The organism is Brucella tritici (assembly GCF_008932285.1).
Classification (GTDB): domain Bacteria; phylum Pseudomonadota; class Alphaproteobacteria; order Rhizobiales; family Rhizobiaceae; genus Brucella; species Brucella tritici.
On record NZ_WBVY01000002.1, the window covers coordinates 456,779 to 918,151 of the forward strand.

A 461,373-nucleotide genomic window follows, 5' to 3' on the forward strand; every position below is an offset into this window, starting at 1 on the left:
GTCGATTTCTTTCAATGGTAGCAGGGTATCGTCAATATCAGGGAACTGATCTTCCGGTCCAAGTGGTTCCAATCCAGCAAGCACTTCCAACAGGTTCGGGCGACGCACCGGCTCTATGATAAGTCGATCTCCATCGCGATGGATCATCACCCGGTCGCCGGGAAGTTCGAAGTCAGCTGGAATGCGTACAGCCTGGCTCTTATTGTTACGGAAGAGTTTTGCTTCGCGGGCCGGTGTAGGTTCAGAGTGTCGGAGCTGTGGCATATTGGTCTCCTTTGTATATGCACGAGTATATACATCGTGGCAGGATAGATTTCAAGCGGCGCACGGTCGCTAGCGCGCAATTGTACGTCGTTCAGCGATGTTGTAGCGGTTCATAGTGGGCACCAAACTAAGATGTGGGATGGCATCGTCGGCGGTGGGAGTGCACAGTGGATACGCCATTCTTCGTAATTATATATGCAAAACAATAACGGAGTTATCCGTGATGGGAAAATCCTGGGCGCACAATTGGCAGTGAAGACAAGGCTCTATAGAAAAAAATATAATAAAAACAATGACTTAATCAGATAATGTATATTATGGAACTATCATCATCTAAGCTGATGTTGAATGAATGAACTAATCAGTGATATAGTTCTAATTCTATTCAGAAAACTGCGGTCAAATTAGCATGGAAGAACTTACCATCCCTAGCGATAGCTGACAGCGCAGCAACATTAGCAGCAATCTATCCAATGTGTCCCAGCTCCTCATAGCACATAATCGCAACCCCGGTTAAGGTCGAGTTAAGGTTCCAGCGTCTACCGCTTCAATAACCTCGACTGCGGTCAATCTCACCCATAAGAGCTTCGCCCTTCTGCAGCCTTTGCAAGTTTTCAACAAGTATGTCAGCCGCCCCATGGCTGTCAGTTACACATGCGATGTGTGGGGTAACGATCACCTTTGGATGCGACCAGAGGGGATGTCCTGACGGGAGCGGTTCAGGTGCGGTTACGTCGATGAAGGCCGACGAGAGCTGGCCATTATCGAGAGCTGCAAGAAGCGCGTTGTAATCCGTATGCGGTCCGCGACCGACCAGAACCACGCTTGCACCCGTCGGCAGACGCGCAAGAAACTCAGCATTGATCAAGCCTTCCGTTTCCGCCGTGAGCGGCAGAAGGCAGACGAGTATATCTGTTTGCGCAGCGAATGCCTGAAGCCCATCCGCGCCGGAGAAACACCGTACGCTCTCAATATTCTTCTCACTTCGGCTCCAGCCGGACAATGGGAAACCGAAAGGCCTGAGCGCTGTCAACGCAGCTTGTCCCAGATATCCAAGCCCCATTACACCCACCCGGCGACGGCGTGCGCTTGGCTGAGGTAAGGTTTGCCAGATCTCGTCACGGCTTTGTTCCAGATAGAGGGGCAATTGGCGGAATAGGGACAGCACGGCGAGTGTAACATATTCCTGCATCATCCGTGCAAGACCTGGCTCGGTCATACGGACGATGCGAACTTGAGAGGGAATATCTGTCTCTAGAAACTGCTCTACTCCTGCCCCGCTTGAGAAGATGATCTCAAGTGCAGGGAAGCGGTCCTTCAATCCCTCAGGAGCCTGCCAGCACAGCAAATGACGCACCCTTGCCGCAGCTTCGGCATCCAAATCGCCGGATAGAAACTCCACTTCCGGCAGTTCGCGCGCAAATACGTCGCGGATCGCCCCGGTGCGTGCCGCATCCAGGTAACAATAGAAAGCCATAGCGCCTCCCCCTGCGTGACACGCAGCGCATGTCACGCATCAATATAAGTCAATGATTGAGAACTCGGCGCAGGAAGTCCTGCGTGCGCGGATGCTGGGGCGCGCCGAGCACTTCCTTTGCCTTACCCTGTTCAACGATGACGCCGCCATCAAGAAAAAGCACCCGGTCAGCCACATCGCGGGCAAAACCCATTTCATGTGTCACGACCAGCATTGTGAGTCCTTCGTCAGCAAGACTACGCATGACATCAAGCACGTCGCCAACCAGTTCGGGATCAAGCGCAGACGTCGGCTCATCGAACAGGATCGCCTGCGGTCTCATGGCCAAGGCACGGGCAATCGCAACACGCTGCATCTGGCCACCGGAAAGCTGGCCTGGATAATGGTTGGCGCGGTCTCCCAGACCTACGCGCTGAAGCAGGTGCTCGCCATATTTTCGAGCCTCGGCAGGTTTTTCGCCTTTGACGTAAACAGACCCCTCAATGACATTCTCAAGCGCGGTTCGATGGGGAAACAGGTTAAACCGCTGGAACACCATCGCCATCCGTGTGCGAAGATCGCGGATCGAGCGATCCTTCGCGTCGACCCGCTGACCTTCGATCAGAATGTCGCCGCCCTGATAGGTCTCGAGCCCATTCAAGCAGCGCAGCATTGTCGACTTTCCTGATCCCGAGGGGCCAATCAGACAGACGACTTCCCCCTTCTGTACCTCAGCGCTGATGCCCTTGAGAACCTGAAGCGGACCATAGGATTTGGTGACGTTCTTTATTTCAATCATCGCCATGGTCAGTGTCCGTTTCTTTTACCAAAGAGCTTTTCAAGACGCCCGACAGCCATCATCAGCGGCAAGCTCAGGCAGAGATAGAACATGGCAACCAGCGTATAGACGCTCATGTTTTTGAAGGTCGAAGCAGCGAGCAGCTGACCTTGCAAGGTCAGTTCGGCGACCGTAATGGCCGATGCCTGCGAACTGTCCTTCAAAAGCATGACCATGATGTTGCCGTAAGGCGGCAGGATCACACGAACTGCTTGCGGCAGGATCACGCGGCGCATCGTCATGAACCAGCCCATACCGATGGATTGTGCGGCTTCCGTCTGCCCATGATCGATAGCTTCGATGCCAGCGCGGAAATTCTCTGCTTGATAGGCCGAATAGGCAATGCCGAGGCCGATGATGCCAGCTTGAAGAGCGGAAAGCGCAATGCCGAATTCCGGTAGAACAAAGTATATATAGAACAGCTGCACCAGGATAGGAATGCCGCGAATGATGTTGACGATAGCTCCGGCAATAGCCGACAGCCAGCGGATTCCCGACACCCGCATCAGCGCCCAGACAAGCCCTAGAAGGGTCGAAAGGACAAGGGAGCCCAAGGTCACGAGAAGCGTGTATTTCACGCCTTCCAGCAAGATCGGGAAGAACTCGCGGATGTCCATGAGAAAGTTTTGCATTGGCTTTGACTCTATTTATTTGGCGCGATCAAACGGGGATGAGGCCCTGTGGCCGGCAAGCCCCGTTTCGCGCGTTGACCGGAAAGCATGAAGAGCTTCTCCCTGGACGCACGCGTGGAGCACACCTGAAATTTCGAGCATGGGGATCGATCCCCATGCTCGCACTGGAATTATTTCAGTCCGTATTTCGCAAGAATTTTCTGAAGCGTGCCGTCCGATTTGATGCGAGCGATGGCTGCATTGATCTTGGGCATGCGTTCGTCACCCTTGCGCAGGGCCAGACCAAACTCTCCGCCAGCCGAAGCCTCATAGCTCTCGACCATCTTCACCTTGGGGAACCGGCCCTGAGAGAGGTAATAGGCAGCCATTGGCCCATCCCCAAAACCGGCGTCGATACGCCCGGCATTCACGTCGGCAATGATATCGGGAATGCCCTTGTAGACCTTGACCTCACTGAACAGACCGCTCTTCTTGAACAAATCTACGAAGGTGGTCCCCACCTGTACGCCGACGGTCTTACCCTTGAGATCCGCATAGGTCTTGTAGGCAGTATCATCCGAAACCGGTACGAAGACGCCTTCGCCGTAGCCATAAACCGGATCAGAAAAGTCCACGACTTTTGCACGCTCTTCGGTGATGAACATTGCCGAAGCGATCATATCGATCTTGTTCGCGGTGAGCGACGGCACGAGCGCCGAAAACTGCACGGCCTCGAATTCCGCCCTGATACCGATATCAGGTTCAATCGCCTTGACCACATCGATCAATACGCCGTCCATAGCCTTGGTTTCCGTGTTCACAAAAGTAAACGGCAAACCGGTGGGCGAAGAGCCAACTTTGACAACTTCCTGGGCCAAGGCGGGCATCGCACTCCCCATGACGACCGCCATAGCTGCCAAACCGAAAATTTTCTTGAGACGCATGGCATTCTCCTTCCTAAATGCAGCGATAAGCCTGTTATTCATAACGCCGGTTGTGAAACCGCGTTTGATAAAGTGAAATTCGTTGTGACCAGCATTCGCGTTGCGGCTTCTCATTTTTGGCCACCCTGGGAACTCGAACTGTTTCTCGATGCCCGTTCATTGGATGCTGTCGCTTCCAACTTGCGATCCTTCCGTTCAAGGTCGGCAAAAACCAGCGGCATGAACCAGGCCTTTCCGCGCCATGTCGGCACAAACTGCGGTGGACGGAAATCGAAACTGCTCTCGCTGTTCGGCACACCCAGTATTTTCTGCGCGACCTTGAAGCCGAGCCATGGCGCCCAGACGACACCTGAGCCACAGAAGCCGGTTGCATAGTGCACCGCCCCATGCTGAAAAATTCGCGGCACCATATCCCGATTCATGGCCACATAGCCGAACCAGCTATGCGAGATACCGACACCTTCCAGCTGCGGGAAAACCTTGCACATTTCTGTATAGTTACGTTGCGTGGCGCTTTCCGGATTGCCTCGGCTCGTTACATCGCGCCCACCAAACAAAATGCGCCGTCCATCCGGCGACGGACGGAAATAGTAAGTCATCGCGCGCGTGTCGGTGAGCATTTTCAAACCCGGCACCAAGTCGCGTACTCGTTCCTCGCCCAGATCTTCTGTTGCGATGATTCGCGAACGCAAAGGCACCAATCGCTGACGCAACCAGCGGTCCGAATGATCAGTATAACCGTTTGTGCAAACAAGAACGTCACGCGCTTGAACGCGGCCACGCGCCGTAATTACCGTTTTCTTATCAGTGGTTTGGTCGATGCCTTCTACGCGACATTCGGCGTGGATCAACACGCCTTCAGCCAGCGCCAGTCGCACCAGTTCCGCATGGAACTTCGCTGGATGAAGGCCACCAATATCCATACGCACGCTGCCGCCCGCATAGAGGTCCGTCGCAATATGTTGGTGAACCTCGTTAAGGGGAACTGCATAGGATTCGACACCCGTTGCACGCTGGATAGCTTCTGCGCTTCGAGCCATGGTGTCATATTCTGCGCGCGTCATCGCGCCGCTGAATCGGCCCACGAGCTTGAAATGCGCGTCTATATCTTCATTAGCCAGAAAATCGATCATGAAGCGGCGCGCTTCATGACCTTCGGCGGCAATCTTTACCGCCCGTTCCATACCAAATTTGCGGATCAGGGTCTTGTCATCAGGACGAATATTGCCACTGGTAAAGCCACCATTGCGACTGGAAGCACCAAAGCCCAGTTGTTCCCGCTCAAAAACCTGAACCTTTCGCCCTGCTCGCGCAAGATGAAGGGCAGCGCAAAGTCCCGCATAGCCCGCACCAACGATGGCTACATCGCAATTCGGCTCAATTGCACGCTGCCCAGCGCTGTGCGGCGGGGCTGCTTCCCACCAGTAGGGCGTATTCTTGTGAGCCATTTCTGATATGTCCCCTCCATGTTTTGGATGGATTTTGTTTTTAGTTTATTGAATGTCTGGCAATTATGAAGCAGAATAATGAAAACTAATCAACCCCGATTCATTCCAGTTCGTAGCGAGAGCCATTAAAGGATGCCAAAAGTGAACAAGGCAGAGATATCCCGGACCGCCCCTGTCAGCGAACCCACGCCAAACGATGCTGGGGATATCGGAGCGCGTATCCGTACGCGCAGGCAGACGCTGGGCCTCACCCTCGGCTATCTCTCGGAAGTGTCGGGCCTGTCGACCGGGGCGCTGTCCCAGATCGAACGCGGCCTCGTCTCGCCAACGGTGCGCACCCTCTATACGATTGCCGATGTGCTCTCCATGAGCCCAGCTCAGCTCATTGACCCACAAGGGTTTGCAGCAGCAGCTCGCGCCAATCCCTATGTATTGCGTGCAGGCGAACAGCCTGAAGTGCTGAACGCTGGCGGTGTCATCAAACACCGCGCTTCACCTGAACTCATCGAAACCATGAAATCCTTCGCAGTGCGGATCATTCCGGGCGGGAGTTCCGGTGAGGAGTGCTACACGCATTCCGGCGAGGAACTGGGTTATATCATTTCGGGCAGTTTCACGTTGCAGATTGAAGATGCTCAGTATCTGCTTTCGGCAGGGGACGGATTTGCCCTGCCTTCAACGACTCGCCACAGATTCTTCAATAACGGTGAAGCGGAAGCTTTCGTTCTCTGGGTGAACAAGCCCGAGTAAAATCACCTGTGGCAGGCCGAAAAACACGCTGGAGAAAGATGAAAATGGCAAGCAGTCCGGAGAGCTTCTCGCGCTCGCTATGGTGGAACGCAGCTGGGGAAGCAAAGCCGAGCCATCCCAAACTGAATGGCGTGCACGAAGCGGACGTGGTTATTGTCGGGGGCGGTTTTACAGGTCTTTCAAGCGCTTTGTTCCTTGCCGAGCGCGGCAAGACGGTGGCGGTCCTTGAGGCGCGTCATATCGGTTTCGGTGCATCTGGACGCAATGGCGGACAGGTGATCCCCGGCTTGAAGCATGACCCCGAAGATCTTCTTGCAACCTATGGGCCCGAGCACGGCAAGCGCATGATCGATCTCGTCGGCGGCGTAGGTGATCTTGTCTTCGACCTTGTGCGTAAACATGATATCCAATGCTCACCCGTTCGTGCCGGTTGGATTCAAGCTGCGCATTCCCAGCTCGCAACCGCCGCCGTTCACAAACGCGCCCGACAATGGCAGGCACAGGGTGTCGAAGTCGAGATCTTGGACCGCTCGCAGATTGCCAGGCTTTCCGGCACGGAACGCTATTTCGGCGGATGGCGCGATCCACGCGCCGGTGCCTTGCAACCGCTGGACTATGCCCGCGGGCTCGCCCGCGTCGGCTCGACGCGCGGCGTTCAGATTTTTGAAGATTCGTCCGTTACTTCTCTCACGCACGAAAACGGCGACTGGATTGCGAATACCTCGAATGGGGCAGTTCGCGCACGCGAAGCCCTCATCGCCACAAACGCCTACACGGACAATCTTTTACCGGGTCTCGCCCAAAGCATTCTTCCCGTGCAAAGCATGCTGATAGCGACGGAACCACTTTCAGAAGAGCAGCGGCGAGAAATCATGCCGGGAGGTGTGGTTCTGTCGGAAACGCGCAAGATCGCTTTTTATATGCGCCAATCAGAAGACGGGCGTTTTCTCATTGGCGGACGCGGCGCCGTCGGGATGAATGAAAAGAAAGCGCTGATGGAAGCGCTAAAAGCTGGAATGGTGAGGCTGTTTCCCCAACTGGATGGTGTTGGCATAGACTACCACTGGTCCGGCCACGTGGCACTGACCATGGATGGCCTGCCCCATCTTCATAATCCCGCCCCAGGTTTGCATGCCATGCTTGGCTTTAATGGCCGCGGCGTAGCCATGGCGACCGCTTTTGGCAAAATGTATGCCGAATACATCGCCGAAGATCGCCCCATGGTTTATCCGACCACTCAGATTCCACGCCTTGCCTGGCATGCGATCCGCAAGCCTGTCATGGACCTTGGCATCCGCTGGTACTGGATCAAGGACAGCCTTGGCTTCGCATCGAAATAAATCCTATGCAGAAAGATTTTAACTTGCTGAGAAACGTAATCAATCTGGGCGTTGCGCCTTCATGCGCCTCCGATCTGGAAGTAGCTTTCCAAGCTATCACTCTGGATGGACAGTCTACTGAACCTTTCGGCGTCGGACGCGCAGTTCTTTCGGGAGAAGGACAAGGCGTAAAGAGCCTATTCCCGTCTATCGTGATGCTTCGTGACGGCGCTTTGACACTTATAGACCGCGACGGTTGCGAAATCGTGTTGGCCAAGGGTGAGGCCGCTAGCCTACCCGGCTGTACATTCTCATGGAAGGCACGGGCAGCGGATTGCGTAATCCTCACGATTCATGAGGAGAACGCACCAGCATCATTCACTAAACTTGACCTTGACCATCCTATGGCGACTGGTGGCGCACCCAATGCAGCACTGCTCACCACGCCCGCTCCGACGACCTACCGTCATGAATTCCAGAGTGATGATCTGCTTGCCTGGGGCATATGGGCTACTACGCCTTATGCCCGCCACCCTATCACCTATTCCTTCTCCGAACTGATGATGCTGCGCAAGGGTGAGGTTACCTTATCCAACCCTGACGAAGGAAGCGTGACGTTTGTGGCAGGCGACATTTTCATTATTCGCCCTGGCGCTGTAGCGGCATGGGACAATCCGAGCGACTTACATAAATTCTGGATCGTTCACAGCGAGAAGTAGTCGTGCATCGTTAGGCTTCTGGCTTTCACGGATTGCGCACATGCATCGGCGAAAGGTGGCCTGCCCGTTCCTGGCAATTATTTTCACACAATTACGGACTGCGGCTAACCTTTTTCTACAGTTATCTGATGTGGGGTTTGGCACCCACTATGGCGGGTCTCATCGGAAAGAATCACGCATTTGTGGCGGTCGTTTTGTTGATCTTTGGAGCGCTATCAATATGCGCAGTCGATAGCGGCGGTAACGCGCCGTTTCTTCGTGCAGTTCGTTCTCACCGTAGAATAAAGATGGTTCCAATATATAATACCTATCGAGATATGGCACAAATTGCGGTCATCTTCAATATTTGTTGTGGTTATGTATTATTTAACATATGCTTGGTATTTCTAGCATTATGGACGGAATTATTGGTAATTTCTCTAAATTGCTTTAATATTAATAAGAGAATTTATTTCCGTATGACTGAAGGGCCGACAATTTTTTCGCATTATTATACGTTCGGTGAGACGCTGGTCCCAAAAAACATCTGCACGTTGGCAGAAGTTTGATTGACGGCAATCAAGTTGAGTCGCATTGAATTGGTTGGTCCACCTCCAACCATTCAAATCGGCCTGCTTTCACCTCCTTGACAGAGGCTCGTTTGTTATCCTTTGCTGAAGGTTTTCAGGCTGTTTTTGCCAAGCTCTTGATATCCTTGCGGCAGAATTTGATTGAGCATCTCGTGGGCGTCTTTTGATATCATACTCATCGTTGGCTCGTTTAAGGTTTCTTGCCATGCGGAACCGCTTGCCCATGCTTCATCAAAGCCAATTGTGAAATCCGAAGCTCTTCGTGTTTCGTATAGTGTCTCGAACAGAATTGCCGCCTGTCGGATGTCCTTATCCCTTTTAATTGCACTCATGCCGTAATTGCGACGCCGGGTAGCAACAATCATTTTGTGGACAGCATATCTGGCTGAATCTGGGCCCGTGACTGACACGCCTGCTTTGTAGACCAGAACCGTACGTACGAAATCGCGGATCAGAAAACAGAGAAAGCGCAATGGATCCGCGCTCGCACCACCGATAACAGGCATCTTCGACGGTTGATCCGTGTAGTTGTCCGATCCAAGATTTGATGTCAGAAATTCCACCCGGTATCCGCTAGCATTCTGGAACGCGGATGAAGCCGCAGCCCCTGATCGATGTGGAACAGGTCTGAAAGTTTGGTCGACTTCCTGCAAAAGATCAATAATTGTAGGAAGGGAGTCCTGGACTTCGCGTGATACTGCATAATCCTGTGCAATCATGCCGCCTTCTCGGGTTAGCGATGACGCTATTCGTCTGCGGGAGAGGAGACCGTTCTTTTGCTCTATATGGTTCTCGACTCTTCGGGTGGCCTCTGGATCATTGACAGGCCCCACGTATCGTCGTGACTTGCCACCCGAACTGTCAGGGATGTCAAAATACCAAAAGGCCTTCCCCTTCACGATGACTTTTTGAAAGCGTCCTGGGGGAATCAGCTGTCCACTCGGCGTCCATAGAACGTTGCCCCAGTTCTGCCAGCACAGTTTGATAACCGAGATCGATCTTTTTCATGGTAACCATAGACGAGTTATACCTTTTATGTTGTAAAGTATAACTGGCCCAGAGAAAAAGGAAAAAGGGGCCTTAATTATACAATCCGCGCTTTTCCAGCGCCTCCAGATTGCTTCGAATTCTTGTGTCATGCATTTTTCACAGCCCTAATTGTTTACATCACCGCTTGGCGCCAGCGGCGATGTCAGATTCGTTGAAAGCGGATGGAGTTAGCTCCTGCGATCACGCTTGTCTGAGGCAGCAGATTTGACTATTGCTCAATCTTTGCCGCTCAGGCCGTCGAAATATAGTCCAGGAACGGAAATGAAACATTCGGTCATACAGATTAGTGATCTGTCCGTAGACTATGACGGTTCGCCCGCGCTGCAATCGGTTAGCGTATCCATCGGCTCCGGTCGGATAACGGCCATATGCGGCGCTAACGGATCAGGCAAAAGCACCTTGTTGCGCACTATGGCATGTCTGCAAAGACCCTCGCGAGGACAAGTGTTTTTTGAGGGCCAGGATATCAGTCTTATGCGTCGGATAGAACTGGCTCGGAAAATAGCCATACTCGGTCAGATGCCCGAAGTTCCTGTCGGTATTGCTGTCGAGGAACTGGTCGAAAACGGTCGGCATCCGCATCGTGGATTGTTTGCGCGCCTGAGCAAGAATGACAAGGATATAATCCAGCGAGCAATTGTACAGGTCGGTCTGTGGGAACTGCGTCATCGACAGGTAGCGTCTCTGTCAGGCGGGGAACGGCAGCGCGCCTGGGTCGCGCTAGCCCTGGCCCAGAATCCTTCTGTACTTTTTCTCGATGAGCCGACGAACTTTCTCGATATCCGGCATCAGGCGGAACTGCTGACGCTTTTGAAGAAGCTTAACCGGGAACGAAATCTGACCATCATCGCCGTGCTTCACGATCTCAATCAGGTCATGGAACTGGCCGACGACGTTATACTGATGCGCAAGGGACGTCTCATGGCGTCGGGTGATCCTGAAAGCGTGCTGACGAAACAGCATCTAAAGGAAGCCTTCGATTTCGAGATGGACGTTATCCCGCATCCCGCTTTGCCTATCTCCTTTTGCCTGCCGCGCTGGATCGGCGACGACAAACAGCAGGCGACAAAATGACATCACCGAAGGTTATCGCGGAGGCGACCAAGTCCAAGGCGTCCTCTGCCGGTCTGATCGCGCTCGCAGTTGGGCTTTTGCTGGCGTTGATTGTCGCGGAGCTCGTGGTCGGCAGCGGCAATGTCACATTCGGCGATATTGTTGATGCACCTTCGCGGCCGCAGTCGCTGGCTCAGAACATCATCGAGACCATTCGCCTGCCCAGGGCGCTGGCGGCCATTCTGGTTGGCGCTGCGCTCGCCGCAGCCGGAACGGTCATGCAGACGGTGCTGCGCAATCCTCTTGCCGCGCCTGACATTCTGGCCGTAACCAGCGGCGCCCAGCTCGCCCTTGTCGTGACAAGTCTCGTGCTGCCATTTGCCTTTCCTGGCGTGCTTGCCACGGTTCTCGGCGGGGCGGCAGGCGGTTGCCTCTGCCTCTTGGTCGGTGGCGGCCTGCGGGCGCAACCCGTTCGGCTGGCGCTTGCGGGCGTGGCCATTTCACTGGCCTTCTCCGCACTTTCTTCGGCGATCGTTCTGACGGCTGATGACCGGGCATCCGGTATTATTCTGTGGTCAGCCGGACTTCTGGAACAATCCGGCTGGGACAAGGTCGCCCCGCTGACACCCGCTATCATTGGTGGAATTCTGCTGCTCATCCTGCTTGGCAGACAGTTCGACGTGATGGCACTTGGAAATGATATGGCGTCAGGCCTTGGTGTGGGAAAAGCTCCGGCAATCATCGGATTGCTGGTTACGGTCGTGCTCTCGGGTGCTGCAGTCTCGATAGCCGGTCCCATAGGCTTCATCGGCCTTGCTGTTCCGAATTTTCTGCGCGCCATGGGATTGAACAGACATGCCACATTGCTGCCTGCAGCAAGCCTGTGGGGCGCGATCGCGCTTCTGGCGGCGGATGTTGCGGCGCAATTGTTGAGCCGGAACGGTACGATCATGCCCACCGGAATTCTCGCTGCCTGCTTCGCAGCACCCGTATTGATACTGGTCCTGCGCAAAATCGGGGGTGAAACGCGGTCTCGTGCAAATGTTGTTGTGGGAAAAGTTCTGTTCGATCGAAAAGCAGCGCTTTATCTCATTCTCGCATTGCTTTCGTTGTTATCGCTGCTGCTCGGTCTCATCTTTGGCGACGGGATTGCCGGGTGGCAGACCGACTGGAGCACAGTCTATTCGCTGCGCCTGCCACGTGTGCTGATTGCCATGGGCGCTGGAGCCTTGCTCGCATGTGCCGGTCTGCTGCTCCAGCTTGTCACGCGCAATCCGCTTTCCGGCCCCGAGACATTGGGGCTTTCGCAAGGAGCAGCCCTTGCCGGTCTTACGGGGCTGTTAACTGGCGTCGTGCCGGGTAGTTCCCTTTTTGCCCTCATCGCCGCGACAGGTGCTTGCCTGGTTGTGTTCGCCGTGACATTGCTTGGCAGGCGCATGTCGCCGGAACGGACTGCGCTGACGGGTCTTGCTATTGCTGCGAGCCTGTCGGCGATCAGCACGATCATCGTCATTGAAGCCAAATTGCAGGTGGCGGAAGCGCTTTCATGGCTCGCGGGTTCTACTCATGGCCGCAATTGGCAGGATGTGGAGGCGCTCGTTCCCTGGCTGGTTTTGATCCCGCTTGCATGGGCGCTGGCACGACGGTTCGATATTCTGGCGCTTGGCCGGGATGAGGCGGAATCTATCGGTGTGAACACGGTAGCCGCACGCTTCTGGACGATGCTGCTGGCTTCGCTGGCCGTTGCAGGTGCCGTCGCTACGGTCGGCGCCATCGGTTTCGTCGGATTGATTGCGCCGCACGCCGCGCGCATTTGCAGTGGCGCGCGCTATCGTCATCTGGTACCCGCTACCGCACTGATCGGCGCTATTTTGACCGTATTTGCAGATATGGTCGGCCGGTCGCTCATCGCGCCGCAGGAAATTCCGGCCGGGATCGTCACGGCCTTTATCGGAACACCACTATTTATCCTGCTGATGCGTAGGCAATCGCGATAAGGCTGGTCTGTTCAATTGGGCAAAACATGCATCACGCGATCAAGCAGACGCAGCATCGACCGGGTGGAACCGAACGGCCAGATATCACGGCCAATCGTGAAAACCTGCTTGCCCGCAACCATTGGCAGGATCGGCCACAATGCGCTTGCCGCCAGCTCTTCCGGAAGCGCGTCTTCAAGAAGACAAAGATGCGTATCCGGGCTCAAAGTGGCGAGGTCTTCCAGTCCAAAGGTCGTGAACCCGAACGATTGCGCACCACGCTGGACGCCTTCGGCAAATCCGGCTTTCGTCAATGTCGTCATTACCGCGGAATTGGATGTGAAAATACGCAGCCGTGCGATGCCGGGCAAAGGTTGCGCGACCAGGATTTTGGTTGCGGGCGAAGAGCGCTGGTCTCTGGCAAGGGCAAGGTGGCTCTTGAAAGATTGCCACTCTGCAACCGCCTCTGCTTCTCTGTCAAATGCTGTGCCCGCCGTCAGAAGACTGGATTGCATGTTGGCATAGAAATCAGATTTGTCGGAATCCGTATCGAGCAGCACAGTTGGAGCGATTTCGTTCAGGCGGGCTGCGATGGCGCCATGGCGTAGGGCGGATGTGATGATGAGATCGGGCTTCAGGTGCATCAGTGCTTCGAGGCTGGGCTGCTGGCGCCCACCCACATCGACCGCATTGGAAAGCCTGTCATTCTCCACTTTGACCCATTGGCGATAGCCCGCAAGATCGGCAACGCCGACAGGTATGAGACCGAGCGAGAGAGCGATTTCCGTCTCCGCCCATTCCAGCGTGACGATTCTTCGCGGCGTTTGTGCACGAACGACAGTCGTAAGGGCGGCTAGAGCCGCCCCCACCAGAAAATCACGCCGCGAGAAAGCTGTTACCATCGAACACTCGTTGTCGCCACGATGGAACGACCTTGACCGTAATAGCACTGGCTGGTGGAATTGCAGCCTGCCACATACTTCTTGTCGCCAAGATTATAGGCATTTACCTGCAGGCGATAGCTGCCGATGTCATAGCGCAGAAAGGCGTCGACCAGCGTATAGGAAGGGACATAGAAGGTGTTGAGCGTGTCGCCCGCCGTCTTGCCGATGCGGCGCACGCCACCGCCAACAACCAGATTTCCTTCAACATTGCCGGGCAGCGGCATGTCGTAGCTCAGGAACAGAGACTGCTGGTTCTTCGGCACCGTATAAGGCAGTTTGCCAATCTGCGCCGGGTTCTGGCTTTCGCTGACTTCAGGGTCCTGGAAGCTCAGGGCACCGGTCAGGTTCAACCTGTCCCACAAACGGGCGGTTCCTTCGAGCTCGATGCCGCGAACCCGTACTTCGTCGGTCTGATAGTAAATACCGGAGATACGGTTGACGACATTCTGCTGCTCGGCTTCGAACGCCGAGAGGGTGACGGCGTAATCCTTGCCCTCGGGCGCATATTTGATACCCACTTCCTTCAGCGTGCCGGTAGTAGGCTTCAATGGCGTATCTGCAAGTGTGAGCGTGGGCAGGAAGGATGTCGAATACAAGGCGTATGGCACAAAGCCTGAATCGAACAGATATGCCACACCGACGCGTCCTGTGAACTTGTCAGGATTTTGCTCGTAATCGACTGTTTTCCCGGATGAGAGCGTCGTCTGTTCGGAATCGATGCGGGCGAAATCCTGGCGTCCGCCCAGCGTGACACGCAGATTGCCGGCCTCGATCTGGTCCTGAACATAAATTCCGGTCTGATACTGCTTCTGCAAAAGCCGCGTTGTGGGCGACAGCTTGGCGAGTGGCTTGTCGTAGGTCGGATTGAACAGATCCTGTGACGGACCGCTTGCCGAAGCCGTATAATTGTCGAGACGCTGCCACTGCTGGTCAACACCCACGAGCAGGGTATGGGCCAGAGGACCGGTATCGAAACGCGATTCCAGTTGCGTATCGAAAGCAATCGCGTCGAGTTCGGGCTGGGCGAGATAATTGGTACGCGGAATCGTATGTCCGTCCCAGCCGCTGGTGGGCAGCACCCCGGTGAACAGATTGCGATAATCCGTCTTCATGTGTGAATAGCGGAAATTCTGGCGCAAGGTGAACGTGTCGTTGAACCGATGTTCGAACTCGTATCCCGCATATCCGATCTCTTTCTTGTAGATCGCATTGCGTGGGTCGCCATCCGAGAAGTCGCGTGAAATGGTTTGCCCCGTCGGGTTTGGTAGCACGCTGCCATAAGCCGGAATGATGACACCGGCTTGTCCCATGTCGTCTTTCAGATAGCCGCCGGAAACGACAAGGCTGGTATCTGCGTCCGGACGCCAGGCAAAACTCGGATTAATCGATATCCGGTCATTCTTGCCGAAGTCGTAGGAAGTTTTGCTGTCCCGGAAAATACCATTCAGGCGATAGGTGAAGCGGGGATCGTTGTTGATTGGCCCGGTAATATCGAAGCCGAGCTCCTTGCGCTCGAAGCTTCCGCCGCGCAGATAGATTTCACGCGATGCTTCCGCCCGCGGCTGCTTGCTGACCATGTTGACGATACCGCCGACATTGCTTTGGCCGAACAGTGCGGAACTTGGACCACGCAGGATTTCCACGCTTTCCAGCGAGTAAGGTTCGACGACGAAACCCGAATAACCGCCCGACTGGCTGGCAATTTGCGGAATGCGCAAGCCGTCCAGATAGAGATCCGCCGGAAAGCCACGCACTGTGAAATAATCCGAGCGCACATCCGCGCCGTAGCGTTGTGCATTCACGTTGGCGCTGTAGAGCATTGCCTCGCTGACCGACTGGACGGCCCGGTCGTTCATGTTGTCGCGGGTGACGACGGAGATGGACTGGGGCGTTTCGCGAATAGGCACGTTGCTCTTGGTTGCGGCGCGACTGTATTCTGCGACATAGCCTTTTACAGGGGTTCGCGGTCCTCTCCCATCCGACTGGATTTCAATCGTGTTGAGTTTGAGGACATCTGTTTCCTGTGCCGACGATGGCGTGGCGATTGCAAGCACTGCCACGCCGCCAAGAAGTGCGGCTTCCAGCACAGGTTTAATGCTCAAGCGGCGGATGTTGTTGTTTGTGCCCAGTTCGCGCGCAGCACCACTCGTATTCAATTCGGCTCTCCTTGCCGTCCGCCAAGCGGGCGGCATTGCTCCCGCTGGCTATTATGGCTGCGGGCCATGTAATGATTTTTAGCGTTGCGCAAACTTGAATTTCAGAATAATTCTAATTTGCTTCTGTTTATCAACGCGTTGTGCGGCTGAATATATTCAGGAAGCCTGATGGAGTCAGGCCAATCTCCGTTGCAATCGGGTCGAAATTCTGCAATTTCCATCAAATATGACAATTTCAGTCAAATTGGGCCAAAATGGAAATTCGCATGCGACCGAAACACGCCATCGATTATCAGGATGTTGCACGACCTTTGGCGGTAATGCGGCGCGAATATAAGACCAGCATGAACTTCGGCTGGCACAGCCATCGTCGCGGACAGTTACTTTACGGCAATAGTGGCTATATGACGGCGATGACGGAAGAAGGCGCCTTCATGCTACCCAGCGGCTATGCGGTCCTGCTGGCACCCGATTTGCCGCATGCGGTGGAAACGTTCGGTGAAACCGAAATGCACTCCGTTTATATCGAAGAGGGCATATTGCGCGGATGCTGGGAGCAGACACGGATTCTCAAGGTCTCACCATTACTCGACGCCAGCATTCAGGCCCTTGTCAAAGAGCCGCTTCTCTATGACGAAAACGGGCGTGGTCAGCATCTTTCCGCCCTTATTCTGGATGAAATCCGCGACGCAGATTTGCAGCCGCTTACCGTGCCGCTTCCGGCGGAAAGACAGCTGAGAAAACTTTGCCGGAATCTTCTAGGCAATCCGGGGCTGGACCTTACAATTGATAATTGGGCCGACGAAGTGGGCATGAGCCGTCGGACGATGACACGCAAGTTTCGCCAGGAAACCGGCATGAGCTTCATCGAATGGCGACAGCGCCTTCGCGTATCTCATGTCATGCGCCGCCGGGCTGAAGGTACTCCTCTGGCTGTGGCAAGCGTAGAGGCAGGCTACCAAAGCGTTTCCACATTACGCAAAGTAATGAAAAATCTTGGCTTTACAGATTGAGAAGGTGCGACACAACTGGAATAGCGAGTCTTGAACGCGAGACTCGCTATTCAGTTAATTCACCGGTAGATTGCACCACCATGGCCCCAAGCCCAGAGTTAATCCAATTTCTGGACAAGCTCTATAACCTGAATCACAATTGTAGCGTGTCGACGTATCGGGCCGTTGGTCGTAACGGACAAACCCTCGATGTAATTGTTCTTCAAATGCTGGAATCTTGACATTGCACGCCGTTTCCTTAAATAGCCATCAATAGAAGCGGAGCGAATTTCGCCTATGCGTATTTTCATACGAAGGCAGGATTCTGGCGGGAACCCGCAAGCCTGTCTGTCGATCTTATTCCATTGCTATCGAGTGGTCGATCTCCTGAGGCACTTTTGGCTTACGCAAAAGCAATACCAGCGGCATTGCGAAAAGCGACAACACCATCAACAGCTTGAAATCATCGATATAGGCGATGATGGTTGCCTGTTCGGTTATCATGCTATCCAGTAATGTCCGGCCAGCGGTCTGTGCTGGATCGAGATATTGCGAGATGATCGGAGCTTCGAAATTACGATTGAAAGGCGTCACATAGGCTGAGATGTCCGCGTGGTTGATCTGGGTATTTTCGGTAAGAAGAGCTGATACCACCGCAATTCCCACGCTTGACCCAATGTTACGTGAGAGGTTGTAAAGCCCCGTGCCGTCACCGCGCAGATGGGCGGGCAAGGTTGAAAAGGCCATTGTGGTGAGGGGAACAAACAGAAAACCAAGCCCAGCACCCTGAACGAATCCAACCCAGACAATGGTCCATTGCGATATGTCAGGCGTCCATCCCGTCATCTCGTACATGGCCCAAGCGGTCAGCGCCAATCCTATAAGCAGTAGGAGACGGGAATCGACACGACCAATCAGCTTGCCGACAATGAACATGCAGGCCATGGTACCAAGACCGCGTGGCCCCATGACGATGCCTGCGGTTGTTACCGGATATCCCATAAGGGTTTGGAGATAGGGTGTCATCAATGCCAGCGACGCCAGATAAGTGATACCGATGACAAAAATAAAAATCATGCTGACTGAGAAATTCCTGTCGAGGAAAAGCTGCGGTTTGACGAAAGAGTTATCGGTTGTGAACGTATGCACCACCAGAAGATAGAGAGCCGCCGCGCAGACGATAGCCTCGACCATGATTTCCCCGGATGAAAACCAATCCAGTTGTTCGCCTCGATCAAGGAAGAGTTGCAGCGAAGCGATGGCGAGACTGAGCAAACCAAAGCCAGTCCAGTCCAGACGGGCTTTCAGGTCGATCTTCGTTTCGGAAACGAAGATCATGACGCCACCGAAGGCAAGCATGCCGATCGGCACATTGATATAGAAAACCCAGCGCCAGCTCAGATGGTCAGTCAACCATCCACCCATGACCGGTCCAAGGACAGGACCGACCATCACCGACACCCCGAAAAGCGCCATGGCTGATCCGCGTTCCTCGAGGGTATAAATGTCGAGCAATATGCCTTGTGACAACGGCACGAGTGCCGCACCGAACAGCCCTTGAAGCAGCCGGAATCCGACGATCTGGGTGAGAGATTGTGCCAGACCGCAGAGAACGGAGGCAAGAACGAAGCCGGCAATTGCCACCAGAAGCACCCGTTTACGTCCGAACTTGGCCGCGAGGAAGCCGGAGGGGGGCGTCATGATGGCTGCGGCAACGATATAGGAAGTAAGCACCCAATTGATCTGGTCGGCGCTTGCCGAAACGCTGCCCTGAATATAGGGAAGCGCGACATTGGCGATAGTCGTGTCCAGTGCCTGCATGATGACGGCGAGGATCACACATGCCGTAATCGCACCCCGATGAGCAATCATCGGGGTCTGTGAAACGGCAATGCTAGACATGTTCGGTACTGCCAAACAATCTGGCTATGAAGTTCGGCAAGCCGCGTGCCCGTCCGGTGTTGATCTCGACATCGACACTCATGCCTGCGCGCAGCGGCGGCTTGCCGCTAGTGTCGGTGATGCTCACACGCATTGGAATGCGTTGGACGACTTTGACCCAATTGCCGGATGTACTTTGCGATGGTAGAAGCGCGAAACTGGCTCCGGATGCCGGACTGATGCTGGTGACGTTCCCTTTCCATTCCACATCCGGATATGTATCGACCGAGATTGTGGCTTCCTGACCAGGTTCGATGTGCGTCAATTCGGTCTCCTTGGGGTTCGCCAATATCCATAGGTGATCAGTGGATACCAGCGAGAAGGCCTGTTGCGACGCCTCCAGATATGAACCGATCTGCAAGGAATTCACATTCGTGACGACGCCGTTGAAGGGCGCGCGGACGACGGAATCGTCCAGCCGGCGTTGCGCATCATCGACCTTGGCTTTCGCTTGCAGGAAGAGGGGGTTCTGTTCTATCGGCTGGCTGGCATCTCCTCCGAGTTGAGCCAGAGCGGATTGCGCCTGAGCCCTTGCAACGGTTACCTTTTGCCGAGAGGCATCGAGATCGTGTTTGGCTTGGTCCAGTACGGCTTGTGAGGCTGTCCGCGTTGCGACCAGATTTTGCTGCCGTGTATAGCTCGCTTCGTAATAGGGAAGATCGGCTTCGGCCTGTTGAATTTCGGCTAGTGCCTGCTGATAGCTGGCTTTCAAAGTCATAATTTGATTGTGAACCTGCCCAAGCTCGGCTTGTGCGCCTTCAAGCGCGATGCGGAAGGGAGCAGGCTTTAGTGTGAACAGAACCTGTCCTGCCTTCACAGTCTCATTTTCGTGCACATTGATGGATGCGACCAGCCCTGAAACATCGGTTGAAACGCCTAGTATATCGGCCTGAACATAGGCATTGTCGGTGGACATATAGCGTCCGCCAGTCACATAAAAGTAACCGCCAACGACGAGCGCCAATGGCAATAGCGAAAACAACAGGCGGCGGTGTTTCAACCTGCGACGTCTGTAGTCGGCCGGTGTTGGGGAACCAGACACCAATACCGATTCTTGTGCCGCAGGCGTTGCCTTTTCCGCGCTGGCATCCTGCGGCAGTTCGGACCGGGCGGGCTCAGCGGAGGGGTGTTTTAAGATATTCGAAGTATCAGTCATCGCTTATGTCTTCTTGGATGATTGGAGTTCGGCACGCGCGGGCGAGATTTTCTTTCATCGATTGGAGCACCTGGATCAACTGCTCCTGCTTTTCTTGCGAAATATCCTCTAATGCTTCCTGCCGAGTGAGGGCTCCCAGTTCGCGCATATTGTTCAAAAGTGGCAGAGCGGCGTCGCAGATGTGAATGAGAAAAGCGCGGCGGTCTGTCGGATGGGAGCGCCGTTCGACAAGTCCCTGATCGACCAGTCTGTCCAGTATACGCGTGAGTGTTATCGGCTCGATTTCGAGCTCCTCAGCCAGACAACGCTGTTTGATGCCGTCATTTTTGGAAAGAATAGCCAGCGTGTGCCACTGCGTACGTGTGAGGCCTTTTTCTCGCGCGCGTTGTTCGAAACGTTTGCGGAGGAGCCTGGCCACATCATGGAGGAGGAAGCCAAGAATACGGGTGTCTGTCACGAAGGATGCCTAGTGTTTAATGAGCTAGCTCATATTAAGGGTAGGATAAGGCTGACGTGAAAATAAAAACAAGTGTCTTTTAGCTATGGCTCTCTGAGCAAATTCAAATCTGCGTGATCACGACCTTGAGTGCTCCCCTTTTGGCTGGACAGTTCAACTAGTTTGTTGATTTTCGCTGGAAACTGACCCGGTAAGGGGGACGGATAAAAACGTGGACTGGTTTTACGGCACAATGCCAAGACTTTCTCGATATTCGATCGGGCCGCGAACGCCGTTGAAATTTCTTTCTCGCGACAAGCAAGATTCTTGACTAGCAATCTAAACGGTTCTGTTGCGAAAATTATTTCGGGTTGGAGCGAACCTTAACTCTGGGCGCATTTGTGCTGCAAGAGCCGTGAACTGTTGTTTGAGTGAAAGCGGCGTCGTCGCGCCGAAACTGCCTTGCTGCTTACGCATCCGGTCACACGCAAATGGAATCCAGGTGAGACCTATATAAACAAAGGCGAATGGCTTTATCTGTATCGTGTCATCGATCGCAAAGGCGATACATTCGCGTTCATGTTCAGCAGAAATCGCTACTTGAAAGCTGCTAAACGCTTTATCAGCAAGGCTCTGGCCCAGCATGACAGGCCAGAGAAGATTACTATTGACGGTAGCCAGACCAATCGGACGTCCGTCATGCAGTTTTGCTCCGGATGACGGCTTCAATTGGAAGTAGATCCTTCAAGACACGCCATGCTGACTGACTCAGATCGCCTCGGCTCATATCTGCTTCCAAAAAGCAGTCTTGAATCAAGTCCGCTAAATACGTCAACAAATTCGTCCAAGCTACCTAGTAGTGCTGCAGTGTGCTGCGCCCCCAGTTTGGACCACATAGCATATCGCTTTCAATAATCTGGCAATACCGCCTGGACAATTAATGTGATATTTTAGGCACATTCAGGCAACGAAGTGTTCTGCTCAATTCTCCTGTAGGTCGAAGTGTGGTCCCTGCCGAAGTCAATGTTTTCAAACGATAAAAGATGAGTAGTTTATACATGTTTATTTTCCCTGCCTGGAACTCTTCTAAATCATTGTGATTGCGCGATATTTTTCGGACCTCTATGGCGTGAGAGAGCTTCTGCGAGTTCGCGGATGCCGCAGCCTGTGTCTTGTCTGGAGCGCGCGAAGGAATGACTTCCCGATTGTGGGATCTGACAGAACTCTATGAAAGCGAGCAGATTGGCCTGCGGGCTTTTGTGCGTCGTATTGTCGGAAACACCGCCACGGCTGAAGATGTCGTTCAACAAGCCTTCCTGAACCTGCTTTCCCGCTATGAAGATACGTCACAGGCACCCGGTCCGGCTTATGTGAAGCGCACAGCGCGCAATCTTGCGCTTAATCACTTGCGCGATGCCCGCCGCAGGGCAGAGGTCGAAGTCGAGGTCGATGAGCCGGAGCGCTTTGCCGATACAGGACCATCGCCCGAAATGACGGTGCTTTATCGCAGCGAGCTTCATCGTCTCTTGCATTCCATTGCGCAGCTTCCGCCGCGCCGACGCGAAGCCTTCGTTCTCAACAGGATCGAAGGGCTGAGTTATGATGACGTCGCCGAGCGTATGGGCATTTCCCGAAATACAGTTATAACGCAGATCGTGTCCGCCCTGGCTGAACTCGACAGGCGGCTTTCAGAATAATCGACAGCGGGACCGTTGGAACGCGCATGAAGGAGTTTGAAACCGATCCGGTTTACATGAAAGCGTTGGAATGGTTTGTCCTTTTACAGGACAAAACCGTCAGCGCTGATGACAGGCGTGCCTTTTCAGCCTGGATCGCATCGGACCCTGCGCATCGGGTGGCCTATGAGCGTGCGCAAACGCTGTGGCAACGCTTTGATGCGGTTAAGCCTGAATTTGATCGCTTTCGTCAATCCGGCCACAAATTGGGCAGTCGTGTGGGTCGGCGCGGCGTATTGGGCGGTCTTGCGGCTCTTGTTCTTGTTCCCGGCGCCTATCTCATGTCGCGTCCCGGCCTGTTTGCGACTTATCAAACGGGTGTCGGAGAACGCCGCAGCTTTACGCTTGCCGATGGAAGCACTGTGGAGCTTGGCAGCTATTCTGCTCTTTCCGTCGATTTTTCGGATATTAGCCGCAACCTTGTGCTCCATGGGGGCCAAGGGTTCTTTCAGGTCGCGTCCGATCCGTCGCGCCAATTTGTGGTTGGCGCCAATGGCGGTACGATCACCGCGCTCGGGACTGCTTTTGACGTGAAACTGGTAGATCACGCGGTCACTGTGTCAGTTGTCGAGCACGCGGTCTCCGTGGCTTTTGGTCAAAGTGAGCCGGTGCGCCTCGATGAGGGGTGGCAGATAACTTATGGGAGCGATGAAGCGGCTTTGCCTCAACGCGCCGACCAGCAGACGGTGGAAGCATGGCGCAACGACAGGGTTATCTTTGAGGATGTTCCGCTCCGCCGTGTCCTCAACGAACTCGAACGTTATCGTCGAGGCAGGATTTTCCTTACCGACACAGAAGTCGGCAATATGCCAGTCACCGCCATTTTCGATACGCGCGATGCTGAAGCCGCCCTTGCAACCATTGCCGAAACCTTGCCAGTCAGGGTTCTGAACGGCTCTGGCTGGGTCACGGTCGTTACACGGCGATAATAACTGGATTAAAAAAATCAGAATTTTTTACGATGCCGATCATCAGATCGCGTTTCCGAGGTGTCTATTCCACTGAGGGGCTGCGAGGCGGCCATGAGGTAACAGGAAAATCCTGCCAAAAGCAGGGGTGTCAGACATCGGGGATTAAACTATGCGCGTCGATATGAAGAGCCGAATTAAGACCGGTCGTGGCCAAGGTTCGCGGGCTTTTCTTAAAAGCGGGCTGTCAGCGCATTTGCTTGCGGCGAGTGCGCTGGTTGCGGTTGCCGCATTTGCGTCGAGCGTTGTCTGGGCACAAGCTGCAGCAAACAGCCAGGTGCAGCGCACATCGTATGATATTGCAGCACAGCCATTGTCCAAAGCGCTGGTGCAATACTCGAACAAAACCGGCGTCCAGCTCTTCTTTGATGCAAATATTGTGCGCGGCAAGAACTCAGGCGGCGCGCAAGGTTCGCTGACACGTTCGGAAGCACTGGGCCGTATTCTTTCCGGTTCTGGCCTCACATATAGCCTGCGCGGCAATACTGTCACAATATCGGCGCAGCAATCAGTCAATGCTGGCGCAACTGTCCCTGAAGGGGCTTTGCTCCTCGATACGATTACTGTTGAAGGCAATACCGGCAGCGACACGTCGAGAAGTGTCGTCGTTGAAAGTTCGGGCGGGGCCACCAAGACCAATACGCCCCTTATCGAGGTGCCGCAGTCGGTATCTGTTGTCAGCCGCAAGCAGATCGAGATGCAGAATGCGCAAAGCGTCACGGAAATGCTGCGTTATGTGCCTGGGGTGAGCATCGAAACCTACGGTCCGGATCCAAAAGGCTATGACTGGATTTTCATGCGCGGTTTCAACGCACAGTCAACCAGTTCCTATCAGAACGGCCTGCGCCAGCTCTCCAATTCCTACACCTTCTTCCGTACCGATCCATACGAGCTGGACTCCATTGAAGTGCTGCGCGGTCCTGTATCGTCGCTTTATGGACAGAGCGATGCCGGCGGTCTGGTCAATCGCGTAACCAAGAAGCCGCAGGCTGAAGCGTCTCACGAAGCATCGGTTGAATATGGTAGTTTCAATCGCAAGCAGATTGGCGTGGATCTGACCGGGCCGGTCAATGAAGACAAGACGCTGCTTTATCGTCTCATCGGCGTGGTTCGCAAAGGCAACACGCAGTTCGAATATTCCAATGGCGACGAGGTCAAAGACGATCGCTACATGATCGCACCCTCGCTCACCTGGGCACCCGATGCGGATACGTCGCTGACGGTTTCGGGCCAGTTGCTGCGTGATGATAGCGGTGGCAGCGTGTTGCCTGCCACGATCAGCAGCCTTTATCCGAATTACCCCAATATTCTGGTTGGTGATCCGGATTTCAACCGCAGCGTCCAGAAACAGGGCAGCATCGGCTATGAGTTTGAACATCATATCAACGACACCTGGACGGTGAAGCAGAACCTTCGCTACGGACAGGTCAGCTTCCTGCTCGACAATGTGCTGGCACTTGGGCTCGGGCCGACCGGAATCACACGTCAGGCGCGTCGCTTCGATGAGAATATGAGCGGGCTGGTGGTCGACAATCAGGCCATTGCGGAATTTGAAACCGGCAACATCTCCCATCAGGCACTGTTCGGTCTTGATTACTCCTATTCGGATTCCGATGTGACGCAGTATCGTGATCCGGCCCCGACGCTGAACCCGTTCAATCCGTCTTATGGCATTCCGATTTCTGTTCCGACGACGGTAACGCAAAGCTATCGCCAGAAATACAATCAGACCGGGCTTTATGTGCAGGATCAGATCAAATTCAATGATAACTGGATCGTCACTCTGGGCGGGCGCTACGACTGGCTGGACCTCAATAGTCATAATCGTCTCGATTCCAGTGATACAGATCAAAGTATCGGGAAATTCAGCGGCCGCGCAGGTGTCACCTATGTGACACCGTGGGGTATTGCTCCCTATGTCAGCTACTCGGAATCCTTCGCGCCCAATCTCGGCACGGATAATAGTGGCAACACTTTCGATCCGTCGGAAGGTCGTCAGTGGGAAGTCGGTGTCAAATATCAGCCAAAGGAAATCGACGCGCTGTTTACGCTCGCGTGGTTCGACATCGTGAAATCGAATGTCGTTTCCTACAGCTATATTGATGGGCCACAGGCAACGGGCGAGGTGCATTCGCGCGGGCTGGAACTCGAAGGCAAGGTCGATCTGAGCTATGGCTGGGATTTCGTCGGTTCCTACACCTATACCAAGGCGGAAATCACCGAGGATGCCGCGGCCTTTGTTGGCAAGCAGGTGACGATGGTGCCGGAACATCAGGCTTCGGCATGGCTCAACTACACGTTCAACAGCGGTATGCTTGAAGGCCTCAGCCTTGGCAGCGGCGTGCGCTATGTGGGGGCGAGCTATGGTGACAAAGCCAATACGATCAAGGTCGATGGTCGAACACTCGTCGATGCGGGCGTGAGCTACAAGTACAAGGACATGACCTTCCAGGTGAATGCCACGAACCTCTTCGACAAGAAGTATTTCACCACCTGTGAAGATGCTTTCAGCTGCTACGAGGGCGATCGTCGCTCGGTCATAGGCCGTGTGAAGGTCAGTTTCTAAGGCGAGCGCTTTGCTGACACGTCGCCAGATGATGCTGGGGTCTGGCCTCGCGCTTTGCGCGGGGCTTTCCGGCTTTGGTTCGGCCGCCGCCACACCTGCTCCGCGTGTGGTGGCGATCGACTGGGCAGCGACAGAAGCCATGCTTTCATTTGGGATTATTCCTGTAGGGCTTTCCGATACAGCATTCTATCGTCAGCGCATGGCAGCACCGGTTTTGCCGGAAACGGTCGTTGATGTCGGGCCGTTCTGGGAGATCAATCTTGAAGCACTTGCAGCGCTGAAGCCCGATTTTGTCATCGCAACGGATTATAATCTCGTGATGACGCCGCGCATCGCGGATGTTGCGCGCGTCGAGCTGGTGCCGAGCATCACAACGCCGAATGTCGAACGATATGGGCTGGCGATAGAGATACTGAATCGTGTCGCGGATTTGTGCGGTGTTTCGCCTGCCGTACCGTCTTCTGTGGTTGAAGACGCGGAAAGCCGCTTTGCAAAGGCGCGTGAGACTGTCTCAAAGCATAATTATGCGGTGGGTATCATGCTGCCTGATATCGGCGGGCGTGAAATGACCATGTATGGCGAAGGTACGCTGCCCGATGCTGTGTTGCAGAAACTTAGACTTTCCAATGTCTGGAAAGGCCCGGTGAATGGAACCGGCATGGCGCGTGTCGGGCTTGATCGGTTGGTGGAAAGCGCTGAGGCGGCGTTTCTCGTCGTGGATATTCCCTCGCAGCGGGTTCAGACCGAACGCTCCTTACAGCAGAACACGATGTGGAAGTTGCTGACACCGGTGCGCAACGGGCGCGTGGCATGGCTCAATCAATTCCATCCTTTTGGCGGCGTACCTTCTGCGGCCCATCTGGCGGATCTCATCGCCTCGGCATTGGAGAACATGGCGTGAGCGGCCTTGAAGCAACTTGCGGCCACACGCGACATTCCCCGCTGCGCTGGGCCATGCTGGCCTTGTCGGTCGCATTTGTCTTGTTGCTCATTGTTCAGGGCTTTTTCAGCATTGCTTCGCCTGCCGAATGGCTGCGCATCGTGACGGCTCCCAATCCGGACGATCCGCGCCATGTGATCGGCTATTACAGCTTTCTGCCGCGTCTTGCGGTTGGCCTGCTCGTCGGCGGTGCGCTCGGACTTGGCGGCGCGGTGTTTCAAACCGTTCTGCGCAATCCGCTGGCTGAACCCGGACTTCTGGGTGTTGCTTCCGGCGCGCAGATCGCACTTGCTTTCACGCTGGTTTTCGCACCCGGCCTATGGATTGCAGGCAACGAAGCCATCGCGCTCATCGGTGCTGGACTGGCACTCAGCCTTTCGCTGTTTATCGCCTCTCGCGGACGGTTTTCATCGACAACTGTGGTGCTGGCCGGCTTGATGGTCGGACTTTATTGCAATGCAATCTTCAGCCTGCTCGTACTTTTCAATCATGATTACCTCATTAACCTGTTGACGTGGCAGGCCGGTTCTCTGCAGCAGGGGGGCTGGGAAGTCTGTCTTTATCTTCTCCCGCGTCTCCTGCCGCTTGCAGCACTTATCTTCATTCTGCAACGGCCGCTCAGCCTTCTTTCGCTTGGCGATAATCAGGCGAAGGGGCTTGGCATTTCGCCAGCAATGATGCGGCTGGTTCTGCTTGCTGCTACGGCGGCCATTGCTGCGGTTGTTACCAGCAGTCTTGGCCTGATCGGTATGATCGGACTTGCCGCCCCCAATCTGGCGCGTGGCTTCGCGCCTGGACAGGATGGCCGCAGGCTCTTGTGGTCGACCTTGCTTGGCGCGTTGCTGCTGGTCGGTATCGATCAGTTATTGCGGGCCATAGCGCCTTTCGTCGGCAATATTCCCGCAGGTGCTGCTGCGGGCCTTTTCACGGGGCCAATTCTCGTCGTTCTGGCAAGTCGCGTTCGCCTGCCCAGTGTTCCGTCAACGCAAGAAGTCACCTCGACTGGAAAGAGGCTCCAGAAGCCATTGCGGCTGCTTTTAGCGCTTTCATGCGCTCTTGCCTTTTGCATGTTCATATCGGTGCTGGTGTCGAAAACACCTGAAGGCTGGAGTTTGGGCGCATCAGAGGTCGTAACATGGTGGCGTGTGCCACGTATTTTTACAGCAGCAGGTGCTGGCATATGTCTTGCGGTTGCGGGCCTTGTTCTGCAGGGTACACTCAGAAACCCGATGGCCAGCCCTGACTTGCTCGGCATTGGTTATGGTGCGGGCTTCGGGCTTGCAATCGCAGTGCTCTTCATTGGCGATGCAAGCGGCCTTTCCAAGCTTGTGGTTGCGACTGTCGGCGCTTTGGTGGTGCTCAGCGCCATTGCCGGGATCGGCTGGCGCATGGCGTTCCAGCCTGAGCGCGTTCTTCTTGTCGGCGTCGGCCTGGGAAGCATGTTCCATGCTCTGATGATCCTGCTTCTTGCCAGCGGCAATCCGCGTGTGGCAGGCCTCCTGAACTGGTTTTCCGGTTCGATGGGCAATATCGGCTGGAATGACGCGGCTTTGGTTTGCATCTGCGCGATTATCGTTCTGCTTGCAGCCCTTCTTTTCCGACGACCGCTCGACATCTTTCCGTTGGGCGATGTGACGGTGCGCTCTGTCGGCCTCAAAGTCTCGTCAAGCCGTGCGATCCTTCTTGCGCTCGCAGGTGTTGGAACAACGGCGGCAACAATCACTGTCGGGCCTGTCAGTTTCATTGGTCTCATGGTGCCGCATTTTGCAGCACTGCTTGGGTTCAGAAGCGTGACGATGCGCCTTCTGGCCAGCGCTCTGCTCGGCGCATTGCTGCTCGTTTTTGCAGATTGGCTCGGGCGCAATCTCGCTTATCCGTGGCCCATGTCTGCAGGCCTGCTTGCTTCTCTTATCGGCGGCGGCTTTTTTCTTCGCCTGCTATCGAAATCGATCTGATGATTGGTGATCTGAAAACCAGAGCATGTCTCCCAAAAGCTGGAACCGGTTTTGGGACGAAGACATGCGTAAAAACAAACAGATAGAGCGGTTCCAGCGACTCCATTTTAACTGGATCTGCTCTAATCCGGGGGGCGATCAATCAAAGATAGGCTGGGGCTCAATGTTGGAGCCGGCCCGAAACGCCAGACCGTTTATCGTCTTGAAAGCACGTAGACGAGACATATTCCGCCGATCAGGGAAGCAAAAAGTCCAAGCGGAAGATTGTATGGGAACGCTGCCATACGGGCCAGCCAATCGGTCAAGATCATCAGGAAAGCCCCGATCATCATGGAAGCCAGCAGAAAACGTCTCGGCGTATGAAGCCCGAAATTACGGGCGAGATGCGGGGCAATCAGGCCAATGAAACTGAGCGGGCCGATCATCATGGAGGCGATCGCGGTAAGGAGTGCCGAGATCAGTACAATGACCAGCCGCGAGCTGACAACAGGCAGGCCGAGGCTCTGCATGGCCACATTGCCAAGCGGTAATAGATCGAGCCAGCGTGACAGCCCGAACAAGATTGTGGCGCTTGTCACAAGCGCCATTCCGGCGATCCACAGTTGCGCCGAAGCGACTTGTGTTCCCGTGCCGCTCAGCCAGCTCAGTAAAACGAAAGCCTGCGGCGAGCCGGTGGCTATGATGGCGGTGAGGATGGAACTGACCATTGCGCCAAGGCCGACACCGGCGAGCAGCAGCTTGCCTGCACCGAAGCCGCTGCGCGTGGCAATAGTGAGAATGAAAACGAGTGCCAGCATTGCGCCGACCGCAGCACCTGTCCATTGGGCATATAGGCTGGCCGTGCCTGAAACGAGCAGGACTACGGCGAGACCCGCACCCGCGCCAAGACCAACCCCCAATACTTCCGGGCTTGCCAATGGATTGCCGGTCATACGTTGGAGAACGGCTCCAGCCAAGGCCAGCATCGCACCGGAAAGGGCCGCCAGCATCAGGCGCGGTGCGCGGAATTGCAAAAGCGCGTGAAATTGCGGTCCGCTGGCTATGGTCCAGCCGTCTGGTCCCCTGCCAAGCCAAAGCGCAACTGCGATTGCGACGATGATGAGAGAGGCGAGAACGAGCAAGAACAATGCCGGATGTTTTCGGCGCGCAACACTTTGCTCCGGCGTGCCGGAAGGCCATTCGAAGATGCGCAGGCGCGGTAGCATCCACAGAAGCAACGGCCCACCGAGAAGTGCGGTTGCCGCTCCCGTTGGCAATCGGTCGCCGGAAACGTCCTGCACCAGAACCACCAGGCCGTCGGTAAGCCAGAGCAGGATCGCGCCGATGGCGGGTGCTGCAAGAAGCTTTGCTTTGAAGCGGCGTGCTCCGGAAAGCTGCGCCAGTGCGGGTGCGATCAGGCCTACGAAACCCAAGATGCCGACTTCCGCCGTGATGCTTGAGGCGAGCCAGACGGCGATGGCGATGACGATCAGACGGCTTGTGGCCAGCGACAGGCCGAGGCTTTTCGCGTTCGTATTGTCGAGGGATAGTAGCGTCAGCGGGCGCAGCAGAACGAAGGACAGACCAGTCGCTACCAGCACCCTTGGACCGAGTGACAGGACAGGTTCCCAGCTCTGCTGTTCCAGTGATCCGCCGCCCCAGACGAAGAGCGAGAACACATATTCGCCATTGGCCAGTATGAGCGCGGTGCTTGCGGCTGTGGCGGTCAATGATACGATCATGCCGCACAGGATTACCGAGGCCGGTTCAAGCGTGCGCTTCCAGTTGAGCGCCAGCACCAGGGTGACAGAGGCAAGCCCGCCTGCAAGCGCCAGCCATTCGCGGGCGATATAAGCGGCGGGCAGGTAAACTATCCCCACCGTCATGGCGAGTTGGGCGCCCGCCGCAATGCCGAGTGTAGAAGGTTCGGCAAGTGCATTGCGCAGGACCTGTTGCAGCAACAGTCCGGAAACGCCCAATCCCGCTCCGCAGATCAGCGCCATGGCTTGGCGAGGCAAGACCACGTCGAAGGCAATGATGTGGTTAAGCATCGTCGCATCGCTTGCAGCCGTCACGCTGTTGATCGCGCGGCCGAATTGGCAGGCGGAGAGAATGGCCGCGAGGCAGGCGAGCATTCCCCAGAAAATGAATGCATTTGCGCCGAGATATTTGTCCGAAGGTTTAGCCACGCGCATGTTCCGGCCAGTATTGTGTCAGAAGGCGAAGAAACTGACGCGCAGTCGGCAATCCGCCGAAATGGTCGAGAGCTGGCAGATATATAACCCGGTTGTCGCGAACGGCGGGAAGCGCATTCCAAAGCGCATTTTGTGGAAGGCGCATCAAGGTTTCAGTGTCGGTTGGACCGATAACGATAATGGAAGCTTCAGGCTCGCGGACGAGTTGCTCCAGTCCGACCGGGGCTGCGGCGGAATAATCCGTACTCCCTGACCATGCATTCTCAAGATCAAGCTGCTGCAGCATATTGCCGAAAAGGCTATCGGAGCCGAAGGCGCGAAAATGACGGCTATCGCCAAGGCTGATGAGAAAGATTTTTCGGTTGGACAAACCGGAAAAACGGCGGCGCGCCTCGGCGCTTTCCTCTTCGCAGCTTGTGATCAGGGCTTGTGCTTCGGGTTCACGGCCAAGCCTGCGTCCAAGATGCAGTGTTGCATCTTGCAAAAGCGGCAACGGGGATTGACCTGGTGTGAATACAGGCATTGAGAAGACGGGTGCGACACGTTCGAAGGATGCGCGCTGATATTCATAGAAACTGGACGACACGATCAGCTCCGGCGCAATGATATGCAGGAGTTCCAGATTGGGCGCGCCGCGCAAGCCGAGATCGACAACCGATGCGGGCGGTTGCGGCTCTAGCGCCATCTTTCGATATTGCACAAGTTCGGTCGCTGCTTCCGGCACCGCGCCAATGGCAAGGGCCGTTTCCAGCATCGCCCAGTCGATGACAGCGAAACGCGGAGTGCTGGCGCGTGCGGGACGTATCGTGGCTGCCATAAGTATAGCGCCAGCATAAGCAAGAAAATTCCTGCGGTTCAAAACCGTGATCATCATGTCAGAGCATGTCTCCCACAAGCGGGAACCGGTTTTGGGACGAAGACATGCGTAAAAACAAACAGATAGAGTATTTCCGATGATTCAATCAAAACAGGAAATGCTCTAGCTGGCCGGGCAAGCGCGCTGCCGCCCGGCTCCTTATCGCATGACCGGCTTCTCACCACTTGGTGTGGATCTTGAGCAGCGCTTTGCGGCCTTCGCCGTAACCGCAGGTGTAGACGCCCTGGCATCCCGACACATAATCCTTGTCGAAAAGGTTGGTAACGTTGAGATCGACACCCCAATTATCCTTTTCGTAGCCGAGTTTCAAATCGGCAAGCGCAACGGCGGGAACCTTGAGCGTGTTTTCCTCATCCGCAAAAGACGAGCCGATATAGCGCACGCCTCCACCCAGTGTCAGGCCCTGCAGAACGCCTTGCGGCACCTTGTATTCCACAAAGAGGGAGGCTTGCTGTTCTGGCAGCAAATAGGGCCGATTGCCGATCAGGGCTTCGTTCGAAGCGTTTTCCTTGATCTTGAGATCATAGGCCGTGAAAGCTGCGGTCACCTTCCAGTCTTCGGCAATGTTTGCCTGCATTTCCAGTTCGATACCGCGCGAATTGACTTTGCCGAGCTGCTCATAGGCAAAAGTGGGACCCGTCAGAACGTTCTCTTTGGTCAGGTCAAAGAACGAAGCCGTGATCAGACCATCGAAGAAGTCCGGCTTGTATTTAACTCCGGCTTCGTATTGCACGCCGGTTTCCGGCTTGGCGAAGCTGCTGTCGCCGAGTGTGGCGATAAGTGGATTGAAGAAGGTTGACGCGCTTACATAGGGCGTCACGCCGTTGTCGAACTCATAGCCGATACCAGCGCGACCCGACATGCGCCCATCGTGATTGGTGAAGCTGGGAAGTCCATCGGCGTCTGTACTGACATAATCATAGCGACCGTTGAGGGTCACAATCCAGCCATCGCCAAATTCCATGCGGTCCTGTACATAGGCCCCGATCTGGTAGCGCTTGAGATCCTGGTCGATATAGGGATCATACATCGGCCCTTGCGGCTGACCGTAGACGGGATTGTAGCCATCGATGACTGTGGCTGCGCCTGTCTGCTGCATCTGGTCGATGCGGAAGTATTTATATTCTACGCCCAGCAGCAAATTATGGTCGACTGCGCCGGTTGTGACCTTGCCCTCAAGCTGGTTGTCGGCGAGGAATGTGTTGACCGTGGTATCGTGCTTGAAGTTGATACGGGCAATATTCGGATTGCCCGGTTCTGGCTGTGCCAGATAGCCTTCATAGCCAAAGGCATAAAGGCTATGCTCTTTCACGTGGGCGAAGCCGTAGCGGACATTCTGGCGTACGGTCCAGTCGTTGTCGAACTGGTGTTCGAATTCATAACCGATTGACGCCTGCTCACGATCATAGGAATCGAGATCCGGTTCGGTATAATTGACTTTACGAGAGATCTTGCCGAACTCAGTGGGAACGACGGTACCGAAATAGGGCAGGAATCCTGCACCGTCATGCGTCATATCGAGATGGGTGTAATTGGCAAGAATAGTCAGCGATGTCGATTCATCCGGCTTGTACTGGATGCTTGGTGATATGACGCCGCGAAACTCCTTGGAGAAATCGGTATAGTTGTTACCACCTTGAATCTTGCCGTTGACACGATAGTTGATCGTCTCACTGGCTTTGTCTCCGATGTCGAAGCCGAGATAGCCGTTACCGTAGGTATTGATGCCCGCTTCGAGATAGCGAACACGTTCGCCAGTTGGGCGTTTGCTGATATAGTTGATGATGCCGCCTGCATTGGCACCGCCATAGAGCGCCGAGGACGCACCTTTCAGGACTTCGATGCGTTCCAGCCCGAAACTGTCGGTGAGAAAGCCGCCAAAGCCGTAACTGAAATTCTGCAACCCGTCGAGGTAGATGCCACTGGCAGTGGCATCGAAGCCACGAATATAGATCCAGTCTGTATCGCTATCCACGCCGAAAGGCTGGGCGAACACGCCCGCCGTGTAGCGAAGGGCTTCATCGGCCTTTTGCGCGCCCGTGGCGTCTATCTGGTCGCGGCCGACGACTGACACGGATTGCGGAATCTTTTCGATGGGAACGGCATCCTTGGAGCCGGTAGTCGTCGCCTCCGGCACAAAACCCTTGACCGGAGCAACGCCGTCGGCCTGTCGCCGCGCAGCGCCACCCTGCACGACCACGGTGTCGAGCTGAATTGATGAACCTGCATCCTGTGCCTGGGCCGGAACGATGGCAAGCATGGCTCCGCTGGCGAGAAGCGTCAGAAGTCTTGGTTGCAACAAAGGCGTCAAACGGGAAGATGACATAAAGCTCGAGACCCCGACTATCCAATAAGCGCCTGCTTCGGTCTTTAGAAATTCCCAAACAGAAGCGGGTGCGATGAAAAAATGCCGCAAATAGCGACCTGTTAACATGAGTGCTTACATCATGTTTTTATAGGAAGATTGTCGGATATTTCGCTAAATTGAACGATATTCTGCCAATATAAGAGATAAGCGCACGCAGCCGCGCTGCCAGCTCTATTGCCGCTGCTGGCGCATCCAGGCCGCCGGGGTAATGCCAGCCAGTTTTTTGAAAACCCGCGTGAAATGCGCTTGATCTGAAAAGCCGGTCACCGCCGCCACGTGCGGCAGAGAAACGCGTCGTTGCATCAACAGGGCCTGGGCCCGTTCGATACGCTTCTGCATTTGCCACGCATGGGGAGAAATTCCCGTTGATGCTTTAAACGCGCTACAGAAATAGGATTCGGAAAGATCGGCAAGCGAAGCCAGTTCGTGAAGCCGGATGACCCGCGAATAATTGTCTTCAATAAATTCCGTCACCCGCCGCAATTGCCACTGCGACAGTTGGCTGTTGCGCGGGCGTTGTTCGTGGCTGGACTGAAACAGTTCAGCGATAAGCGCATTCAATAGTCCCTCACCATAAAGATCGTGCAAGGGCGTTTGCGACTGGCATTCTTCGGCCAGCAAGGCGCCAATCTGCTCGATCTTTGAATTTGAAAAAAAGAGACGCGGCTGCTCAACGATCTTCCGGTCGAGCGCGCCGCCGAAGCGCCTTTGAAGAACACTCATGTCCAGATGCAGATCAAGGTGTTTGAGCTTCCCCGGACGCATGACGCGGCTGCTTATGAGCATCCCGGCGGGGATATAGCAAAGGCTTTGCCGTTCTACTGGCAAGGTACGTGACGATGGGCTCGGTTCCTGCTGGATCGCCAGTTCCCCCAGGTTTTCGAGCACAAGAAAAAGACGTGGTGCCTGCGAGATGTATTCGCCTTGCGCCTGAGGGCCGCAATAGACGGACCAGACATCGGCAATGGCGCCATCCCACACGCGATAGCGAAGATCGTCAAGCAATCTGACGTCTGCAATGCGGCTTTTCATATTCGGATGGAAACCCAATGCATTTTCTCCGCATAAACCAATTTAACATGTATATATTAGTCATGTTTTGCTATCAACCAGCGAAAAACTACGTTAGCAATCCTTGCGATCCTGAAGTGGAATATGAGATGACGTCCGCGTTGTTCGAGCTTGAGAATGTGAGTTTTTCGGTTGCTGGACGCACTCTTTTGCAGCCGCTGACAATGGCCATTCCGTCAGCGAGTGTCACCGCGCTCATCGGCCACAATGGATCGGGAAAGTCCACTCTTCTGAAAATCCTCGCACGTCAGCAGCCTGCCTCCGGCGGCGTCGTGCGGTTTGCCGGCAAGACGCTGGAGAAATGGGGCGACCGTGAGTTTGCCCGGAAGCTCGCCTATTTGCCGCAATATACCGCTGCTGCGTCCGGCATGTTGGTGAAGGAACTGGTCGCGCTTGGACGATATCCCTGGCATGGTGCGCTTGGACGCTTTAGCGCCCACGATCACGGTAAGGTTGAGGAAGCCATTGAACTGACGGGGATAACGCCGTTCGCAGACCGGTTGGTGGACACTCTCTCCGGCGGTGAGCGCCAGCGTGTCTGGCTTGCCATGCTGGTGGCGCAGGATGCTGAATGTCTACTGCTTGACGAGCCGACCTCCGCTCTCGACATCGCGCACCAGATCGAGGTGCTGTCGCTCGTGCGCAAGCTTTCGCAGGAAAAGAACCTCAGCGTTTTTGTAGTGCTGCACGACGTGAACATGGCGGCGCGTTTCAGCGATAATGTCTTTGCTCTGCACGGAGGCAGACTGATCGCAAACGCGAATCCGGCTGGTATCATGGTTCCGAAACGGCTGGAAGAAATCTACGGTATTGCCATGGACGTGATACAACAACCCACGACCGGGCATCTGATCGCCACACCACGGTAAGAGAGCTAACTTGAGCCTAACACTTCACCGTGACTACGCCATAAATTATCGATAGGTATACGTCCGTATGGTTAACGTCACGGTGATGAAAGTAAGCACACAATCCTGTTTCGCATGCTATGCTGCTTGAAATTTTGGTCAGACCCACCGGAAATGCTCTGCTGAACCAGAAACGCGGTGGAATGTCACGTCGTTTGAATTCTAATGCTGGTGCGTCTAATGGCTCGCCAAAAGATTACTACGCTGCGCGTCGCGCGAAATGGCGAAGTCCGTTTGTGAACAGATTATCGCACTGCCTTGGTGGGATGGGCGAGGGGAGGGGGTACTTTCCGGCGGCGAGAGGGGGCAGCCGCTCAGTTATTTTAAAGCCCGAACGATCTTTGCCGGATCAGAGAGCCCCCGCCATAATCCGTTGGCTCATTGTTCGATCGAGCAGAAACCCCGATGCAAAGGCATGCGCTACGCCATCGCTTGGCCAGGATCGACGAGGTTTCAATTCCCGCAGCAAAGCTAAACTGACAACGTGCATTGCTGAGGAAGGACAACCGATGCCGTGATTTCTGGTTGCTTATACGATAGTGCTGTCACATTGTTTGATGCGCCGGCGTGTTGAAGTCACAGAGTGAATTTCAGGCAAGTTTGAGCGACGCAGCTCTCCATTCATCGAGAGTGTTCTGGCGATGCATTCGGATCTGGTCAGCAGAGAGGTTAAAACTTGCAGGAACGAAATGGTTTCGGGTGGCTGAAAAGATTGACACGAAATGTTGCAATGATCCGATCGACTGAAACCCGTGGCGAGTTCGCTCTCGTTTCCGAAACGGCAAGTTCGAATTCTTGGCTCGATTGTTCAGTCCGTTGTGTGAGCGATAATCGACATGAGGTATAATCTGACGCTTAGCCGCGCCGTAGGATCGAAGCTTGTCAGTGACCATACGCTTTGGTACATGTCCTTGCTTCTTCAAAAGCCTAACCAGTAAACGCTTTGCTGCTTTGGTGTTGCGACGGGATTGAACAATTTCATCCAGCACGTAGCCATATTGATCAACCGCGCGCCATAGTCAGCATTTCTTGCTACCGATGCGAACAACGACCTCATCGAGATGCCAGACATCACTGGCCGAAGGCGTCTTGCGGCGCAATTGCGTAGTGAGCAGCGTATCATGCGGCCGACACCATCGACGGATTGTTTCGTAAGAAACCACAAGCCACGCTCAAGGATCATTTCCTCAACTTCACGCAGACTGTGGTTGAAGCGGAAATACAGCCAGAATGCTCAAGCCACGATAGAGATTGGAAAGCGATGCTTGTTGTACGTTAGGGCATGCTTACTCACGAAACCCAAATACCGCGGCAACGTTGACGATTAATCAATGTGGTCTGCCTCCTGAAAAGAGATCCTTCATGAAGTATGGCTTTATGAGCCTCAGAAGGACATCGAAATGGCAACGATTGGAGCTGGATAAGCAATCGATCCTGTGAATCGATTGCCCGCTGAACAAGATCGTTATCTAAAACTGGAGAGAGCATTATAACACCGTGCGGCCTCACTCATCGCTGAGCTACAAGCCGCCGGCACCCGAAACGACCATTTGGCCTCGCCAGAACTGACCGGTTTCAACACGAGCGGCGGCCAGAAGGCCGAGCATGCAATAACATTCCAAACAGATCACTCATGGGGGCAGAGTAGTGAAATGAGCGCGGCCCTGCCGCACACAGGTGGCGCCTATTCTTTTTCACGCACAGCTCTGGGCCCTTGGGGCGGTTTCACTACCGGGTTGGCTGAGAACATCGAGTTTGTCCTTGCCCCGGCAGCGAACATGTTCTTCATGAGTTCCTATCTGGCTGCGATTTTCAACACACCGACCGAGGCGCTTCCACTGTGGTGGATAGGTGGTTATGCCGTCATGCTGGCTCTGTCTCTGCGTGGCCTCGAAATGTCCATGCGTGTGGTTGTATATGTTACAGTCGCGGCAATTGCGGTGCTTCTGTTTTATTTCGTTGTCGCGATACCGCATGTGGACTTCGCGAGAAACGCTTTGAACGTTGCAACTGATCCCGCAGGTTCAGTCTTGCACCTTCCCGAGGGCAACGGCCCGTGGTTTCCGTTCGGTATTACCGGGATCATGCTTTCGCTGCCATTTGGCGTTTACATGTTTCTCGCGGTGGAACAGTTGCCGCTGACCGCGGAAGAAGCCAAAAACCCAAAGCGCGATATGCCTCGCGCGTTGATCCTGTCCATCGTTACGTTGATTATTCTTGCGCTTAGCGTCCTTTTCTTCAGTGCGTCAATCCCTGAGGGAGCATATGCGATGGGCAGATCAGGCGAACCGCTACTCGATGGCTTTCGAACCATCTTCGGCAACGGATGGGCCAAACTCCTGGCCTCAGTCGCTGTTCTTGGTCTTGCAGCAAGCTTTCTTGCGGGTTCTTTTGCTTCCGGGCGAAACATCTATTCACTGTCGCGCGCTGGCTATTTGCCGACAGCCCTTTCGGTAACTGGAAAGCATACACAAACGCCCAATGTCGCTCTCGCTTCGGGTTCGGCTATGGCTTTGTCTACGCTCCTGATCATCTGGCTTCTCGGCGGAAAACACAATGTGGCGTTCATGGGCGGTTTCCTCGTCAGCATGATTGTCTTCGCGGGAATGGTTTCCTACGTCATGCAAAGTAGTTCGTTTATCCAGCTAAGGGCTAAGTATTCAGCAATTGCGAGGCCGTTCCGAAGCCCGTTTGGAACCTTTGGTGCTTATCTCACCATTGCGATTTGCATGGTTACGCTTGCTTACCAGTTTTTCGATCCGCTTTATCGCTGGGCGGCCATCGCCGCAGCAAGCTGGTACTTCGTCGGTCTCGCTTATTTTGGCTTTTACCGTCGCCACAGGCTGGTTCTTTCACCAGAAGAAGAGTTCGCAGTCACTGGTGGCCGTCACGGCGTTCCCGTCGAGTTGAACTGAACCGTCCAGAACTGCGGAATTTAATTAAAGGAAATACAGATGAGCCAGAGGCTTCAAGGCAAAGTCGCAATCATTTCGGGTGGTGCAACGGGAATGGGAGGTGCGGCATCAAAACTTTTCGCAGCAGAAGGCGCCAAAGTTGCCATTATCGACCGTAATGAGATCGCAGCAGCGGCCACAGTGAGCGAAATTCGCGCTGCTGGCGGCGAAGCCCAATATTTTGTGGCGGATGTTTCGGACGAAGCAGAAGTCAATGCTGCGGTCGAGCAGGCTTTGCAGGCATATGGCCAGGTAACCGTGTTGTTCAATCATGCCGGAACAATTGTCATAAAGCCGTTTCTGGAGACGACCGTACAGGAATGGGACTGGTTGCACGCGGTGAACGTGCGTTCCATGTTCCTCATGACTAAAGCGGTGCTGCCACATATGATCTCGGCTGGAGGTGGGGCTATCGTCTGCACCTCCTCGATTTCGGCGGTTGCCGCAACGCCGATGGAGGTGCTTTACGATACCACGAAAGGAGCGTGCCACATGTTTGCGCGCGCAATCGCAGTCGAGTTTCGGGACAAGAATATCCGCTGCAATGCGGTTTGTCCGGGATTCATTCGTACCCCGCATGGTTTGCGCGAAGTGTCGGATCTTGGCAAGCTTGGAGTCGATGTGTCTGATGACGCAATGGCTGCCCAGCAGGGGCGTATAGGTGAACCTGAGGAACTGGCGCGCGCGGCACTGTTTCTTGCCAGTGACGAGGCAAGTTTCATTACAGGCGCACATCTATTCGTGGATAATGGCTTTACCGCATTGTGACTGTTGGACGGAAGACTTTGAAGCATGCTTCGCAAGGAAGCTGCTTTATGTTTGGATAGTGCGTGAAAGCTAAGTGATAGAACGGCTATACGGGTCCGTTCTAACTGGAACCGCTCCAGATGATCGGCACAGTGGCCGGTCATCGCCAACACTCTGACTAGTTGTCCGGATTATCGACTTCACATCCGACGCCATGGCAGCCAACGTAATTGCCCTGTGTGTCAAAGTTCGGATTACCATCTTTATCGAACTGCGGTCTTGTGTCGATCTGACTTTCTTCGCGGCGGCGACGCTCTCTTTTGCGCTCGCGGTCGCGTTGTTCTTGTGCATAGATGCGATCTTGAGCGCGCTGTTCATCAGCTTCGTGACGAGCGCTTTGCTCCATCATGCAGTTGGCGAATGCGTCAGTCCCAGGCCTGAAACCGAAGGACGAACATGTGTCCTGGTTGACTTCGTCTGCTGTGACGCAGCCGACGACTGTCAGCGGTACGAAAGCAAGCAATAAATGTCTGAGTTTCAGGCTTGTCACTGTATGCTCCGCTTATATTCTGAAGCCAAGTCGTTATCTGAATAAAGAGCGATGCCGGGGATATTATTTCGGCCTCGCTCCCACAGGAAAGCTTTAGTCCGGGCTGTCAACGAGGCAGCCAACTCCGTGGCATCCAATATAATTGCCGTGAGTATCGTAGTTTGGTTCCCCGTTCGAATCGAATTGGGGTGTTCGATCTATACTCTCGGAGTTATCGGGCCTGTCGACGGTGCATCCGATTCCGTGACAACCATTGTAGTTGTCGGAATCGCGATGATTACTCGTTGTATGATGATGCTTCTGCTGGTGGTCAGTTAGCATTCCTTCAACAATTGCACCAAGTACAGCGCCCGCCACGACACCGCCGACGTCATGTCCTCGATGGTCATACTGGCGCGCTCCCGGGTCAAACCCATCACCACGGCCGTGGTGATAGCCGCCTACATCTGCAAAGACACCGGAGCAACCTTGAGCAACCCATATGTAACGGCTCTTTGGGTTATATCCCCACGTGCGGTTTAAAATGCAAGAAGCACTCGACGTCTGGTGAATGAGCTGAGGTCTGGATAAAGGGCCAGCGTAACATTCATCGTATTTGTAATCTCTGGACCGGCATTCCACTGTCGTTTGAGCGCGGGCTTCGACGATAAACGGCGGCGTTATCGCGGCACCAGACAAAATGGCTGCGACCAATGTATACTTCAGCATCATTCCCTCCCACATGATAACATTTCTTGGCAGCAGCCAGACGCTTACAATTGTGATTTAACGATACAATAACGCATCAAAATCTACTTGCAATCTTTCGAAATGGTGTTTGGAAAGTTGAATGCAATTAATGTTAATGTAAGGTAATTTATGCAATTTAACATGAAATAATACGATATAATTGAAAATAGGCAGATGAAGTATTCTCTCCGAGAGTGAGTTGCATCCTGCCATAAAGCACATTTCTATATCGCGTAAAAACAAATGCCTGCAGACAGGAAGATTTGTGCCAGAAATCACCGATTCCAGTATCGGCGGTGATTCATACTGCTGCGAGCTTAGTTACCTGGGCAGAGAATGCAGAGTCAATGCGAGAATGCGAACGGTTCGACTGCCATATTACCCAGAGTTCTATTGGTAATGCGGCGTGTTGTTGATGGCCTGCGCGGCGGTTAAAACCCGGGTCCGAATGTGGTTGTGAAGATCAAAATCACTTCCCGCGTTCATCGGTGTCAGATGGCCTTCATGGATCATTTCCTTTGCAGACATGCCAAAGCGTTCGCGAAACTGTCTGTTGAATGCTCCAGCTGACTCGAACCCGTATTGATAAGCGAGTTCTTTGGCCGTGACAGAGCGGTTAGGTTGTCCTGTCAGGTCGCGTAGAGCCAGATTGAGGCGCTTATCCTTTATAAATCCCGAAATGCCGTTTTCCGGTTCAAACAGACGATAGAGATGAGTACGGGAGATATTGAAGCGTTTCTGAATCGACGTAATACTAAGATTGTACGAGGAGAGGTTCTGCTCGATATATTGCACAATCGCATCTTTCAGTCTGTGATTTAAGGCGGCCTCGTCGCCGAAACGAGGAGGTGCGGCCAAATTATTCAAAGATGCAGCGAATAGCTTGATCATGGCCTCTTGGGTGGCAGCTCCCTCTTCCGGGGTCAGTTGGTGGGCGACATCAAGTACGCCTTTCAGAAAATGCGCAATCATTCGTGTTGCAGGTGCGCGCCCTGGCAATGTCGTACCGTGAATATCGCGCCAGGCAACGGCACGGTTAAGTACATCGCGGGGAAGGGTCGTGGTTATTCTTCGGCCAGTTGTCGCCTCACTTCTAACCGGTCGTGCAAGGTCGATGATAACAATATCGCCGACTGTGGCATCGACAGATTTACCATCAAAATCACCCTTGAGGGTGCCGACAGTTATGAGTTGGACAAGATGGAAGTCCAAACCGGTCAGCCCAATCAGCCTTTTGTCGCGTTGATATCGCTGTTGATTGAAAGAAGTGGCGCCAATTGTGAGAGGGCCGGCTGAATAAGACCAGATCTCACCTTCCAGAAGGCGTGTTGTATCGCCATCGTAGGACGAGATTTCATATATTGGCCGGATGATTGAGCTCCAGAAATCATTTCTGGCTGAAGGCGCAATATTAGCTGTCGATAGATACAATCGCTTCATCAAATAAGTTCCACTCAAGCCGGATGCTAATTCTTCAATCTCGACCACGAGTTGAAAACAGCATAGTTCGATAGAATTAACAATCGATCTCGAGTTGTGTTTCGTAGATTTCGCAACTTAAAAATACGACAACAGATTAGGTGGCGAGATATTGGGGTTATGCCTCTTCATTACATATGGTTTCCTACTGTTTTAGAGAAAGCAGAGGAGCATAACATGCGAATTCAAGTGGCCGTCTTGTCGGTGGGACTGATTATAAGCCAATTTGTTCCAGCGGCGAATGCAGAGACGATGAAAACAAAAAGCCCTGCAATCAAAATGAGCGCCGACCAAATCAGGCAAACGTCTGAGAATGAGACGCTGTTGAAGGGCAATGTGATAATCAGCAAAGGAAACACTGAGATAAGGGCACAAAATGCCAGGGTCACAACGAAGGCGCACAAGCTAATTGTCCAGACCGATACTGTTCGCGCGACCTTGCAAAAATAGACAAAGGGCGTCCCCCGCCGTGTCATAGGCGGGGTTGAGGCTGGCTTCTGTCGGAAGCCTCAGTTGAGATTATTGCCGGATGGTGCGTGGCCGAATGTGCTGTTCCATCCGGCAGGACGCCGGTCAGCGGCGCCGGCCGAGCCTGCATTCAGCATCTGGCGGCCCTGCTACAAGTGAAGGCCCTTTTCTCGGATGGCCTTGCAGGCCCGCTGATCTTTGCGCGGGGGCTATCTGATGAATCGTATTTAAGCAGCGCGTGGATCAATCCTTTGTCACTGCTGGATTGCTTTTCGATCCTGCTTGGTTTGCAATGATATGCGCGCGAAAACAAAAGGATAGGGCATAGCTTGCTTTGTAGAAGCGCTCTCCGGCCGGTCGGTTTTACCCAAGAACGACTAATATATTGTCGTTTCAAATGACAAAGATAATTAGCTATAAATAAAAGTAATTGCTAATATAGTTATAAATAAATATAAAATAACTAAAATACAATATAGTACATTCAACCTTGGACTATTGACTGATGTGTTTATTGAATAAATAATGTTCGTATTTTGATGATGGTCGCCATGATTCTAACTTTTATTATAGTTGGTCTCAACGTGCGTGCCAGCACTGTTAATTAGAATGTGTTTCCGGCGCGTCGTGGCGCGCTTTTTTGCCAAGGGACCTTACAGCGTGACTGATTGCTGCTTTGCTGGAAAATTTCGCGACAAGAACAACCGCAACTTCGTTTCTCGCGAGCTTTGGGATGGTGCGTCAATGTGCAGTCTTACACACCTTTTTGACCTTGGTGGCGGACATGCATTCGAAATGACAAGCAACGAGGCTGGGCCGATGGGTTACAAAAATAGAAAAGGTCGAGTCGATGTTAGAAGTGGGGCTGCTCCGTCTATCCTGAGTGGAGTCAGTCAGGCTTTGCTGCGTGGGGCATCTTCGGTTGCCCTATCTGTTGCGGTTGTATTAATCATTTTGCCTGTGTCGCTCTATTTTGGACCGAATAGTGCTTTTGCTGATGATCTGCAGGGAAATGCGGGAGGTAAGACGGGTGGTAAGAATAGTTACGGCGGTGCCGGTAACGGAGTTGGTGGCTGGAGTGGCGGAGGGCTCACCGCCGGATCTTCACCTGTAGACGGGCAGGGTGGGGAAGGGGCAAGTTCTGGCCAGAGCATTGGCGGTGGTAGCGGGGGTACTGTTGGTGCAACCGTTGTGGGGACGGGTCAGATCGATATTATAGGTGGTGCCGGTGGCACATTAGATACGACGTCCAGAGGCGGTGGCGGCGGTGGTGCCGGATTGTTTCTTGATGGCGGTGCGGCTTCTAACCTTGCGGGTGGATCGAGCGTTAGAGGGGGCGGCGGCGGGAACGGAACTGGGGGGGCGTATAATGGCGTCAGTGGCAGCGGTGGCGGCGGTGGTGCAGGTACTATACTTCGCGCTGGAACACTAACTGTTGGATCGGGGGCGAATATTACTGGCGGCTCTGGCGGAGCCGGAGGGGGGAGCGAATTTAGCACGACTGTTTGGGGTGGTGGTGGTGGCGCTGGAGGCGATGGTGTCGTCGTTGATCAAAACGCGGTCTTGACTAATTATGGCGTCATAACCGGGGGTACAGGTGGTGCTGGAGGTAAGGGAAATAACGGGCAGGGAGGGAACGGCTCGGACGGCGATGGTCTTCGTATGGGGACGGGATCACATGTAGTTAATGCTGGCTCAATCTCATATGGTGGTGCGGGTGTCGGTGCTAATGCGGTTGATATTGTCGGTAGTGGTAACACGTTTGAAATCTGGAGCGGCTCAACCATAACAGGAAATGTTGTGGTCAAGACTGGCACAACGGGGAATGTATTCGTGCTGGGCGGTACGAATAACGGTACCTTTGATGCGACTACATTAGGCACGAAATATATCGGGTTCAACTCCTATGCGAAGGACGGTTCCGGCACCTGGACAATGACGGGTGCAGTGGCGGGCACAAATGCCTGGGATATTCGCCAAGGAACCTTGGCGTTATCCGGCGCCGCCAGTCTGGAAAATGCATCTAACGTCACCATCGCTACAGGCGCGACACTCGATTTGGGCGGGGTTGCCTCAACGGCCAGCCTGAAGACGGTCTCGGGAGGCGGCACGATTGCGCTCGGCAGCAAGACGCTGAACTTTGCCGGAAACAACGACATGACTTTTACGGGGAATGTCACTGGTGGAGTAAACTCGGTGCTGCAAAAGTCGGGAACAGGCAAGTTCGTTTTTACCGGAGACATTACTGCGGCCACGGTGAAAAACGATGCGGGTATTTTGCAGGTTGGTGATGGTGGCACTACCGGTACGATTACCAGCGCAATCGTGAACGGTGGCTCATTGATCCTCAACCGCAAGGGCGCAACGACGCTTGGAGGTGTTGTGAGCGGTGGCGGTACGTTGCAGGCGAGCGGAGGTGGCACATTTATTCTAACGGCAGCCAACACTTATACCGGGGCTACCACGATTGACGCGAATACCACACTTCAGATTGGTAGTGGTGGCTTGCTCGGGTCGATCTCCACCTCAAGCGGCGTGACCAATAACGGGACCCTGGCATTCAATCGATCAGACGTGATAGCCTTCGATAAGGTTGTCAGTGGCACAGGTGTGCTCACGCAGATGGGAGCAGGTACACTGACTCTTTCGGGAGGTAATACTTATACTGGCGGAACCAATTTTAACGCTGGCGTTATTTCGGTTGCGAATAATAGCAATCTTGGCGCCACCTCTGGCGGTCTGAACTTCAACGGCGGCACGCTGCGCCTTTCGGCCGCCTTCGACAATGCGCGCGCCGTGACGCTCGGTACTGGCGGCGGCACGATCGAAACGGTCACTGGCGACAGCACTTTTTCAGGCGCGATCAGTGGCACTGGCAAGCTGACGAAGACGGGCGCGGGCACGATGATTCTGACCGGCGCTGACAGCGCGACGGGTTCGACTTCGATCATGGCCGGTGTATTGCAGATCGGCAACGGCGGCACCACGGGCTCAATTACAGGCAATATCGCCAACAGCGCTTCTCTGGTTTTCAACCGTTCGAATGATTTGATCTATGCCGGTGTGATCAGTGGTACTGGCACGCTGACCAAATCAGGCGCGGGAACGCTCACCCTTACCGGTGACAGCAACTATTCAGGGGCCACGACGATTTCGGCCGGTACCCTGCAAGTGGGTAGTGGCGGCACAACAGGCTGGCTTAACAGCAATGCGGTTACGAACAACGGCACGTTGAGCTTTAATCGCAGTGACAACAAGACCTACGCCGGTAACATCAGCGGCTCCGGTTCCGTGGTGAAAAGCGGCGCGGGTACGCTTATTCTCAGTGGTACAAACACCTTTGCTGGCGGCACAACCATCAGCGGCGGCACGTTGCAAGTCGCCAGCGACGACAAGCTTGGTGCATCAAATGGCGCTGTGACGCTGGATGGCGGTACGCTTAACCTCGCAGGTACGATCACGTCCGGGCGTGCATTCAGCATCACCAGCAACAACGGCACAATCGATACCGGTACGAATACCGATACACTCAATGGTATCATAGGCGGCGCAGGGGCGTTGACCAAGGTGGGTGGCGGAACGCTGGTTCTGACTGGTGCCAATACTTACAGTGGCGGTACGACAATTTCGACAGGTACACTGCAGCTCGGTAGCGGGGCGGCTGCTGGATCGATTACGGGAGATGTCGTCAACAACGCAACGCTGGCGTTCAACCGCAGTGACTCAAATATATTCTCAGGAGTGGTCAGTGGTTCCGGTGTGCTGAAACAAAGCGGCACCGGCACCACGATACTGACTGGTGCAAACACCTATACCGGCAATACTGTGATTGAGCGTGGTGTGCTGCAGGTTGGTAATGGCACAGCTTCTGGCGCCATATCCGGTAGTGTCACCAATAGCGGCACTCTGGCGTTCAATCGTTCCGATTCCTACACGTACTCTGGCACAATCACCGGCACAGGTTCGTTGAAGCAAAGCGGTGCTGGCACCCTCATTCTGACGGGCAACAGCACCTATACTGGTCTTACGACGATTGACAGCGGTACGCTGCAGCTTGGCTCCGGCGGTAACAGCGGAAATCTCAACAGCGATATTGTGAACAATGCCGCGCTTATCGTGGACCGTTCGAACGATCTTTCTTATGACAAGAAGATCAGTGGTTCGGGTACATTTGAAAAACGTGGTGCGGGCACGCTGACGGTTACCGGCGACAATGATTATGCAGGTACGACGACCATTTCGGCCGGTACGCTTCAGATCGGCAATGGCGGTAGCACTGGCTCTATCAAAGGCGATATTGTCAATAACAGTAAATTGATCGTCAATCGCGACCATAACATTGATTTCACCAATGTTCTCAGCGGCACCGGTACTCTGGAAAAGCAGGGTACGGGCAATCTCACACTAAGCGGAGATAATTCGGGTTTCACCGGGGCTACGACAGTGAGTGCCGGGGAACTTGATGTCAATGGTACGCTCGGCTCTGGCGCTGTTACGGTTGCGAGCGGTGCATCGCTTGGCGGTACGGGCACCATTGGCGGCGCTACAACGATCAACAGTGGCGGCACACTTGTAGGGGCGCAAGGTTTCACACTCAATTTCGGGAGCGACCTGACGCTCGCACCGGGAAGTATCCTGAATGTCTCCTATGGTGCGGCATCCGATAGTGCCGATATGCTGTTCAACGTTGGTGGCAATCTCAATTTCAACAACAACGTCGTGAATGTCGCCGACCTTGGCGGTTTTGGCCCTGGCCAATACAACCTGTTCCACGCAGACGGAACGATTACTGGAACATTAACATCTGGCACTCTTCCACAGGGCGTGAATCCTGGCGACGTTACGTTCAACCGTGATCCGAACGGGCATGACTACTACTTTACAAATGCTCAGGGAATGCAGCTTGGTTACTGGGATGGCGCTGTAACAAGCGCCAGTGGATCGCTAACGGGTGGCGATGGTGTATGGGAAGCTGCGGCCACGAACTGGACAGATAAGAATGGCGGTCTGCATACCAATTGGAACTCTGCTCAATTTGCGATTTTTTCCGGCCAACCCGGTACGGTAACGGTCCAAGGGCCTGTTAGTACAAGCGGTATGCAGTTTGTAACCACTGGCTATTCCGTCATCGGTGGTCCCCTGACGCTTGAGAGCAGCTCTGCCACTGCACCGATCATACGCGTAGGCAGTGCTGGAGATGCTACCGTTACCGCTACCGTTGGATCGGTTCTTTCCGGCTCAAAGGGCATGGAAAAAAGCGATCTGGGCACTCTGATACTCACGGCGGATAATGATTACACAGGCGGTACGACCATTCAGGCTGGCACGCTTCAGCTTGGAAATGCGGGAGCGACCGGCAGTGTGATCGGTGACATCGAGATAGGAAAGCCGGGTGAGGACGAGAATGCTATTCTCGCGATCAATCATACTAACAGTTTTACGCTCGGCAATACGATTAATGGTCGTGGAAAGCTGGTTCAGAGGGGCGCTGGCGATACAACGCTCACGGGAAACAACACCTATAGTGGCGGCACGGATATTCTGGCCGGTCGGCTGATCGTTTCTGCCGATAATAATCTCGGGAATGTCGCGGGCGCTGTCACGCTTGACGGCGGTACGCTCCAGTTCGCTGAAGATATATCATCGACGCGAGGCTATACGATCGGGGTGAATGGTGGCACCATCGACACCGGAGCCAAGACCGACACGATCACAGGTGTCATTGGCGGCACTGGGCAATTCAACAAGTCGGGCACGGGAACGCTTGTTCTTGGCGGTGACAATACGTTCACCGGTGATCTGCATGTAAATGCGGGGACACTGCAGATCAGCGATAACAGCAATCTGGGAAATCCCGATAGTCACCTTTATATCAACGATGCGACATTGCGGTTTGGCGATACTTTCACCATGACGCATGATCTGACGCTGGGTGGTGCCGGGGCAACAATTGATGTTGATGGGTACGATAACTCGATATCAGGCGTGATCAATGGAGGTAAGCTTACCAAGACAGGTGCTGGTACGCTTCTCCTTACCGGTGCCAACACCTATACCGGCGATACCGAAATTGATGCAGGTACGCTGGCGGTTCTGGAAGACGCGAACTTCGGCGCGAACGCCAGCAACAGTATCATAATCGGCAATGCAATCCTGCGTCTGGATGAGAGTTTCAATACTGCGCGCAATATCGATCTTACTGATGCCAACAGCACGATTGATGTTGTTGATGACGGGCTCAATACGCTCATTGGAAAGCTGACCGGAACCGGCGCCTTGAACAAGGCTGGAACGGGTACTCTGGTTCTTGGCAGAACCAATGACTATCAAGGTGGAACCGACATCAAGGCGGGTATCCTGCAGATTTCGGACGATGCCAATCTTGGTAAAGCTTCGACGGCCATCACGATAGCGGACGGAGCCGAGTTGCAGTTCAGCCAGGGCGTGACGAGCGCCAGAGACATTACACTGGGAACGACGGGCTCTACCATCGATACTATGGCGGGTATCAGCACACTGAACGGTGTCCTCGGTGGCGGCGAATTGCACAAGTCCGGCGTGGGTACGCTCGTTCTTGCAGGGACCAATACCTACAAAGGCACGTTCCTTGACGGCGGTATCGTCCAGGTTGGCAATGATTATAACCTTGGTCAAGCTGGTGGCGCAGTCATTTTCAATGGCGGAACGCTGCAATTCTCTGCGGACGTTTCAACCACACGGGTGATGACGATTAACGACGTCGGTGGTGTTATCGACACCGAGGGCAATACCGGCACACTTAATGGTATTCTCTCCGGTACGGGCGAATTGATTAAAAACGGCAGTGGAACACTCGTTCTGACGAATGCCAGCAATTCCTACAGCGGTAATACCTTCATCAAGGATGGTACACTTCGTTTGAGTGGCGCGGGCTGGATTACCGGCGATGTCACCAATTTGGGCACTTTCGAATTTGCCAACAGCGGAAATCACGACTTTGTTGGGGGCATTTCTGGAACCGGCTCAGTTCTCCAATCCGGAGCAGGTACCACCATCACCCTTTCTGGTCAAAACGCCTATAGTGGCGGCACCTCGATCACAGCCGGCACGCTTGCCATCAGCGAAGATGACAATCTGGGCACCGGTGGGCTGACGATTGCCAATAATGCGACCCTCCAGTTAACGGATTCCTTCGCGTTCAGCCATGCTGTTACTCTCAATGCCGGTGGTACGATCGACACCGGAACAAACAGCAACACGCTTGCTGCTGTTGTCTCCGGTACCGGTGGTCTGACGAAGACAGGTAGCGGCACGCTTACGCTGTCCGAGACCAACACCTATGCTGGCGGCACGACGATCAACGACGGTATTCTGCAGATCAGTGCCGATGCCAATCTTGGTGCGGCGAGCGGTTCTGTCACCATGGCTGGTGGCACCACGCTTGATCTTGCGAACAGTGTTACAATGGACCGCGCTTTCACGCTGAACGGGGATGCGACGATCCAGGCCGATGAGGGAACATCGACGATCAGCAAGGTGATCAGCGGCGATGGCGGCCTCACGAAGACGGGTGAAGGCACGCTGGTACTTGACAGCGTCAACACCTATAAGGGCAATACATCTATAAATGACGGTGTGCTGCAGGTTGGCAGCGATGACAATCTGGGCGATGCATCGAGCAAACTCTCCTTCAATGGTGGCGAGCTTCAGATCACTGGCAGCGGTTTCAAGTCGGATCGCGATGTTACCCTCCAGGCCGGGGGTGGCACAATCGACACCTTGCTGACCAGTCCAGAGCTGTCGGGCAACATTACCGGTACGGGCGGACTCACCAAAGTCGGCGAAGGTCAGCTAATACTTTCCGGTGATAATACATATAGCGGCGGAACTTCTATTGAGCAGGGGACGCTGCAAATTGGTGGCAATGACGGTTTGACAGGGAGCATTACCGGCAACATCGAGAATAACGGTACTCTGATCTTCAACCGCGATACACTAACCTATGGAGGGGACATCGCTGGAAGCGGGAGCTTGGAACAGACTGGTCTAGGCACGACGATTCTGACTGGTTCCGCCATTATCGACGGCGGTACGACTATTGATAATGGCGGAACGTTGCAGATTGGCGACGGAACCACAAATGGTTCTTTCAAAAGCAACGTGGTGAACAACGGCACATTCGCTTTCGACGCCGCCGCCAATACCAATATTGATTTCGGCAAGGTCTTAAGCGGTAACGGCGTGCTCGAACAGAAAGGTGCGGGCTCATCGACGCTTACAGGTGACAGCAGTGGTTTCGAAGGGACAACGAATGTCACGGCAGGAAGTCTCTATGTGAATGGCATTCTTGGCAGTGCGGCATCAACAATGACTGTAGCGGCCAATGGAACGCTTGCTGGCAGTGGTACCGTCGGTGGTGATACTACAATAGCGGGAACATTGAAGGGACAGGATGGTACGACATTAACTTTCCTCGGTGGTCTGACCATGCAGGCAGGCAGCACAATAGCAGTTGCTTACGGAGCTCCCAACAGCAACAGCAACGGTCTGTTCAATGTTCAAGGTGCGCTTGCCTTGAACGGCAGCACTGTCAATATCGAGGATTTTGGTGGTTTCGGTCCTGGGTCCTATCGCCTGTTCGATTATCAGAATGGATATGCCAAAACTGGCACAGGGCTGACGATTGGTAACGTGCCGGACGGACAGTCATCCGATGCCCGTATTGTTTATGACGATGACAACAAGCAGATAAATATCATGAACTCTGCCGGTGCCGTGCTGAATACCTGGAAAGGTGGTGACGGAACCTGGAACCAGACGGATGTCAGCTGGCGTGATGCAGGCGATCCAGATATTACAGGCGCTTGGAAGAACTACGAGTTTGCCATCTTTGGTGACACGCCGGGAGCCGTAGCTGTCGATACGGGTATTCAGGCCTCCGGTATGCAGTTCCAGGTGGATGGATATAGCCTTACCGGTACAAATCCTATCACACTTGCTCACGACCCGAACGCTCCGTCGCCTGACAAACCCATCATTCGTGTAGGGGATGCAACCGAAGCCGGCAAGACCATGACGGCCACGATTGCAGCGCCGATTGCTGGTACCGAAGGCTTGCAGAAAACCGACTATGGCACTCTGGTACTGACGGGTGCCAACACCTATAGCGGTGGAACAGATGTTTTACAGGGCTCGCTGGAGCTCGGCAACGGTGGCACTATAGACACGGTTGGGGGTGTTTCCGTCGATGCAAATGGACCGGACAAGGCAACATTTGCAGTCAACAAGACTGGAACATTCACCTTCGGTGGCGTGATCTCAGGCGCCGGTCAGTTTGCGCAGAAGGGGGCTGGAGAAACGATCCTCACTGCAAGCAACAGCTATAGCGGCGGCACATCGATCACAGCCGGAACGCTTTCAGTCAGCGCTGAAAGCAACCTCGGCAATATCAATGGTCAGGTTGCTATCGATGGCGGAACGCTCAAGTATAGCCAGGGGTTTACCAGCGCGCGCGCCATCGCTCTGGGAGCAGGCAACGGTACGATTGAAACCGATGACACGGCCAATGACACGATTGTCAACGGCGGCATTTCAGGTGCTGGTGGTCTGACGAAGAGCGGGGCTGGAACACTCGTTCTGGCCAAGGACAACACTTATGTTGGCGATACAACAATAGCTGGCGGCACGCTCCAGCTTGGTAATGGCGGGACAACAGGCAAAATCCAGGGCAACGTCAATACCGGCGCGGATGCAAGCAACAAAGGCACGCTTGTCTTCGACATGTCGAGCAATCCGAATTTTTCGGGAACGATCAGTGGTTTTGGCAGTGTTGAACAGTCCGGTAGTGACACGCTGACATTGAAAGGCATCAACACCTATAGCGGTGGCACCACAATCAACAGCGGAACGCTGGCGGTGTCATCTGACCCCAATATGGGCAGCGCGGGCAGTTCGCTTACGATCAAGAATGGCACATTGCGGAATACCGCGCAGTTCGCGATGAGCCGCGATGTGGTTCTCAGTGATAATGGCGCGAAATTCCAGAACGATGCCGGTCTGACCTTGGCTGGAAATATGACTGGAGCCACGGACTGGTCGAAGCTCGGAAGCGGTACACTGACCATCAACGGCAATGCAAGTACGGCCACTGGAACCGCGTCGATCAATAACGGCTATCTTCAGGTCAATAGTGAACTGGGTGGCAATGTAAATCTCGTCAACAGCACAGCCGGAGTTGGCGGTGCAGGCAAGATCGACGGCAATGTCGATGTGGCAAGCGGAACGCTCTACGGTAAAGGCGGGCAGACACTGACTATCGGAGGAGACCTGACACTCGCCGCCAATAGCACAACCAGCGTCCAGTGGGGCAGCGTGTCCCAGCAGGCCGCTTTCCATGTAGAGGGTAATCTGACGATGGATGGCACTCTCGATGTGGACAATACTGGCGGTTTCGGTCCAGGGACCTACAAGCTGTTCACTTATGATGGCACCCTGACGGATGATGGCCTTTCGTTCGGTAATGTAGAGGGTGGGCAGGCGGCGAAGGACCGTATGTCGGTCGTGACCGCCTATACCGGCTCAGTCTATATCGTGAACACCTATGGCGCAAAGGTTCAGTACTGGAACGGGGAAGGAACTATCGCCGATATCGAGAATAATAAGATTGTCGGAGGTGATGGCTCCTGGAGCGCGACCAATAAAAACTGGTCCGATGATCAGGCTAGTGTGCTTGCGCCTTTCGATGATGGCTCGTTCGCGTTCTTCGGTGGCAAGAAAGGTAACGTCACCGTCAACGACACGGCTGGGCAGATTAATACAGCTGGCATGCGCTTCGTCGTCGATGGTTATGTGATCAATGGCGGCTCTCTTAACCTTACGAGCACGACGGGAGCGCCGATCATTGCGGTTGGTGACGGAACCGCCGATGGTGCCGCGATGACTGCAACCATCGGCTCTGTGCTCACCGGCAACCAGGGACTCAATAAAACTGAACTCGGTAAACTGGTCCTTACCGGACAGAACACCTATACCGGCGGAACAACCGTCAGCAACGGTGTGCTCCAGCTTGGTGACGGAACCAAAACGGGTGACATAAAAGGCGACGTCACAGTTGCCAATGATGTTAACGGAGAGGGAACGTTATCCTTCAAGCAGGGGAGTGACTACAATTTCGCCGGAAATATTACAGGCGGTGGCAAGGTTACTCAGGACGGTGCGAATACAATTCTTACGTTGAGCGGAAACAACAGCTTCAGTGGCGGGCTGACGGTCAACAATGGTACCGTAAAGGCGGGCAGTGAAAATGCATTTGGCACCGGGGTTCTGACTGTCGGAGATAATGGCAAAGTCGATCTTGGAGGTACCAGAAACACGGTTGGTGGTCTCAGTGGGGCCGGAGCGGTCAACATTGGCTCAGGAACCTTCACCGTCAATGAAACTGCCGACTCGACCTATAGTGGCGTATTGTCCGGCACTGGCAGCTTCACCAAATCCGGTGCGGCTGACCTGACGCTCACTGGTTCCAACCAGTATACCGGTGCAACGCTTGTCAAGCAGGGGACGCTGGCGCAGGGAAGCCAGGGTGCATTCAGTTCCGCATCGGCCTATACGACGACGCGGAACGGGACGCTGGATCTTGGGGGGTATGACACGACTGTGGCCTTCCTCGACAACGGTGGCGCCGTTACTCTGAGTGACATGACAGCCGGAACCACTTTGACGGTAGCTGGTAACTACACCGGCTCCAATGGCACCCTCGTCATCAATACGGTGCTTGGTGACGATAACTCCAAGACCGACAGATTGAAGGTTGCTGGTGACACCTCAGGCACTACCAATCTGCAAGTGGTTAATCGTGGTGGGCTTGGTGGCCAGACGGTCAACGGTATCGAAGTTGTCGATGTCGCCGGGCAGTCCAATGGTACCTTCTCGCTTGTCAGCGATTACACAACCAAGGATAACAAGAAGGCTATCTGGGCTGGCGCCTATGCCTATACGCTGCAGCAAGGATCGGGCAGCGGTAACAAGGATGGCAACTGGTATCTCGTGAGCCGTTATGGTGATACGGAACCAAACAACCCAGACAATAATGGTCCCCGTTATGGTGCTGGCGTGCCGCTCTATCAGGGGTACGGCCAGAACATGCAGGCCTTGAACAAGTTGCCGACCTTGCAGGAACGTGTGGGCAACCGGTATTGGACGGGCGAGAATGGCGACGGCCAGACGAACGGCGCCATGGTCGACGGAAATGGCATCTGGGCGCGTATCGAAGGAGCGCATAACCGGCTTGAACCGCAAAGCGTCACCGGCATGAAGCAGGACATCAATACCTTCATCATGCAGGCAGGCGTTGACGGTCAGTTCTACGAGGATGACAACGGAAAACTGGTTGCTGGCATCACCGGGCAGTATGGTACGGCGCATGGCAATACCAGCTCGTTCTTCGGTGACGGCTATACCGACACGCGTGCCTGGAGCCTTGGTGCCACAGCGACCTGGTATGGCAACAATGGCTTCTATGTAGACACACAGGGCCAGCTTACCTGGTTCGACAATGACTTGTCTTCCGATGACATGAATTCGGCTCTGGCTACCGGGGCGAAGGCCTTTGGCTACGCGATGAGCGTGGAAGCAGGCCAGCGTGTCGCCATTGATGATCATTGGTCACTGACCCCGCAGGCGCAGCTCATGTGGTCGTCGCTGGATGCGGATGCGTTCCAGGATATCATGGGCAACCGGGTCGGCCTCGACAACGCCAACAGCCTGACGGCACGCCTTGGGATTGCCGCCAACTACCGGAGCGACTGGGCGGATGAGGCGGGCCGCATGGTCAATACCTCGGTCTATGGTGTAGCCAACCTTTACCAGTCCTTCCTTGGCGGAATGCGTATCAACGTGGCCGGTGTTGATATCGACACCGACAACGACAAGACCTGGGCAGGCATCGGCGCCGGTGGTAGCTATGCCTGGGAGGATCAGAAGTATGCCGTCTATGGTGAGGGCTCCATCAACACCTCGCTCAACCATTTCGCCAACAGCTATGCGCTCAAGGGCACTGTGGGCTTCAAGGTGAAGTGGTAAATCCTTCTGCAATTTTTGGGCTCCCGGGTATCCGCTGATACGGATCGGGAGTCTTTTTTGAAATTCCATAAGGGGAAAATGCTGACATAGGTGGGAATTGCATCAATGTATATTATATAACAGTAAAAAATCCACACCTAAATAAGACATGCAAATATAATAAATACTTTTATTAGAAGTAATGATTATAAATAACCAATATTGATATTAAGTTTTTCTTGCATATATATAAATGACACTCTCTTTCTGTATTCGTGAGTGTATAAGTTAATTGGAATATTATTTTTAATTTGGCGACGGATACATTGACTTTTTCTCGCGAATTGAAGTGTGGAGATTATGTGATGACGCGAAAGCGCAGATCAATTCTCATGGCTGGCGTATCAATCGTGACGCTAGGTTTCGGGTGGGGAACTGCTCTTGCGGCTCCTCCATATGATTCCAGCTCAACGGATTTGACCCAGATATATCCGATATTTGCGGGAGATGATCTGTTTCTATCGAGTATGATGCTATCAGGCTATTCTTCCGGTGCTTCTTCTGTGCCAGTGACCAGCGGAGGCGTGCAAGCCTCCGGTAACCTGACAGGTAATGTTGGGTTCCATACAGATGGCGGATACTCAGGCGGTGTTGGTAACGGCGGCGGCGGCTCCGGTCTCTATCCGGGCGCAGACGTTAACAGTGATGGATCTGGTGCATCGGAACGGGACTTTGCAACTCATCCGGCGGCTGGAGGCGCGGTGGGGGCTACCAGTATTACCGGAGGTCTAACTGAGATCGATGGTAAAGACGGAGGGGACAGTGTACCGGTGTCAACGGGTGGGAGCGGTGGCGGCGCTGGCGGTGGAGCCGGGGTCTTTCTTTCGGGAACTAATTCTCAGACATATGATGGCTTGACAATCAAAGGCGGTAAGGGCGGTAAGGGCGGAATGCTCACAGGAGGCGCAGCCACAACGCAAATCGGCGGTGGCGGCGGTGGTGGCGCCGGTGCCATTGTTACCGGATCTGGTGCTAGCCTGTTGAATGCCGCCGGCGCTACAATTATTGGAGGCGAAGGCGGCGGCGGCGGTATTAATTACAACGGCTCAGGGATTGTAGGCGGTGGGGGGACTGGCGGTGATGGCGTTGTTGTCAATGATTATGCGTCTTTTACAAATCAGGGCAGTATAGTTGGGGGAGCCGGTGCTGCAAGTACTGAGAATGATAACGGTGGATTTGGTGGCAGTGGTTTAAGACTTGGCACCGGTACTCATGTCGTTAATGCGGGATCGATTGCATCCGGCACGTCGGAACACGCAAATGGACAAGGGGATGCTGTCGATATAGTTGGTAACGATAATATATTTGAAATCTGGTTTGGCTCCAATATAAGCGGCAATGTTGTTGTTGCGCAATATACTTCAGGTAATATCCTTGGCTGGGGCGGTGATACAGATAGCACTTTTGATGTATCCACCATCGGTAACCAATATCTGGGGTTTCAAGGGTATCGCAAGAGCGGTAAAAGCACCTGGACATTGACGGGCTCAGGAACCTTTGACGGCGATATTACAATCGCGGATGGCACGCTGTCTGTTGGCAGCAACGGTAGTCTCGGTGCAGCCACAAACGCGCTGACCCTGACGGGTGGAACACTGCTTCTTACAGGAAACCTTGATAACAATCGTGACGTGCACATGGAAGGCGCGGGTACGATTGATACGAATGGCTACAACAGTACCTTCGGAGGCACTTTTGACGGCGCAGGCAAGCTTACCAAAGCTGGCACCGGAACGCTTATCCTGACCGACAACAACACCTATACCGGTGGAACCGTGATCTCAGCAGGCACACTGCAGATTGGCGATGGTGGCAATACTGGCTTGATTACGGGTGATGTTACCAACAATGGAGCGCTCGTTTTCAATCGCACCGGCACGCTCGACTTCTCGGGGGCGATCAGTGGAACCGGTGGTGTGCAGAAATTGGGCGCAGGGACACTGACGCTTACCGGCACGAGTAGCTATACTGGCGGGACGGAGATTTCTGGTGGCATATTGCAGATTGGCGCCGGTGGTGTGAGCGGCTCGATTGCCGGAGATGTAACGAATGACGGCAAGCTGGTTTTCAATCGCAGCGACATTTATACATTTGGCGACAAAATATCTGGAACTGGCAGTGTCCAGCAAATGGGCGGTGGCACTCTGACGCTTTCGGGCACGAATAGCTATACGGGCGGGACCGAGATTTCCGGCGGCATTCTTTCGGTTAACTCGGATGACAATCTGGGCAAAGCATCGGGTGGTCTGACGTTTAATGGCGGCACGTTGCAGTTGGGCGGCGCTTTCAATAGTACGCGTCTTGTGCACCTGACGGGTGCAGGCACGATCAACACCAATGGCCATTCCGGTACGTTTTCGGGCGGTTTCGATGGAACTGGCAAGCTGACGAAGGCGGGCGCAGGGACGCTGACGCTTTCGGGCACGAATAGCTATACGGGTGGGACGGAGATTTCCGGCGGCATTCTTTCGGTTAACTCGGATGGTAATCTTGGCAATGCATCGGGTGGTCTGACGTTTAATGGCGGCACGTTGCAGTTGGGCGGCGCTTTCAATAGTACGCGTCTTGTGCATCTGACGGGTGCAGGCACGATCAACACCAATGGCAACAACGCGGCCTTCTCCGGCATTTTCGACGGTACGGGCAAGCTGACGAAGGCGGGCAATGGAACATTGACCCTTTCCCATGCCAACACCTATACGGGCGGGACGGAGATTTCCGGCGGCATTCTTTCGGTGAGCACGGATGGCAATCTGGGCGATGCATCGGGTGATCTGACGTTTGATGGCGGCACGCTGCAATTGGACAGTGCTTTCAATAGTGCGCGTCTTGTGCACCTGACGGGTGCAGGCACAATCGACACCCACGGCAACAACGCGGCCTTCTCCGGCATTTTCGACGGTACGGGCAAGCTGACAAAGGCCGGTGATGGCACGCTGACGCTTTCGGGCCAGAACACCTATAGCGGCGGAACCGATATCACCGGTGGCGTCCTGTCCATCAGCGCCGACGACAATCTTGGCGATGGCGGGGCGGTCCTCATCGACAACGGTACGTTGCAGCTGACAGCGGGCATGGCCAGCAGCCGCGGCGTGACGCTTGGAACCAATGGCGGCACGATCGAGACGGCGGCGGCGACGTCGAGTACCTTCTCGGGCGTCATGGATGGGACGGGCCTGTTCACCAAAACGGGTGACGGCACGCTGATCCTGACGGGAGCCAACACCTATACCGGCGGCACGACGATTTCGTCCGGAACGCTGCAGATCGGTGACGGCGGCGGGAGCGGCTCGATCCAGGGTAATGTGGCCAACAATGGCACGCTCGCTTTCAACCGCTCCAACGCTCTCGACTTCTCGGGCGTGATCAGCGGTTCGGGCACGATCAATCAGTTTGGTGCAGGTAGTCTGACCCTATCGGGTGACAGCAGCGCGTTTACCGGCATGACGAATGTGAATGCTGGTGAGCTGGTTGTCAGCGGTAAGCTCGGCAACAATACGTCCACGCTTCAGGTGGCCTCTGGCGCTTCGCTTGCCGGATCGGGAACGATCGGTGGCAACACGACGATTGCAGATGGCGCAACCCTGATCGGGGCGGCGAACCAGATGCTGACCTTCAATGGTAATTTGAGCCTTGGCGCGACATCTGTCGTATCGGTCACCTATGGTTCCAATGCACGGCCTTTCTTTAACGTCCAGGGTGATCTTGCGCTCGGCGGCCAAATCAATGTCACCGATTTCGACAGCAATAGCGCGGGTGTCTATCGTGTGTTCAGCTATGGCGGTGCGCTCAGCGGCACGATCAGTGTGGGCAGCTTGCCTGCTGGCGTCAATCCGGGAGAGGTCAGCGTTCAGACCACAGCAAATGCAGTCAATCTGATCAATGCACATGGTGCTACTCTGAACTTCTGGGATGGCGACAATGGCCATGACAACAGCCAGCTCGACGGCGGCGACGGAACCTGGAACGCGGTCAATGATAACTGGACGGGGGCGGACTACAGCTTGAATGGTCCGTGGGCCACAGGGGGCTTTGCGATCTTTGGCGGCGCCAAAGGCAAGGTTACGGTCGACGACAGCAACGGTGCGGTGTCGGCAGCCGGCATGCAGTTCATGACCGACGGCTATGAGATTATGGGCGCAGCGCTGACACTTGCGCCTTCGGCTGAATCTCCGGATGATATGCCGAGCATCCGGGTGGGTGACGGCAGTCTGGATGATGACAGCAAGAAAGCCACCATCTCTGCCAAGCTTCAAGGTTCGGACGGGATGAACAAAACCGGGCTTGGCACCCTCATTTTGACAGGTGACAACAGCTACACCGGTGGAACGCTTGTTACAGGCGGCAAGCTACAGCTTGGCGACGGTGGTTCAAGCGGCAGTGTGCAGGGGGAGATCAACCTCGGTTCGACGGCTTCCAGCGCTGGCACGCTTGCAATCAAGCGTTCGGGAACCGTCGAGGTCGCCAACGAGATCACCGGAACAGGTCATGTGGAGATTTTGGGAACTGGAACGGTCGATTTGACCGGAAGCAACTCCTATCTTTCCGGTACATTGATTAAAGACGGCAGCACGCTCATCGTCTCTGAAGATGACAATCTGGGCGTTGTCGGCAATGGCGTTGAGCTTGAGAGTGGCTCGACGCTTCGCTTCAAGACGGCTTTCGACAGCGATCATAATTATGTAATGGCTGATGGCGGAGGCAAGATCGAAGCCGCAGGGACCAACACCAACAAGATCACGACCGCCATTACCGGTTCGGGTTCGCTGACCAAGGTTGGTACAGGCACGCTTGTTCTGGCAGGTGACAGCAATTATGCGGGCGGCACAATCGTTTCCGATGGCACTTTGCAGATCGGTGACGGTAACAATAAGGGCCGGGTCGACGGCGCCATCACCAATAATGGTATCGTGGCCTTCAATCGCTCTGACGATGTTGCGATGAGCAATGTCATCTCGGGCACGGGTTCAGTGAAGCAGGTCGGTTCGGGCGTGCTGACGCTTTCGGGCAACAACACCTATTTGGGCGGTACGACTGTGTCGGCCGGCGTCCTGAAGGTGGCAACCGACGGCAATCTGGGTAATGCAGCGGGCGCGCTCACCATCGATGGCGGTACCTTCGGGAACACCGGAGCGATCGCGACCGGACGCTCCGTCACGGTAACGGCGAATGGCGGCACAGTGCAGACCGATGCCGATCTTACACTGACGGGGGCGTTTGACGCATCTGCTGCGACCAGTGGCTGGCACAAGAAGGGTGCGAGCGATCTGATCTTTGACACCAGTGCAACCGGTGATGTCGGCAGCGCCGCTATTGATGCCGGAACAGTCACGGTCAAGGGGAGCATGAACGGTGACTATGCGATCAATTCAGGCGGTATCCTGAATGTTTCCGGCACGCAGAACGGCAATGTCAATGTCAATGATGGCGGGATGCTTACGGGCTCCGGCATCGTAGACCGCAATGTGACGGTGGCTGACAACGGTATTCTGCAGGGGGCGTCCGGAACGACCCTGACCATCAATGGCAATCTTGATCTCAATGCCAACAGCCAGATGAATGTCTCGCTTGGCATGTCCAGCCAGACGGCTCTGTTCGACGTGCACGGCAACCTCACGCTTGCCGGTACGCTGAACATCACGGATGCCGGCGGTTTTGGAGCGGGCTATTATCATCTCATCAGCTATCAGGGCAATCTGACCGACAATACGCTTGTCATTGGCGGTACACCGGCCGGTACCGATCCGAGCCGGATCTGGGTCGACACGTCGGTGGACCATCAGGTCAATCTGGCCAGTGCTACGGGTGTCCGTCTCAATATCTGGGATGGCGGAGATCCTGCCAGCAAAAACAATGGTCGGATCGATGGTGGCGATGGTGATTGGGACGCTGCAAACTTCAATTGGACGGATAATCAGGAGAAGGTGAATGGCAAATACGATCAGGGGTCGTTTGCCGTGTTCATGGGCAAAGCCGGCACTGTTCGTATTGATGACAGCAAGGGAAGTATCTCTGCGGCGGGCCTGCAGTTTGCAACGGACGGCTATCGGCTGACCGGTGCCGCCCTGAACCTCGACAATGCCGACCAATCCATTATTCGTGTGGGTGACGGCAGTGCAGCAGGAAAGGCTATCACTGCGACCATCGAGGTCGAGTTGCAAGGTAGCAAGGGAATCAACAAGACCGATTACGGTACGTTGATCCTGACGGGTGCGAACCACTATACGGGCGGCACGACGGTGACAGGCGGTGTCTTGCAGATCGGCAGTGGCGGCACAACCGGCAGCATCGACGGCAATGTCAACCTCACCGGCGATGCGTATGGCCGTGGTACGCTTGCCTTCGACCGTTCCGACGCGGTGACCTTTGCCGGTAACATCTCCGGCGTGGGTAATGTCGTTCAGAAAGGCGATGGCACAACCACCTTTACTGGTGACAACAGCTATGCCGGCGGTTTGACAGTTGAGAAGGGCAGAGCTCAGGCCGGTGTTGCAGGCCATGCTTTTGGTACGGGCACCCTGAAGGTCAAGGCTGGTGCCAGGGCTGATCTCAATGGGTTCGACACGACGGTTGGCGGTTTGGCTGCCTTCGATGCATCCGGTGCGGCAGGGGATGGCGACATCACACTCGGCTCCGGCAAGCTGACGGTGGAGCAGGGCTTCGACAGCCGTTTCTCTGGTGTGATCTCCGGCACGGGTGACTTTGCCAAGACAGGCTCTGGCGTGCTGACCCTCAGCACTGCCAGTACCTATACAGGTGCGACAGCCATTGATGGCGGGAGCTTGAAGCAGGGCGCAAGCGGTGTCTTCAACGCGTCATCGTCGGGCTACACGGTGGGAGCCAACGGTACTCTGGATCTTGGCGGCTTCGACACGACGCTTGCTTCGCTCAGCAATGCCGGCCTGATCACATCGGGCGTCGATACTGCGGGCACAACGCTGACGGTCGCCGGCAATTATGCGGGCAATGGCGGTACCGTTGTCATCAACACGGTGCTCGGTGACGACAGCTCGAAGACCGATCGGCTGAAGGTTGGCGGGGATACATCCGGTACGACCAATCTGAAAGTGGTTAATCGTGGAGGCATTGGCGGCCAGACGGTCAACGGTATCGAAGTGGTTGATGTCGCCGGTCAGTCGAATGGCACGTTCTCGCTTGTCAGCGATTACACCACCAAGGATGGCCAGAAAGCGGTTGTGGGTGGCGCTTATGCCTATACGCTTCAGCAAGGGCCAGCCAAAGGCAACAAGGACGGCAACTGGTATCTGACCAGTCAGTTGACCAATCCAACCAAACCCGTTGATCCCAATAACCCTGGCAATCCGCGCTATAGCGCTGGCGTTCCGGTCTATCAGGGTTATGCCGAGAACATGCAGGCGCTCAACAAACTGCCGACGCTGCAGGAACGTGTTGGTGACCGCTATTGGACCGGTCGCAACGGCAATGGCCAGACCAATGGCGCCATGGTTGACAATCGTGGCATCTGGGCCCGCATCGAAGGGGCACACAACCGCCTTGAGCCGCAAAGCGTTACGGGGGCAAAGCAGGATATCAACACCTTCATCATGCAGGCAGGTGTCGATGGGCAGTTCTATGAAGACGAGAACGGCCGCCTGATTGCAGGCATTACCGGTCAGTACGGTACGGCGCACGCTCGTTCCAGCGCACTGTCGGGGGATGGTACGACCAGTACCAATGCTTGGAGCCTTGGTGCGACGGCAACCTGGTACGGCAATAATGGCTTCTATGTCGATGCCCAGGGCCAGATGAGCTGGTTCGACAACGACTTGAATTCCGATACTGCCAACGCAGGTCTGGCGAATGACACGAAGGCCTATGGCTATGCGATGAGCGTGGAAGCGGGCCAGAGGGTTGCCATTGATGAGCACTGGTCATTGACCCCGCAGGCACAGCTCATGTGGTCGTCGCTGGATGCCGATGCCTTCCACGATATCTGGGGCAGCCGTGTGCATATGCAAAACGGTGATAGTCTGGTTGGTCGCCTTGGTCTTGCCGCAAGCTATGCCGACAGCTTCACCGGCTCTGACGGTCTGTTGGCCAATACCTCGGTTTATGGTGTTGCCAATCTCTATCAGTCCTTCCTCGGCGGTATGCGCATCAATGTGGCTGGTGTCGATATTGACACCGACAATGATCGCACCTGGGCTGGCATTGGCGCTGGCGGCACCTATTCGTGGGCGGACAACAAGTATGCCGTCTATGGAGAAGGCTCCATCAACACCTCACTCAACCACTTTGCCGACAGTTACGCGCTCAAGGGTACCGTCGGCTTCAAGGTGAAGTGGTAGAGCACAAAGGAAGTATCCTAAGACCCGAGACCCCGGCTGATGCCGGGGCTCTTTCGCGAAAGAGGGGAAGGAACAGGCTGAAGTCGGTCTGTCCTTGCGTGGCAATTCCACAATCCGTTTGGCTGGCTGGACATTGCCTGCGCACCGCGCCGTCGAGCAGCAACAGGACGCAATGTATGATCGCGTTCAGATAAAGCGGCCTACCCCTTCGAACTTTTACCCTTAACCAATCGTTCCATAGGACTGAAAATGAACGACATCGAACATCTCCACCAGTTGATCCTGAACCTTGCCGCGCGTTTGCAGGCAACCGAAGCCATCGCGACCACTGCCATCGCTCTTATCTGCACCATGGATGACAAGAAGGGTGGGGTAAAGGACAGGTTCCTGACGGAAACATTCCCGATGCTCCTGATGAACGCTGCCAATGCACCGTCACAGGCGACGAAACCGGACCTCGACCAATGGCTGCGCCAGCGTGAGCAGGACTTCCTTAATGAGAACCTTCAGAAAATCACCACCCAGATCGAAATGCCGGCTAACCAGACCAAAACCAAAAATACCGTCAATTAAGGTACAAGACGGAAGGAGTGCCATTGCATGAATCCTCGAAAGCAGGGCGGCCAGTTCACAGTCCGCTCCGCTGACCGGTGACGCCAGCACACTTACCGAGGTGTATCAGGAATGAACCATTGAGTTACGCGGTATGGCCGGTGGCAAGGTGAAGGCGTGTTCTTGATGTCGTTCGGACCAGATTTTGCCAGGGGTGCGGCCTTAAGATCGACCAAGCCGAACCACCGGCGCTTCGCTTCTCGATGTGTCTGCCGCAGATATGCTTCATACGCTTTCTTTCGATGCCAAAGAAGTCGTCAAGCTGAAAGCGGGAACGAATCTCAACATCATCGCCACCGCGCTTGAGCTCGGCCAACCGGTCGCCTTCAAAGTCTCGTTCAAAGGCTTCGGCAGCGCACTCAGCCGTATCGCGGAGCTGAAAAATAGGTGTTGATCGAAAACACTCAATCAGAAGTCCAACCCGCCAGATAACTGTAAACGGACAAGATGAAGTCCTCCGTTCATCCTGAACGCGGGATTCAATAAGAACATTGCTGGTCTGGAGACGTCCAATTTGATTTCGGCAATGCTGTCTGTTCGTGTGCAGCAAGAGCAGGTCGCCGATTCAATATGGCAAGATGACTTTTCCCTAAGCGATCACAACTGCCCGCGGCATGCGTCTTTCAGGGTCGTATCTCAATAATATCAAGTCCCCAGACGAAATGTTTGGTTCAACGCCTAGCGTCTTTTTCGCGGGGGCGCCAAAGCGTGCGCGCCGATTCTCTCACCCAAAAACCTGGATATGAAACGTTGCTGTTGCGCTTTGTATTCATGTATGCAAGTATCCTCGCACACATGGGGTGGTGGAGGGCGGTTCATTGTCTTTTTCCGTGAAATCGAATGCAAAGTCACAGGCGCAGCCCGGCGTTGTGCGCGTGGATTTCACTGAATTGATTGGCGCTGCAATCCTGTCCTATAGCGAGCGTGGGCGCATTACCTGCGCGATCACAGGCCATAGGGCTTGATGAGTTCGAGCATTCCTAGTCTCTCTGAAGCGTAATCATTGCACGATCGGCGGGCCTGCGAGCATCTGACGAAGTCGCTGGCCGATCAGTCCGCTTCATCTCCACGGGTAACGTTTGTGCGGGGGCCACACGTCTACCCAGAAGATAACCTTTCCAAAAAACTCAGGAGGAGTAACCGTGAACATTAAGTCTTTGCTTCTATCGTGCGGAGTGCTCGTTGCAGCCAACTCTGCATTTGCGCAATCGAACGAGATTACCATTCAGGTATGGGGCTCGACGTGGGAAAATGGTTTGAAAGCCATTTCGCAGCAGTTCGAGGCTGAAACGGGTATCAAGGTCAATGCTGTAACGCAGTCTTCGTCAGGCGAGGGCCTCGTCAAGCTGCAGGTCGATCGTGACAACCCCGTCGTGGATGTCTGGTTCGCAACCAATACTATTGCGAGTGAGGCGGCGCAGGATCAGAAGCTCTTCGTCAAGATTCCGCGTGACGAGCTGAGTAACCGCGACCAGTTGATCAAGGGGGCGATTGCTGATGATTGGGTCGGTATCTATTACTATCCGATGGGTATCGTTTACAACGTAGACGCCGTACCTGTGCCGCCGACTTCGTGGGAAGATCTCTGGAAGCCGGAGTACAAGGGTCAGATCATCGCCCCTGCTATGTCGATCTATTCCGGCTCGCTTCTCACGGTTGCGAATACTATCAACGGTGGCACTTCGGAGAACTACGATCCGGGGTTCAAGGCGCTTGAGCAGCTTAACAAGAATGTTTCGCTCTATTACACCTCGGACTCTCAGGCCCGACAATCGATCGTGCAAGGTGAGGGGACCATTCTTATCGGTCAAAGTTCACACATGAATGCGGTCGCAGGCGAAGGCATCAAAATGAAGATGATTTCTCCTCGCCCGGCACCGATGTATTTCGATGTCATGATGATGACCAACGGATCGCATCAGGAAGAGGCAGCCAAGTTTATCAACTACATCATCTCGGAGGGGGCCCAGAAAGAGATGCTGGCTCGGGTGAACATGGCTCCGGTTAACCGCAATGTGGAATTGCCGAAGGAACTTGCAGAATCTCTGCCTGCTGACGGTGAAGGTATCGTGATGGATGGCAGTGTAGTCCTGAAGAACATCAGCGACTGGTCTGTCCGGTTTGACCAGATCACGACCCACTGATCCCCTCAGGTGGAAGTTACGCGATAGATCAGGTGGCAAAAGCCACCTGATCCTCTTTGCAAATCAATTTCATCATAGACAGTTGATGGTAGTTCGTTTTGGCTCGCCAGGCTGGCACCAGAGCAGGTTTCGATCTGATTGAATCAGAACGACGCTCTAACTGTTTGTTTTAATGCGCATCTTGTCCGGGAACCGTTTCGCACTTTTCGGGATGCGCTCTAATATCCTTCGAGCCCCCATGACCCCCACCGCCCTGATTGTCTCTGGCAGTCTTCCCGAAGTCATCACAAAGCCGTTGCCAGATATCGCAAAAGCGATTGCGGTCGGCAACGTAAGCTCGGTTGCGCTTACGCAATATTATCTTGAGCGGATCGCGCGATTGAACCCGTCGCTGCAGGCATACATCACGGTTACAGCCGAGACTGCCCTTGCGCAAGCAAGTGCAGCCGACCGGACCCTCGCCGATGGCCGATCCCTCGGGCCATTGCATGGCGTACCGGTTGCGCTCAAGGACTTATGTGAAACGGATTTTACGCCGACGTCCAACGGCATGGCTATCTTTCGTGATCGGCAGACTGGCCGCAATGCAAAGGTCGTCACCAATCTTCTGGCTGCAGGTGCGGTCATTCTTGGCAAATTGGCCATGGCGGAGGGGGCTTGTTCCGCCCACCATCCGGAAATGCCGGTTCCGGTAAACCCATGGGGAACATCGTTCCGTGTCGGTGCGTCTTCGTCGGGATCAGGTGTTGCCGTCGCGGCAGGTCTGGCAGCCGCAGCCATTGGCAGCGACACAGGCGGCTCAATCCGGTTTCCCGCGGCTTATTGTGGGGTGACCGGGCTCAAGCCCAGCCGCGGTTTTGTCAGCACCGAGGGCATCTGCACCATGGCGCCCAGCCTTGATCATCTTGGTCCGATGGCATCCAACGCGGATGGGTGCGCTCTGTTGCTAGAAGCGATGAGCGGGCTCGGCAATACGCTTCCATCCGGCCAAGCACCGGGCCGCCGTTTTGGCTATCTTCCCTACTTACTCAGTGCGCGGCTCGATCCGGAGGTTCGGACGGCCTATTGCCGTCTGCTTGATACAGCCGAGCGGATAGGGCTCGACCTCGTCGCTTGCGCTGTTCCTGACGTCCCTGATCTGCAGGAGACATGGGACTTCATCTGCGCCAAAGAGACCGCGCGCAGCCATGCCGCCAGCTATCCAGCACAACGTAATGCCTATGGTCAGGCACTCGCTACGTTGATCGAAAAGGGATTGAGTCTGTCCGATGAGGATTATGCGGAGGCTCTCAAGCGGTATGCCGAGATTACCGTTCTGTGGAACAAGCTGTTCGATGGCATCGATTGGCTGGCCATGCCTGTACATGCAGTCATTCCGCCCCTGCTTGATAACGCGCTCGGTGCGCCCAACAAGGGCCTCGGCAATCCATTGGAATTCACAGCGCCGGCCAACCTTACTGGTCTGCCCGCCCTTGCTTTTTCCGTAGGTCGCGATCCTCGTGGATGCCCGATTGGCATGCAGATCATGGCTCCCATGCAAGCTGACTTTGCATTGCTGGCGCTGGGTAGTCGCCTTCAGGAAAACGGCCTTTATCCGCTCTCGCTATTCAGCCCAAGGGCGGGCGAGTTCGAGCCGCTGAAATAGAGACCGTTTCGCGTTGGTAACTTTCTCCAGTCTGCGGGACAGTTTTCTGTTGCATAATGAATACACGTATGCTTGTATACAAAAATACAAAATGGGAGGCTCTCTTGAATCTGGCTAGTAGATTTCGCGACGTTTTTGCGGACCGGCTTGACGCAATGCTTGCAGATATCGCCGAACTCGTCGGCATTGAAGCAGGATCCTATGACGTGGAAGGCGTAACGCGAACATCGCATTGGATCGGCGAGCGGTTGCATGCTCAGGGGTTTGAACTTCATTACGAAGAGGTTCCCGAGCGCGGCAATCGCCTGTTGGCGGTTCGAAAAGGGCAGGGCAAGGGCCGATTGATGATCCTCGGCCACGCCGATACCGTTTGGCCACGCGGCACGCTGGAGAACTGGCCCTTTGAAATCAGGGGTGAGTTTGCAACAGGGCCTGGCGTTGGTGACATGCGTGGCGGACTTGTATTGGCTATCAATGCCATCGATGTTGCTTCAAAGGCCGGACTGGCCGAATTTGAAGAGATCAAGTTCCTAGTCGTCAGCGATGAAGAACTGGGAAGCCCGCTCTCGCGCGGCTGGATCGAAGGGCATGCGAAGACTTCGGATTGGGTTCTGACTCTCGAACCCGGTCGCCCAGGAGGTGGTTATTTTACCTCCCGCGGTGCCGTGGGTGCCTTCTTCATTGAAGCGGCCGGGCAGACCGCGCACGCGGCGGCCAACTATCTCAAGGGTGTTTCTGCGGTTCGTCCGCTCGCAATCCTTGTGCCACAGATCGAGGCTCTGACGGATCTCGAAAATGGTGCCATCGTGAATGTTGGTGTGTTCCAAGGTGGTGATGCGAGGCAGGTCATACCTGGTCATGCAAAACTCCATGTCGATATGCGTGCCCGCACGCCTGAAGCGGCTGCAAGGTTGCAGAAGGAAGTTGAGAGACTGATTTCCGAGGTCGCGACGGATCGCGTTTCGGTGGTTCTAAAAGGTGGTTGGACGCGGCCTGCATGGGCCAGAACGGCTGAAACGCAAGCGCTTTACGCGATCGTTGCTAAGGCTTCCGAGGAAATCGGCGCGCCCTGCTTTGAATTAACCAATATTTCGGGTGGATCCGACGCCAGCTTCTGTGGCGCGCTCGGGGTGCCGACGATCGACGGATTGGGCCCCATCTGCAATGACATCTGCTCACGCGACGAAACTATTGTCGTTGATAGTCTCGTGGGTCGAGGCGCGGTGTTTTCGACGCTGATTGCCACGCTCTCCGGGAGCGGGAACGACGGGATCAAGGGATAAGGCGCAAACAAGCCTTCAGGGGGCTGGCAGCCAGTGGGTGATCGCGGCATAACTAGAGCGAGTCAATGAGTATATGGAGACGAGAAATCATGGATGCCAATGGAATTGACGATCTGGGAGGTCGTCGACTGGCTGCAGTGAGCTCGGCAGATGCCGTCTATGAACTGTTGCGGTCGCTTATTCTTGACGGACGGATCGAGGCGGGCCAGCGTCTGCGGGAAGTGGAGCTGGCTCAGAAGCTGGGCGTAAGCCGCACGCCGCTGCGCGAAGCCTTCACGCGTCTCGTCTCCAACCGGCTTCTTGAACGCACATCTTCTGGCGTGGTTGTTGCGGACGTGCTGTCGGCCCTCAAAGGCATCCGTGCAATCCGGATCGCGCTTGAAGGCTACGCAACGAAACTCGCGGTACCCCATCTGAATGAGAACGACTTCAAGGTTCTTGAGGCTTCAATCGAATTGGCGCTGACCCTCCCAGAAGAGGCCCGTACCGAGCGCGTGCGCAACAACAACGTATTCCATTGGAGGATCTATAACGCTTGCGGCGTGCCGGAACTCCAGAATGCGATCGAAAACTATGCCGGCTTTTTCATGAGCGAAGCCAGTCTCGCGGCTCTCAGTCAAGCCCAGTCGCAGGAAGTGATCCAGGATCACATCAAGCTTCTTGAGGCGATCAAAGCGCGGGAAGCAGACAAGGCTGAGCAATTGATGAGAACTCATCTGATCCGTGGTTTCAATCAGACAGCGGAATAACAATGAAGGACGGTGCTCATTCCCGGATCGTATATGCTGTGCCTGTTGGAATGAGTCCAGACGAAGGCTAGCGCGCCTCCAATCTGCAAATACAAACCAGAACGACTATTCAGGCGTTCGGCTCAGGTCGAACGCGCCTTCCCCCATTATTCTTTGACGGAACCGCAACCATGGAACATCTGCAGAGCAGCACGTTGCAACTCAGGAATCTGACCAAGCGGTACAGCTCCTTCGAGGCAGTGAGCAATCTTGACCTGGAGGTGCCACGTGGATCGCTCTTGACGCTTCTGGGACCATCCGGTTGCGGCAAAAGTACTGTTCTGCGAATGATTGCCGGCTTTCTCAACGTGACATCCGGTGAGATTGTCGTCGATGGCAAGGACATCAGCGGAGTTGAGCCGAACTTTCGCGATATCGGTATGGTTTTCCAGAATTATGCCCTCTTTCCCCATATGACCGTCGAATCCAACATTGCGTTCGGTCTTAAGATGCGCGGTGTTTCAAAGGAAGAGCAGGCCACGCGTGTACGTGACGTACTCGAGATGGTCCGGCTGTCCCATCTCGCGGATCGTTATCCGAGCCAGTTGTCAGGCGGTCAGCAGCAGCGCGTCGCTCTTGCTCGTGCCGTCGTCATTCGGCCCAAGCTCCTGCTTCTCGATGAGCCACTTGGCGCGCTCGACCGGCATCTTCGCGAAGGGCTGCAGTCCGAGCTGCGCGAGCTTCAGCAGAAGCTGGGCATCACATCGATCCTGGTGACGCACGACCAGGATGAAGCTCTCTATCTTTCCGACTATATCGCCGTCATGAACCAGGGCCGCATCGAGCAGCTTGATACCCCGATAGCACTCTATGATAGGCCCAAGAGCGAATTCGTTGCCCGTTTTCTCGGCGTGGCCAATATCTTTGATGCGAAGGTCGCCGTGGTCAACGGCGGTGGGGCAACTTTGTCGCTCGCTGGACAGCATATCGTTGTCAATGACGCTGGTGGGCAATTCGCAGGCGCTGATTGCAAGATTTCGATCCGTTCTTCCCATATTGAGGTTGTTGGTGCTGAAGATCTGCGAGAAGGGCTTGCTGGAACCGTCAAGACCACGCACGAGCTTGGCGAGCGAGTAGTCTATCGCGTTGAGGTCAACGGCCTTGATATCGATGCGAACGCTCCGCGAAACAACAATCGCGCCCGATATACCGCCGGGCAGCCAGTCAAGCTGGTGCTCGATCCGATTCATACAATTATGTTGGGGGCATGATGGAGGCGAATAACAACCGCGCCAAATATCTGATTACGCCCGCGCTGATTATCGGCCTGCTTATAGTTGCGGCGTATAGCTATTTTGGTCTCTCGAGCTTCTTCCTGAAAGGCCCGCCGGGGACGCAGTTTGCCGGGGAGGTTACACTCAACAATTACTGGCGTGTATTGTTCACGGGGGCCAATCAGTCGATCCTGTTCAGCACGCTCTGGGCGTCTCTTGTGATGTCGGTAATTACCGTCGCAATAGCCGTGCCGATGGCCATGGTAATCGTGCGTTCCAAGCGGGAATGGGTCGGGACACTGATTATGCTCGCTATCGCAGTTACCTTCCTCTCCGGTGGCGTAACGCGCGCATATTCCTGGCTTGTGCTTCTTGGAAACCGGGGACTGATAAACCTGAGCCTGATCGAACTCGGTATCGTCTCCAAGCCGATCCAGTTTCTCTACAACTGGTCGGGTGTTGGCATCGCCATTACCCACTACCTGCTGCCGTTCGCGGTCTTTACGCTGATCGGTGTCGTCCAGAACCTGAACATTTCGGTCGAGGAAGCGGCGCGCAGCCTTGGCGCCAGCCGCACGACCACATTCTGGCGCATTACCATGCCGATCCTCTTGCCGGGCCTCTTGGTTACGCTGGTTCTCGTCTATTCAATTGCGCTGGCCTCGTTCCTTTTCCCAATGGTTTTGGGCGGCGGGAAGGTCAGGATGGTCGCAAACCAGATCTATGATCGCATGTTTACCGAATATGACGTTCCCTACGCCGCTGCAACGGCTGTGGTATTCCTCATCAGCGCGTTCGCTTCGATCTGGCTGATCAACCTCGTCGCCAAGAAAATTAAGAAGGCCGTTTCGTGATGTTTAGGCGTGATCTTGAAGCGAAATTTGGCGTCGTCGTAATTGCTCTGGCGTTAATCGCGGTCGTTTTCCTGCTGCTGCCGGTGGTGTTTGTCGTGCTTCATTCGTTCAGCCCTACGCGCTATTTCCAGTGGCCACCTTCCGGGTTCACACTTCAGTGGCATGAGAATTTTTATAATTCGTCCATGTTCATGGACGCCGCGAAGAATTCGTTCACGATGGCCCTGATCGTCATGCCGTTGAGCCTGCTGATCGGGATTCCCGCGAGCTACGCGCTGGTTCGTGCTGAATTCAAAGGCAAAGGGCTGATCCAGCAAATCATCCTGTCGCCACTGATCATTCCGGGTGTTGTAACTGGTGTCTCGCTCCTCTCGCTGCTGTCGGCAGGTGGCGTCCGTATTGGTCTTTTTGGTCTTTGCCTGGGCATATTGGTCTTCACGCTACCCTTCGCCATTCGTGCACTTTCAGCCAATCTCCTTGGCCTCGATCCACGGATCGAAGAGGCGGCACGCAATCTTGGTGCCGGTCCTTTCCGTACCTTCTTCGTCATTGTCCTGCCGCAATTGAAGTCGGGCATTCTGGCAGCGTCGGTGTTCATCTTCGTTGAGGCACTCGACAATTTTTCGATCGCCGTGTTCCTCACCAATGATCGGACCAAGGTACTGCCTGTGGCAGCCTATCAATACATCAAGGATTTTGACGATCCGACCGTGGCTGCCATGGCAACGGCACTGATCGTTCTCTCGGTGATCGCGGTCGCGCTGCTTGAAAAACTCATGGGCTTCCAAAAGAGCTTGAGGCTGTAGTGAGAGGCCTTTTGGCGCGTTCTTGAAAATCAATGGCCCCAGAGGCCGGAAAGCTGGTGAAATAACATGGCCGACGTAATCCGTATTGAACGACTGAAGCGCACCTCGATGGTCTCCATCCACAACGGTATCGCCTATGTGGCTGGCATGTGTGGTAACAAGGGCGAAACCATTCAGGATCAGACCCGCGTTGCGCTTGAAAAGGTAGACCGTTGGCTCAAGGAGGCCGGAACCGACCGATCCAGGATTTTGCGCGCCACGGTCTGGATTTCAGATCAGAAGCACTTCGACGCGATGAATGAAGTGTGGGAGCAGTGGGTCGATCCAGAGAATCAGCCATCCCGCGCTGCAGGTGTCGTGCCGCCTGCGGCTCAAGGTTACGATGTCGAGATCATCGTAACGGCAGCAATCTGAGGGAGCTGCCTCCAATGCAGACCAATAAGAGCGGCAAGCTTACTGTTGCGGTGATCGGAGCTGGCGTCGTGGGCCTTTCCACGGCCCGCTGGCTGCAAAAAAAGGGATTGGATGTAGTCCTCGTTGATCCGACGCCACCCCTGCCAAGTGTATCGTTTCGCAATGCTGCGTCGTTCGGCAATGCCGCAACGGTTGCGCCGTCAGGAATTTTTCCCACCGCGGCTCCCGGAATTCTCTGGAAAATTCCCGGAATGTTGTTGCGTCGTGATGGGCCGCTTACGCTCTATTGGCGAGATTTTCTCGATCTCGCTCCATGGCTTGCTGCATTCCTTTCTGCGTCGCTACGCAGGCGTCAGGACGGGGCTATTTCCGCACTCGGTTCGCTGATGAAGGTGATAGAAGAGGGGCATGCGCCCTTGATGGGAGAAGTCGGTAACATTCGTTTCGGACGCGGAACGGGCTCGATCCATCTTTACCGCACGGAAGAGGAAGCGCAGAACGCCAAGAGGTCCAATGATCGGCGGCGTGCTGAGGGAATCGAAGCGCAATACCTCTCACAGGACGAAATAGCTGCCATGGAACCCAATCTCGCGCCGGGTTATATTGGCGGGACGATTTTTCCCGGTTGCTTTGTGATTGACAGCCCTGAAGCTTATTGCAGGGGCCTTGCCCAGATAATCCAAACGCACGGTGGCCGTTTCGTTGTGACGAAGGCCGAGCGGATCGAAAGCGGTATCGATGGCGTGCGCGTCCATACCGGAAGCGAGGTCATCTCTGCTGACCGCATCGTAATCTCGGCTGGTGCCTGGTCGCGTGGTCTTTCCAATCAGCTTGGCGACCGCCTCAACATGAATACAGAACGCGGTTATCACGTCGCGTTTGAACACAACGAGCCGCTGTTGACGCATCCGGTTATGTATCCGTCCGATGGGTTCTTCCTCACCCCGCTGTCTCATCAGATTCGTGCGGCAGGAACTGTAGATTTGGGCGGACTCGATAAGCCAGCACGTCAGTCACGCCTCGATGTTCTTGAAAATAAAGCTCGAAAAATGCTGCCTGCATTGGGCGACAGACAGGACACTTGGATGGGCTTCCGTCCCTCCACGCCTGACAGCCTCCCCTTTATCGGGCCATCCCGCAAGGATCCCCGCATCATCTATGCCTGTGGTCATGGCCACCTTGGACTGACGCTTGGCGGTATTACCGGCAAATTCGTGTCCGAGCTTATGACGGGTGATAAGCCGAGTATCGATCTGTCGCCATTCTCTCCCGCTAGACATATGTTGAGGCTGAACTCATGACTTTCTCTATCGCTCTTCGCTGTCAGAAAACTGAACAGTTCGGCGTTGCGGGCGCGACCTCTTCGATGGCGATGGGTGCCCGTTGTCTGTTTGTCAATCACGATGCCGGCGCTGTCATCACCCAGCACCGCACCGATCCGCGTCTGGGTTTGACGGCACTCCGTCATCTGAGAAGCGGTCTTTCTGCCCAGGAAACGCTGGACAAGATCGCAACTGCGCCCGGCATTGAATGGCGCGAACTTGCAATCGTCGATCGCAACGGTGCAACAGCATTGCGGCAGGGCGCTCATCAGGAGCCGATCTATGCAAGCGCGTCTGCTCTGGGGATCGTCGCGGTCGGCAATATTTTGAGGAATGATCAGGTTCCGGCCGCAATGGTGGCTGCGGCGCTTGAAACAAGCGACAAGCCGATAGCCGAGCGACTGCTGGCGGCGCTTGATGCCGGGCTGGAAGCTGGAGGCGAAATTTTCCCTTTGTCCTCAGTAGCGCTCAAGGTCGCTGAATATCCGGATTTTTGTTCGGTTGATCTGCGCATCGATCGGGCCGCCGAGCCGTTGGGAGAACTGCGCAACCTCTGGAAAGCCTACGAGCCGCAAATGGCTACTTTCGTAGAGCGGGTTCTGAACCCGGATTCAGGGGGGCGGGCAACCAACTCACTGGAAATTCTTTCATCCAAGGAGGCTAGACAATGAGAGTCACAGCGGTTCAAACGTTGATGGGGTTGTCGCCAGACGTCACGGTGCCAGCAGCAGAAGCGGCAATGGTAACGGCAATGCAGGCGGAGGATCGGCCAGACTTCCTTATTCTTCCCGAATACTTCAGCTATTACGGCCCTGACCAAAAGCGTTCGGTCGAACTTGCCCAGCCCTTGCGCGAAACGCCAGCTTTCCGGATGGTGCAGGCATTTGCCAAGCGTCACGACGTTGCGGTGCAGGCAGGCACGATCCTTGCGAAAATTCCCGGCGACCAGCGCGTCGAAAACGTCTCGGTCGTCTTTGACCGACGAGGTGAGGTCGTCGCCGATTATCACAAGATGCACCTGTTCGATATGGGCAATCTGGGCAGCGGTGCCTTCCGCGAATCCGACTATATCAAGCCGGGCAATGAAATTGTCACCTGGGAGTTGGAGGGTGTTACTTTCGGTGCCGCCATCTGCTTCGATGTTCGGTTTCCCGAACTCTTCCGCGCATTGCGGCTCAAGGGTGCCGAGATCATCACGCTACCTGCCGCCTATACCATGGTCACCGGTGAGGCGCACTGGGAGCTATTGGCCCGCGCTCGTGCTGCGGAAACGCAATGCCATTTCATTGCCTGTGGCCTTGGTGGCGCTGTGGTTGTCGATGGTCAGGAGAAGCGCTGCTACGGCCATTCCGTCATTGTCGATGCCTGGGGGCAGGTCGTGGCGCGAGCCGGGCAGGGTGCTGACATCATCACAGCTAGATTGGATATGGAAAAACTCCACTCAATTCGCAACAACATGCCGGTCATGAAACAGCGTCGTCTTATGAATGATGTAATACCCGGATTCTAGGACTCAACTCAAAAAAACACACGGATTTATCTGCCGCGCTTCTCCCCGGTGCGGCGGGGCAGGATTTTTGCGCGCTTTGTTCAGCCGATGGAAGACAGGTTTGGGCCGCGTATCATGGAAAGGTTTGAATAATAATGGAAAAGGTTAACACGGTAGTTGTAGGGGCGGGCCAGGCTGGCTTGTCGATGAGCGAACACCTGAGCAACGCCAATATCAGTCACGTTGTCCTCGAAAAGGGGCGAATTGCTGAGAGCTGGCGTTCAGCGCGTTGGGATTCGCTGCGGGCCAATGGTCCAGCGTGGCACGATCGGCTGCCTAGCATGAGAATCCCTGATATCGAACAGGATGTCTTTACGCCCAAGGAGAAACTGGTCGACTATCTCTCCAGTTTTGCGGAGAACACCAAAGCACCGGTTCGGACAGATGTTACGGTGCTTTCGGTTAGGAAGCTGCCCAAGAAGCAGGGCTTTCTTGTGTCGACGACGGCGGGTGATTTCGAAGCCATTAATGTGATCGCGGCGACAGGCCCGTTCCAAGTTCCGGTAACGCCCAGGGTCGTTCCTGAAACTGCCGACGTTGTCCAGATGCATTCGGTCGCCTACAAAAATCCGGACCAACTGCCCGATGGCGCAGTGCTTGTCGTCGGGGCAGGTGCTTCGGGTGGCCAGATTGCTGAAGAACTGGTTGATACCGGTCGCAAGGTTTATTTGTCATTGGGTCGGCACATCCGTCCGCCCCGTTTTTATCGCGACCGCGAAGGCGCATACTGGACAGGCGTGCTGGGTCGATGGGATACGGTCAACCGCGACAAGAATGTTCAGAATATCGCTCTCGCTATCAGCGGTGTCCATACCAAGATGCCAATCGACTATCGTCTGTTGGCTTCCAAGGGAGCCGTTCTGGTGGGCCGCACAGAAGGCTATAGCGATGGAAGGCTTATATTTGCGGGTGATCTCGCCAAGAACATTGAGGAAGGAAACAAGAGCTACCTCAATACGCTCGATGTGATCGATCAATATATTGAGTATAACGGGCTCGATCTGCCGGAATATCCGGATGCGCGCAATCTGCTACCTCCGACTGAATACGAGAAGAATGCTATCCTTGAGCTGGATCTGGCCGAGGCTGGTATCACCTCGATCATATGGGCCGCAGGCTTCAAGCGCGATTATAGCTGGCTTGAGCTGGATATCTTCGATGAGGACGGAAACCCTGTCCACGAGCTTGGCGTTTCCAAGGAACCAGGCATCTATTTCCTGGGCTTACCGTTCCAATCGCGGCGCCGGTCCAGCTTCCTGTTCGGGGTCTGGTATGACGCGAAATATATTTCCGACTACATTGCCATGATGCAGATGTATCACGACAAGTATAACACCTAACACGCGATTATGTTTTAGTGTTTCCTCGCGGTGATTAACCGCGAGGGCGCTTTGACTCTCTTAGAGTAGAGCCCAAGGATCTGTCATTATCAAAATCGCTGAGATGCCATAGGAATAGATGCTATTGATTGGATGAGAAGCAATGATCTGTGGCATGTGCCAAATTTGATATTAACGCCTCCACGCAATATATAATGAGCTGCAAACCAGTATTGTTACACCAAAAAACGTTATGTTGTCAGGCAACTCTGCGAAGAATAGCCAGCTGAAAAATGTAGAAGTGATGATTTCAATATAGGCGAACGGTGCGACAACTGAAGCCTCGCCATAGTGATAGGCTTTAATAATCAGATACTGTCCAGCAAGGCCAACCAAGGTCATTCCAACAGCCAGCATCCATTGAAATAGATCAAGCTCCTGCCAGAACACCAACATCAAGGGTGTTACCACGATAAAAGCCGAAAAATGCGTCTGGAAAGTCAGAGCTATCGGCACCACACTCTGCACCCCGCTGGTGCTCTTCTTGATTGCAATAACATATCCCGCCATCGCCGCACCTGAGATCAGAGCCAGAAGGCTACCTATTTCCAGCGCATGATGGGTTGGGCGGATGATGATCAAAGTGGCGGCAAAGCCAATCAGGAGAGCAACCCAGCGGGCGGCGTGCGCTCTTTCCTTTAGCAATAGACCCGAGAACAAGGTCACAAATAGCGGTTGAACAAAGCTGATCGCCACCGCATCTGCGATTGAGAGAAATTTCAGAGAACTGAAAAAGCAAACACCAGCCAGAACGCTGAAAAATCCGAGTCCGCAGGCATTCCACCAGCCTCGCGCTGGCGGAAGCATTGGATGACGACTCGCAATCATAAAGGGTACCAGAAAAAGAGTGCCGAGCAGCATGCGCAAGAAAATGACCTGCATCGCCGGTATTTGACTGGTCACCAGATATTTAGCTTGAACATCAATCATTGGAACAAGTGTCATTGCCAGCACCATCATCAAAATGCCGGATCCGTTCATATTGCTCTGGCGCGTGAGCGCCACATTCAATGACATGATGTTACCCGTCCCTCTGCGGAAATTTCCTGTGGGCTCGCGATACCGAGCCGAAGAAAACGCTCCACCTGTGGTCTATATGTTTCGTCGGCTGACGAGATTGTTGCGTCGACTGGGAATTCCTCAGTCGAAATAACGTGCAGCCCGGTCCTGAAAGCGATACCAGGTGCCCACCATAGGCAAGAACCATGGATTGCCGTTGTAGAAATATAGGCGCGGGAAATGGCTCCCGATTGTGCCACGATCTGAGTTGGGAACCCCTAACATATACTCGGCCATTCGGTGACCGAGATAAGTTTGATTGGATATACCGCCACCGTTACAACAAGACAGATAATAGATTCCGTCTTCCATCCGTCCGCCATGTGAACAGAAATCATAAGCGAAGCAAACATTGCCAAGCCAGCCGTGACTCAATTCTACGCCACGCGTTTCGGGAAAAGTGTGTTCCATGAAGGTGCGCAATCCGGCCGCACCCTGTTCCTCTGTGGAGTTGCGAAACCGCGCTCGCCCTCCGAAAAGAATACGTTTGCCGTCTGGAGAACGGCGGAAGTAATAAAGAATATGTTTTGTATCGCCCACCGCTCGATTATTGGGGATCAGGCGCTCCAACAAGTCGAAAGACATTTCCTCCGTAGCAATCATGTAGCTCTGTACCGGGATGGTTCGCTGGCGAAGCCATTTCACTTCCGGCCCAACATATCCGTTCAAACCCAACAGGATTTTTTCTGCTTGGATTTCCACTGTGGTTTCATTCTGGACATTCTCCAGAAACGCCACATGCCCTTCGCCGGATTTGCGAGCGCCCGCATAGCGCCAACCGGTAAAAATACGCACACCCAATGTCCGGGCGCGGTTAGCCAAAGCGCGGACATATTTGGCAGGATGAATGGTCCCTTGATCGTGTCGAACCATCGCACCGCGATAAATATCCGTCTTGAGCACGCTATGAATCTGCGTCTCGTCAAGGATTTCATACTTCGCCCGCTCTTGCGGGGCGAGGCTATCGCAAAAGGCCTTAAGCTTCGCCAGGTCTTTGCGTGAATGAGCGGCAGCGACACTTCCGGCAAGATTGAGGTCTATCGGATCTTGAAGAGTCTGCGCCCGTTTGATCATGAATTTCATGGATGAACCATAATCGGCCATGATTTCTCGTGCGCGCTTTTCCCCGAAACGGGCGGTTGCTTGAGTGAGTGTGAACTTTGGTGCATTTCCGATCTGCCCGCCATTACGCGAACTGGCTCCCTCGCCAATGCGCATGGCATCAACGACCATGATATTGGTCAGCCCGGTTTCCGCCAATGTGATTGCGGCCGACAGGCCTGTATAGCCAGAGCCAATGATCAGAACGCTGCATGATGTTTTGTCGAACGCCCGCTCGCCATGCTGCGGTTCGGCTGCTTCCCACCAGAAAGGCGTGGTCTTCATGATATCCTCTCCATCATAACCTGACATTCACTGAGACAGCACAGAGCGCTTAAACGCGGCTCTCCAAAGCTGAGCCGTTATTGGTTTGTTGTGAAATAGATCTTCTTGACTGTACTGGTGGTCTTCCAACTGCCAGTAAACCCAGGCTCCAGTACAACAAGATCGCCTGGACCAAAATATTTCGGCTGTTCGACACCATCCTCGAACAGCATGATTTCTCCCTCGAGAATATAGAAGGTTTCAAGCGTGCTTGCGTCGCGCATGACACGATGATGACCGGTCGTTGCCGACCACACTCCACTGGCTATTGGCCCGTCGAGCAAGGGCCAGGATCGAAACTGTGGTGCTCCCTCAAGTACAAGTGTTGGGTTGGGCTGGCTGGCCTCACCGGTTCCTAGATTTCCAGTTGCTGCTGATCTGAGTTTATTCATGCGTTCATTCCCCGTTTAGTTGAGCAAGATGCAGTCTTTGGCGTCGAATGCGATCAGTACTGGTGCATCTGTTGAGAGGGCCCCATCGCGCGCACTGCCGTAGGTCGCGATTGTGCGACCGTTTGGGAGAGAAACCGTATAGAGGACCCGATCCCCCGAGTATGTTGACGACGCCACAACACCGGAGAGCACGATGTCTCCGGTGGTTCGTGCTGTATCGGTTGGCAAGCCAAGCCGGATATCTTCCGGGCGCACGACCAGGTCTGCCCTGCCAATGCGGTCAGCAACCGAGCTCAAATACGTTCCGCTCACGGTAAACTCGGCAGCACTGAACTGTGGTCCTGAAGACGTGAGGCTGAGCGCACCTTCAAATATGTTCGACTTTCCGATGAAGTCGGCTACGAAGCGCGAGCCTGGTTTGCGATAGAGGTGGTGCCCGGTGTCGTATTGTTCGATATGGCCATGGTTCATGACGGCGATGCCATCGGACATATGCATGGCTTCTTCCTGGTCATGCGTAACATTGATAAAGGTAGTTCCAAGCCGATGGTGGATGTCTCGCAATTGATCCTGCAAGTCGATACGCAGCTTCTTATCGAGGGCAGACATGGGTTCGTCGAGCAACAGAAGGTCCGGCTCAAATACCAACGCCCGCGCGAGCGCCACACGTTGTTGCTGGCCGCCTGACAATTCATGTGGTTTGCGCCGCGCGAACTTGGTAAGCTGAACCAGCTCAAGCATGGCGTTGACCTGGCTGGAAATCTGATCGCGGCTCTTGCGGCGAACTTTAAGCGGATAAGCAATATTGTCGAAGACGCTCATATGCGGGAACAAGGCATAGCCTTGAAAAACGAGGCCAAAATTACGTTTTTCTGGCTTGAGTGAGGTGATGTCACGTCCCTCAAGCCGGATTTCACCGCTTGATACATCTTCAAAACCGGCCAGAATTTTCAGCAAAGTGGTTTTTCCGGAGCCGGATGGTCCGAGTAACGTCACAAAACTGCCTTTGGCGATGCTCAATGATATATTGTGCAGGGCCTGCATGGTCCCGTAAAATTTGTTGATGTTGCTGATATCGATGAAGGCCATGATAGTGCTCCGTTTTATCGGAAATTCAGTGTTTTGCCGGCTTTCCGAGCTGCTGTAACCAGTGCATCAGTGCGAGCAATGCAAAGCTGATCAGTGATAGCAGCAGTGCCACCACGACCAGTGTCGGCTGCAAGCGATCTCGCAGGCCAGAAAACAGCATAACGGGTAGTGTGGTGGATTCGGGGGAGGCGAGAAAAAGCGCTGCCACCACTTCGTCAAAAGAGGTTGTGAAGGCAAATAGAGCGCCAGCCATAAAGCCGGGAGCCGCAAGTGGTAGAGTGACTGTCATGAAACGGTGACGACGTGATGCCCCCAAAGAAGCGGCAGCCCGGTCAAGATCAGGATCGAGACCGCGCAAAGACGTCATTACCGAAAGGAAAACCAGAGGTGCTGCAAGAATAGAGTGGGCAAGCACTAGTCCCCAATAGCTACCGGACAAGCCTGCTCGACCAAAGGAATAGGCAAAGGCAACACCAATGACGATGCTGGGAACAATCATCGGCGACACGAAAAGCGCGGTTAGAATGATTTGCAGCCAGCGATTCAGAAGCATGACGCCAGTGGCAGCCAGCCCACCCACCAGCAGAGCTACAACGGTTGTACCGACCGCCACTTTTAGACTATTGAGAAATGATCGCGCCCACTGTTCCTGCGCAAAGACTTCATGGAACCATTTTAGTGAAAAGCCTTCCATTGGATATGTCAGGAATGAGCTTTCATTGAAAGCCAATGGCATGATCAATACCAGTGGAATGACCAGAAAAGCCAGCGCCAGCAACGTCGAAGTCCAGAAGATGAAGCGGGACATTAGAGGGCTCCCCCTCTGCGATTTGCAAGCCAGCGAAGCGCGCCGAAAAGGGAAACCATTATCAGAACGGTACCGAGAAGCAGTACGGAAAGCGCTGAGGCCATACCCCAGTTTAGGGCACGCTTGACGAAGTCTGCGATATAGAATGACAACATCTGGTCTTTCGGGCCGCCCGTAAGCGCCGGTGTGATGTAAAAGCCAAGAGCGAGAATGAACACCGTTCCAACTGCCACTCCAACGCCGCGCAGGCTTTGCGGAAAATAGACGCGCAGAAAGGATTCTACCGCACCTGCACCGAGACTTCGCGATGCATCTACTTGCGACTTCGGGATTGTGCGCATCACGTTCATCATTGGAATAATGGCGAATGGAAGCAGGACATGTGTCATGGCAACGATCACGCCGAAGCGATTGAAAATCAGTTGTAGCGGTTCATCTATCAGGCCGGTCCAGAGGAGAAAGGTGTTCAGGATGCCGGATGTCTGCAGTAGGATCACCCATGCAGTCGTGCGCACGAGGATCGAAGTCCAGAAACTCATCAAGACTGCAACGAGGATAAACGTGGCCATTCTACGTGGAGCGTGTAGCGCGGCATAGGCAAGCGGGTAACTGATCAGCAAGGTGACGAGGGTGACCTCAACCGCAATGGTCAGCGTGCGACCCATGATCTGAAGATATATATCGTCGCCACCAGCCTCAAGTCTGCCTTCTTCGTTCACTCTGAAGCCGGTGGCCCTCTCAAAGTGACGCAAGCTGATCCTGTCGGAGTTTTGTGCTATTACTGTCCAATATTTTTCTTCGTTCCAACGCGGATCAAAGTCGGTCAAACTAGGAAGATCGGCTTTTATCGTATTGGCGGCACGGGCTGTCTTTAGAAACAGCGTTCGGAAACCGCTCAGTTCCTGATTGAGTTCGCGGGCGACTGCGGCTTGCTGGCTGGCGTGCATCGCTCGCATATCGGTCACAAGTGCTGCAGCCTGGGCATTGCGATCATGACTGTCCGCGCGGTTGAAGTTTATCAGGCTGCCTGACAGTTCTCGATTGTCGAGACTGAGCGAAATGACCGAGCCTATCGGCACCAAGTAGAGAAATGTATATAGGACGAGCGGGACAGCAAGGCAGACAATAGCTGCCAATCCGCTGCCGCCCGGTTTGCGGGACGCTGCAATCATTCTGCTCGCCTTTTTGGATATTTGTTCCGGCGGATCGGCCGCCGGAGGCTCTCAACAAGGAGTATTTGACTGACTGGAGTTTATTGTGTCGCCCAACGGTTCCAACGTTCTGTCAGGTCATCCAGATGCTCTACCCAAAAAGTATCGGAATAAAAGGCCGCATCCTTGACATTGTCCGCAGCAGGCAATTCTTTCAGCATTTCCGGTGTTAGAGATTCCGCCGCTTTGGTGTTGGACGGGCCATAGGGCATCAGAGATGAGAATTTTGCCTGGTTCTGAGGGTCGTTGACGATTTTGAAGATATCGTTGATCTTGTCCTTGTAAGGCGAGCCCTTGACCATCGCCCAACCATCCATGTTAACCAGATGGTTCTTCCAGACAAATTCAATGGGCTTGCCTTCCCGCTTAGCCATGACCGCGCGGCCATTATATCCGGTGGACATGGCGACATTATTGCTGGCAAGCCATTCTATGGGCTGTGCGCCCGATTCCCAAAATTGCAACAGGTCCTTGATTCTGTCGAATTGCGCAAATGCCCGATCCACTCCTTCTGGCGTGGCCAGTACTTCATAGACCTTATCTGGGGCTACGCCATCGGCCATGAGAGCGTATTCGAGGTTCATGCTAGGACTATTGCGGATACCACGTTTGCCGGGAAACTTTTCGCGATCGAAAAAGTCCTTCCAATCAAGCGGCGGCTGAGGAAACGCTTTAGAATTGTAGGCATAACCATTTCCTATTACCACATTGCCGACACCACATGGCGTTGCGGCCCCCGGTAACAGATTGCTCTCACCAATCGCTTTCCAATCAAGTTCTTCCAACAGGCCTTCGTCACAGGCGAGTTGAAGCTCCGAGCCTCCCATGATGAGAAAATCCCAGGTAACATTGCCGGTATCTACCATGGCCTTGATTTCAGCCAGTCCGCCAAGGTAGGTCGTCTCAACTATGTTGACGTCCAATTTCTCCGCAATGGACTTGAAATAGGCCTCGCGCTGAGCATCTTGATAATTCCCACCCCATCCGGCGATGGTTAGGTCTCTTGCCATAGCAGTGGCAGAGACGGATGTCATGACGGCGCAAAGTGCTGCAATCCTGATAGCTCTCATGATGATTCCTCCCAAAATCCCGAGATACTGTTCCCCACGTTCGATCGGCCTGAATAGAGATGTTCTTGATTGCGATCCGCACGTGTTATGTTAAAATTATGACTGTATTAAAATTTTTGTCAAATATTTTTAATACAATTAAATTGATTGGTGTATTAATGAATGCAAAGATTCAGTCTTTGAGAGGGTGGCATATGTCGACAGAACTGAGTGTCATGGAATCGCAAAGCGATTCTATTCAGGTTGGTGAAACTTTGCGGCTTCGTCGCCAGATGCGGGGTATGTCGTTGAAGCAGGTGGCTGAGCCCGCCGGGATATCCGTAGGCATGTTGAGCCAGGTGGAACGCGGATTGGCTGCTCCCTCTATCAAGACCCTCAGGGCCATTTGTTCTGCGATGGATATGCCCGTCAACTGGCTTTTCCATCGGGACAACAACCCCGAAAATCAGGCCAACGAGTTTATTGTACAGAGCAATAGCAGGCGCTCTTTGACCTATAATGATGGTGCACTAATCAAAGAATTGCTGACACCTGACACCCAGCCGCAAATTCAGATGCTTCGCTTTCTGATGGAACCGGGTGCGGATTCGGGCGAACCCTATTCCAATGCTGATGGGGGGAAATGCGGTCTGGTGCTTCGGGGGACACTCGGGTTGGAGCTTGATGAAAGGCAGTTCGTTATCAATACTGGCGATAGTTTTGCGTTTCCTGCTCGGTCCATGGTTCGGTTCTGGACAGTAGGCGAAACCACGTGCGAGGTTATTTGGGTGGTTTCTCCCGCGACCGTTTAGGTCGCTGGAGTGTTTGCATTTAAGTCTATAGCGTATGGAAAACCGATCTATCTAAATTCTCTTGTTTTCAGACAAGATTAAGCCCTTCTGAACCAGTGTATCATGTGTTTCTGCACAGATTTGCGATAGATGTTTTACGAGAGATTCAGAACTGGCAACGATTGGCCGGTTGAAGGGGCTGAGGACAGACAGCACAAAATCCTGGGCGGGTAAAAAGGGTTTCAAGACCAGGCCTTGCTGCTCGTAGCTGAGCGCTGTGAGGGGATTGACGATAGAGGCACCCAAGCCTTTCAGAACCAATTCGCATACACCGCCGGCAGACTGTGACGACAGGAACAGGCGACGCTGCGTACCCGCCATATCGAATATGCGTTCCACGCTGAGCCGATAAGGATCTCGCGGGCCGAGGCTTATAAAGTTAATACCTTCAAAATCGGCTGGTTCGAGGAAGTTCCGGGTTGCGAGCGGATGCTGTGGAGGCAAAACGGCGACGAGCTTGAAAGTCCACAGAATGCGAGCATCGGCATCGCGCTCCGTGTAGACGTCCTCGATCAATCCGATATCGAAGTTGAAGCCTGAAATGCTTGATTGATTGCGTGGGTCGACGGTGCTGATTTGCAGAGTTAAATCACGATGGTCTGCATTCAATCGCTTAACCGCCTCCGGCAATATAGTCAGTGCAAAGGCTGGCAGAGAGGAAACCGTCAGGATTTCCTCCGAGGCCTCCCGCAGGCGATCAATAAAGCCGTTGATTCGATCCAGGCCAATGAATGAAGCCTGCACTTCCTCAAACAGTTTGAGCGCCCTTGCCGTCGGTACCAAGCGCTGCAAACGTCGTTCGAATAGACGAAATCCAATATGCTCTTCCAGTCTGGACAGCTCGCGAGTGATGGTGGGTTGGGATGATCCAAGCGCAGCGGCAGCTGCCGTGACGGTGCCAAATTTCATCGTGGCGCGGAAAATTTCTACTTGACGAACATTGATATGGTTTTTCCGCGATTGCATGGGTTTCTCGCTTTAATTGCGCCGTCTGGCCGCTACTTCATATCCAATATGCATGAACTTCTAATAAGTTTTCTATATCAAATAAAAAATTTCCTTGGCTAAATCAGAACAGAACAAGGGGATAGAAATGAATACTACAACTCTCATCTCAACGTCCCATCCGGCGGAGCGTGCTTTGGCAGACGCACTGGCATCGACCGGTGGAGCGCTCGATGAAAGCCAGGTTGGTGTTGCAGCCTGCATCTACAACGCAACATTGCGTTCGTGCGACCCTGGCCCCTTCCTCCAATCGCCATGGTATGGGCATCAGGCTGACAAGCTGATTTATCCGGCAAGCGTTATCAAGCTGTTCTTTCTGGACGCTCTGGCGGCATTTCGTGAGGACGGCGTGATTGCGGAAGATGAGGAAGACGATCGCGCTGCTGCACAGATGATGGCGATTTCTTCCAATGAGGCCACTGTTTACCTCGTTGGCCGTCTAACAGGAGCGGATGACGGTGCATGCCTGCAAGGCAAAGCGCTTGAAGACTGGTGCGCCGCGCGCCACCGCGTCCAGCAATGGTACGATTCACAAAACCGTATGGAATTTGCGGGCATCAATGTCTTGCACGGTACCTACGAAGACAGTCCCTATGGGCGAGCCAGACAAATCCGCAATGGCCAGAACGGCAATCTGCTTACACCTTTGTCGGGTGCTGCACTATTGCACGACATCGCGCGCGATGCCCGTCCGCGATCAAAGTGGATGATGGGGTTGATGAATCGCGAATTTCAGCGGCATCCGAACGATGCTGAGCCGGAAGGGGATCAGGTTCGCGGCTTTCTGGTTGAGGGCTTGCCGCCTGAAGTGATGACCTGGTCGAAAGGTGGGCATACGTCCTGGACCAGACATGATCTGGTTTATGGGGAGACGCCGGATGGCAAAAGTTTTGTCTTGTTCGTCATGTGCGACAGCAAGTGGGCGGCAGACGACAAAACCTTCCTTCCCACATTCGCGAAGCGCTTTCACGAATATGCGTTTCAAAGCTAAGCAAAGATAAAATCAATCAAACATAAGGGGAAAAGATGAATTATCGCTCGATTATCAAGGCGGCGCTGTTGGGCGCGGCATTGTCGGTGGCTGTACCAGCGTTCTCTGCTTGGGCCGATGCCCCCCAGTCCGGTGGCACATTACATCTGGCGGCGCCCTATGGCGCAGCTCTCAAGAGCCTGGATCCGCATGCGACCTATACATCGCAGGATATGGTCGTCTCCAAGGCGTTTCATCGGTCCCTCTATACGTGGGATTCGGAAAAGAACGCGCCGGCACTCGATCTTGCCAGGTTGGTAAAGACCAGCGAAGATGGCAAGACGTTCACTTATGAACTTTTCGACAATATCTATTTCCACAATGGCCGCAAACTGACGGCGGACGATGTGGTGTGGTCTTACACGCGTATCATGGACCCCACGAAAGGCTATCCGGGGGCGGTACAAGTCGGAACACTGGCTGGCGCGCAGGAATATGCGAAGGGTGAAGCCAAGGAAGTCAGCGGCATCAAAAAAATCGACGACCGCACCTTCTCTTTGACATTCAAGGATCTCGTCGATCCCGGAACGCAGTTTTTCGAAGCCATAACGGCGATTTTGCCAAGGGAAGAAGTGGAAAGCGGAAATTTCCTTTCTCATCCCGTGGGGTTAGGGCCATTTAAATTTGAAAGCCATGTCGAGGGTTCCAAGATTTCCGGCAAGAAATTTGATAAATATTTCAAATTGGGCAAACCCTATGCCGATGCGATTGAATTTACCATTTCCGGTGATAATAGCGCGCTTGATATGGCTTTCCGTGCAGGTGAGCTGGACGCCACCGTTCTGTCGGAAAATGCCTATGTTCTCTACAAGGCCGATCCTGAACTTTCCAAAGGTCTGATCGAACTTTCAGAAGTCTTCACGCGGCATATGGGCATGAATACCGAGAAGAAGCCTTTCGACGATGTGCGTGTGCGTCAGGCAATCAATTATGCTGTTGATCGCGATATCATCATCCGCAAGCTTCTCAAGGACAAGGCGTACAAAGCAACAGGCTGGTTACCGGCCACTGCCGCAGCTTTCGACAAGGAGCGCGCACCTTATCCCTACGATCCGGCCAAAGCGAAGCAACTGCTGGCACAAGCAGGCTATCCGGACGGTTTCGAGGTCACGATCTCGGTGACGGAAGGAACTTCGAGCCTTGGAGTTTTGGAAGCAATGATGCCGTTTCTCAAGGAGGTAGGCATTACTGCCACGGCAAAGGTCGTGGATTCCAATACGCTTGTTGACGAAATGGATCAGGGTAAAGCAATGGCCTGGTTCCGCTCAGCGGGGACAGGCCCGGATTCGCTCAATGCATTGCGCTGCTTCGATAGCCGCGTAAGCCGTTCTGGCTGCAATCGCAGTGCGTTCAAAGATCCGGCTTACGATGCGATCCTCGATGAGGCGGCAGCCGAAGCGGATCCAGCCAAACGTGTGGAACTGTTGAAAAAGGCTGACGGCTATATTTTCGAAAAAGCGCCCGTTTGGTTCAACAATTACAACAAGGCTGTAGTGGCAACCCAACCATGGATTCATGGTGTCGACGCAAACGTGACCGAAGCAGCAATTATCGAGGTAGATTCGCTTTGGCTCGACGATAATGCTCCTGGCAGGCAGTGAGTCAGAATAGCCCAGCACCGTGCACCCGAAAGGATGTGCGGTGCCAGACTGCCGGGATAAGCGAAAGCGCCTCTCGAATGTCGTTCGAATACAGCGTTCAGAAGTGAATGCTTTCAGCGCTTTCGGTCCGTGCGGTCGGAGTGCGCTCCAGACACAATTATGGATATTCTTATGTTGATGGTGATTGGCAGACGAATGCTGCAATCTCTGGTCACGGTCTTTGCTGCAATAACGTTGATTTTCTTTCTATTCAGCGTGATGCCCGGCACGTTTGTGTCATCCCTTGCAGGTGATAAACGTGACATTGACCCAGCGGTTGTGGAACGTATCGAAAAAGAACTGGGGTTGAAAGACCCCCTGTTAGAGCGGTTCGGCAAATATATCACCGGACTTGCAACTGGCGATCTCGGGAAGTCATTCTCCACGCAGCGCCCGGTCACGGCCATGTTGTCTGGCCGAATTGTCGCCTCGTTCAAGCTTGCCGTTGCCGCTATTTTCTTTGCCATCATCATTGGCTTGCCGCTAGGCTTTTTGGCAGCGGTGCGACAAGGTACCTGGCTTGATACAACGGCTATGATAACAGCTGTATCGGGTCTGTCTTTGCCTGGTTTCTGGTTCGGCTTGCTGGCGATGTATTTCGTCTCGCTGAAACTGGGACTGTTGCCTACCTTCGGTTATGGCAACGGCAATCTAAAGAACCTGATACTGCCAGCTCTGGCTCTTGGCATTGCTCCGATGGCGCTTTTGGCCCGCACGACCCGCGCAGCCGTTCTCGAAACCATGAATGCCGATTTTGTTCGCACTGCCAGATCAAAAGGTAATTCGGAATTCCGCATTGTGACCAAGCACATGGCGCGGAATGCATTCGTTTTGATACTGACAACGATCGGCTTGCAGTTCGGTTCGATGCTAGGCGGATCGGTGGTCATCGAAAATCTCTTTGCCTGGCCGGGGATCGGTTCGCTGCTTACGCAGTCGGTCTCCATGCGTGACATTCCAACGGTACAGGGCTGCATTCTTGTGATCGTGCTCTTCTTTCTCATCATCAATACGCTTGTCGATATCGCTTATCTCGCGATCGATCCGCGCATCCGATATCGGTGATCGCTTATGGAAAAGCGTCCTCTGCAGTTATTCAGACATTTCGATCGGGACAGGCGGTATTCATGATACGCTCCAATCTTCTCATAGGGCTCACGATATTCGTGACCATTGTTCTGGTAGCACTCTTCGCGCCATGGATTGCCCACTATGATCCGGTCTCCAATTCCAATCTCCTTTATGCCGAAGAAGCACCAAGCGCGCAGTTCTGGTTTGGTACCGATGAGCAGGGCCGGGATATTTTTTCGCGCATCGTCTATGGCGCGCGTATTTCGCTGATGATCGGGCTTGCCATTCAAATGATGAATACGTGTATCGGCGTGTTGCTCGGTCTCTCAGCGGGCTATATTGGCGGCTGGTGGGACGAATTCGTCCAAGGCCTTACCAATTTGATGCTGTCAATTCCCACCATTGTCTTTGCACTGGCACTGATGGCCGTGCTTGGACCTGGGCTTTTGAGCTTGTTGATTGCGCTCGGTCTGACGGACTGGGCCTATAGCTGCCGAATTTCACGTGCGCAGGTTCTAACCCAGAAATCGCAGAATTATGTGCAGGCAGCCCGCACGCTGGGTTTCAACAAGCTTTACATCATGATGCGGGAAATTCTGCCCAATATCGGTGGACCTTTGATCGTGGTCGCCACGATGGGCATTGGATCGGCAATTATGGCGGAAGCATCGCTGTCATTTCTAGGACTGGGCGTCGTTCCGCCAGCACCGAGCTGGGGGGGCATGTTGGCGCGTGCTCGTGAGCAGTTGATGGTGGCGCCATGGGTAGCCATTTTCCCAGGAATGGCGCTGTTTATTACCGTTCTCGGCTTTAACATGCTGGGCGATGGACTGCGCGACCTGCTGGATCCTCATGGGAGGTCAAAGCGCTGATGACCGACAATTCAATTTTACAGGTCGATGATCTCTCGATCGCGCTTCGGGCCAAAGGACGCACGTTCCCGGCGGTCAGCAATCTGGATTTTTCCATCCGGTCTGGCGAAGTATTTGGGCTGGTCGGGGAATCCGGCTGTGGCAAAAGTCTGTGCGCGCTGACGATCGCGGGATTGCTGCGCGAGCCGATGAATGTGACCCAGGGAAGAGTTCTTCTGGAAGGCCAGGATATTGGTCGTCTGTCCAACAAGGATCTGAGGCGTTTGCGGGGTGACCGCGTCGCCATGATCTTTCAGGAACCGATGACCTCGCTCAATCCCCTGATGACGATAGGCGATCAGATCGGCGAGATGTTCGTGCTGCATAAGGGGATGAATCCCCGTCAAGCTCGATTGAGGGCCATTGAGGCTCTGGAGCAGGTCCAGGTTCCAAGCCCGGAGCGACGCATCAAGGATTATCCGCATCAGTTATCCGGTGGCATGCGCCAGCGGGTCATGATCGCCATTGCGCTGGCATGCGACCCTGCGCTGCTGATCGCCGATGAACCGACCACTGCGCTGGACGTTACGATTCAAGCAGAGATTGTCGAATTGATCCTCGACCTGTGCACAGCGCGGGGCACCGCAGTGCTCATGATCTCCCATGATCTGGGGCTGGTGGCGCGTATGTGCGACCGTGTTGCTGTTATGTATGCTGGCCACATTGTCGAACAGCGCCCTGCAAGCGAAATCTTCACGGACCCGCGCCACCCCTATACGCGTGGCCTCGTCGCATCTCTTCCTCGTCTGGGGCGGCGTTTGGAGGAAGGGCGGTCGCGACTGACAGAAATTAAAGGTGTCGTTCCAGGTTTGATGGAACGTGACATGGGGTGTGGCTTTGCTTCGCGTTGTCCGCGGATCAGCGATGAATGCCGTGGGGCTATGCCGCCGCTCACTCCCCTCGACGCACAGGGCTCGATTAGGTGTTTTCATCATGATTGAACTGAACTCCGATCTGGTACCTGCAGCCGGTAACCTCAATGAAAATCCAGAGGAAGTGCTGGCCATTCAGAATCTTCGCGTCCACTATACGGTTCGCGAAAACTTCAGGAAAAAGACCTTGAAGGCGGTCAATGGAATCTCGTTGTCCATCAACGCTGGTGAATGCCTGGGGTTGGTGGGGGAAAGCGGTTGCGGGAAATCTACTCTTGCGAGCGCAATCATGGGGCTTGTTCCGATCACCTCCGGTTCCGTACATGTTCTGGGTCACGATATAGCAGCGAATGTGCGGAACGACCCTCTTACCCAAGCCCGCAGCGTGCAGATGGTATTTCAGGACCCGTTTGCTTCATTGAATCCACGCCGTACTGTACGCGAAGCGCTTGCCGCCCCTTTACGTCTCCATGGCATGAAGGACAAGGCTGAGATCGACGCCCGCGTGGTCGATATGCTGAGCAAGGTCGGCATGAAACCTGATGCGGCAAACCGTTGGCCGCATGAATTTTCCGGCGGTCAGAGACAACGCATCTGTATCGCGCGCGCCTTGATCGTACAGCCGAAACTTCTTGTTTGTGATGAACCTGTATCGGCACTCGACGTTTCCATCCGTGCCCAGATAATCAATCTTTTGCTGGAATTGAAAGATGATCTGGGCATTGCGCTCTTGATGATTTCGCACGATCTGGGTGTCGTTGAACACATGAGCGATCGCATCGCAGTGATGTATCTTGGCCGTATCGTTGAGGAAGGCATCTGGAGCGATATCTTCACCAAACCGCTGCATCCCTATACGCAGGCATTGATCGCTTCGATCCCCGACCCCTTGGCTCCAACTGCTGGTAAACGCCGCATGCGAGGCGAGGCTCCATCGCCCCTCAACCCTCCGCAAGGTTGTGCCTTCAATCCTCGTTGCCCATCGGCATTTGTTCCGTGCCGCTCTGGCGATATTCCCGTTTTCACCAATTCGTCGGGCAGCTCTTTCCATCGAGCACGCTGTCACTTGTTAGAACAAGGCTAAGATTATGAGTCAGAATCCATTTTTGGTCGGAACGCTTGAACAGCCCACTATTGTTGTGCGTACCGGGCAAGATCAACAGAATCCCCATATTGGCTTGCTCACTATTGACGAGTGGACCGTGAAATGCGCGATAGGCCGCAATGGGTTGGTGGAACCGCAGTTGAAACGTGAAGGTGATGGGAAAACCCCCCGTGGTCGCTATCCTTTGCGTTATGGCTTTTACGATCCTGCGGTTTTTGGCGATGAGCCACGCAGTTTCGATTTTCCATTTTTACCCAAGCCCGAAAACTATCGCTGGGTGGAAGATGCAGACAGTCCCTTTTATAACCAGCTGGTTTTTGAAACCGATGAGACGCAGGCTTCCCGTCGGGGGAAGCGGCTTTTCGATCTGATCATCCCTGTCGGCTGGAACGATGCCTTGCCTGAGGCACGTGGCGGGTCTGCCATTTTCATGCATTCCGCCCGCCCCGACTTTAGCGGTACATCGGGCTGCGTCGTCGTTGCCCACGAACATCTGATGGAACTGGCACGCCGAGTGCGACCCGGTATGGTTATCGATATTGCATCGGTCGATGGGCCACAAACGACCCTCGCACCGCTGGTGGCAACCCCGTCCACAGCCATAGAGGCTGTTACGTTCCATGGCTTGAAGCCAGGTCCGCGCCTTATTGTGACCGGTTCAGTGCATGGTAACGAGCCATGCGGCCCTTATGCGATCACGCGTCTGATCAGTGAATTCCGCAGCGGACAAAGGAGCCTGGAATGTGGCACGGTGACCTTTGTGCCCGTCGTGAACGAGCTTGCCTTTCGTAACAATACCCGCGTCGGCGACCGCAATTTCAACCGCAATCTTTCCGAAAGTGCTATCCCCCAGGACAACGAGGACCGCGTGGCCAATATCATCTGCCCATTGCTACGCGCCCATGACGTGCTGATCGATCTACATTCTTTCAGCTCGGACGGGCCGCCGTTAGCTCTGATGGGACCGCGCAACAACGACGGAACACTTGAACCTTTCGCGCATCAGGAAGCGGAAGAAAAGCTGGCTAAGGCGCTTGGCCTTCCGATCATTATTCATGGCTGGTTACCAGCGCACGAAAAGGCGCTTAAGCAAAAACGTGAAGCTGGCGTAACGGAAGGGCTGTCGTCCCTGAATGCCATAGGCACTACTGAATATATGCGATTTGCGGGTGGGTACGGCGTGACCGTCGAATGCGGTCAACATCTCGATCCCAATGGGCCGCAGGTCGGTTATGATTGTGTCATTAACGGAATGGCGGCGCTGGGTCTGATCTCCGCGCAGCCAGCCGTGGCTCAGCCATCATGGGTGCTTGAAATCAGCGATGCTATTCTGGCCGATCATAAAGACGATCGTTTGCTCAAACAATTTGCAGCAGGCGAGAAAGTTGAAAAAGGGAAGATCATAGGAAAACGTGCTGATGGCAGCGATATTGTGATGCCATACTCGGGGGCTGTGCTTTTTGCAGGAATAACAGCGCCGCTGCACACAGAACTATGTTTCTTGTGTAAGCCGAGCGATCGCCTGCATACTTGAAGGGCTCCAAACTCTCATCAACAATGAACCGGCCCGAATGGCGACCTGTACGAGCTTCACAGCTCGAAGGTCGTCAATTCGCTGAATCCTCGCCTCTTTGTGTGTCCTATGGTGTCTGACCCGCAATCCAGGAGCGTGGGGTTTTGAATGATTGTTGGCCGAACGAGAAATTTATATTCCATTTCAGGTATATTTGAAGAAGGTATTTCATCGTAAAAAGCTATGTAAATAATATTTAACTATCGACGAAATGCGAAAATAAAGTAAAATTTATGTAATTATTTCCTGTTGTTGATAGAATATTAAATGCATAATATTTCTTATGCGCAATAAAAGATATTTTGTGGTGAATGAAATATTGAAAACTATTATATGATGGGTAGCAAGCCAGAGTCCAGAATGCGCTTGCCCTTCTGTTAGTGCTAATGGGTTGGAACACATTATCTAGCGGCGTTTGCCTGGTGGTTCGCCAGCAGGTCTGTATTCTTCACAGGAAGGCGCAACCTATTTCGATTTATAGTTTCTATGAGCGCAACTTCGTTGGGCAGCGTACCACTGGCGACCGCCGTCGCATCACCAGCAACGGCGACAACACCTTCCTTGTCACTACATTTGACCAGTATTAAGTCGCGATCGTCTCCCCGGGCGTGCATAATGCACTGCGGTGGTGCAGGGTGTGGACCCAAAAACGTACCCTGATATGCATCGAGGCAGTATTCCTTGTCGATTAGCGCCATCAGTGATGCCTGCAAATCGCGCTGTTGAAAATTTCCGGCGATCACATGCGGTAGATTGACAGCTTTGGTTGCTACGATGGCAGGTATCCTTGTGACAGCAGTTGCGCCAAACCGATCAATCTCTGCCTTTCGATATGGTTCCATGGCCCTGTGATCACCCGCAATGAACAGAATACCGTGATCCAGAAATCCCATCCTGAGAAGCCCGTCATACAGATAGCCGATTGCCTGATCGGTCGTTCGCATGACGTATTCTTCACTATGATGGGCGCTTCCGTCAGGCGCCATGAACGGACGATGGCTCCAAAATGTCTGTGCCGTGATGAAGTGGCGGCCAGTTCCTTTCATGTGGGCAATTTCGTCCAATACGAGATCGAAAAGTTGCTTGTCTGGAACAGAATTGAATGGCCCTCTGATAGTTTGCTTGTCTAGACGCGGGTCACGGTTATCGATGATCCGCTGATACCCTATAGCCTGCAGCCATTCTGCTTGGCCAAGAAATCCAAGATCGCCAGCACCGACGAAAGTGGTTTGATAATCCAGTTTAGCCAGATTTCGGGGCAGAGGTTCGGGAATGTCGATGAAGTCGTCCAGGCGGGGCGATCCCCAAGCATTGAGTTTTGCTTGTTCAGGCACGAAGGGGAAGGTCCCTGTGAGAAGCGAAACCAGCCCGCCGATTGTCGTCCATCCGTTGGCATGGAAGTTTGTCAGCGCGGTTTCGTTCTGCGCAATTGCATCCAGTCGGGGCGTCCAGTCTTCTATCCCGGAAAAATATCTGGAGTGATAGGCCGACAGACTTTCCACCACGACAACCAGTACGTCCAGCGGTTTGTTGCTTCCTGGATGACAGGTGGTTGGCGCGGATGTTGAGCGGAGTGTCCGCCGAAGATCATCGCTGAATGTGGTTTTCTTAAAAAAGCTGGCGTTTCGCTCAGCAAAGTTCTCGAATAGAGGTTTGTCGCCAAATGCGTAGACATAGGCAGGTAGATGAACAAGGTAGAATGCTGCGAGCATCCCTCCCACTGACAGGATAGGTAGAGGACTTAGCCGTGCGTTTGACCGGCCAGACACGAAGACAAAGCTGAAGTAAACTACAGCCCCGACGCCAATTGCCGCAATGACTACGATCCATCCTTGCTTTGCCGTGACGATGTTGAATCCTGTTCTTAAAAGCGTCCCGAAGGAATCCATTTCGCCTGAGAATGTAACCGCGTCACTTATGTAAAGGCGTGTCGCAAAAAAGAAATAAGCCAAAATATCGATGATATAGATTAAAATTATCAAGATACAAAGCGCTCTGGCCGTCGTGGCCAGATAGCGTAATTTTGAATTTTTTCTGAAATATAGATTGAATGCATAAAGAAACAGCAGGGCGGCTAGAATAGCGGCGTCGTGCTGTATCAAGGCTATTGCGAAAGAGTCGGTCGCTGCCTTTCGCATTAGGACAAACTTGCCAGCAAAGAAAATTGCGAGAAGCGTGCACAGAAAGAGTTCGGGAAGCCTCAATAGGCGCAAAATCCGGTCGCTAACATTGCGGAAACCGGTGGCCGGTGAGTTTTTGTTCGGCGAGGACTGCATCATGCTAATCCCTGGCATAATGTTTGCCGACTATGGAACGAAAGGTGGCCGGGAGAGTCAAGCTGACCGTACAGGTGGATTGTACCGAAAAGGGATACGTGACTATGACAGGCTCATGCAAAAGAATTAGCACGGATCAACTGTAGTTTTACGAAAACTTGCTTAACATTGATTGCGACGTATCATCAGGCGATGTGCTCTCGTTAAGTCAAGCCATTCGGAACTGGAGTTTTCCACTTATTGTTCCTTGACGAGGAGATTGAGCCGGCCAGAATTCAAGTCTGCTTGCATCCAAAAGAGGTTTCTAAGTGCCTGAGGCGGCGAACAACGGGATCGCATTGATTTGGGCCTGTCATTTTGCCGTTACGGTCGGGCCGTCAAGGCGCGTATCAATTCTAGAAAGCCAGCCTTGAGCGCGGAGGCATCGTCGCTTGCACGCAACGCAATCTCATTCATCGCACCGTTGAACAAAACAGCGAGCACATCGGGGCCTGCTTCAAACCGGATCGCGTTGGCGCTGATTGCTTCAGCCACACCCGCACACAGAAGATCGAAAGACAGTTCGCGGTCCAGTGCTTCCCACCGTTCGCGACCGAGCACGCCGGGCGCATCGATAACGAGAATGCGGCGGCTTTCCGGTCGCCCCATATAGTCGATCCAGGCGACGGCGCCTTTCTCTAACATGTCGACGGGGTCGGTCAGCGCGTCGGTGGCAGCCTCGACAGCTTCGGCTGCTTCTGCAGCGAGATCGCGACAGACAGCTTCAAAGAGATCTGCCTTGTCGCGAAAATGGTGATAGAGCGCACCGCGTTTCACGCCTGCTGCAGCAAGAATGGCTTCGGTCCCTGTTTGTGCATACCCGTCGCGGGCGAACAGTTTGCGCGCAGCCTCAACCAAGCGTCCCTTGGTCCGGGTAGCACGAAGTTCATTTTTGGAGATTGGTGGCTCGGACATGGCGACTCTCTCATGAGGAAATTGACAGACAGTCTGTCTGTTTTTATAACTCGCAAAAACAGATAGTCTGTTTGTTTTTAATTAGCAAGGAGCGCCCAATGCATTTTTCCGATCGTTACCCGATTGTCATCACAGGGAAGAAAGACGAGGCGCGCGACTTCTGGGTCAAACATCTCGGTTTCGAAATGGTCTTCGACAGTTCGTGGTTCTGTCTGCTGGTCGCTGAAGGCAATAGCGCATCTATCGCCTTCATGACGCCCGACCATCCCTCCGCGCCTCCCGGCCGTGAAAGCTTCAGCGGAACCGGCCTCTGTTTTGAAATGGAAGTGGCGGATGCCAAAGCAGCTTATGACGAACTGACCGTAAAAGGATTACCGGTAACCTATCCTCTTACCGATGAGCCGTTCGGTCAGCGTCGTTTCGGTTTTGCGGACCCCTCGGGACTCTGGGTCGACATCGTTGAACAGATTGCACCGCAGGAAGGTTTCTGGGACAAATACATGATTTGAGGAACGGGGGCGGGAGCGCTTTCCGCAGATTGAGGAGACGTTCAAAACCTGATCCTTTCCAATCCTGTTATCAGATGGTCGATGGCAAGCCTGATCTTTAGCGGCAATGGAGTGTTGTGCCTCCAAACTGTCGATATAGGAAAAGTGATACTGTTTAGGGACGGCAACAATTCCACAATTTGCTCTCTGGCGATGTCCTCTTCTATGAAGAAATCAGGCAGCCAGGCTACCCCGATACCGCTCTTGACCAATTGAAGGATGGCTTGGAAATCATCCATCACATAGCGGCTTTTCGGTTCGATCGATCTTTCAAAATTGTCAGTATCTTTAAACCGCCAGGCTTGGATCATTCCGGATCTCGCATATGCAATGCTTTCGCCAAGCAGCAGTTCCTCAATCGTGGTGGGGACAGGATGGTTTTCGAAGTAGTGAGGCGCTGCGCAGAATTTCATTCCATGCTCACCCAGACGACGGGCGACAAGTTGGCTGCCTTGACGGTCTGAAAGTTCGCCAATTCTTATTGCTATGTCGAAGTCCTCGTCGATCAGGTCAACAATCCGATCATTGAACGACATTTCCAGCGTCAATGCGGGGTGGTCTTTGGCGAAGCCTGTGAGAATAGGCAGGACACGAGACTGTCCGAACAGCACTGGTACAGAAATCTTCAGCCGCCCGGCGACTTCCATTCTGCCCGCATCGAGCAGCATTTCTGCGGCGGAAATTTCGGTGAGTGCCCTCTTGCAATATTCGTAATACTGAGCCCCCTCCGGCGTCAGCGACACGTTCCGCGTGGTTCGATGGAAAAGTTGGGTTCCGATCTGGTCTTCCAGACGCCCAATGGTTTTGCTTATGGCAGAACGGGTTAGATGAAGCTTTTCTGCCGCCTCGGTAAAACTGGAAGCTTCCGCGACTGCCGTGAAAACCGGTAACGCGCTTAGATCGGTGCGCATAATTGCGTCCTTTCAGGCAACAATATGTCGACAAACTATCACCACTGTTGATGCAATGGCAATGATACAAGCGCCTGAAATCGACAAGTGGAAGGTTGAAGCAGCATGGCTAAGAAAATTCTCGCTCTCAAATCGAGCATTATGGGCGAAAACTCCTTTACCAACGAACTCATCTACAAGTTCATCGCAGAGCGCAAACGGCAGGGACATGAAGACCAAGTCAGGATTCGCGACCTGTCTGCGATTGATCTTCCAGTTCTGGACAATGGAATTTTCTCGTCGCTGCGCGGTGCCGAACAGACAAGCGAGCGTCTCAAGAACGCCGTCGCCCTCTCGGACACGCTGATCGATGAACTCAAATGCAGCGATCTGCTGTTGATCGGTGCGCCGATGTACAATCTCAACGTTCCTACACAGTTAAAAAACTGGTTTGATCTTGTGGCGCGCGCACGCGTTACTTTCCAATACACCAAAACCTATCCCATCGGACTTGTGGAAGGTGTCGACGCTATCGTATTCAGTTCGCGCGGTGGTGTGCATGTCGGCCATGACAGCGATGCAGTCACTCCTTATCTGCGATCAGTTCTCGGTCTTATGGGAATTACGAATGTGGAATTCGTTTATGCGGAAGGCATGGACATACCTCAAAGCAGGGTTCTGGGTATCGAAGCGGCCTTGAAACAGGTTGTGAACCTGGCCCGGCATCCCATGGTCTGTGACTGATGTGATCAAGCTTTCTATTGGAGCATTTCATTTACGGGGGGACTCGTATTCCTACCCCGCACGTCGTCTACTGCAACTAAATTTCTTCCTATGCTGCTTCTTGTGAGATCAACAAGCAGCACTATATCTGGTTGAACTGATCTTGAATGGATTTGGTAAAACGCGGTCGCAAGTCACTATCTGGAAACCTGACCCAGCGGTCGATCCTGATGTCGTCGCGGTGCGCGATCATTCATCTTTGAAAGTAGCGATCTGGATGCGTTATTGCTTGTCGCGTGGATTTCTCTGAGAAGTTGCTGACCAGCTATGGAGTGACGGCCGATCTGTTTACACAACTCGGCAGAAGGCAAACGCAGCCCGATTGGCTCTCAATGAGTTTAATTGCCTGTGAAATGATTTGTGGTAGCGTAATCGGAGTGATTGTTGGCGTCTAGGTTCGTGAATAGGAACTGCAGTGAAACGCTGGGTTTTCTACGGTCTTTCGATATTGCTAGTTGCCAGCGCTGCGTATGTTGGGTGGCGTGACCTCAAAGGGAAGGATCCCACAGCCCCTCCTGTTGCCGGACACAGCGATGGCAGGCGCGCCAGTTCGGCGAATAGCGAACATGCGGTCAAGGCTATCGTTGCAACGTCGGGATCGCTGCCGGTACTGCGCAATACAATCGGCACTATAGTGGCTGTGGCATCAACAGCAGTGAATAGTCCGGAGACGGGTAATGTTGCAGCATTGAATGTCAAGGATGGCGCCATTTTAAAAGCAGGCGATCTTATTGCTCAGCTTGATGATCAGGCGGTCCGTGCAAACCTCGGGAAGGATGCCGCTTCCGTTGCCAAGTCTCAAGCCACGCTAAACGATGCCGAAATTCAGCTGAAGCGCACGCAGGATCTGGTACAAAAAGGGGTCAGCACATCTCAGAGCGGTGACGATGCACTGGCCGCGCTGAAGGTTGCGCAAGCGCAACTGCAAGTCGATCAGGCGCAACTGGCTGCCGACCAGGTGACGCTTTCACATATGCGCATTGTTGCACCTTTCGACGGACAATTGGGTGTCGTTCAGGTTTCCGTGGGTGCCTATCTCGCAGCCGGAGCACCCGTTGCAACGATTACGCAGATGACGCCGGTTTATGCGGAATTTACGCTTCCCGAAACCGATCTCGCCCATATTCGTTCGACAATGACTGCCGGAATGTTGAAAGCTGATGTGACTGCAATCTCCGCGGATGGAAGGGACGTCACCGAAAGCGGCCCCGTCAATTTCATCGACAACGCGATTGATCCGGGCAGCGGCACTGTGCGTTTGCGAGCCACACTCGACAATCATTCCGGCGACTTCTGGCCGGGGCAGTCCTTGCGTGTCTCCGTCGAAGCGGGGCAGATCGGTGATCTGGTGCTGGTTCCAGATGTTGCTGTCCAGCCGCAGGAAAACGGCTCCATAAGCTATGTGGTCAAACCCGACAACTCCGTTGAAATACGACCAGTGACGGTCGCTTTGCGTGCCAACGGCATGGCGGGCTTGAGTGCGGGTCTTCAGCCCGGCGAGAGAGTGGTTACGGAAGGCCAAAGGGCGCTCTCTAATGGCAGCAAGGTAAAATTGGCCGACGCAGAACCGGATACCAAGGTTTCATCCGACTGAACCGAACGAAGGTAGACTGGCAATGAATATTTCCGAGGTCTTCATTCGTCGCCCGGTAGCGACCATCCTTCTGATGATCGGCGGGTTGATCGGCGGGATTGCGGCTTACTATCAGTTACCAGTCGCGGCATTGCCCGAAGCGGACTTTCCGACCATCAACGTCTCCGCCCAACTGGCTGGCGCGTCGCCTGACACGATGGCTTCTTCCGTCGCAACGCCGCTTATCAAGCAGTTTGAGACGATTGCAGGTATCGATACGATCAGCGCCACATCATCGCTTGGAAACACGTCGATTACGTTGCAGTTCGACCTGACGCGCAATATCGATGCAGCAGCAGCAGATGTGCAGGCGGCCATTACGCGCGCGCAACGACAACTGCCGGATAATCTCACCACGCCACCGAGCTATCGCAAGGCAAACCCCGCTGACGCGCCCGTAATCATTCTGGCCCTGACAAGCGATGGCGCGCGGCTGACCCAGATGGATGATATCGCGCAGAACATTATCTCCCCAGCCTTGTCGACTATCTCGGGTGTGGCACAGGCGCAGGTTTATGGTTCTAAGACCTACGCGGTCCGCGTGGAAGTGGATCCTGACAAACTCGACAGCCGAAATCTGTCGCTATCGGGCCTCGGCGATACCATTGCTGCAGCGAATGACCAGACCCCGGTCGGAACGCTGCAGAACAGCTCGCAGGCACTAACGGTTAATGCCAAAACTCAGCGCACGAATGCGGCGGAGTTCAAGGACTTGATTGTTGCAGGCAGTGGTAACCGTATCGTCCGTCTGTCCGATGTAGCCACGGTGCTGGATAGCGTGGATAACGTCAATCAGGGTAGCTGGCTGGATGGGAAGCAAACGATCGCTCTGGCGGTTCAGCGCCAGCCCGGTTCGAATACTGTGGCTGTTGTCGATGCGATCCGCGCCAAGCTTCCTGAAATCGAGACGGCGCTGCCTGCACAGATGCATATTGCGGTCGTCAACGATGCTTCAGCATCGATCCGTGCAGCGGTCGCAGATGTTCAAACAACACTGGCCATAACCATCGGTCTTGTGGTGTTGGTGATTTTCCTGTTTCTGGGGCAGTTCTGGGCGACGATGATCCCAGGGCTGGCGGTTCCGCTTTCTCTAGTCACGACATTTGCAGCGATGTATGCCCTCGGATTCTCCATCGACAATATTTCGGTATTGGCGCTGACATTGGCAGTGGGTCTGGTTGTCGACGACGCCATCGTGATGCTTGAGAATATCGTCCGTCACGTGGAGGAGGGACTACCCCCTTTTCAGGCAGCTGTTGTCGGCAGTCAGGAAGTGACAGGTACAATCATTTCCATGTCGCTGTCGCTGGTTGCCGTTTTTCTGCCGATCCTTCTGATGGGCGGTATCGTTGGTCGGGTGCTGAACGAATTCGGCGTGGTGGTCACGCTGGCAATTCTGTCCTCGGCGCTGGTCTCACTGACGGTCACGCCCATGCTTGCTGCCCGTCTGCCGCACAAACAGGCGGAACCCGGACGTATCGCGCAAATGTTCGACCGGGTGACCGCAGGCTACGGACGCGCTGTTGGCTGGTGTCTCCGACATCGGCTTCTGGTGATGTTGCTTTTCGTGCTGAGTTTCTTTGGTTCGGTATGGTCGTTCATGACATTGCCACGCAGCTTCTTCCCACAGGAAGATACGGGACTGGTGACCATCTCAACCCAGGCCAGACAGGACATCTCCTATCAGGGAATGAGCGAATTGCAGAAGCAAGCGGCCTCCATCGTTTCTGGCAATCCTGCGGTTGAGCATGTTACGGCGTCACTTGGAAGTGGGCCGGGTGGTTCGACATTCAATACAGGCTCCATGTTTGTACAGCTTAAAGCGCGAGATGCGCGCCCGCCGCTAGACCAGACGCTGAGTGAACTTCGGAAGAAACTTGCCGGACTGCCTGGACTGACTGCATATCTCACCCCGGTACAGAGCTTGCGCTTTGGCGGCCGTAGCACGCAAAGCCAGTATCAGATCGTTTTGCAATCGCTAGATGCCAACGAAGCACGCTCCTGGTCGCAAAAGCTTGACGATGCGATGAAAGCCGAGCCGGGCACTTTCGTTGATGTCGCTTCCGACCTGCAGGACAATGCGCTACAGGCTCGCATTGATATTGACGACGACAAGGCGGGAAGCCTCGGCATAACGTCGGAAGTAATCCGCAAGACACTGGAAGCAGCATATGGGACACTCACGGTGTCGCAGATACAGACGACTGGCAACAGTTATGATGTCATCATCGAACTTGACCAGAGCAGGCCTTGGGATGAGACGATGCTGGGCGCACTTCGTGTTCCATCCGCGTCAGGCGTGCTTGTTCCGCTTGCAAGTTTTGCGACGATCTCCCGGACAAATGGTCCGGTAACGGTCAATCAGTCCGGTCAGCTCGCTTCTGTCACGCTCTCCTACAACCTGCCAGCAGGTGTTTCCCTTGGTACAGCGACAGATCGTCTGGAAAGCCTGCGCAACGAGATTGGCATGCCGGTTTCCGTTACAATGCGTCCTTCCGGTGCGGCGCAGATCTTTGCTCAATCGACCGGAAACATGGGGCTTCTCATCTTTGCGGCGATCGCAACGATCTATATCGTTCTGGGTGTTCTTTACGAAAGTTTCGCCCATCCGCTGACAATCCTGTCCGGCCTGCCATCGGCGGCTTTTGGTGCGCTGGCGACATTGCAGCTTTTCGGGTTCGATCTTTCGATCATAGCGCTTATAGGTCTTCTCATGCTGATCGGCATCGTGAAGAAAAACGCGATCATGATGGTGGACGTCGCCCTGACATTGAAACGGGATGAAAATCGTGCACCGGACGACGCCATCCATCTTGCCGCCATTCGACGGTTTCGCCCGATCATGATGACGACTTTCTGTGCGCTTCTTGCGGCGGTGCCCGTTGCACTCGGTCATGGACAAGGTTCGGAGCTGCGCCAGCCGCTCGGTGTAGCGGTCGTGGGTGGTCTGATTTTAAGCCAGGTGCTGACACTGTTTATCACACCGGTGATATTCGTGGAGATCGACCGACTGGCAAGCCGTCGCTGGTTCCGGCGGGAGAAAATTGTCGGACAACCACATTAGTTTTTTGCGACGACGGTTCAGTGCAGCAAATAAACGCGCCGATCAGTTGCCACTGCAATTTCGCTGTGGCACGCTTCCGGACAGGATAACTCGTCAGCGGATTGAACGACGGGTGCGAGAATTCTGAGCGAAATCCGTTAAACTCGCTTGGAATGCAATATAGTATGCTTCACTTCTATGGTGCGTTCTCATTTCGGAGGATTGTCGCGTTGAAAAGTCCGTTGATCGCAGCACTTTGCGTCCTGACACTTGCAACCTTTGGCCATTCCGCGTTCGGTGCATCAATCGGCGGGGGCAATCCTTACCCCGTCAGCGACTATAAATGTAAGGACGGTACCCATCTGGCGGTACGCCTTTTCGGTGATCGGGCTTCTGTATCTGTCAATGGAAAAACGGCTATTGATCTACCTGCCGTTGGGAAAAAAGGTACGACTTTTTCGAATGGCAAGCGGACGCTGACCATTGTGCAGGGGCGCCTTTCATGGGGTATAGGGCGAGCTGCCCCTTCCGCCTGTACTGGCGGCTAAGGTGAAGTGTAAGCGCATTCCACTCGAAGGCTGAAAGGTCAGACGGCCCGCCACAATCGTTGGCTACTACATCAGTAAATTTGGGCTGGGTCTGCTTAAGAGGCGAATAACTTCGACATCATATCTCTCAAATTACCTCGGGATCGACCATGTGAAAGTCCGTTCCGGGTGTAATCTTGGCTGTCTATTACTGCTGGGCAGAGCGCTGCAGGATGGGCGGCCAGCGGAACTGCCGCAACCCGCTTGTGGTTCTCATTGAAACAGCAAAAAGCATTGTTAGAGAGAATTCGGTTGACACCTCTAATTATTTACTCAACTTTAGAAAATAAATAGGGAGGGGTCGCATGAGCATACACCTCGGCATGGTGTTAAAAATCCTGCGTGATGAGGGGCCGCAATCACGCGCCGAACTGGCGCGGCGTTGCGGATTGTCAGCCACGACCCTCACGCATCTCACCGCGCAACTGCTCAAGGATGGTTGTATTGCCGAAACCGAAGCTCCTGTTCTGCCTTCCGGATCGTTGGCACCAGGCAGGCCACCAGTCAGTGTGCGCTTGGTTCCGTCGGCTCATTATGTTGCTGGCGTGCATGTCGGCGCTGAGGTTGTACAGGTGGCAATTTGCGATCTGACGGCACAGGTGATTACAAGCGCTACCTTTGATCACGCTGCAAACGATAATCCGTTGAAACTGACGCATCAGATAGCCGATGTTCTGCGCGATCTCGTACGGAGCAAGGGTATTTCTCTGGGTAGCCTCGTCGGCATCGGCATGGGGGTGCCGGGACCGGTCGATCAGGCGCGCCGTCGCAATTTACTATCGATTAATACCGGCTGGCGCGATGTCGCTTTCGCCGATGCAATGGAAGCCGAACTGAATATTCCAACCGTGGTCGAACAGAATGTTACGGCCATGGCTTTGGCCGAGGCCCATTATGGCATAGGGCAGGGCTGTCCGGCTGTCCTTTATGTTTATCTGCGCACGGGTCTCGGAGCGGGTCTGGTGGTAGACGGCATGCCGTTCCGCCCCGGCGGTCATGGGGCGGTGGAGCTGGGACACATCCAGATCGATCCACAGGGTGCACTTTGTGCCTGCGGCAATCGCGGCTGTCTGGAAACTTTTGTTTCAGAACGCGTGTTGCGCGAGCGTGGAGCTAACGGCGGGGAACCGCTTCTTGCGGCGGTCGCACGTGATCCGGTACTGCATGATGAAGTTGCTGGCCACTTTACAACTGCGCTTGCCAATGCGGTCAATCTGCTGACACCGGATTTGATCGTGCTCGGTGGGCATTTTGCGGAAGCGCCGGAGGCTTTCTACGAGCGTTTGCGATGCGATCTGCCGCCGCGGGTGCTGCCGCATATGCGCAATGTCTTGCGGATAGAACGTGGCGGTTTCGGAGACAATGCTGGTGCAGTGGGCGCAGCTGCAGTTGCACTGGACCACCTGTTTTATTCGGGAGTATCCCGATGAACGCACGTATGACAGGCCTCGGCCTCAATCTTCTTTCCTTTGCAGTGGGGATAGGATGCTGGCACCTCCTTACGGCAACGGGTGCGGTGGTGTTGCCTGGCCCGGTCGATGTGCTCAATCGGGCAGTGACTCTGCTTCTGAACGGCCAGCTCGTGGGAGACATATTCGCCAGTCTGCACCGGGTTCTCTCCGGCTTCGTGCTGGGCGTGGCGCTTGCGATACCCGTAGGCTTTCTCATGGGGTGGTATCGTATTGCGCGCAGTCTGATCGAGCCGTGGGTTCAGTTCTTCCGAATGATTCCGCCACTGGCAGTGATACCGCTGGCCATCGTGACACTGGGCATTGATGAATCGCCAAAGATTTTCGTCATCTTTCTTGCATCGTTTCTGTCTTCTGTTGTGGCTACCTATCAGGGTGTGATCAGTGTGGATCGCACGCTTATCAACGCCGCTCGGGTGCTGGGTGCGAAGGATGCGACAATCTTCGCCCGTGTGATCGTCCCCGCGTCTGTTCCTTTCATTCTGGTGGGCGTGCGCATCGGACTTGGATCTGCCTGGGCAACCGTGGTTGCTGCTGAACTGATCGCGGCCCAGTCGGGACTTGGATATCGTATGCAGCAGGCGCAACTCTACTACGATCTGCCGACCATTTTCGTGAGCCTCATCACAATTGGTATCCTCGGGCTGTTCATGGATCGGCTGCTTCAGGCGGCTGACCGTCGCCTGACACAATGGCAGGAGCGGGCATGACACCTAAAATATCCTTCAACAATGTAGTGATGCACTATGGCGGCTTTCTCGCTCTGGATCGGCTGAACCTCGATATTGCCGATGGTGAATTCGTAACGGTGGTAGGTCCGTCCGGTTGCGGAAAATCCACTGCAATGAATATTGCGGCCGGGCTTTTGCGACCGTCGAGCGGTGATATTCTTGTTGGTGACAAGCCGGTTGCTGGTCCCGGGCCGGAGCGTGGAGTCATTTTTCAGCAATATGCGCTGTTTCCCTGGCTCACCGTGCGTCAGAACGTTGAATTCGGCCTCAGCATTGCAGGCATGTCGCGCGCGAAGCGGCGCGAGATTTCCGATCATTACCTGTCTCTGGTCGGCCTTACGGATTTTGCCGATTCTCTGCCGAAAGCCTTGTCGGGTGGCATGAAGCAGCGCTGCGCCATTGCGCGTGCTTACGCTGCCGCACCTGAAATCCTGCTGATGGACGAACCGTTCGGCGCGCTTGACGCGCTGACGCGTGTACATATGCAGGACCAGTTGCTTGACGCCTGGAGCCGCGAGCAGCGCACGGTGATGTTTATCACCCATGATGTGGATGAGGCGGTTTATCTCGCAAATCGCGTCATCGTCATGGCGGCCCGTCCTGGCAGGCTGGATCAGATCATTCCGGTTGATCTCCCATATCCGCGCACCGATGCCATTCGTCTGTCCCCGGAATTTGCAGCCATCCGCAACAGCGTCTGGCATGCCGTCTACCATCAGACGCCACAAACAGGCCAGTAATCGTCACACGGTCGATAATGAGGAGATGATCAGATGAAAAGACGTGCTTTTCTTGCTATGAGCTTGGCATTAACCCTTCTGCCCGCCGCCGCCCTTGCCGACAATATTCCAGTGCGTGTCGGTTATATTGCGGATTACTGGGGCACCAGCATCACGGCGATTGCCAGCGCGCAGGGGCTTTGGGAGAAGCACGGTCTTGAAGCTGACACGCGGGTGTTTACCAACGGCCCCATTCAGGTGCAGGCACTTGGTGCCGGTAGCCTTGATTTCGGCTATATCGGCCCCGGCGCGTTGTGGTTGCCTGCAAGTGGCAAGGCCAAGATTGTGGCCATCAATTCGGTGGGGTTTTCAGACCGGGTGATCGCGCAGGAGGGCTTCAAGTCGATGGCCGACCTGAAGGACAAGAAGATTGGTGTCCCAGAAGGCACCTCTGGCGATATGCTGCTCCGGCTCGCTCTAGGCAAGGCAGGGATGAAGCTGGATGATGTTCAGGTCGTCAAGATGGACCCATCTACGGTCGTATCGGCCTTTGCTTCCAAACAAATCGACGCTGCGGGCATTTGGTATCCGTTGATTGGCACGATCAAGGAACATGTTCCCGGTATGGTGGAGCTGGCGGCCAATAGCGACTTCTTTCCAGAGAAAACGTTTCCAAGCGCGTTCATCGCGCGCAACGAGATCGTGACCGAAAATCCAGAGGCGGTGAAGCGTATGATCGCGGTCATCAAGGAAGCCGAGGATTTCCGCACTGCAAATCCGGAGCAGTCCGTCGACATTACGGCAAAGTTTCTCCAAATCGAAAAGGCCAATCTGGAGACGGAAGCCAAAAACGGAAAGTCGCTGACGAGTGAAGAACTGGTCAAGCTCACCGGCGACGGATCGGTTAATGGCTGGCTGTCGGGCATGGCCGAGATGTTCGTTACCTTCGGCAAACTTGAAAGCCCGCTCGATCCGAAAGACTATTATCTGGCCGATTATTTCGCTGCGAAATGACGAGTCGCTGTCTGCGCGAAACGAACCACGCGCAGACAGCGGATCCCGGAGCGGCTTTGAGTTGTGCAGATAATTCAGAGCCGCTCAAACCCATGCCCGTCGGGGCTTTCCCCACCCTCTCTTTTGCCTACAGGAAATCCACAATGAACGTCCTCTATATCGACATTGATAGCCTGCGCCGCGATCATCTGGGCTGCTACGGTTATCATCGCAATACGTCACCGGTTATCGACGCTATCGCGCGAGAAGGCGTACGGTTTGAAAATATCTATGTTTCGGATGTTCCCTGTCATCCGTCGCGTACCGCGCTGTGGTCGGGCAGACACGGTTTTCGCACAGGGGTGGTTGGCCATGGAGGCACGGCCTGCGAGCCTTTTCGGGAAGGTGCGAGTCGTGCATGGGCAGGCACCTTCTATGAAGAAGGCTGGATGAAAGCTCTACGTGATCTAGATTATCATACCACCACCATATCCAGCTTTGGTGAGCGCCATGGCTGCTGGCATTGGTATGCCGGTTTCAATGAAGTCATGAATTGCGGCAAGGGTGGCATGGAAAATGCCGACGAAATCGTGCCGATGGCTATAGACTGGATTGCACGCAACAAGTCACGCAAATGGTTCCTGCATGTCAATCTGTGGGACCCGCATACCCCCTATCGCGTGCCGGAGGAATGGGGTGATCCCTTTGCCGGTGAACCGTTGCCCGAATGGATGACGGAGGAGGTTCTGGCAAGAAGCATTGCTGGATATGGTCCGCACAGCCCACAGGAACCGACCGGGTTTTCTGCAGATAATCCACATGCGCATTACACCAGAATGCCAGCTCCTATAGACTCAATGGAGAAAGCTTCGGCCTGGTTCAACGGTTATGATGCCGGTGTCCGCTACGCAGATGAGCATATCGGCCATTTGATCGCAGCATTGAAGCAACATGGTCTTTATGATGATACGATCATTGTGATCAGTGCCGATCACGGTGAAAATCTGGGTGAACTGAATGTTTGGGGAGACCATCAGACGGCGGATGAATTCACCTGCAACGTACCACTCATCATTCGCTGGCCGGGTCAGGCTCCGGGCGTAAATCACGGACTGCACTATCATTTCGATTGGCCTGCAACATTGATTGACGGGTTGGGCGGAAAAGTGCCGTCGGTTTGGGACGGAAAGTCGTTCGCACCTGCAATGCGTCAAGGCGAGAATGGTGGACGCGATTACCTCGTGCTCAGCCAAGGCGCATGGGCCGTACAGCGCGGTGTGCGTTTCCGGCATCTGGACGAAGATTGGTTGATGCTGCGGACATGGCATGACGGGCTGAAGGATTTCGGGCCTGTCACGCTGTTCAATCTCACATTCGATCCGCATGAGCAGAAGGATCTATCCCAAAGCTGCCCGGATATCGTCGCATATGCCAGCCGTCTGCTCGATGAATGGCACGGTATAATGGCCGAACGTAGCGACCAGGATATCGATCCTCTCATGACTGTTTTGCGTGAAGGCGGTCCCTATCATACGCTGGGTGAACTCCCTGCCTATCTCGAACGGCTTCGAGCTACGGGGCGGGGCAAGCATGCCGAAGCTCTTTCATCACGTCATCCGCAACGCGAGAAGGAAAAGGCTACTTTGCGATGATAGAAGGTCGAAATACGCCGGTTGCGATTTGGCCCGCGAAGCAAAAATATTTATCATCAGTAATATTCGTATTGCCGAGACATACGTAAAAGCAAAAAATAGAGCATTTCTGATGATTTAATCAAAACAGAAATGCTCTAGATTCTCGACCGTGATAAACACTTCTCAGAAGTGCTAATGCGGTTGGCACTTTGATATTGTTTACGTCGTTGCGGCGACAAGGCGTCTGCAAGCGCTGACCAGATCTGGTTCCGATAGCAGTGCACCGCCGACGAGGTACATGACATCGTCGCCGTAGGCTTCACGCATTTCCGGGATGCGGGCGAAAGTCATGCCACCGCCGGGGGCCGCGACGATGGTCTTCGGGCCACCCATATCAACGGCACAGGCCTTTGCGATCGACTGACATTCCGCGCGGGTAAAGCCGAAGCGTCCGCCGAAATTCGGATAGACCACCGCGTCGGCACCCATCAGGCGGTGCAGCGTGCCGAAAAAGACGCGGTGCGAGAAGCCACAATCGGGTGAGACGACATTGGCTCCGGAAAAAGCGGGATGCGAGACAATGGGCAGGGAAAAGTTCGGGTCGCTGGCAAGTGTCCGCACGACGTCGTAGCCCGCGAGGGCCGGAGCGATCATGACGCCCCCTGCACCGTATTCCTGCGCCTGTCTTGCCCGCTCGATGATAGCAGTTGCAGGCCCCGTGATGTTGGGAACGAAACTCGTGCAACCACCGCTCTTCGCATTCGCCTCACCAACCGCTTCGATGCAGGCCTTCAGCCGCTCCCCGAAAGGAGCCGTTTTCTGGTCAACAAGGCCGTGGTCGTCCTTGACAAAATGCATGCCGCCCAGCGCAAAATCATGAGCGAGACGGGCAAGGGCCGCAGTCGAAAGGCCGACCGGCTTGATGGCTGACATCAGCAACGGCTTTTGGCCCACGCCAGCCCGAGCCCGCAAGCCTTCGATGCCGTGGCGCGGTCCCTTGCATAGATCAAGCAGACCCGGCGACAGGTCGATATCCTCGACCTTGATGCCTGGCTTGATGGAGCTGTTGCCGAAGATGATGTTGAGAAACTGCAGGAAATCTCCGCCGACATCATCCTCCGAATAGGAGATTGCGGCGAGAAAACCCGGCTTGCCTTCGGGGGCTTTGTACAGGTTTTCCAGCCGACCGAGTATCTCGTCTTCGACATAGCCTTTCGGCACGACATTGCGTGGAATTTCTACAGTCTGTTCCAGCGCAATATCGAGTGCGCGCGCCTTGGCCTCCGCTTCATCGGCGGCGCGCACGAAATAGGTGACTGTAAAGCGCGGCGCCATCAGAGCGCCTCGGCCTTCTGTGCAGAATGCACATGATCGAGGCGAACTTCCGCCAGTTCTTCCTCACCGATAGCGAGCTTCATGCCGAGAAGCCCTTCAATTGCTGAAACCAGAGCGCTTGCATCAAGCCCATATTTCTTCATGAGATATGGCTTCGATGCACCGTGCGCAAACGTATCGTTGAGGCCAAGACGCTTGAGGCGGATGCCGAGCCCTTCTTCAGCAAGGATTTCCGCGACCAGTGAGCCGAGGCCGCCGACGATGGTGTGGTTTTCCAGCGTGACGATGCCTTTCTTGCCGCACGCGGCTTTCAGGAGGCCGTCCCTATCGAATGGTTTCAATGTCGAGGCGTGAAGATGATGGATGCCCACACCACGCGCGGCGAGTGGGCCGGTGGCCCGCAGGGCTTCTTCGGTACATACGCCGGAAGAGACGACGAGAATATCTTCACCTTCCGAAAGCGTACGCAGCTTGTTGAATTCAAAGGGCGTCGAGAACAGACGGGGCACTTCGCCGCGCAGGATGCGTACATAGACCGGACCGTCGATGCTGTCGGCGACTTCCAGTACGGTCTCAACTTCTGTCGCATCGCCTGTTTCGAGGATTGTCATATTTGGCACTGCGCGCAATACGGCAATATCCTCAATCGCCTGATGCGTAATGCCACCCGGTGTGGTGATGCCGGGGAGAAACCCCATCAGCCGTATCTTGCGGTTTGAATAGGCAATCGAGTTGATCAGTTGGTCATACGGGCGGCGATAAAGGAAAACCGAGAAGGTATGGATGAATGGCCGGTAGCCCTGCATGGCGAGGCCGCCAGCGAAGGAGAGCATGTTCTGTTCGGCCATGCCGAGGGTGAGAAATTGCTCCGGATGCCGGTCGCGAAAGCCGTCGACCTCACAGGACGAGGTGAGGTCAGCAGAAAGGCACAGAACTTCCGGGCGCGCGGTTGCGAAGGCTTCGAAAGCCTTGGCATAGGGGCGGTTGACGATTTCGACCATGGTCAGGCCCCTTCCATCGCAGTGAGATCGATGCCGAGTTCGGCAGCAAGTGCCGTCTGCATTTCCAGCCTCTCTTCCGCGCTTTTGAAACGGACATAGTGCAGGCGCGGGAAACGCTTCTTCAGGAAATCCATGCCTTGGTAAGGCGAGGTATTGGCGAGGATGATGAGTGGCTTGCCAGACTCTGCGCTTTCAGCGGCTGCACGTAGCGCCCCCAGATCATGGCCATCCACCGAACGGCAGGTGGCGCCAAAGGACGCGACACGGGACGCAAGGTCGCCGAGATCCAGCACGGAGGACATGGCCCCGTCGCATTGCTGGCGGTTCACGTCGACGATGACGCGGACGTTGTCGATCTTGTGATAGCTCATTGCTGCGAGACATTCCCAGGTTTGGCCTTCCTGGAATTCGCCGTCAGACATATAGACCCATACTTTACCGGGCTCCTTTTTCCGCAGTCGCGCCCAGGCAACGCCTGACGCCATGGATAGCCCCTGCGCCAGCGATCCTGTGGTCACTTCCATGCCGGGGCTATGTTCGGCACCGATCATTTCGACGGAGCCGCCATCCTTGTTGAAATGATCGAGGGCATGTTCGTCCATCCGTTCCATCTCAATCAGCGCGGAATAGATGACGAGCGCATAATGGGCAGGCGAGATGAAAAAGCGGTCGAAACTTGGCCAGACGGGGCCATGATATCCGGCACCGGTGAAAGCATCCGGATTATGGGCAGAGGGTACGCCCCCGAAAGGCAACGGCACTGTCGGCAGCGTCGGTTCACCAAGCGTCAGCAACTCATTATAAAGCAGCGCAAGGCTTTCGGCGGCGGAACAGGCTTGGCTCAGATAGCCGCCATTATTCTTCATCGTATGGAAGAAGACCCGTCGACGGATACCGAGTGCGATATCCTCGGTGGATTTTTCGTTGGTCAGAACCATCGTCTCAGCTCCTTTCCGGGAAGAGCGCCTTCAGGCCTTCAGGTGACGGCGTTGCGATACCGCGCTCTGTGATGAGGCCGGTGATGAGGCGCGCGGGCGTGACATCGAAAGCGGGATTGGCGGCAGGGCTGCCTTCCGGCGAGATGCGGACGCTCGCAATGGAGCCATCGGCCGCGCGGCCCTGGACAAAGCTCACTTCTTCAGCGGCGCGTTCTTCGATGGGGATTTCTTTGACGCCGTCATGCACTGTCCAGTCGATGGTTGGTGAAGGGAGCGCAACATAGAACGGCACGTCGTTGTCACGCGCCGCGAGCGCCTTGAGATAGGTGCCAATCTTGTTGCAGACGTCGCCGTTCGCCGTAGTGCGATCAGTGCCGACGATCACCATGTCTATATCGCCATGCTGCATCAGGTGGCCGCCGGCATTGTCGACGATCAGCGTGTGCGGCACGCCATGACCGTTCATTTCCCAGGCCGTCAGATAGGCGCCCTGGTTACGTGGGCGAGTCTCATCGACGTAGACGTGGACCGGGATTCCTTCCTCGACTGCCATATAGATCGGCGCAGTCGCGGTGCCATAATCGACGGTAGCAAGCCAGCCAGCATTACAATGGGTAAGGATGCGCACGGGCTCGCCCGGCTTCTTCTTCGAAGCGATCTTGCGTATTACATCAAGGCCGTTCGCGCCGATTGCGCGGTTGAGCTCGACATCTTCTTCGGCGATCTCGGCCGCGCGCTGGTAAGCAGCATCCGCACGTTCGGTTTCCGGTAAGGGGCGCAGATATTCGCGCATCGCATTCAGCGCCCAGCGCAGGTTGATGGCGGTTGGGCGCGTCTCGTTCAGCTCTTCCCATACAGCATCGAGATGTGCATCGGATGGGTTCTTTGCCATGGCGATAGCGATGCCATAGGCAGCCGTGACACCGATCAGCGGCGCGCCGCGTACCCACATATCGTGGATTGCATCGGCAACATCGGTGACGGTTTTCAGCGTTACGACACGGAATTCATGCGGCAACCAGCGCTGGTCGATGATGTCAACAGAGCGACCGTCTTCGTTCAGCCAGATCGTATGGTAGTGGCGTTCTCCGACTTTCACGCGAGAATCTCCTTTTCAAGCCGCTCCACTGTCTCGCGGATATCCCGAAGGCTATGGATGCGCTGCCGATTGACGGCGAGGTGACGCCCGAACTTCAGCGCCTTGCTCTCGCAAGAAGCACGGCGGTCGGGGTCGACGATGTTTTCGAAATCAGCATTATGGGCAAGGCCCAGGATGCGGCGATGGGTTTCGATGCCGGCAAAGCCCAGCATTTCGTGCCAAATCTCATTGATGACGATGTTGAGTGACTGTTCGGCGGCAAGCGGGTCCTGGCGATCTTCGAAGAGACTTGCCTGATAGAGGATGCCTTTGCGCTCCGTGCGCCACAGAGCGGCAAATTCGGTGCGGAACGTTTCCCACAGCGTGTCGATCGTATCGAGAAGATAGGCACGCATGCTGTTGCGAGCGCCGGGTGTCGTCTCGTGACCGGCCTGCGAAAAATAGCTCATCCAGAAATTGGCGATCAGCATACCGACGTCGAAGCTGATCGGACCGTAAAAGGCAAATTCTGGATCGATGACGCGGGTTTCGTCGTCGGTCACCATGACCGAACCGGTGTGCAGGTCGCCATGGCAGAGTGTTTCAGCCTTGGCAGAGAAGAGGTGTTTCAGCCGCTGCGCTTCAACCTTGAGTTCACGGTCTGCGCGCAGTTCTACCACGATTGGATCGAGCTGCGGTGTGGTGTGATGATTGAGCTTTGCCTCGAAATAGGGATCGGAAAAGACAAGGTTTTCCGTAATGTCGCAGAGTTCGACATTGTCGGAAAACAGGGCGACATCCGCCTTCTTTTCTCGTGTCACCATGGAAAGGTCGGAACCCCGGAAGAGGGTACGAGCAACGAAGAGGCCGAGGTCACGACCGATCTTGGGAAGTTCGCGACCGTCAATCAGAGCGCGGCGCAGAATGACGTGCGGCGTCAGGAATTCCATGACGATGATTGCCTGCGCTTCGTCAAAGAACAGGACTTCCGGCACCATGCCCGGATCGCGTGCACCTTGGCGCTTCAGAGCATGATACTCGAAGAAGGAGCGCTTGAGCGGAAGCGGCCAGCTTTCGCCGACGAGGCGCACATAAGGCAGCGCCTGCTTGACGATCACAGCGCCCGCTTCGCCTGTGACGATGAAAACGAGATTGAGATTGCCGTCACCGACTTCCCTGATGGTCCAGCGCGACGAATCGCTTCCGACCCTCTCTTTTAGGGCGGTGTTGCTGCCAAGCCGAACCGGCAATGTCTCTGTACTCAGCGCCTCGAAGACGTGGCTGTCCATAATGCTCTCCTCCTGGGCATGGGTCGCCTCCACCACGCGCCGCCATGCCGTCTTTCCCACAGCTAAGGCATTATTCTGTCAAATGTCAATGGCCTTGACATTTGATGGCAGCCTATCTTAACGTGGCGTCAGTGGGAGGAATTTATGAGCGAACAGCCAGTGTTTCGCATTGAGGGCGTGCGCAAATCCTTTGGGCCGGTGACGGTGCTACAGGGGGTGGACCTTGACCTCAAAGCAGGCGCAGTGACGGTTTTGATGGGTGCCAACGGTGCCGGAAAATCGACGCTCGTGCGCATCCTCTCGGGCGTCTACACGCGTGGTGGCGGCACCATCACGCTAGCGAATGCTGCCTTTGATCCGGCAACGCCTGCCGAGGCGATCCGGGCTGGCGTCGTCACTGTGCACCAGAATATCAATGATGGTGTCGTTGCCGATCTGGATGTGGCGACCAATCTCACGCTCGACCGGTTGAACGGGCGTGGAGCGCGGCTGTTTTTTAATCCGCGCCGGGTGCGTCGTGAAGCGGCGGCGGTCGCCTCGCGCATGGGCCTTGCCATCGACCTTTCGGCCAATATCACTGACCTGACACTTGCGGATCGCCAGATGGTGGCGATTGCGCGCGCCATGGCGCATGAACCGAAAGTGCTGATCCTCGACGAACCGACGTCGTCGCTTTCCAGTGCCGAGGCGGATCGTCTGTTCGACCTCGTTGATCGGTTGAAGGCGCGGGGTGTCGCCATTCTCTATATCTCGCATCGCATGTCGGATATTCGTCGCCTTGCCGACAGCATCGTGTCGCTGCGCGACGGTCGCATCACGGGCCGTTTCGAGGGGCCGGAACTCGATTACGAGGGCGCGGTCAATGCCATGTTGGGGCGCAAGGTATCGGCTGGAGCCGTTGCCGTGCGCGACGCAAGTCGCCCGGTCTTCAGCGTGCGGGGCCTTAAGCTTTCCGAACAGGCGCGACCCTTCGATTTCGATCTCGGCGATGGCGAGATCGTCGCAGTCACGGGTCTTGTTGGCGTCGGCAAGACGGCACTTGCTGAAACGCTGTTTGGTGCGCGGGCCCCGGAAGCAGGCGAAATGACGCTGGATGGCGTGAACTATGCACCGAAGACAACGGGTCAGGCGATTGCCAGAGGCGTTTTCCTTGTCGCCAAGGACCGTGCGATCAGCGGCATCGTGCCGGACTTCAATATCTACGAGAATATCAGCTTGCCATTCTTACGCCGGCTTTCGACTTTCGGCATTTCAAGCCGACGGGCAGAGAAGGCAACGGCGCGCCAGCAGATTTCGTCGCTCGGTGTCGTCTGCCGCAATGAGCGTGACGAGATGCAGACGCTGTCGGGCGGCAACCAGCAGAAGGTTATGGTCGGTCGCTGGCTTTCCGAGCCATCGCGACTGCTCATCCTCGATGAGCCCTTCCAGGGCGTCGATATCGCCGCCCGTCGCGATATAGGTGAGAAGCTGCGCGCTTCTGCGGCAGGGCGCACCACAATTCTTTTCCTGACGGAGCTCGATGAAGCCTTCGAAGTCGCCGACCGCATTCTCGTGATGTCGGAACACACTATCGTGGGCGAGCACCGCAATGTCGACGTCGATGTCGAGCGGCTGCTCTCCGAGATTGCCGGACAATCCCATCAACAGGTCAGTGCATGATGATAAGTGAACAGAGCAAATCCGCCGCCACCGGCGCAGTTCCGCCTGCGGGCCTGAATATCCGGGAAACCGCGATCAAATATGGCTTCCTCGTGCTGCTTGCTGGCATGGTGCTCTATTTCTCGGCTGTGACCGGTGGTTTCGCTTCGCCCCAGAGCGCGGTCTTTATCCTGCAATCCGTGTCGATCACCGGTATTCTTGCACTTGGTGTCACCGCGACACTCGTTGTCGGCGGTTTCGATCTTTCCATTGGCTCGGTTGCGACTACCGCCATGATGGCTTCGTCCTATGTGATGGTGGTCATGGGTGGTGACGCCCTGACAGCGACACTCGTCTGCCTAGCCGTGGGCGTGCTCGTCGGTTTGGTGAACGGGATCATCATCGTCTATATGCGCGTTCCCGATCTTCTGGCGACGCTTGGAATGATGTTCCTGCTGCTCGGCCTGCAGCGTATCCCGACCGAAGGACGCTCGATTGCAACGGGCATGACGTTGCCGGATGGCTCGACGGCAACGGGCGCTTTCAGCCCGGCCTTCCTCGCGCTTGGACGTCATCGTTTCGATTTCATCCTGCCTAATCTGGTGCCAGTTTCGGTGGTCGTGTTGATCGTGCTGGCCATCGTCATCTGGTTCTTCCTTGAATATACCCGCTTCGGTCGGATGATGTACGCTGTCGGCTCCAACGAGCGCGCGGCAAGCCTCGCCGGCGCGCCGGTCAATGCCTACAAGATCTCGGCCTATGTCATCTCCGGCGTCTTCGCCTCGATCGGCGGCATTTTGCTCGCCGCCCGCCTCGGGCGCGGCGATATCGCCTCGGGCAATAATCTGCTTCTCGATGCCGTTGCCGCAGCCCTCATTGGTTTCGCAGTGCTTGGCGCTGCCAAGCCGAATGCGTTCGGGACTGCCGTCGGCGCTCTCTTCGTCGGCATCCTTTTGCAGGGCCTGACGATGATGAACGCGCCTTACTACACCCAGGATTTCGTCAAGGGCGCGGTGCTCGTCATCGCCCTGATTTTCACCTTTGCGCTCTCAAAAAGAGGCAAACGCTGAGGTGGGAACCTTCAGCGGGCTAACAATATTGATCAGTGGAGGAGACTGACATGGATTTCACGCGTAGAACCCTGGGCAAGCTGACGCTCGGGCTGATGGCTGCAGCAACATTTGCCACGCCGTCCCATGCGGCGGATATGCCGAAACCTTTCGACAAGCCGGGTGAGGTGAAGATCGCACTCGTGCGCTATCTGTCGACCGGCGACTTCTTCCAGTCCTACCTCGCGGGCGTTGAAGCACAGGCCAAGGCGCTGGGCGTCCAGCTTCAGGTGTTCGACAGCCGTCAGGATGCAGCTCTGCAGGCCGATATGGTCGATCAGGCCATTGCGCTTGGTGTGCAGGGCATCATCATCCAGCACGGCCTGACTGAATCCATGAAGGAAGCCGCCAAGCGTGCGGTCGACGCGGGCATCAAGGTGGTCGCTTTCGATGTGAATGTCGAGAACGAGAAGATCCCGCAAGTCGAGCAGTCCGATCATGACCTCGCTCGTTTGGCACTTGAGCAGGCGATCAAGGACAATGGCGAGAGCTTCAAGGCTGGCTATGTCTATGTCGCAGGCATCGCGCCGCTCGACCGTCGTGACGAGAAATGGAAAGAGTTCAAAGCGAAATATTCGGGCATCAAGGAAGCTGCCCAATTCGGCACGATGGATAATCCCATCGCCAATTCGGTTGCCAATCAGGCACGCTCGGTGATCTCCGCCAACCCTGACATCACGGTGATGTTTGCACCCTATGACGAATTCGCCAAGGGCGTGAAGATTGCGGTCGACGAAGCTGGCATGTCTTCCGACGTGAAAATTTACTCGGCGGATATCTCGACCTCGGACATCGCCGCCATGCGTGAATCCGGCTCTGCATGGGTTGCGACGGCAGCGACCAACCCGGCTGTGGTCGGTCAGGTGTCTGTGCGCTCGCTCGCCATGCTGCTGGCCGGTGAAAATCCGGGCAAGCAGGTCATCGTGCCGCCGACGCTGATTACGCAGAAAGATCTCAACGATCAGGACATCAAGAATATGGAAGAGCTCGGCACGAAACTGCCGCAGTTCGCCCATGCCGATGTTGCCATGCCTGCATGGATGCCGAAGCCCTGATTTAGAGCATTTCCAGCAAAGGTGCGAAGCGGCTTTGCTTAAGATAATGCGGCGAAACAACTACTCTAGGCATAACGGAATGAAGAAGGGGCGGTCCATCGGACCGCCCCTTTCTGTATGTCTGGAAGGCTGAGGAAGTTGTCTGCACCAGCCCGAAAAATCAACGCATGGCTGCTGCGATATTGCCGCCATCGACTGTAGTCACGTCGGCAGTCGTGCGTTCGGCTAGTGCGTGATGGACAAAGGCGCGGGCAACGTCTTCAGCCGTCACTTCAAGGCCAAGCAGATTGCCGCCCATATAGTCCTTGACGGAGAGGCCGCGAGCCGCAGCCCGATTGGCAATCATCTCATCGTTCAGCAGGCCGGAACGGATACGATCCGCATTGACCGCATTGACGCGGATGTTGTCGGCACCGTGTTCCAGCGCGTATTGGCGCGACAGGAAGAGCGTTGCCGCTTTTGGCAGGCCGTAGGCACCGAATTTTGCGCCCGGATTGACCGCCTGCTTGGAGGCATTGAACAGCAGTACGCCGCCGGTTTTCTGTGCCTTCATGATGCGCACAGCATTTTGTGCGACAGTCTGATGAGCGAAGAAATTGAGCTCGAAACTCTTGCGCAGCAGCGTGTCGTCCATCGTGGCGATAGGGCTTTCCCAGGCCGCGCCGGCATTTGACACCACAATATCGACGCCGCCAAATGTTGCGACTGCCTTATCAAAGGCGGCTCGCACAGATGCGGGATCGGTGATGTCGCAGGCAATGCCGATGGAACTGTTTCCGGCAGCCTTCGCAACCGCCGAAGCCTTCTCGCCATCGAGATCGAGCGCAACGACATGAGCGCCCTCGGCTGCAAAGGCCTTGACGACGGCAGCACCGATGGCTCCCGCACCGCCAGTGACGACAGCGACCTGCCCAGTGAACGGTTTCGGCTTGGCGCCCGCGAGCTTTGCCTGTTCGAGCGACCAATATTCGAGATCGAAGAGATCGGGACGGCTGACCGGCTCAAAGCGACCAACGGATTCTGCATCGCGTGCTGCTTCGATCCACATCTCGCCGACATCGACGGCGATGGTCGCATCCTTGAAGGTGCGACCGTGGCCAAACATGCCAAGGCCGGGCACCAGCGTCAGGCGCGGCATGGGATCGAGCATGGTGCGCTTGACATCGTCGCGTGCATCGTTGCTACGGAAATATTCGGTGTAATTGGCGACGAAGGTTGCGACGTGCTGGTCGATGACGGCACGGTAGCCGGCGAGATCATCCGTGGCCGGTGCGGGCAACACCATAGGGCCGGTCTTGATGCGGATTGAAAGATCGGGTGTGGAGACACCGCGCGCCGCCATGTCCGCGACCTCGCGGGCATTGACGAAATCGAGAATAGCCGGAGTTGTGCGGAAAACGCTGACCATCCGGTCGTAGCGACCTTCTCCCTTGTCGACGGCAACTGCGCCGCGCAGCATGGAGGCGATATCGCCGGGCCTTGCCAGCGAAGCAGGGAGGGTGGCGGGCGTGAACGGATTGCGACCGTGGTTCTTGACGTGATCCTCCGCGACCGTGACATAGTGGATCATCCGGTCATAGGCTTTCTTCGCAGTGTCGCCAAAGGTGAAGATGCCGTGCTTGTCGAGGATCAGGCCCTCAACCGTCGGGTCCTGTTCGAACACTTCGGCGGCCGCCTTGGCGAGCGCGAAGCCGGGCATTATATAGGGCACAAAGCCCATTTTCTTGCCGAAGAGTTCCGTGCTCATCTTCTGGCTCTCGGCCTGATCTGCAATGGCGAGAATAGCCGTCGAATGCGTGTGGTCGATGAATTTGTGTGGGAGGAAGGCATGCAGCAGTGCTTCCACCGAAGGGTTCGGAGCTGCTGGCTCTATGAGATTGGCGCGCAGCAGCGTCACCATGTCCTCGTCCGAAAGCTTGTCGAGTTTGCGGCTCTTGAGGAGAGCGTCGATTTTCACAGCGGGCAGGCCTGCTGGTTCGATAGTACCCATGTCCCAGCCGCTGCCTTTGACGCAGAGCACTGCATGAGTGTCACCGACGAGGTCTGTCACCTCGGTTTTTACCGACGTGTTGCCGCCGCCATGCAGCACCAGTCGCGGCTCGCCGCCCAGAAGCCGCGTCGTATAGGTACGCAGCGCCAGATCACGGTTGATGCCTTTCGCGGCGTATTCGGCGACGACCTGTTCCGCTTCGTCGTCGCGCCAGAGATTTTCCATGGTATTCAGCCTCCCGATAAACCGGCCCGTCCGGCATCGGCGGACCTAAACTTTCCAGGCTCAAGCCTTGCTTGAACCGCCTTTGTCGAGCCCATCCTTGTTCCAGCGGTCCAAAAGCCGACGCGCCATGGAGGTCGTAATGACGAGATGGGAAGCAAAGCCGCCCTTCAATGCCGCCACCAGCGGCTCGAACTTGTTGTCTTCCTGCACGACAAGCATGCGCTTCTTGATGGCGCGTATGGAATCGAGATCGGCAGAAATGCAGCGCCTGTTGTGAGTGCAATCCAGCCATTGGCCATCGCGGTCAATCAACTGACCGGCAATGACCCCGGCAGCACCCTTTTCGCCCATGGCGTGCATGTCCGCGGCTGAAAGCGCGCCGCATTTGACGAGATGGCTGTCATCCTCGATACCGCCGACAGAATAGAGCGCCAGATTACAGTCCGAGATCGTCGCGAGCTGTTCCTTGATAACCGGCTCGCCGCGCAGTTCGTCGGCGAGGCGCTCGGACGAAAGTACGAGCGGCGCATAGAAGTTGATGCCTTCCGCACTGAGACGGCGGGCGATTTCCGTGGTGCACTGGTCCGGCCGGTAGGAATAGGGTGCGCCGAGATTGCCGCACAACTGAACAACGGTAACGCCGCTCAAATCTGCAAAGGGCATAACGTCGGCAATATGATAGACGGTGCGGCCCCAGGCTACGCCGACCCGATCCCCCTTGTTGAGGAGCTCAAGGAAAACAGATGCTGCGACGACCGGCATTTCAGCAGCCGGGTCCATTGCCTGACGATCTTCCGGCACCAGCCAGACAGTGTTCAGGCCTGTCGCGTCTTCCAGTTCGCGCGCCAGCACATCGTCTGAAAACAGTTCCGAGGAGGTTGAGATCGTGACGATCCCCATTTCGCGGGCCTTGCGCAGATACATCGCAATCGAGGCGCGAGAGATTTCGAGCCGCTGGGCTACTTCGTCCTGGCGCAGTCCATGCGTGTAATAGAGCCAGGCGGCCTTGTGGATGATCTGGTCATTCGGTCGGACAGGCATTGGGGTTCTTTCGTTGGTTGCACTGACATTAGTCACTGATGCTGACAAAAGTCAACGCTTCGGCGTTGGCGAACGCAAAAAGAACTTAAAAGGGAAGATCGGCTCGACGAACGAGCGGTCATCAAGGCGGTTTCAGATAAACGCTTTGAAGCCGCTTCTCCAGTCCCGTTCGCAGTTCGCTGTCGTGCAATCAGTTCCAGTGACCGTGACAAGGGCTGATTGGGCGGTGTCTGCGTTCAAAGTTCTTCCAATCTCAAAAGTTTTCCATTGACATGCATAATCAGTCAGATGCATAAAGTGCATCGTGTTGCAAAATACGCAACACGATGCACTGAGGGTAGCGATATTTACGAATTGCGCCGGGTTGAGCACAATTCAAATGAGGAGTTCCATGACTAGCACAGCGCTTCCACGCAATCGCCGTTTCAAGTTGACCGAGACGCGCCGCGTTCTCTCTCGCGAAATGATCTCCGACGCTGGCAATCTTGCATTTCCTATGGCTGTCGATGCGAATATCTCCGAGCCGGTTGAATCGACCCAGATGCCAGGAACCTATCGGTATCCGCTCGAAGCCGTGGCAGACAAGGCGCGAGAACTGGTGGCGTGCGGAGTACCGGCTGTTTACCTCATCGGCATTCCGAAGCACCGCGACGGCAAGGGCAGCGATGCCTTTTCGGCAAATGGCGTCATCGTTCAGGCCGCCAAGCGGATGAAGGATGCGGTGGGCGACAGGCTGGTCATCATCGGCGACAGCTATATGGGTTACTTTACCGATCACATGATCGGCGGCGTGCTGGATTCCGACAATCGCATTCTCGACAAGGAAACGCTCGATTCAGTTGCCAGGACCGCAGTTGCCTGGGGCAAGGCCGGCGTGGATATCCTGTGCTGCTCGACGATGGTGGATGGCCGCGTCGGCGCGGCGCGCGAAGCGCTCGACGCTGAGAATCTGGACGATATGCTGCTGATGTCATCGATCAAGTACAATTCGGCTTTCTTCAAGGCCGGTACGGGAACGACGGCAACGGGCGCCAGTTACGGCTTTGACAAAAAGGTGTTTTACCTTGAGCCGCATAACGCCAAGGACGCGCTGCGCATCATGGAAGCCGACGTGGCTCAGGGTGCGGAAATGATCAACATAAAGCCCGCCATTCCATATATGGATCTGGTGCGTATGGCGGCAGACCGTTATGAACTGCCGGTTTCTGCCTATTCTATCAGTGGCGACTACGCCATGATCCATTTTGGTGCCAACGGTGCGCAGATGGATGAGATGGAATGCGCGATGGAATTGTTCACCTGCCTGCGTCGCGCTGGTGCCGATATGGTCATTACCTATTGGGCACCACGACTGGTGCAGATGATGAACCGGAAATAAGAAACGCTCAGGCATCAACGGGAGGGCTCATCGTGAAAAGCTCTATTTTCACTCCAGATTTCGTGGACCGGTCCTATTGGCTGACTTCGCTGCCGCAGATGGGCTCTTCCGCTGAACCGCTGCCTGCTCGGATTGATGCCCTGATCGTTGGCGCAGGCTTGACCGGACTGACTGCCGGGCATGATTTGTCGCGCAGCGGGCGTCGAGTCGTCATTCTGGATTCCGGGGAGCCCGGTGAAGGAGCCAGTTCGCGCAATGCAGGCATGCTTGGTCGTAACACCAAACATTCCTTTTTAGGCTTGTCGAAAAGCGCGGGGCAGGACGTGGCAATCCGCTATTTCCGTGATCTGCACCGCGTGTTCCTGTCATCTATCGAGCGCATCGAAGCTGAAAAGATCAGCTGCAATTATCAGCAGAACGGACGCGTTGTCGTTGCCCACACGCAACAGCAATTTAATGGGCTTCGCGCTGAATATGAGGCGCGGGCCGAGTATCTTGGTGAAAAGATCAGCATACTGGATGAGGGTGTCCAGAGCGAAGTCGGTTCAAAAAGCTTCGTCGGTGGTGTTTATGTTCACGACAACGGTGCGGTGCATCCAGGCCAATATACACGCGCGTTCATTGCACGCGCCAAGGCTGCCGGGGCTTCGATCATTGGTAAAACCGTCGTACAGTCGATCCGGAGAGAAAAAGACGGCTTTCTGGTAAAGACGTCGAATGGCATGGTTCGGGCGCGTGATGTGCTTCTATGTTCCAATGGCTATACCGCAAGCCTGATCCCATGGATTGCCCGCCGTCTCATTCAGATTGAGAGCTATATCGTTGCGACGGAACCTCTTCCTGCCGATGTTGTGCAAAGTGTGTTTCCGCGCAACCGCACCTATATAGACTCCACGCGTCGTCCGATGTCGATGCGCCTGTCGTCTGACGGTATGCGCATTGTGTTCGGCGCACGTACCGGCGAGCCAAAGAACCAGCCCATTCGCGAAACCGCTCGTCTGATCTATGACGATCTGACGACGACGTTCCCACAATTGCGAGGCTATCGCTTGGCGAATGCCTGGGGTGGACGTTGCGGCGTCACATGGGATCACTTCCCGCATGTTGGCCAGCATGAGGGTATGCACTATGCGCTCGGTTTTAATTTTTCCGGCCTGGCGATGGCGCCTTATCTTGGTGAAATTCTTGCCAGGCAGGTTCTCGGGGCAGCGCCCGATACTGATTTTCAGACGCGCAGTTTCCCAAGCGTACTCATGCCCGCCCGTGCTTTCGATGCCGCAGTGACCAGGCGGGTGATCCGCTATTACGGCTGGCGCGACCACGCTTCAATGCGTCCCGCTTCGTGATTTCGAAAGATTGAACATGTCGAATGATATCCTTTCCCGGGACTTCCGCGAAACTCCCTTCTGGAGCGACGGAATGGTCACTGTTGCGGCGCAAGAACTCCCGCGCCGGGTTGATGTTGCCATCGTTGGCGCTGGTCTGACCGGCCTGTCGGCGGCGCACCGGTTGGCTTCGGCAGGTCGTGACGTGGTCGTGCTGGATGCTGCAGAGCCAGGCATGGCTGCCAGTTCACGCAATGGGGGAATGCTGGGCAAGGCCGGTCGGCAATCTTTATTGTTGCTTTCCAAGGCGGTCGGCGAGGAGAAGGCTGTTGCTTTCTTTCAGGAACAGAACGCAATCTTTCAGGAAAGCGTTTCACGTATCAAGGATGAGCAGCTTGACTGTGATTTTCGTATGTCCGGGCGCTTCATTGGCGCGCTGAGCCAGAAGCATTATGACGGATTGGCGAGGGAATATGAGGCTCGCGGAAAGCTGCTGGGCGAAGACTACCAACTGGTGCCGGGCAGTGCAGCCGGTGAGATGGCTTCCGAATGCTATTTTGGCGGGGTTGTCGTGCGCGAGAATGCGGCGCTTAATCCGGCTAAATATACCCGTGCAATGCTGGAACGCGCGCAGCGCGCGGGCGCTCGGATTATTGGCCATGCACGTGTCGGCGGCCTGGAGCGTAAAGGTAGTGACTGGACTGTTCATGTTGGTCGGCAATCGATCGTTGCGCGCGATGTGCTGATTGCTACCAACGGCTATTCGGACGATCTGGTGCCGTGGCTTAACCGGCGGCTGCTGCCAATCAATGCCTATATGGTGGCAACGGAAGAGCTGCCACAGGGGCTGGCGCGGGAAATCCTGCCGCATAATCGCACCTATATCGATAATACGCGCGCCACGCGCTACATGCAGCTTTCAGCCGATGGCAAACGGTTGCTCTATGGCGCCAAAACCGGCAGGCGTCCAATTTTCGGATTGAAGCGCCTTGCCCGGGAGATCCATCGCGACATGAGGACGTTTATGCCGCTTCTGCGGGACGTCAAGCTGACCCATGCCTGGACCGGGAGATGCGCCGCCACATGGGATTTCTATCCACATCTTGGAACGCATGAAGGATTGCATTACGCCCTCGGCTATTGCTTCGGAGGGCTTTTATTCGCGCCTTATCTGGGCCGTAAGGCTGCGGAACGAATTTTGCAGAGCGACGATCAGGCAACAGCCTATGCACGGGACTTTCCGGAAGTGCCTTTGCAAGCGCGTATCATGAAGCGTTATACCACTCCGATTGCTGCGCGCTACTACGCATGGGCAGACCGACCACAGCCGAAGAGCTAGCCATTTTCGCGCGACGTGTTGTATATAGCGAAACACGTTGCAGTAAGAGAAGGAATTCGATCGTGAAGGTTGCGGAAAATGTCGTTGAAGTCCTGAAACTGCTCATGCGGTCTGACGGCGAGGTTTCCGTTTCCGAAGTGGCTCGGCATCTGGGGCTGAACCGAAGCACAGCATCGCGTTTGCTGGCGTCTCTGCGCAAGGAGGGGCTTCTTTTACAGGACAGCCGCAGTGCCAAATATCAGCTTGGGGTGCTGGCAATTCAACTTGGCGCATTCGCACAGCAGAGTTTCAATTATTTCGATTGGGTTCACTCCTGCCTGCCGGAACTGGTTGAGGATGCAAAGCGGACAGCTTGTATCGGGCTTCTCGACGGAGCAGAACTTGTTATTGCCGATAGCCATCGTCATCGGGACAATGCCGTGAACCTCTCATTTGACATAGGTGCGCGTATTCCGGCGGACATCAGCTCGCTCGGCAAGGTGTTGCTCGCGCGCAAGTCGCAACCGGAATTGACTGAGTTGCTGAAAGACAGTCCCAACAAGGACAAGTTTTTGCCGAAAGTCGAAAAGATTCGCCACGAGGGGTTTGCCATGTCCCGCAACGAATTGGAACATGGCGTTGTCTCTTATGCGGTGTGCCTGACAGGGGACCCACGACTGGAAATAGCGGTCGGGATCGCGATGTTGTCTTCGCCAGAAACGCAGGAAGACGAAGACAGGGTCAAGAAAGCGCTTCTGAATTTCAAGACACGTATGGAAGCGCGACCGGGACGATGAGGTTTTGGCTGCTCCGTTCACGCAGGTGAGGCCGGGCAGTCACGTTGGTTCAGATCGGGCAATCAACATCAAATGAGCAGATGGAAAAGCGGTGGGACAGTAGCCGGGTTGCTTGACACAAATAACCATCATGATGCAATATATGCATCATGATGTGATATACGCAACAAAAGAAAGGTATGCGCGAGACGCAATTTCGCGCAAAAAATGAGGAGGAGGAACAGATGAAGCATCTGTTTGCGCGCTTATGGGTGCCCGTGCTGGCCGGGCTTTTGATGATTGCGGCTTCGGCAATGCCGACCAAAGCGCAGGAATATGTCTGGCAGCGTATCAATGAAACCAAAACCGTGCGCCTAGGCGTAGCTCCATATGCACCGTTCTCCTACAAGGATGCACTCGGGAAGGGAGATGTCGGCGTCAAACAGGGCAGCGATATCTGGCGCGGCGTGGCTGTGATCATAGGCCAGCGCATTGCCGATTCACTCGGCGCAAAAGTAGAGATCGTCGAATTGTCGTGGTCCGGTGCAATCGCCGCGATCCAGACCGGACAGGTTGATCTTTTCTTTGGGCTTGATGGCACCCCGAAGCGTGCCGCTGCAGTCGAGTTCATTCATACGCCGGTTTATAAATACGGCGTCGTATTCTTCGGGCGCGACGATCTGCCTGCCAATAGCTGGGCTGATCTGAACAAGCCTGAAGTGAAACTTGGGATCGTGAATGGTACCAATTTTGATTCCATGCTGCAGGAACATGCACCGAATGCGAACGTGCAGCGTTTCCCTTCGACCTCTGAAGTCATGGCTGCTTTTCAGACCGGTCAGATCGACGGGACGATAGCGACGCCGTCCAATGCCGATGCGGCGCGTGCAAAAATGCGTAAGGGACAGGTGAAGCTTCTGGATGGCCCGGCAATCTATCTGCCTATTCTGGCGGCCATTCCGCCACAGCAAGATCAGCGCTGGCGCGATTTTCTCGAAACCACCTTCGCCTACATGACGGACTCCGGTGAAACCAAAAAAATCTATCAGACTGAAATCGCTGCAAGCGGCGTAAAGCCTGAAGACGTGACGGTCAACTTCATTCAGTAGTCCCTCAGCAGATACCGCACGCGGTTGGAAATAATATAGTCAAGCATCCGAGTACCTTTATGTATGAATGGAACTTTGAACCCGTCCTGCGTCAAAAGGGTCTGTTGATCGAAGGCGTACTCGGTACCTTGCAACTGTCCGCAAGCGCTCTGGCGATTGCTATCCCTTTTGGCCTCGTACTTGCGCTCATGCGTCTGTCCAAAAATGGGGTGGTTGCACGCACAGGCACAGCCGCTGTCTACATCCTGCGCTCATCGGCGCTGATGGTCATGATCTTCTGGACCTATTTCGCGCTGCCAGCCATCATCGGTCATCCAATATCGCCGTTCGTCGCCGCAACGCTGGCGCTTGGAATTCAGAACTCGGGCTATTTTGCGGAACTGTTTCGAGGCGGCATCATTTCGATACCGCCCGGCCAGTATGAGGCTGCCGGAAGCCTTGGCATGACGCGGGGACAAGCCATGCGCTGGATCATCCTGCCGCAGGCCGTACGCCGCATGTTGCCCGTGTTTCTTCTCACCACGATCGATCTCGTCAAAGCCACATCGCTTGCAGCTGCAATTACCTTTCAGGATCTCACCTTTCAGGCGACGCGCATTGCAGCTGAAACCTATCGGCCTCTGGAAACCTTCGCCGTTGTTGCAGCCATCTATTTTGTCCTTTTCTCGGCTGCTTCATCTCTCACCTATTATGTCGAACGGCGTTTAGCCGTTTCGGATCGCTGATCGGGAGCGGTTTGATGAGCGAATATTTCGATATCCAGATACTGCTGAACTATCACGAACTGTTCTGGCGCGGTCTGCTCAACACCTTGTTGCTAACGATGACCACGATGGCCGCAGGGCTGACAGGTGGCTTGCTGGTTGGACTGGCAAAGACAACCAGGTCCCGTTGGTTGCGCTATCCTGCGACCATCTATGTCGGGATAATCCGCAATACACCGATCCTGATCCAGCTATTCTTCTTCCAGGCATTTGCGCCTATTCTGCTTGGCGTGCAGAACAACCCGTTCTTCGTGGCGATTGCATCATTTGCGATCTACAACATCGCCTATTGCGCCGACATTTACCGCAGTGGTTTGCAGTCCATTCATGTCGGTCAATACGAGGCCGCACGTGCCCTCGGCATGCGGCGCATGCAGCAGTTGATCTATATCGTGATCCCGCAGGCATTCCGCCGCATGGTGCCAGCCTTCACCAACCGCGCAATCGAGATTGCCAAGCTTACTACCGTGGCATCTGCTGTCGCATATGGCGATCTGCTCTATTACGCCAAGCTGGTCGCCGATACCGAATATCGCCCCATCGAAACCTTCACGATCGTGGCGCTCATTTTCATCATCGTCATCGTCCCCTTCAGTGTCCTTGCAAAAAGCCTTGAGGACAGACTTCATACAGCGAGGTAACAGTCCCATGACGGAAGTTCTCCGCGTCGAAGGACTTAGCAAAAGCTTTGGTCCTCTGCAGGTTCTCAAATCCATCGACCTCACCGTTAATGAAGGTGAGACCGTCGTTCTGCTCGGCTCCAGCGGTTCGGGCAAGAGTACTCTGCTGCGTTGCCTCAATCTCCTGGAAGTTCCCAGTGCAGGCCGCGTCTGGCTCAACGGAACGCAGGTTGGAACGACTGCATCCGGCGCCATTCAGTATCGGGAGAAGGATCTGACTGCTATCCGCACGAAAGTGGGCATGGTGTTTCAGCAGTTCAACCTGTTTCCCCATCTGACGGTGGCTGAAAATATCGCTATCGCCCCTATAAAGGTCAAAGGCGTCAGCGAGGAAAAGGCGCGTGAACGTGCGCTCGAGGAACTGGCGCGAGTAGGCATCGCTGATAAAGCAGACGTTTATCCGTCGCGCCTGTCGGGCGGCCAGCAGCAGCGTGTTGCCATTGCCCGGTCTTTGGCGATGGATCCACAGGTCATGCTGTTCGACGAAGCCACCTCAGCTCTTGATCCGGAGTTGGTGGGTGAGGTGCTGGAAGTGATGCGTTCGCTGAGCCGGGATCGCGTAACCATGGTCATCGTTACGCACGAGCTGGGTTTTGCCTATCACGTCGCAGATCGCGTCGTGTTCCTGCATCAGGGGTTGATCCATGAACAGGGCACGCCAGCAGAAGTTTTGATGGCACCCAAACAGGAGCGCACGCGTGAATTTCTACGCGGGCATGACAAATTCCGTCTGCCAGAACCTCTGCGGGCTTGAGGAAACCAACGTGAAACTACACCATTCAGGCTTGTCGCCTTTTGTACGCAAAGTCACCATTCTGGCAGGCTTTCTGCGCATTTCGAAGAAGATCGAACTGGTTGCCGGCAAAGGTAATCTGATGCTGCGTGACCCGGAGTTCCGCAAGCTCAACCCGTCCGGCCAGATTCCCATGCTGGTGACCGACGAGGGGGAAGCGCTCTTCGACAGTCCGGTGATCTGCGAGTATTTGAACGATTTTGCCAAAGGCAAGCTGATCGGTCGCGGTGACGAACGCTGGCGTAACCTGCGCGATCAGGCGCTGGGTGACTCCATGTGCGACGCTGCACTACAATTACGCTACGAGATCGGCCTGCGACCCAGTGAACTGCAATGGCAGCAATGGCGGAATGCATGGGCATCGAAAATCATCGATACTCTGACGTGGCTCGAAACGCGGCCCGATCATCTCAGCGGACGTCATGATATAGGCGCTATTTCGATCTTCGTGCCCCTTGCTTTTATCGACAATCGTATTCCAGAATTGAGCTGGCGGGGCGACTTTCCAAAAGTTGCAGCATGGTTCGATGCGTTTTCGGCATTGCCGCAAGTCGCAGCGACCAATCCTTATTGATCCAGTCGCGTCTTCGCTGACACAACAGTGAGTAGAGCCATGTCGAACATACCTCCCAACGACGATCCTTATCTGATCGGTGCCGAAGCGCTTGTGCACACCCTGATCGCCGGGGATGTGACCACCTGCTTTGCCAATCCGGGAACGAGCGAGATGCATTTCGTATCGGCGCTTGACCGCATTCCGGGCATTCGTTGCGTGCTGGGCTTGCAGGAAAACGTTGTGACGGGCATGGCCGACGGATATTTCCGCGTCACCGGAAAACCGGCATCGACATTGCTGCATTGCGGCCCTGGGCTCGCCAACGGTATTGCCAATCTGCACAATGCACGTCGCGCGGGTGCAGGCATCGTCAATATTGTCGGTGATCATGCTGTCCCGCATGTCGCTTTCGACAGCCCGCTGACGGCCGACGTGGTTTCGCTGGCTGAAACCTGCTCTGACTGGGTTGCCTATTCCGCCTCACCGGCAAGCATAGGTGTGGATGCGGCACGAGCGATTCAGGCTGCGCGCGCTGATAACGGTCATGTCGCTTCGTTGATCTTGCCTGCCGATGTTTCATGGAATGAGGGCGGCAAGGTGGGTGGTATCCTGCCTGATATCAATCCGCAGAGCCCATCACCCTTGCAGATTGATCGCGCTGTTGCGGCGTGCCGCAGTGGCGGGCGTGTTGTGATGGTTCTTGGAAGTGCGGCACTTGGGGTTGAGGCGCAGCCGCTGCTGGCGGGTTTGCAGCAGGCCGGTATCGATTTGCGGATAAGCCAGCTTGCCGGACTGGTCCCTGTCGGGCGCGGTCGGATGGCAATCCCGCGCGTGCCTTATGTTGTCGATGTCGCTCTGGAAGCGCTCGCTCCCTACGACCACGTCATTCTGGTCAATTGCCCGCCTCCGACTGCTTTCTTCCTCTATCCGGGACGTCCCAGCCGTGTCACCCGGCCTGATGCCGAAGTATTTCACCTTTCGCGTCCCGAGCAGGATGCCATTGCTGCGTTGCAGGCTCTGGCCGGCAGACTGGAAATCGAACCGTGCAGCCCGCCGGTGGTTGCGCGCCCGTTTACAGAGGTCGAAGGCCGCATCACGCCTGATGGCCTGGCGGAAATTGTTTGTTCCCTGATGCCGGAAAATGCGATCATCTCCGATGAATCCCTGACGCAGGGTGCGGGCTTTCCGTCTCGCATCGCCAGCATGGCCCCTTGCCAATGGATGACGATGGTGGGCGGAGCCATTGGCGGCGGGTTGCCGATGGCAACTGGTGCTGCGATTGGTGCAGCCGAAAACGGCGAGAGTGAACGGCGAATTGTATCACTTCAGGCAGACGGTTCTGCCGCCTATACGATGCAATCACTGTGGACGCAGGCGCGTGAAAATCTGCCCTGTACAACCGTACTTCTGAACAATCGGAAATATGAAATCCTGCTGGGCGAATATGCCAAGGTTGGCGCCAATCCGGGCGAGACGGCGCATTCCATGTTATCACTGGACAAGCCTGCCATCGACTGGGCCGGCCTTGCACAATCCTTTGGCGTTATGGCGAAAACCGTCACCACGCTTGAAGAATTGCGCGATGCCTTTGAAGAAGCAATCGCGCATGACGGACCGTATCTCATCAACGCGATGATGGGCTGAGCTACCCGGAACAGTGAGCACAAAAAATGCCTTTGATCGATCGGCTGGCCGTAATAGGCTACTGCCGCTGAAAACTTTCTATCTTTTCAATCAGTCTTGAAAACCGGATGGGACCGCTCCCCGATGACTAAAGATCATCCGTGGCGTGGCGTTCTCAACGACGAGCTTCACTCGCGTCCATCGATTTATTTCGATGCTCCGGCGGTGGTCTGGCACGAAGCTTTTTTCGTCGGCAATGAGGCCACACATGCTCCCGATACTCTTTTAAAGCTTGGTTTGACGAATACGAGCGACGGCAAAAGTGGCATTGCGCAAACGACGAGCGGTCGCATCAAGTGGGAAATTCACGCCGAGTTTGTATCGCTTACCTATGTCATTCAATGGAGCGGCGACTACAATGCCATCCCGCTCAGAGAAGAAATCTGGATCAAGCTCGTCAATGAAATGCCGGGACAGCGCATCAATTCCATTGAAATTGTCGTTGGTCTCGCGGGTACGCATGATGCGAAGCTTATGCTTGGTGCGGAGACGGATATGGATGTTGCGGTTTCTGCCATAGGCAATTGCGATGCTGAAATCTGGTCAACGTTCCGCTTCAATGAGGCCAATGCGACGCGCTTCGTCCTGCTCAACCATAACCTCAATGCATTCCGGACCGGACGTATGGTTCGGCGATTGCTTGAAATCGAAGATTACCGTCTTATGGCATTGATCAGCCTGCCGCTGGCGCAGGACACTTTCTCACGCTGTTCGGCGTTCGAGACCCGGTTGCAGACAATCGTTGATGCGCTTGGCAAAGAAGCCCACCAGCAGGAACGTCTTCTCAAGGATTTGGCACAGCTTGCCAGCGAAATTCTCGACGTATCGGTCAATACGGGTGAGCGCTTCAGTGCAACTGCGGCCTATTCAGAACTCGTGTTTGCGCGGCTGGCCGAATTGCGTGAACAGCACGTCGACGGTTATCAAAGGCTCGGCGTATTCATCGAGCGTCGTTTCCGCCCTGCTATCAGGTTTTGCGCGCAAGCCAGCAAACGCATCGAAAACTCGGCAACCCGCGTCTCGCGTGCCAGCGATTTGTTGCGAACATCGGTTCAGGTTGAACTGGAACAGCAAAACCTGCAATTGCTGGAATCGATGGAAAAGCGCGTGCAGGTGCAGACCAAGCTGCAAGAAGCAGTCGAGGGGTTCTCAATCGTCGCCATCAGCTATTACGCCATCGGTCTCTACAAGACGCTTCTGGAAAGCCTCGGCCATGTTGAGGCGATCTCCGGCATGAAGACATTCCTGACATTGGCAGGCTTCCCGGTCATCATTCTTGCCGTGTGGTACCTTGTGCGCCGGGCAAAAAAACTAACCCATCTCTGATGAGGGAACAGTTTCCGTTGCAGGTTGGATATCGTTTGGTGGAAGTTTGACTTCGAAGTAAGCATAGATGAGCGGTTGCTTAAACCTGGAAACTCACATTTTGCCGAGATGGAGCGAGCATGACCACAGAGGGTATTTCTTCACTTCCCGTTTCGCAGTCTGTTGTCGGAAAACTGACGAGAGCTGCAATCTTTCTGGTCGTGACGATCAATGAAGGCGCCGAAGCAGAGCGGACGGTGCGGGGATTGTGCGCGGACCTTTCAAGCCTAGTGCGTGGAGTGGGCTTTCGGCGGTTGAACGGACAGCTTTCCTGCGTAACCGGTTTTGGGTCAGAAGCGTGGGATAGGCTCTTTGGATCACCAAAGCCAAAGGAACTGCATGCATTTCGCGAAATCCGCGGTGTCCATGCCGCTGTATCGACACCGGGTGATGTTCTTTTTCACATACGCGCAGACAGCATGGATCAGTGTTTTGAACTCGCCACCCATATCATATCACGGCTTTCGGGGCACGTTGCGGTAGTCGATGAGGTGCACGGCTTCAAATTCTTCGATGATCGCGATCTTCTGGGGTTTGTTGACGGTACGGAAAACCCTGTGGATCAGGCCGCCCTGTCCGCGACTCTCATCGGCAATGAGGATCCGGGATTTTCCGGCTGTAGCTACGTGATCGTCCAGAAGTATCTTCATGACCTTGATAGCTGGAACAAAGTCTCAGTTGAGGAGCAGGAGAATATAATAGGTCGGCACAAGCTTTCCGACATAGAGCAACGCGATGAGCAAAAGAAACCTTATGCGCACAATGTTCTGACGAACATTGAAGAGAATGGAGAGCAGCTGCAAATTGTGCGTGACAACATGCCTTTTGGCGAGATTGGAAAAGGCGAGTTCGGAACTTATTTTATCGGTTTCGCCCGCTCGCCGTCACGTATTGAAAAAATGCTGGAGAATATGTTCATTGGCAACCCGCCGGGAACCTATGACCATATTCTCGATTTCAGTCGTGCAGTAACGGGCTCTCTGTTCTTCGTTCCTACAGTGAGCTTTCTTGATGATGTTTCCGAGGATACGAATAGGATAGAAGACGGAGCGACCTCTATGAAACCGGCCGTCTGACCAGGACACTTTCGCAGTCCTGATCCAGATCGTTTGCGCCGCAAAGGAAATACCGTAGCGCGGCAGGCTAAAGGTGAAAAAACAACCGAGAAAAAGCCTCGTTATGGGGCTTTTTATTCCAAAGCGATTCAAAAATCGCAGGGAACGATCAGTTCCGTCGGTATCATCTCGGGCAGGTTGTTCATTTGAACTGGCTCGTCCAGAAGCTCAAAGGCGCGTTCGATCATTGCCTGAACATTTTGCCGGACCATCACAACCGGGAAGTGGAGAACTTCGATAAAGGGGTCCCAGTCGAAACATCCGATGGAGCACTCCCGAACCTCATCAACCGGCAGTGTCTTGAGAAAACTGACGACGCCCTCAAACGGGCTCGTCGAATTGACGAACAATGCCTCTGGCAACCCATTTAATTTGTTATAAATATCGCGGGTCGTCATCGCGGCGGTATTGGGACCATATCCATTCGTGATGATAGCGTTGGGGTGAACGGGAATGTTCAGCGCAGCCAACTCATCCTGATATCCACGCACACGCGCACGCGTGTTGTGGTCACTATCCACGCCACCGATGAAGTAGAAGCTGTTTTCCTTTCGATGTGACCTGCGACTGGCAATCTGTCGCGTCAGCACGCGGGCGCCTTCATAGTTATCACTGATTACGGATGCGCCGTGCTTCCCGGGAAGATCCACATTTATATGTCTCAGATGAGCCTTTTCACAGAGTTCGGCGACACTGTCCGGATCGGTTGCGCCCGCGATCAGTAAGGCGTCGACATTGTGGGCAATCAATGTTTCCACAGTGCCGCGTTCCTGTTGCGGGTCGCGTAATGTGCTGGCTACGACGGGGATAAGATTCCGTGAGCGTGCTACCGTCTCAAACGATGCGGCCATGGAGCTGAAGTATCGGTTGTCCAGCATCGGCAAGATCATACCGATCATACCGGAATTGGATATACGCAATCCACGTGCTTGAAGGTTGGTAGTATAGCCGAGTTCACCTGCTATTACTCGAATCCTATCGGCTGTTGCTTTAGTAATTCTTCGATTTTCCCAAGATCCATTCATAACCGAAGCAACGGTTGATGCAGATACACCGGCTCGCTCCGATATATCGTAAATGGTTACTTTCCGGGGGGTGCTCATCAGGCCTGCTTTTCGTCTGGGTTGGGCCCCAATCTTAGCGGTGCGATAGTGTTCGCTGCAAGTAGGGGAAGACATAATCCGATTTATTCCTCTGTCATTTTTCCCCTTGACCAGATGCCAGATATTGAGCGATGGTTACGCTGCACTATCGATGGTGCAACATGATTGTATGCCGAGAGGAGCGGTGCACACATGCCGAAGCCAGAAAAAAGGCTTCCCTTCATGCGTAACAAGTCCCGTCAGCATTGCTCGATTTGTTTGGTGCGCCGCAAAACAATGCGGCGCCGGAATACCGGAATTCCAGGGAACTGGAGGTCGCTATAGGGAGAACATATGGGGTGGAATAGCGAGATAAAGTTTGTCTGCAAGATTACGTAAAATACAAAATTGAAAACCCAATGGGAGTGAGACATGAAGAATATGTTTGGTAAGGCAGCTTTTGCTGCGGTGGTGTTATCGTCGTTCGCTGGCAATGCGCAGGCGGAAGTGAAGGATGCAGTGGTCGGCTTTTTGATGCCAGACCAGGCATCGACGCGCTATGAGGAGCGCGATTATCCGGGCTTCGCCGCCGAGATGAAGAAAATCTGTGAAAGCTGCAAGGTGCTTTATCTCAATGCCGATGGCGATGCGAGCAAGCAGCAGCAGCAGTTCAACTCGGTCATTTCGCAAGGTGCGAAGGTGATCGTGCTCGACGCGGTCGATACCGCAGCGGCAGCCTCGCTGGTCAAACTCGCCCAGTCGCAGGATATCAAGGTCATTGCCTATGACCGCCCGATCCCGGATGCGACCTCTGATTTCTACGTGTCGTTCGACAATGAAGCCATCGGCAAGTCGATTGCGGAATCGCTGGTAAAGCACCTGAAGGACAAGGGCGTCGCGGGTGACAAGGGCGGCGTTCTGCAGATCAACGGTTCGCCGACCGATGCTGCAGCAGGCCTCATCAAGAACGGTATTCACGCAGGTCTGAAGGACAGCGGTTACAAGACGCTCGCCGAATATGACACGCCTGAATGGGCACCAAGCAAGGCTCAGCAGTGGGCAAGCGGCCAGATCACCCGCTTCAATGACCAGATCGTCGGCGTTGTGGCTGCCAATGACGGCACCGCAGGCGGCGCCATTGCAGCCATGAAGGCGGCAGGCATCGATCCGCTTCCGCCGGTCACCGGCAATGATGCGACGATTGCAGCACTTCAGCTCATCATTTCGGGCGATCAGTACAACACGATCAACAAGCCGTCTGAAATTGTTGCTGCAGAAGCCGCACGCGTCGCGGGCCAGCTCCTGAACGGTGAAACCCCGAAGGCTGAAGCCACGCTTTACAACACGCCGTCGAAGCTTTTCGTTCCGGTGGTCGTGACGGCTGAAAACCTCAAGGCTGAAATCATCGACAAGAACATTGTCCCCGCCGCCACGCTCTGCGTGGACCGTTATGCCGAAGGCTGCAAGAAGCTCGGCATCACCAACTAGATAGCGATACGCCCGGCCGGTTATCCGGCCGGGCAATTCGATGCGCAATGGCGTATCCTGCTATATGCTAGGGAAAGTGAGATCATGTCCCAAGATCACAAAGCCGCTGCGTCGTCGCAGCAGCCAGTGCTGCGCCTAAGCGGCATATCCAAGAATTTCGGCGCCGTGTCAGCGCTGACAGATATCGATCTGGAAGTCTTTCCGGGCGAAGTTGTCGCTCTTGTCGGCGATAACGGCGCGGGAAAGTCTACCCTGATCAAGACGCTGGCTGGCGTCCATCAGCCGACATCCGGCAGTATCGAATTCAATGGCGAAAAGGTTGTGCTTTCGTCGCCGGGCGTTGCGCTCGATCTCGGCATTGCGACGGTCTTTCAGGATCTGGCGCTTTGCGAGAATCTCGACGTTGTTGCCAATATTTTCCTTGGCCGCGAAATGAGCCCCTATCGCCTTGATGAAGTGTCCATGGAGATCAAGGCGTGGAAGCTTCTGAACGAGCTTTCCGCCCGTATCCCGAGCGTACGCGAGCCGGTCGCGTCCCTGTCGGGTGGTCAGCGCCAGACGGTTGCGATCTCGCGTTCGCTGCTGCTCGATCCCAAGCTCATCATGCTCGATGAACCGACGGCCGCACTTGGCGTTGCACAGACGGCCGAGGTTCTCGATCTTATCGAGCGTGTCCGTGACCGTGGGCTCGGTGTCTTGATGATTAGCCATAATATGGAAGACGTGCGTGCCGTCGCAGACCGCATTGTCGTGCTGCGGCTTGGCCGCAATAATGGTGTTTTCTATCCGGATTCATCGAATGAAGAGCTGGTCGCAGCCATCACCGGGGCAAGCAGCAATTCCGTTTCCCGCCGTGCCGAACGGCGTCAGGCGCAGCATGAAACCGGTCAGGTCCATGATCGGGGAGAAGCATAATGAATCAGGCAACCGGAAATACCCCTCTCGATCGACAGGATACACGCGTGCGCCATGACGAAGGCGTTTCAGGTGCGCTGCGCAATTTCTTCGACCGTGTTCGTTCGGGCGATCTTGGATCGCTGCCGGTTATTGTCGGTCTTGTTATCATCTGGACCGTTTTCCAGACGTTGAACCCGGTTTTTCTGTCGAGCAACAATCTCGTTAACCTGCTGTTCGACTGTTCGACTATCGGCGTAATTTCGCTCGGTATTGTCTGCATCCTGATGCTGGGTGAAATCGACCTCTCTGTCGGTTCGGTTAGCGGTCTGGCTTCAGCCATCGTCGGTGTGCTTTGGGTCAATCATGGCTGGCCCGTCGGCTTTGCGATGCTGGCGGTGCTGTGCAGCGGCGCGTTGATCGGCCTGCTTTACGCATTTCTCTATAATCGTTTCAGCATGCCGAGCTTCGTTTCCACGCTGGCTGGTCTGTTGGCGGCGCTTGGCCTTCAGCTTTATCTGCTCGGCAATACCGGCTCGATCAACCTGCCTTATGGTTCCTGGCTCGTGAGTTTCGGCCAGCTTCTGGTTATGCCGCGCCCGCTATCCTATGCGTTGGTGCTGATTGCCGGGCTTGCGATCTTTTTCACCGGGTTCCGCTCTGCGCAGCGCCGTCGTGAAGCCGGTCTGTCAGCGCCGTCGTCGGTCGGGATCGCGCTCAAGGCCATTGTCATCACGGTCATTGTTGGCGGTGCCGTGTTTTATCTCAACCAGTCGCGCGGTGTGCCGTGGATGTTCGGCCTGTTCGTGGCGCTGGTCATCGCGATGAACTACGCACTCACCCGCACCCAGTGGGGGCGGGCCATGCAGGCGGTCGGCGGCAACCGTGAAGCCGCGCGCCGTGCGGGTATCAATGTGAAATTCATCTATATGTCGGCTTTCATGACCTGTTCGGTTCTGGCCGCCGCAGGTGGCATTCTGGCTGCGGCGCGTCTTGCTTCCTCCAGCCAGCAGGCAGGCACTGGCGACGTCAATCTAAACGCGATTGCAGCAGCGGTCATCGGCGGCACTAGCCTCTTTGGCGGACGTGGCAGCGCCTGGTCGGCTCTGCTGGGCATTATCGTCATCCAGTCGATTGCCAGCGGTTTGACGCTGCTCGATCTCTCGTCTTCGCTTCGCTACATGATTACCGGCGCAGTGCTCGCCATCGCCGTTATTGTCGACTCCCTTGCCCGCCGCTCGCGCCAGTCGCACGGTCGCGCTTAAACCTCTAAGGACTGAAAATGGCTCAGGATCTCAATGGAAAAGTCGGCGCCGTTACCGGTGCTGCCTCTGGCATCGGCTTCGAATGCGCAAAGCACATGATCGAAGCGGGCATGACGGTGTTTCTCGTCGACCGTGACGAGAAAGCGCTGAAGGAAAAATGTGCCGAACTCGGCAATAAGGCCAAACCGCTGGTCATCGATCTGCTCAATCCGGCATCCGTCGCCACTATGATGCCGCAGATACTCGAACAGGCAGGCCAGCTCGACGTGTTCCATGCCAATGCTGGCGCTTATATTGGCGGACCTCTGTGGGAAGGTGACCCGGATGCATGGGATCGCATGTTGAACCTCAATATCAACGCGGCCTTCCGCACCATCCATGCTGTGCTGCCGCATATGATGGAGCGCAAGACTGGCGACATCATTATGACGAGCTCTGTCGCGGGCGTTGTACCGGTGATCTGGGAACCGATCTACACGGCATCCAAACATGCCGTTCAGGCTTTTGTGCACACAGTTCGCCGTCAGGTCGCCCCACACGGTATCCGCGTCGGTGGCGTTCTACCGGGGCCGGTCGTAACCGCACTCATCAGCGACTGGCCGAAGGCCAAGCTGGACGAAGCGCTGGCCAACGGCAGTCTGATGGAACCGAAGGAAGTTGCGGAATCGGTGATGTTCATGCTGACCCGCCCGCGCAACATCACCATTCGCGATCTGGTCATTCTTCCACAGAGCCTCGATCTGTAAATGGGAGCGACCATGACCAGCTATTATCTGGGCGTCGATGTCGGCACCGGCAGCGCCCGCGCCGGTCTTTTCGACGCCAGCGGCACCATGCTTTCTTCGGCCAAGCGCGATATCACCATCTGGCGTGAGGCGGGCAGCATTGTCGAGCAGTCGAGCGCCAATATATGGCAGGCCGTGTGCGAAAGTGTGCGCGAAGCGGTCGCGATTGCTGGTGTCGATCCGGCTGATATTGCCGGTATCGGCTATGACGCGACATGTTCGCTTGTGGTGCTGGGCGAGGGCGGCAAGCCGCTCGCCATCGGTCCGTCCAACGATCCAGCACGCGACATCATCGTGTGGATGGATCACCGCGCAGTCGGTCAGGCTGAGCGTATCAATGCGACCAAGGCCAAGGTGCTCGATTATGTTGGCGGCACCATTTCCCCCGAGATGGAAACGCCGAAGCTGCTTTGGCTCAAGGAAAACAAACCTGAAACTTTCGCCGCGGCCTGGCAGTTTTTCGATCTGACCGATTTTCTCACATGGAAATCCTGCGGCAGTCTTGCTCGTTCCGCCTGCACGGTCACCTGCAAATGGACCTATCTCAGCCATGAAAAGCGCTGGGACGAGACTTATTTCCGTGAAGTGGGCCTTGGCGAACTGGCGGATGAAAATTTCGTCCGTATTGGTACCGACGTTCACGCGGGTGGCGAAAAGCTTGGCGGCTTGAGCGAACAGGCTGCGGCAGAACTCGGTCTCATGCCCGGCACCGCAATTGCCGCCGGTCTGATCGACGCCCATGCGGGTGGCATCGGCACAGTTGGAGCGCGCGGTTCGGAAGGCCGGATATTGTCGCGCATGGCCTATGTGTTCGGCACGTCGGCCTGCACCATGACGACCACCGAACAGCCGGTTTTCGTGGATGGTGTCTGGGGGCCGTACTATTCGGCGATGGTTCCGGGCTTGTGGCTCAACGAAGGCGGCCAGTCGGCAGCCGGCGCTGCTATCGATCACCTGATCCACATGCATCCTTTCGCGGCGGAAGCTGAAAAGCAGGCGGCTGACGAAGGCAAGGGGCTTGCCGACAGCCTTGCTGCCGAAGTCGAGGCGAGGGGTGGCATTGAAAAGGCGGATGCAATCATCGGCAACATTCACGTTGTGCCGGAATTCCTCGGCAATCGTGCACCGTTCGCTGATCCCGATGCGCGCGCGATCATTGCCGGACTTGATCTCGATGCCGGGATCGATAGTCTGACGGCGCTTTATCTGGCTGGGCTGTGCGGGCTTGGCTATGGCGCACGGCAAATCGTCGAGGCGCAAAAGGCAAAGGGTATCGTGACGGATACTATCGTCGTTTCTGGTGGGGCTGCGCGTTCGCATCTGGTGCGACAGGTGCTCGCTGACACGACGGGCCTTGTCATCGCCGCTTCCACTTCGCCGGAACCTGTTCTGCTCGGCTCAGCCATGCTGGGTGCGGTGGCCGCAGGTGGTTATCCCGATCTGGCTTCTGCGATGCATGCAATGTCGGAACTCGGAGAGGTGAACAGGCCGGATGCCGAGCGCGCCAAATGGCATGAGGGACGTTTCGAGGCTTTTACACTTTTGCAGGCAACTGCACGCCAGATACGCTCCATGAATGGCTTGAACTGACTTGAAAAATGAACAGGCGGCGACGGAATATCGTGTCGCCGCCTGTTTGTGCAGTCATCCCATACGACCTGTTATCGCCTTGTCAGAATGAGACCTTGAAGCCGACGGTGCCATTTACGCCGAAACTATCACTTGGATGCACAAGGCTGGTCTTCAGCAACCCTTCTCCATAAAACGAATATTTTCCGCCAAACCAGCTATACGTACTGCCAAGGCCGACGCCGCCCCAGAATCTCTCGTTCCTGATGCCGAGGCTGGTCCCGGCAAGATCGGTACGGGCACCATCCAGAAACTCATAATAGAGATTGACGATGCCATACACATTGGCACTGGAGACCAATCCGTTCGCAGCCTGCCAGCTTTCGCGATAATCGGCTGAAAGTCCAAGGCGACCGTTGAGGCTGTCGCCATCTTTCAGTGATACGCGGGCCCCGAATGCGTCGTTGAAGCTGTTGAAATCAACCGACGAATAGATAAGCTGCGCTTGCGGCGTCAGTGTCCAGCCAGGGGCAACGGCAAACCGTTTTCCGGCTTCCATGCCCAGGGCATAGCCAAAGCCCTTGTTGCTATCGGTCATGCCTCTTTCTGCTGTCACAGAAGAAAGATCGCTGTCGAACCAGTTAGCTTGAACCTGACCGTCGACATAAGTGTCACTGTTGCCATACCAGGTCAGTGTTGCACCAAGGCCATAGCCTTCAGTATCGATCGTACCATCACCGAATACGGACCAGACATCTGCGGATGCCTTGCCATATTGCGCCGTCAAGCCACCGATCAGCCTGCCGCTATCGCCATCGACAAACTGGCCATCCAGACCGGCCTGCATTTTGTAGGTATCGACGTCATACGCAGTTAATGTTGTGGTAGAATTCGGCATGAGGCGGTTGTGCGCACCTTCAATTCTGCCCCAAACCGACGAGCGAGCGGTGCTGGTCGTTCCATTGCTCCCTTGCACAACCCAATAACGGTCACCTACGCGTTGCTGCAGTGAGGATAATCCGTTCAGCGCCTGAAGCACCTGCGGATAAGCTTCATAGAGCGGCGCTCCCGCCTGATATAGCGGCTTTGTGGAGGTCGGTGGTGTTATCGGATCGGCTGCTTTGGGCTTCAATGTTGAGCGCAGATACCAATCACCGTCCGTCGTGTCGGCTTTCCCGTTCTTGTGCAGCTGATAAGCATATGCTCCGGCTACGATAGCCTGCTCGCCTTGAATTTCATAATCCCCATTGAGGGAAAACGTGCCGTCGGAACTGCCAGCGACGTCAATGATCTTGATGCCTGCGACGGTTGGCGCACCTTCACCCTTGAGGTTGTTGACCTGTAATGCTGCACTTCCTGACGTATCGCCAGTGATCACAAGCCTGTCCGTGGGAGAGTCATCGCCGCCAAGAACGGTATTGAGGACAATAACGCCGTTGCCAGTGTAGTTGCCGGCAACTGTCAGTGTGGTTCCTGCCTTTGTGCCGAATTTGATAGTTCCAGCGTTTGAAAGACCTGCAATGGTCTGACCATTGCCATTGAGATCGAGCGTTGCTCCGGTTGCCAGATCAACGGCGCTCGCCGCGCTCAAAGTGTTTTCGGCATCGGCTCGCAGCACACCGGCCAGCACATTCGTGGAGCCTGTGTAGCTGTTGGAACCCGCAACGGTCAGCGTGCCATTCCCTTGTTTGGTTAGGGAGCCGTTGCCGCTGATGTCACCGGCGAGTGTTCCGATGAAAGCGCCGGTGTCGATTGTCGATGTGCTGCCATTTGCAAGAACAACTTTGTTATCAAGTGTCATCCCATCGGTGAGAAATCCGAGCGTGGCATTGCCTTGCATGGTGACTGTGCCACTGCCCAATGCCTTGGCATTCCCGGTATTCAGGCGTGCATCGATGATATCTGTGCCGCCGCTATAAGTGCTTTCGCCAGTAAGAGCGGAGGTGCCTTGCTGGAAGATCAGCTTTCCGGTTCCTGAAATCTGTCCGGCAAAGTCGCTCCCGCCTTCGTTCAGGGCCAGATTGCGCGCACCGAGCAAGATACTGCCATTGCCGGTCAGGACAGATACGCTTGTGCCACCGAGAATTCCGAGAGGATCATAGAGGCCATCGGCTGTCGCAGAAATATCGAGAATGCCGTCGACACGAACATTACTCGAATTCCGTAGGCTGGCGGTGCCTATCAGGGCCAACGTGCCTTGTTGAATCCAGGTACTTCCCGAATACACTGCCGGTGATGAGGTGTGTGCCGTATTATTGGTGTATCCTTCAATGCTCAGGAGCCCCGCTCCAGTTTTGATCAGATTTCCCGAGCCAATAATTTCATACCCACCAGTTACATTCATAACGTTGGCGGCATTCACCGGATCAAACGTCAACGTATAACCATTTGTATCAAGGAACCCCTTCACGCCTGATCCAACAGGTGGGGGGTAGAAGCTGAACCCGCCACCCGCCTCGTTGGTCGCTTGAATGGATATATTGCCGCCTAAGTTTGTCCCTCGGAAAAAATTGATCATCCGGTTGGCGTCCGATACGACGCCTGTACCATTAATGCCATTGATTGTAATCGTGGCAGCGCTTGTAGCCTGATTGAAAGTCCTCAGAGCGCTGGCTTCGGTTATCCATATCGAACCGATAGTCGAACCTACACTAGGCAGAATTCCGGTTGCGGTGCCGGATATGATTGCCCGATCCGTGCCGCCCGGTGTCTTGCCTTCCGCCCAGGAGGTTGGTTTTCCCCAGTTGTCGAGAAGGACGTTTTTGCCGATAAAATGATAGTCGTCGGCCCTGACGGAACTGGTCAGTGCGATTGTTGCTGCACCTACTAAAGCAATAACCGAATAGGAATCGGTAGAGTGCAAATGCGGCAGCAGGTTGTGAGCTATTGCCCGCGCGCGCCTGTACGCAATTCTGGCAGATGAAGTGGCGCAATTTGCTCGGGTTGAATGTTTCATAATACTCCTGTCCCTCGGCTAAATTGCAAGTCAAATAGTCTCTTAGAAAATATCGCTAGCGATTCATGGCTCACTTATCAGTTGGAGCGAATATGTTATCAACAGCCCGGAAGTTGTATTAATATTGTACGTTTTTAAATTTCGTATTCTAAAGTTGAATTAGTATTTTCTAATAATTCATATTAGATAAACGTAAATAGTATCAATTGTCTGGCTGCCGGATGGTCGGATAATATTCTTGAAATGTGCAAGCGTCCCAAGGAGAATTTGCTGCGAAACCTCTTGGAGATGTTTGACGAGGATACTCCTTTGACAGCCATCTCAGTCGCATCGAAAAGGCCGATGTTGTAATTCAAGCCGTTGCTGCATTTCACCCGTCGCCAATTTTCCAGACCACAGAACCGGCAAGCATTCCGGCTCCGGCGGCAGATAGGAGCAGCTGCTCTCCGGGGTGGAAAGCGCGCGATTCCGCTGCCAGCGACAACGAAAGCGGGATCGTCGCCGCAGATGAATTACCGAACGCGCCGATGGTCCTCGCCGTGATAGAAGCAGGCAGATGCAGTTGGTCGCAGACCGTATCGACCATGCGCGCATTGGCCTGATGGGGAAAGAACCTGTCCACATCGGCGGCAGCAAGCTTTGCCTGTTCAAGCACATCCGCTGCACAACGCGTCATCATGCGAACGGCCTGTGTAAAGACGGCTTTGCCGTCTCGCATGGTCATTCTTGAATCACCAGCCGGAATGGAGATCAGGCTGTAATGTCCGCCATCAGATGTGAGCGCCGATCCACGCAGCCCGGCATGTGGGTCATTTGACGGTGCGAGCAGAACGGCTCCAGCAGCGTCCGCGAAGAGAATTGCCGTGTTGCGTTCCTCCATATTGATGCGGCGGCTCAATATGTTGGCAGCGACCACCAGAACCGATTTGCGGAAATTTTTGACGAAACCATCGGCCAGCACGAGGGCATAAAGAAACCCGGAACAAGCCCCTGCAAGATCGATCCCGCCGCAGTTTTCCAGACCCAGCTTGTGAGCGAGAAGGGGCGCGGAAGGTGGAAGGAGATGATCGGGCGTCGATGTAGCCAGAATGACGAGCGCCACCGAATTGTGCGGAAGACCGGCATCCTGGAGAGCCATTTCTCCCGCCTTCATCGCCATGTTCGTCAGCGTTTCATTAGGCGCCGCCCAGCGCCGCTCCCGGATTCCGGTGCGTCTTTCGATCCAGCCAGCTTCAAGTCCAAGACGCTGTTCCAGCTCGGCATTGTCAACACGGCGCTCCGGCACATAATGGCCGAAGCCCGCCATACGGCTCGAAATGCTCATCGCGCCCCGCCCCTTATCATGTCCGCCGCCGCATCAATCGCATCATAAGCGAGGTCCAGATCGGCAGGCGTTACGCAATAGGGGGGCATCAGATAGATAACATTGCCGAGCGGACGCAGAAGCACACCTCTTTCACGGAAGAAGGCTTTCAATTTGGGTCCTGCATCGGAAAGGTATCCGGTTTGCTCGACGGCGAGGTCGAGGGCTGCAATGGTACCCTGCTGGCGCAGATTGGCGAAACGACGGTCGCCCTGAAAGCGCGGTAGCCTTTCCGAGTGCAATTGCCCCACTGTCTTGATGCGATCCGCAACGGGTTCCGTTTGCCAGACTTCAATATTGGCGCAGGCGGCTGCACAGGCAATCGGATTGGCCGTGTAGGAGCTGGAATGAAAGAACGTTCGGCCGCGATCCTTCGAGAAATGCGCGTCGAAGATTTCAGCCGTGCTGAGTGTTGCAGCCAGCGGAAGAGCGCCGCCTGTAATGCCTTTGGAAAGGCACAGAATATCCGGGGTGATGGGTGCCTGTTCGCAGGCGAACATTGTGCCAGTACGTCCCCATCCGGTCATCACTTCATCGGCGATGAGCAGTGTTCCGTAGCGCTGCGTAATCCGCCGGAATTCAGCCAGCAAATGCGGGGGATAGATTTTCATTCCGCCTGCACCCAGAACAAGCGGCTCTATCAGCAGGGCTGCAACCTCGCCATTGCGGCAGAACTGCTCCAGCGCATCAAGTGTTTCCTGCTCTCGGCCTGCCGACGGAAACGGGATGGTGTTGACCTGAAATAGCAAGGGTTCATAAGCCGCGTTGAAAACACTGCGCGCGCCAGCGGACATGGTGCCAATCGTATCGCCGTGATAGCTATGTTCCATCACGACGATGCGTGAGCGCGGTTCGTTTCTGTTGTGATAGAAACCGAGTGCCATCTTGATCGCAACTTCGACCGCTGTGGAACCACTGTCGGAATAGAACACATGGGCGAGGCCCTGTGGAGCGACCTCGACCAGTTCCTGCGCCAACCTTTCTGCCGGCTCGTGAGTGAACTCGGCAAAGATGATCTGATCGAAGTTTTCCAGCGCATTCTGGATCGCCGTCATGATTGTCGGATGGCGGTGCCCATGGGTAATCACCCACCAGGACGATATGGCATCCAGCACCAACCTTCCGGTTTCATCCTTCAGATAGGCACCGTCAGTTTTGACGATCCTGCGGAAAGCCGGTTCGGTGGCGTGCTGGGTGAAGGGATGCCAGACAGGAGACGAATGCCCGCTCATTCGGAAGCCTCGTTAAAAACGTTTATGTCGAAATGCTCGCGAAAGGCATGGCGGAGCGTGTCCGGATTGAGTTTCGCAAGTTTGGGCAGTCGCCCCAGTCCGCGAACGCCACTCAGTTCCGGGATGATCTGCTCGGTATCCGGTTGAGGATCGCCGATGAAGGCAATGCCGAGCACAGGGATATTGCGCCGGTTCAATGCCTCAAGCGAAAGCAGTGTATGATTGATTGTGCCAAGGCCGGTTCTTGCACAGAGGATGATCGGCTTCTGCCAGCGCGCAAAAACATCGATGAATGTCGTGCTGCGCGTCAGCGGTACATGCAATCCGCCCGCGCCCTCGATTACCAGAGGCGCATCGACTGACGGCACTTCCAGCGCATTGGTATCGATCTCGATGCCGTCAATCTGTGCTGCAAGATGGGGCGAAGCAGGCGTATTCAAGCGCCAGCTTTCCGGGATGATGTTCTGGCGTGAAAGTCCGGCAAGCTGGACAACCGTTTCGCTGTCGGTTGCCTCTTCCAGCCCCGACTGAACCGGCTTCCAATAATAGGCACTGAGCGCACCCGCAAGGGCTGCAGAAAAGACGGTCTTGCCGATACCCGTATCGGTACCGGTAACAATGAAAGTACGATTCATATCATTTCCTCTGCCATGATCGCGGCAAGGCGCTCGAACATGCGCGTTATCGTGGGTTCATCGACATTGAGCGTGATGGTGATGCGCAGCCGCGCCGTACCGACAGGCACAGTCGGCGGGCGTATGGCGCGTATGTCGAAGCCTTCGGTCTGCATGCGAGTTGCGATGCGCAATGCACGGTCGGCATGCCCAATGATGAGTGGCAATATCTGTGTTCCGCTGCCGGGTCTGCCGAAGCGATTGGCGAATTGCACGTTGGCGAAGTCTATAAGCTGGTGCAATTCGTGCTGACGATGTTGTTCGGCGATCATGATTTTCAGCGCAAGCCGCGTTGCGGATACTTGCAAGGGTGAAGGCGCGGTCGAATAGATGAAGGGTCGGGCGCGATTGACCAGAAAATCGCGAAGGATTGGATCTGCTCCAACCAGCCCGCCAGCGCTGCCCATCGCCTTGCCACAGGTGTGAAGCGTAATCACATTCTGTCGGTCTTCCAGTCCGGCGGCAAAGCCGCGGCCGCCCGGCCCATGCACGCCAGTTGCATGGGCCTCGTCGATGAAAAGAAAAGCGTCGTGGCGGTCTGCTATCTCGATGAGGTCGGAAAGCGGCGCGCAGTCGCCATCCATCGAATAGAGACTTTCCACGACAATCCAAGGGGAGCCAATTCCTCCCTTCTCACGCCATGTGCGGATGGCTCTCTCGAATGCATCCGCATCGTTATGCGGGACGGAGACGATGTCGGCCTTTCCGGCCCGCATGCCTTCATGCGCGCTGGCATGGATCAATTCGTCATAGACAATCAAATCCCCGCGTTGCGGCAAGATCGAGAGAACCGCGAGGTTTGCCGCATAACCATTGCTGAAATAAAGCATCGACGGCGCGCGAAAACAGGCTGCGGCCTCGGATTCCAGAAGTTCGTGTTCCGGGTGATTGCCGCGCAACAGCCGGGAGCCGCCAGATCCGGTGGCAAGGCCGTTTTTTAGCGCGACGATCAATCCTGTGCGGATCGATGGCGAAGCGGCAAGGCCCAGATAGTCGTTCGAACTGAAATCCGCGCCCTTGTTGCTCGAAAGCGTGCGCAGATGCCGCCGTCGCTCAAGGTTTTTCAGCTTGGCGGCGTAACGGGCCAACGGATCGGCGTTCATGCATGGGTATCCAGTGCATCGGCGGTCAGGCCAAGCCGCCGCATAAGGCTGGTGTCGCGGTCTTCGCCCGGATTGGCGGCGGTCAGCAGCGTGTCGCCGATAAAGATCGAATTTGCGCCCGCGAAAAAGCAGAGAGCCTGCATTTCATCGCTCATGGAATTGCGTCCGGCTGTCAGCCGCACATGCGACTGCGGCATCATCAGACGAGCAAGCGCGATGATGCGGACAAAGGCGATAGGGTCGACGGGCGATGCTTTCTCCAACGGCGATCCGGGCATCGGGATCAGCATATTGATTGGCACGCTTTCCGGTGGGACGGGCAGATTTGCCAACGTTACCAGCATGTCGATGCGGTCGTCTTCGGTTTCTCCAAGGCCGAGAATGCCGCCGCTGCAAACCTTGATCCCGGCTTCACGGACATGGGCGAGCGTTTCCAGCCGATCATCGAAACTGCGCGTCGTGATGACCCGCGGATAAAACCGCTCCGAAGTATCGATATTGTGGTTGTAATAATCGAGACCAGCCTCCGCAAAGGTCTGCGCCTGATCCGGGTTCAGCATGCCTAGTGTCATGCAGGTCTCCAGACCGAGCGCCTTCACCTGCTTGACCATTTCGACGATGGCCGGTTCGTCGCGCGGCTTCGGGCTGCGCCAGGCGGCACCCATGCAATAGCGGGTTGCGCCGCTATCCTTTGCCTTCTGCGCTTCTTCGAGAACCATATCCAGGCTCATCAATTTGGAAGCTTTCAGACCCGAGGCATGATGTGCCGACTGGCTGCAATAGCCACAATCTTCGGGGCAGCCGCCCGTCTTGATGTTGAGCAGTTTGCTGAGCTGAACGCGGTTTGGATCGAAATTGGCACGATGAACGCTCTGTGCCTCCAAAAGAAGATCGTTGAACGGAAGTTCATAGAGCAGACGCGCGCTTGCAAGCGTCCATGTATCTTGTTCCGATCTGGACGCCGTTTTCTCAATGCCTTGTGGGTTCGATTGTACCGTGTCGAGCATGCTTTCTCCATTTTATCTATAAAAATAGAAAGAATCTATGAAATATAGATTATCTACAAGTCTTATGGTGACTCAAGTTAAATTATTATAGATAATTATGGAGTGCTCTCTTGATGTGCCGCGTTGGGACTGCACCGAAACGAAAAACGCCGCGATCATTGGATCGCGGCGCTATGAAATCAGCAGAACGGAGAAGTCCAAAAAGGTTGTTACCGCGTTGGCGGCTATCCATCTGAAGGTTCGAGCTGCGTTTCAAGTTGATCTTGCCGGAGGCGATGCCGCCCCAATGGAAGCATGATCGGACGGCCGGAAGTGGGGTCGGTCATGATGCGGCTTTCGAGATGAAAGACGTCGCGAACAGTCTTTTCTGTCAACACTTCATCGGGAGTCCCGGTTATGTGCAGCCGTCCGTCAGCCATTGCGACCAGAAAATCCGCATAGCGGGCAGCAAGATTGAGATCGTGCAGAACCATCACGATTGTGGTGCCGCGCTCCCGGTTGAGATCGGTGAGGAGATCCAGAACTTCGACCTGATGGCTGATATCGAGAAAGGTCGTCGGTTCGTCCAGCAGGAGAATATCGGTCTGCTGCGCCAGCGCCATTGCAATCCAGACACGCTGTCGCTGGCCGCCGGAAAGTTCATCCACCGGCCTGTCGGCCAGTTCGCTTGTTCTGGTTGCTTCGAGTGCCGCAGCGATTGCTTCGTCATCGGCCCGTGTCCATTGCGAGAAAACGCCGTGATAGGGGTTTCGACCTCGACTGACGAGATCGGCAACCAATATGCCCTCCGGCGCGATCGGCGATTGCGGCAGCAGGCCGAGCGTTTGCGCCAGTTGTCGGGAGGGGAGCGTGTGGATCGACTTGCCGTCGAGTAGCACCTGCCCGTGTCGTGGGGCCAGAAGCCGGGACATCGTTCGTAAAAGTGTGGACTTCCCGCAGGCATTCGCCCCGACAATTGCGGTCACCTTGCCGGAGGGGACCTCAAGATCGAGACCGTCCAGCACAAGCCTGTCACCATAGCCGGTGGTCAACTCACGCACGATGAGGGTGTGATCGGTCATAGGGATGCCCCGCTGCGGTTGGCGCGTATGATGAGGTAGATGAGATAGGGAGCGCCCAGTGCTCCGGTGACAACGCCGACCGGATAGCGGCCCGGCAGCAGGAACTGTCCGCAATAATCGCCGGCGAGGACGAGTATAGCTCCGATCAGCGCTGACGGGATGAGCAGGGAACCGTTATTGCCGATGATGCGTGCGGCAATCGGGCCGGACAGGAACGCGACGAAAGCAATGGGGCCTGAAACGGCTGTGGCGAAAGCTATCATACCGACGGCGGCAATGATGATGATGATCCGGGTTCGCCCGACATTGGTTCCCAATGCTGCGGCGCTGTCGTCGCCCAACCGCAATGCTTCGAGATCGCGCGACCGGCTTAAAAGTAACCCGCCGAAAGTGATCAGGGCGACTAGAAGCGGAAGCATCTGATCCAGCCTTGCGCCGTTGACGCTGCCGGTGAGCCAACGCATGGCCTCCTGCAGGCTCCAGGCGGGCGCGTTTGAAAGAATATAGGCAATGACGCTTTCGAGCATAGCCGACACACCAATGCCAACGAGGATAAGACGGGTTCCGGCGACCCCGTTCCTGAAGGAAAGACCATAGACAGTCAGCGCGACGGCGAGCCCAGCAACAACGGCAAAGATTGAAACGATGGGGCCGCTGAGCGACAGCACAACGATAGCAAAAACTGCCGCAGCACTTGCACCGGAACTGATGCCGATAATATCAGGGCTTGCGAGCGAATTGCGGAGCATAAGCTGGAATGCGACGCCGCCGAGACCGAAACTCAGCCCCGCCAGAACGGACAGGACGGCGCGCGGCAGGCGCAACTTGCCGACCGTGAAGCTTGCGCCTTGAACATCTGCGCCCATAAGCACCCGCACAACATCTTTCGGCGGGGTGAACGATTGGCCCAGCAGCAAAGTGAGGAGGAAGAGGGCGACGAGAATGACCAGAAGCAGACCGATGACAAGATTGCGCTTGCGGGTGCGGCTACGGCGATTTCGGGCGATAAGATCGGCGGTGGAATGCAGCATGGTCACAACTCGCGAACTCGTTGGCGCCTGACGATCCAGATGAAGAACGGTGCGCCGATCAGGGCGGTGACGATCCCGACATCGAGTTCTGCAGGACGGGCAATGAGGCGTCCGACAATATCGGCAGCAAGCAGGAGACAGGCTCCGCTGAGGGCCGAGAATGGCAGCAGCCAGCGGTGATCCACGCCTACCAGCAGGCGACAGAGATGTGGCACAACCAGACCCACGAATCCGATGGGACCACAGATGGCGGTGGTTGCGCCACACAGCAGAATTGCGCCGAGCGCCGCAACAGCGCGTGCGACGGCAACTTTTTCTCCCAACCCGGCGGCAAGTTCATCGCCAAGCGCGAGCGAGTTCAGTTTGCGCGCCGATAGAAGGCTGACAATGAAACCAATAGCGAGAAACGGCAGCACATAAGAAAGTCGGTCGAAAGTTGCACCGCCAACGCCGCCGTTCTGCCATGCGCGAATGCCGCCGGCGATGTCGTTGCGGGGCAGCACGATGGCGATAACCAACGAGGAAAATGCCACCGACGTGGCTGCACCTGCCAGCGCTAGTTTCAGCGGCGTCGCGCCGCCACGGCCAAGCGACCCAACCATATAGACAAAGACGGCGGCACAACCGGCACCGAATATGGCTGCCCAGATATAGGCTGGTGCAGAAACGATATTGAACCAGGCAACGCCGATGACGACGGCGAGCGATGCGCCCATATTGACGCCCAGAATGCCGGGATCTGCCAGCGGATTGCGGGTAATGCCTTGCATGATTGCGCCCGCCAGCCCGAGTGCTGCTCCGGCGAGAAGTGCGAGCAAGGTGCGCGGAATGCGCATCGCGACAGCGGCTTGTCCGACGGTGTCCATATGGCCACGCAAGGCAGCGACAATGTCAGGCCACGGCACGTCGCGCGTGCCGAGCGACACGGATAGAACGCAAAGGATCACGAGAAGAAGGACGACAGCGCCGAGCCAGCCGGTCCTTGCTTTGTTGGACCGATATATAGTGATCGGCTGGCTTGTGCGCCGGATGCGGGCGAAGGTCATTTTGCTTTATCGGCCGCACCGGCGAGAAGGGCGACATAGTCCTTCAGCACCCAGGAGATGGAAAGCGGCGTGGGATTGGCCGCCGTTCCGACCGGATTTCTGCCCAGCATGACCATTGCGTTGTTTTTGACCACTGGCATGTTGGCGAGAAGAGGATTGCGCTTCATGGCATCCAGCAATTCCTGACTGCCATAGGTCACGACGATGTCCACGTCATCGAACATGTCGACGCGCTCGGCGCTGATGGAGCCCGAGAACTGACCCGGCTTGGAGGCGTCGACCACGCTTTTGGGTGAGTTCAGGCCAAGGTCCTTGAAGAATCTCACCCGCGTATCGTTGGTGGTGTAAAAATTGACCGTGCTCAGGTCCGTCGTGTCGAGATGCGTGACGAACATGGCCGACTTGCCCTTGAGATGCGGATACTGGCTGACCGTCTCGGCAATCTCGCCTTCGATCTTTGCGATCAGTGCTTCGCCTTCTTCCGCCATGCTCATACCAGCGCTGTTGAGGCGGATCATGTCGCGCCAGTCGGTGGACCAGGGCGCTTCGGGATAGGCAACGACAGGGGCGATCTGGCTGAGTGTCTCATAGTCGGACTGGCTCAGGCCGGAATAGGATGCGAGGATGACGTCGGGCTGCGCCTCGGCCACGGCCTCAAAATCGATTCCGTCGCCTTCATCGAAAAGTACAGGCGTATCAGCGCCGAGTTCCTTCAACTTTGCGGTCACCCATGGCAAGAGGCCGTCATTGTCGTCATCACCGAAATTGGCTCGCGCAAACCCAACCGGAACGACGCCGAGTGCAAGGGGAACCTCGTGGTTCGCCCAGGCGACGGTGACGATCCGTTCCGGCTTTTTTTCTATCGTTGTTGTTCCAAAAGCATGTTTGATAACAATCGGGTAGGCTGTCTTCTCACCAGCTTGAACCGCTTGCGGCGCGATGATCGCCAAGCAGGACAGAGCAACGAAAACGAGAGAGCGAATGGACCAAGTCATCCGGTGCATTCTCCTTGTGTATAAAGTGGCCTTTCACTCTCAAGTTAAACCCATCGCGTCAAGGCCGAAGCTCCCACCTTGATAAAGCTGTTGCGAATTAACCGTGATTTCCTACAAAAAAGCAGTTTTCTACAATACTGGACAAAGATTCTCAAGTTAGTGGCGATCCGGGGACAATTTCAGTTTCTTTATGGCTTCGATGATCGGGCTCATCCGGTCGTTGAGCGCAACGCTGGTCGATGTCTCCACGATTTGAAAACCGTCGCCGAAAGCGATCGCCGCAAACTGCATATCGGACCTGACCATGGACATTGAAAAGACCGCTGAGATGAAGAAAACCACCCGGCTTCACTACCGCACGGCTATTCTTCTGGGATGCACGGCGCTTGTTGTATCGATGCCGGGTCTGGTTTTGGCACAGCAGGCGACAACGGAAGCGCCGACAGTGCTCAAGACCATTACGGTTGATGGGTCTGGCGGACGTGACGACGATTCCAAGTCGATTGTCGCGACGAGAACCACCGGCGGCGGCAAGATGGCGACGGACATCATGGATACGGCAGCCTCCGTATCGGTCATCACCGCCAAGGAAATACAGGAGCGTAACGCTCAGACCGTCGAGCAGGTGCTGCAATATACGGCAGGCGTTTCCACCAATTTCTACGGGTCGGATGACCGGTTCGACTTTTTCCAGATCCGCGGTTTCGATGCCAATACCTATCGCGACGGGCTGTCCCTTGGCCGTCCCTTTGGCGGCATAAGGGAAGAACCATATGCGTTTGAACGGATTGAAGTTCTGAAAGGTGCCAGTTCCACGGCTTTCGGTGTTTCCGATCCGGGCGGCATGGTCAATTATGTGACCAAGCGCCCGAAGCGCGAGCGCTTTGGCGAGGCCTATGTCACAGGCGGCTCCTTCAACCACAAGGAAGTCGGCTTCGATTTCGGTGACAATCTGACCGGCGACGAAACGCTGTCCTATCGCCTCACCGGCAAGTTCAAGGATTCCGACGCCGAATATGATTATTCGCGCGACGATGAAAAGTTCATCATGGGCGGGCTGACGTGGCGTCCGAGCGATGCGACCAATCTGACGGTGATCTTCGATCATCTTCACCGCAATGGCGTGCCCGGAAGCGGGGGGCATCCGGTTGGCACTAATTTCAACCGCAGCCGCTTTTTCGGCGAACCTGATTTCAACTATCGCGGCACCGACAGAAATACTGTCAGCGCCATGTTCGATCACGATTTCGGCAATGGTTTGAGCGTGAGTGCCAACGGGCGTTACAGCAAGCAGGACACCGATTTCGGCTATGCTTACATTTCGGCCACGCCGACCGATGGCTCCACGATTGCCAAGCGCGATTTCTTCGGGAATGAAGCTTCAGCCGAGAACTTCGTGGGCGATGCGAACCTCAAATATGAGACGAGCTTTGACCGGTTCGAAAGCCGGACGATGGCCGGCGTCGAATACAATAATTATTCGGCCACCAACAAGACACTCTGGGGCCCGGCGCCGAGCATCGACTGGACCAATCCGGTCTTTACCGGTGCTCCGGTCAGCCTGCCGCTTATCGGCAATACATCGACCAGGCAAAAGACCAAGGCGATCTATTTCCAGCAGGATCTGACATTCGCGGAAAAGCTGATCGCCAGTGTGGGCCTGCGCAATGATTGGCTCGACTTGTCGCAGACAAACAATCTCAGCAACAAGACGACGGATGGCGATCTGAGCGAGTTCACCAGCCGCTTCGGCCTCACCTATCGGGTAACCGATGAATGGGCGGTCTATACGAGTTATGCTGAATCGGTGGCTCCTCCGGCCATTGGCGTCGATCCTGAGAGGGGCGAACAGATCGAAGTCGGCGTGAAATACCAGCCGACCGCATTTCCGGCCCTGTTCACCGCGTCCGTTTACGACCTGACCAAGAACAATATTTCGGTTAACGATCCCATCACGCTTCAGCCATCCACGATTGGCGAGGTTCGCGTTCGCGGTATCGATCTGGAAGCCAAGGCCGAACTGACGAACAATCTCAACCTGATCGCGGCCTATTCCTATATGGACCCGGAGATCGTCGAAAACGGCACTGGCGGCAATGAAGGCAACCGTCCACAGTTTGTCTCCAAGCATCTTGCCTCGCTTTGGGCGAACTACAAGATCGAGGGTAGCGGTCGTCGCGGCGACATGACAATCGGTGTCGGCGGCCGCTATATCGGTGCGTATTACTTCACGCCAGCCAATACGTCGGGCACCAGCGGCAATGTCGTGTTTGATGCCGCATTCACCTACGAGTTCCTCGATAATTCGGCGCTTCAGGTCAATGTCAGCAATCTGTTCGACAAGAAATACGTCGCCTATGGTGGCTTCGGAGCGGATTTCTACAATCCCGGTCGCGAGATCACGGCAACGCTTCGCCGCACCTGGTAGGATAAGCAGCACCGCCGGAAGCAGGTGGCGGAGCCTGCAATCCGGGAATGTTTATCGGTTCGACTGGAAGCGCCGCCATGCGGCTGGCGTTTCCCCCACCACCTGACGGAAAGCCTTGGTCAGATGAGCCTGATCGGTGAACCCGAGCTGGGCTGCGATGCCGGCGACGGTCAGGTTGCTATCCGCCAGCAATTGTTGCGCCAGATCGATGCGCTTTGCCATTTGCCATTGCAGCGGGGTTTTTCCGGTTGTCTGCTTGAAGACATTGGCGAACCAGCTTTCCGACAGGCCCACTGCCGCCGCCATTTCGGCAACACTTAACCGGCGATCACTGCAACTGTCGAACCGCGCGTTCAGCTTGTTCATCTGCGCCATGGTGAGGCGGCCATAGCCTTGCTTGTTGTCCTCACCCGGTATATCGAGAAGTCCGGTCAGAATGCTGCCGATGAGGTTTTCCGCATAAAGCCCGTGTTTTGTCGGATTGGCTGTTTCATCGACAAGCAGGCGGGCAAGCGTTTCTATAGCGCCAAGGTCCTGAATTTCCACTGGACTGCGCATGGCGGCCATGGCCATGGAGGTGCCGAGTGTCGGGCTTAGATATTTGAGCAGCCGATCCTTGTGGAAATGCAGATTCAGGTGTGAAAACCGGTGAAGCGAAACCGTATTCGTCCACATCGGTACGCCAGCGGGTATATAAATCGCACGCGTCATGGGGCGGTGATGCTGGGTAAGGGCGCTGCTGTCGTTCGATATGCGAATATTGGACGAAACATCCTGGAAAAAGACCATGATGCGGGGATCGTGCGACAGGAAATAGCCATTTGCTCCTGTCTGGCTTTCAGCCTCCCAATAGACACTGACCAGCCCGTCCAGCACGCGCCATTGAACCGGCGCAACCACCCGGATGCCTTCGGCTTGCCAGATCATCGAATGCCAGAAACCCAAAACGTTCCGATCCGTATGTGACAGCGTTTCATTGAAATTCCGGCTTCATGGCCAGAAATGTCCGTGAGAAATGCGTCGGGATATCGTCGCATTAATATGACTAAAATTATCACCTTTCAGCGTTAAGACAAGACAATTCTGCAAAATGCAGGGGGCAGGCATTGTGCCCCGTTTCACTCGAGGTCTTCCTGCTCGAACTGTTGGGCAACGTGAATATCGGTTGTTTCCAGACGTCCGGGCCCGAGGTTGACGAATTTGTGCGGTATGTTTGCCGGACCGAAGACAACTTGGCCTTCTGTTACTTCAATCTGTTCGTCGCCAACAATGAACAGCGCATTTCCCTGACGAACGATGAAAATCTCATCATAAGGGTGCCGGTGCAGTTTGGGACCATGCCCGACAACATCGGTCGAGAAGAATATAATCGACGCATCGGTGCCAAATCTCTTACCTTCGACGCGCCCGGACCAGGCGTCGTCGCGCCTCGCCCATTCTTCTCTTTTCAAGACAACGGCTTGCTTCGTCAAAACGGTTCTCCCGGCTTTTCAAGGCGCTGGAATTTCGACCCTGCTGTTGCACATTTCCCGATCGGGAACGGAAGATCAAATTCTAACGAGGCCGGAGCGCTTCAACAACCCCATGAGAACCAAGGGTAAAAGCGTGGTGATGAGAATGGCGATGAATGCCATGGCCATGCCAAGGCCGACCGAGCCTTGCTCAAACTGACGCCAGATGAAGATCGAGATGGTTTGCATTCCTACCGGAGCCACCAATATCGATGCGACGAGTTCACGCGTGGCCACTGCAAAGACGAGTAGCATCGCCGTTATCAGGCTGGGTGCGATCAGCGGCAGCATGATGCGCCTGAAAGCGGTGAAGCTGCTTGCGCCGCAAACACGTGCCGCGGCTTCCAGATTGTCGCCGATCTGGTGGAAGGCAGCCGATGCATAGCGGATCGGCTGCGGCAGAAGAATGCAGCAATAGGCAAGCAGCAGGATCAGCGGCGTGTTGTAAGGCGAGACAGGCAGCATGGGTTGGTTCCATGCCAGAATGAGACCGACTGCGACGACGACACCGGGCAAGGCATTTGGCAGGACGGTCAGTATGTCGAGCCAGAAGCGCCCGCGAAAGCGCATTTTCACTACGGCATAGGCGGCAACCGCGCCAAGCAACCCTGTCAACAGGGCACTTGCAACACCGAGCGACAGGCTGTTGACCAGTGCGCGCATGCCGCCAGCGCTGTTTTCGGCAATGGCGGCAAAATTGTCGAAGCCGAGGTTCGATGGCGTCAGCCCACCAGACACGGTTTTGGAAAGAGCGGTCGCCAGAATGGCCAGCAGGGGAACACCGGTTGCAGCAAAGGCGATGATAGCGAACAGAAACACCGCGGGAATTGTGAGGGCTCCGAGCGGGCGCTTGTCCTTTGCCTGCGGCTTGCCACCGGTCGTCACATAGGAGCGGCGCGTCAGTATCCAGCGCTGGATCAGAAAGGCGGCCAGCGACAGGCAGACGAGCGCCAGCGAAAAGACGGCAGCCCCCGCAAGGTCGATAGGCCAGTCGGAAATGCGGAGATCAATTTCCGTCACCAGAACGTCGAAGCCGGAACGCCGTCCAAGGGCTGCGGGCGTACCATATTCTTCGATGGCTGCCGCGAAAACCAGCAGAAGACTTGCAGCGAGGCCGGGCGTTGCCAGCGGCAGGGTGATACGGAAGAAGGAGCGCCACGGCGAAGCCCCGAACACCCGTCCGACATCGGAATAGCGTGCGCCAACTGCTTCAATCGTGCGCGATACCGCAAAATAGACGAGCGGAAACGTGTTCAGCGCCATGACGAAGCTCATGCCTGCGACCGAGAACAGGAATGGAGCCAGATTGAAACCTGTGAGCTGTTCAAGATAGCCGCGCGGCTGCAGGGTCATGATCCAGCCAAGTGTGGCGATATAAGGCGGGATCATGAACGGCACGAGCATCAGTACGTCCCACAGCATGGCGAACGGCACCTTATAGAGTGCCCGGAACACCGCAAGCGGTACGGCGATGAGGGCGGAAAGCACCACCACCGAAAGCCCGAGCAGCACGGTATTGCCGCTCATGCGCAAAAGTTTTGGGTCTTCAAACAGGGCCGAGAGATGCAGGAAAGGCTCGGCCAGCGAGCCTCTCCCCAGTTGCGGAAAGATTGCCTGAAGGACGATGAAGACGAACGGCACCGCGACAATGAATGCAAGCCCGGCTACCGCAACAAATCCGAGCGGATTGCCAGCCGCCGCACTGCCTGTCTTCATATCTGTCTGTCCCACAAAGTATTAGTTGCTGACTGCGAAAGCGGCGCCGAATTCCTTCAGCGTTTCGTCGCGCTTGCCATAAACTTCCTTGGCGTCGATCGGCAGGATTTTCAGGTCGCCGATCAGCGGGCGATTGGCCGGAATGTCGGTACGCGACGGCATCAGATAGGTGTCGGCAACCATTTTCTGGCCTTCGTCGGACAGCATATAATCGATGAATTGCTTGGCTTCGTCCTGGTTCTTCGACCATTTGAGGATCATGGCCGGTCGCGGTGCAATCACTGTGCCGGATGTTGGGAAAATGACGTCGATGGATTCACTCTTGGCCTTGCCCGCGAGCGAGATGTAATCGACGGCACCGAACACGGCGGCCTTGGCGCCCTGAAGGACGGGGTTCAAAGCTTCTGCATTGGCACCGGCGACAGTTGCGCCGTTCTCGTGCAGGTTCCGGAACAGGTCCCAACCCTGTTGCGCCTGAAGGGCGGCAACGAGCTCGAAGGTCGCTCCCGACTGTACCGGGTCCGGCAGATTGACGAGATCCTTGTATTCAGGCTTGGTGAGATCCGCCCATTCGGCGGGCTTCGGCGTCTTGCTTGCAGGGTTCCAAGCGATACCGAGGGCAGAGACGCCCTGCGCGACCGCCATTTCATTCTTGAGGAAATCCGGCACTTTTTCGGCGTTCGGGCTGGTATAGGCGACCAACCAGTCACGCTTGGCGAAGTCGGTTGCCGTATCCCACGAGGCCGAGATCAGAACGTCGACAACCGGATTAGCGGCTTCCGCTTCGATGCGCGCCATGACCTTACCGGTCGTTGCCTGAAAAACATTGACCTTCGCACCGGTCTTGGCGGTGAAGCCTGCGGCAAGCTTTTCGATCAGGCTGCCCGGACCAGCCGAGTAAACCGTGATATCTGCATAGGCCGCAGTGCTGGCCAGCAAAGCGGTGACAAGCGCAAGCCCCGCGCCGAGAATGGATTTTTTCATGTTTGCCTCCTGAGATATTCCTGATGGAATGGTCTATTTTGAGAACCAGCGTAGCTGGCTGGCATCGACGGAAATGCCGACCGGAACGCCGGGTGAAAGACGGATGCTGTCGAGATAGGTCAGTTCGTGACCGTCCTGCTGCGAGCCGATACGCACAGTGGTCAGATGACCGTCGCCGCGAAACTGCGAGCGCAGGACCGTTGCCGGGATTGCAGCTTCATGGACGGGCACGCTGCGAACCGAGCGCGACGGCAAAAGCACATGCGTTGCCTGTCCCGCATGAGAGCCACGGGCGATGTGGATACCGGTGCGCGCAATCCTGTAGGCGTTTTCACACCGCTCCACAGGGACGACACAGCCGAGCCGCAGAAAATCTGCGACTTCCGGTGTTGTCGGTTCTGCGACGAGTGCTTCGGGTGCGGCCAGCTGCTCAATCACGCCGGTGCGCATGACAGCCACCTGATCGGCAAGCGAGAAAGCTTCGCTCTGGTCGTGGGTGACGTAGATCGCGGTCAGGCCGAGATTGGCGACAAGCTGTCCGATCTCGGTGACCATGTTTTCGCGCAGTTCGCGGTCGAGATTGGAAAGCGGCTCGTCGAACAATACCAGTCCCGGCTCGGCGACGATGGCGCGGGCAATGGCGACGCGTTGCTGCTGGCCGCCCGACATATCGCTGATGGCACGCTCGCCGAAGCCTGAAAGGCCGACGCGATCAAGTGCCGAGGCAACGCGTTTTTCGCGTTCCGCACGGCCAAGGCCGCGCATTTCGAGCGGAAAGGACACATTGCCGAAAACAGTCATATGCGGCCAGAGCGCATAATCCTGAAACACCATGCCGAGATGGCGCTTCTCAGGTGGAATGAACGATCCTGTCTTGGCATCGGCGACGGTGACGCCGTTGATTGTGATTGAGCCCTTCGTCGGGGCGAGAAGGCCAGCCACGAGACGGAGCAGGGTTGTCTTGCCGCAACCGGATGGCCCGAGCAAAGCGAGCGTCTGTCCCTTCGGCAGTGAAAGATTGATATTCTTCAATATGGTGGCCGGACCATAGGCCAGATTCAGCCCTTCAGCCTGAACGGCGATATCCGCTTTAATATTCGAGGAATGCAACATTTTCCCACAATCCAAATAGATTGGGAGCTTCTATTCCGATTGCATGACAGTGGGATGACGCTGCGGAAGCCTGCGTTGTTTGCGGTTCGGAACCAATCGCCATCACATCGGTTTGTCTCTTCATGCAACAAAGGAAGGGAAGACGATGAGATTTGGAAAGCTTGCTCTTGGTCTGACAGGGCTGGCGGTGGGATATGCGCTGACGCGGGCAAGCTCGCCGCAGATTCCAAAGGGTATCGTGCCGGTAAAACCCTTCGATCTCACGCGCTATCTGGGCCGTTGGTACGAGGTCGGGCGCCTTGAAAATCGTTTCGAGCGCGGCCTGACCCGGACGACAGCGGAATATTCATTGAACCCCGATCAAACCGTCAAAGTGGTCAATCGTGGCTTCGATCCGTGGAAGGGACGCTGGACGCAAGCCACAGGAACTGCCCGTTTTGTGCGATCTGCCGATGAGGGCCCTTCTACGGTGGCTATAATATCGTTGATATCGATGAAGACAATTACCAGTGGTCGATCATTGTCGGTTCTACGCCGAGCTATTTCTGGGTACTTTCACGCGAGCCTGAGGCAGGCGGAGAACTGAAGGCGCGAGCGGTCGCACAGGCTCTCCTGTTGGGGATCAATCCCGACACTATTTTGTGGGTGCCGCAATAAGTGCGAAAACCCTGCATCAAAAGGCCCGCCGGAGCGGGCCTTTTGGTTTTGATCTATGCCCCGTAAGGCACCCAGATATTCTTCACCTGAATGGCGCGGCGCAGATAGTCCCGGCCCTGTCCTTCGGTCTTGTTGAGCCAGTTCGGCAGGCGGCCATTATTGACCCACGTGGCCTTGAGATTGCCTGCTGACGCCTTTTCGACCATGGCGCTGCCCTCGCGTGAACCAAAATACCAGAGCGCTGCAACGTCATCATGTTCGGCAAGCGTCTTCGTCAGAAGATCGCGTTCACCGGTGACGATATTGACCACGCCGCCCGGCACATCGGATGTGTCGAGCACCTGATAGAAATCACCGGCGATCAGCGGATGACGGCTCGATGGTACAACGACCGTTCGGTTACCCATGGCGATTGCCGGCAAGACCAGAGAGACGAGCGAAAGAAGCGGCGCTTCATCAGGGCAGACGATGCCCATCACGCCCCAGGGTTCGTTCATCGCCAATGTCACATGACGCGACTTGGTGGAATGAACCGCTCCGTCGAACTTGTCGGCCTGCGCGGCGTAATAGAATATGCGGCGCAGTGCTGTTTCAAATTCCTCTTCCGCTTTCTTTTCGCTGATGCCGGTGCTTTCGATCAGCCGTGCCACGAAATCCGCGCGGCGCGCATCAAGGTTTTCGCCAAGATAATAGAGTACCTGAGCCCGGTTATGCGCCGTGGCTGCGCCCCAGCTTCCAGCTTTGGTCGCCGCTTCCACCGCATTGCGGATGTCCTTGCGGTTGCCGATGCCTGCCTGCCCGATGACCGAGCCGCCCTTGCCAGTGACCGAATAGCTATAGCCGCCATCCGGACGTGCCTGCTTGCCGCCAATATAGTTCTTCATCGTGCGGTCGATACCGCCGATGGTGATCTTGTCATCGCCGGAGGGCGAAGCTGATGGCACGAAGGCTTCCGCAATCTTGGTCGCGGACAGTGCCTTTTCCCAATCGGAGACGAGATATTCGTACATGCCTTCGCGTGCACCTTCACGACCGAACCCGCTTTCGCGATAGCCACCGAAACCTGCACCAGCATCCAGCATATTGGTGCAGTTGATCCAGACGACACCGGCCTTGACTCGTGCTGCGAGATCCAGCGCGACATTGATATTTTCCGACCAGATCGACGCGGCCAGCCCGTAGCGCGTATTGTTGGCGAGCGAGACGGCTTCATCTGGCGTGCGGAAGGTTGTTGCTGCCGCAATCGGCCCAAAAATTTCCACCTGACAAACGGTTGATGCCTGATCCACATCGGTGAAGAAGCCGGGAGCGATATAATTGCCCTTTGCTGGCAGCGGGTTCGGCGTCTGCCACAGCTCGCCGCCTTCCTCGATGCCTTTCTGGATGAGATCGGAAATGCGCTTCACCTGACCGGCTGAAACGATGGCGCCGACATCGGTGGATTTGTCGAGCGGATCGCCGACGCGCAAGTTTTCAAGGCGCTTTCTGAGCTTGGCATAGAAGCGGTCGGCAATGCCTTCCTGCACGAGCAGGCGCGAACCTGCGCAACAGACTTCGCCCTGATTGAACCATATGGCATCGACTACGCCTTCAACAGCGGCATCGAGATCGGCATCTTCAAAGACGATGAAGGGCGATTTTCCGCCCAGTTCCAGCGACAGCTTCTTGCCAGATCCGGCAATCTGCTCGCGAATGACGCGGCCAACCTGCGTCGAGCCGGTGAAGGCTACCTTGTCCACGCCGTCATGGCCGCAGATTTCCGCGCCGGTGGTGCCATCACCCTGCACGATGTTGATCACACCGGCGGGCAGGCCGATTTCATGGCAGATTTCGGCAAAGGCAATGGCCGAAAGCGGCGTCAGATCCGCAGGCTTCAGAACAACTGTATTACCGGCGGCCAAAGCTGGCGCGATCTTCCAGGCAAGCATGAGAAGCGGAAAATTCCACGGAATGACCTGACCGCAGACGCCAACGGGCGAAAAGCCCTTAAATTCATCTTCCACCATCTCGGCCCAGCCTGCATGGTGATAGAAGTGACGGGCGGCGAGCGGAATGTCGATGTCGCGGGTTTCGCGGATCGGCTTGCCGTTGTCCATGGTTTCCAGCACGGCCAGAAAACGCTCGCGCTTCTGAATATGGCGCGCGATGGCATAGAGATATCTGGCCCGCTCGTAGCCCGAAAGTTTGGACCATTTGCCGAAAGCGGTGCGGGCGGCTTTCACCGCCTGATCGACATCATCCGCATTGCCGCAGATGATTTCGGCGAGCTTGTCACCATTGGCCGGATTGGCAACCGCAATCGAGTTGCGGCCTTCCGGTTTGATAAAGGAGCCATTGATATAGTGGCCGAAAGAACGCCCATGCTGTTCCAGCCACAGGTTCACATCGCCGTTTGCTTCGGGGGAAGGTCCATATTCCATGGTCTTCAGGATGTCCTTGATGGGTCGCATTTCAATTTTCCTTACGAGCATTTCCAGCAAAAGTGCGAAGCGGTTTTGCGTAGGAGAATGCGAAATTCCAGGTTTAAGCAGCAGCGTGACGGTTGGCGGCGGAGTAGCGCCCGGTCACGAAGTGCTCCAATTGCCGCTCGATATCGCCAAGCATCGACGATGCGCCGATGCGGAACAGATCGGGCTCCAGCCAGCGATTGCCGAGTTCTTCCTTCATCAGCGTGAGCCAGGCGAGCGCGTCCTTTGCGGTCTTGAGGCCACCGGCAGGCTTGAAGCCGACGCTCTCACCGGAAAGCTCGCCATAATCGCGCAGTGCCCGCACCATGGTCAGGCTCACCGGCAAGGTGGCGTTGACGTCTTCCTTGCCCGTCGAGGTCTTGATGAAATCGGAGCCTGCCTGCATCGCTACCATCGAGGCGCGATAAACATTGGTCAGCGTGTTGAGATCGCCGGTAGCGAGGATCGCCTTCATATGTGCATCACCGCAGACTTCGCGCATAGCGGCAATCTCGTCGTAGAGGGCTGACCAGTTCTGCGTCAGCACATGCTCACGCGTAATCACGATGTCTATTTCATCCGCGCCCTGTTCGACGGCGTAGGTGATTTCCGCAAGGCGAAGTGGCAGCGGTGTCAGACCGGCGGGAAATCCCGTCGCCACCGAAGCAACCGGAATGCCGGAACCTTCAAGCGCCTTCACGGCATGGGCTACCATGGTGGGATAAACGCAGACCGCGCCAGTGGTGATGCCCGCATCTGCAAGGCCGAGCGCTTCCAGAATATCCTCGCGCACCGGACGGCGCGCCTTGGCGCAGAGCCTGCGCACGCGCCCTGCCGTGTCATCGCCTGCAAGCGTGGTGAGGTCTATGCACTGGATGGCGCGGATGAGCCACGCCGCCTGATATTCCTTTTTCACCGAACGGCGAGCACTGATCGTCGCGGCGCGGCGCTCGGAAGCGCTGCGGTTGACGGACACATCCTCAAACCATTCCAGCTTGAGAGGTGTCCCGTTATTGCGGGGGAGGGCTTCGGTCATTTCATTGTCCGTTCATAGGTTCAATTACGTTCAAGTGCGATCAGGCGCGTTCGGTCGAGGGGGCGTGATCGCGGCAGAACGTTTCGAATTCTTCCCAACTGGCATAGGCTTTCTGCGTGCCGGGCCGGGTGATGGAATGGGCCGCGTAGAGCGCTGCTTTGCGAAGCGAGGCTTCCACATTGCCGGTCCCGGCGTAGAAGCGGGCAAAGGAGCCGATAAAAGCGTCGCCCGCGCCGGTCGTGTCTTTTGGCGTGACCTTGACCGGTGGAATATTGACGATTTCGCTTGCTGTAATCATGCGCGCACCGCGTCCGCCGAGCGTGACGATGACGGTGCGGATGCCACGTGCGATGAGCGAACGCGCCGCAGTGACGATTTCATCGTCCGTGCCGGTCGGCAGGCCGGAGAGGATTGCCAATTCGCTCTCGTTCGGCACGAGAAAGGTTACCTGCCGGATAAGTTCTGGATCAAGATCAGCGGCAGCAGGGGCAGGATTCAAAATTGTTTCGATACCGTTTTCAGCAGCAAAAGCGATGGTGTGATAGACGGTCTCAACCGGGACTTCCATCTGCATCAGGATAAGGCCGCAAGTTTTCAGATCGTCGGCAGCCTTGTCGACTTCGGCAGGCAGGAGATCGGCATTGGCGCCCTTGACGATCAGGATCGAGTTTTCGCCCGATGGCTCGACGAAGATGGGGGCCACGCCGCTCGATTTGCCGGGAACCTTGCGCACATGGCGCGTATCGACGCCGAACTGGTTCAGGTTGCGGATGGTATTGTCGGCAAAAATATCGTCGCCCACCCGCGTGACCATCATCACATCTGCGCCAAGGCGTGCGGCAGCCACGGCCTGATTGGCGCCCTTGCCGCCGCAGCCGATTTCAAATGTCGGGGCTTCCAGCGTTTCGCCGGGGCCGGGCATACGGTTCACATAGGTGATGAGGTCCACCATGTTGGAGCCGACCACTCCGATCTTTCTGGTCATGAGATGTTCCTTTGAAATTTCAGAGTGCCTTGATCGAGGCTTCAAATTCTTCGGCGGCGGTTGTATCGAGATAGCCGACGCGCACGGGGAAAACGGCGCGCTCGCCCGATGCCAGTACCTGCACATTGTTCTTGGCCTTTTCCGCCAGATAGCCTTCCGGCTCGCAGGTCGAGGGCAGGGCAAAGGCTGCAACCTGGGCATCCCCGTTCACGAGAATCCAGCGCACGGTTTTTGGGAAGATTTCGGTCGGGTAGGAAATGCCAAATCCGTCGCCCTCGGGAAGCTGCATCATCAGATGGGTGTTGCCTTCGGCATCTTTCGGCAGTCCGCGAATATAGAAGACCTGCTCGGGATCGTAGCGCTCCGGTTCGTCCAGCACTTCCATCGCGGCTGGATCGGAGGCCAACTCGTCGATCAGCGACAGGTAGTCATCATTGGGTGTCACATGGCCCGGAACGGCTGTGCGCACCTGCACGTGATCCGGCGTATAGGGCACCGGCTGGACGATCCGCGCGCCTTCTGCATAGGCAAAATTGACGTGGCACATATACATCAGCTCCATCGGAGCGGATGAAAGATTCTCCACGTCCATAGTGATGTCGAACAGTGTTTCATCGGCATAAAGCCGCACGCTTGGTCGTGCCAGATAATGCGCGCCGAAGCCCATCACATATTCATATTCACCGGTGATTTCGACAAAGGCGCCGCGCTCGTCATGGCCAAAGAGAAGACCGGCCTTGTCCATCGTCGCGCAGGCCATTTCGCCGTGCAGAAGATGGTTGTCCTGAGGCGAAGGACAGCCATTGCGCAGGATGCCGCTATGGAACGCAAAGCAGCCATAGGTCTCGACAATAGTGGTTGCCGGGCGCGGCATGGAGAAGCTGTTTCCCATGGTCAGATCGACGCCGTCAAACTCCGCGCCCCAGATCATCTGTCCCATGAAGGGCAGCACGATGAGGTTGCCGCGTTCATTCTCGACCAGCAGCGCCTCTATGCCGCTTGGATAGCGAAAGGCCGTGACGCTGAGGCCATAGGTATTGGCGATGACATGCGGCTGTTGGACGAAATCCTGACGGCGAAGATGAAATTCGATGTCCTGCATAAGGGGTCACCTGCCCTGATTGCGCGATGCGTTGATCGCGATGACGAGAATAAGGAAAGCGCCCCAGATGAAATCGATGAGGTGGTTGGAGAACCGCATCATCTGGAAGCCGGAGGAAAGCAGCATCAGTGCAATCAGTGCGATCGCGATACCCAGCACGCGCCCCTTTCCGCCTGCCGGATTGGTGCCGCCGAGAACGGCGATCAGAACGGCTTGCAGCAGATAGGATGCGCCATAGTCCGACTTGGCGGCATTGGTGCGGCCTGAAAGAATGATCCCGGCTATGGAAGCAAGTACGCCGGTGAGCATGTAGGAATAGAGGATCATGCGATCCTTGCGGATACCGGCAAAGACGGCAGCACGCGGATTGGTGCCGATCAGCATGAGATTGATGCCGAGCGTCGTGCGTGCCAGGAGAATTGCCACGACGATGCACACCGCGATGAAGAGCAGGAAAGGCGTGGCGATGCCGAACAGCTTGCCATTGCCGACCCAGTTCCACGCATCGGGGAAGCCGACGATGGCCGGGCCACCGGTCAGAACCAGGGCAAGCCCCATCAACACCTGTCCGGTGCCGAGTGTGGCAAGGATCGGCGTGATACGCAGCTTGGCGATCAGCAGGCCGTTGACCAGCCCCGCTACAAGCCCGACCAGCAGGGCAAGCAATATGCCGATGATGGTGTAGAACAGCATTCCCGAGCCGGAGGCCTGCGCCGCCTGCACCATGGAGGAATGGAAATAAACCCCGGCGACGATGCCCGCCAGATTGGCGATGCCCACCACCGACAGGTCGATGCCGCCCGTCAGCATGGCAATCATCATGGCGACGGAGAGGATGCCCAGCTCCGGCATGATGTAGCTGATGGATTCGAAGTTGTAATAGCGTAGGAACTTGTCTGGATTCATCCAGGTCATCAGCGCAAAGACCAGCACGGTAATGACGATGAGCTGGATGATGTTGTTGTCTCCGCCAAGGATGCGGCGCATGTCGAAAGACTGTTTCATGTCGCGTTCTCCCTAGAGCGGCAGGTGTTTAAGTTGAAGCGCCATGACGCTCTAATCCTTTGTTTGAGCATGATTTTATCCCAAAACCGGTTTCCACTTTTGGGAATCATGCTCTAGGCGATGCTTTTGCGGTCACGCCATGCGGTGATGGCTGTGGCGATGATGATGATGAGGCCGACCACGACGCGCTGCCATGTGGTGTCCACCTTCATGATGATGAGTGAGTTCTTGACCATGACGAGCATGAAAACACCCATCAGCGTGCCGAGAACGGTGCCGCGTCCGCCGAAGATTGACGCGCCACCCAGAACCACGGCTGCGATCACGTCCAGCTCCAGCCCGACGAAATCGCGCGGATTGGCAAGCCAGATCATCGAGGAATGCAGAAGGCCCGCGAAGCCTGCAAGCGCTCCAGCCACGCAATAGACGAAGAAGATCGTGCGGCGCGTATTGAAGCCGACGCGCTTTGCCGCTTCCGGCGAGCCGCCATAGGCATAAACGCTGCGCCCGATCATCGTATAATTGAGGATCAGGTGGATCAGCAGGGCCAGCGCCAGATAGACGACAAACATTGCGGTCAGTCCGAATGCCGTGCCGGAGGCCGATGTCAGCGAGATCACATCCGTCTTGCCGAATTCGATCAGTTCCTTCGGCATCTTGTTGATGTTGACGATGCTGGTGCCGACAAGGCCCAGCACCAGCCCGCGCACGATGGAACCGGTGCCGAGCGTTACGATCAGCGGGATCATCTTGAAGCGATGCATGATGAAACCGTTGAAAGCGCCAAGCAGCAGGCCGATCAGCGTTGCCGCCACGAATGGAATGAACACGCCGTCATAGCCGAGATAGACCATGGCGCGGACGGTCAGATACATGGCCGCGATGGCAAAGGCGGTGAAAGAGACGTCGATGCCGCCGGAAATCATCACAAGCAACACACCGAGCGCCATGATACCGATCACGACGTTGGAGCGCAGAAGGCCGAAGATATTGTCCAGCGACCAGAAAGCCGGATTGATGAGGCCGATAATAACCATCGCCGTGAACAACACGCAGGCAATGATGAATTCGGTACTGCGGAAGAATTTCATGTGCCGGTTCCTCAATTCAGCGTCTTGAGCCGGTCATTGACGGCATCTTCGGTCATGGTTTCACCGGAAAGTTCGTCGACGAAACGTCCGCGATGCATCACCAGCACACGATTGCAGTTTTGCACCAGCTCGGGCACATCGTCGGAAATCATCAGGACGGCGAGACCTTCATCACGGGCAAGCTTGCGGATGATATTGTGGATCTGCGCCTTGGAGCCGACGTCGACACCGACTGTCGGCCCGTTGAGGATCAGCACTTTCGCGCCGGTCAAAAGCCAGCGTGCCAGCACCACACGCTGGGCATTGCCGCCCGACAGGTGATTGACCGGCGTATGCGGACCGGGGGCAACGATATGCATCGCCGAAAACATGTCGCGGGTCGTGGTGTCGGCTTGTCTGCGATCGATGAAGAGGCCGCGCACGAATTTCTCGATCGATGTGACGATGATGTTGCGCTCGATTGATTGTGTCAGGAACAGACCTTCCGTCAAACGGTCTTCCGGCACATAGGTGACGCCACAGGCGATCCCTTCCTGAACTGTTTTCGGGTGGACTTGCCTGCCATCGATACGAACAGTGCCGGTGAAATCCGGCTTCATGCCGAAGAGCGCTAGTGCTAGTTCGGTGCGGCCTGAGCCGATCAGCCCGGATATGCCGACGATCTCGCCCGCATTGAGAGTGAGGCTGGCATTTTCCACCGAGCCCGGAACAGAAAGGTTCGTGATTTCGAGGGTTGGATTGGTCGAAGCGCCTTCACGCGGGGTCCAGTGATAATGGTCCGATGTGAGTTCCTGACCGGTCATCGCCCGGGTGATCGACGGTTCGTCGAAATCGGAAATCGGGCCTTCTGCTACCTTCTTGCCATTGCGGAAGACAATCAGCTTTTCGCTGATTTCCAGCATCTCGCGCATCTTGTGGCTGACGAAAAGCACCGCAATGCCCTGTGCCTGAATATCGCGCACGATCTTGAACAGCGCGTCGACTTCATGACGCGTCAGCGCGGTGGTCGGCTCGTCCATGATGATGAGGCGGGCGTCAGCCATGACGGCGCGTGCAATCGCCACGATCTGCTTGCCCGATGTCGGCAGGCTGTCCACATCCGCATCGAGGTCCATGCTGACGCCAAGCCGGTCGAGCGCCTTCTGCGCCAGTTCGCGCACGCGCTTCCAGTCGACGCCCTTGCGGCCTTCGATGAGAAAAGTATTGATTGCCAGATTTTCGGCAACGGTCAGGTTCCCGAATAGCGAGAAGTCCTGATAGATCACCTGAATGCCGTGGCGAACCGACTTGACGGGGTCGAGCTTGCCGACCGATTTGCCGTCGATCAGTATCTCGCCGTCTTCCGGCGTGTAGACGCCCGACATGACCTTGATGATGGTGGATTTGCCGGAACCGTTTTCGCCTGCGAGGCAGTGGATTTCGCCCGGCTTTATGGCAAAGGAAACGTCGTCCAGTGCCCTGACACCACCGAAGCGTTTTCCGATATGGCGCAGTTCAATCAGGTTTTCATTCATGAGGGGCCTCGTGCAAGGCTGGAATGCGATTTGCAGGATGGGAGGGGCATGAGGCTCCTCCCATCGAATATCCATGGATATTAGAAGTCGTACTTATCCATGTTTTCCTTGGTCACACCGACCCAGCCAGCACCATAGAGCAGGTTCGGCTTGGCAGCGTCGGGTGCCAGCAGGCTTTCATAGCCCGGCAGGCCCAGATTGAGGCCAGCCTTGATCTGGTCGTTCTTCTTCTCAAGCGCTGCGACGGCCAGCATGTTCATGGCATAGCCTGCAACGGCAGGGTCCCAGAACTGGATGTACTGGACGTCGTCGTTCTTAAGATATTCACCAGCCACTGAAACGAGGCCCGTGCCTGCGAAGAAGACCTTGCCCTTGAGGCCGCCTTCGGCGATCAGGCGTCCGGCACCGGCAGAGGTCGGCATCGGCGCGCCGAGAATGCCCTTGATGTCCGGATAGGCGGTCATCGCTTCCTTGAGCTTGTTATAGTCGGTATTGGCATCGTCATAGGTTTCGAGACGGCCGGTTGCTTCTGACATTTCCGGGAAGTTGGCCTTCTGGTATTCGACAGCACCGTCGATCCACTCCATCTGCGACTTGGAGGTCAGGCTGCCGACGGTGGTGACATATTTGCCCTTGCCGCCCATCGACTTGCCGAGTTCCTTCATGAGGTTCGCGCCATAGGCCTTGTTGTCGAAGGCTTCAATGTCGTAATCGACGTTCTGGATGTTGGATGCTTCGTGGCTGATGACGACGATGCCACGCTCGCGTGCCTTCTTCAGAACCGGTTCCACGGCTTCAACCGAGAACGGCACGATAGCAATAGCGTCAACGCCCTGTGCGATCAGGTTCTCGACAATCTGTACCTGTGCAGCAGCGTCCGCCTGGCTCGGGCCAACCATCCAGACGTCATTGCCGGTGTCAGCCTTGAACTGGTCGACGCCATCGCGCATGCGGTCGAACCAGGCAATGCCGTCTACCTTCACGACGGTTGCGATGGTGTACTTCTTGTCATTGGCAGTGGTAATCAGTTCCTTGTTGATCTTCGACGTATCAACGACGCCTTCCGCGAAAGCGTGCGGAACGGCAACGGACATGGCAATCGCCACGGATGCTAGAAATTTCTTCACCGGTGTTTCCTCCCTGGGAATTCTTTGGTCGCCTGCCATTGATGGCTTGGACAAACACAATTGTTGCTACGCTGACGCATCTCAGGAACGGTGAGTGCGTCGGCGTTCTCCTCCATGCCCGGCTTCCCGGCCGGGCGAAAATTCGATCTGTTTTCCCGCCTGTCTGACGTCCTCGAAGAATGGAATTCTGTTCGAGGCGTGCAAAACCCTGTTGTCATATCCTCCCAACAATGCGAATTATAATGTTACAATCCGATCATTATGTTTGGATCGTTTCACATTTATGTTCAGCCTGTCAAGATCGGATGATCGCATTGCGTGAAATGTGACGGACGTATAAACGGGATGAGCGGACCGCAAGGAATGGGGACAGCGTGAGCAGAATCAGCCGGAAGGAAGAGCGGATTGCCGAACTGGCGGCGCTGGTCGATGAGATCGGCGTGCTTCGCCTGCGCGATGCGGCAGCGCGTCTTGGCGTTTCTGAAATGACGATCCGCCGCGATATCGGCAGCGATGGCGGAATGCTGAATTGTTTGGGTGGTTACATTATTCCCACGCAGGACGGTGTGAATGGCGATTATGTCTTTGATTTTGAAAAAGATAGCCATGCCAATGCCAAAGCGCAGGCTTGCGCTGCAGCCGCAGCGCTGATCGAACCCTATGATACGGTTTTCATTGATTGCGGCACGACGATGCCGCACCTTGCTCATCGTATCCCGCAGAATCAGCACATTACGGTTGTCTGCTACGCTCTCAATATTGCAGAGATACTGTCGCAGCGCAGCGATGTGCGCCTCATCGTTCTGGGCGGGCTCTATCACCCGGAAGCGGCATCGTTTTCCGGGGACGAGGGGATCGACGTCCTGAAGCGCGTCAATATCAACAAGGCATTTCTGTCGGCTGGTGGTGTCGATGAGCAGCACGGGGTTACGTGCTCGCACTTCCATGAAGTGCCAATCAAGCAGATGGCAATGCAGCGCGCTGTCGAAAAACATCTCGTTGTCGACAAGAGCAAATATGGCAAGGTACGGGCTGCGCGCTTTGCGGGCATGTCCGACTTTACGTCGATTGTGTCGGGCTGAGATTAGCCTACCGATACCAAGTACAAACGTAATGAAAGGGTGGCAGAAGCCCCCCTTTCATCTTCACGACCTCTGGACCAGATCGCATAGCCCCCGCGCAACTTGATATTAGGCAATCAGCCGAATGCGCCGCGCCGACCGGAAGAGATGGATGGCAAGAAATAGCGGTTCGGGCCTACGGCCAGGAGCATGGAACCGGCATGATCCTGCGAGGCTGCCGGTTGGCTTTCGGTTTTGCTGGTGGTTGGCGTCGCTGCAAAAGCTCCTGTAACGAGCATCGCAAACGCTGCCGCAGAAATCAAAGTCGTCTTCATATCGTCCTCCAAATACGTGGGCTGGTATGCGCCCACAATGGTCACCATGAACGATAGTTGGAGGACCGCCGCGCAAACAATACGGCAGATGTCGTATTTCGGAGCGTGCTATTCCACCGGCAGGCCGAGGCGCACCGCATAGGCGGTCAGTTCAGCGCTGTTGTGTTTCCCAAGCTTGCGCATCAGGTTTTCACGGTGTTTTCGCGCGGTGGGAACGCTGATGCCCAGCCGCTCCGCAATCTCCCTTGTCGTGCTGCCGCGTGGAATAAGTGCCAGAAACTGCATTTCTCTACGGGTCAGGGCGACAGACATCGGCAGTTCGACGTCGGGAAGCGGATTGCCTGCCGGGCGGTTCTCGGCGTGATGGGAAATCGTGGTGGGTATGCCGTCCAGTTTCGCATTGCGTAGCGAGCGGACCGCAGCTACCAGTTCGTCGGGATTGCCGTTCTTGGTGAGATATAGATCGGCTCCGGCCTCAAGCGCCTTGTCGATCGACTGCCGGTCGGAATTGGCCGACAATATGATGATGTTCAGTCGGGGGTGGGCTGTGCGGATTTCTTCTATGAGCGTATAGCCCAGGAAACCGGGCATTCCGAGGTCCAGAACAAGTAAATCGCAGGGGCATTGATTCAGCTCAAGTAACAGCGTGTCGTAATCCCTTGCTTCTCCGACAATTGAAGTGTCTTCTATTGTCGATAGCAGCATCTTCAGGCCTTCCCGGACAACACTGTGGTCATCGGCAAGTACGACTCTGTAAGTTCCGGACATGAACTTCCCCCGCGGCAACAATCCGGCTTCAATATCACATGACGATCCATCCCGTACAAATAAATAGCTCCGTCGATATGTCGCGGAAACTGGACGAAACCAGAATCCGTGAGGAACTGACGGGCATGCTTTACAAGCATTCAGCAGGTGTCTTGCTGACAAACCTGTTGGTGCCGGTTCCAGCTTTCATCGTTTTCTGGGGCAAAGTGCCGGATTGGTGGCTTTGGACCTGGGCAGCTTCCGTCTACCTTCTGTCCATCATCCGGGTATTCGTGACGCGGGCCTTCTTTCGCCGGAAGCAGCCGATCGTCAATTCCGACCGATGGGCCTGGCTGGCAGCAGGTTTTTCGTGGCTGTCGGGCCTGAACTGGGGCATGCTCGGCTGGATCGGCTTCATGTCCGGCGAACCGCATCTTCTGGCTTTTTCGATCATCGTCATGACCGGGCTTGCCTGCGGTTCGGTTCCGACGGGCTCGGCTTTCCCGCCCTCCGTGATCGGCTCGCTTTTCACCACGGTGCTGCCTGCGACGATCTTTTGCCTGCAGGCAGGTGGCGGCGTTTATAATGCCTATCTCTTTCTCATCGTATGTCTGGTGGCAATCAATCTACAGCACTGTCGGGTGACATATCGCGATCTCTGGGAAACCATTCGTCTGCGCTTCGAGAACTCGGCGCTGGTGGAAGAATTGCGAAGCGAGAGAGACAGGGCCTCTGCGGCCGATCAGGCAAAAACGCGCTTTCTGGCTGCAGCCAGCCATGACTTGCGCCAGCCGGTCCATGCGCTGGGGCTGTTCAATTCCACGCTTGCAGCACTTGCGTCCAGGGAGACAGTTGCCGCATCCACAGCGCGACAGATTTCGGACAATATCAAGCGCGTCGTCGGTAGCCTGAGCGATCTCCTCAATGCCTTGCTCGATGTTTCGCGACTGGATGCGCAGCTTGTCGTGCCGAACAGGCAGGCGGTTTCGATCAACCGGATTTTCGAAGAAGCGCAGCATGAATTTGCAAGCGAAGCGGCTGAAAAGAAACTCGACCTTCGTATCGTGCCGACCTCGCTTTATTGCGACAGCGATCCCACGCTTTTGAAGCAGATTCTCGCCAATCTCCTTTCCAATGCTATCAAATATACCGATCGGGGGCGCATCTTGGTCGGCTGTCGGCGCAGGGGGCGCGAGATCGAAATTCAGGTGCTCGATACGGGCATCGGAATTCCACAAGAAAAGCACGGTCTTATTTTCGAGGAATTCGTGCAGCTCGATAATTTCGAGCGCAATCGTGACAAGGGACTGGGGCTTGGACTGTCGATCATCAAACGAACGGCAGCACTTTTGCGCCATCCGATCCGGCTTGTTTCGACGTTCGGGAAAGGATCATTATTTGCTGTGACGGTGCCCCTCGCCGAGAAGGCGGGAGGGCAGACAATATCGCAGACAGAGCAGGGAGGAGTCCGCAATATTATCATCATCGATGATGAACCTGCCGTTCTGGATGCCCTTTGCGGATTGCTTTCGGTGCTTGGGCATAGGGTTCATGCCGGGCCGACTGCTGCGGAAGCCTATCGATCCTATCAGGCATCCGAATTGGCTGGGGAGCCGGATCTGCTGATCGTGGATTACCGGTTGCAGGGCCAGACCACCGGAACTGAAGCAGCGAGTGAAGTATTTGCGCTGCTGGAGCGGACCTTGCCGGTGATTATCCTGACGGGCGACACCTCGCCGGAAAGGCTTCGGGAGGCTTCCGCCAGTGGCTATCTCCTGCTGCACAAGCCGATTGATCCCGAACGGCTGGTTGAAGCTATTCGCGAAAGGGTCAGGGACTGACTTCCGCTTTTCCTGCCGGCTCGCAGGCCTCCCAGAAACGTCCGGAACGCCTTGACGGCCCTCTTCGATGTGGCTTTCGGGTGGATATCAACAATGACAGCATCTTTTCGTAAGACGTCGAGACCTGTGGTGATCGTGCGATCATTAGCGGCATACTTTGGAGACTTCGCAGTGGTATGCCATGGCGATCTCCCGGCAATTGGAATAAGGCATAAAGGACATTCCGGTGCTGGAGTGAAGCCGGGGTATGGAAGGCCGTTCCGGTCACGCTCACTGCGATCATGGCGGACAGCGGCTACTACAGCATCGATAGAACGACGACTGAATAGGGCAAGACGACATCATAACGGTGAGAGGTGCGATGCGGATTCAGGACCCGAGCACATTCTTCTTGATCCTTGTCTGACTAAGCAGATTAAGGAAAGCATCGGTGAAAACAAATGGAGACTGCCCTGAAAAAGCTTGCAGAATAGTGGTCAATATCTGATCACTGCGCAGCCCGAGATGCGTTTTAGTTCTTCTTCAGGAGTTGGCGCGGTGTGATGTGAAACTGGCGCCGAAAAGCGGTCGTGAAATTTTCTGGGCTGGAATAGCCGGCAAGAATACTCGCACTGGAAATACTGATCTCTCCCGACACCAAAGCCTCATAAGCACTTTCGAGCCTCACTTTGCGGATATACTCGAATACGCTCATTCCGTCGCAGAGCTGAAACAGGCGCTGGAGTCCGCTGACATTGATGCCAGCCGCGCGCGCTATGGTGGGCACGTTTAGCGGAGCTGTCAGATTGAGAGCGATAAATTCTTTCGCACGGGCAAGGCGCAGCCCATCCTGCCGGGTCAACAGGCGGCTGGATGAATTGCCAGTCGACACTTGAGTAATTGCCGAAAGTGCTTCGGCAATGATTTCGACCGCGCGGCTTTCCAGAAACAACTTGCGTAGTGGAGGCGCCAGAGGAGAGGGCGCCACGATCTGGTGAAGCAACTCTATCGCGCGCGGTGTCACGGTCCATCGTTGATTGGCCAGATGGTCGCTCAAAAGCTTTGCGCTGTCACCGCCAGCCTCCAGACCTTCCATGTCGAGCCATTCAGGCGAAGCAGAGACCACGAGATGCCGCAGCCGCTGACCGCCACGGGAACTGCGTTGAAAACTCTCGGGGCGGGTATTCATTATCGCCGTCCCCTCAACTGCGCCCATGCGCGCACCTTCGAAATGAAAGACCTTGTCGCCCATCTTCGTGTCCACTGCGCCGTCGAGGAAAAATATGCAGGACAAGCCGGCCGACAACTGCGAGGTGGCTGTGAACGGACGCTCCTCCAATGCATCGCTGACATGCAGGAAAAGGCCGGTGCGCAGTTCTTGGTGAATGAATTGCCCCTCGATAAGCGTATCTTCCGGCGAAAGCGTATCGTCGGGGCTGTCGAGCTTGACGCCCTCACGTTGCAGAAAGTCACGGACGAGCAGCTTCTTTTTGCCGAGCTTTGCCGCCGAGTATTGCGATGTCTGTGGGGCGATCATGAAATGACTTTCGAATGCCGCTTGGGCTTTTATCGTGGCGAGCCGGAAGGCGGACTCTCATGCCGCCAATAACGCACCGCGGTACATCTAAGTGACAGCCGCTGGAGTCTTTTGTGTTTCTGGCAAAGATTTTTCTGTTTCTGTCAAAGCTTGCCGACTTGCAGACAGGGCCGTTCTTTACGTAATCGTATCTTAATATGAATTTAGGGGTCAAGTTTAATTCGGTTGATGAGCTGGAGAGCGATCCGGGTGCCCGAAATTCAGGTATTACGTAATGCAGCAGAGGGATGGGGCTTTCGTGGAATATGTAACTGTCCGGCAATGGGGCGTCCGTAAAAGGTCAACGGGATTGTGTGTGAAACTGGCGTCGCTTCTTGTTGTGTCGACAGCGATTGGGGCCGGTGCGTCTGGGCTGGCATTTTCTCAGGAACAGTCCGCAAATCCGGCCACAAATCCGACAGTACTGAGCACGATCACGATAAACGCCGACAGTGACAGTCCGACCGGACCTGACAATTCCATCGTCGCCAAACGCACCAGAACAGCTTCCAAGACGAACACGTCGCTTCTCGAAACGCCTCAGGCGGTCAGTATTGTGACCCGCCAGCAAATGAACGATCAGGGCGCTGACACGGTTCCGCAGGCATTGCGCTACACACCGGGCGTTCTGTCGGAAGCAAACGGTTACGATATCCGTTATGACTGGATCCATATTCGTGGTTACAACACATATGGCACGATCTGGATGGATAACCTCGCTCTTCCAGGTGATCCAAGCAGTTACGCGACGCCGAGTGTGAACCCTTATGCCCTCGAAAGGATCGAGGTAATCAAGGGGCCTGCATCGGTCCTTTATGGCCGTACGATGCCTGGCGGCCTCGTGAATTATGTGAGCAAGCGCCCGCAAGCGACACCGCATAATGAAGTAGTGCTGGGTACTTCTGCTTTCGGTGGAATTCAGACCTCGGTGGATTCGACCGGACCGGTCACGAAAGACGGCGATTGGCAATACAGGTTCGTCGGACAATGGCGTAACATGCATACGCAGATTGACCAGGAACGTGATCGTGCGTTGATGTTCGCGCCGAGCCTGACCTGGAGTCCCTCAACGGATACGTCGCTGACAGTCTCCGGCTATTATCAGCGTGACCGGGCAATCTTCAATCCAAGGTTTTATCCCGCAGTGGGGACATTGCTTCCCAATCGTCACGGACAGATACCGCGCGATCTCTATCTGGGAGATCCGGAAGCCAATGAATTCAACCGTGATTTCTATACGCTCGGTTACGAATTTTCCCATGATTTCAACGAGACGTGGAGCGTAAGGCAGAATCTGCGTTATAGCCGGTCTTCGCAAGACATGTTCCTCGTACTGGTCAATCCAGCCTTTGCCTATCAACCGGACGGGCACACACTCAATCGAGCTTCAGGAGCTTCCGACGATACGCTGACATCTTTTAATGTGGATACGCAGGCTGAAGCGCGCTTCGACACCGGCGGTTTCGATCACACGTTGCTTTTCGGTTTGGAATATCTGCGCGCGACCTCTGACCGCAATTTCGGCAATGCGACAGCTGGCGTACCGCCAATCGATTATCTCAATCCTGTGTATGGCGGGGTTCCCATTCCCTATCCGGCCTATACGTCGTCTGCGTTGCAGAAGCAGCATCAGGTCGGCGTTTATATGCAAGATCAGATACGCTACGATCGCTGGGTTGGAACACTGGGGTTGCGCTATGATCGCTCGGAAATCTCAACTTTCAACCGCCGGGCGATCCCAGACAAGGCATTCGTTGAAAACAGCGAGGGCCAGGTTTCGGGACGTGCGGGGCTGACCTATCTTTTCGACAACGGTTTTGCCCCCTATGTGAGCTATTCGACGACATTCACGCCTTTGCTTGGTGTAGATGCGTTCGACGAGCCTTACAAGGCCCAGCGCGCCGGACAGCTCGAGGTCGGCGTCAAGTATGAACCGTTGGGAACCAATGCGATGATTGCCGTCTCATTGTTCAATCTCGACATCAAGAATGCGCTGACCCCTTACCTGACCACCGGCATCCAGACCGGTTATGTACAGTCCGGACGGCAACGGGTTCGGGGGATCGAGGTGGAAGGCAAGTTCGAGCTGACCCGCGAGATAGAGCTCCTCGGTTCCTATGCCTATTCGGATTCGGAAGTACTGGAGTCTAATCTGGCGGTCGAACGGGGCCGCGAAATCCTCCGCCTTCCGGAACATCAGGCGAGTATCTGGGTCAAGTACAGTCCTATGTGGGCGCCGGGGCTTTCCGTGAGTGCAGGTGTGCGTGGCTGGTCCTCCTACCAGACCGACAGCAAGTATCTGGACAAGCTGCGCATTCCCGGCCAAACGCTGGTGGACCTCGGTGCCGAATTCGATTTCGGCCAGGTCAAGAAGGATCTCGACGGTATGACACTGCGCGTCAACGCAACCAATCTGTTTGACAGGAAATACGTTTCCCATTGTCTCAACGATACGGGCGGAAGCTGTAACTACGGAGCAGGACGTGCAATCAACGCAAGCCTGAAATATAGCTGGTGAAACCGTTTCATACCAAGTTTTTTGCGCATTTCACGCAGCTATTGCTTCTCTTCGGGGGTTGCGTGGTTTGCCTTCTGTCTGGCCTTGCGGGGCCAGTCCGGGGAGCTGTAGCTGAAATCATGCTTGAGGATGCGGCTGGACGGCAGGTTCGGCTTGAAATGCCTGCAAAACGCATTGTCACGAATGAAAGCCTGTTGCTGCTGTCATTGGCCCTGATCGAGCCTGATCCCGTATCGAGGATCGCTGGCTGGGCGAACCCGCGGCGCATTGACAGCGGAATGTATGCGGCTTTTCGCCAGAAATTTCCCGCAATCGACGATATCCCGACCGTTGGCGCATTGCAGCCGGCGCAAACGTCCGTCGAAAGTATCCTCAGCGCCGCCCCCGATCTCTTCGTTATAAACCAGTGGCAGGCGGGTTGGGAGGATACGGTGTCCTTGCTGGATGCTGCCGGAATACCGGTGCTTTTTCTTGACGGCCCCGTGAATGACAAACGAGACCCACTGGAAGCGATGGCTTTTTCCGTTGAGTTGCTCGGCAAGGCAATCGGGCGTGATGCAAAGGCGGTGGAATATACGGCGTTCGTGCGCGAGCATTACACCGTTATTACCGGGCGTCTGAAAAATGTCGCGGATCGCCCCAAGGTGCTGGTTGACGGCTTTGCAAATGCAACCTGCTGTTCGACGCCAGGGCGCAACAACCGCATGACCCAGAACATCGCCCTGGCTGGCGGAGTGAGCATCGGCGCGGACGCGGTGTCGGCTTATGAGGGCAGGCTCAACGCGGAATATGTGCTTGAGGTCGATCCGCAAGTTTATATCGCCACCGGTGCGCCGAACCTGTCGCCGGAAACCAGTCTTGTGGTGGGCGGCGGCGTTTCTACGCAGACAGCACGCGCGTCGCTCCGTAATATTGTTCTCAATGGTGTTCGCCGCGATCTGACGGCGGTACGGGAACGCCGTGCTTTCGGTATTTCCCATCAAATGTCTATTTCGGCGCTGAATGTTCTGATTTTCGAGTGTTTTGCCAAATGGACGCATCCCGACATTTTTACCGACATTGATCCAGACAAGACGCTTGCCGAGATCAACCGGCGTTTCATGGCTGTGCCGATAGAGGGAACGTTCTGGATCGGTCTCGGTGACGAACCCTCCAACACCAACCCTTGATACTCCAAAGTATAGTGACAGGATTATCCATGAAACAATTCGCGGCTTATGCCAGCATTGAACTTGCGCAGCCAGACCTGGTTGTTGGCAAACTTTGCGATCACATGCTCGAGCATGACGCAGAAGTCGAGCGCGAAGTCACCGCCACGCTTTTGCGTCTGCGAGGGGCCAGCGCGCGGTTTGTTTCTCGTGGGGATGAAGTGCGTATTGATCTATCGGCTCAGAGCCTTGAGGCGCTCTACTTCATACGCATGGCCGTCGCTTCGCATATTGTGGAATTTGCGGGTGACTCTGCCCCGACAGTCGTCTGGCATGGCGATGGCACGGATATGGAGTATCCGCCCAACTTCCGCAAGTTCGAAGTGCGGGCAATTCGCAATATTACCCCGCATATGCGTCGCATCACCTTTCACTGCGAAGATGCGGCGCGTTATGTCTCGATGGATGCGTTGCACGTCAACCTCATGATCCAGCGGCCGGGTGTTGTGGAGCCGCAATGGCCACGCATCGGATCGAACGGCCTCATATGCTGGGAATATCCAGTGCTTCGGCCCGACATGCGCAAATACACCCTGCGCACGGTCGATACCGACACGGGATTGATCGACATCGATTTCGTCTTGCACAACGATGCGGGTCCGGGTTCGACCTATGCCGCTCGGGCGCGTGTCGGTGACACGGTTGGCCTTATCGGTCCGGGCGGTGGCGGTCTCATCGAAGCTGACTGGTATCTGTTTGCTGGCGATGAGACAGCGCTTCCCGCCATTGCGCGTATGCTGGAAACTTTGCCCACTTCTGCCAGGGGGCATGCTTTCATAGAAGTTGCAGATGAAAGCGAAATTCAGCCGTTGAATTTCAACGCATCGATTGAGTTGCATTGGCTTTTTCGTGGTGCGGCGTCTGCGGGTACGACAACTCTGCTGCCGGACGCGGTAAGAAGCGTGAGCTTTCCAGGTTCAGGAACACATGTTTATGTATGGGCGGGGTGCGAGTTCGATGCATTTCGTTCCATTCGTGCCTATCTTCGCGGCGAACAGAAACTGGGCAAAAGCCAACATCTCGTCGTGTCCTATTGGCGGAAGGGCGTCGATGAACATTAGAGCGCGTTCCGAAACCCGCTGCGCACATTTCTGGACGCGCTCAAGGTCCTGAGCCTAGGACACCTGGTTGAGCACCATACCGAGACAATGTCGCTTCAGCTCTACAATACGCTGATCGTCACGATGGCGAGGCCGCTCGAGATCGACAACAATGACAGGGCGGATGCATCCCGGATTCGCCTCCAGTATAATCAACGGTCGCTCAGACGGTACACTGAGCCCAAGACCGGATTGCGGGAAATTCACTTGCTCTTTCGGATCAACAGACCTTCCAGAAAAGTCCTGAACGCCTTGACGGCCCGTTTCGATGTGGCCTCTGGATCGTCGGAATTGGCAATCCATTGCGCCGCGCTACTGCTCGCCGCATTGATCAGCCGCGCGGCGGCTTCCGAATCGATATCGACGATGACCCCATCTTCCCGCAAGGCGTCGAGGCTTGTGGTGATCGTGCGGATGCAGCCATTGGCGCTCGGCCAACTGGACGGGTCGCCGAACACCGCCGGTCCGTCGCGAAACATGATCCGCTGGATTTCCGGCTCAAGCGCCATCTCGATATAGGCCGTATTCTCGTCGACAAAACCCTGCCAGCGGTCGGGCGCCTTGGCAGAAATCGTGCACAGCCTTGCGGCCATCTCGCAATCGATCTCGTTGATTACGGCCTGTAGAAGGCCCTTCTTGTCACCGAAATGATGATAGAGCGCGCCGCGTGTCAATCCGGCGGAGGCGGTAAAATCATCCATCGAAGCCTCAGTGTAACCAACGTTTCCAAAAGCCTTGCGGCCCGCAGCCAACAGCTTCGTCCTCGTTTCAGCAATCATTTCGCTTCGCGGTTTACGCATCATGATTCCTTTTATTTGCATACGCTGCGTATATTAGTTGACATACGCCGCGTATCAATTATTTAATTAACATACGGACCGTATGCAAGTGTTGTAATTTCCCCTTTCAAGGACCCACTCCGATGTCCAATCCATATAGAGAAATTTTCAGCGCCCCAGGCGCTATCGGCTTTTCGGCGGCGGCCTTTTTCGCCCGTCTTCCCATCGCGATGGCCCCTGTCGGCATCGTGGCCATGCTTGCGCAGACGCACGGCGAATATTGGCTGGCGGGCGCGGTGTCTGCCACTTTCGCGCTCACGAATGCATTCATAGCGCCGCAGATTTCACGCCTTGTCGACCGTTACGGACAAAGCCGCATCGTCATGCCTGCCACGGTCGTTTCGGCGATAGCCTTCGCCTTTCTGCTCGTAGCGACAAATCAGGGCTGGGCAAACTGGACATTGTTCGTCTCGGCATTTTTTGCCGGTGCCATGCCCAGCATCCCGGCCATGGTAAGGGCAAGATGGACGGAAATTTTCCGCAACCGCCCCGAACTGAACACCGCTTTCGCGTTCGAGTCGGCGGCGGATGAACTGGTCTATATTTCAGGCGCGTCCCTTTCCGTGGCGCTTGCGGTGTCCCTGTTCCCCGAAGCGGGGATGCTGATCAGCACGGCTTTTCTGGCCGTGGGCACGATCGCCTTCCTCCTGCAGCGTTCCAGTGAACCGCCGGTTCGTGCGCTCGATCAGGATAGCCCGCAACGTTCCGCTATCTGGTCGCGTCCCGTTCAGATCATCACGCTGGCACTTATCTTCGTCGGCTCGACCTTTGCGACAGCCGAAGTCAGTGCTGTAGCGATCACAAGCGAGCTTGGTCAGCCCGGTGCGGCCAGCCTTGTGATCGGTGTCTATGCCATCGGTTCGTTTCTTGTGGGGATAACACTCGGTGCATTGTCGCTTCGTATGCCCCTGCAGCGCCAGTTGATGATTGCCGTCAGCGTGCTGGCACTGACTGCCTTGCCATTACCCTTCGCGGGCACATCGACCACGCTTCTTGCCGTGGCGGTGTTCGTCAGCGGCGTTGCGATTTCTCCGACATTCATCACGGCCTTCGGCCTGATCGAACGCCGTGTGCCTGAGACAATGCTGACCGAAGGTATTACCTGGGTCATGACGGGTATTGGCATCGGAATGGCGCTTGGTGCGTTCGTTTCCGGTTGGGTTGTCGACAATTTCGGTGCGGCAAACGGTTTCTGGGTTTCGGTCGTGGCGAGCTTCAGCGCGGTCTTAACCGTTGCTCTTGGTCAGGCCAGCCTGTCCGGTGCACGGGAGGCCGTCGAATGCGATGCGCTATGCGTGGCAGAAGCAGCAGAATAAATAAATCGGGACGAGCGGGCTTTACCCGCTCGTCCATCTCCGTAAATACGTTTTCCGGCGGAACGAAAACAATTTGTCTTTAGAATATTCAGATCATCCCGCCTGCTGACATGAAAAATGCAGCACGCTTTTCGTGCAGTCGCATTCGAGGTCGCGCAACAAGCCGTCCTTGAGGCCATAGATCCAGCCGTGCACGACGATATCCTTGTTCTGTTTCCAAGCCGATTGCAGAACTGGCGTGCGTGACAGGCTTTCCACCTGTGAGGCGACGGTCAGTTCGCAAAGCCTGTTCAGGCGTTCTTCGGGATCGGTAAAACCGTCCAGCTCCTGTTCATTTGCCTGCGCAATATCGCGAACCGGCTGGAGCCAGTTATCGATGATGCCGTGGCCATAACCGGCCATGGCGGCACGCACGCCGCCGCAACCGTAATGACCGCAGACGATGATGTGCTTGATCTCCAGCACTTCGACGGCAAATTCAAGCACTGACAGAAGGTTCAGATCGGCGCGGTGGACGAGGTTGGCGACGTTGCGGTGTACGAACACCTCGCCGGGCTGCAATCCGGTGACGACATTGGCCGGAACGCGGCTGTCCGAACATCCGATCCAGAGATATTCCGGACGCTGCATCGATGACAGGCGGCTGAAATATTCAGGGTCTTCCTGGCGCTTTTCCGCTGCCCACTGCCGGTTATGTTCGAAAAGGTCTGATATCATGAGCCCGTCTCATCCGGATGATCTTCATTCCCAGAGATAGAGGGATATAGAAATACAGTAATTGATACCGATCAAGTATGAACTGTTTCGGCATAAAAGGAGCGGGACAATCGCCCGCTCCCCTTTGTCTTATGCCGCAGGCTTCTCGCTGCGACCAATGCCGAGCAACTGATAGAAGACGAGAGCGGCAAGCGTCGATGTTGCAATACCGCCAAGAGCGAAATCACCGATCTTCAGCGTGAAGTCGCCAGCGCCGAAGATGAGCGCCACGCCAGCGGTGAAGAGATTGCGGGAATCCGCGAAGTCCACCTTGTTGACGATCCAGATGCGGGCCATAGCCGAGGCGATCAGGCCAAACACCGAAACCGCAAGACCTGCCAGAACCGGGGCGGGGATGGTCTGGAGGATGGCGCCGAATTTCGGCGACATGCCGAGGATCAGCGCCATGATGGCAGCAATGACGAAGATCAGTGTCGAATAAACCTTGGTCATCGCCATGACGCCGATGTTTTCGGCATAGGTGGTGACGCCGGTGCCGCCGCCAGAACCGGAGATCATGGTCGCGATGCCATCGCCGAGGAAGCCGCGGCCGATATAACGATCCATGTTCTGGCCGGTGATCGAACCGAGCGCTTTGATGTGGCCGAGATTTTCCGCCACCAGAACAACGGCGACCGGCGCGATGAGGGTGATCGCCTGCCAGTTGAATTCCGGTGTGGTGAAATGCGGCAGGCCGAACCAGGCTGCGTTGCTGACGGCGGTGAAATCGATGCCGGGCACGATGCCGAGGCCGTTGCCGAGGATCAAAACCAGCAGATAGCCGAACAGCAGCGCGAAGAGCACCGACAGGCGCTTGGTTCCACGCGGCCCATAGGCGGCGATCATCCCCATGCAGAGAACGGTGAGCAGCGCGATGGTGATGTGCGTGCCGCTTCCCTTCAACTGGCCGACAGCGACCGGCGCGAGGTTGAGGCCGATGGAAACGCCGATGGCGCCGGTGACGACCGGAGGCATCAGCCGTTCCACCCAGCCCGTGCCGATGGCCATGACCACAAGGCCGATAAAGGCATAGAGCGCGCCGCAGGCGATGATGCCGCCGAGCGCGATTGCAATATTGGGATTGGGGCCGGAGCCGCCATAGCCGGTAGCGGCGATAACGACCGCGATGAATGCGAAGGACGAACCGAGATAGCTCGGCACACGGCCTGCCGTCAGCACGAAGAACAGAAGCGTGCCGATACCGGAGAAGAAGACGGCTACATTGGGATCGAAACCCATCAACAGCGGCGCAACGATGGTCGAGCCGGACATTGCAAGAAGATGCTGCACGCCCATCGGTATGGCGGCGGCGGCTGGCAGGCGCTCGTCAGGAAGCACGACGGCGTTTGATGTCAAACGCCAACTTGGAAAATAGCCCATGATGTCCCTCTGGAAAATATTATCCTGTTGCCTTTATCGCCTCATGGCGGCGATTTCCAGAGGGGAACGGCCCAATCGGCAAGCGAGTTGTTGATGAACTGTTTCTGTGATTTCACCCTGTCACGGTCACGCGGGCGGCACCTTCCGTCACCTTTCCGACGATGCAAGCAGATGGATAACCGGCGCCGCGGATGCTGTTCAAAAGCCCTTCGGCTTCCTCCGGTGCGCAGGATACCAGAAGCCCGCCGGAGGTCTGCGGGTCGGTCAGCAATTGTTGTTTCCAGAGCGGATAATCGTCCGGCAGCTGCACATCATGGCCGTAGCTTGCCCAATTGCGGGTGGAGGCTCCTGTTACAAAGCCGCCTTGCGTGAGGTGCTCGGCCTGCTTGAGAAAAGGCAGCGCAGCATAGTCGAGGCTGATGCCTGCATTCGAACCGCGCGCCATTTCGAGCGCGTGGCCAAGAATACCGAAGCCGGTGACATCGGTGACGGCATGGACGGCGTCATCCTTGCCAAGTTCGGCGCCAACCCGGTTCAGCAAGGTAACCGATGCCATCATTTCATCATAACCGGCACTGTCGAGCTCCTGTTTCTTGAAGGCAGCAGAGTAGATGCCGACGCCGATTGCCTTGGTGAGTATCAGCGTGTCGCCGGGACGCGCGCCGCTGTTTTTGCGAAGGCTGGAAAGCTTGCAGGTGCCGATAACGGCCAATCCGTAGATCGGTTCCGGCGCGTCGATGGAATGCCCGCCCGCAACCGGAATGCCAGCTTCAGCACAGATGCTGGAGCCGCCTTTCAGGATTTCGCGGATCATTTCGGCGGGCATCTTGTTCACAGGCATGCCGAGGATCGCCAGCGCCATGATCGGCGTTCCGCCCATGGCATAAATGTCGGATATCGCATTGGTGGCTGCGATGCGTCCGAAATCGAACGGATCGTCCACCATGGGCATGAAGAAATCTGTGGTGGCGATCACGCAGTTTTCGTCATCCAGTTGCCAGACAGCGGCATCGTCGCCGGTTTCCGTTCCGACGAGAAGTTGGCTGAAAGGCTGCATGGCCGGTTGGTCGGCCAGCAGGTCCTGCAGGACGGCTGGAGCCAGCTTGCAGCCGCAACCGCCGCCATGGGCAAGCGTGCTGAGACGAATAGGCGATGCGATATCCATGATGTCCTCAAAATTTATATCGTTATTTCGCGTGCGGTCATCGCGTAGCGGAAAGCATCCGCATCGAGACAATCAAGACGGGCGCTGGCGACTTCGGCCTGCGGATACATCAGGAAACCGAGTTCCGGTCCTTGGGCAGATGGCAAGGCGATATCGCTGCCATCATTGAAGGCAATCCAGTTGCCCTCCCATGAACCGAAAAGCTTTTGCCGCACGGCTGCGACACGCGGATCGTCGGCGGTCAGCCCGTCCTTTTCCTCTTCCAGCATCACCTTGCGCACATCCGCCGGATCGGTCGCGACCCAGCCAATGCCGTCAAGATAGATTTCGGCGCGACAGTGCTGGGCCTTGGTGATGACTTCGTTTTTCGCGCCAAGGCTCTTGTAGCCGAAGGCGGAAGGCGCAACGCGCACGCCATAGAGGTCGCGGGCCGGAATTCCCGCCGCCCTGACCAGAGCGACGAACAACGGATTGAGGTCGGCGCATTTGCCGCCGAGATCGCCGCTGTCGAGCATGGCGACGATATTGCCGTCACCGCAACCGCGTGTCGAGGCGCGCCGATAGGTGTTGGCCACCACCCAGTCATAGATCAGGCGCGCCTTCTCCTGATCGGTGCCTGCACCTGCAACGATCTTGTCGGAGGTTTGTTTGACGATGCCATCGACCGGTGCAAGGCGCGTCCCGGCCAGATAGCGTTCGCGTTCGGCACGGGTCAGCGGCACGGCCTTTGCCGAGGCATCGAGATTGCTTGCACGGTCTCGGGTAGAGATGAGGCTGATGATCTCGGCTTGCGGTTTTGCTTCGTTTGCGTCCCATTCGAGGTAAAGCAGGCCGGTGCCGCTGGCCGGATCACGGTCGAGCCGCGCGACCTTGGCGTTTGTCGTCCAGCGATTGCCTTCGGGACGGTTCCAGTCGTTGCCATTGAACCCCGCCATCGGAACCCAGACACGAATGATTTCTCCCGAAGCGGCAGGCGTAACGCTGGTGGTGACCTCGAAGCTGCGCCAGCCTGACGGCTGCGGCGCGAATGTGTTGCTGGCCGCAGACGCAAAATGCGGCAGCATGCTGAAGGCGGCGCAAGCCGCACCGGATTTAAGAAGTTCCCGACGGTTCATGACGATCCCCTTTTTGCTTTGAATTGTTCTTGTGCAATTGCGCGAGAAAAATCGTTCCCCCCCCCGCCTTCGGTCCGGAAAGCGGCAGGTATGCAATGATTGCAGGAAATCTGGATGCGGCTTTGCCCGATTGAAGAGAGCCTGAGATGAGGGCCGCACAACACCGTCGCACCGGGTTAAACAAGCCGACGCGAGGCAAGAGCCACTCAAAATTCAGGCCCCGAAACTCGGGAGCTATATAAGAAGCCACAAAAGCAGTCTGGCGTTTTTACACAGGAACGTCAATCAGCCAGCGCGTTTTCAAGTCATTCTCGTGATGAGGTTCATGTATTAATACCTGACAATTAAAGTCATGTTATTGATAAATGCACCGTATTGTTAATATTTTTAGCCTGCCGTTCGGTTGACAACTTGGTTTTATTGCGGTGAACTGATGTCAGGCAAGTCCAATTTAAAGAAGAGCATGCCTCGGCATTTTCTTCTGACGATCAGGGAGGTGCAGCGCAATGAATGTGGAGCTCTCACGCCGCCAGTTTCTGGGCGGAACGGGGGCGGTAGTGGCGGCTTCGGCGCTTGGGTCTTTCGGTTTCGGTGCAGTGGAAAGCGCCTATGCCGAATCCATTCGCCCCTTCAAGCTGACCAACACGACCGAAACCCGAAATACCTGCCCTTACTGCTCGGTTGCCTGCGGCATTATCCTTTATTCCAAGGGGGATGTCAGGAAAGGCGAGAAGGCCGAGCTGATCCATGTCGAAGGCGATACGGATCACCCGACCAACCGCGGCACGCTATGCCCGAAGGGTGCGGCACTGAAGGATTTCGTCAAGGCGAAGACCCGCCTGCAATATCCGCAGGTACGCGAGCCGGGTTCGTCCGAGTTCAAGCAGATTTCCTGGGAAGATGCGCTCGACCGCATCGCGCGGCATCTGAAAGACGACCGCGACGCCAACTTCATCGCGAAGAACGCGGCAGGCACCACGGTCAATCGCTGGACCTCGACGGGTTTTCTCGCGGCTTCGGCAACCACCAATGAAACAGCGTTTCTCACCTACAAGGTGGTGCGCAGCACAGGCATAGTTGCATTCGATAACCAGGCACGCGTCTGACACGGCCCGACGGTGGCGAGTCTCGCCCCAACATTTGGCCGCGGAGCAATGACCAACTCTTGGACCGATATCAAGAACACCGATCTCGTCGTCGTCATGGGCGGCAATGCGGCGGAAGCGCATCCTTGCGGCTTCAAATGGGTGACGGAGGCCAAGGCCAACCGTGGCGCCCGGCTGATCGTCGTCGATCCGCGTTTCACGCGCACGGCTTCCGTGGCGGATTTCTACGCGCCTATCCGGCAGGGGTCGGATATCGCCTTTCTGCTCGGCGTCATCAATTACTGCATCCAGAATAACAAGGTGCAGTGGGATTATGTGAAGCATTTCACCAATGCCAGCTACATCATCAAGGATGGCTTCGAATACAAGGACGGGCTGTTTACCGGCTATGACGAGGAAAAGCGGGATTACGACCGCTCGAGCTGGGATTATGTGATCGGCGATGACGGCTATGCGGTCGTTGACGACACGTTGCAGAACCCCCGTTGCGTGTGGAACCTGCTGAAGCAGCACGTTTCGATCTTCACGCCGGAAATGGTTGAACGCATCTGCGGCACGCCGAAGGAGAAATTCCTGAAAGTGGCCGAGATGATGTCCGAATGCTCGGCATCGGACAAGACGATGACGTCGATGTATGCGCTCGGCTGGACGCAGCATTCCAAGGGGTCGCAGAATATTCGCTGCATGGCGATGCTGCAGCTTATCCTCGGCAATATCGGCGTGCGTGGCGGCGGCATGAATGCGCTGCGCGGTCACTCCAACATTCAGGGACTGACCGATATCGGCCTGATGTCCAATCTTCTGCCGGGCTATATGAACATTCCGGTCGAAAAGGAAACTGATCTCGAAATCTATATGTCGACACGCGGTTTCAAGCCGCTGCGCCCGAACCAGACAAGCTATTGGCAGAATTATCGCAAGTTCTTCGTCAGTTTCCAGAAGGCGATGTGGGGCAGCGCCGCGACTGTCGAAAACGACTTTGTCTATGACTGGCTGCCGAAGCTCGACGTGCCGAATTACGACATGCTTCGTATCTTCGACATGATGTATGAGGGCAAGGTCAACGGCTATGTCTGTCAGGGCTTCAATCCGCTGATGGCGGTGCCGAACCGCAAGAAGCTGACCGACGCTTTGTCGAAGCTGAAATTCCTCGTGACGATGGACCCGCTGGAAACGGAAACCTCGCGTTTCTGGGAAAACCACGGTGAATTCAACGATGTGGATTCGGCTTCCATCCAGACGGAAGTGTTCCAGCTTCCTTCCACCTGCTTTGCAGAGGATGAGGGCTCGCTCACCAATTCCGGACGCTGGCTGCAATGGCACTGGCCCGGTGCTACGCCGCCGGGCGACGCGAAGACCGACAACTGGATCATGGCCCAGATCTATCTGCGGCTGAAGGAGCTTTATAGCAAGGAAGGCGGGGCCTTCCCCGACCCGATCCTCAATCTCGTCTGGGATTATGAGGACGAAGGCGAACCGACGGCGGAAGAACTGGCCAAGGAACTGAACGGTCGCGCCCTTGGCACGGTGACCGACCCGACCGACCCGACCAAGGTGGTTGCCGAGGCGGGCAAGCTTCTGGCCGGCTTTGCGGCACTGCGCGACGATGGTTCGACGGCATCGGGCTGCTGGATTTATTCCGGCTGCTTCACCGAGGCTGGCAACAATATGGCCCGCCGCGACAATCACGATCCGGATGAGACGGGTGCCTATCTCAACTGGTCGTGGGCATGGCCTGCAAACCGTCGCATTCTCTATAACCGCGCCTCTGCCGATCTCAACGGCAAGCCGTGGGACCCGAGCCGCAAGCTCATCGAATGGGACGGCTCAAAATGGACGGGCTATGACGTGCCGGACATCGCGCCGACCGCCAAGCCGGAAGAGGTCGGGCCGTTCATCATGAATGCGGAAGGTTCCTCGCGCCTGTTCAGCCGCGGCATGATGCGCGACGGTCCGTTCCCGGCTCATTACGAGCCGTTTGAATCGCCGGTCGCCAATGTGATTGCACCGAAGGTTCGGGGCAATCCGGTGGCGCGTGTCTTCAACGACGACTTCAAGCAGTTTGCGGAAACGGCATCGGAGGAGTTCCCCTATGCGGCGACGTCCTACCGCCTGACCGAACATTTCCACTACTGGACGAAGCACGTCATGGTGAATGCCGTTCTGCAGCCCGAGTTCTTCGTGGAAATTTCCGAAGAGCTGGCGAAGGAAAAGGGCATTGCCAAGGGCGACTGGGTGCGGGTGTGGTCGAAGCGCGGTTCGGTCAAGGCCAAGGCCGTGGTGACCAAGCGCATCAAGCCGCTCATCTGCGACGGCAAGACGGTGCATGTGGTCGGCATCCCGCTCCATTGGGGCTTCATGGGTGCCGCCCGCAAGGGCTTCGGCCCGAACTCGCTGACGCCTTTCGTCGGCGATGCGAACATTGAAACGCCGGAGTTCAAGGCGTTTCTGGTCAATATCGAGCGCTCAAGCGCGCCTGTAGCTTAGGAGGGATTAGAGATGTTTCCACCCGTTCCCAATCCTAGCGTCCAGCCGCAACAGCCGCGTTTCGGTGACAAGGACCTTATCAGGCGGTCGGCGTCGAATGTGACGCCTGCCGAACGCCAGACCGAGGTGGCGAAGCTCATAGATGTGTCGAAATGCATCGGCTGCAAGGCCTGCCAATCGGCCTGCGCCGAATGGAACGACACGCATGAGGAAGTCGGCATCAATGTGGGTGTCTATGACAATCCGCACGATCTGACGCCGAATACCTTCACGCTGATGCGCTTTACCGAGTGGGACAATCCCGATACCGGCAATCTGGAATGGCTGATCCGCAAGGATGGCTGTATGCATTGCGAAGACCCCGGCTGCCTCAAGGCTTGCCCGGCGCCTGGTGCAATCGTGCAATATTCCAACGGTATCGTCGATTTCATCCACGATAACTGCATCGGTTGCGGCTATTGCATCAAGGGATGCCCGTTCAACATTCCACGTGTGTCGGAAGTGACCCACAAGGCCTATAAGTGCACGCTCTGCTCTGATCGTATTGCAGTCGGACAGGGGCCTGCCTGCGCCAAGGCATGCCCGACGCAGGCCATCGTCTATGGCACCAAGGACGAGATGAAGGAATGGGCCGACGGACGCATCAAGGATTTGAAATCGCGCGGCTTCGAGAATGCCGGTCTTTACGATCCGCCGGGCGTCAGCGGCACGCATGTCATGTATGTGCTGCACCATGCCGACAAGCCCGAAATCTACGCCAATCTGCCGAACAATCCGCGCATCAGCCCGGTTGTCGAAGCGTGGAAGGGCGTATCCAAATATGCGGGCATGGCCGCAATGGGGCTGGCCGCCGCAGCGGGTCTGCTGCATTATATCTTCAAGGGTCCGAACGTCGTGACAGAGCATGACGAGGAACAGGCCGAAAAGCTCACGGGAGAGAAAAGCTCATGAGCAAGACCGACTTTGACGATGTTGAACGCGGCGACGGGATAGAACCCGGCAAGCCGGTCAGGGTGCACCGCTATTCAGGCGGAGCACGCATCAATCACTGGATCACCGCCATCAGCCTCGTGCTGCTGGCCTTGTCCGGCCTTGCCATGTTCCACCCTTCGCTGTTTTTCCTGTCGGGCCTGTTTGGCGGCGGACAATGGACACGCGCCATCCATCCGTGGATCGGCGTGGTGTTGTTCTTCAGCTTTCTTGGGCTTTTCGTGCGTTTCTGGAGCGCCAATCTGTGGAAACGTGAAGACAGCCAATGGCTGGCACATGCCAATGACGTGATCTCCGGCAATGAAGAAAAGCTGCCCGAAGTCGGCAAATATAACGCCGGGCAGAAGCTCGTTTTCTGGTCCATGTCGCTGCTGATTATCATTCTGATCGTTTCAGGCGTGATGATCTGGAACGAGTATTTCGGTTCCTTCACCAGCATCAACCAGCAGCGCTGGGCCTTGCTTGTCCATTCCATGGCGGCGGTGGCGGCGATCTGCGTCTGGATCGTGCATGTCTATGCCGCGATCTGGGTCAAGGGCACGATCCATGCGATGACACGCGGCACGGTTACTGGTGGCTGGGCATGGCGACATCACCGCAAATGGTTGCGCGAACTGACATCGAAGCAGAAAGTGAAACAGGGCGGCGGAAAGCCTGCCGCCTGAATTTACGCGGTCGTCATTCGAGGGCGATCATATTCAGTGGTCCACGTGGCCCGTTGGGTTCGTGAGGAGTGACATGGCAGGCAAGAAAGATCTGGTGCCGGACCCGACGGTCATCGGCGAAATATCGGTCCCACCCTTCGTACAATTGCCGGACCCCGGCGTGCTTTTCGCCGAAAGAGCAGGGCGGCTGCGCCTTTTGGGCTCGGTCAGCCCGCTGAAACCCTATCTCGAATTTATTGCCGATCTGAGCGAGGCGCAGTCCGACATAGCGGCTGGTCTTGGTCCTGCCACTGTAGCGCAGGGCGATGAGCGGGGGCGAGAATTCGGCATGCCGGCGATCGATCGTGCGGATGCCATATCGCAAGCAGCGCTCAATACTGTCTTCGACCGGCTGTTCGAGCGTGCTCGCAATATTGCCAAGCCGCAGGATGCCGCCGATGCGCTGGAGCGCGTGGCGACTGCCAATGCGGGTGAGCGTCGCCGGATGATCGAGGCACTCTTTGCCGGTGTTCTGCCACCGGAAGCAATTGCGGAACATATTTATATCTGGGCAGGCTTGCAGCTTCATTTCACGCGGCTTGCATCGGCGCTTGATCCGAAGTCGCTGAAACCCGTTGCAGATGGCGTCTGCCCGACTTGCGGCAGCATACCATCAAGCTCAATGGTCGTGGGCTGGCACGGCGCGCATGGCGCTCGCTTCTGCTCCTGTTCCATCTGCAACACGCTCTGGCATTATGTGCGGGTCAAATGCGTGTGCTGCGGTTCCACAAAGGGCATCGGCTACAAGGAAGTTGAAGAAGGCGGCGGCATCATCAAGGCCGAAACCTGCGACGAATGCCAGAGCTGGGTCAAGATCATCTATCAGCAGCTATCGGCGGATGCCGATCCTATGGCCGACGATATTGCGAGCCTCGGCCTCGATATCTTGATGCGTGAGACGCCTTACCGGCGACGCGGGTTCTCGCCGCTTCTTGCCGGATTGTGAGGCAGCATGGACCAGATCAAGGCTTCGCTGCGTCACCTTCCGTCCGTGGATACCATCCTGCAAATGCCGGAGCTCTCCGGGGCATTGGAGAGTTTTGGCCATGCGGCGGTGACGGAAGCTGTACGAAAGGCGCTGGGCGATGAGCGCGAGGCGGTGAAATCCGGGGCCTCGCTCTCCAGCAACGCGCATTTGGCTGAACGGGTTCTCCATGTGCTTGAAGCGTCGGGGCAATCGAGCCTGCGACCGTTATTCAATCTGACCGGAACTGTGCTGCACACCAATCTGGGGCGCGCCATTCTTGCCGAATCTGCAATCGAGGCCGCTACGCAAGCCATGCGGCAGGCGGTTTCGCTTGAATTCGACCTGTCGTCGGGCGGGCGCGGCGAGCGGGACGACCATCTGCGCGCACTTGTCTGCGAACTGACAGGGGCCGAAGACGCAACCGTCGTCAACAATAATGCAGCCGCCGTGCTGCTGGTGCTGAACAGCCTTGCCGCGGGCAAGGAAGCCATTGTGTCACGCGGCGAGCTGATCGAGATCGGCGGCGCATTCCGCATGCCGGACATCATGACCCGCGCCGGGACACGACTTGTCGAAGTGGGCACCACCAACCGCACCCATCCGCGTGACTACGAGAATGCAATCAACCCCGATACAGGGCTGGTACTGAAGGTCCACACTTCCAACTATCGGATTGAAGGTTTTACGCGGGAAGTCTCCGCGTCGGAACTGGCGGCAATTGCGCGAGGCAAAGGCGTGCCGCTGGTTAATGATCTTGGTTCCGGCACGCTTGCCGATCTGACTTCCTTCGGTCTCGCGCACGAGCCGACGGTGCGCGAAGCGGTCGGGGAAGGTGCAGATATTGTCACCTTTTCCGGCGACAAGCTTCTCGGCGGACCACAGGCGGGGTTCATCGTCGGGCGGCGCGACCTGATTGCCCGCATCAACAAGAACCCGATGAAGCGCGCCTTGCGGGTCGACAAGATCAGGCTCGCAGCACTTGAAGCGACGCTGAAACTTTATCGCAACCCGGAACGGCTTGCGGAAAAGCTGCCGACCATTCGCTATCTGGCGCGTCCGCAGGCTGAAATTGCCGCGCAGGTAGCACGGCTCAAGCCGGAGCTGGAGAAAATACTCGGCCCGAATTTCACCGTGGCGGTGACAGACTGCGCCAGCCAGATCGGCTCCGGCGCATTGCCGCTCTCGACCGTTCCAAGTGCGGGATTGTCGATTGTGCCGAAGGATGGCAGCGGTTCCGCGCTGACCGCGCTTGGCAGTTCATTGCGCGCGCTGCCTTTGCCGGTGATCGGACGGATTGAAAAAGGCGCATTCGTGCTCGATCTGCGCTGCCTTGATGACGAGAATAGTTTCGTTCGGAACCTGTCATCCTATGCGGCTCGCTGATCTTTTCACCCGCAAGCCGAAGCCGGACACGACAGCTCAAGCGCTGGAAAAGGCGCTTGTCGCTGCAAAGGCGGGCGATTACGCAACGGCGCTTTCCATCTGGGAGCCGCTGGCACGTGCAGGCAATGCGCGTGCGCAGAACAATATCGGCGCCTGTTTTGCGGGCGGCATGGGCGTTGAGAAAAATATCGACCTCGCCCAGCGCTGGCTGGCGCTTTCAGCGGCGTCTGGCGATGCTTCCGGCCAGCGCAATCTCGCTTCGCTCCTCTTCAAGGATGAAGACATCGAAGCCGATTATCCGGAAGCTGCAAGGCTGTACCGGCTTGCCGCAGAACAGGGTGATCCGCAGGCGCAGGACATGCTGAGCTGGATGCTCATGGAAGGTGAGGTGATAGCCGCCGACCCGGTTGAGGCGCGTGAATGGGCGCTGAAGGCGGCGGAGGGCGGTGTAGCTGCAGCCATGACCCGGCTTGGCATGATCTATCATAATGCTCTCGGCGTGCCCCGTGATCCTTCTCAGGCCGTACACTGGTGGCGGAAGGCGTCCGCCGCGGGTGACCCGGATGGCGAAGCCATGCTTGGCGCAGCACTCCATCTTGGCATGGGCGTGGAACGCGACCCGGTGGCGGCTTACGAATGTCTCATGCGCGCCGAGGCGGGCGGCAGCGCGCTTGCCACTCCTTTCATCGAGGCAGCGCGCAATGCGCTGAACGAAAAGCCATGATCGTCGGAACGGCGGGGCATATCGATCATGGCAAGACCTCGCTGGTGCGCGCCCTTACACAGGTGGATACGGACCGGCTGAAAGAGGAAAAGGCGCGGGGCATTTCCATCGATCTCGGCTTTGCCTATCTGCCCTTGTCCGGTGACGAAAAGGATATACTCGGCTTTGTTGATGTGCCGGGGCATGAAAAATTCGTGCATACGATGCTTGCCGGTGCGGCGAGCATCGATTTCGTCATGCTGGTTGTCGCTGCCGATGACGGGATAATGCCGCAAACGCGCGAACATCTGGCAATCGTCAATCTGCTTGGCATCCGGCGTGGCATCGCCGTCATTACCAAATCCGACCTTGTCGAACCTGACCGTCTTGCCGAGGTTGAAACCGCTATCAGCAATGAACTGGCGCTGACAGGGCTTGCCGACATTCCCGTTCTGGCGGTCTCCACCATTTCCGGTGCCGGGATCGATGATCTTAAAGCCGTGCTGGAAACCGAAGCTCATGCATTCGGCGAGCGGCGGGCAAATGGACGCTTTCGTCTTGCAGTGGACCGCTCCTTTACGCTCAAGGGCGCAGGCACAGTGGTCACGGGTACAGTGCTTTCCGGCAAGGTCGCTATTGGCGACCATCTGGTCATCAGCCCGTCTGGCAAGGAGGTGCGTGTCCGCACCATTCATGCGCAGAACAGGCTAAGCGAGACCGCGCAGGCGGGTGATCGCTGTGCGCTCAATCTGGCAGGCGACGGCATATCGAAAGAAGCGGTGCATCGCGGCGATATGCTGGTGTCGCCCGACCTTCATCGCCCGACGGACCGCATCGATGCATCGTTGCAAATCCTGTCCTCGGAAAAAAAGCCGCTTGGTCAGTGGTTCCCGGTCCGCCTGCATCATGCCTCCACCGAGGTCGGTGCGCGCATCGTGCTTTTGCGGGATGAAGAGCTTTCGCCCGGCACCGAAGATCGGGTGCAACTGGTGCTGGATCGTCCCATCGCGGCTTCGGTCGGAGACCGTTTCGTCATCCGCGATGTGTCCGCACAACGCACCATTGGCGGCGGACGGTTTCTCGATCTGCGCCCGCCGCAACGCAAGCGCCGCAGTCCGGAACGCATGGCGCAACTTGACGCCCACTCCATTGACAACCCCGTGGAAGCGGCACGCGCATTGCTGACTGCCGAACCTTACTATCTTGATGCGATGGCATTTCTGCGCGACCGCGCGCTGGCGGACGATCCGCGAGGTCTGGCGCAGGCGCTCGATGCCTTGATGCTCCCGCAGGCGAACTCCGTCCTCTTGCTGTTGCCGGAACGATGGGACGCTCTGCGCGAAGATATTCTGGCGCGGCTCGGCACTTTCCATGACGAAAACCCAGACCTGATCGGCATGGGTGTTGAACGGCTGCGGTTGCTGTTGAAACCGCGCCTGCCAGCACCCGCCTTTCGCGCTGCGATCGCCGCGCTGGTCGAAGCGGACCTGCTGAGGCTGGACGGCGCCTGGCTTCGCCTGCGCGATCATGAAGTGACGATGAGCGATGCCGACGAGGCGCTCTGGCAGCGCATCGCGCCGCTGCTTGGCGGTGAGGCTCGTTTTCGCCCGCCGCGCGTGCGTGATATTGCAGGTCTGCTTGATGAGCGGGAGGAAGATGTTCGCCGCCTTCTCAAACTTTCAGGGCGCATGGGCCGGGTGCACGAAGTGGCGCACGACCATTTTTTCCTGCGGGCAACGATTGCCGAAATGATCGGTATCCTGTCGGATATGGATGCGGCATTTGATGGTGGCTGGTTCATTGCAGCGCGATTTCGCGACCGGGTGGATAGCGGTCGCAAGGTGGCGATCCAGATACTGGAATTCTTCGATCGCAACAGCGTCACGATAAGGCGCGGAGACATGCGCCGCCTGAACCGCCGCAAGCTGGACTTGTTCGGCGATTTCACGCAAGGGGAAGTAGGGACAACCGGAGAAATAAAGTGAAATCTCTTTCGACGACCATCTGCCTGATACTCGTTCTGGCCGCCGTTGGCGGCTGCGCTAACCGGCCATGCAATGAGTGGCCGGGAACCTGCATCATTCAGTGACCGGCGGCTGGATACCAGCCGTCTAGAGCATTTCCTGTTTTGACTGAATCGTTGGAAATGCTCTATCTGTTTGTTTTTAATCATGTCTTTATCCCGAAACCGGTTCCCACTTTCGGGAGACATGCTCTAGATTGACGCTATGATTGCTGGTGCTGTAGGAATGACGAGCGAATGAAAGAGTAGCAACAGGTTGGAAATCTGCCCGTTGCTACTGCGTGCCGATATGAATTTATGCAATGAATTCAATATCTGGAAGGGATACATGCCCGGTGGCATGTCCGGACTTCAAATCCGGGAGGGGCCGATAGACGGTCTTTGGTGGGTTCGACTCCCATTCTCTTCCGCCAATCGGCTTTTCAGGTCATCTTGAGCGTACGATGCTCAGCACATTGCGCACCACTTCGTCCTGAAGCGGGCGCTGTTTCTCGATGTTGAAATGGCCGATATCCTTCATGCCCGAGAAGTCGCGATTGTCGAGGCTCCCCCTGAAACGCGGGCCGGCGGTCAGCGGCAGGCCCCAGCCGTGCTGCTTGAAATAGAAATTCACGACACGCCTTATATTGCCGGGCAGAGGGGCAGGCGCGGTGGCGGCAAAGGTGGCCATGTAAGTGACCTGAATGCCCTTCTTTTCAAGCGCGGTTGCAATGTCGATGACGGCATTGGCGCCGAGCGAGTGGCCGATAAGAATGACAGGTGCGCGCGGGTTCTTCCGCTGGTCGGCGAGTATCTGATTCAGTACGAAACGCCAGGCCTGATGCCCCTCGACATGCGCATCCACTCCGTTGGCCTGCAACTGCTTGCCAATTTCGTCGATGCCGGTGGAGAAGACATCCCCGAAACCCCGCAGAAGATAAACATCGGCCTGCGGCGAGTTTCGGGACGGTGTTTTGGGTGCTGCCTGTGCCGCGCCGCCGTAGAGCGCAAGTGCAGCCCCCGCAAACAGCAGGCTGCGACGGGTCAGGGATTTCGAACGCAAACTATTCGGCTTTGAATTCATCTTCGATTACCTGTTAGAGCGCGTCCGAAAAATGGCTTTCGAACGAGGCGCATCGAAAGAAGTATTTAGAGCGCTGATCCGTTTCGGCCAAATCACTAGAACTTGATTCTCGGAATGACACGGCCGGTCCGGCGCGCATACTCATCATAGGATGCGCCGAATGCTGCGCGCATCATCGCCTCCTCGTGATCGACACGATAGAAATAGAGGATAGCAACGCCGACAAGGCCAGCCAGACCGGCAAACCAGTTCGGCAGCAGGCAGAATTGGGCAATCGCCCACAACCAGAATGACAGATACATCGGATGACGGACATATTTGTAAAGTCCATCCGTCACCAGCTTGTGTTCGCGGCGGATTTCAAGCGAGACGGACCAGTTTTTGCCCAACTGGCGGTGGCTTGCATAGAAAAGCCAGAGGAAAGCGATTTCGACAATCAGCCCGATCCAGGCCAGCCATGGCTGGAAAGCATAATCGGCAAGGGCAGGAAAGCCCGTTGCGACATAGACAATCGGGATCAGCGACAGGCCGACGCTCGCCGCACCCAGCGCCAGCCTGTCGGCCAGCGTCTTTGCATTGTTGGCGACTTTGATCTTGCGCGCACGCCGCTGATGCGGAATGCGGATAACGACCCAGGCGACAAGCCCTATAGCCCAGACGATTGCGGCCAGTGTCGGTGTCATTCGGCAGTACTTTCTTTCATTGGCAAGGCACCGATTATTCGGCCATCCGTCCGGTCTCCGAGTGAGGTCGGCCCACAGCAAATCTGAAAGAAATCATACCAATAGGGCTTTGTATTTCCGAATACATATTGATAGTGCACGCGAAAAAGATTCCGCTTCACACGTTTGTAGATTTCGGGCTGCAGCATGTCCTTTATTCGCACGGTCTTTGTCACGGGGAAAGACCGCTGCGGTTCGCGCTTCAGACCCATCTCGGCCACGGGATCGGTTTTGTAGAAGTTGATCGCGTCGGTCAGGCACTGGATTTCCACCCAGTCGATCTTGCCGTCGTCCACCAGCCGTTGCACGCCTTCGCGAAAATGCTTGCCCGCCGGGTGATAGCCTGCCTTGAGCGCGGTCGATCCAAGGGTGAGGACTGTCACTTTGGGCGCGCGGTCGCTGAATTCCGGGTCGATGGCAAGACAGCGCGCTGCAACGTCCAGCATCAACATGCCGCCGGTGCTGTGGCCGATCAGAATGACTTCGTCATAATGTTTTGCGGTGATGCGCTCGACGATTCCGGCTGCAAAGCGCTGCATCAGGGATTCGGCGTCCTGCCGTCTTCCCCGAATGAAATTGAGCGAAAACGACCACAGGTCCATCAGATGGTTGGTTGACCATCGCTTGCCCAGAACGGCGAGTGCCGCGGAAAAAACCGCCAGGCCGACGAACCAGCTCACCGCGCCCAGCCACTGGACCGTCCAGCGCGCTACCGCATAGCCCGCGGCAGCAAACAAAGCGAGCACGAGAAACGGGTAGAGGAAATAGAGCCCGAAGCGCCAGGCTTTTGCAAAGAAGCGAAAAGCGGTGCCGGTTACGACGAAATCGCCGAAAGCGACAAGATATTTGGCCAGCCTGACAGGCAGGGGGCGGTCGAAATCCGCCAGCACTATTCTGTCCAGAACGAGAAAATTGAAGTCTGTTTCAGTGTCCCAATTATTGTCGGCGGGAGCCGTCGTGATCGACACGGAGCCGATCTCGCCGTCCGCTGATATGCTGACATCAGAAACGTCGGAGCGAACGCCCCAAAGCGCCTCGAACCTTTTGATTTCTCTATTCAATCGACCAAAAAACGCCTCCGGCGTTTTCGGATCGTAGCCGCCAATGAAGAAGACAGCGCGTTGTCGAACCGGTTGCTTCATAAGCAAACCGTAATTTGGGGCTTTCGGATTGTCGAGATCATTGCCAGTCATCCCCAAACAAATATGTTTGAACTTGCTCGCTTATCTCATGTCGACCAGACCGCGCCTTATCGCTTCACGGGTTGCCTCGGCGCGAGAAGAAACGCTCAGTTTTTGATAGATGGCCTTCACATAGTCGCTGACTGTGTGTTCCGATAGTCCAAGTTTGCGGGCGATTTCGCCATTCCTGTGTCCAGCCCCGATCTCTTTCAGCACTTCGGTTTCGCGGCGTGAAAGGTGGATAAACTCGCCTTCCGGTTCTGTTGCTGCCGGATGTGCGGATATGGCTTTCACCCGCGCGACCAGATTGAGTCTTGCGCGGATCGTGAGAATGAGAACGTCGAAATCGATCGGTTTCGTGAGGTAGTCGTCAGCGCCTGCCTCCCGGCCTGTCAGCTCATGGCTGCGATCGGCAAGGGCAGTCAGGAACAGGAATGGTGTTCCGGCAAGGTCGGCGCGGGAGCCGCGAATCTGTTCCAGAAATTGCAGGCCGTTGGTGCCGGGCATCAATATATCGCAGATGATGATGTCGGGTGTCGTCGTGTCCAGCACACGCAACGCTTCGCTCGCATTGGCAGCGCCGATGGCATTGAAACCCGATGTGCTCAATTCATCGATCAGTTCTTCCAGAATATGTGTTTCGTCCTCGATGCAGAGGACGGTCGGCATGGGGAGGATTTCAGGCAGTCGCATGCTGGGCCACCTTTGGTAGAGTCAGAATGAACACCGTACCTTGTCCTTCAATGGAAGTGAAGACAAGCGTTCCGCCATGCAATTCGGCGAGCGCGCGCGACAGGCTGAGGCCGAGGCCGGTGCCAGCCATATGCGATGCGTTGCTGGCACGGAAGAAGCGGGTGAAGATGCGGCCCGCATCCTCTGCCGGTATGCCGATGCCATAATCACGAACGATGCAGCGGAACTCGTTGTCATCCTCCTCGGTGGTCACTTCTATGGGCTTGTCGGCTGGGGAATATTTGGTGGCATTGCCAAGCAGGTTGACCAGAATCTGCTCGACCAGAATGCCATCGCAATAACAGAAGGTCTCGCTGTCCGGAATGTCTGTCACCAGCTCCAGCTCGGGATGCAGTTCCTGATGATAGGCGCAGGTGTTGCGGACCAGTTCCGAAAAATCGACCGGCTGCCGGTTGATCTGAAAGCCGTTCTCATCGAGGCGTTCCGCATTGGCCGTGCTTTCCAGAAGCAGGATCAGGCGGCGGCTGGCATTGCGCATGCGCTTTGCCTTGTCGATGATGATTTCAGGCGTGAACTCGTCGGCGCGGCGGATGAAGCGCTGCGCGATGATGTCGATGATCGAGACAGGCGTGCGGAACTGGTGCGATACCGTGGTGATGAAGCTCTTGTAAAGCTCCTTGGCCTTGCGCTCGCTTTCCAGCGCCTCGCGCAGGGCGGCGGTGCGGTCGGCGACGGTGTGTTCCAGTTGCTGCTTGTATTCCTGCAGCGCCTTGTGGGCGCGCTCGGCCTTGCGCATGTTGGAAAACACCTGCCATGACAGGATGGCACCGGTGGCCATGATGCCCAGCACTGCGAACATGATCAGGTAGATCGACTGCAATTGCTGGTCGCGCTGTGCGCCGCCACGGTCACGTTCCAGGATCATTGCATCATTGGCAACCTTGGTCAGTTCCTCGCGCATGGGGACGAGTGCTTCGTAAATGGCGACCGGGTCGAACTTCTCAGGTTCGGCATCGATCATCGCCTCGATTTCGGGAAGCCGGTCGGCATTGCGCTGGATGGTTTCCGCACCGCCCGGAATGCGCGCGAAATATTTCTTCTGCGGCGCATCGGCCAGAAGCGCAAAACGGCTGTAGAGAACGTCGAGGCGAAGCGAGAGATCGGCGGTGTCCGCGTTGCCGCTCGGCAGTGTCAGCGCGGTTTCGCCCAGACGCCCGGCATCACGCTCGGTCTGGGTGATGGCCCAGACCATGTTTTCGCCGACATAGGTTGCGAGCGATTTCTGGATGACGAGAAGCTGAATGAAAGCATAAGCGAGCAGGGCCGCAAACCCCACCATGACCAGGCCGGAAAGAATGTAGCCCCGCTTTAGTCTCATTTCACCTCGATCTGCTTGAGCTGCCATGCCCATCGATGATCATAGCGCGAATCGTTGAGTTCCTCATGCTGGTCGCGCGGGTAGACGATCCAGTATGGTCCCTTGTCACGCCGGTTCAACTCCTTGCCGTTCATCTTGTGCGCAACAAGGACGTCGTATTTATAGGCGTCTTCCAGCGGAATGCTGATGCTGTAATCGTTGAGCGCCAGCACCGTGATCGAATGGCTGGTTGCATCTTTTCCGTCGACACCCACCGTTGCCAGCACGTCGCGCAACAGCACGCCGTCGAAATTCTGCGGGCCTTCGGTCCATGCGGTGTTGGTCTGCAGCTTGTTCTGCGGCAGTTTCGTGAAATCATCGGTGCTCAGTACGCGTGTCGTTCCATTCGGAGCGATAATGGTCAGCGTGATCGTCACCGCGACGGGCGGCGCAGCATTGGCCACGCCGGTAAAATGGGTGATTTGGCAGATGGCGAAAAACGCGATCAGTGCCGGGAGCGCCAGAAGACGCCGGAAAGCGAACATCCAGTTTGCGCATGACACGTGAGGTATCTCCAGAAACGAAAAACTGCGAATGTAAAGAAGCTTAAACGGGAGGATGCGGACAATTTCAAGATTCTCTTGAGCTTGCGGCGCAAGATTCTCCGTCAAAAGCATCAGTTCACACATAACATTAAAAAATTTTGGTCCAATTTTAAATAAATATCAAACTGATTCACTGGATATTTTAATCTGTACCGGCGTTTACAAGTCATTTCTGGATAATTAACGGGTTCTTCTTTATGGGCTACCCCCCTGAATAGGGGAATTGTTTTTCGCTACTAGAGCGTTCACTAAATGATCGCCGGCCTGTTGGGGCTTAGGAGGCTGGCGCAAAAATTGGGCGGGGGCTGCTTATCGACCGCGGGGAGTCGGGGTCGATAGGCAGCCAACCAGTCCGGATAGCGCGGAAGCAGCGACAACGGTTACTCTCGAAACGAAGCGTTTCGAGCTACGAACAAAAACCGATCCTGCGTTCATCGATTGCTTACCGGACAAGAATGGCCGACTGGCATCTGGTCGAGCCTTGTGAACCTGCCGTTCGGGTTCCTCGATCAGAGCGAGCTTGCACCTCTTTCGCGTCCTTCATCTGAAGGGCGCTTTTTTTTCGCCGATATCTGGATGGCGACCTCAAAACCAGCAGGGCAAAAACCAGCTTGAACTGGCTAAATCTCAAAAAAGTGACGACTACTGCCTTTCGCAACAATCGTCACAAATAAAGATATGGCAGTTCAGCTTGACAGTTATTTCTGTTTCGGTGCCGTTGTCTGAATGCTTGCAGTTGTCTGAGGCTTCTCCATCTTCGTGGAGGATTGAGCATTATGATAAGTGCAGTCTGCCATCGCAGCCGTAACCGACAGAGCGAGGACAGCGGTAGTCACGAATACGACTTTCATGTCTGTCTCCCTTCAGTTTGGATGTAGCATTGCAACGGAAAGTTTAGCAGAGCCCGATCGCCCTGTCGCATCACATTGTCCCGGAACATCATGTGCCACATTTTGGTCATGATTTAGTCGGGCGTTCGCCGTAATTTCTCTCTGGAAAACGCAACGCTTCTGCTCGTAAAAACACATCTGGCGCGAAAATCGCGCCAAATCATGGTTATGCCTTAATGTGTTTTTGGGGGCGGTCAGGAGGTGCAGCGGCTCACCACTGCCCGCTTGCCACCCATGGACAGGAATGAGATATGCAGCGACTGGCCGACAGGTGAAATAGTGATGTTTTCGTTCGACTGTTGACCGTTGGCGGTGCAGGACATGGCCACGGTAAACGTGCCTTCGTAATTGTTGATCCGTGTTATGGAGCACTGGCTGTCGCGGCTGTCAAAACGCTCGCCGGAAATGGAGAACCGCTGGCCATCGGAGCTGCACCAGTTGCCTGAGATGGGTGTCGGATCGACAGGCGGTTTTGCAGGAGCGGCACTTGCCGACGGGCCGGGCGTCGTTTCGGAACATGCTGTTAGAGCAGTGACAACGAGGGTGAGGGCAAGCAAACCGGGCTTCTGCAACAATCTTCTCCTTCATGCATCGAACAAGCTCCCTGTTAAGAAACAGATTCGGGCGATATCGCGACGCGAAGAAAATAAATCCGCTGATTACATGAAAAGGGCCGGATTGCTCCGGCCCTTCTGGTCAGGTCTTGAGGTGACGCCGGGGTTATTCCCCCGGCGCCAGATGTAGGGCTTCGATCTTGGCGCCTGCATGTTTGAGCGGACGTTCACCGGAGAGCTTGCGGATCAGCACATAGAACACCGGCGTCATGAAGATGCCGAAAGCCGTCACGCCGATCATGCCTGCAAAGACCGCGATGCCCATGGCCGAGCGCATTTCAGCACCGGCACCTGTCGATGTCACCAGAGGCACCACGCCCATGATGAAGGCCATCGAAGTCATCAGGATCGGGCGCAGACGCAACCGGCTTGCCTCGACCGCCGCCTGCACGACGCTTCGTCCGGACAGCTCCAGCTCGCGGGCGAATTCCACGATCAGGATCGCGTTCTTCGCCGATAGCCCCACAAGGACTATCAAGCCGATCTGGGTGAAGACGTTGTTGTCACCTCCGGTCAGCCAGACGCCGGTGAGCGCCGCCATGATCCCCATTGGCACGATCATGATGATCGAAAGCGGTAGGGCAAGGCTTTCATATTGCGCAGCCAGCACCAGATAGACCAGCAGCAGCGCCAGCGGGAAGACGAGGAAACCCGAACTGCCAGCCAGAATCTGCTGATAGGTCAAGTCGGTCCACTCGTAAGCGATGCCCGGAGGCAAGGTTTCTTCCGCGATCCGTTCGATGGCAGCCTGTGCCTGGCCGGACGAGAATCCGGGAGCCGGGTTGCCGTTGATATCGGCAGAAAGGAAGCCGTTATAACGGATGGCGCGTTCCGCACCCACGGTCTGCTCGACTTTCAGAAGAGCCGATAGCGGGATCATCTCGCCCGACTGCGAACGAACCTTCAGCTTACCGATATCTTCGGCATGGCTGCGATAATTCGCGTCGGCCTGAATGCGCACGCTGTAGGTGCGTCCAAAGGCATTGAAGTCGTTGACATAGAGCGAACCCAGATAGATCTGCAGGGTTTCGAACACATCGGTCACCGCTACGCCAAGCTGACGCGCCTTCGTGCGATCAAGATCGGCATAAAGCTGCGGCACATTGATCTGGTAGCTCGAATAGAGACCGGCCAGTTCAGGTGTCTGATAAGCCTTGGCGAGAAACGCCTTGGTCGCATCGTCAAGCGCTTTGAAGCCAAGCCCATTGCGATCCTCAAGCTGAAGCTTGAAGCCGCCTGTCGTGCCGAGACCCTGAACGGGCGGTGGCGGGAACATGGCGATGAAAGCATCCTGAATGGCGCCGAACTGCTGGTTCAGTTCTCCCGTGATGGCATTGGCCGAAAGTTCCGGGGTTTTACGCTCCTCGAACGGCTTCAGCGTCACGAAAACGATGCCGGAGTTCGACGAGTTGGTGAAACCGTTGATCGACAGGCCGGGGAAAGCGATGGCATTGGCCACACCCGGATGCTTGAGCGCAATGTCGCTCATGCGGCGGATCACATCTTCCGAACGGTCGAGCGTTGCCGCATCCGGCAATTGCGCGAAGCCGATCAGATATTGCTTGTCCTGTGCCGGAACGAAACCGCCGGGCACCGCACGGAACAGCACGAAAGTGACGCCGAGCAGCACGACATAGAGGCCCATCACCAGCGACTTGCGCGAGAGAATGGCGCCAACACCGCGCCCATAGGCGTTTGAACTTGCACCGAAGAAACGGTTGAAGCCACGGAAGAACCAGCCGAACAGTCTGTCCATGATGCGGGTCAGCCGATCCTTCGGCGCATCGTGACCGCGCAGGAGCAGGGCTGCCAGAGCAGGCGAAAGCGTCAGCGAGTTGAAGGCGGAGATCACCGTCGAGATCGCGATGGTAAGAGCGAACTGGCGATAGAACTGGCCGGTCAGGCCGGTGATGAAGGCAAGCGGCACGAAGACCGCAACCAGCACCAGCGCGATGGCGATGATCGGCCCGGACACTTCCTGCATGGCACGATAGGTTGCCTCGACCGGAGAGAGTCCCTGCTCGATGTTACGCTCGACATTTTCGACCACCACGATGGCGTCATCGACCACGATGCCGATGGCAAGCACGAGACCGAAGAGGCTGAGCGCATTGATGGAGAAGCCGAACACATACATCACCGCGAACGTGCCGACGATGGAAACGGGAACGGCAACCAGCGGAATGATGGAGGCGCGCCATGTCTGCAGGAACAGGATGACGACGATCACCACCAGCACGATGGCTTCGAGCAATGTGTGAATGACCGACTCGATAGAGGCCTTCACAAAGGCCGTCGTGTCATAGACGATGTCGAAATCCACGCCTTCCGGCATGGTTTTCTTCAGGTCAGCCATGGCGGCATGGACGTTTTCGGAGATTTCGAGCGCATTGGAGCCGGGTGCCTGAAACACACCCATGCCCACAGCCTGCTTGTTATCGAGCAGTGAGCGCAGGGAATAATCGGCAGCTCCCATTTCAACACGCGCAACATCGCCCAGCCGGGTGATTTCACCTTCGCTGCCTGATTTAACGACGATATTGGCAAATTCTTCCGGTGACTGGAGACGGCCTTGCGCATTGACGGAAAGCTGAAGGTCGAGACCCGAAACTGACGGCGATGCACCGATGACACCGGCTGCGGCCTGAACATTCTGCTGGCGGATAGCATTGGCGATGTCGCTTGCGGAAAGTCCGCGTTCGGCAGCTTTCTGCGGGTCAATCCAGACGCGCATCGAATAATCACCGCCGCCGAATATCTGCACCTGACCGACACCCGGAACACGGGCAATACGGTCCTTGACGTTCAAAACGGCATAGTTACGCAGATAGTTCACGTCATATCGCCCATCGGGCGAAATAAGGTGAACGACGAGCGTGAGGTCGGGCGAGCTTTTGGCTGTTGTAACGCCAAGCGTGCGCACTTCTTCCGGCAGGCGCGGTTCGGCCTGCGAAATACGGTTCTGTACCAATTGCTGGGCCTGATCGGGATCGGTGCCGAGCGCGAAAGTGACGGTCAGCGTCATGACGCCATCGGCAGTCGCCTGGCTCTGCATATAAAGCATGCCCTCGACACCGTTGATCTGTTCTTCAAGCGGCGTGGCGACAGTCTCGGAAATAACGGCCGGGTTGGCGCCCGGATATTGCGCGCGGACCACGATCTGTGGCGGCACGACTTCCGGATATTCCGAGATCGGCAGACCTGTCATGCCGATCAGACCGGCAACGAAGATCAGGACCGACAGAACGCCAGCGAAGACCGGGCGGTCGACGAAAAAGCGAGAAAAGTTCATCTGTTTATCCCCCTTAAGCGGGAAGGCAAAGACTCTCCTGGCCCGCGAGAACAAGTGTTCTCGCGGGTTTATGAGGCAGAGCATTTGCGGTTAGCGCGCGCTCAGGCGCGCCGTTTTAATTCAGCTTTTGGCAAGCGTTTCGGTGACGGGTTGCGGTGCGACGACCACGCCCGGACGAATGCGCTGCAGGCCGTTCACGACGATATTCTCGCCGGGCTTCAACCCGCTTTCGATAATGCGCAGGCCGTCATAATTGCGACCGAGAACCACCTGCCGGTATTCAACCTTGTTATCCGTGCCGACCACGAAGACGAACTTCTTGTCCTGATCGGAAGAAATCGCCCGGTCGCTCACCACCAGTTTTTCATCCGGTTCCGGCTCGCCGAAACGAATGCGGACAAACTGGCCCGGTATGAGCCTTCCATCCGGATTGTCGATTGCTGCGCGAACGCGGATCGTGCCGGTTGTTGCATCGACTTCATTGTTGATGAGCTGGATATGGCCGGAAATCGGGGTGCCTTCATCGGAAGCCGTGCCGATCTGGACGGGAATGCGCTCGATGGCGTTTCCGCCCGGCGAGGCTGCAAGCTTGGCAAGCGCCTTGGTGACGACTTCCTCATTGGCGCTGAAGCTTGCATAGATCGGATCGACCGAAACAAGCGTGGTCAGGACCGGCGAGGCGGAACTTGCCGCAACGAGATTGCCTGCCGTGACTTCCAGCCGCCCGACGCGACCGGAGATCGGCGCGCGCACTTCCGTATATTGAAGGTCAAGCTCGGCTGAACGAAGCGCTGCCTTGGCAGAGCGTAAGCTTGCCTGTGCCTCGTCATAGGCGCTGGAACGCTGGTCGAGGCCGCTTTGGGCGATCGTACGGGTGGTCACGAGCTGGCGCCCGCGTTCCAGTTCGGTCTTGGCCAGTGCAACGCGGGCTTCTTCAGCGGAAACCTGCGCTTTTGCCTTTTCGACCGCTGCCGCATAGGGCTCCGGATCGATAGTCACGAGGAGGTCGCCCTGTTTCACCAGAGCGCCTTCGCGGAAATGGGCTTTCAGGATGGCGCCGCCGACGCGCGGACGAATTTCAACCCGGTCAATCGCTTCCAGACGGCCGGAAAACTCTTCCCAGCTCACGATGCGTCGCGATTCTGCCTTGGCGACCGATACCGGCACGGCAGGCGGTGGAGCGGAAATATCGGTTGCAGCATCGGCCTTGAGGTGAGGCGCGCCAAAGAGAATGGCGCCGCCGCCGGCTGCAGACAATAGGATACTCAGGCCGGCGCCCCATAGGGCCCGGCGGGCTGTGATCGATGTCATTGTTGTATCTCCTAACCGGTGGGGGCCGGCTTCAATGTGAGCACCAGATCAAAGCTTGGGAGGACTTTCGACCTGATGTTATGCTGCGATTGGCTTTGCTCCTGCCTGCCGGAAGAAATCGGCAAACAGGTCTATAAGTTTATGTTCCTGTGGCGACCAATCAGTGCCCGCCACCTTGTTTTCAGGTATCCAGCCGGCTTTTCCGGGCAGGACATGAGACTGAACCTTCACGCCCGCCTGACGGAGACGCTCGGCATAGGCCTGCGTTTCGTCACGCATCGGGCATTGGGCGCTGGTGACAAGCAAAGTGGGTGCCAGACCAGCAAGACGCGTACACAGGGCGGGCGCAGCATAGGGGTGGGTGAAACCCGCACACTCGCCCAGATAATGCTGCCAGCCATCCGACATCGTCTGGACGGCGCTTTCCGGGCAATATTTGCGGAAAGACGCCGTGGCGAGGCAGGGGTCGAGCATGGGCGAAAGCAGTATCTGACCCTTGAGATCGGTCAGATATTGATCGCGCGCCATGAGGGCCACGCCGGCTGCAATATTGCCGCCCGCCTCTTCACCAGCGACGAACAGCATCGACTTTTTATGCGCAAATTCAGGGCAACGCTCGCGCATTGAAGTCAAGATGGAATAGGCTATCTCAAGCGCCGCCGGGAACGGGTTGAGGCAAGCCGACGAATATTCCGGCGAGACGACTACCGCACCTGCTTCGGCAAGTGTTTCGGCAACACGTTCGCAGGCACCAAGGCAGCTGACCGAAAAAGCGCCACCGTGAAGGTGCAACACCACCGGCGGTGGAGAGAGCAATTTGGCGCCCTTATAAATACGCGCCGTGCAGTTGGTGTTACCCGCCTGCATTGTCTCAACCGTAAACTTCTCGCACATCTTTCTTGGCCTTCATGTATAGCGGCAAACCGCCATGGTCAGATATTAGCATTGTCTATAGACTGGAATAGTCCCCTATAATTGGTTACACTGTCCAGAATCTCGAACAATGACGGCTTTTTGATAATGGACCAGCTCTCGGCCATGCGCGCTTTTCTCCGGGTTGTTGAAACCGGGAACTTCACGCGCGCGTCCACCTCGCTCAATATGCCCAAGGCGACGATCAGCAATCTTATCCAGGGATTGGAAGCCCATCTTCGTACAAAACTCCTCAATCGTACGACCCGCCGTGTTCTCGTAACACCGGATGGCGCACTTTACTATGAGCGCGCTGCGCGATTGCTGGCCGATCTTGCGGAACTTGACGGCAGCCTGTCGAGCGCCCAGACCTTGCCCAAGGGTCGCCTGCGCGTGGAAATGGCAAGCGCGGTCGCCAATCTCATCATCATTCCGGCGCTGATCGAGTTTCATCAGCGTTATCCCGATATCCAGATCGATCTTGGCGTATCGGACCGGCCTGTCGATTATGTGGCGGAGAACGTCGATTGCGCCATCCGCATTGGCGAGCTGGCCGACCAGTCGCTGATTGCGCGACGCATCGGCGACATGCATTTCATCGCCTGTGCTTCCGCCGAATATCTCGACCGTTGTTCCACGCCGCTGCATCCGTCCGATCTCGGCAGGAACTGCACGGTGGTCGGTTATTTCCGGCCATCGACCGGCCAGCAGATGCCGTTCCGTTTCAAAAAAGGGACGGAGGAAATCGAGGTCAACGGACGCTATGTGGTGGCGGCCAACGAATCGACCACCTATCTCGCTGCCGCTCGCGCCGGACTTGGCGTGGTGCAGGCGCCTTTGTTCATGGTGAAGGACGACATCGAGAACGGCACGTTACGCCCGGTCCTGCAGGAGTGGGAGATTGAGCCGATGCCGATCTATCTGGTCTATCCACCCAACAGGCACCTCAGCAACCGTCTCCGCGTCTTTGCGGACTGGGTGGTCAAGACAGTTGCAAAGTCTCAACTCGTGGAACAGTCCCGAGAACGATAATTAAACTTGACTATTATAGTCATATATAAGATGAGAAGCAGGTACGCAGTCTTTATGACGGCGCGCCAGTTCGTCATCCCCCCATTTGACTGGGCCCATAAAAGTTTCGAGCAATGTGGAACTTGCACCGTCTCTTCCAGAACCATGCCCGGGAGTTGAACCGGTTCTTCCGGCGCAGGGGGCACGATGCGGAAACGGCTGCCGATTTGACGCAGGATACATTCGTCCGGGTTCTGACTGCGACACCACAGACGGACAGCAATCCGCGCGCCTATCTGCATCAGGTTGCGCGCAATCTGTCGATCGACCTTTACCGGCGCGAACGGCTGTTCCAGCAGTCCGATCTCGCAGAAGACGAATGGCAGCGGCTTGCCGATAACACGCCGACGCCTGAAGCGGTCGTCTATGACCGGCAGCGTCTGGCGATCATCGAAAGCGCGCTTTTGGAACTGCCTGAAAAGACGCGCAGGGCCTTCGAGATGCATCGTCTCGACGAGAAGACGATTGCCGAAGTGGCATCGGAGCTTGATCTTTCCGTGTCGCGGACATGGACGCTGATCAAGCGCGCCTATCTGCATCTGCGCGCGCGGCTGAAGGAAGACGCCTCTTTTTGATTGCTGTTCTTTCGTCGGCAGGTGAAAATTTCCGCCGCTCGTCCGTTTCACCCATTATAGAGAGATTACTCCGGCTTACGGAGTTGCAGCGCCACGGGGAACCATTCGTTCATGGATGAAAAACTGTCGAAAAGCGAAAGGCTGTTCGAGGAGGCGCTCGACCTCGTCATCCGTATGCAGGACGACCCCGGCAATCCGGTCGCGCATGACCTTGTTGCCCGCTGGCGTGCCCGCAGCCCCGATCATGAAACTGCCTGGCGCGAGGCAATGGAAATTCACGGCATGGCCGGAAAGGTCATGCAGGCGCAACGCAATAGCGCAGCGGGCAGGGCGATGTCGCGCCGTTCGGTTCTATTCGGTGGCATGGCTGGCCTGACGGTGATTGGCGCAGGCGCAATACTAGGACCGCAGCTGGTCCTGCAAGCGCGCGCCGATTATGTGACGGCCACCGCCGAACTGCGCCGGCTCGCACTCAGGGACGGAACGCAGGTGACGCTCGGTCCGGACAGCGCCATCCGGTCGCGCTTCGGCGACCGGTATCGCCGCGTAGAGCTTCTGGCCGGCATGGCCTTCTTCGATGTCGCACCCGATACGGTGCGGCCCTTCCGGGTGACGACGGGCGATCTGGAGGTGACGGCGCTGGGAACGGCGTTCGACGTGAGCAACGATGCGGGTTATCTTGCCGTTTCCGTCGATCACGGCGCGGTGGATGTCAAGATTCGGGCGGCAGGCTTGCCCGCGCAGCCGCCGGTTGGCGCAGGTGAATGGCTGTCCTTCGATCCCCGCAGTTCCAGCTTTGAGCGTGGTGTTCGCGATGTCAGCCAGATCGCGGCATGGCGGGACGGGCTGCTGGTGGCGGATCGCGACAGCATCGCCTCTGTCGTTGCCCGTATTGCGCGCTGGAAATCGGGCCGTGTCGTGCTGGCCCAGTCGGATTTTGGCGCCGAGCGCATCTCCGGCGTGTTCGATCTTAACCAGCCGCTGTCGGCACTGGAAGCGGTGGTCGAACCCTATGGTGGCAAGGTTCGTCAGATCTCGTCATGGCTAACGATCATTTCCACTATCTGATTTTTTCCCTCTTTTTTGAAACCAGGGGAGAAAATTGCGCCAGCCCGTCCGTTTCAGACATCAGGGCCGGAAGTTAGCTGCTGCCATACGACTGCCCATTTCCATAAATGGCGGATTGGAGTGGTTGAGCTATGGGGCTTGATGTCAATATTCGGGTTGGACGGCAATTGGGAATCGGTATTCTGACGACGGCGCTTCTGGGATCGACCTGTGCCGTCGCACTCTCATTGGCGGCAAGTGTCGCCGCGCAGGCCCAGACTGCGAGGCAGACCTCGTTCAACATACCCGCCGGGTCCCTTTCGGGTGCGCTTGCCACCTTCGGCAGGCAGGCGGGTTTGCAGGTCACCTATCTGCCGGAGCTAGCCTCTGCCAAGCGCTCTGCGGGCGTTTCCGGCACGATGACATCGCAACAGGCACTGACAAGGCTTCTGTCGGGGTCGGGCATTTCCTACCGGTTCACCGGCAGCGGAACGGTTGCGCTTTCTGGCCAGACAGTCGGGGGACAGACAGTTGCGGGACAAGCTCCCCTCGATGTCGGCGGGACGACGCTTCTCGACACGATCACGGTTACGAGTGGCGGGGGCGTCGCCGCGCAGGATGCGCCTTACGAAACACCGGCGGCCACTTCGCACATTTCTGCTGAGACCATCGAGCGGTTCAGGGGTTCCAGCCCTGCCGATATTTTCCGCGGAACGCCGGGCGTGATGTCGGGCGAGGCGCGCAATGGTGCAGGCGCGGTTGATGTCAATATTCGTGGCATGCAGGGCTTTGGACGCGTTACCACCACGATTGATGGCGCGGAAAACGGCATCACCGTCTATCAAGGGTATCAGGGTCTTTCCAACCGTACCTATATCGATCCCGATTTTATCGGCGGCATCGATGTGAGCAAGGGATCCGATGCCGCCTCGCGCGGCATTGCCGGTAGCGTCGCCATCCGTACATTGAACGCGGACGATATCGTCAAGCCGGGCGACATCTGGGGCATCCGGGTGAAGGGCGAATATGCCGGAAATTCCTCGACGCCGCATGGTGGCGCCAAGGGCGGTTATCAGTGGCCCTATTCCCCGAGGGACAATCCGGTGGCCATTCCTTCCGGCGATGGCCTGGACAGACCGTCCCTTCTTTCGCCAACTGCCGGTTCAGGCAGCATCGTCGCAGCCATGAAGGAGGAGAACTACGACCTCTTTGCAGGCTATGCCTATCGCAAGCGCGGCAATTATCATGCGGGCAAGCGCGGCCCATCGGCAGAGCCGGTCAATGTCGGGCCGCGAAGGGTGTGCAACACTTCGGGAACATGGTGCGAAAACTGGCCGTCCTATGTCGAAAACGGCGGCCTCACGAATTATCGCGCCGGGGAGGAGGTGCTGAACACGCAGCTTCAGACCGAATCCTATCTGACCAAGGGGACGTTCCGCTTCGACGGCGGCCACGAGCTTCAGCTCGGCTATACCGGTTTTCGCAGCGAAGCGGGTGATCTTCTCGCCTCGCGCTTCACCGACGATCGCAGCCAGCCGGTTCAGCAGGAGCAGACATCGGGCGCCAAGCTCGATACGGGCACGCTGCGCTATCGCTGGAATCCGGACGACAACGATCTGATCGACATGAAGGCCAATCTCTGGCTAACCAGGCTCGAAATGCGCAATCCGCGGCGCGGCTCGCCGATCCCGACTTCCGAATCCGTCGGCCTTCCTTCCGGTTACAGGACCGGTGCGGACACGGTCATGTGGGGCGGCGACATATCCAATACGTCAAGTTTCGATCTGAGCCGCTACGGTTTAGTTGATCTTACCTATGGTGCTTCCTATCTCAACGAGGATACCAAGCCGAGCGGCTATACCGATCTGCTGGAAGGCTGGCTGAAACTTCCGAACGTCTCGCGTGAAGAAGCTGCCGTCTATACCAAGTTGGGCTACAAGCCGGTGGACTGGCTGACACTGAATGCGGGCCTGCGTTATTCGCACTACTCCTCACATAACCGGGGCGAGAGCTCCAATGTGGAAGAGGAGCCGAGTGATCGTTCGCAAGGCGGGATAAGCCCGACGGCGGGCGTCGTGGTCGAGCCTTTCGACGGCGCGCAGCTTTACGTCAACTATTCCAATGCGCTGCGTTTCCCGAGCACGGTCGAATCCATGGGTGTTTTCACCGTGATCCAGCCGGACCTCGCGCCCGAGCGGGGCAATAACTGGGATATTGGCGCAAACCTGAAGCGGAACGATGTTTTCCAGAGCGATGATAGGCTCATGATGAAGCTCGGTTACTTCAACTGGGACATCAAGAACTATATTTCCCGCGAATGGTGGAGCAGCCCTCTCGGTTATTCCAGCATGCGGATTCACAATATCGACCGGGCTCGCTTTTCAGGTCTTGAATTTTCGAGCCGGTACGAAGCCAGAGGTTTTACCGCCGATCTGTCGGCCAACTATTATCTCGATGTGGAGTTTTGCCGCACGGCAGATACATGCGGAAACAAGTCGCTTTATGGAGACTATGCGACCAACCATGTTCCGCCGAAATATTCCGTCGATCTGACACTGTCGCAGAAAATGCTGGAAGACAGGCTGACACTTGGCGGGCGCGTTTCGTATATTGGTCCACGTGCCATCGGCCATGGCGATGTGACGGCGACGGGCGCCAGCGAATTCATCTCGCAGACACGATGGAAGCCTTATGCGCTGGTGGATGTTTTCGCCGAGTACAAGGTCACCGACAGCCTGACTGCGACAGCCCGCATCGAAAATCTGACGGATCAGTATTATGTCGATCCGCTGGGGCTGGTGAACCAGCCCGGACCGGGCCGCACTTTCTATGCAGGCCTGACGAGCACGTTCGGCGGTGACCAGAAACTGCCGCAACTATCGCCCTTCTCCCGCTGGCAGGACACTGCGCCGGGCGTTGACTGGACCGGGTTCTATGCCGGTGTCCATACCGGCATGTCATCGGGGCGGACATGGGGCACCACCACGGCGCTCAACGGTAGCGCCGACCCCATTTCCGCCTCTGAATCGGCCGATCGCGGCTTCGGTACCGCGCCGCTCTATGGCGTTCAGGCCGGTTACAACTACCAGCTCGGCAACCGGGTCGTGCTCGGCATCGAAGCCGATGTCAGCAAGACGCGTATGCGTGGTTCGCAGACGGCCATGATGCAGGAGGAATGGCTTCAGCCGATCAATGACGTGGCGGGCATCCAGTCAGTGACCCATTACGACATCGACTGGACCGGTTCGGTTCGCGGCCGTCTCGGCTATGCGCTCGACAATCGCTGGCTCGTCTACGGTACTGCAGGCGTTGCCTTCCTGCATGAAAGACAGACCCGCGATCAATATCGCTACACGCAGGACATGATGGGCCAGAAAGACACAGCCATGTTTGCCGTCGATCAGTCCTCGGGAACGCGCGCTGGCCTGACGGTCGGTGGCGGCGTGGAATACGCGATCAACGACCGCTGGTCGGTAAAGGCGGACTACACCTACAGCCGGTATGGAAACCGCAGCTTCAATTTCGAAAACGGACGCGCGGGAACCAGCGGCAACTACACCACGACCGAGCAGGTCGGGACGGAGATCGTGCCGCCGGAGCCATTCATCTGCGAAATCCTCGGGGGGAAATTCTGCGAGCCGAGGGAGCGCCCGATTTACGAAACCGTCGAACATCAGGGAAGTTCCGGTGTCGTGAATGGACGCAAGGCATCGAACTCTCTCGATACGCACACTGTGAAGGTTGGTCTCAATTTCCACTTTTAGGCTGAAATGCGGAACGACGGAAGTTCGCAAGGTCTTTCGTCGGCTGTCCGATCGGTTGATTGAATCAAAACAGGGAAAAACGTCATGTCAGAAGCCGTCATTATCCGACACCCCGCTCTTCTTCGATCGAAACGTCTGAAGGTGCGGACGGCAGAGACGCATGAACGGCTGGATCAGGGCATCATGCGTGGAAATCCCTTCGCGAGCCGTGATCGCTACGGGCTTTTTGCAGCGGTGCAATATCTGTTCCACCGCGATATCGACGCGCTCTATGACGACGAGGCACTTGATGCGCTTCTGCCCGATCTGAAAGGTCGACGCCGTTTCGCGCAGATTGGCCAGGATTTGGACGATCTGGCGCTGCCGCATCCGCCAGCGGATGGCGAACCGGCATTCATCGCCCAGCAGGCGGTTGATATTCCGACCGCCCTTGGCTGGCTCTATGTGGCGGAAGGCTCCAATCTTGGCGCCGCATTCCTGCTGAAAGAGGCGGAAAAGCTCGGGCTTCATGAAAAGTTCGGCGCCCGTCATCTGGCCGGTGCACCGGAAGGGCGCGGGTTGCACTGGCGGACCTTTACCGCAGCGCTGGACGAGATCGCACTGAGCGAAGCCGAGGAAGACCGGGTGGTCGCGGGTGCGGAGACAGCTTTCCGTCGTGTTCATGCACTTGTGCGGGAGATGTTCGAATGAACGCTGTCGACCTATCGACCCGTAACGGGGATTTCACACCTGGCGTAACAGCGCGTTATCCCGACGAAAGACAACGCGCGGGTTATCTAGCGCTCGGCTTTCTGCTCAGCGGGGCTGCGCTGGTTGGCTTGCAGGTCTGGTTGATGCCGTCCGCCCTGTTTGGCTTCTGCGCGCTGCTTTGTTTCATCCAGTTGTCATCGCGGGCCCTGCACTGGCTCGAGAGCAATCGTATTGCGCGTCGCACGCTCTCGCTCTGGCGAAGGCTCGGCGCGTTTTCGCGTCTCTTCCGGCTGTCGGTCCTCGCCTTGATCGTCATGCTCTGCATCGTTGCGCTGGCACTCGGCTCACGCCCCTTCTGGCATTTCGAAATGGCGATCAACGTACTGCTTTGCGCGGGCCTGCTTCTGTTCGTCGGATCGCAACGACGGGTGGAAGCGTGCGTCTGAAGCACCAAAGGACATAAGTCAGTTCGACATGAAGCATATTGAAGACGATCGGAGTTTCGGCAACGGCTTTTCGGAGTTTACCCTGTGGGCCGGCGCCGGACTCATGGTTCTGTCTATTCATGTTGGCATGGCGCTGTGGCTCTTGCGTGATGCCGCGATGGTCGCTGCTGACGACATGCCGCCAGCGGCGATCATGATCGAGCTTGCGGAAATGCCGGAAGCGCAAGCGACGGAAGAAAACGAAGTCTCTCCCGATCAGGAAACAGCGGATGCCAGCGCGCCTGCGGAAAATGTGGAAGAGCCGATAGAGGAGCCGGAACAACCGGAGGAAATAGCCGAACAGGAGCCGGAGCCGGTTGAGGACGAACAGACGGAAGAACTGGTTCAACTGGACAAGATCGAGGTTCCACTGCCGATTGCAAGGCCAAAACCGCCGGAACCGGAAAAGAAAATCGTTCGGAAAGAAGAATCGAAAAAGAAGCCGGTCAAACGGCGCCAGCAGGAGCAGGCCGCATCGCGGCAAGTAAATCAGGCGCAGGCGCAGGTGACCCAATCCAGTCGCAACGCGGCAAGCCAGTCGGCATCGGGCCTGTTTGCGTCTTCGGTCAGTCCGGCCCGCTGGCAGTCGCGGCTGATGGCGCATCTGGAGCGGCGCAAGCGTTATCCCGCGGGCGCAAAGTCTCGTCGCGAGGAAGGCGTCGTCTATGTTCGCTTCCGCATCGACGAAACGGGCAAGGTGCTGTCGGCTTCGCTGGCACGCTCGTCGGGCTTTCCCGAACTCGACAGCGAAGTGCTGTCGCTGGTGCAGCGTGCCTCGCCGGTTCCCGCACCACCGCCCGATGTCAACAGGACGATCACGGCGCCGGTGAAGTTCTCGCGTCGTTGATCCCTGGCTCGGGGTGGCTACCGCGCGCAGCGACGCTTGTTGAGCCTGACCTTGATCTTGTCGGGAGAGCTGCTTTTCGCCTTGTGTCCCGACGAGACGATATGCGCGCGCACCGTGCAATCGCCTGCGAGAACCTCGAAATTATTGGAGCGGATATACATAACCGTATTGATTGGCTGGTCGGGCATTTTCTGCGCGACGGCGTGGACGACAGCAGTAACTTCCTTCGCCCTTTGTTTCGAGCTGCCATTGCTGGCAGCCAGCGCCGGGCTGAGCGCGGATGAAAATGCGAATATGCTCGCAAACAGAAAAGCAGCCTTAGCTTTCTTCATTGGCATGGCCTCCGATTGAGCTGGAATTGAATGGACCAACATAGGCCCCAATTGCGTCAATACCAGTACCGGAAAGCCGTTTTACGCGCTCTTTGTCTCGCTTATGCCGTTTGCGATGCGCTTGACAGTGGTTACGACCAGAAGCAGGCAAAGGAGCGGCTGCAGCCAGAAAATCCACTCCGGGAGGCTGCCGTCAATGGCGATCCAGGCGCCGAGTACGCCAAAGACGACGGCGCGGTCGCTTTTGCCCATCGGGCCGTCATAGCGGCGGCTTGCACCCACGGACGCACCGGCAACGCCTGCAAATTCCGTGAGGGTGGCCAGAAAGATAATCGCGAAAATCCATGGGCCGGTAAACGGCGCAACCAATGCGAAAGGCGCATAGAGGGCCGCATCGGAAACCACGTCACCGATCTCGTTGAGATAGGCGCCGAGCGTCGATTTCTGTCCGTGTTCGCGCGCCAGCATTCCGTCGACAGCGTTCAGCGCCATGCGCAGGAACAGCCAGGCCGGGACGAGTGCAAACCATGCCGCATTTCCGCTCCACACCAGAAAAGCGCCAAGTATGATCGAGACGAGCGCGGCGGCGACTGTAACCTGATTGGCCGTTACACCGCCTGCAGCAAGTCGCACGACAAGAGGTCTCAGTAAATTCTGGAAACGCGACTTGAGTTGATAAACCGACATCAAGAATCTCTTGGGAAACGAAGAATAAGTATTGAACAGCTATTTGCGGTTCGCTCCAGCTCGTTTATTCAAACATTTTGTTTCACTCAATAGAAATTGGGGGCAATTGTCCCATGAGGAAACATCTGGAGAGGGGATGGCATGAACGAGCACGCAAAAAACCGGCATCGCGCGGCGCAGGAAAGCCAGTTCGTCACCCATGACGGCACGTCGCTGTTCTACCGTTTCTGGCCGGCAATTTCCGGCAGGCCGAAAGGCGTGATTGTCCTCCTGCATCGTGGCCATGAGCACAGCGGACGCGTCACACACCTCGTCGACGAGCTGGGGCTGGACGACTACGCCTTCTACGCATGGGATGCGCGCGGTCACGGCCAGTCGCCGGGCGTGCGCGGCTTCTCGCCGTCCTTTGGTGCGTCGATCCGTGACCTCGACAGTTTTGTCACCCATATCCGTCAGGAAACCGACACGGCCATCGAGGACGTGGCAATCATCGCGCAGAGTGTCGGTGCGGTTCTGGCTGCGGCTTGGGTGCATGATTATGCACCGAATATTCGGGCGCTGGTGCTGGCTTCGCCCGCTTTTGACATCAAGCTCTATGTGCCATTCGCCAAGGAAGGCATCGGCCTTTGGCAGAAGCTGAAAGGCACGTTCTACGTCAATTCCTACGTCAAGCCGCAATTCCTGACCCACGATCCGGAGCGCATTGAATCCTATCGCACCGATCCGCTCGTCACGCGGCCCATCGCGTCGCACATCCTGCTGCAACTCTACGAGACGGCAAAGCGTGTGGTGGACGATGCGCGGGCGATTACCGTTCCGACGCAACTGCTCATTTCCGGTAGCGATTTTGTCGTGCGTCCCGCACCGCAACATCGCTTCTTCGAGAATCTCGGCAGCCGCATCAAGGAGCGGCATGTTCTGAAAGGGTTCTATCACGACACGCTGGGCGAACGGGATCGCAAACCGGCAATCGAACTCATTCATGATTTCATCGAGGCCCGTTTTGCAGAAAAGCCGCAGCGCGCCGATCTGACCGAAGCGCATATTGCAGGCCACACGCGCGACGAGGCCGACCGGTTGTCGAGCCCGCTGCCTCTTTTGACGGCACAGGGGCTTTACTGGGCATCGACACGCGCTTCGATAGCCTTCGGTGCGTTGTTTTCAGAAGGGTTGAAAGTCGGCAAGCGCACCGGTTTCGATTCCGGTTCGACGCTCGATTATGTCTATGAGAATGAAGCGCGGGGCCTTGGGCCGGGCGGCAAGCTCATCGACAAGCAATTTCTGGAAGCGATCGGCTGGCGCGGCATTCGCCAGCGCAAGGTGCATCTGGAAGAACTGATCGGTGCGGCGATCAAACGGCTCAAAAGCGAGGGCCGCTCGACCAATATTCTCGACATTGCCTGCGGCCATGGCCGTTATGTCATCGATGCGGTGGTGCGTGCGGATGCCATGCCGGACAGCATTCACCTGCGCGATTATTCGCCGATCAATGTACTGGCGGGCAACAAGCTCATCAGGGATCGCGGGCTGGAAGCCATTGCTCATATGGAAGAGGGCGATGCTTTCAACGAGGAAAGCCTTGCAGCGGTAACGCCGCAGCCGGACCTCGCCATCGTGTCCGGTCTTTACGAACTTTTCCCCGATAATGCGTTGATTAATCGTTCGCTGTCAGGGCTTGCCCGCGTGCAGAAGCCCGGCTCATTGCTGATCTACACCAACCAGCCATGGCATCCGCAGCTTGAAATGATCGCGCGGGCGCTGACGTCGCATCGTGGCGGCGAGGCATGGGTCATGCGCCGCCGCACGCAGGGCGAAATGGACCAGCTTGTCGAGAAAGCGGGTTATCGCAAGATCGAACAGCGCGTCGATCAGTGGGGCATTTTCACTGTCTCGATTGCGGAGCGCGTGGGAGACGGCGAAGCGTGACAGTACACTTGACGGAACTTGACGGATCTTCGCGGCGGCCTGTGATCCGTCGCGCGATCCTTTGGCTTCTGTTTCTCGCGCCCTTTTTCTACCTGACCTACGGTACGGCCAACTGGCTCGCATCGCAGCAAGGTCACGTGCCGAACCTTGCTTTCGGATGGGAAAGCCAAGTTCCGTTTATCGCCTGGAGCATCGTTCCCTATTGGTCGGTCAATCTGTTTTATGCGATTGCGCTTTTCATCAATGACAGTCCGGACCAGGTGGACCGGCTGGCAAAGCGCTATCTGACGGCGCAGATTATTGCCGTTCTCTGCTTCGTCGCTTTTCCGTTGACCGCAACCTTCGTAAAGCCGGCAACGGCTGGTCTTCCGGGCTTCATGTTCGATGTGCTTGGCGGCTTCGACAAACCCTTCAATCAGGCGCCTTCGCTGCATATCGCGCTCTTGATTATCATTTGGGACCAGATGCGCCGCGTGATGGGCGATGCCATGCGCGTGATCTGGCATGTCTGGTGTCTGCTGATCGGCCTGTCGGTGCTGACCACCTATCAGCACCACGCGGTCGATATTCCGGCAGGCGCTTTGCTCGGCCTGTTTGCCTTGTGGCTTTTTCCACGCAATGGCCCTTCACCGCTCGCTGGTTTTCAGTTCACATCAGACCCCAAAGCCAAAAGGGTCGGATTTTACTATCTGGCAGGTGCGATCCTGTTTCTGGTGCTCGCCATACACGGCCTGACCGTCACGGGCTATGCGATTTTCTGGCTCTGGCCGGCAACCGCACTGACCATCGTGGCGTTTGGCTATTTCGGTGCAGGTGCTGGCATTTTCCAGAAGCAGACAGATGGATCGGTCAGTCTTGCAAGCCGCTGGCTGCTTTGGCCCTACCGGCTTTTTGCCCGGCTGAATGTGCGGTTCTGGACACGCAAGCTGCCGCCGCATGTCGAGCTTGCCGACGGGGTGTTTCTCGGGCGTTTTCCAAAGGCCGCAGAACTCTCATCCTTTGCGGCCGTCATTGATCTTGCTGCTGAAATGGTGCCGCCACCCCGTTCTATCGAATGGAAAAGTTTTGGCACGATTGATCTGGTCGCGCCGTCATCGGAAAAAGTGCAACTGGCTGCCGATACCGTTGAAGCCGCACGCAACCACGGCCCGGTTCTTGTCTGCTGCGCGCTTGGTTTTCAGCGCAGCGCAACAGTTGCGGTTGCTTGGCTCGTCTCTACTGGCCGTGCCGCCGATGCGCGGGAAGCTGAAGCGCTCATCCGCGCCAGAGGCTGGCCGATCCATCTGCATCTGGCCGGGGGACTGGCATGAATACGCCTGCAACCTCTATGGCAATTGTTCTGCGCCGCAATGGCCTTCTCGGCATTGCTTTCGCAGTCGTTCTTCTTGCGGTCGCACCTTGTATGCGCCCGGCGCATGATCTGGCTTTCTGGTTGATCTGGCCGTTGCTGCTTGCAAGCGCACTGATCATGCTGGGTATCGCTGCGCATCTTCTGTTCGATGCTGCGCTCTTCAGGTTGATCGCCAGTTCCGGTGAAAACGGCCTGGCTGAAGTGGACCATATTCTGGAGCGCATGGGCCTGCGCTCCAATGACGGCACGGTCCGTCCGCTTGCGGCAAGGATTGAAGGCTCGCGACGGATCATGGGGCGTCTGCGTTTCTTCATGGGGCTTGGTATTGTACTTTTCATTCTGTTGGCCACAGTGCCATTGGGTCAGGGGCTGTGACATGCGGGAACTGATCCGCCATCAGGTGCAATCGATTTTCGGTTCGTTTCTGGCAATCCTGTCGCGCGGGATTACCGGCGTGCGGCCAATCTGGAGCGGCACTGGTCCGTCGCGCAATCAGCGCATCTATTTTGCCAATCACACAAGCCATGGCGATTTCATCCTGCTTTCCTCCTGTCTCGATCAGGAAGAACGCGCGCGTACCCGTGCTGTCGCTGGTGCCGATTACTGGCGGGGCAACCGCGTGCGCCAGTTCATGGCCGAAGTTCTGTTGCGCACTGTGCTTGTTGAGCGCAACTGGGTGGAACGCACGCAAGACCCGATGGAGGTGATGCTGAAGGCGCTGGCCGATGGCCATTCGCTCATCATCTTTCCCGAAGGTACGCGCAACATGACCGACGAGGCGCTGCTGCGCTTTCGTTCCGGCATCTATAATCTGGCGCTGGCGCGCCCCGATGTCGAACTGGTGCCGTGCTGGATCGAAAACATGTCGCGCGTGCTGCCCAAGGGCGCCATGCTGCCGGTGCCGCTTCTGTGCCGGGTCATTTTCGGTGCGCCGGTGCAGCTTGGCGACGGCGAGGACCGCAAGGAATTTCTCGCTCGTGCCCGCCAGAGCCTTCTCGATATTCAGCCTCAGAATGGTAATCACTCATGAGTGAAACGACCCGATTATTCCTTGGCCTCATGGGCGTTTTGACAACGGCAAGCGCCGTTGCCGGTGTTCTTTCATGGCGCGCGCCGAAGCCGCTTTCATCCACGCTGGTCAATCTCAATGCCCGCATCAAGGCGTGGTGGATCATGGTCGGCGCCATGTGCATCGCCTTCCTGTTCGGGAAGGGTGGTGTGATCGTGCTGTTCGCGCTGATCTCGTTTGCCGCCTTGCGCGAATATGCGACGCTGACGCAGACACGACGCGCCGACCATCGCGTGCTGCTCGGCATGTTCCTGCTGGTCATTCCGGTGCAATATTATCTGATCTGGATCGACTGGTACGGGCTCTATTCCATCTTCATCCCGGTCTATTGCTTCCTCGCCATGCCGGTTCTGACAGCCCTTTCAGGAGATACGTCGCGCTTTCTGGAGCGCATCAGCGAGCAGCAATGGGGCATCATGCTGTCGGTCTATTGCATCAGCCATGTGCCCGCGCTGATGACGCTGGATATTCCCGGTTTTGACGGCAAGAAGCTGCTGCTGATCGCGTTTCTGGTGGCCACGGTGCAGGGCAGCGATGTGCTGCAATATATTTTCGGAAAGCTGTTCGGAAAACATCGCATCGCGCCCAGCATATCGCCATCCAAGACCTGGGAAGGGTTTGTGGGCGGGGTGGCCGCAGCCTCGCTTCTGGGGGCAGGTCTTGCATGGCTGACGCCGTTTTCGCCGGTTCAGGCGGGTGCCCTTGCGGCGACGTCATGCATCATGGGCTTCTTCGGCGGGCTCGTTGCTTCCGCCATCAAGCGCGATCGCGGCGTGAAGGACTGGGGCCACATGATCGAAGGACATGGCGGTATGCTCGACCGCGCCGACAGCCTTGTCTTTTCAGCCCCCGTCTTCTTCCATATCGTGCGTTATTTCTGGACCTGAGTATCCTGCGCAAAACCGCGCCGCACTTTTGCTGGAAGCTTCTGGCCGGTCAGGGCAGCTTCAAGGCGATGAACTGCGAAACCTGACTGTGGTTGAAATTGTTGTCGGAAGCGAGGATCAGCGTTTTCTTGCCGTCGACCATCGGTCCGAAGGTGACGGCCTCGATATTGTCGATGTCGATGCCGAAATCGCCTTCGTTGAGCTGGAGGAGAAGTTTCTTGCCGAGCGGTGCCACCGACTGATTTGCCAGTGAGGGCACATCCTTCACATTGCTGGCGCCGTCGAAGGATGCGCGGTAAAGCGAAATGCGATTGCCCACGCCCATGGCAAAGGAGCGCTCGACGGTGAGGAGATCGTTTCCGTCGGCAACGAATTCCGACAGGCCGTTATCGTTCCAGAAGGGCGGCAGCGTCGCCTTGGTGAAGATCGGGTCGGTGTCATAGGCATATTCTGCCGTCACATTGCCCGAGGCGAGGTCAAAGGCGATGATGCGTGAACGGCTGCCGTGGTCGAGCGTCGCCTTGTCTCCATCCTGTATCAGGGCGTTTTCCGTTCCCGCCAGAAGCGTCTTTCCGACCGGTGTGATGGTCAGGCTTTCAAAAGACAGATTGTTGCGGATGCCGCGCGTCTTGCCCTCGTCGGGAATGTAGGCTTCCGGCAAAGCAAATTCGCGAATGAAGCTGCCGTTGGTCTTTGCTTCGCCGATAAAAGGCCTGCCATTCCTATCGCCTTCGCTCGACCAGTAGAGCGTGCCGGTCTCCCCGTTGAAACGGATGCTTTCAGGGTCCACATCCTTCAGTCCAAATGGTTTGCCAGCCTTGTCCAGAAGCGTGACAGTTTCCAGAATATCAAGGCTTTGCACGCCGGAACCGTCGATGGCGAGCTTGAGCTTGTAGAAGCGCGCAGGTGCGTTTTCCGAGCGGTCGTCGGAAATGGCGTAATAGACATCCTCTCGCGGATCGTAATCGAGGCCGGAAATTCCACCGAATTCAATGCCGCCAATTTTCAAGCCGGTCGGCAGCGTGATAGCGCCGATAAGTTCCGGCGTCTGCATTTCCTGTGCCGAGGCGCTGGTGGCAAGGGCAAGAAACAGTGCAACAAAAGGTGCTTTCATGGCGGATATCCGTTCGATCAGGAAAGTCACCGGATAGTCGTTCTGTTTGACAGGAAGATGAAAGCCGGTCTCAAACCCTGTCGGCGGTGCGCGCCGGTTCTTCCCTGTCGATCAGATGGGAAGGTGCCGCAAACTGCAGCAGCTTGTTCTTGTTCGTGATCTTGATCGCGGAGGCCTGCACGCTGACGCCATGCGAGCCAAGCGTCGCAAAATTGCGCGACAGGTTTTCCGGCGTCATGCCGAGATAAGCGGCAAGGGTCCGTTTCTCATAAGGGATCATCACGACTTCCGCGCCGTTGTTCAACAGCGATTCCTTGACGATCCAGTTGGCGAGGCGTTGCACACTGCTTCGAAGCTTCTGCGCCTTCAGTTCCTTGACCAGACGGCGATAAGAGCGTGCGGTTTCAAAGACGACCGAACGCATGAAGCCGACATCCTCGCTCATCAAATCCCGGACCAGGCTGGAGGGCACCATCAACACGCGGGTCGGCGTCAATGTCTGGGCGGTCTGCAGGCACACATCGTCATTGAGCACGGCTGCCAGAATGAAGATGTCGTCGGCGCGCAGTATCTCCAGCGCGGTCTCGCCATCATCCGATTTCGCCGACATCAGCACAAGGCCGTCGAGGATCGCGAACAGAAAATCCGCAGGCTCGTCTTCCTTGATCAAGGTCGTCCGAGGCGGAAATGACTGCACGAAGCTCGGACGCATGATCCGCTCGAACGTGGCGTCTGCCATATCCATAAAGAGCGGCAAATTCCTCAATGCGTCGATGTCTTCTTTCCGCATTAAACCTCACTTTCACCCTCAAGTTTTTACCGGACAATTATGCTTGATAAATATCAATTGTGCAATACGAATTAATCAATACTTGGATCAAACTAAATCTATTTTTGCTGTTAACGTACGAGTATTTAAAATTCAACTTGAATAGTCTGCCGATATTGATCTTAATCAATGTATTCATCTGACAGTCGACGCATAAGTGCAAACGAAACCTTCCATGGTATTCAATTCGGAGTACGCCTATGCAACATGTCGCAGGGGAAAATCCCAGGGCGCAGACTACGGCGCTAGCGATGAGTACGACCGCTTTTACTGTCTGTTTTGCGGTCTGGACCATCTTTGCAATCATCGGCATTGAAATTCGATCCGAGCTTGGCCTGAGCGAAACCCAGTTCGGCCTGCTCGTCGGCACACCTATCCTGACCGGATCGCTGATCCGTGTCATTTTGGGCATCTGGGCGGATCGCTATGGCGGTCGCGCCATCTTCACGCTCACAATGCTGGTCTCGGCGGTTGCCACCTACCTTCTGACCTACGCCACCACCTATCCGCAGATGCTGATTGCAGCGCTTGGCGTCGGCGTGGCGGGCGGGTCGTTCTCGGTTGGTGTCGCCTATGTCTCGCGCTGGTATCCGCCGGAAAAACAAGGTGTCGCGCTTGGCATTTTCGGCGCGGGCAATGTCGGCTCGGCGGTGACGAAGTTCTTCGCGCCGATGGTCATGGTTGCATTCGGCTGGCATATGGTTGCCGAAATCTGGGCGGCCGCGATGGTCGTCATGGCACTGATCTTCTACTTTACCACGAGCGACGATCCCGTTCTGGTCGAGCGTCGGCGCACGGGTGAAAAGCCAACCAGCACCCTGATGGAGCTGGAACCGCTGAAGAACATTCAGGTCTGGCGTTTCTCGCTTTATTATTTCTTCGTCTTTGGCGCCTTCGTTGCGCTGGCTCTGTGGCTGCCGCAATATCTGATCCATGTCTATGGCGTCGATATTCGCCTCGCAGGCATCATCGCGGCATTCTTCTCTGTCCCGGCAAGCCTTTTCCGCGCCTATGGCGGACATCTTTCGGATGTCTATGGCGCGCGCCGGGTCATGTACTGGACCTTCGCCGTCTCGCTGGTCGCGACATTCATACTGTCCTATCCGCCGACCGATTATGTGATCCAGAGCGATAATGGCCCGCTGGCCTTCCATGCGGAAATGAGCGTGGTCGGCTTCACCGTCACCGTCTTCATCCTGGGCTTCTTCATGGCCTTGGGCAAGGCAGCCGTCTTCAAGCATATTCCGGTCTATTATCCGGGCAATGTCGGCTCCGTCGGCGGTCTGGTGGGTATGATCGGCGGTCTTGGCGGCTTCATCCTGCCGATCCTGTTCGGCGTGCTTCTGGACCAGACCGGCCTCTGGACAAGCTGCTTTATGCTGCTCTTTGTCATCGTCGCGGTTTCCTTTGCGTGGATGCATGTCTCGATCCGCCAGATGGAACGTGCAGCCGAAGGCAAGACGACGGAAGAGCTTCCGGCCTTTGCCGAATTGCAGGGTCTGAAGAAGGCTGAGGTCAAGCCTGCAAAGGGCGATTCCGTCCTCACCGACTGGCGCCCGGACGATCCGACCTTCTGGGAAGAGAAGGGCCGCAAGATCGCCAAGCGCAATCTGTGGCTTTCGATCCCCGCGCTTCTCCTGTCCTTCGCCATCTGGCAGGTCTGGTCCGTGGTGGTGGCGAAGCTGCCGTTGGTCGGCTACCAGTTCACGACCGATCAGCTCTTCTGGCTGGCAGCGCTCCCCGGCATTTCGGGCGCGACCTTCCGCATCTTCTATTCCTTCATGGTGCCAATCTTCGGCGGTCGCCTGTGGACCACACTGACCACCTGGTCGCTGGTCATTCCGGCCATCGGTATCGGCTATGCCGTGCAGAACCCGAATACGCCTTATTTCATCTTCCTGCTGCTGGCGCTCTGCTGTGGCTTCGGTGGCGGCAACTTCGCCTCCTCCATGTCCAACATCTCGTTCTTCTTCCCGAAGCATGAGAAGGGCAATGCGGCAGCGCTCAATGCCGGCCTCGGCAATCTCGGCGTCAGCGTCGTGCAGTTCGTGGTTCCGCTGGTCATCACTGCCGGTATTTTCGGCAAGCTTGGCGGCGATCCGGCAATGGTTGCAACCGAAGCCGGCAGCACGCCGCTCTGGCTGCAAAATGCCGGGTTTATCTTCGTGCCGTTCATCGTCATCACGGCTTTCGCCAACTGGTTCGGCATGAACGATATAGCGTCGGCCAAGGCTTCGTTTGCCGATCAGGCCGTCATTTTCCGCCGCAAGCACAACTGGATTATGTGCTGGCTCTATACCGGTACTTTCGGCTCGTTCATCGGTTATTCGGCAGGCTTCCCGCTTTTGACCAACATCCTGTTCCCCGAGGTGAATGCACTTCAGTTCGCCTTCCTCGGACCTCTCGTCGGCGCACTGTCGCGGTCGGGTTCGGGCTGGCTTGCCGATAAATATGGCGGCGGTCGCGTTACCATCTGGGCATTCGTGCTGATGATGATCGGCGTGGCGGGCGTGCTATATTTCGTCGGCATCAAGGATCAGCCGAATGCTTTCTGGGGCTTCTTTGCTTCCTTCGTCCTGCTGTTCTTCGCAACCGGTATCGGCAATGCCTCTACTTTCCAGATGATCCCGGCGATCATGTCGAAGGAAATGGTGCGGCTGATGCCAAACGCCACCCCGGAAGAACGCCGTCACGAAGCGGACAAGGAATCTGCTGCCATCACCGGCTTCACCTCGGCCATTGCTGCCTTCGGCGCCTTCTTCATCCCGAAGGGCTACGGCACCTCGATCAGCATGACCGGCGGACCGGAAGCCGCACTCTGGGCTTTCCTGATCTTCTACGTGACATGCCTCATCATCACCTGGGGCGTCTACACCCGAAAAGGCGGTCTGCTCTACGACGTGGAGCACCGCAGCAAACAAGCCGCTGCCGCTGCCTGAAGAAATAAAGTGAGGATAAAATCATGAGTCTACTCCTCGATCGCCTGAATTTTCTTGCGCGCAAGAATGTCGGCACCTTCTCGGAAGGCCATGGCGTTACGACCAATGAAAACCGTGACTGGGAAGAGGCCTATCGCAAGCGCTGGCAGCACGACAAGATTGTCCGCTCCACCCATGGCGTGAACTGCACTGGCTCCTGCTCGTGGAAAGTCTACGTCAAGGGCGGCATCATCACCTGGGAAACCCAGCAGACCGATTATCCGCGTACGCGTGCCGATCTTCCGAACCATGAGCCGCGCGGCTGTTCGCGCGGGGCAAGCTATAGCTGGTATGTCTATTCTGCCAACCGCGTGAAATATCCGCTGATCCGTTCCCGCCTCCTGAAGCTGTGGCGCAAGGAACGTGCATTGAAAACGCCGGTCGCAGCCTGGGCAGCGATCCAGCAGGACCCAGCCAAGCGCGCCGATTATATGAAGGTGCGCGGTCTCGGCGGCTTCGTTCGCGCAACGTGGGAAGAGGTCAACGAGATCATCGCCGCGGCCAACGCCTACACCGCCAAGACCTATGGACCGGACCGCGTGATCGGCTTCTCGCCGATCCCGGCCATGTCGATGGTTTCCTATGCGGCGGGGTCGCGTTACCTGTCGCTGCTGGGCGGCGTCTGCATGTCGTTCTATGACTGGTATTGCGATCTGCCGCCAGCGTCGCCGCAGACCTGGGGTGAACAGACCGATGTGCCGGAATCGGCTGACTGGTACAATGCCGGTTTCCTGATGCTCTGGGGTTCCAACGTACCGCAGACCCGCACGCCGGATGCGCATTTCTATACGGAAGTGCGTTACAAGGGCACCAAGTCGGTTGTTGTCTGCCCTGACTATTCGGAAGCCGCGAAATTCTCCGACCTGTGGCTGCATCCCAAGCAGGGCACCGATGCCGCGCTAGCCATGGCGCTTGGCCATGTGATCCTGCGCGAATATCACCTTGACCGGCAGGTTCCCTATTTCGAGAATTACTGCCGTAAATATTCCGATTTCCCGATGCTGGTCATGCTCTCGAAGAAGGACGGACGTTACGTGCCGGATCGCTTCCTGCGTGCTTCCGACTTCAAGGGCGATCTCGGTGAAGGCAACAATCCAGACTGGAAGACGGTCGCCTTCGATACGAAATCGGGTGCCTATGTTGCGCCGCAGGGCTCCATCGGTTTCCGCTGGGGTGATGATGGCCAGTGGAACCTCGAAGAAAAGGACGGCAAGGGCAAGGATGTGGAGCTTGCCAAGAGCTTCATCGACAAGGACAGCCACGATGCCATTGCCGATGTGGCTTTCCCATATTTCGGCAACCGCGAGCACGATTATTTTGAAGGCACGGACCATGACAGCGTGCTGGTGCGCAAGGTTCCGGCCCGCAAGCTGAAGATCAAGGGCGGCGACGTCATGGTTGCGACGGTGTTCGACCTGTTCGCGGCCAATTACGGCCTCGATCGCGGGCTTGGCGACGAGAACTCTGCGAAGTCCTATGACGAGGGCCTGCCATACACCCCGGCCTGGGCAGAGAAGATCACGGGCGTCCCGCGCGACCAGATCATTGCTGTCGCCCGCGAATTCGCAACCAATGCCGAAAAGACCAATGGCCGTTCGATGGTCATCCTCGGTGCCGGTCTCAATCACTGGTATCACATGGACATGAACTATCGCGGCATCATCAACATGCTGGTGATGTGTGGCTGTGTGGGTCAGTCCGGCGGCGGCTGGAGCCATTATGTGGGTCAGGAAAAGCTGCGTCCGCAGACCGGCTGGACCGCGCTTGCCTTCGCGCTCGACTGGAACCGTCCGCCGCGCCACATGAACTCCACCTCATTCTTCTATGCGCATACCGACCAGTGGCGCTACGAGACCGTGAAGGTGCAGGACATTCTCTCGCCCACCGCGCCTGAGGGCGCGTGGGACGGCACGATGATCGACTACAACATCCGTGCCGAGCGCATGGGCTGGCTGCCTTCCGCGCCGCAGCTCCAGACCAACCCGCTGGAGCTTGCCAAGGAGGCCGCCGCGTCGGGCAAGGAGCCGAAAGACTTCATCGCGAATGCTTTGAAGAACGGCACCGTCACCATGTCCTGCGAGGACCCGGATCACGAGGCCAACTGGCCGCGCAACATGTTCGTCTGGCGCTCGAACCTGCTTGGTTCGTCGGGCAAGGGGCATGAGTATTTCCTGAAGCACCTGCTCGGCACGTCGAACGGCCTGCTTGGCAAGGATCTGGGTCAGGAAGGCGCACAGGAAAGCCGTGAGGCGGTGTGGCATGAGAATGCTCCGGAAGGAAAGCTCGACCTGCTGGTCACGCTCGATTTCCGCATGTCCACAACTTGCGTCTATTCCGATATCGTTCTGCCGACTGCTACCTGGTACGAGAAGAACGACCTCAATACTTCCGACATGCACCCCTTCATCCATCCGCTGTCAAGCGCAGCCGACCCGGCCTGGGAAGCACGCAGCGACTGGGAAATCTTCAAGGGTATCGCGAAGAAGTTCTCGGAAGTGGCGCCGGAAGTGCTGGGTGTCGAGAAGGACATCGTTCTGGTGCCGACCCTGCATGACACTGCGGGCGAACTGGCGCAGCCGAAAGATGTTCTCGACTGGAAGAAGGGTGAGGTCGAGCCGATCCCCGGCAAGACCATGCCATCGGTCGTGGTTGTGGAGCGCGATTATCCAAACCTCTACAAGCGTTATACGTCCGTTGGGCCGCTTCTCGACAAGCTTGGCAATGGCGGCAAGGGCATTTCGTGGAATACCGAACACGAGGTCGAACTGCTCGCCAATCTGAACGGCAAGGTTCATGAGCCGGGGGCAAGCGAGGGACGTCCGCGCATCTATACCGACGTCGACGCAACCGAGGTTATTCTGTCGCTTGCGCCGGAAACCAATGGTGAAGTGGCGGTCAAGGCATGGGAAGCACTGTCGAAGTTCACAGGCCGCGACCATTCGCATCTGGCGATCCCGAAGGAAGACGAGAAGATTCGCTATCGCGATATTGTTGCGCAGCCACGCAAGATCATCTCCTCACCGACCTGGTCGGGCATCGAGTCCGAAACCGTCTGCTACAATGCAGGCTATACCAACGTGCACGAGCTGATCCCGTGGCGCACGCTGACCGGTCGTCAGCAGCTCTATCAGGATCACCTGTGGATGCGTGCATTCGGCGAAGGCTTCTGCGTCTATCGCCCGCCGATCGATACCAAGACGGTCAACCCGGCAATCCGTGAAAAGGCGGACGGCAAGCCGCATCTGGTGCTGAACTTCATCACGCCGCACCAGAAATGGGGCATCCACTCCACCTATACGGACAATCTCCTGATGCTGACGCTCAATCGCGGCGGGCCGGTTGTCTGGATTTCGGAGCCGGATGCGGCAAAGGCCGGCATCGTCGATAATGACTGGGTGGAAGTCTACAACGCCAACGGCGCCATCGTGGCCCGTGCGGTCGTCTCCCAGCGCATGAAGGATGGAACCATCTTCATGTATCACGCGCAGGAGAAGATCGTGAATACGCCCGGCTCGCCGCTCACCGGCCAGCGCGGCGGCATTCACAACTCCGTCACCCGCATCATCACCAAGCCGACGCATATGATCGGCGGCTACGCCCACCAGTCCTATGGCTTCAACTATTACGGCACCGTCGGCGCCAACCGCGACGAATTCGTGGTCGTGCGCAAGCTCGACCATGTGGACTGGATGGAAGGGCCGCTTGAAGAAGGCAACCGCAACTCCGCCGTGAAGGAGGCAGCAGAATGAAAATCCGTGCGCAAATTGGAATGGTGCTCAATCTCGACAAGTGCATCGGCTGCCACACCTGCTCGGTGACGTGCAAGAACGTCTGGACCAACCGCGAGGGCGTGGAATATGCCTGGTTCAACAATGTCGAGACCAAGCCCGGCATCGGTTTTCCCAAGGAATGGGAAAACCAGAAGAAGTGGAACGGTGGCTGGGTCCGCAAGAAGAACGGCAAGATCGAGCCGAAGATGGGCGCAAAATGGCGCATCCTCGCCAAGATTTTCGCCAATCCCGACCTGCCGGAAATCGACGACTATTACGAGCCGTTCGATTTCGATTACGGCCATCTGCAGACGGCAGGCGAAAGCCGGACCATGCCGACCGCCCGCCCGCGCTCGCTGATTTCCGGCGAGCGGATGGAAAAGATCGAATGGGGGCCGAACTGGGAGGAAATTCTCGGCGGCGAGTTCGCCAAGCGCTCGAAGGACTACAATTTCGAAGGCGTGGAGAAGGAAATCTACGGCCAGTTCGAAAACACCTTCATGATGTATCTGCCGCGCCTGTGCGAGCACTGCCTCAACCCGACCTGCGTTGCGGCCTGCCCGTCCGGTGCGATCTACAAGCGCGAAGATGACGGCATCGTCCTGATCGATCAGGAAAAGTGCCGCGGCTGGCGCATGTGCGTCTCCGGTTGCCCCTACAAGAAGATTTATTACAACTGGAGTTCGGGCAAGTCCGAGAAGTGCATCTTCTGCTATCCGCGCATTGAAGCAGGCCAGCCGACCGTATGTTCGGAAACCTGCGTAGGCCGCATCCGTTATCTTGGCGTGATGCTCTATGATGCCGATCGTATTTCGGAGGCCGCTTCCACGGCCAATGAACAGGATCTCTATCAGGAACAGCTCAACATCTTCCTCGATCCGAACGATCCTGCCGTCATCGAGCAGGCGCGCAAGGATGGTGTGCCGGAAGCCTGGCTGGAATCCGCCAAGCATTCGCCGGTCTACAAGATGGCAATGGACTGGAAGATTGCCTTCCCGCTCCATCCTGAATACCGCACCCTGCCCATGGTCTGGTACGTACCGCCGCTCTCGCCGCTCCAGTCGGCTGCCGCTGCTGGCAAGCTTGGCATGGATGGCCCGCTGCCGGATGTCCGCTCCATGCGCATCCCGGTCCGCTACCTTGCCAATCTTCTGACGGCAGGCAAGGAAGAGCCGGTCATCTCGGCGCTGGAACGCATGCTCGCCATGCGTGCCTATATGCGCGCCAAGACCGTCGATGGCGTTATCGACGAGGCTATTGCCGACCGCGTCGGCATGAGCAGCGCGATGATCGAGGAAATGTACCACATCATGGCCATTGCCAATTACGAAGACCGCTTCGTCATCCCGACGACGCATCGCGAGGTCACGGAAGACGCTTATGACATGCGCGGCTCCTGTGGCTTCACCTTCGGCAATGGCTGCTCGGGTGGAACATCGACTGAAGACCTGTTCGGCTCCAAGCGCCAGAAGGTCGTCCAGACACCAACCGATATTTTCAGGGAGCAGGTATAATGAACAAGACCCTGAAAATCATATCGCTGCTGCTGTCCTATCCGGCCGCCGAGCTGCAACTCGGCGGAGAGGAGCTGAAAGAGGTGCTCGGCGGGGAAAAACTTTCGCCCGGCATCCGCAGGCTTCTCGACAGTCTTGTCGATTATGTCTGCGACTGCGACCTCTACGAGGCGCAGGAACGCTACGTGCATCTTTTTGACCGCACGCGGTCGCTATCTCTGCATCTTTTCGAGCATGTACACGGTGAAAGCCGCGACCGCGGCCAGGCCATGGTCGATCTCATGAAGATGTATGACGACAACGGCTTTGTTGTCGATGCCAAGGAACTGCCGGACTATCTGCCGCTGTTCCTCGAATTCCTGTCAACGCGCTCGCCGGAGGAAATCCACGATCTTCTCACCCAGACCGGCCATATCTCGGCGGCCATCGGTGAGCGTCTGCGCAAGCGCCAGTCGCCCTATGCCAACGCTTTTGCGGCGCTGCTTCATGTCGCCAATGCCAAGCCGGACAAAAACCTCGTCGGAGAACTGCTTCGGCAAGAGGAAGACGACCCGAACGATCTGGCCGCGCTCGACCGCATCTGGGAAGAAGAAGCGGTAACATTTGGCGGCAATGCGGGCGACAACTCCTGCGGCCCGGACCGGTTGCGCACGCAGATGCGTGCAGCACAGCGCAAGCCCGGCAACCCGTCCAACCCTTCACATATATAGGAGACGGAAGATGGCTTACCTCCATACGTTTCTTTTCGGCATCTATCCCTACATCGCACTGAGCGTGCTCGTGCTCGGCTCGATCTTCCGCTATGACCGCGAGCCCTATACGTGGCGTTCCGGCTCAAGCCAGCTTTTGCGGCGCAGGCAGCTCATGTGGGGTTCTGTTCTGTTCCATCTCGGCGTGCTGTTCATCTTCGCCGGTCATTTGGTTGGCCTGCTGACCCCGATCTGGGTCTTCGACATGCTTGGCGTCAGCCATGAGGCAAAGCAGATTCTCGCCGTCGTGGCGGGTGGTATCGCCGGTGTGATGGCAATCATTGGCGCCAGCATGCTCGTGCATCGCCGTGTGTTCGATCCGCGCGTTCGTGCGTCTTCGCGACCATCCGACACGCTGATTATCATTCTGTTGTGGTTGCAGCTTCTGCTGGGGCTCGGCACCATTCCGATCTCGCTGCAGCATCTGGACGGCGGCGAAATGGTGACATTCATGAACTGGGCGCAAGGTATCTTCACCTTCAATCCGGCTGCATCGAGCTACATCACCAATGCGTCGATCGTTTTCAAGATGCATATCTTCCTGGGGCTTACTATCTTCCTGCTGTTCCCGTTCACGCGCCTTGTGCATATGCTGAGCGCGCCGGTGCGCTACATCTGGCGTCCGGGCTATCAGGTCGTGCGTGAGCGCAACCATACGGCTCAGCCCTCGCATATGCGTATTTCTGCGGAGTAAGGCTCATGGTGACACTTTTTGATCGGAAACAGCCAGCTGAACAGTCGCCTGGGCATGAGCATGTCCATAATACGGGCTACACGACCTATCAGGAGCCGGATACGCGCGTGCCACCGAAGCCGCGCCCGGTCTTCGATGCGGTGTCCGTCAATGGCGTGGCGATCAACGAAACCGACATTCTGACGGAGGCGCAAAACCATCCGTCGGACAATCCCGGCGCGGCGCTGCTTGCCGCCGCGCGGGCGCTGGCCGTGCGTGAGCTTCTTTTGCAGCGCGCAAGGGAAGCGGGCATCGTACCCGAGCACGAGAAGGATGCAGAAGGGCGCAGCGAGACCGACGAGGATGCGCTGGTGCGCATGGTGATCGAACGGGAGGTTGAAGTGCCTTCCGCCACCCGCGAAGAAGCCTTGCGCTTTTACGAAAACAACCGCCATCGCTTTACCAGCGCGCCCATTCTGGAGGCGAGCCATATCCTGATTGCTGCCGACCCAGCCGACCAGCAGGAGCGCGAGAAAGCCCGTGCAACCGCATCCCATCTGGCGTCGTCGGTGATTGCCGCGCCTGCCACTTTCGCCTCGGTTGCGCATGAATATTCGTCTTGCCCTTCGGGTGCGCAAGGCGGCAATCTCGGTCAGCTCACACGCGGCAGCACGGTGCCTGAGTTCGAGCGGGCGCTGGAGCGCCTCACAGTTGGCGAAATAACGCCAGCCCCGATTGAAAGCCGCTTCGGCTTTCATATCGTGCGGCTTGACCGCCGTATCGAGGGCGAGGAATTGCCGTTCGATTATGTCGCCGACAGGATTGCCGGCTGGCTGGAGGCCTCCACCTGGTCGAAGGCCGTGTCGCAATATATCGCGATCCTCGCAGCCGATGCTGACATTACCGGCATCGATCTTCTGTCGAGCGAGGGAGCCGAGGCATGAGCCGCGAACCGATACTTGCCGCCATCCTGGCCGCAAAGGATGTGCCGGTGGACCAGCTTCTGGCTGGTGTAGCGCATCGGGCGAGGCAGGCAGGGCTGCGCGTGGCGGGCTTTCTTCAGCACCGCGAAAGCAACACGGATGAATGCTGCCGCGATATCGAGATCGAGCATATTGGCACCGGCGTGACGCAGATTATCTCGCAGTCGCTTGGTTCTGGGTCGAAGGGGTGTCGTCTCGATCCGGCGGCCCTTGCCGATGTGGCAGGCTCGCTTCTGGCGGAACTGGACGGCGGCGCCGATATGCTGATCCTCAACCGTTTCGGCAAGGGCGAGACGGAAGGGCACGGTTTCCGCTCCATCATCGAAACGGCCTATGCGCGCCAGATTCCGGTGCTGACCGTGGTGCGGGAAACCTATGTCGAAGGCTGGAACGACTTCGCCGGTGATTGCGGCGTTCTTCTGGCTCCCGACAGCAAGGCAACGCTTGGGTGGTTCGACCGGGTGACAGAACTCCGGAAATTACCGGAAGCCGTTTGATGGCGGATATACTATTTTTTACGCATTATCCTGCGCAAAACCGCTTCGCACTTTTGCTGGAAATGCTCTACAGGTCCAGCTGGTCGCGACGGTCTTCCGCAATCAGCTTGCGGATCTGATAGACGATCTGGTCTCCATGCGCCTTGCCAAGCAGGTCGGCGGTATCCACGTCCCGTTCTTCAATAGCGCGGATCATGTCTTCATGCTCGGTGACGTAGCGCTCAGGCAACCGGTCAGCAAAGGACTGGTAATAGAGACGCAACAGCCTGCGTCCTTCATCGAGAAGCCTCGAAAAGAAGGTGGTGTAGAAGGGGTTGCGACCCGCTTCCGCAATAGCCGCATGAAAGTCGCGGTTTGTGGCAATCATTTCCAGCGCGTTTTGTGAGCGGACTGCGCGGGCAAAAGCTTCCTGATGCGCGCGGATGTTTTCAAGGTCCTTGTCGGTCCGGTTGCGGGCGGCAAGCCGCGTCGTTACGCGGTACATCAGCGTGACCGCGTCAAAAAATGCGGGGAGGCTCAAAAAGTCGATATTGGACACAACGGTCGAGCGATTGGGAAGTGTAGTTACGAAGCCGTCGCTTGCCAGCCGCACCAAAGCTTCGCGTATAGGTGTCCGCGACATGGAAAAGCGTTCGGCCAGCTGGTTTTCATCAATGGGGCTACCGGGCGCAAGCGAAAGATCGATAATCTCGTCGCGCAGCACGTCGTAAACCAGTTTGACACCTGAACCCTTCTTCCGGTCGGCTGTCTGGTTTGCGTCGTCTTTGTCCATGATCTTGTCTGTCCTCAGTCGTGATGTTTTGGCGACCCGGAAATAGGTACGGCGCGGTCAAACGCGCTCCAAACACCAGTTTCAGCATAGAGCGCTTCTTGTTCTGCGAAGCGTGAGAAATGCTCTATCCATTTGTTTTTACGCATTATCCAACGCAAAATTGCTTCGCACTTTTGCTGGAAATGCGCATCCAGTCAAGCAATCCTACCTCAAACAAAAATTTTGGTCGACAAGAAAAATACAAAGTGTATATTTGATTTCAATACAAGGTTCGGCAGACCAATTGTAGATCCAGCCCGCGTGAAGAACGCTCAAGGAAAAACGTCCAAGGAACGACGCTATGACCTCTAACATTTTCTCCGGTTGCATTCCGGCCCTCATGACCCCCTGCAAGCCCGATCGCACGCCGGATTTCGATGCGCTGGTCCGCAAAGGCAAGGAACTGATCGCGAAGGGCATGTCTGCGGTTGTCTATTGCGGTTCGATGGGTGACTGGCCGCTTCTCTCGGACGAGGAACGCATGGCTGGCGTTGAAGCGCTTGCCAAGGCAGGCGTGCCCGTCGTCGTCGGCACCGGCGCTGTCAACACGAAGATCGCCGCCGCCCACGCAGCCCATGCGCAGAAAGTTGGCGCGAAGGGCCTGATGGTCATTCCGCGCGTTCTCTCGCGTGGTTCGTCGATCTCGGCGCAGAAGGCCCATTTCAAGGCGATCCTTGCGGCAGCTCCCGATCTGCCAGCCGTTATCTATAACAGCCCGTATTACGGCTTTGCGACCCGCGCCGACCTGTTCTTCGCACTGCGTGCGGAACATCCGAACCTCATCGGCTTCAAGGAATTCGGCGGTGCCGAAGCCATGCGTTACGCAGCCGAAAACATCACGAGCGCCGATGACAATGTAACCCTGATGGTCGGCGTCGATACCGGCGTTTTCCACGGCTTCGTCAATTGCGGTGCAACCGGTGCGATCACCGGCATCGGCAATGTGCTGCCGAAGGAAGTCCAGCATCTCGTGGCACTGTCGAAGGCGGCCGCCACGGGCGATGTCGCGGCACGCAAGCTGGCGCTGGAACTGGAAGCCGCACTGGACGTACTGTCATCCTTCGATGAAGGCCCGGACCTCGTTCTCTTCTACAAGCATATGATGGTTCTGACCGGCAATCCGGAATATGAACTGCATTTCAACGAGACGGACAAGCTGTCCGATAGCCAGCGCGGCTATTGCGAAACCCAGTTGAAGCTGTTCCAGACCTGGTATGCTGACTGGAACAAGCAGGGCGGTGCAGCGGCGAAATACGCCGCCTGAAGTCAGGTCAGATAAAACAAAAAGGCGCCGGAATTCGGCGCCTTTTTGTTTGGGATCACGACACTGCGTCGAGACCCTTTTCCTTCAGCTTTTCCAGAAGCGCGATCTCGTCGGCGCTGAGCGTGATGCCCTTGGCCAATGAATCGCGGCGAGCGGCAAAGCGGCGCTGCGACGGCAGGCGCGCGCCCTGTCCGGCAATCGCTTCGATCAGGATTTCGCCACGCTCCTGCGGGTTGCCGCGGCCACCTGCCATGCGGGCAGGGTCGAAGGCAATGATGAGTTCGCCATGGCGCGGCGCAAGCGTCGTCGTGCCAAGGAAGTCCAGTGCCTCGGGGCTGGTGAAATCACCGATCATCACACCGGCCAAAAGTTCGATCATCGTGGAAATGGCCGATCCCTTGTGCCCGCCAAACGGCAGCATTGCGCCTGCAAGGGCGGCTTCAGGATCGGTCGTCGGATTGCCGTCCGCATCGACGGCCCAGCCTTCAGGCAGCTGCTTTCCGGCGCGACGGTAAAGTTCAAGTTCGCCACGCGCGGCAACGCTGGTGGCAAAGTCGAACACATAAGGGTAATCGCCGGAGCGAGGCCAGCCGAAGGCGAATGGGTTGGTGCCGAGAAGCGGCTTCGTTCCGCCTGCTGGCGCCACGGTGGCATAGCTCGGGCACATGGCCATTGCCGCAAGGCCCTGTTCGGCAAGCGCTTCGACTTCAGGCCACAAGGCTGCGAAATGGGTGCAATCGTTGATCGCCAGCGCTGCGATACCGAGCTTGCGCGCCTTCTCGACGAGAGCAGGCGTGCCGCGCTCGAATGCCAGATTGGCAAAGCCACCCTTGGCATCGACGCGGACGACGGCGCTGTCGTCGGTCGTGACGACAGGGTCGGCATCGGCGACAACCTTGCCGCTCTTCAGCGTGCGCAGGCAGCCTTCGATACGGTAGACACCATGCGATTTGCAGCCGTCGCGTTCACCCGCCACAATCGTCTTGGCAATGGCTGCGGCATGATCGGCGCTGAAACCCGCCCTGTGCAGGATTTCTCGCACAAGCTTGGCGAGTTCTTCTGTCGAAATCGAAATGGTATCGCTCATTCTGTCATTCCTATCCAATTCTTTGGACGCAGTTCTTAGGGGCGGGCCGTATGTAGGCGAATATCGTTCGTTAAATGCATACAAGATGCATGCAGGGTTGTCATGTCGGGCGCTTATACCGGAGACTGCGGCAAAAGGGCTGGCGTGGAAGGGGCGGTCTCCTTACTGGCGTGCATCAAATGGTGCGACGGCCTGGCGAAGAAAATCAATCAGTTTGTTGGCCGCGAGCGAGCGTGGATGATTTTTGGGGGTAAGCAGCCAGAGATCGATGGTCGTTTCTGGCACGATGCGTCGCCTGATCAGCATATCGGGACCAAAATCGAGGCCAACAAAGGAAGGGACGATGGAAACACCCACGCCATTGGCCACGAAGCAACAGGCTGTCTCGGAAAGTGGAACTTCTATGCGGTTTCTCTTCTGCACGCCCTTGATCTGGAAGGCGCGGTCGATGGTCATCAACGAACAATCGTCGCGGGCCAGTGACACAAAGGGGTCGCTGCCGAGGTCTTCCAGATCAATGACGGCCTTGTCGGCAAGCGGATGACCGGCTGGCAGCACGCAGACCATTTCAAACCGCATGAGGCGCTCAGCTTCGACATTCGGGTGTTCAAACGGCAGCACGCTGAGGCCGATATCAACCTGTTGTGCGGCAACGAGATCGATGATGCGCGGGGAGGGCAGGCTACGCATGGTGAAATGGATATCCGGCTGGTCGGCGAGAAGCGGCGCGAGCGATTGCGCCAGAAACCGCGTGGTGAGCGCCGGCGGCGCAACGAGCGTTATCTCGCCCCACTCCTGATTTCGCACAGCATCGGCCAGCCGCGCCACCCGCGCCGTACCGGAAAACATCTTGGCGACCTCGACGGCGAGCATGCGTGCTTCGAGCGTCGGCGTCAGCCGTCCGCCGGAGCGAATGAAAAGCTGGAAACCGCAGGCATCGGAAAAACTGCGCAGAAGCTTGCTGACGGCCGGTTGCGAAATCCGCATCCGTTCGGCAGCAAGCGTAACCGACCCGGTTTCTATCGTGTTGTGAAATGCTTCGAGTTGGCGGATGTTCATGCAGGCGCTTTCGTCTGGAATCGGCAATATGAGGTTTGGTTATAATGACAGGATAATTTGATATTTGACAATTATACCCTGTCTCGCTTTTCTCCCTGCAAGAAAGCACGACGGGCCGCCAGGCGGTTCGTTTCATAAAAAGGGGAATGCGCATGAGACTGGCCCGTCCATCGGCCTTTGCTTCCACATTGGGGTCGGCGATGCTGGCCTTGTCGCTGTCGGCTCCCGCTCATGCGGGAATATTGTCGGTTTGCGTCGAGGGATCGCCGGAAATCTTCAATCCGCAGCTAAGCAGCAACGGCACCACATCGAACGTTCTTGGCAATATTTACGACAATCTCGTCTCGGTGAAGGCGAACAGTTCCGATCTGGAACCCTCGCTTGCGGAAAGCTGGACGATTTCGGATGACGGTCGCACCTACACGTTCAAACTACGCAAGGGTGTCAAATGGCAGTCCAATGCGCAGTTCACGCCAAGTCGGGATTTCAACGCGGATGATGTGGTTTTCACTTTCGACCGGATGATGAACCCGGATAATCCCTACGCCAAAATCAATGGCGGCAACTACGTCACATTCAACACCAAGCTTGCCGACATTCTGCAATCGGTAAAGAAGATCGACGACTACACTGTCGCCTTCACCTTGAAGGAGCCTTTGGCACCTTTTGTCGGCGTTATGGCGCACCAGTCGCTCGCTATCACCTCGGCGGAATATGCCGATGTTCTCCTGAAGGCTGGAACGCCGCAGACTTTCGATATGGACCCCATCGGGACAGGCCCTTTCGCCTTGCAGGCCTATCAGCAGGATGCCATCGTGCGGCTTGCGCCGTTCAAGGAAACCTGGGGGACGGCTATCGGCGATAAAAGTCGCACACCGATGGTCGACGCACTCATTATGGCGATCAGCACGGATGCGTCGGTGCGCCTGCAACGTGCACTTGCAGGCGAGTGCCAGATTGCGCTTTACCCCAATCTTGCGGATCGCGCGACGATCGAGAAGAGCGAAACGCTTGAACTCAAGCAGACACCGGTGGCCTCGACCGGCTTTATCGATTTCAACTTCCGTGACGAGAAGTTTCAGGACAAGCGCGTGCGAACGGCTCTTGCCGAAGCAATCAATGTCCCCACGCTGGTTGAGGCGGTCTATAGCGGCATGGGTGTATCCACGGGAGCGCTGATCCCGCCGGTTCTCTGGGGACATGCCAAGGATCTTCCGCCACACGAATATAATCCTGAAAAGGCCAAAGCGCTTCTGGCGGAAGCCGGTTATCCAGACGGTTTTTCAACGCAGGTCTGGGCCGTTCCGGTCTATCGGCCCTATATGCCGAATGGTCGCCGTGCTGCGGAAATGATCCAGGCCGACTGGGCCAAGATCGGTGTGAAGGCGGAAATCGTCTCTTTTGAATGGGGTGAATATATCCAACGCGCGCGGGCTGGCGAAGCGCCAGTCGCGATGTTTGGCGGTATTTATGATTTCCCCGACCCGAGCCAGATTCCCAACAATTATTTCATCTGCGATTCCGAGGGCAAGCCAAGTCCGTCCAATGTGGGCGCGTGGTGCGACAAGGAATTTATCAGTCTGATGAACGAGGCCGGCCGCGTTACAGACAAGGAGAAGCGCATCGAGCTCTATGAGAAGGCGCAAAGACGTTTCCACGAGGAAGCGCCTGCGGTCATTCTTGGCGGTGCCGACACGCTGACGACGGTTGCCAAAAATGTGAAGGGTTTCGAGCCCGCAATTTTTGGAACGAGCCGGTTCTCCGGTGTCACCGTGGAATAGTTGAAAAGTCAGGCGGTTCCCGATCCGTTTCGCCGGGGGCCGCATCAAACTGCGCATTCGCATGAGAGCAGATACGGGAGCAGATATGAAAGTCCTGATTATCGGTGCGGGCATACTTGGTGCAAGCACGGCCTACCATCTCGCCCGCAAGGGCATCGACGTCGAAATCGTCGACGCCCAGCACGAAGGCAAGGCCACGCTTGCCGGTGCCGGTATCGTATGTCCGTGGGCAACCAAGCTTGAGGATGGTCCATTTTACGATATGTATGTCGCAGGCGCTGCCTATTACGCAGCGCTGGTGGAAGGGCTCAAATCTTTCGGCGAAACCGATCTCGGTTATGGCAAGGTCGGCGGTCTGGTCGTTGCGGAAGACAGGCAGGAATTCGAAGCTGCCGCCGAGCGAGTAGCGCGTCGGGTCGCCAATGTTCCGGAAGCAGGCACGGTCGAGCATCTGAGTGCAGCAGCGGCGCGCGAGAAATTTCCGCCACTGCGCGAGGATATGGAAGCGATCTTCATTCCGGGTGCAGCGCGCGTCGATGCACGGCTGCTTGCAGCAGCCATGTTGCGCGCTGCGGCCTCTCTCGGAGCGAAAGTGCGACAGGATCGGGTTTCACTCGCTTTGAAGGACGGCAAGCCGGTTTGCTCGGCAGGCGACGGCACTGCGGTTGAGGCAGACGAAATCGTCGTGACCGCCGGTGCCTGGGCTTCGCAGATACTTGATCCGCTGGGTCTCGATCATCCGGTTGAACCGCAGAAGGGGCAGATCATTCATCTTCGCCTGCCAGGTGTCCAGACTTCAAACTGGCCGGTGCTCCTGCCCATGGGCAGCCATTATCTGCTGGCATTCGACGATTCCCGCGTGGTGATCGGCGCTACTCGCGAGGATAATTCAGGCTTCGATTATCGCGTAACGGCAGGTGGTGAGGCTGAAGTACTGAATGCGGGGCTGGCGGTGGCTCCGGGCCTTGCAACCGCGACCCACATCGAAACACGCATTGGCTTCCGTCCGGCATCGCGGAATATGATGCCCATTCTTGGCCGTATGCCAGGTGTCTCGGGTCTGACCGTTGGAAACGGGCTCGGTGCAGCCGGGCTCACCATCGGACCTTTCGCAGGCAAACTGCTGGCCGACCTTCTGACCGACGCGCCGCTCGACGTCGATCTTTCTCGTTACGCGCCTGCGTGACGGGTCATCTCATTTGAAATTCAATCCTGTAAGAGAGGTATAATCATGGTAACGCGTTACCGGAAGCACCGCATCATGCATGCGGCAGTGGAGCATAACGGTCTCATTTTCGTCGGCGGTCATGCGGCGTCCGATATTTCGCTCGGCATGAAGGAACAGACGCAGCAGGTCTGCGCCAAACTGGACGACGTGCTTGCCGAATGCGGCTCGGACAAGACACAACTCGTCTCGGCACGCATCTACATCAGCGACATGTCGAAGAAGGAAGAGATGAACGAAGCCTGGCTCGAATGGCTGGATGGGGACGACCTCCCCGCCCGCGCCACGATTGGCATCGCCGATCTGGGCGACCCGAAGCGATTGATCGAAGTCGTGGTCGTTGCGGCCAAGAACTGAAACCATAGTCGAAGGGAGCGCTGAGGCGCTCCTTTTTGCTTCTAATGAAATTTGAGCGTCATTATCAGGAATAACTTCACCTGTTTGATCCAGATCAAAGAGGTTGGCAGGCGACAGGTCTAAATCCCGTGACGTGGCGTGTTAAAGCCGAGACGGCAGGTGCGCCAATCGATGGAGATCAGGACGAAAATGCGTAACCTCGCGATCAAATTTGCTGCAGCAGGCATTCTTGCGGTGCTGGCGGCCCCAGCCCTTGCCGAAAATATCGAAGTTCACATGCTCAACAAGGGTGCCGAAGGTGCCATGGTTTTCGAGCCCGCCTATATCAAGGCCAATCCCGGCGACACGATCACCTTCATTCCGGTGGACAAGGGACATAATGTCGAATCCATCAAGGATATGATCCCCGAAGGGGCCGAAAAATTCAAAAGCAAGGTCAATGAGAACTATGTGCTGACGGTTACCCAACCCGGCGCATATCTGGTAAAGTGCACACCGCATTATGCCATGGGTATGATCGCGCTCATAGCTGTCGGTGACAACCCGGCCAATCTCGACCAGATCGTTTCGGCCAAGAAGCCGAAGATCGTTCAGGAGCGGTTGGATAAGGTCATCGCAAGCGCCAAATAAGATTGACCGAAAACTCTCGATGAGCCGAACTTGAACCGGCTTCATGACGAGGACATCATGACCAGACAGCCAAGCCTGCAGGCAGTACCTGCTGCGATGCCATCCGATCAAAAAGGTATGCCGCGCGGACTGAAAATGACCGGTCCCGTCCTCCTCAGCTATGGCTTCCGCCCATTCTTTCTGGGCGGAGCCATATGGGCCGTTCTGGCCATGCTCTTCTGGATATTGTCACTGACACTCGGAATGCCGCTCGGCGGCTCCTATGGCGGGTTGAACTGGCACGCCCATGAAATGGTGTTCGGTTTTTCCTCCGCCGTTCTGGCTGGCTTTCTGCTGACAGCCATTCCGAACTGGACAGGCGGCCTGCCGGTATCGGGCACACCGCTCGCCATTCTCTGCGGGGTATGGCTTGCAGGACGGCTCGTCTTTCTCGAGCCTGACCTGATTGATGTGCGCTTTGCAGTCGCTGTCGAAAGTCTGTTTCTGCCCTCGCTGCTTTTCATCTGCGCGCGGGAAATTATTGCCGGGCGCCAATGGAAGAACCTGAAGGTGCTCGCTGGCGTGGCAACGGTGATGGTTGCCAATCTCGTCTTCCATTATCTGATCCTGACCGACGGTGACGTGGCATTGGCCAACCGCATCGGGGTCAGCGCCTATGTCCTGCTGGTTATGGTGATTGGTGGGCGCATTGTGCCAAGCTTCACCCGCAATTGGCTCAACAAGATGGGGGAGACGCGCTTTCCGGTGCCTTTCAACCGCTATGACGGTTTCAGCATTCTCGTCGGAGTGGCCGCCTGCGTTGGCTGGATCGCCGCTCCCGACCAGACGATAACGGCGGTGCTGGCGTGGATTGCAGCCCTGTTTCACATCGTGCGGCTTTACCGCTGGCGGGGATGGTCTGTGGCGCGGGAAAAGCTGCTGCTGGTTCTTCATGTCGCCTATGCGTTCATCCCGCTCGGTTTCATCGCCATCGGTCTCTCGGCCATTGATCGCCTCAATCCCTATTCCGCACTGCATGTCGTGACGGTGGGGGCGATCGGCTGCATGATGCTGGCGGTCATGACGCGGGCCACCCGCGGTCATACCGGGCGCGAACTCACGGCTTCCCCCGTCACGCAGGTCGCTTATCTTTGCCTTGTCGCGGCAGCGCTGATCCGTCCGCTGGCGGAAGTGATGCCGAATTTCTTCCACACCATCCTCGCCGCATCGGCTTTACTCTGGATGGGCGCTTTCGGGCTTTATGTTCTGGAATACGGTCCAATGCTGTTACGCGAGAGACGTCAGCGCATGGCCGGGGCGTAATCCGCCGCATCTCGATACCATTATAAGGAGCAGTCCGTGGTCATCTACGGGCTGCTTTTTAGTGTTTCGGGAGGTGAGTCGCGACGCCAAAGCGGCGTTTCGGCCCGTTCGAGGGGGCTAGAACAGGGGTGTGGAAAGAAAAATCACACTCAAGATCACATTTAAATCGTTATAATGTTATGGCCGTATTGTTATGCTTTTGAAACGGTGTTACCGGAATTGGTGCCTGAGAGGCTGGCCTTAAAAGGACTGCGAAATCTCAGGCAGCACGGGCGTAATGCGCTCTGGCTTTGTTGTTTTTACGCATTTCCGCACCGAACCGGGTTTCGTTTGCTGGACATGCTCAAGGCTTTGCTTTTGGCAAGGAGGTTGCCGCCGATGAATTTCGCCCCGCCCGTATCAGATATGCTGCAACTCGCCAACTGCATTCGCGCTCTCTCGATCGATGCCGTCGATGCCGCCAATTCCGGCCATCCGGGAATGCCGCTCGGCATGGCCGACGCTGCAGCCGTTCTGTTCTCGAAGCATTTGAAATTCGACGCATCGGCTCCCAACTGGGCAGACCGCGACCGTTTCGTGCTCTCCAACGGCCACGGCTCGATGCTGCTTTACAGCGCGCTTTATCTGGCGGGCTACAAGGATGTGTCCATCGACGAACTGAAGAACTTCCGCCAGTGGGGTTCGAAGACCGCCGGTCATCCGGAATATGGTCATACAGAAGGCGTTGAGCTGACCACCGGCCCGCTCGGTCAGGGCCTCGCCAGCTCGGTCGGCATGGCAATCGCCGAACGCGCGCTCGCCGACCAGTTCGGCAAGGATATCGTCGATCACCGCACTTATGTGTTCTGCGGCGACGGCTGCCTCATGGAAGGCGTGGGACAGGAAGCGATCTCGCTTGCCGGTCACCTCCGCCTCGGCAAGCTGATTCTGCTTTATGATGATAACGGCATCACCATCGACGGCAGCACGGAAATCGCCTTCACCGACGATATTCCCGCCAAGTTCAAGGCGTGCGGCTGGAACGTCGAAAAGGTTGACGGTCACGATCACGACGCTATCGATGCGGCGCTGACGCGCGCCAAGGCTCAAGCCGACCGCCCGACGCTGATCGCGCTCAAGACCGTCATTGGCTACGGTTCGCCAAATCGCGCCGGTACGAGCGGCGTGCACGGCGCGCCACTGGGTGCGGCTGAAAATGCCGCCACCAAGGCAGCACTCGGCTGGACAGCGGAAGCTTTCGAAATTCCGGCCCCGCTGCTCAATGCCTGGCGTGAAGCCGGTGCGCGTGGCGTTTCGGACCGTGAAGCATGGCAGAAGCGCGTCGATGCGCTGCCTGCAACCGAACGCGCCGAATTCGACCGTCGTATCGCTGGCGTTCTGCCGGAAAGCTTTGCAGCGGTCGTTGGCGATGCCAAACAGCGTCTCCTCGACAAGCCGCAGAATGTTGCGACCCGCAAGGCAAGCCAGATCGCGCTTGAAAGCCTGACGGCGGCGCTGCCGGAAATGATCGGCGGCTCGGCTGACCTTACCCATTCGAACCTTACCCGCGTTCCCGCCGTCGACAGCGATTTCACGCCGGAAAAGAGCGGTCGCTATGTCAGCTATGGCGTGCGTGAATTTGCGATGGGCGCGGCCATGAACGGCATCGCGGTCCATGGCGGTTTCATCCCTTACGGCGGCACCTTTATGGTGTTCTCCGATTACGCCCGTAACGCCATCCGCCTTTCGGCGCTCATGGGCGTGCGTGTCATTCATGTGCTGACACACGACTCCATCGGTCTCGGCGAAGACGGCCCGACCCACCAGCCGGTCGAACATCTGGCCAGCCTGCGCGCCATGCCGAACCTGCACGTCTTCCGCCCGGCAGACACGATTGAAACGCTGGAATGCTGGGCCGTGGCGGTTTCCGATCCGCATACGCCTTCGGTTCTGGCCCTGTCACGCCAGAACGTGCCGCAGCTTCGTACCGACAATGGCGAGAACCTTTCCGCACGCGGTGCCTATGTGCTGCGCGAGGCAAAAGGCGAGCGCCAGATCACATTGCTTGCCACGGGTACGGAAGTCTCGCTCGCTGTGAAGGCTGCCGAAAAGCTCGCAGAAGAAGGCATAGCCACGGCGGTTGTCTCCATGCCGAGCTGGGATCTGTTCGAAAAGCAGAGCAAGGACTACCGCAAGGGTGTTCTGGGCGATGCGCCGTGCATCGCTGTCGAGGCCGCAGGCAAGTTCGGCTGGACACGGTATGTCGACAGCGAAGACGATGTGATCGGCATGGATGGCTTTGGCGCTTCGGCACCGGCCGAGGTGCTCTATGAAAAATTCGGCATTACGGCCGAGGCGATTATCGCCCGCGCCAAATTCTTGCTGGAGCAGGGCAAATGACGATGGCTGGCAATTTTTCTCCACTGGTTCTGGTGGGCGATAGCGATCGCGTGGAAGCAGAAGCAGTCGGCGCCTATCTCGACAACTGGGCTGGCAAGGACGGCTTGCGTCTTGCGACCGCCGACGCCATCAAGGCTATTCTTGCTGGCGCAACGCGGCTCGCCGGTCGCATTGCACGCGGTTCGCTTCCCGGCGATCCGGGCAAGCTTGTCGGCGTCAACAGCGATCAGGACCAGCAGAAGTGCATTGATGTCGGTTCGCACAATCTGTTCGTCGAGCTGCTGATTGCGGCGGGTGCAGCCTCCATTCTTTCGGAAGAAGCGGACCTCCCCGTTGCAGGCAAGGCCGATGGGCTGATTGCCGTTGCCATCGATCCGCTTGACGGCTCGGGCAATGTGGGTCTCGGCGCCCCGCTTGGCACGATTTTCTCGATTTTCCCGGCTGATACGGCAGAGCCGTTTTTGCAGCCCGGCAACCGCCAGATTGCTGCCGGTTATGTTTCCTACGGCAATTCGGTCGATCTCGGCTTTTCAGTCGGCGAGGGCGTGATCTTCGCGACCTTCGATCCGGCAAGCGGGATTTTCTATATCACGCGCCGCAATGTGACGCTGCCGGAGCGCACGTCGGATCTGGCGTTCAATGCATCGGTCCAGCGGCATTTGTCCGCTGGCATGCAGGCCTATGTCAACGACGCATTCCTTGGAAAGGATGGTCCGCGCGGGCGTAACTTCAACATGCGCTGGCTCGGTGCTGCGGTGGGCGACATGCACCGCATCATGCAGCGCGGCGGCTTGTTCTTCTATGTGAATGACAGCCGCCCCGGCTACGAAAAGGGCCGCTTGCGGCTCGTCTACGAAGCCAATCCTATTGCTTTCCTCGCCCGTGAGGCGGGAGGCAAGGCGACCGACGGTTCGAGATCCATTCTCGATATCGTCCCGCAAACCTATCACGAGCGCAGTGCGCTGGTGTTCGGCGTGGCCGAAGAGGTGGATATCCTCGGCGAATACTTCGCCAAATAACCTGATCTGACATCGTCTGGAGCATTGGAAATGCTCCATCCATTTGTTTTACGCGCATCTTGTTCCGAAAACCGTTTCGCACTTTTCGGGATGCGCTCTAGGAGGCTAGAAATGGCGCGCATTACGCTGCGGCAATTGCTCGATCACGCCGCTGAACAGGGTTACGGCGTCCCGGCATTCAACATCAACAACATGGAACAGGCGCTTGCCATCATGGAAGCGGCGGATGCCGCCGATGCGCCGGTGATCCTGCAGGCTTCGCGCGGCGCGCGTTCCTATGCAAACGACATCATGCTCCGTCACATGATGGATGCTGTGACGGAAATCTATCCGCATATTCCGGTTTGCGTGCATCTGGACCATGGCAACGAAGCTGCCACCTGCATGACCGCCATCCAGGCAGGCTTCACATCCGTCATGATGGACGGCTCGCTCAAGGCTGACGGCAAGACGCCTGCCGACTGGGACTACAATGTTTCAGTCACGCGTCAGGTCAGCGAGATGTCGCATCTTGGCGGCATTTCGGTGGAGGGTGAACTCGGCGTTCTGGGTTCGCTCGAAACCGGCATGGGCGATGCAGAAGACGGCCACGGCGCGGAAGGCGTGCTGTCGCACGACCAGCTTCTGACCGATCCGGATGAAGCTGTGAAATTCGTGCGCGAAACCAAGGTCGATGCGCTGGCAATCGCCATGGGCACGTCGCATGGCGCCTACAAGTTCAGCCGTAAGCCGGACGGTTCCGTCCTCGCCATGAATGTGATCGAGGAAATCCATCGCAAGCTGCCAAACACGCATCTGGTCATGCATGGTTCGTCTTCGGTGCCGGAAGAGCTGCAGGAAATCATCAACAAGTATGGCGGCAAGATGAAGCCGACCTGGGGCGTTCCGGTCGAGGAAATCCAGCGTGGCATCAAGCATGGCGTGCGCAAGATCAACATCGACACGGACAACCGCATGGCGCTGACCGGCCAGATCCGCCGCGTCCTGCAGGAAGATCCGAGCGAATTCGATCCGCGCAAGTACCTGAAGCCTGCAATGGCTGCCATGACCAAACTCTGCAAGGAGCGCTTCGAGCAGTTCGGCACTGCCGGTCATGCTGCCTCGATCCGTCCGATCCCGCTTTCCGAAATGGCAAAGCGCTATCGCGATGGTTCGCTGGACCCGAAGTTCAGCTAGAGCATGTCTCCCAAAAGTGGGAACCGGTTTTGGGATAAAGACATGCGTAAAAACAAAGAGATAGAGCGGTTCCAGCGACTCCGTTTTAACCGGAACCGCTCTAGATTCTGCTGTTAAACCAAGTCTCGCTGAGACTTGGTTAAGCCCGTGCGGCGATTGAGCATCTTAGCGCCCTGCTATAAGCCAAAAGAAAAGCGGCCTGATGGCCGCTTTTTGTTTTCAAGAGACTGAATAATCAGCCCTTGTTGTACTTCGCGTCAACTTCGTTGATCGCGTTGACATTGCCAGCCGAACGGCCCTTTTCGTCAAAGGTCTCAGCGAGGAAGGCGTCGGCAATGGTCTTGGCCACTTCAGAGCCGATGACGCGGGCGCCCATGGTGATGATCTGGGCGTTGTTGGAAAGCGCTGCGCGCTCTGCCGAATAGGTGTCGTGCGTCAGCGCGGCGCGGATGCCCGGAACCTTGTTGGCTGCAATGCACACACCGATGCCGGTGCCGCAAACGAGGATGGCGCGGTCATAGGTGCCATCGAGAACGGCGGAAGCCACGCGGTCGGAAAGGTTGGCGTAGAATGTATCTGCGCCGGCGTCTGTGCGCGAGATTTCCGAAACCTCGAAGCGATCCTTGAGGTGATCGGCCAGAACCTTGGCCAGACCCTCTCCGGCGCTGTCGCCTGCTACTGCTACTTTCATAGTGGTACTCCTTGATTTACTGGATTTTGGCGGCGCACTTGGCCAGAATGTCGAGATAACCTTCGACGTTCCATGCCGAGCGACCGATGAAAAGCCCGTCAATGTGCGGGCAGGCAATCAATTCTTCGCAATTGCCCGGATTGACCGAGCCGCCATAGAGGCAAGGCACGCGACGACCGAGCACGCTTTCTGCAACCGCAATGATTTCCGCCTGGCGCGCATCGGCATAATCCGCTGATGCCGGGATACCATTTTCGCCGATGGCCCAGACCGGCTCATAGGCAAACAGGATTTCCGCCTGCTTCTGATCGTCGGAAAGCTTGGACAATGCGCCTCGCACTTCTTCTTCAAGCACTTCCGCGGCGCGTCCGCTTTCGCGGTCTTCCAGCGTCTCACCGATGCAGATGAGCGGGATCAGGCCGTGGCGCACGGCAGCCTCGACCTTGAGGCCGACCGTTTCGTTGGTTTCACCGAAATGTTCACGGCGTTCGGAATGACCAAGTTCGACGATATCGAGATTGCAGTCCTTGAGCATCAGCGGCGAAATCTCGCCGGTCCATGCACCCTGATCGGCCCAATGCATGTTCTGCGCGCCGACCTTGACGGAAGTGCCGGACAGGATTTCCTTTACTTCGCGCACGGCGGTAAACGGCGGGATGACGAAACGCTGAATGTCGGTCGAGCGGCTTGCATCGGCAGCTTTCAAGGCTTCGGCGAAAATGCGGGCCTCGGCCAGTGTCTTGTTCATCTTCCAGCTTGTGCCAATCCAGAATTTGGTCATGCTCAATTTTCGTCCTCTAGGTTTATGCGCAGTCGTCAGCGATGGTCAGTGCAATCCCAGCCTGTTCAAGATCGGCCAGTACAGTCGCGTCGGGGGAGGCATCGGTTATGATCGCGTCGAAATCGGAAAGATCAGCCATCACATGCAGGGCAGGGCGTCCGAACCGCTGGTGATTGACCAGAAGGCAGGTGCGGGCGGCGGATGCCGTCATGGCGCGCTTGGTGCGAACAACATTCTCATCCATGTGATAGACGAGCTTGCCATTGACTGCAGGCGAGGAAATGAAGGCGATGTCGGCGCTCAGATGCGACAGGGCCCCTTCCGTCAGGATGCCGAAAAACGCATTGAACTTGGCTGAATAGGTTCCGCCGAGCGCAATCAGATTGATCCCGTTCTCGCCCTTCAGTTCATCGACGATGACGGCATTGTTGGTGATGACTGTCAGCGGGCGCTTTTCCAGAAGCATGCCGCCAAGGACAGCCGCCATGGAGCCGTCATTAATCATCACCGTCATGCCGGGTTCAACAAGCTCAAGCGCGGCACGCGCCATTTTCTGCTTCGCTTCGCCGTCCTGCCGTTCGCGGAAGCGGAAATCGCTTTCAAATTGTGTGCCGGTATCGATCGTCGCGCCGCCGCGTACCTTGCGCAGCACGCCGGTATGTTCCAGCGAATCCAGATCGCGATGGATCGTCATTTTGGAAACAGCAAACCGATCCGCCAGATCGTCGAGATCGACGGCCTGATTTTCGATCAGAAGGTTGATGATTGCCTGTCTTCTGTCGTCGCGCTTCACGCTCTCGTCCGATCTCATTGGCGGAACATTTATCGCGTGAAGTTAGATCACAAAATCACAAAAAAATCCATTGAAAAAATGTTATTATGTTATTTTCCGCTCGGCTGTTCAACGAGCGCCTTTGCCGTGCGCTCATCGGTGATGAGGCCGTAAAGACGACCGCTTTTCAGCACGGCGCGGATGGCTTCCGCTTTGGAAATTCCACCGGCAAGGCCCACGATTCGGCTCATATCCGCGTTTTCGACCGATGCGGCGATGGTGCGGGCGGTCAGCGCTGTTTCGAGGCGCTGGCCATTGGCGTCAAAGAAATGGCCGAGCATTTCACCAACACCGCCGAGGCTGGCGATCTCTTCCACTTCAGCCAGTTCTATCATGCCGGATGTGACAAGCTGCGCCTGTGCATCGACTGTGCCGATGCCGACGATCTTCAGTTCGGCCTGGCAACCCATGTCGAAAACTGTGGTGACGCCGCGCTGTGCGAGCAGCACTTCGCGGTCTTCTGCCGTGTTGGCGAAGAAGGGCACCGGCATCACATAAGCAGGCATGCCGGTCTTTTCGGCGATGCGGTGCATCACGTCATGCGGGTTGGCGGCGAAATTGCGCGTCAGGCCGCCGAGCAGCGACACGAAGCGCAGGTCATTAGCAACGACGCGGGGCATATAGCTGACTGCGGCTGAGAGCGTGCGGCCATGACCGATGCCGATGACTTCATGGTCGCCATGCTCGATCTCGCGCCGCAGAAAATCCGCACCCGCATGGCCAAGCGCCATGAGCGGCAGGCCTTCCTCGCCAATGTCAGGCGCAACTTCGCAATAATCGAGGCCGTACATATCGGCGAGGCGGTTTTCGAGGTCGATACATTCGGTTATGTCACCGTCGATACTGACCTTCACCGCACCGTCCGCGACGGCTTTGGCAATAAGGCGATGCGCTTTCACGGAGGGCAGACCAAGGCGCTTCGCAACGGCTGACTGGGTCATGCCTGCCACGAAGTGAAGCCATGCGGCGCGCAGCGCCAGTGAATCGTCAGCATCTGCCATTGAAAGCGGTCCGGTTCCTTAAATTGTCTATATCTTCAAGTCCTTAGCGCCGGTGTCAATGTGCGGAGCCCAGAAAGCCACACTTTCCGCAATCTGCGGAATGACTTCACGGTCGTTCGGCTCGCGTTCCTTGAACGACAGTTCGAGGCAGATTTCATTGTCCACCGCGCCGCCTTCGGCAAAGGCTTTCAGAAGCGGTTCCGGCTGGATGCGCCCTTTGGCATTGAACGCGGCGGTGAACGGACGATGCCCGCCCTTGTCCATCAGGCTCTGCTTGATGTGAATGATTGGCGAGACTTTCGGCACGACGCGTGCCCAGGCGTAGGGATCGAAATCGTCCGGATTGGCGGATGTCACATCGCCATGGTCGATATCGGCCATCATCCACATCGGAATTGCCATGTCGGCAGCGGTAAGGCGGTTCTGAAGCTTCATGCTTTCGGCAATCGTCTCGCCAAATTCACGCCCGATGCTCATCGGTTCCCAGAACACATAGTCGAGACCGGCACGGCTCGCATGTTCGGCGACTTCCGCCCAGCAGTCGATCGCAATCTTGATAAGCTCTTCGCGGCGCGCAGCGTCGTCGAAATCCTTATAGGTGAAGATCGCAAACTGCGTGCCGACCGATTTGCCGCCAAGATCGCCGATAATGTCGGCAAAGGTCTTGAACCAGTCGATATAGTAGCGGCGCACTTCTGCATCCGGATGGCCGAAATGGTTGAGGCGGCCATAGGGGCCGGTCATGCCCGAAGTGACCCGGACGCCGGTGCGCTGCAAGGCCTTGCCCATATCGCGGGTGAGACGGCGGATGGTTGAAGCCTGCCAGCTTGGATTGATGAACTCGTGTGTGAGCTGGAGGTCACGCAGGCGCAGATCGCGCGCAACCGTTTCGATCAGATCATCCGGCTCGGCAAAGCGATTGACCAGCGGATTGGTGTTCAGCGAAAGCGTAAGAGCCATATCGTCCTCAATTTAGTCCGCAAAGCATGTCGTTATCGGAAAACCGGTTCCCACTTTTCCGCGACATGCTCAAGCGGCGATTCCAGCGTTGTCGAACCATTCCACGAAAGCGGCGCGTTCGGCTTCGGTCAGGTGCAGATAATGCTTGGTGCGGCGATAGAGGATGTCTTCTGCCGTCTTTGCCCATTCCCTGGCCACCAGGTAGCGTACTTCCGCCTCATGGAAATTGCCGCCGAAATGATGGCCAAGCCCTTCGAGATTCTGTGCGCCTGCAACAACGTCTTTCGTGCGCGCGCCGTAGAGACGACCGAAATGCTGGACGAGCGTGCGCGGCATCCACGGATAGGTGTCGCGCAAACTATTGGCGAAGGTTTCATAATCGGCATTGGCGATTTCGCCGCCCGGAAGCGGTGCGCCATGCGTCCAGTCGCCGCCCATCTTCGGGAAGATGTGCTTGAGGCGATGCATGCCGCGCTCTGCCAACTCGCGGAACGTGGTGATCTTGCCGCCAAAGACGTTGAGCAGCGGCGCGTCGTTGGTTTCGTCGAGGTCGAAGACATAATCGCGGGTGACGGCGGAAGGGTTGCCCTTGCCATCGTCGAACAGCGGGCGAACACCAGAGAAGGAATGCAGCACGTCTTCGCGCCTGAGCTTTTCCTTGAAATAGCGGTTCACCGCAGTCAGCAGATATTCGATTTCCTTCTCATCCGCTGCAACGTCTTCGGCACGGCCTTCATAGGCGATGTCGGTGGTGCCGATCAGCGCCTTGTCGCCCTCATAAGGATTGATGAAGATAACGCGCTTGTCGTGGTTCTGGACGAGATAGGCATTTGCGCCCGACCAGAATTTCGGAACGATGATGTGGCTGCCCTTGACGAGACGCACATTGCGCGACGAGTTGGAGCCGGCGACATTGTGGATGACATCCGTAACCCATGGTCCGGCGCAGTTGACGATGCAGCGCGCGTGGAATGTACGGGTTTCGCCCGTGTCGCGGTTTTTCGTTTCCACGATCCAGCCGCCTTTTTCGCGACGAGCGGAGACGACAGGCGTGCGGGTCAGAATGGTCGCGCCTTTTTCAGCAGCGCCAACCGCATTCAATGCAACGAGACGGGCATCATCGACCCAGCAGTCGGAGTATTCGAAGCCCTTGGTATATTGGTCGAGGATCGGCGTGCCTTCCGGATCGCGTCGCAGGTCGAGCGTGCGTGTGCCGGGAAGCTTCTTGCGACCGCCCAGGTGGTCATAGAGAAACAGGCCAAGCCGCACCAGCCAGGCGGGGCGGTCCTGCGGGCTGTGCGGCAGCACGAAACGCATCGGCCAGATGATATGGGGGGCAGCGTTCATCAGCACTTCGCGCTCGATCAGTGCTTCGCGCACAAGGCGGAATTCATAATATTCGAGATAACGCAGGCCACCATGCACCAGCTTGCCGGAGCGCGACGAAGTTCCCTGCGCCAGATCGTCTTTTTCCGCCAGCACCACCTTGAGGCCGCGACCGGCGGCGTCACGGGCCACGCCCGCGCCGTTGATACCGCCGCCGATGACAAAGAGATCGCAGGTTTCCGGTTCAGCCATTTCATGCTCCTTCGGATGCAATCGCATCCCACAGTCTATATGTGCCGGAAGGGAGGTCCGGCCTTATTCGTTTTGTTCACCGCATTTCCGAACGCAAAACCGCTTCACACTTTTGCTGGAAATGCTCTATCAGAAGCCAGCTTGTCCCAGACCGGCGTCAGTGCCAGTCGGGCTTCCTGATAGGCAACGAAGAGTTCTTCATAGTGCTTTGCGCGCGGACCATCCGGGGCCTCGCAAGGGCCAAGCAGCGGCTCGACCCATTCCGCAATACATGCATCCATGCTCGGATAAGCGCCGATGGCTACCGCAGCCATCATGGCAGCACCTGCGGCTCCCGCCTCTTCACGCGAGGAAACGCGCACCGGCGCATTCACTGTTGCGGCAAGAGTGCTGCGCAAAGCCTTTGAGCGTGCGGCACCGCCGGTGATGCGCAGTTCGGCGGGCATTTCACCCATGGCCGTGTAGCAATCGCGCGTTGCCATTCCGAGGCCCTCGACAACCGAGCGCACCATTTCCGGGAAACGGTCGCGGCTGGAAAGACCGACGAAACCGGCCCGGGCATAGGCATTGACGAAGGGACCGCGTTCGCCCGCTTCCGAAATATACGGATGATAGAGGATTGCACCCGGACGGCTGGCATTAAACCAGTCATCAAGGCGGGGAATGAGGTCACTGAGCGAAACAGGCTTGTCTGGCGTCGACATGAGATCGGCAGCAACCTGCAATATCCAGTCGATGTTGATCGTCGCCCCCATATTGGTCTGCACCTGCGTGACGATGCCGGGAATGGGCAGCGCGATGACGTAGCCGGTGCCTTCCTTGTTCAGGTGGATGTCGGCAATCGGCTTGGCACGCATGTGCACGCCTGTGGAACCGATGGTCGAGCATCCGGCTCCTGCCGTTCCGCCGCGCACGCCTGCGCCGAGTGCGGTCATCGCCATATCGACATAGGCAAGACTCACCGGCGTTCCTGCCCGCAAGCCCGTTGCTGCTGCCGCTTCGGGGGAAAGCGGATGCTGCACTTCGGTGCCGTCGATGATTTCCGGCAACAATCCACGCCGTTTCGTCAGGCCGAGCGCGTCGATGACGACATCGTCATACTGGCGATTGCGGAAATTGCCGAAGGTGAAGCTTGCTTCCGAGGGGTCGGTGGCGCGAATGCCGGTGAGATTGAGATAGAGCCAGTCCTTGCAGTGGAGCGCGACTTCGGCACTGTCCAGAAGCTCGGGCGCGATAGCGTCCATATGCGCCATCTGCGAGCCCTGCTGGCAGGTGTTCAGCCCGGTGCCGGTCGCTTCAAAGCGTGCGCGGTTCATCGGGTCAGCGGCAAGCCGCGTGACGGTGGTTGCCGCGCGGGCATCGAGCCACAGCCAGGCATCGCCAACAGGCTGGTTGTCGCGACCGACAAGCCAGGTTCCGTCGCCCTGACCGGTTACGGCTATTGCCGCAGTGCGTTCGGCAAGGCCCGGCATTTTCGCGCCAAGGTCGCGCAATGCGCGCGCGCAATCCTGCCACGTTTGGGAAAGCGATTGCGTGACGGCACCATGGTCGCCGGTATCGTATTTGTTGCGAACAGCCGCAGACTCAATCTGGCGCCCGGTGAGGTCGAAAGCGACTGCCTTGAGCACGGAGGTGCCCGCGTCGATCCCGATGATGATGTCACCTTTCTCACGCATGGCGGCTATGTGCTTTCATTGACATTTGGATTCCTCCCGCGACTGAAAATGCGTCGCTCGCGGCCCCGTTTATAATGAAGTCGGGCAATGGCGTATGCAGGAGATAACATAACGCTATCACCTTGTCTGTAAAATTTTCGAGAGAGCGCATTTTTTTTCACCAAAGAGTGAATGTGGGGAAATTCGCTATGCCTCCAAAGGCGGTTTCTGCTCAGATTTTCTTCAATCCATTGCTTCATTTTGGCAGCTGGATCATATCAAATTATTGAAAATAAAAGGAAAAAATTCCGACTCTGATTGCGTTTCAGTTTGGCTTGGCAAGAAAAGGGTGCACTGTGAATCGTGCGAGTGTTAACGAATTATGTAGTGGATTTCCCTATATCGTGATCGGGATTCCGCATGAAATTGTGCTAATTCACCGGTGTTTCGAAAACATCCGATTGACAGCTTTCGAGCTTTATAACATCATTATTGGAGTTAATAACACGCCGCTATCATAAGTTCCGATTGCGGCGCATCTGTTCCAGGATGCACGGAGGAGCGGGGCCCTGGAATTCATGTGGAGGCTATCATGATCTCGTCCGTCGCATCCTGCACCGCTTTGGCGGAGGCTTTCGCCTACCCGGCAAGCGCGATGGCTTTGGTCGAGGGTGGTCCCCGGGCGGTTTAATTCAGCCGCATCATCCGTTTCCATAACGACAATACGGCAGAATTGCTGAAGGCGTTTGATAATGAGTGCACAAACCAGTCAAGTTTCACAAAAACCCGCAAAGCTGAGCCGCGCCGTCGTCTGGAGCGTGATCGCTGCGGCGGTGGTTGTCGGCGCGATTGCCTTCGACACGAAGGTCGTGAAGATCGGGTCTGATTCCGATGTGCGCCAGCAGGCTTTCTCTCCCGATGCCTATGGCACGTCCGAATTCCCCAAGGTGAAGGCCAGCGTCGAGCAGCGCGCCGTGGATGCAGTGGAAGTTGGAACGGCTCTCGCCGCCGACAAGGCCGCAGCCGGAAAGAAATATGGCGTGGGCGACGTCAATCCGGTTGTTCCGGTCAAATTCACGGGCACTGTCGAAGAGCGCAAGTCCAACTACAATGTCGTGAAGGTCGATGGCCTGCCGGAAGGCATTGTCATCCGTGTCCAGACCGGCCCCGCCGTCAACGGCACTGATCTGCGCGATGCGACCGGCGAAATCCAGTTCGGCCAGTTCAAGAACCAGATCGAATATCAAAATGCCGGTTCTGCCCTGAGCAACGAGATGAAGAAGCAGGTGCTTTCGGGCATCGATGTCGAGAATCTCGTCGGCAAGACCGTGACGGTTGTTGGCGTGTTCAAGGTCGTCAATCCGAAGAACTGGCTCGTCACGCCAGTGGGGCTCGAAGTGAAATGAGCACCGCTTCTAAAATCGAAGGCAAAAACGGCGATGTCGTTCTTGCCGCGCACAACGTCGCCAAAGCCTATGGTCGCATTCATGCCTTGAAGGGCGTGAATTTCGAAATCCGCCGTGGTCAGGTGACGACGCTTTTCGGCGAAAATGGCGCCGGTAAATCGACGCTGATGAAAGTGCTTTCGGGCGTCATCCAGCCGACTTCCGGCACGATCATTCTCGACGGCGAGCCGGTAACGTTCAATTCGTCTACCGAAGCCCGCGATCTCGGCATCTCGATCATCCATCAGGAATTGAGCCTCGCGCCCAACATGAACGTGCGCGACAACATCTTCATGGGACGCGAAATCCGCACCGCCACCGGCGTTGATTTTGCCGAGGAAGAACGACTGACGCGCGAGCTTCTGAAGGAGCTGGAAGAAGACATCGATCCGCTGACGCCGGTTGAGGAACTTCGTCTTGGCCAGCAGCAGGTCGTTGAAATCGCCCGCGCTCTTTCGGTCAATTCGCGCATTCTTATCATGGACGAGCCGACTTCGGCGCTCAGCGCCTCGGAAGTGGAAGTTCTGTTCAAGGTCATTCGCGACCTGACGGCGCGCGGTGTCGCCATCGTCTACATTTCGCACCATCTGGAAGAAGCGTTGCAGATCACCAATCATGCGGTGGTGCTGCGCGACGGAACCATGACGGCCTATGCGCCGCGTGAGGAAATCGATCTGGAATGGATCGTGCGCAACATGGTTGGCGAGAACTTCGATCTCGGCTCGCCTCCGACTGGATATGACTGGGGCGATGTCGCGCTTTCTGTCGAGAACCTGACCGTTCCCGATCCGAGTGGCGCGGGCTTCTCGCTAGTCGACCGCATGTCGCTCAATGTGCGCGCGGGTGAAATCGTCTGCATTTACGGTCTCATGGGCGCCGGTCGCACAGAGCTTCTGGAAACCGTTGCCGGTCGTCTCAGGGCAAGCGGCGGACGTGTTCTCCTGAAAGGGCAGGATGTTTCCGGCCTCACCATCGCGCAGCGTATAGAGAAGGGCCTTGTGCTGGTGCCGGAAGATCGCCAGCGCGACGGTCTCGTCCAGACGATGACGGTCGGCAAGAACCTGTCACTCGCCAGCATCGCCGAAATGACGAAGGGCCTCTTCACATCGCGCAAGCGTGAAAAGCAGATTGTCGATCAGTCGATCAAGAATGTGCACATCAAGACGGATGGCGGCGAAGCGACAATCGGTTCGCTTTCCGGTGGTAACCAGCAGAAGGTCGTGATCGGCAAGATGCTGGCAACCGAGCCGGAAGTCATTCTGCTCGATGAGCCGAGCCGCGGCATCGACATCGGGGCGAAGGCGGAAGTGTTCAAGCTTCTGGCTGAAAAGGCGAAGCAGGGTCTGGCTGTCGTCTACACGACTTCGGAAGTCGGCGAATGCCTCAGCATCGCTCATCGTATCATCGTCATGCACCGTGGACGCATCTCTGCCGAATTCGGATCGGACGTGTCCAAGGAGAAGATCATGGCCGCCTCGGGCGAAGCCATGGTCGGTCACTAAAGCATTTCCAGCAAAAGTGCGAAGCGGTTTTGCGCGGGATAATGCGAATATAAAAGAACATAATCCCGAAAAGTTGCAGACTTTTCGGACAAGATTATGCGTTAAAACAAAAGGATAGAGCATAAGACCCGACAAAGTCGGGTTGTTAAATGCTCTGGTTATGGAGCACTGATAGAATGTCAGTCACGAGCACCAACAAAGAAACAGCGGCTCCGAACGGCGCGAAGCGGAAACCCGGCATCGTGCATCTGCTGCTCGAAGGTCGTGCATTTTTTGCACTGATCGCGATCATCGCAGTTTTCTCGTTCCTTTCGCCTTATTATTTCACGGTCGACAACTTCCTCATCATGTCATCGCACGTGGCCATTTTCGGCCTGCTTGCCATCGGCATGCTGCTCGTCATCCTCAATGGCGGCATCGATCTTTCCGTTGGCTCCACATTGGGGCTGGCCGGTGTGGTCGCCGGTTTTCTGATGCAGGGCGTGACGCTGCAGGAATTCGGCATCATTCTCTATTTCCCGGTATGGGCCGTGGTTCTCATCACCTGTGCGCTCGGCGCGTTCGTCGGCGCGGTCAACGGCGTGCTCATCGCCTATCTGCGCGTTCCGGCCTTCGTTGCGACGCTCGGCGTTCTCTATTGCGCGCGCGGCGTGGCGCTTCTGATGACCAATGGCCTGACCTACAACAATCTCGGCGGACGTCCGGAACTTGGCAATACCGGCTTTGAATGGCTTGGTTTCAACAAGTTGTTCGGCGTGCCGATCGGCGTTCTGGTTCTGGCGGTTCTCGCCATCATCTGCGCGATCGTTCTCAACCGCACAGCATTTGGCCGCTGGCTCTATGCATCGGGCGGCAACGAACGTGCGGCCGAACTTTCCGGCGTTCCGGTCAAGCGCGTCAAAGTGTCGGTCTATGTCATTTCCGGTATCTGCGCTGCCATTGCAGGTCTGGTTCTTTCTTCGCAGCTTACGTCGGCTGGTCCGACGGCAGGCACCACTTACGAACTGACGGCAATCGCTGCCGTGGTTATCGGTGGCGCTGCGCTCACTGGGGGGCGCGGTACTATACAGGGCACACTTCTCGGCGCTTTCGTGATCGGTTTCCTTTCCGACGGCCTCGTGATTATCGGCGTGTCCTCCTACTGGCAGACCGTCTTTACCGGCGCGGTGATCGTGCTCGCGGTTCTGCTCAACAGCATTCAATACTCCCGGCGATGATCGATAGCGGCTCTGTCCACCGTTCCGGATGGAGCCGCGAAAACAGCCGGGCGTATCGAAAGACTTCCAAAAGGGCACAAGATCTCGAAAACGGCCTGATGGAAATGAGTACCGCCGGGGAACCGGCATAACGCAAACGAAAAATGTTAAGGGAGTGAGACCATGTTCAAGAAGGGAATGCGCGTTCTGTTCGCCGCTGCGGCAGCGTTGCCTCTCATCGCCAGCACGGCCTGGGCCGAAGGACTGATGACGATCATCGTCAACGATCCGTCCAATCCGTACTGGTACACCGAAGGTGAAATTGCCAAGAAGACCGCTGAAGGTCTCGGCTACAAGGCTGTTGTCGGTGGCCACAAGGGCGACACCAACACCGAAAGCAACCTGATCGACACGGCTATCACCAACAAGTCGGTTGCCATCATTCTCGATCCGGCCAATGCGGACGGTTCGGTCGGCGCGGTCAAGCGTGCAATCGCCGCCAATATCCCGGTTTTCCTCGTCAATGCGGAAATCAACCAGGAAGGTCTGGCCAAGGCACAGCTCGTTTCCAACAACGCACAGGGCGCCGCTATCGGTGCGACCCAGTGGGTCGAAAGCGTTGGCGACAAGGGCAAGTATGTCGAGCTGTTCGGTTCGCCATCGGACAACAACGCCGCAACGCGCTCGAACGGCTATGAAACCGTTCTGTCGCAGTATCCAGATCTGGTGAAGGCCGGTCAGGACGTCGCCAATTGGGACCGTACCCAGGGGCACGACAAGATGCAGGCTCTGCTTCAGGCCAATCCGGACATCATCGGCGTTATCTCCGGTAATGACGAAATGGCTCTGGGCGCAATTGCTGCTCTGAAGAAGGCTGGCAAGCTGGATCAGGTGAAGGTCGGTGGTTTCGACGGCTCGCCGGATGCGGTTGCAGCCATCAAGGCGGGTGAACTGCAGTACACCGTTCTGCAGCCGGTTGCCGTGTTCTCGGAAGCTGCCGTCAAGCAGGCCGACAACTTCATCAAGACCGGCAAGACCGGTGTGGATCATGAAAAGCAGCTCTTCGACTGCATCCTGATCACCAAGGACAATGTCGACAAGTACACCTCGCCGTTCGTTCTCGAACAGTAAGGTTTGAAAAGGCGCATCCCGGCAGCAGAAAGCTTTCGGGATGCGCATTTCCAGAAGTCCCTCTCCTCAAGAAAGTCCCATGCAATCACTCGCTGGATTTTGGGGCTGAAGACCGCGCAATATAAAGCCTATCAGGCGATTCCGAAGCTTTCGGAACGCGCAAGCAAGGGGACAAGTGACAGGCATGGCAGTGAGCAACAAAGCAAGCATTGACAAGCTGATGGCGGAGCAAGTGCCGAACGACAGCCGGCATGCGCGTCAGCTCGTCCGACGCCAGCAGATTGCGGAAACTGTAATGGCTGAAGGCTCGATGCGTATCGAGGACCTCACTGAACGGTTCGGCATCAGTCTGATGACAGCGCATCGCGACGTCGATGAACTGGTAAGCCGTGGCCTGTTTCGCAAGTCGCGCGGCATCGTGTCGGCTGCGCCCACAAGCCTGATCGAGGCAAGCGATCTTTATCGCGTCACCCGCCAGTCGGAAGAAAAGAAACTGATCGCCGAAGCTGCAATGCAGTTCGTTGAGCCGGGGCAGGCCATTTTCTTCGACGATTCCACCACTGTTCTGCAAATGGTGCCGCATCTTCCGGGCAAGGGGCCGCTCACCGTCATTACAAACTCGCTTATTCTGATGAACGAAGTACGCGACATCAAAGATGTGACGCTGCTCGGTCTTGGCGGTCAGCTCTATAACTGGTGCAACGCATTCGTCGGCGGCATGACGATCCATGAAATTCGTCGTCTTCGCGCCGATGTGGCCTTCATTTCGATTGCAGCGATCACCGACGATCTTCTGTTTCATCAATCACCGGAAATGGTGGAAACCAAGCGTGCCATGCTGGACTGCGCCGCCAAGCGCATCCTTCTGGCCGATCACACAAAATTCGAGCGCCGGGCGCTGCACAATTTCGGGGCGCTCAGCGACTTCGATGTCGTCATCGTGGATGAGGCTACGCCTTTCGCGCATATCGAGCGCATGGAGGCGCAAGGCATCAACGTGGTGGTTGCCCGCGCTGGAACAGGCGGAAAGCAAGAATAGCCCGCGCATATTTATCAGGAATACGATACATGCCTTCTCTGCTCGGAATCGACAGCGGACTGACCGTCACCAAAGCCGTATTGTTCGATATTGACGGAACCACCCTTGCCGTTGCCCGCCGCCGCGTGGCGCAATCCTTTCCGCGCGCCCGCCATGTCGAACGCGACATGGATGAATTCTGGAATGCAACGGCGGATGCGATTGCCGAAGCCATCGCTAAAAGCGGGCGACCTGCTTCCGACATTCTGGCCATTGCCACCACAGCTCATGGTGATGGCATCTATATGCTCGACAAGGATCGCCGACCGCTTGGCGCAGGCATATTGTCGCTCGACAGCCGCGCCGTCGATGTTGCGGAGCGTTGGGTCAATAGCCCCGTTGCAGAGCAGGCCATAACCATCACCGGCCAGCTTCCCCATGCATCGGCACCATCGGCCATTCTGGCTTGGGTGAAAGAAAACGAACCCGAACGCTTTGGCCGCATCGCGCATGTGATCGCCTGCAAGGACTGGCTGCGCTTTTGCCTGACCGGCGATGTGGGCACGGATCGCACTGAAGCCTCGACCTCCTTCACCGATGTCAACACGCAGGAATATTCAAAAGAAGCGCTCGCCCTTTTCGGGCTGGACGCACTTTGGGATGCGTTGCCACCGATGTCGCGTTCCGATGAAATCGTGGGCAGTGTTTCTGTCGAATGCGCACAACGCACCGGCCTCGTTGCCGGAACACCGGTTGTCGGTGGCTTGCACGATGTCACCGCTTCAGCGCTTGGCGTTGGAGGGCTTGGCATCGGCACCGTCGCTGTAGTGGCCGGGACCTATTCCATCAACGAAACATTATCTTCCGAACCGCGTGTCGACAAAAGCTGGTTCTGTCGCAATGGTATTGCGCCGGGCGAATGGAACAATATGTCGATCTCGCCGGCATCGACGGCCAATTACGACTGGTTCCTCGACAAGCTCTGCCCGGCAGAACGGCGCGAGGCAGAGGAAACAGGGCGTTCCATCCACGACATGCTGCGCCCGGAAATCGATACGGCATTGGCGAAGCCTTCGACGGCGATGTTCCATCCCTATCTCTTCGGCTCGCCCTATGGGGCGATGGCGAGCGGTGCGTTTTTCGGTCTGCGCGGCTGGCAGGATCGGGGCGACATGCTGCGCGCCGTGTGGGAAGGCATTGCCTTCAATCATCGCATCCATGTCGATCACCTGAAGGACGGGTTTGCAATCTCCGCTGCGCGCCTCACTGGTGGCGTGTCGCGTAGCCCGGCTTTCGCGCAGATGTTTGCCAATGTTCTCGGCATGCCCGTTACCGTCACGGATACGGACGAGGCCGCCGCCTGGGGTGCTGCCCTTTGCGCTGGCAAGGGCGCTGGTGTTTTTGCCGATGTCTACAGCGACCCGCGCGATCTCGACGCCATAGGCCGCACCTATGAACCGGATGCAGCGCGAAGCGCGCTTTATGAAAAGCGCTATCAGCTTTTCAAGGAGATCGCATCTGCGCTTGGGCCGGTCTGGCCAAAGATCGAAGCTCTTGCGGATTGAAGGACAAGGCGCGATGCGCCACAGACATAAAGACAGTAAGATGAATGACTTCGCAGGCAATGCCGGAATGAAAAGCCGCATCGGACAACTCGAGACCGAGGGCGTAGATGTGCTCATCCTTGGCGCGGGGGTTAACGGAGCAGGCCTTTATCGCGATCTTTGCGAGCAAGGCGTTAGCTGTCTCATTGTCGACAAGGCGGATTTTGGTTCAGGGACAAGTGCTGCGCCGTCGCGGCTTATCCATGGTGGTCTCAAATATCTGGAAACCGGCGAGTTCGGGCTTGTGGCCCAGTCCACCCTCGAGCGCAACCTGCTTCTGAAGAATGCGCCGCACAATGTCGAGCCGCTGCCGACTTTCATTCCTGTCTTCTCATGGACCAAGGGCATCACGGCCGCGCTGCGCACCCTGTTCGGCTCGACGACCGCGCCACGCAGCCGTGGCGCCGTGCTGATCAAGATCGGTCTGGCACTTTACGATTATTTTGGTGCGCGCGAGCGCGTCATGCCACGTCACCGTTTTCTGTTGAAGGAGACGGCGACGAAGGAAATGCCCTATATCACGCCCGCAATCGTGGCGGGCGGCATCTATCATGATGCGAAGGTCAGCCAGCCGGAACGTCTGGTCTATGAACTCGTCAGCGACGGGCTGCGCGCCAATCCGAAAAGCGCTGCCGCCAATTTCACGACGCTGGTTTCCGTCGAGAACGGCCTTATCGGCTTTGAAGGGCCGGATGGCGTAAAATTCGCGGTGAGGCCGAAGCTGGTCATCAATGCGGCTGGGCCATGGATCGACCGGGTCAATGCTGCGCTTGGCAAGCCGACCAAGATGATCGGTGGCACCAAGGGTTCGCATATTCTTGTCGACCACCCCGAACTGGTGAAGAGCCTCAACGGACGAATGATCTATTTCGAGGCGGATGACGGGCGCATCTGTCTCGTCTACGACTATCACGGTCTGGCGCTGGTGGGTTCCACCGACATTCCGTCGGATGATCCGGACAATGTGCGCTGCGATGATCATGAAACCGACTATTTCATCGACAGCCTGCGTTCGCTGCTGCCGAAGCTCACATTCGACCGCAGCCAGATTGTCTACACTTATAGCGGCATTCGTCCACTTCCGGCTTCCAATGCTTCCGAACCGGGTTTGATCAGTCGCGATCATTCCGCACCCGTCATCGAGCCGGATGACAATCGGCCATTCGCGATCATTTCACTCGTCGGCGGCAAGTGGACCACATTCCGCGGCTTTGCCGAGGAAGTGGCCGACAAGGTTCTGGGCCGGTTCGACAAGACGCGGCAGGTTTCAACGCGCAACCTCCCTATAGGCGGCGGCAGGGACTATCCGTCCGATGATCGCGCCCGCAAGGCTTGGGTGACAAAATATGCCACCGAAACAAAGTTGTCTGCCGCACGGGTTGAGACATTGTTGAAGCGCTATGGCAGCACGGCCTTGCCGATCCTCCGGGAGGAAGCAGAAGCAACGGTCGCGATGCTGCCTGAAACCGACACGGTCAGCGCGACGGAAATCGCATGGATCGCACGCAACGAGCTTGTCGTGCATCTGGCGGACGTCGTTTTGCGGCGCACCACACTTGCAATCGACGGGGCGCTGACGACCGGCAATCTCGCTGCAATCGCTGATATTCTGGCGCGGGAGCTTGGCTGGGACGATGCGCGCAAGGCGCAGGAAATCGAAGCGGTCAACACAGAACTTGCGAAACGGCATAACGTGATTTTGCAGCGGAACCCTGCCAAAAGGCGCTGAACAGTCCGTGAAGTTGATCTATGTTGCGTTGTGAACAGGAAAGGAAACGCCTCATGGATATCAAGCGAAACGGAACCGATCCTTCGGGAAAAGGCCCAGCCGACTGGTTTACGGGCAATGTCCGTATCGATCCGCTGTTTTCTCCCAATAATGCCCGGCGTGCTGCGGCTGCGACCGTAACCTTTGAGCCCGGCGCACGCACTGCCTGGCACACGCATCCGCTTGGCCAGACCCTGATCGTGACCGCCGGGCTTGGCCTTGTGCAGCGCGAAGGCGGACCGATTGAGGAAATCCGGCCCGGCGATGTGGTCTGGTTTGAGCCGGGCGAGAAACACTGGCACGGCGCATCCGCGAGCAATGCCATGACCCATATAGCCATTCAGGAACAGCTCGACGGCAAAGTCGTCGACTGGATGGAGCATGTCAGCGACGTGCAATATGGCGGTGGCAAATAAATTTCGCCCTGGTTTTGCGCAGCTTTCAGAAATCGACCCGACTGATCAATGGTCAAAGGTTGCGCAAAACGCAAAGATGATTGCGCATATTGCGAACAGGCATTTCCTGTTTCCCCTATCATGTTGTTCTCAATAAAAACAAAGGGGAGAAGGTAATGAAACACATCGTTCTTTTGCTTGCAGCAAGCGTCGCCAGCCTTGCCAGCGTGCAGGCGCATGCCGCTGAAGGCGCAAACTGCAAGGCACCCAAATTCTCCGATGTCGGCTGGACCGACATTACTGCAACGACAGCGCTCGCTTCTTTGCTGCTTGAAAAAGCCGGGTATGAGCCGCAGACAACCATTCTTTCCGTGCCGGTCACCTTCCAGTCTCTGGAAAATGGACAGATCGATATTTTCCTCGGCAACTGGATGCCGCTTCAGGAAGAAGCGCGCAAACCCTATATCGAAGGAAAGAAGGTCGAGCAGGCTGGCGTCAATCTCGAAGGCGCCAAGATTGGTCTTGCAGCAACAGGCAAGGATATCGGCATCAAGAACTACTCTGATATCGCGAAGTTCAAGGATCAGCTTGGCGGCAAGATCTACGGTATTGAGGCTGGCAGCAGCGCCAACGCCACGATCCAGTCGATGATCGAGAAGGACAAGTTTGGCCTGAAAGATTTCCAGCTCGCGGAATCGAGCGAGCAGGCCATGCTTTCGCAGGTTCAAAACGCGGTGCGCAAGGATGAGCCCGTTGTGTTTTTCGCCTGGACGCCGCATCCGATGAATATTCGCTACAAGCTCACCTATCTGGAAAATGGCGAAAACCTGTTCGGACCGGATGATGGTGCCGCGACCGTCGAAACATTGACCCGCAAGGGCTATGCAGCGGATTGCCCCAATGTCTCACGCTTTCTGTCGAACCTGAAGTTTAGCACGGAGATGGAAAGCACGATGATGAACATGATCCTGAATGACAGCATGGAAGCCAAGGACGCCGTCACGAAATGGATCAAGGATAATCCGGCGCAGCTTGATGCTTGGCTTGATGGCGTGACCACTTTCGACGGCAAGCCCGCGCTCGCAGAGGTGAAGTCGGGGCTTGGTCTGTAAGAAACCCGTCCGCTATTGCCGCAGTTTGCTCGGCGACTGACCGAAATGCCGCTTGAAAGCGCGCGACAGCGAACTGATCGACGAAAAGCCGGTCTGTTCCGCTGTATCCGCCATGGAAAGATGTGTATCGAGGATCAGCCGCCGGGCCGCTTTCAGCCGAAGCGACAGGTAGTAATTGCCCGGTGACTGCCCGATCACATTGGCGAACAGCAATTCAAGGCTGCGCGTTGAAAGCCCAAGTCTTCGGGCGATGCTCGACACGGGGATCGGGCGGTCGATATGGGTTTCCATGATTTTTATGGCATCTGCCAGTCGCGGTTCGCGGTTAAGCAAACGGCCAAGGGATACCAGCGGCTGTGCGTCGGAAGCCTGTTTCACCTCGTCGTAGATGTAGAGACTGGCCACATCCAGCGCGATGGAATAGCCGTGGCGGGCGCGAATGAGCGCCAGCATCATGTCAAGCGCCGGTGCCGCACCTCCGGTTGTCAGAAAAGCTCCATCCCGCACCCAACGATCCGATTGCATTTCGACTTCCGGGAAGCGCTGCGAGAATGCTTCCATGTCTTCCCAGTGCGTCGTTGCCTTGCGTCCGTTCAGCAATCCCGCCTTTGCCAGCACCCACGACCCGGCTTCCACACCCACAACGAGTTTCGATTGCTTGGCCGCCTGGCGCAGCTTGGCGAGAAGCTTCGGCGTCGCATGTTCCAGCGCATGAAAAGCGCTGACGATAATAAGAATATCCTGCGCGCCAGCCTCGAAACGGCCATTGGCCGCAACTTTGAGGCCGCTGGATGTGACGGGATCGCTGCCGTCCGGCGACACCACCCGCCAGCGATAAAGCGAGCGGCCCGTCACGCGGTTGGCGCCGCGCATCGGGTCCAGCGTTGCAGCCAGTGACATAAGCGAACAATCCGGCAGGACCAGCAGGGTAACGCTCAGTTCTTCGTCGGAGGGTTCAAAGATCATGCACTTCGCTCTTCGCCAAATAGATTTCGTAAAATGATAATCCCGGCATTTCGCGACCTGTCAAGCTCGGCAAAAATTGAGGGAAACGATCATGCCTTTAAAGCCCGCCCGCGAAATATTCATCACCGCCGCCGTCACCGGTGCCGGAGCCACCACGCACCGCTCGAACAAGGTGCCGATCACGCCGCGCCAGATCGCGGATGCGGCCATTGAGAGTGCCGAAGCGGGTGCCGCTGTCGCGCATATTCATGCGCGCGATCCGGAAACGGGTGAGCCATCGCGCAAGCTGGAGCTTTTCCGCGAGGTTGTGGACCACATCCGGGCGTCTGGTGTCGATATCGTGTTGAACCTGACGGCAGGTGTCGGCGGCGATCTGGTCTTTGGGTCGGCAGAAGCCCCGCTGCCGCCCGATGCCGCCAAGACCGATATGGCGGGTGCAACGGAACGGCTTGCCCATGTTGCTGAACTCTTGCCGGAAATCTGCACGCTGGATTGCGGTACGATGAATTTCGGCGAGGGCGATTACGTGATGACCAACACGCCCGCCATGCTCAGGGAAATGGCCGGGCAGATACAGCGGCTTGGCGTGCGTCCGGAGATCGAGATTTTCGACACCGGCCATCTGCCGCTCGCCCAATGGCTGCAACAGCAGGGCCTGCTTGATGACCCGGTTCTGGTGCAATTATGCATGGGTATTCCATGGGGCGCGCCGGACGATCTGGCGACGCTGGTATCCATCCTCCACAACCTGCCGGATAACTGGATTTTCTCGGCGTTCTCCATTGGCCGTAATCAGTTGCCTTATGCGGCCCTTGCCGTGCTGGCGGGTGGCAATATCCGTGTGGGGCTCGAAGACAATATCTGGCTCGACAAGGGCGTTCTGGCGTCGAATGGCGATCTGGTCGAACGGGCCAAAGCCATCGCCGTCAATATGGGAACGAAGGTTCTGACGCCTGCAGAAGTCCGCGAAAAACTCAAGCTTACAAAGCGCTGGTGAAATCCATGAACAGCCATTCTCCCAAGATTGCCTGCATCGGCAGCGGCGTCATCGGCAGCGGCTGGGCCGCACGCTTTCTGCTGAACGGTTTCGACGTTGCCGTTTACGATCCGTCGCCCGATGCAAAGGCGACGACCGAACACATTCTCGATAATGCGCGCAAGGCGCTGGCGGCGCTGACCACCGTGCGCCTTCCGCAGGAGGGGCAACTGTCCTTTTCCGCTTCGCTGGCGGAGGCGGTGGCAGGCGCGGCGCTTGTTCAGGAAAGCGTGCCCGAGCGTCTTGACCTGAAACTTGCCGTGCTGGCGGAGATTGAAGCCGCTTGTGCAGACGATGCACTGATCGCGTCTTCCACCTCCGGTTTTCTTCCAAGCAAGTTGCAGGCTGGGTTACGGCATCCGGAGCGCCTCTTGATCGCGCATCCCTACAATCCCGTTTACCTGCTCCCGCTGGTGGAACTCGTTCCCGGCGAAAAGACCGCAGCCGCAACGATTGACAGCGCTTCCATACTCTATCGCCAGACCGGCATGGAGCCGGTCGTGCTCGAAAAGGAGATCGACGCTTTTGTTGGCGACCGGCTTCTGGAAGCGCTGTGGCGCGAGGCATTGTGGCTCGTGCGTGACGGTATCGCCACGGTCGAGCAGATCGACGATATCATCCGCTATTCGTTCGGGCTTCGCTGGGCGCAGATGGGGCTGTTCCAGACCTATCGCATTGCCGGTGGTCCGGCAGGCATGCGGCACTTCCTCGCCCAGTTCGGGCCTGCGCTGCAATGGCCATGGACGAAGCTGACAGATGTACCCGATCTCGATGACAGCCTCATCAACCGCATCGCGGACCAGTCGGACGCGCAAAATGAAGGGCTTTCAATTCGCGATCTGGAGCGGATTCGTGACGAAAATCTGGTCGCGATCATTCGCGCTCTCGCGCATCAGCAGAACGGCAAGGGTTGGGGCGCGGGCGCACTTCTCAACGCCTATACAGCACGACTCGATGCGGCTGCGGGTTCTTCCAAGGCAGGTTCCGGTCCATTGCGCCTTCTGGATGCGCGCGTCATCCCGGAATGGATCGACTATAACGGACATATGACCGAGCATCGTTATCTTGATGTATTTGGCCAGACGACGGACAGGTTTCTGGCGCATATCGGTGTGGACGAAGCCTATCTGAAATCCGGTCACAGCTACTATACGGTCGAAACCCATATCATGCATCGCGGCGAGGCCAAGGCAGGCGATGCGCTGCATGTCGAAACGCAGTTGCTCTCCTTTGACGAGAAGCGCGTGCATGTCTTTCACAGTCTGAGGCGGGACGATACGGAGATTGCCAGCGCCGAGCAGATGTTGCTGCATGTCGACAGCAAGGCGGGCAAGGCGGTCGCTGCGAAGGCCGAAATTCTGTCCGTATTGGAGGGGCTTTCTCATGCACACCGCGAGATGCCGACACCGATTGCTGTCGGTCGGCATGTTGGAAGACGAGGCTGAACGACGTCTATAATTCTCAGTAGGATCCAAGGTGCTGATCCAAGATCGGTGCTTTGGGTTCTGTCATGCTTGACATTTAATCAATCGATTGATTAAATAATGGCATGAGCAAAACGAAACATACAGGGCAAGAGCCTCCGTCACCTTCGGTCGATCAGACGCGGATGGCGCTGATCCATGCGGCCTTGCAAATGTTTGGTTCGAAGGGCTTTGATGCCACATCGACCCGCGAGATTGCCGGGATGGCCAAGGCGAATATCGGTTCCATTGCCTATCATTTCGGCGGCAAGGAAGGGCTGCGACTGGCGGCGGCAGACTATATTGTCGAAACGATACAGGGCATTGCGGGGCAGGCGCTCGGGCACCACGGTGTGATCAGTGCACCTGCCGAAACGAAGGAGACGGCCCGCCAGCAGCTTGGTCTGGCGCTGGAGCGGATGACGTATTTCATCGTCGCACAACCGCAATCCGGCGAGATCGTCCAGTTCCTTTTGCGTGAGTTGGCGCATCCGACGGCGGCGCTCGATCGCATCTATTCCGGTGTTTTCGAGCCAACGCACAAAAGGCTGTGCGCCATCTGGGAAGTCGCGACGGGCGAACCTGCCGAGAGCGAGGCTACGCGGCTTCTCGTCTTCACCCTGCTTGGGCAGGTTGTTTATTTCCGCATTGGCCGGGAGGCGGTGAAACGGCGCATGGGCTGGTCCACAATGGGTGCGGAAGAGGCGGCGGCTGTTGCGGCAATCGCACGCCAGAATCTCATGGCTATTCTTGCAGCGAAGGACGCCGCCAAAAACGGCGAGGTGTTGGCATGAGTATTCTCTGTATGGTTCCTTTTGCGTCCTACCTTTTCGCCGCATGCAGCGCGCAGCCTCTTGCTGTTGGTTATGTTGAGGGTGAATTCGTGCAGCTTGCACCGCTGGACGTGGCGCAGGTTCAGTCCGTTGCCGTCAGGCGTGGTGATCGCGTTGAACCGGGCAAGCCGATAGCAAAGACGGAAGATGCGGACGCAAAGATTACGGTCGCGCAGGCTGAGGCTGCATTGGCGCAGGCACGCGCGCAACTGGCGGATTTGCAGGTTGGCAAGCGTCCCGATGAAATTGCAGTTCTGGATGCGGCCGTCAGGACAGCAAAGGCACAGGCAGACGATGCCCAGAGAACGCTTTTGCGTACGCAGGACCTGACGAAACGCGGGGTGATGACGCAGGCACAGCTTGACGACGCGGCCACCAAGGTGGAAGTGGCTGAGGCCTCGATCAATCAGGCCACAGCCAATCTGGCGGTTGGTCGCTTGCCCGCGCGCCCGGAAGAGATCAAGGCGGCGGAAAATGCCGTCAAGAGCGCCGAAGCGCAGCTGGATTCCGCACGCTGGCATCTGACCAAGCGAACGATTGAAGCACCTGCACCGGGCCGGATCACCGATGTCATCCGTAATCCGGGCGATATTGCGGGTCCGTCCGCACCGGTTTTGACGATGCTGCCCGATGGTGCAGTCAAGCTGAAGGTCTATATTCCGGAAGACAAGTTTTCGGCGGTGCGGGTGGGCGATATGCTGTCCGTGCGCTGCGATGGTTGCGCGCCCGGCCTGCAAGCGCGTGTGAGCTATGTTTCGCCCGATCCCGAGTTCACACCGCCCGTCATCTACTCGCTTGAAACGCGCCAGAAGCTTGTCTATCTCGTCGAGGCGCATCCGGTCGATCCCGCATCGCCTCTGCAGCCCGGCCAGATCGTGGATGTCGATCTGGCTGCCCGATAGGCGGAGGCGGCAATGGCGAACGCTATCGATGTCAAAGGTCTCGTCAAGCGGTTCGGTGACGCTACGGTCGTCGATCATGTGAGCATGTCGGTGGCCGAGGGCGAGATTGTCGGCTTTCTGGGGCCGAACGGTTCGGGCAAGACGACCACGATCCGCATGATGTGCGGGCTGCTGACGCCCGACGAGGGCGAAGGGAAGGTGCTGGGTTTCGATCTTCGTACCGAAGGGCTGAAGATCAAGCGCGAAGTCGGTTACATGACGCAGCGTTTTTCATTCTATGAAGACCTGACCATTGCCGAGAACCTTGAGTTCGTTGCGCGTCTCTATCGGTTGAAGCCGGTGAAGGAGCATGTGGCACGGACACTTGAGGAACTGGGCCTGACATCACGCGGAGACCAACTGGCGGGCACGCTTTCCGGCGGCTGGAAGCAGCGGTTGGCACTGGCAGCCTGTATCATGCACAAGCCAAAGCTTCTGCTGCTGGACGAGCCGACCGCCGGGGTCGATCCGAAGGCGCGGCGCGACTTCTGGGACGAGATACATCGCCTCGCCGATGGCGGGCTGACTGTGCTTGTTTCGACCCATTACATGGATGAAGCCGAACGCTGCCACCGCATCAGCTATATTTCCTACGGCAAGCTTCTGGCCACGGGCACCGTCCGGGACGTTATCGATAAGGCAGGGCTAACGACCTTCATCGTCAACGGTCCGAGGCTTGGCGAAGTGGCGCGCGAACTGGAAGGTGAACCGGGTGTCGAGCAGGTCGCGCCATTCGGTGCGACACTGCACGTCGTGGGGTCCGACAGGGTGAAGCTTGAGGCAGCTCTGGAAAAGATCAGGCACCGGGAGGGCGTTACCGTCGAGGCTGGTGAAACCAGCCTAGAGGATGTGTTCATCCAGTTCATGGCCAATGCCCAGGATAATATGTCGAAGGGCAGAAATTCCGGGAGCGGCAAATAATGAATGGCTGGTTCTCGTTCGAGCGTCTTGGCGCAATGCTGGTGAAGGAATTCATCCAGATGCGGCGTGACCGCATTACCTTCGCCATGATGCTGGTCGTGCCGCTGATGCAACTGCTGCTCTTTGGCTTTGCCATCAACAATGATCCGAAAAGCCTGCCGAGCGCGCTGGTCGTGACCAGCCAGGATCATTATACGCGCGCCATGATTTCCGCTCTGGAAGCCACAGGCTATTATCGTTTCGACCATGTCGTGCAAAGTGCGGCGGAAGCCGAGGCGCTGATTGCCAATGGCACGGTTTCCTTCGTGGTGACGATCCCGTCGGACTTTGCAAGACGTGTCGATGCAGGCGAACAGCCGCAGATTCTGATCGAGGCGGATGCGACCGATCCATCGGTGGCAAGCGGTGCCATTTCCACGCTTGGAACCGTCGCAAGTCAGGCGCTTCTGCGTGAACAGGGCAAGCAGGCTGAGGCTGCAGATGCCGCGCGAAGCCAGCTACAGGTCATTGTGCATCGGCGTTATAATCCGGAAGGCGTGTCGCAGTATAATATCGTTCCCGGTCTGTTGGGCGTCATCCTGCAAATGACCATGGTAATGATGACAGCCATGGCGCTGACCCGCGAGACCGAACGCGGCACGATGGAAAACCTGCTTGCAATGCCAGCCATGCCCGCCGAAATCATGCTGGGCAAGGTTCTGCCATTTCTGGTCGTCGGCGGCGTGCAGGTCGTGGTCGTGCTGGTCGCGGCCAAGCTTCTGTTCGGTGTGCCTTTTGTGGGATCGCTGGCGCTTCTGCTGACCTGCGTTCTGATCTTCGTCCTGTCGCTGGTCCTGCTCGGCTACACGATCTCGACAGCTTCGCGCACGCAGATGCAGGCCATGCAGCTTACCTTCTTCTTCTTCCTGCCATCGCTGATGTTGTCCGGTTTCATGTTCCCGTTTCGGGGTATGCCCAATTGGGCGCAGGCGCTGGGCGAGATTTTTCCGCTGACGCATTTTCTGCGGATCGTCCGTGCCGTCATGCTTAAGGGCGCCCACCTTTCCGACATTGCCGGAGAAGTGAACGCCCTCATATTCTTCGTGTTCCTGTTTGCGTCGCTGGCGCTTCTGCGCTTCAGGAGAACGTTGGATTAGCAGGCTGATGGAGCCAGCGCTGTTTTCGGGCGGCGAGACAGTGTGAACAACAGTCCTGCCGCTGCCAGAAGGCCGCCTGCGACCGGAATGGCTGCATAACCATAGCCTGCGCTGATGACGCCGCCGCCAAGGGCCGCGCCCACTGCATTGCCGAGGTTGAACGCGCCGATATTGATCGACGATGCCAGCCCCGGTGCTTCCGACGCAGCCTGCATCACGCGGGTTTGAACCGGAGGAACGATGGCGAAAGCCGCCGCACCCCAGGCGAGCAGGCCGATTGCCGCACCGGTATGACTTCCCAGCAGGAACGGCAGTACCAGACTGATGATGGCAAGTGCTGCAAGAAATATCCGCGTAGCACCATTGAGCGACCAGTCTGCGAGGCGTCCGCCGAGTGCGTTGCCAATCGTGAAGCCCACGCCGATAAGAATGAGCGCCAGCGTCACGAAACCTTCCGAAGCGCTGGTAAGGTCGGCCAGTACAGGTGCTACATAGGTGTAGAGCGTGAACATGGCGCCCGCGCCCATGACGGTCGTTGCGAGCGACATCAGCACGGTCGGCCGCATCAAAACGCCAAGCTCACGACGGATGTCGGGCATCTTGCCTGCCTCGCCGCGCGGCAGTGAAAGCCAGAGCGCGGTGATGGCGAGCAGACCCAGAACAGCAGTACCGGCAAATGACATCCGCCAGCCGATCTGCTGGCCGATCCAGGTCGCAGCCGGGACGCCGCCGATATTGGCAATTGTCAGACCCATGAACATGGTGGCAACGGCGCTTGCCCGCTTTTCAGGCGGTACAACGCTGGCTGCAACAATGGAGCCAAGCCCGAAAAATGCACCGTGATTGAGGCTCGTTACCAGGCGCGCTGCAAGCAGCGTCCAATAATCCGGTGCGAGAGCCGAAAGGATATTGCCAAGCGTGAAAATACCCATCAGCAGCATCAGTGCCGTGCGTTTGCCGAACCGCCCGAAGGCAAGCGTCATGATCGGTGCGCCAACCATCACGCCGATGGCATAGGCGCTGACCAGAAGGCCGGCGGTCGGGATGGAAACGTCAACCCCGTCGGCAATGACCGGCAGCAGACCCATAGGTGCAAATTCAGTGGTGCCAATACCGAAGGCACCGATTGCAAGCGCCAGAAGCGGCCAGTTGAAACCGGCCACCTTCGTCGCGCTGTCGTGAGACGTCATCGTACTCATCATAGTCTCCGTTATTTGTCCCAGACTGGAGCCAGACCTTCAGGGCTGACCAGTCGTCCATCGGGGCGAGCGAGTTTGGAAATCGCCGTCATGTCTTCTGCACTGAGCTCAAAGTCGAATATGTCGAAATTTTCAGCGACACGTTCAGGCTTGGCCGTCTTGGAAAGGGCGATGAAGCCGCGTTCTATCAGCCAGCGCAGACCGACCTGAGCGGCAGTCTTGCCGTATCGGGCGCCAATGGCCTGCAAGATGGGGTCGCGCGGCACTGCGCCATCAGCCATGCCGTAATAGGCGGTGATGGCAAGGCCTGCTGTCTTTGCGGCCTCTGCTACGGCATTCTGGTCGAGATAGGGATGAACTTCGATCTGGTTGGTGACGATGGGCGCGGCACTGCGAAGGACGGACTCTTTCATCTGCGCGACATTCTGATTGCTCACGCCGATGAAGCGCGTCTTGCCTGCCGCTTGCACCGTGTTCAGCATGTCTATCTGGTCGGCAATAGCCACCTTGTCGGCAGGCCAGTGCAGAAGCAGGAGGTCGACCTGATCCACCTTGAGCTTGTCGAGGCTTTCGTCGACGGATGTGCTGAATTTTTCGGGGCTATAATTATCGACCCAGACTTTCGTGGTGAGGAACAGGTCTTCGCGTCGCGCGCCTGCCTTTTCCAGTGCACGCCCGAGAGCGGCCTCGTTCTGGTAGATCTGCGCCGTGTCGAAATGGCGGAAGCCAGCTTCCAGCGCCGCCGGAATGACGTTTTCCACTTCCGCGTCCGTCATGCGGAAAACGCCGAAGCCGAGCGCGGGTATGGCCGCGCCATGTGCGTTCACGATTTTCATATTATCTCCTGTCGATTGGCCTTCGGCGTTTCGCGGGGAGCGCGAGCTTGGGAGGCTCATGCTTCGGGCCGTCATCTTATTGATCGTGTACCAAGCAATTTTCGGTCAGGTTTGATTTCGTGAAGCAGAAATAGGATAATCGCGTGGGCTTGAAAATCCGCTCGGAATCCACATTATCTGTGAAACAGTTTCACAGATGGAGCGGGCGATGGATAATCGCGTTGGCGAAATGCAGGTCTTTTTGCGGGTGGTGGAAACAGGCAGTTTCTCCGAAGCAGCCCGTCTTTTGCGCATGAATCCTTCGACCATCAGCAAGCTCATATCCCGTATCGAAGCAAGGCTCGGCGTGCGGCTTTTGGAACGCTCGTCCCGCCGCCTGTCGCTGACGACCGAGGGGCAGATTTATTATGAGCGTAGTCAGGGGCTGCTGCGCGATTTCGAGGAAGTCGAACGCGAGCTTTCGCAGGGCTCTGCGAGCACGGGCGGTACGGTCCGCGTCAATGCATCGGTGGCATTGGGCACGCTGGCGCTGGAGCCTTTGTTGCCAGAATTTCTGTCGGCCTATCCGAATATCGTGATCGACCTGTCCCTGTCGGATGAGCTGGTCGACCTTTATCTCGATCGCACCGACGTGGCTTTCCGCATCGGCACCTTGCCCAATTCCAGCATGATGGCGCGCAAGCTCGGAACGGCCCGGCGCAAGATCGTGGCGGCCCCTGCCTATCTGGAACGCTGCGGTACGCCGTTGACCATAGACGACCTTGCCGACCACAATTGCATCGGTTTCAATTTCCGCCGTGCCGCACCCGTCTGGCCGTTGAAGGAAAGCGGTCGCATCGTGGATCGCGCGGTCTATGGTTCGCTATTGGCCAATAATGGGGAGACGGTCCGGCGCATGGCAGTCGCGGGACTGGGGCTCGCTCGGATCGGCGATTATCACGCGCGGAACGACCTCGCGTCTGGCGCATTGGTAGAGGTTCTGGCCGAGGCGGTCGAAAACGATATAGAGGAAGTACACGCCGTATTTCTTGGCGGCGCGCGACTGCCGCAGCGGGTCCGTGTTTTCCTTGATTTTGTGGTGCCCCGTCTGCAGACCTATCTTGCAGCCTAGTAGGGCTGATTTGCTCGAATCATCGGCGATGATGCTCGGAAACGTCGAATTTCCGGTGCAAAACACGTGCTTCATCCAAAATAATTAGGTTTCCGATAGCTTAACGATTTCAGCTTGTTGCTGATGCGCACTCCTATGTTCACGGGTTAGTGCTCCGCTTTTGTGTTGACTATTAACACTCCGTTAACCACAGTTTGTTGCAATATGTTACAAAGCGTTATCATCCAGTTGTCAGAACGAGGTGTGGATTGAGCAAAAACCGGCAGACCAGACAGCAATCCTTGCAGGCAAGGGGGAGGTCTGCCGTGGCTGACATGACGTCGTTCTGGGGGCTGATGCGCGCCTATTGGGTTTCTGACCGCTGGCGGGAAGCCTGGGCTCTCACCATCGCCATCTTCCTGATGACGGCCTTCGTGAGCAAGACCACCGTATGGGTGGCCGAGGCATCTGGCCTGCTCATGAACTCTATTGTTAACGTCAACACTGCGCCTGTTCAGCATCCCCTCATGACCATTGCCGCCAATGCAGGCATTCTTGTTCTGCTGATGCTGGCAAAGGACGTAATGCTGGTCGGTTCCCGCCATTTCCTGTCCACCACGCTGCACCGTAAATGGCGCAAATGGCTGAACGACCAGTTCTCCACTGCGCTTTTGAACGGCAAACATACGCATTTCCATCTGCAACAGGGCAGGGGCAAGGATCAGCCCGACAATATCGATCAGCGTCTGCAGGAATCGATCAAGGGCATGACGGGCGGGGCCATCGGCCTCGTCATGGGCATTGTCGGTGTGTTCCTGTCTGCTTTCTTCATCGGCCAGAAGCTGATCGAAATGTCCACCCACGTGGAGGGGCTGGATTTCCTCGGCAGTTATGGCAGCGCCGTTCTGGCCTTTGCTGCGATCGTGATCTACGTCCCGCTCGGAACGCTGGTCGCGATCAAGATCGGTAAGCGTCTGGAGCGCCTCAATCTCGGCATCCAGAAGGCCGAAGGTTCCTATCGTGGTGAGTGGACGACGCTGCTGCGTCGCAGTTTCCAGATTTCGGCATCCGGCGGCGAGGCCGTCCAACGGTCGGTCAATGACCGTCTCTACAAGGATGTCGATGGCACCTGGAACCGGCTCAATCGTTTCGATGCTGCCTATCTCGCCTTCTCGCAAGCCTATGGCTTTCTGTCGAACCGTATCGTTGCCTATATTCCGGGCCTTCTGCCCTATATGAGCGGTTCCGTCAGTTTCCGGAACTATGTAACGGGCGCGGAACTCGTCGCAGCAATGATCAACGATTGCTCGTGGTTCATTCAGGTGATGCCGGCGATTGCCAATCTGCGCGCCAATGCGGGCCGCGTGATCGGCCTCGCGCAGGCTATCGAGAATGTTCAGGACCCCACCGATTTCTACAGCCGCTCCGGTATCAATCGCTTCGCTTTTGCTGAACAGCATCCGCGTTTCGGCCTGTCGGTACGCAATCTCACCCTCATGCAGGGACCGGATAGCGAAGCACCGTTCCTGCGCTCTGGCGTGATCAATATTCGTTCAGGCGACTGGGTCTATATGCGCGGTGAATCCGGTTCGGGCAAAACTTCCTTCGTAAAGGCGCTGAACGGCCTGTGGCCATATGGTACCGGCGATATCATTTATCCGCAGAATGCCACCTCGTTTTATGCGACCCAGGAGGCCAAGTTCCCCTCCGTCTCATTGAAGCAGCTTGTCAGCCTGCCCGCCGATGAGAGCCTGTTCAGCGATCTTGCTGTTGCTGCTGTGCTGCACGAGGCGGGATTGGGTGAATTCATCGAGCGTATGAATGACGCCGATGCCGATAGCACGCCTTGGGATATGGTTCTTTCCGGCGGCCAGAAGCAGAAGATCGTGCTGGCGCGCATTCTCCTGCACAAGCCGTCGATTATCTTCCTCGACGAGGCAACCGGTGCCCTCGATCCGGCTTCCAAGATGCGTTTCCATGAGGCGCTGAAGACACGCTGCCCGCAAGCCATCGTCATCAGCATCATGCATGAGGACAAGCTGCCGCAGCTCGAAAACGGCCAGAGCGTCTATTCGCATGTGCTGGATATCCGCAACGGCTATGTTTCGCTGCGTCCGGTTCACTTCGATACAATGCCGGATGTGGCTGCCGAAACCCCTCTTATCGCCGCCGAATAAAGCGTGTCTTACCGGTTGAAACACCATCAGGTTGCAATAGTCCAAAATTGGACTATATTCTGATCTGGACGATCGGAGGCAATCATGGCCAGAAGCAATGCGGTGTTGAAGTCAATGATAGATAAGGGACCGGATATTCTCGATGCGGGCCGCTTTTCTCCGCATTCGCGCAAGCGGTTGAGCGGACCGGGCCTGCGCACCTTTCTTGCCATTGCCGATCTCTGGGGGCTGGACGAGCAGCAGCGGCTTATGGTGCTGGGACTGCCTTCAAGATCGACCTATTACAACTGGGTGAAGGCGGTGCGAGAGCATCGCGAAATCACGCTGGATGTGGACGTGTTGATGCGCTTGTCCGCAGTGCTGGGCATTCATCAGGCGCTGGGCGTGCTTTATCCAGATGAGAAAGCTGGTATCCACTGGCTGCATACGCCCAATCAGTCCGGTGTCTTCGGCGGTCATCCGCCGTTGAGCCTGATAGCAAGCGGCTTGCAGGATGGCTTGCTGACGGTTCGCCGGTTTCTGGATGCGGCGCGTGGCGGCCTTTACATAGAGCCGAACGAACTGGATCGCGCGTTCCGGCCTTATCGGGATGAAGACGTGGTGTTCTCGTGAGGCGCAGTCCTGCTCCACAACCAAGCTATCGTCTGATCCCGTCGCGTTTCCCGCCGATTGGCCTTTTTGACACGGTTGCCACCGCTGCCGATCTGGAAGCGGTGATGGAACTGGCAGGCTGGACGAACGATCGTCTTCTGAGTGAACGATTGCAGCGCCTTCCACACGAGGAATGGGTGTTCGGCAGGCCCAATTCCAGTATCGTCATGGCGACGTTTCTGCATGTAGCGCCGGGCGGCATGCGCTTCAACGGTCCTGAACTTGGCGCCTGGTATGCGGCGGCGCGGCTGACCACGTCCGTCGTCGAGGTTGCGCACCACATGCGTCGCGAAACCGTTGCGACGCAGCAGGACGGTCTGGCCCGTACATTTCGGGTCTATGCGGCGAAGCTGGCAGAGGATTTCGTCGATATATGCGGCGAGCAGGCAACATTACCTGCCGTCTATGATCCGACAGATTACGCCGCTTCACAGAAGTTCGGCGAAGAAATGCGCAAGGGCGGCGAGTTCGGAATTCTGTTCGACAGTTTGCGCCACGAAGGCGGCATCAATGCAGTTGCGTTTCGTCCAAGCCGTATCGCTGAGGTAACGCAAGGCGACCATTATGAAATCACGGTCGAAAGAGCATCGCCGCGCATTCAGGCGAGAAAGCTTAGTGCCTGAAAAGGCAGGCGTCGCCGCCTGCCTCAACTGACCCGATTATGACCACCCATATTCCTCATCGATATCCTGAAATTTCTTCAGGTCAACGATGTCGCAATATTGCTGATAGGTGATCATATCGCCGGAGCGGGCCTTCGGCGTACCGTCGCGCTTGAGAACTGACAGCGTGTCGCTCACTGCCTTGACCGCTGAGAACAGCGTTGAAAGTGCATAGAATACGACGTTGAAGCCCATCTGTTCGAGGTCGGTAGCCGTCAGAGCCACGGTTTCGTTGCCGTCGACAATGCTGACGACCTTCGGTCCTTCGACGTGGCGGGCGACGGCTTCGACTTCCGCGATGGTCTTGATGCCATCGACAAAGACAAGATCGACACCCGTATCCTGATACATTTTCGCGCGACGGATCGCTTCTTCCGCTCCGGCAGCAGGCATGGCGTCGGTGCGGGCGATCATGAGCAAGTCCTTGTCGGCGCGCGCCGCAATCGCGCATTTGAGACGTCGCACATTTTCTTCTGCGGAGATCAGCCGGATACCGGTAAGCTGGCCGCAGCGTTTCGGTGCCATCTGGTCTTCCAGATGAATGGCCGCGACGCCGGACTGGATATATTCCTCCACTGTGCGCACGATATTGGCCGGCCCGCCGTAACCAGTATCGGCATCGGCGATGACCGGAATATCCACCACGCGGGTCATATCCCGCGCATGGGTTGTCATTTCGGTCTGCGTGAGGAGACCCAGATCGGGCGTGCCGAGGCGGCTTGCCGTCGCACCGAACCCGGTCATGTAGATGGCCGGAAACCCTGCCTGCTGTACAAGACGGGCGGTCAGCGGATCGGGTGCACCCGGTGCCTGAATGATGCGACCGGTTTCGATGAGGTTTTTCAGGGGCTTTGCCTGCGTCATCATTGTCTCCTTATCGCCCGCCCGAAACGTCAAGCACGACGCCTGTAATATAGGCCGCTCCCGGCGACAGCAGCCAGATGGCTGCGTCTGCAACTTCATCGGCAGTTCCAAGCCGCTTCAATGGAATGAGGTCAGCCATTTTTGCGATATTGGCAGGATCGGCAAAAACATCCTTCTGGATTTCCGTGTCGATCACGCCGGGCGCCAGTGCATTGACGCGGATTTCCGGTGCCAGCTCCTTGGCAAGCGCGTAGGTGTAGGAAGCGATTGCACCCTTGGTCGTCGCATAAGCGATATTGCCGACCATGCCGCCAGTACGACCGGCGATGGAGGACAGGCCCACAACCGATTTATTCGATTTCTTGCCCTGATTGTTGAGGAAAGCGCTGGAAACGTAGAATACGCTTTTCAGATTGACGGCCAGCACGCGGTCCAGCTCATCCGCATCGAATTCCTTCACGGTCATGCGCTGGCCGATAATGCCCGCATTGTTGACCAGGTGGTCGATGCCACCCCATTTCGTGGTGATATCGTGCGCCGCGCGATCAACCGCAGCCTTGTCGGAGACATCCACAATGGCCGTCAGAACCTGCTCGCCATGTTTGTCCGCCATTTCCTGCAGGCGAGCGCCGTTCACATCCCAAAGCACGACCCTGGCCTTGAGCGCGATGAGCTTTTCGGCAACGGCCTTGCCGATGCCTGATGCGCCGCCAGTAACGAGTACCACTCGGTCCGCAAAAAAATCGGCCGGAAAGGCTGTTGGATTCGTCGTCATTAAATCTTCCTCCTCGAAGAAAGGCGTCGCTTTGCGCCCACGGGTCGCCGAAGAGAATCCGCAGACTCAACCTTTCGGCAACGGTGGCTTTAAAAGCCATGGACCGGCTCGCCTGTCAATCTAGGGTACAAGATTTTGTATGCTACTTGTAAAGTTGCTGTTTGCACGCTAATCATTGCAATGGGAGTGAGACGATAACGGCCGGATCTGTGCCAATGGCCTGTCCGTGATCGGGATTGCCTGTCTGCTGGAAACATGCCGGAATGCCCCCAGCTCCGTTTCCGCAGATAAAGCTCTGAACGGGAGAGCGCATCATCACGTGCCAGCTCCCGCAACGATTATTGCATGCCGCTCATACTGGAAAGTGAGCGGAGACCTGGGAGGACATCGTGGTCAATTCCACTCTGAGTGCGGTCGGCGCAACGCCCGACCTGCGCGACAGCACCATTCGCAAGCTCAATCTGCGGATCGTTCTGTTCTGCTTTATCTGCTTCATCGTTAACTATCTCGACCGTGTGAATATCGGCTATGCCGCGCTTCACATGAACAATGATATCGGTCTCACGCCTTATATGTTCGGTGTTGGTGCGGGCATTTTCTTCATTGGCTACATGCTGTTCGAAGTGCCGAGCAACATGATGCTGCACAAGCTCGGCTCGCGCGTCTGGATTGCGCGCATCATGGTCACGTGGGGGCTTGTGTCCTGCGCCATGGCTTTCGTGCAGGGCCCGGTTTCGTTCTACATCCTGCGCTTTCTGCTGGGTGTCGCAGAAGCCGGTTTTGCGCCGGGCGTTCTGCTTTATCTCACCTATTGGTTCCCAGCCAAGGAACGTGGCCGCGCAACGGCCCTGTTCATGACGGCAACCGTGCTTTCCATCGTTGTGGGCGCACCATTCTCCGGCTGGTTGATGGATGCGGGCGAGGGGCTTTTCGGTCTGCACGGCTGGCAGGCGATGTTCATTCTCGAAGGAATTCCCGCGGTGCTCCTCGGCGTCGTGACCTTCTTCTATCTGGTTGACAGCCCGGAAAAGGACAAGCGCTGGCTGACAGCGGACGAACGCGCATGGCTGATGGCCGAACTTGCCAAGGAAAATCAGGGCAAACAGGCCGATACCCGTCATTCGCTGAAAGAAGTGTTCAGCGATTACCGCGTCTGGCTTCTGACGCTGGTCTATATGTTCAACGGTATCGCTGTTTACGGCGTCATCATGTGGCTGCCGCAGATCGTAAAGAGCCTTGGCGACTACACTGCGGCACAGACTGGACTGATTTCGGCCATTCCGTTCGTGTTTGCCGCGATCGGACTTGTCGTGATTTCACGCAGTTCGGATCGTACCGGCGAGCGCAAGATTCACACGGCGATTGCCGGCCTGTTCGGTGGTATCTTCCTTGCTGCCAGCGCGCTGTCTCCGTCGCCGATCCTGAGCCTCGTGCTCCTGTCGATCTGCGCGTTTTTCCTGTGGTCCTATCTCGGCGTGTTCTGGACGCTGCCGACGCAGTTCCTGTCCGGCGCTGCTGCCGCTGGCGGACTTGCGGCCATCAACGGCTTCGCGCAGCTTGGCGGTTTTACCGGACCTTATCTGGTCGGATGGGTCAAATCCACCACTGACAGCTTCTCGTTGTCGCTGTTGGCCCTGTCCATCTTCCCGATCCTTGGCTTCTTCCTCTGCATGAGCCTCAAGGCCAAACGGGACTAATCAGAATGACGGGCCCGGTCTTCGGCTGGGCCCGTCATCGTTGACGAGTGCAATTTGAATGCGGTTTCAACCGCTCTATACGTCGCAATAAGGCGTCTGTAAGATTCGGACATGAGAGAGATTCGAGGCAAGAGCAAGAAGTCGCTGGCAAGCAGCATCGCCGAACGTATTCGCGGTGCGATTGTCGATGCTGAGTTTCAATTCGGAGAGAACCTCTCCGAGGACATGCTCGCTGCGGCCTTCGATGTCAGTCGCACGCCGGTACGCGAGGCGCTCAACATCCTGCAGATGCAGGAACTGGTTCACATCGTTCCAAAGTCCGGCACCTATGTTTTCACGCCAACGCAGGAAGATATAGCCGAACTATGTGATTTTCGCGTCGGGCTGGAGGATCAGGCCATGCGGCTGGCGCTGATCGGCAATCGCAAGAAGCTCGTCTCTCAATTGAAAAAGCAGTACGACCTCATGCGTGCAGCGATAGATGAAGACGATCTGCGCGCCTATGGGCGTTGCGACACCGAGTTCCATCTGGCTTTCTTCCGTGTCTGCGGCAACCGTTATCTCGCCCGTGCCTATGACAGTATTCTTGGGCGCGTTGCGGCGTTGCGGACGCATCTTGCCATCGGTGCAGAGGGCGAGCCTGCGCGGTCCTTCGCCGACCATGCCGCGATCATCGAGCTGGCCGATGCCGACAAGCCGAAAGAATTACGGGAAATACTGGAGGCGCACATCATGCGCACCAAGACCAATTACCTGAATGCTTTCAACCGGCTGCCCCGTCAGCCAGGCGACAGCCGCACGATGCGGCTGCGCCGACAGTTGTCGCTGACGAACGAGTAACAAACCCTTCAGGTCAGACGGCCCACTCCACATCCGTGGTAAAGGCGATGGTCAGCCACCGATCCGGTCCTTCGCCGCCGAGTGCATCACCGATTTCGTCGCGCAACGCATCCCATTCCTCGAGCTTTCGTGGCGGAAGGTCGGGCGGAACGATGAAATAGAGTTCGATCTGCTTGCCGCGACCGACCTTGGCGACATAAGCGCGGTAGGACAGAAAGCCGTTGCGCTTGACGAACTCTCCAGCAACCGCATCGACATGCTGCTTGAGATCAAAGGGCGTGACCAGGAATATATCGGCCAGAGCCTGCTTGATCGTGCCGATGGGCATGGGAATGATGACAAGACAAACGACTGCCAGCACTGCCGGATCGATATAAGGCGTCAGCCAGCCGAGTTCTGTTCCTTCAATGGCATAGCCGACCGAAAAGGCGATCAGAAGTGCCGCAGTTATGCCGCCGGACATGATCCAGGCCTTGGCATCAAGTGCGACGAAATCTGATTTCAAGGTTCGGTTTGCACGCATTTCAAGGAATGCCATGCCGAGACACGCAATCAGGGCAATGACGGCATAGAAAATCGCGTAGCTGAATTCGAGATCGCGTCCACCATCCATCAGGCTGCCGACTGCGTTGATGAGCGCGTAGATCGCAACGCCGGTAAGCATCATGCCATTGAGGCCAAGTACCATCGGTTCGAGATGCCAGAAGCCCATTGTGAAGCGATCGCGCAATTTTCCGCGTGGCTGTTCCGGTAAGGCAGAAAGGGCGATGAGTCGCGAGACGAGGAGCGCGAGCCCACTCATCGCAGCATCAGCCAGCATGTAAACGCCATCGAATACGATAGAAAATGAGCCGGATAACAGGCCGAAAACGACGCCGAAACCAGCAACAAGAATAGTAACCGCTATGGAAATTTGAAGAATAGATTGTTCACTGCGCAATTTTTACTCCGATATAAACCGCATGCAACGCGGTTTGGTTTCGGGGGCGCATTTCTGCGTGCTGAACCAATTCCGCGTTGCACGACAAATCTACACCAGTGGCGTGAATCTGACAAATCGCGTTAAATTTTGGATATTCCTAAGCCCATTCGGGCACGCGGGTCGCGGACTCCCTCAGGATCAGTTCGACGGGCCATAATTCATGAATATCGTTTGGTGCGCGCCCGTCGAGTATATCCATCAGGAGATCGGCGCAGCGTTTTCCCGCTGCTCGCATCGACGACCGGGTTGCAGTCAGGGATGGCACCATATTGTCAGCGCTCAGGAACGAGATCACATCATCATGGGCGATGACGGATATATCCTTGCCGATAGTCAGGCCGAAAGAGCGTGCGGCCCGGTATATGCCAAGCGCAGTCATCATGGAACCGGCAACAAACGCTGTCGGGCGCGGATTACGCTCCAGAAGTTTGCGCGCAAGACGGTAACCGATTTCATCCGTGAAATCGCCGTGCTCGACAAGTTCCGGATCAAAGGCAATGCCTTTGCTTTCGAGCGCCTTCCGGTAGCCTTCGTCGCGGTGAAGCGAGAAGGTGAAGCCGTAGCGACCGTTTATCATCGCAATGCGACGGTGGCCGAGGTCAAGCAGATGGGCAGTCGAACGGTAAACCGCGCCTTCATTGTCGATGTCGAGCCATGCATGCGGAATATCGGTTTCAGACCGTCCGTGCACGAGGAATGGCATGCCCAGTTCGTGCAGCATGCGGATGCGCTCATCATTGGGCTTTGGAGACGTCACGATGATGGCATCGACGCGATGGCTGGTGGCCAGACGTCGGCAAAGCTGCACTTCGTCGTCGGTGCCGTTGTTTGCAATCGGGCTGACGAGAATATCGACTTCATCCTGACTGAGCCGTTCTGCCATGCCGCGCATGAACTCGGCGAAGTGAAACTCGCTGTTGCGGCCCATCACCACGCCGATTGCACCAGCACGCCCGGTAACCAGTCTGACCGCGTTGACGTTAGGCCGGTAGCCGAGACGTACAGCCTCGTCCATGACCCGCTTCCGCGTGCTTTCCGCCACTTCGGGATAGCCGCTCAACGCCCGGCTGACGGTCGTGGCTGAGAGGCCGAGATGTTTGGCGAATTCACGGAGCTTCATTTGGCTTTCGAATTATTCAGGCAGGCAAGGCAGCGGATTATAGCCGCTTCCTTGCGATTAACAATTGGTCGGTTGAGTTCTTTAACTGCTGCAACATATAGGGTGCACGAAATCCAAACCGATTTCAAGTTTGTTTCAATTTTCATTTTGGCACGTTTGAGAAAGCATGCCCCTTAAGCGCTAAGAAATACAGATTATGAATGATAATATATTGAATTTGCGATGTATATTGGGTGATGAGATGTCGGATGGAATAGAGTGAAAAATCTGCTGCTTGACAGAAATGCGGTCCTCTGCGACCTTTTCTTCATCCAAACCGTTTTCGATTTTATCAAACCGCTTACAGAATGGATGGGAGGAGGGAACTATGAAGGCATTCCAAGGTATACTCGCGGCTTGCGCGGCATTTGGCTTGGCGACGGTAAGCGCCCATGCGGTGGAGATTTCCATTGCGGCCAATTCAACGGGCAATAACATCAAGTTTCTGCAGGAGCAGATCGTCAAGTTCGAGAAGGATACCGGCAACAAGGTCAATATCGTCTCGATGCCGCCATCGAGCAGCGAGCAGTTCAGCCAGTATCGTCTATGGCTCGCGGCAGGTAACGCGGATATCGACGTCTACCAGACGGACGTGGTCTGGGCGCCGCAGCTATCCGATCAGTTCGTCGATTTGACGGAAGCCACCAAGGATGTCACGGGCGCGCATTTCCCATCCATTATCGCGTCACAGACCGTGAACGGAAAGCTGGTTGCGCTGCCCTTCTATACCGATGCTCCGGCACTTTTCTATCGCAAGGATCTCCTCGAAAAATACAACAAACAGGTTCCCAAGACCTGGGATGAGATGACGGCGACTGCCAAGGAAATCATGGACAAGGAGCGGGCCGAGGGAAAGTCCGATCTCTGGGGCTTTGTGTTTCAGGGCAATGCCTATGAGGGCCTGACCTGCAATGCGCTTGAATGGGTGAAGTCGTCCGGAGGCGGCCAGATCGTTGAAGCCGACGGTACGATCTCCATCAACAATGAAAAGGCAGCAGCGGTGATCGATCGCGCCAAGGGCTGGATCGGTTCGATTTCGCCACAGGGCGCGCTTGCTTATCAGGAAGAGGAATCGCGCGGCGTCTGGCAGACTGGCAATGCCGTTTTCATGCGTAACTGGCCCTATGCTTATGCGCTTGGCAACAGTGCCGATAGCGGCGTGAAAGGCAAGTTCGACGTCGCGCCACTGCCTGCCGGTGCCGAGGGCGATGCGCCATCCTCAACGCTCGGCGGCTGGAACCTTGCCGTTTCAAAATATTCCACCAAGCAGGATGCGGCCATCGCGCTGGTCAAATATCTCGCATCGCCGGAAGTGCAAAAGGTGCAGGCCGTCGAGATTTCGCGTCTGCCAACCATTCAAACGCTTTATGATGACAAGGATGTCATTGCAGCGCAGCCTTTCATGGCCAATTGGAAACCTATCTTCCAGAATGCCGTGCCGCGCCCATCGGCTGCGACGAAGGTGAAATATAACGAAGTCTCGTCGAAGTTCTGGACTGCCGTGCACAAGACGCTCTCGGGCAACGGTACGGCTGCGGAGAATCTCGAAATGCTTGAGGTCGAGCTGACTGAGCTGGAAGGCTCCGGCTGGTAGGGACCGATCAAGCCGCGTTCGGGTTGTCCTCCCAAGCCCCCATCGGGCAACCCGAACGCCCTTCTCATCCGATGACCCGGAGCAGGATCATGACGGAGACTTCCCTTGATGCGCCGAGGAGCCTGCGGAAAAGGCTTCACTCCGATCTGCGCGCGCAGCGTATCCGGTCGGCGTGGGTGTTTCTCGCACCCACGCTGATCGTGCTGGCGCTGGTGGCTGGCTGGCCGCTGCTGCGGACCATCTATTTCAGTTTCACCAATGCATCGCTGACGAGCCTGGGCACCGCTGAATTCGTCGGCTTCAACAACTATTTGTCGTGGGTGACGCTCAAGAGCGGGCGCACCGTCTACCGTGGTCTTCTGGCCGATCCCGCCTGGTGGGGTGCGGTCTGGAACACGATCCGGTTCACTATTCTGTCGGTCAGCCTCGAAACGATTTTCGGATTGATCGTCGCTCTGGTGCTGAACGCGAATTTCCGGGGGCGTGGGCTCGTGCGCGCCGTAATCCTGATCCCATGGGCAATCCCGACGATTGTTTCGGCCAAGATGTGGGGCTGGATGCTCAATGACCAGTTCGGCATCCTCAATCATATCCTGCTCAATCTCGGCCTCATCAGCCAGAAGATCGCCTGGACGGCCAATCCCGACACAGCGATGATTGCGATCCTGATCGTCGATGTCTGGAAAACGACGCCTTTCATGGCGCTGCTTATTCTGGCCGGTCTGCAAATGGTGCCATCCGACATTTACGAGGCGGCGAAGATCGATGGCGTGCATCCGGTCAAGGTGTTCTGGCGGGTGACGCTGCCGTTAATCCGTCCGGCGCTGATGGTGGCGATCATCTTCCGCATGCTGGATGCGTTGCGCATCTTCGACCTGATCTATGTGCTGACGCCGAATAATGCGCAGACCAAGACCATGTCGGTTTTCGCCCGCGAAAATCTCTTCGATTTCGACAAGTTCGCCTATGGTGCGGCGGCATCCACGATGCTGTTCCTCATCATTGCGGCCATCACCGTGCTCTACATGTTCTTCGGGCGCGTCAATGTCGGCAGCAGGGGGGAATAGTATGATGCATTATGTGAAAACCCTCGGCTTCTACCTGCTGGTGGCGCTGATCATTTTGATCGCGGTGTTCCCGTTCTATTATGCGATCATTACCAGCCTCAAATCCGGGACGGCGCTTTTTCAGGTCGATTACTGGCCAAGCAGTTTCTCGCTCGAGAACTATGCAGGTGTACTGACACAGGGCAGCTTCCTGCGCAGTCTCGGCAATTCGCTGTTGGTTGCATCGATTGTGGTGGCGATATCGCTGTTGCTGGCGGTGACAGCGGCCTATGCGCTGGCGCGTGTGAATTTTCGTGGTCGCGGACTGTTACTGCTCACCATTCTTTCAGTGTCCATGTTTCCGCAGATCGCCGTTTTGGCGGGGCTGTTCGAGCTGATCCGTTTTCTCGGTATCTTCAACACACCGCTGGCGCTGATCTTCTCCTATATGATCTTCACGCTACCTTTCACGGTTTGGGTTCTCACCACCTTCATGCGTGACCTGCCGGTCGAGATCGAGGAAGCGGCCATTGTGGATGGCGCCTCGCCATGGGTCATCATCACGCGGGTTTTCATGCCGCTGATGTGGCCGGCGCTGGTGACGACCGGATTACTTGCTTTCATCTCGGCATGGAACGAATTCCTGTTTGCGCTCACCTTCACCTCTTCGGGCAGCCAGCGCACCGTGCCTGTGGCTATCGCGCTTCTATCCGGCAGCAGTCAGTTTGAAATCCCCTGGGGCAACATCATGGCGGCTTCCGTCATCGTGACGGTTCCTCTCGTCATCCTCGTGCTTATCTTCCAGCGGCGGATCGTGTCCGGTCTGACGGCAGGCGGCGTAAAGGGTTAGGTACAACCATGGCAGAACTTCAGTTGCGCGATGTGCGCAAATCTTTCGGTAACTTCGAGGTCATCAAGGGCGTGGATATGGATATCCGACCAGGTGAGTTCATGGTTTTCGTTGGCCCATCCGGTTGCGGAAAGTCCACGCTACTACGCCTCATTGCAGGCTTGGAGGAAATCTCGTCAGGCAGCCTCTCTATTGATGGCAAGGTGGTCAACAGCTTCGCACCGTCGAAGCGCGGCATCGCGATGGTCTTCCAGTCCTATGCACTTTATCCGCATATGACAGTCTATGAGAACATGGCCTTCGGCATGCAGCTTGCGGGCAAGAGCAAGGAAGAATGCAAGAGCCGCATTCATAAAGCCGCAGAAATGCTGCAGCTGACGCCCTATCTTGAGCGCCTGCCGCGACAGCTTTCCGGCGGCCAGCGACAGCGCGTCGCGATTGGCCGCGCCATCGTGCGCGATCCGAAAGTGTTCCTTTTCGACGAACCCTTGTCCAACCTCGATGCAGCACTACGTGTGGCTACAAGGCTTGAGATCGCCAGGCTCCACCAGAGCATGGAAGACACCACCATGATCTATGTAACGCACGATCAGGTGGAGGCGATGACGCTGGCCGACCGCATCTGTGTGCTGCGCGACGGACGCGTGGAGCAGATCGGCACGCCGCTTGAGCTTTACGAAAAGCCAAATTCGCTTTTCGTCGCCGGGTTCATAGGATCACCGAAGATGAACTTCCTGACCGGCAAACATGGTGAGCCTTTTGGCGCGCATACGGTGGGTTTGCGTCCCGAACACCTCGCCATCGTTTCCGAAGAAGGCCATTGGACCGGTCAGGTGATCCACACCGAAATCCTCGGTTCCGATACCTATGTCTATATCGATCTCGGCCTGGAGGAGCCGCTGGTGGTCCGCGAAAGCGGCGTGGCAGCGCGCAGGTCAGGAGAGACACTCTCGGTTTCCCCGATGGGGAAAAATGTTCATCGTTTCGATGAAAAGGGCCGCGCCGTCTGACGCTTGCCTCCCAAGCTTGATGATACATGAGACAAATGGGCCGTGATTGCCCGTAGCAAGGAGAATACTCGTGCCTATTCGTACTGTCGTCTGGGGTGAAAACATTCACGAGCAGATCAATGAAACCGTGCGTTCGGTTTATCCGGACGGCATGCACAACACTATCGCCCGGGCGCTGAACGAGGATAGCGCAATCGAGGCGACGACCGCCACCTTGCAGGAACCGGAGCATGGCTTGACTGAAGAGCGTCTCGCCAAGACCGACGTGCTCGTTTGGTGGGGCCACAAGGATCATGGTGGCGTCAGTGACGAGGTTGTGGAACGCGTTGCGAAGCGCGTTTTTGAAGGTATGGGACTGATCGTGCTCCATTCCGGACATTTCTCGAAGATCTTCAAGCGCCTGATGGGTACGCCCTGCGCGCTCAAATGGCGTGAGGCGGGTGAGCGCGAGCGGCTCTGGGTGGTCAATCGCGGTCATCCGATCACGCAGGGGCTGGACGAGAATTTCGTGCTTGAGAATGAGGAAATGTACGGCGAACAGTTCTCCGTGCCGGAGCCGCTGGAAACCGTATTCATTTCGTGGTTCGCGGGTGGCGAAGTGTTCCGCTCCGGCATGACCTGGCGGCGCGGTGCGGGCAATGTGTTCTATTTCCGCCCCGGTCATGAAACCTACCCAACCTATCATGATGCGAATGTGCAGACGGTTCTGCGCAACTCGGTCAAATGGGCCTACAATCCGCAACCGGCATGGACAGACATCCACACCGCGCCGAATGTTCCGGTCGACAAGGCGCCGGAGCTTATTGTCGAGCGCGGACCCAAACTGCACAAGCCAGGCGAAGCCGGTTATCGTTGAGGTGCATGATGCGTCTTCTTATTCTGGGAACAGGCGGCATGGCGAAGAACCATGCCGAAGCCTTCAAGGCCATCGAGGGCGTCGAGGTGGTTGCCGCATGTGACGTTTCGGCGGAGCGTGTCGATGCCTTCTCCGAAAATCACGACATCCACAACCGCTTCACGCGGCTTGAGGACGCACTGGAATGGGGCCGCTTCGATGCGGTTGCCAATGTGACGCCGGATGCCATCCACCATCCGACCACTCTTGCGCTGGTCGGCGCGGGCAAGCATGTCTTTTGCGAGAAGCCACTTGCAGAAAGCTATGAAAAAGCCGCTGAAATGGCGGATGCAGCCGAGCAGGCCAACGTCATCAACATGGTCAACCTGACCTATCGCAATGTCGCGCCTCTGCAAAAGGCGCGTGAAATGGTGATGGCGGGAGAGATCGGTCAGGTGCGCCACTTCGAGGCGTCCTATCTGCAAAGCTGGTTGGTCTCGAAGACATGGGGGGACTGGAAGACTGAGAGCAAATGGCTCTGGCGCCTTTCGACCCGGCACGGTTCGAACGGGGTTCTGGGCGATGTCGGCATTCATATTCTCGACTTCGCCAGCTATGCCATTGGCAGCGATGTGGAACGTGCCTCGGCTCGCCTCAAGACTTTCGAGAAGGCCGAGAACAACCATATTGGTGAATATGTGCTCGATGCGAATGACAGCTTCGTCATGATGGCGGAATATGCCAATGGCGCGCTGGGTGTCATTCATGCCAGCCGCTGGGCGACAGGTCACCTGAACGAGCTGCGGCTGCGTATCCATGGTGACAAGGGCGCGCTCGAAATCCTGCACACACCCACTGGCTCAAGCCTGCGCGGTTCGATCGGCGAGGACATTGAAGCTCCGGTCTGGCGGGATATCGATGCGGGTACGGTGGAGACCAATTATCAGCGCTTTGCGCGTGCTGTGGCCGATGGTGCGGAACTGGAACCGAGTTTCCGTCACGCCGCCAATCTGCAACGTGTGCTCGATCATGCGATGATCGTGGACAGGCCGTTGCCGGAGGTTGTTGCCAGTTAACATCTCCAGAAAATGAAACCCTCCCGCAAGATGCGGGAGGGTTTATGCATCAGGACTGCTGGTCCTTCACGAAGGTTTGCTCCACTTCGCCACGGAAGAATTCCCGGCCATAGATCAACAGGCAAAGGACGACGCCGGTGGCGAAAGCCCATCCGGCACCGCGCGTTGCCAGCATTGCGCCCGTAATGCCTGCGATGCCGAGGTCGCGCTGCGAGCGGGCTTCCATGACACCGATACGCACCGAGACATAGCCCTGGATCAGCAGCGTGAGTGTCAGCGCCACGCCGAGGATCGGCTGGACAAGTGTCACGATCGGCATCAGGAACAGGCCGGTATTGGTGCCCCAGCGGAACGAACCCGCGCCGCCGAAGATCGAGTGCATCGACTTCTTACCCTTGGAAAAACGCTCGCAGATAACCACCTGCATTGCCGCCCATACCGGGCTGCACGTGGTCACATCGGGACCGAGGATCGACATTCCCGTATTGCGCATGCCGAAAACGAGGTGCGCGCCGTTGGGATTGTAGTCGATCTTCTCGTCGGGGCGGTGCTGCTGGGCTTCACCGATAATCGACTTGGTTTTCAGAACATCGCCGAATAGGACAATATAGGTCGCAAGCACCGTTGGCAGAGCCGTGAGGAACATGGAAAGCGGTGGCATGCCGAGGCCGAAGATCGTATATTCGCGCCACAGTGTCGCGAAATCCGGAGACGAGATCGTCCACTGGAATTCCGGCCACTTGGCCTCCCCGAAGAGCGGGGTAATCACCACGGCAAGCAGGATGCAAGGCAATACGCCGAGCTTTCCGATAAGGCCGAAAAAGTCGCCATTGCGCGACAGGCGGTTAAACTGCAGCGAGAACATCAGGTAAAAGCAAAGGCCGATGGCAATCGAAATCGTGAACGGAAACGTGTCGAAATTTCCGCCGATCTTGAATACTGAAATGACAGCCGAAAAACCGGCGCCGATGATGATGCCTGATTTGATTGCTTGCGGGATCGCGGCGATCACCCTGTTTGCGATGCCGGCTGCGCCGATGAAGATGGGCAAGAGCCCCAGCATCATCTGGAAGGACACAAGCGCGTGTATGCGTTCCGGGCCTTCGGGAAAGGTCGAGCAATAGGCCATGATGAGCGGGACGGCAGGCGTGATCCAGCCGGGAACGACCGGGTCGCCGAGCAGATGGTGGGTGAGATAGAACAGCCCGTTCAGCACCACCACGGCAAGCGCGACTTCGAAGGGCATTCCAAGAAGCTCCGCCATGAGTGAGATCGCCGACAGGTCGACGGCGCACATGAGAAGCCCTGGCAATAGTCAGGCCACTCGAATTTGTAATGGACAAAAGGCAAGCGAATTTTGAACGGTCCGGCAGGCCAATAGGGCTGCTCCTGACCGTCGATGCGTTCAGTGCTCAATTTATTTCCGGGACATAGGAAAGGCTGCGCGGAAGCGGCTATCAGCACGCTTCTGCGGTCCTCAACCTTCAGGTCGTTGTGGCAGAGCAGTTCCGGTTAAATCAGAGCCGTCGGAACCGCACTAAAGATTTGCTGTGTCGCATTATCCAACGCAAAACCGCTTCGCACTTTTGCTGGAAATGCTCGCGCTCAGAAAGCTGCGCGGTAAAGCGCCAGGGCGTCGGCCTCGGTCACATCGACCGGGTTGTTGCCCAGAAGCCGTGTCTGCAGCATCGCATCGCGTGCCAGCGTTTCGAGGCTGTCTTCCGCCACGCCGACATCACGCAGGCGGCATGGTGCGCCGGACTTGTTCATCAGCTCTTCCATATAGGTGACGAATGCCGCAGAACGCTCTTCCGTCATGCCTTCGGATTTCTCCAGCAGCAGATCGGCGAGTTCTGCGTAAAGCGTGGCAGCGCCCGCCATGTTGTAACGCAGCACAGGCCCCAGCATCAGCGCATTGGAAAGGCCATGCGGCACATGGTAGTGGCCGCCAAGCGGATAAGCCAATGCGTGAACAGCGCCGACGGGCGAGTTGGAGAAAGCCTGACCGGCATAATTCGCGCCGAGTAGCATAGCCTCACGGGCATGACGATCATTGCCGTTTTCGCAAGCGGCGATCAGATTGGCCGAAAGAAGCTTCAGCGCTTCGCGTGCAAATGCGTCGGACAGTGGGTTTTTCTTGATCCGGCTTGTATAGGCCTCGATTGCGTGGACCATGGCGTCAATGCCGGTTGCGGCTGTATGCAGGGCAGGCAGGCCGCAGGTCAGTTCTGCATCGAGAATAACGAAATCGGCGTAGAGCTGACGGGCAACGACGCCCATCTTCGTGGTTTCACCGGTCGTCAGAATGGTGATGTTCGTGACTTCAGATCCGGTTCCAGCTGTGGTCGGGATTTGGATCAGCGGAAGACGGCTGCCCTGCACCTTGCCGATACCATACAGTTCGGAGAGCTCCTGTTCGGAGACAAGCAGCACTGCTGCGAGCTTGGCGATATCCATGGACGAACCGCCGCCCAAACCGAGCACGATGTCGCAACCAGTAGCCTTTGCTTGCTCGACGCAGGCAAACAGCACGGATTCCGGTGGATCGGCCACCACGTCATCGAAAACGCTGATACCGAAACCAGCTTTCTCCAACGATGCCAGTGCATGGTCGAGAACGCCTGCCTTGTACAGGCCTTTGTCCGTCACGATCAGAATATTGCGTTCGGAAAACCGTTCGCCGAGGATTTCGCCGAGGCGCTTCGCAGCGCTCCATTCGACGAGCATCGAGCCGACAGTATCGAACGAAAATGGCTTGATCTCTGTTGTCATCATTCCACCCTTACTACCATCATCAGCGCGGAGGTCTCTCATCTCCTCACCGGCACACTACGCTGAGCTTATCCAGGAAACGCTCCTGTTTTGGGAAAAGAAGCGCTCCCGCAATTTTTCGATGCAGCCGATGCACTGGCAGTTCTGAAAGAAAAGCCTTGGGAGAAACCTTTCATTTGTTCAATATATTGAACAATGTTCAAAACTGAATGATCGATACAGGATAAGAAGCCGGACTGTCAATTTCTCCATTCGCCCAAGACGCTGAAATCCATGTTGGAAAGCTCATCCGTGCACGCCCCGGAGCAATAAGCGATTGAAAATATTGTCGTTCTTGGCGAGTACCATCAGGCTGTTCTGTGAACATTTCACTCGAAATAACTTGCGGGGCTTCGTCCGAGGCTGCGCTTGAACGTTGCGGCGAAAGCGCTTGCGCTTTGGTATCCGCAATCCAGCGCCACGGTCACGACAGGCACGCCTGCGGCAAGCGCAGGCAATGCAGCAAGCAAGCGGGCCTGCTGCCGCCAGCGACCGTAGGTCATGCCGGTTTCACGCTCGAAATGACGCATGAAACTGCGCCTGCTCATTCCCGTCCGCGAGGCGGCAGCATCGAGCGATAACTCCGTATCGGGTTCCGCTTGCAGCGTCTGGCAAAGGGTGCGGAGCCGGTGATCCGATGGCACGGACAGACTGAGGGGTTCGGCGGGCAGAAAAGTTAGTTCCTCCAACAGCAATTCGCAGACACGTTGAGCGAAGGGAGTAGCTGGCCGGTCCTGCAATTGCACAAGACGTAGGATCAGTTCGCGCAGCAAGGAAGAAACTTCCACCACGCCGCAAGATGAGGGGAGGGATCGAGCGGCATCCGGGTGGATAAAGATCGTACGAAACTGAACAGGTCCGTGGCTGCGGGCTGCGTGCTCCACCATCGGCGGCACCCACACGGCGCGATTGGGAGGAACGACCCAGCTCCCGTTTTCGGTTGCAACGGTTACCACGCCGGACCGCGCATAGATCAATTGCGCATCGCGGTGACGGTGCGGTGGCCCTGCATAGGATGCATCGTCCTGCGCGATGGCGGATATGGCGAGTGCAAGGGGCGCTGGATAATTCAGTGACATGGATTGACCCTTTTACGCTCAATAATGGCCTTAAAGCGCAGGAATGCCAATATCCATTCACATATGATGGAGTGGAGAAGCCATTTTTAAGAGAGCCCCGCAGTGTCCACTTGCGCCAGCCACAAGACACTTGTTTCAACGGAGTTGAACGCTCCGGCTGGCGGCGCACGCCTGGCTTTTTCGCTTCTTCTCCTTCGACTTACCGGCGACCGCTGGGCCTGATGGCATCTCGGCGGTCGTAACCCGACGTCAATCCCCTTTCCCAATTGTCGCAGCCGCTGCTCCGCAGCCGAAGGAACTATTGTCATGATGCAAAACCCGGATAGCAAATACCGTCCTTTCATATCTCCGATCGAATTGCCGGATCGCCAGTGGCCGAACCGACAGCTGACGCAGCCGCCGCGCTGGGTCTCGACGGACCTGCGCGACGGCAATCAGGCGCTCGCCGACCCGATGAACGGCGAGAAGAAAATGCGTTTCTATCGCATGCTTCTGGAAATCGGTTTCAAGGAAATCGAGGTTGCGTTTCCTTCCGCTTCGCAGACGGAGTTCAACTTTGTTCGTCGGCTGATCGAAGAGGAACTCATACCCGACGATGTGACCATTCAGGTGCTCACTCAGTCGCGCGCTGACCTCATCGCGCGCACTTTCGAATCCCTGCGCGGTGCGCGTCAGGCCATCGTTCATCTTTATAATGCAACCGCGCCGCTGTTTCGTCGCGTGGTGTTCAACATGGAAAAGGACGAGATCATCGATCTGGCTGTCAGTGGGGTAACCGCCATGCTGGAAGAAAGCCGGAAACAACCAGAGACACGCTGGACTTTCGAATATTCGCCGGAAACCTTCTGTTTTACCGAGCCTGATTTCGCGCTGGAAATCTGCGAACGTGTTCTGGATGTCTGGCAGCCAACGCCCGAAAACAAGGCGATCCTCAACCTGCCGGCTACGGTCGAAGTGGCAATGCCGAATGTCTATGCGGACCAGATCGAATGGTTCTGCCGCAACCTGTCGCGCCGTGACAGCGTCATTATAAGCGTGCATCCGCACAATGACCGGGGGACGGCGGTGGCCGCCACGGAACAGGCCTTGCTGGCAGGCGCTGATCGCGTCGAGGGTTGCCTGTTCGGCAATGGCGAGCGCACCGGCAATGTCGATCTCGTTACGCTGGCGCTCAATTTCTATACGCAGGGCATCGACCCGAAGCTTTATTTCCCGGAGATGCGCTCCGTCGTGCGAACGGTCGAACATTGCAATGACTTGCCGGTTCATCCGCGCCACCCCTATGCTGGCGAACTGGTCCATACAGCTTTTTCCGGCTCGCATCAGGATGCGATCCGCAAGGGTTTTGCCGCGCATCAAAGCCGCAATGACGGCATATGGGAAATGCCCTATCTGCCCATTGATCCGAAAGATATTGGTGAAAGCTATGAAGCCGTCATCCGCGTCAACAGCCAGTCGGGCAAGGGCGGCGTGGCATGGGTGCTGGAGCAGGACCGGGGGCTGAAACTGCCGCGCCCGCTGCAAATCGATTTCAGCCGTCGCGTGCAGGCATTCGCCGATGATACCGGCAAGGAAACCACCGCCGAAATGATCTGGTCGCTGTTCCGTGATGTCTATCATCTGGAAGAGAATGCCGATTTCGAGCTGCTGAACTACAAGGAAAGCAGGCCCGCACGGAGCGGAGAGGCGCGTGTCTTCGCCGGGCGCATTCGGCATCGCGGGCAGGAAATCGCAATAACCGGGCGCGGCAATGGTTTGATATCAAGTGCGGTCGCGGCATTGCAGGCCGGTTGCGATATCGATCTGGAAATCGTCGACTATCACGAACATTCATTGAAAAAGGGCACCTACGCGCAGGCTGCGGCTTACATCGAATGCCGTACGCATGATGGACGGAAAGTTTTCGGCGTCGGGATCGACGACGATATCGCAACCGCGTCGATACGGGCTGTGTTGAGCGCTGCTGCGAATTTTTCCACGAGCGGTGTCTAAAAAATGAGGAAGCAGACGAGATTTGCTCTTGACCTCAACCAAGGTTGAGGAACTAGAGAAGCATGGCCGATCATCTGGAGTATCGTCCATGCGCTTGTCGCTTCTTCTTGTTCCCCTTGCTTTTTCCACTGTCCTTCTTGTTTCGACAGCCGCCTCTGGTGAAGGGGCAGATGCTGCGGCCGGGGAAAAACTCTTCAAGCGATGCTCCGTCTGCCACACGGCGGATGCCGACGAAAGCAAACGCGGACAATCACTGAAAGGCGTGGTGGGCCGCAAGGCCGCCTCCTATCCGGGCTATCCCTATTCGGATGCGATGCGCAAGGCGGCTGCCGAGGGGTTGGTCTGGAATGACGAGGAGTTGAAGGCTTTTCTCAGGAAGCCGCAGGCCATGGTGAAGGGCACCTGGATGGCTTTTGCCGGGCTGACCAGGGAAAAAGATCTCGAAAACATGATCGCCTATCTGAAACAGCATTCCGAATAGCTGTTTGGAACCGATATGGCCGAACGGACATCCCGACGTGAGGCCATGGCCGGTCGGAAGCGCTGCGGGGCGTTTTCCGACCGGCGCTATCAGGGACAGAAGCCGAAGGTTGCCTGACATGATGAACAGAAACGTGCTGCATATAGACCGCGACGCAATCGGCGCCGTTTCGAAGCGAGAGTTCGCGGATGCGATGTCGCGGATGGCCGCAACAGTGTCCGTGGTGACCGCATGCGATGCCGGTGAAGCCCACGGTCGCACGGTGACAGCGGTGTTGTCGCTTTCCGCCGAGCCGCCCATGGTTTTGGTTTCGGTGAAAAGCGACAGCGCGCTGGCAACCGCGATCCTTTCTGATGGCGGCTTCTCGCTCGCCATGCTCGCGGAAGGGCAGGAGATGATCGGCGATGCCTTCGCGGGGAAGGTTCTCCACGCGCAGAGATTTCTCATTGGTGTGTGGGGCGAATGGCCGTCTGGCAGGCCGCGTCTTTTCGGGGCTTCGGCCGCCATTGACTGCGAACTGGCGGGCAGCGTTCCAATGGCGGATCACACGCTTTTTGCTGGGCTGGTAACGAATACCGATCTGCCGCTGCATTCGCGCCCGTTGTTATGGGCACGCCGCAATTATCGCGCGTTGAGACATGATGCGGATTTATGACGTGACTTGCAATTGTGCGGGGCTGCGGCCTACACATTCGGCATGATCGAGTTTGACGAGATGGAACATTCAGGTCTCAAGAAAAGCCTGACGGTTGGTGACGTTTCCCGACGCGCCGGCGTGGCGGTATCTACGGTCCATTTCTATGAAACCAAGGGACTCATCGAGGGCTGGCGCACAGAGGGCAACCAGCGCCGCTATCACCGTGCCGTGCTGCGCCGCATTGCCATTATCAAGATCGCGCAACGCGCGGGCATTCCGCTTGCGATCATTCGTGAAGCGCTGGAAGACCTTCCCCACGACCACGTGCCGACAGCGGAGGACTGGAGACGTTTTTCGGAAGCCTGGAAAGACATGCTTCAGGAACGCATCGACAGTCTGATGCAGCTTCGTGACCAGATAACGAGTTGCATCGGCTGCGGTTGTCTCTCGCTGTCCGAATGCCCGTTGCGAAATCCGGACGACATCCTCGGTCAGCAAGGCGCTGGTCCCCGAAGATTGATGGTCAAGCCGGGCAATCTCATCTGACTTCCATGCATCTGGGACGAACCTTTCCGACGCTGCGGCGCTCATTCGCTGCGGCGATCTTGCTGTGTTCGACGCCACATTTCGCACCGGTCAAAAGCCCCCGTTTCCAGTGGAAATAGCCTATTGACCTCAACCAAAGTTGAGGTCCTATAAACCCGTCGGCAACAATTCAGTTCACGGAGGCCGACAGTGCAAAGTTCGATCGAAGAAACAACACCAGCGGGGATTGCGGGACATGCGCCTGCTGGCTGGGGGGAGCTTCTAAGCGGTAAAAATGGCCTCTATGCCCTGGCTTTGGCCGGAGGGGTCACTCTCCATGCGGTCAATATGTATATCGCGACTACAGTCATGCCGAGCGTGGTGCAGGACATTGGCGGCATGGATTTCTATGCCTGGGCGACGACCTTGTTCGTCGTTGCCTCCATTCTGGGGGCTGCACTCACCGCGCGGCTGCTGAAAAGTGCCGGTCCAAGAGGCGCCTATGTCGTGGCGACCCTGCTGTTCGCAGCCGGCACACTGATCTCATCTCTGGCCATCAACATGCCGGTCATGCTGGCGGGGCGGAGCGTGCAAGGCCTCGGTGGCGGATTTCTTTACGCGCTCGCCTATGGTCTCACCCGTGTCGTGTTGCCGGAGCGCCTGTGGGGCCGGGCCATCGGTCTTATTTCCGCTATGTTCGGCGTGGCAACGCTGATCGGTCCGGCGATTGGCGGCATCTTTGCCGAATATGGCGCATGGCGCGCCGCTTTCTGGTGGTTGCTGCCGGTATCGGGTCTTTTCGCTGTGGTGGCATTCGCGACTTTGCCGCGCTCAAGCTGGGATAGAAACGAGCGCGTTTCCATTCCGGTTCTTCAACTCATCCTCCTGACCGGCGCTGTCCTTGCGGTTTCAGCGGGGAGCCTGTCACAGGAAACGCTATGGAAGGTCGTCGGTCTGGGGGCTGCGATATTCATGATCGCCATCATTGCAGTCGTGGATCGCGACGCCAAGGCACGTCTCCTGCCGCGCCGCTCGTTCAGCCTGTCGACGCCGCTGGGTGCTCTTTACCTTACGATCGCGCTTTTGATGCTCAGCATGCAGCCCGAAATTTACGTGCCTTATCTGCTGCAGCACCTGCATGGCCAGTCTCCGCTCTGGGCGGGATATCTGGCGGCACTTATGGCAATCGGCTGGACGGTGGCATCCTTCCTCAGTTCCAGATGGCAGGAGAAGGGGGGCGACAGGCTTGTTGTTGCCGGACCTGTTCTCGCGCTTGCCGGTCTTGTCCTGCTCGCCATATTTCTCCCGATCCATGGCAGCGGCAACTGGTCGCTGCTCGCGCCCGTCTGCCTTGGGCTCATCCTGATCGGTTTCGGGATCGGCCTTGCCTGGCCCAGCCTCGTTACCCGCGTCTATCAGAGCGCTCCCCCGACCGAGCAGGATCTCGCAGCGGGTGGAATGACGACCGTACAGCTCTTCGCCATAGCCTTCGGGACGGCTTGCGCGGGGATGGTTGCCAATTTTGCCGGTATTGCCGTGCCGGGCGGTGTGGAGGGTGCGGCAAATGCCTCGCTCTGGCTGTCGGTGATATTCGCGCTCGCGCCAGTAATTGCCGTGGCGGTCGCGTCCAAGGTTATCCGTATCGCCGGCGGAAAGGACTGACCGATGCCGCGTTTCATCGCCAACATCCTAGATTCCCGTGTCGGTCTTTTGCTGGCGCGGGTGGTCCTTACCTTCGTTTTCTGGTCGAGTGGGCTGGCCAAGTTCTTCGACTTCGGCGCCCATGCTGCGGAAATGGAAAGCTTTGGTCTTCATCCGGGCTGGCTGTTCAACAGCGCAACCCTGCTTTTGCAGATTGGCGGATCACTGATGATCATCTTCAATCGCGGAACCTGGCTGGCTTGTGGTGCTCTTGCCGTCTTTACGATCCTGACCATTCCCGTTGCGCACCCGTTCTGGGCAAACGAAGGAAAAGAAGCTTTCCGGGATATGACGGTGGCGCTGGAGCACATATCGCTGATCGGCGGTCTCGCTCTTGCTGCTATTCTATCGCGCAAGGTCTAAATCACTAGACGCACGGATTGCCCTGCCTGTACCTTGCCTGTCATCTGATCGACAGGCAGGGAGGGCCTCGCATGGATGTGACGATCATAACGGGAGCATCGGAAGGAATCGGCGCAGAAACTGCACGGCAGATTGTCCGGCGTGACCGCGCCAATGCTGCTCTTGTGCTAGCTGCGCGCAATGTGGAAAAGCTGGAAAATCTGGCCACCGAGTTGCGGCAACTGGGCAGCTCCGTGCTGGTGGTGCCGACCGATGTGAAAGTTCGTGCAGCCTGCATCGCTTTGATTGATAAGACTGTTTCTGCTTTCGGTCGCATCGACACGTTGATCGTAAATGCCGGCATGTCGGCTCACGCCAATTTTGCCGAAATCACGCCGGACGATCTCAACTGGATGCATGATCTGATGGAGTTGAATTACTGGGGTAGCGTCTGGCCCATTCATGCCGCACTTCCGCATCTTGCCGCCAGCAAGGGACGTATCGTGGCTGTCTCATCTGTTGCCGGATTGATCGGCGTGCCGGGGCGTACGGCCTATAGCGGAACGAAGTTCGCTCTTTCGGGTTTCTGTGAGGCGCTTCGTGCAGAACTGGAACCAAGCGGGATATCGGTCACCATCGTCTATCCGGGCGTCGTCAAAACCGACATTCGAAAAGTGGGCTATAGTGCAAGCGGTGGCACTCTTGGAACGAGCGGTGTCCGTGAAGATGACATGATGCCGGTCGAAGAAGCCGTACGACTGATGCTGGAAGGTGTGCGGGCACGCAAGCGTGAAGTGTTGATGACGCCCCAGATGCGATTCGGGCGCTGGTTGAAACTTGTCGCTCCCGCGCTGGTGGATCGCATGGCCCTCAAGGCCATCAAGCCGGAATTCAGACCGAAACCGATCAAACCCGCAAAATAAACAGCGATAATCCCTGCTATTCACAGGGCTCACATAATGGCCCGTTAATTTTACGTTTGCCGCCAACTATCCGTTGACGGGTTTTTAACTTCGACTACTATATATAGTGTTCTAGGTTCTTTCGATTCGTTGGGTCGAAAGCTAAGACGGGAATCCGGTGCGTTTCATCCATGATGGATGGGGCAATGCCGGAGCTGCCCCCGCAACTGTAAGCGGAGAGTTCTGTTCATCATGTCACTGGCTTTGGCTGGGAAGGCGGACAGGACGTTGATCCGTGAGCCAGGAGACCTGCCTTGAACGAAAACGTCCACGGGCGGGGTGTCCGGTTGGCGCGCAATTATGTGTGGCAAACTATTGCCTTGCAGATTGCTGTCCCGAACTTCCCGCTCATAGCTTCGGGGTGAAGTCCATGTCCAGTATATTCAGTTTCGGTTCCGGTCCTCCCTTCGAGGTATAGTTTGTTGCGGTCAGGCTGCTTGTTATTGCGACCGGCCGGTCCCGTATCTCATGTCTTTCGACGCGCATCTTGCGATGTGCGAACGGCTCTTTGCGTCTCCTATCGAGAGTATTCCAGTTTAAACCGAACCGTTGGGAATACTCTATCCCTTTGTTTTTATGCATGTCTTAGCCGCAAAACCGGTTACCACTTTTGGGAGACATGCTCCAGTGAGGAAAAAATGAACGTTACAGTTTATAGCAAACCCGCCTGCGTTCAGTGCACCGCCACCACACGCGCCCTCGACCGCCAAGGCATCGAATATGAGGTCATCGATATCTCTGCCGATGCCGATGCTTTCCATCTCGTTCAGGGCATGGGTTATCGCCAGGTGCCGGTGGTTGTGGCAGGTGAATCCCATTGGGCGGGCTTCCGGCCCGATATGATCAGCGCTCTCGCCTGAGGGCTATGGTCACATGAGCCTGATCGTCTATTTCTCCAGCCGGTCGGAAAATACACACCGGTTTGTCGAGCGGCTTGGAATGCGGTCGAACCGTATCCCGATGGACGGTTCAGGCGGATTGCAGGTGCGCGAGCCATTCGTGCTCGTGACGCCCACATATGGCGGCGGCGGCTCCAAGGGCGCTGTCCCCAAACCTGTGATCCGCTTCCTCAACGATGAGAGCAACCGCTCTTTCATCCGCGGCGTGATTGCCGCGGGAAACAGCAATTTCGGCGAGGCTTTCTGTATCGCCGGCAACATTATCTCCGCCAAATGTCAGGTTCCCTATCTCTACCGCTTCGAGCTTCTGGGAACCGATGAGGACATTGGCAATGTCAAAAACGGGATGGAACGATTTTGGACACGGCAGACACGACCTTGATCCGAGAGCGCGAGGCACGACCAGTGGCGCAGGATGCGCCTCAAGCGGCGACTTCCAACAGCAGCAAACCGGCAAAATCCTCGGACGGGCTGGATTATCACGCGCTCAACGCGATGCTGAACCTTTACGATGACGAGGGAAAAATCCAGCTTGATCGAGACCGGCAGGCTGCACGCCAGTATTTCCTCCAGCACGTGAACCAGAACACCGTCTTTTTCCATAACTTGCGGGAAAAGCTCGATTATCTGGTGGCCGAAGGCTATTACGAACAGGAAGTACTGGACCAGTATTCCTTCAATTTCGTGCGCGATCTTTTCGACGAAGCCTATGCGAAGAAATTCCGGTTTCCGACCTTTCTTGGCGCATTCAAATATTACACCAGCTATACGCTGAAGACCTTCGACGGAAAGCGCTATCTCGAGCGCTATGAGGATCGCGTCTGTATGGTGGCGCTGGCGCTGGCGCGCGGCAATGAGCAGCTTGCGCGCGATCTCGTTGATGAGATCATTTCAGGCCGCTATCAGCCTGCGACGCCTACATTCCTCAATGCGGGAAAGAAACAGCGCGGCGAGCTCGTCTCGTGTTTTCTGCTGCGTGTCGAGGACAATATGGAGTCCATCGGCCGCTCCATCAACTCGGCTCTGCAATTGTCGAAGCGGGGCGGCGGGGTGGCCTTGAGCCTCACCAATATTCGCGAGGCGGGTGCTCCCATCAAGCAAATCCAGAACCAGTCATCCGGCATCATTCCGGTGATGAAGCTTCTTGAGGATTCCTTTTCCTACGCTAATCAGCTTGGCGCGCGGCAAGGCGCCGGCGCTGTCTATCTGCACGCACACCACCCGGATATCATGCGTTTTCTTGATACGAAGCGTGAAAACGCCGACGAGAAAATCCGCATTAAAACCTTGTCGCTTGGTGTGGTCATTCCAGACATTACCTTCGAACTCGCGAAGAACAACGAGGATATGTACCTCTTCTCGCCCTACGATGTGGAGCGGGTTTACGGCGTTCCATTGACCGAGATTTCGGTCACCGAAAAATATCGGGAAATGGTCGACGACGCGCGTATTGCCAAGAAGAAGATCAATGCACGCGAGTTCTTTCAGGTGCTGGCGGAAATCCAGTTCGAGTCCGGCTATCCCTATATCATGTTCGAGGACACGGTGAATCGCGCCAATCCGATTGATGGGCGCATCACCATGAGCAATCTCTGTTCGGAAATCCTGCAGGTGAGCGAGGCGAGCATCTTCGGCGAGGACCTTTCCTATGATTATCTCGGCAAGGATATTTCGTGCAATCTGGGTTCGCTCAACATTGCATCGGCGATGGACTCGTCAGATTTCGGCAAGACCATCGAGACCTCCATCCGCGCCCTGACTGCAGTTTCCGATATGAGCCATATCGGTTCCGTGCCGTCAGTCGCCCGAGGGAATGATGAAAGCCATGCCATCGGTCTCGGCCAGATGAATTTGCATGGTTATCTCGCCCGCGAGCGGATTTACTACGGTTCCGATGAAGGTGTCGATTTCACGAATATCTATTTCTATACGGTGACCTATCATGCGATCCGCGCATCGAACCTGATTGCGGTGGAAACGGGGAAGTCGTTCAAGGGTTTCGAGAAATCCAAATATGCATCGGGTGAATATTTTGACAAATATACCGAGCAGCTTTGGGAACCGGCGACGGAAAAGGTTCGCGAAATCTTCGAAAAAGCTGGCATTGCGATCCCGTCGCAGGACGACTGGCGCGACCTGAAAAATGCGGTGATGGAGGGCGGGCTTTATAACCAGAACCTTCAGGCCGTGCCGCCGACCGGATCGATCTCCTACATCAATCATTCGACCTCCTCGATCCATCCGATCGTGTCGAAGATCGAGATACGCAAGGAAGGAAAGATCGGCCGCGTCTACTATCCGGCAGCTTTCATGACCAATGACAATCTCGACTATTATCAGGATGCTTATGAGATAGGGCCGGAAAAGATCATCGACACTTACGCGGCGGCGACGCAGCACGTCGATCAGGGCCTGTCTCTGACATTGTTCTTCCGCGATACGGCAACTACCCGCGACATCAACCGTGCGCAGATCTACGCGTGGAAGAAGGGCATCAAGACTATCTATTACATTCGCCTGCGCCAGATGGCGCTTTCCGGCACGGAAGTGCAGGGCTGCGTTTCCTGCGCCCTCTGACCACTGGTGATGACCATGAATATTCAAGTGAAGACCAAGAACCCGAAGCCTGCAGCCGTGCGCGCCATCAACTGGAACCGGATCGAAGATGAGAAAGACCTTGAGGTCTGGAACCGTCTGACCGGCAATTTCTGGCTGCCGGAGAAAGTGCCGCTTTCCAATGACATTCAGTCATGGGAGACGCTGAAACCGCAGGAAAAGCAGCTGACGATCCGCGTTTTCACCGGGCTGACGCTGCTCGATACGATCCAGAACGCGGTCGGTGCCGTGAAGCTGATGGATGATGCCGTGACGCCGCATGAAGAGGCAGTGCTGTCCAACATCTCCTTCATGGAAGCAGTTCACGCGCGCTCTTATTCGTCGATTTTCTCGACGCTGTGCCTGACGCCGGATGTTGACGATGCCTATCGTTGGTCGGAGGAAAACGAGTTTCTACAGCGCAAGTCTGTCCTGATCCTGGACCAGTATCGCGCGGATGATCCGCTGAAAAAGAAGATCGCCAGCGTCTTTCTGGAAAGCTTTTTGTTCTATTCTGGCTTCTATCTGCCCATGTACTGGTCGAGCCGGGCAAAGCTGACGAATACGGCCGATCTTATCCGGCTCATCATTCGGGATGAAGCCGTGCATGGCTATTACATTGGTTATAAATTCCAGCGTGGACTGGAGCGGCTGAACGAAGAGCAGAAGCAGACGATCAAGGATTTTGCTTTTGAGCTTCTGCTGGAACTTTACGACAATGAGGTTCGTTACACGGAAGCGCTCTACGACGGCGTAGGCCTGACCGAAGACGTCAAGAAGTTCCTGCACTACAACGCCAACAAGGCCCTCATGAACCTTGGCTATGAGGCACTCTTTCCGGCGGAGGCGTGCAAGGTCAATCCGGCGATCCTGTCCGCTCTTTCACCGAATGCAGACGAAAACCACGATTTCTTCTCCGGTTCCGGCTCGTCTTACGTCATTGGCAAGGCGGTTGCGACCGAGGATGAAGACTGGAGTTTCTGATGGCATTTCGGCGCCGCGTGACACCGGCGCCGAAACCTTCCGTGATGGAGAAGGCGTTGACGTTGCGGTCTCGTTTTGCGACACATGAGTGATGCAGACCGTTAGCATTATGTCGTAACTTGGCTATTGAGAAAATTTTAAGCAGAAATTGTATTCAGCTAATCAATTATTGATTGTATCGAAAAAATTCATTTTTCATTTGGTTTCTGCCTCTATCCCTTTACGACAGGGGGCTTAGGCGAAAAAGGTTGATCGAACCGCATTCACGCCTGAGCGAAAAAAGGGCTGAAAATGGACACGCGGGGGCAGAACAGCAAGGATGTGCCGCTGGCAGTCGATCTGGACGGAACGCTGGTTTCGACCGATCTGCTGTGGGAGGGCATTTTTCTTCTTTTGAAGAAGAACATCCTGTTCGTCTTCATGCTGCCGGTTTGGCTGTTCTCGGGTAAGGCCTATCTCAAGCGGCAGGTGGCCGAACGCATTACGCTCGATGCATCGCGACTTCCCTATCGAACCGAGTTTCTGGAGTTTCTGCGCAGCGAACACGCATCGGGACGAACTTTGGTGCTGGCAACAGCAGCGGCAGAACCGATGGCCAAGGCCGTTGCGTCCGAGCTTGGGATTTTCAGCGCCATCTATTCGACCTCCGACACGACCAATCTTTCGGCGGAACGCAAGGCCAATCTGCTTGTCGAACACTATGAACGACAGGGGTTTGACTATGCCGGAAATGATCGTGATGACCTGCCGGTTTTCGATGCAGCCCGACAGGCGATCGTTGTCGCGCCCGATCACGCGGCGGCACATTTCCAGCAACGGACTGGCTGCAAACTTTTCAGTGGTGAGAAACCGACTATTAGAACCTATGTTCGTATGCTGCGTGTTCATCAGTGGCTGAAGAACCTGCTTGTCTTTGTGCCGGCCATTCTGGCGCATGACATATTGAAACCCGACGTGTTGACTGCGTCTTGTCTGGCATTCATCGCCTTCTCTGCTACGGCATCTGCGATCTATATCGTCAATGACATTGTTGATCTTCCGGTGGATCGAAGACATGCGCGAAAAAATCAGCGACCTTTTGCACGCGGACAGATATCCATTCCTTTTGGTCTAGGCGTTGCGGCGCTGTTATTGGTTCTGACGGCTTTCGTCTGCTTCTTCCTCCCGTCCGCCTTTACGCTCGCAATTGTCACCTATCTGGCTTTCACGACCGCCTATACCTTCGCCTTGAAACGCATGTTGTTGGGAGATGTGATTTGCCTCGCAGGGCTTTACAGCCTGCGGCTTTTGGGAGGGTCGGCGGCTTCCTATATTCCGCCGTCGTTCTGGCTGATGGCATTTGCCATGTTCTTCTTTCTTTCTCTGGCGCTGGTGAAACGTTATGTCGAGTTGCAGGGCGCTACAGTGACAGAAAAGGACCGGATTTTGGGGCGAGGCTACCGCCCTGAAGATCGCGATATTGTTGGGCAGTGTGGGGTTGCGGCTGCATTTACCGCAGCACTGGTTCTGGCGCTTTATATCAATAGCGATGCCGTCAAGACGCTTTACACCTATCCCTGGCTGATATGGCCGCTTGGTCCGATCGTACTCTATATCAATGTGCGTGTGTGGATATTGGCGCATCGGGGCGACATGGATGACGATCCAGTGCTCTTCATTGCCAGGGATTGGCGCAGTCAGGTTGTCATCGCGCTTGGTGCGGTGCTGCTTCTTGTGGCTGGTATGCGCTGATGGAACGATACTTCGACAGTTTTGGCCGCATTGACCGGCGAAAACGGCAATACCTTCCGCTGGAGAGGTTGGAAACTGATTTCACGCGAGCCTTGCCCGGCGATGCGAGCTTGTTGCCGTTCGGAAATGGTCGCTCCTACGGCGATAGCTGCCATAATGATGCGGGCTTCCTTGTGCCCATGCAGGCGCAAAAAAAGATACTGCACTTCGATCGCGATAAGGGATTGCTGACGGCTGAGAGTGGCGTGCTTTTGAGTGAGATCATCGCCCATATTGGCCCATATGGTTATTTCCTGCCTGTCACACCGGGCACCCAGTTTGTGACGCTCGGCGGCGCCATCGCCAATGACGTGCATGGCAAAAACCATCACCGGCGGGGTAGTTTCGGGTGTCATGTTGAGGGGGTGGAACTGCTTCGCTCGGACGGTGTCCATTACAGATGTTCCGATGCGGAAAATATTGACCTGTTCCGGGCGACAATCGGCGGAATGGGGCTGACTGGATTAATTCTTCGCTCAACGATCCGGCTCATGCGGGTGGGCGGTCTCGACGTCGAAGAGAAGGTTCGGCCTTTCCGCGATCTTGGTGCATATTTTGATATGGCCGAGGTGGCGGATCATGAAAATGAATATGCTGTTGCCTGGGTGGATCAGCTCTCCGATGGCCGGGGCCTGTTGATAGTTGGTAATCATGTGGCTGCGCCGAATGGCTCTTTTTCGCCCGCCGGGCGGTTTGGAGTACCGTTTGAATTGCCATTCTCGCTTTTGAACAAGTCAAGTCTGGTGCTTTTCAATGCGGCCTATTTCCAGCGCAAGAAGCAACTGAAGACAGCGCGTAGAGTGTCGTATCAAAGCTTCTTCTATCCACTCGACGGCGTCAGAAACTGGAACAGGCTTTACGGTCCGGCAGGGCTTTACCAGCATCAAAGTATCATTCCGTTCGACGCGGCCCGAACGATTATTCCTGCGATGCTGGAGGCAAGCCGTGTTGCGGGACAGGTCTCTTTCCTGACTGTGCTCAAGCGTTTCGGCTCAGTGAAATCTCCTGGCCTCATGTCATTTCCGATGCCGGGATATACGCTGACGATGGATTTCCCCAATCGTGGCGGCAAAACGCTGGAACTGTTGGATCGTCTGGACCGGATAACCGTGGAGGCCGGCGGTCGGGTCAATCCGTATAAGGATCACAGGATGAGCGCGGAAGTTTTTGCTGCAAGTTATCCGCGTTGGCGCGCTTTCGAAGCTTTTCGCGACAAGGCTTTCAACTCCAATTTCTGGCGCCGCACGGCATTGATGCTCGGTGCAGCAGGTTAGGAAACGTGATGAAATATATTCCCTTCATCCTGTTCACGGTCATGACCAATGCCGCCGCGCAGTTGATGCTGAAATATGGTATGCTGACGCTCGGACCAATCAGCTTTTCTGCCGAAACATTGATCCAGCGCATGTTCCAGATTGTCTTCAATCCCTGGATTTTTGCCGGTTTGCTGACCTTCGTGATCTCGATGGCGTCACATCTTTACGTGCTGTCGAAAGTCGATCTTTCGTTTGCCTATCCGTTCCTCAGCCTTGCCTATGTCGCGGTCGCCCTGTTCGCCTGGCTTTTGTTCAAGGAGGAACTGGGTGCCTACAAGATCGCAGGTATCGCATTCATCTGCATCGGGACAGTGCTGATCGCACAAAGCGGCAAGTCATCCGAACCGCCGGCGGAAGCCAATATAAACCAGCAGACACATAGTTAAACGGGGGGCACGATGAGACATATAATCTTCGGCGGCGATGGATTTGTTGGTCGTTATCTCGCTCCGAAACTCCTTGCCGATGGCCATGAAGTCATTGTCGCGGATATCGTGAAAAGCGATCTGCCGCACTATGCCGATGCTGCTTTCATTGCGACCGATGTAACCGATCCCGAAGCAATCCGCAGGCTTGGTATCCGTGCAGACGACATGGTCTACAACCTGTCCGCCAAGATGCTTTCGCCAATTCAGGTCCGGGCGAAGCGGCACGACTTCTTCTTTCCCGTCAATTATTACGGGACGGAAAATATCATCAAGGCAATGGATGCGGCGGGTGCGAACAAGCTCGTCCATTTCACCACCGATATGGTTTACGGGCACACCTATGTCTGGCCGCAGAAAGAAGACCACCCGTGCAAGCCGCTTGGTGAGTATGGCTTGTCCAAACTGAAAACCGAAGAACTCGCTGTTGAATGGCGCGCACGGGGTATGAATATCTCCCTGTTTCGTCCTCGTCTTATCATTGGACCTGGCCGTCTCGGTATTCTGGAAAAACTGTTCAAGCTGATTGATAACAACCTGCCAGTGCCGATGATTGGCTCGGGCAGGAATCCCTATCAGTTTATTTCTGTGTTTGATTGTGCGGAGGCAGCACGTGCTGCTTTCAAGGCTGGCGTTCCAAACGAGGTCTATAATCTCGGCTCGCTCAATCCGCCTCCCGTCCGCAAACTGCTCGGTGACCTGATCCGTCATGCAGGATCAAAATCCATTTTGTTGCCAACACCCGCCTGGGCGGTGAAACGCACGCTAGGCCTGCTCGACTGGATGAACATGCCGATCATGGACCCGGAGCAATATCTGATTGCCGATGAAATGTGCGTTCTGGATGTTTCGAAGGGCGAGCGCGAGCTTGGCTGGATACCGCAATATCGTGATGAGGATATGCTGATCGCGGCTTACAGCGAATATCGCAAGAAAATCGGCGCGGCATCATCGGATGTGCGGGCTTCCGAAACGGCATAGAGGCAGAAATGAACAAGACGAACACAACGCCAAAGCCGAAGCTGTTGACGGTTGCCGAGGCGAAAGCGCTCGATCTGCCGCGGATGACGGAGCTGTTTACCACTCACCTCAATCCGGGCCAGCTTCACTTCATGAAGCTGCTCGGCTTTCACAAGGTGAAGATCGAGCGTGCTGAAGGCATGTATTATTATGATCAGAATGGGCGCGCTATTCTCGATTTTTTCGGCGGGTTCGGATCGCTGGCTTTTGGCCATAATCACCCGCGTATTCTCGAAGCACGGCGTCAATTTCAGGAAGAAATGCGCCACGAGATTGCAATCGCCTTCATGTCGCAATATGCGGCCGCTCTTGCTTATGACATTGCGGCTTGCTCGCCGGGCGATCTCGATATGGTGTTTCTGGGGTCTTCTGGCTCGGAAGCGATGGAAGCCGCGATTAAGGTTGCTGAACGCGCCGCCGGTCCGAAAAAGCCCAAGATCGTCTATGCGGAAAATTCGTTCCACGGCAAGACCAAGGGGGTTTTGTCCATAACGGATGGCGGGCTCTATCGAGGCGAATTCAAGCTGGTCGATAACACCGTTCGGGTTCCCTTCGGTGACATAGCAGCCATTGAAAATGCGTTTCGCTCTGACCCCGAGATAGGGGTGATTGTGCTTGAAACGGTGCAGGGCGGCGGCGGCATCATTCAGGCTGATGCTGAGTTCTGGCAGAAGTTGCGAAGCCTTTGCGACCAGTATGGTGTGATCTGGGTTGCCGATGAAGTACAATGTGGGTTGGGACGAACCGGGAAGTTTTATGCTTTCGAGCACTATGGCGTCATACCGGACGTCACCGCCCTGGCGAAGTCGCTGGGCGGCGGAAAGACGGCAATGGCCGCTATGATCGCGCGCCGCGATATCTATATGAAGGCCTATGGTACGCCCAAGACGGCGATGATCCATGCGATGGCGACTTTTGGCGGGATTGGCGAAGCCTGCGTCACGTCGATTGAAGCATTGAACGTGCTCTACGACGAGCATCTGATCGATAACGCAGCCGATGTTGGAGAATATCTTCTGGATCGTCTGGATGAACTGCAAAGCCGCTATCCTGCGCTTTTGAAAGATGTGCGCGGGAAGGGGATGATGGTGGGGCTGGAGTTCCATGATTTCTCACAGACCATGCCGGTCGTGCTGCGACCTGTCCTGGCTATGTTAGACGAAAAGCTGAAAGGTTCGCTTCCAGGTTTTATCGGCAGTCATCTGCTGCGCGATCATGGGGTGCTCGTCGCCTTTACCGAGTATAATCGAAACGTCATCCGTCTTGAGCCACCGCTGATCTGCGGGCGCGAGCATGTGGACGCATTCATCCAAGCACTGGATGAGGTACTTTCACGCGGCATCGTCCGGATTGTGCGGGATTTCGTCAAGGCTCAGATCAAATGAGCCGTTTCTGATTAAGGAATGAGACCGGGACGAAGCAGCAAATCCCAACAGGGGTTCAAAGCGACGACGGCACGATCCTGTAGCGCTTCGGCATATATTTTCTGCAAGGCAAGCCGATTGGTCGTTGTTGGACATTTCGGGCGCAATATGCCGTCGGTTGCTTCTACGGCAGCTTTCGTTTCCTTGGATAACGCCGGGACTGTGCGGAAGGGATCGGCGCCGATCTGGATATGCCGTGTCGCATCGCGATCCAATATCCACGCAAATGGATTGACGAAGTCGAGCGACATGATGCTTTGCAAGTGAAGATTCTTCTGGGTCTCGAAGGATTTCAGATCCTTTACCACCTGGTTTGCAGAAACGAGCCAGTACACCTGGAAATCGATTTCCGAATAAAGCTGCCAGCTAGGTAGCTGGCCTTGTGCTGCCAGCGCGTCATAGGCTGTATTGTTTTCCGGGTAATGGGTTTCGAAAAGCTCTGCCCGCTGCAGGAAGTCGGGCCGGGTTAGGACCTGCCCGAGATTTTTCAGTTCCGGCAAAGACGGTTCTACATAAGTTGGAGCTACGGCAACGGCGCGCAGGGTACGGTGCACAACCTTGGTAAATGTCGGAATGACACAGAAGGCAGCGAGCAAGACGAAGGCGATTTTGAGCTTCTCGGGGACGGCTTTGATCCGCTGAAAGATCAGAAGTAGGATGGGCCAAAGGAATATGAACTCCTGACTTCCGGTGTTCTGCGTTTCAAGGATGATGCCGCCCAGAAGTCCAATGGTGAGCCAGACAGAGCTCCGGTCGAAGAAGCGATTCTGTTCACTGGACTGGCACTGTTCATTCCAGAAAAGGGCCAGAACAAAGATTACTGTCGGTAGAATAACGTCCAGCTTCAAGGATATGACGGTCAGGAAACGCGGGAGCAGGGCTTCTTCGTTCAGTGTGACCAATGTAGCAATATCGCGAATATATCCGCTGATAATCCCATTGTGCAGTTCAAGGGCAAGCAGAAATGCTGCGGTAGCGGCAGCGGCCAGCAGAACGTTGCGGGTTGAGATTCGCCCAGCGAGAAGTGCTGCAAGTCCGAACAGCCCGCCTGCAAGGAAGCCAGTCACCTTCATCACAAGCAGGGTGAGCATCACTGCCGCGCAAAAGAGCGCGAGCTTTGTGCCGTTGCGCATAAATAGCAGTCCGCACATCAGCACGTAGAGCAGAAGCGATGTATGGCGGTTATAAATGCCAAACCCATCCAGCCCGGGATAGGGGTAAAAGCTCTGTGTATTGGCTGGAAAGATTGCGAAAACCAGAAATGGAACAAGGATCAGAAACCCGGTTGTTCGATTGTGGGGGCGAATCTCTGCCAGTACCCATGCCATCAGAGGGGCTGCAACGGCCAATATTGACCATTGAACGAGCAAAAGCGGTTGCGCCTGCGGGAACAGGGCGTGCCCCCATGCAAAAAGATAATAGCCAAGTGGTCCGACAGGTGTGGAAAAATCAACGCTTGGAATTTGGCCCATTCTTATGCGCTGGGCTGCATCGAAATAGATATAGCTGTCCCAATACATCGGCCCAATAGGGGCATTGAGCCTGAATGACAGAAGCGCGATCAGCAGAACCAGAACAAAACCCAGCCAGAACAAAGGCGCGCATAGCAGCGATAGTCTGGCCGATTTGAAGGTCGTGCTGAAGAACATGGAACCCCGCTCCCTGGTGCATCCCGTGCAGAAATTATCTGCAAACCCTTAAAACTACTGAAATAGCCACGGGGCCGTCCGATTGGGTTCAATTTTTTATATGGGTGACGAGTTTCAGAAAAGAGAACGCCCACTGCACTGGGAGGAGGAGTGTGCAGTGGGCGGATCTATAAAGCGCGATTGGGAGGAGGAGTATCGCGCTTTGGGTTCGGTTTTTGGGAGGAGGAGTAAAACCGAACAAGACCAAAATAGGAATAAGGGCCGCTGCTTACAAGGGGCAACGCTGCAATGCAGATATGCATTTTTGGGTAGCTAAAAAAGAAACCGCCCCGCAGCGGTCTAGCGCGCTGGGGCGGTACTCCCTCCTCCAAGTGAGAGGAACAATAACCGCGCTCGTGAAGAAAGCAACCCCCTAATAGAACTCTAGGATTTTCAGAAAATACTGAAATTAGTGTAAGATATTTGATTGATACTCATTCAGATTCTAACCGGCTTAAGAGCATTTTGATCACACTGCACGACTGAACTATATCCGATCTTGAACAGTGTTTAATCGAGCGGCTGAAGACGCGGAAAAGTTTTTTGAAGCAAGAATCTTCAACCATTGGCTGATATTGTTCACCAGATTTTCAAGTGCGTGTGCAGATTGTCTATTTATTTTTGTCAAAGCTATGAGTAAGTTCCTCCATCTTCTTCGATTGGGGGCTTTCGAGGGAGATATGCCGCCTCAGCGCGTTCATTCGCTGCGAGGCGGTTTTCATTTTGGGTCTGTTGAAAGTGCATATCAGCAATGCAAGCTTGTTGATTGAGTGGATCGGCTGGGCAGGCTATTAAAAATGCGTCCGGTTCACTCCTCCTCCCAAGAACCGGACCTCAAGCGCGATACTCCTCCTCCCAATCGCGCTTACAGATTAAGCCCACAACGCTCTCTTCCTCCCAGGCGTTGTGGGCTTTTCTATACTCTGCTCACGTAATTTTTCAGGTTGGAACGTATTGTTAATTCCAGAATCGGAGCTAACGTTCCATTTTCCCTGTGCGTGCACTCCTGAGAGCTCGCCCGCCTCGCGCCCCTAAGCCCCCCGCCCAAACGCGAGGCGGTTCCTTTGAGCGGAACCTTCCAAACAATCTATATTCCGTGCGTCAGTCAGGGATCATTCCTACTGACGAGGACGGCATTCGTAGAGAAAAGACAACGATCAGAAAGATCGCTGTTGCTTCGCTGAGTTATACTCACTCGTTGCATCGACCAGGTCGGCTGATGGGCCGCCTGAAGGTTTTTCATGGCGCATATTGTTCATGCAATTCTTGATGAAGCGCTGACAATATCAGAAAATGATCCAGCTGATCTGCAAGTGTCTACTAATTAGAAGAAATATGATTTAAAAAGAATCGGATAGATTTTTATCGAGTTCCGCTCAGTGTAAGATATTCTCGATTTATGGCTAAATAAAAATATATTATAAAAATATAATACATTACGCAGCGTCACATTTGATCGGAATTTAATTTTATATTTTTGCAACGTCTTCTGTGGATGGGCTAAGAAACCGCAATAATCAATCCGATTGTCCGTTTATAATTAAGAATAGGCTGAGTCGCTTTCGAGCTGGAAGTGCCTTTGGCTGTTCAATCGGGCACAATGTTGCGTTCCGTGTCCGATGGCTACCGCATCAGTCCGAAACTCGGAATCGCTTTTCGGAAAGCGTGATGTGTAGTTTCAATAGCTTGGAGTGTCCTGCGTGCTCCCATAAGGACGCGCAGCACTTTAATGCCCGCTGATAGTTATGTTCTGATCGTCAAAAAGGGACCGGCTGCTCCCGCAGTTGGAACTATTTGGGCTTCAGAAATTAACCATCTGTTAACCATTGCGCATATAGACCGGATAAACCGTTTTTTAACCAAGATGAATCAAGTGCTAACACAGTCTCGTCCAATCCGCTTGAAAGGGAGGTCCTTTCTTGCGCTGGTACTCTCGCCTGAACTGCCGCTCGATGGCTGGCTCGACAAGCTGGACGATCTTGCAGCCCGTTCAGTGGGGTTCTTTCTGAATCGCCCGATCGTTCTCGATCTGGAGAATGTTTCGATTGAGCGTCCCCAATTGGTTCAGTTGCTTGAGGATCTGGTTAAACGTGGCGTCTGGATTACGGGGTTTGAAAATGCGCGGCCCTCTCTGTTGGGCCCAGGTATGCCGCCCGCAATGCGTGGTGGGCAGCCTGCAGCAGATTTCGACCCGGAGATCACAGAGCCGAAACCTCAGGAGCGTGCACCGGTTGCCTCCGCGTCGGTGCAACTTGTCAAGGCTGTTCCGTCGATGGTCGTCACCGAGCCGGTTCGGTCTGGCCAGTCGGTCTATTTTCCGGACGGTGATGTAACGATTGTTGGCTCTGTAGCGTCCGGTGCTGAAGTGGTGGCAGGTGGTTCGATCCACGTTTATGGCGCGTTGCGCGGTCGTGCAATGGCTGGAACAGCCGGAAATGCCGATGCGCGCATTTTCTGCCGCAAGATGGAAGCAGAACTCGTTGCCATCGACGGCCTCTACAAGACGGCCGAAGACATGGAGAGCCGGTTGCGTGGACAGGCGGTCCAGCTCTGGCTCGACGGCGATTATATGATGGCAGAAACGCTGATTTAGCATTGCCCTCAGAGTTGAGAAGCTTTGAGAGAAGCAGATTCCAATAGGATTTAAGGCACTTTTGAGTGTCGTAAAAGAAAAGCAGAGCACTTCATAGCCCGGGTAACGAATGCTCTGGAGGCGCGCGGGAGATACAGGAGACAAATATGGCAAAAGTGATTGTTGTAACTTCCGGTAAGGGTGGCGTTGGCAAAACGACATCAACCGCTGCAATCGGTGCTGCGCTGGCACAACGCGGCGAGAAGACTGTCGTTATCGATTTCGATGTCGGTCTGCGTAACCTCGACCTCGTCATGGGCGCAGAACGCCGCGTCGTGTTCGATCTGGTCAATGTCATTCAGGGTGACGCGAAGCTTCCACAGGCTTTGATCCGCGATAAGCGCCTTGAGACACTGTATCTGCTGCCTGCCTCACAGACGCGCGACAAGGATAACCTGACCACCGATGGCGTCGACCGCGTCATGGAAGATCTCAAGAAAGAGTTCGACTGGATCATTTGCGACAGCCCTGCCGGGATCGAACGCGGTGCCACGCTCGCCATGCGTCATGCGGATATGGCTGTGGTCGTCACGAATCCTGAAGTGTCGTCCGTGCGCGATTCCGACCGTATCATCGGTTTGCTGGATGCCAAGACACTCAAGGCCGAGCGTGGCGAACGCGTGGAAAAGCATCTCCTGCTGACCCGCTATGACCCGGTGCGCGCCGAGCGCGGTGACATGCTGAAGGTCGATGACGTTCTCGAAATTCTGTCCATCCCGCTTCTGGGTATTATTCCGGAAAGCCAGGATGTTCTGCGGGCATCCAATATTGGTTCGCCCGTAACGCTTGCCGATCAGCGCAGTGCGCCTGCATTGGCTTATCTCGACGCAGCCCGCCGCCTCGCCGGTGAAGAAGTGCCGATGACTGTTCCATCCGAAAAGCGCGGCCTTCTGGGTAAACTTTTCGGAAGGAGAGCGGCATGAGCCTGTTTCGTTTCTTCAGCAAGCCTGCTTCCGCGCCGCAAGCGCGCGAACGGTTGCAGGTTCTGCTTGCCCATGAAAGGGCGTCACACGAACATTCTGATCTTGTTGCGGTATTGCGAGAGGAAATTCTCGCCGTTATCGCCAAACATATCCAGATTGATCGCGACAAGGTTAGCGTGAAAATGGATCGGGGCGATCAGATGTCGACGCTCGAAGTCGATATCGAACTTCCGTTGAAGACGAAAGCGAAGGTGCGGGCAGCCTGATTAGTACCAAATTTGCGGATAGCCGAAAAAGATGGAGGGAAAAACCATGAACCGCGGTGCACTTCTCACCAGATTGAAGGAGCTTCAGGAACTTCCAAAGTTTCAGAAGCGGGATATCTGTACCATAAGCGCTTTCTTGCAACTCGAGGCACTGGCAGAGCATGTCAGGGTCTGTGAGGAGGCAGCAGGCGTTGCACAAACAGGGCAGGATCATTGATCCTGCCTTTTTTCTTGTAAGGCTCAGCTTTATTGAGTGCTCCAGCTCCTGGGCTTAGGCAGGCGGACCAGGGGTGCCGCTTTTATGGCACGGCAAAAAACATCTGCAAATAGCAGCCGAGGAAGACAAGGGCGATCAGCGCCGCGATGAGGAACAGGAGCTTCATTCATCATGCATCGCTCAATCGCTGTTCACGTTCAAGAAAACAGATGGTGATTGACAGGATCAGTGAAGAAAATCCTTCTCTATCCCATTGTTTCAATGTGATTTTTGGAATTGATGGCTTGCCTCATTTGTTTGAGATGGGGGCAAGCTCCTGTCGTGCCGTCGTCAAAACCGCCTGTGACAGGCTTGCAAGCCTGTCAGCCACAAGGCGGTTGACCTGCCAGAATAAAGGAATATCCAACGGTGTGTCCGGGATCAATTCGATGAGCCTGCCTGATTGCAAATGGTCACCCACCAACTGCATCGGGTTCATCCCCCACCCCATGCCTGATAGGCTTGCATCGACAAAAGCCTGTGTCGAGGGAAGCCAATGTGTCGGGCATGCTATGTCGGCTCTGAGGGCAGCGCGCACCCACTGATCCTGCAATCTGTCCTTCTGGTTGAATGTCAGAGCCGGGGCCCTGGCGATAGCATCGCGGGTTATTCCACCGGGAAAGTGGCGAGCGACGAAATCTGGTGATGCCGTGGCGCGATATTGGAGAATACCAAGCGGCGTCAGACGGCAGCCCTGAACCGGTTTGGACAGGGAGGTTACGGCAGCAACGACGCGTCCGCGCCGCAGCCATTCGGCAGTATGATCCTGATCGTCTACCGCAATGTTGAAGAGATACTCCGATGACGTGCCGAAATGCGAAATCGCTTTCAGAAACCACGTGCCGAGACTATCGGCATTGGTCGCTATATGAAGCGTTACGCGCTGTGCAGTATTCTCGCTGCCGGACAATCCAGGCAATTCCGCCAGAAGTTCGCGTTCAAGCATGCCCACTTGTTCGATATGCCGGCATAGCCAGTCGCCTTTCTCTGTGGCCATGCAAGGAGAACCTCGCTCGATGAGCACGGCACCAAGCCGCTCCTCGAGATGTTTGACACGTTGTGAGATCGCTGACGGGGTCACGTTCAATGCCCGTGCGGCTTTCTCAAAACTGCCTGTCTGAACTACCATCGCCACTGCTCTCAAGGCGGAATAGTCGATCATTAGAATTCCTAAATTGAAGTTATAAAGTTTAACTATTCTAACTCCCTAACTTCCAGTATCCAAGTGCCAATTGACCCCAGATGGCGACCATTTATGAATCCTTCAGTCTATGTAACCGGCCTTACCATGGGCCTCACTCTCATTGTTGCCATCGGTGCACAGAACGCCTTTGTCCTGCGGCAAGGGCTGCGCGATGAACATGTGTTTGCTGTAAGCCTTGCTTGTGCCGTATCGGATGCCATCCTGATCCTGATCGGCGTCACAAGCTTCCAGAAGATCGCTGCCATCATGCCTGCGCTTGATCCCATTATGCGATATGGCGGAGCGGCTTTTCTGATCTGGTATGGTGCGCGCAGCCTCTATTCCGCTTTTACCTCGTCGGCTGTTCTGGCCACTGCGAACGGGGCATCCGTGAGTCTCACCAAGACGCTTGCAACCTGTCTGGCGCTGACATGGCTCAATCCGCATGTCTATCTGGATACTGTCGTCCTTCTCGGAACGATCTCCACGCAGTTTCCAGGTTTGGAAACATCGTTTGCCGCAGGTGCGATCACGGCGTCTTTCGTGTTCTTCTTTTCGCTTGGCTTTGGTGCCCGCTGGCTGCGCCCGATTTTTGCCCGCCCATCTTCGTGGCGTATTCTGGAAGGCATCATTGCCGTAACGATGTGGTCAATTGCGCTGAAGCTCGTGATTGGCATGTAAGGAAAAAGCCGGACGCGATAAATGCATCCGGCTTTTTGAGGTTTCGGAGGGACGTTGTCTATAGCCCCATGGCCTTCAGTTCCTGAAGCGGAGGGATCGTTTCGTACATGACAGGGTCGAGACGATCCCAGATGATGCCGCAGGTTGGCTTGTGCGGGTCCTTCACCTCGATTGTGCGGGTGGGGGTGAAAATCACGTCCGCAACTGTATCGTAGACATCCGGCGTCAGCTTTTCACTCAGAACCTGACAATCATGCACGACCGCCGCTGCTGGCGTTGCGGCGGTGATGCGGCCCAGACGGTAAAGCATGCCCCATTCGGCATCGAAGAAACCATGTCCTTTACCAAAACGGACCCCTTCGAGATTGATCGCGCCGGTGCCGGTAACCATGTAGTCGACGACCGGCATGGCCGAGATATCTTTCAGCGTTACCGGCTGTCCTACACGCTCCATGCCGTCGAGCGTCGAGGCATAAAGATAATAGTCCGGCGAAATCAACTTCGGATCGAGAACCCAGAAGCCGCGCTTGATCGAATATGTGGTTATCAGAACGGTCTTACCGTCTTTCAAAGCTTGAAGACGCAGGCGGTCGAGACAATTATCTGGCGTGATGAAGATGAAATCTGCATTCTGATAATAGCGATGGCTTGTCAGACGGGCTACCGCATCCTCTCCACCTTCGAAATCCGCGATGAACTCGCCAAAGTCGAAATGGAAACGGCTATCCGGGACAGCGACCTTGCGCAACTCGCTCCACACACGTTCGCGAACGGAAGCTTTGTGATCGGTGATTTCCATGGGAACTCCTTGCATTTTAGTCTGCCGGGCTCATGCCTCGGCGTGCGAGCACCTGACGCTCGCAGAGGGCTACGATTTGATAGAAAAAGACGGACAGCATGACGGACACCACCGCAACGGCCCAGATCATGCCGTAGTCGAGATATCCGCGTGACTGGTTGAGAAGGTTTCCGAGCCCCGTACCCGTGGCCAGCCATTCGGCAATCATGACTCCAAGCAAAGCGCGGGGTACGGCAAGGCGAATGGCAGCGAAGAGATAGGGCAGCGAGGCGGGTACGGATACCAGACGGATTTGTGTCCAGATGCTCGCACCATAGGCGCGGGGCACGTCCAGCGCCGCACGAGGAACCAGTGCCATACCCTGCGCCATGGTCACGAAGGCAGGGAAGAATGTGACCGACACCGTGATCCAGAGGATGACGGACGGTCCGCGTCCCAACAACAAAACGAGCAGGGGCGTCAGGGCGACGAGCGGCATCGTCTGCGTGACAAGAGCGACAGGCATGAAGCCGCGCACGATGGCAGGTTTGGCGACGGAGGCGATAGCGAGTGCAAAGGCGAAGAGGATGCCTGCTGCCATGCCCAGAAAGGTAAGCGGCAAAGTCTGCGAAAGCGCCGTCAGCAATTTTGCCTGCGCGGGAGCTGCCGATGGAGCGAGGAACAGATAGTCGAACAGTCCGGTCGGCGTTTTGGCAATCATGGCCGGTGTTCCCATGGCCACAAGCAGTAGCCACCACAAGACGAATGGAAGCGCGATCGAACAAATGACGAGAATAAAATTCAAACCACGCGAGCTGCGCGGGGTAGCGTTCGGAGCGTTGGCTGGGACGGTGATGGCCTTGGTGCTGCCGGTCAGCATTTTTGCAAGGATGGAAAAGAGCGCATAGGCCAATCCTGCAAGCAAGGTAGCACACAAACCGATACCCCAGAGCCGGGTCGGTTCAGCTCTCCCGAGAGAGCCGATCAGATAGGCGCCGAGACCAAAGCGTCCGCCGCCACCAAACTCGGCCAGAATGGAGCCCAGAACTGCATTCGGAGCCGCAATTCGCAGACCGGCAAGGATTGACGGCAGGGCGGATCGCAATTGCGCCAGACGCAGCACTTTCCATCGGCTGCCGCCATAGGCACGAACAATATCCACCATGCGGCGGTCTGTCTGGCTGATGCCGGTCACGGTAGCGGCCATGGTGATGAAATAACAACCGAGTGCCGCCAGCGTGATACGCGGCGTCATTCCTGAGAAAGTCAGCACCAGAATAGGCGAGATGGCAATTGGAGGCAGTGCAAAAATCGCGATGTTGACGCCACGTCCCAGTTTCGCGGCAGCCGGAAAGAGAGCGAACAGAATGCCTGCAGCAACGGCAACAAGGTTGCCAATGACAAAGCCAGAACCTGCGCCCTGAAGCGTGGCCAGTATGTGGGCTGGATAATCGGCTCGGTCGATCCACAGGCGGGCCAGAATTGCCGAAGGTGCCGGCAAGGCTCCACCTGAGATCAGGGAAAAGCGGCCGCATATCTCCCAGGCTGCAATGAGGATGACCCAGTTGCGCAAGGTAGAGAAATGGTTTGATGGCTTCATGTCAGCCATGCAGAGCCTCCGCGACAGCGTCCTCCAGCGCATGGAATTGCGATGTGCTGAATATTTCGGGGCTGCGTGGGCGTTCCAGCGGAATATCGATGATCTGCGCGACGCGTCCGGGGCGACTGTGCATCACCACGATCCGGTCGGCGAGGAAAACCGCCTCGTCTATGCCATGGGTAACGAGCAGGGTGGTCGCCTTGCTTTCAAGCCAAATGCGTTGAAGCTCGATGTTCATCTGGCGGCGCAATATCTGGTCAAGCGCGCCGAAAGGCTCGTCGAGAAACAGAACGCGCGGATCGGTGACCAGGGAGCGGGCAATTGCCACACGCTGGCGCATGCCACCTGAAAGCTCACCTGGAAGTGCCTTCTCGAAGCCCTTGAGGCCAACAAGGGCGATCAATTCGGCAATCCGCTCAGCCTTTGCGGAGCGAGACTGGCCAAGTACATCCAGCGGCAATGCAATATTGTCTTCGACACTGCGCCAGGGCATGAGCGCCGCATCCTGAAAAGCCACACCGGTCAGTCCGGCCTTTGCTGCTTCTGCAGGGCTTTTGCCCATGACCGAAATCGAGCCGCTGTCGGGTTGGTCGAGGCCGAGTGCCAGTCGCAACATAGTCGACTTGCCACAGCCGGACGGCCCGATAAGTGCAGTGAACGAGCCGGTCGGGCATGCGAGCGAGACATCGGATAATGCAATTACATCCGTGCCGCGCCCCGAAAAAGAGCGCGTCACATTTTCAAGCTTGATCCCGGACATCTCAGGCATCAAATCTCTTCAAGAAGCGTAGTGTCGAAATGATCGCGCTTGGCGGCGATGCCAATCGTACCGAGCGCCTTGATCGTGTTCTCGATGGCTTCTTCGCTCATGGAGAATACACCGTTCGGCGACTCGATCAGCGGCTTCTGGGCGGTGTTGAAATAGATTTCATTTTCAATCGACCTGCCCGTACCCTTGAACCAGTTGTCGGCAAATTTTGGTGGGTAGGCTGCCGGGTCCTTGAGGTTTTCATTCCAGCCCTTGCGGCTTGCTCGAAGGAAAGCAACGAGATCCTTGCGCTTTGCTTTGAGTGTTTCTTCCGTCACGACAACCGTATCGTTGAAGATCGTAAAGCCGAAATCATAGAGCAGGAAGGAAACGGCCTCTTCGCCTGCCTGCTTGATGGTGAAAGGAACATTGGTCGTAAAGTCGAGCGAAGCGTCGATTTCACCCTTGATGAGCGGCGTTGGATCATAGGCGTAAGGAACGATGTTGACCTGAGAAGGTTCGATGCCCGAAATCTTCAGCATGGCTTCGACCGAGATGACATTGACCGGCGGCACAGCCAGCGTCTTGCCAATCAGGTCCTTTGGCTCCCTGATCGGGTTTTTGGCGAGCGAAATAATGCCGATAGGGTTCTTCTGATACTGGGCGCCGATGATCTTGAAAGGCGCCCCCTGTTCGACGATTGCCTTGATCGTCGTGTCAGGAGTGGTGAGGGTCAGGTCGGCCTTGCCCGCGATGATCGTGCTTTCCGGGATGACGTCGGGGCCACCGGAGATATAGTTCAGGTTGAGGCCTTCTTCGCGATAGAAGCCCTTGTCGACTGCAATGAAATAACCGCTGAATTCTGCGTCATTGATCCAGGAGGCCTGAAAGTTGAACGGTGCATCCGCCGAGGCAAAACGGCTCATAGCTGGCAGAGCGGCTGCGGCGCCCATAAGTCCGAGAAAACGGCGGCGATCCAGGGCAATATTCATTGAATTTTCCTTTTGGTGCTGAACTGTCAGGCAATGCCGCGCATGCGCGCAAGCTCACGCAGCGGCGGGATGGACTGGATTTCTTCGGCTGAAACGTCGTTCCAGCGAATACCGCGCGGCCTGCGACGGTTACGTGTTATCTCAATCAGGCGGCTGGGCGTGGCAATGAAATCGAGAGCAATATCGTTCTCCGATACGTTGAGGCGCTCCTCCACGATCTGTACGTCGTGAACGGCTGCTGCGATCAAAGACTGCTCGTCGGCAAGACCCAGATCTGTGAACATGCCCCACTCCAGATCGAAGAACGCATGGCCTTTGCCAAAGCGGACTCCATCGATGGAAACAGCGGATGCGCCAGTCGCAATGACATCAAAACGGCCGATATGAGTCAGGTCTTCGAGACTGACCGATCGACCGAAATGTTCCATACCGTCAAGCCAGGCTGCGGCTTTCTCCAACCCCGGGGGAACGGATCCCGGTTCCAGCAGGAGAAAGCCGCGCTGCATGCCGTAGGTCGGCATGATGAATGGTGTACCCGACATGATCAGGCGACGGCGCAACTCGATCATGGAATTATCTGGCGTCACAAAAACCAGTTTGGCTTTCGCAATCCCTTCGACCGCCAGCAAGCGATCGGTAGCTACCTCTACACCTTCAAAGTCCGGTATGAATTCCGAGAATTTGAAGTGGAAGCGTGCATCAGGGCGGGCGACGTCTTTCAGCCGATCCCAGATGCGCTGCCGTATGCTGCGGGAATACGCCATGGAGATTCCATGAATTTCAATGTTTCATTATCAATGAAACAAATGTTTCAGTATTGCAAGAGGCGATGATAAGCTTTTTTAGTGCACAGAGAGATTCGGAATAAACGCACATGGCTTCACGTCTGGTACTGCGCATACAGGAGCGCTACGCAAAGCTCACTGCAGGCGAGCAGAAAATCGCGCAACTCGTTCTCGAGCGCGAGGACGACATCCTGATACATTCCGCTACTGAAATCGCGGAGATGGCTGGCGTATCCAAGGCGACCACAGCTCGTTTCTTTCAGCATCTGGGCTATGCCGATTTCAATGAAGTGAAACTTCAGGCGCGTGAGGAGCGCAATCGCACCGAACCTTTTGAATATTCAAGTACGGTTGACGAAGAAGTGCCGCTGGTGCGTACCATCAGTGCGCATCTTGATCTGGAGATCGCCAATATAACCCGAACATTCGAGGCGCTTCGATCCGACAAGATGCGTGAAGCTGCCGAACTTCTCGCAGAAGCGCCGCGTGTCTGGGTGGTCGGAATAGGCGACGAGGAAGGGTTCGCGCGTTATGCGCGGCTCTTGTTCTCGAGGTTGCGTCACAGCGTGATGATCCTTGGTATCAATCAGGGTTCGTGGGCTGAAGACCTTGCCATGACTGGCCCGAAAGATGTGTTGTTGCTGATTACGCTGCCTCCGCATCGGGCATTGTTGAAACAAATTCTTGGTTATGCGGCTACGAGCCGTTTGAATATTGTGACCATTACGGACCGGGGATCGGTTTCGGAGGCGCAGCGTTATGCGCGCGTCGTGCTGCCCTGTCATGTAGACAGCTTCGCATTGGGAGCATCTTATACCGCCGTCAGCAGCGCCATTCGGCTTCTCGCTTTGACCTATGCTTCGCATGCAGGCAAATCGGCGCAACAGCGGCTGGAGATCGTTGCCGGTATTCACGACGAACTTGACGATATGGACTGAAGCTCTCCGCTTAATTGTTTCGGACGTGTTCCGGGCGGAAGCCGACCCCGATCAGCCTGCCCGCCAGATGTGCAAGGATCGGCCAGCGTGCGAGGTGGCGCATAAACGAAGGTGGCCCGTCGCGTCTGGTATGGTTCGTTTCACGCTTGCGGCGATCGCTGCGCATCATCAATTGAAGCTTCTGTGTTGCCTTTGTCGGAAAACGACGCCGTGCTTCGACTGCAGCGAGGTGCGGTTCCAAAGTTTGGTTTTCCTGAAGCGGTGCGGACAGAATATTTGCTGCTGCAACGGCGTCCTGAATGGCGAGATTGACCCCAAAGCCGCCGATTGGCGACATAGCATGAGCGGCATCGCCGATACACAGAAGCCCCGGCTTCCACCATGTTTTGAGTCGGTCGATGCGGACACTCAGGAGATGAACGTCATCCCATGTGCGTATTTCATCCATTCGGTCGGCAGGCAACGGGGAGACTTCCGCAACTGCCTTGCGGAGTGCAGCGAGTCCTCCTTGTCTAACGTCAGCAAAGGTCTGTTTGCGGAGCACATAACCGCATTGCCAGTAATCGCCGCGATCGATCATGACGAACCCCTGTCGAGGACCGCCGTGGCCCATCGTATAGGGCGGGTCATTGGGAGCGTGTGACAGCTTGATCCAGAGAATTTCGCTTGGCGAGCCAAAGCTTTCGACCTCCAGACCGGCTTTTGTGCGAACCATGGAGTTTCGCCCGTCTGCCCCTACGACGAGTTTGGCATTAATCCTGATCGATTCATCGGATGTTGTCGCAAGGAGGCCGGTGACCTTCCCATTCCGTTCGATCAGATCGACCACGCTCGCCGACATAATGAGTCTGAAGTTCGAATATTTCGCGGCTTCGCGTGCAATATAGTCCAAAAAATCCCATTGCGGCATGAAAGCGATGAAACGACATTGAGCGGGAATTCTCGAAAAATCGGCTATTGTGATGTCCTTGCCGCCGATTTCCGCATGTAGCCGATGCGCTTTAGTATGGGGTAGGGCAAGAAGGCCATCCAGCAAGTCGAGTTCATGCATGACCTGAAGGGTGGACGGGTGAATTGTATCGCCGCGAAAATCGCGCAGAAAATCCGGGTGCTTTTCGAGAGCGGTCACATTGACACCTGAGCGCGCCAGCAGAAGCCCCAGCATCAGCCCTGCTGGCCCACCACCCGCTATCACGCAATCGGTTTCGATATGACTGATATTCGATGGGGCTGGCTGTATCATGACTGTTCCACTCGACCGCGCTTGTTTTGCACACAAGACATAAAAAGACCGGCGCTCTCAGTAGGTCAAGCGCCGGCTGGAAGTCTACGCGACCAATAGAGGTCAAAACATGAATTAAATTATCAAGTTTAATTTGTCAACCGGGCGAGCCACGCCGGTGAGCAATGCCGTTCAGCTTGACTTGCCGGCTTATCCTGCATTGAGAATTGGAACCTATCCGAGCGCGGGCGGCGTTCTTTTGCCAAGTTGTCGTTCGCGGAAGACCGAGAACAGCCCGGCGCCGACAATGATGATCGCACCGGCGATGATGTTCCATGTCAATTGTTCGTGGAACACAGTGACTGCGATACATGCGCCGATAACGAGTTGCAGATAGGTGAGGGGCTGTACTTCTCCGGCCTCCAGAATGTTGTAGGCGCGGATAAGAAAGTAATGGCTTGCAATGCCGCAGGCACAAAGGGCTGCCATCCAGAACCAGTCGCTTCTGGCAATCGGCATGAGATAGAAGCTGCCGACAAATGTGAGGGCAACAGCACCGGCCACGCCGGTATAGAAGAAACTCGTCATGGCATCGTCGCTCTTGCTGACGGCGCGTGTCGCAACCGCATAAATGGCGAACATGACCATTGCAGCCACGGGCAAAAGCAGGCTTGCATCGAATGTCGCGTTCACTGGATTGATAATCAGCAAAACGCCAATCAACCCCACGATGATGGCTGTCCAACGTCTCCAGCCCACCTTTTCGCCAAGGAATGGTACGGAGAGCATTGTCACCAATAGCGGTGCACCTTGAAAGATCGATTGTGCCGTTGCCATGCCCGCGCGGCTGAGGGCGAATATGAACGTGACGATTTCAGCAGCAAGCAGGATACCGCGGAAAACCTGCAGAAAAGGACGTTTCGTTGCTGCGGCCTTGGCTATGCCGCCGGAGCGGATTGCAAGCAGGAGAACGAACGCTGCAAAAACCCAATAGCGGATCATCGTTATGAGGATCGGCGAATAATGGGTGCCAAGATACTTCGAGATACCATCCTGCGTTGCAAAAATGGTAACCGCGAGGAGTGTGAAGAGATAACCTTGGCCTTTGCGTGTCATGGCGCACTCATATCGATACAGCCTTGGAGCTGCCACCCATAAAATCTGAAATGCGCACATAGTATGAGTATTCCATCTTTATCGACGGAAAGATTTCCAGGCGAGGTGCTTTGATGGATTGACACCCTCACGTTCTCGGTTATTCTGTTATAAAAGCTTATATAACATAATTGTGGAACAATTTAAAAATGGGGGTTATGCCTTGCGGATCAAACTAGCACTCCTTCTGGCTTCTGCCATGATCTTCAGTCCCGGTGTTTCGCTGGCGCTGGACAAGGGCGGCGTTATCAATGTCGCGACCATCGGCGAGCCGCCGACGCTCGACCCGATGGTATCCACTGCCGATCTTGTGGGTATCGTGACGCAGCATATTTTCGAAACGCTCTACACCTTCGACAAGGAATGGAAGCCAACGCCATTGCTGGCAGAAAGCCTGCCCGAAATCAGCGCGGACGGAAAAACCTATACGATCAAGCTGCGTTCCGGCATCAAGTTCCATGACGGTAGCGACATGACGTCGGAAGACGTGGTTGCGTCGCTGGAGCGCTGGACGAAGCTTGCTTCGCGCGGAAAGCAGGCGTCAGCCTTTATCGAAAATATCGCGGCGACTGATCCGGCCACAGTGACGATAACGCTCAAGCAGCCCTATGCGCCATTGACCTCTTTGCTTGCCTTCAACAATTCTGCGGCGATCATCATACCCTCGGAAAAGCAGGCTGAGCCGATGAACGAGTTTATCGGCACCGGTCCCTATATGCTCAAGGAGCGAAAGGCAGATCAGTATATTCAGCTTGTGCGTTTCGACGGTTACAAGTCGCGCGACGGCGAGAGCGACGGTTATGGCGGTGCGCGTCATCAATATCTCGACGAAATCCGCTTCGTATCGCTCCCGGACGCCAACACTCGCGTCGAAGCAGCGGTTTCCGGACAGTATGATTATGTCGATTCCATTCCGGTTGAGTCATTTGACAAGATCAAGTCTTCGACAGCTTCCCAGCCATTGCTTCTCAAGCCCTTCGGCTATCCTGTCTTTGTTTTCAACACCAAGGAAGGCGTGGCGTCGAAACTGCCTGTGCGCAAGGCCGTAACCCACGCATTGAGCATGGAAGACATGCTTGCGGCTGCGTTTGGCAGTACGGAATTCTACGCATTGGACGGTGCTTTCTATCCGTCCAATTTCGTCTGGAATACCGACGCTGGCGTTGAAGGCAATTATAATGTGGCCCAGCCGGAAGCTGCAGCCGAAGAATTGAAGGCTGCTGGCTATAATGGCGAGCCGTTACGCATTTTGACCAGCCGCCAGTATGAGTTCCATTACAAGATGGCGCAGGTGGCTGCAGAATATCTGAAGCTTGCCGGTTTCAATGTGGATTTGCAGGTTGTCGATTGGGCGACACTGACGCAGCGCCGCGCTGATCCCAAGCTCTGGGATATCTACATAACGCACAGCCCTTTCCTGCCCGAGCCTGCTTTGATGGGCTCTCTGTCGACCAGTTCGCCGGGTTGGTGGGACACGCCAGCGCGTAAAACCGTAGTCGATGCATTCACGTCTGAATCCAATCCGGAAAAGCGCATTGCGCTGTGGGCAGACGTTCAGAAGACCATTTATGATGAGCTGCCCCTGATCAAGATCGGCGACTTCAACGCTGTCGCGGCAATGTCCACCAAGCTGGAGGGCGTTGAGCCAGCACCGTGGCCTTACTTCTGGAATGCTTCGCTGAAGAAGTAAACTTCCGGGCAATGCAAATGCCGTCTGTCCGGTCGGCATTTGCTGAAGTGTTCAATCTGGAGAATCTGATCGCATGGTGCGCTACATCCTTCAGCGGTTTGTCGGCATGGCTGTCGTCATGTTTCTGGTCGTGACGATTGTATTCGTGATTGTCCGGGTGACGCCCGGTGATCCTGCCGCTGTCATGCTTGGACCGGACGCATCGGCGCAGGACATTGCCGATCTGCGCGCCCGACTTGGCCTCGATCAGTCGCTGGTCATTCAATACTTTTATTACATCGGTCAGCTACTGAAGGGCGATCTCGGTCAGTCGATCTTTCTCAACATGCCGGTCGGTGCGGCATTGCTTGACCGGGCCGAGCCAACATTCTTCCTGACCGTTCTTTCGCTTCTGATTGCGTGCATAATTGCTCTGCCGGTTGGAGTTTATGCAGCTTATCGGCGTGGTTCTTTTGTCGATCAGGCTGCAACGACGGTTGCCATGCTTGCAGCGAGCATACCGAGCTTCTGGCTCGGCCTCATTCTCATGCAGTTTTTTGCGGTCCGGCTGAACCTGTTTCCTGTGTCCGGCTATGGCGGTCCGGGTTCGAGCTTTATGGATCGAATGTATCATCTGATCCTGCCAGCCATCGCACTGGGGTTGGTTTCCTCTGCTCTGATCCTGCGCTTCACACGTGCCTCGATGCTTGATGTTCTTGGTGATGACTACATCCGCACGGCGCGTGCAAAGGGTTTGATTGAGCGGCGTGTAATCATGAAGCACGCATTGAAGAATGCGCTGATCCCGATCCTGACTGTAATCGGTCTCACCGCAGCCGTCCTGATCTCCGGAGCCGTGGTGACGGAAACGGTGTTCGGCCTGCCGGGGGTCGGCAATCTTGTCGTGTCTGCGGTCCTGCGACGGGATTATCCGGTAATTCAGGGCGCGCTGCTCGTCATAGCAGGGCTCTATGTTCTGATTAATTTCATCATCGATATGCTCTATCTGTTCGTAGATCCGAGGGTTCGCTACTGATGGCCGATCTTGTTACGACCACGCAAAAAGCCTCTTCGGAACGGGCTTTGTTCATCCGTCGTCTGTTCAAACGCAAGACGGTAGCGGCCGGCATTATTGTGCTTGCAGTCTTTGCTATCCTCGCGCTGCTGGCGCCCTGGATCGCACCTTATTCACCGTCGAAGCTATCCATCGTCAACCGTCTAAAGCCGCCGAGCGAGATGTTCTGGTTCGGTACGGATGAGTTCGGGCGTGACGTCTTTTCGCGTACGATCTATGCCGGACGGCTGTCACTCATGGTGGGCGCGGCTGTTGTCGTCCTGTCGGCGATCATAGGGGTGGCACTCGGATTGCTCGCAGGCTTCTTCCAGCGTCTGGATACGCCCATCGCGCGCCTGATCGACGCGATGATGGCGTTCCCCGATATTCTGTTGGCCATTGCGCTGGTCGCTGCGCTTGGCCCATCGCTGGCGACGGTCATCGTTGCATTGTCTGTCGTCTACGCACCGAGGCTGGCGCGCATCGTGCGCGCCTCAACGCTGGTGATCCGTGAATTGCCTTATGTCGAAGCGGCTCAATCGCTTGGAATTTCGACATTCCACATCATGACGCGGCACGTGCTGAGAAATCTGATCTCGCCCATCATCGTGCAGTGCACTTTCCTCTTTGCGAGCGCAATGCTCGCCGAAGCGGGGCTCTCCTTCCTTGGTCTCGGCGTAAGCCCCGAGATTCCAACCTGGGGAACCATGATTGCCGCAGGACGCCAATATATCGGACAAGCCGACTGGATGACCTACTTCCCCGGCTTCGCCATCATTCTTTCCGTCCTCTCGCTCCAGATGGTTGGCGACGGACTACGCGACATGCTCGATCCAAGACTGCGAAGGGATTTGTAATATGATTTCCGGTGAACAGGCGAAGCCGCTTCTCATCACCAATGTCAAACCGGTAGCTTTCGGTGCAGAACATTCAGATACGACGACCGATATTCTGGTCGGGAAAGACGGCAACATCTACGCCATCGGCAAGTCGTTGAACGCACCGGCAGAGGTGGAGCGTGTCGATGGCAAGGGAGCCTGGATTTCGCCGGGTTGGGTCGATCTACATGTCCATATCTGGCATGGCGGCACGGATATTTCGATACGCCCTTCGGAGTGTGGTGCTGAGCGAGGGGTGACAACGCTCGTTGATGCCGGTTCGGCGGGAGAAGCCAATTTTCATGGCTTTCGGGAATATATCATCGAACCGTCCAAGGAACGGATCAAAGCCTTCCTCAATCTCGGTTCAATCGGCCTTGTCGCCTGCAACCGGGTTCCGGAATTGCGAGACATCAAGGACATCGATCTTGACCGTATTCTCGAATGCTATGCAGCCAACAGTGAGCATATTGTCGGAATCAAGGTCCGGGCTAGCCATGTCATAACCGGGTCATGGGGCGTTACGCCGGTCAAGCTTGGCAAGAAGATCGCCAAGATACTCAAAGTGCCTATGATGGTGCATGTAGGCGAGCCGCCCGCGCTCTATGACGAGGTTCTTGAAATTCTTGGCCCTGGCGATGTGGTCACGCATTGCTTCAACGGCAAATCCGGCTCCAGCATTATGGAAGACGAAGACCTGTTCAACCTCGCGGAACGCTGTGCAGGCGAGGGTATCCGGCTGGATATCGGCCATGGCGGGGCGTCCTTCTCGTTTAAGGTTGCTGAAGCGGCAATTGAACGTGGCCTCCTTCCATTCTCAATCTCGACGGACCTGCATGGCCATTCGATGAATTTCCCTGTCTGGGATCTGGCGACAACCATGTCCAAGCTGCTGTCGGTCAACATGCCGTTCGAAAATGTCATCGAAGCTGTCACGCACAATCCGGCGTCGGTGATCAAGCTCTCGATGGAAAACCGGCTTTCGGTAGGACAGCGCGCAGATTTCACAATCTTTGATCTGGTCGACGCCGACCTGGAAGCGACGGATTCCAATGGCGATGTGTCTCGCCTGAACAGGCTTTTTGAACCCCGCTACGCAGTCATCGGTGCCGAGGCCATCACGGCCAGCCGCTATATACCGCGTGCGCGCAAACTTGTTCGTCATAGCCATGGCTATTCGTGGCGCTGACACTGTCGGCGCAGCATTGAATTTGCGGGAACGTCCCGTGACGAAATGATGAGGAAAATTCGTGTCTCATTCTCCCCAAACGACCGAAGTACAGCACTCCCCCTATGACCGGCTGGCTTCTCTTGGCATAACTTTGCCACCACCGCCGCCGCCTATCGCGAATTTTGTCACGCATGTTCGGGAAGGCAATATCCTCTATCTTTCCGGGCAGGGGCCGCGGGAAGAGAGCGGATATTTGCGTGCGGGTAAAGTCGGTGGCGATATTGGCGTGGATCAAGCCTATCAGGATGCCCGACTGACGGGTATCAATCTGCTGGCCGTTATGCACGAGGCGCTTGGCGATCTTTCCCGTGTGAAGCGTGTCGTAAAGCTGTTGGGGATGGTCAATGCCGTGCCGGACTTCGAATTGCACCCCAACGTCATCAATGGCTGCTCCGATCTTTTCATCGAAGTATTTGGCGCTGCCGGACAACATGCACGTTCAGCCGTCGGCTTCGGTTCCTTGCCGGGCAATATCACGGTTGAAATCGAAGCGATCATCGCCCTGAACGACTAGGACAGCGTCAATGATTGCGCCAACCCATCAGCTTTTCGATCTTCGCTGCCGAAGCGCGCACCTGACTGGTGTAGCGGCCTTCGTCGGAAAGCACTTTCTGTTCCGGGAGCACGATGGAGATTGTCGCAACGCATTCTCCATCGCGGTCGCAGATCGGGGAAGCAATACAGGCAACCGCATAATCGGATTCCGCAATCTGGATCGAGAGCCGCTCATCGAAGGCTTTCGCCGCAGCCTCCGAAAGACTTGCGGCGTCGATTTCAGCTCGACCGGTTGGAGAAGTTCGGGCGCAGCGCTTGAAAAGCTCGATCCGTTCATTTGCAGCCAGATGACCGACCAGCAGACGTCCGGACGCAGTCCAGTTCAAGGGCACTCTTGTGCCGACACGCGAGGCGACCTGGAACGGGCTTGGCCCGTCCGCCATGGCCAGAACGAGCATATGATCTCCGTCCCGTCCACACAGCTGTACCGCTTCGTTCGCTTCGCGGCAAAGATCATGCATCTCGTGCGTGGCGACGCTCATGAAATCAAGCGAGCGCGCATAAGCAAGACCGTAATGATAGAGCCGCGCACCGAGCCAGATTGCGCCATCCGCGTTGCGGGCGAGCATATTCTTTTCAACGAGATCATCGATGGTCACATAGACCGTCGACAAGGGCGCCTTGATCGCCTTTGCAATCGCATAGGGACCAGCCGGAGCTCCGGTTTCATAAAGATAATCAATCACCTGCAACGCACGATCTATGCCGCTCACACGAGAGCGACGTGTCGACTTGGCTTCGGTGTCGTCTGCGGGGGCCGTTTCAGCGGGGATGGTGGATGATGATGCGCTCACTCATGTACTCCATGTGAATTCGAGAAGTTATTACATTATTATGGTATATCCGTCTATGCCTGAGATAGCGAAAGAAATGGGAGAGTTGAAATGACCGATGATATCCGCCGCAAGATCGGGCTTCGACCGGTCATCAATGTTTCCGGTACGATGACATCGCTTGGCGCGTCCATCGTTGTGCCTGAGGCGGTAGAGGCGATGGCGGCCATTCTGCCGCAATTCGTCGAGGTCAATGATCTCCAGCGCAAGGCAAGTGAAGTGATTGCGCGATTGACAGGCGGCGAAGCTGGCTTCGTCACCGCGTCCTGCTCGGCAGGCATTACGCTTGCTGTTGCCGGAGCTATGACAGGCAACAACCTTCTCGCAATTGAAAGGCTACCGGACACTACACCGGAAAAGAACGAAATTCTGGTGCAGACCGGTCACGTGGTCAGCTACGGCGCACCGGTCGATCAGGCAATCAGGCTTGCGGGAGGCAAGGTCGTTCTGATCGGACAGGCAACATCAACGCATCGCTATCACATGGAAAATGCAATTACCGAAAAGACGGCTGCGGCGGTTTATGTCGTATCGCACCACGTCGTCGACTATGGCCTTCTGCATCTCAGTGAGTTTGTCGAGATCGCGCATGCCAAGGGTGTGCCAGTGATCGTGGATGCCGCATCTGAATACGACTTGAAGCTGTTTCTGGAAAAGGGCGCAGACCTCGCAATCTATTCGGGACACAAGTTTCTGGGCGGTCCGACCTCCGGCATCGTTGCAGGTAAGAAGGAGCTTGTCCGCAATGCGTTCCTGCAAAATCTCGGTATCGGGCGCGGCATGAAAGTTGGTAAAGAGAGCATTTATGGCGTTATGGCCGCGCTGGAAGCGTGGGAAAAGCGCGACCATGCCGGAATTCGCGAAAGGGAGACTACATATCTGGAACTGTGGAAGAAGACGCTGGATGGCCGTCCCGGCATCACGGCTCTGATCGAACCAGATCCGACCAACAACCCGCTCGACCGCCTGCGAGTGATCGTATCGGCCACTGACGCCCACATCACGGCCTGGGATATGGTAACCGCTCTTGCCCGAGGGAACCCGCCGATCATCACCCGAGATCACGAGGTGGAACACAATTATTTCTATCTCGATCCCTGCAATCTCCATCCAGGGCAGGAGACCATTGTTGCTCAACGTCTTGGGGAGGAACTCGACAAAGCCCGGGCATCGAACGAGATTATCGCCACTCCCTTTGAGGATCGAAGCAGGCATCGCTTCGACGGCTTGCTGCGTTGGCCGGATTGATTGGCGGAGCCTGAGTAAAGCGGAGGAACATCATGACGTCTGAGAAAATTGCGACGGTTGGAAAACACAAACCTGTTTTATCCGTTCAAGGGCTGAGCACCTCTTTTCTGGTTGACGGTGCCTGGAAACCGGTTGTGGATGACGTTTCCTTCGATGTCCATCCCGGAGAAACCGTCGCAATCGTCGGGGAATCCGGCTCGGGCAAGAGCGTCACCTCACTGTCGATCATGCGTCTTTTGCAGAAGGATACGAGCCGCATCGAAGGCAGTATCAAGTTGGGAGATAGGGAGCTTCTGACGCTTCCAGAAGAGAAAATGCGCCGGATACGCGGCAACGAAATCGCTATGATCTTTCAGGAGCCGATGACGAGCCTCAATCCGCTCTTCACAATCGGGGACCAGATTTCGGAAGCACTACTCTGCCATTCGCAAATGTCAAAGGCAGATGCGCGTGCTGAAACGATCCGCTTGCTTGAAAAGGTTTGCATCCCGTCCGCAGCATCCCGCTTCGATGAATATCCGCATCGCTTTTCAGGTGGTATGCGCCAGCGTGTCATGATCGCGATGGCTCTGGCATCCAGACCCAAACTGTTGATCGCCGACGAACCGACGACGGCTTTGGATGTAACCATTCAGGGCCAGATACTCGATCTTATCAAGACGTTGCAGGAAGAGGAGGGTACGTCCGTTCTTTTCATCACGCATGACATGGGCGTGGTGGCGGAAATATCGGATCGTACAGTTGTCATGTTTCGTGGAAAGCAGGTTGAGACAGGGCAGACAGTCGATATCTTCCGGCAGAGTAAACACCCTTACACACGTGCACTTTTGTCGGCAGTTCCTGTACTGGGTTCAATGCAGGGCTATCAGCGTCCTCTGCGGTTTCCGATAGTAGACAATGCGACCGGCCTTTCGGAAAAGCCGGTCGAGGTGGCGGATACGGTCGACAAGGTCGATGTACCCGTGTTGGAAGTGAAAGGCCTTACCAAGCGCTTCGAGATTTACTCAGGTTTCATGTCTCGCCTGAGCGGGCGTGTCCATGCCGTGGAAAATGTGTCCTTCGATCTCCGCAAGGGTGAAACCCTTTCGCTGGTTGGCGAGAGCGGGTGCGGGAAATCGACGACCGGACGCGCCATCATGCGACTGACCGAACCGGATTCCGGTGAGGTTTTGGTTGAGGGCCAAAATATTCTGGCCCTGGACAAGCAGGCCATGCGCGGGATGCGGCGAACGGTTCAGATGATCTTTCAGGATCCCTATGCATCGTTGAATCCGCGCATGACGGTGGGAGCCGCTATTGCGGAACCTTACATTGAACACCGGCTAGGAAGCAAACGGGACGCGAAGGATGTTGTTGCAGACATGCTGGAAAAGGTTGGCCTGACGCCGGATATGGCAAAGCGCTACCCGCATGAATTCTCTGGCGGGCAAAGGCAGCGTATTTGTATAGCCCGGGCGCTGGCCTTGAAACCTAAAGTCATCGTGGCAGATGAAAGTGTGTCCGCGCTCGATGTCTCGATCAAGGCACAGGTCATCAACCTCATGCTGGATCTCCAGCAGAGCCTCGATCTGGCGTTCCTGTTCATCTCGCACGATATGGCCGTCGTTGAGCGTGTAAGCCATCGCGTGGCGGTGATGTATCTGGGCGAGATCGTAGAAATCGGACCGAGGTCATCGGTATTTGAGAACCCCCAGCACGACTATACACGCAAGCTGATGGCGGCTGTGCCGGTTCCTGACCCTGATCGACGCAGGGCCAAGCTTTCAAGCGAAACGGGGGAGCTCAAGAGTCCCATCCGTCCGGCGGATTTCGCGGTGCCTTTACGCGAATATCGCGAGGTATCGCCTCAGCATTTCGTGGCGTTGTAGCGCACGCAATTCGTCATGGAGCGCCAAGACGATCCAGCGCAGTGCGAAGTGGAGCTTCAGAAATGTGGATCAGTCCGGCATAAGGACTCGCCATGTCCGAAATCACGAAAATCGCGCCGGCAACGGACAATGAGCATACGATTATTATCAATATGACAGTACTGTTTAGCGGAGCCTGTAGCCCAAAAGTTGCGAATAAAAGCGCCAACCATGAAATCAGTACGATGAGAAATGGGACAGGCAGCCCCTCATCTGTTGTTTCCACCAATTGCCAGTGACCTTCGGCAATCATTCCGCTGACTTCCAGCGCGCGTGCTTGGAGGGAACTTTGCGCGGCATCCGTCGGGTTCAAAGCACGCAGACTGGCCTGAATATCCTCTATATCCTTGAACTCCGGCAAAGCTCCATCGGAAAGCTCGTCGGCTCGCTCGGCATTCCACGCTTGATCAAGACGTTTCTGGATAATTTGCTTGAGTACGGCGCGTGGATGCTCTGTTTCAGGGCCGTAGCGCGCCATGATCCGATCCAGCAAGACAACGCGAGCCGCCGATGTTTTCATCTCGGCCTGTGCATCGTCATAATCGGATTTTGCCGAAGCTATCAGAAGTCCGAGAGCAAGGGCGGAAAGTGTTCCGACAACGGCGGTGGCAAGCCGAATGACATCCTTGGACTCGGAGTTGAGATGATGCTCGGGCAAACGCATTCGAGCGAACATGCCAAACATGGTCGCCAATATCAGGATGAAGAATACCAGTGCTCCAAGCAATAAGGAGTTCAACTTCGCCTTCCGCGACTTGTTCCCGAATGATTGCCTTTTGGAACTCAGTATATCATCTGTGAGTTGAGATGCAGCTTCACCAAAAGGATGGCTTAGGCTCGGCGCGGTCCGATATGCACGCAATGGCTTACAGTGCCGTCACAGAAGAAAGGTCCGCACAATATGGCCGACCTTTCTGGCGTTGAAACTGCTTTCAATCAACTCTCTGTATGTTGCTGCTTGGCCAGATCCTCGACGCTCATGTCCGGTTCATTCCGGGTTTTATACAGCGAGTAAAGTACACCGCTTGCGAGAATAGCCAGCGTTACGACAAGCGACAGCAACGTGTTTATGTGAACGCCCAACGGCACAAGGAAAATCTTGATACCGATCAACACCAGAATGATCGCAAGCGACACCTGTAGGTAGCGGAACCGGTTCATCGCCGCAGCCAGCGCGAAATAGAGCGCGCGCAAACCCAGAACGGCAAAGATGTTCGAAGTGTAGACGATAAAAGTGTCCTGGGTGACAGCGAAAACCGCTGGGACAGAGTCGACCGCGAAGATCAGATCGACTGTTTCCACCATGATAAGTGCGACCGCCAATGGCGTCAGCCAGGTGACCATCTTGCCCGTTTTGGGATGCGGCTGCTTGACTGTGAAATTGCGGCCATGCAGTTCGCGAGTGATATTGAACCGGCGACGCAGAAATTTGAATATGGCGTTCTGTTCGATGTCGGGCGTCTCGTCCTGATGGCCAAACATCTTGAAACCGGTGAAAACAAGGAACGCGCCGAAGAGGAAGAGAATCCAGTTGAACTCATGCACAAGTGCGGCACCAAGCCCGATCAGGACTGCTCTGAAGGCGATAACACCGAGAATACCCCAGAACAAGACACGGTGCTGGTAAAGACGGGGAATGCCAAGAAAGCCGAAGATCGTTGCGATAACAAACATATTGTCCATCGCAAGGCTCTGCTCGATCAGATAGCCGGTATAAAATTCCAGCCCGGATTCCGCCCCGCGCTGCCACCAAACCCAACCACCGAAGGCCAGTGCGATCACGACATAAAAGCCATAAAGCAGAAGGCTTTCCTTGGCTTCGATCTCGTGCTCGTCACGATGCAGAATACCGAGGTCGAAGACAAGCAGGCCGACGACGACAATGATAAACGCCGCCCAGAAATATACAGGTGTGCCGAGAAAATCGCCCGAAAGGGCTACAATAAGCGAATCCATCGCCGGACCATCTCCATTTGAACAAGTGGAGCAGCCCCGACATCGCCATAGCGGTAGCCATGACCAGAGGGGCCCGGCGCTGCATTTCTTCAAATGTGTATGGTTTTGCCGAGTTCAAGAGTGGAACCTGAATTTTTTGTAATCTTCGACCGGTACGTGTCCCGTTTTGAGACCTCTTAATACAGGCTATGATGCTGAAGCGGAGAACTAGAAGTTCGTTGCCGCTAAACGTGACATGAAAAAAGCCAGAAAATGTTATAGTCTTCTGTATATAATATTGATTTTATTGAGGAAAATTTGATTACTTTTCTTGTGTGGACGAGCCTCACGAAAGTGTGGCCTGAATAGAACCGCGCGTCATCGTCAAAGACAAGCTGCGCTCTTGCGATGCCGCAAAGCGGAAGATCATGCCGTCGGCAACTGCATGAAAAAATTACCGAGCCGCCCTCTATCAAAGCCGACATAGTTGGGGTGGCTCTGCCTCGGGAAATGAGTAAACCTCGTTACATCCTCAAATCACGCCATTAAATTTCATCTATTTTGTCCCTGAGCGTCGGCCCCTTCACGAAGTCGCCCAATTCCGCGGCCATTTCTCGTATTTTCTCGTAATGTTGCAGCGCTTTCGGTCCGAGCTTCACCGCAATGGCATCGATCATCAAATTGAGGACCACATTGATTGCCGCCGTGGAATCCCAATAGGTTTTGACGGCGGAATGCGCCTCGAAAACATAATCGGTATAGGGAAATGCCCAATGGCTGAACTTGTCGGTAACGATGACCAGCGGCATTTCCATATCTTTGATCCTCTGGGCCAGCTTGATGCCCCGGGTGGCATAGTCGGCAGCATCGACCATCACAACGATGCTCTGTTTGGGATCAGCGGCAATAATTTCGCCAAAGCTGCCGCTGGCGCTTTCAACGAAAATGACGTTCGGTCGTGTCCATAACAACCGGCTTGCGAAGTCCATGGCCAGACCTTTAATAGCCTGAAAACCGACGACATAGACTGTTCGGGTTTTGACCAGCGCGCTGGTCGCCTCATCCCAAAGCTCTGTGGTGGCGAGACTATAGGCTTTCGAAATAGCATCAAGTTCCAGCTTGAGGCTTTCCTGCAAGGCTTGTTGTCGTTTGTCGTGAACCTTGAAACGCAGCATGTAATCGTCGAATTCGCCGTCCTTCTCTTCAACAGAAGTACGCAGCGCTTTCTTCAGATTGCGGAGACTTTCAAAGCCCAACCCCTTCACAACGCGGGAAACGGTCATCTCGCTGACGTTGACCGCCTTGGCGATGCTGCCTCCGGTTTCGAATGACAGCATCTGGATATTGTCGAGCATATAGGAGGCAACACTGTGCTCGGAAGGGGTGGCCGAGGCAATGAATGTTCGCAGGAGGGCTTCCACATCGACCTTTTTTTCAGTGTCGGTAGGTTTCTTCTCGCGCACCTTCTTTGTCATTGCCACTGCCGTTTCTCCCTATCGACTGGCATGAACCCCGGGAAGGCCTTGCCCCCATATGCCAGACTTATCTTCTAGGTGTTCCTCGAATTGACGCGCGAGTGCAAGCAAAAGATGCTCTTGTCCATAGGCTGCAACGAATTGCATGCCGATTGGAAGGCCAGAGCTGCTGCGCCCCAGAGGAAGTGACATCGCTGGTTGGCCCGTTGCATTGAAGAGCGCGGTGAATGTTTCCTTCGGTTCGAGATCTGCAAACACCGCGTCGATATCGAGACCGGATCGGTTGGGATCATAGGTTCCAATGGGTTCGGGCACGATGGTCGAGGTGGGGGTGAGCAACAGATCATAGTTTTGCATGAAGCGCCCCAGCTGGCGCGTCACCTGATCATAAACAGCAAGCGCCTCAATCAACTGGGCCGCATTGAGTGTCTGGCCATAGCGATAGACCGCATAGACCGATGGACCAACGGCATTTTCATCGAGCTGTTTGCCGACAAGCTTCGCGAGGGCAGGCACGTCGGCAGCTGCATCGGCAGCCCAGATAACCTTCTGTGCGTGCAGGAAACCGGAATAGTCGAAATCAGGCGATGCTTCTTCGACATCATGACCAAAACCGCGCAACATACTCGCAGTCGCTTCCGCAGCAGCCAGAACCTCTTTCTCAATCGGTGCTCCCGACCACGCATGTTTACAAAAAGCAATGCGGAGGTTTGTTGGCATCCGATGCATCAGCGTGGAATAAGGCCCTGACGGGGCGGCTATTTCATAGCCATCTCCAGCGTCAGGCCCGTGGCACAGGTCTAGAAGAACCGCGGTATCGCGGACCGAGCGTGTCAGCATGAATCCGGTTGCTAGTCCGAGAAGGGGAGCATTCGCATTTGGTGCGCCAGTGACCCGACCACGAGATGGTTTGAGACCCAGAACACCGCAAAAGGAAGCGGGATTTCGGATCGAACCACCGCCATCGCTTCCCTGTGCAAAGGGAACAATGCCTGCGGCCACCGCCGCTGCCGCTCCAGCGCTCGAGCCTGCAACGCCGCAGGCGACATCCCATGGGTTTCGGGTTGCACCATAGAGCAACGTCTCGGTCGCGGCCGGAATTGCAAATTCGGACGTCGTCGTTCGTCCCACACTGGTCAATCCGCCCTTGCGCAACCGTTGCCAGTAAACCGCATCCTCTTTTGCGCGGAAGCCTTCCGTCAGCCGGCTGCCAAACTGCGCCAGACGACCGGCCTCAATCGGCAGGTCTTTCGTCAGTGTGGGAATGCCATGAAACGGCCCCCTGAAATGTCTGGCATTCAGATCGTCAAGCGCATCGGGAAAGACTTCCACCACCGCATTGAGTGCCGGGTTCACGCGCTCGATCGCCTCCACCACGCATTGGCCAAGTTCCCAGGGCGTCACTTCTCCCTTTTGTAGAAGCTGGGCGATTCCGATGCCGTCATAGGTTGTGAATTCATCAACGCGCATGTGAAAACCTGTCTAGATAGATGTTGGAAAATCGGATGCCTGGGTTGAAGGGACCCATCCCATTCGTGAAATTGCTAAATCTGTCGTTTATCCGGCATCCCTTCTGAGATGGGTGACCGACCCGACGAGTTCCTGCGTATAGGGATCTTGCGGCTTGTTCAGCACTTCACACGCGATGCCGGATTCGACGATCTTGCCTGATTTGAAAACATAAACGCGCTGGCAGATGCTGTTTACGACACCAAGATCGTGGGAAATGTAGACGAGCGCCAGTTTCCGCTCTTCCTGCAACCTTTGCAGCAGTTCAAGAATTTGCGCTTGTGTTGTGACATCAAGTGCAGAAGTGATTTCATCCGCGATCAGCACTTCGGGTTCGAGTGCCAGTGCGCGTGCCAGACCAACGCGTTGGCATTGTCCGCCCGAAAGTTGCCTCGGTCGACGTTCACGCAGAGCGGCAGGCAGTTCCACCATCTCCAGAAGCGTATCAGCCCGCGCAAGCGCACTGCGTCGATCTGTAAGACCATGTCTCCAGATAGGCTCTGCTACGGTGTCGCGGACCGTCATGCGAGGGTTCAGGGAATCGTAGGGATTCTGGAACACCATCTGCACGCGTCGCTGAAACTTCAACAGTTCTGCGCCTTGCAGCTGATGTATGTCTTTTCCATCGAAACGGACTGTACCTGCGCTCGGCTTGTTCTGCCGCACGATTGTTCGCGCCAGCGTGCTTTTTCCCGATCCGCTCTCGCCTACAATCCCCACTGTTTCGCCTTTCGAAATCTGAAGATCGATGTCGTTGAGCGCCAGAAAAGCATTGCTGGAACTCGCCGAGCCGAGCATGCGACGTTTCCCGCCAAAGGAAACGCGCAGTTTTTCGACGCTGATCAGCGGTGATGCCTGAGATGTCAGTGGCGTGTTTGGCGTGTTGTTCCAGCCGTCAGGTTGGGACGCGATCAAGAGCCTTGTATAATCGTGCCTGGGGCGATTGATCACCTCTTCAGTTGTTCCCTGCTCGACGATCTCGCCGTTACGCATGACGATGACGCGCGTGCAGGTGGCTGCTATTGCGGCGAGATCGTGAGAAATCAGGATTATTGAAAGACTAAGATCGCGGTTGAGGTCGCGGAGCAATTGCAGGATACGCGACTGAACGGTCACATCGAGAGCTGTGGTCGGTTCATCGGCGATCAGCAGTTTCGGACCACAGCCGATAGCCGCCGCGATCATGGCGCGCTGCTTCATGCCGCCAGAGAATTCGTGAGGGTAGCAGCGCGCTCGTGCCTCCGCATCAGGAATGCCGACATCTTTGAGGAGGCCGATTGCCCGCTGTTCAGCCTCGCTCTGCGAGAGGCGGAGGTGACGGACCACAGGTGCCGCCACTTGCTTGCCGATGCGACGCAGTGGGTCGAGATGGGAGGCCGGATTCTGGAAAATCATGCCGAGTTCGCGGCCGCGCAGTTTACACCAATCAATTTCGGAGAATTCGAGCAGACTTTGTCCAGCCAGCCGTACCGTACCGGTAACTTGTGCTGCACCTGGCAAAATTCCCATAAGCGCACGGCAGGTGAGCGACTTACCCGACCCGCTTTCCCCGACAATACCGACGATTTCGCCGGAATTGACGTGAAATGATACGCCTTTCACTGCCTTCATTGCTCCGAAGCCGATGTTGAGGTCTACCACATCCAGAAGCGGAGATATTGTGTTTATCGAACTGTTCATGTGGAGGCCTCGTGTCGTTGAAGCTGGCCAAGGCCATCGCCGAGGAACGCGAAGCCCAGTCCAAGCGAGATGGCGGCGAGGCCGGGAAAGAGACAAATCCACCAGGCCTCCTGGATAAATGCCTGTCCATCGGCAATAATGACGCCCCATTCGGCCATAGGTGGCTGAGCACCCATTCCAAGATAACCGAAGCTCGCTCCCGCAAGCATGACGAGCACAGCATCGCTTACCGCATAGGCGATGATCGGGCCGACAGCATTTGGCAGGATATGGTGGAACAGGATCGCTCCCTTTGGATAACCCAGGCATTCGGCGGCGCGAACATATTCGCTTTCGCGTAGCGTCAGGACTTCCGCCCGCATAAGCCGCGCATAGCTGACCCAACCGACAATCGTTAGTGCAATGATAAAATTGATAAGGCCGGGCCCGATAACGCCGACGATGGCAAGAACCAGCACGAAAAACGGAAAGGCGACCGTCAGATCATAAATGCGCATGAAAATCGCATCGACCAAGCCGCCAAAATAGCCGCTCAGGAGCCCAACGACGGTCCCAATGACAAGCGGCGGCAAAACGCCGACAACACAGAGAAGAAGATCGACCCGCGCCGCATGAATGACGCGGGACAGGACGTCGCGCCCCACTTGGTCTGTACCGAACCAGTGTAAGGAACTGGGGCCTGTGAGCATATTGCCGATGTCGATTGCATCGGGGTCGTATGGGGCGATCCACGGGGCGGCCAGAGCGATGAAGAGCCAGCCACCCAGGATGAGAACAGCAAGCATCATTGTGACAGGCCACTGCGGCAGGGTGATGCCTGCTCTGGTCGTAACAGGAAGTGTTGACATTTTGGAACCTCAAAGCCGGATACGCGGGTCGATCGAAGCCGAAAGGAGATCGACGGCAAGCGTGATGAGAACTGTGGCAAAAGCGAAGACGAGGGTAAGTCCCTGTACGACATAATAATCGCGTCCAAGCAGGGCGCTGACCATCAGGGAGCCTAGTCCCGGTATTGCATAGACAGTCTCGACGATAATCGCTCCGCCGATCATGAATGCGACCATGACACCAAGAAGATTGATTGTCGGCAGGATCGCGTTCGGCAAGATGGTCCGCCAGAATACCTCCCGCTCGTTGGCTCCCTGCGCGCGCGCCGCAGTGACGAAATCGGCCGTCATCTTGTCGATCAATGCTGCCCGAAGGTTCTGTGTTAGCACGGGAATGAGCCAGATCGAGGTCGAGAGCGCTGGCAGGAACATGTGATGCAGGTGCTCTGGGAAGGTCTCGCCGTAACCTGAAACGGGAAACCAGCCAAGCGCTACCCCAAGAAAGCGTGACATCATCAGGCCAAGCCAAAAGACAGGGATCGTCAATCCCATGATGCCGACAATGCGAATGACCTGATCGGCAACACCGCCCGGTCGACGTGCGCTCGTGATTGCCAGAACAATGGTTGGAGGAACCGCGAGAACGATCACATAGCTCGTCAGGAACAGGGTTGGCCACATGAACTGTCCGATCAGAGCGATCACGGGGCGCTGAAAGCGCAAAGACATACCAATGTCACCATGAAGAAGGTTCAGGAGGAACGTCAGATATTGGCGCCAGAGTGTCTGGTCCAATCCATATTGCGCGCGGATGGCAGCGAGTGCTTCAGGGCTGGCGCGATCACCTGCCAGCAGTCGGGCCGGGTCGCCCGGTGCAAGATGCAGCAGAAAAAAGGTTACAATGCTGATGCCGAGCATGACGGCAACAAGTTGCACCATACGCCGCACTATGAGTGAGAATAGGCCCATACTGGTTCTCCAGAAGAGGGCGTGGCAATGCGGAATTTCCGTATTGCCATCGCGTCCGGCTATTTGGCGATAGTGGTTTCCTCAAGTGTCCATTGCAGCGCCGGCGTAAGTTTCAGGCCGGTCAGAGCCTTCGAATAGGCGTTGGCGTAAGGAGCGTAGAAGAGCGGAATCTGTGCCACCTCATCGGTGGAAATCCGCTGTATCTCTTTGTAGATTTCGGCCCGCTTGCCGGGATCGATTTCTCGCGTTCCCTGCTCAACCAGTTCGTTGACTTTCGGATTGTTATAGAAGGTGTTGTAGGAGTTTGAGCCGCACGTGCCGCAGACGGCCCAACGGACGGCGAGATCGGGATCGGTCGTTTCATTGTACCACTGCGATGCTGTCGCATCGTAGTCGCCTTTTCCGGTCGCATCCCACCAGGCACCCACATCGACGTTGACGATGGTGGGTTTGAAACCGATAGCCTGCCACTGGGCCTGGAGCAGAAGTGCCATCTGCTGCTCGTTTGTCCCCGGCATGGCGAGTATCTTGATTTCGCGGCCTGCCATTCCCGATTTTTCAAGCAGAGCTTTTGCTTTTCCTGGATCGTACGCGATGCCGGGATAGGTATCGTCGTGATAGTTGATGCTGCCCGGCAGCGTTGTATTGGCTGGCTGGGCATATCCGCGTGTGATTGCTTTCGTCATTGCCTTGTTGTCGATGGCTTGGGCTGCGGCCTGCCGCGCTTCAAGGTTTGAGAACGGCTCACGCTTGTGGTTGAGAAGCGTCATGAAGATGAATGTCGACGGCTCGGTCCGCATATCGATCCCGTCTGCAGCCTTCAGATCATCAACCTGTGCCCATGGCACATTTCGAACGACCTCGGCTTCTCCCGCCTTCAACATTGCAATTCTGGTTTCTGGCGACACGACTTCGCGCAATTCAACGATTGCATCGGATTTTGGATAACCGGTGCGCCAATAGTGCGCATTGGGTTGCAACACGAGCACTTCGTTTGGCTTCCACTCTTTGACTGTGTAGGGGCCTGATGTGACAGGCGTAGTGGCAAAGGCGTTATCCGCGCCTTTTGCGTCGACATCGGCCTTCGAAACAATGCCCATATTCCAAATTTCGAGATTGTCGAGGAATGGTGCGAAGGCAGATTTCAAGGTAATGACGACCGTCTTCGGATCTTTGGCCACGATCGTTTCCATTGCCCCTAGTGGGGCGGGGTAGGCCGATTTTTTGTCGCTGTGGATACGTGAAAGGCTGAACACGACATCGTCGGCAGATATCGGTGTGCCATTGGAAAACTGCGCGTCCCTCAGGTGAAAAGTGTAGACCTTGCCATCAGGAGAAACCTCCCAGCTTTCGGCGAGGCCGGGTTGCAGTTGGCTATTGACGGGGTCGCGTCGCAGGAGACGTGCATAAAGCTGTCCGTAGGTTTCAATGTTGCCCTGCGATGCCGAGCGCATCGGATCAAGCGTCGTAGTTCTCATCGGAGAAACAATGCGGATCAGATCCGCCGCGAGCGCAGATTGAACGATGAAAGTCGATATTCCCAGTGCCAACGCGGCAGTTGCCGGCGAAAGTCTTTTCTTGGTGTCCATGATCGCGCCTCCCAGCTTTTGCGATTTTTCTGACGTCCCAAGTATGTTTTAAAAATAACAAATGTCAAACAAGTTTGTATATTTTCTATCATTTGATGGTAGGCAGGTGTTTTGCCAGCGGAAAAATGGGCTGCGTTAAAGTAGGCAATCTGCAGATGGAGAGGCGCTGCAATACGCCAAAGTAGCGTCGACTTAAAGTTAGGTTTAGGTCCGGGTGGTGTGTGGCAGTATGACCGATGTGCTACCTTCCCACTATAAACGCTACCGTGTTCCGGTTGAGATCATAGCGAGCCCTGTTTTGTGGCTATCATCGGTTTCTGCTGAGCCTGCGCGATGTGGAGGGCCTTTTTGCCGAACACTTGATTCTGGTGTCCCTTTCCAGATCAACGAGGAACTGGAGATGCATTCGTGGCGCTTCCGCACCCGCCTTCAGGTGCCGTTATTTTATTCACTGCGGAAGACAGACAAGCCTGTCGCATTTCATGTTGCATGGATTTGCCGCAGTTTATTGTAACCAGTTGTAATTAAGGGGAATCCATTTGAGGATAAACGCGACATGAAAAAAGCCAGAAAGTGTCCCGACTTGCCGTCTATAGCATCGATTTTCTTGAAGAAAATATTGGCTGGGGAACCTGGATTCGAACCAAGACTAGCGGAGTCAGAGTCCGCTGTTCTACCCTTAAACTATTCCCCAGCAGGAATTTGCAACTGCCTTCGATCTGGAGGCCTGCAAGCGCGATAAAGCGTCAGCTCGTTCGCGACGGCCTCCATCTAGCGAACTCAAACACCGAACGCAACACTTTTCTTCGAAAAATTTCAAAGCGATTTACATTATCCAGCAATTGCTGATTTCATGCGGTGGGCGCGCCGTAAATTGATGCGTAGAGGAATGCTTCCCGGAAGCAGGTGCATAAAAAAGCCCGGCCAGCGGAGGAGCGGCCGGGCAAAGGGCAGGCTGACCGGGAGGGGACCCGGTATGTGAAGGTGGCGCCTGCCAGATTATGAGTCTTCGGGTTCGAAAAAGGCTGCGGCCTATCGAGTCCCGAAGAGATATTGGTTCAGCAGATCAGACGTGTAGCCTTGATCCGTAGTCGAGCGTCTGCCAGTTCACTCAGAACCTGTGTGGGGTCGGCCGCGCCGCGATAATGAGCTGCCGTATAAATATCCTCACGACGAAGTCCAATATCGCGCAGCATGTGGTCGTCAAAGCTGCTCAGGTTTAGCACTTGCCGTCGACCACTGGAAAACGTCCAGCGACGCATGATCGACGTAAACACGGTCTTTACCATCGGCAGGAACGTGGAGGTCTGTCCGCTCACTGCCGGTAAATGCGTTGTCGTTATCTTGCTTGTCGCTGTCATGTCCGCTCTCCTCTAATCTGGCGGGGCTAGGTGATCCTTATCGTCAGGGTCATTCGCTTTCGCGGCTCCTTTTCCTTTACGATGGCGGCTTTATCCAACAATCGAATTGATTGTTCCAACGAATGTTTTTAATGTAATTCTTCAATAATAATGATGGATGACGCCGATGAGCACGCCTCTTGATCTCGATCAATTGCAGACCTTCATAGCCATTGCGGATATGGGTAGTTTTACGCGTGCTGCGGATGCTGTTTTCAAGACGCAGTCCGCTGTTTCCATGCAGATGCGCCGACTGGAAGAGCGTATTGGCAAGCCGTTGTTTGAACGTGATGGACGGACTAATCGTCTTACCGAGGAGGGCGAGCGGCTCTTGCTTTATGCGCGTCGCATGATGCAGCTCAATGGTGAAACCATTGCTGCGTTTGATGACACACAACTGGAAGGCCACGTACGCATTGGCACACCGGACGATTATGCCGATCGGTTTTTGCCGGAAATCATGGCGCGTTTTGCACGATCAAACCCACGCGTTGAATTGTCGGTCGTCTGCGAACCGACCGTTAATCTGGACGAGATGATCCGCCGCGGAACACTCGATATTGCCCTGGTTACTCAATGCGATGACAAACGTCGCTCGGAAGTTGTTCGAACGGAGCCATTGCTTTGGGTGACTTCAGCCAATCATGCGGTGCACGAGGAGGCTGTCCTGCCACTTGCTGTTGGACGCCCGACCTGTATCTGGCGTCATGCAGCGATTGATGTGCTGGAAGCAGCCAGACGCGATTATCGCATCATCATCACCAGTTGGTCAGCGACTGTTCTCGCGGCGGCAGTTCTCTCCGGCCTTGCGGTTTCTGTTCTGCCAGAGTGTGCACTGCGTCCCGGTATGCGGGTTCTTGGTGAAGCAGACGGGTTTGGAATGCTACCGGAATTCGGCATTGGCATCATGCGTGGTCATACAAAACAGAATGCCGTCGTCGACGCACTTGCGCAGCATATTATTGAAAGTCTAGACAATATATCGTCACCGCAGCCTGGCGCGATGGCTTCGGCGGAAATTTCGCCGTTTCCGGCGGTTCGTACGAGGAGGGTGCGAGCCAACGAATTGCTGCCAGGCTGGTGATGAGACAGTAAATCGCCGCATGGCTTCTTGACCAGTCATGCCACCTGGTTGCCTATGATGGGATGAGCATGGGTTCCGATTCGAGTTTTACCGGCGCATCGTCCAATGTCGCCGAGTATAGCGTTTCCGAGATTTCCGGCGCGTTGAAGCGCACGGTCGAGGATACGTTCGGGCATGTGCGCGTGCGCGGCGAAATTTCCGGCTATCGAGGACCGCATTCGTCGGGGCATGCCTATTTTGCATTGAAAGATGATCGTGCGCGTCTTGAAGCCGTGATCTGGCGAGGCTCGATGAGCCGTCTGCGCTTCCGTCCCGAAGAGGGGATGGAAGTGATTGCAACCGGCAAACTCACGACCTATCCGGGTTCATCGAAATATCAGATCGTCATCGAACAGATGGAACCTGCCGGCGCGGGCGCGCTGATGGCGCTTCTGGAGGAGCGTAAGCGGCGGCTGGCTTCGGAAGGTCTGTTTGACCCTGCCGTAAAGCAGCTCTTGCCCTTTATGCCTCGTGTGATCGGGGTGGTGACCTCTCCGACCGGGACGGTTATTCGGGATATAATTCACCGGATTGCAGACCGTTATCCGTTGCATGTCATTGTCTGGCCTGTGCGTGTACAGGGCGAGACGAGCGGTCCTGAGGTGGCTGCCGCAGTTGATGGCTTCAATGCTTTGCCCGAAGATGGTCCTATTCCGAGGCCGGATGTGGTGATCGTGGCGCGTGGTGGAGGTAGTCTGGAAGACCTGTGGGGTTTCAATGACGAGATCGTTGTTCGTGCCGTTGCTGCGTCGCATATTCCAGTAATTTCTGCAGTCGGCCACGAAACCGACTGGACCTTGATCGATCTTGCAGCCGACATTCGTGCTCCGACGCCGACAGGCGCGGCGGAAATGGCGGTGCCTGTAAAGGCAGACCTGTTGGCAGCGCTGGCAGGGCAGTCCGCGCGGCTTTCATCGGTCATGTCCCGCTTTATCGATCTGAAACGACAAGCACACCGTTCGGCAGCACGTGCTCTTCCGTCAGCTGACCAGTTGTTGGCTTTGCCTCGACGCCGTTTCGACGAAGCCGCTTCGCGCCTCACGCGGGCGCTGTTCGTCAATACGCAAAAGAAGCGAGTTCACTTTGAAGGCCATGTGCGACAGTTATCGCCGCGCCTCCTTCAGCGCCGGTTTATGGAATTGGAACGCGGGGTTTCCGTTCTTGGGCAGAGATTGCCTCGCGCGCTTGAGGCATTCCTGCGGGAGCGGCGAACGGCTTTCATTCATCGGGCAAATCGTCTTTCGGCTGAACCGATACTGCGGCGCACAAAGCTTACAACCGTTGCAATAGAACAGCTGGATCGCCGTCGCGACCAAGCCGTACGGCTTCTCATAGAAAGAGCCAAACGGCGCGGGCAGGAACTGGAGCGTCTCATGCGCACGCTTTCCTATGAAAGCGTTCTCGAGCGTGGCTTTGCGGTTGTCTTCGACGCTGAAGGGAAGCCGGTGAAGCAGGCTGCATCCGTGTCGGCTGGAGATGCTTTGTCCATTCGGTTTCGCGATGGTGACGTTGCAGTCGTTGCGGGTGAGGGGGACGGGAGTGAACCCGCAAAGCTTGTACAAACAAAAAAGGTTCAGTCTCCCGGCTCCGGCAATCAGGGATCGTTATTTTAGCAACAGTCAGTCGCGGTATTTTTCGCTTTCTGCTGAGATTGCTTGGCCTTAAGGCTGGCTTAAGCTTGGCCGTCTTCTTCTCGCGCATCTGTCATTGTTAGAGATTCAGGATGTCGCGTAAAAAATCCCAGGACGACCTTACAAACGGCTTTGCGAGGGCTGCTTTCAGCCGCCGCGGCTTTCTTATAGGTGTAAGCGCGGTTGCGTTGTCGGGCTGTGTTTCGACGGCGCAACAGCCACCTCAACCGGCGAAGAAATTGCCTGAACCTGCACCGTCGCGACCTGTGCCGCTGATGTACCAGGCTCTGCCGGAAGAACAATTCCCGATTCCTGCCGTCGATACGAGTAAGGTTGATCCAAAGTTCTGGCGGCAGGAGGTCGATTATCCGACGGACGAAGTCAGAGGCACTGTTATCGTCGATACGCCGAACAAGTATCTCTATCATGTACTCGGCAATGGCCGGGCCATGCGCTATGGCATAGGTGTCGGGCGCGACGGTTTTGCTTGGGCTGGACGCGCAAAGATCGCTTATAAGCGCCAGTGGCCCCGCTGGACGCCACCGGATGAGATGGTCGCACGTCAACCCGCGCTGGAGCCCTACAGCATCGCCAATGGCGGGATGCCTCCCGGTATCAAGAACCCGCTCGGTGCGCGAGCGATGTATATTCACAAGGATGGGCGCGATACACTCTATCGCATTCACGGATCGCCGGAAGCCTGGAGCATCGGCAAGGCCGTGTCGTCGGGATGTATCCGCATGCTTAATCAGGATGTGATTGATCTTTACAACAATGTGCGCGATGGCAGCACGATTGTCGTGATACCTGATCCAAGCAAAGGCCAGCAGGTCGCGAGCTGACTAATACAAAAAGGACGCGGATAACGCGCCCTTTTTTGTCGGATGTGTTCGTGGCTCGATGCTCAATAGGCATATTCCAGAAAGATTGGATCAACTGACCCTGCCCATACGCTGTTATATGCCTTCAGCATGCGCTCGGCATCCGTAACACCAGCCGCAACGATTTCCTCAAGCGGTGCGAGGAAATGCGTTTCGTCATGACCTTCGCTGTTGAGCTTGTTGCGGCTTAGGAGGCCGAGACGCGAAATTTTCAAAGTCTCGCGAGCGATCTGTTCCAGCGGTTTGCCCCGGAAGGTCGTGTTCAACGCCTTTGCGGGAACTTCGTTACGAAGTGCAAGCACCTCTTCGTAGGTCCAATCCTTGGTAAGAAGTTCGGCAGCGGTCAGAGCTTCTTCGTCATAGAGTAGTCCGACCCAGTAGGCTGGAAGCGCACAGATACGGCGCCACGGACCTCCGTCAGCTCCTCGCATTTCCAGGAAACGCTTGAGGCGCACTTCAGGGAACAGTGTCGAAAGGTGATTGGTCCAGTCGCCCATATTGGGGACCGGGTCGCTCACTTCACCTTTCAGCGCGCCGTTCATGAATTGGCGGAAAGTGACATGCGTACAGTCGTGATAATGACCGTCACGCAGAATAAAATACATAGGTATATCAAGCGCCCATTCGACATAATCGGCAAACCCGAAGTTTTCCGAGAAAACGAAAGGCAGTACGCCCGAACGCTGATTGTCGGTATCGCGCCAGATATTCGAACGCCATGACAAAAGGCGGTTCGGTTTACCTTCGGTGAACGGCGAGCTCGCGAAAAGTGCTGTTGCCACGGATTGCAGCTTCATCGAAACCTGCATCTTACGGCGCATGTCTCGTTCCGAGCTGAAGTCCAGATTAACCTGAATGGTCGAAGTGCGATACATCATGTCCAGACCTTCATGCCCGACTTTCGGCATGTAGTTGGTCATGATCTTGTAGCGTGACTTCGGCATGACGGGTGTTTCGGCCAAAGTCCATTTCGGGCTGCCGCCAACACCTAAAAAGCGAATACCCAGGGGCTCCGCTATTTCGCGGACCTGAGATAGATGTGCGTTCACTTCACGGCATGTCTGATGAATGGTTGAAAGCGGCGCTCCGGAAAGCTCAAACTGACCGCCGGGCTCCAGTGAAATGGCACCCTGTCCGGTTGGCTCCACCAGACCGATGATATTGCCTTCATCGATAATAGGTTCCCAGCCAAGCGTTGCCTGCATACCTTCAAGGATGGCTTTGATGCCGCGTGGTCCCTCATAGGGAACGGGACTGTTATCGACCGTGTAGAATGGAAATTTTTCATGCTCGGTGCCGATGCGCCAGGCATCTTTGGGCTTGCATCCGCCAGCCAGATAGCCAGCCAGTTGTTCAACGCCCGTCAGTGCCGTTTCATCAGTCGTATCGCGCGCCATGCAATCTATCCCTAGCCTATTTTTTGCTTTTCAGCGTGATTGGACAAATTTGTCAAATCACGCAAGTCAATTCCATTGAACATCAGATTTCGAGAATGTCATCCTGCATTCCGCCAGTCTCCGAGCACAGATTGTACCAGAGCCATCGCGGCGACGGCAGCTGTGTCGGCACGCAGGATTCGAGGGCCGAGCGGTATAGCTGTCACGAAGGGGAGTTTTCGAAGCGTTCGACGTTCTTCCTCTGAAAATCCTCCTTCAGGACCGATCAGCAGCGCGGCAGGGCCGGGCGTCATGTTTTGCAAGATGGTCAACGGATCATCCGATTCGTGCCCTTCATCGCAGAAGATGAGGTGTCGGGTTTCGTCCCATTGTTCGATAAAATGGTCAAAACGGATGACCTCGCGACATCCAGGTATGGAAAGCACGCCGCACTGTTCGGCAGCTTCTATCGCATTGGCCTTGATGCGTTCAGTTCCGAGTTTTGGTACCTGAGTGTGCTGCGTGATGACCGGCTGCAAAACGCCTGCGCCCATCTCCACAGCCTTTTGTACCATATAGTCCAGTCGCCCCTGCTTCAGCGGGGCGAAGCAATAGACCAGATCACTCGGCAAAGGTTGCGGACGTGTCTGTTCGAAGGGCAGGAGGAAAAGCCGCTTCTTACCCTCAGGCTTCAGCCGCGATTTCCATTCGCCATCGTGCCCATTGAAGGCGAGAATTTCATCGCCATCCTTCAATCGCAGGACATGGGTAAGATAATGTGCGGACTGCGGGGCGACTTCAATCTGGTCGCCTTCTTCGAGGCCGTCTTCAACATATAGTCTCTGCATTTTATAGTTTGCGCGCATGTCAGCATCGATGGCAGAGGGCAGGGGCGGTGGTCAAGCGCTTTGGTAATGCATCAAGAGACAATTAATTAGCATTCCTACACAAACAATTGATGGGAAACATCATGTCTGTTGCATTTAATTAGATTGTATCCATATAGATATGAAGCTATCTATTTGAATGGAACTGATGTGATGAAACAAACGTGGGTCGAATTCGCACCGCTTCTTGCAAGTACCGCCAGAGGATGGCGGAAGGCTTTCGATGCAGCGATGGCGGAGCATGGTCTTTCCGACGCGAAAGCCATACCGCTAATGACCCTGTTGCGGCACGGAGATCATGTCCCTCAAGGTGTGCTGGCTGAACGAGTCGGTATCGAGGGAGCAACGATTGTCCGGGTCGTCGACGAGCTGGAAAAGGATGGCCTGATCCAGCGCGTTGCCGACGATGCCGATCGTCGCGTCAAGCTCATTCAATTGACAGAGGACGGTCGCGCTCTTGCCGCCAAGGTGGAAAAGTCGGCTGTTCGTCTTCGCGCTCGTTTCCTTGGTGATCTCGATTCCGATGCTGTTGATGTCGCCATGGAAGTATTGCGCAAGCTGAATGAAAAGTTTCAAACACAGTCTTTCTGATCGGCTGCTTGACCGGAAAGACGCAATGCGTTCAACCGGTGTCCACGAGCCATGATGAAACCAGCTGAAACAACCCCGAAATTCTGGGATGTAGTCTTCTCACTGAAGACTTTCGTTGCAGCCATGCTTGCGATGTGGATCGGCTTGATGGCCAATCTGCCTAATCCATACTGGTCCATCGCGGCTGTCTATATCGTTGCGCATCCCTTATCAGGTGCGACCACGTCGAAGGGTTTTTACCGTCTGGTCGGTACGATCATCGGCGGGGCCGTGACCATTCTGTTCGTACCGCATCTGGTCAATTCACCTGAGATACTGACATTGGCGATCGGTCTCTGGATGGGCATCTGCCTTGCGATCAGCCTGCTAGACGGTACGCCGCGCAGCTATTTGTTCATGCTGGCTGGTTATACCGTGGCAATCGCGAGTTTTGCGGTTGTTTCCGTGCCTGAGACGACGTTCGACTATGCCGTCGGTCGAGTGGAAGAGATCGCAATCGGCATCATCTGCGCTGCTGTCGTCAATCGACTTGTTTTTCCGCGCCATAGCGGTCCTGTGCTCGTCAGTCGTATCGATAACTGGCTGCGTGACGGTTCAAAGCTGGCGCTGGCAAGTATGCGGGGTGAAGGCGCTACACCTGAATTTCTTCGGGATCGGCAGCGTCTCGCAGCCGATGCACTTGAGTTGCGCAATCTGACCACGCATGTTGCCTATGACACTTCATCAATCAGAAATGTTGGTACTCTGCTTCACGTGTTGCAGCAGCGCATGGTGGCTGTGCTCCCGATTATATCGAGCCTGCATGACGTGCTGGCGCTGAAGCCCGGTGAAAACGAAAAGCCCTGGCATCCAGCAGTACAGAAGCTTCTGGACGAGGCTTGCGACTGGATAGAAAGTGGTGAGAACCTGACTGAGGAACGCCGCGCTGTTCTGTTGCAGTTGATCGAAGAAATCGACCTGTATGGGAAGGGCGCAACGAGTTGGGGCGAGTTGCTGCCTTTCAACGTGGCTGCTCGTGTTCGCGATCTCGTTCAGATATGGAGTGATTGTATCACGTTGCGTCAGGACATTGTATCCGGTTCACGGCATGCCCTGCGGTGGCGTCGCTACGACGCACACCTGAAAGCCCGCCCCATGCATCGTGATTACGGCATGGCGCTTCTCTCTGGATTTTCGGCCTTTCTGGCGACATGTATAGCAACCGCTTTCTGGATCGCGAGCGGCTGGTCTCAGGGGAGTGCCGCAGCCATGATGGCCGGCATCTTCTGCTGCATCTTCGCAACCATGGATGATCCCGTACCGGTGATGCGCAAGTTCAACTGGCTGCTTTTGATTGTCATCGTTGCGGCCTTCATATTTGAATTTGCGTTGTTGCCGTTGGTGGATGGCTTCTTCCCGCTGGTTTTGGTGCTGGGACTGTTCCTTATTCCGGCGGGCCTGTTGCTCGCCATTCCTTCGCAATTCCTGCTGGGTATGGTGCTTTGCGTAAACTTGCCGAACATGCTCATGCTCCAGGGGCATCTGACACATGATTTCGTCAGCTTTGCCAATGCCAATCTGGCTACGGTTCTGGGAATCGTGATTGCTGCTTGGGTCACATCGATTGTCCGGTCGGTGGGCGCGGAGTGGAGCGTGCGCCGGCTGATCAAAGCAGGCTGGAACGATATTGCGCTCGCTGCCGAACGTCGTCCTGGACGTCACAGCCGTCAGCGCGTGAACCGGCTTTTACTCAGAATGATCGACCGTATTGGCATGATGACGCCGCGTCTGGCACTGGTTCAGGCAGCGGATATTGCGAAAGTCGATCTACTACGCGATCTGCGAAACGGTATGAACACAATCGATCTCCAGCAATATCGCTCCAAACTGCCCGAAAACTGTCGGGTGGCTGTCGATGAAGTGTTGGATGGCGTTGGTGCGCATTATCGTGCTCTGGCTGATAAACCGCAGGAGGCAGGCGAGATCGACAGAAATTTGCTGGCTTCTATCGATACGGCAATCACCACCATTATAGAGAGCGGATCGCCTGCAATAGCCAAACGTACACGAATGGCGCTGGTCGCTCTGCGCTTCAATCTTTTCCCGAAAGCCCCGCCTTTTGTCTTGCCGCCGCGTCCGTTCATGGAACTCCCACAAGCAGCCTAGAAGAACAATGTGATTTGTGATGCAACCTGAACTCGACATCTACGGAATTTACATTCCGACCCTCGGCGTGCTGGCGCTCGGCGCCTATTTCGCAAACTCGGTCATGCAGCGTCTTCTGGCGCGCGTACACTTTTATCGTTTCGTATGGCACCGACCTCTGTTCGATGCAGCGATGTATTTTTGCATTCTCGGCGTTGCTGCCGTCATTTTTAATGGAATACCGCTATGAAAAAGCTCTTTGCACACTCTGGCCGTGTCTTTGTAACCGTTGTCATGGTCACTATGGCGGGGCTTCTTGGCTGGCATTTGTGGGACTATTACATGAATGCGCCGTGGACCCGCGACGGCAAAATTCGCGCCGATGTCGTGCGCGTTGCGCCTGATGTCTCAGGTCTGGTCGGAGAAGTGCTCGTCCACGATAATGAAAGCGTTCATCAGGGTGATGTTATCTTCCGTATCGATCAGGCACGCTACAAGCTCGCCCTGCAGACAGCGGAAGCAAAGGTTGATAGCAGCAAGGCGGCACTTGATATGGCGAACCGCGATCTGGTCCGCTATCGCCAGCTCAACGACACGACCGTGACACGTCAGAAACTGGAGCAGATCGAAACGACGGCCCAGCAAGCGGAAGCTTCCTACCGTCAGGCGCAACTGGATCGCGATCTGGCGATACTCAATCTGGACCGGTCTTCGGTAAAGGCGCCCGTCAACGGAGTGATTACAAACTTCTCACTTCAACCGGGTGATTATGTTTCCGCCGGATCGGCAGTGACAGCTCTCGTTGATACAGACTCGTACTACGTTTCCGGCTACTTTGAAGAGAACAAGCTCGAGCGTATCCGGATTGGTGATCCGGTGGTGGTCGATATCATGGGCAGCAAAGTGCAACTCAAAGGAAAGGTCGAGGGTATTGCTGGAGGGATTGAAGATCGTGAGCGTAGCGATTCTTCTAGCCTGCTGGCTAATGTCTCACCGACCTTCAACTGGGTGCGCCTGGCGCAACGTGTGCCGGTGCGTGTGAAACTTGAAGATGTGCCGGACAGTGTCCACCTCGTTGCCGGTCGAACGGTCAGCGTTTCGGTGGTGAACTGATTTAAAGGCCCGGCTGTCGTCCGGGCCTTTTCCATGTTAGCAGAGATAAAAAGAGGTCGGGGATTTCTCATGGGTGTACTGGTCGTTCAGAACTACGAAGGCTCTGGATTGGGACAAATTGAACCCGTTCTGGCAGATGCTGGCTATTCGATTGATCTGCGTCATCCATACAGCGGGGATGCATTGCCCGGTGACGACGATGGATATCAAGCCTTGATTGTGCTTGGGGGCGAGCAGAATGCGCTGGCCGACGCTGAATGTCCTTATTTCCCGTATTTGCTTGAACTCATACGTCGGTTTGGCGACAGCGATAAGGCCGTTCTTGGCATTTGTCTGGGCAGTCAGCTCATCGCGCGTGCTTATGGAGGCGCAAATGTTCTGGACCGGCCCATGGAGTTCGGCTGGCAAGAAGTTCGACTTACCGAGGAAGGCAAAGGCGACCCGGTATTGTCCGCCGCAGGAGATGCCTTCCCAATCTTTCATTGGCACCGCGATACCTTTTCGCTTCCGAAGGACGCCTTGCATATGGCGACGAGTGATATGACGCCGCATCAGGCCTATCGCATCGGGCGCGCAGTTTATGGCACACAGTTTCATTTTGAAGCGAACACACAGCTTGTCGCTGAATGGAACGAACAGCTAAGTGAGATGATAGCGGGTTTCGCACCGGATTGGGCAGTAGAGCACCCAGTGCAAGCAAATAAGTTCGGAATACAGGCGGATGCTGCAGGCGCTGCATTAGCCAAGGCGTGGGTAAACCAAATTTAGAGGCTTCGTAACTGCGTCTTAACCTTAAGTAGAAGTATCGCGTTGCCGCTTTGCCACAGCGTTCAACCAATTCGATTTTTTCAAGAGAAAACCGGTGGCCTCGCTGGAACCGTTCAGTTGCGGGTAACTTTTTTCGGGTGTAACTGAACGCCGTCTCCCCGGGTAGCAACCGAACGAGCAGGGCTGATTGCCAGGCTCCCAAGTGGCGGCTCGTCTAACGAATTTCGTCCGGCCCCAGTCGAAAGAGTTTCCTAATATGACCGCCAAGCATGCCGCTCTCCTCACCGTACTGATGGTTTCTGCGATTGTATTCATGGCGGTCGGCATATTCACCGTCGATGCGGGCAACAATGCGATGTCCACCGACGGCTACGGCATTTCCAGCGCGCACTAAGCGCACTATTTCGCTTCGATAAAACGCTTTTCCGAACCGTCTATTACGATGGTTGAAAGCTGTCCGCTTTTCCAGGCATAGGTATCGAGATTTACCCTGTTGGGCTGGATATCGATAGCGCTTTGCGGTGTATGCCCGTGGATGATGACCTTCTCGAAGGGGGCGGTCCATTTGAGAAAAGCTGTGCGAATCCAGATCAGTTCTTCCGGGTCTTGTGTGTCTAGCGGTACTGCTGGGTTTATTCCTGCGTGACAGAAGAAAAATTCGCCGAATGCCACTGAGCGCGGCATGGCGCGAATGAAATCGATATGCTCTTGCGGGACAGTTTTCACCAGAGCGGTATGAGCTCGGCGCGCCGAAGCCGCATCAGCAAAATCAACCTCTACCCCGTAAGAGCGAGCGGTATCGACGCCGCCATGCAGTGCGAATATCCCTGCGACGTCTCCGGTTGCTAGATAGGTAAGAAAACCGTCGTCATGGTTGCCAATCAGCGAAATGATGCGCTTATCCCGACGCGATACATCAATCAGAAAATCCAGCACTTCCTTTGAGCTCGGACCCCGATCTATGTAATCGCCAAGGTGAATGATACGCCAGTCATGAGCAGGGCGCTGGTCTAGGTCTGCACGGATTAGCCCGTGCATGTCCTGTAACAAGTCGAGACGGCCATGCACGTCCCCAATGGCATAGAGGCGGATATTGTCCGGCCCTTTCGCATCCTTGAAAACCACGCTCATTCGCCGTCATCTTCCTTCATGTCTTTGCCGGTCTTCACGCCCGCCCGCTGTCGGTAGCGCAGACGCGAGACGCGTTCGCGTTCTTCGTGCAGTTCGCGATCATGTGTTGCCTGTTCCACGAAACGAATGTGCTTCTGAACCGCTTCGCGGGCGGCCTGCGGATTGCCGGCCATGACGGCATCGTAAATGGCGCGATGTTGCGACAGGAACATGTCAGCGACGCCTGGATAGCTGTAGATAAGGCTGCGATTGTAAAAAACCCCATCCTTCAGCAGTTGATAGCAAGACCGTAGTGTGTGCAGCAGAACGATGTTGTGTGCTGCTTCGCCAACAGCATTGTGCAATTCCACGTCGAGGCGCGCTTCCGTGTCGAAGTCACTGACACCGTGAGCCTTTTCCATGGCTTCCATGATTTCGGTCAGAAGTGCCTTGTCAGCGGGTGTGGCTCGAAGTGCTGCGTATTCTGCGGCAATGCTTTCGATTTCCCGGCGATATTCGAGATAGTCGGCTGTCGCCTTTCGGTGATCCGCAAAAAGCTTGACCACTGGGGCGCTGAATACCTGTCCGATCACGTCCGCGACGAAAGTGCCACCGCCATGCCTCGAAATCAGGAGCTCGGCCGTTTCAAGCCGTTTGAGAGCATCACGCAATATCGGGCGCGATATATCGAACTGGCGCGCCAGCTCACGCTCACCAGGAAGCCGGTCGCCGCCACGCAGGACGCCTTCAAGAATGAGCGTTTCGATCTGGTGCACGACATCGTCTGCCGTGCGGCTTGTCTGTATGCGGGAAAAAATCGTGTCGGCCATGCCGTCTGAAGCCCTCTCCATAACGGCGGCAAAGTAGCCTTTAGCAGGGCGCCCGGCAACGAAATATATATTGAAAAGGAAAGCCCGATCGATGAAGCAACCGGGCTTTCGGAACAAAGAATTAGGCCTTTTTGCGCTTACGTGTCGCGACGAGTACGAAAAGACCTGCGACAAGGCCATACATAGCCCATTTGAACGGAAGTGCGTCGGCTGTTTCGCTGCGGATCGGAAGTACAGTTACTGTGCCGGGGCGGCTTTCGACGCCGGATTTGCCGTCAGCTTTGGCTTGCTCAATTTGCTGCGGAGAAACGACCCATTCAGCGCCGCGCGATTTGTCATAGAACATGAAACCACAGCCAACGATAACAGCGACTATGATTGCTAGAATAAAGCGTACAGGTGTGTTCATCATTTTTCCCAGAAAATCAGGACAACGGGAGGAAATCATCCGATTCGCTTGAATAACGGATTGCGAGATAGCTAAGTCTTTTAGAATCAAAAGCTTAGTCAGCTTTATATGCTGTCACGCTAATATAGCGCGCGTGGCTTATTAACCGACGAATGAAAGCCAGTCTATTTTTTTGCTACTTCGTACGGAGATGTACCGCTTTCCCAGTAGGGAACAGGGCCGTAAAGATCGGCCAGATAGTCGATGAACAGTCTGACCTTTGCCGGGAGGAACTGTTTTGATGGATAAACGGCATGAATTGCAACGTTTCGAGATGCTGCATAGTCGGGCAGCACTTGCACCAACTTGTCCGCGGCAAGTTCCGGGCCGATATCCCAGGTTGAGCGTTGCGCTATGCCGAGGCCTGCCAGGACGGCTTCCCGTACCATTTCGCTGGAATTGGTTTGCAGTGGTCCTACCGGGCGAATGACGATGGGTCCTTTGGGGCCTTCCAGCCGCCAGGGGTCGTTGTTATGCGGTGCCAGACAGATATGGTCCTGCAGGTCTTCAATCGTCTGTGGTGTGCCGCGTTCCGCGATATAGCCGGGTGAGGCGACGAGAATACGACGCACCGGGGCAAGACGGCGCGCGACGAGGGTTGAATCGGAAAGCTCCGCGATCCGAATGGCCAGATCATATCCATCGCCCACGATGTCGACCATCTCGTCGGTAAGCTGCATATTGACGGTAAGATCGGCATTAGCGCGCATGAATGGCACGAGATAAGGCGCAATGTGCATGCGACCGAAAGTCGTCGGAGCTGAAATTTTCAGTGTTCCGCGCGCATCGGCGGAACGGCGGGCGACAAAGGCTTCCGCTTCCTCGATGTTAGAGAGAATGGCGAGAACACGCTCATGATAGCCTTGACCTGCCTCAGTCAGCGCGATCTGGCGGGTTGTGCGTTGAAGCAGTCGGGTTCCGAGACGCTCTTCCAACCGTCCCAGGCGCTTCGATACGACTGCTGGTGAGAGACTCAGATCGCGAGCGGCTGCTGACATGCTGCCCGTTGCCACAACGCGGGCAAAAATTTCCATATCTGCCAGACTGCTCATCATGTTCTGCTACCCCACTCCCTGCCGTGCTTTTGCTAAAGCTTTGAGTATAAAGCATCTAGCCGAGCGCTAGGAAACTAGGCAAGCAATTATGCCGCAGCGTGGAAACTGTTTAGTTGCCGACTAAAGTGGTAAAAATGATTTACCACTTGACGAAAATGGTACGGGGTGCACTTTGACCACATAAGTGGTGGAGGAGAATATGAGCGGACTTATCATGCCGGATCCAGACGCATCCGTCATGCAGCGGCGCGAGCAGATTGTCGCTGATCTGCGCGGTATCGTGCCGGGCGAGGGCGTTGTCGATGCCATCAATGCAATGCGCGTGTTTGAGAGCGATGGCCTGACCGCGCACCGTTCGTTGCCGCTGGTCGTTGTGCTGCCAGAAACGGTAGAACAGGTTTCGCAGGTTCTGCGCTATTGTCACGATAATAATATTCGCGTGGTGCCGCGCGGCGCGGGTACATCGCTATCCGGTGGCTCGATGCCGTTGCAGGATGCAGTTCTGCTTGGCATGTCGCGCTTCAATCGCATTCTCGAAATCGATTATCCAAATCGTGTCGCGGTGGTGCATCCAGGCGTGACCAATCTCGGCATCACCAAGGCTGTTGAACACGAGGGCTTTTATTACGCGCCCGACCCGTCGTCGCAGATTGCCTGCTCCATTGGCGGCAATGTCGCTGAAAACGCAGGCGGTGTGCACTGCCTCAAATACGGTCTGACAGCGAATAATGTACTCGGCATTGAAATGGTGCTGATTACCGGTGAGGTGATCCGGCTTGGCGGCAAGCATCTCGATAGCGAGGGCTATGATCTTCTCGGTCTTATGACCGGATCGGAAGGGCTGCTCGGCATCGTGACAGAAATTACGGTCCGTATCCTGCAAAAGCCGGAAACGGCGCGTGCTGTCATGGTTGGCTTTCCATCCAGCGAGCAGGCAGGTCAGTGTGTGGCTGACATTATCGGTGCAGGCATCATTCCCGGTGGAATGGAGATGATGGACAGACCGGCTATCAAAGCGGCGGAAGATTTTGTCCGTGTAGGCTATCCACTGGATGTCGAAGCATTGTTGATTGTCGAACTGGATGGACCTCCAGTTGAGGTGGATTATCTGATCGGGCGGGTCGAAGCGCTGGCGCTCCAAAATGGCTCCACGACGTGTATTCTGTCTCAGTCGGAAGAACAGCGTCTGGCTTTCTGGGCGGGGCGGAAAGCGGCATTCCCGGCAGTGGGACGCATCTCGCCGGACTATCTCTGCATGGACGGCACTATTCCGCGTAAAGAGCTGCCGCGTGTTCTGTCGGGGATGCGCGAATTGTCCGAAAAATATGGATTGCGAGTGGCCAATGTGTTCCATGCTGGCGACGGTAACCTGCATCCACTTATCCTCTATGATGCGAATATCCCTGGCGAGCTGGAAGCTGCGGAAGATTTCGGCGCGGACATTCTACGTCTTTGCGTGAAGGTTGGCGGTGTTCTCACCGGCGAACATGGTGTCGGGATCGAAAAGCGCGATCTGATGCCGGAAATGTTCAACGAGATCGACCTCGACCAGCAGATGCGTGTCAAATGTGCTTTTGATGCCAAACATCTGCTCAATCCCGGCAAGGTGTTTCCGCAATTGCGCCGCTGCGCCGAGCTTGGCCGCATGCATGTGCATCGCGGTGAGCTGGCCTTCCCGGATATTCCCCGATTCTGAGTTGTGGTTTTGATCATGAGTGATGCAAATATTCTAAAGCCGCAAGATGAAGCTGGTGTTCTCGATGCCGTGCAGGATGCGCTGGCCGGATCCACCCCGCTTGAAATCATCGGCCATGGGTCCAAGCGCGGTATTGGGCATAAGGTCGACGGGGCCTTTGTGTTGGACGTTTCTGAACTGACGGGCGTGACCTTGTACGAGCCGGACGAATTGGTGCTGTCCGCAAAGGCTGGAACGCCGATGGCTGAGATTGAAACGCTTCTGGCCGACAACAATCAGTGTTTTCATTTTGAGCCGATGGATTATGGTCCGTTGCTGTCGGGCGAGAGCGGGCGCGGCACGATCGGTGGAGCGCTTGCCGCCAATCTGTCCGGTCCGCGCCGCATCAAAGCGGGTGCCGCCCGTGATCATGTGCTTGGCGTGCGCGTTGTGTCCGGACGTGGTGAATTGTTCAAATCTGGCGGCCGTGTGGTCAAGAACGTGACGGGCTATGATTTGTCGAAAGGCATGGCTAATTCATGGGGGACGCTGGGCGTCGCCACCGAGGTGACGTTCAAGGTCTTGCCGAAACCGGAGACGGCGGCAACGCTCGCCGTGCGCGGACTGACCGACGAGCAGGCGACGCGCATTATGGCAATGGCCATGGGATCGCGAGAGGAAGTAGCTTCTGCTGCACATTTGCCGCCCACGGTTGCCAATCGCTTTCTTGGAGGAAAGCTTGGTTGGGAGGCGGCGACCGTACTGCGACTTGAGGGGTTTGCACCTTCTGTTGAACATCGCTGCCGACAATTGCGGGCATTTCTCGGCCAGTCGGGTGAAGTGGAAGTGCTCGACGGAACGCAGTCCCAGCAGCTCTGGCGTGAAGTGCGCGACGTCTTGCCTTATGCCAATACAGGAGACAATCGTGCCGTCTGGCGAGTTTCGATGACACCGATGCAGGGTTGGCGCATGGTGGACGAGTTCCGTCGTCATGCGGGCGTCGATGCCTATTACGACTGGCAGGGCGGTTTGATCTGGATGCGAATGGAAGCCGATCCGGAAGCACAAACTTTGCGCAAGCTGATTACCAAATATGGCGGTGGCCATGCGACGCTCGTGCGCGCACCGGAACATATTCGCGCAAGTGTGGAAGTGTTCGAACCGCAATCGGCAGCACTTGCAGCGCTTTCTCAGCGATTGAAACTGCAATTCGATCCAGAAAATATTCTCAATCCGGGGCGTATGCATCCCCGTCAGGCTGGAGCTTGAAGCCATGCAGACTCATTTCAGCCCCGACCAACTGCGTGATCCCGGCGTCAACGAAGCCGAAAAAATCCTGCGGAAATGCGTACATTGCGGCTTCTGTACCGCCACATGCCCGACATATGTGACGCTGGGCAACGAACTCGACAGCCCGCGTGGGCGCATCTATCTCATCAAGGATATGCTGGAAAATGGCCGTCCGGCCGATGAGGAAATTGTGCGTCATGTAGATCGCTGCCTGTCGTGCCTTTCCTGCATGACAACCTGTCCGTCTGGCGTCAATTACATGCATCTGGTCGATCATGCGCGTGCGCATATCGAGAAAACCTATAAGCGCCCATTTATGAACCGCTTCTTGCGTGGGGTTCTGGCGCAGGTGTTGCCCTATCCGGGGCGCTTCCGTGCAGCACTAAAGCTTGCGAAGATCGGCAAGCCGTTTGCGCCGCTTCTGCGAAAGAGCCAGTCCTTGCGACCGATGGCGGCCATGCTCGATCTTGCCCCACAAAAGTTGCCAGCCGCTGCCAATGTCGAAACAATCAGTGCCGCCAAAGGCGAGAAGCGAGGTCGAGTGGCGATCCTCAATGGCTGTGCCCAACCTGTGCTCAATCCTGGCATCAACGCTGCAACCCTGCGCCTTTTGAACCGTTTCGGCATTGAGGTCGTGACACCAAAAGGCGAGGGCTGCTGCGGTTCGCTGGTCCATCACATGGGGCGCGAAGAGCAGGCACTTGACCAGGCACGGCACAATGTCGATGTCTGGATGCGTGAGATCGAAGCGGGTGGTCTTGATGCCATTATTGTCACGGCGTCGGGCTGCGGCACGACTATCAAAGATTACGGTTACATGCTACGCCTCGATCCAACCTACAAGGATAAGGCAGCACGCGTATCGGCACTGGCCAAGGACATCACTGAATATCTGGCAAACATTGACCTGCCGGAGCCGGATGCACCGCAGGCACTGACGGTTGCCTATCATTCTGCCTGTTCCATGCAGCATGGGCAGAAAATCATGCGCCAACCGAAAGACCTGCTGTCCAAAGCGGGCTTCACGGTGAAGGAGCCGCTGGAGGGGCATCTGTGCTGTGGGTCGGCGGGTACTTACAACATCATGCAGCCCGAAATTGCTGCAAAACTTCGCGACCGTAAAGTGAAGAATATCGAGGCAACGGGCGCTAATCTGATCGCTACCGGCAATATCGGTTGCATGACGCAGATCGCAACCGACAGCAAACTGCCCATTGTGCACACTGTGGAGCTGATTGACTGGGCCTATGGTGGGCCGAAGCCGCAAGGATTGTCACAAATCGCAGCATAAAAAAACCGGGCGTTTGCCCGGTTTTTCTTCGATGTCTGTTCAGCCAGCCGAGAATGTACTCGGGTTCGGGCCTATCCGACCATCGGCCTTGTCTAGTTTCGTAATCGCATCGTGATCGGTTCCGTTGAGATGGAAATCGAAAACATCGAAGTTTTCCCTGATACGGGCAGGTGTAACGGACTTCGGGATGACGATATTACCTGTCTCGATGTGCCAGCGCAGAATGACCTGCGCGACCGACTTGCCGTGCTTCTCCGCGATGGTTTTCAGCGTGGCGTCCTCCAGAATCTTACCCTGACCGAGCGGGCTCCAGGCTTCTGTTGCGACATTGTGTTTGCTGTGGAACAGACGCAACTCGTCCTGCTGGAATTGTGGATGCAATTCAATCTGGTTGAGAACAGGCGTAACGCCGCTTTCCTTGATGATGCGTTCGAGATCGGCTGTACGGAAGTTGGATACACCAATCGATTTGGCGCGGTCTTCCTCTTTCAGTTTGAGAAACGCGCGCCATGTTTCCATGAAAAGGTCTTTTGATGGCATCGGCCAGTGGATGAGATAAAGATCCACATAGTCCGTGCCAAGCTTTTTCAGGCTGGTGTCGAATGCTTTCAGCGTCGATTCATAGCCTTGTTCACCGTTCCACAATTTCGTGGTGAGGAAAATGTCGTCACGTTCGATGCCGGAACTCTTGATCGCGTTGCCGACGCCCTCTTCATTGCCATAAATGGCAGCGGTATCGATATGGCGATATCCTGCTTTCAACGCTTCGCTGACAGCGGCGACCGCTTCGTCGTTACCCACTTGCCAGACACCGTAACCGAGCTGCGGAATGTGATTGCCGTCGTTCAGTTTAACTGTCGGTACGGTCATGATTTTTCCTTTCCCTCCGAAGCATTCGGCGCGGGGTGGCCCCTTTTATGCGCATAAATGCTATTGACCTACATGCCGGTTTCTTCTCCGACACAACTGCCATCCGGCAGCCTTTTTCATAACTTTTTGGACCTTGCCATGGTCAGCATATGGGTGTTCGGGGCAAAAGGAAAAGCCCTTTCAGGCATGTTTCGAAGTCTGCGATCATTCTTTCTGTGCAGAAATTTTGATCTTTTCAGATTTGTGAAAACAATGCGACCGCCTTCGGGAGAAGACGGTCGCAAATGGCATGGAAAATGGTTGGGTTAGCGGACAACAACCTTTGCACCGACCGGAACACGTTCATAAAGATCAGTGACGTCTTCGTTACGCATGCGAATGCAGCCGGACGACATCGCCTTGCCGATGGTCCATGGCTGGTTGGTTCCGTGGATGCGATAAAGCGTCGAGCCGAGATAAAGGGCACGTGCGCCGAGAGGATTGTTGACGCCGCCTTCCATGCGTGCAGGCAGAGTACGTCCCTTCTTGCGCTCGCGTGCGATCATTTCCTTCGGTGGCGTCCAGGTTGGCCATTCAGCCTTGCGGCTGATGCGCTGCGACCCCTTCCAACTGAATCCCTGCTTGCCGACGCCAACCCCATATCGCATCGCCTTGCCGCCAGGTTGAACGAGATAAAGGAAGCGCTTGCCTGTATCGATGACGATTGTTCCCGTTTTTTCGTTGCCGGAATAGGACACCATCTGCGGCAGATAAGCGGGATCAATCTGGTGTTTTCGTACCGTGGTTGCCGGATTTGCAGCCGGCCGTTGATACGAAACCTGACGATAGTTCGATTTGACTTTTTGTTTCTGCCTGGCAGCAATACGCGGTGCTGTCTGCAAAGACTGCGGTACGGCCTGTATGCGGGCAGGTTGTCCATGCAACTGAGCTACCCAAGGGGCAGAGAGGTCGGGACTCACACTTACCGGCGGCAGGGTTGCATAGCGGTCATTGGCAAACGCCATACCCGTGCTGACGATGGAAACAGCAATCGCCGCAAGCGATCCGATTAAAAGAAGATGACGTGGTTTCATTATCCAGATCCGTCTCTTTGCGCCGGAAAATCTTTGTGGCGCTGTTGCCCGTTGCAGCTCCTGACATCGACTGTCAGGAGAGCGACCCTCATGCTCGTGTAGGGATTGTGTGCTGGAATGGAATCGTAAAGGTAAATTTTGGTCGCGTGTTTCGCCTGATGGCCCTTCCAATTAAAGTTGTGGTTAGTGTCAGGTTGCGCGACATAATTAATTATGGATGAAACTTGAGAGGCGAAACAATGAGCGATGCTGCTGAGGCTAAGACCGGTCTGATCGTCGGCGCCGATGGTATGGCACGTTGCTTCTGGCCGGGCGAGTTACCGGATTACCTTGCCTATCATGACAATGAATGGGGTGTTCCTGTCTCTGACGATTTCCAGCTTTTCGAGAAAATCTGCCTTGAGGGTTTCCAATCAGGCCTGTCGTGGCTCACGATTTTGCGCAAACGCGAGAATTTTCGTGCAGCTTTCGATGGCTTCGATTTCCATCGTGTTGCGCAGTATAATCAAGAGGATGTGGAGCGCCTGCTGGCCGACAAGGGAATTGTGCGTCACCGTGGCAAGATCGAATCCACGATTAACAACGCCAAGCGCGCAATTGAACTGGTTGCAGAAAAGGGTTCACTTGCGGCCTATTTCTGGTCTTTCGAGCCGGGGGTGAAAGATCGCCCTGCCGTGGTGGACTATCCAACTCTCGTCGCCAACCCGAAGACCGAGACATCGATCCGCATCTCTAAAGACCTGAAGAAGCGCGGCTGGTCATTCGTTGGGCCGACGACCGTTTATGCCTTCATGCAAGCCATGGGACTGGTGAACGACCACATTGAGGGTTGCCATTGTCGGACTCACATTGAAAAACTGCGACAGAGTTTCAAACGACCGCGCTAGAGCAACGATTGCTAAGCCGCATCATTTCTGCGAGAAACATCCATCTTTGAGCATGGGAGACGATCATGGACTTGGTGTCGTTGCTGGCATTTGCCGGTATTCTGGTTGTGGCGGCGGGTACGCCGGGACCGAATGTCGGCGCGTTGGTGGCACGTGTCATCAGTCGCGGCCACAAGGGCGTTTTCCCGTTCATGTTCGGTCTGTGGCTCGGTGATGCTATCTGGCTTTCACTCGCGGTCTGGGGACTGGCCGCGCTGGCGAATACGTTTCATACAGCGTTTCTCGTTCTCAAATATGTGGGCGTAGCCTATCTGATCTATCTTTCGTGGAAGATGTGGATCGCACCGGTAGATGAAGTTGCAGATGAAGATGCCATTCCACGTCAGGGTGAAGCCGGGAAGCTCTTCCTCAGTGCACTGGCGATTACACTCGGCAATCCGAAGATCATGGTTTTCTACCTCGCCATCTTGCCGACGGTGGTTGATATCACCCATGTTTCGCTGGTTGGCTGGGCCGAATTGCTGCTGGTCATGTTTGCGGTTCTCGCTGCAGTCGATACCGCATGGGTCGTGCTCGCAGCACAGGCACGACGGTTTCTGCGCAGTCCCCGCATGATGCGAATTGCCAATAGAACCAGCGCTGGCATGATGGCAGGGGCGGCTGTCGCCATTGCGACACGCTGAACACGCTTCCCGCACTTGCCGCAACGGACTTGATCGGTTAGGAAACCGGCAACAGAATTGATGCCGGTTTCAATCGGCATGTATGTATAAATCAGCGATCAGGCAGGAAAAATGGCCGATAAAGCGGACAAGATGAAGGCGCGGTTGCCGCGCGGGTTTGTCGATCGGGTGCCGGATGATTTGCGCGCCGCTGAAAAGATGATGGCGACAATCCGTGAAGTTTACGACCTGTATGGCTTCGAGCCGGTGGAAACTCCGCTCGTTGAATATACGGACGCGCTTGGCAAGTTTCTTCCGGATCAGGATCGCCCGAACGAAGGCGTGTTCTCGTTTCAGGACGACGATGAACAATGGCTGTCGCTGCGCTACGATCTGACTGCGCCGCTGGCACGTTTTGTTGCCGAAAACTACGAGTCGCTGCCAAAGCCTTATCGTAGCTATCGTAATGGTTGGGTGTTCCGCAATGAAAAGCCGGGACCGGGCCGCTTCCGTCAGTTTATGCAATTCGACGCTGACACGGTCGGTGCACCGAATGTCTCTGCTGATGCTGAAATGTGCATGATGATGGCCGACACGCTGGAGCGCCTTGGCATCCGTCGTGGCGATTATGCGATCCGCGTCAATAACCGCAAGGTTCTCGACGGCGTGCTGGAAGCCATCGGCCTTGCAGGCGAGAGCAATGCTGCAAAACGCCTGAATGTGCTGCGCGCCATCGACAAGCTCGACAAATTTGGTCCGGAAGGTGTTCGCCTTCTGCTCGGTAAAGGTCGCCTCGACGAAAGTGGCGATTTCACCAAGGGCGCAGAGTTGACCGATGCCGCGATTGAAAAGGTGCTGGCTTTCACCGCCGCCGGTGGTTCGACGGGCACCGACACGATTGCCAATCTCCGTGCCGTTGTCGCAGGCAACGCCAAGGGCGAAGAAGGTGTGACCGAACTCGCCGACATGCAGGCGCTGTTCTCTGCGGGCGGCTATGATGGTCGTGTGAAGATCGATCCATCTGTCGTGCGCGGTCTTGAATATTACACCGGTCCGGTTTTCGAGGCAGAACTTCTGTTCGATGTAACCAACGAGGACGGCCAGAAGGTCGTGTTCGGTTCGGTGGGTGGCGGTGGCCGTTACGATGGTCTCGTGTCACGTTTCCGGGGTGAACCAGTTCCAGCGACAGGCTTCTCCATTGGTGTTTCGCGTCTGATGACGGCTTTGAAGAACCTCGGCCAACTGGATGTTTCCGATGTCGTCGGGCCGGTAGTGGTTCTGGTCATGGACAAGGATACGGAAAGCCTTGGGCGCTATCAGAAAATGGTCTCCGATCTGCGTCAGGCTGGCATTCGCGCAGAAATGTATGTTGGCGGATCTGGCATGAAGGCGCAGATGAAATATGCTGATCGTCGTGAGGCGCCGTGCGTCATCATTCAGGGTTCGCAGGAGCGTGAGGCCGGTGAAGTGCAGATCAAGAATCTGGTCGAGGGCAAGCGTCTTTCTGCGGAGATCGAGGACAATGTAACCTGGCGTGAAAGCCGTCCGGCACAGATCACGGCCAAGGAAGATGGCCTCATCGACGCAGTTCGTGAAATCCTTGCCAGTCAGGCGCAAGATCGCGCAGAACAGTCGAAGTGACAGAAATCATGGCTGGATCGAGCGCGTCTGGTGTTCTCAATTCTCTTCGTGCAACGCTTGATGCGCGCGAAGCCGAACTTGTCGAAATTCCGCTGATCCAGCCAGCCGATCCATTTCTGGATATGGCGGGTGAGGATTTGCGCCGCCGTATTTTTCTGACCGAAAACGAGAATGGCGATAGTTTATGCCTGCGACCGGAATTTACAATTCCCGTCTGCCGCAACCACATCGCTCTGAATGCGGCCACGCCGAAGCGCTATGCTTATCTGGGCGAAGTGTTCCGTCAGCGTCGTGACGGAGCGGCTGAATTCCTTCAAGCGGGTATCGAAGACTTGGGCGCTTCAGACGAAGCCGCATCGGATGCGCGCTCGATTGCTGATGCGCTTTCCTGTGTTCGTGCGGCGGCTCCTGAAGCAGAGCTCGATATCGTTTTGGGCGATCAGTCGGTTTTTGCTGGCATGCTGAAAGCGCTGGGCCTGCCACAAGGCTGGCGCAAGAAGCTTTTGCGTTCTTTCGGCGACGCGAATTCGATGGAGCAGGTGCTAGCCGAGCTGACTGGCGCACAGCGGCGTGATCCATTGCCGGAAACGCTTGCCGTTCTGGTCGCAGAAGGTGACGAAACAGGGCTTGCGCGCATGCTGGAAGCGGAAATGCTCGAAGCTGGCATTTCGCCTAGCTCTGGACGCTCGCCCGCAGAGATTGCACGGCGGTTGATCGAAAAGGAAGATTTGGCGGCCACGCGCTTCCCGGCATCTGCGCTCGATCTCTTGAAGCAGTTTCTCGAAATGCGTGTATCGCTTGATTCCGCAGCCGTTACCTTGCGGGCGTTCGCATCGGAACACGCCCTTGATCTCGCTGCGGTATTACAGAAGTTTGAAGCGCGTAGTGAAGCTGTGGCGAATGCGGGGATTGCCACGAAAGATATTATCTACGATGCCTCTTTCGGGCGCCCGCTCGATTATTATACCGGCCTCGTCTATGAGATTCGTGCCGCAGGCGTGGAGAAGGATGCTGTTCTGGCAGGCGGTGGACGCTATGATCGCCTTCTGACCATGCTTGGCGCTTCCGAAAACATTCCCGGCGTTGGCTTTTCCATCTGGCTGGACCGGCTTCAGGCCCTGGCGGGAGAGAAAAAATGAGTGTCACCCTCGCATTGCCGTCCAAGGGACGGTTGAAGGAACAGACGCTCGCAGTGCTCGAAAAGGCGGGCTACAAAGTGGTTCTGCCAGACGACTCGCGTAATTACCGAGCGCGTGTCGAGGGCGAACCTGATCTGGATATTCTGTTCCTTTCAGCTTCCGAAATTGCTCGGGAGTTGGGATATGGCAGCGTTGATCTGGGCGTTACAGGCGAAGATCTTGTTCGCGAAACATTGGCGCATTCGGAAGAACGTGTGGCTATAGAAGCCGAATTGGGATTTGGTCATGCCGACGTGATCGTCGCAGTGCCTGAAGTCTGGCGTGATGTAACCAGCATGGCCGATCTGGATGATGTAGCGGCAGATTTCCGCCAGCGCCATGGCCGTCGTCTGCGCATCGCCACCAAATATTGGCGACTGACACAGCAGTTCTTTTCGCAAAAGCATGGCATTCAGGTTTACCGCATCGTTGAAAGCTTGGGTGCTACTGAAGGCGCTCCGGCGGCTGGTTCTGCGGACATGATCGTTGATATCACATCGACCGGTTCAACATTGCGGGCCAACCGCCTAAAAGTGCTGGAAGATGGCGTTATTCTGCGCTCGCAGGCCTGCCTTGTTTCGGCGCGCCGTAGCCAGGAGAATGCACGTGTCACAGAAGTTGCGACCCGTATTCGTAAAGGACTGGTTGGGTAGATAACTTCGAGTTTGTCTTTTATGTTACGAGTCACAATTTCACAATTGGAACTCGGAACAGTCCAGATGAACGGTGTGCGGAGATTGATTGGTCGTTGTGCTTGTGAAGCCGTCCGTTTCACCGTACTAGATGAATTCGAATATGCCCTGAATTGCCATTGCTCATTATGTCGTCGTGCCACTGGCAGCGCATTCAAGGCTTTCGGCGGAATAAGAACCAACGCATTGGAAGAGGTGAACGACAAAGCGTTGCTCATGTTTGTCGGCAATGAGACCGATCACGACGTGCGCTGTGCTGCTTGCGGTTCCTTTCTATATTCTATTGTGCGCGATGGGGAATATGTTCACGTCAATTATGGTGTGTTGGCTGAGGAGCCAAGCCTGAAGCCGTCGGCCCATATTTTCGTTGGCTCGAAAGCTCCATGGTATGACATTCTAGATGACTTACCTCAATTAGAGGAGCATCCTCCTTTGTAGCCATTGGCAGTAGGACATGGAAATAAAAAACCGCGCCATCCGAATGGCGCGGTTTTTTTCATTCCCTTGACTGTACTTGATCAGCCGCGCTTGGCGTCAATCGAAAGCGAACCTGCGCCATGCAGGGCAAGGATGAACAGGCCACCGGCAATTGCGAGGTTCTTCTGTGCCATTAGGGCATTCATGCCTTGCGAGAAATCCATATGGGCAACAAGCGTCGCGCCGATGGTGAACAGACCAACGATGGCTGCTGCGATGCGAGTCTGAAAGCCAACGAGAATTGCGAGGCCGCCGACAAATTCCACCAGACCGACAATGACAGCCGTAACGGTTGGAACCGGAAGGCCGAGGCCGGCGAAGTAACCTGCGGTACCCGAGATGGCGGTCAGCTTGCCATAGCCGGCAAGGATGAAGAGAATCGAAAGAAAGATGCGGGCAATGAGCGTTACAACGCCATTGGACTGCGGAGTGATAGAGGACATGCGGGGCTATCTCCTGTTGAACTGGGGCATCAATTAACGATTGCGGACTGTCAAGGAAAGCCGTCTAATTCTCGACAGTTCGTTTACAGTATGAATACAATTCATTCTGGCGCAATCATTCTCTCCGCGCGCACCAGTCGCTCATAGTCTTCTTCCGACACCAATCCGCTCGCCAGTGCCTCTTCGCGCAAGGTCGTTCCATTCTTGTGAGCAGTCTTGGCGATCTTGGCCGCATTGTCATAACCGATGGCCGGTGCCAATGCGGTCACAAGCATCAGCGAGCGGTCCAGCAGTTCCTTGATACGGTTCAGGTTCGGTTCGATTCCGTCTACACAATGATCAGCAAATGACACCATGGCGTCGCTGAGAATGCGGATTGATTGCAGGACATTATATGCGATCACCGGTTTGAACACATTGAGCTCAAAATGGCCTTGGCTTGCAGCAACCGTAACTGTTGTCTGATTGCCGAATACCTGTGTTGCCACCATCGTCAAAGCTTCGGCCTGAGTCGGATTGACCTTGCCCGGCATGATGGAAGACCCTGGTTCATTTTCCGGCAGTGAAAGTTCACCCAAGCCGGAGCGCGGACCTGAACCTAGGAAACGGATGTCGTTGGCTATCTTAAACAGGTCTGCCGCCAAGGCGTTCAGGCTGCCGTGGAAGTTGAGAATGGCGCCATGGCTAGCAAGAGCCTCAAATTTGTTGGGTGCGGTCTTGAAAGTCAGTCCAGTAATTTCGCTCACAGCTTCGGCGAAGCCTGTATCAAAGCCGATTGGTGCGTTCAGGCCTGTGCCGACGGCGGTTCCGCCTTGCGCAAGCAAAAAGATGTCTACGAGTGATTGCTCAACGCGATGACGCGCATATTCCAATGCGGCGCGATAACCGGAAAATTCCTGTCCGAGTGTGACCGGCGTCGCGTCCTGCGTATGGGTACGGCCGATCTTGATGATATCTTTAAAAGCCTCTTCCTTGGCCTGGAGCGCCTTGGTCAGATGTTCAAGCGCCGGATAAAGCCGATTGACTGCCTCAACCGCCGTGGCGATATGGATCGCCGTAGGGAAGCTATCATTGGACGACTGGCTCATATTCACGTGGTCATTGGGATGGACCGGCTTCTTGGACCCCTTTTCACCGCCAAGAAGTTCGATAGCCCGGTTTGAGATGACCTCGTTGGCATTCATGTTCGATTGCGTTCCCGAACCAGTCTGCCAGACGACCAGTGGAAAATGGTCATCGAGTTTGCCCTCGATGACTTCTGAAGCCGCTACAGCAATGACCTGACCGAGAACTGAATCTAGTTTGCCGAGCGTAATATTGGTTTCCGCTGCCGCGCGCTTGACGACACCCAATGCATGAACCAACGGTAGCGGCATGCGCTCTCCACCGATCTTGAAGTTTTGCAATGAGCGTTGCGTTTGTGCGCCCCAGTAACGGTCTGCAGGAACATCAATCGGTCCGAACGTATCTGTCTCGGTACGCAAAGCGGTCATTTCAGGTCTCCGGGTAGCTTGGACTCGAAACCGAGCCATTCAAAGCAAATATAGCACCGCTAAGTCCTTGGCGGGCTAATGTTTCTTCGTGAAATTTTTATAACGCTATCACTTGATAAAATATGACGGTAAAAGTCAAATTTTATTGACCGGACCTGCACGGTCAATCCTCATCCTCATCCTCACTGTCGTCCGTTTCGGAAATCCAGGCGGTCGGTTCGATTTTGCGCTGGGTCTTGCTATCGGTGAATGTCCACCAGCCTGTATCTGTCTCATCCCATTGACCGCCGCCGGCCTGCAATTGGGCTAGCGTTCGATACTGTGCAATTGACTCATTGCGCTGGTCATCTTCGTCGGTCCAGACGACTGTTATTTTACGGCCGTCTTTCGGAGCTGTGGTGATGGGAAGTTCTTTGCGCATATGATCATCCATTCCATTGTGACTGCAGATAATCATAGGGCATACAATGCCAGCGGCAAGCCGGAACCCCAACGTTCCGGCCTGCCGTCTTGTTTATGCTGTACGTGCAGACTTAAGAGCCTTGCCCCACCAGATCAGCTGATCCAGCATATTCTTGGCGGCTTCCCCAAGATGCGGGAAATCATCCAGCTTATTCTCGTTTTTGACGACAGCGAGATAATCAGGGAAAAGGATATGAACGCCGGTTTTGACTGACATAGAAGACATTTCGACGGCAATCATCCGCAGTTGTTCGACAGCGCGAGCGCCACCGACGCCGCCATAACCGACAAATCCCATTGGCTTCTGAATCCAGTCACCGTAGTCGATGGCATTCTTCAGAACTGCCGTAGGAGCGTGGTTGTATTCAGCTGCGGTCAGAATGTAGGCGTCGAACTCGCGCAGCTTGGTTTTCCATTTGTCGGCAGTTTCTGCTTGTGCAGTCGTGGTGGAAGTGTCGCCATAGAAGCCCATCGGATAGTCGGCAACATCGAGGATTTCCACGTCCAGTTCGGGCCGTTCGGCAGCGAGCTTTGCAATCCACTGGGCGGGAACTGGGGCAAAGCGTTGTTCGCGCGTGCTGCCGACGATGACTGCGACTTTGAGCTTAGACATAGATAGCACCTTTATTAGAGTGGTAACCATTGGAAACCGACGCTATATAAGTGACTGATAGACGGCGCAAGGAGGCACTTTTATGAAACCCGGTGACTTCAAGGAAACCAGTGCATGCAGGACCGTGACGGAGATTTTGTCTCGCGTTGGCGATAAATGGACGGTGTTTGTGGTGAGTTATCTTGGCAATGGTCCAATGCGGTTTAACGAATTGCGCCGAACAGTGGATGGGATTTCGCAAAAAATGCTGACGACGACGTTACGTAATCTGGAACGGGATGGTTTCGTCAAGCGCACACTCTTCCCGACAATCCCGCCAAAGGTTGAATATGAATTGACTGAATTGGGGTGCGATCTTTTGCGCCCTGTGCGAGCGCTGGGTGAGTGGGCGATAGCCAATGAAGCAAAGGTGATGATAGCTCGCGCTCGTTACGACGCCTCGGCATCAGCCAAGACAAATATCCACGCTGCGGAATAAGGGCCGATCTTCAAACGGTGCAAGTGGAAAGACAGGCCGAAGCCTGCCTTTCCTGTTGCCTGAGACAGGACTTCCAAAGTGCGGGGGCAAACAGGAAGTCCATCTCTATGTCATTCGGGATTGATCATGATTGGCGGTTATGAGTCAATCAGAAGTTTCTAAAATAAAGACTTTGCTGCCGCAAAGCGTGAGCAGAGTAAATTTTTCATAAATCACAAATGGTTACGCAACAGAAAAAGAAAGGCGGCCCAAGGCCGCCTTTCTCGCATTTTCATCAAAGTAAGCTTTATGGACTTTTTAGAAGTCCATGCCGCCCATGCCGCCCATACCGCCAGGCATGCCAGCCGGAGCTGCATCCTTCTTAGGCAGTTCGGCGATCATGGCTTCCGTCGTGATCAGGAGGCCGGCAACCGATGCTGCGTTCTGCAGAGCGGTGCGGACAACCTTGACCGGATCGACAACGCCCGCCTTGATCAGGTCGCCGAATTCGCCATTGGCAGTGTTGTAGCCATAGGTTTCAGAGGCATTTTCAAGGATCTTGCCAACAATAACCGAAGCTTCTTCACCGGCATTGGTCGTGATCTGGCGAGCCGGAGCCTGCAGAGCGCGACGAACGATGTTGATGCCAGCTTCCTGATCGGCGTTGATGCCCTTGGCAGAGATCTTGGCCGAAGCGCGGAGGAGAGCGGTGCCGCCACCAGCAACGATGCCTTCTTCAACCGCAGCGCGGGTTGCGTTCAGGGCGTCGTCAACGCGGTCCTTCTTTTCCTTCACTTCAACTTCCGTTGCACCGCCGACGCGGATCACGGCAACGCCACCAGCGAGCTTGGCAAGACGTTCCTGAAGCTTTTCACGATCATAGTCCGAAGAAGTTTCTTCGATCTGCTGCTTGATCTGTGAAACGCGAGCGTCGATTTCAGCCTTCTGGCCTGCACCGTCAACGATCGTGGTGTTTTCCTTCGAGATCGAAACCTTCTTTGCACGGCCGAGCATGTCGAGCGTAACGGTTTCGAGCTTGATGCCGAGGTCTTCGGAGATAACCTGACCGCCGGTGAGGATCGCGATGTCTTCCAGCATGGCCTTGCGGCGATCGCCGAAACCAGGAGCCTTGACAGCAGCAATCTTCAGGCCGCCACGCAGCTTGTTGACGACGAGCGTTGCAAGAGCTTCGCCTTCGACGTCTTCAGCGATAATGACGAGCGGCTTGGAGGTCTGAACGACAGCTTCCAGAACCGGCAGGAGGGCCTGAAGGTTCGAGAGCTTCTTTTCGTGCAGGAGGATGTAAGCGTCTTCCAGGTCAGCAACCATCTTTTCCGGGTTGGTGACGAAGTAAGGCGACAGGTAACCGCGGTCGAACTGCATGCCTTCAACGACTTCGAGTTCGGTTTCAGCGGTCTTGGCTTCTTCAACCGTGATCACGCCTTCATTGCCGACCTTCTGCATCGCGTCAGCGATCATCTTGCCGATTTCGGCTTCGCCGTTGGCAGAGATCGTGCCGACCTGAGCAACTTCTTCCGACGTGTTGATCTTCTTGGCCTTGCCGAGAAGTTCAGCAACAACTTCGGTTACTGCGAGGTCGATACCGCGCTTCAGGTCCATCGGGTTCATGCCGGCGGCAACAGCCTTTGCGCCTTCCTGAACGATTGCCTGACCGAGAACGGTAGCGGTCGTCGTGCCGTCACCGGCAGTGTCGTTGGTCTTCGAAGCCACTTCGCGCAGCATCTGTGCGCCCATGTTTTCGAACTTGTCTTCCAGTTCGATTTCCTTGGCGACCGATACGCCGTCCTTGGTGATGCGCGGTGCGCCGAAAGACTTGTCGATGACAACGTTACGACCCTTGGGGCCGAGCGTTACCTTAACAGCGTCAGCGAGGATATCGACGCCGCGCAGCATCTTTTCGCGCGCAGTGCGGCCGAATTTTACGTCTTTTGCAGCCATTTTACTCTCCTGGGAATATCCCGGTCAGATTATGGTGAATTGGATTTCTAGGATAAAAGCGAAACGCTTCCGGCTAATCAGCCAACGATACCCAGAATGTCGGATTCCTTCATGATCAGCAGGTCTTCGCCGCCGATCTTGACTTCGGTGCCCGACCACTTGCCGAACAGAACCTTGTCGCCAGCCTTGACTTCCAGAGCGATCAGCTTGCCAGCTTCATCACGGGCGCCTGCGCCAACAGCGACGATTTCGCCTTCCTGCGGCTTTTCCTTGGCGGTGTCAGGGATGATGATGCCGCCAGCGGTCTTGGCTTCCGATTCAACGCGACGAACGACGACGCGGTCATGAAGCGGGCGGAACTTGATATCAGCCATGGTATAACCCTTGGTGTTATAGACGTTGAACCCTGTTAACGGATCGAGCTGATCCGCGCTTGTTAGCACTCATCATGCGAGAGTGCTAACGTGGCTCTGAGATAGAAGCCGGACCTTATCTTGTCAAGATTGCCTGAGAAATTTGACAGACAAATGATGGTTAATTTGCACCATCCTCAACGCGGAACGGCGAAGAGGTGGCTCTGGCCAACCCGGCATATGGTGATGTCGTTGGCAATATCAATCGACGAGACGCAAGTTTGACAATTCGTCGCCGATCTGCCGGAAGGTTTCTGCAAGATTTCCACCGGTAGAGTTCCAGAAAAGTTTTGCAGGCTTGCCGCCTTCCATGCGAACGCGCGAGTTTGAAGAGCAGGATTTGAGTAGATCGATCTGGGCTTTCTCATCGGTTTTGCTGGTACTGAGATCAAGCGCCACGGTCATGATGATGACATTTGCAGCTTTTGCGTTATTGCAAAGAATATCGAATTTCGCATTCATAGCTTTGCCATAGATCGTGTTGTCCTGCGATACACCCACGCTCGTCTCCTGAAATAGGCGCGTACGTCCATATTCGGCAGGAACTTCACGTGTATATCCGTAGGCTGAATAATAGGACTGATTGCCAGCCCGATCCGAGCCGTTGTTCCCAAGTAGAGATTTATAAGTGTAGTAAGTGTTTGCGCCGTCGGTCAGAACAATCACGACTTTATCGTTTCCACGTTCGCTTTCCGACCGGCCCTCGGTAAAGGGAGCTGCATGAGCAACTGTTCGCCATCCCCACGCTAACCCTTCAGGCACGTTCGTGCCTCCATTCGCTTTCATGGCATTAATTGCATTCAGAATCGCAGTTTTGCCTTCATCCTTGGAAACGTCGGTAAGCAGCGTCAGAGGAGAGGTCGTGCAGCTATAGTTCGGCCCACCGTTCTCATCGAGACGGTCCGTTTTTCCTTTGAGATAATACTTGGTGATGTCTCGCTGTAGTTTCGCATAGTCACTACCGGTCAGATTTTCTTGCCACCAGTAGTTCAATCCCCGATCCTTGCCGCTAATATGATATTCGGCTGGCGCAAACATTGGCACAAACATGGTGGCCGGATTGGTTATTACGGGGGCAGAAACATCGAGTGCGTATTTGCCACTGCGAGCTTCAACACATCCCGTCCATTTCAGCCAAGATGTAGCATCTCTCGTGACAATATCATTGTAAAGAACTGTACGAGAGAAAGGCTTTCCGTCATCTAGCCCCCAGCCGGAACCAGATTTGTAGAAGCGTTTACTTCCCACCGGGTCCTCAACGATCTTGCGTGTGTTGTCGATTGTGGCGGGCAGATTGAAGTTTTCGAAGCTGACTTTATTCAGCCCTGCGGTATCCATCCATGGCGCATTCAGATATTGCGGACCGACATTTACCGAGCCAGCGAACGGAACAAGCGAAAACTGCACGGGCTTTTGAACGCGCGTAATGATGGAGGATTGCGCGGCCATGGTTTCTACCAACTGCTTGGCTGCATCCTTGAGCAAATCCATGCGCTTTTTGTTCGAGCCGCTTCCGTAGTAATCCATTGAACCGGAGTTATCGAGGACCAATGCAACTTCAATCGTGTTCTTAAGTCTGACAGAAGAGTTAAGCGTATATTGGTATTGATCCCAGTTATCTCCTGTGAGGCGGGAAGCGACTATGCCAAACAGGGATTTGTATCTGAAGCCGGCGGTTGCTTGTACTTGCTGCTCTGTTTCCCTGCTTTCTGGAAAACTGACCTGAAACTGAACGGCGTCGACGCTCAACGCTGTGAGATTTGCGTTGAATATCTGTGCTCCATAGACTTGCATGTCGGATTGTGGGGCACCAGTGGAAAACCTTTTGCCCACAGCAAGTGCCGCAGCATCAAGCGAGGCCTGCACATTGTTGCGCACGCGCATGAGATTGGCTGTGTCAACCGCAACCATGCCAGCCAGAAGCAGAGGCACCAGCAATAACGCCGTTATCATTGCAAAGTTACCACGCTCGTCCCTGATGAAGAACGCGCTCGGTGATTGAAGCAAATGTTGACGAAGCCTGAGGGCTTGAGTGATCCAGTTTTTCAATTTGGCCCCCGCCGACGGTTGTGTCTGCGACACATGAAATGAAAAGTTGTATCCGCTCCTATCAGCATCTTTCTAACAGTCAGTCACGAAGCACGGTAAATGATCAATGAAACACACTATGGGATAATTGGACGCGCTCCGCTGGTCGGATATCCAGGCCAAAGGCCGTGACAGAAGTGGTCGGCTGGGTTAGATGGAGCGCTGGCTGCTTTTTCGGCAGTCTTCCAGCCACCTTATAGCGGTTCTCGCATTACAGATGAATTATCAAGAGGAAGCCATGAAGCAGCTTGAACGCCTCGACGATCTGACCGGCCAGTACGATGTGCTCTTCTGCGACGTATGGGGCGTGGTGCATAACGGCGTGTCGGCTTATCCGGCTGCAATCGAGGCGCTAAAGCGCGCGCGGGCCGAAGGTGTTACGGTCATTCTCGTGACGAATTCTCCAAGACCTCATCCAGATGTGGAGAAGCAGATGCTAGATCTTGGCGTTCCCGCCGATACTTATGATCGCGTAGTTACTTCGGGTGACGTAACCCGCGATCTGATCGCGGAAGGTCCGCGCAAGGTATTTCATATCGGCTGTGAACGCGAGCTGACCATCTACGACGGTCTCGATGTTGAACTGGTCGAAGAATTTGAAGCTTCAGGCGTCGTCTGCACCGGGCTTTATGATGATGAAAGCGAAACGCCGGACGATTACAAGGAATTGCTGGCCCGGTTGCGCTCCCGCAATCTTCCGTTCATCTGCGCCAATCCGGATATTATGGTTGAGCGCGGCACGCGACTGATCTGGTGCGCGGGTGCCCTTGCGCGCGAATATGGCCAGCTCGGTGGGCGCACACTTATTGCTGGAAAGCCGCATCGCCCGATTTACGAGGCAGCATTGCGGTTTGCCGAAGAGATTCGGGGCGAAAAGGTCGAGAAAAGTCGAATTCTCGGTATCGGTGACGGGGTTCTGACAGACGTGAAGGGCGCCGCGGACTTCGGTCTGGACGTGCTTTACATCTCCGGCGGAGTTCACGCAGCAGACTATACAACCGGCGGTACGGTTGACATTGGCCGAATGGAAGCGTTTCTCCAGAAGCATGGCAACCGTCCGGTTGCTGCGCTTAATGCTCTTGTTTGAACCTCAGCAATCTCGTTACGATCAATCGAAGTCCAGATTAAGATGACCAAATCCCACTTTCTGCGCCTTTCTGGAACGGATTCCTTGCCGGAACGCTTGCGGAATTGTGTGGTGGCAATCGGCAATTTCGATGGTGTTCATCGCGGCCATCAGGCCGTACTCGAGCGCGCGCTGGAGATCGCCGGAAAGCACGACCTGCCAGCGGTGGTTCTGACTTTCGAGCCGCACCCACGCAGCTTTTTCAAGCCCGACGCGCCAATCGATCGTCTGACTGCGGCGGCGAAGAAGGCAGAAATACTGCGTCTGATGGGATTTGATGCCGTTGTTGAACAGCCGTTTACCGGTGAGTTCTCATCCCGCTCGGCGGAAGATTTCGTCGAGCACATTCTGGTCGAGCGATTGCACGCAAGCTGTGTGGTCACCGGGTACGATTTTCATTTCGGCAAAGGCCGGCGCGGGACACCGGAGTTTCTTCAAAAGGCCGGTGAAGATGCTGGTTTCACGGTTACTCTGGTTGATGCCTTCACCGATGAAGGTGCCAATCTTGTCTCATCCACCCGCATAAGAAATCTGCTTTGCGAAGGTGATGTTGTTCAAGCAGCAGGTCTTCTTGGTTATCGCTATATGGCCTGCGGCGAAGTTATTCACGGGAAGAAGCTCGGTCGAACGCTCGGATTCCCGACCGCCAATATGAAAATCGACGCGCAGGCAGGCCTGAAGCACGGAGTCTATGCCGTCAGGTTCAGGCGCGAGAATGGCGACCTTTACGATGGGGTCGCAAGTTTCGGTCGTCGCCCGACTGTCGATAGTGACGGTATACCCCTTCTGGAAACCTTCCTGTTTGATTTTTCGGGCGATCTTTATGGTGAGACCGCTTGTGTATCTTTCTTCGGGTTTCTACGTGGCGAGATCAAGTTTGATGGCCTTGATCCGCTTATCGAGCAGATGAGGCACGACGATGCAGAAGCGCGAGCCCTGCTTGCAAGTGCGAAACCACTTTCGGAACTGGATCGTTTGCTTTCTTTTGAGTGAGGCGAAGTCCTGGTTTCGTTTTCCACTTAAGATTTAAATCAAATTTTACTTATTCTCGACAAAAAGGGATAAATGCCTCAAAACTTGTTGGGGCGCTTTTTGTTGGAGTTTAATGTGGCACGTATTGTTTCTCTGGCGCTCGTTGCAGGTGCCGCATTCCTGACGTGTAATTCGCTCGCTTTTTCTGCCGATGTACAACAAACTGATATTTATGCAGCAGAAACGGTTCAACCTGCCCGCAAGCATTTCTGGTCCGGAGATTGGTATCTCAAGATTGGTGCGGCGGGCCTCGTCGCTCCGAAGTTCGAAGGCTCGAATAAATATCGCTTTTCTGCTCAGCCGCTCGTCTCGCTTGGCCGACAGGGGGAAGCGACGCGCTTCTCGTCAAGAAATGACAACGTATCGTTCGCTGTGATTGACAATGATCGATTCCGCGTTGGTCTCGCTGGAAAGCTGTTGTTCGAACGAGATGATGATATTCATGGCCTGAAAGATACAAAGTTCGGCGGCGAAGCCGGTGCGTTTGTTGACGTTTATCCTACCGACTGGCTGCGTGTGCGCGGCGAAGTGCGTCAAGGTATTCGTGCACATAAGGGCGTGGTGGCCGATATTGCTGCCGATGCATTCTATGATGTTACGCCGACTGTCCGCGTTTCGGGTGGCCCGCGAGCTACTTTCGCTTCAAAGGATTACTTCAAGACTTATTTCGGAGTAGATGCCGAAGAAGCAGCCGCATCCGGCCTTTCAGAATATAAGCCGGGTAGTGGCTTCAAGTCCGCAGGCGTTGGTGGAGCGATCACATGGAAGGCGACCGACAAGATCGATACCAGTCTGTTTGGTGAATATAGTCGTCTGCAAGGACCCGCGAAGGATTCAAGCATCGTGAAGGAACGCGGATCCCCGAACCAATTCATGGTTGGCGTTTCTGCGACTTACCGTTTCGATTTCTCGCTGGACTGATCTCAGCGGCATAAATGTGAAAATTTCAGGGGTGGGGGTGCAGTTTTATTGCGTCTTTGCCCCTATGGCCTCTTTATTCCTGCGAAGCTCATTGCTAAAAGCGTGCCCATGATGACGGATTTTCGGCTTATCATGACGGCCATACGAATTATTGGCCCGGCCTCCCGCTTTGCCTGAATGGCTGCTTTGCCAGGCAATTTCTGGCGCGGAGGTCCGGGAGCGACCGGCTGTGCTCTACAGTCCCCTGTTTTCTTTGATCCACATGCCCGCCACCTCTGGCTGGGGCTTTACAGGCGAATACCCTCATGACTGAGACGACCAAAATCGATTATTCCAAAACCCTTTATCTGCCGCAGACCGAATTCCCGATGCGTGCTGGCCTGCCGCAGCGCGAACCGCTCTTCGTTGAGCGTTGGGAGGGCATGAACCTCTATAAAAAACTTCGCGAGCAGGCGAAAGACCGCCCACTTTACGTACTCCACGACGGTCCGCCCTATGCTAACGGCAATATCCATATTGGCCACGCGCTGAACAAAATCCTCAAGGATGTCATCACGCGCTCCTTCCAGATGCGCGGATACAATTCGAATTACGTTCCGGGTTGGGATTGCCACGGCTTGCCGATCGAATGGAAGATCGAGGAAAAGTATCGCGCCGAGGGTAAGAACAAGGACGAAGTTCCGATCAACGAATTCCGCCGGGAATGTCGTGAATTTGCTTCCAGCTGGATCAAGGTTCAGACGGAAGAATTCAAGCGCCTTGCAATTCTTGGCGATTTTGAAAATCCGTACACCACGATGAACTTCCACGCTGAATCGCGTATCGCAGGCGAACTTTTGAAGTTTGCGGCCTCCGGGCAGCTTTATCGTGGTTCCAAGCCGGTGATGTGGTCGGTCGTGGAACGCACAGCACTCGCGGAAGCCGAAGTCGAATATCACGATGTCGAGTCTGATATGATCTGGGTCAAGTTCCCGGTCGGTGGACAAAACGATCTCTCCGGCACCGCCGTTGTGATCTGGACGACCACGCCGTGGACCATCCCTGGTAACCGCGCCGTCTCCTACTCGTCTCGTATCGAGTACGGGCTTTATGAAGTCACGGAAGCCGAGAACGATTTCGGTCCGCGTCCGGGCGAAAAGCTTATCTTCGCTGACAAGCTGGTTGAAGAAAGCTTTGCCAGGGCGAAGCTTCAGTTCAAGCGTCTTCGTGGTATTTCGGCAGACGAATTGGGTAAAACTGTTCTCGATCATCCGCTCAAAGGCTTTGGCGGCGGTTATGAATTCGTTGTGCCTATGCTCGACGGCGATCATGTGACCGACGATGCGGGTACGGGCTTCGTCCACACCGCGCCAAGCCACGGTCGCGAAGACTTTGAAGCATGGATGAACAATGCCCGCGAACTGGAAGCACGCGGTATCGATCCGAGCATCCCGTTCCCGGTTGGTGACGACGGCTTTTATACCAAGGATGCACCGGGCTTCGGTCCTGACCGTGAAGGTGGTCCTGCACGCGTTATCGACGATAACGGCAAGAAAGGCGACGCCAACAAGTCCGTCATGGATCAGTTGATCGCACGCGACAAACTTTTCGCGCGCGGTCGCCTGAAACACTCTTATCCGCATTCGTGGCGCTCGAAGAAGCAGGTCATCTTCCGCAACACGCCGCAGTGGTTCGTCTATATGGATAAGAATCTCGGTGACGGTACGACCTTGCGTTCGCGCGCGTTGAAGGCAATTGACGATACGCGTTTCGTACCGGCAGCCGGTCAAACCCGCCTGCGCTCGATGATCGAGGGCCGCCCGGACTGGGTTCTGTCACGCCAGCGCGCCTGGGGTGTGCCGATCTGCGTTTTTGTAGATGAAGAAGGCAATATTCTTCAGGATGATGCAGTCAACAGGCGTATCCTCGATGCTTTTGAGGCCGAAGGGGCGGATGCCTGGTTTGCTGAAGGTGCCCGCGAGCGCTTCCTCGGAAGCCGATCCAATGAAGGCTGGACGCAGGTGCGTGACATCCTGGACGTGTGGTTCGATTCCGGTTCGACGCACACGTTCACGCTGGAAGACCGTCCAGACATGAAATGGCCGGCCGATGTCTATCTGGAGGGCTCTGACCAACATCGCGGCTGGTTCCATTCGTCGCTTCTGGAAAGCTGCGGCACGCGCGGCCGTGCGCCGTATAATGCCGTCGTGACCCATGGTTTCACCATGGATGAGCACGGCAAGAAGATGTCGAAGTCGCTCGGCAATACCGTCACGCCGCAGGACGTCATCAAGGAATCCGGTGCGGATATTTTGCGTCTCTGGGTTATGACCACTGATTATTGGGAAGATCAGCGCCTCGGCAAGAGCATCATCCAGACCAATATCGACGCCTATCGCAAGCTGCGCAATACCATCCGCTGGATGCTGGGCACGCTGGCACATGACGAAGGCGAAAACGTCGCTCATGCTGACCTGCCTGAACTTGAGCGCCTGATGCTACACCGTCTGACAGAACTGGATGAGGTTGTACGCTCCGGCTATGACACGTTCGATTTCAAGCGCATTGCCCGCACGCTCATCGATTTCATGAATGTTGAACTTTCGGCTTTCTATTTCGATATCCGCAAGGATGCGCTTTACTGTGATGCTCCGTCGAGTACTCGCCGCAAAGCTGCACTCCAGACCGTGCGTGAAATTTTCGACCGCCTGACGACCTGGCTCGCACCGATGTTGCCTTTCACCATGGAAGAAGCCTGGCTCGACCGTTATCCGCAGTCAGTTTCGGTTCACGCCGAGCAGTTCTGTCCGACACCCGCAGAATGGCGGGATGATGTACTGGCCGAAAAGTGGCGCAAGGTTCGTGCAGTTCGTCGTGTCGTGACCGGAGCTCTCGAACTGGAGCGTGCGGACAAGCGTATTGGGTCGTCGCTCGAAGCCGCTCCGGTCGTCTATATTTCCGACAAGAGCTTGACCGATTCGCTCGACGGTCTCGATTTCGCGGAAATCTGCATCACCAGTGGCATATCATTGAGTGACGCGGTAGCACCGGAAGGCGCTTTCACACTCGGTGATGTGAAGGGCGTGGCTGTTTTGCCTGCACGCGCCGAAGGTGAGAAGTGCGCTCGCTCGTGGCGGTATACAACGGATGTTGGTTCTGATCCCGAGTTCCCAGAGGTCTCGGCGCGAGATGCCGTTGCACTTCGTGAACTCAAGGCGCTCGGCAAGCTGGACGTCTGATTGAATTCAAAGGATTTGCCCTCGGTGTTACTTATGCCGGGGGCGTTTTGAGCGGAAACGGGGTTGCAAACCTCGCTTCAGACATGGTGAAATAGCGGTTAACATCGGATTGCCGCATGGGGTGCACTCATGTACAAGGCATTCCTCAGATAATTTCAATATCTGCCTTGGAGTTGCCGGTTTCTTCAGTCAGGGCTTGCGAGAGCAAATTTTGGTGAAGATAAAATCGACAAGCGTAAAAGAAGTGGCGCTAATGAAGATTGAAGGACGAGTTCTGGTACTTATCACAGCGATAGCGGGCGTTTCGCTGTCTGGCTGTGTTTCTTCGCCGACCTATGGAACTGACAAGACCGCAGGGGCCCAGCTCTTTGACGACGTGTCGAATATGGCGAGCTTCGGACAGGGCAAGAACAAGAAAGAGCGGATCGATTACAAGCCGCGTCCCGATCTGGTTCGGCCTGCTCCGGGTGATAAGGGCCAATTGCCAGTTCCTCAGCAAAGCGTCGCCAATGCCAACGATCCAAATTGGCCAGAATCACCGGAACAGCGCCGTAAACGTTTGCGTGACGAAATTACTGCGAACCGCGACGATCCGAACTTTGTGTCGCCGGTCGTGCAGGACGGCCCAGTAGCATCCAACATTCAGGCAGCCTTGCCGCGTGGTAATAGCCGCCGTGAAGACTATGAATCCCGTACACCGACATTCGACCCGGCAAAGGTTGCAGCTTACAAGGCAGCTCGTGAGCAACAAACTCAAGGCTCCTCAACGACACGTCGCTATTTGAGTGAGCCACCTCTTACTTATCGTGAACCAGCATCAACCGCAGCAGTCGGCGAGTTGGGTACGGACGAGGCGCAAAAGGAACGTGAGCGCAAGAAAGCCGCAGGGAAATCCAAAGGTTGGCGTGATTATCTGCCTTGGAACTAATCGTTCCTTGAATATATCTTCTTGACAATAAGCCGCGGTAAATAAAATTGCTGCGGCTTATTTTATTGGAAGAAACTGTCGTTTCTTTGGTTGCTATGCTCCATCAAGAATAATTAAATTTTTTTAATGTTTATGGTTCTGACGTATATTTGATTTCAATCAAAGATTTCTTTCATGCAGATCGTACCATACCGACTTGAGATACAGGGTGCGATTTGATGAACAATACGAACACTATCTGGGACACGCCGTCAGGATATGGCCGGATCAGTAGAGCTCTTCACTGGCTGATGGCTTTTTTGTTTCTTTGGCAGTTTATGTCCGCAATCTTGCGTGTCGTAGCTAAAGATACGACGATTTATAATGTCTTCTGGTCGGCTCATCACCAGCTTGGCTTTGCGCTTCTGGTTTTGGTGCTATTACGGGGAATATGGGGAGTGCTGAATTCGGGTCGACGTCCGCATAAGTCGGGCCATGTTGGCAAGTTGGCCGTCCTTGGGCATCTTGTTATCTATGGACTGATGTTCGCTGTTCCGGCCTTGGCTTTGCTGCGCACCTATGGCAGCGGGCGAGGCTTCTCGTTCCTTGGCATTCGGATTTTTGAGCAGACCGGTGTGCAAAATGCCATGCTGACCGCTCCTGGTAACGCATTGCACGGCTTATTGGGATGGGCTTTGCTTGCAGTCATTGCGGGACATGTTCTGATGGCTCTTATTCATCATTTTGTGCTGCGAGATAATACCTTGCACTTTATGGCAGTAGGGAAAAAGTCTGGTACCTAAAGTCAATGTGCAACGCATAATAGGATATAAGGTGTCCATTTTTTCTGGCCTGTAATTATTAAGCGTAATAATTGTAATTGATGTTCTATCGAAACAGGCGTTTAATTTTATCTGTAATTTGAAATTAAAAGGATATTCGTGATGAAGAATATTTTTAGTTACATTATTATTTTATCCACTGTTTTCACAACTATTCCAGCAATGGCTTGTGAGCGTCTTCCAGTTGGAAAGGACATATGTAAAGCGGCTTGCAAAGTCATCTACAAAGACGGGCTTCCGGAAAAGCTTTGCGAGATGGCGGCGCAGCCGCCTCATAGCGGAAATTGATGAATACTATTATTATTGATCTTGGCAGTCGACTCATTGAGTTGATTGCCAAGATCAGTTGTCATCTTCAGTTTATCTGAGTTAAGTGCGCTTGTTTCTAAAAAAATCTCTTAATATCCTGCTGACATCACCTTCCGAAAACCCTGTGTAAACATCCGGAATGTGATGGCAGGTAGGCTGCGTATAAAAGCGCGATCCGTGCTCCACACCTCCTCCTTTTGGGTCGGAGGCGCCATAATAGAGACGACGGATACGGGCAAAAGAAATGGCGGCTGCGCACATCGCGCATGGTTCCAGCGTCACATAAAGATCGCAGTTGATCAGGCGCTCGGATTGTAGAACTCGTCCAGCATCGCGAATTGCAAGCACTTCAGCATGTGCGGTTACATCATTGAGTTCACGTGTGCGGTTGCCCGCCCGCGCGATGATTGTACCCTGATGCACGATGACTGCGCCAATCGGAACTTCGCCGCGGATACCCGCAGCCCGTGCTTCTTCAAGTGCGATCTCCATGGGAATAGCCACATTTTGGCTCAGGGCTTCGGCACTCTTTTTCACGCCTGTTCCATTTCATGCACTCTTTCGGAAATTTCGCTCGCAAGCCATGGAACGATTTGTTACTGCATATTTCTCGAAATCGAAACCGATTTGCGAACGGATTTATACGGCGTTCCTGTTTCCGGCTGTCCCTTGCCTGTCATTAAAGGTGTAAGGTGACACGGCAGCGCTGCTGAAAGGCCAATACCAGATGACTACAGATGACGACAACAAGGACGGCAAGCGTCCCTATGGCCGAGGAGGGCGCTCCGATCGTCCCGGCCGGACAGATCGCGATAAAGACCGGGATAGCCGTCCGCGCCGCGATGACGGTGGGCGTGACAAGCCACGAAAATTCGGGGCGCGCAGCACTGAAGCGCCTGAGGATACGAATGAACGTATTGCCAAGCGTCTGGCGCGGGCAGGCATAGCTTCACGTCGTGAAGCTGAGACGATGATTGCTGCTGGCCGTATTGCTGTGAACGGCAAAGTGCTGGAAAGCCCGGCTGTTAATGTCAAGCGTACTGACATTATCACGGTCGACGGCAAGCCGTTGAAGCAAACCGAGCGTACCCGTCTCTGGCTGTACCATAAGCCAGCAGGTCTGGTGACCACGAATCGCGATCCCGAAGGCCGCCCAACGGTTTTTGAGGCGTTGCCAGCAGAAATGCCGCGCGTGCTGTCGGTCGGTCGGCTCGATATCAATACCGAAGGGCTTCTTCTTCTTACCAATGATGGCGGGTTGTCACGTGTTCTGGAACTGCCGTCCACCGGATGGTTGCGCCGTTATCGTGTGCGCGCTCATGGCAAGGTGACCCAGCCGCAACTGGATGAGTTGAAGAACGGCATAGCGGTCGATGGCGTGTTCTACGGCAGTATTGAAGCCGAACTTGAACGCGTACAAGGTGCTAACGTCTGGATTTCCATCGGGCTGCGTGAAGGCAAAAACCGCGAAGTGAAAAACATTCTCGGTGCGCTGGGCCTTACGGTTGGGCGGCTTATCCGTGTTTCGTTCGGCCCGTTCCAGCTTGGCGATCTTGAAGAAGGCTCCGTCCGCGAAATCAAGGGGCGCACTCTGCGGGACCAGTTGGGTGACAAGCTGATCGAGGAATCGGGCGCAGATTTTGATGCCCCTGTTCTCAATGAGTTTTCGAACGCTGCTGTGCAGGGCCGAACTCGCCGCGAGATGGAAGAAGGTCAGCCGGAGCAGGACGGCGAAACCCGTCGGGCACCGCGTGAGCGGGAATGGATTTCGAGCCGCCCCGAACGTCGTCGCGGACGGGAAGAAAAGACAGAGAAGGTCGAGCCGCGCCGTCGAGGGAACGCTAATGTCTGGATGGCTCCCGGTGCGCGACCCAAGGGTGAAAAGGCCGCTGCAAAGCCCCCTCGCGTAGAGCACCAGGTTCCGCATCGTTCGGCAAAATTCAGTGGCGACCTGCAAATGCGGCCGCGCCGGGCTGGCGAAGAGGAGCAGGGCCGCGACCGCGAAGACGGTGGCGAACGTCGCTACAACCAGCGTCCGGAAGGCCGTTTTGACAGGGATTCCCGTCCACAACGTCCGCGCCCGGAAGGAAATCGTTCAGAAGAAGGACGTCCAGAGCGCCGTGAGCCGCGTGAGGATGGACGCAAGGAACGTCGTCCTGGTAAGCGCGAGCGTGCGGAATTGCGCGACACGGAAGGGCGGTCTTCAGAGCACGGTAAAGGTGGCTTTGAGGGTCGCAAGACGGGTAAGCCGGGCGGGCCGCGTGGAGAAGGCCGTTTTGGTGCGCCCGACCGTGATACGCGTTCAGGCCCGCGCAGCAGCGGACCGGGCAACAAGACTCGTCGTTTTGATGATCGCCCGAACGATGGGCCGCGTCGGGGACCGGGAAACAAGCCGGGCGGTAAACCAGGTGGAAAGCCGGGAGGCGGCAAGTCAGGCGGCGGTGGCAGAACTGGAGGCGGCGGTGCGGATCGTCGGCGGTAAGTTCCGCGGGCGGGCGCTCGTAACACCTTCGACCAACGCCATTCGTCCCACAACCGACCGCACTCGCGAGAGCCTGTTCAATATTCTCGCACATAATTTTCCCGACAAGGTGGAGGGCGCGCGCGTCCTCGACCTGTTCGCGGGAACTGGGGCGCTCGGTTTGGAGGCTTTGTCGCGGGGAGCGCGCTATGCGACCTTCGTGGAAGAATCTGCAGAAGGACGGGGATTGTTGCGCCAGAATATCGAGGCTTTCAGTCTTCAGGGGCATACCAAGATTTTACGGCGTGACGCTTGCCAGCTAGGTATTGTCGGAACGATGGAGCCGTTTGATCTGGTTTTTGCTGACCCGCCTTATGGACGGCGCATGGGGGAAAAGGCTTTTTTATCAGCACTTGAAGGCGGTTGGCTTAATCCTGACGCACTTTTGGTGCTTGAAGAAGATGCGGAGGCGGTGCTCGAACTCGACGAACGATTCGTTGTGTTGGAAGAGCGCAACTACGGGGGCACGATTATTCGGCTGATCCAGTTGAAAGCCGCCGGTTGAATTAGCGGGCGATTTCGTTCGCATAAAATATAACATGTCGCCCGGAACAACCTGGCGGAAATGAAACCGATTGGAGATGTCGCTTGGTGAATAACCCCTCACTCCGGCGTTTGCTGTTGTCTACCGCCTTGGGTTTCGTGCTGGCTTTACCACTGGCAAGTGGCGCAGTCCGGGCAGAAAGCCCACCGGCCGCTGCCACTGAATCGCAGCCAGCGCCTGCTTCACCACAAGCTGTTGAACAAGCTGCGCCTCCAGAAATTATCCAGTCGGATGGAGTCAGTCACTTCACATTGCCAAATGGTTTGGAAGTGGTCGTTATCCCCGATCATCGTGCTCCGGTCGTGACCCAGATGATCTGGTACCATGTGGGATCGGCCGATGAGGCGCCCGGCGTTTCGGGCATTGCGCATTTCCTCGAACATCTGATGTTCAAGGGAACGAAGAACCATCCAGCTGGTGAGTTTTCGGCGAAAGTTGCCTCAATCGGTGGGCAGGAAAACGCCTTCACGTCTTATGATTATACGGCTTATTTCCAGCGTGTATCTCCCGACGCTCTGGAAATGGTGATGCATTTCGAGTCGGACCGGATGGAAAATCTGGTGCTCAATGAGGAAGCCGTGAAAACCGAAAGGGATGTCATTCTGGAAGAGCGCCGCATGCGGGTGGATTCCAATCCGGCGTCGATGCTGATGGAAAATACCGACGCTGTCCTTTTCTATAATCATCCTTATCGCAAGCCTGTCATTGGCTGGCAGCAGGAAATGGAAAAGCTAAGCCTCAAGAACGCCATCGACTTTTATCAGCAATATTACACACCGAATAATGCGACGCTCGTTATAGCTGGAGACGTTTCGCCGGAACGCGTGCGTGATCTGACGTTGAAAACATGGGCAAATGTGCCGAAACGCGCTGAAGTTCTGCCGCGTGACCGCCCGCAGGAACCCGCGAAGCATGCCGCCCGCGTCGTGACACTGCACGATGAACGTGTAAGCACGCCTTCCTTCCGTGTTTCCTGGCTCGTACCATCCTATGCGAATGAAAAACGGTTTCCGAATGTAAAGCCGGGAGATGCTCCCGCTCTTGATCTGCTGAGCGAAATTCTCGGCGGTTCGCTGCGTTCACGCCTTTATCAGGAATTGATCGTCAAGCAGGGTATAGCTGCTAATACGGGCGCGAGCTATGGCGGTGATGCGCTCGATGACGGTACGTTTTCCGTCTACGGCGCACCGCGCAATGGCGCAACGCTTGGTGATGTCGAAAAGGCTGTTGATGCCGAAGTTGCGCGGATCATCAAGGATGGCGTCAGCCAGACCGAGCTAGATCAAGCTCGCAATCGTTTCCTGAAAGCGATTATCTTTGCGCGTGACAGCCAGACAGGTATGTCCCGAATTTATGGCTCGTCGCTGTCTGTTGGACAGACGATTGACGATATCCAGAAATGGCCGGAGGTCATCAAGAGTGTCACCGTCGACCAAATCAAGGATGTCGCGACACGCTATCTTGTCAAAGACCAGTCGGTAACCAGTTACTTGCTTCCACCAGACGCCGAGCCGGAAAGCGCTCGCGAGAACCCGGCTGCGTCAGCAGAAGGTGCCGATGGCAATGGTGCTGGAGGAGCGATCCAGTGAAGAACATTCTGATGCTGAACTTCAAACGTGTTTTCGGCTTTCGCTATGCCGGATCCGCTGTGGGTATTCTCGCGGCATCCATGACATTGTTGATCGTGTGCGCCTTGCCGGCGCGCGCAATCGAAATTCAGGAAGTTGTTTCGCCAAAGGGTATTCATGCCTGGCTGGTGGAAGACGATTCGGTCCCGCTTATTTCCATGCGGTTCTCCTTCAAGGGTGGCACGTCGCAAGACTCTTCCGGCAAGGAAGGGCTGGCTAACCTGATGACCGGGTTGTTCGACGAGGGTGCTGGCGACCTGAAATCGGATGCGTTTCAGGAAAAGATCGACAATCTGGGTGCGGAAATGAGCTTTTCCGCTACACAGGATTCTGTTTCGGGCGGCATTCGCATGCTCGCGGAAAATCGCGATGCAGTGACAAGTTTGCTCGCTCTTGCCGTTAACAAGCCTCGCTTCGATCAGGATGCAATCGATCGCATTCGACAGCAGGTGGTTGCTAGTATCGAATCCTCTCAACGCAACCCTTCGACGATTGCGTCGCGTAAGTTCGCTGAAGTTCTGTACGGCAACCATCCCTATGCGCGTCCCGATGACGGCACGGTGAAGTCGCTGCAATCGATCACGCGTGATGATCTGGTGAACTTTCATCGCAAGAATTTTGCACGTGACCGTCTGACCATTGGCGTGGTGGGTTCCATCAATGCGAAGGATCTTGGTGTATTGCTGGACAAGGTGTTCGGTGATCTGCCTGCTATGGCCGAACTGGTTCCCGTACCGGATGCCAAACTGGCACTCGGCACGACGACCAGCCTTAATTTCGATATGCCGCAGACCTCAATCAGTTTCGTTTATCCAGCTATTCCACGCAAAGATCCCGAATTCTTCGCAGCCTATCTGATGAACCATATTCTGGGTGGTGGCTTTACTTCGCGGCTCTATGCCGAGGTGCGCGAAAAGCGTGGTCTTGCCTATTCTGTATCGTCATCCATGGTCATGCGTGATCACGTTTCGGCGCTTATGATTTCGACTGCAACCCGTCCCGATAAAGCACAGGAATCCCTGAAGATTATTCGTGAGCAGGTTGCAGCTATGGCTGCCGACGGACCAACGGAAGAGGAACTTGCTGCCGCCAAAAGCTTCCTCAAAGGGTCTTATGCCGTCAACAATCTGGACTCGTCGGCAGCAATCGCAGAGACTCTCGTCAGCTTGCAGGAAGCGGAACTTCCGCGTGATTATATAGACAAGCGCTCGGAGTTGATCGATGCTGTGACGCTGGATCAGGTCAAGGCTATAGCAAAGAAGCTACTTGAAGCAGAACCGGCTATTCTGATCTTCGGTCCAGCTCAAAGCTAAAAGGTGCCACATTGGAAAAGGCAGTGCCGTCATCTCCCCGAATTGCCGTCGCTTTCGGCGGAGGCGGGGCGCGCGGCATTGCCCATATCCATATCGTCGAGCTGCTTGATGAACTTGGTATCAAGCCGGTTGCAATTGCAGGCTCTTCGATAGGTTCGATCGTCGGCGCTGGGATGGCCAGCGGCATGACCGGCAAGGAAATTCACGAATATATGGCGGCGATTTTCAATCGCCGTTCCGAAGTCGCAAAGCGCATGTGGCAAACTCGTCCGGCTCGCTGGGCAGAGTTGTTGAAGGGAGGGTTGCGCGTCAGCCAGTTCAACATCGAAAAGGTGCTGGACGTCTTTTTGCCTGCCAGCTTACCAGCCAATGTGGAAGAGTTGAAAATCCCGATGAGCATTACGGCGGCGGATTTCCATGCTGCTCGGGAAATTCATATCTGCGATGGCGATCTACATTCCGCCATCGCGGCGTCCTGCGCCATACCGCCAGTGTTCGCTCCGGTGCGCAGAAATGGCCGAATTCTGGTCGATGGCGGCTTGTTCAATCCAGTGCCCTTTGACTTGCTGTTCGACGAGGCTGATATTGTCATAGGCATCGACGTTGTTGGTACCCCGGTCGGACCAGACGACTACATGCCAACGACGTTTGAGGCGGTGATCGGCGCGAACCAGCTGACGATGTGCTCCATCATCGAAAACAAATTTCGCATTCGCCCTCCGCACATTTTCATTCGCCCTAATGTCGAGCGGATTGGGCTTCTCGATTTCCTGAAGTTCGAGCAAATCCTGTCACAAAGCGCCAGCGTTCGCGAAGAATTGAAACGCGCTATCGAACTGGCAGTCGAGGGAAAAGTGATGCCGATAAATTCAACTCTTGCGACCTGAATTTATCGGCTTCCTATACGTTTTCTATTCCGCCGGAACGGGTGATCCAACTGTGCCGGTTGACGGCGAGGCGGACACTATATCATCAGCACCTTTGTCGATGCGTTGACCTTCACGAGTGGGTTTGACCAGAGGTTCTGGTGTGACCGGCTTGTTGAAGAGCAGATGGCGGCCAGCCATGATTCCTTCCGAAGCCTGCACGTGGAGGCGATCTTCGTCGCGCTGGCGAACATCTTCGCGAATTTCGTAGGCTTGGGTTTCGGCTATGCCGAGCCCTTCGAGCGTCCGCTGGCCAAACAGCAAACCGGATTCGAACGTTTCGCGCAACTCATACTCGACACCCTGAGCGCGCAATTGCAATGTATGTTCGCGATCATATGAACGAACAAACAAACGCACGTCCGGATACTCCGATTGTATGAGATTGACGATGTGGTTGGTCGTTTCCTTTTTGTGGGTACAGACGGCGACAATCTTTGCTTTTCGAATTCCCGCGGCTTCCAGGACGTCCTTGCGGGTCCCGTCACCGAAGTAAATGCGGAAGCCAAATTTTCCCGCTGCGCGGACACGATTGGGCGAACTGTCAATCACGGTTACGTCGATACCGCCTGCAAGAAGGATCTGCGATGCAATTTGCCCGTATCGTGAAAAGCCGATCATCAAGACGTCAGAACCTGCGCCTTCATAGTTCTCTTCAATGACGTCGACAGTCTTATCCTTGATAAGCAGCTTCGACCCTATCGCGACAGAAAGCGGCGTTAGAGCCATGGATACGGTGACGGCCGCCACGAGTTCTGAACCAAGAGCGCTTGAGATGATGGCTGCAGCCGAGGCTGCCGAGAACAGAACGAAAGCAAATTCACCACCCTGCGGCAGAAGAAAAGCGATTCGCACTGCGTCATTATGACTGGACCGGAAGATGCGGCACAGCAGATAAATGATGGCGATCTTGGTGGCCATGAAGATGGGCACTGCAAGAAGGATAATCTTCCAGTATTGCAGGATCACCGTGAGGTTTAGCGACAAGCCGACTGCAACAAAGAACAATCCAAGGAAAATACCGCGAAAAGGTTCGATGTCCGCTTCCAGTTCGTGTCGATAGGATGATTCTGCAAGCAGAACGCCTGCAATGAATGCGCCCATGGCCATCGAAAGACCTGCAGCCTGAAGCAGGCTGGCTGATCCGAGCACTACGAAGAGCGCTGCGGCGATCATTACTTCGCGAGCGCCGGTATTGGCGATAATGCGAAACATCGGATTGATGAGATAGCGCCCTGCAATCACCAGTGCCGCAATAGCTGCAATAGCTGTGGCGAGATGAAAGCCAGCGCTCGCCTGTGACGGTTCGTTTGGTGAGAGCGCCGGAATAATTGCAAGAATCGGTACAATGGCGAGGTCCTGGAACAGCAGAATCGAAAAGGCGCGCTGGCCATGCTTCTGGTTCGTTTCGGCCCGGTCCTCCAAAACTTGCATCGCAAATGCCGTAGACGAAAGCGCAAGACCGAAACCGATGATGATCCCTGCTTCAGGGCTGAGGCCCGCAAAGTAGATGCCAAGGGCAGTCAGAGCTGCTCCACAAAGCAGAACCTGGGCGGTGCCAAGACCGAAGATCGATTGGCGCAATGCCCAAAGTCTTGAGGGCTTCAACTCCAGCCCAATAATAAAGAGAAGAAAGACGACCCCGAGCTCGGAGAAGTGCAGAAAATCTTCTCCGTCTGCAATCAGGCGAGCCACAGGTCCAATCGTGATGCCTGCCGCAAGATAGCCGAGGACTGTACCAAGCCCTAATCGCTTGAACAGCGGCGCAGCGATAATCGCTCCGCCCAAAATCATCAGACACTGTAGGTAGAGACTTCCGCCAGTTGCAACCATGCCAAGCTCTTGGAATTTGGAGAAATGTAGGAGGGCTTGCCTTGAAGCCCTTGGATTTCAGCAATATAGAAACAAGATATGGCTGTAATCAGCCCAATGTCGAACAATTTGACGATATTTTTTAGCAAGTCCCGGTTTCGAATCCGCTGCAAATTGTAGTTCGAGGTTGAGCCGCGATGAACTTGGGAAACTCGGATTATATAATGATTTCAGATAATTCGGCAGAGAAAATTGTTGATCGAGCAGCCGCTCTGGTGGCCGCAGCCAAACGTGCAGGTGCCGATCAGGCTGACGCAGTCGTGATGCGCGCGCGGTCTGTTAGCGTGTCGGTCAGGCTGGGTAAGGTTGAGGGAACCGAATCGTCGGAAAGCGACGATTTCGCTCTGCGCGTTTTTGTGGGACGTCGCATTGCGAGTGTTTCGGCCAATGCGAGCGCCGACCCCGATCGTCTTGCTGAGCGGGCCGTCGCCATGGCGCGTGTTGCGCCGGAAGACCCCTATGAACAACTGGCCGATCCATCGCTGCTTGTGGTTTCGCCTCGTGATCTTGATCTCTACGATTCAACGGAAATCGATTCCGAACGTCTGACAAAGGATGCGCTTGTGGCAGAAGCTGCGGCGCTTGCCGTTAAAGGTGTGACAAATTCGGGTGGTGCTGGCGCTTCACGCAGTCTGGGTGGTCTGGTATTGGTCACGTCCACCGGGTTTTCAGGCCAATATGCTGCCACACGCTTTGGACGATCAGTCTCGGCGATTGCAGGCGAAGGCACGAAAATGGAGCGCGACTACGATTTTAGTTCGCGACTGCATTTTTCCGATCTGGATACACCTGATGATATCGGGCGTCGCGCTGGTGAACGGGCTGTGCGAAGGCTGGGTGCGCGTCAGGCAAAGACGGGGCCGGTAACTGTTGTCTTTGATCCTCGCCTTGCGCGCGGTATTGCGGGACATCTTGCAAGCGCTATTAACGGCGCTTCGGTTGCGCGCAAGACGAGCTTTCTTCGCGACAGTCTCGGTAAGCAGATTCTCAAACAGGGTATAAACGTTACCGACAATCCGCTGCGTGTGCGTGGTTCTTCTTCGCGTCCGTTCGACGGCGAAGGGATTGAGGGGCAGCCGTTGACAATGGTTGAGGACGGCGTTCTCAATCATTGGCTGCTTTCCGGTTCCAGCGCTCGCGAATTGGGCCTGCGGGGTAATGGTCGTGGTGTTCGTTCAGGCTCCGGCGTTTCGCCTGCGTCAACCAATTTTGCCATCGAACCCGGTTCGCAGTCGCCGGAGGAATTGATCCGGGCAATAGGCACAGGTTTTTATGTGACGGAAGTGTTCGGGCAGGGTGTTGACATGATTACTGGCCAGTATAGCCGCGGCGCGTCCGGATTCTGGATCGAAAATGGCGAACTCGCCTATCCTGTCAGCGAAGTGACGATCGCTTCGAACCTCAAGGACATGTTCCTCAATATGACACCAGCGTCCGATATTGACCGAAATTTCGGGATGACGGCGCCGACACTCGTAATCGAAGGCATGACCCTTGCCGGAAACTGACAAACAAAACGACGTTTCCGGGGAGCTGGCGCTTCTGCGTGATGCTGCGCGCGAAGCCGGACGTATCGCAATGCGCTACTTCGGTCGTTCTCCGGAAGTCTGGCTGAAGGATGGTTCATCGCCCGTCAGTGAAGGCGACCTGGCTGTCGACCGCTATCTGAAGGATGTCCTTTTGAAAGCGCGGCCGGATTATGGCTGGATATCGGAGGAGACCGTCGATGAACGAGCGGCTCAAAAACGCAGCCGCGCCTTCGTCGTCGATCCGATCGACGGCACCCGTGCTTATATCGCTGGACAGGATCAATGGTGTGTTAGCATAGCCATTGTTGAAAATGGCCGCCCTTTGGCTGGCGTTCTGGAATGTCCGGCACGTAACGAACTCATAGAGGCAGGGAAAGGCGTCGGCGCTTCGCAAAATGGTGTGGCTATTCGTGTCAGATTGCCATCGCCCGGCGAACAGGTGACAATTGCATCAGCCCGCAACATGGTAACGGCTTTGCCGGAAAGCTGGCGAGATCGTGCAAAGATTCATCCCTATGTTCCCTCTCTCGCCTACCGTATAGCTATGGTTGCACGTGGAGATATCGCAGGCACCTTCATTCGGCCAAATTCGCATGATTGGGATCTGGCCGCAGCTGATCTGATACTGAGTGAGTCGGGCGGGGCAATCCTGACAAGCGATGCCTTGCCGATCGCATATGGTGGTCCGACGTTGAGCCATGGCGCTCTTGTTGCCGCCAGCGGGGACCTTCTGCAAGAAATGTTGAGTGTTGTCGCGGACTGACCCTTGGGTTAATCATGCCGCGAACCAAATTTGTTCAGGGATAATTGTCATGAGCGTCGAAGGCGACAAAAAGCAGCTTCTTCATCTGGTGTTCGGCGGCGAGCTGAAAAAGCTTGGTACTGTTGAGTTCCGTGACCTTGAAAACGTCGATATCGTTGGCATCTACCCGGATTACGAGTCGGCCAAGACTGCATGGAAGTCGAAAGCCCAGCAAACCGTGGACAATGCTCATATGCGCTATTTCATCGTGCACCTGCATCGGTTGCTCGATCCAGAAGGCGTAACGTTGAAGGCGGATTGAGCAGTTTGCCTGCTCCCGGCCGATATCGGATGCAAAGCGGAGATAGTCCGGGTCAGACCACTGGGCATAAGAAGCAAGGGTTCGCGAAACGCCTCTGGCGACGTATTCGCGGACCACTGGCGCAATCCGCCGTGGTTAAGGCCATGCTAGTCTGGCTGATCACCAGCTACTTCAAGTTCGTCTACATCACCAATTCACGCCTGAAAGAATCGGCTGATCCGCAAGCGCTGGTTGGCAAGGACGATCCTTTCATCGTGACGTTCTGGCACGGACAACATCTCATGGGGCCGTTCATCTGTCCCAAGGGAATTGAGCTGGTGGCCATGTTTTCGAAAAGTGCTGATGCGGAGTTGAACGCTCGTGTTGCAGAAAAACTCGGATTGTTGACGGTACGTGGTTCTGGAGGACGTGGTTCTCGTTCCAAGCCTGAGAAGGGTGGAGCACGCGCGCTCCTGACGTTGAAGAATGCTCTAAAAAAAGGCCAGTCGGCGTCAATAATTGCAGACATTGCTCACGGCAAAGCGCGCGAAGCGGGAGACGGCATCATTTTATTGGCGAAATTGTCCGGTCGTCCAATAATACCGGTTGCTTATGCTTTCTCGCGGAACCATGTTTTGGAAAAGTCCTGGGACAAGACGGCGATTCCGCTGCCCTTTGGGCGCTCGATTATCGTGCGCGGCGACAATGTATGGGTCGACGCGGATGCCGATGAAACGCAATTGGAAGAAAAACGCATGGAGCTAACGCGCCAACTCAACGACGCGACCGTCAAGGCCTATGCTGCGTTGGAGAAAGCGAAATGAGCGAACGCTGGGCGCGCAATATGTTGTCTGCCTACCGTGCACTCGGCTCTGCGGCCTATCCTTTTATGGGGCCTTACATCGCCTATCGTGCGTCGCGCGGTAAAGAAGAGCGCATGCGTCGTGGCGAGCGCTACGGCAAATCCGCCATCGCGCGTCCGCAAGGACCGGTTATCTGGGCCCATGCGGCAAGTGTTGGTGAAACCGTCGCGATTACGCCATTGATTGAGCGGATTGCCGCAACGGGTATTCATATCGTGCTGACGACAGGTACTGTAACGTCGGCAAAGGTCGTAGCGGATCAGTTGGGTAGCAAGGTTATCCATCAATATGCGCCTCTGGATTTGCAACCAGCGGTCAACAAGTTTCTCAACCACTGGAAGCCTGATCTTGCCATTGGTTGTGAGTCCGAAGTCTGGCCTGCAACGGTACTTTCGCTTGGCAGTCGCCATACGCCGCAGGTTCTGGTCAATGGGCGCATGTCTGACCGCTCCTTCGCTGCCTGGCAGAAGAGACCGGCACTGGCCGAAGCACTCTTTGAAAATTTCGCCTATGTGGTTGCACAGTCGGAACTTGATGCAGATCGCTTTCGAACGCTGGGGGCACGACCGGTCAGTGTTTCAGGGAATCTCAAGGTCGATACGAATCCTCCGCCAGCCGACCCGCAGGCTCTGGCCGCGTTGCAACGCCAGATCGGTGGACGGCGGACATGGGCCGCAATTTCTACCCATGACGGTGAAGAAGCGATCACAGCGGAAGTTCATCAGATGCTGAAAGTGCGCTATCCTCATCTCATCACGATTATTGTTCCGCGTCATCCGGATCGCGCTCCGGCCATTGAGGCTATGCTGGTTGAAAAGGGGCTCAAGGTTGCGCGTCGCAGCGCCAATGAGCCGATTGAAGCCGATACCGATATCCTGCTGGGAGACACCATCGGGGAGATGGGGCTTTATCTCCAACTGACCGAAATAGCATTTATTGGCAATTCGCTGACCAAGGAAGGCGGACATAATCCGCTGGAACCGGCGATGATGGGGACTGCTGTGCTAACCGGACGGAATGTCCAGAATTTCCGTGAGTCCTTCCAGCGTCTCATCAAGAATGGTGGCGCGCGCATTGTGAAGGATCGCAATATGCTCGCGGGAGCGATCAATTTTCTGTTCAACAATCCTCAGCATCTCCGTGCCATGATCAATGCAGGAGTGAGCACGGTCAGGGATATGCGCGGTGCACTGGATCGTACACTTGTCGCACTCGAGCCGTTTATCCAGCCCTTGATCCTGCAGGCACAGTTACCTGGCAATCGCAATGAGGCTGCCTATCAGACGGGCGGTCACTGAGCATGGTGAGTGAAGCGCCGCCTTTCTGGTGGGAAAAACCTGATTGGCGCGCTTTGTCTTTGGCGCCTGCTGCCTGGCTCTACGGAGTGGTGGCAGGGCGTCGGCTTTTGAAAGCGGAACCACCAAAAATTTCTCTGCCGGTCCTTTGCGTGGGCAATTTCACCGTAGGTGGAGCGGGGAAAACGCCGACTGCTATTGCTTTTGCTGCTGGCGCAAAGGCACGAGGTCTAAACCCCGGCATCGTGTCACGCGGCTATGGCGGCGCTTACAAGGGACTACACGTTGTTGATCCCGCGCATGACAGTGCCCGTTATGTCGGGGATGAGCCACTCCTGCTGGCACGACATGCCTCGGTGGCTCTTTGTCCTGATCGGCTAAAGGCGGCTCGCCATTTACAGACGCTCGGTTGCGATTTCATCATCATGGATGACGGTTTCCAGAGCGCGCGGCTTTTTGCCGATTTTTCGCTGCTGGTTGTGGATGCCGCGCGTGGTATTGGCAATGGAAAGGTCATACCGGCAGGCCCCCTGCGTGCTCCGCTGACAGACCAGATGCGCAAAACCGACGCTTTGCTGCGTATTGGCAAAGGCGATGGTGCTGATTTCGTTATCCGTCAGGCGGCACGGGCTGGTCGGCCGATATATGAAGCGCATCTTGAGCCGTCATCGACCGCTCCGGTAGCGGGCAATCGATGGCTCGCATTTGCGGGTATAGGCAATCCAGAAAAATTCTATGCAAGTGTTACACAGGCAGGCGGTGAGATTGTGGAGACGCGCTCATTCCCCGATCATCATAGTTTTGATGCGGATGATATTCGCAATCTGATGGACACAGCCCGCCGTCAGGGATTGGGATTGATTACCACGGCGAAGGATCAGGTGCGTTTGGCCACGATGATTGGCGTTCCTGCCGGCTTTCTGGCAAAACTCGCTGTCCTCGATGTCGATCTCAAATTTGACCGCAACGACGGGCTTGACCACATACTGGATACAGTCATCGAACGTTTCAAAAGCCGTGTTGCGAGCTAATTTTAAGCCTTCTTGCGGCTACGCAGTTCAGGATTGACTTCCAACTCACGTTCAAAAGAAATCAGGCCGGTTGAGTAGGGTTCCTGCCGCGCAACGCTCCAATATTTGAGTTCATCGAGTGGGATATGGGCGCCGGTCACTGCGCACGCGACATAGGCTCCGTGTCTGACGATCTCATAATCACCGTCAAGATAACGCAGAACAGCTTCGGAAGAGCGGGGCGATTCAAATTTATTCATGTGTCTAAAACCTTTGTGGTTGACTCTAGCAAGTGCCGCGCATCGCGTCCAGCAGTACCGGCATCTTGCTTGGTCGTAATTCTATCAACGCCTGCCAAAAAGCCGTTCGATATCTGTCAGTTTCAATTCGATGTAAGTCGGGCGACCGTGATTACAGGTGCCTGAACCGGGGGTGGCTTCCATTTCACGCAGAAGTGCATTCATTTCTTCAGGCTTCAACCGCCGTCCCGAGCGAACGGAACCATGACAGGCCATCGTTGCGGCCACATGGTTCAACATGGCCTTCAATCCATCAGATGTATCGTGCTCCGCAATCTCATCCGAAAGATCGCGGATCAACTGCTGTACATTCATTTCTCCGAGCATCGCGGGCGTTTCCCGCACTGCAATAGCACCCGGCCCGAATTGCTCGATGCCGAGGCCAAAGCGTGAAAGCGTTTCTGCGTGGGTTGCCAGTCGCTCTGCATCTTCTTCCGGCAAATCCACGATTTCAGGAATGAGCAGCATTTGTCCCGGTATGGGGCGGGAATGCAGGGCGTTTTTCAACGCCTCGTAAACAAGGCGCTCGTGAGCCGCATGCTGATCTACAATAACGAGGCTGTCTTCCGTCTGCGAAACAATATAATTCGCGTGGATTTGTGCGCGGGCCGCACCAAGAGGCTTCTGCTGGAGTTCCACTGGCACTTCGTCAAGCGTCGCCCGCATGTCCGCTGCAAGAACATTGACGGTGGCGAGTGTCGCCTGATCACTTTCCTGAAAGGAGGGTGCCACTCCCAAGTCCAGCGACCGATGCGCCGGATGCGCGGTCTGCGGCGACCATTCGTTTCTCGGGGCTGAAGGCGCAGGGCGCCAGTTTCCGGATGAATAACCAGCCGAAGGAGGCCGTGATGTGGATGATGGCGTGGCTGGCTGGAACCCTTCTGCGCGGAACGCTTGCAGCATGGCATCGGCACCGCTGGTTGCAGGCCGAATGCCTGACTGAGCCAGTGCCTGTTTGATTGCGCCAACAATCAGTCCACGTACAAGGCCCGGATCACGGAAACGTACGTCAGCCTTGGCCGGATGCACATTAACGTCGACCAGTGCAGGGTCCAGCGTCAGAAACAATACGGCAACCGGATGGCGATCACGTGCCATGACATCCGCATAAGCTCCGCGCAATGCCCCGAAAAGCTGTTTGTCACGCACCGGACGCCCGTTCACATAAGCGAACTGATGCAGGGCATTGCCGCGATTATGGGAGGGTATGCCGACGAAACCGGCCAGACGCACACCGTCACGCTCGGCGTCGATGGCGAGCGCATTTTCGCCGAACTCTTTTCCGAGTATTTGGTTGATGCGCTCGAGCGTTGCCTCTGCGCCGCTACCGGTTGCGGACAACTCCAGTGGTGTCCGGTCGGTGCCTGCAAGCGAAAAGCGGACATGCGGAAAGGCAATTGCAATGCGCTTTACGACATCGGTTATCGCTGAAGCTTCCGCGCGGTCCGTCTTCATGAATTTTAGACGGGCGGGGGTCGCGTAGAAAAGATCGCGGACCTCCGCAATTGTGCCGCGATTCAAAGCAGAGGGGCGAGGGCCGTCGAGATGCCCGCCTGAGACCGAAACTTCGAAACCGGAATCAGCGTCCTGCGGACGAGATTTGAGGGTCAGTTTTGCGACCGAGCCGATGGATGGCAGAGCCTCCCCACGAAATCCAAGCGCGCGAATGTCATGCACATCATCGGAAAGCTTGGAGGTGCAGTGGCGGGAAACTGCCAATGGAAGCTCATCGACAGGAATTCCCGAGCCGTTATCAGTCACGCGCAACAATGTCTTGCCGCCGCCACCTGTTACGACCTCAATGCGGGTCGCGCCAGCGTCGATTGCATTCTCGACAAGCTCTTTGATAACGCTGGCGGGGCGTTCGATGACTTCCCCCGCCGCGATCTGATTGATGATGGTTTCGCTTAAGTGTCGAATTGGCATGGCCGGACTATAGAAGGATTCGCTTCTGTAAAGAACATGCTTCTAAACCCCGTCCAGACCGCCTTTTGTGCAATCACGGGTGCTGCCGAATACACAATATTGTCTGCAGATAATCACCTTATTGCGGGACATAATCCTTATGTGCTGGCAAATTCAAATCCTTAAAGCTGTCTGCATTGACAACTGCACGTGCCACGGCTTCTGCCATAACAGTCGCTGCAATCGCTCCAATCGCAGTTACATCGGCTTCCACGCTTTTTGCCTTGCCTGTGGAAAGTGCGAAGATCGTGTCGCCGTCCCACATCGTATGGATTGGGTTGATCGTGCGTGCAAAACCGTCATGCGCCATGCCCGCAATCTTTTTGAGCTGCGCCTTGTCGAATGGGACGTTGGTCGCTATTGCGCCAATCGTTGTGTTGGCACCGCCTGACTTTACTACACCGTGGCCCTGCATGATGGCGGACATTGTATCACGGAAGCCCTTGCCGTCCTCTGTCCTTGCACCAGCCAGAATCTGGCGTGAGTTCGGCGCATAGACATCACCAACAGCGTTGACTGCAACGATTGCGCCGACAACGATTTCGGTGCCGGGCACCTTGTAACTGGCAGTGCCGAGTCCGCCCTTCATGGCGTAATCCATACCAAACATCTTGCCGACAGTCGCACCTGCACCAGCACCGATATTGCCTTCTCCAGAAGCCTCGGCCTTTGCGGCCTTGCATGCCAGATAGCCGGCTTCTTCATCGGGGCGCACGGAAAAATCTCCGACGCCGAGATCCATCAGGATTGCTGCCGGTACAATCGGAACGACGCCTTTGCCGATCTTGAAGCCGAGATTGTTTTCTTCGAGGTAACGCATGACACCGGTTGCAGCCGCCAGACCATAGGCACTGCCGCCGGAAAGCAGGATGGCCTGAACCTGTTGCACATAATTGATCGGATCGAGCAGATCAGTTTCGCGCGTACCAGGGGCTGAACCGCGCACGTCGACACCCGCAGAAGCGCCGTCCTCGCATAGAAGGACGGTGCAGCCGGTCGGACGTTTTGTCAGTGTGTGGTGTCCCAGCTTGATTCCGGGTACATCCGTGATGCTTCCACCCATAAGTTCCAGCATATTCGCTCCTCCCTCAGTAGCTGCCGATGCGGCATTGACGACAAAGGGCATTGCCCCAAGTCCCGCAAGCGACTTGGTAAATGTTCTGCGATCCATGAACAGTTTTCTCCTCCATTTTTTGCACTATTGAGAGAGCGTATTCTTTTCGCGTGCCCGGCGCTGGCGCAGAACGTCGGCCACATAGTCACGTGACAGGGCATGATAGAGGGGCTCGTGAGAAATCAGCCGTGCAGTGCCGTAGCCCAGCATTGATGCACACATGAGTGGAATGACATTGTTATGATTGCCGGTCATTTCCAGAATGATGACGAATGCCGTCATGGGCGCTTGCACGACACCGGCAAAATATCCCGCCATGCCAAGAACGGCAGCAAGGCTGGCGCTGGTTCCAAGAACAAGGCCGATTGTGCTGCCCAATCCAGCGCCGACCGATAAAGACGGCGCAAATATCCCGCCCGGTATTCCCGAAATCATGGAGAGGAGTCCGGCAAGAAACTTCGCGATAAAGTAGAGAGGCGGAAGAGCCAGCCCTTCGACAGCGCTCCGTGCCTGATCGTAGCCTGCACCGAAGGTCGATCCGCCGGATGCAATGCCAATGATTGCAACGAGGAGGCCGCAAATTCCAGCGAAAAGCACGGCATTGCGAAGTGGAGCTTTTTGAACACGACGTCGCACACGGCGTCCCAGTTCCAGCGCGAGCGCACTGAAGGCTGCCCCGAATGCTCCGCCGATTACACCGCAGGCAATAACCAGAACCCAATCCTTGCTGGTCGAAGCCGTAACGGTGGTCAGTCCGAAGTAATTATAGTTTCCAACAAGGCCAAGCGAGGCGAGACCAGCGAGAATGACAGCGGACAGCACAAGGCCGTTGGTTCGGGCCGCATAGGCGCGCCCCATCTCCTCGATCGCGAAGACGACACCCGCCAGAGGTGTATTAAATGCTGCGGCGATACCTGCAGCAGATCCTGCAAGGATGAGGCCGCGTGCCTGCTCCATGCCGCCGAAACGCGCAGACTGCATCATGATGGATGCGCCAATCTGCACTGTCGGGCCCTCGCGTCCGATGGAAGCACCGCTAAAAAGCCCCGCGAGAGTGAGAACGATTTTCCCGATTGCGGTCTTGAGCGAAAGCAGAAGAGTTCGATCTTTATGATCGTGCAAGTGGCGTGCCGCAATTGCTTGTGGAATGCCGCTTCCGCCTGAGTTCGGGAACCAGGAGAGGGCGATCCAGGAACAGACCATAAATCCCAGCGGTGTGATAAGCAGAGGAAGCCAAGCGCGCCAGCTGTTTCCACTTGTTAGTGTCTTGAACCAATCCTGCGCAATGTCAGCGGCTTCTGCAAAGCCGACGCTGATCAGACCGATGGCTAATGCGCCACACCAGAAGACCAGCCGTGGTTTCCAGACATGCGGCGACATCCACATGGCTTTTGACCGTCTGACAAGCGGAACACGTCTATAGGATTTTCTCACTTTGCCCCTGCAAATCTGCTGCTGCCCGTTTTTGACGTGCAGAGATTTATCATGCAAATCCTTATCGGTAACTGAAACTTGTCAGCAAAAGGCTTTCCATTTGGTCATAACCGTGTTACCAGCCGGTGCCAATTCAACCTAGCAAACCAGATGTGCCGCTGCTCCCGGACCTATTCCGGAGAGGCGGCTTTTCTCATTTGATAAAATCGGCAAAGGAATTGGCAATGGCTAAAATCGTGGAATCGCCCACTGGCGCTCTCGCTCTCACATTCGACGATGTGCTGTTGCAGCCGGGCCATTCCGAAGTGATGCCGGGGCAGGTTGATCTGCGCACGCGCATCGCGAAGGATATCGAGCTTAACCTTCCCCTTCTTTCTGCTGCCATGGATACAGTGACGGAATCCCGTCTGGCCATTGCGATGGCACAGGCTGGTGGCATCGGCGTCATTCACCGCAATCTGACGCCGGAACGTCAGGCCGAAGAAGTCCGCCAGGTCAAGAAGTTCGAATCGGGTATGGTCGTAAATCCGGTCACCATTGGGCCGGATGCCACACTTGCCGACGCTCAGGCATTGATGAAGGCACATGGAATTTCCGGTATTCCGGTTGTTGAGAATGCTACCAAGGGCCCAGGGCGTCTTGTCGGTATCCTGACCAATCGCGATGTCCGTTTCGCTTCTGATCCGAAGCAGAAAATCTACGAGCTGATGACCCGTGAGAACCTCATTACGGTTCGTGAGAATGTCAATCAGGACGAAGCAAAGCGTCTCTTGCATGCTCATCGCATTGAAAAGCTTCTCGTTGTCGACGATCAAGGCCGTTGCGTCGGTCTCGTTACCGTCAAGGACATTGAAAAGTCGCAGCTCAATCCTAATGCAGCCAAGGATGCTCAGGGACGTCTGCGCGCCGCCGCTGCTACGAGCGTCGGCGAAGACGGTTATGAGCGCGCAGAACGTTTGATTGAAGCAGGTGTCGACCTTCTGGTCGTGGATACGGCGCACGGCCATTCGCAGCGTGTTCTCGATGCTGTGGCTCGTATCAAGAAAGCCTATCCGAACGTCGCTATTCTTGCAGGCAATGTGGCAACGACTGGCGGTACACAGGCACTGATTGATGCGGGTGCGGATGCGGTGAAGGTGGGTATCGGGCCGGGTTCAATCTGCACTACGCGTATCGTCGCCGGTGTTGGCGTTCCGCAGCTTTCAGCCATTATGTCAGCCGTTGAGGCAGCGCAGAAGCAGAATATCCCGGTGATCGCTGATGGAGGCATCAAGTTCTCTGGCGATTTCGCTAAGGCACTGGCTGCCGGAGCCGTTGCAGCGATGGCTGGTTCCTTGCTGGCCGGTACGGAAGAAAGCCCCGGCGAAGTCTATCTGCATCAGGGACGTTCATTCAAAGCCTATCGCGGGATGGGCTCGGTTGGTGCCATGGCGCGTGGCTCGGCTGATCGTTATTTCCAAGCGGAAGTGCGCGACGAGCTGAAGCTCGTGCCTGAAGGGATTGAAGGACAGGTCGCCTATAAGGGGCCAATTTCCGCCGTTCTTCACCAGCTTGCAGGCGGCTTGCGTGCTTCCATGGGGTATGTTGGCGCCAAGACCTTGGAAGAGTTTCGTGAAAAGGCAACGTTCGTGCGAATTTCCAATGCCGGTCTTCGGGAAAGCCATTCGCACGGCGTTGCTATCACCCGTGAAAGCCCCAACTATCCGGGCGGCATGTAAGGTCAGTTCCTGATGTATTTATAAAAGGCGGCTAAAAGCCGCCCTTTCATTTTGCGAGAGTTTCTAGTTCCTTTGGATCGATGAGAAGCCCATTGGCGCTTTCCACAATGCAGTCACCGAGCGCCTGAAAATCCTTCCGACGCATACTCTGGCGCCGCCAGAACAAGGCGATTTCCCGTTTCGGCTGGTCGCCTTCAAAAGGCACGATGCGCATATGATTGCTGCGTGCCTCGGCGCGCACCGCGATTTCGGGAATGAGAGTAAGACCCATGCCATGGCTCACCATTTGTAGAAGGGTGGTCATGCTGGTTGCGCCGTATTTTACGAGCTGGCGTTGCGAAGGCAGCGAACAAACGGCCAAGGCTTGATCCCGCATACAATGCCCTTCTTCCAATAAAAGTAGGCGATCGAGAGCGACGTTGTCCTGCGTCATTGGTGAAGCCAAGACTGTTTGATCATTGGTGGAGGTCGCTATCAGAAAGCGATCATCGAACAGTTTTCTCTGAGCGAGCCGCTCATCATCGATGGGAAAGGCGGCGACAATCGCGTCGATTTCACCCGCAAGCAGCTCATCAAGAAGTTTGGCGGTTACGCTTTCTCGTAATTGGAGGCGGAATGACGGATGTCGTTCGCGCAAAAGCGGAATGAGAACCGGGACCAAATAGGGTGCAACGGTTGGAATGATTCCCAGCCGCAATCGTGTCTGCAGCAATCCCCGGCTTTGCGCGGCAATTTCCTCAAGTGCATGGAGTTCATGCAACACTGTCTTGATGCCCGGATAAAGTTGCCTGCCGAGCTCCGTCATTATTACCTGTCGCTGAGAGCGCTCGAAGAGTGGTGCGCCTGCAACTGCCTCCATTTCCGCGATTTGAGCTGAAAGCGCGGGCTGGGAGACATGTGCCAATTGAGCAGCTTTGCGGAAATGCAGCGTGGTGGCAAGCGCTTCGAAATAGCGCATCTGACGTACTGTAAACATGATAGGAAAAACTTATCGAAAATAATCGGAAAAGCAATTGGAGATTATGATTGGAATAGGTCTAATCTGAGCCAGTTACCTAGCCAAGGCGTGACACGGACGAATTGTGCCATGCTTTTAGCAAGGCTAGACGTATTCCAATATCGGCTTTTCAGGAGGGAATTCTCATGACAGATCGCCCAATTATGACGACGAGTGCAGGCGCTCCGATACCAGACAACCAGAATTCCCTAAGCGCGGGTGAGCGCGGCCCGCTTTTGATGCAGGACTATCAGCTCATTGAGAAACTGAGCCATCAAAACCGCGAACGTATTCCGGAACGTGCTGTCCATGCCAAGGGCTGGGGCGCTTATGGTACGCTGACGATCACTGGCGATATTTCGAAATACACCAAGGCCAAGGCTCTGCAGCCGGGTGCCAAAACGCCGATGCTGGCACGGTTTTCGACTGTGGCTGGCGAGCAGGGTGCCGCTGATGCCGAACGCGATGTGCGCGGCTTTGCTCTCAAGTTTTATACCGAGGAAGGTAACTGGGATCTGGTCGGCAACAACACGCCTGTGTTCTTCGTGCGCGACCCGGTCAAGTTTCCTGATTTCATCCACACCCAGAAGCGCCATCCCAAGACAAACCTGCGTTCGGCGACCGCCATGTGGGATTTCTGGTCGCTCTCGCCGGAAAGCCTGCATCAGGTGACGATCCTGATGTCCGATCGTGGCTTGCCGACCGATGTGCGCCATATCAACGGATATGGCTCTCACACCTATTCGTTCTGGAACGATGCCGGTGAGCGTTATTGGGTCAAGTTCCATTTCAAGACCATGCAGGGTCACAGACACTGGACCAATGCCGAAGCGGAGGGGGTGATTGGTCGCACGCGAGAATCCACCCAGGAAGATTTGTTCACGTCCATCGACAAGGGCGATTTCCCGAAGTGGAAAGTCCAGGTGCAGATCATGCCGGAACTCGACGCTGACAAGACACCATATAACCCGTTCGATCTTACCAAGGTCTGGCCGCATGCAGATTATCCGCCGATTGATATCGGCATCATGGAGCTGAACCGTAATCCGGAAAACTACTTCACCGAGATCGAAAATGCGGCTTTTTCGCCGTCGAACATCGTGCCAGGCATCGGCTATTCGCCTGACAAGATGCTGCAGGCGCGTATTTTCTCCTATGCGGATGCGCATCGTCATCGCCTTGGTACGCATTACGAAAGCATTCCGGTCAACCAGCCGAAGTGCCCAGTTCATCATTATCACCGCGATGGTCAGATGAATGTCTATGGCGGGATCAAGACCGGCAACCCGGACGCCTATTACGAGCCGAACTCGTTCAATGGTCCGGTTGAACAGCCGTCTGCTAAGGAGCCGCCGCTGCGTATTTCTGGCGATGCGGCTCGCTATGATCATCGTGTGGGCAATGACGATTACGCGCAGCCGCGGGCCTTGTTCAATCTGTTCGATGAGGGACAGAAACAGCGTCTGTTCTCCAACATTGCAGCCGCAATGGGCGGCGTGCCGGGCTTCATTGTCGAGCGTCAGCTCGGTCACTTCAAGCTCATCCATCCCGACTATGAGGCCGGTGTGCGCAAGGCCTTGAAGGATGCACATGGTTATGAAGCCAACACGATTGCCACGAATGAAGAGGCAACGGCGGCTGAATAAACCGTCTTTATAAGATGGAAAGAAGGCCGGAGCTCATCGCTCCGGCTTTTTGTTTTGATTTGCCGATTGCCTTTTCCCTGCAAGGAAGGCTATGCCCGAGCAGGCATTCGAGAAGGAGACACAATGCGGCTTGGCGGACGCCTACAGGCGGCTATCGAGGTATTGGATCAGATTGAAGCGGGTACACGCCCGGCTTCTGATATGTTGAAGGATTGGGGCGCTTCCCATCGCTTCGCAGGCGCGGGCGATCGCGCTGTGATCGGCAACATTGTCTATGATGCGCTACGCCGCAAATTATCCATCGCATGGCGAATGGATGCCGATGACGCACGCGCTTTGGCTTTTGGCGCACTATTGGCCGACGGCGGCATGGGTATTGCGGCCATCGACGCTGCTCTCGATGGAGACAAGTTTGCGCCGGAAGTGCTGGAGCAGCCGCGTCGTATTGCTTGGGAAAGCAGGGATGTCACCGAAGCGCCTGCCCATGTTCAGGCGGATGTGCCCGAATGGTGCGCATTGTCGCTGGAGGAACTTTTTGGCGCGCGCTGGGTGGAAGAAGGCAGGGCGCTGGCAACGCGACCGCCGGTCGATCTTCGTGTCAACAGTTTGAAGGCGACGCCTGAAAAAACACTTGCAGCGCTTGAAAAAGCCGGTGCCATACCAGCGCCGTTCCTTGCGCAGGCGCTACGTATCCCGCCGATTGAAGCACTTGGCCGCCACCCGAATGTGCAGGGTGAGCAGTCCTTTCTCGACGGCTGGTTCGAGGTTCAGGATTTGGGATCACAGCTTGCCGCGCTCTTTGCTGGTGCCACACCAGGCCAGCAGGTACTGGACTATTGTGCTGGCGCTGGTGGCAAGACATTGGCTCTGGCTGCTGCGATGCAAAATAGTGGTCAAGTCCACGCCTATGATGCGGAACGCTCCCGATTGTCGCCGATGCATGAGCGACTGCAGCGTGCAGGGGTGCGCAATACGCAGGTCCATGGAAATCTCGATGCACTCGACCCGCTCACAGGGCAGATGGACCTCGTTCTGACTGATGCGCCTTGCACGGGTTCCGGCACATGGCGCCGCCGCCCGGATGCGAAATGGCGGCTGAACGACCAGCAGCTTGAGCGGCGCGTTCAGGACCAGAAGGAAGTGCTGGAATCTGCCAAGCATTATGTGAAACCGGGTGGGCGACTTGCCTATGTTACCTGTTCTCTATTTGCGGAAGAAAACACGCAACAGGTTGCGAGGTTTCTCACAGATAACGCTGATTTTTCGGAAGTCGCGCCACAGGCGATCTGGAACACAATTGTTGCCGATGCCGGTGAAGCGGAGCCGGTATTTCCGTCGCATGGTGCGGTATTTTCGCCATTGTCCACTGGCACTGACGGTTTTTATGTGAGCATTCTGCAAAGATCAAAATAAAGCGGGGGAGACGATGTCAGCGCATCGTGTAGCAGAACCGGATTTTAAAGAGCGCGTCGAGGAAAGCTTTGGTCGGCAGGCGGCCATGAAGCTGATCGGCGCTGAACTGACACGGTGCGAGCCTGGTATCGTTGAAGTTGAAATGCCGTTTCGTGAGGAGCTGACACAACAGCATGGCATTTTGCATGCAGGCATGATTTCTGCCGCTCTCGATTCTGCCTGCGGCTATGCGGCGCTGACGCTGATGCCTTCCGATGCGGCAGTACTGACGATCGAATTCAAAGTGAATCTGCTTGCTCCAGGCAAAGGGGAACGGTTCCTCTTTCGCGGTGAGGTTACCAAACCCGGCCGTACCATCATGGTTAGTGATGGACAGGCATTTGCTGTTACCGACACGGAAGTGCGCCTGATCGCAACGATGACTGGAACAATGATGGTCGTGCAGGACAGAAAAGGCCTGCAGGGATGATGAAGTTCGTCGCCGGAAAGCGTTTGCTCTACGTTATGGCTGTTGATGCCGAATATGGGCGTCATCTGGCGAAGCTCTTCACGCCGGTCATGATCGGGGTGGGGCCGGTCGAGGCGGCTGCCAATCTCGCCTATGTTCTTGCGGCTCTGATGCACGCGGGAGAAAAGCCTGATCTTGTGATTTCACTCGGCTCTGCAGGCTCAGCCAGACTACCGCAAGCGGAAGTGTTCCAGGTATCTTCCGTTTCCTATCGCGATATGGATGCTTCGCCGCTTGGGTTTGAAAAAGGAGCGACCCCTTTTCTCGACCTTCCCAAAGTGATCGAACTTCCGGTTTCCGTACCGGAAATCCCTGCCGCATCGCTTTCAACAGGGGCGAATATCGTTTCCGGCAAAGCCTATGCGGCGATTGATGCGGATATGGTCGATATGGAAACCTATGCCTGTCTACGCGCATGCCAGCTTGCAGGAATTTCGCTTATTGGGCTTCGCGGTATCTCCGATGGTGCAAGCGAGTTGCAGCATGTCGGGGACTGGACACAGTATCTGCACATTATCGATGAAAAACTGGCCCTTGCGGTTGAGCGACTGGAAGCTGCAATCGCGGATGGCCTCTTGTCGGCTCCTGACAATGGTATGTCAGTATAGGTCGATTTTTGGTAACGCACTTGTTGAGCATGGCATCGATAACCCATATAGGCATTGCATCCCGGTCACTTTTTAAATAGATGCTGCACATGAGCACCACGGCACATCCCGACACAATCCTAATCATCGACTTTGGCAGCCAGGTTACGCAGCTGATTGCGCGTCGCGTACGCGAAGCCAACGTCTATTGTGAAATCGTCCCTTTCCAGTCTGCGGAAGAGGCTTTCAAGCGGCTGAAGCCGAAAGGTGTTATCCTTTCAGGCAGCCCTCATTCGACGACTGATATCGGGTCGCCGCGTGCGCCTCAGGCCGTTTTCGAAGAAGGCATTCCGGTCCTCGGCATCTGCTATGGCGAACAGACGATGTGCGCCCAGCTGGGTGGCAAGGTGGAAAGTGGCCATGATCGCGAATTCGGTCGTGCTTTCCTGGATGTGCAGGAAGATAGCCCTCTCTTCGAAGGCATATGGGCAAAGGGCACCCGCCATCAGGTATGGATGAGCCATGGCGACCGCGTTACATCGCTGCCCGATGGTTTTACCATTATCGGTACTTCGCCAAACGCACCTTTTGCAGTCATCGCTGATGAGAAGCGCAAATATTACGGCGTACAGTTCCACCCGGAAGTCGTGCATACACCGGATGGCGCCAAGCTGTTGCAGAATTTCGTTCATCGTATCGTCGGCGTAAAGCCGGGTTGGACGATGGGTGCCTATCGCGAGCAGGCTGTCGAGGCAATTCGTAAACAGGTCGGTAGTGGCAAGGTTATCTGCGCGCTTTCCGGCGGCGTGGATTCGTCCGTTGCGGCGCTTCTGGCGCATGAAGCTATTGGCGATCAGCTGACCTGCATTCTCGTTGACCACGGGCTGATGCGCAAGAACGAAGCTCAGCAGGTCGTCGAAATGTTCCGCGAACATTACAACCTGCCACTCATTCTCGTTGATGCTGCTGATCGTTTTATCGGTGAGCTGGAAGGTGAAACCGATCCTGAAAAGAAGCGTAAAACGATTGGCCGCCTCTTTATCGAAGTGTTCGAGGAAGAAGCCAAGAAGCTGGGCGGTGCGGATTTCCTCGTGCAGGGCACACTTTATCCAGACGTGATCGAAAGCGTCTCGTTTACCGGTGGTCCTTCGGTCACGATCAAGTCGCACCACAATGTTGGTGGTTTGCCGGAGCGCATGAAGATGCAGCTCGTTGAACCATTGCGTGAACTGTTCAAGGACGAAGTACGCCTGCTCGGCAAGGAACTCGGCCTGCCGGACAGCTTCATCGGTCGTCATCCGTTCCCAGGACCGGGTCTTGCGATCCGCTGTCCGGGCGGTATTACGCGCGAGAAACTGGAAATCCTGCGCGAAGCCGACGCCATCTACTTGGACGAAATCCGCAAGGCTGGCCTATACGATGCCATCTGGCAGGCTTTCGCCGTTCTGTTGCCGGTTCAGACCGTAGGCGTGATGGGCGACGGTCGTACCTATGAATTCGTCTGTGCGCTGCGCGCCGTGACTTCGGTGGACGGTATGACGGCCGATTTCTACCACTACGACATGAACTTCCTTGGCAATGCGGCAACCCGCATCATCAATGAGGTCCGTGGCATCAATCGTGTTGTCTATGATGTGACTTCAAAGCCGCCCGGCACGATCGAGTGGGAATGATTTGGCGTCTGCCTGTTACCCAAATCTGATCTAAACTGCTCAAAACTCCTCCGATTTATGCTCGTCAGTTCTTGCTGGCGGGCATATCGTTTTTATAGCTAGCGCTGGTCGCTCCTGATCAGAACGAAACGTCGGCCTGATTAAAAACTAGGCCGTGCACTCATAAATCGGCTAGCTATTTGAATGGATTAGTTATTCAAAGGCCTCGGATTTGGAGGTCTTTGATGTCACGTCGCCGCTATGAACTCACAGAACGAGAATGGTCGATTATTGCACCGCTGTTGCCGAGCAAACCTCGTGGCGTTCCACGGGTTGATGATCGCATGGTTCTCAACGGAATCCTGTGGCGCTTCCGCACCGGGTCATCATGGTCAGAAATCCCCGAACGCTATGGTATTGCAACGACCTGCTACAACCGTTTCGTTCGCTGGCGTCGTGCCGGTGTCTGGGATCGGCTTCTTGAGGCTGTCTCTGAGGCCTATGATGGCGACATCGTGATCATCGACAGCACCTGTGTTCGTGTTCACCAGCACGGAGCCACAGGAAAAAAAGGGATGCCGACGATGGTGGCATGGGACGTTCCCGTGGCGGCCTCACAAGCAAAATCCACGCGATTGTTGATGCGGAAGGCCGTCCGATCAATCTTTGCCTGACGGGTGGTCAGGCTGCTGGCTGCTCCCAGGCCGAGGGCCTCATTGAACGCATCAAAGCAGGCGGCACCCTGCTTGCGGACAAGGCCTATGATACCGATGCTATCCGGAAGACAACTGCAGAACGAAAAATCTGGGCCAATATTCCTCCCAAATCCAACCGTAAGGACGTCTTTGCGTTCTCGCCATGGGTATATCGCCAGAGAAACCTGGTCGAGCGCTTCTATAATCGCATCAAACACTATCGTGGCATCGCCACGCGTTACGACAAGAACCCGGACAATTTCCTCGCTGCTGTCAAACTGATCGCTGTCCGCATCTGGTGCACCAGTTTATGAGTCTACGCTCTAGCAGCGTTTCAAGCTTTGAACCGCATAGGGATTGAGAACAATCTCGGTAAATTGAGCGATGCTCACAGTTTGAGGCTGTGAAGTGATGTTCACCAACCAGAATTCTTGCTCTGTCGCAAAGGCTAGAACGTGATTGGGCCGCGACGAAACAAGCTGCTGCCATTTCTTTCCTGCCAGCCCGGCCAAAGCTTTTATCGTATTGAAGAGCGGGCGTTTTCCGCCTACGGGCGTTGGTTCGCCCTCATCTGCAATAAGCCCGAACGGACCAGTCAAGGCCGAAAGTGTCAGACGATCAAGGCCTGCATTTAGCACTGATATGGCATAGGCAAATGCGAAGCTTTCCGCGAATTTCCCATTATGGCGCGGATCGCGATTGGCCATGGCAATGCGCTTGCCATTCGGGTTTTCCATCGTCCTGCTGCCATAAGGGTTTTGGCGCATGGGGATGGTCGACGGTCCGATGCGATAGGGCTTGTCGCCGTAGATCGCGCGAACCGAACGGGTAATGAAAGGCAGCGCCTCCAGTGTTTGCATAACGCTCAGATCATCAGCGGCATGAACAATTGGATTGGTGCAATGGGTGACGAAATCAACCAGCTCGCCCGGAACGCGCTTGCGATTAAGTTCGGTGAAATAGCTCAGCATTCCGCCGCCAAGCTGCACATTCGGGAAGGCTGCTCTTGCTGCCGAATAAACATCATCGAGCGGAGGGCAGGGTGGCCATTCGCTGCCGGGCGGGGTCGACTGCCGATCTATAGCTGGTGAAACAATGATCGCATCCGGGGTAAAGCCAACCGCTTTCATGTCAGAAGCGATTGCTGTCGTCTCTTCGATGAGCGATCTCGCGCAAGGCAATGCAATTTCGAGCGAAGCGCGCCCGCTATGCTTCGCAGCCAAGGCTGCAAAATCCGCAAAGGTCGAACCTTTGTGCCCTGCCAGTGGATCGTAATGAAATAACAGATCCTGCGGGCCAATTTCCTGCAACAGATCAATTGCGGCAAGGCTTGCTTTGGCTTCTTCAGGTGTGATGATAACGCCTATATTCGGCATTCTGCCGATTGTGTCACCAAGCGTGATGCTCACCGGCTCCGCATACCGGGTGCTATTTGGTGTCGCCGAGCGCGTGTCGGAAATGTTGAGCACTATGCGCTGATGCTGGGGTTTGGTGGCTTCAATCTGGTAAGGCCATGGCAAAGCCAGCGGACGTACATAGGTCTTGTAAGATGCATCGGACCAGTTGCGCTGGTCTTCCATCTCAAACGTATCGCCTTCCATGCGGCATTCGGTCGTAACGCCAGGCATGGCCTCATGGGTGATCGCACGCATGTCTTTGAAAGGCTGCCATGGCTCGATCAGATCGGGCACGCGGGTCTTGTTGAGTGTACCGTCTACATGCTCGACGCTCACCGGTGCGCCTGCCACGCCGACGATTGGATGCAGGATGCAAAAGCCGCACCGGTTGGTTTCAAAGCCTGTCGCTGTATTCGCTACGGCGTCGAAAGTGAGCGTGCCGCCACTCTCTGCCTGAATGCGGACATCAATGGTGAGTTGGGTCGCATCTGGGCCTTCGCAACGTGCCTGATAGGTGACCATGAAACTGCTGTCGTTTTGCTCGACGTTCAGATCATGGATTTCCGGGTTATAGGTTCCCCAGTCTCGATCCCGCACGAGATAGGAGACCGCGCGCAAAACTTCGACGCCGTCATAAGTGATGGTGCGAAGATTGCCGTCGCTTAAATCCAGGCCAAGCAAGCCCGCTTTCAAATGCGTCGGCTGAGCTTCGGCTTCACACGTTCCATAGAGCAGGAAAGGATCGGCGTTGCTCATTTGAGCAACGCCGTAATGTCGACGCGATTGCCGCTTGCGGCACTGTCATAGGCGGCTTCGACAAGCGCGAAAGTCTTGAGATTATCCGCACCCGATGTCGAGGTTTCTTCGCGAGTTTCCAGCTTGTCCACCCAATGCTGCTGAATGGCAAAAACGCTTTCCTGAATATTGTGCCACGGACGTGAGGCCCACGCGAGCAGTTTTGGCGAAACGTCGGAAACCGTAGTGCCGTTGGGCGTAATCACTTCAAGGCGATAATCCTGATAAAGCCGGATCGAGCCTTCGGTGCCATCAATTTCGATGAGCGTTTCCGGGAAAGGATCGGTTTCGAGCTTGGTGGCATAGCTCACGTCAACAATGGAAGCAGCGCCATTTTCATGATCCATAAGAATGGTTGCTACATCTTCACCCTTGATCTTCGGGTTCACACGCTTTGTGCGAGCAACAAGGCTGGTCACATCGCCCAGAACGAAGCGTGCAATATCAAGCGTATGAATGCCTAAATCTTCGATGATGAAGCGTTCGCCTTCTGCAAGATATGGCTGGCCGGAAAACACGTCGAAGCCTGAGCGAAACGAGAAACGTCCCCAGAACGGCGTGCCGATGACGCCACTATCGAGTGCCTTGCGCACCGCCTGAATAGGCGTCTGCCAGCGGAAGTTTTCATGCACCATGAGCGGAATGCCTGCTTCATCGCAAACCTTCACCATGGCCTTCGCATCATCAAGCGTTTTGGCAAAAGGCTTCTGGCAGATTGCTGGCACCTTATGGGCGGCAGCAAGTTCTACCAGAGCACGATGGCTTGAAACCGTGGTGGCGATATCGACAAAGTTGATGCCGCCATCTGCAAACAGCGCCTCAGCATCTGTGTAGCGTCGTTCGATGCCGAACTGGTCGCCGACAATCTTCAACCGCTCAGGATCGCGGTCGCAGATCGCCACAATTTTGGCACCCGAAACGTCGTTCCATGCGTGCATCTGATTGATTGCGAAGAAACCACAACCGATGAGAGCGCCATTCAAGTCTGCCATTTTTATCCTGCTTTTGCCATTTGCATGAGTGTAACGCGCTGCTGGAGGCGGCGCTGTGCCTGATCAACTACCACGGCGATGATGATGACAAGGCCCTTGATGACCATCTGCCAGAAGGACGATACGCCCATCATGACCAGACCGTCGGAGAGAATACCGATGACGAATGCACCGATGATTGTGCCGCCAATGGTGCCGCGTCCGCCTGACATTGAAGTGCCACCAAGAACGGCTGCTGCGATGGCGTTTAGCTCGAACGAGTTGCCGGTTGCCGGGTGCGACGACATCAGTTCAGACGAGATGATAAGCCCGGCAATCGCGGCACAGAAGCCCGAAAACATGTAAACGAACATCTTTACGCGGTCGACGCGGATACCCGACATGCGTGCCGCACGTTCATTGCCGCCGACTGCGAAAATCTGGCGACCAAGCGGCGTGTATCGCGCGATATAGGCTGCGGCCAATGCGACGACGATCAGAATCCAGATCGAGACCGGAAGACCGAGAATGCTGCCTGATCCGAGGAAGGCGAAGCCGGTTGTGCCCAGATCTTCGCGGCCTACAAGGTTCGGGAAGGTCTGGCCGTCCGAGGACAGAAGTGCCAGGCCACGCGCTACATAAAGCGTGCCGAGTGTCGCGATGAAGGGCGCGACATTCAGTTTGGTTATCAATAGCCCGTTTATGAAGCCGACTGCGACACCAACGGCCAATGTGATCAGCGAAATTTCGATGATGTTGAAATAGATCGTGTAGCCGATGCCAAGATCAATCCCGTAGATCAGAAGACCGCCGGCAACCATGCCGCAAAGCCCGACAATGGAGCCGACGGAAAGGTCGATGCCGCCTGTGATGATGACGAAGGTCATGCCCATTGCAAGAAATGCATTAAGCGCAACGTGCTTCGACATCAGGATCAGGTTGGCGGCTGAAAGGAAGTTTGGTGCTGCGAACGAGAAGAAGATGAACACCGCGAAAAGCGCGATGAAGGTTCTCAGTTTCATCAGCGTCAGCAGGGCCGAGCCGCTGTTAAAGGTTGAGTCAGTGGCGGCCGTCGTCGTGTTGGCTGTCATGACGCGCGTTCCCTTGTTTGTTTGTTGTGGTCGTTGTCATGTGTATGCCCGTGGCCCTTGGCCGAAGCGGCAACAATGTCGGCTTCCGTCGCTTTATCGCGGTCGAATATGGCAATCAGCTTCCCATTGCTGAGCACCGCGATGCGATCGGAGAGCGCCATGACTTCTTCCAGATCAGAGGTTGAAAAAAGAATGGATAGACCTTCGGCAGCAAGCCTGCGCATGGTGCGGAAGACATCGGCCTTCGCACCCACATCGATGCCGCGCGATGGCTCATCCATCAGAAGAACTTTCGGATTGGTCATCAGCGCCTTGCCGATGACGACCTTTTGCTGATTGCCGCCTGACATCGAAGTGACTTCGAATTCGGGGTTTGGTGCCTTGATCGAAAGGTCTTTGATCGCCTGTTGAATGGCCTGTTTTTCACGCTTTGGCGTGATGTGGAAGACGCGAGCCAGACGGTCGAGACTTGCCAGTGTCAGATTGCTGGCAATCGACAAGATCTGCACCAGACCTTCGCGCTGACGATCTTCCGGTATGAGGGCAAGGCCGCGCCGGATGCGACGGGTCGTATCGCGCTCTTTCACTTCCTCGCCATCGATATAGATATGGCCGGTGGAGTGCCCATGCTGGCCCATCACACACTCGAAAAACTCGGAACGTCCCGCGCCCATAAGGCCGTAAATGCCCAGAACTTCGCCCGCGCGCACGGTCAGGGAGACATCATCAACTGCAAGCCCGCCGGTTGCCCGGGGCAGGGTGATGTTTTCAGCACGAAACCGTTCGGCGCCAATCTTGTGGGTAACAGGCTTGGCAAAATCCTTGGCATCGGAGCCGATCATCGAACGCACGATCCATTGCGTATCGATATTTTTGATCTCTTCCTGGCCGGTGATTTTTCCGTCGCGCAGAACCGTGATGTAATCGCCAATTCGCATCAGTTCTTCGAGACGATGCGAAATATAGACGATTGCCACGCCCTTCTTTTTCAGCTCGGCGATCACCTTGAACAGAATGTCGACTTCGGCGGCAGAAAGGGCCGATGTTGGTTCATCCATGATGACGATGCGTGCATCGAGCGAAATGGCCTTGGCGATTTCGACAAGCTGCTGCTGATCGATCGGCAGATCGGCGACAAGCGTAGTTGCACAGATGCCTGCGTCAAGGCGGTCGAGATATTCATTGGCCTTGACGACCTGCGCCTTGTGATCAATACCACGCAAACCGCGTGTGATCTCGCGTGTGGCAAAGATATTCTCGGCCACCGTCATGTTTGAAAACAGGTTCAGTTCCTGAAAGATCATCGCAATGCCGCGCTTCTGCGCGTCGGCAGGGCTGTCGAATGACACTTCCTCGCCATCGAGAATAATCTTCCCCATGGTCGGACGCTCAACGCCCGCGATGATCTTCATCAGCGTTGACTTGCCAGCACCGTTTTCGCCGACAAGCACATTGACCGAACCACGGCGCAATTCAAGATTGGCGCGCTTGACCGCGACAATGCCTGAATAGACCTTGGAAACATCCTCAAGCTTGAGGACGATATCGTTTTTCTCGTTCAACTCCGTCTCCATGGCTTATTTCCCCAGAGAGATGGAAACAGGCGTCACAAGAGGAAGCTGGCCCTTCGATGGCAACGGGAAAGCACCTTCGGCCTTCACCTTCATGCCAATGAGTTCTTCGCGTGGCAGCTTGGACAATACGTCATCGTTGACGCGGGCGTTGAACGCCTTGCCAAATTGCGCCCAGTCGATCTGATTGCGGAACTCGTTGAAGTTCACAAAGGAGAGGCTGTCGCGGATTGCGCTGCCGCGAACCGTCGGCCCGATCTGCACGCGTGCATCGGCCTTGCCATCGCCATTGTTGTCGACATCGACATAGGCTGCACGCGACTTCGTTTCAGCGGCGACCACTGTACCTTCAAGCCTAGCTGCAAAGGTCCAGGGGGCATTGCCCTGCTTTTCGCGATGACCGTATTTCGCTCCAGCGGCATCCACATCTGTATTTGCAGCCTGCATCACTTCATCGAGCGTTGCAGTTTTCTCGGCAAAAAACGGCTTAACTTTTGAATCCCATATGTCGGCAACCGAACGATCGGGATTGAAATTATCGCCGCGTGCTTCTGCGGCTTCTTCTGCTGTCGGCGTCTTGATGATTTTGCAGCCCGAAAGCGCGACGCCGCAGGCCAGCAGGATAATGGAAGCTGACTTCAGCACTGACATGAATTTATCCTCGGTATTAGGAGCATTTCGGGAGCGCTAACATTTGTCGGCGCTCCCGATGTCGCAAGCCTTGGGAGTTAGTCCTTCAAAGCGAAAGTTTCGAGCTTGTCTGCATTGTCAGGATTGATAAGGACGCAGTCCATCAGCTGCTTTTCTTCAGCAGGGCCCTTACCGGTCTTGATGAATTCGTCAGCCTGAACGACAGCCATCTGTGCCTGAGCATAGGCAGGCTGAAGAACCGTTGCCTTGATGCCACCGGCCTTGATGGAGTCGCGGACATCGTTGGAGCCGTCGAAGCCGACAACGATAACGTCCTTGCGACCTGCGGCTTCAAGCGCTGCCCACGCGCCCATGGCCATGGTGTCATTGCCGGAAATCACGCCCTTAATGTCGGGATTTGCCTGCAAAATGCTCTGCATCTTGGAGAAGGCTTCAGTCTGGCTCCAGTTGGCCGACTGCTGCGCAACCATTTTCATGTCTGGATATTCATCGATGACGTCGTGATAGCCCTTGGAGCGGGTGCCAGCGTTGAGGTCGGATTCGCGGCCGAGCAGCTCGACATAATTGCCAGCTTCGCCCATTAGCTTCACGAATTCTTCCGCACCGAGCTGTGCGCCCTGATAGTTGTTGGAAACAATCTGCGACACTGCAACGCCTGAGGCATTGATTTCACGGTCGATCAGGAATGAAGGGACTTTGGCATCCTTGGCCTTCTGAACGGCGGCAATCGATGCTTCCGAGCCAGCATTGTCGAGGATGATTGCCTTTGCGCCACGACCGATGGCCGTATCGACAAGCTGCGACTGCTTGGTTGGATCGTCGTCATGCTGAAGGATCAGTGTTTCGTAGCCAAGTTCCTTGGCTTTGGCTTCGGCGCCCACGGCTTCGGCTTTGTAGAATGGATTGTCGTGCGACGGCGTGATGATTGCGATCAGATCAGCGGCCCATGCTGGCATGACAACACCGCCTGCCAATGTTGCCGAGACGGCTGCAATCGCAAAACCGCGCGCAATTGTCCTGCGTGTAAACTTCATTATTTCCTCCCAAATCAAGCCCCGTTTCCCAAGAGGCGGTAAAAAAGGGGAAGGCGCATTACGCCCTCCCGGATAACGTCACGTAATGCGACGGATGCTTTCTGCGATTTCTTCCGGTTCGAAAACGTTTTTCCAGTCGTCGCGCATCAGCGCAGGAATGCCGAATTCGATTGCCTTGTTGCAGGCATCGGAGAATACGCCCTGGACTTCGCCAAAGATGACGGCGCCGAGAACATTCATGTGGCCGAGCAGGAAGTCGCGTGCTGCTTCTTCAGGAACGCCGCGACGAACGGTTTCATCCATGGCCTGCTTCATGACAACGAGAAGCGAAGCTGCAACGGTTTCCGAGAGGCCCGGCTCGAGAATTGCGAGCTGCTCAACGGTTACGCGATGCGAGCGCATCACTGGTGCCCAGATGACCTTGGCGATTTCTTCGCCCAGTGCATAAGCTTCTTCCGGTCCCTGCATCAGAGCCGAAACGATGTGCTGCTTTGCAAACAGACCGCCGAAGTGGTCCTTCTTTGCTTGCATATCCGTTTCGTCGTTGAAGATCGGCGGATGGCAAGGATGGGTCACGAAATAGGTGAGGTCTGCACGTTCTGGCAGATGGCCAGCAAATGGTGCAGCTGCGTCGAGCGCAACAACCATCGTGCCCGGCTTCAACTCGTCAACGATACCAGCGGCAACCTTACCGATGATGGTGTCCGGTACAGCCAGAATGACGACATCAGCACCTTCAAGACCTGTATCCGCATCGAGAGTGTCGATGCCGAGGTCGCTCTTCAGGCGTGCCTTGCCTGCGTCGCTGACTTCGATGTGACGGACGTCGAAGCGCGAACCTTGAAGGTTCTTGGCCAGACGGTAGCCCATCTTGCCGCCCGCCCCGAACAAAGCGATTGCTGTCATGATTAATACTTCCTTCCCATATTTTTGGTAGCGTAACTGGTATAACCAGTCAATGAGTATTCCAGACTAGGTGAGGGTTCCATCGCGAATCTGACTGAAATAATGGTCTGAGCCGACCTGACCGCCCTTGAGAGCGATCTGAAGACCGTTGGTGGCGACGTGTGAGCCGTGTGCCGTGCAAAGCGGCGAGCCTGGTGTTTGCGGAAGCGGCAAAAGTGTAGTGAGTGCCTCGACATGCAGTTCACGCAATGCGTGGCTAGAAGTGTCGCCGCCCGCAATAACTGCGCGGGTAAGCCGTTCGCGTTCGACAAGGCTGTGGAGGATGAAGCCGAGGCTACGTGCCAGTTTGTGGCGGCTGCCGGTGATCTTATCGATTTCGGTGCCGCGATCAGCTGAAGGGCCAAGCGCAGTGTTGAGGATCACGCTGTTGCCGTGTTTGAGCGCCTTCTGGCCTTCAGCAATGGCAGTTTCGATTGCCTGATTACCGTTTTCGCCGAGAAGATCGAGCGGATTGAGATCAATGCCGATAAAGCCTGATGCTGTCGCATGACGGATCTGGCGTTCTGTCGTTGGCGAGACACTGCCAGAAACGACCGCGAGACGGTCAGCCTTGCCGGGAAGCGGAAACCCTTTTTTCGCGCCGATCAGTCCGGCCTTGGTCCAAGCAGCGAGAAGCGCATATTCAACACCGGACGAGCCGGCAACGAACCAGCCCATATCAGGGCGCAGACGCCAAAGCTGTTGGCCTGCCTGCAGCTGGCTTTCATGGCTGTCGACGTCGAACAGCAACATGCCGTCCGCATTTTTGGCAATGGCGTTTACGCGAAAATCTGCATCTGGGGCTGAAAGTGTTGCGAGATCAGCAAGAACAGCTTTAAGCACGGTCTGCTTAGCCAAATGCTCGCGCAGGTCCGCTTCGTGCATTGGCGTGACGGGATGGCGGCTCATGACCGGATGGCGGTCAATACGATAGACCTCGCCCTGATAGGCGGCAAAGAGATTGCCGAAAGTGGTATAACGCTTGAGCTGCGGTGCGCCGACAATCAGTGGCACATAGGCTTGATTGAAGATCGCTTTGCCGATTTCAATGGCTTTGCCGATATTGCCGACATGAGGTGCGGAATCGAATGTCGAGCAGACTTTGTAATGCGCAATCGCAGCATTCAGGCTTTTGAGCCAGTTGAACGCAGGCGTAAGATTTTCCTGCATCCATTCCGGCGTTTCACTGCGGCTGGTGCCTGCAAGACCGATAGCCTTGCAGTGCGAAAAGCGCGACAGAAGCTTTTCATCGGGCACATTCATGAACAGCACAGTGTCAACACCGTTGGAAGCCATGGCTTCCATAACATCGGTAGAGCCGGTGAGGTCGTCGCCGTAATAAGACAGAAGCAATTCGTTGGAAGCTTGTGTCATCTACTCACCTACTGTCCCGAATTTTGCGAGCGAAGCTGCAAGTTCAGGATGGTCTGCTGCATAAGCTTCAACCGGGGTGCCCGCGACTGCGGCTTCCCAAGCCTGCTGTACAGCGCGGACACCAGCGGCCGGGCCGCCCGGATGGCTGACAATGCCGCCACCACACAGATAAAGCAGGTCTGTCGTGCGCCCTGTGCGCTCATAGGTTTCAGGTGCCTGTCCGCCCCACTGGCCAGAACCAGCAACAGGAAGTGGGCAATCTGATAGGTCGAACAGTGGCGTGCTGACAGCCTTGAACGAATTGACGAAGCTTTCGTCCGGCTCCCAATATTTCACGCGGATGCCGTTGATCTGGAACTGATCGACACCGAGCAGGCGCCAGAACTGCTGATAAACACGAAAATCCATGCCTGCGCCCGGATTGCGGGTCAGAATATCCCAGCCATTACGATGTGCGTGCAGAACAAGGCCGGAGCGCTTGCGCAGGAAGCTCATGCCGCCAAAGCCGACCGAATTGATGTTGACCACAGCGCAATTGCCGCCAGCCTTCAGCACCATGTCATGGTTGCGCATCATCTCGTCAGGATCGGCGTGCGAAATACCGAAAGCATACATGACCTTTTTGCCGGTCTTCTGCTCATGATTGAGAATAAGCGGCATGATAGCGGCGATGCGCTCTTTGAGCGGCGAATAGGCCGGGCTCATCAGCTTTTCATCATCCTTGATGAAATCGACGCCGGATTCAATCAATTCGCCAACGAGTTCTGCTGTTTCATGCGGACGGAGACCTAGCGCGGGCTTCACGATGGTGCCAATGATAGGACGCTTTTCAACGCCTGTCAGACGACGGCTGCCGGCAATGCCGAACTGCGGGCCGGGATGGGCTGTGTGGAAAGCTTCCGGCAGTTTCATATCGACCACGCGGATGCCGGTCATGCCCTTGATCGAGTAAACACCGCCAACGGCAATCGTCATCAGTGCTGCAAGATCGGTACCGATTGCATCAAGCGGAAAAGCAATATCGACATCGGCGCGCTTGATCGGGCCGTGGCCGGGCTCAAGCTCCGGCCATGCAGGGGCTGTTGCGTCTCCAAGTGGACGAATTTCGAGCACGCGTGCTGCAACGCGGGCCTTGAGTTCCTCTGTCTCGCCGGGGAGGGCGACAAAAGTGCCAGTCGACTGATCGCTCGCAATTTTGGCTGCCATCTGTTCGATGCTGCCGGTAGTCTCAATGCGATAGGTCAGGCTGATGTACATGGTAATTACCGGAACGGACATTGGTTCGTTGCCAGTCGTAATCGTCTGGCGTATACGGAGTAACTGGTATAATGAGTATTCCATTATGGCAAGTGAAAAATTGTGAGACGCTTCGACTGCTGTGGGCAAATAGCTTTTCTCCACGCATTCGAAGATGCATAAGAGGGAAAAGCGCGTGAGGGGTGAGATGTAATGAACCAGCCAATCGAACCTATTGTTCGTCGCAAATTGTCCGATGAAGTTTTTGACCGGCTCGAAAACATGATCACCTCCGGCGAATTGGAGCCGGGAGACGAAATGCCGTCGGAGCGAGTCTTGATGGAGCGTTTCGGTGTTGGGCGCCCTGCAATTCGTGAGGCAATGCAGTCGCTTGCCAAAATGGGGCTGGTCAGTATTTCGCACGGAGAACGTGCCAAGGTGCTGAAGCTAACGGCAAAGTCGATCTTTCAGCAGGTAGATCCGACTGCGAAGATCATGCTTGCGCAATCAATGGACACGCTGGAGGATTTGAAGAGTGCAAGAATTTTCTTCGAACGCGGTATTGTTCGCGAGACTGCGCAGAAGATAACGGAAAATGATATTGCGGAACTGCGAGAGATCATCGAACGGCAGCGGGAATCGCTCGGTGACGCGGATGCATTTATCGCTGCCGATATGGAGTTTCATGTCCGGATAGCCAGAATTGCCGGTAATCCGATATTGGTTGCAGTGAGCGAGGCCATGTTGGCCTGGCTGCAAGAGTATCATACTCATATGCTTATCTGGACGGGTAAGGAGAAGTATACCCTCGTTGAGCATGAGGAGATATTGGATTGCCTGTCCGGTAAGGATGCAGACCGCGCCGAAGCTGCCATGCTCCGTCATCTCGAGCGGTCGCGTACACTTTACAAAAAGGAATAGAGCCTTCGCGAAAAGGTCATTGTCGTTTCATCAGGCGGTACACCAGAAGCGAGGAGACGATGGCGACGGTTGCGGAAACCAGCAGCGCAACTGAGAAACCGGCGGAATAACCCCGCATGGCAAGTTCAGATGCGACAGTTCTGGCTGACGGTGCCACCATGTAAAGCGCATTGGGCAGGTCGCCTGCCACTATCGCATCGGCAAAATCTTCGCTGCATGTCGAATCGCTGCAATCCGTTTGAATTAGATGAGTTCGGACAGCACTTGCTAACACACCGCTCAAGACCGCGAAGCCGAGCAAAATGCCAGTAAACCGAGCGGTTGTGCTGATGCCAGATGCCATCCCGGCCCGTTCGCGCGAAACCGTGCTCATAATCGCCTTCTGGGTCTCACCGTTCAGCAGGCCGCCACCGCTCCCGATCAGAAACATGCCGCACATTACGATAGACCAGTTTCCAGAATGTGCGCCGAGGCTTGTCACAAGACTGCCGACGCCCACGATCATGAGGCCGAGGGCAAGAATTTCTCGCGATGATACTTTCTTCCCGAGAAAGCGCCCGACATTGGGGAAGATCAACATTGCGCTTGCAAATGGAAGCATGGCTAAACCAGCTTGCAATGGTGGTTGACCAAAGCCGTTCTGAAGGAACAGTGGCAGCATGGATGCCATCACCTGCGCGCAGGCGGCATAGGTGAACATCGCCCAGACACCCCCGATGAAGCGGGGATTGCGAAACAGGCCGAGATCGAGCATCGGGCGCTGTTGGGCAGTTTCGGCGATAAGAAAAATCACCAACCCGGCAACGCCGCTGACAAAACCTGTCACAGCGATTGGAGATGTCCAGCCATGTGCCTGCCCATTGATGAGCCCCCATGTTAATGCAAACATGGTCGCCGCAAAGGAAATGATCCCGATAGGATCGAGACGTCGCGCATTTTCATCATTTGAATCCGTGACGAAACGCAGTGTAGCAAGTGCCAGAACAATGCTGATGGGTATGTTTATGTAGAATGCCCATCGCCAGCCAAGCGCATGGGCAATGATGCCGCCGATAACTGGCGACAGGACCATGGTCAGGCCCATGATACCACCCCAGATTGACCATGCACGGTTACGTTCGTCTTCGGTATGGAACGTATGGCCAATGATTGCGAGCGCGGGTGCGAGCTGAAAGGCCGCGCTTGCGCCTTGCAATGCACGGGCGAGATAAAGTGTACTGGCAGAATTCGCCACACCGCAAAGCCAGGACGACAATGCGAACGCGCCAATTCCGATCAGGAAAACAGTGCGGCGTCCGAACCTATCGGCCAGGGCGCCGGCTGGTAAGAGGAGTGATGCAAAACAAAGAACATAAGTGCTGATAACCCACTCGACATCCGCAAAACTTGCTGAAAATTCACGTGAAATAGTCGGTAGGACCATCGCGACAACATTCGTGTCCAGCACGGTCATCGCGCAACCGGTTGAGGCTGTCAGCAAAATGAAAGTTGAATTGATAACGCGCGGCGCGGATGCAAGAGCTGTCGTCATTTTGTTGTCAGCGCTGCCGCACCAGCCTTCGCGATCTGCTGGTCATGATCTGGTGTATCGGCTGATACACCGATAGCCCCGACCATTGTGCCATTCACGGTGATGGGAACTCCGCCGCGCATAAGCACGAAGCCGCGCGCGGTGATAGCGGCAGGGCGTGCCCCATTAATAGCGTCTTCGAGAACGCTGCTTTCCCGACGGAAAAGAGCGGCTGTGCGAGCTTTGCCGGGTGCAAGCTCGATACCAGCAGGTACTGACGCGTTGTCCATACGTACAGTGAGAATCGGCAGCCCTTCAGCATCTACGACAGAGATCACGCAGGGCCAGCCCTTCGCTGTTGCTTCCTTTTCGGCAGCGGCCACAACAGAGCGTGCCGCTTCAAGGGTTAGATAGGGTTTGGTAGGTAGCTCCAATGCTGATGCCGGGCTGGCGAGAACTATCGTTGCGATCATCGAGACTATAACCGTGACAGGACGTGGAGGCATCAGGCTTTCCTTCATAGCTATTGAGTTGCCAGTAAACAGGATGTTTGAATTTCTTTTATTCGCGGTGTTTTGAAATAATATTAGTTTTTACCTAATTATCGGATTCGCGTATGGAACTCAGACACCTTCGTTATTTTGTGATACTCGCCGAAGAGCTTCATTTTTCAAGAGCCGCGGAGCGGTTGAACATAGCTGCTCCGACGCTCACGGTTCAGATACAGGAAATCGAGCGGCGGCTCGGTGCGAAGCTTTTTCTCAGAACCAAACGTTCAGTCACAATCACCCCGGCGGGCGAGGTCTTTCTCAAGGAAGCAAGATTGGTGCTGGATCAGTTCGACAAGGCAGAAAGTGTCGGACGCAGAGCCGGGCGGGGGGAAATCGGTCGGATCGAAATAGGCTATGTCGGTTCGGCGGCTTATGCCGGAGCCTTGCAGATGCAGATCAGCCGTTTCTCGCATGATTGGCCCCAAGTGGAACTTCACTCGCGCGAATTTCCGATGGAGGATCTACCAAAGTTCATCGAGGAAGGACATCTCGACATCGGTTTTGTTCGTTTGCCAATGACGCTCCCACCGTCACTCAGCGCTCATGTTTTGCTACAAGACTATTTTTGTCTGGCGCTGCCCTCTGACCATCGGCTTGCGGTTGCTGAGTTGGAGGATCAATACGCTCTTCTTGTGGAAAGCCAGTTTATTCTACCGGAACAGGAGGCAGGCACGTATGAAGTCGCGAAGCGCGGAGGATTCACTCCAAGGATCGTTGCAAAGCCGGGCGGTCTTCTTGCTGTTCTGACACAAGTGTCTTTGGGTGCAGGCATATCGGTAATACCGGGCGTGGTGAGAAACGTCGTGCGCATGCCCAATACGATTTTTCGTCCAATAGCGGGAAAGCCGATCATGTCGGAAGTGGCTGCTATTTTCAGAAATAGGGAACATGCTGGCAGCGTCAAAAATTTCATCACCCAGATATGCGCTTCGCCACCGATCCAGCTTGACCACAGGCAAAATGAACAAGGGTCATGAAATATATTTCACTATATGAATTATATTGACAGGTGCGTTTCTTTGCGATTAGCTATCAATACTGGTCTTCGAGGAGGAGGACCGGTCTTCATAAAGATCAACGGCGTTTTTGGGACGCTATCCGCGCGTTTGGGAGGGGCTTCGGCCTCGAGGAGGACACTTGCGCAATTTTCTGAGCACAACCGCGATGGCGGTTCTTGCCGCAACGCTTCTGGCTGGTTCCGCAACGGCAGCCGAGACGGAAAATCCGTTCCGCTGTAAACCGGGCGAAAAATATGTGATGAACGTCATGGTTTCTGGCGTTGAATACTGGTTTCCCGTCTATGAAATGTTCAAGCAGGCTGGTCAGCAGTTCGGCTGTGAGACGGAGTATACCGGTACGCCGGAATATGATGTGAATAAGCAGATCGCCACATTCGATCAGGCTTTGGCGCAGAACCCGGCTGGCATTCTCGTTCATCCAATGAATTCCGACCCGTTCATCGAGCCTATCAACCGGGCGATTGATCAGGGCACGGCGGTTGTCACATTCGCAGCAGATTCACCGCTGTCGAAGCGTGTGTCCTTCATCACTTCGGACAACACCCGCGAGGGTACATATGCAGCCGATGCCATTGCCCAGAAAATGGGTGGCAAAGGCGAATATGCAGTTCTTGAAAATCCGGGACAGGATAATCACGACAAGCGGATTGCAGCCTTCATTGCCCGTATGGAAGAAAAGTGGCCGGACATGAAACTGGTCGGTCGCGCTGCTTCCAATCAGGATCCGACCAAGGCTTATCAGGGTCTGTCGAGCCTCATTCAGGCAAATCCAAACCTCGGTGCGGTTTTCATGCCAGAGGCTAACTCAGCAATTGGGGCTGCGCAGGCGAACAAGGAAGCTGGCGGTAAGGTCCTCGTCATGTGTGCGGACGTCAATGCCAATATCCTCGATATGATCAAGGCTGGAGAAGTCTTCGGTTCGATCAATCCGAACCAGGGTATGCAGGGCTATATGGGCTTCATGTTGCTGTGGCTCGCCAAGCATCCGGAACTGATCGACCCGATGAACGATGCCAAGCGTTCCGGCTTCAACCCTATGAGCATTCCTGTCGTCGATAACGGCCTTTCGATTGTCACGGCGGAAAATGCCGACGACTTCTATTGGGATAAATATCTGAAGCGTCGCGGTACCAAGGGCATTGAGGAGTAGGCTCTGTTCAAGAAGCCATCCGCGCCCCGCGGTGCGGATGGCTATGACGGAGAGGGAGGAAAAGATGGCTGAACCGGTGCTGACCATCCATGGCGTAACCAAGCATTTCGGAGCGGTGAAAGCGCTGACGCAAGTAGATTTCACGCTTGAACGCGGAGAAGTTCATGCGCTCTGCGGCGAGAACGGTGCTGGTAAATCGACACTGATGAGCATCATCGCTGGCGTTTTGCAGCCGACTGAAGGTGAGATACGCATTGACGGCAAAATCGTTCACATTGCTTCCCCCGCCGTGGCGCAATCGCTCGGTATCGGTCTGGTGCATCAGGAAATAGCGCTTTGCCCGGATGCCACAGTCGCTGAAAACATGTTCATGGCGACGACCAACCGCCGTCGTTCACTCTTCATGAATTACCGTGCGCTGGAAAGAGATGCACAGATTGTGATGAACCGTTTGGCGGCTATCGATGTTCGACAGAAGGTCAACGACTTGCCGATTTCCAGTCAGCAGCTTGTCGAGATCGCCAAGGCGCTGACACTCGACTGCCGCGTATTGATCCTGGATGAACCGACAGCAGCGCTCACCGAAACGGAGGCCCAGCAGCTCTTTTCGATCATCCGTGATCTCAAGGCAAACGGCATTTCTATCATCTATATTAGTCACCGGATGGCCGAGATTTTCAGCCTTTGCGACCGCGTGACGGTTTTCCGCGATGGTCGTTATGTATGTACCGATCGTATTGCAGATGTGACACCCGACGATGTGGTGCGCCGGATGGTGGGACGTGAGATCATGCAGCTTTATCCGGATAAACTCGGACCGAACGAGCCAGCAGGCGAAGTCATTCTTGAAGTTGACGGTATTAGCGATGGCGTACGCTTTAATGACGTAGGCTTTGCCGTTCGCAAAGGTGAAATTGTTGGGATCGGCGGCCTTATTGGTTCGGGGCGAACGGAGATTGCCGAAGGTATCTGCGGCCTTCGTCCACGCACCGCGGGAACAGTTCGCCTCCATGGCAAGACACAGAAGATCAGTTCATATTCCGATGCCGCCAAGGCCGGCATTGTTTATCTTTCCGAAGACCGCAAAGGTTCTGGCGTATTTCTCGAAATGTCCATCGCCCAGAATATTTCCGTGCTGGACCTGAAATCATTGACTAATGGCGCCGGGCTTCTGAATGGGCGGGCGGAGGCCGCACTTGCAGCGGATTTTGCGAAACGGCTTTCCGTACGCATGGGCGGCATCGAAGCACCGGTGAAATCACTTTCAGGCGGCAATCAACAGAAAGTGGCAATCGCTAAACAACTGGCGGTGAAGCCCAAAGTCATTCTGATGGATGAACCGACGCGGGGCATTGATGTTGGCGCAAAAGCGGAAATTCATCGACTGCTGCGGGAGCTTGCGCGCTCCGGTATCGGCATCATCGTCATTTCGTCGGAAATGCCGGAACTGCTTGGTCTTTCTGATCGTGTTCTGGTCGTTCGGGAAGGGCAAATTGCTGGAGAGCTTTCTGCGGACGTCATGTCGGAAGAGGCGGTAATCCTTCTTGCTTCAGGCATTGGCGCGGAACGAGCATCGCACCATGCCGCATGAAAAGAAAATGGGAGAGGGTGAAATGGCAATCGACACAATTGCAGCAGTTGCGCCAAAAAACTCGTCGATAAGGCGCATTGGGACCATGCGTGAGGCCGGTCTGATTGCGATCATTCTGGCATTGGCCATGGTGATGACCTTCGCGTCGCCGCACTTTCTGACGCTCGGCAATTTTCGTGCGATGTTGATGAGCTTCTCGGTGGAAGGCATCGTCGTGGTGGGAATGACGATCTTGCTGATCGTCGGGGGTATCGACCTTTCGGTCGGCTCGGTGGTCTGTTTCTCCATGGTTCTGTCCGGTGCTCTTTTTCTTGCCGGGCTCGATCCGTGGACGGCGTCGCTTGTCGGTATTGCGGCAAGCGCTGCGATCGGCGGTATTATGGGTTTCTTCGTAACCGTCGTTGGCCTCAATCACTTCATTACGTCGCTGGCAGCCATGGTAATTGTACGCGGCCTCTGCCTTATCATTACCAAAGGAACGCCACTGTCGCTTTTCACGCTGCCCTCTAGTTTTAAGGCAGTGGGGCAGGGTACCTTTTACGGCATTCCTTATGTCATCCTGATTTTCGTCGCTGTCGTTATTCTGTTCGATTTTCTGCTGCGCCGGGCCACGGCCTTTCGCAAAGTGTTCTATACCGGCAGCAATGAGAAGGCTGCGCTTTATTCGGGCATCAAAACGAACCAGGTCAAATTCTGGGTGACTGTGCTGTGTTCGACGCTCGCCGGTGTTGCAGGCGTCATCTATATGTCTCGCTTCGGTGCCGCGACGCCTACTTTCGGCGTTGGCATGGAGCTGAATATTATCGCTGCCGCAGTCATCGGCGGCGCCTCGCTCAGCGGTGGTTCCGGCACGATCCTTGGCGCTATTCTTGGCATGGCACTGCTGTCGCTGGTCACATCCTCGCTGATCCTGCTCAATGTTTCGGTGTACTGGCAGGATATGATCAAAGGCTGCATCCTTCTCGCTGCAGTTTCCATCGACCATTTCCTGCACAAGCGGAAGGCGTCCTGATATGTCCGTCGCTAAACTGAAGCCGAAAGCAATAGCGCCACGTGAGGAAATCGTCGTTGCTCGCCAGATGCATCAGGCACTTGTGCTGCATTTTCTGGAAGGACTGACACAGGCGCAGATTGCTGACCAACTTGGGATTTCTCACGCAACTGTCAACCGCCTCATCAAACGCGGCCGTCAGCTTGGTCTCGTGGAAATCAAGATCAAATCGCCAGTCGAGCCTCTTGTTGATCTGGAAGAACGACTGTTGGGAATTGGCGGTATCAGTCGGGCCGTCGTCGTGCCGACCGTATCCGACAACCCGCAAACAGCTCTGCTATCGGTGGGGGAGGCAGCTGCCCGACTGCTTCTCGAAGAGATTGCCGATGGTGACACGATTTGCATCACTGGCGGAAAAGGCGTCAGCGCAGTGGTCGCGGGAATTCAAGCGCCGCGCCGTTTTGATGTCGAGGTTATTCCAGCAACGGGCTGTGTGCAGGGAAAACACTATACTGACGTGAATCACGTCTCGACGTTGATGGCCGAAAAACTCGGTGGGCATTCTTATCAGATACACGCGCCCTTGTTTGCAGATGATGCTGCGCAGCGCGCGATGCTGATGAACATGCGTTCTGTAGCTGACGTGTTTCGGCGGGCGAGGGAAGCCAAAGTGGCCATCGTCGGTATCGGCTCCATTGTGAGCACGGATTCGACCTATTACGACCTGCACCCGTCATCGAGCGAGGATCGTACTGCTATCGAACATTCCGGTGCCAGTGCGGAACTTCTCGCTCATCTGCTCGATGTTGGCGGTCAGGTATGTGAATACAGCCTTAACCGGGCGCTGGTCTCGCTTACGCTGGATGAGTTTGCGCATATCCCGATGAAGATCGGTGTCGCCAGCGGATTCAACAAGGCCGAGTCTATCCTGAGCGTTCTTCGCGGCAATCATCTCGATACGCTTGTCACCGACGAAGCGACTGGTACCCGCATTCTAGAACTCGCATCCCAAGAAGGATATTCCGCATGAGCGGCGAACAGTTGATCCGCGAAATCGGGCGCTCCGGCGTCAAGGCTTCCGCAGTCGGTCTCGGTACATGGGCCATAGGCGGCTGGATGTGGGGCGGAACGGATGAAGCCCAATCTATTGCAGCTATCCAGTCATCACTGGACGCTGGCGTGACACTGATCGATACGGCGCCAGCCTACGGCCTCGGACGCTCTGAGGAAATTGTAGGCAAAGCAATTGCCGGACGCCGCGACAAGGCCGTAATTGCTACCAAATGCGGCCTCGTCTGGCATACCCAGAAAGGTAAGCACTTCTTCGATCAGGATGGAAAGCCAGTCCATCGCTATCTGGGGCGGGATGCGATCATCCATGAGGTTGAGGAAAGCCTGCGTCGCCTTGGTACCGATTATATCGACCTCTACATCACCCATTGGCAGGACTCGACGACGCCAATCGAAGAGACTGTAGCGGCGCTCGAAGAACTGAAACAGGCCGGTAAAATCCGGGCTGTTGGTGCCAGCAACGTCAATCCGCCGGAACTGGAACACTATATCCAGACTGGCGCGCTTGATGCGATCCAGGAGCGGTTCAGCATGATCGATCGCGAGATCGAGCAAGACCTGCTGCCGCTTACGACGGCAAACAACGTATCGACGTTGAGCTATTCTTCACTCGCGCTTGGTCTTCTGTCCGGCATGATCGGGCCGGAACGTGTGTTTTCGGGGGACGATCAACGCAAGGACAATCCGCGCTTCTCCGTCGCTAATCGGCAGAAGGCGAAGAATTTCGCGATGGCCATACAGCCGGTCGCTGATCGTCATGGCGCGACGATAGCCCAGATCGTAATCGCTTGGACGCTCGCACAGTCAGGCGTGACTTTCGCACTTTGCGGAGCAAGAAATCCGGCACAGGCGCTGGACAATGCGCACGCAGGAAAGCTCCAGCTTTTGGCCGACGATCTCGCGCTTATCGACGGAGCTATTTCGGCACAACTGGTTGACATGGACGGATAACGGACGGCCATCATGAACCGTAAAGAAGTATTGGACGGGCTCCGCCAGAGCTCGAAGGTGGATGTTTGCGTCGTCGGTGGCGGCATTAACGGGCTCAGCGTTTTTCGTGAGCTTGCGCTACAGGGCGTGAATGTGCTGCTGGTTGAGCAGTCCGATTATTGCTCAGGCGCCAGTGCCGCGCTCTCGCGCATGGTTCATGGCGGATTGCGTTATCTGGAGAATGGCGAATTCAGTCTCGTGAAGGAATCCCTGGTCGAGCGCGACAGATTGCTGCGCAATGCTCCCCATTATGTCGCGCCATTGCCGACGACGGTTCCGATCTTCGACATTTTTTCGGGGTTAGGAAATGGGATTGTGCGTTTTCTGGGCCTTACCCGCCGTCCGAGCCGACGTGGTGCAATCGCGATCAAGGCAGGGCTAGGCATCTACGATTTTCTGACGCGTAAACGAGCGCTTATGCCGAAGCATCGTTTTCGCAGTCGCAAAACGACACTTGCAAAATGGCCTTCGCTCAATCCTGCGATCCGCAGTTCTGCCACCTACTTCGATGCGTGGGTCAGCCACCCAGAGCGGATTGGGATTGAACTCCTGCGCGATGGCCTTTCTGCTGGACCAAATGCCAATGCGCTGAACTATGCGACAATTCGGGAAACCGGCGATGGTAATTTCCAATTATTCGACGGCGTTTCCGGTGAAATAGTATCCATCCAGCCGCGTCTGGTCATAAACGCGACGGGCGGCTGGATCGATATCGCGAATGGCACGCTGTTTCCAAAAGAGACACAGCCTGCTCCATTGGTGGGAGGCACCAAAGGATCGCATCTTATTGTCGATAATTCCGCCCTTAGTGAAAGTCTTGACGGGCACATGATCTATTACGAGAACGAGGACGGGCGCATTTGCATCCTGTTCCCCTATCTCGGCAAAGTTCTCGTCGGCTCGACCGATATTCGCGTTGACGATCCCGGCACCGTGCGCTGCGAGGCAGACGAACGAGACTACATTTTGCAATCGCTCGCCTTCGTGTTGCCGGAAATCAAAGTTCGTCCTGAAGAAATTGTCTTTCAGTTCGCAGGTGTGCGCCCGCTGCCAGCCAGCAATGACAGTTTTACGGGGCGTATCCCACGCGACCATTTCTGCACGGTGCTCGAAGGGCAGAATGGGCGTTCGCCGGTCCTCTGCATGATCGGCGGAAAATGGACGACTTTCCGCTCCTTTGGCGAAATGGCGGCCGATATGGCGCTGAAGCGGCTCGGTTTGTCGCGACGGATCGACACAACGGAACGCGCCATAGGTGGTGGACGAGAATTTCCGAAAGACCGTGCAGGCTGGATCGCAAAAACGGCAACCGCCACCGGACTTCCCGCAGGCCGCATTGAAACGCTCTTTGAACGTTACGGCACAGATGCCGCCAAAATCGCTCGTTTTATCGTGGAGGGGCCGGATTATGCCTTACCCAATACTGACTATAGCAGGCGGGAGCTTTCCTATCTCATCCAAACCGAGGCGACCGAGCATCTCGACGACTTGCTTCTCCGTCGCACGACACTAGCAATTTCCGGCGAACTCTCTCTCGTCATGGTCGAGGCTGTGCTTGATTTGCTGGCGACGGAGAAAAGCTGGTCGCCAAAGCACCGCGACGCAGAGCTGACGCGATTTCTAACCCTCATGCGCGAGCGCCACGGTGTCGCCGAGGAAACCCTTTCCGCAAGGAACGATCAAAGGAGTAAATTATGCGAGAAAACTGCAAAGTCCGGATGAACCGGTTGTTCGGCAACGGTCGTTGTCTGGATGTGGCTGTCGACCATGGGGTGTGTAATGAACCATCTTTTCTCGACGGATTGGAGAATATGCCAGTTGTCGTTAAGGCATTGGTTGACGCAAAGCCTGATGCCATCCAGATGAACTATGGCCAGGCTGATCTGCTCCAGGATATTCCCGGCAAGGATAAGCCAGCGCTGGTCATGCGCCTCGACATGGGCAATCCCTATAACCGAATCCGCCATCGCAACATGTGGGCGGTGCTACAAAACGAGGTCGATCCGCTGATTGGAGCGCTACAAAAGGATGCGGCTTGTGTGGTGGTGAACCTCTTCATGTTGCCGGACGAGCCCGATCTCTTTCGTCAATGCGTACAGAACATTTCCCGCGTCCGGGCAGACTGTGAAAAATACGGCATGCCGCTTATGATCGAACCGCTCGTCATGCAGCCAGTCACAGAGCGCGGTGGCTACATGGTCGACGGTGATGCCGACAAGATCGTGACACTCACACGGCTCGCCCGTGAAATGGGAGCTGACATCATCAAGGCAGACCCGACAACAAATGCAGAGGATTTTCATCGTGTCGTAGAGACGGCGCGCTGTCCGGTGCTGGTGCGTGGCGGCGGCAAGGAGGATCTCTCCGCCGTGTTTGCTAAATCTGCAGCCTTGATGCAGCAAGGTGCAATGGGCATGGTCTATGGGCGTAACATATATCAGCATGCCAATCCAAGCGCCGTGGTGCGCGGATTGATGGCGATTATCCATAAGAATGCGAGTGGCGAGGAGGCCTATTCGCTCTATCAGCAGGGCTGAGTTACTGGATTGGTTGGACCTTGGGAGGGGTTCTGCATGCAAAAATATCTGTTGGGGCTCGATGCGGGCAACACTATCATCAAGGCGGTGGTTTTTGATCTTTCGGGACGAGAGCTCGCGCATGCAGGTGAAGAAGGACATAGCCGTATGCCGCATCCTGGTCACGTCGAGCGTGACCTTGGCGAGCTCTGGTCCAATGCCAAACGGGTTATAAGGGCTTGCCTCGATAAGGCGGGTATAGCGGCGAGCGATATTGCCGCTATTGGCTGTGCCGGACACGGCAACGGGCTCTACGCGCTCGACCGGGAGGGAGAACCGCTCATAGGTATCCAGTCGCTCGATACACGCGCGACCGGTCTTGTTGAAGAGTGGGCGGCAGAAGGGGTGGGCGCAAAGACGTACCCGATAGCGCGCCAGCGTCCCTGGCCCTCCCAAACCCCGACACTGCTAGCCTGGCTGAAGCGCTTTCAGCCCGAACTGTTCGACCAGATTGGCACTGTATTCTTCTCCAAGGATTTCGTAGTCAATCGCTTGACAGGCAAACGTTTCAGCGAAGTTTCCGACATGTCAGGGGCGGGCTTGCTCGATCTTGCAACGCGCCGTTACAACAGCGCTTTGATGGACGCTTACGGTTTGGGCGACAGTATGGACATCCTGCCGCCGCTCATCGAAAGCGATAATATTGCAGGTAATGTAACTGAGGCTGTGGCGCGGGAGACTGGGCTTGCGGCGGGTACGCCCGTTGTTGGAGGTCTCTTCGATGTCGTAGCGTCGGCCCTGGGGTCTGGCGTCTCGCGCTCAGGAAGTGCATCGATCATTGCAGGTACGTGGAGCATCAATCAGATCATTGTCGATAGTCCTGATCTCAAGGGGCCGGTCTTCATGACCTCTACTTTTGATCGCAACCGTTACATGGCTATGGAAAACAGCGCGACGTCGGCTGCAAATCTGGAATGGCTGGTGCGGGAGTTCTTTCAAGGCGACCATCATGCCGATGTCTCGCCATTCGATGTTTGCTGCAGCCTGGCCGCAGCGATAGAACCAGCAAATGATGATCCGCTTTACCACCCTTATCTCTACGGCGCGCAGCAGGACGGTCACGCCCGCGCTGGGTTTTACGGTATTGCGGGCTGGCATACGAAGGGGCATCTGATACGCGCTTTGCTTGAGGGGGTTGCCTTCGGTCACCGCCAGCACGTGGAGACAATTCGAAAAGCAGGTGCAACTTTCGAGGAAGCAGTGCTTTCCGGCGGCGGCTCGCGTAGCCGTCTCTGGCCTCAGATATTTGCCGATGTTCTCGGCGTGCCTGTAACCGTTGCCGGCTCACGAGAAACGGGCGCACTTGGCGCAGCCATTGCAGCAGGCACGGGGGTTGGTCTGTTCTCAGATTTCACAGAAGGCGCCAATGCCATGGTGCGCGCCGATCGGCGCTACAAGCCGAACGTCGCGCTGGATGGACACTATAATCGCCGTTACGCGCTTTATCGAGACATCACAGCCGCAATGACGCCTCTCTGGCGTCAGATACAGGCCAATCCGATACAAAGCGCACAGTTAGCGGAGACTGTTTAGCCAGTCGTGGGTCTCAGCGGCAATTACCCACGCCGCCTACTCACCTCCCGGCTCGCTGAAACTGGTATAGATGTCGGCTCTCGTCTGCGGCACAGCGGAAATGCCGCGTTTGCGTTTTGAAGCCACCGTCTGGTTGATCTGGACGGTGCCTCTCTCAAATGCCAGCGAACATCCCGCGAGATAGAGTAGCCAGAGACGCGCTTTCGGATAACCGATTTCGGCAACGGCTTTGTCGAAATTGGAATACAGTCGTTCACACCATAACCGGCAAGTGCGGCCATAATGTTCGCGCAGATTTTCGACGTCGTGGACTTCGAACCCGTGTCCTTCAAGGTTCTCTACGGTCATTCCAAGATGATCGAGTTCCCCACCGGGGAAAATATATTTCACAAGAGCCCTATGCTCTGCACTTTTACGTTTGAAGGATTTCTTGTCCTTCTTCATACGCCTTGTGATTGCGTGATGCATGTAAAGCCCACCGGGGCGTAGAAGCCGGTTCACAGCGCTGAAATAGCTCTCGTAGTTGGCGATTCCCACATGCTCGAACATTCCCACAGACGAAATCTTGTCGAACTGTCCGTCGAGCTCTGCATAGGATTTGACGTGGATGGTAATCCTATCTTCAAGTCCTGCCTGCTTGATCCTCTCGCGGGCCAGCGCGGTTTGCGCTTCCGACAATGAAACGCCAGTTCCGATGACACCAAAGTTCCGCGCTGCATAGATCAGGAGGGCACCCCAACCGCAACCGATATCCAGAAGACGGTCACCGGGTTTCAATCGTAGTTTACGGCAGATGAGCTCCAGCTTGTCCTTCTGTGCCTGATCAATATCATTGGCCCAGTCCGTGAAGTAGCCGCATGTGTAAACCATTCGCTCATCGAGGAATAAGCGATAAAACTCATTGGATACATCATAATGATGGGTAATTGCCTCCTTGCTCGACCCGCTGACGAAAGGCTCCTTGCCGTCAAGAACTTCCCGCGCATCGGTTTTGCCAGCCAACAGAAGAGCCGGAAGATCCTTGAGCAGTTGCCATTTTGGCAGTTCTTTCAACCTGTTCTTCACACTCCCGTCGGTCTTGGCTTTAGCGAGATCGAAGATCGTACCGTTGTTGATATCGACGCGACCGGATGTCCAGATATCAATCAGGGAATCATAGTTGGGCTTGAGAAGAAGCTGTCGAACGATTGTCGGGTCGTTGATTACCAATGATGGGCCATCGAATGCACCGATGCGTGTTCCGTCCCAGAGTTCCACGTTGAATTGTGGGCGCAGTGTTTCGACAACTGTCCGGATAATACGAACCGACCTGGATTCAACCGTCATGCCATGCCTCTCTATTGAGGTTTCAGAATGTAGTCTTCTCGCGCTGACCCTAACCTAAGGTATTAACGATTGCAGTCATAAAATCGTGACAGTTACGGCTGCCCTCTCAACAGGAGCAGCACTTGATGTGCAGGATTGCCTGCGTGTCGCGTTTCGGTCAAAACAACGCTGCTGACTTGCGATTCAGGGAAAGGAACAGCCGATGGGTAAACGTTCGAATACAATTCGATGGCTTGCGATATTCTCGGTCATATCCTGTATTCTGAATTTTCCAGCGGGTTTGCATGCGCAACAGGCTACAGATGCAGAGGTGTCGGCGATGACTGAAGAGACATTGCATCATCCTGCACCGGCAACCGACACATTCGGTCAGACGCAATTCGTTCTCAGCGGCGATCCCATTGTCCCTCCGCGCGACTACGTACAAGGGGCGGAGATACCGAACCCCGATGAGTATGATCCGATCGAGTCCGGCACGATTTTTGACATCGTTTATCTGGGCGTTATCGATGGCAGAATGCGTTTCGAGATACGCGGTTATACCGCGGCTGATCTGCAAAACCCGGATACGGGACAAACAGTCGATTTTCCGGTCGAGCAACAATCTATCGAAATCAGGAATATTCGAATTGAGGTGGAGGCGGCGGAATCGGGAAGCCTGACTTACAAGGCAAGCAGGTTTTCTGAAGCTTCGGGAGACTAGTTCTCCGGTGTATCCCAACCGGGATACACGCCTGAACGCATATTGCCCCAAGTTGAATCAATGTCGTGATACTCGTGATAAAGTCTGACTATGATGGCAGTCACAAGGAAAGCTGCGCATAAAGCCAGTATGATTTTAAAGAATAAGTCCGGCTTCAAGCCCTGCCTCACCCGTTGTTAGATGCAATTCTCAATATGTTATATCCATGCGGATCAGTGTTTTTCGTTAACGGTCGCTGTCGAAAGGAAGTTTCGTTCAATGCGGCATTGTTGAGAAGTGCCTGATGTTTTGAATTGTGAAACGATAGAAAAAGCGGGTAAGTGCTTGCGATTCGACGAGCCGAAATTTTGCGCATTGAACCACGTGAAGAGGCGAACAGCATGGAATTTCCCCGTGACATCGAAGATGCGGCCAGAAATTTGTGGCTGGAAGTCTCCGAAGCGAACGAAAAAGTTGTACCCGTCGATGTGATCGCGCTTGCTATCCTCAGGGAGAGGCAGCGATGTGCGACAATTGCACTTTGCGTCTTTGATGACGAAGAGTGGTCGGATGAATACCGCATGGCAGGTGGGCTGACCGCAGATGCAATACTTGCAGGTAATAGCAATATTTCGGAATAGAGCGGTGGCGTCGTACATGAAGCTTGTCGTACGGAGAAACGGAATAAAATGGTATTAGAGCGTTTAGCGGTGGTGTGTGTCTGCCTGCTGTCATTGACTTTGGCTGGATGCACGACATCGCCGCAGAATTATGCAGCTTCGCTTTCAACGCAGGATCCCAAATGGCAGTCGCCGCAGTGCGAAGAAATTCGTGCGGAGGCTACGAACTATGAGGTCAGAGAAACGAAAGCTTCTGATCTGGCTCCCGGACTTCTCATCGGTCCATATGGGCTGGGTATCGCGGCGGCAATAAAAGAGAACGACGAGAAGCGGCGGAAAATTTTCGTTCGCGAGATGCATCTGCGTTGCTCAAGCGCGCCTCTTCCAAGGGAACTTGAAAATACGCAGAACGAAACGAACCAGTCGAAACTGGCTGATACATTTCGATAATTCGTATAGGTCTTCACGTCATTCCAGTCCGTGATAACGTCTTCAACAGCGAGTTAAAATGTCCAAATTTGTACCCGTAATTGCGTTGCACGGCGGCGCTGGAACTATTCTCAAGGCCAATATGACGCCAGAGAAAGAGGCCGCCTATCACGCTGGCCTGCGTGAATGCCTGCAGGCTGGACTGGACGTCTTACGTAAGGGGGGCAAAGCTATCGATGCTGTAACGGCATCTGTAATTGCTTTGGAAGAAAATCCGCTTTTTAACGCCGGGCGAGGAGCTGTTTTCACCGCGGACGAAACGCATGAGATGGATGCTGCCATCATGGATGGCGCAACTCGGGCATGCGGCGCAATTTCTGGAATTTGCGGACCACGCAACCCTATTCTAGCGGCACGTGCGGTTATGGAGCAGACCGAGCACGTGTTTTTTGCAGGCGAAGGGGCGAAGCGGTTTTGCGAAGCTGCCGGTCTGGAAATGATGGCACCGGAATGGTTTTCGACGGAACAGCGTCGCAAGGCATTGCATGACGAAATGGAGCGTCGTCGCAGTGGCGCAGCCGACGATGGCGATCCAGCCCGCAAGCACGGAACCGTAGGTGCCGTTGCATTGGATAGTTTTGGGCATCTGGCTGCAGCAACATCGACAGGTGGCATGACGGCGAAGACGCCGGGACGTGTTGGAGACAGTCCGGTCATCGGCGCTGGAACCTGGGCTGATGACCAGACGGTTGCGCTTTCCGCCACAGGTCACGGAGAATATTTCATCCGCTGGGCGGTGGGTCACGAAGTGGATGCGCGGATGCGCTGGGCCGGGCAATCGCTCAGCGAAGCGGCTGGTACTGTTGTCCGCGAACTTGGTGAAATCGGCGGTTCTGGTGGTTTTGTTGCGGTGGACCGCAAAGGCAATATCAGCTTGCCATTTAACAGTCCGGGCATGTATCGTGCCTGGTGCGGTGCAGATGGTGAGATTTATACCGGAATCTATGGTCAGGATTGAAGTATTTGCCTGAGATTGCAGAGCTTGTCAGGATGTTGCCAGCTCTGTTGTCTTGAAACGGTTGTTCATGTGCGTATGGTGATTGGTGCCATACGCCATAAATCTCTTCCCCATATGATGGCAACGTTTGCCCCGGACATATTGCGGGCTCAATATTACCCAATCCCTTAAATACAGTCTGCCAACGATATGGCCGCGTATAAACATGTATTCCAGATTGGAATGGCAAGTCTAAAATTGCATTGGCCAAAGCCCAAATTTGCTGCTTATAAATTTTAAATAACAAAACTGACAGTCAAGGGAGAATGTTCCTTAGCTTTTCTTTAAGCTTTTGAAAAAGCGAGAAGATCAGCTCCGGGCAATGATGACTGGTGCGCCTTTCAAACGAGCGCAAAAATGGGGAAATGAATGACGGAAGCCAAGTGCGTTCCGGAGGGGAAGATTTATCCTTCTGGCGAAAAGGCGCAGCTATTCAACAATATGGAGCCGCAAAGCGGTGCCAGTGGAGCGGCAAATGTTGCGCAGCCGACGCAGGAGTTCCGCTTGCCGGTCAGCGATCTACATGAGCTTTCCGTTTTGGAATATGGCAATCCGAAAGGCATCCCAGTCGCTTTTCTGCACGGTGGTCCTGGTGCGGGGGTGTCGGCCAAGCAGATAGCCAATTTTGATCTCGATATCTATCGTGTCATCACCTTCGATCAGCGTGGCGCGGGTCGTTCCACTCCTGTCGCGGAAATTGCTGAAAACACCACACAGCACCTGATTGCGGACATGGAAACCTTGCGCGAAAAACTGGATATCGAGCGCTGGCTCGTGGCCGGTGGTTCTTGGGGATCGTGTCTTTCGCTTGCTTATGGCATCGCGCATCCGCAGCGTTGCCTCGGCTTTCGGCTGCACGGCATATTTCTCGGGGGGCAGGAGGATGTCGATTGGTGGTTCCATGGCTGCCGGGCCATTTTTCCAGACCACTGGCAGAAATTTGCCGAATTCGTGCCTACAAGCGAACGTAGCGATCTACTTACCGCTTATTACAGGCGGCTCACCTCGGGCGATCCCGTACAAGAACAGGACGCGGCCCAGAGCCTGCGGGGGTTCTCGGCGCGCACGCAGACCTTCGAACCGGACACGGACCACGTTTCCAAGCTTCTGAAGCCGGAAGCGGCTTTGGCCGTATCACGCATTTTTACCCACTATTGCGTCAACCGGGCCTTCCTCCCTGACAATTATCTCATCGATAATATCGATCGTATCCGTCACCTTCCCGCTGAAATTGTGCAGGCGCGCTACGATACCGTCACTCCGATGATGACGGCGTGGAAACTCAAGGAAGCTTGGCCGGAAGCGAATTTC

General features: G+C 55.8%; 383 protein-coding genes, 2 tRNA genes, 10 pseudogenes and 1 riboswitch (2 of these 396 only partly in view). Of the genes and pseudogenes, 232 read left to right on the forward strand and 163 right to left on the reverse strand.

The window, feature by feature from the left end; genetic code table 11:
* From F9K94_RS07625 to F9K94_RS07650, 6 genes are all read right to left on the reverse strand, one after another.
* Positions 1–264, reverse strand: the 5' portion of a protein-coding gene (locus tag F9K94_RS07625) for an antitoxin (protein ID WP_151644641.1). 6 nt of this gene lie to the left of the window's left edge; only the first 264 of its 270 coding nucleotides appear in the window; the start codon lies at positions 262–264; its stop codon lies off the left edge, out of view.
* Between the two features lie 547 nt (positions 265–811).
* Positions 812–1,741: a 2-hydroxyacid dehydrogenase gene (locus tag F9K94_RS07630; protein WP_151644643.1), complete on the reverse strand. Its 930-nt coding sequence runs from the start codon at positions 1,739–1,741 to the stop codon at positions 812–814.
* Positions 1,742–1,790: 49 nt separating this feature from the next.
* Entirely contained in the window at positions 1,791–2,519 is a 729-nt protein-coding gene (locus F9K94_RS07635; RefSeq protein WP_151645331.1) for an amino acid ABC transporter ATP-binding protein, read from the reverse strand.
* 8 nt (positions 2,520–2,527) lie between these two features.
* Entirely contained in the window at positions 2,528–3,190 is a 663-nt protein-coding gene (locus tag F9K94_RS07640; protein WP_192799462.1) for an amino acid ABC transporter permease, read from the reverse strand.
* A gap of 170 nt (positions 3,191–3,360) precedes the next feature.
* On the reverse strand, positions 3,361–4,113 hold the full coding sequence (locus F9K94_RS07645) for an ABC transporter substrate-binding protein (RefSeq protein WP_151644645.1): 753 nt from the start codon (positions 4,111–4,113) through the stop codon (positions 3,361–3,363).
* Between the two features lie 110 nt (positions 4,114–4,223).
* Positions 4,224–5,561: an NAD(P)/FAD-dependent oxidoreductase gene (locus tag F9K94_RS07650; RefSeq protein ID WP_151644648.1), complete on the reverse strand. Its 1,338-nt coding sequence runs from the start codon at positions 5,559–5,561 to the stop codon at positions 4,224–4,226.
* Positions 5,562–5,693: 132 nt separating this feature from the next.
* Here F9K94_RS07650 and F9K94_RS07655 point away from each other — a divergent pair, with 132 nt between their 5' ends.
* Genes F9K94_RS07655 through F9K94_RS07665 form a run of 3 tightly spaced genes read left to right on the forward strand, consistent with a single transcriptional unit; the run spans position 5,694 to position 8,349 of the window.
* A complete protein-coding gene (locus tag F9K94_RS07655; protein ID WP_061347477.1) occupies positions 5,694–6,311 on the forward strand; it encodes a cupin domain-containing protein in 618 nt (205 codons plus the stop codon).
* Between the two features lie 44 nt (positions 6,312–6,355).
* Positions 6,356–7,651: an NAD(P)/FAD-dependent oxidoreductase gene (locus tag F9K94_RS07660; protein ID WP_151644650.1), complete on the forward strand. Its 1,296-nt coding sequence runs from the start codon at positions 6,356–6,358 to the stop codon at positions 7,649–7,651.
* Positions 7,652–7,674: 23 nt separating this feature from the next.
* A complete protein-coding gene (locus tag F9K94_RS07665; RefSeq protein WP_235920586.1) occupies positions 7,675–8,349 on the forward strand; it encodes a cupin domain-containing protein in 675 nt (224 codons plus the stop codon).
* Positions 8,350–8,992: 643 nt separating this feature from the next.
* Here the strand turns inward: F9K94_RS07665 and F9K94_RS07670 are convergent.
* Positions 8,993–9,926 (reverse strand): annotated as a pseudogene (locus F9K94_RS07670) (GSU2403 family nucleotidyltransferase fold protein).
* Positions 9,927–10,229: 303 nt separating this feature from the next.
* On the opposite strand from F9K94_RS07670, the gene F9K94_RS07675 reads away from it, so the two are divergent.
* Positions 10,230–11,042, forward strand: a complete 813-nt coding sequence (locus tag F9K94_RS07675; RefSeq protein ID WP_151644654.1) for an ABC transporter ATP-binding protein — start codon at positions 10,230–10,232, stop codon at positions 11,040–11,042.
* Positions 11,039–13,018, forward strand: coding sequence for an iron ABC transporter permease (locus F9K94_RS07680; RefSeq protein WP_151644656.1), 1,980 nt, complete (start codon positions 11,039–11,041; stop codon positions 13,016–13,018). Before F9K94_RS07675 ends, F9K94_RS07680 begins: the two co-directional genes overlap by 4 nt.
* Positions 13,019–13,029: 11 nt before the next feature.
* Here F9K94_RS07680 and F9K94_RS07685 read toward each other — a convergent pair whose 3' ends face one another.
* Positions 13,030–13,899 (reverse strand): ABC transporter substrate-binding protein, encoded by an 870-nt coding sequence (locus F9K94_RS07685; protein ID WP_151644658.1) that lies wholly within the window; start codon positions 13,897–13,899, stop codon positions 13,030–13,032.
* Complete coding sequence (locus tag F9K94_RS07690; protein WP_192799463.1) at positions 13,893–16,097, reverse strand: TonB-dependent siderophore receptor; 2,205 nt, start codon at positions 16,095–16,097, stop codon at positions 13,893–13,895. Before F9K94_RS07690 ends, F9K94_RS07685 begins: the two co-directional genes overlap by 7 nt.
* A gap of 266 nt (positions 16,098–16,363) precedes the next feature.
* On the opposite strand from F9K94_RS07690, the gene F9K94_RS07695 reads away from it, so the two are divergent.
* A complete protein-coding gene (locus F9K94_RS07695) occupies positions 16,364–17,110 on the forward strand; it encodes an AraC family transcriptional regulator (protein ID WP_151644662.1) in 747 nt (248 codons plus the stop codon).
* 336 nt (positions 17,111–17,446) lie between these two features.
* Here F9K94_RS07695 and F9K94_RS07700 read toward each other — a convergent pair whose 3' ends face one another.
* From F9K94_RS07700 to F9K94_RS07715, 4 genes and pseudogenes are all read right to left on the reverse strand, one after another.
* Positions 17,447–18,991 carry a DHA2 family efflux MFS transporter permease subunit gene (locus F9K94_RS07700; RefSeq protein ID WP_151644664.1) on the reverse strand — a complete coding sequence of 515 codons (1,545 nt, stop codon included), beginning with the start codon at positions 18,989–18,991 and terminating at the stop codon, positions 17,447–17,449.
* Positions 18,984–20,186 (reverse strand): HlyD family secretion protein, encoded by a 1,203-nt coding sequence (locus F9K94_RS07705; RefSeq protein ID WP_151644666.1) that lies wholly within the window; start codon positions 20,184–20,186, stop codon positions 18,984–18,986. The genes F9K94_RS07700 and F9K94_RS07705 overlap by 8 nt, the downstream gene beginning before the upstream one ends.
* Positions 20,179–20,643 (reverse strand): MarR family winged helix-turn-helix transcriptional regulator, encoded by a 465-nt coding sequence (locus F9K94_RS07710; protein ID WP_151644668.1) that lies wholly within the window; start codon positions 20,641–20,643, stop codon positions 20,179–20,181. The genes F9K94_RS07705 and F9K94_RS07710 overlap by 8 nt, the downstream gene beginning before the upstream one ends.
* A 381-nt stretch (positions 20,644–21,024) precedes the next feature.
* Positions 21,025–21,099 (reverse strand): annotated as a pseudogene (locus tag F9K94_RS07715) (IS6 family transposase); the annotation flags it as partial.
* Between F9K94_RS07715 and F9K94_RS07720 the strand changes: the two are divergent.
* A pseudogene (locus F9K94_RS07720) lies at positions 21,100–21,327 on the forward strand (DDE-type integrase/transposase/recombinase); the annotation flags it as partial.
* A gap of 1 nt (position 21,328) precedes the next feature.
* Here F9K94_RS07720 and F9K94_RS25005 read toward each other — a convergent pair.
* Positions 21,329–21,409 (reverse strand): annotated as a pseudogene (locus F9K94_RS25005) (IS5 family transposase); the annotation flags it as partial.
* Between the two features lie 406 nt (positions 21,410–21,815).
* Between F9K94_RS25005 and F9K94_RS07730 the strand changes: the two are divergent.
* The 5 genes from F9K94_RS07730 to fhuB (F9K94_RS07750) all read left to right on the forward strand — a co-directional run bounded on the left by F9K94_RS07730 (position 21,816) and on the right by fhuB (F9K94_RS07750) (position 28,787).
* On the forward strand, positions 21,816–22,319 hold the full coding sequence (locus F9K94_RS07730) for an RNA polymerase sigma factor (protein WP_151644671.1): 504 nt from the start codon (positions 21,816–21,818) through the stop codon (positions 22,317–22,319).
* Between the two features lie 26 nt (positions 22,320–22,345).
* Positions 22,346–23,287: a FecR family protein gene (locus F9K94_RS07735; RefSeq protein WP_151644673.1), complete on the forward strand. Its 942-nt coding sequence runs from the start codon at positions 22,346–22,348 to the stop codon at positions 23,285–23,287.
* Positions 23,288–23,438: 151 nt separating this feature from the next.
* A complete protein-coding gene (locus tag F9K94_RS07740; RefSeq protein ID WP_151644675.1) occupies positions 23,439–25,892 on the forward strand; it encodes a TonB-dependent siderophore receptor in 2,454 nt (817 codons plus the stop codon).
* A gap of 10 nt (positions 25,893–25,902) precedes the next feature.
* The gene (locus F9K94_RS07745) at positions 25,903–26,793 is read left to right on the forward strand and encodes an ABC transporter substrate-binding protein (RefSeq protein WP_235920587.1); all 891 of its coding nucleotides are present in this window, start codon (positions 25,903–25,905) and stop codon (positions 26,791–26,793) included.
* Entirely contained in the window at positions 26,790–28,787 is a 1,998-nt protein-coding gene (fhuB, locus tag F9K94_RS07750; protein WP_151644677.1) for a Fe(3+)-hydroxamate ABC transporter permease FhuB, read from the forward strand. The genes F9K94_RS07745 and fhuB (F9K94_RS07750) overlap by 4 nt, the downstream gene beginning before the upstream one ends.
* A 194-nt stretch (positions 28,788–28,981) precedes the next feature.
* Here fhuB (F9K94_RS07750) and fhuB (F9K94_RS07755) read toward each other — a convergent pair whose 3' ends face one another.
* The 4 genes from fhuB (F9K94_RS07755) to F9K94_RS07770 all read right to left on the reverse strand — a co-directional run bounded on the left by fhuB (F9K94_RS07755) (position 28,982) and on the right by F9K94_RS07770 (position 35,211).
* Positions 28,982–30,955 (reverse strand): Fe(3+)-hydroxamate ABC transporter permease FhuB, encoded by a 1,974-nt coding sequence (gene fhuB / locus F9K94_RS07755; RefSeq protein ID WP_235920588.1) that lies wholly within the window; start codon positions 30,953–30,955, stop codon positions 28,982–28,984.
* Positions 30,948–31,835 carry an ABC transporter substrate-binding protein gene (locus tag F9K94_RS07760; protein ID WP_235920589.1) on the reverse strand — a complete coding sequence of 296 codons (888 nt, stop codon included), beginning with the start codon at positions 31,833–31,835 and terminating at the stop codon, positions 30,948–30,950. Before F9K94_RS07760 ends, fhuB (F9K94_RS07755) begins: the two co-directional genes overlap by 8 nt.
* A 160-nt stretch (positions 31,836–31,995) precedes the next feature.
* Complete coding sequence (locus F9K94_RS07765; RefSeq protein ID WP_151644681.1) at positions 31,996–34,164, reverse strand: TonB-dependent siderophore receptor; 2,169 nt, start codon at positions 34,162–34,164, stop codon at positions 31,996–31,998.
* 213 nt (positions 34,165–34,377) lie between these two features.
* Entirely contained in the window at positions 34,378–35,211 is an 834-nt protein-coding gene (locus F9K94_RS07770; protein ID WP_235920590.1) for a helix-turn-helix transcriptional regulator, read from the reverse strand.
* Between the two features lie 155 nt (positions 35,212–35,366).
* Between F9K94_RS07770 and F9K94_RS07775 the strand changes: the two genes are divergently transcribed.
* Entirely contained in the window at positions 35,367–36,146 is a 780-nt protein-coding gene (locus F9K94_RS07775; protein ID WP_151644685.1) for an ATP-binding cassette domain-containing protein, read from the forward strand.
* 629 nt (positions 36,147–36,775) lie between these two features.
* Here the strand turns inward: F9K94_RS07775 and F9K94_RS07780 are convergent.
* Positions 36,776–37,479, reverse strand: a pseudogene (locus F9K94_RS07780) (IS6 family transposase).
* Positions 37,480–37,661: 182 nt separating this feature from the next.
* Here F9K94_RS07780 and F9K94_RS07785 point away from each other — a divergent pair.
* The 3 genes and pseudogenes from F9K94_RS07785 to F9K94_RS07795 form a co-directional block, all read left to right on the forward strand.
* Positions 37,662–37,742, forward strand: a pseudogene (locus F9K94_RS07785) (integrase core domain-containing protein); the annotation flags it as partial.
* 95 nt (positions 37,743–37,837) lie between these two features.
* Complete coding sequence (locus tag F9K94_RS07790) at positions 37,838–39,100, forward strand: amino acid permease (RefSeq protein ID WP_151644687.1); 1,263 nt, start codon at positions 37,838–37,840, stop codon at positions 39,098–39,100.
* A 39-nt stretch (positions 39,101–39,139) separates the two neighbouring features.
* Positions 39,140–39,907 (forward strand): SDR family NAD(P)-dependent oxidoreductase, encoded by a 768-nt coding sequence (locus F9K94_RS07795; RefSeq protein WP_151644689.1) that lies wholly within the window; start codon positions 39,140–39,142, stop codon positions 39,905–39,907.
* Positions 39,908–40,064: 157 nt separating this feature from the next.
* Here F9K94_RS07795 and F9K94_RS07800 read toward each other — a convergent pair whose 3' ends face one another.
* The 3 genes from F9K94_RS07800 to F9K94_RS07810 form a co-directional block, all read right to left on the reverse strand.
* Entirely contained in the window at positions 40,065–40,436 is a 372-nt protein-coding gene (locus F9K94_RS07800; RefSeq protein WP_151644691.1) for a hypothetical protein, read from the reverse strand.
* Positions 40,437–40,529: 93 nt separating this feature from the next.
* On the reverse strand, positions 40,530–41,159 hold the full coding sequence (locus F9K94_RS07805) for a DUF3011 domain-containing protein (protein ID WP_328593541.1): 630 nt from the start codon (positions 41,157–41,159) through the stop codon (positions 40,530–40,532).
* A gap of 396 nt (positions 41,160–41,555) precedes the next feature.
* Entirely contained in the window at positions 41,556–42,605 is a 1,050-nt protein-coding gene (locus tag F9K94_RS07810) for a helix-turn-helix domain-containing protein (RefSeq protein ID WP_151644695.1), read from the reverse strand.
* Positions 42,606–42,821: 216 nt separating this feature from the next.
* Between F9K94_RS07810 and F9K94_RS07815 the strand changes: the two genes are divergently transcribed.
* The 19 genes and pseudogenes from F9K94_RS07815 (at position 42,822) to F9K94_RS07900 (ending at position 78,490) form a co-directional block, all read left to right on the forward strand.
* Positions 42,822–43,094: an LptA/OstA family protein gene (locus F9K94_RS07815; protein WP_192799464.1), complete on the forward strand. Its 273-nt coding sequence runs from the start codon at positions 42,822–42,824 to the stop codon at positions 43,092–43,094.
* Between the two features lie 86 nt (positions 43,095–43,180).
* Positions 43,181–43,408: a hypothetical protein gene (locus F9K94_RS07820; protein ID WP_151644697.1), complete on the forward strand. Its 228-nt coding sequence runs from the start codon at positions 43,181–43,183 to the stop codon at positions 43,406–43,408.
* A 664-nt stretch (positions 43,409–44,072) separates the two neighbouring features.
* Positions 44,073–56,171, forward strand: coding sequence for an autotransporter-associated beta strand repeat-containing protein (locus tag F9K94_RS07825; protein WP_151644699.1), 12,099 nt, complete (start codon positions 44,073–44,075; stop codon positions 56,169–56,171).
* Between the two features lie 542 nt (positions 56,172–56,713).
* On the forward strand, positions 56,714–64,519 hold the full coding sequence (locus F9K94_RS07830) for an autotransporter-associated beta strand repeat-containing protein (RefSeq protein WP_235920591.1): 7,806 nt from the start codon (positions 56,714–56,716) through the stop codon (positions 64,517–64,519).
* A gap of 249 nt (positions 64,520–64,768) precedes the next feature.
* Positions 64,769–65,092: a hypothetical protein gene (locus F9K94_RS07835; RefSeq protein WP_151644701.1), complete on the forward strand. Its 324-nt coding sequence runs from the start codon at positions 64,769–64,771 to the stop codon at positions 65,090–65,092.
* Positions 65,093–65,123: 31 nt separating this feature from the next.
* Positions 65,124–65,525, forward strand: a pseudogene (locus F9K94_RS07840) (invasion associated locus B family protein).
* A 424-nt stretch (positions 65,526–65,949) separates the two neighbouring features.
* The gene (locus F9K94_RS24400) at positions 65,950–66,096 is read left to right on the forward strand and encodes a hypothetical protein (protein WP_155723822.1); all 147 of its coding nucleotides are present in this window, start codon (positions 65,950–65,952) and stop codon (positions 66,094–66,096) included.
* A gap of 177 nt (positions 66,097–66,273) precedes the next feature.
* Positions 66,274–67,275: an ABC transporter substrate-binding protein gene (locus F9K94_RS07845; RefSeq protein WP_192799465.1), complete on the forward strand. Its 1,002-nt coding sequence runs from the start codon at positions 66,274–66,276 to the stop codon at positions 67,273–67,275.
* A 238-nt stretch (positions 67,276–67,513) separates the two neighbouring features.
* Positions 67,514–68,920 carry an amidase gene (locus F9K94_RS07850; RefSeq protein ID WP_192799466.1) on the forward strand — a complete coding sequence of 469 codons (1,407 nt, stop codon included), beginning with the start codon at positions 67,514–67,516 and terminating at the stop codon, positions 68,918–68,920.
* A 104-nt stretch (positions 68,921–69,024) separates the two neighbouring features.
* Positions 69,025–70,203: a M20/M25/M40 family metallo-hydrolase gene (locus F9K94_RS07855; protein ID WP_192799467.1), complete on the forward strand. Its 1,179-nt coding sequence runs from the start codon at positions 69,025–69,027 to the stop codon at positions 70,201–70,203.
* Positions 70,204–70,292: 89 nt separating this feature from the next.
* The gene (locus tag F9K94_RS07860) at positions 70,293–70,952 is read left to right on the forward strand and encodes a GntR family transcriptional regulator (protein ID WP_192799468.1); all 660 of its coding nucleotides are present in this window, start codon (positions 70,293–70,295) and stop codon (positions 70,950–70,952) included.
* A gap of 170 nt (positions 70,953–71,122) precedes the next feature.
* Positions 71,123–72,202 carry an ABC transporter ATP-binding protein gene (locus F9K94_RS07865; RefSeq protein ID WP_192799469.1) on the forward strand — a complete coding sequence of 360 codons (1,080 nt, stop codon included), beginning with the start codon at positions 71,123–71,125 and terminating at the stop codon, positions 72,200–72,202.
* Positions 72,199–73,059, forward strand: a complete 861-nt coding sequence (locus F9K94_RS07870; protein ID WP_151644711.1) for an ABC transporter permease — start codon at positions 72,199–72,201, stop codon at positions 73,057–73,059. Before F9K94_RS07865 ends, F9K94_RS07870 begins: the two co-directional genes overlap by 4 nt.
* Entirely contained in the window at positions 73,059–73,865 is an 807-nt protein-coding gene (locus F9K94_RS07875) for an ABC transporter permease (protein WP_151644713.1), read from the forward strand. The genes F9K94_RS07870 and F9K94_RS07875 overlap by 1 nt, the downstream gene beginning before the upstream one ends.
* Positions 73,866–73,931: 66 nt before the next feature.
* Complete coding sequence (locus F9K94_RS07880; RefSeq protein WP_151644715.1) at positions 73,932–74,279, forward strand: RidA family protein; 348 nt, start codon at positions 73,932–73,934, stop codon at positions 74,277–74,279.
* A gap of 14 nt (positions 74,280–74,293) precedes the next feature.
* Positions 74,294–75,580, forward strand: coding sequence for an NAD(P)/FAD-dependent oxidoreductase (locus tag F9K94_RS07885; RefSeq protein ID WP_151644717.1), 1,287 nt, complete (start codon positions 74,294–74,296; stop codon positions 75,578–75,580).
* Positions 75,577–76,272: a DUF1028 domain-containing protein gene (locus F9K94_RS07890; protein ID WP_151644719.1), complete on the forward strand. Its 696-nt coding sequence runs from the start codon at positions 75,577–75,579 to the stop codon at positions 76,270–76,272. The genes F9K94_RS07885 and F9K94_RS07890 overlap by 4 nt, the downstream gene beginning before the upstream one ends.
* On the forward strand, positions 76,269–77,111 hold the full coding sequence (locus F9K94_RS07895; protein ID WP_151644721.1) for a carbon-nitrogen hydrolase family protein: 843 nt from the start codon (positions 76,269–76,271) through the stop codon (positions 77,109–77,111). Before F9K94_RS07890 ends, F9K94_RS07895 begins: the two co-directional genes overlap by 4 nt.
* Before the next feature lie 134 nt (positions 77,112–77,245).
* Positions 77,246–78,490 (forward strand): flavin-containing monooxygenase, encoded by a 1,245-nt coding sequence (locus F9K94_RS07900; RefSeq protein WP_328593542.1) that lies wholly within the window; start codon positions 77,246–77,248, stop codon positions 78,488–78,490.
* 171 nt (positions 78,491–78,661) lie between these two features.
* Here the strand turns inward: F9K94_RS07900 and F9K94_RS07905 are convergent, their stop codons facing one another.
* From F9K94_RS07905 to F9K94_RS07935, 7 genes are all read right to left on the reverse strand, one after another.
* Entirely contained in the window at positions 78,662–79,546 is an 885-nt protein-coding gene (locus tag F9K94_RS07905; RefSeq protein ID WP_151644725.1) for a DMT family transporter, read from the reverse strand.
* 123 nt (positions 79,547–79,669) lie between these two features.
* Positions 79,670–80,974, reverse strand: a complete 1,305-nt coding sequence (locus tag F9K94_RS07910; protein WP_192799470.1) for an NAD(P)/FAD-dependent oxidoreductase — start codon at positions 80,972–80,974, stop codon at positions 79,670–79,672.
* 77 nt (positions 80,975–81,051) lie between these two features.
* Positions 81,052–81,405, reverse strand: a complete 354-nt coding sequence (locus F9K94_RS07915) for a cupin domain-containing protein (protein WP_081104495.1) — start codon at positions 81,403–81,405, stop codon at positions 81,052–81,054.
* A 15-nt stretch (positions 81,406–81,420) separates the two neighbouring features.
* The gene (locus F9K94_RS07920) at positions 81,421–82,494 is read right to left on the reverse strand and encodes an ABC transporter ATP-binding protein (protein WP_061346825.1); all 1,074 of its coding nucleotides are present in this window, start codon (positions 82,492–82,494) and stop codon (positions 81,421–81,423) included.
* 25 nt (positions 82,495–82,519) lie between these two features.
* Entirely contained in the window at positions 82,520–83,302 is a 783-nt protein-coding gene (locus F9K94_RS07925; protein WP_151644729.1) for an ABC transporter permease, read from the reverse strand.
* Positions 83,302–84,474: an ABC transporter permease gene (locus F9K94_RS07930; protein WP_151644731.1), complete on the reverse strand. Its 1,173-nt coding sequence runs from the start codon at positions 84,472–84,474 to the stop codon at positions 83,302–83,304. The genes F9K94_RS07925 and F9K94_RS07930 overlap by 1 nt, the downstream gene beginning before the upstream one ends.
* A gap of 80 nt (positions 84,475–84,554) precedes the next feature.
* Positions 84,555–85,583, reverse strand: a complete 1,029-nt coding sequence (locus tag F9K94_RS07935) for an ABC transporter substrate-binding protein (protein ID WP_151644733.1) — start codon at positions 85,581–85,583, stop codon at positions 84,555–84,557.
* Between the two features lie 65 nt (positions 85,584–85,648).
* Here F9K94_RS07935 and F9K94_RS07940 point away from each other — a divergent pair, with 65 nt between their 5' ends.
* Complete coding sequence (locus tag F9K94_RS07940) at positions 85,649–86,374, forward strand: helix-turn-helix domain-containing protein (RefSeq protein WP_235920592.1); 726 nt, start codon at positions 85,649–85,651, stop codon at positions 86,372–86,374.
* A gap of 51 nt (positions 86,375–86,425) precedes the next feature.
* Here the strand turns inward: F9K94_RS07940 and F9K94_RS07945 are convergent, their stop codons facing one another.
* On the reverse strand, positions 86,426–87,379 hold the full coding sequence (locus tag F9K94_RS07945) for a LysR substrate-binding domain-containing protein (protein WP_151644735.1): 954 nt from the start codon (positions 87,377–87,379) through the stop codon (positions 86,426–86,428).
* A 127-nt stretch (positions 87,380–87,506) separates the two neighbouring features.
* On the opposite strand from F9K94_RS07945, the gene F9K94_RS07950 reads away from it, so the two are divergent.
* The 7 genes from F9K94_RS07950 (at position 87,507) to F9K94_RS07980 (ending at position 95,581) form a co-directional block, all read left to right on the forward strand.
* Positions 87,507–88,409, forward strand: coding sequence for a serine hydrolase (locus F9K94_RS07950; protein ID WP_151644737.1), 903 nt, complete (start codon positions 87,507–87,509; stop codon positions 88,407–88,409).
* A gap of 35 nt (positions 88,410–88,444) precedes the next feature.
* A complete protein-coding gene (locus F9K94_RS07955) occupies positions 88,445–90,049 on the forward strand; it encodes an ABC transporter substrate-binding protein (protein ID WP_151644739.1) in 1,605 nt (534 codons plus the stop codon).
* 171 nt (positions 90,050–90,220) lie between these two features.
* Positions 90,221–91,153 (forward strand): ABC transporter permease, encoded by a 933-nt coding sequence (locus F9K94_RS07960; protein ID WP_061346880.1) that lies wholly within the window; start codon positions 90,221–90,223, stop codon positions 91,151–91,153.
* A gap of 62 nt (positions 91,154–91,215) precedes the next feature.
* Complete coding sequence (locus F9K94_RS07965) at positions 91,216–92,031, forward strand: ABC transporter permease (protein ID WP_061346818.1); 816 nt, start codon at positions 91,216–91,218, stop codon at positions 92,029–92,031.
* Positions 92,031–93,011 carry an ABC transporter ATP-binding protein gene (locus F9K94_RS07970; protein ID WP_151644741.1) on the forward strand — a complete coding sequence of 327 codons (981 nt, stop codon included), beginning with the start codon at positions 92,031–92,033 and terminating at the stop codon, positions 93,009–93,011. The genes F9K94_RS07965 and F9K94_RS07970 overlap by 1 nt, the downstream gene beginning before the upstream one ends.
* Positions 93,004–94,026 (forward strand): ABC transporter ATP-binding protein, encoded by a 1,023-nt coding sequence (locus tag F9K94_RS07975; protein ID WP_151644744.1) that lies wholly within the window; start codon positions 93,004–93,006, stop codon positions 94,024–94,026. Before F9K94_RS07970 ends, F9K94_RS07975 begins: the two co-directional genes overlap by 8 nt.
* A 4-nt stretch (positions 94,027–94,030) precedes the next feature.
* Positions 94,031–95,581, forward strand: coding sequence for a L,D-transpeptidase family protein (locus tag F9K94_RS07980; RefSeq protein WP_151644746.1), 1,551 nt, complete (start codon positions 94,031–94,033; stop codon positions 95,579–95,581).
* A gap of 440 nt (positions 95,582–96,021) precedes the next feature.
* Here F9K94_RS07980 and F9K94_RS07985 read toward each other — a convergent pair whose 3' ends face one another.
* Positions 96,022–97,899, reverse strand: a complete 1,878-nt coding sequence (locus F9K94_RS07985) for an LTA synthase family protein (RefSeq protein ID WP_192799471.1) — start codon at positions 97,897–97,899, stop codon at positions 96,022–96,024.
* 360 nt (positions 97,900–98,259) lie between these two features.
* A complete protein-coding gene (locus tag F9K94_RS07990; RefSeq protein WP_151644750.1) occupies positions 98,260–98,850 on the reverse strand; it encodes a TetR/AcrR family transcriptional regulator in 591 nt (196 codons plus the stop codon).
* Positions 98,851–98,948: 98 nt separating this feature from the next.
* Between F9K94_RS07990 and F9K94_RS07995 the strand changes: the two genes are divergently transcribed.
* Positions 98,949–99,359: a VOC family protein gene (locus F9K94_RS07995; RefSeq protein WP_151644752.1), complete on the forward strand. Its 411-nt coding sequence runs from the start codon at positions 98,949–98,951 to the stop codon at positions 99,357–99,359.
* A 41-nt stretch (positions 99,360–99,400) separates the two neighbouring features.
* Here the strand turns inward: F9K94_RS07995 and F9K94_RS08000 are convergent, their stop codons facing one another.
* On the reverse strand, positions 99,401–100,309 hold the full coding sequence (locus F9K94_RS08000; RefSeq protein ID WP_151644754.1) for a LysR substrate-binding domain-containing protein: 909 nt from the start codon (positions 100,307–100,309) through the stop codon (positions 99,401–99,403).
* Between the two features lie 105 nt (positions 100,310–100,414).
* On the opposite strand from F9K94_RS08000, the gene F9K94_RS08005 reads away from it, so the two are divergent.
* The 9 genes from F9K94_RS08005 to F9K94_RS08045 all read left to right on the forward strand — a co-directional run bounded on the left by F9K94_RS08005 (position 100,415) and on the right by F9K94_RS08045 (position 111,898).
* On the forward strand, positions 100,415–101,032 hold the full coding sequence (locus tag F9K94_RS08005; RefSeq protein ID WP_151644756.1) for an FMN-dependent NADH-azoreductase: 618 nt from the start codon (positions 100,415–100,417) through the stop codon (positions 101,030–101,032).
* Between the two features lie 640 nt (positions 101,033–101,672).
* Positions 101,673–102,665, forward strand: coding sequence for an efflux RND transporter periplasmic adaptor subunit (locus F9K94_RS08010; protein WP_235920609.1), 993 nt, complete (start codon positions 101,673–101,675; stop codon positions 102,663–102,665).
* Positions 102,666–102,687: 22 nt separating this feature from the next.
* Positions 102,688–105,768 carry an efflux RND transporter permease subunit gene (locus tag F9K94_RS08015; protein WP_151644758.1) on the forward strand — a complete coding sequence of 1,027 codons (3,081 nt, stop codon included), beginning with the start codon at positions 102,688–102,690 and terminating at the stop codon, positions 105,766–105,768.
* A gap of 209 nt (positions 105,769–105,977) precedes the next feature.
* Positions 105,978–106,295 (forward strand): hypothetical protein, encoded by a 318-nt coding sequence (locus F9K94_RS08020; RefSeq protein ID WP_151644760.1) that lies wholly within the window; start codon positions 105,978–105,980, stop codon positions 106,293–106,295.
* Positions 106,296–106,639: 344 nt separating this feature from the next.
* The gene (locus F9K94_RS08025) at positions 106,640–107,764 is read left to right on the forward strand and encodes an ROK family transcriptional regulator (RefSeq protein WP_151644762.1); all 1,125 of its coding nucleotides are present in this window, start codon (positions 106,640–106,642) and stop codon (positions 107,762–107,764) included.
* On the forward strand, positions 107,761–108,513 hold the full coding sequence (locus F9K94_RS08030) for an ABC transporter permease (protein WP_151644764.1): 753 nt from the start codon (positions 107,761–107,763) through the stop codon (positions 108,511–108,513). The genes F9K94_RS08025 and F9K94_RS08030 overlap by 4 nt, the downstream gene beginning before the upstream one ends.
* Positions 108,510–109,274, forward strand: a complete 765-nt coding sequence (locus tag F9K94_RS08035) for an ABC transporter ATP-binding protein (RefSeq protein ID WP_151644766.1) — start codon at positions 108,510–108,512, stop codon at positions 109,272–109,274. Before F9K94_RS08030 ends, F9K94_RS08035 begins: the two co-directional genes overlap by 4 nt.
* Positions 109,275–109,307: 33 nt before the next feature.
* Positions 109,308–110,267, forward strand: coding sequence for an aliphatic sulfonate ABC transporter substrate-binding protein (locus F9K94_RS08040; protein WP_151644768.1), 960 nt, complete (start codon positions 109,308–109,310; stop codon positions 110,265–110,267).
* Between the two features lie 143 nt (positions 110,268–110,410).
* The gene (locus tag F9K94_RS08045; protein ID WP_151644770.1) at positions 110,411–111,898 is read left to right on the forward strand and encodes a sulfatase-like hydrolase/transferase; all 1,488 of its coding nucleotides are present in this window, start codon (positions 110,411–110,413) and stop codon (positions 111,896–111,898) included.
* Positions 111,899–112,099: 201 nt separating this feature from the next.
* On the opposite strand, the gene F9K94_RS08050 is transcribed toward F9K94_RS08045, so the two are convergent.
* From F9K94_RS08050 to mtnK, 5 genes are read right to left on the reverse strand one after another with little or no spacing between them, the layout of a single operon-like run.
* A complete protein-coding gene (locus F9K94_RS08050) occupies positions 112,100–113,215 on the reverse strand; it encodes a RuBisCO large subunit C-terminal-like domain-containing protein (RefSeq protein WP_151644772.1) in 1,116 nt (371 codons plus the stop codon).
* Positions 113,215–114,216 carry a transketolase family protein gene (locus tag F9K94_RS08055; protein WP_151644774.1) on the reverse strand — a complete coding sequence of 334 codons (1,002 nt, stop codon included), beginning with the start codon at positions 114,214–114,216 and terminating at the stop codon, positions 113,215–113,217. The genes F9K94_RS08050 and F9K94_RS08055 overlap by 1 nt, the downstream gene beginning before the upstream one ends.
* A 2-nt stretch (positions 114,217–114,218) precedes the next feature.
* A complete protein-coding gene (locus F9K94_RS08060; protein ID WP_151644776.1) occupies positions 114,219–115,154 on the reverse strand; it encodes a transketolase in 936 nt (311 codons plus the stop codon).
* Between the two features lie 4 nt (positions 115,155–115,158).
* The gene (gene mtnA, locus F9K94_RS08065) at positions 115,159–116,253 is read right to left on the reverse strand and encodes an S-methyl-5-thioribose-1-phosphate isomerase (RefSeq protein ID WP_151644778.1); all 1,095 of its coding nucleotides are present in this window, start codon (positions 116,251–116,253) and stop codon (positions 115,159–115,161) included.
* Positions 116,250–117,521 carry an S-methyl-5-thioribose kinase gene (gene mtnK / locus F9K94_RS08070; RefSeq protein ID WP_151644780.1) on the reverse strand — a complete coding sequence of 424 codons (1,272 nt, stop codon included), beginning with the start codon at positions 117,519–117,521 and terminating at the stop codon, positions 116,250–116,252. Before mtnK ends, mtnA begins: the two co-directional genes overlap by 4 nt.
* A gap of 144 nt (positions 117,522–117,665) precedes the next feature.
* On the opposite strand from mtnK, the gene F9K94_RS08075 reads away from it, so the two are divergent.
* Genes F9K94_RS08075 through F9K94_RS08085 form a run of 3 tightly spaced genes read left to right on the forward strand, consistent with a single transcriptional unit; the run spans position 117,666 to position 121,323 of the window.
* Entirely contained in the window at positions 117,666–119,180 is a 1,515-nt protein-coding gene (locus F9K94_RS08075) for a sugar ABC transporter ATP-binding protein (RefSeq protein WP_151644782.1), read from the forward strand.
* Positions 119,180–120,229: an ABC transporter permease gene (locus tag F9K94_RS08080; protein ID WP_192798612.1), complete on the forward strand. Its 1,050-nt coding sequence runs from the start codon at positions 119,180–119,182 to the stop codon at positions 120,227–120,229. The genes F9K94_RS08075 and F9K94_RS08080 overlap by 1 nt, the downstream gene beginning before the upstream one ends.
* Before the next feature lie 50 nt (positions 120,230–120,279).
* Complete coding sequence (locus F9K94_RS08085) at positions 120,280–121,323, forward strand: substrate-binding domain-containing protein (protein ID WP_151644784.1); 1,044 nt, start codon at positions 120,280–120,282, stop codon at positions 121,321–121,323.
* A gap of 160 nt (positions 121,324–121,483) precedes the next feature.
* Here F9K94_RS08085 and F9K94_RS08090 read toward each other — a convergent pair whose 3' ends face one another.
* Entirely contained in the window at positions 121,484–123,538 is a 2,055-nt protein-coding gene (locus tag F9K94_RS08090) for a bifunctional aldolase/short-chain dehydrogenase (protein WP_151644786.1), read from the reverse strand.
* 60 nt (positions 123,539–123,598) lie between these two features.
* The gene (locus tag F9K94_RS08095) at positions 123,599–124,579 is read right to left on the reverse strand and encodes a sugar-binding transcriptional regulator (protein WP_151644788.1); all 981 of its coding nucleotides are present in this window, start codon (positions 124,577–124,579) and stop codon (positions 123,599–123,601) included.
* A 391-nt stretch (positions 124,580–124,970) separates the two neighbouring features.
* Here F9K94_RS08095 and F9K94_RS08100 point away from each other — a divergent pair, with 391 nt between their 5' ends.
* From F9K94_RS08100 to F9K94_RS08155, 12 genes are all read left to right on the forward strand, one after another.
* Positions 124,971–125,957 carry a hypothetical protein gene (locus tag F9K94_RS08100; RefSeq protein ID WP_061346793.1) on the forward strand — a complete coding sequence of 329 codons (987 nt, stop codon included), beginning with the start codon at positions 124,971–124,973 and terminating at the stop codon, positions 125,955–125,957.
* Between the two features lie 32 nt (positions 125,958–125,989).
* A complete protein-coding gene (locus tag F9K94_RS08105) occupies positions 125,990–127,303 on the forward strand; it encodes an NAD(P)/FAD-dependent oxidoreductase (RefSeq protein ID WP_192799472.1) in 1,314 nt (437 codons plus the stop codon).
* Positions 127,304–127,319: 16 nt separating this feature from the next.
* The gene (locus F9K94_RS08110) at positions 127,320–128,621 is read left to right on the forward strand and encodes an NAD(P)/FAD-dependent oxidoreductase (RefSeq protein WP_151644792.1); all 1,302 of its coding nucleotides are present in this window, start codon (positions 127,320–127,322) and stop codon (positions 128,619–128,621) included.
* A 62-nt stretch (positions 128,622–128,683) separates the two neighbouring features.
* Positions 128,684–129,397 (forward strand): IclR family transcriptional regulator, encoded by a 714-nt coding sequence (locus F9K94_RS08115; protein WP_192799473.1) that lies wholly within the window; start codon positions 128,684–128,686, stop codon positions 129,395–129,397.
* Positions 129,398–129,621: 224 nt separating this feature from the next.
* Complete coding sequence (locus F9K94_RS08120) at positions 129,622–130,485, forward strand: transporter substrate-binding domain-containing protein (protein ID WP_192799474.1); 864 nt, start codon at positions 129,622–129,624, stop codon at positions 130,483–130,485.
* Positions 130,486–130,544: 59 nt separating this feature from the next.
* Entirely contained in the window at positions 130,545–131,210 is a 666-nt protein-coding gene (locus F9K94_RS08125; protein ID WP_151556331.1) for an amino acid ABC transporter permease, read from the forward strand.
* A 14-nt stretch (positions 131,211–131,224) separates the two neighbouring features.
* Positions 131,225–131,890 carry an amino acid ABC transporter permease gene (locus tag F9K94_RS08130; RefSeq protein WP_151644798.1) on the forward strand — a complete coding sequence of 222 codons (666 nt, stop codon included), beginning with the start codon at positions 131,225–131,227 and terminating at the stop codon, positions 131,888–131,890.
* Positions 131,891–131,897: 7 nt separating this feature from the next.
* Entirely contained in the window at positions 131,898–132,683 is a 786-nt protein-coding gene (locus F9K94_RS08135) for an amino acid ABC transporter ATP-binding protein (RefSeq protein WP_151644800.1), read from the forward strand.
* Positions 132,684–132,693: 10 nt separating this feature from the next.
* The gene (locus F9K94_RS08140) at positions 132,694–133,296 is read left to right on the forward strand and encodes a glutathione S-transferase family protein (RefSeq protein WP_151644802.1); all 603 of its coding nucleotides are present in this window, start codon (positions 132,694–132,696) and stop codon (positions 133,294–133,296) included.
* A 39-nt stretch (positions 133,297–133,335) separates the two neighbouring features.
* Entirely contained in the window at positions 133,336–134,922 is a 1,587-nt protein-coding gene (locus F9K94_RS08145) for an acetolactate synthase large subunit (RefSeq protein ID WP_151644804.1), read from the forward strand.
* A 123-nt stretch (positions 134,923–135,045) separates the two neighbouring features.
* A complete protein-coding gene (locus F9K94_RS08150) occupies positions 135,046–136,287 on the forward strand; it encodes a DUF3422 domain-containing protein (RefSeq protein ID WP_151644806.1) in 1,242 nt (413 codons plus the stop codon).
* A 119-nt stretch (positions 136,288–136,406) separates the two neighbouring features.
* On the forward strand, positions 136,407–137,402 hold the full coding sequence (locus tag F9K94_RS08155) for a Dyp-type peroxidase (protein ID WP_151644808.1): 996 nt from the start codon (positions 136,407–136,409) through the stop codon (positions 137,400–137,402).
* 128 nt (positions 137,403–137,530) lie between these two features.
* On the opposite strand, the gene F9K94_RS08160 is transcribed toward F9K94_RS08155, so the two are convergent.
* Complete coding sequence (locus tag F9K94_RS08160) at positions 137,531–138,544, reverse strand: LacI family DNA-binding transcriptional regulator (RefSeq protein WP_151644810.1); 1,014 nt, start codon at positions 138,542–138,544, stop codon at positions 137,531–137,533.
* A 420-nt stretch (positions 138,545–138,964) separates the two neighbouring features.
* Between F9K94_RS08160 and F9K94_RS08165 the strand changes: the two genes are divergently transcribed.
* From F9K94_RS08165 to F9K94_RS08185, 5 genes are all read left to right on the forward strand, one after another.
* Positions 138,965–140,011 (forward strand): ABC transporter substrate-binding protein, encoded by a 1,047-nt coding sequence (locus F9K94_RS08165; RefSeq protein ID WP_235912730.1) that lies wholly within the window; start codon positions 138,965–138,967, stop codon positions 140,009–140,011.
* Positions 140,012–140,095: 84 nt separating this feature from the next.
* A complete protein-coding gene (locus F9K94_RS08170) occupies positions 140,096–140,926 on the forward strand; it encodes an ATP-binding cassette domain-containing protein (protein ID WP_061346780.1) in 831 nt (276 codons plus the stop codon).
* Positions 140,926–142,170: a sugar ABC transporter permease gene (locus F9K94_RS08175; RefSeq protein WP_151644812.1), complete on the forward strand. Its 1,245-nt coding sequence runs from the start codon at positions 140,926–140,928 to the stop codon at positions 142,168–142,170. Before F9K94_RS08170 ends, F9K94_RS08175 begins: the two co-directional genes overlap by 1 nt.
* Before the next feature lie 17 nt (positions 142,171–142,187).
* Positions 142,188–142,916: an SDR family oxidoreductase gene (locus F9K94_RS08180; RefSeq protein ID WP_061346778.1), complete on the forward strand. Its 729-nt coding sequence runs from the start codon at positions 142,188–142,190 to the stop codon at positions 142,914–142,916.
* A 12-nt stretch (positions 142,917–142,928) separates the two neighbouring features.
* Entirely contained in the window at positions 142,929–144,545 is a 1,617-nt protein-coding gene (locus F9K94_RS08185; protein WP_151644814.1) for an FGGY-family carbohydrate kinase, read from the forward strand.
* 82 nt (positions 144,546–144,627) lie between these two features.
* Here F9K94_RS08185 and F9K94_RS08190 read toward each other — a convergent pair whose 3' ends face one another.
* The 11 genes from F9K94_RS08190 to F9K94_RS24405 form a co-directional block, all read right to left on the reverse strand.
* Positions 144,628–147,480: an autotransporter family protein gene (locus F9K94_RS08190; protein ID WP_151644816.1), complete on the reverse strand. Its 2,853-nt coding sequence runs from the start codon at positions 147,478–147,480 to the stop codon at positions 144,628–144,630.
* A 370-nt stretch (positions 147,481–147,850) separates the two neighbouring features.
* A complete protein-coding gene (locus tag F9K94_RS08195) occupies positions 147,851–148,804 on the reverse strand; it encodes a beta-ketoacyl-ACP synthase III (protein ID WP_151644818.1) in 954 nt (317 codons plus the stop codon).
* On the reverse strand, positions 148,801–150,075 hold the full coding sequence (locus tag F9K94_RS08200) for an adenosylmethionine--8-amino-7-oxononanoate transaminase (protein ID WP_151644820.1): 1,275 nt from the start codon (positions 150,073–150,075) through the stop codon (positions 148,801–148,803). The genes F9K94_RS08195 and F9K94_RS08200 overlap by 4 nt, the downstream gene beginning before the upstream one ends.
* The gene (gene bioD / locus F9K94_RS08205; protein WP_151644822.1) at positions 150,072–150,710 is read right to left on the reverse strand and encodes a dethiobiotin synthase; all 639 of its coding nucleotides are present in this window, start codon (positions 150,708–150,710) and stop codon (positions 150,072–150,074) included. Before bioD ends, F9K94_RS08200 begins: the two co-directional genes overlap by 4 nt.
* A complete protein-coding gene (locus F9K94_RS08210; protein WP_151644823.1) occupies positions 150,707–151,852 on the reverse strand; it encodes an 8-amino-7-oxononanoate synthase in 1,146 nt (381 codons plus the stop codon). The genes bioD and F9K94_RS08210 overlap by 4 nt, the downstream gene beginning before the upstream one ends.
* Complete coding sequence (gene bioB, locus F9K94_RS08215; RefSeq protein ID WP_151644824.1) at positions 151,849–152,859, reverse strand: biotin synthase BioB; 1,011 nt, start codon at positions 152,857–152,859, stop codon at positions 151,849–151,851. Before bioB ends, F9K94_RS08210 begins: the two co-directional genes overlap by 4 nt.
* A 224-nt stretch (positions 152,860–153,083) precedes the next feature.
* A complete protein-coding gene (locus F9K94_RS08220) occupies positions 153,084–153,920 on the reverse strand; it encodes an ABC transporter ATP-binding protein (protein WP_151644826.1) in 837 nt (278 codons plus the stop codon).
* Complete coding sequence (locus F9K94_RS08225) at positions 153,917–154,951, reverse strand: FecCD family ABC transporter permease (RefSeq protein ID WP_151644828.1); 1,035 nt, start codon at positions 154,949–154,951, stop codon at positions 153,917–153,919. The genes F9K94_RS08220 and F9K94_RS08225 overlap by 4 nt, the downstream gene beginning before the upstream one ends.
* A gap of 2 nt (positions 154,952–154,953) precedes the next feature.
* On the reverse strand, positions 154,954–155,997 hold the full coding sequence (locus F9K94_RS08230) for a FecCD family ABC transporter permease (RefSeq protein WP_151644830.1): 1,044 nt from the start codon (positions 155,995–155,997) through the stop codon (positions 154,954–154,956).
* On the reverse strand, positions 155,994–156,992 hold the full coding sequence (locus F9K94_RS08235) for an iron-siderophore ABC transporter substrate-binding protein (RefSeq protein ID WP_151644832.1): 999 nt from the start codon (positions 156,990–156,992) through the stop codon (positions 155,994–155,996). Before F9K94_RS08235 ends, F9K94_RS08230 begins: the two co-directional genes overlap by 4 nt.
* A gap of 156 nt (positions 156,993–157,148) precedes the next feature.
* Positions 157,149–157,304, reverse strand: a complete 156-nt coding sequence (locus tag F9K94_RS24405) for a hypothetical protein (protein ID WP_155723820.1) — start codon at positions 157,302–157,304, stop codon at positions 157,149–157,151.
* Between F9K94_RS24405 and F9K94_RS08240 the strand changes: the two genes are divergently transcribed.
* Entirely contained in the window at positions 157,297–159,420 is a 2,124-nt protein-coding gene (locus F9K94_RS08240; RefSeq protein WP_151644834.1) for a TonB-dependent siderophore receptor, read from the forward strand. The two genes, F9K94_RS24405 and F9K94_RS08240, sit on opposite strands and share 8 nt — an antisense overlap.
* 51 nt (positions 159,421–159,471) lie before the next feature.
* On the opposite strand, the gene F9K94_RS08245 is transcribed toward F9K94_RS08240, so the two are convergent.
* The 5 genes from F9K94_RS08245 to F9K94_RS08265 all read right to left on the reverse strand — a co-directional run bounded on the left by F9K94_RS08245 (position 159,472) and on the right by F9K94_RS08265 (position 164,744).
* A complete protein-coding gene (locus tag F9K94_RS08245) occupies positions 159,472–160,365 on the reverse strand; it encodes a helix-turn-helix domain-containing protein (RefSeq protein WP_151644836.1) in 894 nt (297 codons plus the stop codon).
* A 173-nt stretch (positions 160,366–160,538) separates the two neighbouring features.
* On the reverse strand, positions 160,539–160,892 hold the full coding sequence (locus tag F9K94_RS08250; protein WP_061346765.1) for a cupin domain-containing protein: 354 nt from the start codon (positions 160,890–160,892) through the stop codon (positions 160,539–160,541).
* Positions 160,893–160,967: 75 nt separating this feature from the next.
* Positions 160,968–162,647 carry an ABC transporter permease gene (locus F9K94_RS08255; RefSeq protein WP_151644838.1) on the reverse strand — a complete coding sequence of 560 codons (1,680 nt, stop codon included), beginning with the start codon at positions 162,645–162,647 and terminating at the stop codon, positions 160,968–160,970.
* 21 nt (positions 162,648–162,668) lie between these two features.
* Positions 162,669–163,631, reverse strand: coding sequence for an ABC transporter substrate-binding protein (locus F9K94_RS08260; RefSeq protein WP_151644840.1), 963 nt, complete (start codon positions 163,629–163,631; stop codon positions 162,669–162,671).
* A 33-nt stretch (positions 163,632–163,664) separates the two neighbouring features.
* Positions 163,665–164,744 carry an ABC transporter ATP-binding protein gene (locus tag F9K94_RS08265; protein WP_151644842.1) on the reverse strand — a complete coding sequence of 360 codons (1,080 nt, stop codon included), beginning with the start codon at positions 164,742–164,744 and terminating at the stop codon, positions 163,665–163,667.
* A gap of 145 nt (positions 164,745–164,889) precedes the next feature.
* Between F9K94_RS08265 and F9K94_RS24865 the strand changes: the two are divergent.
* Positions 164,890–165,401, forward strand: a pseudogene (locus tag F9K94_RS24865) (lipocalin family protein).
* A gap of 53 nt (positions 165,402–165,454) precedes the next feature.
* On the opposite strand, the gene F9K94_RS08275 reads toward F9K94_RS24865, so the two are convergent.
* The 8 genes from F9K94_RS08275 to F9K94_RS08310 all read right to left on the reverse strand — a co-directional run bounded on the left by F9K94_RS08275 (position 165,455) and on the right by F9K94_RS08310 (position 175,708).
* Positions 165,455–167,851 carry an aldehyde dehydrogenase family protein gene (locus F9K94_RS08275; RefSeq protein WP_192799476.1) on the reverse strand — a complete coding sequence of 799 codons (2,397 nt, stop codon included), beginning with the start codon at positions 167,849–167,851 and terminating at the stop codon, positions 165,455–165,457.
* Between the two features lie 73 nt (positions 167,852–167,924).
* On the reverse strand, positions 167,925–168,884 hold the full coding sequence (gene deoC / locus F9K94_RS08280; RefSeq protein WP_151644844.1) for a deoxyribose-phosphate aldolase: 960 nt from the start codon (positions 168,882–168,884) through the stop codon (positions 167,925–167,927).
* 40 nt (positions 168,885–168,924) lie between these two features.
* On the reverse strand, positions 168,925–169,869 hold the full coding sequence (gene rbsK, locus F9K94_RS08285; protein WP_151644846.1) for a ribokinase: 945 nt from the start codon (positions 169,867–169,869) through the stop codon (positions 168,925–168,927).
* A 19-nt stretch (positions 169,870–169,888) separates the two neighbouring features.
* Entirely contained in the window at positions 169,889–170,971 is a 1,083-nt protein-coding gene (locus F9K94_RS08290; protein ID WP_151644848.1) for an aldose 1-epimerase family protein, read from the reverse strand.
* 6 nt (positions 170,972–170,977) lie between these two features.
* Positions 170,978–171,976 (reverse strand): ABC transporter permease, encoded by a 999-nt coding sequence (locus F9K94_RS08295; RefSeq protein ID WP_061346757.1) that lies wholly within the window; start codon positions 171,974–171,976, stop codon positions 170,978–170,980.
* Between the two features lie 113 nt (positions 171,977–172,089).
* Complete coding sequence (locus F9K94_RS08300) at positions 172,090–173,067, reverse strand: ABC transporter permease (RefSeq protein WP_151644850.1); 978 nt, start codon at positions 173,065–173,067, stop codon at positions 172,090–172,092.
* An 11-nt stretch (positions 173,068–173,078) separates the two neighbouring features.
* Complete coding sequence (locus F9K94_RS08305; protein WP_151644852.1) at positions 173,079–174,581, reverse strand: sugar ABC transporter ATP-binding protein; 1,503 nt, start codon at positions 174,579–174,581, stop codon at positions 173,079–173,081.
* A gap of 80 nt (positions 174,582–174,661) precedes the next feature.
* Complete coding sequence (locus F9K94_RS08310) at positions 174,662–175,708, reverse strand: autoinducer 2 ABC transporter substrate-binding protein (RefSeq protein ID WP_029928229.1); 1,047 nt, start codon at positions 175,706–175,708, stop codon at positions 174,662–174,664.
* A gap of 374 nt (positions 175,709–176,082) precedes the next feature.
* On the opposite strand from F9K94_RS08310, the gene F9K94_RS08315 reads away from it, so the two are divergent.
* Positions 176,083–176,790 (forward strand): DeoR/GlpR family DNA-binding transcription regulator, encoded by a 708-nt coding sequence (locus F9K94_RS08315; protein WP_151644856.1) that lies wholly within the window; start codon positions 176,083–176,085, stop codon positions 176,788–176,790.
* 116 nt (positions 176,791–176,906) lie between these two features.
* Here F9K94_RS08315 and F9K94_RS08320 read toward each other — a convergent pair whose 3' ends face one another.
* Both F9K94_RS08320 and F9K94_RS08325 read right to left on the reverse strand, forming a co-directional pair.
* A complete protein-coding gene (locus tag F9K94_RS08320) occupies positions 176,907–177,104 on the reverse strand; it encodes a hypothetical protein (protein WP_151644858.1) in 198 nt (65 codons plus the stop codon).
* 108 nt (positions 177,105–177,212) lie between these two features.
* On the reverse strand, positions 177,213–177,872 hold the full coding sequence (locus F9K94_RS08325) for a response regulator (protein WP_151644860.1): 660 nt from the start codon (positions 177,870–177,872) through the stop codon (positions 177,213–177,215).
* Positions 177,873–177,949: 77 nt separating this feature from the next.
* Here F9K94_RS08325 and F9K94_RS08330 point away from each other — a divergent pair, with 77 nt between their 5' ends.
* Together F9K94_RS08330 and F9K94_RS25010 are read left to right on the forward strand one after the other, a co-directional pair.
* Complete coding sequence (locus F9K94_RS08330) at positions 177,950–179,692, forward strand: ATP-binding response regulator (protein WP_235920593.1); 1,743 nt, start codon at positions 177,950–177,952, stop codon at positions 179,690–179,692.
* Between the two features lie 131 nt (positions 179,693–179,823).
* Positions 179,824–180,012 (forward strand): annotated as a pseudogene (locus tag F9K94_RS25010) (transposase); the annotation flags it as partial.
* Between the two features lie 191 nt (positions 180,013–180,203).
* Here the strand turns inward: F9K94_RS25010 and F9K94_RS08345 are convergent.
* On the reverse strand, positions 180,204–181,208 hold the full coding sequence (locus tag F9K94_RS08345; RefSeq protein WP_151644864.1) for a helix-turn-helix domain-containing protein: 1,005 nt from the start codon (positions 181,206–181,208) through the stop codon (positions 180,204–180,206).
* Positions 181,209–181,482: 274 nt separating this feature from the next.
* Between F9K94_RS08345 and F9K94_RS08350 the strand changes: the two genes are divergently transcribed.
* The 3 genes from F9K94_RS08350 to F9K94_RS08360 are packed head-to-tail and all read left to right on the forward strand — an operon-like array spanning position 181,483 to position 186,034.
* A complete protein-coding gene (locus F9K94_RS08350) occupies positions 181,483–183,765 on the forward strand; it encodes a TonB-dependent siderophore receptor (RefSeq protein WP_151644866.1) in 2,283 nt (760 codons plus the stop codon).
* Entirely contained in the window at positions 183,762–184,934 is a 1,173-nt protein-coding gene (locus F9K94_RS08355) for an ABC transporter substrate-binding protein (protein WP_235920594.1), read from the forward strand. Before F9K94_RS08350 ends, F9K94_RS08355 begins: the two co-directional genes overlap by 4 nt.
* Before the next feature lie 29 nt (positions 184,935–184,963).
* Positions 184,964–186,034, forward strand: coding sequence for a siderophore-interacting protein (locus F9K94_RS08360; protein WP_151644868.1), 1,071 nt, complete (start codon positions 184,964–184,966; stop codon positions 186,032–186,034).
* A gap of 242 nt (positions 186,035–186,276) precedes the next feature.
* On the opposite strand, the gene F9K94_RS08365 is transcribed toward F9K94_RS08360, so the two are convergent.
* The gene (locus tag F9K94_RS08365; protein ID WP_192799490.1) at positions 186,277–186,873 is read right to left on the reverse strand and encodes a TetR/AcrR family transcriptional regulator; all 597 of its coding nucleotides are present in this window, start codon (positions 186,871–186,873) and stop codon (positions 186,277–186,279) included.
* A gap of 122 nt (positions 186,874–186,995) precedes the next feature.
* On the opposite strand from F9K94_RS08365, the gene F9K94_RS08370 reads away from it, so the two are divergent.
* Positions 186,996–188,228: an MFS transporter gene (locus F9K94_RS08370; protein ID WP_151644870.1), complete on the forward strand. Its 1,233-nt coding sequence runs from the start codon at positions 186,996–186,998 to the stop codon at positions 188,226–188,228.
* A 93-nt stretch (positions 188,229–188,321) separates the two neighbouring features.
* Here F9K94_RS08370 and can read toward each other — a convergent pair whose 3' ends face one another.
* The 4 genes from can to F9K94_RS08390 all read right to left on the reverse strand — a co-directional run bounded on the left by can (position 188,322) and on the right by F9K94_RS08390 (position 192,644).
* Positions 188,322–188,945, reverse strand: coding sequence for a carbonate dehydratase (gene can, locus F9K94_RS08375; protein WP_151644872.1), 624 nt, complete (start codon positions 188,943–188,945; stop codon positions 188,322–188,324).
* A 129-nt stretch (positions 188,946–189,074) separates the two neighbouring features.
* The gene (locus F9K94_RS08380) at positions 189,075–190,364 is read right to left on the reverse strand and encodes a solute carrier family 23 protein (RefSeq protein WP_061346748.1); all 1,290 of its coding nucleotides are present in this window, start codon (positions 190,362–190,364) and stop codon (positions 189,075–189,077) included.
* 112 nt (positions 190,365–190,476) lie between these two features.
* On the reverse strand, positions 190,477–191,529 hold the full coding sequence (gene selD, locus F9K94_RS08385) for a selenide, water dikinase SelD (protein ID WP_151644874.1): 1,053 nt from the start codon (positions 191,527–191,529) through the stop codon (positions 190,477–190,479).
* Between the two features lie 14 nt (positions 191,530–191,543).
* Positions 191,544–192,644 (reverse strand): transglutaminase-like domain-containing protein, encoded by a 1,101-nt coding sequence (locus F9K94_RS08390; RefSeq protein WP_151644876.1) that lies wholly within the window; start codon positions 192,642–192,644, stop codon positions 191,544–191,546.
* Between the two features lie 506 nt (positions 192,645–193,150).
* On the opposite strand from F9K94_RS08390, the gene fdnG reads away from it, so the two are divergent.
* From fdnG to F9K94_RS08435, 8 genes are all read left to right on the forward strand, one after another.
* Entirely contained in the window at positions 193,151–196,237 is a 3,087-nt protein-coding gene (gene fdnG / locus F9K94_RS08400; RefSeq protein ID WP_151644878.1) for a formate dehydrogenase-N subunit alpha, read from the forward strand.
* Positions 196,238–196,249: 12 nt separating this feature from the next.
* Positions 196,250–197,188, forward strand: coding sequence for a formate dehydrogenase subunit beta (gene fdxH / locus F9K94_RS08405; protein ID WP_151644880.1), 939 nt, complete (start codon positions 196,250–196,252; stop codon positions 197,186–197,188).
* Entirely contained in the window at positions 197,185–197,892 is a 708-nt protein-coding gene (locus F9K94_RS08410) for a formate dehydrogenase subunit gamma (protein ID WP_151556249.1), read from the forward strand. Before fdxH ends, F9K94_RS08410 begins: the two co-directional genes overlap by 4 nt.
* A 73-nt stretch (positions 197,893–197,965) precedes the next feature.
* The gene (fdhE, locus tag F9K94_RS08415) at positions 197,966–198,877 is read left to right on the forward strand and encodes a formate dehydrogenase accessory protein FdhE (RefSeq protein ID WP_151644882.1); all 912 of its coding nucleotides are present in this window, start codon (positions 197,966–197,968) and stop codon (positions 198,875–198,877) included.
* 6 nt (positions 198,878–198,883) lie between these two features.
* Positions 198,884–200,281: an L-seryl-tRNA(Sec) selenium transferase gene (gene selA / locus F9K94_RS08420; protein ID WP_151644884.1), complete on the forward strand. Its 1,398-nt coding sequence runs from the start codon at positions 198,884–198,886 to the stop codon at positions 200,279–200,281.
* On the forward strand, positions 200,268–201,005 hold the full coding sequence (locus tag F9K94_RS08425) for a tetratricopeptide repeat protein (protein ID WP_151644886.1): 738 nt from the start codon (positions 200,268–200,270) through the stop codon (positions 201,003–201,005). Before selA ends, F9K94_RS08425 begins: the two co-directional genes overlap by 14 nt.
* Positions 201,002–202,969 (forward strand): selenocysteine-specific translation elongation factor, encoded by a 1,968-nt coding sequence (gene selB / locus F9K94_RS08430; protein ID WP_151644888.1) that lies wholly within the window; start codon positions 201,002–201,004, stop codon positions 202,967–202,969. The genes F9K94_RS08425 and selB overlap by 4 nt, the downstream gene beginning before the upstream one ends.
* A gap of 355 nt (positions 202,970–203,324) precedes the next feature.
* Positions 203,325–203,420, forward strand: a tRNA-Sec gene (locus tag F9K94_RS08435).
* A gap of 14 nt (positions 203,421–203,434) precedes the next feature.
* Here the strand turns inward: F9K94_RS08435 and F9K94_RS08440 are convergent.
* The 11 genes from F9K94_RS08440 to F9K94_RS08485 all read right to left on the reverse strand — a co-directional run bounded on the left by F9K94_RS08440 (position 203,435) and on the right by F9K94_RS08485 (position 215,629).
* Positions 203,435–204,070 (reverse strand): alpha/beta fold hydrolase domain-containing protein, encoded by a 636-nt coding sequence (locus F9K94_RS08440; RefSeq protein WP_407922035.1) that lies wholly within the window; start codon positions 204,068–204,070, stop codon positions 203,435–203,437.
* A gap of 95 nt (positions 204,071–204,165) precedes the next feature.
* Positions 204,166–204,753 carry a protein-S-isoprenylcysteine O-methyltransferase gene (locus F9K94_RS08445; protein WP_151644890.1) on the reverse strand — a complete coding sequence of 196 codons (588 nt, stop codon included), beginning with the start codon at positions 204,751–204,753 and terminating at the stop codon, positions 204,166–204,168.
* The gene (locus F9K94_RS08450; RefSeq protein WP_151644892.1) at positions 204,750–205,934 is read right to left on the reverse strand and encodes a lipase family protein; all 1,185 of its coding nucleotides are present in this window, start codon (positions 205,932–205,934) and stop codon (positions 204,750–204,752) included. The genes F9K94_RS08445 and F9K94_RS08450 overlap by 4 nt, the downstream gene beginning before the upstream one ends.
* A gap of 81 nt (positions 205,935–206,015) precedes the next feature.
* Positions 206,016–206,666 carry a response regulator transcription factor gene (locus tag F9K94_RS08455; protein WP_151556170.1) on the reverse strand — a complete coding sequence of 217 codons (651 nt, stop codon included), beginning with the start codon at positions 206,664–206,666 and terminating at the stop codon, positions 206,016–206,018.
* Positions 206,653–208,044 (reverse strand): sensor histidine kinase, encoded by a 1,392-nt coding sequence (locus F9K94_RS08460; protein WP_061346736.1) that lies wholly within the window; start codon positions 208,042–208,044, stop codon positions 206,653–206,655. The genes F9K94_RS08455 and F9K94_RS08460 overlap by 14 nt, the downstream gene beginning before the upstream one ends.
* Complete coding sequence (locus F9K94_RS08465; protein WP_235813503.1) at positions 208,041–208,586, reverse strand: molybdopterin-dependent oxidoreductase; 546 nt, start codon at positions 208,584–208,586, stop codon at positions 208,041–208,043. The genes F9K94_RS08460 and F9K94_RS08465 overlap by 4 nt, the downstream gene beginning before the upstream one ends.
* Positions 208,587–209,326: 740 nt before the next feature.
* Positions 209,327–209,479: a hypothetical protein gene (locus tag F9K94_RS24595; protein WP_210250251.1), complete on the reverse strand. Its 153-nt coding sequence runs from the start codon at positions 209,477–209,479 to the stop codon at positions 209,327–209,329.
* A gap of 233 nt (positions 209,480–209,712) precedes the next feature.
* Positions 209,713–210,090, reverse strand: a complete 378-nt coding sequence (locus tag F9K94_RS08470; protein ID WP_151644896.1) for a hypothetical protein — start codon at positions 210,088–210,090, stop codon at positions 209,713–209,715.
* A gap of 148 nt (positions 210,091–210,238) precedes the next feature.
* The gene (locus F9K94_RS08475; RefSeq protein ID WP_151644897.1) at positions 210,239–213,424 is read right to left on the reverse strand and encodes an efflux RND transporter permease subunit; all 3,186 of its coding nucleotides are present in this window, start codon (positions 213,422–213,424) and stop codon (positions 210,239–210,241) included.
* Between the two features lie 120 nt (positions 213,425–213,544).
* Positions 213,545–214,735 carry an efflux RND transporter periplasmic adaptor subunit gene (locus F9K94_RS08480; protein ID WP_151644899.1) on the reverse strand — a complete coding sequence of 397 codons (1,191 nt, stop codon included), beginning with the start codon at positions 214,733–214,735 and terminating at the stop codon, positions 213,545–213,547.
* A 78-nt stretch (positions 214,736–214,813) separates the two neighbouring features.
* Positions 214,814–215,629 carry an alpha/beta hydrolase gene (locus F9K94_RS08485; RefSeq protein ID WP_151644901.1) on the reverse strand — a complete coding sequence of 272 codons (816 nt, stop codon included), beginning with the start codon at positions 215,627–215,629 and terminating at the stop codon, positions 214,814–214,816.
* Positions 215,630–215,755: 126 nt separating this feature from the next.
* On the opposite strand from F9K94_RS08485, the gene F9K94_RS08490 reads away from it, so the two are divergent.
* The 7 genes from F9K94_RS08490 to F9K94_RS08520 all read left to right on the forward strand — a co-directional run bounded on the left by F9K94_RS08490 (position 215,756) and on the right by F9K94_RS08520 (position 224,126).
* A complete protein-coding gene (locus F9K94_RS08490; protein ID WP_151644903.1) occupies positions 215,756–216,679 on the forward strand; it encodes a LysR family transcriptional regulator in 924 nt (307 codons plus the stop codon).
* Positions 216,680–216,792: 113 nt separating this feature from the next.
* Complete coding sequence (locus F9K94_RS08495; RefSeq protein ID WP_151644905.1) at positions 216,793–217,293, forward strand: RNA polymerase sigma factor; 501 nt, start codon at positions 216,793–216,795, stop codon at positions 217,291–217,293.
* 111 nt (positions 217,294–217,404) lie between these two features.
* Positions 217,405–218,361, forward strand: coding sequence for a FecR family protein (locus F9K94_RS08500; RefSeq protein ID WP_151644907.1), 957 nt, complete (start codon positions 217,405–217,407; stop codon positions 218,359–218,361).
* A gap of 131 nt (positions 218,362–218,492) precedes the next feature.
* Positions 218,493–222,104 carry a TonB-dependent receptor domain-containing protein gene (locus F9K94_RS08505; protein WP_151644909.1) on the forward strand — a complete coding sequence of 1,204 codons (3,612 nt, stop codon included), beginning with the start codon at positions 218,493–218,495 and terminating at the stop codon, positions 222,102–222,104.
* Between the two features lie 84 nt (positions 222,105–222,188).
* Positions 222,189–222,794 carry a biliverdin-producing heme oxygenase gene (locus F9K94_RS08510; protein ID WP_151644911.1) on the forward strand — a complete coding sequence of 202 codons (606 nt, stop codon included), beginning with the start codon at positions 222,189–222,191 and terminating at the stop codon, positions 222,792–222,794.
* On the forward strand, positions 222,791–223,240 hold the full coding sequence (locus F9K94_RS08515; RefSeq protein WP_151644913.1) for a DUF454 family protein: 450 nt from the start codon (positions 222,791–222,793) through the stop codon (positions 223,238–223,240). Before F9K94_RS08510 ends, F9K94_RS08515 begins: the two co-directional genes overlap by 4 nt.
* Before the next feature lie 28 nt (positions 223,241–223,268).
* Complete coding sequence (locus F9K94_RS08520) at positions 223,269–224,126, forward strand: energy transducer TonB (protein WP_151644915.1); 858 nt, start codon at positions 223,269–223,271, stop codon at positions 224,124–224,126.
* Positions 224,127–224,143: 17 nt separating this feature from the next.
* Here the strand turns inward: F9K94_RS08520 and F9K94_RS08525 are convergent, their stop codons facing one another.
* Together F9K94_RS08525 and F9K94_RS08530 are read right to left on the reverse strand one after the other, a co-directional pair.
* On the reverse strand, positions 224,144–224,458 hold the full coding sequence (locus tag F9K94_RS08525) for a hypothetical protein (protein ID WP_151644917.1): 315 nt from the start codon (positions 224,456–224,458) through the stop codon (positions 224,144–224,146).
* Positions 224,459–224,539: 81 nt separating this feature from the next.
* A complete protein-coding gene (locus tag F9K94_RS08530) occupies positions 224,540–225,145 on the reverse strand; it encodes a CDP-alcohol phosphatidyltransferase family protein (RefSeq protein WP_151644919.1) in 606 nt (201 codons plus the stop codon).
* Positions 225,146–225,286: 141 nt separating this feature from the next.
* Between F9K94_RS08530 and F9K94_RS08535 the strand changes: the two genes are divergently transcribed.
* The 5 genes from F9K94_RS08535 to F9K94_RS08555 are packed head-to-tail and all read left to right on the forward strand — an operon-like array spanning position 225,287 to position 230,378.
* Entirely contained in the window at positions 225,287–227,071 is a 1,785-nt protein-coding gene (locus F9K94_RS08535) for a bifunctional alpha/beta hydrolase/class I SAM-dependent methyltransferase (RefSeq protein ID WP_151644921.1), read from the forward strand.
* Positions 227,068–228,381 carry a phosphatase PAP2/dual specificity phosphatase family protein gene (locus F9K94_RS08540; protein WP_151644923.1) on the forward strand — a complete coding sequence of 438 codons (1,314 nt, stop codon included), beginning with the start codon at positions 227,068–227,070 and terminating at the stop codon, positions 228,379–228,381. Before F9K94_RS08535 ends, F9K94_RS08540 begins: the two co-directional genes overlap by 4 nt.
* Positions 228,378–228,797 carry a hypothetical protein gene (locus F9K94_RS08545; RefSeq protein ID WP_151644925.1) on the forward strand — a complete coding sequence of 140 codons (420 nt, stop codon included), beginning with the start codon at positions 228,378–228,380 and terminating at the stop codon, positions 228,795–228,797. Before F9K94_RS08540 ends, F9K94_RS08545 begins: the two co-directional genes overlap by 4 nt.
* Position 228,798: 1 nt before the next feature.
* Positions 228,799–229,452, forward strand: coding sequence for a lysophospholipid acyltransferase family protein (locus tag F9K94_RS08550; protein WP_151557045.1), 654 nt, complete (start codon positions 228,799–228,801; stop codon positions 229,450–229,452).
* Positions 229,449–230,378: a phosphatidate cytidylyltransferase gene (locus F9K94_RS08555; protein WP_140020885.1), complete on the forward strand. Its 930-nt coding sequence runs from the start codon at positions 229,449–229,451 to the stop codon at positions 230,376–230,378. The genes F9K94_RS08550 and F9K94_RS08555 overlap by 4 nt, the downstream gene beginning before the upstream one ends.
* Positions 230,379–230,427: 49 nt before the next feature.
* Here the strand turns inward: F9K94_RS08555 and F9K94_RS08560 are convergent, their stop codons facing one another.
* Both F9K94_RS08560 and F9K94_RS08565 read right to left on the reverse strand, forming a co-directional pair.
* Positions 230,428–231,492 (reverse strand): esterase-like activity of phytase family protein, encoded by a 1,065-nt coding sequence (locus F9K94_RS08560; protein ID WP_151644927.1) that lies wholly within the window; start codon positions 231,490–231,492, stop codon positions 230,428–230,430.
* Between the two features lie 70 nt (positions 231,493–231,562).
* Positions 231,563–232,282, reverse strand: coding sequence for a cyclic nucleotide-binding domain-containing protein (locus F9K94_RS08565; protein WP_151644929.1), 720 nt, complete (start codon positions 232,280–232,282; stop codon positions 231,563–231,565).
* A 239-nt stretch (positions 232,283–232,521) separates the two neighbouring features.
* Between F9K94_RS08565 and F9K94_RS08570 the strand changes: the two genes are divergently transcribed.
* The 7 genes from F9K94_RS08570 to F9K94_RS08600 are packed head-to-tail and all read left to right on the forward strand — an operon-like array spanning position 232,522 to position 243,485.
* A complete protein-coding gene (locus tag F9K94_RS08570) occupies positions 232,522–235,260 on the forward strand; it encodes a nitrate/nitrite transporter (RefSeq protein ID WP_151644931.1) in 2,739 nt (912 codons plus the stop codon).
* A 23-nt stretch (positions 235,261–235,283) separates the two neighbouring features.
* The gene (locus F9K94_RS08575) at positions 235,284–239,048 is read left to right on the forward strand and encodes a nitrate reductase subunit alpha (protein ID WP_151644933.1); all 3,765 of its coding nucleotides are present in this window, start codon (positions 235,284–235,286) and stop codon (positions 239,046–239,048) included.
* Entirely contained in the window at positions 239,045–240,583 is a 1,539-nt protein-coding gene (gene narH, locus F9K94_RS08580; RefSeq protein WP_151644935.1) for a nitrate reductase subunit beta, read from the forward strand. Before F9K94_RS08575 ends, narH begins: the two co-directional genes overlap by 4 nt.
* Positions 240,583–241,293: a nitrate reductase molybdenum cofactor assembly chaperone gene (narJ, locus tag F9K94_RS08585; protein WP_151644937.1), complete on the forward strand. Its 711-nt coding sequence runs from the start codon at positions 240,583–240,585 to the stop codon at positions 241,291–241,293. The genes narH and narJ overlap by 1 nt, the downstream gene beginning before the upstream one ends.
* Before the next feature lie 10 nt (positions 241,294–241,303).
* Positions 241,304–242,026 carry a respiratory nitrate reductase subunit gamma gene (gene narI / locus F9K94_RS08590; protein ID WP_151644939.1) on the forward strand — a complete coding sequence of 241 codons (723 nt, stop codon included), beginning with the start codon at positions 241,304–241,306 and terminating at the stop codon, positions 242,024–242,026.
* A 5-nt stretch (positions 242,027–242,031) separates the two neighbouring features.
* On the forward strand, positions 242,032–242,949 hold the full coding sequence (locus F9K94_RS08595) for a peptidylprolyl isomerase (protein WP_151644941.1): 918 nt from the start codon (positions 242,032–242,034) through the stop codon (positions 242,947–242,949).
* Positions 242,946–243,485: a DUF2478 domain-containing protein gene (locus F9K94_RS08600; RefSeq protein WP_151644943.1), complete on the forward strand. Its 540-nt coding sequence runs from the start codon at positions 242,946–242,948 to the stop codon at positions 243,483–243,485. Before F9K94_RS08595 ends, F9K94_RS08600 begins: the two co-directional genes overlap by 4 nt.
* Before the next feature lie 67 nt (positions 243,486–243,552).
* Here F9K94_RS08600 and F9K94_RS08605 read toward each other — a convergent pair whose 3' ends face one another.
* The gene (locus F9K94_RS08605; protein WP_006468363.1) at positions 243,553–244,257 is read right to left on the reverse strand and encodes a GntR family transcriptional regulator; all 705 of its coding nucleotides are present in this window, start codon (positions 244,255–244,257) and stop codon (positions 243,553–243,555) included.
* 340 nt (positions 244,258–244,597) lie between these two features.
* On the opposite strand from F9K94_RS08605, the gene F9K94_RS08610 reads away from it, so the two are divergent.
* Positions 244,598–245,560, forward strand: a complete 963-nt coding sequence (locus F9K94_RS08610; RefSeq protein ID WP_109986713.1) for a dihydrodipicolinate synthase family protein — start codon at positions 244,598–244,600, stop codon at positions 245,558–245,560.
* A gap of 55 nt (positions 245,561–245,615) precedes the next feature.
* Here F9K94_RS08610 and F9K94_RS08615 read toward each other — a convergent pair whose 3' ends face one another.
* Both F9K94_RS08615 and F9K94_RS08620 read right to left on the reverse strand, forming a co-directional pair.
* Positions 245,616–246,647 carry an Ldh family oxidoreductase gene (locus F9K94_RS08615; protein WP_151644945.1) on the reverse strand — a complete coding sequence of 344 codons (1,032 nt, stop codon included), beginning with the start codon at positions 246,645–246,647 and terminating at the stop codon, positions 245,616–245,618.
* Between the two features lie 162 nt (positions 246,648–246,809).
* A complete protein-coding gene (locus F9K94_RS08620; protein ID WP_151644947.1) occupies positions 246,810–247,706 on the reverse strand; it encodes a LysR substrate-binding domain-containing protein in 897 nt (298 codons plus the stop codon).
* Positions 247,707–247,858: 152 nt separating this feature from the next.
* Here F9K94_RS08620 and F9K94_RS08625 point away from each other — a divergent pair, with 152 nt between their 5' ends.
* From F9K94_RS08625 to fba, 8 genes are all read left to right on the forward strand, one after another.
* On the forward strand, positions 247,859–249,487 hold the full coding sequence (locus tag F9K94_RS08625) for an ABC transporter substrate-binding protein (RefSeq protein ID WP_151644949.1): 1,629 nt from the start codon (positions 247,859–247,861) through the stop codon (positions 249,485–249,487).
* Between the two features lie 85 nt (positions 249,488–249,572).
* Positions 249,573–250,673 carry an NAD(P)/FAD-dependent oxidoreductase gene (locus tag F9K94_RS08630; protein WP_151644951.1) on the forward strand — a complete coding sequence of 367 codons (1,101 nt, stop codon included), beginning with the start codon at positions 249,573–249,575 and terminating at the stop codon, positions 250,671–250,673.
* Between the two features lie 45 nt (positions 250,674–250,718).
* Entirely contained in the window at positions 250,719–251,069 is a 351-nt protein-coding gene (locus F9K94_RS08635; protein WP_109986718.1) for a RidA family protein, read from the forward strand.
* 189 nt (positions 251,070–251,258) lie between these two features.
* Positions 251,259–251,699 (forward strand): pseudoazurin, encoded by a 441-nt coding sequence (locus F9K94_RS08640; protein ID WP_151644953.1) that lies wholly within the window; start codon positions 251,259–251,261, stop codon positions 251,697–251,699.
* A gap of 57 nt (positions 251,700–251,756) precedes the next feature.
* Positions 251,757–253,001 carry an NnrS family protein gene (locus tag F9K94_RS08645; RefSeq protein WP_151644955.1) on the forward strand — a complete coding sequence of 415 codons (1,245 nt, stop codon included), beginning with the start codon at positions 251,757–251,759 and terminating at the stop codon, positions 252,999–253,001.
* A 378-nt stretch (positions 253,002–253,379) separates the two neighbouring features.
* Positions 253,380–255,380, forward strand: coding sequence for a transketolase (gene tkt / locus F9K94_RS08650; protein WP_151644957.1), 2,001 nt, complete (start codon positions 253,380–253,382; stop codon positions 255,378–255,380).
* The gene (locus F9K94_RS08655) at positions 255,377–256,399 is read left to right on the forward strand and encodes a class 1 fructose-bisphosphatase (RefSeq protein ID WP_151644959.1); all 1,023 of its coding nucleotides are present in this window, start codon (positions 255,377–255,379) and stop codon (positions 256,397–256,399) included. The genes tkt and F9K94_RS08655 overlap by 4 nt, the downstream gene beginning before the upstream one ends.
* A gap of 111 nt (positions 256,400–256,510) precedes the next feature.
* Positions 256,511–257,575 carry a class II fructose-bisphosphate aldolase gene (gene fba, locus F9K94_RS08660; RefSeq protein WP_109986723.1) on the forward strand — a complete coding sequence of 355 codons (1,065 nt, stop codon included), beginning with the start codon at positions 256,511–256,513 and terminating at the stop codon, positions 257,573–257,575.
* A gap of 235 nt (positions 257,576–257,810) precedes the next feature.
* On the opposite strand, the gene derI is transcribed toward fba, so the two are convergent.
* The 8 genes and pseudogenes from derI to F9K94_RS08700 form a co-directional block, all read right to left on the reverse strand.
* The gene (gene derI, locus F9K94_RS08665) at positions 257,811–258,266 is read right to left on the reverse strand and encodes a D-erythrulose-4-phosphate isomerase (protein WP_010660865.1); all 456 of its coding nucleotides are present in this window, start codon (positions 258,264–258,266) and stop codon (positions 257,811–257,813) included.
* Positions 258,267–258,282: 16 nt separating this feature from the next.
* Positions 258,283–259,047, reverse strand: coding sequence for a triose-phosphate isomerase (locus tag F9K94_RS08670; protein WP_151644961.1), 765 nt, complete (start codon positions 259,045–259,047; stop codon positions 258,283–258,285).
* Positions 259,048–259,069: 22 nt separating this feature from the next.
* Complete coding sequence (locus F9K94_RS08675) at positions 259,070–259,840, reverse strand: DeoR/GlpR family DNA-binding transcription regulator (protein ID WP_061346708.1); 771 nt, start codon at positions 259,838–259,840, stop codon at positions 259,070–259,072.
* An 89-nt stretch (positions 259,841–259,929) separates the two neighbouring features.
* Positions 259,930–260,880, reverse strand: coding sequence for a sugar-binding transcriptional regulator (locus tag F9K94_RS08680; protein WP_151644963.1), 951 nt, complete (start codon positions 260,878–260,880; stop codon positions 259,930–259,932).
* Between the two features lie 27 nt (positions 260,881–260,907).
* The gene (locus F9K94_RS08685; protein ID WP_151644965.1) at positions 260,908–261,840 is read right to left on the reverse strand and encodes a sugar phosphate isomerase/epimerase family protein; all 933 of its coding nucleotides are present in this window, start codon (positions 261,838–261,840) and stop codon (positions 260,908–260,910) included.
* A 69-nt stretch (positions 261,841–261,909) separates the two neighbouring features.
* Positions 261,910–263,418, reverse strand: a complete 1,509-nt coding sequence (locus tag F9K94_RS08690) for a glycerol-3-phosphate dehydrogenase (protein WP_151644967.1) — start codon at positions 263,416–263,418, stop codon at positions 261,910–261,912.
* Positions 263,419–263,522: 104 nt separating this feature from the next.
* Complete coding sequence (locus F9K94_RS08695) at positions 263,523–265,094, reverse strand: FGGY-family carbohydrate kinase (RefSeq protein WP_151644969.1); 1,572 nt, start codon at positions 265,092–265,094, stop codon at positions 263,523–263,525.
* A 663-nt stretch (positions 265,095–265,757) separates the two neighbouring features.
* A pseudogene (locus F9K94_RS08700) lies at positions 265,758–265,846 on the reverse strand (ATP-binding protein); the annotation flags it as partial.
* Here F9K94_RS08700 and F9K94_RS08705 point away from each other — a divergent pair.
* The 9 genes from F9K94_RS08705 (at position 265,826) to choX (ending at position 276,244) form a co-directional block, all read left to right on the forward strand.
* On the forward strand, positions 265,826–266,479 hold the full coding sequence (locus tag F9K94_RS08705) for a DUF2291 family protein (RefSeq protein ID WP_151644971.1): 654 nt from the start codon (positions 265,826–265,828) through the stop codon (positions 266,477–266,479). The pseudogene F9K94_RS08700 and the gene F9K94_RS08705 sit on opposite strands and share 21 nt — an antisense overlap.
* The gene (locus F9K94_RS08710) at positions 266,476–268,020 is read left to right on the forward strand and encodes a sugar ABC transporter ATP-binding protein (protein ID WP_151557000.1); all 1,545 of its coding nucleotides are present in this window, start codon (positions 266,476–266,478) and stop codon (positions 268,018–268,020) included. The genes F9K94_RS08705 and F9K94_RS08710 overlap by 4 nt, the downstream gene beginning before the upstream one ends.
* Positions 268,021–268,196: 176 nt before the next feature.
* Complete coding sequence (locus tag F9K94_RS08715; RefSeq protein WP_061346700.1) at positions 268,197–269,237, forward strand: ABC transporter permease; 1,041 nt, start codon at positions 268,197–268,199, stop codon at positions 269,235–269,237.
* A 162-nt stretch (positions 269,238–269,399) separates the two neighbouring features.
* The gene (locus F9K94_RS08725) at positions 269,400–270,347 is read left to right on the forward strand and encodes a D-ribose ABC transporter substrate-binding protein (RefSeq protein ID WP_061346699.1); all 948 of its coding nucleotides are present in this window, start codon (positions 269,400–269,402) and stop codon (positions 270,345–270,347) included.
* Between the two features lie 184 nt (positions 270,348–270,531).
* The gene (locus F9K94_RS08730) at positions 270,532–271,386 is read left to right on the forward strand and encodes a DeoR/GlpR family DNA-binding transcription regulator (RefSeq protein ID WP_151556997.1); all 855 of its coding nucleotides are present in this window, start codon (positions 270,532–270,534) and stop codon (positions 271,384–271,386) included.
* A gap of 29 nt (positions 271,387–271,415) precedes the next feature.
* The gene (locus F9K94_RS08735; RefSeq protein WP_151644973.1) at positions 271,416–272,930 is read left to right on the forward strand and encodes an FGGY-family carbohydrate kinase; all 1,515 of its coding nucleotides are present in this window, start codon (positions 271,416–271,418) and stop codon (positions 272,928–272,930) included.
* 40 nt (positions 272,931–272,970) lie between these two features.
* Entirely contained in the window at positions 272,971–274,698 is a 1,728-nt protein-coding gene (locus F9K94_RS08740; protein WP_151644975.1) for a glycerol-3-phosphate dehydrogenase/oxidase, read from the forward strand.
* A gap of 53 nt (positions 274,699–274,751) precedes the next feature.
* Positions 274,752–275,153, forward strand: coding sequence for a (R)-mandelonitrile lyase (locus F9K94_RS08745; protein WP_011982660.1), 402 nt, complete (start codon positions 274,752–274,754; stop codon positions 275,151–275,153).
* Positions 275,154–275,308: 155 nt separating this feature from the next.
* Positions 275,309–276,244: a choline ABC transporter substrate-binding protein gene (gene choX, locus F9K94_RS08750; RefSeq protein ID WP_151644977.1), complete on the forward strand. Its 936-nt coding sequence runs from the start codon at positions 275,309–275,311 to the stop codon at positions 276,242–276,244.
* A 12-nt stretch (positions 276,245–276,256) separates the two neighbouring features.
* Here choX and F9K94_RS08755 read toward each other — a convergent pair whose 3' ends face one another.
* Complete coding sequence (locus F9K94_RS08755) at positions 276,257–277,210, reverse strand: GlxA family transcriptional regulator (RefSeq protein ID WP_151644979.1); 954 nt, start codon at positions 277,208–277,210, stop codon at positions 276,257–276,259.
* Between the two features lie 91 nt (positions 277,211–277,301).
* On the opposite strand from F9K94_RS08755, the gene F9K94_RS08760 reads away from it, so the two are divergent.
* From F9K94_RS08760 to F9K94_RS08785, 6 genes are all read left to right on the forward strand, one after another.
* Positions 277,302–278,207, forward strand: a complete 906-nt coding sequence (locus F9K94_RS08760; protein ID WP_151644981.1) for a BKACE family enzyme — start codon at positions 277,302–277,304, stop codon at positions 278,205–278,207.
* Between the two features lie 5 nt (positions 278,208–278,212).
* Positions 278,213–279,691, forward strand: a complete 1,479-nt coding sequence (locus F9K94_RS08765) for a carnitine 3-dehydrogenase (protein WP_151644983.1) — start codon at positions 278,213–278,215, stop codon at positions 279,689–279,691.
* Positions 279,692–279,795: 104 nt separating this feature from the next.
* Complete coding sequence (locus tag F9K94_RS08770; RefSeq protein WP_151644985.1) at positions 279,796–280,503, forward strand: DUF1956 domain-containing protein; 708 nt, start codon at positions 279,796–279,798, stop codon at positions 280,501–280,503.
* Positions 280,500–281,444, forward strand: coding sequence for an HlyD family secretion protein (locus tag F9K94_RS08775; protein ID WP_151644987.1), 945 nt, complete (start codon positions 280,500–280,502; stop codon positions 281,442–281,444). Before F9K94_RS08770 ends, F9K94_RS08775 begins: the two co-directional genes overlap by 4 nt.
* 12 nt (positions 281,445–281,456) lie before the next feature.
* On the forward strand, positions 281,457–282,404 hold the full coding sequence (locus F9K94_RS08780) for an ABC transporter ATP-binding protein (protein WP_151644989.1): 948 nt from the start codon (positions 281,457–281,459) through the stop codon (positions 282,402–282,404).
* On the forward strand, positions 282,404–283,540 hold the full coding sequence (locus F9K94_RS08785; protein ID WP_151644991.1) for an ABC transporter permease: 1,137 nt from the start codon (positions 282,404–282,406) through the stop codon (positions 283,538–283,540). Before F9K94_RS08780 ends, F9K94_RS08785 begins: the two co-directional genes overlap by 1 nt.
* Here F9K94_RS08785 and F9K94_RS08790 read toward each other — a convergent pair.
* Together F9K94_RS08790 and F9K94_RS08795 are read right to left on the reverse strand one after the other, a co-directional pair.
* Positions 283,537–284,739, reverse strand: a complete 1,203-nt coding sequence (locus F9K94_RS08790) for an MFS transporter (RefSeq protein ID WP_151644993.1) — start codon at positions 284,737–284,739, stop codon at positions 283,537–283,539. The two genes, F9K94_RS08785 and F9K94_RS08790, sit on opposite strands and share 4 nt — an antisense overlap.
* 11 nt (positions 284,740–284,750) lie before the next feature.
* Entirely contained in the window at positions 284,751–285,575 is an 825-nt protein-coding gene (locus F9K94_RS08795; RefSeq protein WP_151644995.1) for an aldo/keto reductase, read from the reverse strand.
* Positions 285,576–285,783: 208 nt separating this feature from the next.
* Between F9K94_RS08795 and F9K94_RS08800 the strand changes: the two genes are divergently transcribed.
* The 4 genes from F9K94_RS08800 (at position 285,784) to F9K94_RS08815 (ending at position 290,116) form a co-directional block, all read left to right on the forward strand.
* Entirely contained in the window at positions 285,784–286,686 is a 903-nt protein-coding gene (locus tag F9K94_RS08800) for a LysR family transcriptional regulator (protein ID WP_061346684.1), read from the forward strand.
* Between the two features lie 305 nt (positions 286,687–286,991).
* Complete coding sequence (locus tag F9K94_RS08805; RefSeq protein ID WP_192799477.1) at positions 286,992–288,842, forward strand: ABC transporter ATP-binding protein/permease; 1,851 nt, start codon at positions 286,992–286,994, stop codon at positions 288,840–288,842.
* A gap of 84 nt (positions 288,843–288,926) precedes the next feature.
* The gene (locus F9K94_RS08810; protein ID WP_151644999.1) at positions 288,927–289,454 is read left to right on the forward strand and encodes an MbcA/ParS/Xre antitoxin family protein; all 528 of its coding nucleotides are present in this window, start codon (positions 288,927–288,929) and stop codon (positions 289,452–289,454) included.
* The gene (locus F9K94_RS08815; protein WP_151645001.1) at positions 289,451–290,116 is read left to right on the forward strand and encodes an RES family NAD+ phosphorylase; all 666 of its coding nucleotides are present in this window, start codon (positions 289,451–289,453) and stop codon (positions 290,114–290,116) included. Before F9K94_RS08810 ends, F9K94_RS08815 begins: the two co-directional genes overlap by 4 nt.
* Positions 290,117–290,152: 36 nt before the next feature.
* Here the strand turns inward: F9K94_RS08815 and F9K94_RS08820 are convergent, their stop codons facing one another.
* Both F9K94_RS08820 and F9K94_RS08825 read right to left on the reverse strand, forming a co-directional pair.
* Entirely contained in the window at positions 290,153–291,019 is an 867-nt protein-coding gene (locus F9K94_RS08820) for an isocitrate lyase/PEP mutase family protein (protein WP_151645003.1), read from the reverse strand.
* Between the two features lie 10 nt (positions 291,020–291,029).
* A complete protein-coding gene (locus tag F9K94_RS08825) occupies positions 291,030–291,794 on the reverse strand; it encodes an SDR family NAD(P)-dependent oxidoreductase (protein WP_061346680.1) in 765 nt (254 codons plus the stop codon).
* 389 nt (positions 291,795–292,183) lie between these two features.
* Between F9K94_RS08825 and F9K94_RS08830 the strand changes: the two genes are divergently transcribed.
* A complete protein-coding gene (locus F9K94_RS08830; RefSeq protein WP_151645005.1) occupies positions 292,184–293,491 on the forward strand; it encodes an MFS transporter in 1,308 nt (435 codons plus the stop codon).
* A 111-nt stretch (positions 293,492–293,602) separates the two neighbouring features.
* A complete protein-coding gene (locus F9K94_RS08835; protein WP_151645007.1) occupies positions 293,603–294,331 on the forward strand; it encodes a GntR family transcriptional regulator in 729 nt (242 codons plus the stop codon).
* Between the two features lie 13 nt (positions 294,332–294,344).
* On the opposite strand, the gene F9K94_RS08840 is transcribed toward F9K94_RS08835, so the two are convergent.
* Positions 294,345–295,271 (reverse strand): cation diffusion facilitator family transporter, encoded by a 927-nt coding sequence (locus F9K94_RS08840; protein ID WP_151645009.1) that lies wholly within the window; start codon positions 295,269–295,271, stop codon positions 294,345–294,347.
* Between the two features lie 139 nt (positions 295,272–295,410).
* On the reverse strand, positions 295,411–296,433 hold the full coding sequence (locus tag F9K94_RS08845; protein WP_061346676.1) for a substrate-binding domain-containing protein: 1,023 nt from the start codon (positions 296,431–296,433) through the stop codon (positions 295,411–295,413).
* 367 nt (positions 296,434–296,800) lie between these two features.
* Between F9K94_RS08845 and F9K94_RS08850 the strand changes: the two genes are divergently transcribed.
* The 6 genes from F9K94_RS08850 to F9K94_RS08875 all read left to right on the forward strand — a co-directional run bounded on the left by F9K94_RS08850 (position 296,801) and on the right by F9K94_RS08875 (position 302,883).
* Positions 296,801–298,066: an ABC transporter substrate-binding protein gene (locus F9K94_RS08850; RefSeq protein ID WP_151645011.1), complete on the forward strand. Its 1,266-nt coding sequence runs from the start codon at positions 296,801–296,803 to the stop codon at positions 298,064–298,066.
* Between the two features lie 89 nt (positions 298,067–298,155).
* Complete coding sequence (locus F9K94_RS08855) at positions 298,156–299,133, forward strand: carbohydrate ABC transporter permease (protein ID WP_151645013.1); 978 nt, start codon at positions 298,156–298,158, stop codon at positions 299,131–299,133.
* Position 299,134: 1 nt separating this feature from the next.
* On the forward strand, positions 299,135–299,962 hold the full coding sequence (locus F9K94_RS08860) for a carbohydrate ABC transporter permease (protein WP_151645015.1): 828 nt from the start codon (positions 299,135–299,137) through the stop codon (positions 299,960–299,962).
* An 8-nt stretch (positions 299,963–299,970) separates the two neighbouring features.
* Positions 299,971–300,972 (forward strand): ABC transporter ATP-binding protein, encoded by a 1,002-nt coding sequence (locus tag F9K94_RS08865; RefSeq protein WP_151645017.1) that lies wholly within the window; start codon positions 299,971–299,973, stop codon positions 300,970–300,972.
* A 70-nt stretch (positions 300,973–301,042) separates the two neighbouring features.
* On the forward strand, positions 301,043–301,828 hold the full coding sequence (locus F9K94_RS08870; protein ID WP_192799478.1) for a ThuA domain-containing protein: 786 nt from the start codon (positions 301,043–301,045) through the stop codon (positions 301,826–301,828).
* An 8-nt stretch (positions 301,829–301,836) separates the two neighbouring features.
* Positions 301,837–302,883 carry a Gfo/Idh/MocA family protein gene (locus tag F9K94_RS08875; RefSeq protein ID WP_151555186.1) on the forward strand — a complete coding sequence of 349 codons (1,047 nt, stop codon included), beginning with the start codon at positions 301,837–301,839 and terminating at the stop codon, positions 302,881–302,883.
* A gap of 49 nt (positions 302,884–302,932) precedes the next feature.
* Here the strand turns inward: F9K94_RS08875 and F9K94_RS08880 are convergent, their stop codons facing one another.
* The 3 genes from F9K94_RS08880 to F9K94_RS08890 form a co-directional block, all read right to left on the reverse strand.
* Entirely contained in the window at positions 302,933–304,180 is a 1,248-nt protein-coding gene (locus tag F9K94_RS08880) for a hypothetical protein (protein WP_235920596.1), read from the reverse strand.
* Between the two features lie 308 nt (positions 304,181–304,488).
* Positions 304,489–305,658 (reverse strand): iron-containing alcohol dehydrogenase, encoded by a 1,170-nt coding sequence (locus F9K94_RS08885; RefSeq protein WP_151645021.1) that lies wholly within the window; start codon positions 305,656–305,658, stop codon positions 304,489–304,491.
* Between the two features lie 365 nt (positions 305,659–306,023).
* The gene (locus F9K94_RS08890) at positions 306,024–306,773 is read right to left on the reverse strand and encodes an AraC family transcriptional regulator (protein WP_151645023.1); all 750 of its coding nucleotides are present in this window, start codon (positions 306,771–306,773) and stop codon (positions 306,024–306,026) included.
* A 306-nt stretch (positions 306,774–307,079) separates the two neighbouring features.
* Between F9K94_RS08890 and leuA the strand changes: the two genes are divergently transcribed.
* The 16 genes from leuA (at position 307,080) to F9K94_RS08970 (ending at position 323,807) form a co-directional block, all read left to right on the forward strand.
* Positions 307,080–308,765, forward strand: a complete 1,686-nt coding sequence (gene leuA / locus F9K94_RS08895; RefSeq protein ID WP_151645025.1) for a 2-isopropylmalate synthase — start codon at positions 307,080–307,082, stop codon at positions 308,763–308,765.
* Positions 308,766–308,853: 88 nt separating this feature from the next.
* Positions 308,854–309,246 (forward strand): c-type cytochrome, encoded by a 393-nt coding sequence (locus F9K94_RS08900; protein WP_151645027.1) that lies wholly within the window; start codon positions 308,854–308,856, stop codon positions 309,244–309,246.
* Between the two features lie 118 nt (positions 309,247–309,364).
* Positions 309,365–309,901, forward strand: coding sequence for a flavin reductase family protein (locus F9K94_RS08905; protein WP_151645029.1), 537 nt, complete (start codon positions 309,365–309,367; stop codon positions 309,899–309,901).
* A 60-nt stretch (positions 309,902–309,961) separates the two neighbouring features.
* Positions 309,962–310,429, forward strand: a complete 468-nt coding sequence (gene soxR / locus F9K94_RS08910) for a redox-sensitive transcriptional activator SoxR (protein ID WP_029376206.1) — start codon at positions 309,962–309,964, stop codon at positions 310,427–310,429.
* A gap of 189 nt (positions 310,430–310,618) precedes the next feature.
* A complete protein-coding gene (locus F9K94_RS08915) occupies positions 310,619–312,070 on the forward strand; it encodes an MFS transporter (protein ID WP_151645031.1) in 1,452 nt (483 codons plus the stop codon).
* A gap of 3 nt (positions 312,071–312,073) precedes the next feature.
* Complete coding sequence (locus F9K94_RS08920; RefSeq protein WP_151645033.1) at positions 312,074–312,472, forward strand: DoxX family protein; 399 nt, start codon at positions 312,074–312,076, stop codon at positions 312,470–312,472.
* A 71-nt stretch (positions 312,473–312,543) separates the two neighbouring features.
* Positions 312,544–313,374, forward strand: a complete 831-nt coding sequence (locus F9K94_RS08925; protein ID WP_151645035.1) for an SDR family oxidoreductase — start codon at positions 312,544–312,546, stop codon at positions 313,372–313,374.
* Between the two features lie 96 nt (positions 313,375–313,470).
* Positions 313,471–313,684: riboswitch (cobalamin riboswitch) on the forward strand.
* A 367-nt stretch (positions 313,685–314,051) separates the two neighbouring features.
* The gene (nrdH, locus tag F9K94_RS08930; protein ID WP_061346668.1) at positions 314,052–314,273 is read left to right on the forward strand and encodes a glutaredoxin-like protein NrdH; all 222 of its coding nucleotides are present in this window, start codon (positions 314,052–314,054) and stop codon (positions 314,271–314,273) included.
* Positions 314,274–314,286: 13 nt separating this feature from the next.
* The gene (gene nrdI / locus F9K94_RS08935) at positions 314,287–314,694 is read left to right on the forward strand and encodes a class Ib ribonucleoside-diphosphate reductase assembly flavoprotein NrdI (protein ID WP_061346667.1); all 408 of its coding nucleotides are present in this window, start codon (positions 314,287–314,289) and stop codon (positions 314,692–314,694) included.
* Complete coding sequence (gene nrdE, locus F9K94_RS08940) at positions 314,670–316,889, forward strand: class 1b ribonucleoside-diphosphate reductase subunit alpha (protein ID WP_151645037.1); 2,220 nt, start codon at positions 314,670–314,672, stop codon at positions 316,887–316,889. The genes nrdI and nrdE overlap by 25 nt, the downstream gene beginning before the upstream one ends.
* Positions 316,890–316,904: 15 nt before the next feature.
* A complete protein-coding gene (gene nrdF, locus F9K94_RS08945; protein WP_151555047.1) occupies positions 316,905–317,891 on the forward strand; it encodes a class 1b ribonucleoside-diphosphate reductase subunit beta in 987 nt (328 codons plus the stop codon).
* Between the two features lie 291 nt (positions 317,892–318,182).
* The gene (locus F9K94_RS08950) at positions 318,183–319,622 is read left to right on the forward strand and encodes a UbiA family prenyltransferase (RefSeq protein WP_151645039.1); all 1,440 of its coding nucleotides are present in this window, start codon (positions 318,183–318,185) and stop codon (positions 319,620–319,622) included.
* Complete coding sequence (locus F9K94_RS08955) at positions 319,622–320,935, forward strand: FAD-binding oxidoreductase (RefSeq protein ID WP_151645041.1); 1,314 nt, start codon at positions 319,622–319,624, stop codon at positions 320,933–320,935. The genes F9K94_RS08950 and F9K94_RS08955 overlap by 1 nt, the downstream gene beginning before the upstream one ends.
* 8 nt (positions 320,936–320,943) lie before the next feature.
* Entirely contained in the window at positions 320,944–321,363 is a 420-nt protein-coding gene (locus tag F9K94_RS08960; protein ID WP_151645043.1) for an EamA family transporter, read from the forward strand.
* A gap of 12 nt (positions 321,364–321,375) precedes the next feature.
* Positions 321,376–322,383: an NAD-dependent epimerase/dehydratase family protein gene (locus tag F9K94_RS08965; RefSeq protein WP_151645045.1), complete on the forward strand. Its 1,008-nt coding sequence runs from the start codon at positions 321,376–321,378 to the stop codon at positions 322,381–322,383.
* An 8-nt stretch (positions 322,384–322,391) separates the two neighbouring features.
* On the forward strand, positions 322,392–323,807 hold the full coding sequence (locus tag F9K94_RS08970; protein ID WP_151645047.1) for an aspartate aminotransferase family protein: 1,416 nt from the start codon (positions 322,392–322,394) through the stop codon (positions 323,805–323,807).
* Between the two features lie 11 nt (positions 323,808–323,818).
* Here F9K94_RS08970 and F9K94_RS08975 read toward each other — a convergent pair whose 3' ends face one another.
* Positions 323,819–325,495 (reverse strand): hypothetical protein, encoded by a 1,677-nt coding sequence (locus F9K94_RS08975; RefSeq protein WP_151645049.1) that lies wholly within the window; start codon positions 325,493–325,495, stop codon positions 323,819–323,821.
* A 1,903-nt stretch (positions 325,496–327,398) separates the two neighbouring features.
* Between F9K94_RS08975 and minC the strand changes: the two genes are divergently transcribed.
* The 3 genes from minC (at position 327,399) to minE (ending at position 329,355) form a co-directional block, all read left to right on the forward strand.
* On the forward strand, positions 327,399–328,127 hold the full coding sequence (gene minC, locus F9K94_RS08985) for a septum site-determining protein MinC (RefSeq protein ID WP_151645051.1): 729 nt from the start codon (positions 327,399–327,401) through the stop codon (positions 328,125–328,127).
* A 146-nt stretch (positions 328,128–328,273) separates the two neighbouring features.
* A complete protein-coding gene (gene minD, locus F9K94_RS08990; RefSeq protein WP_010660936.1) occupies positions 328,274–329,089 on the forward strand; it encodes a septum site-determining protein MinD in 816 nt (271 codons plus the stop codon).
* Positions 329,086–329,355 carry a cell division topological specificity factor MinE gene (minE, locus tag F9K94_RS08995; protein WP_006468449.1) on the forward strand — a complete coding sequence of 90 codons (270 nt, stop codon included), beginning with the start codon at positions 329,086–329,088 and terminating at the stop codon, positions 329,353–329,355. Before minD ends, minE begins: the two co-directional genes overlap by 4 nt.
* A 506-nt stretch (positions 329,356–329,861) precedes the next feature.
* On the opposite strand, the gene F9K94_RS09000 is transcribed toward minE, so the two are convergent.
* Positions 329,862–330,773, reverse strand: a complete 912-nt coding sequence (locus tag F9K94_RS09000) for a LysR family transcriptional regulator ArgP (protein ID WP_151645053.1) — start codon at positions 330,771–330,773, stop codon at positions 329,862–329,864.
* A gap of 93 nt (positions 330,774–330,866) precedes the next feature.
* Between F9K94_RS09000 and F9K94_RS09005 the strand changes: the two genes are divergently transcribed.
* Positions 330,867–331,475 (forward strand): LysE/ArgO family amino acid transporter, encoded by a 609-nt coding sequence (locus F9K94_RS09005; RefSeq protein ID WP_109986786.1) that lies wholly within the window; start codon positions 330,867–330,869, stop codon positions 331,473–331,475.
* 58 nt (positions 331,476–331,533) lie between these two features.
* Here F9K94_RS09005 and F9K94_RS09010 read toward each other — a convergent pair whose 3' ends face one another.
* From F9K94_RS09010 to F9K94_RS09030, 5 genes are read right to left on the reverse strand one after another with little or no spacing between them, the layout of a single operon-like run.
* Positions 331,534–332,274 (reverse strand): 5-formyltetrahydrofolate cyclo-ligase, encoded by a 741-nt coding sequence (locus F9K94_RS09010; RefSeq protein ID WP_061346657.1) that lies wholly within the window; start codon positions 332,272–332,274, stop codon positions 331,534–331,536.
* A 16-nt stretch (positions 332,275–332,290) separates the two neighbouring features.
* Positions 332,291–333,862: an ABC transporter permease gene (locus F9K94_RS09015; protein WP_151645055.1), complete on the reverse strand. Its 1,572-nt coding sequence runs from the start codon at positions 333,860–333,862 to the stop codon at positions 332,291–332,293.
* The gene (locus F9K94_RS09020; RefSeq protein ID WP_151645057.1) at positions 333,855–334,622 is read right to left on the reverse strand and encodes an ABC transporter ATP-binding protein; all 768 of its coding nucleotides are present in this window, start codon (positions 334,620–334,622) and stop codon (positions 333,855–333,857) included. Before F9K94_RS09020 ends, F9K94_RS09015 begins: the two co-directional genes overlap by 8 nt.
* Positions 334,622–335,593, reverse strand: coding sequence for an ABC transporter substrate-binding protein (locus tag F9K94_RS09025; RefSeq protein WP_151645059.1), 972 nt, complete (start codon positions 335,591–335,593; stop codon positions 334,622–334,624). The genes F9K94_RS09020 and F9K94_RS09025 overlap by 1 nt, the downstream gene beginning before the upstream one ends.
* A gap of 26 nt (positions 335,594–335,619) precedes the next feature.
* Complete coding sequence (locus F9K94_RS09030) at positions 335,620–336,357, reverse strand: 5-formyltetrahydrofolate cyclo-ligase (protein WP_151645061.1); 738 nt, start codon at positions 336,355–336,357, stop codon at positions 335,620–335,622.
* 110 nt (positions 336,358–336,467) lie between these two features.
* Between F9K94_RS09030 and F9K94_RS09035 the strand changes: the two genes are divergently transcribed.
* Positions 336,468–337,316, forward strand: a complete 849-nt coding sequence (locus F9K94_RS09035; protein ID WP_061346652.1) for a MurR/RpiR family transcriptional regulator — start codon at positions 336,468–336,470, stop codon at positions 337,314–337,316.
* A 10-nt stretch (positions 337,317–337,326) separates the two neighbouring features.
* On the opposite strand, the gene F9K94_RS09040 is transcribed toward F9K94_RS09035, so the two are convergent.
* Both F9K94_RS09040 and F9K94_RS09045 read right to left on the reverse strand, forming a co-directional pair.
* A complete protein-coding gene (locus tag F9K94_RS09040; RefSeq protein ID WP_151645063.1) occupies positions 337,327–338,559 on the reverse strand; it encodes an FAD-dependent oxidoreductase in 1,233 nt (410 codons plus the stop codon).
* Positions 338,560–338,772: 213 nt separating this feature from the next.
* Entirely contained in the window at positions 338,773–339,654 is an 882-nt protein-coding gene (locus F9K94_RS09045) for a DMT family transporter (protein WP_151645065.1), read from the reverse strand.
* A gap of 238 nt (positions 339,655–339,892) precedes the next feature.
* Between F9K94_RS09045 and F9K94_RS09050 the strand changes: the two genes are divergently transcribed.
* The 5 genes from F9K94_RS09050 (at position 339,893) to F9K94_RS09070 (ending at position 345,039) form a co-directional block, all read left to right on the forward strand.
* Complete coding sequence (locus F9K94_RS09050) at positions 339,893–341,383, forward strand: ABC transporter substrate-binding protein (protein ID WP_407922040.1); 1,491 nt, start codon at positions 339,893–339,895, stop codon at positions 341,381–341,383.
* A 73-nt stretch (positions 341,384–341,456) separates the two neighbouring features.
* On the forward strand, positions 341,457–342,398 hold the full coding sequence (locus tag F9K94_RS09055) for an ABC transporter permease (protein ID WP_006469698.1): 942 nt from the start codon (positions 341,457–341,459) through the stop codon (positions 342,396–342,398).
* Positions 342,398–343,273: an ABC transporter permease gene (locus F9K94_RS09060; protein ID WP_151645069.1), complete on the forward strand. Its 876-nt coding sequence runs from the start codon at positions 342,398–342,400 to the stop codon at positions 343,271–343,273. Before F9K94_RS09055 ends, F9K94_RS09060 begins: the two co-directional genes overlap by 1 nt.
* A 1-nt stretch (position 343,274) precedes the next feature.
* Positions 343,275–344,483, forward strand: a complete 1,209-nt coding sequence (locus F9K94_RS09065) for an amidohydrolase/deacetylase family metallohydrolase (RefSeq protein WP_151645071.1) — start codon at positions 343,275–343,277, stop codon at positions 344,481–344,483.
* 61 nt (positions 344,484–344,544) lie between these two features.
* Positions 344,545–345,039 (forward strand): RidA family protein, encoded by a 495-nt coding sequence (locus tag F9K94_RS09070; protein ID WP_151645073.1) that lies wholly within the window; start codon positions 344,545–344,547, stop codon positions 345,037–345,039.
* A gap of 7 nt (positions 345,040–345,046) precedes the next feature.
* Here the strand turns inward: F9K94_RS09070 and F9K94_RS09075 are convergent, their stop codons facing one another.
* Positions 345,047–345,874 (reverse strand): IclR family transcriptional regulator, encoded by an 828-nt coding sequence (locus F9K94_RS09075; RefSeq protein ID WP_151645075.1) that lies wholly within the window; start codon positions 345,872–345,874, stop codon positions 345,047–345,049.
* A 90-nt stretch (positions 345,875–345,964) separates the two neighbouring features.
* On the opposite strand from F9K94_RS09075, the gene F9K94_RS09080 reads away from it, so the two are divergent.
* Complete coding sequence (locus F9K94_RS09080) at positions 345,965–347,161, forward strand: aminotransferase class V-fold PLP-dependent enzyme (protein ID WP_151645077.1); 1,197 nt, start codon at positions 345,965–345,967, stop codon at positions 347,159–347,161.
* A 32-nt stretch (positions 347,162–347,193) separates the two neighbouring features.
* Positions 347,194–349,029: an ABC transporter ATP-binding protein gene (locus F9K94_RS09085; protein ID WP_151645079.1), complete on the forward strand. Its 1,836-nt coding sequence runs from the start codon at positions 347,194–347,196 to the stop codon at positions 349,027–349,029.
* Between the two features lie 13 nt (positions 349,030–349,042).
* On the opposite strand, the gene F9K94_RS09090 is transcribed toward F9K94_RS09085, so the two are convergent.
* The 10 genes from F9K94_RS09090 to F9K94_RS09135 all read right to left on the reverse strand — a co-directional run bounded on the left by F9K94_RS09090 (position 349,043) and on the right by F9K94_RS09135 (position 360,413).
* The gene (locus F9K94_RS09090) at positions 349,043–349,807 is read right to left on the reverse strand and encodes a bestrophin-like domain (protein ID WP_151645081.1); all 765 of its coding nucleotides are present in this window, start codon (positions 349,805–349,807) and stop codon (positions 349,043–349,045) included.
* Positions 349,808–350,004: 197 nt separating this feature from the next.
* Positions 350,005–351,024, reverse strand: coding sequence for a TerC family protein (locus F9K94_RS09095; protein WP_061346640.1), 1,020 nt, complete (start codon positions 351,022–351,024; stop codon positions 350,005–350,007).
* 524 nt (positions 351,025–351,548) lie between these two features.
* Complete coding sequence (locus tag F9K94_RS09100; protein WP_151645356.1) at positions 351,549–352,478, reverse strand: MurR/RpiR family transcriptional regulator; 930 nt, start codon at positions 352,476–352,478, stop codon at positions 351,549–351,551.
* Positions 352,479–352,496: 18 nt separating this feature from the next.
* On the reverse strand, positions 352,497–353,948 hold the full coding sequence (locus tag F9K94_RS09105) for an amidase (protein WP_151645083.1): 1,452 nt from the start codon (positions 353,946–353,948) through the stop codon (positions 352,497–352,499).
* Positions 353,949–354,035: 87 nt separating this feature from the next.
* Positions 354,036–355,667, reverse strand: coding sequence for a dipeptide ABC transporter ATP-binding protein (locus tag F9K94_RS09110; protein ID WP_151645084.1), 1,632 nt, complete (start codon positions 355,665–355,667; stop codon positions 354,036–354,038).
* Positions 355,664–356,455 carry an ABC transporter permease gene (locus tag F9K94_RS09115; RefSeq protein WP_407922041.1) on the reverse strand — a complete coding sequence of 264 codons (792 nt, stop codon included), beginning with the start codon at positions 356,453–356,455 and terminating at the stop codon, positions 355,664–355,666. The genes F9K94_RS09110 and F9K94_RS09115 overlap by 4 nt, the downstream gene beginning before the upstream one ends.
* 69 nt (positions 356,456–356,524) lie before the next feature.
* On the reverse strand, positions 356,525–357,463 hold the full coding sequence (locus F9K94_RS09120; protein WP_151645089.1) for an ABC transporter permease: 939 nt from the start codon (positions 357,461–357,463) through the stop codon (positions 356,525–356,527).
* A gap of 59 nt (positions 357,464–357,522) precedes the next feature.
* Entirely contained in the window at positions 357,523–359,052 is a 1,530-nt protein-coding gene (locus F9K94_RS09125) for an ABC transporter substrate-binding protein (protein WP_151645091.1), read from the reverse strand.
* A gap of 620 nt (positions 359,053–359,672) precedes the next feature.
* Positions 359,673–359,746, reverse strand: a tRNA-Gln gene (locus F9K94_RS09130).
* 364 nt (positions 359,747–360,110) lie between these two features.
* Positions 360,111–360,413: a DUF1127 domain-containing protein gene (locus F9K94_RS09135; RefSeq protein ID WP_061346633.1), complete on the reverse strand. Its 303-nt coding sequence runs from the start codon at positions 360,411–360,413 to the stop codon at positions 360,111–360,113.
* Positions 360,414–360,579: 166 nt separating this feature from the next.
* Between F9K94_RS09135 and F9K94_RS09140 the strand changes: the two genes are divergently transcribed.
* From F9K94_RS09140 to F9K94_RS09150, 3 genes are all read left to right on the forward strand, one after another.
* Positions 360,580–361,536: a LysR substrate-binding domain-containing protein gene (locus F9K94_RS09140; RefSeq protein WP_006468463.1), complete on the forward strand. Its 957-nt coding sequence runs from the start codon at positions 360,580–360,582 to the stop codon at positions 361,534–361,536.
* 68 nt (positions 361,537–361,604) lie between these two features.
* The gene (gene xseA, locus F9K94_RS09145) at positions 361,605–363,188 is read left to right on the forward strand and encodes an exodeoxyribonuclease VII large subunit (RefSeq protein WP_151645093.1); all 1,584 of its coding nucleotides are present in this window, start codon (positions 361,605–361,607) and stop codon (positions 363,186–363,188) included.
* A 110-nt stretch (positions 363,189–363,298) separates the two neighbouring features.
* The gene (locus F9K94_RS09150; protein ID WP_061346631.1) at positions 363,299–364,048 is read left to right on the forward strand and encodes a L,D-transpeptidase; all 750 of its coding nucleotides are present in this window, start codon (positions 363,299–363,301) and stop codon (positions 364,046–364,048) included.
* 62 nt (positions 364,049–364,110) lie between these two features.
* Here F9K94_RS09150 and F9K94_RS09155 read toward each other — a convergent pair whose 3' ends face one another.
* A complete protein-coding gene (locus tag F9K94_RS09155) occupies positions 364,111–365,484 on the reverse strand; it encodes a glutamate--cysteine ligase (RefSeq protein WP_151645095.1) in 1,374 nt (457 codons plus the stop codon).
* A 98-nt stretch (positions 365,485–365,582) separates the two neighbouring features.
* Positions 365,583–366,329: a 16S rRNA (uracil(1498)-N(3))-methyltransferase gene (locus F9K94_RS09160; protein WP_151645097.1), complete on the reverse strand. Its 747-nt coding sequence runs from the start codon at positions 366,327–366,329 to the stop codon at positions 365,583–365,585.
* Positions 366,330–366,503: 174 nt separating this feature from the next.
* On the opposite strand from F9K94_RS09160, the gene F9K94_RS09165 reads away from it, so the two are divergent.
* The 6 genes from F9K94_RS09165 to F9K94_RS24410 all read left to right on the forward strand — a co-directional run bounded on the left by F9K94_RS09165 (position 366,504) and on the right by F9K94_RS24410 (position 371,340).
* Positions 366,504–366,941, forward strand: coding sequence for a MarR family winged helix-turn-helix transcriptional regulator (locus F9K94_RS09165; protein WP_061346628.1), 438 nt, complete (start codon positions 366,504–366,506; stop codon positions 366,939–366,941).
* A gap of 51 nt (positions 366,942–366,992) precedes the next feature.
* On the forward strand, positions 366,993–369,086 hold the full coding sequence (locus tag F9K94_RS09170) for an FUSC family protein (RefSeq protein WP_151645099.1): 2,094 nt from the start codon (positions 366,993–366,995) through the stop codon (positions 369,084–369,086).
* A 19-nt stretch (positions 369,087–369,105) separates the two neighbouring features.
* Positions 369,106–369,315, forward strand: coding sequence for a DUF1656 domain-containing protein (locus tag F9K94_RS09175; protein WP_061346626.1), 210 nt, complete (start codon positions 369,106–369,108; stop codon positions 369,313–369,315).
* Entirely contained in the window at positions 369,312–370,178 is an 867-nt protein-coding gene (locus F9K94_RS09180) for an efflux RND transporter periplasmic adaptor subunit (protein ID WP_151645101.1), read from the forward strand. The genes F9K94_RS09175 and F9K94_RS09180 overlap by 4 nt, the downstream gene beginning before the upstream one ends.
* 69 nt (positions 370,179–370,247) lie before the next feature.
* Positions 370,248–370,946 (forward strand): type 1 glutamine amidotransferase, encoded by a 699-nt coding sequence (locus F9K94_RS09185; RefSeq protein ID WP_151645104.1) that lies wholly within the window; start codon positions 370,248–370,250, stop codon positions 370,944–370,946.
* A gap of 256 nt (positions 370,947–371,202) precedes the next feature.
* Entirely contained in the window at positions 371,203–371,340 is a 138-nt protein-coding gene (locus F9K94_RS24410; RefSeq protein ID WP_010660970.1) for a hypothetical protein, read from the forward strand.
* A gap of 5 nt (positions 371,341–371,345) precedes the next feature.
* On the opposite strand, the gene F9K94_RS09190 is transcribed toward F9K94_RS24410, so the two are convergent.
* The 4 genes from F9K94_RS09190 to F9K94_RS09205 form a co-directional block, all read right to left on the reverse strand.
* Entirely contained in the window at positions 371,346–372,077 is a 732-nt protein-coding gene (locus F9K94_RS09190) for a metallophosphoesterase (RefSeq protein ID WP_151645106.1), read from the reverse strand.
* A complete protein-coding gene (locus F9K94_RS09195) occupies positions 372,074–372,886 on the reverse strand; it encodes an FCD domain-containing protein (protein ID WP_151645108.1) in 813 nt (270 codons plus the stop codon). The genes F9K94_RS09190 and F9K94_RS09195 overlap by 4 nt, the downstream gene beginning before the upstream one ends.
* A gap of 121 nt (positions 372,887–373,007) precedes the next feature.
* A complete protein-coding gene (locus F9K94_RS09200) occupies positions 373,008–373,295 on the reverse strand; it encodes a hypothetical protein (RefSeq protein ID WP_071630503.1) in 288 nt (95 codons plus the stop codon).
* Between the two features lie 164 nt (positions 373,296–373,459).
* Positions 373,460–374,389, reverse strand: a complete 930-nt coding sequence (locus F9K94_RS09205; protein WP_061346620.1) for a LysR family transcriptional regulator — start codon at positions 374,387–374,389, stop codon at positions 373,460–373,462.
* Positions 374,390–374,588: 199 nt separating this feature from the next.
* Here F9K94_RS09205 and F9K94_RS09210 point away from each other — a divergent pair, with 199 nt between their 5' ends.
* From F9K94_RS09210 to glcF, 3 genes are read left to right on the forward strand one after another with little or no spacing between them, the layout of a single operon-like run.
* On the forward strand, positions 374,589–376,085 hold the full coding sequence (locus F9K94_RS09210; protein ID WP_151645111.1) for an FAD-linked oxidase C-terminal domain-containing protein: 1,497 nt from the start codon (positions 374,589–374,591) through the stop codon (positions 376,083–376,085).
* A 15-nt stretch (positions 376,086–376,100) separates the two neighbouring features.
* A complete protein-coding gene (gene glcE, locus F9K94_RS09215; RefSeq protein ID WP_151645113.1) occupies positions 376,101–377,333 on the forward strand; it encodes a glycolate oxidase subunit GlcE in 1,233 nt (410 codons plus the stop codon).
* Positions 377,334–377,337: 4 nt separating this feature from the next.
* On the forward strand, positions 377,338–378,645 hold the full coding sequence (gene glcF / locus F9K94_RS09220) for a glycolate oxidase subunit GlcF (protein ID WP_151645115.1): 1,308 nt from the start codon (positions 377,338–377,340) through the stop codon (positions 378,643–378,645).
* A gap of 39 nt (positions 378,646–378,684) precedes the next feature.
* On the opposite strand, the gene F9K94_RS09225 is transcribed toward glcF, so the two are convergent.
* Both F9K94_RS09225 and F9K94_RS09235 read right to left on the reverse strand, forming a co-directional pair.
* A complete protein-coding gene (locus F9K94_RS09225) occupies positions 378,685–379,515 on the reverse strand; it encodes an aldo/keto reductase (protein WP_151645117.1) in 831 nt (276 codons plus the stop codon).
* Positions 379,516–379,820: 305 nt separating this feature from the next.
* Positions 379,821–380,588 (reverse strand): L,D-transpeptidase, encoded by a 768-nt coding sequence (locus F9K94_RS09235; protein WP_151645119.1) that lies wholly within the window; start codon positions 380,586–380,588, stop codon positions 379,821–379,823.
* Positions 380,589–380,827: 239 nt separating this feature from the next.
* Between F9K94_RS09235 and F9K94_RS09240 the strand changes: the two genes are divergently transcribed.
* The 6 genes from F9K94_RS09240 (at position 380,828) to F9K94_RS09265 (ending at position 386,086) form a co-directional block, all read left to right on the forward strand.
* On the forward strand, positions 380,828–381,475 hold the full coding sequence (locus F9K94_RS09240) for a DNA-3-methyladenine glycosylase I (protein ID WP_151645121.1): 648 nt from the start codon (positions 380,828–380,830) through the stop codon (positions 381,473–381,475).
* A 65-nt stretch (positions 381,476–381,540) separates the two neighbouring features.
* Positions 381,541–382,158, forward strand: a complete 618-nt coding sequence (locus F9K94_RS09245; RefSeq protein ID WP_151645123.1) for a LysE family translocator — start codon at positions 381,541–381,543, stop codon at positions 382,156–382,158.
* 111 nt (positions 382,159–382,269) lie between these two features.
* Positions 382,270–383,778, forward strand: a complete 1,509-nt coding sequence (gene hisS / locus F9K94_RS09250; protein ID WP_151645125.1) for a histidine--tRNA ligase — start codon at positions 382,270–382,272, stop codon at positions 383,776–383,778.
* Between the two features lie 8 nt (positions 383,779–383,786).
* Positions 383,787–384,917, forward strand: a complete 1,131-nt coding sequence (locus tag F9K94_RS09255; RefSeq protein ID WP_151645127.1) for an ATP phosphoribosyltransferase regulatory subunit — start codon at positions 383,787–383,789, stop codon at positions 384,915–384,917.
* Positions 384,914–385,609: an ATP phosphoribosyltransferase gene (gene hisG, locus F9K94_RS09260; RefSeq protein WP_151645129.1), complete on the forward strand. Its 696-nt coding sequence runs from the start codon at positions 384,914–384,916 to the stop codon at positions 385,607–385,609. Before F9K94_RS09255 ends, hisG begins: the two co-directional genes overlap by 4 nt.
* Before the next feature lie 66 nt (positions 385,610–385,675).
* Complete coding sequence (locus tag F9K94_RS09265) at positions 385,676–386,086, forward strand: GFA family protein (RefSeq protein WP_235920598.1); 411 nt, start codon at positions 385,676–385,678, stop codon at positions 386,084–386,086.
* Between the two features lie 80 nt (positions 386,087–386,166).
* Here the strand turns inward: F9K94_RS09265 and F9K94_RS09270 are convergent, their stop codons facing one another.
* The 4 genes from F9K94_RS09270 to F9K94_RS09285 form a co-directional block, all read right to left on the reverse strand.
* On the reverse strand, positions 386,167–386,568 hold the full coding sequence (locus F9K94_RS09270) for a DoxX family protein (protein WP_061346608.1): 402 nt from the start codon (positions 386,566–386,568) through the stop codon (positions 386,167–386,169).
* A gap of 101 nt (positions 386,569–386,669) precedes the next feature.
* Positions 386,670–388,061 (reverse strand): class II fumarate hydratase, encoded by a 1,392-nt coding sequence (gene fumC / locus F9K94_RS09275; protein WP_151645134.1) that lies wholly within the window; start codon positions 388,059–388,061, stop codon positions 386,670–386,672.
* A gap of 163 nt (positions 388,062–388,224) precedes the next feature.
* Complete coding sequence (locus F9K94_RS09280; RefSeq protein ID WP_151645136.1) at positions 388,225–388,482, reverse strand: hypothetical protein; 258 nt, start codon at positions 388,480–388,482, stop codon at positions 388,225–388,227.
* A gap of 93 nt (positions 388,483–388,575) precedes the next feature.
* A complete protein-coding gene (locus F9K94_RS09285) occupies positions 388,576–389,136 on the reverse strand; it encodes an NADPH-dependent FMN reductase (protein WP_151645138.1) in 561 nt (186 codons plus the stop codon).
* A gap of 82 nt (positions 389,137–389,218) precedes the next feature.
* Between F9K94_RS09285 and F9K94_RS09290 the strand changes: the two genes are divergently transcribed.
* Positions 389,219–389,614, forward strand: coding sequence for a winged helix-turn-helix transcriptional regulator (locus tag F9K94_RS09290; protein WP_061346605.1), 396 nt, complete (start codon positions 389,219–389,221; stop codon positions 389,612–389,614).
* A gap of 297 nt (positions 389,615–389,911) precedes the next feature.
* On the opposite strand, the gene groL is transcribed toward F9K94_RS09290, so the two are convergent.
* The 3 genes from groL to F9K94_RS09305 form a co-directional block, all read right to left on the reverse strand.
* Positions 389,912–391,552, reverse strand: a complete 1,641-nt coding sequence (gene groL, locus F9K94_RS09295; protein WP_061346604.1) for a chaperonin GroEL — start codon at positions 391,550–391,552, stop codon at positions 389,912–389,914.
* Between the two features lie 77 nt (positions 391,553–391,629).
* Entirely contained in the window at positions 391,630–391,926 is a 297-nt protein-coding gene (gene groES, locus F9K94_RS09300; protein WP_006472506.1) for a co-chaperone GroES, read from the reverse strand.
* Positions 391,927–392,166: 240 nt separating this feature from the next.
* Positions 392,167–394,014: a TadE/TadG family type IV pilus assembly protein gene (locus tag F9K94_RS09305; RefSeq protein ID WP_235920599.1), complete on the reverse strand. Its 1,848-nt coding sequence runs from the start codon at positions 394,012–394,014 to the stop codon at positions 392,167–392,169.
* A gap of 277 nt (positions 394,015–394,291) precedes the next feature.
* Here F9K94_RS09305 and F9K94_RS09310 point away from each other — a divergent pair, with 277 nt between their 5' ends.
* The 7 genes from F9K94_RS09310 (at position 394,292) to F9K94_RS09340 (ending at position 402,387) form a co-directional block, all read left to right on the forward strand.
* Positions 394,292–395,140, forward strand: a complete 849-nt coding sequence (locus F9K94_RS09310) for a TIGR01459 family HAD-type hydrolase (protein ID WP_151645140.1) — start codon at positions 394,292–394,294, stop codon at positions 395,138–395,140.
* Between the two features lie 42 nt (positions 395,141–395,182).
* A complete protein-coding gene (locus tag F9K94_RS09315; protein WP_151645142.1) occupies positions 395,183–396,172 on the forward strand; it encodes a bifunctional riboflavin kinase/FAD synthetase in 990 nt (329 codons plus the stop codon).
* A gap of 72 nt (positions 396,173–396,244) precedes the next feature.
* The gene (locus F9K94_RS09320; RefSeq protein WP_407922036.1) at positions 396,245–397,132 is read left to right on the forward strand and encodes a MipA/OmpV family protein; all 888 of its coding nucleotides are present in this window, start codon (positions 396,245–396,247) and stop codon (positions 397,130–397,132) included.
* Between the two features lie 305 nt (positions 397,133–397,437).
* Positions 397,438–400,350, forward strand: coding sequence for an isoleucine--tRNA ligase (gene ileS / locus F9K94_RS09325; RefSeq protein WP_151645146.1), 2,913 nt, complete (start codon positions 397,438–397,440; stop codon positions 400,348–400,350).
* Positions 400,351–400,603: 253 nt separating this feature from the next.
* On the forward strand, positions 400,604–401,278 hold the full coding sequence (locus tag F9K94_RS09330; protein ID WP_151645148.1) for a hypothetical protein: 675 nt from the start codon (positions 400,604–400,606) through the stop codon (positions 401,276–401,278).
* A gap of 218 nt (positions 401,279–401,496) precedes the next feature.
* Entirely contained in the window at positions 401,497–402,060 is a 564-nt protein-coding gene (locus F9K94_RS09335) for a cytochrome b (RefSeq protein WP_151645150.1), read from the forward strand.
* A 141-nt stretch (positions 402,061–402,201) separates the two neighbouring features.
* Complete coding sequence (locus F9K94_RS09340; RefSeq protein ID WP_151645152.1) at positions 402,202–402,387, forward strand: hypothetical protein; 186 nt, start codon at positions 402,202–402,204, stop codon at positions 402,385–402,387.
* 81 nt (positions 402,388–402,468) lie between these two features.
* Here F9K94_RS09340 and F9K94_RS09345 read toward each other — a convergent pair whose 3' ends face one another.
* Positions 402,469–402,900, reverse strand: coding sequence for a nucleoside deaminase (locus F9K94_RS09345; protein WP_407922042.1), 432 nt, complete (start codon positions 402,898–402,900; stop codon positions 402,469–402,471).
* 235 nt (positions 402,901–403,135) lie between these two features.
* Between F9K94_RS09345 and F9K94_RS09350 the strand changes: the two genes are divergently transcribed.
* The 5 genes from F9K94_RS09350 (at position 403,136) to F9K94_RS09370 (ending at position 409,301) form a co-directional block, all read left to right on the forward strand.
* Positions 403,136–404,890, forward strand: a complete 1,755-nt coding sequence (locus F9K94_RS09350; protein WP_151645156.1) for a pseudouridine synthase — start codon at positions 403,136–403,138, stop codon at positions 404,888–404,890.
* Positions 404,871–405,434, forward strand: coding sequence for a 16S rRNA (guanine(966)-N(2))-methyltransferase RsmD (gene rsmD / locus F9K94_RS09355; RefSeq protein WP_061346863.1), 564 nt, complete (start codon positions 404,871–404,873; stop codon positions 405,432–405,434). The genes F9K94_RS09350 and rsmD overlap by 20 nt, the downstream gene beginning before the upstream one ends.
* A gap of 86 nt (positions 405,435–405,520) precedes the next feature.
* A complete protein-coding gene (locus F9K94_RS09360; protein ID WP_151645360.1) occupies positions 405,521–407,062 on the forward strand; it encodes a M16 family metallopeptidase in 1,542 nt (513 codons plus the stop codon).
* Positions 407,063–407,073: 11 nt separating this feature from the next.
* The gene (locus tag F9K94_RS09365) at positions 407,074–408,414 is read left to right on the forward strand and encodes a M16 family metallopeptidase (protein ID WP_235920611.1); all 1,341 of its coding nucleotides are present in this window, start codon (positions 407,074–407,076) and stop codon (positions 408,412–408,414) included.
* A gap of 11 nt (positions 408,415–408,425) precedes the next feature.
* Positions 408,426–409,301 carry a patatin-like phospholipase family protein gene (locus tag F9K94_RS09370; RefSeq protein ID WP_151645160.1) on the forward strand — a complete coding sequence of 292 codons (876 nt, stop codon included), beginning with the start codon at positions 408,426–408,428 and terminating at the stop codon, positions 409,299–409,301.
* Between the two features lie 24 nt (positions 409,302–409,325).
* Here the strand turns inward: F9K94_RS09370 and F9K94_RS09375 are convergent, their stop codons facing one another.
* The gene (locus F9K94_RS09375; protein WP_151645162.1) at positions 409,326–411,173 is read right to left on the reverse strand and encodes a monovalent cation:proton antiporter-2 (CPA2) family protein; all 1,848 of its coding nucleotides are present in this window, start codon (positions 411,171–411,173) and stop codon (positions 409,326–409,328) included.
* A gap of 203 nt (positions 411,174–411,376) precedes the next feature.
* Between F9K94_RS09375 and F9K94_RS09380 the strand changes: the two genes are divergently transcribed.
* Genes F9K94_RS09380 through lpxK form a run of 6 tightly spaced genes read left to right on the forward strand, consistent with a single transcriptional unit; the run spans position 411,377 to position 416,973 of the window.
* Positions 411,377–412,720: a TldD/PmbA family protein gene (locus tag F9K94_RS09380; protein ID WP_151645164.1), complete on the forward strand. Its 1,344-nt coding sequence runs from the start codon at positions 411,377–411,379 to the stop codon at positions 412,718–412,720.
* Complete coding sequence (locus F9K94_RS09385) at positions 412,707–413,504, forward strand: 3'(2'),5'-bisphosphate nucleotidase CysQ (protein WP_151645166.1); 798 nt, start codon at positions 412,707–412,709, stop codon at positions 413,502–413,504. Before F9K94_RS09380 ends, F9K94_RS09385 begins: the two co-directional genes overlap by 14 nt.
* A gap of 49 nt (positions 413,505–413,553) precedes the next feature.
* Entirely contained in the window at positions 413,554–413,805 is a 252-nt protein-coding gene (locus F9K94_RS09390; RefSeq protein WP_010661008.1) for a DUF4170 domain-containing protein, read from the forward strand.
* A 29-nt stretch (positions 413,806–413,834) separates the two neighbouring features.
* Entirely contained in the window at positions 413,835–414,608 is a 774-nt protein-coding gene (locus F9K94_RS09395) for a lysophospholipid acyltransferase family protein (RefSeq protein ID WP_151555192.1), read from the forward strand.
* Entirely contained in the window at positions 414,605–415,945 is a 1,341-nt protein-coding gene (waaA, locus tag F9K94_RS09400; protein ID WP_151555109.1) for a lipid IV(A) 3-deoxy-D-manno-octulosonic acid transferase, read from the forward strand. Before F9K94_RS09395 ends, waaA begins: the two co-directional genes overlap by 4 nt.
* Positions 415,946–415,947: 2 nt before the next feature.
* Positions 415,948–416,973: a tetraacyldisaccharide 4'-kinase gene (gene lpxK / locus F9K94_RS09405; RefSeq protein ID WP_151645168.1), complete on the forward strand. Its 1,026-nt coding sequence runs from the start codon at positions 415,948–415,950 to the stop codon at positions 416,971–416,973.
* Between the two features lie 2 nt (positions 416,974–416,975).
* Here the strand turns inward: lpxK and F9K94_RS09410 are convergent, their stop codons facing one another.
* From F9K94_RS09410 to F9K94_RS09425, 4 genes are all read right to left on the reverse strand, one after another.
* On the reverse strand, positions 416,976–417,212 hold the full coding sequence (locus tag F9K94_RS09410; RefSeq protein ID WP_061346587.1) for a DUF2093 domain-containing protein: 237 nt from the start codon (positions 417,210–417,212) through the stop codon (positions 416,976–416,978).
* 84 nt (positions 417,213–417,296) lie between these two features.
* Positions 417,297–419,177 carry a DNA mismatch repair endonuclease MutL gene (gene mutL, locus F9K94_RS09415; protein WP_151645170.1) on the reverse strand — a complete coding sequence of 627 codons (1,881 nt, stop codon included), beginning with the start codon at positions 419,175–419,177 and terminating at the stop codon, positions 417,297–417,299.
* Positions 419,178–419,295: 118 nt separating this feature from the next.
* Complete coding sequence (locus tag F9K94_RS09420; RefSeq protein WP_061346585.1) at positions 419,296–420,387, reverse strand: P1 family peptidase; 1,092 nt, start codon at positions 420,385–420,387, stop codon at positions 419,296–419,298.
* A 27-nt stretch (positions 420,388–420,414) separates the two neighbouring features.
* Positions 420,415–421,764 carry a chloride channel protein gene (locus tag F9K94_RS09425; protein ID WP_151645172.1) on the reverse strand — a complete coding sequence of 450 codons (1,350 nt, stop codon included), beginning with the start codon at positions 421,762–421,764 and terminating at the stop codon, positions 420,415–420,417.
* A 224-nt stretch (positions 421,765–421,988) separates the two neighbouring features.
* Here F9K94_RS09425 and guaB point away from each other — a divergent pair, with 224 nt between their 5' ends.
* Positions 421,989–423,482, forward strand: a complete 1,494-nt coding sequence (guaB, locus tag F9K94_RS09430) for an IMP dehydrogenase (RefSeq protein WP_061346583.1) — start codon at positions 421,989–421,991, stop codon at positions 423,480–423,482.
* 46 nt (positions 423,483–423,528) lie between these two features.
* Here the strand turns inward: guaB and F9K94_RS09435 are convergent, their stop codons facing one another.
* On the reverse strand, positions 423,529–424,458 hold the full coding sequence (locus F9K94_RS09435) for a hydrogen peroxide-inducible genes activator (protein WP_151645174.1): 930 nt from the start codon (positions 424,456–424,458) through the stop codon (positions 423,529–423,531).
* Between the two features lie 167 nt (positions 424,459–424,625).
* On the opposite strand from F9K94_RS09435, the gene katA reads away from it, so the two are divergent.
* The 6 genes from katA (at position 424,626) to F9K94_RS09465 (ending at position 431,294) form a co-directional block, all read left to right on the forward strand.
* Positions 424,626–426,125 carry a catalase KatA gene (gene katA, locus F9K94_RS09440; protein WP_151645176.1) on the forward strand — a complete coding sequence of 500 codons (1,500 nt, stop codon included), beginning with the start codon at positions 424,626–424,628 and terminating at the stop codon, positions 426,123–426,125.
* 123 nt (positions 426,126–426,248) lie between these two features.
* The gene (locus tag F9K94_RS09445; RefSeq protein WP_151645178.1) at positions 426,249–427,538 is read left to right on the forward strand and encodes an RsmB/NOP family class I SAM-dependent RNA methyltransferase; all 1,290 of its coding nucleotides are present in this window, start codon (positions 426,249–426,251) and stop codon (positions 427,536–427,538) included.
* A gap of 13 nt (positions 427,539–427,551) precedes the next feature.
* Complete coding sequence (locus F9K94_RS09450; RefSeq protein WP_010661020.1) at positions 427,552–428,007, forward strand: PaaI family thioesterase; 456 nt, start codon at positions 427,552–427,554, stop codon at positions 428,005–428,007.
* Entirely contained in the window at positions 428,004–428,654 is a 651-nt protein-coding gene (locus tag F9K94_RS09455) for a 5'-methylthioadenosine/S-adenosylhomocysteine nucleosidase (protein WP_151645180.1), read from the forward strand. Before F9K94_RS09450 ends, F9K94_RS09455 begins: the two co-directional genes overlap by 4 nt.
* 89 nt (positions 428,655–428,743) lie before the next feature.
* Entirely contained in the window at positions 428,744–430,306 is a 1,563-nt protein-coding gene (guaA, locus tag F9K94_RS09460; RefSeq protein WP_061346861.1) for a glutamine-hydrolyzing GMP synthase, read from the forward strand.
* A gap of 224 nt (positions 430,307–430,530) precedes the next feature.
* Positions 430,531–431,294, forward strand: a protein-coding gene (locus F9K94_RS09465) for an IS5 family transposase (protein ID WP_151645182.1) whose coding sequence is annotated in 2 segments (ribosomal slippage) — positions 430,531–430,858 and positions 430,858–431,294 — 765 coding nt in all. Because the reading frame shifts where the segments join, the coding sequence is not laid out codon by codon here.
* A gap of 9 nt (positions 431,295–431,303) precedes the next feature.
* Here the strand turns inward: F9K94_RS09465 and apnL are convergent.
* The 9 genes from apnL to oiaX all read right to left on the reverse strand — a co-directional run bounded on the left by apnL (position 431,304) and on the right by oiaX (position 442,066).
* Positions 431,304–433,133: a D-apionate lactonase gene (gene apnL, locus F9K94_RS09470; RefSeq protein ID WP_151645184.1), complete on the reverse strand. Its 1,830-nt coding sequence runs from the start codon at positions 433,131–433,133 to the stop codon at positions 431,304–431,306.
* Complete coding sequence (locus F9K94_RS09475) at positions 433,130–434,164, reverse strand: Gfo/Idh/MocA family protein (protein ID WP_151645186.1); 1,035 nt, start codon at positions 434,162–434,164, stop codon at positions 433,130–433,132. The genes apnL and F9K94_RS09475 overlap by 4 nt, the downstream gene beginning before the upstream one ends.
* A 2-nt stretch (positions 434,165–434,166) precedes the next feature.
* Entirely contained in the window at positions 434,167–435,234 is a 1,068-nt protein-coding gene (locus F9K94_RS09480) for an ABC transporter permease (protein ID WP_010661025.1), read from the reverse strand.
* Positions 435,231–436,808 (reverse strand): sugar ABC transporter ATP-binding protein, encoded by a 1,578-nt coding sequence (locus F9K94_RS09485; RefSeq protein ID WP_151645188.1) that lies wholly within the window; start codon positions 436,806–436,808, stop codon positions 435,231–435,233. Before F9K94_RS09485 ends, F9K94_RS09480 begins: the two co-directional genes overlap by 4 nt.
* Positions 436,809–436,811: 3 nt before the next feature.
* Entirely contained in the window at positions 436,812–437,456 is a 645-nt protein-coding gene (locus F9K94_RS09490; RefSeq protein ID WP_029927946.1) for a DUF2291 family protein, read from the reverse strand.
* 77 nt (positions 437,457–437,533) lie between these two features.
* The gene (locus F9K94_RS09495) at positions 437,534–438,490 is read right to left on the reverse strand and encodes a D-ribose ABC transporter substrate-binding protein (protein WP_029927944.1); all 957 of its coding nucleotides are present in this window, start codon (positions 438,488–438,490) and stop codon (positions 437,534–437,536) included.
* Positions 438,491–438,568: 78 nt separating this feature from the next.
* On the reverse strand, positions 438,569–439,396 hold the full coding sequence (locus F9K94_RS09500; protein ID WP_151645190.1) for a phosphogluconate dehydrogenase C-terminal domain-containing protein: 828 nt from the start codon (positions 439,394–439,396) through the stop codon (positions 438,569–438,571).
* Between the two features lie 66 nt (positions 439,397–439,462).
* The gene (locus F9K94_RS09505) at positions 439,463–440,809 is read right to left on the reverse strand and encodes a four-carbon acid sugar kinase family protein (protein WP_151645192.1); all 1,347 of its coding nucleotides are present in this window, start codon (positions 440,807–440,809) and stop codon (positions 439,463–439,465) included.
* Entirely contained in the window at positions 440,810–442,066 is a 1,257-nt protein-coding gene (gene oiaX, locus F9K94_RS09510) for a 3-oxo-isoapionate-4-phosphate decarboxylase OiaX (protein WP_151645362.1), read from the reverse strand.
* Between the two features lie 192 nt (positions 442,067–442,258).
* Here oiaX and F9K94_RS09515 point away from each other — a divergent pair, with 192 nt between their 5' ends.
* Positions 442,259–442,966 (forward strand): transcriptional regulator NanR, encoded by a 708-nt coding sequence (locus F9K94_RS09515; protein ID WP_151645194.1) that lies wholly within the window; start codon positions 442,259–442,261, stop codon positions 442,964–442,966.
* A gap of 16 nt (positions 442,967–442,982) precedes the next feature.
* Here F9K94_RS09515 and F9K94_RS09520 read toward each other — a convergent pair whose 3' ends face one another.
* A complete protein-coding gene (locus F9K94_RS09520) occupies positions 442,983–444,497 on the reverse strand; it encodes an MFS transporter (RefSeq protein ID WP_151645195.1) in 1,515 nt (504 codons plus the stop codon).
* Entirely contained in the window at positions 444,494–444,982 is a 489-nt protein-coding gene (locus F9K94_RS09525; RefSeq protein ID WP_151645197.1) for a GlcG/HbpS family heme-binding protein, read from the reverse strand. Before F9K94_RS09525 ends, F9K94_RS09520 begins: the two co-directional genes overlap by 4 nt.
* A 110-nt stretch (positions 444,983–445,092) precedes the next feature.
* On the opposite strand from F9K94_RS09525, the gene F9K94_RS09530 reads away from it, so the two are divergent.
* From F9K94_RS09530 to F9K94_RS09570, 9 genes are all read left to right on the forward strand, one after another.
* Complete coding sequence (locus F9K94_RS09530) at positions 445,093–446,004, forward strand: LysR family transcriptional regulator (RefSeq protein WP_151645199.1); 912 nt, start codon at positions 445,093–445,095, stop codon at positions 446,002–446,004.
* Positions 446,005–446,164: 160 nt separating this feature from the next.
* Positions 446,165–447,196 carry a substrate-binding domain-containing protein gene (locus tag F9K94_RS09535; RefSeq protein WP_061346567.1) on the forward strand — a complete coding sequence of 344 codons (1,032 nt, stop codon included), beginning with the start codon at positions 446,165–446,167 and terminating at the stop codon, positions 447,194–447,196.
* A 64-nt stretch (positions 447,197–447,260) separates the two neighbouring features.
* Positions 447,261–448,787 (forward strand): sugar ABC transporter ATP-binding protein, encoded by a 1,527-nt coding sequence (locus F9K94_RS09540; RefSeq protein WP_151645201.1) that lies wholly within the window; start codon positions 447,261–447,263, stop codon positions 448,785–448,787.
* Positions 448,788–448,809: 22 nt separating this feature from the next.
* Positions 448,810–449,799, forward strand: coding sequence for an ABC transporter permease (locus tag F9K94_RS09545; protein WP_192799479.1), 990 nt, complete (start codon positions 448,810–448,812; stop codon positions 449,797–449,799).
* 1 nt (position 449,800) lies between these two features.
* Positions 449,801–450,808: a sugar-binding transcriptional regulator gene (locus F9K94_RS09550; RefSeq protein ID WP_151645205.1), complete on the forward strand. Its 1,008-nt coding sequence runs from the start codon at positions 449,801–449,803 to the stop codon at positions 450,806–450,808.
* Positions 450,805–451,800 (forward strand): aldo/keto reductase, encoded by a 996-nt coding sequence (locus tag F9K94_RS09555; protein WP_151645207.1) that lies wholly within the window; start codon positions 450,805–450,807, stop codon positions 451,798–451,800. The genes F9K94_RS09550 and F9K94_RS09555 overlap by 4 nt, the downstream gene beginning before the upstream one ends.
* Before the next feature lie 12 nt (positions 451,801–451,812).
* Positions 451,813–453,561: a glycerol-3-phosphate dehydrogenase/oxidase gene (locus F9K94_RS09560; protein ID WP_192799480.1), complete on the forward strand. Its 1,749-nt coding sequence runs from the start codon at positions 451,813–451,815 to the stop codon at positions 453,559–453,561.
* On the forward strand, positions 453,534–454,376 hold the full coding sequence (locus F9K94_RS09565) for a class I fructose-bisphosphate aldolase (protein WP_151645211.1): 843 nt from the start codon (positions 453,534–453,536) through the stop codon (positions 454,374–454,376). Before F9K94_RS09560 ends, F9K94_RS09565 begins: the two co-directional genes overlap by 28 nt.
* Positions 454,377–454,412: 36 nt before the next feature.
* Positions 454,413–455,948 carry an FGGY-family carbohydrate kinase gene (locus F9K94_RS09570; RefSeq protein ID WP_151645213.1) on the forward strand — a complete coding sequence of 512 codons (1,536 nt, stop codon included), beginning with the start codon at positions 454,413–454,415 and terminating at the stop codon, positions 455,946–455,948.
* Between the two features lie 36 nt (positions 455,949–455,984).
* On the opposite strand, the gene F9K94_RS09575 is transcribed toward F9K94_RS09570, so the two are convergent.
* Entirely contained in the window at positions 455,985–457,274 is a 1,290-nt protein-coding gene (locus F9K94_RS09575) for an SAM-dependent methyltransferase (RefSeq protein ID WP_151645215.1), read from the reverse strand.
* Between the two features lie 319 nt (positions 457,275–457,593).
* Between F9K94_RS09575 and F9K94_RS09580 the strand changes: the two genes are divergently transcribed.
* The 5 genes from F9K94_RS09580 to pip form a co-directional block, all read left to right on the forward strand.
* Positions 457,594–457,977: a hypothetical protein gene (locus tag F9K94_RS09580; RefSeq protein WP_235920601.1), complete on the forward strand. Its 384-nt coding sequence runs from the start codon at positions 457,594–457,596 to the stop codon at positions 457,975–457,977.
* A 380-nt stretch (positions 457,978–458,357) separates the two neighbouring features.
* Positions 458,358–458,597, forward strand: a complete 240-nt coding sequence (locus F9K94_RS09585) for a hypothetical protein (protein WP_061346857.1) — start codon at positions 458,358–458,360, stop codon at positions 458,595–458,597.
* Positions 458,598–458,645: 48 nt separating this feature from the next.
* The gene (locus tag F9K94_RS09590; RefSeq protein WP_151645219.1) at positions 458,646–459,026 is read left to right on the forward strand and encodes a hypothetical protein; all 381 of its coding nucleotides are present in this window, start codon (positions 458,646–458,648) and stop codon (positions 459,024–459,026) included.
* 58 nt (positions 459,027–459,084) lie between these two features.
* A complete protein-coding gene (locus F9K94_RS09595; RefSeq protein WP_151645221.1) occupies positions 459,085–460,023 on the forward strand; it encodes an isoaspartyl peptidase/L-asparaginase family protein in 939 nt (312 codons plus the stop codon).
* A 408-nt stretch (positions 460,024–460,431) separates the two neighbouring features.
* Positions 460,432–461,373, forward strand: the 5' portion of a protein-coding gene (pip, locus tag F9K94_RS09600) for a prolyl aminopeptidase (RefSeq protein ID WP_151645223.1). 96 nt of this gene lie beyond the right edge of the window; only the first 942 of its 1,038 coding nucleotides appear in the window; the start codon lies at positions 460,432–460,434; its stop codon lies beyond the right edge, outside the window.

Coding starts and splice junctions, on each gene's coding strand:
- F9K94_RS07630 (WP_151644643.1), bottom strand. CDS start 1,741: ATGGCTTTCTATTGTTACCTGGATGCGGCACGCACCGGGGCGATCCGC.
- F9K94_RS07635 (WP_151645331.1), bottom strand. CDS start 2,519: ATGATTGAAATAAAGAACGTCACCAAATCCTATGGTCCGCTTCAGGTT.
- F9K94_RS07640 (WP_192799462.1), bottom strand. CDS start 3,190: ATGCAAAACTTTCTCATGGACATCCGCGAGTTCTTCCCGATCTTGCTG.
- F9K94_RS07645 (WP_151644645.1), bottom strand. CDS start 4,113: ATGCGTCTCAAGAAAATTTTCGGTTTGGCAGCTATGGCGGTCGTCATG.
- F9K94_RS07650 (WP_151644648.1), bottom strand. CDS start 5,561: ATGGCTCACAAGAATACGCCCTACTGGTGGGAAGCAGCCCCGCCGCAC.
- F9K94_RS07655 (WP_061347477.1), top strand. CDS start 5,694: ATGCCAAAAGTGAACAAGGCAGAGATATCCCGGACCGCCCCTGTCAGC.
- F9K94_RS07660 (WP_151644650.1), top strand. CDS start 6,356: ATGGCAAGCAGTCCGGAGAGCTTCTCGCGCTCGCTATGGTGGAACGCA.
- F9K94_RS07675 (WP_151644654.1), top strand. CDS start 10,230: ATGAAACATTCGGTCATACAGATTAGTGATCTGTCCGTAGACTATGAC.
- F9K94_RS07680 (WP_151644656.1), top strand. CDS start 11,039: ATGACATCACCGAAGGTTATCGCGGAGGCGACCAAGTCCAAGGCGTCC.
- F9K94_RS07685 (WP_151644658.1), bottom strand. CDS start 13,899: ATGGTAACAGCTTTCTCGCGGCGTGATTTTCTGGTGGGGGCGGCTCTA.
- F9K94_RS07695 (WP_151644662.1), top strand. CDS start 16,364: ATGCGACCGAAACACGCCATCGATTATCAGGATGTTGCACGACCTTTG.
- F9K94_RS07700 (WP_151644664.1), bottom strand. CDS start 18,991: ATGTCTAGCATTGCCGTTTCACAGACCCCGATGATTGCTCATCGGGGT.
- F9K94_RS07705 (WP_151644666.1), bottom strand. CDS start 20,186: ATGACTGATACTTCGAATATCTTAAAACACCCCTCCGCTGAGCCCGCC.
- F9K94_RS07730 (WP_151644671.1), top strand. CDS start 21,816: ATGACTTCCCGATTGTGGGATCTGACAGAACTCTATGAAAGCGAGCAG.
- F9K94_RS07735 (WP_151644673.1), top strand. CDS start 22,346: ATGAAGGAGTTTGAAACCGATCCGGTTTACATGAAAGCGTTGGAATGG.
- F9K94_RS07740 (WP_151644675.1), top strand. CDS start 23,439: ATGCGCGTCGATATGAAGAGCCGAATTAAGACCGGTCGTGGCCAAGGT.
- F9K94_RS07760 (WP_235920589.1), bottom strand. CDS start 31,835: ATGATGATCACGGTTTTGAACCGCAGGAATTTTCTTGCTTATGCTGGC.
- F9K94_RS07765 (WP_151644681.1), bottom strand. CDS start 34,164: ATGTCATCTTCCCGTTTGACGCCTTTGTTGCAACCAAGACTTCTGACG.
- F9K94_RS07775 (WP_151644685.1), top strand. CDS start 35,367: ATGACGTCCGCGTTGTTCGAGCTTGAGAATGTGAGTTTTTCGGTTGCT.
- F9K94_RS07790 (WP_151644687.1), top strand. CDS start 37,838: ATGAGCGCGGCCCTGCCGCACACAGGTGGCGCCTATTCTTTTTCACGC.
- F9K94_RS07795 (WP_151644689.1), top strand. CDS start 39,140: ATGAGCCAGAGGCTTCAAGGCAAAGTCGCAATCATTTCGGGTGGTGCA.
- F9K94_RS07805 (WP_328593541.1), bottom strand. CDS start 41,159: ATGTGGGAGGGAATGATGCTGAAGTATACATTGGTCGCAGCCATTTTG.
- F9K94_RS07810 (WP_151644695.1), bottom strand. CDS start 42,605: ATGAAGCGATTGTATCTATCGACAGCTAATATTGCGCCTTCAGCCAGA.
- F9K94_RS07815 (WP_192799464.1), top strand. CDS start 42,822: ATGCGAATTCAAGTGGCCGTCTTGTCGGTGGGACTGATTATAAGCCAA.
- F9K94_RS07835 (WP_151644701.1), top strand. CDS start 64,769: ATGAACGACATCGAACATCTCCACCAGTTGATCCTGAACCTTGCCGCG.
- F9K94_RS07850 (WP_192799466.1), top strand. CDS start 67,514: ATGACCCCCACCGCCCTGATTGTCTCTGGCAGTCTTCCCGAAGTCATC.
- F9K94_RS07860 (WP_192799468.1), top strand. CDS start 70,293: ATGGATGCCAATGGAATTGACGATCTGGGAGGTCGTCGACTGGCTGCA.
- F9K94_RS07865 (WP_192799469.1), top strand. CDS start 71,123: ATGGAACATCTGCAGAGCAGCACGTTGCAACTCAGGAATCTGACCAAG.
- F9K94_RS07870 (WP_151644711.1), top strand. CDS start 72,199: ATGATGGAGGCGAATAACAACCGCGCCAAATATCTGATTACGCCCGCG.
- F9K94_RS07875 (WP_151644713.1), top strand. CDS start 73,059: ATGTTTAGGCGTGATCTTGAAGCGAAATTTGGCGTCGTCGTAATTGCT.
- F9K94_RS07880 (WP_151644715.1), top strand. CDS start 73,932: ATGGCCGACGTAATCCGTATTGAACGACTGAAGCGCACCTCGATGGTC.
- F9K94_RS07885 (WP_151644717.1), top strand. CDS start 74,294: ATGCAGACCAATAAGAGCGGCAAGCTTACTGTTGCGGTGATCGGAGCT.
- F9K94_RS07890 (WP_151644719.1), top strand. CDS start 75,577: ATGACTTTCTCTATCGCTCTTCGCTGTCAGAAAACTGAACAGTTCGGC.
- F9K94_RS07895 (WP_151644721.1), top strand. CDS start 76,269: ATGAGAGTCACAGCGGTTCAAACGTTGATGGGGTTGTCGCCAGACGTC.
- F9K94_RS07900 (WP_328593542.1), top strand. CDS start 77,246: ATGGAAAAGGTTAACACGGTAGTTGTAGGGGCGGGCCAGGCTGGCTTG.
- F9K94_RS07905 (WP_151644725.1), bottom strand. CDS start 79,546: ATGTCATTGAATGTGGCGCTCACGCGCCAGAGCAATATGAACGGATCC.
- F9K94_RS07910 (WP_192799470.1), bottom strand. CDS start 80,974: ATGAAGACCACGCCTTTCTGGTGGGAAGCAGCCGAACCGCAGCATGGC.
- F9K94_RS07915 (WP_081104495.1), bottom strand. CDS start 81,405: ATGAATAAACTCAGATCAGCAGCAACTGGAAATCTAGGAACCGGTGAG.
- F9K94_RS07920 (WP_061346825.1), bottom strand. CDS start 82,494: ATGGCCTTCATCGATATCAGCAACATCAACAAATTTTACGGGACCATG.
- F9K94_RS07925 (WP_151644729.1), bottom strand. CDS start 83,302: ATGTCCCGCTTCATCTTCTGGACTTCGACGTTGCTGGCGCTGGCTTTT.
- F9K94_RS07930 (WP_151644731.1), bottom strand. CDS start 84,474: ATGATTGCAGCGTCCCGCAAACCGGGCGGCAGCGGATTGGCAGCTATT.
- F9K94_RS07935 (WP_151644733.1), bottom strand. CDS start 85,583: ATGAGAGCTATCAGGATTGCAGCACTTTGCGCCGTCATGACATCCGTC.
- F9K94_RS07945 (WP_151644735.1), bottom strand. CDS start 87,379: ATGCAATCGCGGAAAAACCATATCAATGTTCGTCAAGTAGAAATTTTC.
- F9K94_RS07950 (WP_151644737.1), top strand. CDS start 87,507: ATGAATACTACAACTCTCATCTCAACGTCCCATCCGGCGGAGCGTGCT.
- F9K94_RS07955 (WP_151644739.1), top strand. CDS start 88,445: ATGAATTATCGCTCGATTATCAAGGCGGCGCTGTTGGGCGCGGCATTG.
- F9K94_RS07960 (WP_061346880.1), top strand. CDS start 90,221: ATGTTGATGGTGATTGGCAGACGAATGCTGCAATCTCTGGTCACGGTC.
- F9K94_RS07965 (WP_061346818.1), top strand. CDS start 91,216: ATGATACGCTCCAATCTTCTCATAGGGCTCACGATATTCGTGACCATT.
- F9K94_RS07970 (WP_151644741.1), top strand. CDS start 92,031: ATGACCGACAATTCAATTTTACAGGTCGATGATCTCTCGATCGCGCTT.
- F9K94_RS07975 (WP_151644744.1), top strand. CDS start 93,004: ATGATTGAACTGAACTCCGATCTGGTACCTGCAGCCGGTAACCTCAAT.
- F9K94_RS07980 (WP_151644746.1), top strand. CDS start 94,031: ATGAGTCAGAATCCATTTTTGGTCGGAACGCTTGAACAGCCCACTATT.
- F9K94_RS07985 (WP_192799471.1), bottom strand. CDS start 97,899: ATGATGCAGTCCTCGCCGAACAAAAACTCACCGGCCACCGGTTTCCGC.
- F9K94_RS07990 (WP_151644750.1), bottom strand. CDS start 98,850: ATGTCCGAGCCACCAATCTCCAAAAATGAACTTCGTGCTACCCGGACC.
- F9K94_RS07995 (WP_151644752.1), top strand. CDS start 98,949: ATGCATTTTTCCGATCGTTACCCGATTGTCATCACAGGGAAGAAAGAC.
- F9K94_RS08000 (WP_151644754.1), bottom strand. CDS start 100,309: ATGCGCACCGATCTAAGCGCGTTACCGGTTTTCACGGCAGTCGCGGAA.
- F9K94_RS08005 (WP_151644756.1), top strand. CDS start 100,415: ATGGCTAAGAAAATTCTCGCTCTCAAATCGAGCATTATGGGCGAAAAC.
- F9K94_RS08015 (WP_151644758.1), top strand. CDS start 102,688: ATGAATATTTCCGAGGTCTTCATTCGTCGCCCGGTAGCGACCATCCTT.
- F9K94_RS08025 (WP_151644762.1), top strand. CDS start 106,640: ATGAGCATACACCTCGGCATGGTGTTAAAAATCCTGCGTGATGAGGGG.
- F9K94_RS08030 (WP_151644764.1), top strand. CDS start 107,761: ATGAACGCACGTATGACAGGCCTCGGCCTCAATCTTCTTTCCTTTGCA.
- F9K94_RS08035 (WP_151644766.1), top strand. CDS start 108,510: ATGACACCTAAAATATCCTTCAACAATGTAGTGATGCACTATGGCGGC.
- F9K94_RS08040 (WP_151644768.1), top strand. CDS start 109,308: ATGAAAAGACGTGCTTTTCTTGCTATGAGCTTGGCATTAACCCTTCTG.
- F9K94_RS08045 (WP_151644770.1), top strand. CDS start 110,411: ATGAACGTCCTCTATATCGACATTGATAGCCTGCGCCGCGATCATCTG.
- F9K94_RS08050 (WP_151644772.1), bottom strand. CDS start 113,215: ATGGCGCCGCGCTTTACAGTCACCTATTTCGTGCGCGCCGCCGATGAA.
- F9K94_RS08055 (WP_151644774.1), bottom strand. CDS start 114,216: ATGGTCGAAATCGTCAACCGCCCCTATGCCAAGGCTTTCGAAGCCTTC.
- F9K94_RS08060 (WP_151644776.1), bottom strand. CDS start 115,154: ATGGTTCTGACCAACGAAAAATCCACCGAGGATATCGCACTCGGTATC.
- mtnK (WP_151644780.1), bottom strand. CDS start 117,521: ATGGACAGCCACGTCTTCGAGGCGCTGAGTACAGAGACATTGCCGGTT.
- F9K94_RS08075 (WP_151644782.1), top strand. CDS start 117,666: ATGAGCGAACAGCCAGTGTTTCGCATTGAGGGCGTGCGCAAATCCTTT.
- F9K94_RS08080 (WP_192798612.1), top strand. CDS start 119,180: ATGATAAGTGAACAGAGCAAATCCGCCGCCACCGGCGCAGTTCCGCCT.
- F9K94_RS08085 (WP_151644784.1), top strand. CDS start 120,280: ATGGATTTCACGCGTAGAACCCTGGGCAAGCTGACGCTCGGGCTGATG.
- F9K94_RS08090 (WP_151644786.1), bottom strand. CDS start 123,538: ATGGAAAATCTCTGGCGCGACGACGAAGCGGAACAGGTCGTCGCCGAA.
- F9K94_RS08095 (WP_151644788.1), bottom strand. CDS start 124,579: ATGCCTGTCCGACCGAATGACCAGATCATCCACAAGGCCGCCTGGCTC.
- F9K94_RS08100 (WP_061346793.1), top strand. CDS start 124,971: ATGACTAGCACAGCGCTTCCACGCAATCGCCGTTTCAAGTTGACCGAG.
- F9K94_RS08110 (WP_151644792.1), top strand. CDS start 127,320: ATGTCGAATGATATCCTTTCCCGGGACTTCCGCGAAACTCCCTTCTGG.
- F9K94_RS08120 (WP_192799474.1), top strand. CDS start 129,622: ATGAAGCATCTGTTTGCGCGCTTATGGGTGCCCGTGCTGGCCGGGCTT.
- F9K94_RS08125 (WP_151556331.1), top strand. CDS start 130,545: ATGTATGAATGGAACTTTGAACCCGTCCTGCGTCAAAAGGGTCTGTTG.
- F9K94_RS08130 (WP_151644798.1), top strand. CDS start 131,225: ATGAGCGAATATTTCGATATCCAGATACTGCTGAACTATCACGAACTG.
- F9K94_RS08135 (WP_151644800.1), top strand. CDS start 131,898: ATGACGGAAGTTCTCCGCGTCGAAGGACTTAGCAAAAGCTTTGGTCCT.
- F9K94_RS08145 (WP_151644804.1), top strand. CDS start 133,336: ATGTCGAACATACCTCCCAACGACGATCCTTATCTGATCGGTGCCGAA.
- F9K94_RS08150 (WP_151644806.1), top strand. CDS start 135,046: ATGACTAAAGATCATCCGTGGCGTGGCGTTCTCAACGACGAGCTTCAC.
- F9K94_RS08155 (WP_151644808.1), top strand. CDS start 136,407: ATGACCACAGAGGGTATTTCTTCACTTCCCGTTTCGCAGTCTGTTGTC.
- F9K94_RS08160 (WP_151644810.1), bottom strand. CDS start 138,544: ATGAGCACCCCCCGGAAAGTAACCATTTACGATATATCGGAGCGAGCC.
- F9K94_RS08165 (WP_235912730.1), top strand. CDS start 138,965: ATGTTTGGTAAGGCAGCTTTTGCTGCGGTGGTGTTATCGTCGTTCGCT.
- F9K94_RS08170 (WP_061346780.1), top strand. CDS start 140,096: ATGTCCCAAGATCACAAAGCCGCTGCGTCGTCGCAGCAGCCAGTGCTG.
- F9K94_RS08175 (WP_151644812.1), top strand. CDS start 140,926: ATGAATCAGGCAACCGGAAATACCCCTCTCGATCGACAGGATACACGC.
- F9K94_RS08180 (WP_061346778.1), top strand. CDS start 142,188: ATGGCTCAGGATCTCAATGGAAAAGTCGGCGCCGTTACCGGTGCTGCC.
- F9K94_RS08185 (WP_151644814.1), top strand. CDS start 142,929: ATGACCAGCTATTATCTGGGCGTCGATGTCGGCACCGGCAGCGCCCGC.
- F9K94_RS08190 (WP_151644816.1), bottom strand. CDS start 147,480: ATGAAACATTCAACCCGAGCAAATTGCGCCACTTCATCTGCCAGAATT.
- F9K94_RS08195 (WP_151644818.1), bottom strand. CDS start 148,804: ATGAGCATTTCGAGCCGTATGGCGGGCTTCGGCCATTATGTGCCGGAG.
- F9K94_RS08200 (WP_151644820.1), bottom strand. CDS start 150,075: ATGAGCGGGCATTCGTCTCCTGTCTGGCATCCCTTCACCCAGCACGCC.
- bioD (WP_151644822.1), bottom strand. CDS start 150,710: ATGAATCGTACTTTCATTGTTACCGGTACCGATACGGGTATCGGCAAG.
- F9K94_RS08210 (WP_151644823.1), bottom strand. CDS start 151,852: ATGAACGCCGATCCGTTGGCCCGTTACGCCGCCAAGCTGAAAAACCTT.
- bioB (WP_151644824.1), bottom strand. CDS start 152,859: ATGCTCGACACGGTACAATCGAACCCACAAGGCATTGAGAAAACGGCG.
- F9K94_RS08220 (WP_151644826.1), bottom strand. CDS start 153,920: ATGACCGATCACACCCTCATCGTGCGTGAGTTGACCACCGGCTATGGT.
- F9K94_RS08225 (WP_151644828.1), bottom strand. CDS start 154,951: ATGCTGCATTCCACCGCCGATCTTATCGCCCGAAATCGCCGTAGCCGC.
- F9K94_RS08230 (WP_151644830.1), bottom strand. CDS start 155,997: ATGACCTTCGCCCGCATCCGGCGCACAAGCCAGCCGATCACTATATAT.
- F9K94_RS08235 (WP_151644832.1), bottom strand. CDS start 156,992: ATGACTTGGTCCATTCGCTCTCTCGTTTTCGTTGCTCTGTCCTGCTTG.
- F9K94_RS08240 (WP_151644834.1), top strand. CDS start 157,297: ATGGACATTGAAAAGACCGCTGAGATGAAGAAAACCACCCGGCTTCAC.
- F9K94_RS24405 (WP_155723820.1), bottom strand. CDS start 157,304: ATGTCCATGGTCAGGTCCGATATGCAGTTTGCGGCGATCGCTTTCGGC.
- F9K94_RS08255 (WP_151644838.1), bottom strand. CDS start 162,647: ATGAAGACAGGCAGTGCGGCGGCTGGCAATCCGCTCGGATTTGTTGCG.
- F9K94_RS08260 (WP_151644840.1), bottom strand. CDS start 163,631: ATGAAAAAATCCATTCTCGGCGCGGGGCTTGCGCTTGTCACCGCTTTG.
- F9K94_RS08265 (WP_151644842.1), bottom strand. CDS start 164,744: ATGTTGCATTCCTCGAATATTAAAGCGGATATCGCCGTTCAGGCTGAA.
- F9K94_RS08275 (WP_192799476.1), bottom strand. CDS start 167,851: ATGCGACCCATCAAGGACATCCTGAAGACCATGGAATATGGACCTTCC.
- deoC (WP_151644844.1), bottom strand. CDS start 168,884: ATGACCGAAGCCCTCCCCCGCAATAACGGGACACCTCTCAAGCTGGAA.
- rbsK (WP_151644846.1), bottom strand. CDS start 169,869: ATGACCAGAAAGATCGGAGTGGTCGGCTCCAACATGGTGGACCTCATC.
- F9K94_RS08290 (WP_151644848.1), bottom strand. CDS start 170,971: ATGCAGGACATCGAATTTCATCTTCGCCGTCAGGATTTCGTCCAACAG.
- F9K94_RS08295 (WP_061346757.1), bottom strand. CDS start 171,976: ATGAAACAGTCTTTCGACATGCGCCGCATCCTTGGCGGAGACAACAAC.
- F9K94_RS08300 (WP_151644850.1), bottom strand. CDS start 173,067: ATGAAATTCTTCCGCAGTACCGAATTCATCATTGCCTGCGTGTTGTTC.
- F9K94_RS08305 (WP_151644852.1), bottom strand. CDS start 174,581: ATGAATGAAAACCTGATTGAACTGCGCCATATCGGAAAACGCTTCGGT.
- F9K94_RS08320 (WP_151644858.1), bottom strand. CDS start 177,104: ATGAAGACGACTTTGATTTCTGCGGCAGCGTTTGCGATGCTCGTTACA.
- F9K94_RS08325 (WP_151644860.1), bottom strand. CDS start 177,872: ATGTCCGGAACTTACAGAGTCGTACTTGCCGATGACCACAGTGTTGTC.
- F9K94_RS08330 (WP_235920593.1), top strand. CDS start 177,950: ATGTCGCGGAAACTGGACGAAACCAGAATCCGTGAGGAACTGACGGGC.
- F9K94_RS08345 (WP_151644864.1), bottom strand. CDS start 181,208: ATGATCGCCCCACAGACATCGCAATACTCGGCGGCAAAGCTCGGCAAA.
- F9K94_RS08350 (WP_151644866.1), top strand. CDS start 181,483: ATGCAGCAGAGGGATGGGGCTTTCGTGGAATATGTAACTGTCCGGCAA.
- F9K94_RS08360 (WP_151644868.1), top strand. CDS start 184,964: ATGAAACAATTCGCGGCTTATGCCAGCATTGAACTTGCGCAGCCAGAC.
- F9K94_RS08365 (WP_192799490.1), bottom strand. CDS start 186,873: ATGCGTAAACCGCGAAGCGAAATGATTGCTGAAACGAGGACGAAGCTG.
- F9K94_RS08370 (WP_151644870.1), top strand. CDS start 186,996: ATGTCCAATCCATATAGAGAAATTTTCAGCGCCCCAGGCGCTATCGGC.
- can (WP_151644872.1), bottom strand. CDS start 188,945: ATGATATCAGACCTTTTCGAACATAACCGGCAGTGGGCAGCGGAAAAG.
- F9K94_RS08380 (WP_061346748.1), bottom strand. CDS start 190,364: ATGGGCTATTTTCCAAGTTGGCGTTTGACATCAAACGCCGTCGTGCTT.
- selD (WP_151644874.1), bottom strand. CDS start 191,529: ATGGATATCGCATCGCCTATTCGTCTCAGCACGCTTGCCCATGGCGGC.
- F9K94_RS08390 (WP_151644876.1), bottom strand. CDS start 192,644: ATGAACCGTCGGGAACTTCTTAAATCCGGTGCGGCTTGCGCCGCCTTC.
- fdxH (WP_151644880.1), top strand. CDS start 196,250: ATGTTTCCACCCGTTCCCAATCCTAGCGTCCAGCCGCAACAGCCGCGT.
- F9K94_RS08410 (WP_151556249.1), top strand. CDS start 197,185: ATGAGCAAGACCGACTTTGACGATGTTGAACGCGGCGACGGGATAGAA.
- fdhE (WP_151644882.1), top strand. CDS start 197,966: ATGGCAGGCAAGAAAGATCTGGTGCCGGACCCGACGGTCATCGGCGAA.
- selA (WP_151644884.1), top strand. CDS start 198,884: ATGGACCAGATCAAGGCTTCGCTGCGTCACCTTCCGTCCGTGGATACC.
- F9K94_RS08425 (WP_151644886.1), top strand. CDS start 200,268: ATGCGGCTCGCTGATCTTTTCACCCGCAAGCCGAAGCCGGACACGACA.
- selB (WP_151644888.1), top strand. CDS start 201,002: ATGATCGTCGGAACGGCGGGGCATATCGATCATGGCAAGACCTCGCTG.
- F9K94_RS08440 (WP_407922035.1), bottom strand. CDS start 204,070: ATGAATTCAAAGCCGAATAGTTTGCGTTCGAAATCCCTGACCCGTCGC.
- F9K94_RS08445 (WP_151644890.1), bottom strand. CDS start 204,753: ATGACACCGACACTGGCCGCAATCGTCTGGGCTATAGGGCTTGTCGCC.
- F9K94_RS08450 (WP_151644892.1), bottom strand. CDS start 205,934: ATGAAGCAACCGGTTCGACAACGCGCTGTCTTCTTCATTGGCGGCTAC.
- F9K94_RS08455 (WP_151556170.1), bottom strand. CDS start 206,666: ATGCGACTGCCTGAAATCCTCCCCATGCCGACCGTCCTCTGCATCGAG.
- F9K94_RS08460 (WP_061346736.1), bottom strand. CDS start 208,044: ATGAGACTAAAGCGGGGCTACATTCTTTCCGGCCTGGTCATGGTGGGG.
- F9K94_RS24595 (WP_210250251.1), bottom strand. CDS start 209,479: ATGAAAGTCGTATTCGTGACTACCGCTGTCCTCGCTCTGTCGGTTACG.
- F9K94_RS08475 (WP_151644897.1), bottom strand. CDS start 213,424: ATGAACTTTTCTCGCTTTTTCGTCGACCGCCCGGTCTTCGCTGGCGTT.
- F9K94_RS08480 (WP_151644899.1), bottom strand. CDS start 214,735: ATGACATCGATCACAGCCCGCCGGGCCCTATGGGGCGCCGGCCTGAGT.
- F9K94_RS08485 (WP_151644901.1), bottom strand. CDS start 215,629: ATGTGCGAGAAGTTTACGGTTGAGACAATGCAGGCGGGTAACACCAAC.
- F9K94_RS08490 (WP_151644903.1), top strand. CDS start 215,756: ATGGACCAGCTCTCGGCCATGCGCGCTTTTCTCCGGGTTGTTGAAACC.
- F9K94_RS08495 (WP_151644905.1), top strand. CDS start 216,793: ATGTGGAACTTGCACCGTCTCTTCCAGAACCATGCCCGGGAGTTGAAC.
- F9K94_RS08500 (WP_151644907.1), top strand. CDS start 217,405: ATGGATGAAAAACTGTCGAAAAGCGAAAGGCTGTTCGAGGAGGCGCTC.
- F9K94_RS08505 (WP_151644909.1), top strand. CDS start 218,493: ATGGGGCTTGATGTCAATATTCGGGTTGGACGGCAATTGGGAATCGGT.
- F9K94_RS08510 (WP_151644911.1), top strand. CDS start 222,189: ATGTCAGAAGCCGTCATTATCCGACACCCCGCTCTTCTTCGATCGAAA.
- F9K94_RS08515 (WP_151644913.1), top strand. CDS start 222,791: ATGAACGCTGTCGACCTATCGACCCGTAACGGGGATTTCACACCTGGC.
- F9K94_RS08520 (WP_151644915.1), top strand. CDS start 223,269: ATGAAGCATATTGAAGACGATCGGAGTTTCGGCAACGGCTTTTCGGAG.
- F9K94_RS08525 (WP_151644917.1), bottom strand. CDS start 224,458: ATGAAGAAAGCTAAGGCTGCTTTTCTGTTTGCGAGCATATTCGCATTT.
- F9K94_RS08530 (WP_151644919.1), bottom strand. CDS start 225,145: ATGTCGGTTTATCAACTCAAGTCGCGTTTCCAGAATTTACTGAGACCT.
- F9K94_RS08535 (WP_151644921.1), top strand. CDS start 225,287: ATGAACGAGCACGCAAAAAACCGGCATCGCGCGGCGCAGGAAAGCCAG.
- F9K94_RS08545 (WP_151644925.1), top strand. CDS start 228,378: ATGAATACGCCTGCAACCTCTATGGCAATTGTTCTGCGCCGCAATGGC.
- F9K94_RS08550 (WP_151557045.1), top strand. CDS start 228,799: ATGCGGGAACTGATCCGCCATCAGGTGCAATCGATTTTCGGTTCGTTT.
- F9K94_RS08555 (WP_140020885.1), top strand. CDS start 229,449: ATGAGTGAAACGACCCGATTATTCCTTGGCCTCATGGGCGTTTTGACA.
- F9K94_RS08560 (WP_151644927.1), bottom strand. CDS start 231,492: ATGAAAGCACCTTTTGTTGCACTGTTTCTTGCCCTTGCCACCAGCGCC.
- F9K94_RS08565 (WP_151644929.1), bottom strand. CDS start 232,282: ATGCGGAAAGAAGACATCGACGCATTGAGGAATTTGCCGCTCTTTATG.
- F9K94_RS08570 (WP_151644931.1), top strand. CDS start 232,522: ATGCAACATGTCGCAGGGGAAAATCCCAGGGCGCAGACTACGGCGCTA.
- F9K94_RS08575 (WP_151644933.1), top strand. CDS start 235,284: ATGAGTCTACTCCTCGATCGCCTGAATTTTCTTGCGCGCAAGAATGTC.
- narH (WP_151644935.1), top strand. CDS start 239,045: ATGAAAATCCGTGCGCAAATTGGAATGGTGCTCAATCTCGACAAGTGC.
- narJ (WP_151644937.1), top strand. CDS start 240,583: ATGAACAAGACCCTGAAAATCATATCGCTGCTGCTGTCCTATCCGGCC.
- narI (WP_151644939.1), top strand. CDS start 241,304: ATGGCTTACCTCCATACGTTTCTTTTCGGCATCTATCCCTACATCGCA.
- F9K94_RS08595 (WP_151644941.1), top strand. CDS start 242,032: ATGGTGACACTTTTTGATCGGAAACAGCCAGCTGAACAGTCGCCTGGG.
- F9K94_RS08600 (WP_151644943.1), top strand. CDS start 242,946: ATGAGCCGCGAACCGATACTTGCCGCCATCCTGGCCGCAAAGGATGTG.
- F9K94_RS08605 (WP_006468363.1), bottom strand. CDS start 244,257: ATGGACAAAGACGACGCAAACCAGACAGCCGACCGGAAGAAGGGTTCA.
- F9K94_RS08610 (WP_109986713.1), top strand. CDS start 244,598: ATGACCTCTAACATTTTCTCCGGTTGCATTCCGGCCCTCATGACCCCC.
- F9K94_RS08615 (WP_151644945.1), bottom strand. CDS start 246,647: ATGAGCGATACCATTTCGATTTCGACAGAAGAACTCGCCAAGCTTGTG.
- F9K94_RS08620 (WP_151644947.1), bottom strand. CDS start 247,706: ATGAACATCCGCCAACTCGAAGCATTTCACAACACGATAGAAACCGGG.
- F9K94_RS08625 (WP_151644949.1), top strand. CDS start 247,859: ATGAGACTGGCCCGTCCATCGGCCTTTGCTTCCACATTGGGGTCGGCG.
- F9K94_RS08630 (WP_151644951.1), top strand. CDS start 249,573: ATGAAAGTCCTGATTATCGGTGCGGGCATACTTGGTGCAAGCACGGCC.
- F9K94_RS08635 (WP_109986718.1), top strand. CDS start 250,719: ATGGTAACGCGTTACCGGAAGCACCGCATCATGCATGCGGCAGTGGAG.
- F9K94_RS08640 (WP_151644953.1), top strand. CDS start 251,259: ATGCGTAACCTCGCGATCAAATTTGCTGCAGCAGGCATTCTTGCGGTG.
- F9K94_RS08645 (WP_151644955.1), top strand. CDS start 251,757: ATGACCAGACAGCCAAGCCTGCAGGCAGTACCTGCTGCGATGCCATCC.
- tkt (WP_151644957.1), top strand. CDS start 253,380: ATGAATTTCGCCCCGCCCGTATCAGATATGCTGCAACTCGCCAACTGC.
- F9K94_RS08655 (WP_151644959.1), top strand. CDS start 255,377: ATGACGATGGCTGGCAATTTTTCTCCACTGGTTCTGGTGGGCGATAGC.
- fba (WP_109986723.1), top strand. CDS start 256,511: ATGGCGCGCATTACGCTGCGGCAATTGCTCGATCACGCCGCTGAACAG.
- derI (WP_010660865.1), bottom strand. CDS start 258,266: ATGAAAGTAGCAGTAGCAGGCGACAGCGCCGGAGAGGGTCTGGCCAAG.
- F9K94_RS08670 (WP_151644961.1), bottom strand. CDS start 259,047: ATGACCAAATTCTGGATTGGCACAAGCTGGAAGATGAACAAGACACTG.
- F9K94_RS08680 (WP_151644963.1), bottom strand. CDS start 260,880: ATGGCAGATGCTGACGATTCACTGGCGCTGCGCGCCGCATGGCTTCAC.
- F9K94_RS08685 (WP_151644965.1), bottom strand. CDS start 261,840: ATGGCTCTTACGCTTTCGCTGAACACCAATCCGCTGGTCAATCGCTTT.
- F9K94_RS08690 (WP_151644967.1), bottom strand. CDS start 263,418: ATGGCTGAACCGGAAACCTGCGATCTCTTTGTCATCGGCGGCGGTATC.
- F9K94_RS08695 (WP_151644969.1), bottom strand. CDS start 265,094: ATGCGTGAGAAAGGTGACATCATCATCGGGATCGACGCGGGCACCTCC.
- F9K94_RS08705 (WP_151644971.1), top strand. CDS start 265,826: ATGAGTGCACAAACCAGTCAAGTTTCACAAAAACCCGCAAAGCTGAGC.
- F9K94_RS08710 (WP_151557000.1), top strand. CDS start 266,476: ATGAGCACCGCTTCTAAAATCGAAGGCAAAAACGGCGATGTCGTTCTT.
- F9K94_RS08715 (WP_061346700.1), top strand. CDS start 268,197: ATGTCAGTCACGAGCACCAACAAAGAAACAGCGGCTCCGAACGGCGCG.
- F9K94_RS08725 (WP_061346699.1), top strand. CDS start 269,400: ATGTTCAAGAAGGGAATGCGCGTTCTGTTCGCCGCTGCGGCAGCGTTG.
- F9K94_RS08730 (WP_151556997.1), top strand. CDS start 270,532: ATGGCAGTGAGCAACAAAGCAAGCATTGACAAGCTGATGGCGGAGCAA.
- F9K94_RS08735 (WP_151644973.1), top strand. CDS start 271,416: ATGCCTTCTCTGCTCGGAATCGACAGCGGACTGACCGTCACCAAAGCC.
- F9K94_RS08740 (WP_151644975.1), top strand. CDS start 272,971: ATGAATGACTTCGCAGGCAATGCCGGAATGAAAAGCCGCATCGGACAA.
- F9K94_RS08745 (WP_011982660.1), top strand. CDS start 274,752: ATGGATATCAAGCGAAACGGAACCGATCCTTCGGGAAAAGGCCCAGCC.
- choX (WP_151644977.1), top strand. CDS start 275,309: ATGAAACACATCGTTCTTTTGCTTGCAGCAAGCGTCGCCAGCCTTGCC.
- F9K94_RS08755 (WP_151644979.1), bottom strand. CDS start 277,210: ATGATCTTTGAACCCTCCGACGAAGAACTGAGCGTTACCCTGCTGGTC.
- F9K94_RS08760 (WP_151644981.1), top strand. CDS start 277,302: ATGCCTTTAAAGCCCGCCCGCGAAATATTCATCACCGCCGCCGTCACC.
- F9K94_RS08765 (WP_151644983.1), top strand. CDS start 278,213: ATGAACAGCCATTCTCCCAAGATTGCCTGCATCGGCAGCGGCGTCATC.
- F9K94_RS08770 (WP_151644985.1), top strand. CDS start 279,796: ATGAGCAAAACGAAACATACAGGGCAAGAGCCTCCGTCACCTTCGGTC.
- F9K94_RS08775 (WP_151644987.1), top strand. CDS start 280,500: ATGAGTATTCTCTGTATGGTTCCTTTTGCGTCCTACCTTTTCGCCGCA.
- F9K94_RS08780 (WP_151644989.1), top strand. CDS start 281,457: ATGGCGAACGCTATCGATGTCAAAGGTCTCGTCAAGCGGTTCGGTGAC.
- F9K94_RS08785 (WP_151644991.1), top strand. CDS start 282,404: ATGAATGGCTGGTTCTCGTTCGAGCGTCTTGGCGCAATGCTGGTGAAG.
- F9K94_RS08790 (WP_151644993.1), bottom strand. CDS start 284,739: ATGAGTACGATGACGTCTCACGACAGCGCGACGAAGGTGGCCGGTTTC.
- F9K94_RS08795 (WP_151644995.1), bottom strand. CDS start 285,575: ATGAAAATCGTGAACGCACATGGCGCGGCCATACCCGCGCTCGGCTTC.
- F9K94_RS08800 (WP_061346684.1), top strand. CDS start 285,784: ATGGATAATCGCGTTGGCGAAATGCAGGTCTTTTTGCGGGTGGTGGAA.
- F9K94_RS08810 (WP_151644999.1), top strand. CDS start 288,927: ATGGCCAGAAGCAATGCGGTGTTGAAGTCAATGATAGATAAGGGACCG.
- F9K94_RS08820 (WP_151645003.1), bottom strand. CDS start 291,019: ATGACGCAGGCAAAGCCCCTGAAAAACCTCATCGAAACCGGTCGCATC.
- F9K94_RS08825 (WP_061346680.1), bottom strand. CDS start 291,794: ATGACGACGAATCCAACAGCCTTTCCGGCCGATTTTTTTGCGGACCGA.
- F9K94_RS08835 (WP_151645007.1), top strand. CDS start 293,603: ATGAGAGAGATTCGAGGCAAGAGCAAGAAGTCGCTGGCAAGCAGCATC.
- F9K94_RS08845 (WP_061346676.1), bottom strand. CDS start 296,433: ATGAAGCTCCGTGAATTCGCCAAACATCTCGGCCTCTCAGCCACGACC.
- F9K94_RS08850 (WP_151645011.1), top strand. CDS start 296,801: ATGAAGGCATTCCAAGGTATACTCGCGGCTTGCGCGGCATTTGGCTTG.
- F9K94_RS08855 (WP_151645013.1), top strand. CDS start 298,156: ATGACGGAGACTTCCCTTGATGCGCCGAGGAGCCTGCGGAAAAGGCTT.
- F9K94_RS08860 (WP_151645015.1), top strand. CDS start 299,135: ATGATGCATTATGTGAAAACCCTCGGCTTCTACCTGCTGGTGGCGCTG.
- F9K94_RS08865 (WP_151645017.1), top strand. CDS start 299,971: ATGGCAGAACTTCAGTTGCGCGATGTGCGCAAATCTTTCGGTAACTTC.
- F9K94_RS08875 (WP_151555186.1), top strand. CDS start 301,837: ATGCGTCTTCTTATTCTGGGAACAGGCGGCATGGCGAAGAACCATGCC.
- F9K94_RS08880 (WP_235920596.1), bottom strand. CDS start 304,180: ATGTGCGCCGTCGACCTGTCGGCGATCTCACTCATGGCGGAGCTTCTT.
- F9K94_RS08885 (WP_151645021.1), bottom strand. CDS start 305,658: ATGATGACAACAGAGATCAAGCCATTTTCGTTCGATACTGTCGGCTCG.
- F9K94_RS08890 (WP_151645023.1), bottom strand. CDS start 306,773: ATGTCACTGAATTATCCAGCGCCCCTTGCACTCGCCATATCCGCCATC.
- leuA (WP_151645025.1), top strand. CDS start 307,080: ATGATGCAAAACCCGGATAGCAAATACCGTCCTTTCATATCTCCGATC.
- F9K94_RS08900 (WP_151645027.1), top strand. CDS start 308,854: ATGCGCTTGTCGCTTCTTCTTGTTCCCCTTGCTTTTTCCACTGTCCTT.
- F9K94_RS08905 (WP_151645029.1), top strand. CDS start 309,365: ATGATGAACAGAAACGTGCTGCATATAGACCGCGACGCAATCGGCGCC.
- soxR (WP_029376206.1), top strand. CDS start 309,962: ATGGAACATTCAGGTCTCAAGAAAAGCCTGACGGTTGGTGACGTTTCC.
- F9K94_RS08920 (WP_151645033.1), top strand. CDS start 312,074: ATGCCGCGTTTCATCGCCAACATCCTAGATTCCCGTGTCGGTCTTTTG.
- F9K94_RS08925 (WP_151645035.1), top strand. CDS start 312,544: ATGGATGTGACGATCATAACGGGAGCATCGGAAGGAATCGGCGCAGAA.
- nrdH (WP_061346668.1), top strand. CDS start 314,052: ATGAACGTTACAGTTTATAGCAAACCCGCCTGCGTTCAGTGCACCGCC.
- nrdI (WP_061346667.1), top strand. CDS start 314,287: ATGAGCCTGATCGTCTATTTCTCCAGCCGGTCGGAAAATACACACCGG.
- nrdF (WP_151555047.1), top strand. CDS start 316,905: ATGAATATTCAAGTGAAGACCAAGAACCCGAAGCCTGCAGCCGTGCGC.
- F9K94_RS08950 (WP_151645039.1), top strand. CDS start 318,183: ATGGACACGCGGGGGCAGAACAGCAAGGATGTGCCGCTGGCAGTCGAT.
- F9K94_RS08955 (WP_151645041.1), top strand. CDS start 319,622: ATGGAACGATACTTCGACAGTTTTGGCCGCATTGACCGGCGAAAACGG.
- F9K94_RS08960 (WP_151645043.1), top strand. CDS start 320,944: ATGAAATATATTCCCTTCATCCTGTTCACGGTCATGACCAATGCCGCC.
- F9K94_RS08965 (WP_151645045.1), top strand. CDS start 321,376: ATGAGACATATAATCTTCGGCGGCGATGGATTTGTTGGTCGTTATCTC.
- F9K94_RS08970 (WP_151645047.1), top strand. CDS start 322,392: ATGAACAAGACGAACACAACGCCAAAGCCGAAGCTGTTGACGGTTGCC.
- F9K94_RS08975 (WP_151645049.1), bottom strand. CDS start 325,495: ATGTTCTTCAGCACGACCTTCAAATCGGCCAGACTATCGCTGCTATGC.
- minC (WP_151645051.1), top strand. CDS start 327,399: ATGAATCAAGTGCTAACACAGTCTCGTCCAATCCGCTTGAAAGGGAGG.
- minD (WP_010660936.1), top strand. CDS start 328,274: ATGGCAAAAGTGATTGTTGTAACTTCCGGTAAGGGTGGCGTTGGCAAA.
- minE (WP_006468449.1), top strand. CDS start 329,086: ATGAGCCTGTTTCGTTTCTTCAGCAAGCCTGCTTCCGCGCCGCAAGCG.
- F9K94_RS09000 (WP_151645053.1), bottom strand. CDS start 330,773: ATGATCGACTATTCCGCCTTGAGAGCAGTGGCGATGGTAGTTCAGACA.
- F9K94_RS09005 (WP_109986786.1), top strand. CDS start 330,867: ATGAATCCTTCAGTCTATGTAACCGGCCTTACCATGGGCCTCACTCTC.
- F9K94_RS09010 (WP_061346657.1), bottom strand. CDS start 332,274: ATGGAAATCACCGATCACAAAGCTTCCGTTCGCGAACGTGTGTGGAGC.
- F9K94_RS09015 (WP_151645055.1), bottom strand. CDS start 333,862: ATGGCTGACATGAAGCCATCAAACCATTTCTCTACCTTGCGCAACTGG.
- F9K94_RS09020 (WP_151645057.1), bottom strand. CDS start 334,622: ATGCCTGAGATGTCCGGGATCAAGCTTGAAAATGTGACGCGCTCTTTT.
- F9K94_RS09025 (WP_151645059.1), bottom strand. CDS start 335,593: ATGAATATTGCCCTGGATCGCCGCCGTTTTCTCGGACTTATGGGCGCC.
- F9K94_RS09030 (WP_151645061.1), bottom strand. CDS start 336,357: ATGGCGTATTCCCGCAGCATACGGCAGCGCATCTGGGATCGGCTGAAA.
- F9K94_RS09035 (WP_061346652.1), top strand. CDS start 336,468: ATGGCTTCACGTCTGGTACTGCGCATACAGGAGCGCTACGCAAAGCTC.
- F9K94_RS09040 (WP_151645063.1), bottom strand. CDS start 338,559: ATGATACAGCCAGCCCCATCGAATATCAGTCATATCGAAACCGATTGC.
- F9K94_RS09045 (WP_151645065.1), bottom strand. CDS start 339,654: ATGACACGCAAAGGCCAAGGTTATCTCTTCACACTCCTCGCGGTTACC.
- F9K94_RS09050 (WP_407922040.1), top strand. CDS start 339,893: ATGATCTTCAGTCCCGGTGTTTCGCTGGCGCTGGACAAGGGCGGCGTT.
- F9K94_RS09055 (WP_006469698.1), top strand. CDS start 341,457: ATGGTGCGCTACATCCTTCAGCGGTTTGTCGGCATGGCTGTCGTCATG.
- F9K94_RS09060 (WP_151645069.1), top strand. CDS start 342,398: ATGGCCGATCTTGTTACGACCACGCAAAAAGCCTCTTCGGAACGGGCT.
- F9K94_RS09065 (WP_151645071.1), top strand. CDS start 343,275: ATGATTTCCGGTGAACAGGCGAAGCCGCTTCTCATCACCAATGTCAAA.
- F9K94_RS09080 (WP_151645077.1), top strand. CDS start 345,965: ATGACCGATGATATCCGCCGCAAGATCGGGCTTCGACCGGTCATCAAT.
- F9K94_RS09085 (WP_151645079.1), top strand. CDS start 347,194: ATGACGTCTGAGAAAATTGCGACGGTTGGAAAACACAAACCTGTTTTA.
- F9K94_RS09095 (WP_061346640.1), bottom strand. CDS start 351,024: ATGGATTCGCTTATTGTAGCCCTTTCGGGCGATTTTCTCGGCACACCT.
- F9K94_RS09100 (WP_151645356.1), bottom strand. CDS start 352,478: ATGACAAAGAAGGTGCGCGAGAAGAAACCTACCGACACTGAAAAAAAG.
- F9K94_RS09105 (WP_151645083.1), bottom strand. CDS start 353,948: ATGCGCGTTGATGAATTCACAACCTATGACGGCATCGGAATCGCCCAG.
- F9K94_RS09110 (WP_151645084.1), bottom strand. CDS start 355,667: ATGAACAGTTCGATAAACACAATATCTCCGCTTCTGGATGTGGTAGAC.
- F9K94_RS09115 (WP_407922041.1), bottom strand. CDS start 356,455: ATGATGCTTGCTGTTCTCATCCTGGGTGGCTGGCTCTTCATCGCTCTG.
- F9K94_RS09120 (WP_151645089.1), bottom strand. CDS start 357,463: ATGGGCCTATTCTCACTCATAGTGCGGCGTATGGTGCAACTTGTTGCC.
- F9K94_RS09125 (WP_151645091.1), bottom strand. CDS start 359,052: ATGGACACCAAGAAAAGACTTTCGCCGGCAACTGCCGCGTTGGCACTG.
- F9K94_RS09135 (WP_061346633.1), bottom strand. CDS start 360,413: ATGACAGCGACAAGCAAGATAACGACAACGCATTTACCGGCAGTGAGC.
- F9K94_RS09140 (WP_006468463.1), top strand. CDS start 360,580: ATGAGCACGCCTCTTGATCTCGATCAATTGCAGACCTTCATAGCCATT.
- xseA (WP_151645093.1), top strand. CDS start 361,605: ATGGGTTCCGATTCGAGTTTTACCGGCGCATCGTCCAATGTCGCCGAG.
- F9K94_RS09150 (WP_061346631.1), top strand. CDS start 363,299: ATGTCGCGTAAAAAATCCCAGGACGACCTTACAAACGGCTTTGCGAGG.
- F9K94_RS09155 (WP_151645095.1), bottom strand. CDS start 365,484: ATGGCGCGCGATACGACTGATGAAACGGCACTGACGGGCGTTGAACAA.
- F9K94_RS09160 (WP_151645097.1), bottom strand. CDS start 366,329: ATGCGCGCAAACTATAAAATGCAGAGACTATATGTTGAAGACGGCCTC.
- F9K94_RS09165 (WP_061346628.1), top strand. CDS start 366,504: ATGAAACAAACGTGGGTCGAATTCGCACCGCTTCTTGCAAGTACCGCC.
- F9K94_RS09170 (WP_151645099.1), top strand. CDS start 366,993: ATGATGAAACCAGCTGAAACAACCCCGAAATTCTGGGATGTAGTCTTC.
- F9K94_RS09175 (WP_061346626.1), top strand. CDS start 369,106: ATGCAACCTGAACTCGACATCTACGGAATTTACATTCCGACCCTCGGC.
- F9K94_RS09180 (WP_151645101.1), top strand. CDS start 369,312: ATGAAAAAGCTCTTTGCACACTCTGGCCGTGTCTTTGTAACCGTTGTC.
- F9K94_RS09185 (WP_151645104.1), top strand. CDS start 370,248: ATGGGTGTACTGGTCGTTCAGAACTACGAAGGCTCTGGATTGGGACAA.
- F9K94_RS24410 (WP_010660970.1), top strand. CDS start 371,203: ATGACCGCCAAGCATGCCGCTCTCCTCACCGTACTGATGGTTTCTGCG.
- F9K94_RS09190 (WP_151645106.1), bottom strand. CDS start 372,077: ATGAGCGTGGTTTTCAAGGATGCGAAAGGGCCGGACAATATCCGCCTC.
- F9K94_RS09195 (WP_151645108.1), bottom strand. CDS start 372,886: ATGGCCGACACGATTTTTTCCCGCATACAGACAAGCCGCACGGCAGAC.
- F9K94_RS09200 (WP_071630503.1), bottom strand. CDS start 373,295: ATGAACACACCTGTACGCTTTATTCTAGCAATCATAGTCGCTGTTATC.
- F9K94_RS09205 (WP_061346620.1), bottom strand. CDS start 374,389: ATGATGAGCAGTCTGGCAGATATGGAAATTTTTGCCCGCGTTGTGGCA.
- F9K94_RS09210 (WP_151645111.1), top strand. CDS start 374,589: ATGAGCGGACTTATCATGCCGGATCCAGACGCATCCGTCATGCAGCGG.
- glcE (WP_151645113.1), top strand. CDS start 376,101: ATGAGTGATGCAAATATTCTAAAGCCGCAAGATGAAGCTGGTGTTCTC.
- glcF (WP_151645115.1), top strand. CDS start 377,338: ATGCAGACTCATTTCAGCCCCGACCAACTGCGTGATCCCGGCGTCAAC.
- F9K94_RS09225 (WP_151645117.1), bottom strand. CDS start 379,515: ATGACCGTACCGACAGTTAAACTGAACGACGGCAATCACATTCCGCAG.
- F9K94_RS09235 (WP_151645119.1), bottom strand. CDS start 380,588: ATGAAACCACGTCATCTTCTTTTAATCGGATCGCTTGCGGCGATTGCT.
- F9K94_RS09240 (WP_151645121.1), top strand. CDS start 380,828: ATGAGCGATGCTGCTGAGGCTAAGACCGGTCTGATCGTCGGCGCCGAT.
- F9K94_RS09245 (WP_151645123.1), top strand. CDS start 381,541: ATGGACTTGGTGTCGTTGCTGGCATTTGCCGGTATTCTGGTTGTGGCG.
- hisS (WP_151645125.1), top strand. CDS start 382,270: ATGGCCGATAAAGCGGACAAGATGAAGGCGCGGTTGCCGCGCGGGTTT.
- F9K94_RS09255 (WP_151645127.1), top strand. CDS start 383,787: ATGGCTGGATCGAGCGCGTCTGGTGTTCTCAATTCTCTTCGTGCAACG.
- hisG (WP_151645129.1), top strand. CDS start 384,914: ATGAGTGTCACCCTCGCATTGCCGTCCAAGGGACGGTTGAAGGAACAG.
- F9K94_RS09265 (WP_235920598.1), top strand. CDS start 385,676: ATGAACGGTGTGCGGAGATTGATTGGTCGTTGTGCTTGTGAAGCCGTC.
- F9K94_RS09270 (WP_061346608.1), bottom strand. CDS start 386,568: ATGTCCTCTATCACTCCGCAGTCCAATGGCGTTGTAACGCTCATTGCC.
- fumC (WP_151645134.1), bottom strand. CDS start 388,061: ATGACCGCTTTGCGTACCGAGACAGATACGTTCGGACCGATTGATGTT.
- F9K94_RS09280 (WP_151645136.1), bottom strand. CDS start 388,482: ATGCGCAAAGAACTTCCCATCACCACAGCTCCGAAAGACGGCCGTAAA.
- F9K94_RS09285 (WP_151645138.1), bottom strand. CDS start 389,136: ATGTCTAAGCTCAAAGTCGCAGTCATCGTCGGCAGCACGCGCGAACAA.
- F9K94_RS09290 (WP_061346605.1), top strand. CDS start 389,219: ATGAAACCCGGTGACTTCAAGGAAACCAGTGCATGCAGGACCGTGACG.
- groL (WP_061346604.1), bottom strand. CDS start 391,552: ATGGCTGCAAAAGACGTAAAATTCGGCCGCACTGCGCGCGAAAAGATG.
- groES (WP_006472506.1), bottom strand. CDS start 391,926: ATGGCTGATATCAAGTTCCGCCCGCTTCATGACCGCGTCGTCGTTCGT.
- F9K94_RS09310 (WP_151645140.1), top strand. CDS start 394,292: ATGAAGCAGCTTGAACGCCTCGACGATCTGACCGGCCAGTACGATGTG.
- F9K94_RS09315 (WP_151645142.1), top strand. CDS start 395,183: ATGACCAAATCCCACTTTCTGCGCCTTTCTGGAACGGATTCCTTGCCG.
- F9K94_RS09320 (WP_407922036.1), top strand. CDS start 396,245: ATGCCTCAAAACTTGTTGGGGCGCTTTTTGTTGGAGTTTAATGTGGCA.
- ileS (WP_151645146.1), top strand. CDS start 397,438: ATGACTGAGACGACCAAAATCGATTATTCCAAAACCCTTTATCTGCCG.
- F9K94_RS09330 (WP_151645148.1), top strand. CDS start 400,604: ATGAAGATTGAAGGACGAGTTCTGGTACTTATCACAGCGATAGCGGGC.
- F9K94_RS09335 (WP_151645150.1), top strand. CDS start 401,497: ATGAACAATACGAACACTATCTGGGACACGCCGTCAGGATATGGCCGG.
- F9K94_RS09340 (WP_151645152.1), top strand. CDS start 402,202: ATGAAGAATATTTTTAGTTACATTATTATTTTATCCACTGTTTTCACA.
- F9K94_RS09345 (WP_407922042.1), bottom strand. CDS start 402,900: ATGGAGATCGCACTTGAAGAAGCACGGGCTGCGGGTATCCGCGGCGAA.
- F9K94_RS09350 (WP_151645156.1), top strand. CDS start 403,136: ATGACTACAGATGACGACAACAAGGACGGCAAGCGTCCCTATGGCCGA.
- F9K94_RS09365 (WP_235920611.1), top strand. CDS start 407,074: ATGCTGAACTTCAAACGTGTTTTCGGCTTTCGCTATGCCGGATCCGCT.
- F9K94_RS09375 (WP_151645162.1), bottom strand. CDS start 411,173: ATGGTTGCAACTGGCGGAAGTCTCTACCTACAGTGTCTGATGATTTTG.
- F9K94_RS09380 (WP_151645164.1), top strand. CDS start 411,377: ATGATTTCAGATAATTCGGCAGAGAAAATTGTTGATCGAGCAGCCGCT.
- F9K94_RS09390 (WP_010661008.1), top strand. CDS start 413,554: ATGAGCGTCGAAGGCGACAAAAAGCAGCTTCTTCATCTGGTGTTCGGC.
- F9K94_RS09395 (WP_151555192.1), top strand. CDS start 413,835: ATGCAAAGCGGAGATAGTCCGGGTCAGACCACTGGGCATAAGAAGCAA.
- waaA (WP_151555109.1), top strand. CDS start 414,605: ATGAGCGAACGCTGGGCGCGCAATATGTTGTCTGCCTACCGTGCACTC.
- lpxK (WP_151645168.1), top strand. CDS start 415,948: ATGGTGAGTGAAGCGCCGCCTTTCTGGTGGGAAAAACCTGATTGGCGC.
- F9K94_RS09410 (WP_061346587.1), bottom strand. CDS start 417,212: ATGAATAAATTTGAATCGCCCCGCTCTTCCGAAGCTGTTCTGCGTTAT.
- mutL (WP_151645170.1), bottom strand. CDS start 419,177: ATGCCAATTCGACACTTAAGCGAAACCATCATCAATCAGATCGCGGCG.
- F9K94_RS09420 (WP_061346585.1), bottom strand. CDS start 420,387: ATGGATCGCAGAACATTTACCAAGTCGCTTGCGGGACTTGGGGCAATG.
- guaB (WP_061346583.1), top strand. CDS start 421,989: ATGGCTAAAATCGTGGAATCGCCCACTGGCGCTCTCGCTCTCACATTC.
- F9K94_RS09435 (WP_151645174.1), bottom strand. CDS start 424,458: ATGTTTACAGTACGTCAGATGCGCTATTTCGAAGCGCTTGCCACCACG.
- katA (WP_151645176.1), top strand. CDS start 424,626: ATGACAGATCGCCCAATTATGACGACGAGTGCAGGCGCTCCGATACCA.
- F9K94_RS09445 (WP_151645178.1), top strand. CDS start 426,249: ATGCGGCTTGGCGGACGCCTACAGGCGGCTATCGAGGTATTGGATCAG.
- F9K94_RS09450 (WP_010661020.1), top strand. CDS start 427,552: ATGTCAGCGCATCGTGTAGCAGAACCGGATTTTAAAGAGCGCGTCGAG.
- F9K94_RS09455 (WP_151645180.1), top strand. CDS start 428,004: ATGATGAAGTTCGTCGCCGGAAAGCGTTTGCTCTACGTTATGGCTGTT.
- guaA (WP_061346861.1), top strand. CDS start 428,744: ATGAGCACCACGGCACATCCCGACACAATCCTAATCATCGACTTTGGC.
- apnL (WP_151645184.1), bottom strand. CDS start 433,133: ATGAGCAACGCCGATCCTTTCCTGCTCTATGGAACGTGTGAAGCCGAA.
- F9K94_RS09475 (WP_151645186.1), bottom strand. CDS start 434,164: ATGGCAGACTTGAATGGCGCTCTCATCGGTTGTGGTTTCTTCGCAATC.
- F9K94_RS09480 (WP_010661025.1), bottom strand. CDS start 435,234: ATGACAGCCAACACGACGACGGCCGCCACTGACTCAACCTTTAACAGC.
- F9K94_RS09485 (WP_151645188.1), bottom strand. CDS start 436,808: ATGGAGACGGAGTTGAACGAGAAAAACGATATCGTCCTCAAGCTTGAG.
- F9K94_RS09490 (WP_029927946.1), bottom strand. CDS start 437,456: ATGTCAGTGCTGAAGTCAGCTTCCATTATCCTGCTGGCCTGCGGCGTC.
- F9K94_RS09495 (WP_029927944.1), bottom strand. CDS start 438,490: ATGAAGTTTACACGCAGGACAATTGCGCGCGGTTTTGCGATTGCAGCC.
- F9K94_RS09500 (WP_151645190.1), bottom strand. CDS start 439,396: ATGACAGCAATCGCTTTGTTCGGGGCGGGCGGCAAGATGGGCTACCGT.
- F9K94_RS09505 (WP_151645192.1), bottom strand. CDS start 440,809: ATGACACAAGCTTCCAACGAATTGCTTCTGTCTTATTACGGCGACGAC.
- oiaX (WP_151645362.1), bottom strand. CDS start 442,066: ATGTACATCAGCCTGACCTATCGCATTGAGACTACCGGCAGCATCGAA.
- F9K94_RS09515 (WP_151645194.1), top strand. CDS start 442,259: ATGAACCAGCCAATCGAACCTATTGTTCGTCGCAAATTGTCCGATGAA.
- F9K94_RS09520 (WP_151645195.1), bottom strand. CDS start 444,497: ATGACGACAGCTCTTGCATCCGCGCCGCGCGTTATCAATTCAACTTTC.
- F9K94_RS09525 (WP_151645197.1), bottom strand. CDS start 444,982: ATGCCTCCACGTCCTGTCACGGTTATAGTCTCGATGATCGCAACGATA.
- F9K94_RS09530 (WP_151645199.1), top strand. CDS start 445,093: ATGGAACTCAGACACCTTCGTTATTTTGTGATACTCGCCGAAGAGCTT.
- F9K94_RS09540 (WP_151645201.1), top strand. CDS start 447,261: ATGGCTGAACCGGTGCTGACCATCCATGGCGTAACCAAGCATTTCGGA.
- F9K94_RS09545 (WP_192799479.1), top strand. CDS start 448,810: ATGGCAATCGACACAATTGCAGCAGTTGCGCCAAAAAACTCGTCGATA.
- F9K94_RS09550 (WP_151645205.1), top strand. CDS start 449,801: ATGTCCGTCGCTAAACTGAAGCCGAAAGCAATAGCGCCACGTGAGGAA.
- F9K94_RS09555 (WP_151645207.1), top strand. CDS start 450,805: ATGAGCGGCGAACAGTTGATCCGCGAAATCGGGCGCTCCGGCGTCAAG.
- F9K94_RS09560 (WP_192799480.1), top strand. CDS start 451,813: ATGAACCGTAAAGAAGTATTGGACGGGCTCCGCCAGAGCTCGAAGGTG.
- F9K94_RS09565 (WP_151645211.1), top strand. CDS start 453,534: ATGCGAGAAAACTGCAAAGTCCGGATGAACCGGTTGTTCGGCAACGGT.
- F9K94_RS09570 (WP_151645213.1), top strand. CDS start 454,413: ATGCAAAAATATCTGTTGGGGCTCGATGCGGGCAACACTATCATCAAG.
- F9K94_RS09575 (WP_151645215.1), bottom strand. CDS start 457,274: ATGACGGTTGAATCCAGGTCGGTTCGTATTATCCGGACAGTTGTCGAA.
- F9K94_RS09580 (WP_235920601.1), top strand. CDS start 457,594: ATGACTGAAGAGACATTGCATCATCCTGCACCGGCAACCGACACATTC.
- F9K94_RS09585 (WP_061346857.1), top strand. CDS start 458,358: ATGGAATTTCCCCGTGACATCGAAGATGCGGCCAGAAATTTGTGGCTG.
- F9K94_RS09590 (WP_151645219.1), top strand. CDS start 458,646: ATGGTATTAGAGCGTTTAGCGGTGGTGTGTGTCTGCCTGCTGTCATTG.
- F9K94_RS09595 (WP_151645221.1), top strand. CDS start 459,085: ATGTCCAAATTTGTACCCGTAATTGCGTTGCACGGCGGCGCTGGAACT.